This window comes from Candidatus Poriferisodalis sp. (assembly GCF_965214215.1).
Taxonomy (GTDB): Bacteria; Actinomycetota; Acidimicrobiia; order Acidimicrobiales; family Poriferisodalaceae; genus Poriferisodalis.
The window spans coordinates 2,066,046-2,527,418 of the sequence record NZ_CBDCBD010000003.1 but is presented as its reverse complement, the minus strand read 5'-3'; the positions used below and the strand labels follow the sequence as shown (position 1 = coordinate 2,527,418).

Annotated in this window: 368 protein-coding genes, 1 tRNA gene, 3 rRNA genes, 5 pseudogenes and 1 other annotated feature (2 of these 378 running past the window's edge); of the genes and pseudogenes, 141 read left to right on the top strand and 236 right to left on the bottom strand. The window is 67.0% G+C overall.

Annotated features, from left to right (window positions below):
• The 3 genes in view from ACOOF5_RS13650 to ACOOF5_RS13640 are tightly spaced (each overlapping or abutting the next) and all read right to left on the bottom strand, a layout consistent with a single transcriptional unit that may run on beyond the window.
• Nucleotides 1–1,783: the 5' portion of an FAD-dependent oxidoreductase gene (locus ACOOF5_RS13650; protein WP_420440045.1), read on the bottom strand. 683 nt of this gene lie to the left of the window's left edge; the window shows 1,783 of its 2,466 coding nt (coding positions 1–1,783); it begins with the start codon at nt 1,781–1,783; the stop codon falls past the left edge of the window.
• Nucleotides 1,780–3,285, bottom strand: a complete 1,506-nt coding sequence (locus ACOOF5_RS13645; protein ID WP_420440043.1) for a trimethylamine methyltransferase family protein — start codon at nt 3,283–3,285, stop codon at nt 1,780–1,782. Before ACOOF5_RS13645 ends, ACOOF5_RS13650 begins: the two co-directional genes overlap by 4 nt.
• Complete coding sequence (locus ACOOF5_RS13640; RefSeq protein ID WP_420440041.1) at nt 3,285–3,539, bottom strand: hypothetical protein; 255 nt, start codon at nt 3,537–3,539, stop codon at nt 3,285–3,287. The genes ACOOF5_RS13645 and ACOOF5_RS13640 overlap by 1 nt, the downstream gene beginning before the upstream one ends.
• Before the next feature lie 41 nt (nt 3,540–3,580).
• Here ACOOF5_RS13640 and ACOOF5_RS13635 point away from each other — a divergent pair.
• The 3 genes and pseudogenes from ACOOF5_RS13635 to ACOOF5_RS13625 form a co-directional block, all read left to right on the top strand.
• Nucleotides 3,581–3,844 (top strand): annotated as a pseudogene (locus tag ACOOF5_RS13635) (FAD binding domain-containing protein); the annotation flags it as partial.
• 31 nt (nt 3,845–3,875) lie between these two features.
• Nucleotides 3,876–6,434: a CaiB/BaiF CoA transferase family protein gene (locus ACOOF5_RS13630; protein WP_420440039.1), complete on the top strand. Its 2,559-nt coding sequence runs from the start codon at nt 3,876–3,878 to the stop codon at nt 6,432–6,434.
• A 46-nt stretch (nt 6,435–6,480) separates the two neighbouring features.
• A complete protein-coding gene (locus ACOOF5_RS13625; protein ID WP_420440037.1) occupies nt 6,481–7,104 on the top strand; it encodes a VOC family protein in 624 nt (207 codons plus the stop codon).
• Between the two features lie 139 nt (nt 7,105–7,243).
• Here ACOOF5_RS13625 and ung read toward each other — a convergent pair whose 3' ends face one another.
• Complete coding sequence (ung, locus tag ACOOF5_RS13620) at nt 7,244–7,930, bottom strand: uracil-DNA glycosylase (protein ID WP_420440035.1); 687 nt, start codon at nt 7,928–7,930, stop codon at nt 7,244–7,246.
• Nucleotides 7,931–7,955: 25 nt separating this feature from the next.
• A complete protein-coding gene (locus tag ACOOF5_RS13615) occupies nt 7,956–9,026 on the bottom strand; it encodes a phosphotransferase family protein (protein WP_420440033.1) in 1,071 nt (356 codons plus the stop codon).
• Between the two features lie 173 nt (nt 9,027–9,199).
• Between ACOOF5_RS13615 and ACOOF5_RS13610 the strand changes: the two genes are divergently transcribed.
• Complete coding sequence (locus ACOOF5_RS13610) at nt 9,200–10,672, top strand: pyridoxal-dependent decarboxylase (RefSeq protein ID WP_420440031.1); 1,473 nt, start codon at nt 9,200–9,202, stop codon at nt 10,670–10,672.
• A 141-nt stretch (nt 10,673–10,813) separates the two neighbouring features.
• Here the strand turns inward: ACOOF5_RS13610 and ACOOF5_RS13605 are convergent, their stop codons facing one another.
• Both ACOOF5_RS13605 and ACOOF5_RS13600 read right to left on the bottom strand, forming a co-directional pair.
• Entirely contained in the window at nt 10,814–11,905 is a 1,092-nt protein-coding gene (locus tag ACOOF5_RS13605; RefSeq protein WP_420440029.1) for a histidinol-phosphate transaminase, read from the bottom strand.
• A gap of 99 nt (nt 11,906–12,004) precedes the next feature.
• Nucleotides 12,005–12,892, bottom strand: a complete 888-nt coding sequence (locus ACOOF5_RS13600) for a polysaccharide deacetylase family protein (RefSeq protein WP_420440027.1) — start codon at nt 12,890–12,892, stop codon at nt 12,005–12,007.
• Between the two features lie 102 nt (nt 12,893–12,994).
• On the opposite strand from ACOOF5_RS13600, the gene ACOOF5_RS13595 reads away from it, so the two are divergent.
• From ACOOF5_RS13595 to ACOOF5_RS13575, 5 genes are all read left to right on the top strand, one after another.
• Nucleotides 12,995–15,418, top strand: coding sequence for a CoA transferase (locus ACOOF5_RS13595; RefSeq protein WP_420440025.1), 2,424 nt, complete (start codon nt 12,995–12,997; stop codon nt 15,416–15,418).
• A 173-nt stretch (nt 15,419–15,591) separates the two neighbouring features.
• Nucleotides 15,592–16,722 carry an epoxide hydrolase family protein gene (locus ACOOF5_RS13590; RefSeq protein WP_420440023.1) on the top strand — a complete coding sequence of 377 codons (1,131 nt, stop codon included), beginning with the start codon at nt 15,592–15,594 and terminating at the stop codon, nt 16,720–16,722.
• Between the two features lie 37 nt (nt 16,723–16,759).
• Nucleotides 16,760–18,433, top strand: a complete 1,674-nt coding sequence (locus ACOOF5_RS13585) for a long-chain fatty acid--CoA ligase (protein ID WP_420440021.1) — start codon at nt 16,760–16,762, stop codon at nt 18,431–18,433.
• A 72-nt stretch (nt 18,434–18,505) separates the two neighbouring features.
• Nucleotides 18,506–18,808, top strand: a complete 303-nt coding sequence (locus tag ACOOF5_RS13580; protein ID WP_420440019.1) for a hypothetical protein — start codon at nt 18,506–18,508, stop codon at nt 18,806–18,808.
• 149 nt (nt 18,809–18,957) lie between these two features.
• Nucleotides 18,958–19,302, top strand: a complete 345-nt coding sequence (locus ACOOF5_RS13575; protein ID WP_420440017.1) for a winged helix-turn-helix transcriptional regulator — start codon at nt 18,958–18,960, stop codon at nt 19,300–19,302.
• A gap of 74 nt (nt 19,303–19,376) precedes the next feature.
• Here the strand turns inward: ACOOF5_RS13575 and ACOOF5_RS13570 are convergent, their stop codons facing one another.
• Entirely contained in the window at nt 19,377–19,985 is a 609-nt protein-coding gene (locus tag ACOOF5_RS13570) for a class I SAM-dependent methyltransferase (protein ID WP_420440015.1), read from the bottom strand.
• Nucleotides 19,970–20,752, bottom strand: coding sequence for a crotonase/enoyl-CoA hydratase family protein (locus ACOOF5_RS13565; RefSeq protein ID WP_420440013.1), 783 nt, complete (start codon nt 20,750–20,752; stop codon nt 19,970–19,972). Before ACOOF5_RS13565 ends, ACOOF5_RS13570 begins: the two co-directional genes overlap by 16 nt.
• Nucleotides 20,753–20,913: 161 nt before the next feature.
• Here ACOOF5_RS13565 and ACOOF5_RS13560 point away from each other — a divergent pair, with 161 nt between their 5' ends.
• Together ACOOF5_RS13560 and ACOOF5_RS13555 are read left to right on the top strand one after the other, a co-directional pair.
• Nucleotides 20,914–22,491: an alpha/beta hydrolase gene (locus ACOOF5_RS13560; protein WP_420440011.1), complete on the top strand. Its 1,578-nt coding sequence runs from the start codon at nt 20,914–20,916 to the stop codon at nt 22,489–22,491.
• 82 nt (nt 22,492–22,573) lie between these two features.
• Complete coding sequence (locus ACOOF5_RS13555) at nt 22,574–23,389, top strand: alpha/beta fold hydrolase (RefSeq protein WP_420440009.1); 816 nt, start codon at nt 22,574–22,576, stop codon at nt 23,387–23,389.
• Here ACOOF5_RS13555 and ACOOF5_RS13550 read toward each other — a convergent pair.
• Nucleotides 23,344–24,243 (bottom strand): alpha/beta fold hydrolase, encoded by a 900-nt coding sequence (locus ACOOF5_RS13550; protein WP_420440007.1) that lies wholly within the window; start codon nt 24,241–24,243, stop codon nt 23,344–23,346. The genes ACOOF5_RS13555 and ACOOF5_RS13550 overlap by 46 nt on opposite strands.
• Nucleotides 24,244–24,275: 32 nt before the next feature.
• On the opposite strand from ACOOF5_RS13550, the gene ACOOF5_RS13545 reads away from it, so the two are divergent.
• Complete coding sequence (locus tag ACOOF5_RS13545) at nt 24,276–25,028, top strand: hypothetical protein (RefSeq protein WP_420440005.1); 753 nt, start codon at nt 24,276–24,278, stop codon at nt 25,026–25,028.
• A gap of 148 nt (nt 25,029–25,176) precedes the next feature.
• Here the strand turns inward: ACOOF5_RS13545 and ACOOF5_RS13540 are convergent, their stop codons facing one another.
• On the bottom strand, nt 25,177–28,122 hold the full coding sequence (locus ACOOF5_RS13540) for a molybdopterin-dependent oxidoreductase (RefSeq protein WP_420440003.1): 2,946 nt from the start codon (nt 28,120–28,122) through the stop codon (nt 25,177–25,179).
• Nucleotides 28,119–29,426, bottom strand: a complete 1,308-nt coding sequence (locus ACOOF5_RS13535; RefSeq protein ID WP_420440001.1) for a 4Fe-4S dicluster domain-containing protein — start codon at nt 29,424–29,426, stop codon at nt 28,119–28,121. Before ACOOF5_RS13535 ends, ACOOF5_RS13540 begins: the two co-directional genes overlap by 4 nt.
• Before the next feature lie 150 nt (nt 29,427–29,576).
• Between ACOOF5_RS13535 and ACOOF5_RS13530 the strand changes: the two genes are divergently transcribed.
• From ACOOF5_RS13530 to ACOOF5_RS13520, 3 genes are all read left to right on the top strand, one after another.
• A complete protein-coding gene (locus ACOOF5_RS13530; protein WP_420439999.1) occupies nt 29,577–30,821 on the top strand; it encodes a quaternary amine ABC transporter ATP-binding protein in 1,245 nt (414 codons plus the stop codon).
• On the top strand, nt 30,818–33,472 hold the full coding sequence (locus ACOOF5_RS13525; protein WP_420439997.1) for an ABC transporter permease: 2,655 nt from the start codon (nt 30,818–30,820) through the stop codon (nt 33,470–33,472). Before ACOOF5_RS13530 ends, ACOOF5_RS13525 begins: the two co-directional genes overlap by 4 nt.
• Before the next feature lie 200 nt (nt 33,473–33,672).
• Nucleotides 33,673–34,968 carry a glycine betaine ABC transporter substrate-binding protein gene (locus tag ACOOF5_RS13520; protein WP_420439995.1) on the top strand — a complete coding sequence of 432 codons (1,296 nt, stop codon included), beginning with the start codon at nt 33,673–33,675 and terminating at the stop codon, nt 34,966–34,968.
• Between the two features lie 103 nt (nt 34,969–35,071).
• Here ACOOF5_RS13520 and ACOOF5_RS13515 read toward each other — a convergent pair whose 3' ends face one another.
• Complete coding sequence (locus tag ACOOF5_RS13515) at nt 35,072–35,902, bottom strand: SDR family NAD(P)-dependent oxidoreductase (protein ID WP_420439993.1); 831 nt, start codon at nt 35,900–35,902, stop codon at nt 35,072–35,074.
• A gap of 64 nt (nt 35,903–35,966) precedes the next feature.
• Nucleotides 35,967–36,689 (bottom strand): alpha/beta fold hydrolase, encoded by a 723-nt coding sequence (locus ACOOF5_RS13510; protein ID WP_420439991.1) that lies wholly within the window; start codon nt 36,687–36,689, stop codon nt 35,967–35,969.
• An 84-nt stretch (nt 36,690–36,773) separates the two neighbouring features.
• On the opposite strand from ACOOF5_RS13510, the gene ACOOF5_RS13505 reads away from it, so the two are divergent.
• Nucleotides 36,774–37,625, top strand: a complete 852-nt coding sequence (locus ACOOF5_RS13505) for an alpha/beta fold hydrolase (RefSeq protein WP_420439989.1) — start codon at nt 36,774–36,776, stop codon at nt 37,623–37,625.
• Nucleotides 37,626–37,630: 5 nt separating this feature from the next.
• On the opposite strand, the gene ACOOF5_RS13500 is transcribed toward ACOOF5_RS13505, so the two are convergent.
• Nucleotides 37,631–38,773 (bottom strand): amidohydrolase family protein, encoded by a 1,143-nt coding sequence (locus ACOOF5_RS13500; RefSeq protein ID WP_420439987.1) that lies wholly within the window; start codon nt 38,771–38,773, stop codon nt 37,631–37,633.
• Nucleotides 38,774–39,025: 252 nt separating this feature from the next.
• Between ACOOF5_RS13500 and ACOOF5_RS13495 the strand changes: the two genes are divergently transcribed.
• Nucleotides 39,026–40,027, top strand: coding sequence for an NADPH:quinone oxidoreductase family protein (locus tag ACOOF5_RS13495; protein ID WP_420439985.1), 1,002 nt, complete (start codon nt 39,026–39,028; stop codon nt 40,025–40,027).
• An 89-nt stretch (nt 40,028–40,116) separates the two neighbouring features.
• Here the strand turns inward: ACOOF5_RS13495 and ribH are convergent, their stop codons facing one another.
• Nucleotides 40,117–40,623 (bottom strand): 6,7-dimethyl-8-ribityllumazine synthase, encoded by a 507-nt coding sequence (ribH, locus tag ACOOF5_RS13490; protein WP_420439983.1) that lies wholly within the window; start codon nt 40,621–40,623, stop codon nt 40,117–40,119.
• Nucleotides 40,624–40,675: 52 nt separating this feature from the next.
• Here ribH and ACOOF5_RS13485 point away from each other — a divergent pair, with 52 nt between their 5' ends.
• The 4 genes from ACOOF5_RS13485 (at nt 40,676) to ACOOF5_RS13470 (ending at nt 49,140) form a co-directional block, all read left to right on the top strand.
• A complete protein-coding gene (locus ACOOF5_RS13485; protein ID WP_420439981.1) occupies nt 40,676–44,551 on the top strand; it encodes a hydantoinase B/oxoprolinase family protein in 3,876 nt (1,291 codons plus the stop codon).
• Between the two features lie 56 nt (nt 44,552–44,607).
• On the top strand, nt 44,608–45,210 hold the full coding sequence (locus ACOOF5_RS13480) for an MOSC domain-containing protein (protein ID WP_420439979.1): 603 nt from the start codon (nt 44,608–44,610) through the stop codon (nt 45,208–45,210).
• Nucleotides 45,211–45,349: 139 nt separating this feature from the next.
• Nucleotides 45,350–46,492 (top strand): metallophosphoesterase family protein, encoded by a 1,143-nt coding sequence (locus ACOOF5_RS13475; RefSeq protein WP_420439977.1) that lies wholly within the window; start codon nt 45,350–45,352, stop codon nt 46,490–46,492.
• Nucleotides 46,489–49,140 carry an AAA family ATPase gene (locus ACOOF5_RS13470; RefSeq protein WP_420439975.1) on the top strand — a complete coding sequence of 884 codons (2,652 nt, stop codon included), beginning with the start codon at nt 46,489–46,491 and terminating at the stop codon, nt 49,138–49,140. Before ACOOF5_RS13475 ends, ACOOF5_RS13470 begins: the two co-directional genes overlap by 4 nt.
• A 103-nt stretch (nt 49,141–49,243) precedes the next feature.
• Here ACOOF5_RS13470 and ACOOF5_RS13465 read toward each other — a convergent pair whose 3' ends face one another.
• Together ACOOF5_RS13465 and ACOOF5_RS13460 are read right to left on the bottom strand one after the other, a co-directional pair.
• A complete protein-coding gene (locus tag ACOOF5_RS13465; protein ID WP_420439973.1) occupies nt 49,244–50,497 on the bottom strand; it encodes an ATP-binding protein in 1,254 nt (417 codons plus the stop codon).
• 185 nt (nt 50,498–50,682) lie between these two features.
• Nucleotides 50,683–51,708: a branched-chain amino acid aminotransferase gene (locus tag ACOOF5_RS13460; protein ID WP_420439971.1), complete on the bottom strand. Its 1,026-nt coding sequence runs from the start codon at nt 51,706–51,708 to the stop codon at nt 50,683–50,685.
• Nucleotides 51,709–51,952: 244 nt separating this feature from the next.
• Here ACOOF5_RS13460 and ACOOF5_RS13455 point away from each other — a divergent pair, with 244 nt between their 5' ends.
• The 3 genes from ACOOF5_RS13455 (at nt 51,953) to ACOOF5_RS13445 (ending at nt 56,636) form a co-directional block, all read left to right on the top strand.
• Complete coding sequence (locus ACOOF5_RS13455; protein WP_420439969.1) at nt 51,953–54,067, top strand: 3-hydroxyacyl-CoA dehydrogenase NAD-binding domain-containing protein; 2,115 nt, start codon at nt 51,953–51,955, stop codon at nt 54,065–54,067.
• 24 nt (nt 54,068–54,091) lie between these two features.
• On the top strand, nt 54,092–54,949 hold the full coding sequence (locus tag ACOOF5_RS13450) for a TauD/TfdA dioxygenase family protein (RefSeq protein WP_420439967.1): 858 nt from the start codon (nt 54,092–54,094) through the stop codon (nt 54,947–54,949).
• Between the two features lie 307 nt (nt 54,950–55,256).
• A complete protein-coding gene (locus tag ACOOF5_RS13445) occupies nt 55,257–56,636 on the top strand; it encodes a Fic family protein (RefSeq protein ID WP_420439965.1) in 1,380 nt (459 codons plus the stop codon).
• Between the two features lie 205 nt (nt 56,637–56,841).
• On the opposite strand, the gene ACOOF5_RS13440 is transcribed toward ACOOF5_RS13445, so the two are convergent.
• Both ACOOF5_RS13440 and ACOOF5_RS13435 read right to left on the bottom strand, forming a co-directional pair.
• Nucleotides 56,842–57,135: a type II toxin-antitoxin system HicB family antitoxin gene (locus ACOOF5_RS13440; RefSeq protein WP_420439963.1), complete on the bottom strand. Its 294-nt coding sequence runs from the start codon at nt 57,133–57,135 to the stop codon at nt 56,842–56,844.
• A 78-nt stretch (nt 57,136–57,213) separates the two neighbouring features.
• Entirely contained in the window at nt 57,214–58,350 is a 1,137-nt protein-coding gene (locus ACOOF5_RS13435; RefSeq protein ID WP_420439961.1) for an Ldh family oxidoreductase, read from the bottom strand.
• A 201-nt stretch (nt 58,351–58,551) separates the two neighbouring features.
• Between ACOOF5_RS13435 and tcuA the strand changes: the two genes are divergently transcribed.
• The gene (tcuA, locus tag ACOOF5_RS13430) at nt 58,552–60,072 is read left to right on the top strand and encodes an FAD-dependent tricarballylate dehydrogenase TcuA (protein WP_420439959.1); all 1,521 of its coding nucleotides are present in this window, start codon (nt 58,552–58,554) and stop codon (nt 60,070–60,072) included.
• A gap of 27 nt (nt 60,073–60,099) precedes the next feature.
• A complete protein-coding gene (locus tag ACOOF5_RS13425; RefSeq protein WP_420439957.1) occupies nt 60,100–62,391 on the top strand; it encodes an NADP-dependent isocitrate dehydrogenase in 2,292 nt (763 codons plus the stop codon).
• 30 nt (nt 62,392–62,421) lie between these two features.
• Here the strand turns inward: ACOOF5_RS13425 and argG are convergent, their stop codons facing one another.
• Nucleotides 62,422–63,828: an argininosuccinate synthase gene (gene argG, locus ACOOF5_RS13420; protein WP_420439955.1), complete on the bottom strand. Its 1,407-nt coding sequence runs from the start codon at nt 63,826–63,828 to the stop codon at nt 62,422–62,424.
• Nucleotides 63,829–64,016: 188 nt separating this feature from the next.
• Between argG and ACOOF5_RS13415 the strand changes: the two genes are divergently transcribed.
• The gene (locus ACOOF5_RS13415; protein ID WP_420439953.1) at nt 64,017–65,189 is read left to right on the top strand and encodes a M20 family metallopeptidase; all 1,173 of its coding nucleotides are present in this window, start codon (nt 64,017–64,019) and stop codon (nt 65,187–65,189) included.
• A 66-nt stretch (nt 65,190–65,255) separates the two neighbouring features.
• Here the strand turns inward: ACOOF5_RS13415 and ACOOF5_RS13410 are convergent, their stop codons facing one another.
• Nucleotides 65,256–65,711 carry a nitroreductase family deazaflavin-dependent oxidoreductase gene (locus tag ACOOF5_RS13410; RefSeq protein ID WP_420439951.1) on the bottom strand — a complete coding sequence of 152 codons (456 nt, stop codon included), beginning with the start codon at nt 65,709–65,711 and terminating at the stop codon, nt 65,256–65,258.
• A 72-nt stretch (nt 65,712–65,783) separates the two neighbouring features.
• On the opposite strand from ACOOF5_RS13410, the gene ACOOF5_RS13405 reads away from it, so the two are divergent.
• From ACOOF5_RS13405 to ACOOF5_RS13370, 8 genes are all read left to right on the top strand, one after another.
• Entirely contained in the window at nt 65,784–66,239 is a 456-nt protein-coding gene (locus ACOOF5_RS13405) for a hypothetical protein (protein ID WP_420439949.1), read from the top strand.
• Nucleotides 66,240–66,252: 13 nt separating this feature from the next.
• Nucleotides 66,253–67,449 (top strand): FIST signal transduction protein, encoded by a 1,197-nt coding sequence (locus ACOOF5_RS13400; protein WP_420439947.1) that lies wholly within the window; start codon nt 66,253–66,255, stop codon nt 67,447–67,449.
• Between the two features lie 86 nt (nt 67,450–67,535).
• Nucleotides 67,536–69,500: a transketolase gene (gene tkt / locus ACOOF5_RS13395; RefSeq protein ID WP_420439945.1), complete on the top strand. Its 1,965-nt coding sequence runs from the start codon at nt 67,536–67,538 to the stop codon at nt 69,498–69,500.
• 34 nt (nt 69,501–69,534) lie between these two features.
• A complete protein-coding gene (gene tal, locus ACOOF5_RS13390; RefSeq protein ID WP_420439943.1) occupies nt 69,535–70,668 on the top strand; it encodes a transaldolase in 1,134 nt (377 codons plus the stop codon).
• A gap of 109 nt (nt 70,669–70,777) precedes the next feature.
• Nucleotides 70,778–71,275, top strand: a complete 498-nt coding sequence (locus ACOOF5_RS13385; protein WP_420439941.1) for a winged helix-turn-helix transcriptional regulator — start codon at nt 70,778–70,780, stop codon at nt 71,273–71,275.
• A gap of 68 nt (nt 71,276–71,343) precedes the next feature.
• Nucleotides 71,344–73,824, top strand: coding sequence for a 5-amino-6-(D-ribitylamino)uracil--L-tyrosine 4-hydroxyphenyl transferase CofH (cofH, locus tag ACOOF5_RS13380; RefSeq protein ID WP_420440997.1), 2,481 nt, complete (start codon nt 71,344–71,346; stop codon nt 73,822–73,824).
• Between the two features lie 203 nt (nt 73,825–74,027).
• Nucleotides 74,028–74,720 carry a redoxin domain-containing protein gene (locus ACOOF5_RS13375; RefSeq protein WP_420439939.1) on the top strand — a complete coding sequence of 231 codons (693 nt, stop codon included), beginning with the start codon at nt 74,028–74,030 and terminating at the stop codon, nt 74,718–74,720.
• Nucleotides 74,721–74,737: 17 nt separating this feature from the next.
• Entirely contained in the window at nt 74,738–75,349 is a 612-nt protein-coding gene (locus ACOOF5_RS13370; protein WP_420439937.1) for a hypothetical protein, read from the top strand.
• Nucleotides 75,350–75,373: 24 nt separating this feature from the next.
• Here ACOOF5_RS13370 and ACOOF5_RS13365 read toward each other — a convergent pair whose 3' ends face one another.
• Genes ACOOF5_RS13365 through ACOOF5_RS13350 form a run of 4 tightly spaced genes read right to left on the bottom strand, consistent with a single transcriptional unit; the run spans nt 75,374 to nt 79,451 of the window.
• Entirely contained in the window at nt 75,374–75,595 is a 222-nt protein-coding gene (locus ACOOF5_RS13365) for a hypothetical protein (RefSeq protein ID WP_420439935.1), read from the bottom strand.
• A 46-nt stretch (nt 75,596–75,641) separates the two neighbouring features.
• Complete coding sequence (locus ACOOF5_RS13360) at nt 75,642–77,018, bottom strand: (Fe-S)-binding protein (RefSeq protein WP_420439933.1); 1,377 nt, start codon at nt 77,016–77,018, stop codon at nt 75,642–75,644.
• Nucleotides 77,015–77,968, bottom strand: a complete 954-nt coding sequence (locus tag ACOOF5_RS13355) for an FAD-binding protein (protein WP_420439931.1) — start codon at nt 77,966–77,968, stop codon at nt 77,015–77,017. The genes ACOOF5_RS13360 and ACOOF5_RS13355 overlap by 4 nt, the downstream gene beginning before the upstream one ends.
• A 34-nt stretch (nt 77,969–78,002) precedes the next feature.
• Nucleotides 78,003–79,451, bottom strand: a complete 1,449-nt coding sequence (locus ACOOF5_RS13350; RefSeq protein WP_420439929.1) for an FAD-linked oxidase C-terminal domain-containing protein — start codon at nt 79,449–79,451, stop codon at nt 78,003–78,005.
• 29 nt (nt 79,452–79,480) lie between these two features.
• Here ACOOF5_RS13350 and ACOOF5_RS13345 point away from each other — a divergent pair, with 29 nt between their 5' ends.
• Nucleotides 79,481–80,242: a hypothetical protein gene (locus ACOOF5_RS13345; RefSeq protein ID WP_420439927.1), complete on the top strand. Its 762-nt coding sequence runs from the start codon at nt 79,481–79,483 to the stop codon at nt 80,240–80,242.
• A 36-nt stretch (nt 80,243–80,278) separates the two neighbouring features.
• Here ACOOF5_RS13345 and ACOOF5_RS13340 read toward each other — a convergent pair whose 3' ends face one another.
• The 4 genes from ACOOF5_RS13340 to ACOOF5_RS13325 all read right to left on the bottom strand — a co-directional run bounded on the left by ACOOF5_RS13340 (nt 80,279) and on the right by ACOOF5_RS13325 (nt 82,980).
• Nucleotides 80,279–80,557: a hypothetical protein gene (locus ACOOF5_RS13340; protein ID WP_419839309.1), complete on the bottom strand. Its 279-nt coding sequence runs from the start codon at nt 80,555–80,557 to the stop codon at nt 80,279–80,281.
• A gap of 133 nt (nt 80,558–80,690) precedes the next feature.
• Nucleotides 80,691–81,935, bottom strand: a complete 1,245-nt coding sequence (locus tag ACOOF5_RS13335; RefSeq protein WP_420439924.1) for a ribonuclease D — start codon at nt 81,933–81,935, stop codon at nt 80,691–80,693.
• Nucleotides 81,936–81,940: 5 nt separating this feature from the next.
• On the bottom strand, nt 81,941–82,519 hold the full coding sequence (mobA, locus tag ACOOF5_RS13330) for a molybdenum cofactor guanylyltransferase (RefSeq protein ID WP_420439922.1): 579 nt from the start codon (nt 82,517–82,519) through the stop codon (nt 81,941–81,943).
• Complete coding sequence (locus ACOOF5_RS13325; RefSeq protein ID WP_420439920.1) at nt 82,516–82,980, bottom strand: DUF3151 family protein; 465 nt, start codon at nt 82,978–82,980, stop codon at nt 82,516–82,518. The genes mobA and ACOOF5_RS13325 overlap by 4 nt, the downstream gene beginning before the upstream one ends.
• Before the next feature lie 110 nt (nt 82,981–83,090).
• On the opposite strand from ACOOF5_RS13325, the gene ACOOF5_RS13320 reads away from it, so the two are divergent.
• Complete coding sequence (locus ACOOF5_RS13320; RefSeq protein ID WP_420439918.1) at nt 83,091–83,402, top strand: hypothetical protein; 312 nt, start codon at nt 83,091–83,093, stop codon at nt 83,400–83,402.
• A gap of 97 nt (nt 83,403–83,499) precedes the next feature.
• On the opposite strand, the gene pyk is transcribed toward ACOOF5_RS13320, so the two are convergent.
• A complete protein-coding gene (gene pyk / locus ACOOF5_RS13315) occupies nt 83,500–84,933 on the bottom strand; it encodes a pyruvate kinase (RefSeq protein ID WP_420439916.1) in 1,434 nt (477 codons plus the stop codon).
• Nucleotides 84,934–85,017: 84 nt separating this feature from the next.
• Here pyk and ACOOF5_RS13310 point away from each other — a divergent pair, with 84 nt between their 5' ends.
• Nucleotides 85,018–85,635 (top strand): histidine phosphatase family protein, encoded by a 618-nt coding sequence (locus ACOOF5_RS13310; protein ID WP_420439914.1) that lies wholly within the window; start codon nt 85,018–85,020, stop codon nt 85,633–85,635.
• Nucleotides 85,636–85,737: 102 nt separating this feature from the next.
• Here the strand turns inward: ACOOF5_RS13310 and ACOOF5_RS13305 are convergent, their stop codons facing one another.
• Entirely contained in the window at nt 85,738–85,992 is a 255-nt protein-coding gene (locus ACOOF5_RS13305) for a hypothetical protein (RefSeq protein WP_420439912.1), read from the bottom strand.
• Between the two features lie 576 nt (nt 85,993–86,568).
• On the opposite strand from ACOOF5_RS13305, the gene ACOOF5_RS13300 reads away from it, so the two are divergent.
• Nucleotides 86,569–88,278, top strand: a complete 1,710-nt coding sequence (locus ACOOF5_RS13300) for a Calx-beta domain-containing protein (RefSeq protein WP_420439910.1) — start codon at nt 86,569–86,571, stop codon at nt 88,276–88,278.
• A gap of 200 nt (nt 88,279–88,478) precedes the next feature.
• On the opposite strand, the gene ACOOF5_RS13295 is transcribed toward ACOOF5_RS13300, so the two are convergent.
• A complete protein-coding gene (locus ACOOF5_RS13295; protein ID WP_420439908.1) occupies nt 88,479–88,910 on the bottom strand; it encodes a hypothetical protein in 432 nt (143 codons plus the stop codon).
• 109 nt (nt 88,911–89,019) lie between these two features.
• Between ACOOF5_RS13295 and ACOOF5_RS13290 the strand changes: the two genes are divergently transcribed.
• Nucleotides 89,020–90,336, top strand: coding sequence for an HNH endonuclease (locus tag ACOOF5_RS13290; protein ID WP_420439906.1), 1,317 nt, complete (start codon nt 89,020–89,022; stop codon nt 90,334–90,336).
• 526 nt (nt 90,337–90,862) lie between these two features.
• On the opposite strand, the gene ACOOF5_RS13285 is transcribed toward ACOOF5_RS13290, so the two are convergent.
• Nucleotides 90,863–91,318: a hypothetical protein gene (locus ACOOF5_RS13285; protein ID WP_420439904.1), complete on the bottom strand. Its 456-nt coding sequence runs from the start codon at nt 91,316–91,318 to the stop codon at nt 90,863–90,865.
• 306 nt (nt 91,319–91,624) lie between these two features.
• Nucleotides 91,625–92,443 carry a transglutaminase family protein gene (locus ACOOF5_RS13280; RefSeq protein ID WP_420439902.1) on the bottom strand — a complete coding sequence of 273 codons (819 nt, stop codon included), beginning with the start codon at nt 92,441–92,443 and terminating at the stop codon, nt 91,625–91,627.
• A 124-nt stretch (nt 92,444–92,567) separates the two neighbouring features.
• Here ACOOF5_RS13280 and ACOOF5_RS13275 point away from each other — a divergent pair, with 124 nt between their 5' ends.
• From ACOOF5_RS13275 to ACOOF5_RS13265, 3 genes are all read left to right on the top strand, one after another.
• Nucleotides 92,568–93,512, top strand: a complete 945-nt coding sequence (locus tag ACOOF5_RS13275; protein WP_420439900.1) for a glycerophosphodiester phosphodiesterase family protein — start codon at nt 92,568–92,570, stop codon at nt 93,510–93,512.
• 51 nt (nt 93,513–93,563) lie between these two features.
• Entirely contained in the window at nt 93,564–94,976 is a 1,413-nt protein-coding gene (locus ACOOF5_RS13270) for an FAD-binding oxidoreductase (RefSeq protein WP_420439898.1), read from the top strand.
• Between the two features lie 222 nt (nt 94,977–95,198).
• Entirely contained in the window at nt 95,199–96,791 is a 1,593-nt protein-coding gene (locus tag ACOOF5_RS13265; RefSeq protein ID WP_420439896.1) for a gamma-glutamyltransferase family protein, read from the top strand.
• 21 nt (nt 96,792–96,812) lie between these two features.
• On the opposite strand, the gene ACOOF5_RS13260 is transcribed toward ACOOF5_RS13265, so the two are convergent.
• A complete protein-coding gene (locus ACOOF5_RS13260) occupies nt 96,813–97,400 on the bottom strand; it encodes a GGDEF domain-containing protein (protein WP_420439894.1) in 588 nt (195 codons plus the stop codon).
• Between ACOOF5_RS13260 and ACOOF5_RS13255 the strand changes: the two genes are divergently transcribed.
• Together ACOOF5_RS13255 and ACOOF5_RS13250 are read left to right on the top strand one after the other, a co-directional pair.
• Nucleotides 97,393–98,241, top strand: coding sequence for a fumarylacetoacetate hydrolase family protein (locus ACOOF5_RS13255; protein WP_420439892.1), 849 nt, complete (start codon nt 97,393–97,395; stop codon nt 98,239–98,241). The two genes, ACOOF5_RS13260 and ACOOF5_RS13255, sit on opposite strands and share 8 nt — an antisense overlap.
• Nucleotides 98,242–98,253: 12 nt before the next feature.
• On the top strand, nt 98,254–99,201 hold the full coding sequence (locus tag ACOOF5_RS13250; protein WP_420439890.1) for a DNA-3-methyladenine glycosylase family protein: 948 nt from the start codon (nt 98,254–98,256) through the stop codon (nt 99,199–99,201).
• A gap of 4 nt (nt 99,202–99,205) precedes the next feature.
• On the opposite strand, the gene ACOOF5_RS13245 is transcribed toward ACOOF5_RS13250, so the two are convergent.
• On the bottom strand, nt 99,206–100,981 hold the full coding sequence (locus tag ACOOF5_RS13245) for an acyclic terpene utilization AtuA family protein (RefSeq protein WP_420439888.1): 1,776 nt from the start codon (nt 100,979–100,981) through the stop codon (nt 99,206–99,208).
• A 120-nt stretch (nt 100,982–101,101) separates the two neighbouring features.
• On the opposite strand from ACOOF5_RS13245, the gene ACOOF5_RS13240 reads away from it, so the two are divergent.
• Nucleotides 101,102–101,791, top strand: a complete 690-nt coding sequence (locus ACOOF5_RS13240) for an alpha/beta fold hydrolase (RefSeq protein WP_420439886.1) — start codon at nt 101,102–101,104, stop codon at nt 101,789–101,791.
• Here ACOOF5_RS13240 and ACOOF5_RS13235 read toward each other — a convergent pair.
• The 7 genes from ACOOF5_RS13235 to ACOOF5_RS13205 all read right to left on the bottom strand — a co-directional run bounded on the left by ACOOF5_RS13235 (nt 101,754) and on the right by ACOOF5_RS13205 (nt 109,130).
• Complete coding sequence (locus ACOOF5_RS13235; RefSeq protein WP_420439884.1) at nt 101,754–102,029, bottom strand: DUF4031 domain-containing protein; 276 nt, start codon at nt 102,027–102,029, stop codon at nt 101,754–101,756. The two genes, ACOOF5_RS13240 and ACOOF5_RS13235, sit on opposite strands and share 38 nt — an antisense overlap.
• A 36-nt stretch (nt 102,030–102,065) precedes the next feature.
• Nucleotides 102,066–103,298, bottom strand: coding sequence for an AI-2E family transporter (locus ACOOF5_RS13230; protein WP_420439882.1), 1,233 nt, complete (start codon nt 103,296–103,298; stop codon nt 102,066–102,068).
• Nucleotides 103,299–103,367: 69 nt separating this feature from the next.
• The gene (locus ACOOF5_RS13225; protein WP_420439880.1) at nt 103,368–104,174 is read right to left on the bottom strand and encodes an inositol monophosphatase family protein; all 807 of its coding nucleotides are present in this window, start codon (nt 104,172–104,174) and stop codon (nt 103,368–103,370) included.
• On the bottom strand, nt 104,171–105,829 hold the full coding sequence (locus ACOOF5_RS13220) for a cation:proton antiporter (protein ID WP_420439878.1): 1,659 nt from the start codon (nt 105,827–105,829) through the stop codon (nt 104,171–104,173). Before ACOOF5_RS13220 ends, ACOOF5_RS13225 begins: the two co-directional genes overlap by 4 nt.
• 91 nt (nt 105,830–105,920) lie before the next feature.
• Nucleotides 105,921–106,736 carry an enoyl-CoA hydratase gene (locus ACOOF5_RS13215; RefSeq protein WP_420439876.1) on the bottom strand — a complete coding sequence of 272 codons (816 nt, stop codon included), beginning with the start codon at nt 106,734–106,736 and terminating at the stop codon, nt 105,921–105,923.
• Between the two features lie 107 nt (nt 106,737–106,843).
• Nucleotides 106,844–107,320 (bottom strand): peptidylprolyl isomerase, encoded by a 477-nt coding sequence (locus ACOOF5_RS13210; protein ID WP_420439874.1) that lies wholly within the window; start codon nt 107,318–107,320, stop codon nt 106,844–106,846.
• A 91-nt stretch (nt 107,321–107,411) separates the two neighbouring features.
• Nucleotides 107,412–109,130: an N-acyl-D-amino-acid deacylase family protein gene (locus ACOOF5_RS13205; protein ID WP_420439872.1), complete on the bottom strand. Its 1,719-nt coding sequence runs from the start codon at nt 109,128–109,130 to the stop codon at nt 107,412–107,414.
• Nucleotides 109,131–109,464: 334 nt separating this feature from the next.
• Here ACOOF5_RS13205 and ACOOF5_RS13200 point away from each other — a divergent pair, with 334 nt between their 5' ends.
• Nucleotides 109,465–110,085 carry a hypothetical protein gene (locus tag ACOOF5_RS13200; RefSeq protein ID WP_420439870.1) on the top strand — a complete coding sequence of 207 codons (621 nt, stop codon included), beginning with the start codon at nt 109,465–109,467 and terminating at the stop codon, nt 110,083–110,085.
• A 61-nt stretch (nt 110,086–110,146) separates the two neighbouring features.
• On the opposite strand, the gene ACOOF5_RS13195 is transcribed toward ACOOF5_RS13200, so the two are convergent.
• Nucleotides 110,147–111,511 carry a M20/M25/M40 family metallo-hydrolase gene (locus ACOOF5_RS13195; RefSeq protein ID WP_420439868.1) on the bottom strand — a complete coding sequence of 455 codons (1,365 nt, stop codon included), beginning with the start codon at nt 111,509–111,511 and terminating at the stop codon, nt 110,147–110,149.
• A gap of 178 nt (nt 111,512–111,689) precedes the next feature.
• Between ACOOF5_RS13195 and ACOOF5_RS13190 the strand changes: the two genes are divergently transcribed.
• From ACOOF5_RS13190 to ACOOF5_RS13180, 3 genes are all read left to right on the top strand, one after another.
• Nucleotides 111,690–112,823 (top strand): acyl-CoA dehydrogenase family protein, encoded by a 1,134-nt coding sequence (locus ACOOF5_RS13190; protein WP_420439866.1) that lies wholly within the window; start codon nt 111,690–111,692, stop codon nt 112,821–112,823.
• 149 nt (nt 112,824–112,972) lie between these two features.
• Complete coding sequence (locus tag ACOOF5_RS13185) at nt 112,973–114,256, top strand: LLM class flavin-dependent oxidoreductase (RefSeq protein WP_420439864.1); 1,284 nt, start codon at nt 112,973–112,975, stop codon at nt 114,254–114,256.
• Nucleotides 114,253–115,122 (top strand): alpha/beta fold hydrolase, encoded by an 870-nt coding sequence (locus ACOOF5_RS13180; protein WP_420439862.1) that lies wholly within the window; start codon nt 114,253–114,255, stop codon nt 115,120–115,122. The genes ACOOF5_RS13185 and ACOOF5_RS13180 overlap by 4 nt, the downstream gene beginning before the upstream one ends.
• Here the strand turns inward: ACOOF5_RS13180 and ACOOF5_RS13175 are convergent.
• Nucleotides 115,119–116,042, bottom strand: coding sequence for an alpha/beta hydrolase fold domain-containing protein (locus ACOOF5_RS13175; RefSeq protein ID WP_420439860.1), 924 nt, complete (start codon nt 116,040–116,042; stop codon nt 115,119–115,121). The genes ACOOF5_RS13180 and ACOOF5_RS13175 overlap by 4 nt on opposite strands.
• A 48-nt stretch (nt 116,043–116,090) precedes the next feature.
• Entirely contained in the window at nt 116,091–118,511 is a 2,421-nt protein-coding gene (locus ACOOF5_RS13170) for a penicillin acylase family protein (protein ID WP_420439858.1), read from the bottom strand.
• A 113-nt stretch (nt 118,512–118,624) separates the two neighbouring features.
• Here ACOOF5_RS13170 and ACOOF5_RS13165 point away from each other — a divergent pair, with 113 nt between their 5' ends.
• Entirely contained in the window at nt 118,625–124,210 is a 5,586-nt protein-coding gene (locus ACOOF5_RS13165; protein WP_420439856.1) for a S8 family serine peptidase, read from the top strand.
• 58 nt (nt 124,211–124,268) lie between these two features.
• Here the strand turns inward: ACOOF5_RS13165 and ACOOF5_RS13160 are convergent, their stop codons facing one another.
• Entirely contained in the window at nt 124,269–124,523 is a 255-nt protein-coding gene (locus ACOOF5_RS13160) for a hypothetical protein (RefSeq protein ID WP_420439854.1), read from the bottom strand.
• Between the two features lie 118 nt (nt 124,524–124,641).
• Between ACOOF5_RS13160 and ACOOF5_RS13155 the strand changes: the two genes are divergently transcribed.
• Nucleotides 124,642–125,874, top strand: coding sequence for an ATP-binding protein (locus ACOOF5_RS13155; protein ID WP_420439852.1), 1,233 nt, complete (start codon nt 124,642–124,644; stop codon nt 125,872–125,874).
• Nucleotides 125,875–126,004: 130 nt separating this feature from the next.
• On the opposite strand, the gene ACOOF5_RS13150 is transcribed toward ACOOF5_RS13155, so the two are convergent.
• Nucleotides 126,005–126,964, bottom strand: coding sequence for a TIGR01777 family oxidoreductase (locus ACOOF5_RS13150; RefSeq protein WP_420439850.1), 960 nt, complete (start codon nt 126,962–126,964; stop codon nt 126,005–126,007).
• A 117-nt stretch (nt 126,965–127,081) separates the two neighbouring features.
• Nucleotides 127,082–128,416, bottom strand: a complete 1,335-nt coding sequence (locus ACOOF5_RS13145) for a hypothetical protein (RefSeq protein ID WP_420439848.1) — start codon at nt 128,414–128,416, stop codon at nt 127,082–127,084.
• Between the two features lie 170 nt (nt 128,417–128,586).
• On the opposite strand from ACOOF5_RS13145, the gene ACOOF5_RS13140 reads away from it, so the two are divergent.
• Nucleotides 128,587–134,550, top strand: a complete 5,964-nt coding sequence (locus ACOOF5_RS13140) for a S8 family serine peptidase (protein WP_420439846.1) — start codon at nt 128,587–128,589, stop codon at nt 134,548–134,550.
• A 607-nt stretch (nt 134,551–135,157) separates the two neighbouring features.
• Nucleotides 135,158–135,391, top strand: coding sequence for a hypothetical protein (locus ACOOF5_RS13135; RefSeq protein WP_420439844.1), 234 nt, complete (start codon nt 135,158–135,160; stop codon nt 135,389–135,391).
• Nucleotides 135,392–135,608: 217 nt separating this feature from the next.
• Here the strand turns inward: ACOOF5_RS13135 and ACOOF5_RS13130 are convergent, their stop codons facing one another.
• A complete protein-coding gene (locus ACOOF5_RS13130) occupies nt 135,609–136,463 on the bottom strand; it encodes an enoyl-CoA hydratase/isomerase family protein (protein WP_420439842.1) in 855 nt (284 codons plus the stop codon).
• A gap of 125 nt (nt 136,464–136,588) precedes the next feature.
• Here ACOOF5_RS13130 and ACOOF5_RS13125 point away from each other — a divergent pair, with 125 nt between their 5' ends.
• The 3 genes from ACOOF5_RS13125 (at nt 136,589) to ACOOF5_RS13115 (ending at nt 138,374) form a co-directional block, all read left to right on the top strand.
• A complete protein-coding gene (locus tag ACOOF5_RS13125; protein ID WP_420440995.1) occupies nt 136,589–137,356 on the top strand; it encodes a DUF169 domain-containing protein in 768 nt (255 codons plus the stop codon).
• A 140-nt stretch (nt 137,357–137,496) separates the two neighbouring features.
• Nucleotides 137,497–137,904: a VOC family protein gene (locus ACOOF5_RS13120; RefSeq protein ID WP_420439840.1), complete on the top strand. Its 408-nt coding sequence runs from the start codon at nt 137,497–137,499 to the stop codon at nt 137,902–137,904.
• A gap of 44 nt (nt 137,905–137,948) precedes the next feature.
• On the top strand, nt 137,949–138,374 hold the full coding sequence (locus ACOOF5_RS13115; protein ID WP_420439838.1) for a rhodanese-like domain-containing protein: 426 nt from the start codon (nt 137,949–137,951) through the stop codon (nt 138,372–138,374).
• Here the strand turns inward: ACOOF5_RS13115 and ACOOF5_RS13110 are convergent.
• Together ACOOF5_RS13110 and ACOOF5_RS13105 are read right to left on the bottom strand one after the other, a co-directional pair.
• On the bottom strand, nt 138,371–138,919 hold the full coding sequence (locus tag ACOOF5_RS13110; RefSeq protein WP_420440993.1) for a DsbA family oxidoreductase: 549 nt from the start codon (nt 138,917–138,919) through the stop codon (nt 138,371–138,373). The genes ACOOF5_RS13115 and ACOOF5_RS13110 overlap by 4 nt on opposite strands.
• A 56-nt stretch (nt 138,920–138,975) precedes the next feature.
• A complete protein-coding gene (locus ACOOF5_RS13105) occupies nt 138,976–139,116 on the bottom strand; it encodes a hypothetical protein (protein WP_420439836.1) in 141 nt (46 codons plus the stop codon).
• An 80-nt stretch (nt 139,117–139,196) separates the two neighbouring features.
• On the opposite strand from ACOOF5_RS13105, the gene ACOOF5_RS13100 reads away from it, so the two are divergent.
• Complete coding sequence (locus tag ACOOF5_RS13100) at nt 139,197–140,453, top strand: acyl-CoA dehydrogenase family protein (RefSeq protein ID WP_420439834.1); 1,257 nt, start codon at nt 139,197–139,199, stop codon at nt 140,451–140,453.
• A gap of 137 nt (nt 140,454–140,590) precedes the next feature.
• Here ACOOF5_RS13100 and ACOOF5_RS13095 read toward each other — a convergent pair whose 3' ends face one another.
• The 6 genes from ACOOF5_RS13095 to ACOOF5_RS13070 all read right to left on the bottom strand — a co-directional run bounded on the left by ACOOF5_RS13095 (nt 140,591) and on the right by ACOOF5_RS13070 (nt 148,682).
• Nucleotides 140,591–141,013, bottom strand: coding sequence for a MaoC/PaaZ C-terminal domain-containing protein (locus ACOOF5_RS13095; RefSeq protein ID WP_420439832.1), 423 nt, complete (start codon nt 141,011–141,013; stop codon nt 140,591–140,593).
• Nucleotides 141,014–141,111: 98 nt separating this feature from the next.
• Nucleotides 141,112–141,651, bottom strand: coding sequence for an FAS1-like dehydratase domain-containing protein (locus tag ACOOF5_RS13090; RefSeq protein WP_420439830.1), 540 nt, complete (start codon nt 141,649–141,651; stop codon nt 141,112–141,114).
• Nucleotides 141,652–141,865: 214 nt separating this feature from the next.
• The gene (locus ACOOF5_RS13085; RefSeq protein WP_420439828.1) at nt 141,866–142,696 is read right to left on the bottom strand and encodes an alpha/beta fold hydrolase; all 831 of its coding nucleotides are present in this window, start codon (nt 142,694–142,696) and stop codon (nt 141,866–141,868) included.
• Between the two features lie 3 nt (nt 142,697–142,699).
• Nucleotides 142,700–143,995, bottom strand: a complete 1,296-nt coding sequence (locus ACOOF5_RS13080) for an O-acetylhomoserine aminocarboxypropyltransferase (protein ID WP_420439826.1) — start codon at nt 143,993–143,995, stop codon at nt 142,700–142,702.
• Between the two features lie 28 nt (nt 143,996–144,023).
• Nucleotides 144,024–146,384 carry a xanthine dehydrogenase family protein molybdopterin-binding subunit gene (locus tag ACOOF5_RS13075; RefSeq protein WP_420439824.1) on the bottom strand — a complete coding sequence of 787 codons (2,361 nt, stop codon included), beginning with the start codon at nt 146,382–146,384 and terminating at the stop codon, nt 144,024–144,026.
• A gap of 51 nt (nt 146,385–146,435) precedes the next feature.
• Entirely contained in the window at nt 146,436–148,682 is a 2,247-nt protein-coding gene (locus ACOOF5_RS13070; RefSeq protein ID WP_420439822.1) for a CoA transferase, read from the bottom strand.
• A gap of 85 nt (nt 148,683–148,767) precedes the next feature.
• On the opposite strand from ACOOF5_RS13070, the gene ACOOF5_RS13065 reads away from it, so the two are divergent.
• The gene (locus ACOOF5_RS13065; RefSeq protein ID WP_420439820.1) at nt 148,768–149,562 is read left to right on the top strand and encodes a class II aldolase/adducin family protein; all 795 of its coding nucleotides are present in this window, start codon (nt 148,768–148,770) and stop codon (nt 149,560–149,562) included.
• Between the two features lie 271 nt (nt 149,563–149,833).
• Here ACOOF5_RS13065 and ACOOF5_RS13060 read toward each other — a convergent pair whose 3' ends face one another.
• Nucleotides 149,834–150,100, bottom strand: a complete 267-nt coding sequence (locus ACOOF5_RS13060) for a hypothetical protein (protein WP_420439818.1) — start codon at nt 150,098–150,100, stop codon at nt 149,834–149,836.
• A gap of 920 nt (nt 150,101–151,020) precedes the next feature.
• Between ACOOF5_RS13060 and ACOOF5_RS13055 the strand changes: the two genes are divergently transcribed.
• On the top strand, nt 151,021–152,286 hold the full coding sequence (locus tag ACOOF5_RS13055; protein ID WP_420439816.1) for an HNH endonuclease: 1,266 nt from the start codon (nt 151,021–151,023) through the stop codon (nt 152,284–152,286).
• A 799-nt stretch (nt 152,287–153,085) separates the two neighbouring features.
• Here the strand turns inward: ACOOF5_RS13055 and ACOOF5_RS13050 are convergent.
• The 6 genes from ACOOF5_RS13050 to ACOOF5_RS13025 all read right to left on the bottom strand — a co-directional run bounded on the left by ACOOF5_RS13050 (nt 153,086) and on the right by ACOOF5_RS13025 (nt 163,038).
• Nucleotides 153,086–154,834: a cation:proton antiporter gene (locus ACOOF5_RS13050; protein WP_420439814.1), complete on the bottom strand. Its 1,749-nt coding sequence runs from the start codon at nt 154,832–154,834 to the stop codon at nt 153,086–153,088.
• 63 nt (nt 154,835–154,897) lie between these two features.
• Complete coding sequence (locus ACOOF5_RS13045; protein ID WP_420439812.1) at nt 154,898–156,325, bottom strand: NAD-dependent succinate-semialdehyde dehydrogenase; 1,428 nt, start codon at nt 156,323–156,325, stop codon at nt 154,898–154,900.
• 129 nt (nt 156,326–156,454) lie between these two features.
• Nucleotides 156,455–157,444: a hypothetical protein gene (locus ACOOF5_RS13040; protein ID WP_420439810.1), complete on the bottom strand. Its 990-nt coding sequence runs from the start codon at nt 157,442–157,444 to the stop codon at nt 156,455–156,457.
• Nucleotides 157,445–157,576: 132 nt separating this feature from the next.
• Nucleotides 157,577–160,876 (bottom strand): DUF499 domain-containing protein, encoded by a 3,300-nt coding sequence (locus ACOOF5_RS13035; protein ID WP_420439808.1) that lies wholly within the window; start codon nt 160,874–160,876, stop codon nt 157,577–157,579.
• A 137-nt stretch (nt 160,877–161,013) separates the two neighbouring features.
• Entirely contained in the window at nt 161,014–161,691 is a 678-nt protein-coding gene (locus ACOOF5_RS13030) for a hypothetical protein (protein WP_420439806.1), read from the bottom strand.
• 57 nt (nt 161,692–161,748) lie between these two features.
• Nucleotides 161,749–163,038, bottom strand: a complete 1,290-nt coding sequence (locus ACOOF5_RS13025; protein WP_420439804.1) for a hypothetical protein — start codon at nt 163,036–163,038, stop codon at nt 161,749–161,751.
• A gap of 41 nt (nt 163,039–163,079) precedes the next feature.
• On the opposite strand from ACOOF5_RS13025, the gene ACOOF5_RS13020 reads away from it, so the two are divergent.
• Nucleotides 163,080–163,361, top strand: a complete 282-nt coding sequence (locus tag ACOOF5_RS13020) for a hypothetical protein (RefSeq protein ID WP_420439802.1) — start codon at nt 163,080–163,082, stop codon at nt 163,359–163,361.
• A 121-nt stretch (nt 163,362–163,482) separates the two neighbouring features.
• Here the strand turns inward: ACOOF5_RS13020 and ACOOF5_RS13015 are convergent, their stop codons facing one another.
• Nucleotides 163,483–166,335 (bottom strand): DUF1156 domain-containing protein, encoded by a 2,853-nt coding sequence (locus tag ACOOF5_RS13015; RefSeq protein WP_420439800.1) that lies wholly within the window; start codon nt 166,333–166,335, stop codon nt 163,483–163,485.
• Nucleotides 166,336–166,637: 302 nt separating this feature from the next.
• Here ACOOF5_RS13015 and ACOOF5_RS13010 point away from each other — a divergent pair, with 302 nt between their 5' ends.
• The 3 genes from ACOOF5_RS13010 to ACOOF5_RS13000 all read left to right on the top strand — a co-directional run bounded on the left by ACOOF5_RS13010 (nt 166,638) and on the right by ACOOF5_RS13000 (nt 168,319).
• Nucleotides 166,638–166,889, top strand: a complete 252-nt coding sequence (locus ACOOF5_RS13010) for a hypothetical protein (RefSeq protein WP_420439798.1) — start codon at nt 166,638–166,640, stop codon at nt 166,887–166,889.
• Nucleotides 166,886–167,203: a hypothetical protein gene (locus ACOOF5_RS13005; RefSeq protein ID WP_420439796.1), complete on the top strand. Its 318-nt coding sequence runs from the start codon at nt 166,886–166,888 to the stop codon at nt 167,201–167,203. Before ACOOF5_RS13010 ends, ACOOF5_RS13005 begins: the two co-directional genes overlap by 4 nt.
• 537 nt (nt 167,204–167,740) lie before the next feature.
• Complete coding sequence (locus ACOOF5_RS13000; protein WP_420439794.1) at nt 167,741–168,319, top strand: hypothetical protein; 579 nt, start codon at nt 167,741–167,743, stop codon at nt 168,317–168,319.
• A gap of 60 nt (nt 168,320–168,379) precedes the next feature.
• Here the strand turns inward: ACOOF5_RS13000 and ACOOF5_RS12995 are convergent, their stop codons facing one another.
• Complete coding sequence (locus ACOOF5_RS12995; protein WP_420439792.1) at nt 168,380–168,850, bottom strand: ADP-ribosylglycohydrolase family protein; 471 nt, start codon at nt 168,848–168,850, stop codon at nt 168,380–168,382.
• 84 nt (nt 168,851–168,934) lie between these two features.
• On the opposite strand from ACOOF5_RS12995, the gene ACOOF5_RS12990 reads away from it, so the two are divergent.
• From ACOOF5_RS12990 to ACOOF5_RS12980, 3 genes are all read left to right on the top strand, one after another.
• A complete protein-coding gene (locus ACOOF5_RS12990) occupies nt 168,935–169,885 on the top strand; it encodes a macro domain-containing protein (RefSeq protein ID WP_420439790.1) in 951 nt (316 codons plus the stop codon).
• Between the two features lie 102 nt (nt 169,886–169,987).
• Entirely contained in the window at nt 169,988–170,275 is a 288-nt protein-coding gene (locus ACOOF5_RS12985; RefSeq protein WP_420439788.1) for a hypothetical protein, read from the top strand.
• Complete coding sequence (locus tag ACOOF5_RS12980) at nt 170,272–174,702, top strand: hypothetical protein (protein WP_420439786.1); 4,431 nt, start codon at nt 170,272–170,274, stop codon at nt 174,700–174,702. Before ACOOF5_RS12985 ends, ACOOF5_RS12980 begins: the two co-directional genes overlap by 4 nt.
• Before the next feature lie 132 nt (nt 174,703–174,834).
• On the opposite strand, the gene ACOOF5_RS12975 is transcribed toward ACOOF5_RS12980, so the two are convergent.
• The 4 genes from ACOOF5_RS12975 to ACOOF5_RS12960 all read right to left on the bottom strand — a co-directional run bounded on the left by ACOOF5_RS12975 (nt 174,835) and on the right by ACOOF5_RS12960 (nt 179,492).
• Nucleotides 174,835–175,140 (bottom strand): type II toxin-antitoxin system PemK/MazF family toxin, encoded by a 306-nt coding sequence (locus ACOOF5_RS12975; RefSeq protein WP_420439784.1) that lies wholly within the window; start codon nt 175,138–175,140, stop codon nt 174,835–174,837.
• A complete protein-coding gene (locus tag ACOOF5_RS12970) occupies nt 175,140–175,388 on the bottom strand; it encodes a hypothetical protein (protein WP_420439782.1) in 249 nt (82 codons plus the stop codon). The genes ACOOF5_RS12975 and ACOOF5_RS12970 overlap by 1 nt, the downstream gene beginning before the upstream one ends.
• A gap of 69 nt (nt 175,389–175,457) precedes the next feature.
• Complete coding sequence (locus ACOOF5_RS12965) at nt 175,458–179,027, bottom strand: helicase-related protein (protein WP_420439780.1); 3,570 nt, start codon at nt 179,025–179,027, stop codon at nt 175,458–175,460.
• 27 nt (nt 179,028–179,054) lie between these two features.
• Nucleotides 179,055–179,492, bottom strand: a complete 438-nt coding sequence (locus tag ACOOF5_RS12960) for a hypothetical protein (protein ID WP_420439778.1) — start codon at nt 179,490–179,492, stop codon at nt 179,055–179,057.
• A 132-nt stretch (nt 179,493–179,624) separates the two neighbouring features.
• Here ACOOF5_RS12960 and ACOOF5_RS12955 point away from each other — a divergent pair, with 132 nt between their 5' ends.
• Entirely contained in the window at nt 179,625–180,224 is a 600-nt protein-coding gene (locus ACOOF5_RS12955; protein ID WP_420439776.1) for an HhH-GPD-type base excision DNA repair protein, read from the top strand.
• A 52-nt stretch (nt 180,225–180,276) separates the two neighbouring features.
• Here ACOOF5_RS12955 and ACOOF5_RS12950 read toward each other — a convergent pair whose 3' ends face one another.
• Together ACOOF5_RS12950 and ACOOF5_RS12945 are read right to left on the bottom strand one after the other, a co-directional pair.
• Entirely contained in the window at nt 180,277–180,681 is a 405-nt protein-coding gene (locus ACOOF5_RS12950; protein WP_420439774.1) for an AMP-binding protein, read from the bottom strand.
• A gap of 13 nt (nt 180,682–180,694) precedes the next feature.
• Nucleotides 180,695–180,826 (bottom strand): hypothetical protein, encoded by a 132-nt coding sequence (locus tag ACOOF5_RS12945; protein ID WP_420439772.1) that lies wholly within the window; start codon nt 180,824–180,826, stop codon nt 180,695–180,697.
• A gap of 117 nt (nt 180,827–180,943) precedes the next feature.
• On the opposite strand from ACOOF5_RS12945, the gene ACOOF5_RS12940 reads away from it, so the two are divergent.
• Nucleotides 180,944–181,873, top strand: a complete 930-nt coding sequence (locus ACOOF5_RS12940) for a PfkB family carbohydrate kinase (RefSeq protein WP_420440991.1) — start codon at nt 180,944–180,946, stop codon at nt 181,871–181,873.
• Nucleotides 181,874–182,064: 191 nt separating this feature from the next.
• Here the strand turns inward: ACOOF5_RS12940 and ACOOF5_RS12935 are convergent, their stop codons facing one another.
• Nucleotides 182,065–182,874 (bottom strand): methyltransferase domain-containing protein, encoded by an 810-nt coding sequence (locus tag ACOOF5_RS12935; RefSeq protein ID WP_420439770.1) that lies wholly within the window; start codon nt 182,872–182,874, stop codon nt 182,065–182,067.
• A gap of 259 nt (nt 182,875–183,133) precedes the next feature.
• On the opposite strand from ACOOF5_RS12935, the gene ACOOF5_RS12930 reads away from it, so the two are divergent.
• The gene (locus ACOOF5_RS12930) at nt 183,134–185,572 is read left to right on the top strand and encodes a xanthine dehydrogenase family protein molybdopterin-binding subunit (protein ID WP_420439768.1); all 2,439 of its coding nucleotides are present in this window, start codon (nt 183,134–183,136) and stop codon (nt 185,570–185,572) included.
• Nucleotides 185,573–185,817: 245 nt separating this feature from the next.
• Here the strand turns inward: ACOOF5_RS12930 and ACOOF5_RS12925 are convergent, their stop codons facing one another.
• Entirely contained in the window at nt 185,818–186,012 is a 195-nt protein-coding gene (locus ACOOF5_RS12925) for a ferredoxin (protein ID WP_323672500.1), read from the bottom strand.
• A gap of 212 nt (nt 186,013–186,224) precedes the next feature.
• Here ACOOF5_RS12925 and ACOOF5_RS12920 point away from each other — a divergent pair, with 212 nt between their 5' ends.
• On the top strand, nt 186,225–188,570 hold the full coding sequence (locus ACOOF5_RS12920) for a molybdopterin-dependent oxidoreductase (protein WP_420439765.1): 2,346 nt from the start codon (nt 186,225–186,227) through the stop codon (nt 188,568–188,570).
• Between the two features lie 257 nt (nt 188,571–188,827).
• On the opposite strand, the gene ACOOF5_RS12915 is transcribed toward ACOOF5_RS12920, so the two are convergent.
• Both ACOOF5_RS12915 and ACOOF5_RS12910 read right to left on the bottom strand, forming a co-directional pair.
• On the bottom strand, nt 188,828–190,039 hold the full coding sequence (locus ACOOF5_RS12915) for a hypothetical protein (RefSeq protein ID WP_420439763.1): 1,212 nt from the start codon (nt 190,037–190,039) through the stop codon (nt 188,828–188,830).
• Nucleotides 190,040–190,416: 377 nt separating this feature from the next.
• Nucleotides 190,417–191,598, bottom strand: a complete 1,182-nt coding sequence (locus ACOOF5_RS12910; protein ID WP_420439761.1) for a type I restriction endonuclease — start codon at nt 191,596–191,598, stop codon at nt 190,417–190,419.
• A 57-nt stretch (nt 191,599–191,655) separates the two neighbouring features.
• Between ACOOF5_RS12910 and ACOOF5_RS12905 the strand changes: the two genes are divergently transcribed.
• Nucleotides 191,656–192,855: an HNH endonuclease gene (locus tag ACOOF5_RS12905; RefSeq protein ID WP_420439759.1), complete on the top strand. Its 1,200-nt coding sequence runs from the start codon at nt 191,656–191,658 to the stop codon at nt 192,853–192,855.
• Between the two features lie 430 nt (nt 192,856–193,285).
• On the opposite strand, the gene ACOOF5_RS12900 is transcribed toward ACOOF5_RS12905, so the two are convergent.
• From ACOOF5_RS12900 to ilvD, 4 genes are all read right to left on the bottom strand, one after another.
• On the bottom strand, nt 193,286–194,038 hold the full coding sequence (locus ACOOF5_RS12900) for a dihydropteroate synthase (protein ID WP_420439757.1): 753 nt from the start codon (nt 194,036–194,038) through the stop codon (nt 193,286–193,288).
• Between the two features lie 23 nt (nt 194,039–194,061).
• Entirely contained in the window at nt 194,062–194,610 is a 549-nt protein-coding gene (locus ACOOF5_RS12895) for a thioesterase family protein (RefSeq protein ID WP_420439755.1), read from the bottom strand.
• Nucleotides 194,611–194,743: 133 nt separating this feature from the next.
• Nucleotides 194,744–196,468 carry an MFS transporter gene (locus tag ACOOF5_RS12890; protein WP_420439753.1) on the bottom strand — a complete coding sequence of 575 codons (1,725 nt, stop codon included), beginning with the start codon at nt 196,466–196,468 and terminating at the stop codon, nt 194,744–194,746.
• A gap of 193 nt (nt 196,469–196,661) precedes the next feature.
• A complete protein-coding gene (gene ilvD / locus ACOOF5_RS12885) occupies nt 196,662–198,497 on the bottom strand; it encodes a dihydroxy-acid dehydratase (protein WP_420439751.1) in 1,836 nt (611 codons plus the stop codon).
• 206 nt (nt 198,498–198,703) lie between these two features.
• Here ilvD and serB point away from each other — a divergent pair, with 206 nt between their 5' ends.
• The 9 genes and pseudogenes from serB (at nt 198,704) to ACOOF5_RS12840 (ending at nt 209,706) form a co-directional block, all read left to right on the top strand.
• The gene (gene serB, locus ACOOF5_RS12880; protein ID WP_420439749.1) at nt 198,704–199,939 is read left to right on the top strand and encodes a phosphoserine phosphatase SerB; all 1,236 of its coding nucleotides are present in this window, start codon (nt 198,704–198,706) and stop codon (nt 199,937–199,939) included.
• A 244-nt stretch (nt 199,940–200,183) separates the two neighbouring features.
• A pseudogene (locus ACOOF5_RS12875) lies at nt 200,184–200,492 on the top strand (ArsC/Spx/MgsR family protein); the annotation flags it as partial.
• Nucleotides 200,493–200,531: 39 nt separating this feature from the next.
• Nucleotides 200,532–201,797, top strand: a complete 1,266-nt coding sequence (locus ACOOF5_RS12870; RefSeq protein WP_420439747.1) for a glycine cleavage T C-terminal barrel domain-containing protein — start codon at nt 200,532–200,534, stop codon at nt 201,795–201,797.
• A 178-nt stretch (nt 201,798–201,975) separates the two neighbouring features.
• On the top strand, nt 201,976–204,885 hold the full coding sequence (gcvP, locus tag ACOOF5_RS12865) for an aminomethyl-transferring glycine dehydrogenase (protein ID WP_420439745.1): 2,910 nt from the start codon (nt 201,976–201,978) through the stop codon (nt 204,883–204,885).
• A 106-nt stretch (nt 204,886–204,991) separates the two neighbouring features.
• Complete coding sequence (locus tag ACOOF5_RS12860; RefSeq protein ID WP_420439743.1) at nt 204,992–205,708, top strand: hypothetical protein; 717 nt, start codon at nt 204,992–204,994, stop codon at nt 205,706–205,708.
• Between the two features lie 55 nt (nt 205,709–205,763).
• Nucleotides 205,764–206,690 carry a nucleoside hydrolase gene (locus ACOOF5_RS12855; RefSeq protein ID WP_420440989.1) on the top strand — a complete coding sequence of 309 codons (927 nt, stop codon included), beginning with the start codon at nt 205,764–205,766 and terminating at the stop codon, nt 206,688–206,690.
• A gap of 149 nt (nt 206,691–206,839) precedes the next feature.
• A complete protein-coding gene (selD, locus tag ACOOF5_RS12850; protein WP_420440987.1) occupies nt 206,840–207,967 on the top strand; it encodes a selenide, water dikinase SelD in 1,128 nt (375 codons plus the stop codon).
• 96 nt (nt 207,968–208,063) lie between these two features.
• Entirely contained in the window at nt 208,064–208,708 is a 645-nt protein-coding gene (locus ACOOF5_RS12845; protein ID WP_420439741.1) for a hypothetical protein, read from the top strand.
• A 20-nt stretch (nt 208,709–208,728) separates the two neighbouring features.
• Entirely contained in the window at nt 208,729–209,706 is a 978-nt protein-coding gene (locus ACOOF5_RS12840; RefSeq protein ID WP_420439739.1) for an isopenicillin N synthase family dioxygenase, read from the top strand.
• 14 nt (nt 209,707–209,720) lie between these two features.
• Here ACOOF5_RS12840 and ACOOF5_RS12835 read toward each other — a convergent pair whose 3' ends face one another.
• Nucleotides 209,721–211,253, bottom strand: a complete 1,533-nt coding sequence (locus ACOOF5_RS12835; protein WP_420439737.1) for an FAD-dependent oxidoreductase — start codon at nt 211,251–211,253, stop codon at nt 209,721–209,723.
• A gap of 40 nt (nt 211,254–211,293) precedes the next feature.
• Nucleotides 211,294–212,586, bottom strand: a complete 1,293-nt coding sequence (locus ACOOF5_RS12830; RefSeq protein ID WP_420439735.1) for a serine hydrolase domain-containing protein — start codon at nt 212,584–212,586, stop codon at nt 211,294–211,296.
• A 317-nt stretch (nt 212,587–212,903) separates the two neighbouring features.
• Here ACOOF5_RS12830 and ACOOF5_RS12825 point away from each other — a divergent pair, with 317 nt between their 5' ends.
• The 6 genes from ACOOF5_RS12825 (at nt 212,904) to ACOOF5_RS12800 (ending at nt 218,707) form a co-directional block, all read left to right on the top strand.
• Nucleotides 212,904–213,299: a hypothetical protein gene (locus tag ACOOF5_RS12825; protein WP_420439733.1), complete on the top strand. Its 396-nt coding sequence runs from the start codon at nt 212,904–212,906 to the stop codon at nt 213,297–213,299.
• Between the two features lie 50 nt (nt 213,300–213,349).
• Nucleotides 213,350–214,030 carry a histidine phosphatase family protein gene (locus ACOOF5_RS12820; protein ID WP_420439731.1) on the top strand — a complete coding sequence of 227 codons (681 nt, stop codon included), beginning with the start codon at nt 213,350–213,352 and terminating at the stop codon, nt 214,028–214,030.
• Nucleotides 214,031–214,109: 79 nt separating this feature from the next.
• Nucleotides 214,110–215,156, top strand: a complete 1,047-nt coding sequence (locus ACOOF5_RS12815; protein ID WP_420439729.1) for a peptidase M29 — start codon at nt 214,110–214,112, stop codon at nt 215,154–215,156.
• Nucleotides 215,157–215,203: 47 nt separating this feature from the next.
• A complete protein-coding gene (locus tag ACOOF5_RS12810) occupies nt 215,204–216,727 on the top strand; it encodes a class I adenylate-forming enzyme family protein (protein WP_420439727.1) in 1,524 nt (507 codons plus the stop codon).
• Entirely contained in the window at nt 216,717–217,598 is an 882-nt protein-coding gene (locus tag ACOOF5_RS12805) for an NAD(P)-dependent oxidoreductase (protein ID WP_420439725.1), read from the top strand. Before ACOOF5_RS12810 ends, ACOOF5_RS12805 begins: the two co-directional genes overlap by 11 nt.
• Nucleotides 217,599–217,648: 50 nt before the next feature.
• Nucleotides 217,649–218,707 (top strand): pyridoxal-phosphate-dependent aminotransferase family protein, encoded by a 1,059-nt coding sequence (locus tag ACOOF5_RS12800; protein ID WP_420440985.1) that lies wholly within the window; start codon nt 217,649–217,651, stop codon nt 218,705–218,707.
• Between the two features lie 31 nt (nt 218,708–218,738).
• On the opposite strand, the gene ACOOF5_RS12795 is transcribed toward ACOOF5_RS12800, so the two are convergent.
• Together ACOOF5_RS12795 and ACOOF5_RS12790 are read right to left on the bottom strand one after the other, a co-directional pair.
• Nucleotides 218,739–219,917 (bottom strand): aromatic ring-hydroxylating oxygenase subunit alpha, encoded by a 1,179-nt coding sequence (locus tag ACOOF5_RS12795; RefSeq protein ID WP_420439723.1) that lies wholly within the window; start codon nt 219,915–219,917, stop codon nt 218,739–218,741.
• Nucleotides 219,918–220,065: 148 nt separating this feature from the next.
• Entirely contained in the window at nt 220,066–220,926 is an 861-nt protein-coding gene (locus ACOOF5_RS12790; protein ID WP_420439721.1) for an enoyl-CoA hydratase/isomerase family protein, read from the bottom strand.
• Between the two features lie 106 nt (nt 220,927–221,032).
• Here ACOOF5_RS12790 and ACOOF5_RS12785 point away from each other — a divergent pair, with 106 nt between their 5' ends.
• The 3 genes from ACOOF5_RS12785 (at nt 221,033) to msrB (ending at nt 223,051) form a co-directional block, all read left to right on the top strand.
• The gene (locus ACOOF5_RS12785; RefSeq protein ID WP_420439719.1) at nt 221,033–221,401 is read left to right on the top strand and encodes a hypothetical protein; all 369 of its coding nucleotides are present in this window, start codon (nt 221,033–221,035) and stop codon (nt 221,399–221,401) included.
• Between the two features lie 111 nt (nt 221,402–221,512).
• Nucleotides 221,513–222,580 (top strand): LLM class flavin-dependent oxidoreductase, encoded by a 1,068-nt coding sequence (locus ACOOF5_RS12780; RefSeq protein WP_420439717.1) that lies wholly within the window; start codon nt 221,513–221,515, stop codon nt 222,578–222,580.
• Between the two features lie 60 nt (nt 222,581–222,640).
• The gene (msrB, locus tag ACOOF5_RS12775) at nt 222,641–223,051 is read left to right on the top strand and encodes a peptide-methionine (R)-S-oxide reductase MsrB (protein WP_420439715.1); all 411 of its coding nucleotides are present in this window, start codon (nt 222,641–222,643) and stop codon (nt 223,049–223,051) included.
• 8 nt (nt 223,052–223,059) lie between these two features.
• Here the strand turns inward: msrB and ACOOF5_RS12770 are convergent, their stop codons facing one another.
• The 6 genes from ACOOF5_RS12770 to ACOOF5_RS12745 form a co-directional block, all read right to left on the bottom strand.
• Nucleotides 223,060–223,650 carry a MerR family transcriptional regulator gene (locus ACOOF5_RS12770; protein ID WP_420439713.1) on the bottom strand — a complete coding sequence of 197 codons (591 nt, stop codon included), beginning with the start codon at nt 223,648–223,650 and terminating at the stop codon, nt 223,060–223,062.
• Nucleotides 223,651–223,795: 145 nt separating this feature from the next.
• Nucleotides 223,796–224,320, bottom strand: coding sequence for a bifunctional nuclease family protein (locus ACOOF5_RS12765; protein ID WP_420439711.1), 525 nt, complete (start codon nt 224,318–224,320; stop codon nt 223,796–223,798).
• Nucleotides 224,321–224,374: 54 nt separating this feature from the next.
• Nucleotides 224,375–225,346, bottom strand: coding sequence for a MerR family transcriptional regulator (locus ACOOF5_RS12760; protein WP_420439709.1), 972 nt, complete (start codon nt 225,344–225,346; stop codon nt 224,375–224,377).
• Nucleotides 225,343–225,795: an FHA domain-containing protein gene (locus ACOOF5_RS12755; RefSeq protein WP_420439707.1), complete on the bottom strand. Its 453-nt coding sequence runs from the start codon at nt 225,793–225,795 to the stop codon at nt 225,343–225,345. Before ACOOF5_RS12755 ends, ACOOF5_RS12760 begins: the two co-directional genes overlap by 4 nt.
• Before the next feature lie 5 nt (nt 225,796–225,800).
• The gene (gene gcvH / locus ACOOF5_RS12750; protein ID WP_420439705.1) at nt 225,801–226,202 is read right to left on the bottom strand and encodes a glycine cleavage system protein GcvH; all 402 of its coding nucleotides are present in this window, start codon (nt 226,200–226,202) and stop codon (nt 225,801–225,803) included.
• A gap of 86 nt (nt 226,203–226,288) precedes the next feature.
• The gene (locus ACOOF5_RS12745) at nt 226,289–226,903 is read right to left on the bottom strand and encodes a CDP-alcohol phosphatidyltransferase family protein (RefSeq protein WP_420439703.1); all 615 of its coding nucleotides are present in this window, start codon (nt 226,901–226,903) and stop codon (nt 226,289–226,291) included.
• A gap of 225 nt (nt 226,904–227,128) precedes the next feature.
• Here ACOOF5_RS12745 and ACOOF5_RS12740 point away from each other — a divergent pair, with 225 nt between their 5' ends.
• The 3 genes from ACOOF5_RS12740 to ACOOF5_RS12730 all read left to right on the top strand — a co-directional run bounded on the left by ACOOF5_RS12740 (nt 227,129) and on the right by ACOOF5_RS12730 (nt 229,474).
• On the top strand, nt 227,129–227,533 hold the full coding sequence (locus tag ACOOF5_RS12740; protein WP_420439701.1) for an HIT family protein: 405 nt from the start codon (nt 227,129–227,131) through the stop codon (nt 227,531–227,533).
• A gap of 254 nt (nt 227,534–227,787) precedes the next feature.
• A complete protein-coding gene (locus tag ACOOF5_RS12735; RefSeq protein WP_420439699.1) occupies nt 227,788–228,138 on the top strand; it encodes a helix-turn-helix transcriptional regulator in 351 nt (116 codons plus the stop codon).
• A gap of 67 nt (nt 228,139–228,205) precedes the next feature.
• Entirely contained in the window at nt 228,206–229,474 is a 1,269-nt protein-coding gene (locus ACOOF5_RS12730) for a HipA domain-containing protein (RefSeq protein WP_420439697.1), read from the top strand.
• Between the two features lie 124 nt (nt 229,475–229,598).
• Here the strand turns inward: ACOOF5_RS12730 and ACOOF5_RS12725 are convergent, their stop codons facing one another.
• From ACOOF5_RS12725 to leuS, 3 genes are all read right to left on the bottom strand, one after another.
• On the bottom strand, nt 229,599–230,369 hold the full coding sequence (locus ACOOF5_RS12725; protein ID WP_420439695.1) for an SOS response-associated peptidase: 771 nt from the start codon (nt 230,367–230,369) through the stop codon (nt 229,599–229,601).
• A gap of 33 nt (nt 230,370–230,402) precedes the next feature.
• Complete coding sequence (locus ACOOF5_RS12720; protein ID WP_420439693.1) at nt 230,403–232,085, bottom strand: thiamine pyrophosphate-binding protein; 1,683 nt, start codon at nt 232,083–232,085, stop codon at nt 230,403–230,405.
• A gap of 322 nt (nt 232,086–232,407) precedes the next feature.
• Entirely contained in the window at nt 232,408–235,209 is a 2,802-nt protein-coding gene (leuS, locus tag ACOOF5_RS12715; RefSeq protein ID WP_420440983.1) for a leucine--tRNA ligase, read from the bottom strand.
• A 234-nt stretch (nt 235,210–235,443) separates the two neighbouring features.
• Here leuS and ACOOF5_RS12710 point away from each other — a divergent pair, with 234 nt between their 5' ends.
• The 3 genes from ACOOF5_RS12710 (at nt 235,444) to scpA (ending at nt 239,910) form a co-directional block, all read left to right on the top strand.
• A complete protein-coding gene (locus ACOOF5_RS12710) occupies nt 235,444–235,749 on the top strand; it encodes a DUF3467 domain-containing protein (protein ID WP_420439691.1) in 306 nt (101 codons plus the stop codon).
• A gap of 310 nt (nt 235,750–236,059) precedes the next feature.
• Nucleotides 236,060–237,622 carry a methylmalonyl-CoA mutase family protein gene (locus tag ACOOF5_RS12705; RefSeq protein WP_420439689.1) on the top strand — a complete coding sequence of 521 codons (1,563 nt, stop codon included), beginning with the start codon at nt 236,060–236,062 and terminating at the stop codon, nt 237,620–237,622.
• The gene (gene scpA, locus ACOOF5_RS12700) at nt 237,619–239,910 is read left to right on the top strand and encodes a methylmalonyl-CoA mutase (RefSeq protein WP_420439687.1); all 2,292 of its coding nucleotides are present in this window, start codon (nt 237,619–237,621) and stop codon (nt 239,908–239,910) included. Before ACOOF5_RS12705 ends, scpA begins: the two co-directional genes overlap by 4 nt.
• A gap of 21 nt (nt 239,911–239,931) precedes the next feature.
• Here scpA and ACOOF5_RS12695 read toward each other — a convergent pair whose 3' ends face one another.
• Nucleotides 239,932–240,486: a hypothetical protein gene (locus ACOOF5_RS12695; protein WP_420439684.1), complete on the bottom strand. Its 555-nt coding sequence runs from the start codon at nt 240,484–240,486 to the stop codon at nt 239,932–239,934.
• A 46-nt stretch (nt 240,487–240,532) separates the two neighbouring features.
• Here ACOOF5_RS12695 and meaB point away from each other — a divergent pair, with 46 nt between their 5' ends.
• Entirely contained in the window at nt 240,533–241,531 is a 999-nt protein-coding gene (gene meaB / locus ACOOF5_RS12690) for a methylmalonyl Co-A mutase-associated GTPase MeaB (RefSeq protein WP_420439682.1), read from the top strand.
• Nucleotides 241,532–241,647: 116 nt separating this feature from the next.
• Here meaB and ACOOF5_RS12685 read toward each other — a convergent pair whose 3' ends face one another.
• Both ACOOF5_RS12685 and ACOOF5_RS12680 read right to left on the bottom strand, forming a co-directional pair.
• Nucleotides 241,648–242,607, bottom strand: a complete 960-nt coding sequence (locus tag ACOOF5_RS12685; RefSeq protein ID WP_420440981.1) for a ribonucleotide-diphosphate reductase subunit beta — start codon at nt 242,605–242,607, stop codon at nt 241,648–241,650.
• Nucleotides 242,608–242,798: 191 nt separating this feature from the next.
• A complete protein-coding gene (locus ACOOF5_RS12680) occupies nt 242,799–245,240 on the bottom strand; it encodes a ribonucleoside-diphosphate reductase subunit alpha (protein ID WP_420439680.1) in 2,442 nt (813 codons plus the stop codon).
• Nucleotides 245,241–245,562: 322 nt separating this feature from the next.
• On the opposite strand from ACOOF5_RS12680, the gene ACOOF5_RS12675 reads away from it, so the two are divergent.
• Nucleotides 245,563–246,807 carry an NAD(P)/FAD-dependent oxidoreductase gene (locus tag ACOOF5_RS12675; protein WP_420439678.1) on the top strand — a complete coding sequence of 415 codons (1,245 nt, stop codon included), beginning with the start codon at nt 245,563–245,565 and terminating at the stop codon, nt 246,805–246,807.
• Nucleotides 246,808–246,835: 28 nt separating this feature from the next.
• On the opposite strand, the pseudogene ACOOF5_RS12670 reads toward ACOOF5_RS12675, so the two are convergent.
• The 5 genes and pseudogenes from ACOOF5_RS12670 to ACOOF5_RS12650 form a co-directional block, all read right to left on the bottom strand.
• A pseudogene (locus ACOOF5_RS12670) lies at nt 246,836–247,207 on the bottom strand (DUF427 domain-containing protein).
• Between the two features lie 32 nt (nt 247,208–247,239).
• Nucleotides 247,240–247,317: transfer RNA gene (locus ACOOF5_RS12665), tRNA-Pro, on the bottom strand.
• 29 nt (nt 247,318–247,346) lie between these two features.
• Nucleotides 247,347–247,583 (bottom strand): hypothetical protein, encoded by a 237-nt coding sequence (locus ACOOF5_RS12660; protein WP_420439676.1) that lies wholly within the window; start codon nt 247,581–247,583, stop codon nt 247,347–247,349.
• The gene (gene der / locus ACOOF5_RS12655; protein WP_420439673.1) at nt 247,580–248,998 is read right to left on the bottom strand and encodes a ribosome biogenesis GTPase Der; all 1,419 of its coding nucleotides are present in this window, start codon (nt 248,996–248,998) and stop codon (nt 247,580–247,582) included. The genes ACOOF5_RS12660 and der overlap by 4 nt, the downstream gene beginning before the upstream one ends.
• The gene (locus ACOOF5_RS12650; protein WP_420439671.1) at nt 248,995–250,587 is read right to left on the bottom strand and encodes a DUF512 domain-containing protein; all 1,593 of its coding nucleotides are present in this window, start codon (nt 250,585–250,587) and stop codon (nt 248,995–248,997) included. Before ACOOF5_RS12650 ends, der begins: the two co-directional genes overlap by 4 nt.
• A gap of 92 nt (nt 250,588–250,679) precedes the next feature.
• Here ACOOF5_RS12650 and ispH point away from each other — a divergent pair, with 92 nt between their 5' ends.
• The 4 genes from ispH (at nt 250,680) to ACOOF5_RS12630 (ending at nt 254,137) form a co-directional block, all read left to right on the top strand.
• Nucleotides 250,680–251,723 (top strand): 4-hydroxy-3-methylbut-2-enyl diphosphate reductase, encoded by a 1,044-nt coding sequence (ispH, locus tag ACOOF5_RS12645; RefSeq protein ID WP_420439669.1) that lies wholly within the window; start codon nt 250,680–250,682, stop codon nt 251,721–251,723.
• Between the two features lie 145 nt (nt 251,724–251,868).
• Entirely contained in the window at nt 251,869–252,123 is a 255-nt protein-coding gene (locus tag ACOOF5_RS12640) for a hypothetical protein (protein ID WP_420439667.1), read from the top strand.
• On the top strand, nt 252,120–252,476 hold the full coding sequence (locus ACOOF5_RS12635; protein ID WP_420439665.1) for a hypothetical protein: 357 nt from the start codon (nt 252,120–252,122) through the stop codon (nt 252,474–252,476). Before ACOOF5_RS12640 ends, ACOOF5_RS12635 begins: the two co-directional genes overlap by 4 nt.
• Before the next feature lie 149 nt (nt 252,477–252,625).
• Nucleotides 252,626–254,137 carry an HNH endonuclease gene (locus ACOOF5_RS12630; protein ID WP_420439663.1) on the top strand — a complete coding sequence of 504 codons (1,512 nt, stop codon included), beginning with the start codon at nt 252,626–252,628 and terminating at the stop codon, nt 254,135–254,137.
• A 184-nt stretch (nt 254,138–254,321) separates the two neighbouring features.
• Here the strand turns inward: ACOOF5_RS12630 and ACOOF5_RS12625 are convergent, their stop codons facing one another.
• The gene (locus ACOOF5_RS12625) at nt 254,322–268,274 is read right to left on the bottom strand and encodes a Calx-beta domain-containing protein (protein ID WP_420439661.1); all 13,953 of its coding nucleotides are present in this window, start codon (nt 268,272–268,274) and stop codon (nt 254,322–254,324) included.
• Nucleotides 268,275–268,511: 237 nt separating this feature from the next.
• On the opposite strand from ACOOF5_RS12625, the gene ACOOF5_RS12620 reads away from it, so the two are divergent.
• Both ACOOF5_RS12620 and ACOOF5_RS12615 read left to right on the top strand, forming a co-directional pair.
• Complete coding sequence (locus ACOOF5_RS12620; RefSeq protein WP_420439659.1) at nt 268,512–268,772, top strand: FitA-like ribbon-helix-helix domain-containing protein; 261 nt, start codon at nt 268,512–268,514, stop codon at nt 268,770–268,772.
• The gene (locus ACOOF5_RS12615) at nt 268,772–269,200 is read left to right on the top strand and encodes a type II toxin-antitoxin system VapC family toxin (protein WP_420439657.1); all 429 of its coding nucleotides are present in this window, start codon (nt 268,772–268,774) and stop codon (nt 269,198–269,200) included. The genes ACOOF5_RS12620 and ACOOF5_RS12615 overlap by 1 nt, the downstream gene beginning before the upstream one ends.
• Nucleotides 269,201–269,432: 232 nt before the next feature.
• On the opposite strand, the gene ACOOF5_RS12610 is transcribed toward ACOOF5_RS12615, so the two are convergent.
• The 8 genes from ACOOF5_RS12610 to ACOOF5_RS12575 all read right to left on the bottom strand — a co-directional run bounded on the left by ACOOF5_RS12610 (nt 269,433) and on the right by ACOOF5_RS12575 (nt 285,787).
• Entirely contained in the window at nt 269,433–275,270 is a 5,838-nt protein-coding gene (locus ACOOF5_RS12610) for a PEP/pyruvate-binding domain-containing protein (RefSeq protein WP_420439655.1), read from the bottom strand.
• 222 nt (nt 275,271–275,492) lie between these two features.
• A complete protein-coding gene (locus ACOOF5_RS12605; protein WP_420439653.1) occupies nt 275,493–276,188 on the bottom strand; it encodes a lysophospholipid acyltransferase family protein in 696 nt (231 codons plus the stop codon).
• Complete coding sequence (aroA, locus tag ACOOF5_RS12600; RefSeq protein ID WP_420439651.1) at nt 276,185–278,296, bottom strand: 3-phosphoshikimate 1-carboxyvinyltransferase; 2,112 nt, start codon at nt 278,294–278,296, stop codon at nt 276,185–276,187. The genes ACOOF5_RS12605 and aroA overlap by 4 nt, the downstream gene beginning before the upstream one ends.
• Entirely contained in the window at nt 278,293–279,411 is a 1,119-nt protein-coding gene (locus ACOOF5_RS12595) for a prephenate dehydrogenase/arogenate dehydrogenase family protein (protein ID WP_420439649.1), read from the bottom strand. The genes aroA and ACOOF5_RS12595 overlap by 4 nt, the downstream gene beginning before the upstream one ends.
• Nucleotides 279,412–279,487: 76 nt before the next feature.
• Entirely contained in the window at nt 279,488–283,150 is a 3,663-nt protein-coding gene (locus ACOOF5_RS12590; protein WP_420439647.1) for an indolepyruvate ferredoxin oxidoreductase family protein, read from the bottom strand.
• A gap of 182 nt (nt 283,151–283,332) precedes the next feature.
• On the bottom strand, nt 283,333–284,103 hold the full coding sequence (locus ACOOF5_RS12585) for a pseudouridine synthase (RefSeq protein ID WP_420439645.1): 771 nt from the start codon (nt 284,101–284,103) through the stop codon (nt 283,333–283,335).
• A complete protein-coding gene (gene scpB / locus ACOOF5_RS12580; protein ID WP_420439643.1) occupies nt 284,100–284,942 on the bottom strand; it encodes an SMC-Scp complex subunit ScpB in 843 nt (280 codons plus the stop codon). The genes ACOOF5_RS12585 and scpB overlap by 4 nt, the downstream gene beginning before the upstream one ends.
• Nucleotides 284,939–285,787: a segregation and condensation protein A gene (locus ACOOF5_RS12575; protein ID WP_420439641.1), complete on the bottom strand. Its 849-nt coding sequence runs from the start codon at nt 285,785–285,787 to the stop codon at nt 284,939–284,941. Before ACOOF5_RS12575 ends, scpB begins: the two co-directional genes overlap by 4 nt.
• Nucleotides 285,788–285,927: 140 nt before the next feature.
• Between ACOOF5_RS12575 and trpS the strand changes: the two genes are divergently transcribed.
• Complete coding sequence (gene trpS, locus ACOOF5_RS12570; protein ID WP_420439639.1) at nt 285,928–286,929, top strand: tryptophan--tRNA ligase; 1,002 nt, start codon at nt 285,928–285,930, stop codon at nt 286,927–286,929.
• Nucleotides 286,930–287,076: 147 nt separating this feature from the next.
• Here trpS and ACOOF5_RS12565 read toward each other — a convergent pair whose 3' ends face one another.
• Genes ACOOF5_RS12565 through ACOOF5_RS12550 form a run of 4 tightly spaced genes read right to left on the bottom strand, consistent with a single transcriptional unit; the run spans nt 287,077 to nt 290,806 of the window.
• Nucleotides 287,077–288,798: a nuclear transport factor 2 family protein gene (locus ACOOF5_RS12565; protein ID WP_420439637.1), complete on the bottom strand. Its 1,722-nt coding sequence runs from the start codon at nt 288,796–288,798 to the stop codon at nt 287,077–287,079.
• A 16-nt stretch (nt 288,799–288,814) separates the two neighbouring features.
• Nucleotides 288,815–290,146, bottom strand: coding sequence for an MFS transporter (locus tag ACOOF5_RS12560; RefSeq protein WP_420439635.1), 1,332 nt, complete (start codon nt 290,144–290,146; stop codon nt 288,815–288,817).
• 46 nt (nt 290,147–290,192) lie between these two features.
• Nucleotides 290,193–290,609 carry a PIN domain nuclease gene (locus ACOOF5_RS12555; protein ID WP_420439633.1) on the bottom strand — a complete coding sequence of 139 codons (417 nt, stop codon included), beginning with the start codon at nt 290,607–290,609 and terminating at the stop codon, nt 290,193–290,195.
• Nucleotides 290,600–290,806, bottom strand: coding sequence for a type II toxin-antitoxin system VapB family antitoxin (locus ACOOF5_RS12550; RefSeq protein ID WP_420439631.1), 207 nt, complete (start codon nt 290,804–290,806; stop codon nt 290,600–290,602). Before ACOOF5_RS12550 ends, ACOOF5_RS12555 begins: the two co-directional genes overlap by 10 nt.
• A 214-nt stretch (nt 290,807–291,020) precedes the next feature.
• On the opposite strand from ACOOF5_RS12550, the gene ACOOF5_RS12545 reads away from it, so the two are divergent.
• Entirely contained in the window at nt 291,021–292,490 is a 1,470-nt protein-coding gene (locus ACOOF5_RS12545) for an HNH endonuclease (protein ID WP_420439629.1), read from the top strand.
• A 98-nt stretch (nt 292,491–292,588) separates the two neighbouring features.
• Here ACOOF5_RS12545 and ACOOF5_RS12540 read toward each other — a convergent pair whose 3' ends face one another.
• Entirely contained in the window at nt 292,589–293,515 is a 927-nt protein-coding gene (locus tag ACOOF5_RS12540) for a tyrosine recombinase (RefSeq protein ID WP_420439627.1), read from the bottom strand.
• Nucleotides 293,516–293,579: 64 nt separating this feature from the next.
• Complete coding sequence (locus ACOOF5_RS12535; RefSeq protein ID WP_420439625.1) at nt 293,580–295,244, bottom strand: CTP synthase; 1,665 nt, start codon at nt 295,242–295,244, stop codon at nt 293,580–293,582.
• A gap of 148 nt (nt 295,245–295,392) precedes the next feature.
• Here ACOOF5_RS12535 and ACOOF5_RS12530 point away from each other — a divergent pair, with 148 nt between their 5' ends.
• On the top strand, nt 295,393–296,865 hold the full coding sequence (locus tag ACOOF5_RS12530) for an amidohydrolase family protein (RefSeq protein WP_420439623.1): 1,473 nt from the start codon (nt 295,393–295,395) through the stop codon (nt 296,863–296,865).
• Nucleotides 296,866–296,940: 75 nt separating this feature from the next.
• Here ACOOF5_RS12530 and ACOOF5_RS12525 read toward each other — a convergent pair whose 3' ends face one another.
• The 27 genes from ACOOF5_RS12525 to ACOOF5_RS12395 form a co-directional block, all read right to left on the bottom strand.
• On the bottom strand, nt 296,941–298,041 hold the full coding sequence (locus ACOOF5_RS12525; protein WP_420439621.1) for a hypothetical protein: 1,101 nt from the start codon (nt 298,039–298,041) through the stop codon (nt 296,941–296,943).
• Between the two features lie 73 nt (nt 298,042–298,114).
• Complete coding sequence (locus tag ACOOF5_RS12520) at nt 298,115–299,017, bottom strand: glycosyltransferase (protein WP_420439619.1); 903 nt, start codon at nt 299,015–299,017, stop codon at nt 298,115–298,117.
• Nucleotides 299,014–300,075 (bottom strand): copper transporter, encoded by a 1,062-nt coding sequence (locus tag ACOOF5_RS12515; protein WP_420439617.1) that lies wholly within the window; start codon nt 300,073–300,075, stop codon nt 299,014–299,016. Before ACOOF5_RS12515 ends, ACOOF5_RS12520 begins: the two co-directional genes overlap by 4 nt.
• Before the next feature lie 13 nt (nt 300,076–300,088).
• Nucleotides 300,089–301,267 (bottom strand): putative cytokinetic ring protein SteA, encoded by a 1,179-nt coding sequence (steA, locus tag ACOOF5_RS12510; RefSeq protein ID WP_420439615.1) that lies wholly within the window; start codon nt 301,265–301,267, stop codon nt 300,089–300,091.
• 2 nt (nt 301,268–301,269) lie between these two features.
• Entirely contained in the window at nt 301,270–302,925 is a 1,656-nt protein-coding gene (gene recN, locus ACOOF5_RS12505; RefSeq protein WP_420439613.1) for a DNA repair protein RecN, read from the bottom strand.
• A complete protein-coding gene (locus ACOOF5_RS12500; RefSeq protein WP_420439611.1) occupies nt 302,925–303,827 on the bottom strand; it encodes an NAD(+)/NADH kinase in 903 nt (300 codons plus the stop codon). The genes recN and ACOOF5_RS12500 overlap by 1 nt, the downstream gene beginning before the upstream one ends.
• On the bottom strand, nt 303,824–304,723 hold the full coding sequence (locus tag ACOOF5_RS12495) for a TlyA family RNA methyltransferase (RefSeq protein WP_420439609.1): 900 nt from the start codon (nt 304,721–304,723) through the stop codon (nt 303,824–303,826). The genes ACOOF5_RS12500 and ACOOF5_RS12495 overlap by 4 nt, the downstream gene beginning before the upstream one ends.
• 64 nt (nt 304,724–304,787) lie before the next feature.
• Nucleotides 304,788–305,807 (bottom strand): 2-oxoacid:ferredoxin oxidoreductase subunit beta, encoded by a 1,020-nt coding sequence (locus tag ACOOF5_RS12490; protein ID WP_420439607.1) that lies wholly within the window; start codon nt 305,805–305,807, stop codon nt 304,788–304,790.
• A gap of 60 nt (nt 305,808–305,867) precedes the next feature.
• On the bottom strand, nt 305,868–307,751 hold the full coding sequence (locus tag ACOOF5_RS12485; RefSeq protein WP_420439605.1) for a 2-oxoacid:acceptor oxidoreductase subunit alpha: 1,884 nt from the start codon (nt 307,749–307,751) through the stop codon (nt 305,868–305,870).
• A gap of 99 nt (nt 307,752–307,850) precedes the next feature.
• Nucleotides 307,851–308,921: a class I fructose-bisphosphate aldolase gene (locus ACOOF5_RS12480; RefSeq protein WP_420439603.1), complete on the bottom strand. Its 1,071-nt coding sequence runs from the start codon at nt 308,919–308,921 to the stop codon at nt 307,851–307,853.
• 205 nt (nt 308,922–309,126) lie between these two features.
• The gene (locus ACOOF5_RS12475; RefSeq protein WP_420439601.1) at nt 309,127–309,726 is read right to left on the bottom strand and encodes a hypothetical protein; all 600 of its coding nucleotides are present in this window, start codon (nt 309,724–309,726) and stop codon (nt 309,127–309,129) included.
• Between the two features lie 526 nt (nt 309,727–310,252).
• Nucleotides 310,253–310,369 (bottom strand): 5S ribosomal RNA (gene rrf, locus ACOOF5_RS12470).
• Between the two features lie 170 nt (nt 310,370–310,539).
• A 23S ribosomal RNA gene (locus ACOOF5_RS12465) occupies nt 310,540–313,621 on the bottom strand.
• 237 nt (nt 313,622–313,858) lie between these two features.
• Nucleotides 313,859–315,378, bottom strand: a 16S ribosomal RNA gene (locus tag ACOOF5_RS12460).
• Together the 16S, 23S and 5S rRNA genes form the textbook arrangement of a ribosomal RNA operon.
• Before the next feature lie 491 nt (nt 315,379–315,869).
• The gene (tyrS, locus tag ACOOF5_RS12455; protein ID WP_420439599.1) at nt 315,870–317,141 is read right to left on the bottom strand and encodes a tyrosine--tRNA ligase; all 1,272 of its coding nucleotides are present in this window, start codon (nt 317,139–317,141) and stop codon (nt 315,870–315,872) included.
• Between the two features lie 52 nt (nt 317,142–317,193).
• Entirely contained in the window at nt 317,194–317,961 is a 768-nt protein-coding gene (locus ACOOF5_RS12450) for an ABC transporter permease (protein ID WP_420439596.1), read from the bottom strand.
• A complete protein-coding gene (locus ACOOF5_RS12445) occupies nt 317,958–318,965 on the bottom strand; it encodes an ABC transporter ATP-binding protein (protein WP_420439594.1) in 1,008 nt (335 codons plus the stop codon). Before ACOOF5_RS12445 ends, ACOOF5_RS12450 begins: the two co-directional genes overlap by 4 nt.
• Nucleotides 318,962–319,231, bottom strand: coding sequence for a hypothetical protein (locus tag ACOOF5_RS12440; protein WP_420439592.1), 270 nt, complete (start codon nt 319,229–319,231; stop codon nt 318,962–318,964). The genes ACOOF5_RS12445 and ACOOF5_RS12440 overlap by 4 nt, the downstream gene beginning before the upstream one ends.
• Before the next feature lie 64 nt (nt 319,232–319,295).
• Nucleotides 319,296–319,544 (bottom strand): hypothetical protein, encoded by a 249-nt coding sequence (locus ACOOF5_RS12435; RefSeq protein ID WP_420439590.1) that lies wholly within the window; start codon nt 319,542–319,544, stop codon nt 319,296–319,298.
• A gap of 57 nt (nt 319,545–319,601) precedes the next feature.
• Nucleotides 319,602–320,297 carry an NUDIX hydrolase gene (locus ACOOF5_RS12430; RefSeq protein ID WP_420439588.1) on the bottom strand — a complete coding sequence of 232 codons (696 nt, stop codon included), beginning with the start codon at nt 320,295–320,297 and terminating at the stop codon, nt 319,602–319,604.
• 16 nt (nt 320,298–320,313) lie between these two features.
• Nucleotides 320,314–321,786 carry an argininosuccinate lyase gene (argH, locus tag ACOOF5_RS12425; protein ID WP_420439586.1) on the bottom strand — a complete coding sequence of 491 codons (1,473 nt, stop codon included), beginning with the start codon at nt 321,784–321,786 and terminating at the stop codon, nt 320,314–320,316.
• Between the two features lie 12 nt (nt 321,787–321,798).
• Entirely contained in the window at nt 321,799–322,260 is a 462-nt protein-coding gene (argR, locus tag ACOOF5_RS12420; RefSeq protein ID WP_420439584.1) for an arginine repressor, read from the bottom strand.
• Nucleotides 322,257–323,198, bottom strand: coding sequence for an ornithine carbamoyltransferase (argF, locus tag ACOOF5_RS12415; protein ID WP_420439582.1), 942 nt, complete (start codon nt 323,196–323,198; stop codon nt 322,257–322,259). Before argF ends, argR begins: the two co-directional genes overlap by 4 nt.
• Nucleotides 323,198–324,466: an acetylornithine/succinylornithine family transaminase gene (locus ACOOF5_RS12410; RefSeq protein WP_420439580.1), complete on the bottom strand. Its 1,269-nt coding sequence runs from the start codon at nt 324,464–324,466 to the stop codon at nt 323,198–323,200. The genes argF and ACOOF5_RS12410 overlap by 1 nt, the downstream gene beginning before the upstream one ends.
• A gap of 125 nt (nt 324,467–324,591) precedes the next feature.
• The gene (gene argB / locus ACOOF5_RS12405) at nt 324,592–325,563 is read right to left on the bottom strand and encodes an acetylglutamate kinase (protein WP_420439578.1); all 972 of its coding nucleotides are present in this window, start codon (nt 325,561–325,563) and stop codon (nt 324,592–324,594) included.
• Nucleotides 325,560–326,660, bottom strand: a complete 1,101-nt coding sequence (argC, locus tag ACOOF5_RS12400) for an N-acetyl-gamma-glutamyl-phosphate reductase (RefSeq protein WP_420439576.1) — start codon at nt 326,658–326,660, stop codon at nt 325,560–325,562. Before argC ends, argB begins: the two co-directional genes overlap by 4 nt.
• A 147-nt stretch (nt 326,661–326,807) precedes the next feature.
• Nucleotides 326,808–327,218, bottom strand: coding sequence for a hypothetical protein (locus ACOOF5_RS12395; RefSeq protein WP_420439574.1), 411 nt, complete (start codon nt 327,216–327,218; stop codon nt 326,808–326,810).
• Nucleotides 327,219–327,446: 228 nt separating this feature from the next.
• Between ACOOF5_RS12395 and gltB the strand changes: the two genes are divergently transcribed.
• The 3 genes from gltB (at nt 327,447) to ACOOF5_RS12380 (ending at nt 335,275) form a co-directional block, all read left to right on the top strand.
• On the top strand, nt 327,447–332,315 hold the full coding sequence (gene gltB, locus ACOOF5_RS12390; RefSeq protein ID WP_420439572.1) for a glutamate synthase large subunit: 4,869 nt from the start codon (nt 327,447–327,449) through the stop codon (nt 332,313–332,315).
• A complete protein-coding gene (locus tag ACOOF5_RS12385) occupies nt 332,308–333,765 on the top strand; it encodes a glutamate synthase subunit beta (protein ID WP_420439570.1) in 1,458 nt (485 codons plus the stop codon). The genes gltB and ACOOF5_RS12385 overlap by 8 nt, the downstream gene beginning before the upstream one ends.
• Nucleotides 333,766–333,826: 61 nt before the next feature.
• Nucleotides 333,827–335,275: a Zn-dependent hydrolase gene (locus tag ACOOF5_RS12380; protein WP_420439568.1), complete on the top strand. Its 1,449-nt coding sequence runs from the start codon at nt 333,827–333,829 to the stop codon at nt 335,273–335,275.
• On the opposite strand, the gene ACOOF5_RS12375 is transcribed toward ACOOF5_RS12380, so the two are convergent.
• The 4 genes from ACOOF5_RS12375 to ACOOF5_RS12360 form a co-directional block, all read right to left on the bottom strand.
• On the bottom strand, nt 335,268–335,915 hold the full coding sequence (locus ACOOF5_RS12375; protein WP_420439566.1) for a hypothetical protein: 648 nt from the start codon (nt 335,913–335,915) through the stop codon (nt 335,268–335,270). The genes ACOOF5_RS12380 and ACOOF5_RS12375 overlap by 8 nt on opposite strands.
• A 6-nt stretch (nt 335,916–335,921) precedes the next feature.
• Complete coding sequence (gene merB / locus ACOOF5_RS12370) at nt 335,922–336,413, bottom strand: organomercurial lyase (protein WP_420439564.1); 492 nt, start codon at nt 336,411–336,413, stop codon at nt 335,922–335,924.
• Between the two features lie 138 nt (nt 336,414–336,551).
• Entirely contained in the window at nt 336,552–337,325 is a 774-nt protein-coding gene (locus tag ACOOF5_RS12365; protein WP_420439562.1) for a GOLPH3/VPS74 family protein, read from the bottom strand.
• 24 nt (nt 337,326–337,349) lie between these two features.
• Complete coding sequence (locus tag ACOOF5_RS12360) at nt 337,350–338,135, bottom strand: DUF192 domain-containing protein (protein WP_420439560.1); 786 nt, start codon at nt 338,133–338,135, stop codon at nt 337,350–337,352.
• An 82-nt stretch (nt 338,136–338,217) separates the two neighbouring features.
• Here ACOOF5_RS12360 and ACOOF5_RS12355 point away from each other — a divergent pair, with 82 nt between their 5' ends.
• The 3 genes from ACOOF5_RS12355 (at nt 338,218) to ACOOF5_RS12345 (ending at nt 343,242) form a co-directional block, all read left to right on the top strand.
• Nucleotides 338,218–341,229, top strand: a complete 3,012-nt coding sequence (locus ACOOF5_RS12355) for a cytochrome P450 (RefSeq protein WP_420439558.1) — start codon at nt 338,218–338,220, stop codon at nt 341,227–341,229.
• 122 nt (nt 341,230–341,351) lie between these two features.
• A complete protein-coding gene (locus tag ACOOF5_RS12350) occupies nt 341,352–342,206 on the top strand; it encodes an SDR family NAD(P)-dependent oxidoreductase (RefSeq protein WP_420439556.1) in 855 nt (284 codons plus the stop codon).
• A 115-nt stretch (nt 342,207–342,321) separates the two neighbouring features.
• The gene (locus ACOOF5_RS12345) at nt 342,322–343,242 is read left to right on the top strand and encodes a D-isomer specific 2-hydroxyacid dehydrogenase family protein (protein WP_420439554.1); all 921 of its coding nucleotides are present in this window, start codon (nt 342,322–342,324) and stop codon (nt 343,240–343,242) included.
• 241 nt (nt 343,243–343,483) lie between these two features.
• Here ACOOF5_RS12345 and ACOOF5_RS12340 read toward each other — a convergent pair whose 3' ends face one another.
• The 9 genes and pseudogenes from ACOOF5_RS12340 to ACOOF5_RS12300 all read right to left on the bottom strand — a co-directional run bounded on the left by ACOOF5_RS12340 (nt 343,484) and on the right by ACOOF5_RS12300 (nt 353,814).
• Nucleotides 343,484–343,792, bottom strand: a complete 309-nt coding sequence (locus tag ACOOF5_RS12340; RefSeq protein WP_420439552.1) for an addiction module antidote protein — start codon at nt 343,790–343,792, stop codon at nt 343,484–343,486.
• A 21-nt stretch (nt 343,793–343,813) separates the two neighbouring features.
• Nucleotides 343,814–344,100: pseudogene (locus tag ACOOF5_RS12335) on the bottom strand (type II toxin-antitoxin system RelE/ParE family toxin).
• 319 nt (nt 344,101–344,419) lie between these two features.
• On the bottom strand, nt 344,420–345,712 hold the full coding sequence (locus ACOOF5_RS12330; protein WP_420439550.1) for an ISL3 family transposase: 1,293 nt from the start codon (nt 345,710–345,712) through the stop codon (nt 344,420–344,422).
• A 389-nt stretch (nt 345,713–346,101) separates the two neighbouring features.
• Nucleotides 346,102–346,866: a hypothetical protein gene (locus tag ACOOF5_RS12325; protein ID WP_420439548.1), complete on the bottom strand. Its 765-nt coding sequence runs from the start codon at nt 346,864–346,866 to the stop codon at nt 346,102–346,104.
• A 190-nt stretch (nt 346,867–347,056) separates the two neighbouring features.
• Nucleotides 347,057–348,274: a hypothetical protein gene (locus ACOOF5_RS12320; protein WP_420439547.1), complete on the bottom strand. Its 1,218-nt coding sequence runs from the start codon at nt 348,272–348,274 to the stop codon at nt 347,057–347,059.
• Nucleotides 348,275–348,316: 42 nt separating this feature from the next.
• On the bottom strand, nt 348,317–348,676 hold the full coding sequence (locus tag ACOOF5_RS12315) for a hypothetical protein (protein ID WP_420439545.1): 360 nt from the start codon (nt 348,674–348,676) through the stop codon (nt 348,317–348,319).
• A gap of 46 nt (nt 348,677–348,722) precedes the next feature.
• Complete coding sequence (locus tag ACOOF5_RS12310; protein WP_420439543.1) at nt 348,723–350,030, bottom strand: hypothetical protein; 1,308 nt, start codon at nt 350,028–350,030, stop codon at nt 348,723–348,725.
• 164 nt (nt 350,031–350,194) lie between these two features.
• The gene (locus ACOOF5_RS12305) at nt 350,195–353,467 is read right to left on the bottom strand and encodes a PPC domain-containing protein (RefSeq protein WP_420439541.1); all 3,273 of its coding nucleotides are present in this window, start codon (nt 353,465–353,467) and stop codon (nt 350,195–350,197) included.
• Nucleotides 353,464–353,814 carry a hypothetical protein gene (locus ACOOF5_RS12300; protein ID WP_420439539.1) on the bottom strand — a complete coding sequence of 117 codons (351 nt, stop codon included), beginning with the start codon at nt 353,812–353,814 and terminating at the stop codon, nt 353,464–353,466. The genes ACOOF5_RS12305 and ACOOF5_RS12300 overlap by 4 nt, the downstream gene beginning before the upstream one ends.
• A 398-nt stretch (nt 353,815–354,212) precedes the next feature.
• Here ACOOF5_RS12300 and ACOOF5_RS12295 point away from each other — a divergent pair, with 398 nt between their 5' ends.
• The 6 genes from ACOOF5_RS12295 to ACOOF5_RS12270 are packed head-to-tail and all read left to right on the top strand — an operon-like array spanning nt 354,213 to nt 359,866.
• Nucleotides 354,213–355,328, top strand: a complete 1,116-nt coding sequence (locus ACOOF5_RS12295) for an SAF domain-containing protein (protein ID WP_420439537.1) — start codon at nt 354,213–354,215, stop codon at nt 355,326–355,328.
• Nucleotides 355,313–356,218, top strand: coding sequence for a hypothetical protein (locus ACOOF5_RS12290; RefSeq protein ID WP_420439535.1), 906 nt, complete (start codon nt 355,313–355,315; stop codon nt 356,216–356,218). The genes ACOOF5_RS12295 and ACOOF5_RS12290 overlap by 16 nt, the downstream gene beginning before the upstream one ends.
• Entirely contained in the window at nt 356,215–357,516 is a 1,302-nt protein-coding gene (locus ACOOF5_RS12285) for a CpaF family protein (RefSeq protein WP_420439533.1), read from the top strand. Before ACOOF5_RS12290 ends, ACOOF5_RS12285 begins: the two co-directional genes overlap by 4 nt.
• Nucleotides 357,513–358,424 carry a type II secretion system F family protein gene (locus ACOOF5_RS12280; RefSeq protein ID WP_420439532.1) on the top strand — a complete coding sequence of 304 codons (912 nt, stop codon included), beginning with the start codon at nt 357,513–357,515 and terminating at the stop codon, nt 358,422–358,424. Before ACOOF5_RS12285 ends, ACOOF5_RS12280 begins: the two co-directional genes overlap by 4 nt.
• Nucleotides 358,421–359,245 (top strand): type II secretion system F family protein, encoded by an 825-nt coding sequence (locus tag ACOOF5_RS12275; protein ID WP_420439531.1) that lies wholly within the window; start codon nt 358,421–358,423, stop codon nt 359,243–359,245. The genes ACOOF5_RS12280 and ACOOF5_RS12275 overlap by 4 nt, the downstream gene beginning before the upstream one ends.
• Nucleotides 359,246–359,248: 3 nt before the next feature.
• Entirely contained in the window at nt 359,249–359,866 is a 618-nt protein-coding gene (locus ACOOF5_RS12270; protein ID WP_420439530.1) for a hypothetical protein, read from the top strand.
• Between the two features lie 13 nt (nt 359,867–359,879).
• Here ACOOF5_RS12270 and ACOOF5_RS12265 read toward each other — a convergent pair whose 3' ends face one another.
• On the bottom strand, nt 359,880–360,449 hold the full coding sequence (locus ACOOF5_RS12265) for a hypothetical protein (protein WP_420439529.1): 570 nt from the start codon (nt 360,447–360,449) through the stop codon (nt 359,880–359,882).
• Between the two features lie 60 nt (nt 360,450–360,509).
• Here ACOOF5_RS12265 and ACOOF5_RS12260 point away from each other — a divergent pair, with 60 nt between their 5' ends.
• Genes ACOOF5_RS12260 through ACOOF5_RS12245 form a run of 4 tightly spaced genes read left to right on the top strand, consistent with a single transcriptional unit; the run spans nt 360,510 to nt 362,920 of the window.
• Nucleotides 360,510–361,265, top strand: coding sequence for a hypothetical protein (locus tag ACOOF5_RS12260; protein ID WP_420439526.1), 756 nt, complete (start codon nt 360,510–360,512; stop codon nt 361,263–361,265).
• Nucleotides 361,266–361,270: 5 nt separating this feature from the next.
• Nucleotides 361,271–361,948, top strand: coding sequence for a hypothetical protein (locus ACOOF5_RS12255; RefSeq protein WP_420439522.1), 678 nt, complete (start codon nt 361,271–361,273; stop codon nt 361,946–361,948).
• Nucleotides 361,945–362,430 (top strand): prepilin peptidase, encoded by a 486-nt coding sequence (locus tag ACOOF5_RS12250; protein WP_420439520.1) that lies wholly within the window; start codon nt 361,945–361,947, stop codon nt 362,428–362,430. The genes ACOOF5_RS12255 and ACOOF5_RS12250 overlap by 4 nt, the downstream gene beginning before the upstream one ends.
• A gap of 31 nt (nt 362,431–362,461) precedes the next feature.
• Nucleotides 362,462–362,920: a hypothetical protein gene (locus tag ACOOF5_RS12245; RefSeq protein WP_420439518.1), complete on the top strand. Its 459-nt coding sequence runs from the start codon at nt 362,462–362,464 to the stop codon at nt 362,918–362,920.
• A gap of 124 nt (nt 362,921–363,044) precedes the next feature.
• On the opposite strand, the gene ACOOF5_RS12240 is transcribed toward ACOOF5_RS12245, so the two are convergent.
• From ACOOF5_RS12240 to infC, 7 genes are all read right to left on the bottom strand, one after another.
• On the bottom strand, nt 363,045–364,577 hold the full coding sequence (locus ACOOF5_RS12240; RefSeq protein WP_420439516.1) for a Fic family protein: 1,533 nt from the start codon (nt 364,575–364,577) through the stop codon (nt 363,045–363,047).
• A 217-nt stretch (nt 364,578–364,794) separates the two neighbouring features.
• Nucleotides 364,795–367,254, bottom strand: a complete 2,460-nt coding sequence (locus tag ACOOF5_RS12235) for a phenylalanine--tRNA ligase subunit beta (RefSeq protein ID WP_420439514.1) — start codon at nt 367,252–367,254, stop codon at nt 364,795–364,797.
• Between the two features lie 37 nt (nt 367,255–367,291).
• The gene (gene pheS / locus ACOOF5_RS12230) at nt 367,292–368,344 is read right to left on the bottom strand and encodes a phenylalanine--tRNA ligase subunit alpha (RefSeq protein WP_420440979.1); all 1,053 of its coding nucleotides are present in this window, start codon (nt 368,342–368,344) and stop codon (nt 367,292–367,294) included.
• Nucleotides 368,345–368,525: 181 nt separating this feature from the next.
• The gene (locus ACOOF5_RS12225; RefSeq protein ID WP_420439512.1) at nt 368,526–369,287 is read right to left on the bottom strand and encodes a TrmH family RNA methyltransferase; all 762 of its coding nucleotides are present in this window, start codon (nt 369,285–369,287) and stop codon (nt 368,526–368,528) included.
• Between the two features lie 47 nt (nt 369,288–369,334).
• Complete coding sequence (gene rplT / locus ACOOF5_RS12220) at nt 369,335–369,703, bottom strand: 50S ribosomal protein L20 (RefSeq protein ID WP_420439510.1); 369 nt, start codon at nt 369,701–369,703, stop codon at nt 369,335–369,337.
• A gap of 45 nt (nt 369,704–369,748) precedes the next feature.
• The gene (gene rpmI / locus ACOOF5_RS12215) at nt 369,749–369,943 is read right to left on the bottom strand and encodes a 50S ribosomal protein L35 (protein WP_419839531.1); all 195 of its coding nucleotides are present in this window, start codon (nt 369,941–369,943) and stop codon (nt 369,749–369,751) included.
• Nucleotides 369,944–370,058: 115 nt separating this feature from the next.
• Entirely contained in the window at nt 370,059–370,592 is a 534-nt protein-coding gene (gene infC / locus ACOOF5_RS12210; protein ID WP_420440977.1) for a translation initiation factor IF-3, read from the bottom strand.
• Nucleotides 370,593–370,871: 279 nt separating this feature from the next.
• Between infC and ACOOF5_RS12205 the strand changes: the two genes are divergently transcribed.
• The 4 genes from ACOOF5_RS12205 (at nt 370,872) to ACOOF5_RS12190 (ending at nt 374,688) form a co-directional block, all read left to right on the top strand.
• Nucleotides 370,872–371,339, top strand: coding sequence for a hypothetical protein (locus ACOOF5_RS12205; protein ID WP_420439508.1), 468 nt, complete (start codon nt 370,872–370,874; stop codon nt 371,337–371,339).
• 100 nt (nt 371,340–371,439) lie between these two features.
• A complete protein-coding gene (gene hisG, locus ACOOF5_RS12200; RefSeq protein ID WP_420439506.1) occupies nt 371,440–372,315 on the top strand; it encodes an ATP phosphoribosyltransferase in 876 nt (291 codons plus the stop codon).
• A 16-nt stretch (nt 372,316–372,331) separates the two neighbouring features.
• A complete protein-coding gene (locus ACOOF5_RS12195; RefSeq protein WP_420439504.1) occupies nt 372,332–372,550 on the top strand; it encodes a hypothetical protein in 219 nt (72 codons plus the stop codon).
• A gap of 131 nt (nt 372,551–372,681) precedes the next feature.
• A complete protein-coding gene (locus ACOOF5_RS12190) occupies nt 372,682–374,688 on the top strand; it encodes a cell wall-binding repeat-containing protein (protein ID WP_420439502.1) in 2,007 nt (668 codons plus the stop codon).
• A 132-nt stretch (nt 374,689–374,820) separates the two neighbouring features.
• Here the strand turns inward: ACOOF5_RS12190 and ACOOF5_RS12185 are convergent, their stop codons facing one another.
• From ACOOF5_RS12185 to ACOOF5_RS12170, 4 genes are all read right to left on the bottom strand, one after another.
• Nucleotides 374,821–376,089: a bifunctional 3,4-dihydroxy-2-butanone-4-phosphate synthase/GTP cyclohydrolase II gene (locus ACOOF5_RS12185; protein WP_420439500.1), complete on the bottom strand. Its 1,269-nt coding sequence runs from the start codon at nt 376,087–376,089 to the stop codon at nt 374,821–374,823.
• Nucleotides 376,082–376,687, bottom strand: a complete 606-nt coding sequence (locus ACOOF5_RS12180; RefSeq protein WP_420439498.1) for a riboflavin synthase — start codon at nt 376,685–376,687, stop codon at nt 376,082–376,084. Before ACOOF5_RS12180 ends, ACOOF5_RS12185 begins: the two co-directional genes overlap by 8 nt.
• A 26-nt stretch (nt 376,688–376,713) precedes the next feature.
• Nucleotides 376,714–377,748, bottom strand: a complete 1,035-nt coding sequence (gene ribD, locus ACOOF5_RS12175) for a bifunctional diaminohydroxyphosphoribosylaminopyrimidine deaminase/5-amino-6-(5-phosphoribosylamino)uracil reductase RibD (protein ID WP_420439496.1) — start codon at nt 377,746–377,748, stop codon at nt 376,714–376,716.
• A gap of 68 nt (nt 377,749–377,816) precedes the next feature.
• Nucleotides 377,817–378,326 carry a MogA/MoaB family molybdenum cofactor biosynthesis protein gene (locus ACOOF5_RS12170; RefSeq protein ID WP_420439494.1) on the bottom strand — a complete coding sequence of 170 codons (510 nt, stop codon included), beginning with the start codon at nt 378,324–378,326 and terminating at the stop codon, nt 377,817–377,819.
• A gap of 185 nt (nt 378,327–378,511) precedes the next feature.
• Here ACOOF5_RS12170 and ACOOF5_RS12165 point away from each other — a divergent pair, with 185 nt between their 5' ends.
• The 4 genes from ACOOF5_RS12165 to ACOOF5_RS12150 all read left to right on the top strand — a co-directional run bounded on the left by ACOOF5_RS12165 (nt 378,512) and on the right by ACOOF5_RS12150 (nt 382,123).
• A complete protein-coding gene (locus tag ACOOF5_RS12165) occupies nt 378,512–379,675 on the top strand; it encodes an amidohydrolase family protein (RefSeq protein ID WP_420439492.1) in 1,164 nt (387 codons plus the stop codon).
• Between the two features lie 75 nt (nt 379,676–379,750).
• Complete coding sequence (locus ACOOF5_RS12160) at nt 379,751–380,179, top strand: hypothetical protein (protein WP_420439490.1); 429 nt, start codon at nt 379,751–379,753, stop codon at nt 380,177–380,179.
• A 147-nt stretch (nt 380,180–380,326) separates the two neighbouring features.
• Nucleotides 380,327–381,187, top strand: a complete 861-nt coding sequence (locus ACOOF5_RS12155; protein WP_420439488.1) for a crotonase/enoyl-CoA hydratase family protein — start codon at nt 380,327–380,329, stop codon at nt 381,185–381,187.
• A 165-nt stretch (nt 381,188–381,352) separates the two neighbouring features.
• Nucleotides 381,353–382,123 (top strand): N-acyl homoserine lactonase family protein, encoded by a 771-nt coding sequence (locus ACOOF5_RS12150; RefSeq protein ID WP_420439486.1) that lies wholly within the window; start codon nt 381,353–381,355, stop codon nt 382,121–382,123.
• Between the two features lie 9 nt (nt 382,124–382,132).
• On the opposite strand, the gene ACOOF5_RS12145 is transcribed toward ACOOF5_RS12150, so the two are convergent.
• From ACOOF5_RS12145 to alaS, 38 genes are all read right to left on the bottom strand, one after another.
• Nucleotides 382,133–383,158, bottom strand: a complete 1,026-nt coding sequence (locus ACOOF5_RS12145; RefSeq protein ID WP_420439484.1) for an amidohydrolase family protein — start codon at nt 383,156–383,158, stop codon at nt 382,133–382,135.
• Nucleotides 383,159–383,222: 64 nt separating this feature from the next.
• Nucleotides 383,223–383,798: a YfcE family phosphodiesterase gene (locus ACOOF5_RS12140; RefSeq protein ID WP_420439482.1), complete on the bottom strand. Its 576-nt coding sequence runs from the start codon at nt 383,796–383,798 to the stop codon at nt 383,223–383,225.
• A gap of 51 nt (nt 383,799–383,849) precedes the next feature.
• Complete coding sequence (locus ACOOF5_RS12135; RefSeq protein WP_420439480.1) at nt 383,850–384,764, bottom strand: methionyl-tRNA formyltransferase; 915 nt, start codon at nt 384,762–384,764, stop codon at nt 383,850–383,852.
• Between the two features lie 29 nt (nt 384,765–384,793).
• Nucleotides 384,794–385,363, bottom strand: a complete 570-nt coding sequence (gene def, locus ACOOF5_RS12130) for a peptide deformylase (RefSeq protein WP_420439478.1) — start codon at nt 385,361–385,363, stop codon at nt 384,794–384,796.
• A gap of 131 nt (nt 385,364–385,494) precedes the next feature.
• Entirely contained in the window at nt 385,495–387,471 is a 1,977-nt protein-coding gene (locus ACOOF5_RS12125; RefSeq protein ID WP_420439476.1) for a hypothetical protein, read from the bottom strand.
• A gap of 241 nt (nt 387,472–387,712) precedes the next feature.
• Nucleotides 387,713–388,873, bottom strand: coding sequence for a methionine adenosyltransferase (gene metK, locus ACOOF5_RS12120; protein ID WP_420439474.1), 1,161 nt, complete (start codon nt 388,871–388,873; stop codon nt 387,713–387,715).
• Nucleotides 388,874–388,968: 95 nt separating this feature from the next.
• Nucleotides 388,969–390,222, bottom strand: coding sequence for a bifunctional phosphopantothenoylcysteine decarboxylase/phosphopantothenate--cysteine ligase CoaBC (gene coaBC, locus ACOOF5_RS12115; RefSeq protein ID WP_420439472.1), 1,254 nt, complete (start codon nt 390,220–390,222; stop codon nt 388,969–388,971).
• A gap of 8 nt (nt 390,223–390,230) precedes the next feature.
• Entirely contained in the window at nt 390,231–390,569 is a 339-nt protein-coding gene (gene rpoZ, locus ACOOF5_RS12110) for a DNA-directed RNA polymerase subunit omega (protein WP_419839576.1), read from the bottom strand.
• Between the two features lie 13 nt (nt 390,570–390,582).
• Complete coding sequence (locus tag ACOOF5_RS12105) at nt 390,583–391,185, bottom strand: guanylate kinase (RefSeq protein WP_420439469.1); 603 nt, start codon at nt 391,183–391,185, stop codon at nt 390,583–390,585.
• Nucleotides 391,186–391,195: 10 nt separating this feature from the next.
• Nucleotides 391,196–391,531: an integration host factor, actinobacterial type gene (gene mihF, locus ACOOF5_RS12100; RefSeq protein WP_420439467.1), complete on the bottom strand. Its 336-nt coding sequence runs from the start codon at nt 391,529–391,531 to the stop codon at nt 391,196–391,198.
• 181 nt (nt 391,532–391,712) lie between these two features.
• Nucleotides 391,713–392,480, bottom strand: a complete 768-nt coding sequence (gene pyrF / locus ACOOF5_RS12095; protein ID WP_420439465.1) for an orotidine-5'-phosphate decarboxylase — start codon at nt 392,478–392,480, stop codon at nt 391,713–391,715.
• Complete coding sequence (locus tag ACOOF5_RS12090) at nt 392,477–393,433, bottom strand: dihydroorotate dehydrogenase (protein WP_420439463.1); 957 nt, start codon at nt 393,431–393,433, stop codon at nt 392,477–392,479. Before ACOOF5_RS12090 ends, pyrF begins: the two co-directional genes overlap by 4 nt.
• A gap of 139 nt (nt 393,434–393,572) precedes the next feature.
• Nucleotides 393,573–396,914, bottom strand: coding sequence for a carbamoyl-phosphate synthase large subunit (carB, locus tag ACOOF5_RS12085; protein WP_420439461.1), 3,342 nt, complete (start codon nt 396,912–396,914; stop codon nt 393,573–393,575).
• 108 nt (nt 396,915–397,022) lie between these two features.
• The gene (gene carA / locus ACOOF5_RS12080; RefSeq protein ID WP_420439459.1) at nt 397,023–398,201 is read right to left on the bottom strand and encodes a glutamine-hydrolyzing carbamoyl-phosphate synthase small subunit; all 1,179 of its coding nucleotides are present in this window, start codon (nt 398,199–398,201) and stop codon (nt 397,023–397,025) included.
• Nucleotides 398,198–399,559 (bottom strand): dihydroorotase, encoded by a 1,362-nt coding sequence (locus ACOOF5_RS12075; RefSeq protein WP_420439457.1) that lies wholly within the window; start codon nt 399,557–399,559, stop codon nt 398,198–398,200. Before ACOOF5_RS12075 ends, carA begins: the two co-directional genes overlap by 4 nt.
• Entirely contained in the window at nt 399,552–400,625 is a 1,074-nt protein-coding gene (locus ACOOF5_RS12070) for an aspartate carbamoyltransferase catalytic subunit (RefSeq protein ID WP_420439455.1), read from the bottom strand. Before ACOOF5_RS12070 ends, ACOOF5_RS12075 begins: the two co-directional genes overlap by 8 nt.
• A complete protein-coding gene (pyrR, locus tag ACOOF5_RS12065) occupies nt 400,622–401,167 on the bottom strand; it encodes a bifunctional pyr operon transcriptional regulator/uracil phosphoribosyltransferase PyrR (protein WP_420440975.1) in 546 nt (181 codons plus the stop codon). Before pyrR ends, ACOOF5_RS12070 begins: the two co-directional genes overlap by 4 nt.
• A 188-nt stretch (nt 401,168–401,355) precedes the next feature.
• The gene (locus tag ACOOF5_RS12060; RefSeq protein ID WP_420439453.1) at nt 401,356–401,670 is read right to left on the bottom strand and encodes a hypothetical protein; all 315 of its coding nucleotides are present in this window, start codon (nt 401,668–401,670) and stop codon (nt 401,356–401,358) included.
• Nucleotides 401,667–401,888: a hypothetical protein gene (locus ACOOF5_RS12055; protein WP_420439451.1), complete on the bottom strand. Its 222-nt coding sequence runs from the start codon at nt 401,886–401,888 to the stop codon at nt 401,667–401,669. The genes ACOOF5_RS12060 and ACOOF5_RS12055 overlap by 4 nt, the downstream gene beginning before the upstream one ends.
• 4 nt (nt 401,889–401,892) lie before the next feature.
• Entirely contained in the window at nt 401,893–402,282 is a 390-nt protein-coding gene (locus tag ACOOF5_RS12050) for a hypothetical protein (RefSeq protein ID WP_420439449.1), read from the bottom strand.
• A gap of 85 nt (nt 402,283–402,367) precedes the next feature.
• Nucleotides 402,368–402,790 (bottom strand): hypothetical protein, encoded by a 423-nt coding sequence (locus tag ACOOF5_RS12045; RefSeq protein ID WP_420439447.1) that lies wholly within the window; start codon nt 402,788–402,790, stop codon nt 402,368–402,370.
• A gap of 123 nt (nt 402,791–402,913) precedes the next feature.
• Nucleotides 402,914–403,330, bottom strand: a complete 417-nt coding sequence (locus ACOOF5_RS12040; protein WP_420439445.1) for a hypothetical protein — start codon at nt 403,328–403,330, stop codon at nt 402,914–402,916.
• Nucleotides 403,331–403,468: 138 nt separating this feature from the next.
• Nucleotides 403,469–403,684 (bottom strand): hypothetical protein, encoded by a 216-nt coding sequence (locus tag ACOOF5_RS12035; protein ID WP_420439444.1) that lies wholly within the window; start codon nt 403,682–403,684, stop codon nt 403,469–403,471.
• 80 nt (nt 403,685–403,764) lie between these two features.
• Nucleotides 403,765–404,571: a type II secretion system F family protein gene (locus tag ACOOF5_RS12030; protein WP_420439442.1), complete on the bottom strand. Its 807-nt coding sequence runs from the start codon at nt 404,569–404,571 to the stop codon at nt 403,765–403,767.
• Nucleotides 404,529–405,302 (bottom strand): hypothetical protein, encoded by a 774-nt coding sequence (locus tag ACOOF5_RS12025; protein WP_420439440.1) that lies wholly within the window; start codon nt 405,300–405,302, stop codon nt 404,529–404,531. Before ACOOF5_RS12025 ends, ACOOF5_RS12030 begins: the two co-directional genes overlap by 43 nt.
• Entirely contained in the window at nt 405,296–407,224 is a 1,929-nt protein-coding gene (locus ACOOF5_RS12020) for an ATPase, T2SS/T4P/T4SS family (RefSeq protein ID WP_420439438.1), read from the bottom strand. The genes ACOOF5_RS12025 and ACOOF5_RS12020 overlap by 7 nt, the downstream gene beginning before the upstream one ends.
• A 3-nt stretch (nt 407,225–407,227) precedes the next feature.
• A complete protein-coding gene (locus ACOOF5_RS12015; RefSeq protein ID WP_420439436.1) occupies nt 407,228–407,959 on the bottom strand; it encodes a hypothetical protein in 732 nt (243 codons plus the stop codon).
• Nucleotides 407,956–410,493: a hypothetical protein gene (locus tag ACOOF5_RS12010; RefSeq protein ID WP_420439434.1), complete on the bottom strand. Its 2,538-nt coding sequence runs from the start codon at nt 410,491–410,493 to the stop codon at nt 407,956–407,958. The genes ACOOF5_RS12015 and ACOOF5_RS12010 overlap by 4 nt, the downstream gene beginning before the upstream one ends.
• On the bottom strand, nt 410,490–412,430 hold the full coding sequence (locus ACOOF5_RS12005) for a hypothetical protein (RefSeq protein ID WP_420439432.1): 1,941 nt from the start codon (nt 412,428–412,430) through the stop codon (nt 410,490–410,492). The genes ACOOF5_RS12010 and ACOOF5_RS12005 overlap by 4 nt, the downstream gene beginning before the upstream one ends.
• 203 nt (nt 412,431–412,633) lie before the next feature.
• Nucleotides 412,634–413,071, bottom strand: coding sequence for a transcription antitermination factor NusB (locus ACOOF5_RS12000; RefSeq protein ID WP_420439430.1), 438 nt, complete (start codon nt 413,069–413,071; stop codon nt 412,634–412,636).
• A gap of 38 nt (nt 413,072–413,109) precedes the next feature.
• Nucleotides 413,110–413,676 carry an elongation factor P gene (gene efp, locus ACOOF5_RS11995; RefSeq protein ID WP_420439428.1) on the bottom strand — a complete coding sequence of 189 codons (567 nt, stop codon included), beginning with the start codon at nt 413,674–413,676 and terminating at the stop codon, nt 413,110–413,112.
• 88 nt (nt 413,677–413,764) lie between these two features.
• Nucleotides 413,765–414,271: a type II 3-dehydroquinate dehydratase gene (locus ACOOF5_RS11990; protein ID WP_420439426.1), complete on the bottom strand. Its 507-nt coding sequence runs from the start codon at nt 414,269–414,271 to the stop codon at nt 413,765–413,767.
• Nucleotides 414,272–414,279: 8 nt separating this feature from the next.
• A complete protein-coding gene (locus ACOOF5_RS11985; RefSeq protein ID WP_420439424.1) occupies nt 414,280–415,476 on the bottom strand; it encodes a 3-dehydroquinate synthase family protein in 1,197 nt (398 codons plus the stop codon).
• A gap of 106 nt (nt 415,477–415,582) precedes the next feature.
• Nucleotides 415,583–416,242, bottom strand: a complete 660-nt coding sequence (locus tag ACOOF5_RS11980; RefSeq protein WP_420439422.1) for a prepilin peptidase — start codon at nt 416,240–416,242, stop codon at nt 415,583–415,585.
• A gap of 155 nt (nt 416,243–416,397) precedes the next feature.
• A complete protein-coding gene (gene aroE, locus ACOOF5_RS11975; protein WP_420439420.1) occupies nt 416,398–417,270 on the bottom strand; it encodes a shikimate dehydrogenase in 873 nt (290 codons plus the stop codon).
• Nucleotides 417,271–417,499: 229 nt separating this feature from the next.
• On the bottom strand, nt 417,500–418,879 hold the full coding sequence (gene mltG, locus ACOOF5_RS11970; RefSeq protein WP_420439418.1) for an endolytic transglycosylase MltG: 1,380 nt from the start codon (nt 418,877–418,879) through the stop codon (nt 417,500–417,502).
• Nucleotides 418,872–419,300, bottom strand: a complete 429-nt coding sequence (gene ruvX, locus ACOOF5_RS11965; protein WP_420439416.1) for a Holliday junction resolvase RuvX — start codon at nt 419,298–419,300, stop codon at nt 418,872–418,874. The genes mltG and ruvX overlap by 8 nt, the downstream gene beginning before the upstream one ends.
• A gap of 34 nt (nt 419,301–419,334) precedes the next feature.
• Nucleotides 419,335–421,965: an alanine--tRNA ligase gene (alaS, locus tag ACOOF5_RS11960; protein ID WP_420439414.1), complete on the bottom strand. Its 2,631-nt coding sequence runs from the start codon at nt 421,963–421,965 to the stop codon at nt 419,335–419,337.
• 401 nt (nt 421,966–422,366) lie between these two features.
• Between alaS and ACOOF5_RS11955 the strand changes: the two genes are divergently transcribed.
• Complete coding sequence (locus ACOOF5_RS11955) at nt 422,367–422,525, top strand: hypothetical protein (protein WP_420439412.1); 159 nt, start codon at nt 422,367–422,369, stop codon at nt 422,523–422,525.
• A 12-nt stretch (nt 422,526–422,537) separates the two neighbouring features.
• On the opposite strand, the gene ACOOF5_RS11950 is transcribed toward ACOOF5_RS11955, so the two are convergent.
• Genes ACOOF5_RS11950 through ACOOF5_RS11930 form a run of 5 tightly spaced genes read right to left on the bottom strand, consistent with a single transcriptional unit; the run spans nt 422,538 to nt 428,761 of the window.
• Nucleotides 422,538–422,807 carry a hypothetical protein gene (locus ACOOF5_RS11950; protein ID WP_420439410.1) on the bottom strand — a complete coding sequence of 90 codons (270 nt, stop codon included), beginning with the start codon at nt 422,805–422,807 and terminating at the stop codon, nt 422,538–422,540.
• Nucleotide 422,808: 1 nt separating this feature from the next.
• Entirely contained in the window at nt 422,809–423,186 is a 378-nt protein-coding gene (locus tag ACOOF5_RS11945) for a hypothetical protein (protein WP_420439408.1), read from the bottom strand.
• Nucleotides 423,183–425,000, bottom strand: a complete 1,818-nt coding sequence (aspS, locus tag ACOOF5_RS11940) for an aspartate--tRNA ligase (RefSeq protein ID WP_420440973.1) — start codon at nt 424,998–425,000, stop codon at nt 423,183–423,185. The genes ACOOF5_RS11945 and aspS overlap by 4 nt, the downstream gene beginning before the upstream one ends.
• 31 nt (nt 425,001–425,031) lie before the next feature.
• Complete coding sequence (gene hisS, locus ACOOF5_RS11935; protein ID WP_420439406.1) at nt 425,032–426,423, bottom strand: histidine--tRNA ligase; 1,392 nt, start codon at nt 426,421–426,423, stop codon at nt 425,032–425,034.
• 52 nt (nt 426,424–426,475) lie between these two features.
• Nucleotides 426,476–428,761: a RelA/SpoT family protein gene (locus ACOOF5_RS11930; protein ID WP_420439404.1), complete on the bottom strand. Its 2,286-nt coding sequence runs from the start codon at nt 428,759–428,761 to the stop codon at nt 426,476–426,478.
• A 148-nt stretch (nt 428,762–428,909) separates the two neighbouring features.
• On the opposite strand from ACOOF5_RS11930, the gene ACOOF5_RS11925 reads away from it, so the two are divergent.
• Entirely contained in the window at nt 428,910–429,119 is a 210-nt protein-coding gene (locus ACOOF5_RS11925; protein WP_420439402.1) for a hypothetical protein, read from the top strand.
• Nucleotides 429,120–429,139: 20 nt separating this feature from the next.
• On the top strand, nt 429,140–429,706 hold the full coding sequence (locus tag ACOOF5_RS11920) for a hypothetical protein (protein ID WP_420439400.1): 567 nt from the start codon (nt 429,140–429,142) through the stop codon (nt 429,704–429,706).
• Nucleotides 429,707–429,750: 44 nt separating this feature from the next.
• Here ACOOF5_RS11920 and ACOOF5_RS11915 read toward each other — a convergent pair whose 3' ends face one another.
• Nucleotides 429,751–430,992, bottom strand: a complete 1,242-nt coding sequence (locus ACOOF5_RS11915; protein ID WP_420439398.1) for an HNH endonuclease family protein — start codon at nt 430,990–430,992, stop codon at nt 429,751–429,753.
• Nucleotides 430,993–431,273: 281 nt separating this feature from the next.
• Here ACOOF5_RS11915 and ACOOF5_RS11910 point away from each other — a divergent pair.
• Together ACOOF5_RS11910 and ACOOF5_RS11905 are read left to right on the top strand one after the other, a co-directional pair.
• Nucleotides 431,274–431,716, top strand: a pseudogene (locus ACOOF5_RS11910) (transposase); the annotation flags it as partial.
• Nucleotides 431,572–431,686 (top strand) — a sequence feature (AL1L pseudoknot). (Overlaps the previous pseudogene by 115 nt.)
• A 4-nt stretch (nt 431,717–431,720) precedes the next feature.
• Nucleotides 431,721–432,035 (top strand): hypothetical protein, encoded by a 315-nt coding sequence (locus ACOOF5_RS11905; protein ID WP_420441025.1) that lies wholly within the window; start codon nt 431,721–431,723, stop codon nt 432,033–432,035.
• 244 nt (nt 432,036–432,279) lie between these two features.
• On the opposite strand, the gene ACOOF5_RS11900 is transcribed toward ACOOF5_RS11905, so the two are convergent.
• Nucleotides 432,280–433,713: a DUF222 domain-containing protein gene (locus ACOOF5_RS11900; RefSeq protein ID WP_420439396.1), complete on the bottom strand. Its 1,434-nt coding sequence runs from the start codon at nt 433,711–433,713 to the stop codon at nt 432,280–432,282.
• Nucleotides 433,714–433,819: 106 nt separating this feature from the next.
• On the opposite strand from ACOOF5_RS11900, the gene ACOOF5_RS11895 reads away from it, so the two are divergent.
• Complete coding sequence (locus ACOOF5_RS11895) at nt 433,820–434,212, top strand: cytotoxic translational repressor of toxin-antitoxin stability system (protein ID WP_420439394.1); 393 nt, start codon at nt 433,820–433,822, stop codon at nt 434,210–434,212.
• Nucleotides 434,213–434,216: 4 nt separating this feature from the next.
• Here the strand turns inward: ACOOF5_RS11895 and secF are convergent, their stop codons facing one another.
• The 18 genes from secF to npdG form a co-directional block, all read right to left on the bottom strand.
• Nucleotides 434,217–435,437 carry a protein translocase subunit SecF gene (secF, locus tag ACOOF5_RS11890; RefSeq protein WP_420439392.1) on the bottom strand — a complete coding sequence of 407 codons (1,221 nt, stop codon included), beginning with the start codon at nt 435,435–435,437 and terminating at the stop codon, nt 434,217–434,219.
• Entirely contained in the window at nt 435,434–437,074 is a 1,641-nt protein-coding gene (secD, locus tag ACOOF5_RS11885) for a protein translocase subunit SecD (RefSeq protein WP_420439390.1), read from the bottom strand. Before secD ends, secF begins: the two co-directional genes overlap by 4 nt.
• A 119-nt stretch (nt 437,075–437,193) precedes the next feature.
• Nucleotides 437,194–437,508 (bottom strand): preprotein translocase subunit YajC, encoded by a 315-nt coding sequence (yajC, locus tag ACOOF5_RS11880; RefSeq protein WP_420439388.1) that lies wholly within the window; start codon nt 437,506–437,508, stop codon nt 437,194–437,196.
• Between the two features lie 134 nt (nt 437,509–437,642).
• On the bottom strand, nt 437,643–438,959 hold the full coding sequence (gene tgt / locus ACOOF5_RS11875) for a tRNA guanosine(34) transglycosylase Tgt (protein WP_420439386.1): 1,317 nt from the start codon (nt 438,957–438,959) through the stop codon (nt 437,643–437,645).
• The gene (queA, locus tag ACOOF5_RS11870) at nt 438,956–440,158 is read right to left on the bottom strand and encodes a tRNA preQ1(34) S-adenosylmethionine ribosyltransferase-isomerase QueA (protein ID WP_420439384.1); all 1,203 of its coding nucleotides are present in this window, start codon (nt 440,156–440,158) and stop codon (nt 438,956–438,958) included. Before queA ends, tgt begins: the two co-directional genes overlap by 4 nt.
• 31 nt (nt 440,159–440,189) lie before the next feature.
• Nucleotides 440,190–441,380, bottom strand: a complete 1,191-nt coding sequence (gene ruvB, locus ACOOF5_RS11865; protein ID WP_420439382.1) for a Holliday junction branch migration DNA helicase RuvB — start codon at nt 441,378–441,380, stop codon at nt 440,190–440,192.
• Between the two features lie 67 nt (nt 441,381–441,447).
• Entirely contained in the window at nt 441,448–442,068 is a 621-nt protein-coding gene (gene ruvA, locus ACOOF5_RS11860; protein WP_420439380.1) for a Holliday junction branch migration protein RuvA, read from the bottom strand.
• Nucleotides 442,065–442,595 (bottom strand): crossover junction endodeoxyribonuclease RuvC, encoded by a 531-nt coding sequence (gene ruvC / locus ACOOF5_RS11855; protein ID WP_420439378.1) that lies wholly within the window; start codon nt 442,593–442,595, stop codon nt 442,065–442,067. The genes ruvA and ruvC overlap by 4 nt, the downstream gene beginning before the upstream one ends.
• Nucleotides 442,596–442,690: 95 nt before the next feature.
• Nucleotides 442,691–443,464: a YebC/PmpR family DNA-binding transcriptional regulator gene (locus ACOOF5_RS11850; RefSeq protein WP_420439376.1), complete on the bottom strand. Its 774-nt coding sequence runs from the start codon at nt 443,462–443,464 to the stop codon at nt 442,691–442,693.
• Between the two features lie 219 nt (nt 443,465–443,683).
• A complete protein-coding gene (pdxT, locus tag ACOOF5_RS11845) occupies nt 443,684–444,340 on the bottom strand; it encodes a pyridoxal 5'-phosphate synthase glutaminase subunit PdxT (RefSeq protein WP_420439374.1) in 657 nt (218 codons plus the stop codon).
• A 24-nt stretch (nt 444,341–444,364) separates the two neighbouring features.
• Nucleotides 444,365–445,270: a pyridoxal 5'-phosphate synthase lyase subunit PdxS gene (pdxS, locus tag ACOOF5_RS11840; protein ID WP_420440971.1), complete on the bottom strand. Its 906-nt coding sequence runs from the start codon at nt 445,268–445,270 to the stop codon at nt 444,365–444,367.
• Between the two features lie 96 nt (nt 445,271–445,366).
• Nucleotides 445,367–446,182, bottom strand: coding sequence for a M48 family metalloprotease (locus ACOOF5_RS11835; protein WP_420439372.1), 816 nt, complete (start codon nt 446,180–446,182; stop codon nt 445,367–445,369).
• Nucleotides 446,183–446,261: 79 nt separating this feature from the next.
• Nucleotides 446,262–447,341: a glycosyltransferase family 4 protein gene (locus tag ACOOF5_RS11830; protein WP_420439370.1), complete on the bottom strand. Its 1,080-nt coding sequence runs from the start codon at nt 447,339–447,341 to the stop codon at nt 446,262–446,264.
• Nucleotides 447,342–447,352: 11 nt separating this feature from the next.
• Nucleotides 447,353–448,228 (bottom strand): phosphatidylinositol mannoside acyltransferase, encoded by an 876-nt coding sequence (locus ACOOF5_RS11825; protein ID WP_420439368.1) that lies wholly within the window; start codon nt 448,226–448,228, stop codon nt 447,353–447,355.
• 218 nt (nt 448,229–448,446) lie between these two features.
• A complete protein-coding gene (locus ACOOF5_RS11820; protein ID WP_420439366.1) occupies nt 448,447–449,040 on the bottom strand; it encodes a CDP-alcohol phosphatidyltransferase family protein in 594 nt (197 codons plus the stop codon).
• Nucleotides 449,041–449,042: 2 nt separating this feature from the next.
• A complete protein-coding gene (locus tag ACOOF5_RS11815) occupies nt 449,043–449,612 on the bottom strand; it encodes a hypothetical protein (protein WP_420439364.1) in 570 nt (189 codons plus the stop codon).
• A gap of 40 nt (nt 449,613–449,652) precedes the next feature.
• The gene (locus ACOOF5_RS11810) at nt 449,653–450,771 is read right to left on the bottom strand and encodes a cysteine--tRNA ligase (RefSeq protein WP_420439362.1); all 1,119 of its coding nucleotides are present in this window, start codon (nt 450,769–450,771) and stop codon (nt 449,653–449,655) included.
• Between the two features lie 33 nt (nt 450,772–450,804).
• Nucleotides 450,805–451,641, bottom strand: coding sequence for an NADPH-dependent F420 reductase (gene npdG / locus ACOOF5_RS11805; protein WP_420439360.1), 837 nt, complete (start codon nt 451,639–451,641; stop codon nt 450,805–450,807).
• A gap of 106 nt (nt 451,642–451,747) precedes the next feature.
• On the opposite strand from npdG, the gene fabI reads away from it, so the two are divergent.
• Nucleotides 451,748–452,578 carry an enoyl-ACP reductase FabI gene (gene fabI / locus ACOOF5_RS11800; protein ID WP_420439359.1) on the top strand — a complete coding sequence of 277 codons (831 nt, stop codon included), beginning with the start codon at nt 451,748–451,750 and terminating at the stop codon, nt 452,576–452,578.
• Between the two features lie 172 nt (nt 452,579–452,750).
• Here the strand turns inward: fabI and lysS are convergent, their stop codons facing one another.
• The 3 genes from lysS to ACOOF5_RS11785 form a co-directional block, all read right to left on the bottom strand.
• On the bottom strand, nt 452,751–454,316 hold the full coding sequence (gene lysS / locus ACOOF5_RS11795) for a lysine--tRNA ligase (RefSeq protein ID WP_420439357.1): 1,566 nt from the start codon (nt 454,314–454,316) through the stop codon (nt 452,751–452,753).
• 61 nt (nt 454,317–454,377) lie between these two features.
• The gene (locus tag ACOOF5_RS11790) at nt 454,378–455,502 is read right to left on the bottom strand and encodes a hemolysin family protein (protein WP_420439355.1); all 1,125 of its coding nucleotides are present in this window, start codon (nt 455,500–455,502) and stop codon (nt 454,378–454,380) included.
• Nucleotides 455,499–456,956, bottom strand: a complete 1,458-nt coding sequence (locus ACOOF5_RS11785; RefSeq protein ID WP_420439353.1) for a hemolysin family protein — start codon at nt 456,954–456,956, stop codon at nt 455,499–455,501. Before ACOOF5_RS11785 ends, ACOOF5_RS11790 begins: the two co-directional genes overlap by 4 nt.
• 96 nt (nt 456,957–457,052) lie before the next feature.
• Between ACOOF5_RS11785 and ACOOF5_RS11780 the strand changes: the two genes are divergently transcribed.
• The 3 genes in view from ACOOF5_RS11780 to ACOOF5_RS11770 are tightly spaced (at most 6 nt apart) and all read left to right on the top strand, a layout consistent with a single transcriptional unit that may run on beyond the window.
• Nucleotides 457,053–459,005 carry an ABC transporter ATP-binding protein gene (locus ACOOF5_RS11780; RefSeq protein WP_420439351.1) on the top strand — a complete coding sequence of 651 codons (1,953 nt, stop codon included), beginning with the start codon at nt 457,053–457,055 and terminating at the stop codon, nt 459,003–459,005.
• The gene (locus ACOOF5_RS11775; RefSeq protein ID WP_420439349.1) at nt 458,999–461,152 is read left to right on the top strand and encodes an ABC transporter ATP-binding protein; all 2,154 of its coding nucleotides are present in this window, start codon (nt 458,999–459,001) and stop codon (nt 461,150–461,152) included. Before ACOOF5_RS11780 ends, ACOOF5_RS11775 begins: the two co-directional genes overlap by 7 nt.
• Before the next feature lie 6 nt (nt 461,153–461,158).
• Nucleotides 461,159–461,373, top strand: partial view of an ABC transporter ATP-binding protein gene (locus ACOOF5_RS11770; protein ID WP_420439347.1) — the 5' portion only. Its footprint extends 613 nt past the window's final position; only the first 215 of its 828 coding nucleotides appear in the window; its start codon is at nt 461,159–461,161; the stop codon falls past the right edge of the window.

Below are 461,373 nucleotides of genomic sequence, written 5' to 3'. Positions count from 1 at the left end.
GCCCCATCACCATCAGGGTCGAGGTGCGCTCGGTGCCAAATTTGACTTCGACCGAGCCGTCGGCAGGTAGATGGCGCTGGAGCCAGTCGAGGTCACGCTCACGAGCCGCTGTCGGCCCGAGCCAGAGGAAGTGGTCCTCGGAGAATCGTCCGATCGTGGCCTCGCTCCACACCGTGCCGTTCGGGCGCAGCAAATAGGACAGCCGCACCCGACCGAGCGCGGGTAGCCGGGTACAGACCATGCGGTCGAGGAAGCCCGCTGCACCGGGTCCGGAGATCTCGTAGCGGGTGAAGCCGCCGTGATCCATGATGCCAACGTGGTCACGCACCGCCCGGCACTCCTCGGCGACTGCGTCGTGCCAGTGCTCGTCGCGGTAGCTGAGCGTGTCATGGGAGTACTCCTGCGCGCCGAACCAGAACGCCCGCTCCCAGCCGGCGATCTGGCCCATCCGGGCACCCTTGGCGGCGAGCGTGTCGTAGAGCGCAGTCTTTTGGACCGGCCGAGCCGAGGTCCACATTCGGTGAGGGAAGGGGGCGCCGTATTGGTGCTCGAACATCTCGCGCGCGCGGGTGTTGGCGTAGGAACCGCGGCCCGAGCCGGCGAGCGCCCAGTCGCCGAAGCGGCGGGGATCCCAGGGCCACACGTCCCACTCGGTGTCGCCGCCGGTGATCATCTCGGTGAGGACCTTGCCAACCGCGGCGGCGTGGGTGATGCCGATCTGCACTCCGACCGCTTGGTAGAAGCCATCGACGCCGGGAGCGGGGCCGATCATCGGGTTCATGTCGGGCGTATAGGTGATCGGGCCGTTGACGAACTCGGCGATGCCGACCTCGCCGAGCAGCGGCACATGGGCCATCGCCAGCTCGGCGATGTCGGCGATGCCCTCGTCGTCGGGGGCGAAGAGCGAGGCGTCGAATACGTCGGGTTTGACGTCCTCCCAAACGGTGCGGCCCTCATGGCCGTAGTTGCCGAACAGCAGCCGGTCGTTCTCGCGCCGGAGGTAGAACATGATCTCCGGGTCGCGCACGAGCGGGAACACGTCGGTGTTGGCGACCAGCTCCGGCACGGCACCGGTGACGAGGTACTGGTGTTCGAGCACGGCGAGCGGCACCTCCATGCCGGCCATCGCCGAGATCTCGGCGCCGTAGAACCCGGCCGCGTTGATGACGATGTCGCACTCGATCGCGTAGTTCTCGCCGTTGCGCTCAACGTGGACCCGCCAACGGGCGTCGGTGCCATCGAGCCGGTCGATGGCGACCACGCGCGAGTGCCGTCGCACCTCGGCGCCCATAGCGCGAGAGCGGCGGGCGAGGGACTGCGTCAGACCGCTCGGATCGATATCGCCCTCGTAGGGATCGAGCAAGCCGGCGATCACGGTGCCGTCGTCGGACCAGTATGGGTGCATCGCCTCCATCTCGGCGGGCGAAACGATTTCGAGGTCGAAGCCGAGTCCGGTGGCGATCGCGACGAGATGGTGGAAGTGATCGATTCGACTTTCGGTGTGGCCCGGCCAGAACGCCTGGGTGTGGCGATACGTGATTGGGTCGCTCGGGTCCTTGGCCAGCTCCGAGTAGACCCGCCACGCATAGTTGCCGGCTCGCTGACCGAGCCAGCTGTTGGAGAAGGTGGGAACGTTGCCCGCGGCGTGCCACGTCGACCCGGCCGTCAGCTCGTGCTTCTCGATCAGCACCGAGTCGGTGCGGCCAGCCTGGGCGAGATGCCACTGAATTGAGGTCCCGACGGCACCGCCGCCGATGACGGCGATCTCGAAACGATCGGTCACGGGCACTCCGGGAGATGGATCGGGAAGGCCGATCGAATCGCGGCCTCGTTCGTAGGACCGAGATGGTCGGGGCGGCCAGCGGCCAGAATCTCCGCAACCTGCTCACCCGCTCGGTCCCACAAGCTCGGCTCACCCGCCGACACCCACTCGTCAACAGATCGACGATCGCCGAGTTCGGGATAGACGTACTCGCTGCGCATCAGCTCGAGCGTCTGCGAGCTACCCAGGTAGTGGCCCTCACCGCCGACAACTTCTTCGATGATCGCTAGGTCGAGATAGGCCGGATCGACCTCAACCCCGCGGACCGAACGCAAGATCGCGCCGCACATGTCGCTGTCGATCACCAAGCTCTCGGGGCTGGCGACCATGATCGATCCGAGCATGCCGACTGAGAGCTGCACCATGTCGGCGCCGGCGTGCGCCGCGAGCGAGACGGTGTAGCCCTTCTCGTACCCTGCCTGGTTGTCGGCCGCCTTCGACTCAGTAATGCCAGCCGATACCGCGTGCGGAATGTCGAGATCGCGCAGCAGCTGCGCTGCGGCAGCCGAGACGACTGCGGCCTCGCCGCTGCCACCCGTCATCGCTCCGGTGCGGAGGTCGGATATGAACGGCATGAAGGCGTGGATGCACGGATGGCCGGGCCTGATGGCATCGGCGAGCGCCACGCCAGCGAGGATTTCGGCCAGCCCCTGGGCCAGCGAGCCCGCGAGCGACGGCGGCGATGTGGCGCCGGCCTGGCCGGCCGAGCATGTCTGCACGATCATCCCGCGCTCGATCGCCCGCTCCATGATCTCGCAACCCTCCGGCGAGAATCGCAGCGGCGGCACGACATGCACGACAACAGCCATCGAGAACGGCTGCGCAGCGAAACGTCCCGCACTGCCAAGCGCCATGTCGAACAGGTCGACGACCGGGTCGACGGTGGCCGCTGAGGTAAAGCTCAGGCCGGTGGGTTTGGCAGTGGCGGCGGTGACGGCGAAGGCGGTGTTGAGATCGAGTTCGAGCGGATCGAGGACGTCGCGGGCGACGAGGGGTCGAAGCCCATAATGGATATTCGGCATCTCGTCGACGACGCGCATCATGGTCCACACATCGCTGAGCTGTGACTCGCGGTAGGTGCCGGATCTAGCGTCGAGTACCTGCACCGCGGCGCCGCCGGTTCCAATGTGCACTCTGCCGCCCCCGATCGACACGCCGAGTTCCTCGCTAAAGCCCGGGAGCGACACCGTCGACGGGGCGCGGTCGAGTGCAGCTTCGACCATGGTCCGAGAAAGGAGGAGCCGCCCGTCGTCGCGGCGACGGGCCCCGGTTGACAGCAGCAAGTCGGCGTACCGTCCGGGAGCATCGGCCATCCCGACCGTTTCAAGCATCTCGAAGGCATGTTCGACGATCCGATCACGGTCCGGATCATCGAGCGGACGGTATGCACCACCGGCGGGCGCCGGTGTGACTCGGTGGCTCGGAGGCTGAGCCGACGGCGTGCGATTGCGTCGCCGTGCCATCAGGATCCAGCGAGCCGATTGACGGTCGCCAACATCTGTTCGATCTCGGCGCGCGTGTTGTAGTGACGGGCGGATACCCACACGCAGTTATCAAGCCCAAGCGGTTCGAGTACACCAGCCGAGTAGTAGTCGAGCGTGAGTGTGAGCGAACCACCCGCGTTTTCCAGGAATGCTCGTGGGCCTTGGATCGGGCACTCGTCTGCGGGGTGGAAGCGATCACGGATGGCAGTGAGGAGATCGGGATCGAAGGTCACGTGCGGAGAGCTTTCAGGGTGTCATCGAGTGCGCCGGCAAGGTGCCTTGTGACCTCCTCGATCTCGTCCGCTTCGATGATCAGCGGGGGCATGAAGCTGATGCGATCAGGGGCGATCGTACGAAGGTAGAGACCGCGGTCGTGGGCGTGATCCTGCACCTGTTGTCCAACGGTAGGCCCTATTGGTGGGTGCGACTTGTCGCCGGCGGCCAGAGCCTGGTTCCGCTCATGAACCTCCGGCTGGCCCGACCCGAGGTGCTCGTGTCGATCAACCGCTGTCGCGAGCTCGACGACATCGCGGTGTCCGGCGCTCACCTCGTCGGCGTCCTGCTTGAAGGTGGCATTGACGAAGGCGGGGCTCGACGGCCGAACCGCCTGCAACTGCCTGCACTTCGCTGCGGCGGTCGAGGTGCTCGAGAGCACGCCCGACCCCGACGAGGCCGTCATCCGGGAGACTCTGAGTCCCGAGCTCTCAGCGAATAGCTTCGGCAGGCGTATGACGCTGCTGTCGCCCTATCGAGTGCTCGACCTGACCGACGACCGGGGCAATCTGGCGGGCTTCATCCTGGCGAGGCTGGGGGCCGAGGTGATCGCCGTCGAGCCGCCCGGGGGAAGTCCGGTGCGGCGCCTCGGCCCGTTCGATTCCAAGGGCCACTCGCTCGTGCACTCCCCCTATGCACGCGGCAAGAAATCTGTCGAGCTGGACATCGCCACTCCCGCGGGTGCCAGCGCCCTGCGCCAGCTCGCGGCCGATGCTGACGTGCTGATCGAATCGGGTGCTCCGGGCGAGATGGCGTCGCTCGGCCTCGGACCCGAAGCGCTCGCCGAGATCAATCCGGCGCTGGTCGTCGCATCGATCTCGCCGTTCGGCCAGACCGGTCCCAAGGCTGGCTGGGCAGCCACCGATCTGACCGTTTGGGCAGCGGGCGGACCGATGCACATGTGCGGTGACGAAGACCGGGCCCCGCTGCAGATCGGCGTCCCGCAGGCGTTCCTGCATGCCGCCGGCCAGGCCGCTGCAGCAGTGACGCTCGCATTGGTGGAACGCAACCAGTCGGGGCTGGGCCAGCACATCGATATCTCCGCGCAGGCCGTCGCCATGAACTCGACGATGTCGTCGGTGCTGTGCTCGCTGGTCGGTGCGCCGCTGACCTTGCGAGGGGGCGGCGGCATCCGCAGCGGCCCCATCCGGCTGCGCGTCGTGTACCCGGCCAGCGACGGCTACGTGTCGTTCACCCATGTGTTCGGCGCAGCCATCGGACCCGCGACAGCTCGGATGATGCAGCTTGTTCACGAGGCTGGATTCTGCGATGCCGCGACCGCCTCGAAGGACTGGGTGCAGTACGGCATGGCGCTCGGCGACGGCAGCGAAACGCTCGAAGAATTCGAGCGGATCAAGGAATGCGTGGCGGCGTTCACCGCAGCGCACACCAAGGACGAGCTGTTCGCACTGGCCCTCGAGCATCGCCTGCTGCTGGCACCCGTCGCTACGACTGCCGATGTCGCCGACTCCGAGCAGCTGGCGTCCCGTGACTACTGGGACATCGTCGACGGCGAGCGATACCCGGGCCACTGGATGAAGCCCGAGCCGACCGACGGCTCGGCAGATCGAGTTGCCGAGGTGGGCGAGCACAACGACGAGGTGCTCGCCGGCCAACGGAAACCCGCCGTGTCTGCGCCATCCGTCGCGGCGGCCACCGAGCGACCGCTGGCGGGGCTCAAGGTGCTCGACTTCATGTGGGCTGTGGCCGGGCCGACTGTCTCGCGCCTGCTCGCGGACGCCGGTGCGACGGTGATCCGGGTCGAATCGTCGGTCAGGCTCGACGCCGTCCGCACCTTCCTGCCCTTCATCAACAACGAGCCCGGGCCCGAGAACGGCGCGACGTTCAACAACATGAACGCCGGCAAGCTCGGCATCACGCTGAATCCAGGCACTGCGGCAGGCCGCGAAGTGGCCGAGGATCTGGTGCGCTGGGCCGACGTGGTGTGCGAGTCCTACACGCCGCGCATCATGGCTTCGTGGGGGCTCGACTACGAGAGCATCTGCGAGATCAACCCGTCGGTGGTGATGCTGTCGAGCTGCCTGTTCGGCCAGACCGGCCCGCTCGCGGACTATGCGGGGTACGGCAACCTGTCGGGTGCGCTGGCCGGCTTCTACAACATCACCGGCTGGAGTGATCGAGCCCCGGTCGGCCCCTACGGCGCCATCACCGACTACACCTCGCCCCACCCCGCAACGGCCAGTCTGCTTGCCGCCATCGACCACCAACGCCGCACCGGCGAAGGCCGCTACCTCGACTTCTCCCAAGCGGAGGCATCCATTCACTTCATCGCGCCCGCCGTGCTGGAGTACTTGCGCAACGGCAAGGTCGTGGGCGGCGTGGGCAACGCCAGCAATCATTTCTGTCCCCATGGGGTGTTCCCCGCAGCCGGCGACGACCGCTGGGTCGCGGTCGTCGCGCAAGACGATGCAGCCTGGCAGTCGCTGGCAGGACTCATCGGCTGCGCAGGTCTCGCCGACTTGCCGCTCCCCGAGCGTCTGGTCCGCCGGGAGGAACTGGAGGCCGCCGTCTCGGCGTGGACCGGCGAGCTTGATGAAGCGCAGGTCGAACGGCAGTGCCAAGCAGCCGGCATCGCCGCGCACCGGGTGCAGAACAGCCCCGAGCTAACAGTTGATCCCCAACTCGAGCACCGCAACCATTGGGTGGAGGTCCCGCACGCGACACACGGCACGACGGTCATCGAAGCGCCCCGCTTCTCCATGTCGCGCAGCCAGGTTTGGCCCGAAGTTGCCGGGCCGGCACTCGGCGAACACCTCTACGAAGTCCTCACCGACCATCTCGGCTACGACGGCGACCGGATTGCCGAGCTGGCTGCCGCCGAGGCGTTCGACTAGCGCATCCGGCGCAGACAGGTCCGCCGGCCGTGGCTAACGTGCCCGCATGGCAGCCATCGATCACATCGTGTACGCAGCACCCGACCTCGCAGCCGGGACTGCAGCCGTCGAGGCCCTGGTCGGCATGTCGGCCGCACCGGGTGGGCCTCATCCGGGGATGGGCACCCGCAACACCCTGATGTCGCTGGGCGACGACGTCTACCTCGAGATCATCGCTCCCGACCCCGAACAGCCCGATCCGCCGAACGGCCGCCCGTTCGCCATTGACGCCATGAGCGAGGGCCGGCTCATCACCTTCGCCGTGCACGCCTCGGCGGGCGAGACCATCGAAGACGTGACCGCCGCAATGGCCGCCTGCGGAGAAGACCCAGGCCCGATCTCCGCGATGAGCCGGGTGAAGCCCGACGGCGAGGAGATCCACTGGTCGCTCACGATGGCAGCCGGACCTGGGCTGGTCCCCTTTGTCATCGAGTGGGGCAACACCACCCACCCCGCGGCAGTCACACCGACCGGCTGCACGCTCGTCTCGCTCGCGGGCACGCACCCCGATCCGGACCACATCAAGGCGCTGCACAGCGCCATCGGCATCGACGTGGACGTGACCGCAGGCGACACCGTCAGCTTCGAGGCAACACTCGACACCCCCAACGGCCGCGTCACCCTGCGCTAGCCCGACGGCTGCGCGCCCCTCGAATCGCCGGGTTCAGCGACGACTCGACGCGCCCGCTCTCAGCCACGCCATGCCGTTGACGGTTCAACTGACTGGTTGTCGGCAGATCAACTGCCACCTTGTCGGTTCAGCATGCGCCTCATCGAGTCGCTGTCTGCGGCTCGCCGCTCAGGCGCCAGTCGATGGGCTGGCGGCCGGCGGCTGCGAGAGCGGCGTTTGCTCGGCTGAACGGCTTGCTGCCGATGAACCCGTTGTGGGCGCTGAGCGGCGACGGGTGTGCGGACTCGATGACGATGTGGCGGGTCAAGTCGACCAGTGATTTCTTTCGGCGCGCGAACGCTCCCCACAAGATGAACACCACCCGTTCGGGCTTTGCGCTGACGGCGCGGATCACTTCGTCGGTGAAGGTCTCCCAGCCAGCCGAGCGATGCGAAGCCGCCTGGCGGGCGCGCACCGTCAGGAATGCGTTGAGCAGCAGCACTCCCTGACGCGCCCAGCCTTCGAGGTTGCCGTGCGTCGGCGGCTCGATCCCGAGGTCGTCACGCAGCTCGGCGAAGATGTTCTGAAGCGACGGCGGCTGGGGAACGCCATGCGGCACCGAGAAGCACAGGCCGTGCGCCTGGCGCGGGCCGTGGTAAGGGTCCTGGCCGAGGATGAGCACCTTCACCTCGGCATAAGGCGTCAGATGCAGCGCAGCGAAGACCTGGTCCTGCGGCGGGAACACCGGTCCTTGGGCGCGCTCGTCGGCGACGAACTGCTGCAGGATCGGCCAGTAAGGCTTGGAGAACTCGCCCCTCAGGATCGGGTTCCAGTCGGTGCGCGGCATTGCCGGTCCGCAGGGCCCCGCAGCGCTAGGAGATCGCCGCAGCAGCGGCGGCGGACAGCTCGATGCCGCGGCCGATGCGAGCCCGGTACAGGTCCAAGTCGACATCGTCGGCAGGCTTCTGGCCGCGCATGTAGCGGGCGTAGACGCCGTGGATGATGCACGCCGATTTCCAATGGTTGAAGCTGACGTAGTACGACAGGTCCGACAGGTCGGCCCCTGTGCGCTGCTCGTAGCGCTCGATGAGGTCGGCGCGTCCGACAAAACCGTCCACCAGCGTCGGCGGGTCGGCGCCCTCGAGGATGTCGTCGCTCGGCTCAGTCCAGCTGTTCAGCGCATACGCGAAGTCGGCCAGCGGGTCGCCGAGCGTCGAGATTTCCCAGTCCAGCACGGCCTGCAGCTCGCCTTCGGGATTGAACAGGCAGTTGTGCAACCCGTAATCGCCGTGCACGACCCGTGCGGGACCCTGCTCGGGCTTGCGCTCCAGGAGGAAGTCGTGCAGCTCGTGCACGACGGGAGTGTCGTACTGGGCCGATTCCGCCGAGGCCGTCCACGAGCGATACCAGGTGCGGATCTGACGCCCGACGTAGTCTTCTTTCTTGCCCAGCTCGCCCAGCCCGACATCGTCGGGATCAACTGAGTGCAACGCCGCGAGCACATCCATGAACGACATACCCACATGCGCCCGGCCGTCGGGGGTGAGGTGCGCGTGGGCATCCGCGGACTCGAACATGGGCTTGCCCTCGACGTAGCTCATCACGTAGAAGTGCGCGCCGGTCACCTCGGGGCTCTCGCAGTAGCCGTATGCGATGGCCACCGGCACATCGGTGGGCCCCAGGCCGCTGATGATCGTGAACTCGCGCCCCATGTCGTGGGCCTTGGGCAGCAGCTCGCCCATCGGTGGTCGCCGCACCACCGCCGTGGTGCCGTCGACGGCAGTCAGCTTGTAGGTGAGGTTGCTGTGGCCGCCTTCGAGCTGAGACCATTCGAACGGCGGTTCGAGGCCCTCGACGTTCTCGTTGATCCACGCCTCCACGGCGGGCACGTCGTAACCGACGACACCCGAAGTCGCAGCGTCGCCTGCCGCCCCGTCCGCCATCTCGTCTCCCCTCGCAACCGGTGGCGCCTCCGATGTCCCAGCAGGCGCAGTTCGCACACACTAGGCAACGTGTGCCGCCAGTGGCTGCGGGCGTGCTGCCCCGCGACAATCGCCTCGCTCGCCGAGCGCATTCGCCTCCGGTCGCGCCAACATCGGCCAGTAGCGTCGGCGCCGTGGACCAGACCGATCCAGACGTGCCAGCGCCACTGACGTCGCCTCCCGCGCACATGACACCCGATGAGTTCCGCGAGCACGGTCGGGCCGTCATCGACTGGATCGCCGACTACTGGGAGCGCATCGAGTCGCTGCCGGTGGCCGCCACCGTGCAGCCCGGCGACATCAGGGCGTTGCTGCCCGACGCTGCTCCTGAGCAGCCCGAGCCGTTCGAGAACCTGCTGGCTGACCTGGACCGGGTGGTGCTGCCGGGCGTCACCCACTGGCAGCATCCGGGCTGGTTCGCCTACTTCCCCGCCAACAATTCGCCGCCGTCGGTGCTGGCCGACACGGTGTCCGCTGGACTCGGGCTGATCGGCCTGCTGTGGTCGGCCTCCCCGGCGTTGACCGAGGTTGAGAGCCACGTGCTCGACTGGCTGGTGGATCTGTGCGCTCTGCCCGAGCACTGGAAGACGACTTCGGTGGGTGGCGGGGTGCTGCAGGGCAGTGCGTCCGACGCGACCCATGTCGCCTTGGTTGCAGCCCGTCACCGTGCGAGCACTCGCAGCGGCCAGCCCGTAGAACAGATGGTCGCCTACACCTCGGAGCAGGCGCATAGCTCGGTCGAGAAGGGCGCCAACATCGGCGGATTCGGGCACGTTCGGCTCATCGAGGTCGACGAGCATCAGGCGATGCGGCCCGACGCCCTCGCTGCAGCCGTCGCAAGCGACCTGACGGCTGGCCTCGTGCCGGCGTTCGTCGGCTCGACCGTCGGCACCACCGGCACCACGGCCGTCGATCCGGTGCGGGCCATCTCAGAGATCGCAATCGAACACAACTTGTGGCACCACGTCGACGCCGCCTATGCCGGCACGGCGATGATCTGCGGGGAGTTCCGTCACCACAACGACGGCGTCGAGCTGGTCGACAGCTACGTCTTTAACCCGCACAAGTGGATGATGGTGAACTTCGACTGCTCAGCGTTCTACGTCGCTGAGCGAGAGGCGCTCACTGAAGCGTTGTCGATCGACCCACCGTATTTGCGAAACGCCCAGAGCGATGCCGGCAGTGTGATCGACTACCGCAACTGGCAGGTGCCGCTGGGCCGCCGCTTCCGAGCGCTCAAGCTGTGGTGGGTGCTTCGCAGCTACGGGGCCACAGGAATCCGGCAGATGGTGCGTCACCACGTGGCCATGGCCCAGGAGCTGGCGCAGCAACTCAACGACGACGACCGATTCGAGATCGTCGCCCCGCACCCGTTCTCGCTGGTGTGCTTCCGCTGCCGGGCCACCGACGAAGGCGAAGCTGGCGCACAAGCCGCAGACCGCGCCACCGACGCGATCGCCGCAGCGGTGAACGACAGCGGCGTGGCCTACCTGACCCCGTCGAAGCTGGACGGTCGCAGCATCATCCGGGTAGCCGTTGGCCAGTCCCGCACCGATCGCGGCCAGTTGGACCTGCTGTGGAAGGCGATCAGCGAGGCCGCTGTCTAGCCGGGCCCCAAGAGGCTGAGCCGATAGGCGAAGCCGCGGCCCGAGCGGCCCGTGAGCGACAGCGAACAAGAGCGGGAAACAACTGGAGCGACAGCGGGAAGGTTCACCTGTCCGCGCATCTTCTCAGTCAGCCAATCGGGCTCATTGTTTGGGATCGCAGGTCCCCAGCGCGGCCAGCAGCCGGTCATTCTGGGCGGGAGTGCCCAGGCTGATGCGTACGCCTTCGCCCTCGAATGGGCGAGTCACGAGCCCCTGGCGCTCCAGTCGGACGAACAGGTCCATCGCCCCTTCGCCGACTGGCAAGTACACGAAGTTGGCCTGGCTCGGCACGACTGGCCAGCCCTGCGCTGCCATCGCAGCGTTCACCCGGTCGCGCTCAGCCAAGATGCCGGCGACCCGTTCGGCCAGCTCGGCCGCCGCCTGCGGCACCAGCGACGCCAGCGCTGCGATCTGAGCGATGCCGCTCACGATGAAGGGCAGGGCCACCTTGTCGAGTGCTCCGATGATGCCCGGGTGCCCCACCCCATAGCCCACCCGCAGGTTCGCGAGCCCGTACGCCTTGGAGAAGGTCCGCAGCACCAGCGCATTGGGGTGGCTCGGCAGGATCGCCTCGACCGGGTCGGCTACTGCGGGGTCGGTGACGAACTCCCGGTACGCCTCGTCGATCACCACGATCACATCGTCGGGCACCGCGGCCAGCAGGCGCAGCAGCTCTGCGGTCGTGCAGACGGTGCCGGTCGGGTTGTTGGGCGTGGACAGCACGACGATCTTGGTGCGATCCGTCACGGCCGCGGCCACGCCGTCGAGATCGAAGGCATGGTCGGCGAGCGGCACGGTGACTGCGCGGGCGGCCGAAGTGGCACAGAACACCGGATGCACTTCGAAGGAGCGCCAGGGGTACACCACCTCGTCACCGGGATCGACATAGGCAGCAAAGAGCTGTTGCAGCACCCCCACCGAGCCTGACCCCACCGTGACCTGGTCAAGCCCCACGCCGTGCCGGCCAGCCAGCGCTTCGCGCACCTCCATGCAGCGATGGTCGGGATAGCGGTTCATGCCCAAGGCTGCTTCGGCGACGGCCGCCGCCACCGACGGCAGCGGATCGTTGGCGTTCTCGTTGGAGGCCAGCTTGATCGCCTCGGCCAGATCGTGCTCGGCGGCGGCCTGCGCAGCCGACCGGCCGGGCTTGTACTCCGGCAGGCCCGCCACCGCCGCCCTGGGTCGTCCGATCATGCGCAGGCTCTCCCGGTGTGGTGATGCAGCCGCATCAGCTTCGCGACGCTCGGCGGCAAGCTATCGCTTGTCGACCGGCGGCGGTTCGCCGTTTGCCCGCTAGAGGCGACGATTGGCGCAGTCTCCGGGCGTGGCGACAGCCCGGAAATCGTCGGCAACCTGGGCCATCGTGGCGAAGGTCACCCCGGGCTGGGACGCCATGTGGTCGATGAGCCGTTCGAGCATGAGCATCCGACTGCCCCGGCCGATGCACTGGGGATGCATGGTGAGCACAAACACCCCGCTGCCGACACGAACGTTCAGATAATCGAACTCGGCCGACCACACGTCATAGACGTGATCGGGGGTGCGCAACCCCTGGACCGTCGGCCCGTCGTAGCTGAAATAGGGCCAGTCGTCGAGGATCCAGTCAAACGGCAACTGCACCAGGTCCACCTCGTCGCCGAAGCGGTGGGGTCCATCGGTGGTGGGCACGTCGCCGAGGCGGCACCACGTCGGGGCGTAGTCGTTGCGGGCCATCGAGGAGTCGTAGGAGAAGCCGTGCTCCATGAGCAGGCTGATCCAGCGGTCCCCGCAGTTGCCGCCCGGCACCCGGTGCCCGACCGGCGGGCTGCCCGAGAGCCGTTCCAGGCAGTCCATGGATCGGGTCAGGATGGCCCGCTCGTCGGCTTCGTCGCGCTTCGACGACGGGGCTTCGTGGCAGTAGCCGTGGTAGCCGACTTCGTGCCCGTCGGAGACCACCCGGGCGCACACGTCACCGAAGGTGTCGATGGTGTGGCCGGGGATGAACCACGTGGTCGGGAGGCTGCGCTCGCCCATCAGATCGAGCAGCCGGTGCGCGCCGATCGTTGCAAATTCGCCGCGGGCGGTCAGGTTGGGCGAACGTGACCCTCGGGGACCCGTCCAGATCGAGACTGCGTCGAAGTCAAAGCTCAGGCAGACCGTGACGCCGGTGTGCTGGCCGTCGGGCAGTTGTTCGGAGCTCATCCGCGGACCCTACCGAACCCCTCTTTGCCTCTGCCATGGCAGGGGCCTTGTACCCACGCCCACAGCCCGCAATGCCCTGAGCGCAACCGATACCGTGATCCGATGCCCGATTCGCCCGACGCAGCCGTTGCAGTCGAGCCGCCGCTGGCGGGGATGCGGGTGCTCGAGCTGGCCACCGGCATTGCCGGGCCCTTCGCCGGTCGGCTGCTGGCAGGCGCTGGTGCCACAGTGGTCAAGGTCGAGCCGCCGGGTGGCGACCCTGCCCGGCGCCAGCCGGTCGACGATGTTCCGCTGCAGTCCGGCGATCTGAGCCCGCTGTATGTGCATCTGAACGCTGGCAAGCTGAACTGCGCCGCTGACGGCTTGGACCCGTTGTGGCCCGACGTGGTGATTGCCAGCGACACTCTGGCCGGGCTTGCCGACGGGCCGTGGGATCCTCAACGACTCGCCGCCCGCGCTGCCGAGGGCGAAGGTGCACCCAAGCTCGTAACGGTGACCGCCTGGGGTGCGGGCGCCGACGATCCGGGCGTGATCGCCGACGAGCTGCTGGTGCAGACCGCCACCGGATTCTTGGGCTTCAACGGCGACGAGGGCGCCGAGCCGCTGCGACTGCCGGGCTGGCAGGCCCAATATTGCGCCGGCGGCCTGGCAGCGTGGGCTGCCCATCTGATCCTGCGGCGGGCCGAATCCCACATGGATGTGTCGTGGCTGGGCGCGCTTCTGACCGCCGTCGAGCTGTGCTACTGCGATTCGCTGCACTGCGAGCGACGGAGGCCGTTAGTGGGGCCGCACCCACCCACGGCGTACCCATCGGGCGCCATCGAATGCGCCGACGGCTACGTGTGCCCGGGATCCCTCCGACGGGACGACTGGGAGATGCAGTGCTTGCACATCGGCGTGCCCGAGTGGATCGATGATCCCGAGCTGAGCCACCGCCACCGCAGGGTCCGCCACATCGACAAAATTCGCGAGGTCATTGAGCCCTGGTACGCGGCCCGGACCAAGCGGGAGCTGTTCCAGTTTGCGCTGGAAACGCCGTGGGCCATAGGCATGGTGATGACCCCGCTCGATGCGTTGGCAGACGAGCACCTCGTCGAACGCGGCTTCTTCGGCACTGTCGAGACGCCGTCGGGCCCGGTGTCCGCACCGATCCGGCCGTACGCGGCCCCTGGCCTGCCGGTGCCAGACCAGCGAGTCAGTGATCAGGGCACCGATCCGTTCCCGACGGCCTGCTCGCCCGATAGTTCCACACTCGCGCATTCGACGGCCGTGAGCGCAAACCCGACGGCAAACTCAGCCCCAGCCGACATCCCCGCCGCCAGACTGCGTCCCACCGGCCGTCTGCGGGTCATCGAGATGACCATCGCCTGGGCCGGCCCGTATATCGGCAACCTGCTGACGCCGCTCGATATCGACATCATCAAGATCGAGGCGCAGAACCCCTTCGACGGCTTCCGAACACAACGGCCCTATGACCATGGCATGGCGCCGGGCCTCGAACACCTGGTCCATGACAACCGGTTCTATGAGGCAGGCGGCCATTTCAACGCCGTCAACAAGGGCAAGCGCGACTGCGTGGTCACCCTGGCGACTCCGCAAGGCAAGGCCGCGTTCTTGGAGCTCGTCCGCAACTGCGACGCCCTGGTTGCCAATTTTTCGGCCCACGTGCTGCCCCAGCTCGGGCTGGACTTCGCCACGCTGGCCGAGGTCAACCCCAGCATCGTGCTGGTGCGCATGCCCGCATTCGGCGTCGACGGTCCCTACTCCGGCGCAGTCGGCTTCGGCTCGATCATCGAGGCAATGGGCGGCCTCGGGCAGCGGCAGGGCTACGAGCATGAGGGCGCCCGCATCTCCAACATTTACTTCCCCGACCCCATCGCCGGCATCGCTGCAGGATTCGCCCTGCTCAGCGGCCTGCATCACGCCGAGAGCACCGGCGCCGGCATAGAGATCGACGTCTCCCAGCAGGAAGGAACCTGGCAGCACAACGGCGAAGCGCTCGTGCTGGCATCGATGGCCGGCCGAGACCTCGGCCGTATGGGAAACCGGGAGCCCGGAACAGCTTGGAGCGGCTTCATCGAAGCCACAGACGGCTGGCTCGCCGTCCTCGCCGACGCAGCCGAGACTGCGCAGGTCATCACAGACCTGCTCGAAGAGAGCGAACGCAACGGCGGTGTCCCCACCCGAACCCGAGCAAACCTCCAGGCAACCCTGCGCCGAGCTGGCGCCCGCACCGAGCCTTGCCGCGACCCCTGGACGGCACCAGCACATCAACCCCTAGCGGACCGCATCGAGACCGTCGAGCACCCGGTCACCGGCCACAAACGCCACATCGCCAGCCCCTTCACTCTCGACGGAGTCCGCCCCGCCCACGCAGGCCCCTCCCCCCTGTTCGACCAGCACACCGACGAGGTCATGAACGAGGTAGCCGGCCTCTCCCCCGCCGAGATTGCCAGCCTCCGAGCCGAGGGCCACATCGGAGGCGAACTCCCCCCACCAGCGGAACTCGGCTTCGTCTACGACTGACGGCGACAGCCAAGAGAACGAGGGGTGTGCGTGGGCAGGGGCGGCCGCGCGCAGTTATGCAGCGCCCCTGCGACCCCGCGAGCCAACAAAGAGCGCCGCATCTGTTTGAAGCACGGGCGCCCCGGCCCTCGTGCACCCCGGGCGCCGATGCACCCGCGGACTACCGTGCTCGAATGCGCATCGAACCGTTCCAGATCAACGTCCCGGACGAGCAACTGGCAGACCTCAAAGACCGCCTGGAGAGAACTCGCTGGCCAGAGGAAGAACCAGTAGACGACTGGTCCCAAGGGATCCCGCTCGCCTACGTCCAGGAAGTTTGCGACTACTGGGCCAACACCTACGACTGGCGGGCCCGCGAAGCATCCCTCAACCGGTTCGACCAGTACATGGCCGATGTCGATGGCATGGACGTGCACTTCATCCACGTGCGCTCCCCCGAGCCCGATGCGATGCCCGTTGTCATCACCCACGGCTGGCCCGGTTCGGTCGTCGAGTTTCACAAAGTCATCGAGCCCCTGGCCGACCCGGTCGCCCATGGCGGGAGTGCGGCCGACGCCTTCCACGTGATCTGCCCCTCACTGCCGGGCTACGGCTTCAGCGGCAAGCCGACCGAGCCCGGCTGGGGCGTCGAGAAGATTGCCGACTGCTGGGCCGAGCTGATGGCCGGCTTGGGCTACGACCGCTTCGGCGCACAGGGCGGAGACTGGGGCTCCGCCGTCACCAGTGCGCTGGGCAGCCGTCACCCTGACGTGTGCCTGGGCATCCACTTGAACATGGTGATGCGAGGCAGCCGCCCGAAGGACCGTGAGCCCAACGAGGAGGAACTCGGCGCCCTCGCAGCGGCAAAGCGCTACAACGACTGGGACTCGGGCTACTCCAAGCAGCAATCCACGCGGCCGCAGACGCTGGGCTACGGCCTCACCGATTCGCCTGCAGGTCAGGCTGCGTGGATCCTGGAGAAGTTCTGGGCATGGACGGACTGCGACGGCCACCCAGAGAACACGCTGGGCCGCGACGAGATGCTCGACAACGTCATGCTGTACTGGCTGAACGCGAACGCAGCCTCGTCGGGCCGCCTGTATTGGGAGAGCTTCAGGCAGATGCCCCGAATGACGGTGGATGTGCCCACCGGCGTGGCCAAGTTCCCCTACGAGATCATTCCGCCGGTGCGTGCTTGGTCCGAGCCGATCTACTCAGACATTCGCCACTGGTCCGAGATGCCGGCCGGCGGGCACTTCGCGGCGTTCGAACAACCCGAATTGTTCGTCGACGACGTGCGGACGTTCTTCCGTCTGCTCCGATGAGCTGCGGCGCGCTGAGGCCGGCGAAACGTCGCCGCTGATGTCCGCTGAGCCCGCCGAGCCGGCCCTGCTCGGCAACACCATGGACCGGTCGCTGCTGGTCTCGACCCTCGTCTCCTATGCAGCTCGCAGCCATGCTGACACCGAGGTCGTGGCTGTCGACTCAGCCGGCGTCACGACGCGCAGCAGTTGGGGCCAGATCGGAGAGCGGGCGCACCTGGTGTCGGGCGCGCTTGTCGCCGACGGCATCGCACCTGGCGACCGGGTGGCCACGATTGCCTGCAACGACCACCGCCACCTCGAGGCCTACTACGGCATCACCGGGGTCGGCGCCGTGCTGCACACCGTCAACCCACGGCTTCACGACGACCAGCTGACTTACATCCTCAACGACGCTGCGGACCGTGTCGTGCTGGTCGACCCGTCGTTCATCGACATTGCTGTCCGTCTTGCCCCACGCACGCCTTCGGTTCGCCGCTGGGTGGTGCTCGGCGGGCTGGACTCACCCGCGAACCTGCCCGGCGAGATCGCATATGAGGACTGGATTGGCGGCACCGCGGGACCCGCCGCGTGGCCCGAATTCGACGAGCGTTCGGCCGCCACGCTCTGCTACACGTCGGGCACGACGGGCAACCCCAAGGGCGTCCTGCAAAGCCACCGCTCGATCGTGCTGCAGACGTGGGCCTGCTGCACCGGCGACGGGCACGACATCCACTCAGGCCATGCCGTGCTCGGCGCCGTTCCGATGTTCCACGTCAACGGCTGGGCGCTGCCGTTTGCCACCGCCATGAGCGGCGCGAAGCTTGTGCTGCCAGGACCCGACCTGAGCCCCGAAGCACTCGTCAACCTCATCGAAGCCGAGGACGTCACCTTCTCGGCGGGCGTCCCCACGATCTGGCTGGGCGTCGTGCAGTACCTCCAGGACACCGGTCGCACCGTGCCGTCATTGGAGAAGGTCGCGGTCGGCGGCTCGGCTGCGCCCCGAGTGCTCACCGACACGCTCGAAGACGAATACGGCGTCACGGTCAGCCATGTCTGGGGCATGACCGAGATGACCCAGGGCACGTCGGGGCGATTCACCCATCGAGTCCAGCGCGCCGGCCGTGACGATCAGCGAGCTCGCCAGGCGAAGGCCGGCCGCGAGCTGTACGGCATCGAACTGCGAGTGGTCGACGAGCAGGGCAACGCCTTGCCTCATGACGGTCGCAGTGTCGGCGAGATCCAGGCACGCGGTCCATGGATGTGCGGCGCGTACTACCTCGGCGAGCTTGCAGAGCCCGGCGCATTTGCCGAGGGGCACCTGCCTTCCTCCGACGGCGGCTGGCTGCGAACTGGCGACGTCGGTGCGCTGGATTCGGAGGGCTACTTGACCCTGACCGACCGATCCAAGGACGTCATCAAGAGCGGCGGCGAGTGGATCAGCTCGATCGAGCTGGAGAACGCCGCCCTTGATGCGCCCGGCGTCGCAGCTGCCGCGGTCATCGGCCTGCCGCACGAACGCTGGGGCGAACGTCCTCTGCTCATCGTCGAGCTGGCGGACGACGAGGTGCTCGACGCCGCCGCCGTCGTGGATGCGATCCGACCGCGTGTGGCCTCGTGGTGGCTGCCCGACGACATCGTCGTCGCGGACGAGATTCCGTTGACAGGCACCGGCAAGATCGACAAGAAGCTGCTCCGCGCCCGCTACGCCGGCCACGCCTGGCCCTCGATCTGAACCGCTGAGCTGCGGCCGGAGTCTGGCAGGCCCCCAGTAGCATCGGTCGCTGGAGAGGGGCGAGGTGATGTCATGGCTGCTGGTCGCACGACGTTCGAGAAACTGCAGAGGGACCGGGCCAAGAAGGCAAAGGCCGAGGCCAAGCGCGCCAAGCGCATGGGCAAGATCCCCCAGAGCGGACCGCTTGTCGCCGAGACGGACGAACCTGAAGGCACTGGCGCCGTGCTCGACGGCAACCTCGACGAGGAACTGTCGGCCGCGGACCTGATTCGTCTCGTCGAAGAGGTGCAGAACCAGTTCGACAACGACGAGATCAGCTTCGACGAGTACGAGGAACGCAAGATCGAGCTCCTCGCGCGCCTTCCCACCGACTGATCCCGTCGCTCTAGCGAGCCCACGATCAGCACCTTCCGCTGGGCATTTGCCTACCTCGGATCCGCCGCACTCTTGGCGAGCCTGGTGGCCACCCGCCTCCCCGCCAGGCCCTCTTCTGGCTGAACGCCGACATTTGGTACCTTGAATCTATGAAACGCAAGAGTTTCGGGCACATGGCGTGTCCGATAGCGCAGTCGCTAGAGCTCGTGGGCGAGTGGTGGACTCCGCTGATCCTGCGCGACACAGTGCTCTTGGGGCTCTCCCGTTTCGATGACATCCAGACCAATCTCGGCATCGCTCCCACGGTGCTGACCAGTCGACTCAACCACCTCGTCGAGAGCGGTCTGCTCGAACGGCGCCAGTACTCGCAGCGTCCGCCTCGCTTCGAGTACATCCCCACCGAGGCCGCTGCGGACTTCAAGCCGGTGCTGGGAGCGCTGGAGAACTGGGGACAGAAATGGGCCCCTCGCCGCCCGGCCCCGGCAAGCACCTGACCTTCGCTGCATAAGCGTCAGTGCGCGTCGCTTCGGTGGCTCACACCGGCGCTTGTTATTCGGATGTCTCGTGTTCAGATGTTGCGGCGGTGAACCGAGACGGCGTAGTCACCGCCGTCGAACGCTGCGCCCTCCCACGTCGAGAAGCGCCCTTCGAACTCCAGACCGTTGCGTTCGGCGAGGGCGTCGTACACGTGCAACTGCATGTACCCGTCGCTGAGCTGGAAGCCCGCCACGAGCACGCCGCCCGGGCGCAGGTGCGCTGCGATGTTGGCGACCACTGCGGCTTCTGTGCCGCGTTCGAGGAAGATCATCACATTGCCCGCAGCAACGACGGCGTCGAACCTACGCGGCCCGCCCGCGTCGTCGGCGACAACGGTGGTGGCGAGATCGCCCTCGATCCACGGCAGCTCGGGTGCCTTGTCTCGTGCCAAGTCGAGCATCGCAGGGTCAAGGTCGACCCCGACCACTGTGAAGCCGCGGCAGGCCAGCTCGATGGCTACGCGACCCGTCCCACAGCCGGCATCGAGCACGCTGCCACCTTGTGGGGTCAGCGAGTCGACCAGGTCGGCCTCACCGTGAATGGACTCACCGCGCGCGGCCTTGCGCGCCCAGCGGTCGTCGTACTCGGCACCGCGGGGAATGTCGCCTCGCTCTGTCCAGCGGCTCAGCGGTCCTCCCAATTCGGATCGCGCCGCTCAGCAAACGCGGTGGCTCCTTCGATGGCGTCTGCCGATGCAAAGACGTCCTCAAGCGCCGGCTGCTGGAACGCCCAGAAGTCGTCCTCGGCCACGCCCAGCACATTGCGGATCAGCGCCTTGGAAGCGCGCACGCCCTTGGGCGCATTACGAGCAATGCGCTCGCCAAGTTCGACGGCAACATCGACTGCCTCGCCCTTGGGGCAGACCCGATTGACCATGCCGTGCCGGTGGGCGACCTCAGCGGTGATCGGCTCGGCCGTCAGCGCCATCTCCATGGCCAGGCTGTAGGGAAGCTGGCGTGGCAGGCGCAACAGGGCGCCAGCGCCCGCGAACAGCCCCACACCCACCTCGGGAATGCCGAGCATCGTGCCCTCCGACGCCACGATGAGATCGCACGACAGCGCCACCTCGAGGCCTCCTGCCAAGGCGAAACGCTCAACGGCGGCGATGAGCGGCTTGGCTGCGCTGCGCTCGGCGATGCCGCCAAAACCACGCCCGGCCGGGTTCGGCATCGCGTCGATTCCGCCGCCGCTGACGAACGCCTTGAGGTCCATGCCGGCGCTGAATCCCCGCCCAGCGCCGGTGATCACACCGACACGAACGTCGGGATTGGCATCGAGGGCGTCGAGCGCTTCTCCGAGCGCCTCTGACAGCGCCATGTTGAATGCATTCATCGCGTCCGGCCGGTTCAGCGTGAGGATCTGCACGTAGCCGCGCTGTTCGACCAGGACCAGGGGTTCTTCGCTCACCGAAACTCCTTTATCGAAGCGGGCACACCGGTATGCGCCCGAAGGTCACGCCGCCGCAGTGGCACCAGGGCCCCGGCAGCAGTTCCGGCGCCGACAGTAGCCTCGCAGCGCGGCCAGGGACCGAACGGATCCCCGACGCATGGGCTCGGTCGGAGGGCGGCATGGACGGCGAGGGCATGGAGAACCCGGGTACGGCCGCGGGCGACTCGGCGGCGGACGGTGTCGGCGACCTGCTGGCCCGGATCGAGATGGCGGAGCCTGCCGAAGTGCCGATGCTGGTTCAGTTGCTGGCACGCACACCGGAACTGCAACAAGCCCAGGGAGCGAATGCACTGCGAGCAGCACGAGCGCTCAGCGTCCACGGCGGCCCGCAGATGTTCTCCATCGCTGGCGAGCTTGCTGCGCGCGCCCACCGCGAGGGCGTGCCGGGCGCCGGTGCCGTCTTCGCCGAATGCGCTGACAAGATGAGCCTGCTGAGTGGCAGGCCCCAGCAATTCGGGACCGTCGTCACCACGCACCTGGGCGACTTGGCGCTGGCGCCCGTCGACGGCAGCGTCGACGACGAGTCCCGCACCCGCATTGGCCTGCCGACATTGGCGCAGCGCCGCACCGAATTGGATCGACGCAACCGTGAGCTCGCTCGCGAGCGCGCTGAAGAAGGCGGACTTCCACCGGGTCAACGCCTATGCCGCGTCTGGCGTGATCCGAGCCCTGCATTCCTCGAAGAGCGGCTCGAGGCGGACCCGGCCGGCTGCTGGGATGACGGCGACGAGCTCACCTTCGCCTGCCGCAGCGATGCCGCCGGCGTGCTGCCCGGACCGGTCATCGAGCTGCCAATGTGGCGAGTCGGCGACGACAACGGCGACGGGGCTCGCAGCGACCTGTGGGCGCTCAGCGTGCGCATCGAACGCCTCGAAGAAGCGGTGATCGGCTATGGCTTCTGGCCGCTCGACGACGCCGGGAGCCTGCTGGGCGGCCAGCGCGGCCCGGTGCCGCACCGGTTCCGCGGGCCCGAGGCACCCGCCGAATTGCCCTCGCACCCCGACGACGAGCTGCGCGGGGAAGTCCAGGAGCACACCGTCGACAGCACGTCACTTCGCTCGAAGCGCAAGGTGACGGTGTATCTGCCGCCTCAGCACTCCCCCGCAGAGCCCCTGCCAGTGTTGTACGCCACTGACGGCGGCATGATCGGCCCCTACATCCGCCGGCTCGACGCCGGTATCGCCAACGAAACAGTGCCCCGCTTCGTGCTGGTCGCCGCGCACTCCGCGCCGATGGGTGGCTACGGGAATGAACGGGCCATGGAGTACCTGCCGGGCTTCGACAATGACCGTTTTGACCGCCACCAGCGCTTCTTCGTAGAAGAGCTGACCGCCTGGTCTGAGCAGTCCTTCGGCGTCTCGGGCGACCGCAGCCAGCGCGGCGTGTTCGGCGCATCCGACGGCGGCGGTCACGCTCTGGCCGTCGGTCACATGCATCGCGAAAAGTTCGGTCACGCCATGGCGTATTCCACCGGCATGCCGCCGAACGAGCAGATGAACTGGAACGCAGCCGAAGCTCCGTTCGTGCACCTGTGTGCCGGCACTCTCGAGGGCGGTTTCCACCAGGCCACCGAGGCATGGGCAGCGTGGCTGCACTTTGCAAAGTCGCCGCACGACTGGACCGAGCGCGTCTGCGGCCACGACCTCATCCAATGGATCGAAGAGCTGCCCCGCGCTGTTGCACGCGCCTGGGGCTGAGCGGCTCGCCGCAGGGCCCTGCGCGAGTGACGAACCAGTGCGCTGGGAACCGTTGGGCATCTCCCCCACACCGGATGGCAACGTGATCGACGAGTTGGTCACCGTGGACGGTCGCCTGCAGCTCGACGCCGTCGGCATTGCATACCGCAAGATCTCTCCTGGAGACACCGGCACCGGGCACCAACACGGCGGCGCAAGCCCCGTGATCGTGATGTTGCACGAGGGCCTCGGCAGCATCACCCAGTGGCGGGAACTGCCCGAGGTGCTGGCACGCCGATGCGGGCTCGACGTCATCGCCTACGACCGCAGCGGCTACGGACGCTCAGACCCGGTGCCCGGGACCTACAGCGACGGGTTCATGGAGCGCGAGGCCACCGAAGTGCTGCCCGCAGTGCTCCACGAACTCGGTGTCCGCTCGCCCGTGCTCATCGGGCACAGCGACGGAGCATCCATCTCACTGATAGCGGCGGGACTGGAATCAGTCGTGCCGCTCGGCGTGGCCGTGATCGCACCGCACTCGTTTATCGAGGACGTCTGCATCGAAGGCATTCGTGCCATCGACAGCCAGCGCGAGCCGGTCATCGCTGGGCTCGCCCGCCACCACGACCACCCGCGCCTCGCATTCGAACGCTGGCGAGACGTCTGGCTGACCCCGCAGTTTCGCGATTGGGACATCCGGCCGCTGATCGAGCGCATCGCCTGCCCGGTCCTGGTGCTTCAGGGCGAGGGCGACCAGTACGGCACCGAGGCGCAGGTGTCCACAATCGTCCGCTCAGCGCCTGATGCCAGGGGCCACATGCTGGCCGGCTGCGGCCATGTCGCTCATCGCGACCAGCCCGAGCGGATCGCCGACTACTTGGTGGAGTTCGTCTCGGAGTGCGTGCCTGCGGGTTCGTGACCGAGCACGGTCGCTAGCGCGTCAGAGGCGATCACGTCAGGTGCCTCAAAGGGCCCAAAGTGCCCCAGACCGTCGTACGTGATCAGCTTCGACTTGGGCAGAGCCTCGTGTGCCGGCACGCCGATGTCCTCAAAGGTCATCTCGAGGCCCTTACCGATGACCACCGGAGTAGAGCTGCCCTCCAGGCGAGCAGTGGTCGAAACCCATTCGCCGTCGTAAGTCGCTGCCTCGTCCGCGGCGCGGCAGCGCAGCCGCACGGAGCCATCGGGCAGGTCTTCGAATCCGTTCGCGAGATAGCTCGCCAGCGCATCGGCCCGCACACCGCCGAAGGGCGGGCGGGAGGCGAACCGCTCGAAGGCTTCGCCCCGTGAGGCGAACTCCTCCCGGCGCTTCGTGGTGAGAGCGATCAACGGGTTCTCACCCGGGCCGAATTGATCTTCGAGACGCCATACGACCGGCTCGTAGCCGTACATGTGCCCGATGGTGCCGGGCCGCAGCGTGTCGGCCAGCAGCAGAGTCGCCGCGCCGATCGAATGGCCGACACAGTCCAATTCCCCGTGGGCGATCCCCAAATGGTCGACGATCCCCAGCAAGTCGGCAGCCAGCGTCGTCCACAAGAAGTCCCGATCATCGGGCGGCGGACTCCAGCCGTGTGCGCGAAGGTCAGGCGCCCAGACGGTGAAGTGCTCGGTCAGGCGGCTCGTGAGCGGACCGTAGGTTCGGCCGTTGAAACCCGTGGCATGCACGAACAGCAGCGGCGGCCCATCGCCGCCCAGGCAGTGCAGCGCGAGCTCTACACCATCGGCCACTTCGACCATCTCGGGCGCCGGCACACCACCGGCAGGACCACTCATGGCTGTGGGACCCATGTGCTAGCCATGCGCGCATGAGTACTACAGACACCGCAGCGGATGCTGACGCACCACCCGATCTCGAGTTCTTCTGGGACCCAGTGTGCCCGTTTGCATGGATCACGTCACGCTGGGTGGAGAAGGTCGTTGCCCAGACGGGCTACTCGGTGGACTGGCGCTTCATCTCGCTGCGCATCCTGAACCGCGACCGCGACTACGCCACGGAGTTTCCCGCCGGCTACGAGCAGGGACACACAGCCGGGCTGCGGATGCTGCGGGTCGCCGCCAAAGTACGAGCGGATCTCGGCCGCAACGTCATGGGGCCGCTGTACGACGCGATGGGTCAGCACTACTGGGAGATGCCGAAGGGATCCGGCTTGCGAGAGCGCATCGGCACCGCAGAGCACACCGCTGAAGCGCTGGCCACCGCCGGACTGCCGACCGAGTATGCGCTCGCAGTCGACGACGACTCCTGGGATGCCGAAATCGAGGCGGAAACCGAGCTCGCCCTGAGCCGCACCGGGCGTGACGTGGGCACGCCGATCATCACGTTCGAACCGCCCGACGGATTGTCCTTCTTCGGGCCGGTGATCTCGCGAGTCCCATCGGACGAGGAAGCGGTGCCGTTGTGGAACGCGGTCATCGAGCTGGCTCGCTTCCCCGGTTTCGCCGAACTGAAGCGATCACTGCGCGAGGCACCGCAGCTCAACGTGCTGGGCACCATCACCGATGCGCCCGAGATGGAGGATTGGGAAGCCGGTTCCCGCAAGGCACACAAGCCCAGCTGAGCGATGTGGGCCCGCTGCGGCGGCGACAGGACCCTCTGCTCCCGGATCCGGCAGGTCCAACGTCGCAGAGTTCCCTGCCGCCGCCGCAGCTTGTGCTGTTGTGCCTTGAGCTGAGCGGGCGCAGCTTGGTGCCTCAGGGGCACAGGGCTCAGGAATCGAGGCGGTAAGCGTCTGCGTGAGGCTTCATCGGACGCGCCAGCCACGTCGGGCGGCGGAGCCCGCCAGGACCGGGCGCCGGTCGTGTCATTGCCAGCCACTCCTCGTACGCGGCCCGGGCGCGCTGAGTGTCGACCACGACGTCCCCATAACGATCACCGGGTTCGGCGGGTCCTACGCGCACTCGCTGATGCCAGCACTGCATGCCCGAGACCGGGTCAGGCTGCACCGAGAACGTCAGGTTCTGGTGCACGCCGGTGTCGTTCCACCACACCCGTTCAGAATCGGGATCGTCAGAATCGAAGGGCGACATCGACCCGGTGCGCCGGAGCTTCCACACTGTGCCGTCCCGCTGTATTTCTGCGGGACCACCGGCCCACGATCTGGGTCTGGCGTCACCAGCGTCGGGACGTGTTTCCCGCTCTTGTTCGGAGTTCCCATCCGATACGGGCTCGCCGGCCGCTCGGGCCCGCGGCTCAGCCTCAGGCTCGGATGCAGGGTCGAGCCGCCAGCGGCCCATGTGGTGCGAGGCCGCCACGACACCTGGGCGAATGCCCTCGGTACGCCATGCCGAGATGACGAAATGGCCGATGCGGGTGCTGATCCGCACGAGGCCTCCCATCTCGATGCCGAGCGATTCGGCATCTGAGGGGTGGATCCACAAAGGGTGGCGGTGGCTGATCTCTGCCAGCCACTTGGCGTTCGCCGACCTGGTGTGGATGAGTGTCGGAATGCGGAACGTCGGCACCAGAATCCGCTCGTCGCCGGCGAGATCCAACTGCTGCCAGTGCACGTGGCTGGGAATCCAGCCCGGTGTCGCGTGCTCGGGCCAGCCCCACTCGGCCAGCGTCGTGGAGTACAGCTCGAGCTTGCGCGACGGCGTCGGGAACCCCTGACGGGCCGCTCCCGCGACCTGCACCGCCACTGAACCGTCCCCGAGCGGAGGCAACGACATGGCAGCGCCACGCACCGTGTCGCGCACCGGGCGGTAGACCGCGTCATCGCCGAGCGCGGTGCCTCTCAGTTGTGGTGGCGGCACGACTCGCTCGTGGTGACCGTAGGGATCGCCTCGCACGGCGTAGGCCCCGCGATCGCGCATGAACTCGAGCGGTGACTGGCCCGCGGCCGCAGCGTCGTCGGCCAAGCCCGGTACCTCGTCGGTGAAGATCGCTTCGTAGTACTCGTCGATGCTGATGGGCTCGCCTGGCCGCGACGGGCTCTCGAACCACCGGCGGATGCCGAGCGAGCCATCGGGATCGATCCGCCACGACAGGTCGATCCAGAACTCGTTCTCCTCCCAGACCTCGCCCGGATTGAACTCGTGAGTGCGAGTGTCGGGGCCGAGTTCGCGGCCGCGCAGTTCCGCGTACCGGCGCATGACCGGCTGACGGAAGCCCAGCCATTGGCCTGCGTGGGTCTCAAACGACGCCAGGTCGTGGCGTTCGGAGCCGACACCCATCGGCAGCACGAAGTCGGCGAACCATGCTGTCTCCGACCACGTCGGCGTCAGAGCAACATGGCAGCCGACCCGCTCAGGGTCGCTCAGCGCTTCCAGCCAGCTGAACCCGTCAGGGTTCGTCCACACCGGGTTGTAGACGCGCGTGAAGTACGTGTCGAGTTTGCCCCTGCCTTCTCGCAGGAAGTGCGGCAGCAGGATCGACATCTCGTGGTGGCTGAGCGGGTACTCACGCGGCCACGACATCTCGTTCCAGTGCTCGACTGGCGGAGGACGCAGCGGCGGCGCCGGCTTCATCTTGTGCCAGCCCGCGCCCGTCGTGCCCCCCACCGTGCCGACCGACCCGGTGAGCACATTGAGTAAGAAGAGGCAGCGGGCAGTTTGCCAGCCGCCCAAATTGCCAGCCCCCGCGGCACGCCAGTTATGGGATGCGAATCGGCCGTGCGCCCCGCCGATGGCGTGCGCTATCTCGCGCAGTTCGTCCGCGTCCACCCCGCACAGTTCTGCTGCACGCTCGGGGGTGTATTCGCCATACGCGTCGCGCAGGGCCACTTCGACCGACTCGAACGTCGGCGGCAGGTCAGGTCGGGTCTGGGCCAGGTAGGTCTGCCAATTCGTCCAGCGATGAACGAAGGCGCGGTCCCACGTACCCGCTTCGAGCAAGAGGTGGGTCAGGCTCAGCAGCAGGACCGGTTCGGTGCCGGGCCACGCCGGCAGCCAGTGGTCGGCCTTGGCGCCGGTATTGGACAGCCTCGGGTCGACACAGATGACCTTCGCCCCCCGTTGCTGGGCCTCAATGATGCGCTGGGCGTGCGGGTTGAAGTAGTGCCCCGCCTCGAGATGGCTCGAGATCAGGAAGATGACCTCAGCATTGGCAAAGTCTGACGAGGGCCGGTCATGCCCCATCCAGGTCGCGTAGCCCACCCGGGCGCTCGAGGAACAGACGTTGGTGTGGCTGTTGTGCCCATCGATACCCCACGCAACCAGCACACGCTCGGTGTACCCGTCCTCGCCCGGTCGGCCGACGTGGTACATGATCTCGTCGCGGCGATCCTCAACGATGGCCGCTCGGATGCGGGCAGCGATCTCGGTCAGCGCCTCGTCCCAGCTCACCCGTTCCCATCCGCCCCCGCCGCGCTCGCCCGTCCGGCGCAGCGGGTACAAGATGCGCTCGGTGTCATGAACCTGGTTGATGGTGGCGGGACCCTTCGCGCAATTGCGTCCCCGGGATGCAGGGTGCTCGGGGTTCCCTTCGAAACGAGCGACTTCATCGGTGTCGCGGTCGATGTAGGCGACCAGGCCGCACGCCGCTTCGCAGTTGAAGCAGGTCGTGGGCACCAGCGTGTAGTTGCGTTCCTTGCGCTGCGGCCACGAGGCGGCGTCGAGCTCGGTCCAGTGATGCCATGCCTCGTGCGGCGGCGCAGCCGACAATCCCGATGCTGGAGGCTGCACGCCTGCTCCCATCTGCTCTGGTGCCGTCACGACAGCGGTACCGCCTGGGCCGCACGCAGGTACTCCCGGTCATGCCGCCACAGCCAGGCCAGGACTCCCGCAGCGACCAGCGGGACCCAGGCGAAGATCGCCGCGTTTGCCCTCACGGCCAGGAAGGCGCCCCACACCGCGCCGCCTCCCAGCACGGCTTCACCAACCAGCCGGCCGATGAGGGCAAGAACGGGGCGATCCGCCCACATCACGCGTCCCCGGCACTGGTGCAGCAACAACGCGGTATAGGCAGCGGTCATCAGCGAGAACAACACCGTCGGGCCGATCAGCAGCGCAAACCAGGCAGAACCCCCCCAGAGGCCCGCGATACCCCACAGCGTCACCAATGCAGCGTCGGCCATGATCACCCACGCGCCTGCGGTGATCCAGCTGCGAAGCCGTCCCTTGGCGAACAGGTACCAGAAGCGCTCGGGCCGCTTCAGATCTGCGATGAGCAAGACACCCGTCACCGCCAGCGCGACCAAGGCGATCACGGCTGGACCGGTGGCGACCGCAGCACGGTCGTCCCAGCCCAGCAGCGCAGCAGCGGCAGCCCACAGCATCACACCTGCCGCCACACCCTTGGTGACCATGTAGCCGGCCACCTTGGCGCCCCAAGGCTCGTCATGGGCCACCGTGTAGGCGGTGCGTGCGGCCGGCGCCGGGCTCGACGTGGCCGGCCAGGCTGCGCTGCCGGTCCAATCGGCCCAGATCAGCCCGTCGTCGGCCACGGGGCGGGCGAGCGGATCCAGCGCCTCGGGCACCGTTCCCGCGTAGTGCACCTTCGGGAGGGTGCGGCGCTCGGGCGCCCGCACGGGCAGCTCCTCGTGCTTGATTCGAACGGCAACCGCATCATCGGGATCGTCGTGATCGACCACCGTGATGGCTCGCGTCGGGCACACGCTCACACATGACGGCTCCAAACCGACCTCCAGCCGGTGCTGGCAAAAGTTGCATTTGTGCGCAGTTCCGGTCGCCGGCGAGATGTACAGGGCGTCGTACGGGCATGCGTTCATGCAGCCCTTGCAGCCGATGCAGCGAGAATCGTCGAAGTCCACAACGCCGTTGGAGGCCCGGAACAGTGCACCGGTCGGGCAGATCTCGATGCAGGGGGCATCGTCGCAGTGGTTGCAGCGCATCACGGAAAAATGGCGCTGCGTCTGGGGGAATTCGCCAGTCTCGACGTAATTGACCCACGTCCGGTTGACACCGAGCGGCACGTCATGCTCGCTCTTGCATGCCACCGTGCATGCGTGGCAGCCAATGCACGCGCCGCTGTCCAGCAGGAACCCCAGGCGCGTCACAGCCACACATTCTCACAGGTCCCCACCGAATCGAGACACCCAGCGGCGGGACCGCTTGGGGAGCATCCTTGATCGGTCAGCCGCGCGCGGGTTCCCGGCCCGCCCAAGCCGCGCGCCTAACGTGGCACCGGACGAGTCCGGGGGGCATTCATGAGCGACGACGCAGCCAACGGCGCCGGCGGCGGCGACGAGATCATCCGGCTGAACGACGTGTACAAGATCTTCGGGCCGCAGCCGCGAGGCCGCGCGTTCGAATTGGCTCGTTCCGGCGTGCCCAAGAACGACGTGCAGCGGCTGTCGGGCCACGTTGTCGGTCTCACCGACGTGAATTTCTCCGTCAACCGCGGCGAGATCTTCGTCGTGATGGGACTGTCAGGTTCCGGCAAGTCGACAGCCATCCGGATGGTCAACAAGCTCTACGACGTCACTCACGGCGAGGTGCTGGTGGACGGCACCGACGTCCAGAAGCTGGAAGGCACCGATCTTCAGCAATTTCGGCGAGAAAAGATGGGCATGGTCTTCCAGCACTTCGCCCTGTTCCCCCACCGCAGCGTGATCGACAACGTCGGCTATGGACTCAAGGTGCAAGGGATGGGCCGCGACGAGCGGAACCAGGCGTCGTTGCAGGCATTGGCTCTGGTCGGTCTGGCTGCCTTTGCCGAGCACCGACCCGCCCAGCTCTCCGGTGGCATGCAGCAGCGGGTCGGCCTCGCCCGAGCGCTCGCTTCAGATCCAGACATCTTGTTGATGGACGAGGCCTTTTCGGCGCTGGACCCGCTGATCCGGCGCCAAATGCAGGACGAGATGATGGACATTCAGTCCCGCGTCCACAAGACCATCCTGTTCATCACGCACGACCTCAACGAAGCGCTTCGCATCGGCGACCGGGTCTGCATCATGAAAGACGGCGCCGTCGTGCAGATCGGATCCCCCGAGGAGATCCTCACCGAGCCCGCAACCGGCTACGTGGCCGAGTTCATCCAAGACGTCGATCAGGGGCGTGTCATCCAAGCACATGAGGTGATGTCCGAGCCGCGCCCCATTCCGCCAGACATGTCGCTCAGCGACGCACTCACGCTGTGCCAAGACATAGCGGGCCGGTTCTGCTGTGACGCCGACGGTCGGCCGGTGTCATTGCTGACGGCGGCCGATGGACTCCGTGCCCGCAGCATGGGCAGCAACGACCTTTCGAAGGCGTTGAGATCCGATTTCGACAAGTGCAGCCCCGATTCCACGCTCAATGAGCTGTACGCGGCCGCAGGACGCGGTCTGTCCATCGCCGTGGTGGACAACGACGGCAAGCTGATCGGCAACCTCGATCCCCGCCTCATCATGGAAGAGATGGGTCGCGTCGAGCAGCTCATAGAGGACTTCGAGCGGGAGGTGTTCATGTGAGCGCGATATCGACAGCCGTGGTCGGAGCACTGGCGCAGGCCGACGGCGCGCAGCAGCAGGGGCACTTCATCGATCGCTTCATCGACACGGTCACGAGCCCCGAGGCCGGTGATGTAGTCATCGACTGGTTCCAGGTGGCAATCGAGTGGCTGGTGCTGATCGCGGTGTTCGCGATCCCGGCGCTCATGCTGATCGGCGGCATACGAAGCCGACGATGGAGCGTCGCGAGCGGTGGGCTCGTGAGTTTGCTTGCGGTGCTGTGGTACCGGACCCGTCCCAATGAGCTCATTGCGTCGGGCAGGCGCAAGTTCGCCCAGGAGGGCGAGCCGCTCGAATGCGTCAACGCCATCATCGACGAGGAAGGCGAGTTGCTGGAATGCAGCTCGGGCCTCACGTCGCAGGTGCGCCAGAACACGGTGCTCGACCAATGGACGATCCCTGTCGGCGACTGGGGCGAGCAGACGGTGCGCTGGGTGGAGAACAACCTCGACGCGACGCTCCAGGTCATCAAATGGCCCTTCTCCAGACTTCTCGACCTGATCGTCGACCAATGGCTCGTGCAGATGTCGTGGGTGACCGTGTGCCTGATGGTGTTCGTCATCGGCTGGCTGGTTCGGGGCTTCGCGGTGGGCGCGATGTCAGCAGTGGCGCTGATCGGCTGCGGCCTGCTGGGCGCCGAGTACTGGGTGGAGACAGCACGCACCCTCGGGTTCATCGCGGTCGCGGTGCTCCTGTGCGTGATTGTGGGCATCCCGGTCGGCGTTCTGTGCGGTCGTGTCGACGGTGCGTGGACTGTGGTCAGACCGGTCTTGGACGCCATGCAAGTGGTGCACTCGTTCGTGTACATGCTGCCGTTCATCTACTTCTTCGGGATCGGCTTTGTGTCAGCGACCATGGTCACGATGACCTTCGCCTTGCCGCCGCTGATCCGGCTCACCAATCTCGGCATCCGACAAGTGCCTGAAGATGTGGTGGAGGCTGCCCGCGCCTATGGCGCTCCGGAGCGCCGAGTGCTCTTCGACGTGCAGTTGCCGCTGGCTCGTCCGGCGATCATGACCGGCCTGAACCAAACGCTGCTGTTGTCGATCTCCATGCTGGGCATCGCCGCCATCATGGGCGCAGGAGGCTTGGGCCGGCTGCTGTACCAGGGCATCCAGAACCAGGACATCGCCCTGGGCGTTTCAGGCGGCTTGGCCTTCTTCTTGGTGGCTGTGGTGCTTGATCGGATTAGCCAGACCGACGCCGACAGCCGCAATCTGATGTCACGCATCGTCACGGCCTGGTCCAATCGCCGCACACCGGAAAAGCTGCTGGAGGTGGCTCAGTCTGCCGCCACCGAGAAGGCGTCCAGACTCGCCGAGGAGCCCGAGCCACCCGATGAAGATTTCGTCCCGGCATCGGGCCGTGAGCGGACTTCGGTCATCGTTGCAGGCGCAGCAGCGCTGGTGATGCTGGTCGCGCTGCTGTTGCCGTGGAGCGTGGACGCCGGCCGAGTCTCGGCGTGGGCCCGATTCGACGACGCCGACCTGCGCACCGAGCAGTGCGCCGGCGAGTGGGTGGACGCCGCCCAACTCGACCCCAGCGGCACCAGTGGAAGCACCTCGGAATTGGCCTGTACCGGCGAGACCCAATTGCTGTCCAACAGCTTCAACGGCGTATCGCCGTCAGGCGGCTCGTGGTACGGCATCTTCATGGCTGCACTTGCCATGTCCCTGCTGACGTCGGCGGCCATGATGCTCTTGAGACCGGGCATGGCGCCGCCGTGGTTCGGCCCACACGGAGCGGTGATGTTCGCCTCGGGTTCACTGGGCCTGTCGCTGGCGTTCCTGCTCACCAACCCACCGAGCGCCGTGGCAGTTCACGCAACGGGCATCGGGGTGTGGGTCGCCGTGGGGGCCGGGCTGGTCGCGGTCGCGAGCGCGATCTCCTGGCTCTGGAATGCTCCCATGACGGCGCGGCGTCCGTTGTCGGCCCGCGTCGGCTGGGGCAGGTTGGCCGGCTGCGCCTTTGCCGTGCTGCTGCTGGTGATCGGGGTGTACTCGGGCTGGAGCTACGACACCAGGGAGGGCTCAGTCATCGGTCCCGAGCTTCAGGCCGAACTCGACGCCCTCGAGGAGGAGGCACGCGCCCAGGCCCGCGAGTCGAACGAACTCGCCGCTGCTGCAACGGCAGAGGAGGCCGCCGGAAACCTCGCACGCGCAGAGGAGCTGCGCAATGCCGAGATCGTCGCCAAACAGGCCGAGAGCGCTGCGAGCAACGAGTTCACTACGAAGCGGTCGGAGGCCCAGCGCAAGGGCGACGTGATCTTCAACGGCTACCAAAGCGATGGCTCACGTCTAGGAATCTGGACGCTGCTAGCGGGCTTGGCGGTATTGGGCTTGGTGCTCCCCGGAATTGGGGTGTTCGGCATCGACGAGCGCCTGCGCTATCGCTGGAGCACCATCGCAGGAAGCGTGGGCCTCGCCATAGCCCTCGCGTCTGCTGGCTGGATTGCGTCGATTGCCCGCGTGGCAGAGGTGAATTTCGTGTCGGGCGTGGGCGCAGTAATCGCGGCGGCCGCGGGCGCAACAATTTTCGCCTCGAGCCGTGGCACCCTCGCGGAGTTCGAGCGGAACAAGGTGTACGGCGACATCCCGGCAAACACGCCGTGAGGTGCGGCGAGTCAGCGAGCGCGCACTGCCCACCAAGCACCTATGCGCGGCCGAGCTAGGGTTTAGGGCACGCGAGGCGCCGGACTACGCTCCCATCCAGGGAGCCCTCGTCGAGCCGGGCGATCGGCGCCACACGAGCGTGGTCACAAAACGGTGCGCCGCGTGACGCAATCTGACGTAGATCAGGGAGGATCTCCGCAATGCTTATGAAACGAATGTCGAAGTTGCTGCTCTTGCTAGCGGCGTTTGCCTTGTTCGCCGCTGCGTGCGGCAGCGACGACGACGCGGATGGCGACGGCGACGAGACTGCCACTCAGGCAACCGAGGCACCGGCCGCAGCCGACGACGACATGGACGACGACCACATGGACGACGACATGGACGACGACCACATGGACGACGACATGGACGACGACCACATGGACGACGACATGGACGACGACATGGACGACGACATGTCGATGACGCCCGGCGAGGGCGTGAGCGTCTTGGCTGGCCGGGCGAACTGGTCGAGCGGTTACTTCCAAGCGGAGCTCTACAAGCTGATGCTCGAGGAACTCGGCTACGACGTTTCCGACCCCGCCGCGATCGAGCTCGGCCCGAGCAACGGCTACACAGCAATGGCCTTGGGCGAGATGGATTACTGGCCCAACAGCTGGTACCCAGGCCACCTCTCGTGGCTGAAGAACGAACTCCCCGACGGCTCGCTTGTGGAGGAGCACGTGTCCATCGTTGGCCAGGAGATGGTCGCCGGCGGACTCCAAGGTTTCCTGGTGACGAAGGCCTTCGCCGACGAGCACGGCGTCTACACCATGGATGAACTCAACCGCAACCCCGACGCGATCGCCGCGTTCGACGAGGTCGACGCTGTTCCCGGCAACGGCATCGCCGACATCTTCGGTTGTCCCGAAGACTGGACCTGTGACGACATCATCGAGAGCCAGATCTTGTTCAGCGGCTGGGACAACATCCAGCAGGTCAAGGCCGGCTACGACGCGATGTTCGCTCAGGCAGTCGACAATGCCGACGACGGCAAGGCGATGGTGATGTACACGTGGACACCGACGTCGTATCTGACGCAGCTGCGCCCCGGCGACAACGTGTACTGGATGGGCGTCGAGAGCGTGATCGACGACTCGAACCCGTTGGGTGTCGAGGGCGGCGACGCATGGAGTCAGCTCGGCGCCGATGGCAATCCGGTCAATGCGAGGATCGGTGAGGATGCCTGCCCGTCCGCTGCTACATCCGCCGACGGCCTGTGCCAGCTCGGCTGGATCGCTGCCGACATTCAGGTGACCGCCAACAACAACTTCCTCGATGCCAATCCGTCTGCCAGGGCACTGTTCGAAGCCGTCACGCTGTCCGTCATTGACGTCGCGCTGGCCAACGTCGACCAGGACGGTGGCACGCCGCCACGAGACATTGCCATCCAGTGGATCGCCAACAACCGTGGGACGGTCGACGCCTGGCTCGATGCCGCTCGCGCAGCTGCGTAAGCACTTGCGCATACCCGCTGCCCCTACGGGCTAGCGGCGCAAGCAGCAATCAACAGAGGGTGCCGGGCTTGGGTCCGGCACCCTCTGCGCGTCACAGCGTCTCTCAGTCCTGGAGTTCGGGCAGTGCCGGCGGTGCGTTGGAAGCCGACACGCGTGCCATGCCGCCGTCCACCACGAGCGTCTCGCCAGTCACGTAGCGGGACGCGTCTGATGCGAAGAACAGCACAACATCGGCGATGTCGTCGCCGAAGCCCCAGCGCTTGAGCGCTATCTGGCCAGCGAGATCGTCGACGAGGCCGGGCACGCTATTGCGGGCTTCTTCCCAGATGGCCGTCGCGATCAGACCCGGTGCGATCGAATTCACCCGGATCCCGTCAGGTCCCCAGTCCGCCGCGAGCGAACGCGTCATGGCATCGACGGCACCTTTGGTGCCGGCGTAAGCGACGCGGCCAAGCGGACCGTGCACGCCAGCCACCGAACTGATGTTGATGACCGAGCCGCCACCACGGGCGATCATGGACGGGGCCAAGCCGATGCTGAGCATCACCAGTGACCTCACATTGATCGAGAACACCAGGTCGAAGTCGGCCTCAGTGAGCTGAACCGGCGTGCGCCTCATGGGAATGCCGGCGTTGTTCACCAAGACATCCACGCCATCGACCTCGCCCAGGATGCGCCGGGCCAAGTCGGTACCGGCACCTGCCGGGGCAAGATCGGCCGTCAATACGACGGGGTCATGAGACATCTCGGCCGCGACACGGTAAAGGTCAGAGGTCGTCCGACCCGTCAGCACTACCTGGGCACCCGCGTCATCCAGCGCTCGCGCGCTGGCTTCACCAATCCCTCGGCTCGCTCCGGTGACCACAGCCACCTTGCCGTCCAGTCGGTGGGCCGAACCGGTAAGTCTGGCGGAAGTGCTTGATTCGCTCGTCATGCGCGCAAGCTAACGCAGCGCGACCGAATCGGAGGCGACAGTGTCCGCCCCGCCCCACGGACCGTTAGGGGGTGTGCTCAGCGAGGAACGCAGCGAATTGATCCATCGCGGCACCGCGGGCGTCGCCTTCCATCCAATCTTCGATCAGCGTCGAGTTCGGTGCCGTCTCGTGGACGATCCGCGATGACGACTCCGGGTGATACAGATCGCCGCCGAGCAGCACCAAGAGCGGCGTTTGGACCGTTGCGACGAAGTCGCGGTCCACGTTGAACAGGAAGTTGTCGCCGTCGTACATGTTCGAGCGGAATTGGTTCCAAGCGGCGTCGTCGACCTCGCGATGATCGTCGCGGATGGCAATCGCCCAGTCGTCGAACATGTCGTAGAAGGCGTGACGGTTCTCGTCGAGTCCGATCGTCTGGAACAGCGTTGCGCTTGCAACCCGTTCGGGCGCTGCCTGTATCAGCCCCATGATGTAGGGGCCGCCGATGCACATGCCTGCTACGTGGAACTGCTCGCATCCAAGATGATCCATCAGCGCGAGCTGGTCTGCTGTGTAGGTTGCCCATCCATCGGTGCCCGAGATCGGGGCGGTCGAGCGGCCGGCGTTGCGCTGGTCCATCGCAATGACTCGGTACCGGTCTGAGAGCTGAGTGATCGGATTCCACGGCGTCGATTCCCAGAACGACGCCGCCGAACGCATCCCTCCCGGTGCGATCAGCAACAGCGGGAAGCCGGAGCCGTAGTCGTCGTAATGAATGTCCACTGAGTCTCGTGTGAAGTTCGCCATGGCGCCATTCTGCCCGCAACAGCTCGATCCGGTCCTTGGGAAACTCCCGAGCACGGCACCGCTCTGCACTAACCTGCCTCGGCGATGATACGCCTGACCACCTCCGACGGCGAGCACGCCGTACTCCACGACCTCGGCGGGCACGGCGTGCCGCTGCTCATGACGCACGGGAATGGCCTCAACGCCGGCATGTGGTCCACGGTGGTGCCTCACCTCAGCGACACCTTCCACTGCTGGGGCCTCGATTTCAGGGGCCACGGCGCCTCGCGCCCCCGCCATGACGGCATGTCGGTTGAGCGAGCCCGATTCACCGACGAGGTGCTGGCCGCGGTGAACGCCTTGGGCGGCGAGCCCATGCTGGCCGTTGGCCACTCCCTGGGCGCCGCCAGCCTGCTGCTCGCAGAGTTGCGCCAGCCCGGGACGTACCGGGGGTTGTATCTCTACGAACCGGTGCTCGTGCCCGAGGAATTTCCCAGGCCCGACTCCGAGCACGAGCTCGTGGTGGCATCACGGCGGCGGCGAATTCGCTTCGCGACCATCGACGAGGCATATGAGCGATTCATGTCGAAGCCTCCGTTCTCGCGCTGCGAGCCCGAGGCCGTGCGGGCATATGTCGAGATCGGCACGTATCCCTCGGGCGACGACGCCGTGCGGCTGTCGTGCTCAGGCGACACCGAGGCACGCATCTACGAGGCCAGCGTGCCCGTCGTCTACGGCGATTTCGCAGCGGTGACATGCCCGACAGTGGTGGCTCGCGGCGATTCCTACGCCCAGTGGAACGAAATTCCGCCGCAGGTCGCCCAACCCATAGCCGAATCGCTCGGCAACGGTCGCCTCGAAGCATTCGCCGACCTCAGCCACTTCGGCCCGATGGAGAACGGCGAACTGGTCGCCAAGTCCATCCGCGCCCACCTAGAGCCGCTCGCCGCGGCGTAAATGTCTCAGGCAGCTGCGGGAAGAGTGTCGGGATCGAGGTCGTAGAGCTCCACGACGTTGCTCCAGACCATCTGTTCCTTCTCGTCGTCGGGTACCCCCGAGAGAATGTCGTCGAGGATCGGCTGCGAGTTCGGCCAGATCGAATCGTGGTGCGGGTAGTCGTTGCCCCACAGCAGGTTGCCGACGCCGATTGAGTGCCGCGTCGCGATGCCTTCCACATCGTCTTCGAAGGTGACCCAGAAATTCCGATCGAAGTACTCCGAGGGCTTCATGTTGAGTTCGTCGGACACTTCCCACGGCGTGCGGTACGCGGCATGGTCGAGGCGCTGCTTGAAATGGCCCACCCAGCCGGTCTCGTACTCTGCACAGACGAAGCGCAGTTCCGGGAAGCGTTCCACGACGCCACCGCAGATGAGGTCAATAATCGTGTTGGCGATGGTGGTATGCGCCAGCGTGTAGCCCTTGAGATGGCCGCCCGGTGTGCCCCAGTGAGTGGGCATGCCGCCTTCGAGGCTGGAACCAGTGAAGATGTGCATGGTGAGTGGCACGCCGAACTCCTGAGCCCGTGCCCAGAACGGGTCGAAGTCCGCATGGCAGTACGGCTTGGCCGGGTCGATGTGTGCGGGGATGGCAAATCCGCGCACGCCCAGCTCAGCGGAGCGATCGATCTCGGCGATAGATCGTTCCACGTCGGGCAGGGGCAGGCATCCGACGCCGATGAGCCGGTCGCGGTCCACCGAGCAGTAGTCGAGCACCCAGTCGTTGTGATTGCGGAACGCAGCGTCGCGCACTTCGTCGTCGGGGATGGCGAAGGTGAACATCGACAGGCTCGGGTACATGACTTCGCCGACGATGCCGTCCTGGGCCTGCTCGTCGAGCCTGACGGAGGGGTCCATGACACCGGGATTGAAGCCGTCGTAGCCCTGCTCGATGCGCTTATGGGTGGCCGGGTCAGACAGGCTGGCCCCCGCGATGCCCAGCCGCCCCACCGGCACCGGCCGAATGCCGCCCGGCAGCACGAGCCACGTGCCGGGCTTGTCATTGTGGTCCTTGCTGATGAACGGCGCCCGCTCGCCGAAACGGTCGGTCAGTCCTGCGTAGATCTCGGCCGCCTCGACCACATGCGAGTCGCATGAGTAATACCGCATCGCTCTCCCCTGTCACAATGGGCGGGCCGAGCAGGCTCCTACGGCGCTCGGCCTCGCGCGCTGGCCACAATACCAGTGCATTGCCAGCCAGTTTCTTCGCCGTCACCGATGCTGCGAGGTCCCTTCCGCCTCGCCCGATGCCCACTCGAAGACAGTTTTGCGGCGAGCCACCCGCAGGTGTGCATCGTCACGACCACGCCAGCACGGCAGCTCACCGCGGTGTGAGCGCGCCCGGTGTGTCATCGTGTCGCCATGCGTGCACTAGAAATCCAATCCCTCACCGGCCCTGCCGGGGTCGCGGTCGTCGATGCTCCCGAACCCGAAGCCGATCCTCGCGGCGCCTCGGTCATCGTCGACATCGTCTGCGGCGGCGTCTCATTCCCTGATCTGCTCCAGAGCCAAGGTCTCTACCAGTACCGCCCCGACCCTCCGTTCCGACCGGGAATCGAGGCTTCGGGCGTGGTGCGCAAGGCGCCCGCCGAATCCGGCTATGCGCCGGGCGACCGCGTATGCGTGTGGTCGAACGGCTGCCTCGCGGAGGTCGTGGCGTCGGCACCGCGTGATCTGTTCGCCCTGCCCGACCAGCTCTCGTTCGAAGAGGGAGCTGCCCTCGTCATGAACTACCAGACCGCGGTGTTCTGCATGATCGACCGGGCCGGCCTGCGCGACGGCGAGTCGGTGCTGGTGCTCGGCGCCTCCGGCGGGGTGGGCACATCAGGCATCCAGGTGGCCAAGGGGGTCGGCGCCGGCCCGGTCATCGGCTTGGTGTCCACCGAAGCGAAGGGCGAGATCGCTCGCGCAGCAGGCGCCGACCACACCGTGCTCATCAGCGACACATGGAAGGATGAAGTGCGCAAACTCACCGGCGGGCGAGGCGTCGACATGACCTACGACCCGGTCGGCGGAGATCGCTTCCTCGACGGGGTCCGCGCACTGGCACGCTTCGGACGGCTCGTCGTGGTCGGCTTCGCGGCAGGCGAGATTCCCACGGTCAAGGTGAATCGACTGCTCTTGCGCAATGTGAGCCTCGTCGGCGCCGCCTGGGGCGAAGCCGTAGCGGCCGACCCGACCATTCCTGCTCGCATTCACGAGCTGCTACTGCCGATGATCGAATCCGGCGCCGTGAAGCCGCCGATCGGCCAAGTGCTTCCCTTCGAAGAGGCCGCCGAGGCATACCGGCTGCTGGATGAGCGCGAGGCCGTCGGCAAGGTGCTCGTGCGTATGCGTCCTGACCCTTCCTCGGAGGCGCGCTGATAGGCGCGCCCGCGGCGGAGGCGGCAGAACCCTCTGCTCCCGCGATCCAGCAGGTCGCAACGTCGCAGAATTTCCTGCCGCCTCCGCGGCTATGGCATCTGTTTCTTGCCGTTCGCTCCTCGGAAATCACGGGCGAGTAGGGCCATCGTGACGGCGACGTAGGCAGCGTCTTCGCCGACGTTGTGGCCTCCCGGGCCTTCGCTGCGGGCCATGGCCTGCTCGTCGTTCTCGACCGTGACGAGACCGAAGCCGATCGGTATGCCTGTGGTGAGCTGGGCGGCCATCGCGCCCTGGGCGGCACCCTCGCTCACCAGTTCGTAGTGCGTGGTCTCGCCGCGGATGACCGCCCCGATGGTGACGATCGCATCCACCTGGCCGGCCTCAGCAAGCAGCTTTGCCGCCAGCGGGATCTCGAAGCAGCCGGGCACCGTCACCTCGGTCGTTTCGGTGACGCCGAGTTCGCTCAGGCCTCGCTGGGTGCCGGCCGCGAGCCGCTCGACGACATCGGGATTCCATGTTGCCCGCACGATGCCGACACGAAGGCCCTCACCGGAGCCCGGAGGCGGCCTGCCGGCCCGCTGATCGCCGCTCGCCACGCCTGCACGGTACCCCCGCAGTTGGCGACGGCGACGCGCCTACGCTGGGCCGATGACAGGCGCGCGCGCCCGGCTCGCGGCCGACATCGGCGGCACCTTCACCGACATCGCCCTCGAAGTCTTCGACGACGACGCGCCGGTGCTCCACACCGCCAAGGTGCTGACCACGGCTGATGCTCCCGCCGATGGAGTGCTCGACGGCGTCCGCAGCGTCCTGAGCGAGGCAAGCATTGCTCCTGGCGATGTGGAGGTGTTCATCCACGGCACGACGCTCGCCACCAACGCCCTCATCGAGCGCCGCGGCGCTCGTACCGCGCTGCTGACCACCCAAGGCATCCGCGATTCGGTCGAGATGGCCCACGAGAACCGGTTCGAGCAATACGACCTGTACATGCGCCGACCAGAACCGCTCGTGCCGCGAAACCGGCGCATCGGGATACCTGAGCGGCTCGCTGCCGACGGTTCGGTGTTGATGCCGCTGGACGAAGATGCCGTGCGAGCCGCCGCGGCTTCGCTGGCCGCCGATGGTGTGATCAGCGTTGCCGTCGGCTACCTGCACTCGTACCTCGACGCCCGGCACGAGGAGCGCACTGCTGAGATCCTGGCCGATTGCTGGCCTGAGGCGGCCGTGACGCTCTCCAGCGAGGTCTGTCCGGAGATCCGCGAGTACGAGCGATTCTCCACCGCGTGCGCGAATGCCTACATCGCACCGCTGATGCGGCACTATCTGACTGATCTGGACGCGCGGCTAGCGGCCCTGGGCTTGGGCTGCGAAATGTTTCTCATGACCTCCGGCGGCGGGCTCGGCACGCTTGGCGAGGCGTTGCGCTTCCCTGTCCGGCTGATCGAGAGCGGTCCTGCGGGCGGCGCATTGCTGGCGTCGCAGATCGCCCGCGGCCTCGACTGCGAACGGGCTCTCAGCTTCGACATGGGCGGCACGACAGCCAAACTGTGCATCGTCGAAGGTGGCCATCCCCGTTCGAACCGGGAATTCGAGGTGGGCCGCGAGTACCGCTTCCTCGCGGGCAGTGGGCTCCCGTTGCGGCTGCCGGTCATCGAGATGGTCGAGATCGGCGCCGGGGGCGGCTCGATTGCCAGCCTGGACGCGCTGGGGCGCATCAGTGTCGGGCCGGCTAGCGCCGGTTCCGAGCCAGGGCCCGCGGCCTACGGGCGCGGCGGTGTCGAGCCCACGGTGACCGACGCCGACGCGGTGCTGGGCAGACTGCTGCCGGAACGATTCGCCGGCGGGACGATGAAGTTTGATATCGATGCCGCTGCCAAGGCTGTCACCACCTCGTTGGCCGAGCCGTCAGGCCTGCAGACGACCGTTTCTGCCATCGGTATTTCCGAGGTAGTCGACGAGAACATGTCGAATGCCGGACGCGTCCACGCGGCCGACCAAGGCAGCGACATCAGCCGCGGCACGCTCATCGCGTTCGGCGGCGCGGCACCCCTGCACGCTGCCCGAGTAGCGGCCAAGCTCGGCATCGACGACATCGTGGTGCCTGCGGGGGCCGGCGTGGGATCGGCCATCGGTTTCTTGAGGGCGCCGGTATCCCATGAGTCGGTGCGAACTCGCCACGCCCGCGTCAGCGAGCTGACGGCCGCGAACTTGGCCGAACTCCTCGGCGAGATGTCTGCAGAAGCCAACGCAATCGTCCACGCTGCCGCTCCCGACGCACAGACCGCCACACACGTACGCGCTCTCATGCGCTACCGCGGTCAGGGTCACGAGATCACTGTCGAGATTGACGCGGAAGCGCTGCTGCACGACGACCTCGACAGCCCGAGCGATGTCGAGGTGCGCAGCCAGCTTCGCACTGCGTTCACGAAGGCCTACCAGCAGCTCTACACGCGCCACATCGGCAACCTCGAGATCGAGGTGCTCAGCTGGCTGCTCGAGGTCCGCACTCCGGGGCCCGAAGTCGCTCCGCTACACCCCCATGTCGCCGACGAGCCGGTCGACGCCCCCACGACCACGCTCGTGACCGACACCGCCACGGGGCGGGCAGTCGCCCACGCAGTGTTCGAGCGCGATTCCCTCACCGAGGGCGCGTGGCTCGTCGGCCCCGCACTGATCACCGAAGACCAGACGACGACGGTGGTGCCTCCCGGAGGCGTGGCCACGGTCATGGCGGGCGGGCATCTGCGGCTCACCGGCGGCGCGGCACCCAGCGGTGCCCGCCAGATCGCCGACATGGAGACCGCGTCGACGGGTGCGAGCCATGTCGAGGCCGAGCTCGATGCGGTTCGGCTCGGCGTGCAGTGGAACCGCCTCATCTCGGTGACTGAAGAGCAAGCGCGGGCGCTGGTGCGAGCAGCCTTCAGCACGTCGACCCGCGAGGCCGGTGACCTGTCCGCTGGCATCTTCGACCCGCAGGGGCGGATGCTCGCCCAGTCGGTAACCGGCACGCCGGGCCATGTGAACTCCATGGCCTACTCCGTGCTGCACTTCCTGGACCGTTTCCCCGCTTCGCAGATGCGTCCCGGCGACATTTTCCTCACCAACGATCCGTGGAAGGGAACCGGTCACCTGTTCGACATCGTGGTGGTCACTCCGGCCTTCCGGCGGGGCGAGCTGGTTGCGCTGTTCGCCTGCACCAGCCATGTCGTCGACATCGGCGGCGCCGGTTTCACCACCGACTCCAAAGAGGTGTACCACGAGGGCCTCTACCTGCCGATTCTGAAATTCGCCACCGACGGCGTCTTCGATCCGAATGTGGTGGCGATCATCGAAGCCAACGTTCGCGACCCGGTCCAGGTCATCGGTGACATCCATTCGCTGGCTGCTTGCAACGAGACCGGGGCTGCGCGTCTGGTCACGATGATGGACGAGTACGCCATGGCTGATCTGGATGAATTGGCCAGTCACATCATCTCGTCGTCGCACCGGGCCATGCTCGACGCTATCGGCGAGCTGCCGGGCGGGACCTGGAGTTCGACGATGCGAGTCGACGGCATCGAGGAACCGATCGACATCGTGTGCGCCCTGACCGTCACCCAGGACGGCATTGAGGTCGACTTCGCAGGAACTGGACCCCAATCGAACTGGGGCATCAACGTGCCGATGGCCTACACAGATGCCTATACGTCGTTCGGGGTGCGTTGCATCGTCGGTCCCGACATCCCGAACAACACAGGCTCGCTCGATGCCGTCCGGGTGCTTGCGCCCGAGGGCTGCATTCTCAATGCCCCTCATCCGGCAGCAGTGAACGTGCGGCACGTGATGGGCCAGTTGCTTCCCGATGCCGTGTTCGGCTGCTTGAGCCAGGTGCTGCCCGAGCGGGTGCCTGCTGAGGGCACGTCGTCGCTGTGGAATCTGCTCGGAACGGGCATGTGGCAGCCGGACACCGGAGTCGCCACAACCAATCACTCCAAGACATCCGTCGGGAGTTCGAGCGAGGGGTCCGCTCAAGCCAAGCTCGAGCGTTTCATCCTGATGAGCTTCCATTCGGGCGGCGCGGGCGCCCGCCCGCAAGCGGATGGGCTGTCAGCGACGGCTTTTCCGAGCGGTGTGCGCAACATGCCCGTCGAGGTGAACGAGATCGGCTCGCCGCTGGTGTTCTGGCGCAAGGAGTTCCGCACCGATTCGGGCGGCGCCGGCCAGTACCGGGGCGGGCTCGGCCAAGTCATCGAGCTGGAGAACCGCCAAGGGCGGGAGTTCTCTATCAGTGCGACGTACGAGCGGACAGTGTTCGCTGCCCGCGGCCGCTATGGCGGCGGCCCAGGAGCGCTCGGACGACTGTCGCTCGACGACGGCACCGACGTGCGGTCCAAGGGCCGCTCAGTCATTCCCGGTAATCGCCGCTTGATTGTGGAATTCCCGGGTGGGGGCGGCTTCGGCAACCCGGCCGATCGCAGCCCGGAGGCGGCGTCGCGGGACCGGCAGCTCGAATTCGTATCGTCCCAAGCTGATCCGGCGCAATAATCCCCATTGGCAACCGGAATCACCGCCGTTGCGGATGACCTGAGAAAGCACGCGACATGAACGCTTCAACCGAGACCGGCACCGCCACGAAACGCAACGAAGCCGATGAGGCGCGCCACCGCAGCGCTGCCGAGTTGGAGGCGGCGTTGCCGCGCATTCGCGAAGCGCCCGTCGGCGACGGCATCATCCAGCTCATCGTCCGGCGCCCTGCCGAAGACCAGCGAGAGGTGCTGAACGAGGCCCGCATTAACGGTGCCGAAGGCATCGAAGGCGACACGTGGAACCAGCGCGGGACGTCGCTGTCGGCCGATGGCGGCCCGCATCCCAATAAGCAGATCACGATCATGAATTCGCGGGCTGCCGAGGCGGTCATCGGCCCGATCGAGCGGTGGCCGCTGGCGGGCGACCAGATCTACGCCGACCTCGACATCGGCCACGAAGCACTGCCCGCAGGCACACAGATGTCGATCGGCACTGCCGTGGTGGAGGTCGCCGTCGAGCCGCACACCGGCTGCGCCAAGTTCGCCGCCCGCTTCGGCCGCGAAGCCCTCCGCTTCGTCAACACCGGCGAAGGAAGCAGCCTTCGCCTGCGCGGCGTCAACTGCCGAGTCATCCAGCCCGGCACAGTCCGAGTCGGCGACTCCGTCACCCGCCTCTGACCCGTCTCCGCGAGACACCCTGGACTGGCGCTGATGCAGCGGCTGAGATCGGAATCTGAGCGGCCTCTGTTGGTCGCGTCATGCCCCCGCGAGAAACTGCCTTGGGACGCTACACGCCGCCTCCGTATCGTCGCGGACCATGAGATTCGTTCACACGGCCGACTGGCAGCTCGGGATGACGCGCCACTTTCTCGACGAAGGCTCTCAGCCGCGCTTTGACGAAGCCAGGCTCGACGCGGTGCGAGCAATCGGTGTGCTCGCCGCCGAGCAAGACTGCGAGTTCGTCGTTGTTTGCGGTGATGTCTTCGAGTCGAACTACATCGACCGCAAAGTCGTCGGCCACGCATTGGAAGCGATGGCGGCGATACCTGCAGTGGATTTCTACCTCCTGCCCGGCAACCACGACCCCCTTGACGCAGCCTCGGTCTTCCGGTCGGAGGGCTTCACGGGCCGCAGACCACACAACGTCAAGGTGTTGGAGAACTCCGAGCCAATCGCTGTGGGCGACGGCCTCGAGTTGGTTGGCGCTCCGTGGATATCCAAGCATCCATCAACGGATCTCGTCAATGCCGCCTGTTCGGCTCTCAAGCCTTCCGGTGCCATGCGCGTAGTCGTTGGCCATGGCCAGCTTGACTCACGCTCTCCCGATTCGCTGAACCCGTCACTCATCGTCCGACGCCGACTCGAAGAGCGAATCGCATCGGGCGACATCCATTACGTGGCGCTCGGCGATCGCCATTCCACCACAGACGAAGGCGACAGCGGTCGCATCTGGTACGCGGGAGCACCGGAACCCACTGACTACGACGAGGTCGATCCGGGCCATGTGCTCGTAGTCGACCTCGAAGCCGACAGCGTTGCCGTCGCTCGGCACCGCGTCGGCAGATGGCATTTCGAACGTCGCCAGTGGAGTGTGACGACCGACGGCGACCTCGACGAGATCGAGGCGTGGCTCGATTCGCTGGACGACAAGAAGCGGCAGATCGTCAAGCTCGGTCTGGAAGGCCAGATCTCCCTCGCCCAGAAGGTCCGGCTCGACGCGATGCTCGCGCATCACGCTGGACTCATGGGGGCATTCGAAGTCTGGGAGCGGCGCACCGATTTGGTCGTCGTGCCCGATGAAGTCGATATCGAGACGCTCGACCTGTCCGGATTCGCACATGATGCGCTGCGCGAGCTGCGAGACCAGGCCGCCGCCAAGGACGAGCCGAGTGCCGTTGCAGCTCAGGACGCAGTGGCTCTGATGCACCGACTTCATCAGACGGATGGTGTCGACCGATGAGGATCCATCGCATCAAACTGCGGGACTTCAAGGGCGTGGCGAACTGCGAGGTCGACATACCAGCCGATGGAGTCACCATCATCGAGGGCGACAACGAGGTCGGCAAGTCAAGCCTGGCTGAAGCAGTCAGATTGGTGTTCCAGGAGCTGGATACTTCGAAGAAGGCGCACATCAGAGCCGCCCAGCCTGTCGGTCGCGATGTAGGGCCCGAGGTCGAGATAGAGGCCTCGAGCGGCGGTTACCGCTTTGTGTATCGCAAGCGGTGGCTACGCCGCCCCGAGACCGTTCTAGAAATCTCCGAGCCGCGGCACGAACAGCTGGTGCATCGTGAAGCTCACGAACGCGTCAACTCATTGCTCGACGAGACGCTCGACCGTGTCCTCTGGGATGCCCTGTGGGTCGATCAGGGTGTGCGGCTGGCGACGCCCTCTTTCGACGTGCCATCGCTACGGCAATCTCTTGACGCATCAGCAGGCGGCGCGCAGGGGGGAGACGCCGACGAACTCCTGTGGGACCGTGTTTGCGCTGAACGCGCGCGCTACTGGACATCCACCGGGCGCATGAATGCCGAGCGAACGGAGCAGCAGCGGCGGTACAAGGACGCTGCCGAGACGGCCGAGGGTCTCAGCGGGCAGCTCAGCGCGCTCACCAGCGCCGCTGGCGAACTTGATCGCCACCGTCGAGAGCAGAGTCAATTGGCCGAGAACCACACACTGGCCGAGCGAGAGCACCGAGAACTCAACGCTAAGTGGCAACAAGTGCTGACGCTACGCAATCAGCGCGACCAAGCAGAGCGCCAACTCGAGGCAACTCAGGCGCAGCTGGAGACGGCCAAGGGTCATCGTGCGCGGCGCGACGAGCTGGCCGAGCAAGTGAACGCCGCGGAGCGGCAGTTGGCTCAAGCGCACGCCGAGATCGACGCCATCGCGCCGGCGCTCGCTCTGGCAACGCAGCTTCGTGACGAAGCCGAAACCGAATTCGACACGGCTCAGCGCAGCCTCGCGACTGCTGAGTCAGAGCTCCGCCGGGTGCAGGACGATCGCGATTTTCTGCGGCACATCATCGAGGCCGAATTGCTGCAGGAACGCCACGACCGAGTCATCGGGGCGCAGCAGCAGCTTGCGCAGGCTGAGGCCGACTGGGACTCGAGCCGCATCACCAGCGATCTGGTCGCCGAGATCGAGGGCGCTCACTTGCGCGTCGTTCAAGCAGATGCGCGAACGCTCAGCGGTGCGGCAAACGTCGAGATCTCGGCACTGCGGCCAATGTCGCTTGGCATCGCAGGTGAAGTTCTTCAGCTCGACCCGGCGGAGAATCACTCCCAAGCGGTAGCTGACAGTCTCGACATCGAAATCGCCGACGTGGCGTCAGTGCGGGTGACCGCAGGTGCAGAGGCGAAAGAGTCAGTGGCGAGGCTCGCCGCTGCTGAAAGCGCTCTTAGGCAGCTCTGCACAAGCGTCGGTGTCTCCGACCTCTCCGAAGCACGGGAGGCTTTGCGGCGACGTGAATCGGCCGCGTCCGAACGCGAGACGGCTCAGAGGACGATCAAGCAGGATCTCAGAGATCTCACGGTGGAAGTCCTCGAACAGAAGATCCGAGGGCTGCTTCATGGCATCGAGGAGTACCGGAAATTGCGGCCCGACGAGCCGCCTCTGCCGCCCGATTACGACGAAGCCCGACGGCTCGCGTCCGAGCTGGAGGAACAGTCCGCCGTGCTATTGCGGACGCGAGACGACCGCCAGTCACGCCTGGCCGAGCGGCGCAATGCTCTCAATGACGAGGGTGTCCGCCAAGCTGTGGCCGCCAACGGAGTTGACATGTCGCAACAGGCCAATGCGGCCGCCAAGACTGCACTGGCCGAAGCTCGTGCAGATCGAAGCGATCAAGCGCTCAAAGACGCATACGATGATGCCGAACGACGGGCTGACACCGACGAGCGCCACCTGAGCGAGCTGCGCAACCGCCTCAGCGAAGCCAATGAGGAATCACTGGCAGTCCGGCTGGAAAACGCAGGCAATGCGGTACTGCGCGCGGAGCGGGAATTGAACACGAATCGCGAGCGTCAAAGCGAGCTGGAGATCGAACTCGACATTCGCGGCAACGAGGGCCTGCACACGAAGTTGGGACTGGCCGAGGCGGTCAAGAGGCGCCAGCAACGCAAGCACCTGAGCCTGGAATCTCGCGCCCAAGCGGCACGCTTGCTGTACGAGACGCTGTCCCGGCACCGCGAAGCAGCACACCGCCGCTACTTGGCACCGTTCAAGGCACGCATCGATGAACTCGGCCAACACGTTTTCGGTCCGACTTTTGCCGTGGAACTCGACAACGAGCTTGGCATTGCGCGCCGCACGCTCGACGGGGTAACACTCAATGTCGATCAGCTCAGTACCGGTGCTCGGGAGCAACTCGGCATTCTTGCCCGCTTGGCATGCGCGGCCATCGTGAGCCCCACCGAAGGCGGGGCACCCGTCATCATCGACGACGCATTGGGATGGAGCGATCCGCATCGCTTGGAGCGCATGGGCGCCGCGATAGCGTCAGCCGGCAGCCACTGCCAAGTGATCATCCTCACCTGCACTCCAGGCCGCTATGCGCATGTCGGCAACGCAACTGTGGTCAATCTGCCGACAGCGTCACAGTCGGAATGAAGCTGAGACTTGCCCTGCATTCCCGTCATCGGAAAGGACGGAGCAGCAGTTCAACAGGGAGGGTGTACCTGCTGTGGCTCGACATGCATCGTCTCCGAAGGCATCACGGGCCGAGGTGGGTGATGGGAACTACGTGCACACCGTCGGGCCGGCGATACGCAGCGCCGACCGAGGTCACCACCATGAGCCCGGCGAGGTCCTGAACACGGTGTGCGGCGATCTTGTCCTGCAACCGCAACAGCGAAGCCGCAGCACGATCCACGACCTCAGCTGACGGGTTGAGCTTCACCTCGACAGCAGTCCAGGCACCGTCATGGCGTTCGACGATCGCGTCGATCTCGAGGCCTGCGTCATCCCGGTAGTGAAAGATCTCGGCGCCCAACGGTGCGCTGTACACACGCAGATCCCTGACGACCATCGATTCGAAGAGCAGACCGAGCGTCTCAGGATCTGCCAGCAACCGTTGCGGCGAGGCGCGCAGCAGGAAGGCGGCCAGAGATGGATCGACGAAGTGCCGCTTCGCCTGCTTGCGCAACGATGCCCGAGACCGCAGTGTCACCGACCATGCGGGCTGGTCCTCCACTACGAAGATGCGCCGCAACGCATCCAGATACGCCCCGACGGTATGGCGGCCGGGCGCTTCACCGTCCATGTCCGCCGCCAGCTTCGTTTCCTTGGCCTCGGTCGACACGTTGCACGCCAGCGACCGCAGCAGTCGCCGCACGGCCGCCGGGTTGTGCCGGACCTCGCTCGCTTGCGGGATATCGGCTCGCGTGATCTCGTCGATGTAGTCGCCCACTGCCAGGCGAGCACTCTCGTCACCCAACGAGAGTCCGCCGGGCCAACCGCCTGCAACAAGATGCCGTACCAGTTCGCTCAGCCCGACACCAGGCCTCGGCAACGACGATTGGTCCTCTCCTTCGAAGAGTCGGCGCAGCGAGACCGCGCCCCCCGAAACCCCTGACTCATACAGCGACATGGTTCTCATCAGGACCCGACCCACGCGACCGGTTCCGGTATGACGGGTCACGTCGTCGGCGGGAGTGGCCGACCCAGTCAAGATGAACTGCCCAGGTTGCGCCCGGTCATCACATGCACGCCGCACCGGATTCCAGATGCCCGGAGCGTTCTGCCACTCATCCAACAGGCGCGGCACGTCACCGGCCAGTGCCGAGGCCGGGTCGGCTGCGGCCAGCAGGCGCATGGCCTCGACGTCGAATCTGGATTCGCTCCGGGCATGGTTGCGACCCGTCCACGTCTTGCCACAACCCCTAGCGCCTTCGATCAGCACCGCGCCACGCCGCCGAAGAGCTGCTTCGATCTGGAAGTCGGCGACGCGAGGCAAGTAGCCAGGCATGGTGAGCCTCGCGTGTAGTTCCGGCATTTCGCTGAGATCCTCACCCGGCACGTTGCGAGTCAACAGTGGCGCGTTTCGGGAATCACCTATAGCGCGTTTTGGGAATTGCTTATAGCGCGTTCTGGGAGTCGTCTATAGCGCGGGCAGGCAAGCCCTTCGGCCGGCGTCCTAGCTGACCATGAGGCTCAGCCGTTCACGGGTGTGCGCCAGCCGAACGGATCGGGCGCAGCTCCGATCTGAATGTCGACCAGCGCCTGGCGCAGCCGCATCGTGTTGGCCCCTGGCTGCCCGTCGCCCACGGTGAGCGTCTTGCCTTCGTACAGGATCGTGCCGACCGGAGCGAGCACTGCGGCGGTCCCTGACAGGAACGCCTCTCCTCGCTCGGCCCAGCCCACCAGCTCGTCGGGGTCGATCGAGCGCTCCTCGACCTCGTAACCCAAGGATGCGGCGAGCTCGATGACCGACGAACGGGTGACACCATGCAGGAATGACTCATCGAGATGACGGGTCACGACCCGCTCGTCGTCGACGAGGAAGAAGTTCGACGCCCCGGTCTCGGTGATGTCGCCGCCGGTGGCGAACAGCATCTGATCGATGGCTTCGTTGCCGGCCATCGCATCGAGTGTGGGCGCGAGCGCCATGGCGTAGTTACCGCCGCATTTGACCATGCCGAACTGCGGGACGGTGCGGGGAATCTCGGTCTCCACCAACAAGGTCAGCGGCCGGACACCGCCTTTGAAGTAGTCGCCGACCGGACAGTTGACGACGTACAGCAACGCACTGCGGGTCGGGCGAGCCGCTGCGCCGATATCGGGCTCGGTGCCGATCAGCGTCGGTCGGATGTAGAGCGAGCCGGGCGGATCGGGCACCTCGCCGGCATTGGCTTCGACCGCGTCGACGGACATCTGATGCAGCACGTCGCCGTCGACGGCGGGCAGTCGCAGCCGTTGCGCGCTGGAGACCATGCGTTCCACATGGCGGTCCAGCCGGAAGATCGCCAGCGAACCATCAACCTGGCGGTGCGCCTTCAGTCCTTCGAAGATCGCGCTGCCGTAGTGCAGCACGTGAGCAGCGGGGCTGATCGAGAAGTCGCCGAAGGGCTCTGCGCCGCCGCCATAGACGTACGGCCCGTCATCGGCCCGCGCCGTGGTCATCCAGTCACAGAAGATTGTCCCGAACGGGACCGTGAACGGGTCGGGCTTCTCGCTCACCTTCGCTCCATTCGATACTGCTCAGGCCCGTATGCGCCCAAGACACCCGCAGCGTATCGCCCGACCCCGGCCGCATCGGGGCGAATTTCACACAGGATCAGCGCGAGGCAGAGCCGGTCAGCGGAGCCGCTGCCCCGCCGCTCACGACACGCCAACACGAGAGCGGTTGATCGGTGCGACGTTTCGCCCGCCGGCACTCACGTGAGTCGCTCGGGCAACACCGTCGTTGCGTACGCTGCGGCCCATGACAACCCAGGACCAGAACCAGATCACCGAGTCGGTCCGACTCGAACGCCGCGACGACGTGGCGCTGCTCATCGTGAACAACCCACCGGTCAATGCGCTGAGCTACCACGTGCGCCAGGGCCTCATCGACGGCCTGGCCGCAGCGGAAGACAGCGATGCGACGGCCATCGTGCTCATCTGCGACGGCCGTACCTTCATCGCCGGCGCAGACATCACCGAGTTCTCCCAGCCCCCGAAGCCGCCCGGTCTCGTACCCGGTCAGGAGGCCATGGAGAACTGCAGCAAGCCCGTGGTGGCGGCCATCCACGGCACGGCGCTGGGCGGCGGGCTCGAGGTTGCGCTGTGCGCGCACTTCCGGGTGGCCATCAGCTCAGCCCAGTTCGGCCTGCCCGAGGTAAAGCTAGGCCTGCTGCCAGGGGGCGGCGGCACCCAGCGCCTGCCCCGCATCACGGGCCCGCAGCGGGCGCTGGAGATCATGGTCAGCGGCGATCCCATCGGCGCCGCTGAGGCGCTCGAATGCGGCCTGATCAATGAGATCGTCGGCGACAGCCTGGCCGATCTCGAAGCAGGAGCGGTGGCGTTCGCACGCCGGGCAGTTGCAGAGGGCATGCCCCGGCCGCGCATCCGCGACCGCAACGACCGTCTCGAAGAGTTTGGCGCCGAGCAATTTGCCGCGTTCCGGGCCTCGATCGCCCGCAAGACCCGCAACTTCGAAGCACCCGATTGCATTGTCCGATGCGTCGAGGCCGCAGTCGAGTCCGGCGCCAGCGGCGATTTCGAGGCGGGCCTCGCTGCCGAGCAGCGAATCTTCGGCGAGCTGATGGGCAGCTCGCAGGCCAACGCCCAGCAGTACTACTTCTTCGCAGAGCGGGCGGCCCAGAAAGTTCCCGATGTTCCGCGTGACACGCCGCAGGTCGACATCGCCCGAGTCGGCATTCTGGGTGCCGGCACGATGGGCGGCGGCATCGCCATGAACTTCGCCAACATCGGCATACCGGTCACTTTGGTCGAGCGTGACGAAGCGAGCCTCGAGCGGGGTCTCGGCGTCGTGCGGCGCAACTACGAGCGAACCGCTGCGCGCGGCGGCATCTCCTCCGACGACGTGCAGACCCGCATGGATCTGCTGCAGGGTTCCACCGACATGGGGGATTTCGCCGACTGCGACCTGATGATCGAGGCCGTGTTCGAGAACATGGCGCTCAAGAAGAGCGTGTTCGAACAGCTCGACGCCATCTGCAAGCCAGGTGCAGTGCTCGCCAGCAACACCTCGGCGCTGGATGTCAATGAGATCGCGTCGGCCACGTCACGCCCCGAAGACGTCATCGGCATGCACTTCTTCTCGCCCGCCAACGTCATGCGGATGCTGGAGGTGGTTCGGGGCGATGCCACCTCGCACACCGCGATCGCAACCGCCATGTCGATCGGCAAGCGCATCGGCAAGACACCGGTGTTGTGCGGCGTCTGTCACGGCTTCATCGGCAATCGGATGCTGTTCATGCGAGGCATCGAGGCCGAGAAAATGCTGCTGGAAGGCGCCACGCCGGCCCAGATCGACAAGGTCGTGTACGACTTCGGCTTCCCGATGGGCCCGTTCGCCATGAGCGATCTGGCGGGGCTCGACGTCGGCTGGAATGAAGACACCTCGTCGAGTTCGACCGTGCGCGAGGTGCTGTGCGAGTCGGGCCGGCGAGGCCAGAAGAACGGCCGGGGCTACTACATCTACGACCCCGACACCCGGGCGTCGACCCCCGACCCCGAGGTCACCCAGATGATCCGCGACTTTGCCTCCGAGCGGGGAGCGGTGCTGCGCGACGTCGCCGACCAGGAGATCCTCGAACGGTGCCTGTACCCGATGGTCAACGAGGGCGCGAAGATCCTCGACGAAGGCATCGCACTGCGGGGCAGCGATGTCGACGTGACCTGGATCAATGGCTACGGCTGGCCCATCTACACCGGCGGCCCGATGTACTGGGCTGACGAGATCGGGCTGGCCGAGGTGCTGGGACGCATTCGCCACTACGACGAGACGCTGGGCGGCGACCACTGGACCCCGAGCCCGTTGCTGGAACGGCTGGCAGCCGAAGGCGGCTCGTTGGCCCGCCACGAGAATTGAGATCTGAGAATTGGGGCTGAACCGATGCTGACCATCGATCCGATCCACCCCGACTTCGGCGCCCGGGTCACGGGAATCGACCTGACCGCAGAGCTCCACAGCGAGGCGAGAGCGGCCCTGGTCGACGCGATCGACACGTACTCGCTGCTGCATCTCCCGGGCCAAGACATGTCCGACGAAGCACAGCTCGCACTTACCGAACTGCTCGGCGAGCCCGAGCCCAATCACGTCGTGTTCGGCAAGTCCGGCAAGGTCGTGTACTTCGGCACCATCGGCAACGTGATCAACGCTGACGCCAAGCGAGACGAATCGGATCCGCTGACCCGCAATCAGAAGGGTAACAACCTCTGGCATTCCGACTCGTCGTTCCGACTCGTGCCGTCATACGTGTCGATCCTGCACGCGTACGAGGTGCCCGGCGAGGGCGGCGAGACCGAGTACGCCAGCCAGCGAGCTGCCTACGAGAGGCTCGACACGTCACGCCGAGCCGAGATCGACGACCTCCAGGTGCTGCACGACTATGTGTTCAGCCGCACCCAGGTGGCGCCAGTCGACTTCAACCACGCAGCATCGCTGCCGCCGATCCCCCACCGGCTCGTGCGCACCAACCCCAACAACGGGTTGAAGAACTACTACGTCGGTTCTCACGCCCGGTCCATCGTCGGGTGGCACGGCATCGAGAGCCGGCGGCTGATCGACGAGCTGAACGCCGGCGCCACCCGGCCCGAAGACGTGTACTCGCATCGCTGGAGCCCCGGCGACACCGTCATCTACGACAACCGCTGCATGCTGCACCGCGGTGCCGGTTACGACGCCGACCGCTGGCGCCGCTACATGCGCCAGACCCGAGTGCAGGGCCAAGGCCCCACACTCGACGAGTAGCCAACGTTGGGTTGCCGCGCGCAGCGGTCGAAGATCACCTTACGGCAGAACGTCGCGCGATCTTGGCACCGATGTCGCGCGAAGTCAGACGCAACACAGGGTGACGCTCGGGGGTTCGTCGGCTGCTGAGCATGGCGTCATACGCCTGGCGAGGACATCCGACAGGCAGCCCGCCTTCAGCTGTCCGGCATCATCCTCACGGAAGCCAGAGAGCGGACCGGTGCTGTTGCGACGCAAAGACGACGGTTTGCGTCATTGACGGGCCAATTGTGTCGCAAATGCGGTCTGTTCGGTTACGCTCGCCGACATGGGCCGCATGGTGCCGCAGCAGCATGCCTACTGGTTTCGCACCTCCCAGCAGATCGACGACTACGAGGCGTACCTGCCGCATCCGCTCATCGGATGGACTCCCATACTTCAAGCCGAGACCGTTGCGCGCGGCCACGAAGCATCCACCCGTCTCGCGACGACGAGCGCACGAATCGCGAGCACGCCCGAAGCGGCGCTGTGTCTGGCCCGTGCTGACGGCATCGCGTCCAGCCGCATCGAAGGCGTCATCGCGTCGCTGAGAGAGGTCTCGCTGTGGGACACCGCCCGTCCGCATTCGCAGGCTCAGCGAAGCGGTCGCCTCGTCGACGGCGCTTCACGGATCGCGGTCGACGCCCACTCCGTCGGCAGCAACCGTCATGTACCGATGCGCGCCGGCGATCTGCTCGCACTGCACAAGACGCTTTTCGAGGACACAGGCGCCGACATCAACGCAGGACGGTTCCGCACCGGGCTGGTGTGGGTTGGCAGCAGCGCAACGAATCTGCCGAGCAGAGCACGGTTCGTGCCGGCCCCTCATGCCGAAGTGCCCGCACTCGTCGACGACCTTCTCGCGTGGGTCAGCAGCCGGCAATGCATGGCAGCGGCCGGGCCGGTCGGCGCTGCTGCGGTCGCTCACGCTCAGTTCGAGACCGCCCATCCGTTCGAAGACGGCAACGGACGAGTCGGACGGGCGTTCCTGCACGCCTGTCTTGCACGGCACAGCCCCTATCCGGCGCCGTTGCCTGTCTCCGCTGCGATCGAATCCCGGAAAACGGCTTACATGGACGCGCTCGCGTCCTTCGACAGCTACCTCGGCGCACCCGACGACGACGAACGCTCCCACAGCGTGTCGATCATGATCGAATGGGCAGCGACAGCCGTCGAAGTCGCCTGCGCCTACGCCGAAGCCGTCGCCGACGAAGTCGACGCCTGCGTCCGACAGGCCGCATCCATGCGTCACGGAACCGCCCGCCGCGCCGTCATGGACCAGTTGATCGCATCGCCAGCAGCAGCAGTCCCCGACCTGGCAGCGCGACTCGGCCTGTCGCCGAGAACAGCCCAGAGGGCCGCACGCAGGCTCGAAGACGACGGCCTCGTCCGCATCGCGCAGGAACGAACGCCCGGCGAGCCGCTCGTCGCAGAAATCCCGTCGCTGATCGACATCGTGGACACACGCACAGCGCTGCTGGCGGCCCTGTGGCAGCAAACCGACAACGGACAGGCCCCAGACGCTGCAACAGCGTTCCACGACATCGCACCGAGAGTCGAACTGCCCCAGCCCCCGGCCGCAGGGACTTGCCCTCATATCGGTGTGCGTTCCCGAGTGCGATGCATCCTGCCTTCGGGACACAACGGCGCCCACAGATACGTCCGCTGATCCCGTGAGCGGGGTCGCATCAGTTAGTTGACTGGCAGGCTGGTGTTTCCTGCCTGGCCTGTCGGGTTATCGGTGCGGTTTTGCGCACACGGGCTGCTTCTGCCGACCGCTGCGGTGTTGCCGCATAATCCAGTAGACACTGCGAGCCATGGCGCCGATGCGAGCCGCCGGCGCTGCGGGGGCACCTCATGGCATCCGAGCCTGTTCAGTTTGCGAGCTGCGTCCCGGTATCGCACGGAATGGCAACGAGCGCCTCGACTGCTACCGGCCCATCTTCGTCGTCGAGGTAAACGCTCGGCGGCAGCGGGCGACCTCGGTCCTCGCAGATTTCCACGACTGCCGCAAAGGCGTCTTCGGCGTTGGCGAGTGCTTCCGACACAGAGCCGCCTTCAGTCACGAGTTGCAGCAATCTTGCGACCGGCAGCTTGCGCACCTTGGCCTCCGCATACAGCGGCTTCGCAGCGACATCCGCAACCTCGGGGTGCCCATCGTTTCGCACCTCTCCGTCGGTATCCGATCTTCGCTCTCTCGCTGACGGAACCGGGAACGCTTTTCCGCCAGGTCACGGCGCGAGGCGTCAGCCGGCTGCCGCAGCAATCGTTGATTCGGACACGCCGGCGGCGCGGGCGCCCCCGCAGATGCTCTCCCAGGTCTCCGCCGGCAGCGTGATGCCGTTGGCCTTGCGGTGCTGACGTCGCTCGTGCTCGACATCGCCGGGCAGCTTGACCCCTTGGTCGGGATCGATCGCTGCCGCTTCGTAAAACCAGTCGAGATAGTCGGCTGCGATGCCGTTGTAGCCATCGCCGGTCTCGCCGACTGCGGCATCGATCTGGGCCGGATCGACGTAGACCGACAGCATGCCGTTGGCGAAGCGGACCCGGCGGGGACCTGCGGTGCCCGTTCCCGTCAGCGCACCAGCCAACAGCTCGCACATGACCGAGATGCCGGAGCCCTTGTGCTCCCCCATCGCCCGCAGCGCTCCGGGGCCGTCCATCGAATTCGGCCGCTGGCCCTCTTCGAACGTGTACAGCACCCGCGGGTCGCCGGTGATCTCGCCGTCGCCGGAGACCAACGCGTTGTCCGGTACCGCCGGGCCGCCGTGCAACGCAACCATCGCCTTGCCCTCGGCCACGACGGAGGTGGCAAAGTCGTGGATAACGGGCCGTCGACCGGCGACCGGGGCTCCGTATGCACACGGGTTGGTGCCCATACGCCGCGCCTTGGCGCCGAAGGGCGCGACCAGCCGGCTATTCGCGACGTTCACGAAATGCACCGAGACGAGGCCCTCGGCGGCAGCCATCTCGGCGTACTCGCCGATGCGCCCGAGGTGGCCGGCATTGCGCAGCCCCGCGACCGCGACGCCCAACTCCTTGCAGCGCTCGATGCCCATCGCCACCGCAGCAGGTCCGACACTCTGGCCCATGCCGTACTGACCGTCCACGAGCATCAGCGCGCCAGAGTCGATCAGCACCTTGAGTTCCTGGTCGGCGAGCTGAACGCCGTTGGCCAGCAGATCGACATACAACGCTGAGCGGATCACGCCATGGCTGTCGTGTCCGGCGAGGTTGGCGCCTACGAGGCTGCGGCCGATGCGCTCGGATTCGGCATCCGAGCACGCAGTGTGACGGAAGATCTCGGCAATGAAGTCCGCCAGGCGTTCGTGGTCGATGACCACGGGCTCGCCGGTGTCGGTCGTCGTGTGCTCTTCGCTCATCGCGGCAGCGTACGTCGCGCACCGACCGGGTTCCCGCCCGGTCGCAGTTGGGCACCGCAGCGAGCGTGCACATAGAGGCTGAGCTGACAGGCGAAGCCGTGGCCCGAGCGGCCCGTGAGCGACCGCGAACAAGAGTGGGAAACAACAGATGCGACAACCGGAAGGTTCACCTATTGACACTTTCTCATAGGCTCGCCCGGCGTGAATCAGCCTCCGAGCGCGTCGCCACCTCAGCACTCGCAGCACTACGACGTGGTGGTCGTGGGGGCGGGCAATGCGGCCATGTGCGCGGCGCTGGCCGCGCACGAAGGCGGCGCCAGCGTGATGGTGCTCGAACGGGCGCCCGAGGCCGAAGCCGGCGGCAACAGCCGCTTCACCGCCGGCGCAATCCGTTTTGCCTACGACGGCGTCGACGACTTGCGGGCGCTGATGCCCGATCTCACCGACGCCGAAGTCGAGATGACCGATTTCGGCACCTATACCGAAGAAGAGTTCTACGCCGATCTCGGCCGGATCACCGACTACCGGTGCGATCCCGAATTGGCGGACACGCTCGTCACACGCAGCAAGGACACCTTGCTGTGGATGGCGAACCACGGTGTGCGCTTCGCACCGATCTGGGGACGTCAGGCCTTCAAGGTGGACGGGCGCTTCACGTTCTGGGGCGGCCTCACGGTGGAATCCGTCGGTGGCGGCGAAGGTCTCGTGGAGTCCCTGCGGGCTGCGCTGGCTCGGAATCAGATCCCGCTCTGGCACCAAGCAGCGGGGCGCTCGCTGCTGTCCGATGACCGTGGCGCAATCCGGGGTGTGCGCGTGCGTCGCGCGGGCCGAGTCGTCGACGTTGCCTGCGATGCGGTGGTGCTGGCGGCCGGAGGCTTTCAGGCCAACGCCGAATGGCGAACTCGCTACCTCGGCCCCGGTTGGGACCTGGCCAAGGTGCGCGGCACCCGCTTCAACACCGGCGACGGCATCGCCATGGCGCTCGACATTGGCGCCATGCCCTATGGCAACTGGAGCGGCGCCCACGCGGTCGCCTGGGACTACAACGCACCCGAGTTCGGCGACCTGGCCGTCGGCGACGGATTTCAGAAGCACAGCTACCCGTTCGCAATCGTGCTGAACCAGGATGGCAAGCGTTTCGTGGACGAGGGTGCCGATTTCCGCAACTACACCTACGCCCGCTACGGCCGCGAGATCCTGGCCCAGCCCGGACACTCCGCCTGGCAGGTGTTCGATGCCAACGCCGATCACCTGCTGCGCGACGAATACCGCATCCGGCAGGTCACCAAGGTCACTGCCGACAGCCTCGAAGAGCTCTGTGCTCGCATGGACGACGTGCACACCGAGGGCGCGCTGGCGACTATCGCCGAATTCAACGCCGCCGTGGACCGAAGCGTTCCGTTCGACCCCAACGTGCTCGACGGCCGCCGCACCAGCGGTCTGCGCCCCGACAAGACGAACTGGGCGATGCCGATCGAGACGCCTCCATTTGCTGCGTACCGGGTCACGTGCGGGCTGACATTCACCTTCGGCGGCCTGCGCATCGACGAGACCGGGTGCGTGATGGACACCGATCTGCAACCGATCGAGGGCCTGTATGCGGCGGGCGAGCTAGTCGGCGGCCTGTTCTACGGCAACTACCCAGGCGGATCGGGCCTCTCGGCGGGCGCGGTGTTCGGCCGTCTGGCAGGAAGCTCCGCTGCTGCGCACGCGGCCAGCTGACCCCACGGGCGGTAGCGTCGAATGGCTATGTCGATGACCTCCTCGCCCCCCAACACGAGCTCTGCCAGCACCGGCTCGAAGATCGTCTACACCCACACCGACGAGGCGCCGGCGCTGGCGACGTACTCGCTGCTGCCGATCATCACGGCGTTCACCGATGCTGCAGGCGTCGACGTCGAGATGCGCGACATCTCGCTCGCCGGTCGGATCATCGCGGCGTTCGCAGACACGCTCGAGCCTCATCAGCGCAGGAGCGATGCACTCGCCGCGCTCGGCGAGTGGACCCAGGATCGTGATGCCAACATCATCAAGCTGCCGAACATCTCCGCTTCGGTGCCCCAGATCAAGGGCACCATCGCCGAGCTGCAATCAGCGGGCTATGCGGTGCCGGACTATCCCGACGACCCCGCCGATGCCTCTGCTCGGGAGATTCGAGAACGCTACGACCGGGTGAAGGGCTCGGCAGTGAACCCGGTGCTGCGCGAGGGCAATTCCGATCGCCGCGCGCCCCGCGCAGTCAAGGAATACGCCCGGCAGTACCCCCACTCGATGGGCGCTTGGTCGCCGCAGAGCCGAACCCACGTGGCGACGATGTCCGGCGGCGACTTCCGCTCCAACGAGCAGTCGGTCACGGTGGGAGGCGCCGGCTCGCTGAGCATCGAGCACGTCGACGGCGAGGGCAACGTGCGACTGATGCGCAAGGTGGCGGTGGACGCAGGCGAGGTGGCCGACTCCACCTTCATGTCGGTTTCCGCATTGCGCGAATTCCTCAACACTCAGATCGAAGACGCGCAGTCGAGTGGGGTGCTGTTCTCGCTGCATCTCAAGGCCACGATGATGAAGGTCTCGGACCCGATCGTGTTCGGTCACGCCGTGCGGGCGTTCTTTGCGCCGGTGTTCGACCGGCACAGCGAGGTGCTGGCCGCTGCAGGCGCCGATCCCAACGATGGCTGGGCCAACGTGCTAGCCGCCGTCGAATCGCTGCCTGCCGAGGTGCGCGACGCCGTCAAGGCTGACATCGCTGCGACGCTCGACGAGCGGCCCGGGTTGGCCATGGTCGACTCCGATCGCGGCACCACCAATTTGCATGTGCCCAGCGACGTCATCGTGGACGCGTCCATGCCGGCCATGATCCGAGCCTCCGGCCAGATGTGGAACGCCGAGGGCGACCAGCAGGACACCAAGGCGGTCATCCCAGATTCGAGCTACGCCAGCGTGTTCCAAGCCGTGATCGACGACTGCCGTGCCAACGGCGCCTACGACCCCACCACGATGGGCTCGGTGCCCAATGTCGGCCTTATGGCCCAGAAGGCCGAAGAGTACGGCAGCCACGACAAGACCTACGAGGTCGATGTCGCAGGAACCATGCGGGTCGTGTCCGAATCCGGCGAAGTGCTCATGAGCCATGAGGTCGAAGCTGGCGACATCTGGCGGATGTGCACCACCAAGAACGCGGCAATTGCCAACTGGGTGGACCTCGCCATCGAGCGCGGGCAGCTCACCGGGGCCGCTGTGGTCTTCTGGCTCGACGCAGACCGGCCCCACGACGCGCAGCTCATCGGCAAGGTCGGTGCCCAGCTGGCCGAACGGCAGGGCACCGACGCCTCGATCGGCGAGCTCGACCTCCGTACGCTGGCACCCTCCGATGCCTGCCGTTTCTCGCTGGAGCGCATCCGCCGCGGACTCGACACCATCTCGGTCACCGGCAACGTCCTGCGTGACTACAACACCGACCTGTTCCCGATTCTCGAGCTGGGCACCTCGGCCAAGATGCTCTCGGTCGTGCCGCTCATGGCCGGCGGCGGGCTGTTCGAGACGGGGGCCGGAGGCTCGGCACCCAAGCACGTCCAGCAGATGGTGGCCGAGAACCACTTGCGCTGGGACAGTCTCGGAGAGTTCCTTGCCCTCGCGGTGTCGCTCGAGCACCTTGCACGGGTTGCCGAGAACTCCGCTGCGCAGCTCCTGGCCGACACGCTCGACGCAGCCATCGGCACCTGGCTCGCAGAAGGCCGCGCACCCAGCCGCCGGGTACACGAGCCCGACAATCGCGCCAGCCACTTCCACCTCGCGAAGCACTGGGCCGACGAGATGGCCAAGCAAGGCACCGACGCCGAGTTGGCCGAGCAGTTCGCACCGCTCGCCGCCGCACTCGCCGGCAACGAGAACCAGATCATCGCCGAGCTCGTCGACTGCCAAGGCGATCCCGTTGAGCTCGGCGGCTACTACCTGCCCGACCCCGCACTCGCCGAGGCCGCCATGCGGCCGAGCCCCACGTTCAACGACATCCTCGACAGTTTCCGCGTCCCTTCGGCGGGCTGACGCCCGATATACCCGCCACGGCGCGGCAGCTCAGGTGTCGAGTTCGGCCACGCCGCTGGGTCCGAGCCGGCCTGATTCCCGGTATGCAGCGAGCTTCGATCGGCTGTCGGCGATGTCCAAGTTGGCCATGGTGAGCTGCCCGATCCTGTCCGTCGGTCCGAAGGCAGCATCTTCGACGCGCTCCATCGAGAGTCGATCGGGCTCGTAGGTCAGCGCCTCGCCGCTGGTATCGAGCACCGAGTAGTCGTCGCCGCGGCGGAGCCGCAGCGTGACCGAGCCGGTGACGCCCAAGCCGACCCAGCGCAGCAGCGAGTCGCGCAGCATGAGCGCTTGGGGGTCGAACCAGCGCCCCTCATAGAGCAACCGGCCCAGCCGGCGCCCCATCGTGCGGTAGTTCTCGAGCGTGGCCTCGTTGTGAATCGCGGACAGCAGCCGTTCATAGGCAATGTGCAGCAGGGCCATGCCCGGGGCCTCGTAGATGCCACGCGACTTGGCCTCGATCACACGGTTCTCGATCTGATCGCTCATGCCGAGGCCGTGTCGGCCCCCCACGGAGTTGGCTTCGAGCACCAATGCGACACGGTCGGCGCCTTGCGCGCCGGTGGCCGTGAACTCGCGTCCGCCGATCGCCACCGGCCAGCCGGCCTCGAAGCGGACGGTCACGTCCTCGGGCTCGATGTCAGTCGCTGGGTCCCAATGGGCGACACCCATGATCGGTTCGACGATCTCCATCGAGGTCGCCAGATCCTCCAGGCTCTTCGCCTCGTGGGTCGCGCCCCAGATATTTGCGTCGGTCGAATAGGCCTTCTCGGTGGGATCCCGGTACGGCAGGCCACGAGACACCAAGAACTCGCTCATGCCCGCGCGACCGCCGAGCTCGTCGACGAACGCAGCGTCCAGCCACGGCTTGTAGACGCGCAGCTCAGCGTTCACGAGCAGGCCGTAGCGGTAGAAGCGCTCGATGTCATTTCCCTTGTACGTCGAGCCGTCGCCCCAGATGTCCACGCCGTCTTCGGCCATGGCGGCTACCAGCATCGTGCCGGTCACTGCCCGCCCGAGCGGCGTCGTGTTGAAGTACGTGCGTCCCGCAGTCGAGATGTGAAATGCGCCGCACTGCAGCGCCATCAGGCCCTCACGCACGAGCGCAGCGCGGCAGTCCACCAAGCGCACTGCGTGAGCGCCGTAGTCCAGCGCCCGCTGCGGCACGCTCGACAGATCCGGCTCGTCATACTGGCCGAGGTCGGCCGTGTAGGCGCACACCAGCGCGCCACGCTCGTTCATCCACGCAACCGCCGCCGAGGTGTCGAGCCCGCCCGAAAAGGCGATGCCCACCCGCTCACCGGCGGGCAGTTCGGCGAGCACACGCGCGCCGCTGGCGGCAGCACCCGCGGGCGAGTCCGTGTCCGGTGGGCCAGTTGAGGCAGGACTGCTCGACATGGGGCCTAACGGTACGGCCTCAACCGGCGAGGCCCCATGGTGGCGAGCCCACTTCTGTCAGCAGGTTTCACCGAATGGCACGTGCTGTTCGAGCCCCAGGATCCGCCGGCAGGCGAAGTCGCCGAGCGATGGCATTCCACCGCGCTCGGCTGCCGCTGCGCGTACGCTCCGCCACGAAGAGGTGACTCATGAGCGACGGCACGACGAACGGCACTGCCACTGGCCAGTCCATTGCAGCGCTGCTGAGCGAGATGGTGCGCATCCCCAGCGTCAACCCGATGCACCACGGGCCGCGCTCGGGCACGGTCGCCGAAGCCGACATGGCGAACTGGGTCGCCGAGCGAGCGTCAGCGCTGGGCGCCGAGGTCGAGCTGGACGAGATCGAGCCGGGACGTCCCAATGTGTACGCCCTGTTCGCCGGCCAGACCGAACGCATGCTTGCGGTAGATGTGCACCTCGACACGGTCGGCGTCGAGCACATGGAGGGCGACCCCTTCGACGGCCGCATCACCGAGGGACGTGTGTGGGGGCGAGGCTCTGTCGACACCAAGGCGACGATGGCCGTCGTGCTCGCCGTGCTGGGCGAGATGGCTGCCGCCCGCACGCAGCCGATGTGCACCGTCGAACTGGTGGGGACCATCTCTGAGGAAGGCGGCGGCCTCGCCGGTGCGTCCGCGTACCGGGACCGGCTGCTCGAGCGCGGCGAGCGCCGCGAGCAGATCGTGGTCGCTGAGCCGACGATGTGCGCCCCGGTGTACGGCCACAAGGGCGGGCTCGGGCTCGAAGTCGAGGTGGAGGGACGCGCTGCACACTCGTCGAAGCCTCATCTCGGCATCAATGCACTGTCAGCGGGCGCACGAATCGTCGCAGCGATCGATGCCGAGCAGGAACGGCTCGCGAGCCAGCACGAGGTCGGCGCACTCGGCGCCGGCACCGTGTCGGTCAACGAGATGAGCGGCGGACGGGCACGCAACATCGTGCCGGACCATTGCGAGCTGTACGTCGGGCGACGCATCGCCGACAGGGAGGACTACGAACAAGAGACCACCCGCCTCACCGAGTTGATTCGCGCCGCAGCCCTGCCGGCGCGCGTCAAGGTCCAACTGGCGAACGGGTTCGGCAGCAACGCGTTCTTCCAAGCACCCGGCAGCGATCTCGTCGCCGCCCTGGCGGAAATGTCAGGCCACAGCCCCGCCGTTGCCGACTTCGGCACGAATGCCCTGCGCTACGGCGAGGTAGCCGACCAGATAGTGGTGTTCGGCCCAGGTTCCATCGATCAAGCTCATCAAGCCATCGAATGGGTCGACATATCTGAGCTGGAACGAGCGGCGGCCGTGTACCGCCGCCTGCTCGCCCGCTGACCAGCCGAGCCGCTGCCGTAGCCCAAGTCGGCAGCCCGGGTCACGCAGCCGGGTCTGTCGCCTGGATCAGTCGCGGCGAGCGGTGATGAAGACCGGGATCTCGCGATCGGTCTTGGCCTGATATTCCGCGTAGGGCGAGAAGGCTTCAACGCACCGCTCCCACCACTCGTCACGCTCGGCACCAGTGATCAGGCGCACAGTCGTCTCGAATGGCTCGGGCCCGTCCTGGATCAGCACCGTCGGATCGGCCATCAGGTTGTGGTACCAGCCTGGATGCGCCGGCGCGCCGCCCTTGGAACCGACGATCGCGTACTCGCCCTCGTGCTCGACACGCATCAGCGGGACCTTGCGCACCAAGCCGGTCTTGTGCCCGACGGTGGTCATCACGATGACCGGCAGACCGGTATCGCGCAGCGTGTTGGCTTCCTTGCCCGAAGACGCCTCGTACGCGTCGGCCTGCTCCTTCACCCAGTCCCATGTACTGGGTCCGTATTCGCCGTCGAACTTCTCGCTGTGTGCCATGGCCTGCAATCTACGGCCGCACGCCGATGTGCGTTCGCCTGTCGAGCGTCTGGCACGCCTACGATCCAAAGCGTGCAGATCATGTCCGCTCTGTTCATCGAGCACTTCGACATGCGGCAAGCCGCGGGCGGCGCCGCACGCATCGACCTCGGTGGAGTTCATTTCTCGATGGCTGCGCCGGGTCCGTTCCCGGTGACCATCACGCCGCACATGCTCGTCCTCGTACGATGCCCCGAGACGCACACCGGCCTCGCAGCGCTGGAGGTGCGCTTCATGCGGGGCGACGAGCAGCTCGCGCGCAACGTGCAGCCGCTCAGCGTCGAGCCCGGCAAGTTCGGCTACAACCTCGTGCAGGCCGAGCTGACTTTCGACGAGCCAACCACGATCGAGGCCCACTGCCGAGTCGATCAAGGCGACGCCGTGGTGATCCCGCTGACGATGAACCCACCCGCAGACGACCATGACACGCCGGAGGAGCCTGCCGGCGCAGGCGGCTGGACCGGAACCCCGGCGGCTCAGAGCGGCTAGGCGCCGATCAGCGATGCCCTTCACCGTCGGTCTGTCACAGCACGCCGATCCCGGTATGGCGACCGGCGAGATCGTCGGCCGCGTGCTGGAGTCGTTGGGAGCTCAGCCCGACGTGGCCCTACTGTTCACGTCGGGAGACCACCTCGCTCACACCGACGAGATTGCCGCCGCCGTCGTCGACCTGCTCAACCCTGGCGCATTCATCGGCACGACCGCAAGCTCGGTCGCCGCAGGTGAGCGCGAGATCGAGGAAGAGACCGCGGCGGTGCTGTGGGCCGGCAGCCTGGGCTCGATCGAGGGCCCCCGCGCGCGTGCTGTCCGGCTCGACGGCGTGCCTGGACCGGCCGCCGACGACAATGCACTCGCCGCGGCGTTCGAGGAGGTGCAGGCCACCGGCGAACTCTCGATGATCCTGCTTGCCGACCCGTACTCGTACCCGGCCGATGCGGCGCTCGCGCACTGGGCCGAACGCTGGCCCCAGGTCAGCGTGCTCGGCGGGCTGTCCTCAGGTGCTCCCATGCCCGGCGGCAACCGCATCGTCGTCGACGGTGGCGTGCATCGCTCCGGCGCTGCTGCGCTGGTCCTAGGCGGCAGCGCGAGCGTCACACACTTGGTTTCTCAAGGCTGCCGGCCCATCGGGCAGCCCTACATCATCACCGAGGCCGAGGGAAACGTCGTGCGGTCGCTCGGTGGCATGCCCCCGTTCGAACGGCTCGAGCAGATGTTCTCCCAGCTCGACCCAGAAGACCAGCAGCTCGTCCAGCGGGGCCTGCATGTCGGCCGAGTCACCGACGAACGCAAGATCGCGTTCGAGCGAGGCGATTTCTTGATCCGCGGCGTGCTCGGCGCAGACCGCGAGAGCGGCGCCATCGCCATCGGCGATGAAGCGCCGGTGGGTGCGACGGTGCAATTCCACGTACGCGATGCGCTCACGGCCCACGAAGACTTGGCTGCCGCACTCCGAAACCGGTCGCCCGAAGCTATGTCGGCCTCAGGCGCCCTGCTGTTCACCTGCAACGGCCGCGGCACCCATCTGTTCGAGACGCCCCATCACGATGCGCAGACGATCGTCGAGCGGACCAGCACGGAACTTGCCGGCATGTTCTGCGCTGGCGAAATCGGACCCGTCGGCAACCGTTCCTACCTGCACGGCTTCACGGCTTCGATGGCGCTCTTCACCGACAACGAAGCGTCTGACAACGGCGTCTGAGACGCATCACTGACACCGCAACGAGCAGATGATCAGATTTCCGACCACTTCCATCAAGGTGAACAACGAAACATGAGCGCATCGACATGAATGCATCAGCCGGGAACATCGAATTGGAAGCTCGGCAGATCAATACCATCCGGGCACTGGCGATGGATGCGGTGATGCGCGCCAACAGCGGCCACACGGGCACGGCGATGGCACTGGCACCCCTGGCCCATGTGCTGTTCACCCGGATCCTGCGCTACGACGCCGCCGCACCCAATTGGCCCGACCGCGACCGGTTCATCCTGTCCGCAGGCCACGCCTCGATGCTGACCTACGCCATGGCGCACCTGGTTGGATACGGCGTGACACTGGACGACATCCGCGACTTCCGCCAGCTCGGCTCGATCACGCCGGGCCATCCTGAACGCGGCCTCACTCCGGGCGTGGAGGTAACCACCGGACCCTTGGGGCAGGGTTTCGCGAACGCCGTCGGCATGGCGATGGCCGAGCGAGGCCTTCGCTCCCGCCTCGGCGCGGATCTGGTCGACCACCACACATTCGCCATCATCAGCGACGGCGATTTGATGGAAGGCATCAGCCACGAAGCGGCGTCGCTCGCCGGCCACCAGCAGCTCGGTCGCCTCATCGCCGTATACGACGACAATCGCATCACCATCGACGGCAGCACCGACCTGGCGCTGAGTGACGACGCCGCTCGCCGCTTCGAGGCATACGGCTGGCACGTCACCGACATCGGCGACGCGGCCGAGGATGTCGAAGCCCTCGAGCGGGCCCTGCGCGAGGCCATGCTGGTCAGCGACCGGCCCTCTGTGGTCATCGTCCGCAGCCACATTGGCTACCCGATGCCCACCGCATCGGACACCTCGGCGGCGCACGGCGCGATCACCGACGCCGACGAGATCGCCGCCGCCAAGCGGGCGATGGGCATCGACCCCGACGCCTCATTCTTGGTGGAAGACGACGTGGCGCAGGCCTATCTGGCAGCCGGTGCCCGCGGTGCGGCTGAGCGGCTCGAGTGGGAAGCCCGGTTCGCGGCAAGCGGGCACGACCGAGACTGGCTCGACGCGCTGTGGTCGGCGGGCGCCGTGGGCGGCCGACTGTCCGCTCTGCCGACATTCGAGGCCGGCACTCAGATGGCGACGCGGGTTGCTGCCAACCGGGTCTTCGACGCGTCGTTGGACGCCGTGCCCGCCCTCATCTGCGGCGGTGCCGACCTGACCGGCAACACCGGCACGAACGTCACGGCCGAAGTGCTCTCGGCGGAGAATCCAGGAGGCCGCAAACTGTACTTCGGTGTCCGCGAGCACGCCATGGGCGCAGTCGCCAACGGCATGGCGTTGCATGGCGGGGTGCTGCCCGCCGTCGGCACGTTCCTGGTCTTCAGCGACTACATGCGTCCCGCGGTACGGCTGGCTGCGCTCAGCGGGGCGAAGACCGTCTTCGTCTGGACACACGACTCCATTGGCGTCGGCGAAGACGGGCCGACACACCAGCCGGTCGAGCACGTCGCATCGCTGCGCGCCATACCGGGCCTCTGCGTGATCAGGCCCGCCGACGCCAACGAGACCGCTCAGGCCTGGCAGATAGCGGTCGAGCGAGATGGCCCGACGGCTCTGGTGCTGACGCGCCAGAACGTCCCCGTGCTCGACGGCACCGACCGCGCCGCGCAAGTCGCGCGCGGTGCCTACGTCCTGATCGACACCCCGGCGCCTGCGGTCATCTTGGCGGGCACTGGCAGCGAGGTGCAGTGCTGCACGGCCGCGGCTGCGCTGCTCGCCGAGGACGGCCTCGCCAGCTCGGTGGTGTCGATGCCGAGCTGGGATCTCTTCGAGGCCCAAGACCCTGCCTATCGAGCTGCCGTGTTCCCCCAGGGCGTCCCCGTGCTCGGTGTGGAGGCTGCGTCGCCGATGGGCTGGGACCGCTATGCCGACGCCACCATCGCCATGCATCGCTTCGGTGCGAGCGCACCCGGAGGGGTGCTCATGGACCACTTCGGTTTCACGGCCCCAGCTATCGCCGATGCGGCGCGCGAGCTGCTGTAGACCCTGAGACAGCAACGTTCAAGGAAGGATCCCCATGACCGACGACGGCGATGGCGGCACCACGAACGGGCGCCTAGAAGGGCTCTATTCCGAATGCGGGCAGAGCCCGTGGCTCGACAACCTGCGCCGTGGCTGGATCACCGGCGGCGAGCTCGAGAACTGGGTGGAGCGCGGCATCCGCGGTCTGACATCGAACCCGTCCATCTTCCAAAAGGCCATCGAGTCATCTCCTGATTACGACGAGCAGTTCGGCGATCTGGTCTGCGGTGGTGTCTCGGTCGACGATGCCTACTGGCAGCTGGTCACCAGCGACATCCGGGCCGCACTGCAGGCACTCCAAGGGGTGCATGCGGATTCGGGCGGCACGGACGGGTTCGTGTCAGTCGAAGTCGATCCCTCGCTCGCGCACGACACCGAAGCCACCACGCAGGCCGCGCGGGAGCTGCACCAGGGTATTGCGCGACCCAACCTGATGGTCAAGATTCCCGGAACGGTGGAGGGCCTTCCGGCCATCCGTCAGATGATTGCCGAGGGCAACAGCATCAACGTGACGCTGATCTTCTCCGTTGCCCGATACGAGAAGGTGGCCGAGGCGTATCTCAGCGGGCTCGAAGACCGTGTAGCTGCGGGCGTAACCGACTTGTCGGACGTGGCCAGCGTTGCCTCGTTCTTCGTGAGCCGCACCGACACCGAGGTCGACCGTCAGCTTGACGCCGTCGGCTCCGCCAGTGCGCTGGGCCTGCGCGGCCGTACGGCGGTCGCACAGGCGAAAGCCGCATACGGACGCTTCGGCGAGATCTTCAGCGGTCCCCGCTGGGCACGGCTCGCAGCGCTGGGCGCGCAGGTTCAGCGCCCGCTGTGGGCGTCGACCAGCACGAAGAATCCGGCGTACCCCGACACGCTCTATGTCGACGAGCTGATCGGTCCTCACACCGTGAACACCATGCCCGATGCCACCTTGGTGGCCTTCTGCGATCACGGAAAGGTCCGCCGCACCGTCGACGCCGACCAAGCAGCAGCCCGCTACGTGCTCGACGCGGTGACGTCCCATGGCATCGACCTCGACGCCGTCGCCAACACGCTTGAGGCGCAAGGCGTCGCAGCGTTCACCAAGAGCTTCGACGAATTGCTGGTGTCGCTCCAGACGAAAGCTGACTCGCTCGCCTGACGCCTCGCCAGGCCGACTCGCTCGCCCGACGCCTCGCCAGGCCGACTCGCTCGCCTGAAGCAAGTCAGTTAGTTGCAAACCGAAACCTACTGCCGTAGTGTGCGCGGCCGTGAAGACCGCCACGACGGGCCAGCCCAGCTGTTCCATCCAGGCAACGCTCGACATCGTCGGTGATCGCTGGACGCTGCTCATCCTGCGCGACCTGTTCCGCGGCGTGCGCCGGTTCAGCGCCATGCAGCACGACCTGGGGATCGCCCGCAACATGCTGGCCGATCGGCTCAGCCGTCTGGTTGACGCCGACGTCGTCGCCAAGGTGCCGTACCAGCACCGGCCGGTCCGATTCGACTACGTCCTGACCCACAAGGGACTCGACCTGTCGAACAGCTTGCTGGCGCTCATGGCCTGGGGCGACCGGTGGTGCCAGGACGGCGATGCTCCCACGGTGCTGCTCCATGCCGACTGCGGCACCCCGCTGGAGCTGGCGACCCGCTGCCCCAGCTGCGACGAGCCGGTGAGTCCGGCTCGCATCCGCAGCCGCGCCAGCCACAGCGACACCGCGCCTGCCCGAGCCATTCGACCACACCCCACGAACGGAGGGGCACTGTGACCATCATCGAACCATCCCATACCACCGAGGACCCCGCAGCCAACGGCGCGCCTTCGAACGGCGCAGCGGTGACGCCATCGCCGTCCTCGGAATCGCTGGCGCTCGCAGCCGTGCCGCTCGGCCAACTCGCTGAACGTGCGGCCGAGGTGCGTGACCGCACGTTCGGCACCCGGATCACCTACAGCCCGAAAGTGTTCATCCCGTTGACCATGCTGTGCCGTGACAAGTGCGGTTACTGCACGTTCGCGCAGCCCCCGGCACGGCTCGACTCGCCGTATCTCACGCCCGAGGAGGTGCTCGAGATCGCGGCCAGCGGTGCCCGAGCTGGCTGCCACGAGGCCCTGTTCACCCTCGGCGAGCGTCCTGAGCTGCGCTACCCCGCAGCAGCGGAGTGGCTCGCAGAGCACGGCTGGGATTCCACGGTCCACTACTTGGTCGAAATGTGCCGGCTCGTACGTGACGAGACCGGGCTGCTCCCCCACGCCAACCCCGGGGCCATGACCTCGGGCGAACTGGCGGCGCTGCGCGAGGTCTCGCCGAGCCAGGGAATGATGATCGAGTCGCTGAACCCCCACCTCGACTGCCACCGGGGATCGCCCGACAAAGAGCCTGCTCGCCGTATGGCCACGCTCGAAGCAGCCGGCGAACTCGCTATCCCCTACACCACCGGGATCCTCGTCGGCATCGGCGAGTCGCTCGCCGACCGGTTGGCCGCACTCGAGGCCATTGCCGCGAGCCACGCCCGCTGGGGTCACATCCAGGAAGTGATCGTGCAGAACTTCCTGCCCAAGGCGGGCACGTCTATGCACAACATGCCCGCCTGCCCGCCCGACGAGTACGCGCAGGCCATTGCTCTGGCGCGGCTGATTCTGCCGGCCGACATTCACTTGCAAGCCCCGCCGAATCTCACCGAGGAGTTCGGCGGGCTGCTCGATGTCGGCATCGACGACTGGGGCGGTGTCTCGCCGATCACCGCCGACCATGTCAACCCCGAGCGCCCGTGGCCGGCACTCGATCGCCTGCGCGAGGTCACTGAGGCCCGCGGGTTCACGCTTGCTCCGCGGCTGACGATCTATCCCGAGTTCGTGTACCCCGGTGGTGCCCGTCCTGAGTTCGCAGCCGAGCCGCACCCCTGGATCGCCGACGACAACCGATTCAGAGTGCTCGACCGGGCTGACGCGCAGGGCCTGGGCCGCGACGATCCCGGCAGCCAGATGCCCGAGCGCACGATGGAGAATCTCGACGCCGGCTCCGGTGCTGACGTGCTGGTGGCAGACGAGAATTCCACCCAGTGGTACTCCGGCGGTGCCGGCCACCTGCCCACGAACATCATGGGCGGGCCCTCGTTTGCCCGCGGCGCCGTGCGAGAGGTGCTCGACGGTGTGATGGCGGGCCAGCAGGTCGGCCATGACGAGATCGTCACGCTGTTTAGTGCCCGTGGCCCCGAGGTCGTCGCCGTGGGCGAGGTCGCCGACGAGCTGCGCCGCCAAACCGTGGGCGACATCGTGACCTGGGTGCACAACCGCAACATCAACTACACGAACGTGTGCACGTTCAAGTGCAAGTTCTGCGGTTTCTCCAAGGGTCCCTTGTCGCTGAACCTGCGGGGCACGCCATACATGCTGACGCTGGCCGACATCCAGGAGCGGGTGATCGAAGCCGCCGAGTTGGGCGCCACCGAGGTGACCTTGCAGGGCGGCATTCACCCCAGCTTCGACGGCGACTACTACATCGACGTCTGCCGGGCCATCCACGATGTCGTGCCCGATATGCACCTGCACGGGTTCACCGCTCTTGAGGTGATCGAGGGCGCCAAGCGGCTCGGCGAGTCGCTGGTGGACTACTTGATGCGGCTGAAGGAGGCCGGGCTGAAGTCGCTTCCGGGCACCGCTGCGGAGATCCTCGACGACTCGGTGCGGGCTGTGCTGTGCCCCGACAAGATCAACACCGCCGAGTGGCTGGAATGCCATGAGGCGGCGCATGCGGTGGGCCTGCACTCGAACATCACGATCATGTTCGGATCGATCGAACAGCCCGAGCACTGGGCGAGCCACATCGTGGCGACGCGTGAGCTGCAAAAGCGCACCGGCGGGTTCACCGAATGGGTCCCGCTTCCGTTCGTGCACATGGCGAGCCCGATCTACCTGCGCAAGGGTGCGCGCCGCGGCCCGACCTTCCGGGAAACGCTGCTGATGCATGCCGTGCCGCGGATCGCCTACCACGGACTCATCGACAACATCCAGGTGTCGTGGGTGAAGATCGGCCCGCCGGGGGCTCAGCAGATCCTGCGGGCCGGCGCCAACGACATGGGCGGCACCCTCATGGACGAGAACATCTCGCGCGCTGCTGGGGCGCAGCACGGCCAGGGGCTCACCGAACAAGACTTCCGCGACATCGCAGAACCGCTCGGGCGGCGCACCCGCCAGCGTCTCACCGGCTACCAGAACGCCGACGGTGCACCTGAGGTGCACAGCCGCATCCTGCGACCCACCGACAACGCCACCGACCGCAAGCTCATCCCGCTCGAATCGCTCGGCAGTCGCGTCTAGCGACTGCGCATCACACACGGCAGTCGCGTTTATGGAGCCGCGCGGGTAAGTGCGCCCGCTGGGGAGGCGGCATGAGCCTCGGCTCCCGCGATCCGGCAGGTCGCAACGTCGCCGAGTCTCCTGCCGCCTCCCCAGCTATGGCATCTGTGCCTGCTGGCTCGCGCCTCAGCGGCCGCGCAGGCGGGACGTACGCTGCGTTTGAGATGAAGTCTTCTCTGACGCGTTCTGTCGCAGTCGGCGTCTTGGTTGTGGGCATTGCGCTCATTGTCTGGACCGCTGTCAACGGGCCTGAAGACGATCCGGTTGTCGCTGAGGCTGCGAGCACACCGACGGCCCCGCCGCAGACCGCTCCGGGTGAGTCTCCGCAGACAGCGACCGCGGAGACTGCCGCTCCGGCGCCAACCACGACGACGGAACCTCTTGAGCCGATCCCGGTGCTGGGGACGGCGTTCACCCTCAGCAGGCTCGATGGCTGGTTGAACACCGACGCCACCTCGTTGGAGGAGATCCGCGAGGAAAACGAGATCACCGTGGTGCAGTTTTGGACCTTCGGCTGCCGGAACTGCAAGAACACCTTGGATGCACTCGGCGAGCTGTACGCGGATTTCGGCGACCAAGGTGTCGAGATTGTCGGCGTCCACGCTCCAGAGTTCGCCTACGAGGCCGACGTGGACAACATCATTGATGCCGCCGCCCAACTGGGTGTCACGTGGCCGATCGCGCTCGACACCCAGAAGCACAACTTCCACGTCTGGCAAGAAGGCCCCACCGGTTACTGGCCCCGCGTCTACGTGATCGACAGCGACAACCAGATCCGCTTCGACCGCAGGGGCGACAGCCCGCGCAAGTATGAGGAGCTGTACCAGATTGTCGAGCGGCTCCTCGCGGAGACGTGATCGGCGAGCGGGCCGCCGTGAGCACTCTTGTCGACACCCTCACAGAGGGCATCAGCGTGATCACGTGGGCGTGCACGCAGACTGCTCTCGCACCGGGGCTGGCGCTCGTGCTGGTAGCCCGCAAGGCGCGGCTCACTGTGGCGCTGTACTACATCGCTGGCGCTGCATTCCTGGCATGGGCGCAGGCCGCAGGCCACTGGTGGGTTGCGTCACGAGGCATCGCAGTGATGATCGGCGGGCTGCTCGCTGCGGGCACCTTTCTGGCGGCGTGGCGGGCCCCGGGGCATTCCTCACCACTCGCCACCGGCGCGGGCATCGTGGGCGGAGCGCTGGCCGGCTGGCTGTGGCGACCTTGCGTCGGTGAGCACCTCGGCTACATCCTCAACGATGCCGCGACCGATGGCCCTCGCACGCTCGCGCTCATGGGCCTGTACATGGCAGGCGTCCTGCTCCCCTTGCTCCTCATTGCAGTCGCACCGTACGCAGTGCCCGCCGTCGGCAGACTGCTGGACCGGCTGCCGTTCGCCATTGCTGGCGCCACCGTCGGAGCGGCATACGCCGCGGCCCTGGCGATCGGCCAGTACGACGACCTCATCGGCGAGCTCTACCGCATCTCGGCTGGCTATTGAGCAGCCGACTGCGCCCGCCCACCGTTAGTCGTCGTAGGGATCCGACCCGCCCGTTGACTCGCGCAAGATGGCCGCTGCTTTGATCGTGGCACGGCGGGCGCGGGTAACACTTCGCTCAAGCTTGGAGCGCGCGTCGGACGTGTCGGCATCTGCAAGTGCGCCCTGCAGCAGCTCGATGGACAGCTCAGCGAGCTGTTCGGCGGTGTCGTCGAGACGGTCCGCCAACTGGTTGATTTCATCGTTCATACGCGCCGGCTCCGCTCGACGCAAACGCGGCCTGTCAGCTCGTCGTTCACGCGCCTGCGCCTCCGTCGCCGGACAGGTGTTCTGCCACGATCTCAAGCGGGTGGCGCGCGTCGAGCCCAGCGGCACGCAAGTGCAGCGAACAGCCCGGGTTAGCGCTGGCCACGACGCCCGCGCCGGAGCGCTCGATGGCGGCAATCTTGCGCTCGCGGACGGCGGCGGCAATGTCGGGGTGCTGCTGGGAGTACGCGCCGCCTGCGCCACAGCACAATCCGTCGTCGTCGAGCTCTACCACTTCCACGTAGCGGTCGAGCACGGCGCGCACCGGCAGGTGCGCCTGTTGCACATGGCGGAGGTGGCAGGGGTCTTGCACAGCGACGCGTGGTCGCTGCGCCGTACCACCAGTGACTGGGCCACCAGTGACTGGGCCGTCAGTGACTGGGCCGCCGATATCCGACGCGATCGGGGCACCGGCGGGCAATAGGTCGACCCGCGCAGCCAGCCACTCATGAACGTCGTGCACTCGCTCGGCGAATCGGTGGGCTTCGGGGGTGCCGAGCAAGTGACCGTATTCCTTCATGGCTGCTCCGCAGCCGGCTGAGTCGACGAGAATCGGGGCATCGCCTGGCAGCGCCGCAATCACACGCCGCGCCAAACGACGGGCGTCGTCACCGAGACCGGCATGGGTGTGCAACGAGCCGCAGCATGCAGCTCGTGGCGGCGGCAGCGCCACACCGGCGCCGGTCGCCTCGATGACCGATTGCACCGCCCGGTGGGTATCGCGCATCCATGCGTCCATGACACAGCCTGTGAACAGCCACACGTCTTGGCCGCTCGGTTGCAGCGGCCGCTGTCGCAGGGGCACCCGGGGCAGTGCGCCCACTGCGGTGCCCAGCGAGCGAAACCGCCCGATTCGGCTGAGCAAGCGCGCGGCACCCAGTACGCCGAGTCGCTGAGCGAGCGCCAGCAGGCGTGAACCCGCCCCAAGCAAGCGGGGCATGCCCAGCACCCGGTAAGCCAGCCGCCGCAGCCGCGGCTGGTAGTTGGTCTGTGATGCAAGCGCCTCGCGCGTGACCTCCATCATGTGCCCGTACTGCACGCCCGCGGGACAGGCCGTCTCGCAGCCGCGGCACTGGATGCAGGCGTCCATGAATTCCACGAACGCAGCGTCGGCCTCGCCCCGCTCGGCGACGTCTCGCATGAGGGCAATGCGCCCCCGCGGCGACGCCGACTCCTCCCCGGTGACCCGGTAGGTGGGGCAGTGCGGCAGGCACATCCCGCAGGCGACGCACGAAGCCAGCGTGTCGCTGTCGATGTTGAGCTCGAGCGCGAACGTGCCCTGCCGCTGGCCCGCCGTTGCGCCTCCAGCGCTCGACGCTGTGCTCGGTGAATGCGCGCTGTCGGAGTGCGCGCCCGCAACGCTCACCACGCACTCCTGCCCGGATTCAGCCGGCCGGCAGGATCCAGTCTCTGTTTCAGTTCGGTCATCAACGCTGCGTTGACCGGCGCGACCGGTCCCGCATCGACCGGTTCGGCTCGATGCACCAGGCCAACGCCGACTTCCGCCAGCCACTCGCCCCCACTGCCAGCGAGCCCTCGCAGATCCGAGGGCCGCATCGACTCGCGCCCTGCCGCGGGCACATGCGGCCCGTCGGTTGCGGGGCCAAACCCCAGCGGTTCGATCTTCGCGGCCTCGGCGGCGATGTCGGACGGATCGCCCTCCAACAGGATCCAGGCTTGCGTGCCATTCCACAGGACGCTGCTCGGTCGGTACAGCAGGTCGAACGCTGCGAACGGATCGCCGTCGCCGTGCAGCCACTGCGCCGCTGGTGGCACGGGCAGGGTTCGCAGAATCACCTCAGCCAGCAAGCCGAGCGTGCCCAACGATCCCACCAACAAGCGGGGCAGGTCGTAGCCCGAAACGTTCTTCACCGTCGGGCCGCCGGCCGTGACGACTTTGCCGGTGGCGTCGACGTGGCGCGTCTGCAGCACGAGATCGCGCGCATGCCCGTAGCGGAGCCTGCGGTGTCCGCTGAACCCGCACGCCAGCACTCCGCCGACCGTCGCCGCATCGTCGGCAGGGTCGAGAGGGATCATCTGGCCGGTTTGCGCCAGGTGCGCGCTCAGCTCGCCGACGGATGTGGCCGCGCCGCACCGCACGGTCATCTCGGAGGGTTCGTGTTCCCACACGCCGGCGGGGGCCCGGATCTCACGCGTGCCCGCGGCCGGTTCGCCGCCGACGTGCCAATGGGTGCGCGTGCCCACCACGGTGATCGGATCGCTGGCACCGACCTCGCGGGCGAATTCGGTAACGGCGGGATCTATCCGCGCGGCGAGACTGGCGCTGACTTCAGCGGGACCGGTGCTCGGACTCATCGCCGGCGGCCTCCGGCGCTGCTGGACTGCGAACTCACACCCAAGCACCTTCAGGCACCTGCTGGTGGAATGAATCGCTGCAGCGTGAGCCCGACGGGATCACCTTCAGCGGATTGGCGAACCCGTCAGGATCGAAGGTCTCACGCACCAGGTCCTGTGTGTACATGTCGTGGGCGCTGAACAGCATCCCCATGTAGTCCCGCTTCTCCAAGCCGATCCCGTGCTCGCCGCTGAGCACGCCGCCCGCTGCGATGGATGCAGCGACGATGTCGCGGCCCGCCGCCTTCACTCGCTCGTCGACACCGGGTTCGCGTCGGTCGAACGCCAGGATCGGGTGCAGGTTCCCGTCGCCGGCGTGGAACACATTGACTGCGATCAGGTCGTAGGCGTCTGCGATCCGGTACACCTGATCGAGCACTTCGGTCAGCCGTGAGCGGGGCACCACCGTGTCGTGCAGGTAGTAGTCGGGCTTGATCCGCGCCACCGCGCCGAATGCGTTCTTGCGACCCTTCCACAGCAGAGCTCGCTCCGCGTCGTCGGCTGCGACTCGCACGTGGCCGGCGTGGTACTGCTCGGCGACCTTGCGAATGATCTCCACGCCTGCGGAGACACCGCCGGGCAGGCCATCGAGTTCGACCAGCAGCACCGCTGCGGCATCGGTCGGGTAGCCGGCGTGGGCAAACGCCTCCACGATCTCGATGGCACGCTGGTCCATCATCTCCAGCGCGGACGGCACCAGCCCCGCGGCGATGATGGCGCTGACGGCGGCCGAGCCTTCGCTGACATCGTCAAAATCAAGCAGCAGCGTCCGGACTGATGGCGGGTTCGGCGTAAGACGCACCGCGGCCTTCGTGGCGATGCCCATCGTGCCCTCGGAACCCACGAAGAGCCCGCGCAGGTCGAGTCCAGGCGGCTCAGCGTCCACCCCGCCCAACATGGTGGTCTCACCGGAAGGCAGCACCACCTCAAGTGCGGCGATGTGCGCCGTCGTGACGCCATAGGCGAGGCAGTGCGGCCCCCCGGAGTTGTTGGCGATGTTCCCGCCGAGCGAGCACACCTGCTGGCTCGAAGGATCAGGGGCGAAGTGGAACCCCAGCGGCGTCAATGCTCGCGACAGGTCGAGGTTCAGCACCCCAGGCTCGACCCAGGCGACGCGATTGTCGACGTCGACCTCGACGATGCGATCCATCTTCGCCGTGGCGATCACGACCGGCCTGCCGACCGGCACTGCTCCCCCGGCCAAGCCGGTTCCCGAGCCACGGGCCAGGAACGGCCGGCTGTGACGCCGGCAGATGCGCACGATCTCGGCAACCTCGGTCGCAGTCTCAGCCAGGCACACGATCGCAGGCGGGCTGCCCTCGATCGAGCCGTCACGGCTGTACAGGCCCCGCTCAAAGTCGTTGTCGCGTGCCCGATCGCCCACAACGCCGCGCAGGTCGGCGAGCAGGGCCGCGTCTGGCGCCGCATCAGCCTCAGGAACCACAGCGCGACCGTACCGTAGGCTCGCCGCGAATGGCTTCTGATATCGGTGTGAGCGTCGATGACTGGAGCCCCGGGGATGACGCACGGGAATGGCTCTCGCTGGAGGACCCGCACGAGCATCGCACGTGGCTGTTCGATGTGACCTTTCTCACCAGCGCCTGGACGTGCATCTATGGCGCTGGCTGCCCGGGAATCGACACCGAACCCGCCCCCGAGCTGGCATTGGGCTGCTGCAGCCACGGCGCATACCTCAACGGCGACGACGACCTCGCGCACATCCGTTCGATGATCGCCGAACTGGACGCCGAGATCTGGCAGCACTGCCGGGATTCTGCAGAGGCGCTGTGGCAAGACGGCGAGGGCTGGTGGCGAACTCAGGTCGTGGACGGAGCCTGCGTGTTCGCGAATCGGATTGATCACCCCGCCGGCGCGGGTTGCGCCTTCCACGTACTGGCCAAGCGCACCGGTCGGCGGCCGATGGACACCAAGCCCGAGATCTGCTGGCAGGCGCCGATCCGCCGCGAGGACCACGAGACCGTCACTGGCCACGTCTACACGATGGTGCGGGAATGGGAGCTGCGCGACTGGGGAGGACCCGACACCGACGTCTCCTGGTGGTGTACGTCGTCGGCGAACGCTCACGTCGGCAGCCAGCGCGTTTTCACAGCGTTACGCGACGAGCTGACAGCCATCTGCGGACCCGAGATCTATGCCGAGTTGTGCGCCGAGCTCAACGTGCGCGCCGCATCTGCGCGATTGCTGCCGCATCCTGCTGTTCGCCGACGCGAGTGAACCGTCTCGGCCTCGCAGCTGAGTCGGCTGGGACGCTCAGGCGCTCTCGCGCTGGGACGCCTCGGAGTTCGCGTCCGAGTCAGCGTCGGCGTCACCGTCGAAATCGGCGTACTTGGCCTCGAGATCGGAGTAGTCGTCGTCGTACTTGTCGGCCAGGTGCCCGTACTGATCATCGGGATCCGAATCCTCGTCGTCGAACTCGACACCGAATCGATCCGAGTTGTCGAAGTCGTAGTCCTCGATGGTGAAACGCTCCGCTGTGGCACGCTGAAACTTGCGAGCCTCCTCGTAGCGGCGATGTCGACCCTTCTTCACCGGCTGGCTCCTCGTGCTCGACTGCGAGGCTTCGCTTGCCTGCATCCGGACGTGCCTGTATCCGCGCAGGATAAGGCACCTGTGCTCTACGAAGTGCCCTGTCACCCTACCGCCCGGGGCGCGACGCTGCGTGTCATTCGCAGCGCTGAGGCCCTCCGCCGGGCCGCGGTTCGAGCTGCAAGCCCGACGCCGGATCGAAGGCCAGAGCGGCCTCCCCCGCCAGCAGCGACCTGATGCCGTCGCCTACCACTTCTGCCCGCCAGCCGGTGCTCAGCCGGGATGCGGGGTCGCCGGCGAGCAATGCCGCTATGTCGGAACGGGTCGCCAACAAGCTGCGATCGATGCCCTCGCCACGAGCCACCTCGTCCACCCAGGCGCCGACGAGGGGTACCGCCGGCTGCAGTGCCGCGTCCACGTTGGGTCCCGCCGACAGCGCGCCCGACGGGATGTCGCCCGATGCCATGTCGAGACCTCTCGCAACCTCGGCGATGACCCGATCGCCTGCCCGTCCGCGGAACTGGTTGCCGTCCACGCCCCGCAATCCCTGCAACTCGCTGATGCTGCGAGGGCGCCGCTGCGCGATCGACAGCAGTGCCATGTCCGACAGCACGAAGCGCACAGGAATGTCCCGCTCGCTGGCGGTTCGCTCCCGCCATGCGGCGAGCTGGTACGCCACCGCCCGCTGCGGCCCGCGCAATTGGCGCGCTCCCTTGATGCGGGTCCAAGCTTGGGTCGGTTCCGGGGGCGGTCCAGGGGGCCTTCGCCACTGCTCGCACTCGTCCAGCGCCCATTGCCACCGGTTCAGTGCCCTCAGGCGGGTGCGAAGCTCGTCGTACAGCTCGATGAGGTACGCCGCATCGTCTGCGGCATAGCGCTGCTGGGCTGCTCGCAGCGGCCGCTCGAACCAGTCCGTCAACCGATCACCCTTGCTCAGACGCACGCCGAGGAGGCGGTCGACCAGCGCCGCCAGCGACGGTGTGCTCATTCCCAGAAAACCGGCGGCCACCTGGGTGTCGAAGAGCTTCGACGGTATGGCGCCGCACTCCTGGGACAGCACTTCGATGTCCTGAGCGCACGCATGCATCACGACCAAGACGTCGGCATCGAGGGCGGCACGCAAGACGGCAACGTCGGTCGTCGTGGGATCCACGAGCGCTACCCGGTCGTCGAATGCGATCTGGACCAGTGCCAGCTGGGGGCGGTAGCTGCGCTCTCTGTGGAACTCGGTGTCCACGGCAATGCAGTCGGCGGCCACCAGATCGGTAACGAGAGTCTCCAGCGCAGCCTGGGAGTCGATCCATTCGTGCTGCGGCCGTTCGCGCGGTGCCCCGTCGCGCGGTGCCCGTGCGCGCTGGGGCCGCGCGCGCCGACGTGCCATGGCCGTCAACCCGCTCCCGGTCGCGCAATGTCACGAGTCGCCACAATCGCCTCGGCTGCAGCGAGGTCGGCGGCGTTGTTCACATTCAGAACATCAGCCACCTCCACCGACACCGTCGGGATGGCATCGAGGTCGAGGACAGCTTTGGGTCCACGTGCGCCGTCGCGCAGGCCCGCCCGCAGCATCGAGAGCGATGCGCGGGCGTAATGGCCGATCAGAGGCTCGACACGGTCGCTGCGGGCCAGCACAACCGGCTCGCTCGTGCTGTGCGCCGTGCGAATCAGAGCGGCGAGCAGGTGGACAGGCACCGTCGGCACGTCGGTCGGGCACACGAGAACATCGCCGTGACGCTCGAGCGCATCGACCAGTCCAGCGAGCGGTCCGGAAAGTGGCGTGCTGTCGGGTTCAGCCACGAGAGGTGCAGGCGGATTGCCTCCCTGCGCGACCACCGGGTGCGCCCCCGCCGCCGTCAATGCGTCGGCAACCCACAGCGCCAGCGGTCGTCCCACCAGCTCCAGGTTGGCCTTGTCGCTGCCCATGCGCGTCGAAGCGCCGCCGCACAGCACGACGCCGGCAGGCCTCACGCCTGTGGCCACTCACCGGTTGGGGGCTCGCCGCCGGGGTCCAGTTGGACCAGGAACCCGGCGCACCTGTCGGCCTCGTCGTCCTCGCCGATGGCGGCGGCTGAGCGACCCAGGCCCAGCAGCGACCACAAGAAGCCGTGGTTGGTGGGCTCCGTCCAGCGGACGTAGCCGCTGCCGCGCCAACCCGCCGCTCGCAACGCGTCCAGGCCGCGGTGGTATCCCACCCGGCAATAGGCGTACGCCTCGACGTGCCGGCCACTGCTTGCCGCGCAGCGGCCCAGTTCCGCCCATGCTTCGAGCATCCGCGGCCAATGGGCTGCGACACGCGCCAGTGCCGCAACGCGGTCGTCCGGCGGCAGTTCCATGGCCGCCTCGAATGCGGCTGCGGCCGGCGACGGGGCCGGATCCAGGACCGTCTCGGGCAGACCGCCCGGCCGCAGGTCGATGGGAGTGGCAGCCATTGGGGAACCTCGTCGAAGTCAGCAGATTCGCCTTGACTCTAGTGAGCACCCCTGCTCAGACCCGGAATCGATCCCTGTGCCCCGCAGCGACGGTGCGTAACCTCAGATGAGTGCTGCCCGAGTGGTTGGATGCTGACCGCCTCAGCGCAGCACTCGTCGGTGGCATCGCCTGCCTCGTGATCGCGGCCGTCGTTGTGCTGCGAATGATCCGCAAGCTGGCGCTGGCCGTGCTCATCTCGGTGGTGCTCGTCGGTGCCGCAGCAGCGCTGGCAGTCCAGTGGTCGGGACTACGGGACTGTCAACAAACCTGCTCGTGCGATGTCCTTGGCCGCACGGTCCAGGTGCCCGACAATCCGCTGTGCGGGCCCGATCGCATCGACCCCAGCCGCATCGATGTGGACATCGACATTGACACGGGTTGATCCAGGCCTGGCAGCCGTGATTCGCGATCGTGTCCAGGGCAACTCCGCGACGCTCTGGCGGGCGCCCGGGGCCACGGCTTCACCGAGCGGTTCAGTCTCAGGGAACGCGCATGGCGCGCAAGTTGTCGGTGGCGTGAGACTCGGGGCTCGAGCCAGACACCACTACAACCATGTCGCCGCTGCGCACCATGCCTGACCGTGCCGCAGCGTGCACAGCTTCGAGAGCCGACTCTGCCGGGGTCAGACGCTCGCCGAACACGAGCGGGCGGGTCCCCCACGACAGCGAGAGCTGCATGGCGGTGCGAGGTTCGGGCGTGAGGCCCAGCAGCGGCATTGATGGGCGGAATCTGGCCATGCTGCGAGCGGTGAAACCCGACCGGCTCAGGCAGATGATCGCCTGTGCGCCGAGTTCGGTCGCGAGTCTCGACGCTGCCTGGGTGATGCCGTCGGTCACCCGCATGTAGTCGGCGGCGCTGTCGTCTTTCCTGCGTACCGACAGCAGCCGGTTCCACCACGCCTCATAGTCGAAGCGCTCATCGGCTCGCTCGGTGATGCGTGCCATGGTCCGCACGGCGTTCACCGGGTCGTGGCCGATGGCCGTCTCACCGCTCAGCATCACCGCGGACGTGCCGTCGAACACTGCATTGGCGATGTCGGAGGCCTCGGCCCGGGTCGGCACCGGCGAGTGCAGCAGCGATTCCAGCATCTGCGTCGCGGTGATGGCCGGTCGGCCGTGCGCTACACAGGCTTCGATGATCCGCTTCTGCAGATGGGGCAATTCCTCGATGTCGCACTCGGCGCCCAGGTCGCCGCGGGCCACCATGACCGCCGAGGACGCTTCGATGATCCCGTCGAGATTCTCCACGGCCGCGTTGGTCTCGATCTTGGCCACTAGCAGCGGGCCGCGCGGGTGCGGTTCGACGCCCAAGCGCCGCATGTCGTGAGCGGAGCGGACGAACGAAAGCGCCACCATGTCGGTGCCCAGGTCGATGAACGTGTCGGCCAGCTTCAGATCGTTCGGGGTCGGCGTGCTCATGCGCAATTTGGACGAGTCAACGTGCAGGCCCGGCCGTCCTTCGAGGTGACCGCCGTGCAGGACACGGGCTTTGAGGGCGTTGGATGCCCGGTCTTCGACCGCTAGCACCACGTTGCCGTCTCCGAAGGACAGCTGGTCGCCAGGGCCCACGTCGGTCAGCAAGCCTTCGTAGTCCACGACGATCCGGTCTGCGGTGCTGGCGTCGCCGTCGATGCCCAGCGAGAGCACGGCATCTTGGGCGATCTCGCAGCCGCCCTCGGGAAACGGCTTGCAGCGCACCTTAGGGCCGGGCAGATCCACCAGGATCCCGATATGGCGGCCCGATTCCTCCGAGATGGCGCGCAGCCTCCGGAACGTCTCGACCTGCTCGTCGAGCGTGCCGTGCGCCAAGCTGAGGCGCCATACATCGACACCTGCCTCGATCAGGGCTGTCATGGTCGCCGCGTCGCTGCAGGCTGGTCCGACGCTGGCGATGATCTTGGTCCGTCTTGCCATGTAGCACCACGGTACCGCTCCCGTCAAGGCACCCTGCTATCGATTCCAGAGGTTCGGTGCGTTGGGCCAATAGGGTCAGCCGCCGTGGAACTCGTCTTCGTCCGTCACGGCCAACCCGAACGAGTTGTGCGACACGATGGGCAACCCGCCGACCCGCCGCTGTCGGCGATCGGTCGCCAGCAAGCTGCAGCCGTGGCCGGATGGCTGTCCGAGATGAGCGTCGACGCCCTCTACGCCAGCCCGATGCGGCGGGCGTTGCAGACCGCAGAGGCCATCGGCGGCGCGACCGGTCTGGTGCCGGCCGTGCGAGACGGCCTCAGCGAGTTCGACCGAGACTCCCCCGCGTACGTGCCCATGGAGGTGCTCAAGGAGACCGACCGCGAGCGCTGGAACGAGCTGGCGACTGGCTCGTTCGGCGACGCGGAGCGCACGGCGCAATTCATCGCCACGGTCAACCATGCCGTCGACGAGATCGTCGCTGACCACCGCAGCCAGCGCGTCGCTCTGGCATGCCACGGTGGGGTCGTCAACGCCTACCTCGCTCGCTGCTTGGGCTTCGATGCCGACGCATTCCTCCGATTCGACGTCGACTACACCTCGGTCACCCGCGTCTTCGCGTCAAGCCATGGTCACCGCAGCGTGCTGTCGGTCAATGAGCGCACCCACCTGCGAGGCCGGTCCGACCTCGCCATCGGCCTGTAGACGTAGCTCACGGTGCGGAGTGCGCAACGAACGCTGCGGCATCCCCTGACGTTCGCCGGCCGCGAGGTGCCGGCGCAGCGCCCCAGAAGCGAAATGGCGTAGTCAGCAGGTCGAGCCGACTGCCGTGTCGAGATGGCGGGCGTCGAAAGCATCCCAGCAGAGCGGCGGCGGCGGCAGCACCTCGCCATCGCCTTGCAAGTCCGCCACGATGTCGTCCACCAGCGCACGGATGCCGCGAAGACATTCCGCCTTCGTTGGAGCGATGTGGCTCACCAGCACAAAGCCGTTGCACACGCCAATCCAGGCATCGTCTTCGTCCGACCCGAAAGCTCGATACTGGTACCGAGGATCATTCACTGTCGGCCTCCATCAAGCCGATCGCACGCAGGACCTGACGCACCTGATAGGGCTTCGCGTCTCCGCTGTGGTTCTGGATGTTCACTCTAAGCATGCCCTGCCAAGGCGTCCGGTAGATCAGTTGGCTCCCTTGGCGCCGAGACTCGCCGAAACACACGCGACACACCTTGACCAGATCGGAAAAATGCAAACCCGGCCACGGCGGCCCCGCCGAACCGGTCCCGGTGCCGCTGGGGCTGCGTTGAATCCGGGGCGACCGCGTTCGGCTCGAGTGCCCGGCAGGCGTGTCAGCCAGAACATGGCCGCAGATGGGCTGGTGGAAGTCGCCTCCTCATGGCACACTGGGTGATCGGATGTGGGGCCCAGGGACCCACCGAGTGGAGGCCGTCACGATGGGCAAGCATGATCGCCACACAGCCAGCGCGCTCAGACGCATCGGCCGGGTAGCGCCGCGTCGGGTTCGCGGCGGCAGTCCCCCCCCCCCCCAAGAATCGCGCTGATCGCCCCAAGCGCGTAGGGCGGGCGCGGCTCAGACGCCCGGCGCTTCTGCTCGTCGCCCTCGCGGTGCTGCTCGGCGTGCTGCCGAGTCAGGCCGCGGCAGAGACGCCTAACCGGAACATCTTCAGAAGTGGTAGCGCGACGATCACCATCGCGGAAGATGCTGGCGCCAGCATCGCCACCCGTTTCAGAGTGCAGGCCACCGGGGCCATAGGGACTAACCTGACGGCTGACCTGACGGTGAACTACACGATGGGCGGCACGGCCACCGCCGGTACGGACTACACCCTTAGCGCCGTCAGCGGAGGGACGCAGGACTACTCTGCGGGGACGGGCACCTTCGTCATCCCGTCGGGGACGATGACTTGGACTACCGTTGATGTCCTCACGGTGACGCCCACCGCGGACAACGTCCAAGACAGCGGCGAGACCATCATCCTGACGCTTGTCGCCGGGGCCGGCTATGGCGTGACGACCGATACCTCAAGGACCTACAAGCTGGTCGAGGACGGCGGCCCTGCGTCGTTCGAGCTGTCCGGCGATCCTTTGGTGGGCGAGACCCTGACCGTCAATCGGGTCGCCGACGATCCCGACGGCAACGGAACCGTCGCTGATCACTTTTGGCACAAGAGAGACCCCGGCGGGGAATGGTCCCCTGTTCTCATCTCGGGGGGCATGGCTGTACTGAATAATGTCGACCAGTACGTTGTCCGTGCCGGCGACGTGGGCAAGGAACTGCGCGCACAAGTCGATTACACAGACGATCTGGGCATCACACGACCAGTTTTCACGCCTCCTGTGGGTCCTGTCACTGACGGCCCCGTTGAGCCGAACCCGTGCGTCTCAGCGCAGCTTTTGGCCCATGTCGATGCTCGCATCGCCTCTGCTGCCACCAACCGCTGGGTGCGGATCAAGAACGCGCTGAACCGTTCGGCGAACGCGATCACGCTGTCGGAGGTGCGAGAGATCCACGACCGCCGCCAGCGGTACGGCTGGTCCCTCAACCGGCTCGACGAGGTCATCGCGGCCTTGGAATGCATGGTGGACTCCACCCCCGACGCGCCGATGGTCAGCATCACCGGCGGCGACGCAATCACCGAGGGCGGCACCGCAAGGTTCACGCTCACCGCCACCCCGCCGCCGACGAGCGACATCACCGTCGTGGTGCGGGTGAAGAATCTCAACATCGGAATCACCAACGACGAGAACCCCACCCGCACCGTCACCATCGGCACGAGCGGAACCGCCACACTCGACATCGCCACCCGCGACGACAGCAACGACTGGCCCGACGGCACCGTCTACGTCGCAGTGCAGCGCGGCATCGGCTACCAAGCCGCCACCGGCTACCAAGTCGCCGACGCGCCGAACGGCGCGGCCTCAGTCAGAGTCGCCGACAACGAAGTCACCCCCGGCATGGCGACGCTGTCGGTGGGTGACGCAACACACAGCGAACGCAGCCGCAACTGCGTCGGCGGCTACATGTCGTGCATGAACTTCACCGTCACCCTCAGCCGCACGCCGAAACCCGGCGAACGCGTGCTGGTCTTCTACCAGACCCAACAAACAGCACCGGTCTCCGCGAAAGGAACCGGCCACGACCGCGACTTCTACCACGCCCAGGGCACCGTCAAATTCTCCTCCGGCGGACCCCTCACCCAGCAAGTCCAAGTCTTGCTCGCCGACGACAACCGAAACGAAGGCACAGAAAGATTCGAGCTGAAGCTCTCCTACCCCGTCGGCGCAGCCATCACCGACGACACCGGCACCGGCACCATCACCGACTAACAGACCGCGCCAATAGGCGAAGCGGTTTTCGGCCATTCTCGCTCAAGCCATGAGAAAGCCCAGCAAAGCTGCAGGTCACAGCGCCGTACCGACGGCGGGGGCATTGAGCGTTTGCGCAGGTCAGCGCCTATTGACGCTCCCTCTAACAGAAACGACGCCACTCGACGCCGCCGACCCAGCCAGGGACCCTCGGACGACCCTCATCCCACAAAGAATGTGAAGGACCCGTAGATCAGACCCAAGCTCGGACGGCTGACCCCAAGATCAGGACTGTCACAACCCTCACATACGGTGCCCCGCATGAACAGCGACGGCGACAGCGGCACCCCGATCGCCCTGAGTGCTGCGGCGGCGGATGCGGCTGCGACGCCGACGACGGTGTCACACCCCCCACATACGGTTGTTCTCATGAACAGCGACGGCGACGACAGCAGCAGCCCCATCGCACCGAGTGACGCAGTGACAGATGCGGCTGTAACGCCGACGACGGTGTCACACCCCCCACATACGGTTGTTCTCATGAGAAGCGACGGCGACGACAGCAGCAGCCCCATCGCACCGAGTGACGCAGTGACAGATGCGGCTGCGACGCCGACGACGGTGTCACACCCCTCACATACGGTTGTTCTCATGAGAAGCGACGGCGACGACAGCGGCACCCCTGTCGCCCCGAGTGATGCGGCGACAGATGCGGCTGTAACGCCGACGAGCCTGTCACACCCCCCACATACGATTGTTCCCATGAACAGCGACGGCGTTTGGGGAGCCGAGAACGGCGGGTCGGTCGGCGTGTTGGCATCGGGCGGGGTGCGTGTGGATGCGGTGGACGTGGCCGGGCTGTGCGGGCAGGGCCTGCAGGCTCGGCTGGGCGAGATCGCCCGGGCCGAGTCCGGGCTGGCGGCGATGAAAGCGGACACGCTGGGCGAGATCGCTCGCCGCAGCGGCGACGGCGCGGCTGCGCATGCAGCGGCTGACGCCATGGCGGTCTCGGGCCGTCGGGCACGCGGCGAAGTCCGCGACGCAGTACGGCTCGCCGAGCTCGACGCGACCCGCCAAGGCCTCACCGCGGGCACCGTGCCGGTCGGTCACGCGCAGCTGATCGCCCGTGCCGCGGGCGACGCCCCCATCGACGACCGATTCTTGGCCGAACGCGCCGAGCGTGAGGGCTATGACGAGTTCCGTCGCACCGTCGCCCGTCATGTGGCCGACGTGAACCGCGACGACGGCGAGTCGGTGCTGGAACGGCAGCGCGACGCGCGTGCCGCCAAGCTGTTCACCCGCGCCAGCGACGCCATGACCGTGCTGAGCCTCTGCGTCGACCCTGTTATGGGCGCCCGGCTGGGCACCGTGATCGCCGCCGCCGAGCGGCGCCTGTTCCGAAACGAAGACCCCGCAGCACGGCGCACACCCGCCCAGCGGATGGCCGACGCCGTCACCGAGCTCATCTGCGATCCCGACGCCAAACGCCCCACCGGCGCGTCGCTGATCGTCGTCGCCGACTACGACACGGTCAACCACCAGCTCACCGGCGGCCGTCTCGGCGACGGCACCCCGATCCCGATCGGCGAGATCGCCCAGATCGCCGTCGACGCCGAAGTGCTGCCCGCAATATTCGAAGCCGCCACCGGCGATCTGCGGATCGGACGCAGCCGCCGCACCGCCACCGACCTCCAACGCGCCGCCCTGGCGCTGCGCGACAAAGGCTGCGTCGGATGCGGCATCGCTCCTGAGCGATGCCAGCACCACCACATCGACCACTGGCAACACGGCGGACCCACCGACTACGCCAACCTCGTCACCGTCTGCGTCGACTGCCACAACGTCAAGATCCACCAACAAGACTTCACCGCCCAATGGGACACCAACAACAGCCGCTACAGGCTCCAACCGCCAACCCAACCGCCAGACCAACCGCCAAGCGAACCGCCAACCGAGCCGCCAACCGAACCGACAGCCCAGCCGCCGAGCGAGCCGACAGACCAGCCGCCAGCCCACACACCGAACAGCAGCCATGGCCCGTCCCCGACCGACCAGCCGACCCGAGCACCGCCAACCTGAATCGGCCGGGGGCAACGGAAGCCCGGCCCGCTCATCGCCGAGCCGTCGAGCCGTTGAGCCGACGAGCCGTCGAGCCGCCATACCACCAACCAGAACGCCCGGGGGCACCCCCACTTCCCCCCGGGCCTCCCCCCGAATCCAGGAGGCACGCCCTGAGACAAGGGCAGGGCCGCTGACTGCTGCGGAACAATGTGAATCACACCGGGACTGACAGACACGACACCGCTCGACGCCGCCGACCCGGCCAGGAACCCTTGGGCCACCCTTATCCCACAAGAATGTGAAGGACCCGTAGATCAGACCCAAGCCACGGCGGCTGACCCCAACGTCATGACTGTCACAGCCGTTCGCTACCGTCACACGAGAAGGAACTTCTAGCGCGAGACAGACAACGCGTTGATCCAGCACTCAGAGAGGAGCCGACAAGTGACTTCGACGTTCACCGAGCCGAGCGAGATTGTCGTGCATCGACCGACTCCTGGCGAGGCTCGGGAAGCTCTTGAAGCCGCGATCGCCGAGACCGGGTTCAGCCGCGAGGAACTTGACGAACAGGCGCGTGCTGGCCGGTTCGAGACCGAACTGGCGCGTCAGACGTGGTTCTGCTTGCCGCCTCGTGCCAAGTGACCTCGGTGCCCAGGCACGTGACTTCGCGGGATCGCTGACGGTCCTGCTCAACGGCACGGTCGCGCAGGGCGTTCGCGGGGGCGTCAGCGATGGTCTGTTCCCAGATGAAGCCCTCCATGACGCAATGCCTGCCCCACGCAATATCGACCTCCGATCGGTGATCGAACACCCAAGCCGGCACCGGGACGCCGTCACGGTCACAGAGCGCATGAACCACTGCCGCGATGCGGCACAAGTCGTCGGCGTCGTCGCCCGTCGGGGCATCGGCGATCATGGCGCTGCACTCATCGGGCCAGGCATCCCACTCGCGGACGAAGAACGTCAGCGGCACATACTCGCGTTTGCCTGGCTCAGCCATGGCCCGGGGAAGGTCGGCCGCTCGCACTCTCCCGTAGACCGGAACCGTTGAACGCGCATATCGCTGAGACCGAATCCGAACCGGCATCTCTTAGAGGGTCAGCGGATAGGCGCTGACCTGCGGAAACGCCCGACTCGCTGCCGGCAGCGACAACGCCCTGACCGGTGGCTTTGCTGAGCCTCTCGATGACGTGAACGAAATGGGCCACAAGCAGTCTCACCTATCCGCGCGGCTTCTTACTCCCGGCAGCCGCAATCGTGCCGTCGCTCCCTGCCTCACCTTCCACGCGGCGACTGGCGGCTGTGGTCAGTTCAGCTGGGCCCAGAGGCGGGTTGCTGCTTGGTTGAGGTGTTCGACGTCGCTGCCGCCGAATTTGTCTGCGGCGGCTTCGAGCACTCGTGCGCCCTTGTCGGGACGCCCGAGCGTCGCGAGCGCTTGGCCGAGACGCATGAACTCGTCGAGCGGGCAGCCGGGCAGCCGTGTGAGCAGCTCCAGCACGGCCACCAGCGACGGTGCATCGGGTTGACGCAGATGCAGCGTGCGCAGGTTGTTCAGCATTCGCAGCAAGATTGCCTCGGACGGGGTCGGCGCCAGGAACGCATCGTCGAACGCCTGGCGCGACTCGAAGCGGGCGAATATCGCTGCGGCACCGGCCCGGTCGATGATGCGGCCATCGAATGCGTCGATGAATGTGCCGGGATCGGGCGTGCCGACCAGGAAGTGGCCTGGCATGCCGACACCGTGCAGCTCCAGGCTCGCGCGGCGGGCCACTTCGATCGTGACGACTGCAAGCGTGATCGGTATGCCCATCCGCCGCGAAACCACCAGGTCGAGGTAGCTGTTCGCCGGGTCGGCAAAGCGGGCCCGATTCGGGCCGAAGCCTTCTGAGTCGAAGAGCAGCTCGACGACTGCGGTTGGCGTTGGCTCGCGCACCGCGTTGCCGAGACGGTCCAGTTCAGCCAGTGCCGCTGCCTCGTCCACCTGATCCGCCCGGCAGTGGGCAGCTATGGCCAGCGCCGCCCGGTCCAACGGCACCGGTTCGCTGGCGGTCCATGTGGCGAAGGCATCGACCGGCGACACATGCTCGCCCCCGGGGTCCTGCTCCCCCACGCTGCCGTCGGACATCGACGTGACGGTACCGGCGACAGCACTGAACGCCGTGTAGAGGGCGGCATGTGCCGCGAACCGTGTTCGGGATGCGACGCATCGCTCGCCGTGTATCTCGGGGCCAAGCCGCGATACTGGCGCTGTGACATCGGTGCACCCGTTCCTTGAAGAACCCGGGCCGGTGCCGATCGCCCACCGCGGCGGCAGTGCCATGTGGCCGCAGAACACCATGGCTGCCTTCAATGGCGCCGTCGGCCTCGGATACTGCTACCTCGAGACCGATGTGCAGGCGACCTCTGACGGAGTCCTCGCGGTCTTTCACGACGACGAGCTCGCACCCACCTCGGACAGTGTCGGGTGCATCTCGGAGATGACCTGGAGCGACGTGTCGGAAGCTCGCGTCGGCGGCGAGCCGATCCCCCGCCTCGAGGAGCTGCTCGACGCGTTCGATGATGTGCGCATCAGCATCGACCCCAAGACCGATGCGGCCGTCGAACCGCTCATCGAGGCACTCAGGCGGCCGGGGGTGCTCGACCGTGTGTGCATCGGCTCGTTCTCCGACGAACGTCTCAAGCGCGTCGACGACGCGTTCGGCGATGCGGCCTGCCTCAGCTTCAGCCCACGGGAGATCGCTCGGCTCCGGGTGATGAGCCTGGCGAGGCTGCCGGAACGGCTGCTGCGCGCCTCGCGACCACGGAACCGGAATCGACAGCTTCGAAGCGGCGCACGCCGCAGCCGACCGAACCGAGGCCCTGCAGCCCACATCCGCCAGGACCGGGACCTCGCACCGCGCGGCCGACCCTTCCGGGGGCGCATCGCTTCGATTCCGCTGCGGCAAGGTCCGATCCCGTTGGCGACCCCGCGGTTGGTCGACTATGCGCACCGAACCGGGTCGGCCGTATACGTATGGACCATCGACGACCCCGTCGAGATGGACCGGCTGCTCGACATCGGCGTGGACGGCGTGATGACCGACGAGCCCACCGTGCTGCTGGACGTGCTGGCCGAGCGAGGTCAGTGGCCGGGGCCAAGCGACCGCACCGTCACCAGGCCAGAGCCGCCCACCGGCTCGCCGACGGGAGCATGAGCGCATGAGGCCAGCACTCAACCTCGCAAGCGGAGCGCACGAGGCGGGTCCATGAGCGCCGGCGCCATCGACGCGACGCTGGTCGGTGAGCTCTCACGGATTGTCGGGGAGGCGCACGTCCTGACCGATCCCGAGATCACTGCGGGCTACGTCGTCGACTGGACACGCCGCTTCGCCGGCTCGACACCGCTGGTGGTACGCCCTGGCGACACTGCCGAGACCGCCGCCGTGATGAGCGTGCTGGCGGCTGCGAGGGTTGCGGTCGTGCCGCAGGGGGGCAACACCGGTCTCGTCGGCGGCAGCGTGCCGCTCGGCGGCGAAGCGGTGCTGTCGATGCGCCGGCTCAATGTCTGCGAACCGGTCGACGAACTTGCGACTCAGGTGACATTGGGCGCGGGGGTGACCCTGGCCGATGCGCAGGCCCATGTCGCTGCGTCGGATCTCAGCGTCGGCGTGGACCTTGCAGCGCGCGACTCGGCGACGATCGGAGGGATGGTCGCCACCAACGCCGGCGGCATCAACGTGCTGCGTTACGGCGCCATGCGGGCTCAGGTCGTCGGCATCGAAGCGGTGCTCGCCGACGGGACGGTCGTGAGCCACCTCGCAGGCCTCGAGAAGGACAACACCGGTTACGACCTCGGGAGCCTGCTGGCGGGCAGCGAAGGCACGCTCGGCATCATCACGCGCGTGCGGCTGCGACTCCACCCCACCCAGCCCGAGCGTGCCACCGCTTTGCTTGCATTCGAGTCAGCCGCCGATGCTGTGCGCGCCGCTGCAGCACTGCGCCGCAGCGTCGCTTCGCTGCATGCGCTCGAAGCCGTCTTCGAGGGTGCGATGGCATTGGTGTCGTCCCATCTGGGCCTCGCACCTCCCGTCGGCAGCCTGGCCAACGACGGGGCCGGCAATTCTGACGGCGGCGCGGCATGGCTGATTGCCGAGGCCGCGGCGCGCACCGATCCGAGCGACGAACTCGGCACCGCCGTGACTGAGCTGGATGATCTCGTGGTCGATGCGGCGGTGGCGCTCGAGCCTGCTGCGCGACAGCGACTGTGGGCATTCCGTGAGAACGTGACCGAGGCCATCTCGGCCGCGGGCATCCCTCACAAGCTGGATGTGACGCTGCCGGCGGCTCGCCTCGCCGAATTCACTGACGGCGTCGAAGCCGTCATTACCGCAGTCGATCCTGAGGCGCAGCCGCTGCTGTTCGGTCATCTCGGCGACGGCAACGTGCACGTCAACGTGCTGGGCCCCGGTGGGGCTGAACCCGCCGATGAGGTGGACGGAGCCGTGCTGCGCTATGTCGCCGAAATGGGCGGCAGCATCTCGGCCGAGCACGGCATCGGCACCGCCAAACTCGCCGAACTGCATCTCAACCGCACCGAAGCCGAACTGGCGGCGTTCGGTGCCATCAAACGTGCGCTGGACCCCGCCGGTTTGCTCAATCCGAACGTTCTGCTGCCCTGACAGGTTGAGCCGATAGGCGAAGCCGTGGCCCGAGCGGCTGTGAGCGAAAGCCACCAAGAGCGCGAAGAACTGGTGCGCCGCCGGGAGGTGTCGCCTACCTGCGCTGCCGCGCAGCTTCGCCCAGCGTGTCCATGACGGCGTGAAGGGTGCGCCGCCGGGGGGTGTCGCCTACCTGCGCGGCCTCTCAGGCGGCAGCGGGCCAGTGGGCCTACCGTTCGATCCATGAGCAGTACCCAGGTCCCGTTTGCCACCCGCTACGCCCGCAATGGAATGGTGTGCAGTGTCGACCACCTTGCGAGCGAGGCCGGTGTCTCGCTGCTGCGCGCGGGCGGCTCAGCGGCAGACGCAGCAGTGGCCGCCTCGGCCGTGCTTGCGGTGACCACCCAGCACATGTGCGGCATGGGCGGAGACCTGTGGGCGCTCGTCCACGACGCCGATGGCGCAGCCCCCGCCGCGCTCAATGCGAGCGGTCGAGCCGGCAGCGGCGCCGACCCCGATGCGCTGCGCGCCGAGGGACGCACACGGATGCGCTTCCGTTCCGACATTCGCAGTGTGCCGGTGCCCGGATGTGTCGACGGGTGGATGAGCTTGCACGAACGATTCGGGCGGGCGCCCCTGGCTGAAGTGCTCGCCCCGGCGATCGATCTCGCAAGCGGCGGCTTCCCGCTCTCGCCTCATGGCGCCGCGGCCGCGGCATTGCTCGGCGGCATCGCAAACGCTGACGACTACTCGCCCCAGAGCCGGCCGGGAGATCTCATCACCCGGCCCGGTGTCGCCGCTGCGCTGTGCGAGATTATCGACGGCGGCCGCGAAGCCTTCTACGAAGGCGACTTTGCGCGGGACCTCATCGAGCTGGGCGGCGGCGAGTACACCGCAGCCGACGTGTCCCGCTCCCACGCCGACTGGGTAACGCCACTGCGTGCTGATGTGTGGGGACACACCCTGTGGACCGTCCCGCCCAATTCGCAGGGCTACCTGACGCTGGCTGGCGCATGGATTGCCTCAGGACTCGACCTGCCCGCGGACCCCGAAGACCCGCTGTTCGCACACCTGCTGGCCGAGGCCGCGAAGCAGGCGGGCTGGGATCGTCCCGCAGTGCTGTCGCAGGACGCTGACGGCGCTGCGCTCATCGCACCGCAGCGGCTTGCACCCCGTCGCGCCGCAATCTCGCCCGACACTGCGGCAGCACTCGGCTCGGGCACCAGTACCGGCGACACGATGTACCTCGCGGCGGTGGATGCCGATCGCATGGGCGTTTCGCTGATCCAATCGAATGCCGGGGGCTGGGGCGTGGGGCTGTGGACGCCGACGCACCGGATCAGCCTGCACAACCGGGGCATCGGCTTCAATCTCGTCGCGGGCCACCCGGCCGAGTACGGGCCGGGGCGGCGCCCGCCTCACACGCTCGCCCCCGCAATAGTCCAGCGAGCCGACGGTTCGCTGCGCTCGGTCGTGGGAACAATGGGAGGCGACGCCCAGCCACAGGTGCTGCTGCAAGTGCTGGCCCGCACGCTGTGCGCCGGCGAAGAACCGGCGTCCGCAATCGGCGCGGGCCGCTGGCGCTGGGGCGCCGCCGAGGGAACCGGTTTCGACACCTGGGCAGATCCCGGCAATCTCCAGCTGTACATCGAGGGCCACGCGCCGTGGTCAACCAGCGACGGCATTGCCGACCTCACCCGGCGAGGCCACCGGGTCGGCACCGACGCCCCGCACGACAACTCCTACGGCCATGCGCATCTCATCGAGGTGCACGACAGTGTGCTCGCCGGAGCGGCGGATCCACGGGCGCTCACCGGCGCTGCGACCGGCTACTGAACCCGAACGCAGTCGAGCGCCCTAGCGCGGCATTGGCTCGGCAACCTCGAGCCGGGAGGGGCCGAGCGAGCGGGCGACGAACAGCGCGGCGTAGGCACGGTCGCGCAATTCGGCTGCTTCGAGGGCATGGGTGGGATAGCTGGCAACGCCCATCGAGAGCGTGACGCCGGTGTTATACGAGCGCGCGGCGACCTCACGGCGAACCCGATCGGCGGCCCACACCGCACCGCCGTGAGGCGTGTCGTCGAGGATTGCGGCCAGAAGCCCGCCGGTGCAATGGCACACGCTGTCGGACTCGCGCAGCGTGCCACGCACCAAGCGTGCCGCGAGCCGTTGAGCGACCCGGGCCTGTGTGCCGCTGAGCTCCTCGAATCCGTCGACTTCGAAGAACACCACCGAAAGCGGCTGCAGGGCGCGCCGAGCCAACGCCAGCTTGCGGTCGATCAGGAGCGCGAAGACACGCACGTCGGGGAGTCCCGTGACGGGATCCAGCACAGAGTCGAATACGCCGGGGGTAGAGCCCCCGGCGCCATGGCGAGCCATGGCGTGCCAGAGTGCCACCTTCAAGCGATCCGCACAATGCCCGCTGTAGCGTCGGCGCATGCGCATCGCACGACATCTCCTTGACGGCCAGCCGGCGCTAGCCATCGTGACCGACGACGGCCTAGCGACACTGCAGACCGCCCACACCGACCTGACCTCGCTGCTCGACGCCTGCGACGGCAACGTGGTGGCTGCGGTCGACGCCATGGCGACGGGCGCAGTGACGCCGCTCGACGAGGCCGACCTGCTCTCACCTGTAGGGCGCCCGCCAACCGTCCTCGCTGTCGGGCTCAACTATCGGGCTCATGCAGCCGAGGGCGGTCGGGAGCCCCCATCGGTGCCGATCATCTTCAACAAGCACCACAACTGCATCGTCGGACCCGGCGACCCGATCCACATCCCCGCGGCCGCGCCCGACGTAGTCGACTACGAGGGAGAACTGGCGATCGTCATCGGGCGCGCTGCCCGGGCCGTGTCGGCGGCCGATGCGCCCGACTACATCGCCGGCTACACGATCATGAACGATGTCAGCGTGCGGGATTGGCAGCGTGCGAGCCCGACGATGATGATGGGCAAGTCGTGGGACACCCATGGGCCGTGCGGCCCGTGGATGGTGACCAGCGATTCGATTGACCCGCACGGGTGCCGCCTCGTCACCGAGGTCAGCGGCGAGGTCCGCCAAGACTCCAAGACCGACGATCTCATCTTCAACTGCTACGAGATCGTCGAGCACCTCTCGACGGCGTTCACGCTGGATCCGGGCACGATCATCGCCACGGGAACGCCGGCTGGTGTGGGTCTGTATTTCGACCCGCCGCGCCTGCTCAGCCCGGGCGACGAAGTGTCCATCACGATCGAAGGCATCGGCACGCTGACAAATCCCGTCATCGCGGAGCCCAACGCCTAGACAGCACTTGTGATGCCGTCGGGCCCCGGCACAGCCGCCGCATCGGGAACGGCGCAGCCCGACGTGCGGGAGCGTTTCGAGTTCAGCTTCTCCGTGGATGCAGGAAAGGCACTCGGACGCGTGGGCGGCAAGGGCACCTTGGGGCCGGTGCTCTACGACGGCCCGGTGATCTGGCGGGCCACCGACACGCCCGCAGGCGAGGCCACGCTGCACATCACTCGTGCCGGACACGCTGCTGATGTCGCCGGGTGGGGACCGGGCGCGGCCGATGCCGTCGCCGGAGTGCCGGCGCTGATGGGCGCTCACGATGAGCCTGCGGCCCTCGTCCCCCACGACAGCATCGTTGCGGGCTGGGTCCGTCGCTGGCCGCAGCGCCGCCTCACCGCTACCGGCACGGTCTGGGAGCATGTCGTTCCAACGGTGTGCGGCCAGAAGGTTCCCGGGCTCAACGCCCGGAACTCATGGCAGGGCATCCTGCGGCGATGGGGTCGCCGCCCGCCCGGACCGGCGCCGGACAGGCTCCGCTTGCCGCCTGCCCCCGAGTTCATGGCGTCGCTCGCCTACCACGAATTTCACCGCTTCGACATCGAACGCCGGCGCGCCGAGGCAATCATCGCCTTCGCCCGGCGGGCCGGCACGCTCGAGAGCGTGGCACGGCTGTCGCCCACCGAGGCCCGCGACCGCCTGCAAGCCGTCAGGGGCATCGGACCGTGGACTGCGTCAATCGTCGTGCTGCTCTGCCACGGCGACCCCGATTCGGTGATCGTCGGCGACTACCAGATTCCCAACTACGTCACCTGGCACCTGGCCGGGGAGCGGCGCGGCGACGACGCCCGGATGCTGGAACTGCTCGAGCCCTACCGCGGCCAGCGTGCCCGTGTGCAAGGACTGGCCAAGTCCGCCGGTGCACCCCCGCGCCACGGCCCACGAATGTCGCTGCAAGACCTGCAGGGGCGATAGCCGGCTAGCCCAGCAGAGCCTCAGGAATCTCGACCAGCTTGGCGCGCAGGTATTCCCCCAACGCCTTCGCCTGTGGGTCTTGCCGGGTCGACGCAGCCACGCCTTCTTCCAGCAGCCCGTGGAAGATGAAGTTGAGGCTCCAGATATTTGGCAGGTCATAGCGATCTACCCGGTGCTCGGCCGCTTCGGGCATGAGCTGCGCAAGCCGTTCGACGGTCAAGAAGTCGGACAGCCACCAGAAGGCCTCAGCCGAGCGGGCGAAGATCCCCAGATTCGCATTCGGGCCCTTGTCGCCCGAGCGTGTGCCGTACAGCGTGCCGAGCGGCACCATGCGTGTCGGCCCGCTCGCGGGCGCTACCCGCTCGGGAGGCGCCACCGCCACTCCGGGGAAACTGGCGTCGGGAGGGGTGCTGTCGACCACCGTCCGCCGGCCGTCCACCACAACCTGCATGGGAACCAGCTCCGCGTCTACCAGCGCGGGCCAGTACACCCCGAAGGGCTGGCCCGGACCGGGGCCTCCGCCTGTGCCGAACATCCCAGGAATCGAGCACAGGCCGATCTCGACGCCTGCATTCGAGAACGCACGGCCGACCTTGCGCTCGTCGGGGTCCTTCACGACGATCTTGTAGACGGCGACGGCTTCCTCGTTGGTGCCGGGGTCGGCCTTGTGCGTCGGCAGGAACTTGCGCACCACGGTCTCGTAGTCGTCAGGGCTATAGGGGCACGCATGCCAGAACTGGCGCTCGATGAGTTCGGCCTTTGCCTCGATGTCGAGGCCAGTCAGCCCGACGGAGATCTGGTTGCGGAATCCGCCCTGATAGTTCATGGCCACTTTGAGCGTGGGAGGTGCGGGCTCGCCGCGGACACCGCTGATGCGGACCCGGTCGCGCCCGATCTGGGTCAGCTCGATGGTGTCGAAGCGGCTCACCACATCGGGGTTGAGGTAGCGCTCGCTCTGGATCTCGTACAGCAACTGCGAGGTGATCGTGCCGACCGACACCTCGCCGCCGGTGCTCGAGTGCTTGCCGATCACGCTGGAGCCGTCCGCTGCCACCTCGGCCCACGGAAATCCCGGATGGGTCATGTCGGCGATCTCGGTGAAGAAGCTGTAGTTGCCACCCGTGGCCTGCCCGCCGCACTCGATCACGTGCCCCGCAACGATCGCGCCGGCCAGCCCATCCCAGTTGTCACGGCTCCAACCGTGATGCCACGCCGCGGGCCCGGCCACGACGGCTGCATCGGTGGCGCGCCCGGTGATGACGATGTCAGCACCCTGATGCAGGGCCTCCACGATTCCCCAGCAGCCGATGTACGCGTTCGCAGTCACGATCCGATCGGCCAGCTCGCCCAAAGGCTGACCGGTGTCGAGATGGGCGAAGTCGTTTCCCGCCGTGATCAAATCGCCCAAGCGGTCCGTCAGGTCGTCGCCGTCGACATAGGCGATGGACGGGTTGAGGCCCAGCCGGTCCGCGACCTCGGCCACGGCGTCAGCGCACCCCGAAGGATTCAGACCCCCGGCGTTGGTCACCACCTTGATGCCCCGGTCCAGGCAGGTGCCCATGACCTCCTCCATCTGGGTGACGAACGTCCGGGCGTAGCCGGCGCCGGGCCGCTTGGCCGCGATACGCGACAGGATCAGCATGGTCAGCTCGGCAAGCCAGTCGCCCGTGAGGGCATCGATAGGGCCACCGGTGACCATCTCGCGAGCGGCAGCGAGGCGATCCCCGAAGAAACCGCTGCAGTTGGCAATCCGAATGGGCGGCGCAGTCGTCGTGCTCATGTGGGGTGCTCGCCTTCTTCTATCGGGAGACTCAGGTTCTGTTCGGGGCTCGGGCGGGTGGCGCCTCGGTGCCCAATGTTCCGGTGCAGGGTAGGTCACCGCTCTGCCAGACTTCCCGCCATGGCGAACCCCGTGCTCCTGCTCCACGGCTTCACTGGCTCGGTGGCGAGCACCTGGCAGCCGACCGGGATCATCGATCTGCTGACCGACGGCGGGCGCGAGGTCATCGCGTGGGATCTCCCTGGGCACGGCTCGGCGCCGAAGCACCACGATCCCGCCGGATACGCCGACATGGAATCCAAGCTGGTCGAGCGGCTCGCCTCGGAGTTCGGTGATCAAACTGTCGACGGCGTCGGCTTCTCGATGGGATCACGCACGCTGCTGGTCATGGCGGCGATGGCACCCGAGCGCTTCGGTCGCCTGGTCGTCTCAGGCGTCGGCCGGAACCTGTTCGAACGCGACGACGAACAGGCCGAACGAATCGCGCGCGGCGTCGCCGGCGAAGCCGAGGCCGATGATGTCCACGCCCAGACCTTCGCCCGCTATGCCGCCGAGCCGGACCAGGACGGCCAAGCGCTGGCGGCATTCATGCGCCGCAAGCACGCACCGCTCGGCGCCGCCGAGTTCGCACGCATCACCCATCCGGTGCGAGTGGTCCTCGGCACCGAAGACTTCGCAGGCCCCGCGGATCCGCTCCTCGACGCCTTGGGGGATGCTTCATTCACCGGTCTGCGTGGCTGCGATCACTTCGCCACGCCCAAGAACTTCGGCTTTATCGACGCGGTGATGGAACACCTCGAGGTTTTCTGAGCCCCGCGGCCCGCAGCCGCGACACCAGCTCACGGCTGTTCACAGCGACGGCGCCCGCCCGCAGCGCCAGCTCCCGCTCCGTCTCATCGACGTCGTAGTGGTCACCCTGGAAAGCAGCGCGCCGCTTGCCGATGAGAGCTGCGAACCGGTGCAGCTCGTCATAGCTCTCGTCGGAGACGAGGTGGGCCCAGCGGCGGCCGCGCCACGGCCACAGAGCATCGTCGACGAGGATGGTCACCGGACCAGCTTGGCGCACGAAAGCGCGCGCGGTGGCTCAGCTCGCCGGCGGCGGATCGGACTCAGCCGCCGAACCTGCATCCGCAGATTCAGCGCGGCCACCGCAAGCCGGCCCGTTCTGTTCACCAGCGTCGTCCGGCTCGCCAGTTTCAACCGGCGCTGCCTGGGGCGTATCGAACATCTCCGATTCGATGAGCTCGTGGCGCGAGATGTACGTCGACACGAACGCTTGAATGGTCGCCGCCGCAGGTACAGCCAGCAGCGCCCCGACAGAACCCAGCAGCGCAGCGCCCACGAGCACCGAGCCGAACGCCACCGCCGGATGGATGTTCATGGTGTGAGCGGTGACCCGAGGCGACAGGACGTAGTTCTCGAGCTGTTGGTATGCCAAGACCACGATGACGACCCAGATCGCCGACACCGGATTGTCGAGCAGCGCGATGAGCAACGGCAACAAGCCCGCCAGGTACGTGCCCACCACCGGTACGAACTGCGAGAGCACGCCCACCCACATCGCCAGCGGCAGCGGTGACGGCACACCGATGATCGCGAACGCGGCCCAGTGGACCAAGAACGCCGCAATCGCGAGCAGTGTCCGCGAGTAGATGTACCCGCCCGTCTTGTCGATAGCCAGCTCCCAGCCCCGCAGCACGACCGCCTGCCGCTCCGCGCGCAGCGCCGAGCACACAAGACGACGCAACCGGGGGCCTTCGGCGACGAGATAGAACGTGAACAGGGCGACGGTGAACAGCTGCAACGCGACGTTGATCGCCATCGACCCGACCGACACCAGGTTGCCCGCTACGTCGCTCAGCAGCGACGCAGCAGTGCCGCCCTCGGTGAACTGAGCCGCCAGATCGTCGGTGCTGAGCTGGATGCCGAACTGCTCGTCGGCCCACTGTTCGATGTCGGCCAAGTAGCCGGGCGCGTCATCGATGAGCTTGTTGATCTGCTCGGCGAGCACCGAGGCAATGGCCGCTCCGAAAGCCGCTGCGGCCAGGGCGGAGAACAAGAAGACAGCAGCGGTGCCGAGGCCCCGCTTGAGACCTTTGCCGGCCAGCCAGTTCACCGCCGGCTCCATCGCGAAGGACAGGAACAACGACACCAGCAGCACCATCAGCAGATCGCGCAGCTGCTCGAGCAGCCACGCCGCGGTCGCCAGACCCACCACTGCGAACATGGCGCCGACAATCGCGCGCGGCACCCAACGCGGCATGCGGTCGCGCTCAGGGAGTTCAAGTTCTGCGCGTCGACGTGCTTCACTCGCCATGCACAACCCCCGTGGGCGTCATCTTGCCGCCTGACCCTCGGGTTTCACCCGCGCCGCGAATGCCCGCGGTCATGGTCCCGACACCTGCATCGCAGCCACTACGTCGTCATGGATGACACCGTTGCTGGCGATCCCGTTGCGGTTGCGATAGTCGGGTTGGCCCGCAACGTCGCTGAAGCGGCCGCCGGCTTCAGACAGGATCACCGGCATCGGCGCCAAGTCCCACGTCTCGCAGACCGGGTCGATCATGGCCTCCGCCTGACCGGTTGCGACGAGGAAGTAGCCGTAGGCGTCGCCCCATGTGCGCATCATCGCGCCAGCGGAGCGCAGCGCCCCAAATTGGGAAGGCTCAAAGGTGTTGTAGTCGGAGGTGTTGACGAGCGCGCCGCGGAGATCGGGGTGATCGCTCACCGTGCAGCGGTGGTCGCCGAGCCAGCAGCCGGTGCCCCGTCCAGCGACGAGCGTCTGGTTGAGCGCCGGCAGATTGATCACACCCACCAGCGGACCGTAGGGATCCACCAGCGCCACGAGGGTCGCGTAGAGGGGGACGCCCCGCACGAAACCCCGGGTGCCGTCGATGGGATCGACAATCCATGTCCGGCCGTCCGGTCGAATTGCACCGCCTTCTTCCTCGCCGAAGATCGCGTCATCGGGAAACTGCTCGCCGATTCGTTCTCGGACGAGACGCTCGGCTGCCCGGTCTGCTTCGGTCACCTCGGTCCCGTCCCGCTTCCAGGTGACGCCGAGGTCGCGCCGGCCGAACCATCGCAGCGTGAGCGATCCCGCGGCAGTGGCAATGTCGCGAGCCGCGGCGACGAGATCTTCCCCCGCCCCCGGCGGGCTGTCGCGCGCAGAGCCCGGGGGCGGCGGGCTCACTCGCTTCGTCCGGGGCTCTGCCAGGGCAGGCGTCGGGGCCGCTGCCCACGCCCAGCATCAGGATCGGGCGATTTAGCATCGGATTCGGGTTGATTCAGCGGAAACGTCAGCACCGGCACCGACAGCTGGCGCGCGATCCGCTCTGCAGGCAACAGCACGAGGCGCGACGCGCCAGACGGTGGCCGCGGTGCGAACAGCACCACAAGGTCCACATGATGCTGGCCGCGCGAACGCACCACTGCACCGGTGAAGCTCTCGTTGCGCAGCGAGCGGAATTCGAAGTCGACATCACGGCTGCCGCAGAGCTCGCCGATCTTGACTGCGTGCGGCTCGTCGCGCTCCCCTGGCATCAGCACGACCAGCGACGACCGCCATCGTGCCGCCTGGTCAATCAGCCACTCGGGCAGCTCCACCGGGACAGGCGCCGCGATGAGCACACGGTGGGGCAACTCGAACTCTTCAGGCGCGGCGCCGTTGTCCTCTTCAGCAGAGGACCAGCTGCGCAAGTCCCGGGCGACAAGCAGCGGCCCGACCAGTTCGAACAGCACCACGGCGCCCAGCACCACCGTGGCCGCTTCTGCGCCCGGGTCGCCGAGCCGCTCCGACGCAATGACCGCCAGGCCCACAGCAACACCGGCCTGCGGTGTCAGGTTGACGCCCAGTCTCAGCGACTGCCGCCAGCCCAGGCCCCCCACCAGGCCGCCACCGAGGCCGCCGACGATCTTGGCTGCCACGCGCACGACGATGTACGCGACCCCCACCAAACCCGCCTTGGGCACGTCGGAGAGGTGGATCGAGGCGCCGGCCAGCGCGAAGAACAGCAGGTACAACGGCTGTTCGATGGTCTTGATCGTCCTGAACAGCCTCACCGAGAACGCCTGCGGGGACACCGTCGCCGCCGTAGCGCCGGCCACCAACGCGGCCAGCGGCAGCGAGATGTCTAACCAACCCGAGATCGTCCACCCGATCACGATGTGCACCAGCACGAATAGCAATAGCTCGCCTGAGGTCTCGATCTGAAAGCCCAGGCGCGAGATGAACCAGCCCCCGAGCAGTCCCAGCACTGCGCCGCCGATGCCGAGCTGAACGAAGTCGAGCATGGCGCTGCCGATGTCGGCGGCCTCGTCGGACAGCAGCAACGCAATGGGGAGAACTGCGGCAAACGTGGTCGTGGCCAAGGCGTCGGACACCGCGTGGGTACCGACGATGCCTGTGGGGTAGCTGCCCCTGGCGCGCACCGAGCTCACGATGTGCGCGATCGTCATCGGTGCACCAGCGCCCGCCAGCGCCCCGAGGACCAGCGCCACCGGTCGATCTGCGCCGAGCCTGCTCGTCACCCAAAAGACCGCGACCGCGCTCAAAGCGAATTGGACGACACCGGTGGTCAACGTCCACCGCGCCGCCCGCAGTGCACGTACCGACACCCGCTCGCCGATCACGAACATGAGCACCGCCAGCGCCACCTCGGTGACCGGGCGCAACGCAACCAGCGAAGGCGCGTCGATCAAATTGATCGCCGGCGGCCCCGAGGGGCCGAGCAAGGCACCGACGATGAGGAATGCGACCAGTTCGGGCAGGTGGTGGCGTGCCAGCAGTCGGCTGGCCAGATACGCCAGCCAAGCCAGAACCGCGAACGCGACGAGCGTCTCGTTCATCGCCCGCTCATATCACCCGTGACCTGCGGGCATCACGGTGGGGCAACGGCGGGCTGGTGTTGAAGGTGCCGGCGCGAGCTGGCACCGTTCACTAGCCGTCGGTGACGACCGGCTCGAAATTGGGATCGCGCTGTTCGACGAAACTCTGCACACCTTCCTTGAAGTCGGTGCGCCGCAGCGACTCGCGCATGAGGGCGTTCGACTCTTCAAGGGCATCGCTGCGGGCTTGGTCGAGCTGGCCCCATACCTGCCGCTTGATCTGCGCCATCGACCACGGCGCGCTGTAGCGGCCGAGATCGCGGGCGTAGCTGACTGCAGCGGAGAGCAGTTCGTCGCGCGGCACCACCTTGCTGACGACGCCCATCTCCTTGGCCTCCTCGGCAAGGAAGACCCGGCCGGACATGAGGATGTCCAACGCATGGGACGGACCGACGACCCGGGGCAGCATCCATGCCACGCCGTGCTCGGCAATGAGGCCTCGACGGGCGAACGCACTGGTGAACTTGGCTCCCTCGGCGGCGAACCGGACATCGCACATCATGGCGTGGACGAAGCCCAGCCCGGCGCATGCCCCATTGATCGCAGCCACGACCGGCTTGGGAATGGTCAGCGCATAGTCATGACGCTCGGCGCGCAGCCGTGGCGCATCTCCGCCGCTCTCTCCGCCGCCGCTGGAAATGCCCTGCAAGTTGTCCATATCGGCACCGGCGCAGAAGCCCCGGCCAGCGCCGGTCACCACGACGGCTCGGACGTCGGGGTCGGCTGCAGCCCGGTCGAGAGCGTCGAAGTAGCCGGTCCCCAGCTCACCCGTCCAGGCGTTCAGCCGCTCGGGACGGTTCAGCGTGACGACCGCCACGCCGTCGTCGACCTCGTACAGCACAGTGTCGTTCGTATTGCTGTCACTCATCTGAGTCCTCCTCGCGGATGCCGCTGCGGCAACGCTACTCGCGAAGCCTCGAAACCTCAGGAGCCGGCGGCCACATCACGAACGTGACCACGACCACCGCTGCCACGTCACGAACGTGGCAGCTCCTCCACGGTCACCGTGTCCATGGTGTCGCCGACCGCGATGCCGAGCGCCACGTCCATGCCCTCAGTCACGTGGCCGAACAGGTTGTAGGCGGGCTGCAGCTTGGCGCGGCAGTCGTCGATGCAGATGAAGAACTGGCTGCCGTTGGTGTCGGGCCCGGCGTTGGCCATCGCCACCGCACCCAGCGTGTATTCAGCCTTCACGGGCTCGTCGGCGAATCGGTATCCGGGGCCCCCGCGTCCCGAGCCCTCCGGGCATCCGCCTTGAATGACGAACTCGGGGACAACGCGATGGAACGTCAGCCCCGTGTAATAGCCGTCTTGTGCGAGGTTGACGAAGTTGTTCACCGTCACCGGCGCAAGCTGCGGGTCGAGGTCCATGACGATACGGCCCTTGGACGTGTCGAGCGTGACACGCCAGATCGCATCGGTGTTGATGTTCATTGCGGGTGCAGAAGCCATAGAGGCTGCGACGCTACCCGCAGCACGCCTGCAGTCGGGGCGGACGCAGGTCCGACCCCAGATGTGCCTTCGAAACCTCGAAGCGGTTTCCTCAGTCAGTGGAGCGGAGCGTCCGTCCAGCCAGCGAACCCGTGTGCTCGCCGTCGCGCATGAACACCTGCCCGTTCACCAGCGTGGCCTCATACCCGGCACCCTGCTGGATGTAGCGGCCCGCGCCACCCGGGAAGTCGTACACGTACTCCGGACCCGACAGCGAGAGGCGATCGACGTCGATGATGTTGACATCGGCGAACCGGCCGGCTTCAAGACGCCCCCGGTCGACCAGCCCGAACAGGTCGGCAGTGTCCGACGTGATACGGCGAACGCCTTCGGGCAGTGAGAAGAACCCGTTGTCGCGCACCCAGTGACTCAGGAAGAACGTGGGCTGGCTGGAGTCCATGATCTGGCCGACGTGGGCCCCGGCGTCTGCGAGTCCCATGACGATGGACTCATGGCTCAGCATCCGCTCGATGGCATCAAAGTCCTGATTCAGCACCGGCAGGCTGAGCATCACCGTTCCCTCGGAGCGATCGGTCGCGTCCAGGAACAGCTCCACCGGGGAGACGCCAGCAGCCGCGGCCTGCGCCTCGAGGGTGCCCTCGGGTCCGATCCGGTAGTTCGGGTTGACAGCGTCGAGCAGGTACAGCCGGCTCAGATCGACGAGCGAGTTCGCCATGCCCGTCGAATTGGACTCTGACGAGTTGGCCTCGGACACGAGTGCCGTACGAGTTGCCGGGTCGCGGATTGCCTCGAGGCGGCCGGCGACGTCGAGACTGCGCAGCGAGCGCCAAGTCTCGCCCGCTCGATCCCAGGGCGTGCGGTGCTGGATGCCCAACACGACACCGATGGCCCGGCAGGTGGTCTGGGGCCGCAGTTGCGCGCCGGCGGCGTTCTGTTCGGAGACGTACCCGAGCACGAGATCGCTCATCTCGGGCTTGCGGGCCGAGTACACCAAGCCGAACGTGCTGGGCTGGCCGCTGCGCCGCGTGATCTCGCCGAGCACTTCGATCTCGTGGCGGCCCCCCGCGAAGTCGGGCCCGGCTGCTTCGAAGCGCGGTGCCGATTCGAACACGCCCCGGCCGTGGCGGCCCAAGACATCGCCGAATGCGTACAGCTCGTTGTCGTCAGCAAACGTGCCGGGGATCGGACGACCGTCGGGCGTGCGGTGCAGCAGCGTGCGCGACGTCGAGAATCCCAGCGCGCCGGCCCCCATCGCCTCGTCCACCAGCTCGCACATCGCTGCGACCTGCGACTCCGACGCGGGGCGCTCGTCGAGGCTGTCGGGGCCCATCGTGTGCCAGCGCACCGCGACATGGCCGACCATGCCGCCGACGTTGATGCCCTTGGGCATGCCGTCCAGGAAGGCCAGATACTCGCCATATGAGCGCCAGTCCCATGGCAGGCCCTGCATCATCGATTGCTTCGGGATGTCCTCGACCGACTCCATGACCTCGGCGATGTACTCGATGTCCTCGGTTTTGACGGGAGCGAACGTGACCCCGCAGTTGCCCATGACCACCGAGGTAACGCCGTGCCAGCACGAACTCGAACCGATGGGGTCCCACGCAAGCTGGGCGTCGAGGTGAGTGTGGATGTCGACGAAACCGGGCGTGACGACCTTGCCGGCTGCATCGATCTCGGTGCGCCCGGGCGCCTCGACCTCGCCGACGGCGGTGATCCGTTCGCCGTCGATGGCGACATCGACGGCCTTGGCATCGCCGCCGGTCCCGTCGACCACCAAGCCGCCTCGTATGACTGTGTCGTGGGACATCGCGCGCTCCCCTTCGTGTGAGGTCTCGACCGCCGAGCTTAGAGGCAGCGCCGTTGGCGAACCTGTTTCGACACGCGACCTCGGTGCCCGCGCGTATTCCCGTCTCCATGCGATTGGACTCACGGACCGCTCGCGCCACTGGTGCCTGCAGCTGGCCTTCGGGCCGGTGGCGCCGCGCCCCGGTGCTGGCTTCGGTACTCTCGACGGGATGCCGACTCCCCTAAGGGGTGTAACTGGAAGGGCGACTGCCGTGCACCAACTCGACTCCCCACGCAGCTTGACGCGAGGCAACTCCGCACGATGGCGTGCTCTTGCCGTGGCGCTGGCTGCTGCGATGCTGGTCAGCTCTTGCGGTCTGCTCAGCGATGACGAAACCGACGCGACTACGACGACAGCCGCCTCCGACGAGATGATGTCGGACACAGAAACCGAGACTGCCACGATCGTCACGGCTGCGCCGCCGACCACCGCCGACACCATGGCCGAAGACGATGCGTCGGGTTCCAACGTGACGCTCGAATCGAAGCTGTCGACTGCGGGTCTGGGGCCGGTGCAGATCGGGCACACGCTTGACGACGCCCGCGAGGCCGCCGGCGCGCTGATGATCGCCGTCCCCGGCGGCACCGACGCGTGCCGCTATTTCACGGTCCAGAACGGTCCCGCCGGTGTCCGGTTCCTGGCCGCCAACTCCGAGATCGTGCGAGTCGACATCGATTCCGGTCCGATCACGACGATCTCGGGCTACGGCATCGGCTCCACGCAGAGCGAGATCATCGAGGCCTTCGGCGACAGGATCGAAGACGGGCCCGGACTCTCAGCGATCCAGTACGTACCGGTTGACGCTCCCGATGTCGACAAGCGGGTCGTGTGGGAAGTCGACGAAGCCGGAGCGGTGATCTCGCTGCGCGCCGGACGCCTCCCCCACATCGAGTCCCGGGTGGCCTGCACCGGCTGAGCACCCTCAGCCCTGAGCCCTCCGAGCCGCCGCGACGCTCGCAGCCCGGCGGGGCTCCACGTCAGCGGGCGGCGATATCGCCCAGATTCTCGATCACGTCGATCCACAGTTGCGTGGTGAGTGCCAGCGATTCGGTGTCGACGCGCTCGTCATTTCCATGGAATCGCAACATGAAGTCGTTGGAGTTGACCCGGTCGCTGAACAGACCGGCCCCGTAGGCCACGGCGCCTTTCATCCGGAAGAACCGAGCGTCGGTCGCGCCCACGATCAGCTGCGGGATCACAGGTGCGCCCGGATGCGCCTTGGCCACCAGGTCGCTCAGCAGCTGCCACATCGGCGTGTTCGTCGGCGAGAAGCTCGCCGGGTCGTCGTGCAGATGCTCGATCTCGACCTCGTCGAAGAGCTCGCCGAGTGCAGCTCGCAGGTGCTCGTTGACCTCGGTGGGGTCGCCGGGCGCAGTGCGAATGTCAACTTCGATGTCGACCTGGTCGGGAATGATGTTCGTCTTGTTGCCCCCGCCGACGACGTTGGGGCTGAACGTGGTGTGGCTGCACGCATGCAGGTGACGTGCCAGGCCCGGCGAATCCATGCCGGCGACGGTGTCGTAGACCTGTGCAGGGTCGAGCAGCGCTTCGCGGGTGTCGTCGTCCACCACCAGCGTGGAGACGTGGTGCTGCCACATCTCGGTGAGCTGCGGCGCCGGCCGGTACTCGGCAATCCGCCGGACGATCTCGGCCGCCTTGATCAGGGCGTTGTCGGTGCCGAACGGCATCGAGCCATGACCGGGCGTCCCCCGCACAGTGAGCCGACGCCATCCGATGCCTTTCTCGCCGGCTGCGAGCGTGATCTTGGTGCCCTGGGGCGTGTGGTTCGGCATTCCGCCGAACTCGGTGAGGACGTAGTCGCACTCGATGGCGTCCCAGTGGTGCTCGGCCATCCATTTGGCGCCGTAGGTGCCGCCCGCTTCCTCGTCGGCCACGCCGAAATAGATGACGTCACCTCGAGGGCGGTAGCCGCTGCGGGCGATGTGGCGGAATGCCACCGCCATCGACGACGTGAGGTTGAGCATGTCGACCGCGCCGCGTCCCCACACCTCGCCGTCCACCAACTCGCCGCCGAACGGGTCACGGCTCCAGCCATCCGCGTTGACCGGCACCACGTCGGTGTGACCCATCAGGCACAGCTTCGGTGCGGCCGGATCAGTGCCGGAGATGCGTGCCACAAGCGAACGGCGGCCCGGTTCAGACTCGAAGCTCTGCAGGTCTACGTCGGGACCTTCGAGATAGGTCTCGAGCAGATCGCTGTTGCGCACCTCTTCACCCGAAGCGACCGTCCCGTCATTGACGCAGGCATTGCGAATCATCTGCTGGAGGAGCTCGATGGTCTCATTGGTCAGCGCGGGATCGGTGTGGTCAAGGTCGGCCATGGCAGCGATGCTAGGGCCTGGGCCGACGGGCGAATCCGTGGCCGCAGCGCCCCAGAGCGCACATCGATGACGGCATTGCCGGGTCACCCCACGGCTACCGTGACCACAGCGACGACGGCGCGCCAAAGAGCAACGCGCGCCGAAGAGCACGGCGCGGCGGATGGCGAGGAGAATCGACATGACACTCACGGCAAGCGGGACTGATACCGAACTCGACGCATTCCGTGCTGAGGCTGTGCAGTTCCTCGGCGAGGCAGTCGACTCCGGAGTGGCGTGCCCTGCGTACGGGGCGATCCTGGTGCCTGCGCTGCACGATCAGGCACGGCGATGGCAGCGGTACTGCTACGACCACGGCTGGGCCGGGCTGCATTGGCCCACCTCATTCGGCGGCCAGGGGCTGAGCCGGGCGCACACCGGCGTGTGGATGGAGGAGTGCGAACGGGCAGGCGTCGCGCCCTACCTGAACCTGCAGGGCATCGTGCTGGCAGGAGAAGCCATCCTGCGCACCGGCACCCAGCGCCAACGCGAGCAATTCCTGCGCCCGATCCTGACCGGGGAGATGCTGTGGTGCCAGCTGTTCAGCGAGCCCGGTGCGGGGTCTGACCTCGGCGGACTCGGAACGGCCGCTGTTGCCGACGGCAGCCGCTTCGTGCTGAACGGCCAGAAAGTCTGGTCGTCGAATGCGCAATTCGCCGAGTACGGCATATTGATGGCTCGCACGGAGCCCGATGCGCCCAAGCACCGTGGCATCAGTTTCTTCCTGCTTGACATGACCCTGCCCGGCATCGAGGTCCGGCCGATCACCCAGATGACCGGTGATCGCGAGTTCTGCGAGGTCTTCTTCGAAGATGTCTCGATGCCGGCAGATGCTCTGCTGGGCGAGCGCGGCGGCGGCTGGGGCGTCGCGATGGCGGTGCTCGAGGACGAACGGGGCGGAGCGGGCGCTTCGGGAGTCATCAGCCTGCGCAAGCGTCTGACCAAGATGATCGATGCGGCAGGCGACGCGGGGCCGCTCGGGAGGCAGTCGCTTGCCGATCTGCTCGCCCGTGGCAGCGCCCTCGCTGCGCTCATGGAGCTGCACGGCGCCGATCCACGCATGGCCCCGGTGTCCAAGCTCGCGAACAGCGAGCTCGGCTACGACGAAGTCGCGATCGGTGCCAGCCTGCGCGGCGCCGAGGCCATGCTCGCAGGCACCGAGACCGAGGCGTTCCTGTACGCACCGGGGATGCGCATCGCGGGCGGCACCAGCGAGATCCAGCGCAACATCATCGGTGAGCGGGTGCTCGGCCTGCCTCGCGAACCGTCCGTCTAGAGTCTGCAACCCGAGGAGTTCCCGCCAGTGCCTCAGCGCTCCTTCACGGCGTTGGTTCACGGTCGCAGCAGCCTTCCCGTCCGCATTGCTCGCCGTTGTCAGCCCAGGCTGTTGTCTCGCTCGAATCCAGTCACACAAGGAGTGCCCACATGACCGTGAAGTTCTGCTGGTTCAACTTGATGCCGTGGCCGGACCTGCCCGACGACTTCAAGACTGAGCACCGTTCGGTGTGGGTCGACATCGATGGGTCGCTGTTTGATCCTGAACGCGCCAACGGCATCTACCACGAGTACATGGACCAGCTCGAGTTCGCCGACGAGCTCGGCTTCGACGGCATCGGCGTCAACGAGCATCACCAGAACGCCTACGGCATCATGCCGAGCCCCAACATCATCGCGGCAGGGCTTGCGCGGCGGACCTCACAGGCGGCGATCTGCGTGATCGGCAACTCGATCGCCCTGTACAACCCGCCCCATCGGGTGGCCGAGGAATTCGCCATGCTCGACTGCCTCAGCGGCGGTCGGCTCGTGGCGGGTTTCCCGGTGGGCACCCCGATGGACACCAACTTCACCTACGGGCAGATCCCTGCGCTGACCCGTGAGAAGTACTACGAGGCGCACGACCTGATCATGGAGGCGTGGACCAATCCCGACGTGTTCGCCTTCGACGGCAAGTACACCCAGCTTCGGTATGTGAACTGCTGGCCGAAGCCGATCCAGCGGCCGCACCCGCCGATCTACATCCCCGGCGGGGGCTCGATCGAGACGTGGGACTTCTGCTTGGAGCACGAATACAACTACTCCTACCTCAGCTTCAACGGGTACCTGGCCGGCCAGACGCTCATGGACGGCTACTGGAACCGGGTTGCCGAGATGGACAAGTCGATGACGCCGGGCCGTGCCGGGTTCGCCCAGATCATCTGCACGGCGGCGACTGACGCCGAAGCGGAGGAGCTCTACAGCGAGCACATGCTGTATTTCTTCAACCGTTGCCTGCATGTTTTCCCCGGCTTTGCCGACCCGCCGGGCTACCGCACGGTCAAGACCATCCAGGCAGGCAAGCTCGACCAGTTCCGCAAGGAGAACCAGGCGCTGTTCAAGCGGCTGACCTGGAAAGACCTCGTCGAGGGCGGCTACGTGATCGCGGGCTCACCCGACACGGTCCGCGAGCGCATGGAAGACATGATCAAGCGGCTTCGCGTTGGCACCGTGTTCTGCCTGCTGCATATGGGCAACATGCCCGACTGGAAGACCCGCTACTCGAGCCAGCTGTTCGCAGAGAAGGTGATGCCGGGACTTCGCGGCATCTGGGGCGACGAGTTCGCCGACGCGGAGGACTGGTGGTGCAAGCCCATGGATGAGCGGGTGCGTCCCGAGGACACCATGGCCGACGCCCGCCGCTACCCCGAAGCACCCAAGGGACCCGTGGCGTGAGCGCGACCGAGCTGGATTCAGCTGACGCATCTCCTGCACCGGCCTTCGACGAGGTCGTCGTCACGACTAGGCGTTCGGTGACTGCGCCGGTGCGCGTCTACGAGCCTGCCGCCGGGGCGGCTGCCGGTACGGCGACGGTGCTGGCACTGCACGGCGCCGGCGGATGGCTGCCGGGCGAGCCCGTGCTCGACGGCCTGGCCGAATCCGGGCTGCGGGTGGTGGCACCGGTGTGGCCGGCGTGGAGCGAGCACGGCGACGAGGACCGCCTCTCAGACATGGCCGATTTTGCGCTGCACGGCTGGGACGTGGCCACCGAGATGGGGCTGCTGGAAGGCGACGAGCGCCTGCACCTGATGGGCCACTCCATGGGCGGCATGATCGCAGCCGAGATGGCGGCGCTGGCGCCCCAGTCGGTGGCTCGCATGGCCCTGCTGTGCCCCGCGGGAATGTGGCTGGGCGATCATCCGATCCCCGACATCTTCGCCATGCTCCCCTACCAGCTCGCCGAAGTGCTCTTCGCCGACCCCAACGTGGGCGAGGAAGTGCTGACCGGCGGCGCCGACTTCTCCGACAATGAGACGCTGACGCGGTTCATGGTGGCCCGGGCCCGCCAGCAGGGCATGGCCGGCAAGATCCTGTTCCCGATCCCGAACCGCAGGTTCTCCGAACGGGCCTACCGGGTGACCGTGCCCACACTGCTGGTGTGGGGACGCCAGGATCGGCTGATCCCGCCGGCCTACGCCGACGCGTGGCAGGCGGCGTTGCCCGACGCCAGCATCGAGTTGGTGGAAGGCGCCGGCCACATGCTGCCCTACGAGCAGCCCGATGCCGTTGTGGCGGCCGTCACGGCACATCTGCAGCGCTAGAGAAACGCTGCGAGGAAACCAGCAGCCGCTGCGAGCGCCTCGTCGGCCTCGGGCAGCGCGTGGTAATGCCAGGTGTGCCACATGCCGTCCCACAGGTCGAGGGTCACTTCGGTACCGGTGGCCCGGGGCGCCGCGGCCCGGCGTCGAAACTCGAACGCCTGAGCCGCGAGCGGCTCGTCGGCCCCTGCTTGGACGAGCACGGGCGGCAGCCCATCGAGCTCGGCACGCAGCGGCGACAGGCGGGGATCGGCAGGGTCGGCATCGCCGGTGTAGCAGTCGATGAGGCGGCGTCCCTCGTCATCGGCGGTCGGATTGCCAGGCACGGAAACGTGGTCCAGCAGCGGACTGAACAGCGCAACCGCGGCAGGCGGCACGCCTTCGGCAACGGCGATGATGGCGGCGCTGAGTGCGAGCGCCCCTCCGGATGAGTCGCCAGCGAGCGCCATCGGGGAGTCGTCGGCAGCGAGCGCGAAATACACCGCCAAGACGTCGTCCAGCGCTGCAGGGAACGGATGCTCAGGGGGCTGGCGGTAGTCCACCGAGACCACCCGCAGACCGCTGGCAGCGAGACGCGCAGTGATCGGGATCGCAACAGCCGCGCTGCCGAGCACGTAGCCGCCGCCGTGTGCATAGACGACCGTGGGTGCCTCAGCAGCCAAGAACGACCGGGCCTCCATTGCCGAACTGGCGACCAGGCACGGGATGCCGCCGATGACCTCTCGATGGTGCGGCACCACAGGGTCGTCGTCTTCGCCCCACAACGCGTTGGTGGCGGTCCGCCAGTTCGCGACCGCAGCATGGTCGGCCAGATCGGGCATCCCGATCGGCACCGACGGCCTGCGCCTTGACTTGTACGCGATGGCTTCGGGGGACAGCTCGCGCCGGCGAACGAACGGCGCAGCGTCCCGGTCAGCGCTCACCATGGGCACCTCGCGGCGCGCGTGCAGCGACAGCGCTGGGAGTCGGGACTAGATCTCGTGTTCATTCACCGTGACCGAGGCCACTGCTTGGGGGCTGTAGGCCATCGGGATCAGCTCGCAGTCGAGCCATGCTTGGCGCTGGTCGAGGTCGTGGCCGCTGCCGCGCACGCCCGACACGCCATGGGGGACCACCCAACCGGACTGATCCCAGTCGTCGAGGTCGAACACGTAGCGGGCGACCGAACCGTGAATGGCCCGCTCCCCTGTCTCTGGTGCCGTACCGCCCTGGCGCACGGTGTCGCCGTCGCCTGCGCAGCCGTCTACCGGCGGATGAAGGTCCCGCGCCGCAGCAAGCGCTGAGGCCAGAGGGTGAGGCGACGCCATCCGGTGCACCCGTCCCCACTCCCACAATTGGGGGTCTCCGCCGAGCCGCTGTTCGAGCTCGGCCGCGGCCTCGTCGACGCAAGCGCTGGCAGCCATGCGCCGGGCGATGGGGTTGTCGAGCCCGGGTACCACGTCGAGGTTGCGCTCGCAGAGCATGCGAGTGGCGGCACCTGCGGCCATACGGCTCGCTTCGGCGGCGGGTGGCCACCCAGCGGCGCCCAGTTCGGCGCCGGAGATGCCGAGCCGCTCGACGATGCCCTCGATGAGACGGCGCTTGATCACTGCGTAGACGGTCGCCGGCGGCGAGTCAGCGGTCATGGCGTGGTCCCAGTCAGCCAGCATGTCGAGCAGCGTGTGCGACAGCTCGTGGCCGCACTCGACCGCGTACTCGGTGATCAGGTCGAGCACTCTGGGGGCGACGAGCGAGGTCACGTCGGCGTGGACGGCGCTCATGTCCGCGACGGTTGCGTCGCTCATGGGCGCCAGCAGTTCGCAGATGCGGTCATGGCGGCTCGGGCCGGCGAAGTCCAGCGAGATGAACGGGCCGCTGTCGGCGGTGCGGTTGTTGGCAGTCACCAGGTAGCCCCTCGCAGGATCGCTCCATTGGGGCAGTTCCTCGAAGGGCACTTGCGCCAAGCCGTCCCAAGCGAACTCGTCGGTGCCGGCAACGGGGGTCCATCGGCTCGCCGGAGATCGCTCGATGACGCGGCCCCGGATCTTGAAAGCGATTGCGCCGGAGCGATCAGCCGCCAGCAGGTTGTTGACGGGCAGCACCCACGGCCGGACTGCCTCGACCAAATCGGCTGTGGAATCTGCGACAAGCATCGGCCAGATCGCGTCGAGCGTCGTGTCGGCACCGAACATGCCGGTCCACTGCATCGACAGTGCGACGCCGTCGGCGGGGTCGCCGAGCACCACCGGTCCTCTGGGCGTAGAACCGCACTGCAGCTCCACGGTCCCTTCGCCTCGAATGTCGAGCGTCTCGTAGCGCCATTGCACTGGCGTTCCGTCTGCGAGGCGGTACGAGGCGACACTCTCGCCGGCCTCCGCGGGGCCGGGCTCGAATCGCTCCACGAACACGTCGGTGTCGTCGCACATGCCGTGGGTGATGCCCCAGGCGACCTGGGGGTTGTGGCCGAAATGCGGGAAGCCGGGCACGCCGGGAAAGCCCATGCCGATCGCATCGAACTCGTCGCAGCGCAGGTGGCACTGGTGGTACACGTTCGGGAATTCGATGCCACGGTGCGGGTCGCCAGCCAGCAGCGGTTTGCCGCTGGCGGTGCGCTCGCCGCTCAGCGCCCATGAGTTGGACGCCCCGTCGGAGTCCATCGCCGCCGCCAAGGCCGCCATGTCGGCCGCACATGCATCGAGCACGCTCGCGGCGTCGGCGAGCAGATCGGGGCGCGGCCCGTCGCCGGCGCTGTCCGGTGGCTGCCCGTAGCCGGGGCTGTCTTGATGCTGCCCGTGACCGGGGCTGTCTTGATGCTGCCCGTGGCCGGGGCTGTATTGATGCTGCCCGTCACCGGGCACGATCGCCGAGTCAGCTTCGACGTCGCCCACCGTGGCCAGCACGGCTTCAGGACCTGCCTGGGCCATGATGCGGCCCCGCCACAGCTTGCGGGTGAGCGTTCCCATGAAGATGTGGCGCAGCTTGTAGACCGCCACGCAGTGCCACGGCGCCCACGGCTCGGGCGGTGCGGGGTGGTGCTCGAACTCGGCCGGCAGCGCATCACCGTGGTCAGCCAGCCAGCGATTGACACCCCGCGTGTAGGCCTCGCACATCGCCCGAGTGCTGGGCTGCAACGCCGCATAGTCGGCCTGGGAGATGGCAGCGAGCCCGAGCCGACGGAAGAAGGCATCCTCGCGTGCCCCGGCCATCCCGACCACTTCGGCCCAGCGTCCCAGCGCCCGCCTCCGGTCCCACTCCATTTGCCAGATCCGATCATCGGCAGCCACCCAGCCCTGCGCTGCGAACGCCGCATCGGCCGTCGAGGCCTCGATGTGGGCGATCCCCCACCGGTCGCGTCGGATGGTCGCGCCCAGCGCGCCAGCGGTTCCACCGTCTCGATCACTGCCGTGGGTCATGGCCGCCACGCTAGAACGCCAGACTTCCGGCAACAGCGTGTTCGCCAGCCTTGCGAGGAGCGCATGTGCGCCCCTGTCGAGCGTCGAGTCGAACCTCCACTACTTTCGCTCCCATGCATCGACATTGCCATCGAGGCAACCGCAACGAGTCCCAGGCCCAAGCTCGCCGCACGCCACCATCGATGCCAAATTGGCGAGCAATCGCCGCATTCGCGCTGTTGGCAGCAGCAATGATGGCAATGATCGGGGGCGAACCCGCGGCGTCTGAATCGACTCGGCGGACCACTTCAACGGCAGCCGTCGAACTGAACAGCGACCTCGCCGACAGCCAACACTCGTATGCGGTGATGCAATGCCGCCATCAGCGCAGCCCGATATGGAGCGACGCTCTGTCGGGCTGTCAAGAGCACTTGCGTCAATCGAAACCAGGCCATCTCGGTGCGAATGCCGAGGCTGCCTGGCAAGTCACGCGAGGGGCGGGAATCAACGTCATGGTGGTCGATACACCGGTTGACTACCGCCACGAGGATCTCGCTGCCAACTTCGACCTGACCCAAAGCCCAGGCCTGGCCGCGATCGACTTGAACACGGCGCATCCTCACGGCACAGCGATGGCGAGCCACATAGCGGCGCGCGACAACCAAGTCGGCATGCGAGGTGTGGCACCACGGGCAACACTCACGTGGTACGACTTGCACAATTTTGCCAGCGACAGCAACAGCGACAGTTCGCGTTGGAACGAAACGGCTATGTATGCCGCGGTGATAAACCACAGCTACAGTCAGACTGGATTCTCTAAACCCATTCCTGACAAATACGGTCATGGCTTGGTCTACGACAAGCTGAGCGAGAGCGGCTTCGGCGGGCTCGGCGCGTTGAATGTCATCTCCGGTGGAAAACAGCGCTATTGGCCTGAGGTCCAGTATTCGACCCTCTCCGAGTATCGCAGCCATCCAGCGGTCGTCGTCGCTTGTTCGACGGCCGCCGACGGCACTCGATCAGGAAATCTCAATACGAGCTTGCGGGGTCCGGGCCTGTGGGTTTGCTCAATGCCGTCAGGCATCTACGCAGTCAACAAAGATCGCTACGCGGTGCAGTCTGGCACGCCTTCGAGTCCGTCGACAGCGATCATCTCGGGGGTGGCGGCTTTGGTACGGGCCGCGAATCCGGGGCTGACCTGGCGAGACGTCAAGCTGATTCTGGCCGAATCCGCCCAGCACAACCACCCCAGCAGTTCCGGCTGGCAGCAGGCAGGCGCCAAGCGGACCAATGCGGGCGAGCGCTACCAGTACCACCACAGTTACGGGTTCGGGGTGATCGATGCAGGAGCGGCGGTGCAGCTCGCACTCGACTGGGTGACCCTGCCCGAGTACCTCAAAGAGCAACACACGACATCGATGGATGCGACGGCGATCCCCGACGACGGCTCCGAGGTCGCACACACGATCAACGCCACCTCGGGCATCGATTTCGTCGAGTACGTCGTAGCGGAACTCGATCTCGACGCACCGAACTTCCGGGATCTGCAAGTCGAGCTGGTGTCCCCGTCGGGCACTGTCTCGGTCCTTTCCGAACCCGCGCCGAAGGACGGTGAGCTCATAGAACGTTACGACTGCGATCGTGAGGGCAACTGTCCGATCTCGGGCAAGTTCCGGTTCGGCAGCGCTGTGCACCTGGGCGAAACAGGGTCTGGCAATTGGAAGTTGCGAATCTCCGACGAGAAAGAGAACGGCCACCTCAACACGCTGAAGTCATGGCGACTGAAGCTGTACGGGCACAACACACAAACGGCGAGCGACGACGACGGACCCACCCCGACGGTCACCGTCACCGGCGGAGACGCCGCAACCGAAGGCGACGCACTGTCGTTCACGTTCACAGCGTCGCCAGCACCGACATCATCGCTGACGGTGAACCTCGAGGTCGCCCAGAACGGCGAATACGGTGCCTGGACCGGGGAACGCACCGTGACGATACCGCCCAGCGGCACGGTGACACTGGCAATGCCCACCAGCGACGACCGTACCGATGAGACGGACGGATCGGTCACCGCCACCGTCAATTCGGGCACTGGCTATACGACCTCGCAGACACAGAACTCGGCATCAGTCGCGGTGACTGACAATGATCTTCCACTCCCGGTGGTGAGCATCGCTGCCCACTCTGATGTGATAATCGAAGGCGGCCTGGCGAGATACAAGGTGTCTGCGAAACCGCGAGCGGTCAGCACCACGATTATGAAGATCACCTTGGCGAAGCAGGGCGATTTCGGTATAACAACCAGCATTCGGCATGTGGCGGTGCCGACGTCGGGCAGCGCCACGATAAGTGTCCGTACGAAGAATGACGATACTGACGAGCCCGACGGGTCGATCACTGCGACGATAGAAGCCGGCGCGGGCTACAAAGTGTCATCGTCGGCCGGTTCGGCCACCGTCACAGTGCTTGATGATGACGGCGAAGTTGATCCATGCGTAACGGTATTGAGCGATGATGGAAGCTTCAACGGCAAGTGGACGGGCTTGTGCGATGCCGTGAGCAGAGACGAACGTTACGCTCGGTACTACACCTTCTCGCTGCAAAGTCAAGCCCAAGTGAAGATCGATCTGGAATCGTCTGCGGACACCTACCTGTACTTGCACAGCGGCGCCGACAGGAAATCAGCAAAAGAGCTGTATCGCAACGACGACAGCGGCGACGGGAGCAACTCGCGAATCTCCGAGTCGCTGGCTGCGGGCGTGTACACCATCGAAGCAACGACGTTCAGTCGGCTGAAGAAGACCGCGTTCACGCTGACGGTAGACGGTCTGCCATCGCAGACGCCGCCCGCTGCGCTGCCGGAGATCAGCATTGCGGCTGGTGGCGGCATTTCCGAGGGGTCTGCTGCGAGTTTCACGGTGACTGCGACTCCGAAGCCTGCGGCTGAGGTGGATGTGGCGGTCGCTATCTCTCAGGACGGCGATTTCGGAGTATCGGCGGGGTCGCGGACCGTGACGATCCCGGCATCTGGCTCTCAGACGTTCACGGTTACGACTACGAACGATTCGGCTGATGAGGCGGACGGCTCGGTCACTGCGACGGTGGGCGCGGCCGCGGGTTACACGGTGTCGTCGTTGTCGGGTGCGGCGTCGGTGGCGGTGTCGGATGATGACGACGGCGCGTGCAGCGTGGTGTTGCCTGACGATGCGGTCACCGTTGATGAGATCACCGCTTGGCGGGACGCGTTGTCGTCTGCGGCGGCTGCGGGGGTGAAGCGGTTCAATCGTGTGCTGGCTGCTTTGGGGACCGACACGGGTCATACGCCGATGACTGCTGTGCAGGCTGCGGGTGTGGCTGATTGGCTGGGGAACTCGCGATGGGATCGCATTGCGCGCACTTTGGCGGCGGTGGAACAGGCCCAGTGCGTTGTAGAGCCTGAGGTCAGCATCGTGGCTGGTTCGGGGGTCGCTGAGGGTGGCGACACGACGTTCACGGTCACCGCGACACCGAAGCCGTCGGCTGATCTGGATGTGTCGGTTGCGGTGTCACAGAGCGGCGATTTCGGTGTGACGGCCGGGTCGCGGACGGTCACGATCCCTGCGAGCGGTTCTGAGACGTTCACCGTCGCGACGGCGAACGACGCTGTCGATGAGCCCGACGGGTCGGTGACCGCAACGATCAGCGCTGGTTCGGGCTACACGGTGTCGTCGAGCAACAGCAGCGCCACGGTGGCGGTGTCTGATGACGACGACCCACCCCCGGCTGAACCACAGATCAGCGTCGCCGCGGGCAGCGGCGTCACTGAGGGGGCCGCTGCGACATTCACGCTCACGGCCAGCCCTGCGCCCGCAGCCAGCGTGGAGGTCCGCGTGACCGTGTCCCAAAGCGGCGACTTCGCCGCCGCCGGCGAGCGGACGGTCACGATCCCGACGACGGGCAGCGCGACGTTCACCGTTGTCACCACCAATGACAACACCGATGAGCCCGACGGGTCGGTGACCGCGGCGATCAGCGCTGGTTCGGGCTACACGGTGTCATCATCGGCCGGGTCGGCGACGGTCGCGGTCGCAGACGACGACGACCCGCCCCCGCCTCCGCCTCCGCCTCCTGCGGATTGTGTGTCTGATGACACGCTGGAATCGGCGCGGGACTATTACGACCTGCATCGTGATCGTGCGCCGGGCTATGGCCGCAATTGGCGTCGGGTGCTGATCGCATTCGGCGACGTCGCCGACGATCAGCTGACCGCGTTCACCGCGGCTGAGGCGCTCGAACGAGAGCAGCGCTGGTTCGGGTGGAAGCCGTTCCGCGAAGCATTGGAATGCATCGAGACAGCCCGCCAGACCCCGCCTCCGTCTGACCCCGAGATCAGCATCGCCGCGGGCAGCGCCGTGACCGAGGGCGCTTCGGCGTCGTTCACCGTCACTGCGTCTCCCGCACCGACGGCTGCTTTGACCGTCGGTGTGACGGTCTCGCAGTCAGGCGATTTCGGTGCAACGACCGGGACGCGGACCGCCACGATCCCCACCGCGGGCACGTTCACGCTCACGATCGCGACCACTGGTGACAACGTCGACGAGGCCGACGGCTCGGTGACGGTGGCGATCAGCGACGGCACGGGCTACACGGTGTCATCATCGGCCGGGTCAGCCACGGTCGCAGTCGCAGACGACTACGACCCTGCACCGCCTCCGCCGCCGGCTGACCCCGAGATCAGCATCGCGGCGGGCAGCGATATCGCCGAGGGGACCGCTGCGGCTTTCACCATCACCGCCAGCCCTGCGCCGACGACAGCGTTGTCGGTCAGCGTCACTGTGTTGCAGTCAGGCGATTTCGGTGCGACGACCGGGACGCGGACCGCCACGATCCCCACCGCGGGCACGTTCACGCTGAACGTGGACACCACCGGTGACAGCATCGACGAGGCCGACGGGTCGGTGACCGTCACGGTCGACTCCGGCACCGGCTACACGGTGTCATCATCAGCCGGGGCTGCGACCGTGGCTGTGTCCGACGATGACGACCCGCCGCCTCCACCAGCCAAACCGGAGATCAGCGTTGTTGCGGGCAATGGCGTCACCGAGGGTTCGGCTGCGGCGTTCACCATCACTGCCAGCCCAGCGCCGACGACGAGTCTCGACGTCAGAGTGACCGTGTCCCAAAGCGGCGACTTCGCCGCCACCGGCGAGCGAACCGTCACGATCCCCACGACTGGCAGCGCGACGTTCACCGTCGCCACCACCAACGACACCACCGACGAGGCCGACGGGTCAGTCATCGCCACGATCAGCAACGGCACGGGCTACACCGTGTCGTCGTCAGCCGGCACGGCAACGGTGGCGGTGTCCGACAACGACAACCCGACTCCGCCTCCGTCGAACGGTCCGCCGACGGTGACCGTCAGCGACGCCACCGCCAGCGAAGGCGCCCAGGAGCTGCGATTCGCCGTCACGCTGTCGCACGCGAACCCCCACGACATCACGTTCCGCTACGGCGGATACGGCCGCACCGCGACGCTGTGGCAGGACTGGAGCATCGAGCTCAGAAGAACGTTCACACTCGCCGCAGGCGACACCGCCATCGACATCACCGTGCCCGTCATCGACGACAACACCCCAGAAGACACCGAAACACTGCGCGTGTACATCTACGCGACCAGCGGAATCGTCATCCGCAGCGGGTTCATGTACGCCACCGGCACCATCCTCGACAACGACTAAACGCCGCGACCCACACGCGCCGCAGAGAACGCCCGCTGAGCCACCGCCGTCGAAGAACTCACGGCGTCAAGCAAGCCTTACCGTCGCAGCACCCAAGCACACCGGCGTCGGGGATCGGCGCCTCAGCGCGGTACCAGTGCAGGCACACCTCAGCCAGAAGCCCGTCGAGCGGCAGTGATCGCTCGCTCAGTTCGTCGTCGCGGCTGGCATGGCCACGCGAGAAGGCCCGGACTCGCACGGCAGCGTGTTCATGGCAGTTTGTGAGGCGCAACGGTGCCGCGTCCTCCTTGCCATGGTCCACGCGGCTCGTCAAGAGAACGGAGTCTCGCTTCAATCCAGCGAACCGCAGGTAGTACAATCTGATGTGCTATCTCGACATTTGATGGCGTGTTAGCACGCCATCAAATGTCATTCTGTGCTAGGCTTTTGTGATGAGTTCCGCCTACCTGCCGCGGCTCGTCGATGACCTGCTCGCCGAGTACCTGGCGTCGTTCCCTGCGGTCATGCTGGTGGGGCCACGCGCGTGCGGGAAGACCACCACCGCCGCTCGCCATGCCGCCACAGTCCTGCGGCTGGACACTCGACAAGGAACCGATGCGCTTCGCGCCGACCCTGATGCCGCTCTGCGCCACCGTGCCGAGCCGGTGCTGCTCGACGAGTGGCAGGAGTTTCCCGAAGTGATAGGCGCTGTGAAGCGCGCAGTGGATGCTGAGCGGCGCCCCGGGCGCTTCCTGATCACGGGTTCGGCGCGCTCGAACACCGACGAATTGCTGTGGCCAGGCACCGGCCGCATCGTGATGCTGCCCATGTACCCCCTAACAGTGGCGGAAGCGACAGGCGTCTCGCCTCGACCGTTCATCGAGCGTGTCGCAGCAGGCGAGCCGCTCGTCGGCGCGGTGCCGTCTCCCGATGTAGCAGATTACGTGGGCCTTGCCGTCCGGGGCGGTTTCCCAGAGCCTGCGCTCGAACTCGACGCGACCGGCGCACAGCGCTGGCTGTCGAGCTACGCAGATCAACTGGCGCTTCGAGATGCCCGCTCCCACAGCCTCAGGCTCGATGCGTCCCGGCTGCGCCGCTATCTGGATGCGCTGGCAATCAACTCGGCCGGCACTCCACAGGACAAGACGCTGTACGAGGCAGCCGGCATCGACCGTCGAACAGCCCACGAGTACGAGCGTCTGCTGGCCGACATGGTGGTCACAGACCATCTCAGCGCGTGGTCAACAAACCGGCTCAAGCGCCTCAGCCGCACCCCCAAGCGCTACCTCGTCGACTCCGGGCTGATGGCCGCAATCCTCGGCGCAGACGTTGGTGACGTCCTCAGCGACGACAACCTGCTGGGCGCCCTCATCGACACGTTCGTCACAGCCCAGCTTCGGACCGAGGCACCCATGTCCGCGACGCGCTACCGGCTCTCTCACCTTCGGGACCAGAACGGACGACGCGAGATCGACGTAATCGCCGAATTGCCCCGAGGACGACTCATCGGTATCGAGATCAAGGCCGCAGCCGGGGTACGGCACAGCGACGCCCGCCACCTGATGTGGCTGCGGGACTCGATCGGCGCATCGTTCGTGGCCGGTGTCGTGCTCCACACCGGCCACGACACCATCGAACTCGACGACCGGATCGTCGCAGCCCCGATCTCGGCTCTGTGGAACTGACCCCTCACAGCACGGCAACGGCCACCTGACGTCGCGCTGATGCCGTGACTCGGACCGCGTCGAGAGACTTGTGGCCGATACCGCGCCGTGCCAAGGGTTTCTGCCCGAACCTGTGCGTCTCGGCATCCTGCTAGAGGGCGTTCGAAAGCGCACCTGACAATTCGGGGTGGGCGAACTCGAACCCGTCGTCGGTGAGGGCGTCGGGAAGCACCCGGGTCGAGTCCAGCAGCAGCGCTTGGCCCATCTCGCCCAACGCTGCGCCGATGGCGAACTTAGGCGCCGGCATGAACGACGGGCGCCGCAATGCCGCGCTCAGCGCTCGCTGGAAGTCGCGCTGGCGAACAGGGTTGGGAGCCGTCAGGTTGAACGCCCCGCTTACGTCGCTGTCGATGAGATGGCGGATAGCCCGTACCTCGTCGTCGAGGCTGATCCAGCTCCACCACTGCCGGCCACCGCCGAGCGGACCGCCGGCACCCAGCCGCGTGATTCTCGCCATCCGCTCGATGGCCTCAGCCCCTGGCCCCACAACCAGGCCGGTGCGGATGCGCACGAGCCGCACTCCGGCATCAGCAATCGGCACCGCGGCGCGCTCCCAGCGCTTGCACACCTCGGCGAGGAACCCATCGCCGGGCAGTGATAGCTCGGTCAGCTCCTCATCACCGCGATTGCCGTAGAAACCGACTGCCGAGCCGCAGATGAACACCGACGGCTTGGTGTCGAGCGAGCGCACGGTGTCGGCAAGCAGCTTGGTGGACTCGACACGGCTCGACATGATCGCTGCCTTGCGCTTGTCGCTCCACCGGCCGCCGATGCTCTCGCCGGCCAGGTGAACAATTGCGTCAAGGCCCTCCAGCGCGGCAGCGTCAATGCTCCCAGCGGCCACATCCCACACGGCGGTCCCGCCTGCTGCGCCTGGCCCCTCAGACACGCCTGTCTCGCGTGCCTCGCCGCTGGCTTCACCAGTCCTGCCGACCGCAGCAACCAATCCTGGGCGCCGGGACACACCCAACACCTCGTGGCCGTCGGCACGCAGACTTGCAGCGAGCGCTCCGCCGATCAGCCCTCGAATTCCAGTGATCGCAACTCGCATAGGCTCATCATGCCTCGCCGGTCGAGCATCCCATTTCGGCCGCAGTCCTCGACTCCGCCACCGGCTCTCGCCGCGGCCGGGACTGCCGAGGAGGTCTCGGCGGTCGAACCAATGACCTCACGACGCCCCGGCCAGCTCGGTTTCGGCCATGACGGCTGTCGACTCTTCCAACGGAGGGGCGCGTCGTGGTGTGCTGCCGGGTGGGGTGTCGATGGTCCAGTGGCGTCTGTGGTGGTCCAAATGGCAGGGCTCGCACAGCATCGCCAAGTTCGGAATCTCGGTGAGCCCGTCATCCTCGTAGTGCTGCACATGGTGGGCGTGGCAGTGCTCAGTGTGTGTTGCGCACGCGATACAGCCGCCGTCGCGGATTGCCAGCACGATTCGCTGCGCGTCGCTGGCGCTTCGGGCTCGGCCCAGAGCCAGTTCGGACCAGTCGTCCTTGAAGATCGCTGGGAGGATTTTGGCGTCGGCAGCGAGCTCGGCGACGAGGTGCGCGGACAGCGGGGTGCCGTCGTCGAGGCGAGGGTTGCCAAGCCGGCCTGACACGGTGTCGTAGTCGGCGACCACCACGAGGCTCGCCTGGGGGCGCTGCCGGCCCAAGACCAGATCGCAAATGGCATCCGCGTTGCGCTGGGGATAGCTGAGTTCGTCGGCGCCGTCCCGATGACGCACCGCCCGCTCGGCGGCAGCGAGCTGCTGGCTGATCTGACGGCCGGTGATGAAATCCAGATCGGCTCGCAAGTGCCACATTCCGTCATCGCCGAGCAGCATCGAGCATCGCCGCTGGTCACGCTGCAGCGCCAACTCGGCATCGACCGGGGTCCGATCGGCGGCTGCAGCCTCGGCTTCGAGGTCGGCAAAGACCTCCAAGCTCTCATAGGCCAATGTGTGCCGTGCGACGATGTCCGAGGGATACGCGCGGCACAACTCCAAGAAGCTGCCCTCGCTGCGACGGTGCTTCTTCGGCGACTCGCGCGCAATCACCTTCGCATGAGACATCTGAATCTCGCCTGTGGACAACGCATCGAGGGTGTCAGTGAATTCGTGCTCCACGAGCGCCTCTGCCAGACGAGCCTCGCTGCGAGACTGCGGGCCATTCATCCGCGTGTACTCACGCAACTGCCACGCAGCCGCCTGCACCCCGTCGCGGGACACCAACTCGCCGAGCACAGCCACATAGCGGCCTTCCAGCCGCGCACGCTCCGCCACCAGATCCACCAACTCATCGACCAACTCGTCGTGTTCCCAGGCGGCAAGATCGGCACCAGCCACATCACGCACGCCCGCAACCGCCGCGACGCCATCGACGCCATCGACGCCATCGACGCCCGCGAGACCGTTGACGACGCCCTCGAGTGCATCGCGCTCGCTTCCGACCGTCTCGCCGCCCAACAGTATGCTCAGCACCGCCCCTTCGCCATCGGGGCAATCGACGGGAACTCCTGCCAACATGGATCAAGCATACATGCGTACGCATCAGAATGCAAACACTCGCGCGACACAACTCCAGTATCCGTCGCGGCGAGTCGCGGTTGTGGTCAGCGCAGTGCGCAGTGCACCGCGAGAATCGCCACATGCGTCGTTGCCAAGCGACGAACCCAGCCTGCACTACCTTCGCTGCCATGGGTCGACATCGCCAACGAGGCAGCCGCAGCGAGTCCGAGGCCCAAGCTCACCGCAAGCGACGACCATCGATAACGACTTGGCGAGCAACGGCAGCCCTGGCACTGCTGGCAGCCGCGATGATCGCAATGATCGGCGGAGAGGAGAGGGAACCCGAGGCGTCTGAATCGACTCGACGGCACACCTCAACGGCGACCATTGAGCTGAACAGCGACTCCCAGCCTCAAAGTGACCATTACGACCTCCATCACAGCTATGCACTCCGCAAATGCGGTGAGCTGAGGTCGCCGCTATGGAGCGACGCTCTGTCCGGCTGTCAAGAGCACTTCCGCCAGTCTACATCGGGCCGTCTCGGCGCCAATGTCGAGGCCGCTTGGGAGGTCACACGAGGCACGGGCGTCAACGTGTTGGTGGTGGATACACCCGTCGACTACCGCCACGAGGACCTCGCAGCCAACTTCGACTTGGGCCGCAGCCCCTTCTTGGCGGGTACCGATTTCGACTCGGTGTCACCTCACGGCACGAAGATGGCCAGCATCATAGCTGCGCGTGACAACACGGTCGGAATGCGCGGTGTCGCACCAAGAGCAACGTTGAACTGGTACAGCATTAATCGTTTCATGATTGACGGACCAGACGGATACTGGAAGTACGCGGAAGACCGCTGGCTAGAAACAACCATGCAGGCCGCAGTCATCAATCACAGCTGGAGCAGAAGCCAATTTTCGCAAGCCATTCGCGATACTGCGAAAGTGAACCAACACTCGGTGTTCGACAGGCTGAGCGTTCACGGTTTTGGTAGGCTCGGCACGTTGAATGTAGTTTCCGGTGGCAAGACCGCGCGTTGGCCCGAACTCAACTATTCGTCGCTCGCTGAGTATCGAAGCCATCCGGCAGTCGTTGTTGCTTGCTCAACGACTGAAGAAGGCACTCGATCAGGAGCCGGTTACAATACAAGCTTGCGGGGTCCGGGTCTGTGGGTCTGCTCGATGCCCGGTGGCATCGCTGCGGTCCACCAGAATCGCTACTTGGTGAACACTGGATGGCATTCGAGTCCGTCGACGGCGATGGTCTCGGGCGTGGCGGCATTGGTACGGGCCGCGAATCCGGGGCTGACGTGGCGCGACGTCAAGCTGATCTTGGCCGAGTCAGCTCAGCACAACGACCCCGACAGTGCCGGCTGGCAAGAAGCGGGCAGGAAGCGAACCAATGCTGATGAGCGCTACCGGTACCATCACAGCTTCGGGTTCGGAGTGATAGATGCTGGCGCAGCGGTGGAGCTCGCGCTCAACTGGGTGACCCTGCCGGAGTACCTCAAAGAACAGCACACGACGTCCATGGAATCGACGGCGATTCCCGACGACGGCTCCGAGGTTTCAGACACGATCAACGCAATCTCGGGAATCGATTTCGTCGAGTACGTCCAGGCCGAACTCGATCTCGCCGCACCGAACTTTCGGGATCTACAGGTCGAGTTGGTTTCCCCGTCCGGCACCATTTCGGTCCTGTCCGAACCGGCACCAAAGGTCGGCAAAGGGATGGATTCCTATGACTGTGACCGTGAGGGCAACTGCCCGATTTCGGGCAAGTTCCGGTTCGGCAGCGCTGTGCATTTGGGTGAAGCAGCGTCGGGTGCTTGGAAGTTGCGAATCTCAGACGAGAAGGAGAACGGCCACCTCAACACGCTGAAGTCTTGGCGCCTGAAGTTGTTTGGGCACAACACGCAAACCCCGACCGATGACGACGGGCCCACGCCGACAGTCACCGTTACCGGCGGGCAAGCCGCGACCGAGGGCGGTGCAGTGTCGTTCACCTTTGCAGCGTCGCCAACGCCGACGGTGCCGCTGACGGTGAGTCTCGAGGTCTCCTCAGATGGTGCCTACGGCGCGTGGACCGGCAGCCGCATCGTCACGGTCCCGACCAGCGGCTCGGTGACGTTGGCGATGCCCACTACCGACGACAGTGTCGCTGAGCCCGACGGTTCGGTGACTGTGACGCTGTCCACCGGGACGGGTTACACGGTGTCGTCGTCAGCGGGGTCGGCGTCGGTCGTGGTGTCTGATGATGATGTGCCTGAGGTGAGCGTCGCTGCGGGCAGTGGAGTCGTTGAGGGTGCGGCTGCGAGTTTCACACTCACCGCGACACCCAAGCCTGCGGCTGATCTGGATGTGACGATCGCTGTTTCCCAGGACGGTGACTTCGGTGTCACGACCGGTGCACGCACAGTCACGATCCCGGCGTCGGGCAGTTTCACCTTGACTGTGGCCACCAGCGATGACAGCACCGAGGAGGCGGACGGTTCGGTCACCGCAGTTGTCGCTACGGGGGCGGGCTATTCGGTGTCGGCGTCGGCGGGTTCGGCGTCGGTGGCGATTGCTGATGACGAAGGGCCGCCCGCGGTTGTTGGTACGTGTGTATCGGCGTTGGCGGGTGATAGGAGCATCACGGGACAGTGGACGGATTCGTGCGATTCGGTGGGCCGCGGGGGCCGATATGCCCGGTTCTTCACCTTCACGCTGGCCCAGCAGGCCACAGTGCGGATCGACCTCGAGTCGTCTGCGGACACGTATCTGTTCCTGCGCCGGGGGTTGGGCAGAGACGGCCAGGAGTTGTATCGGAACGACGACGGCGGTGACGGGTACAACTCGCGCATCGCTGAGTCGTTGGCTGCGGGTGATTACACAGTTGAGGCGACGACGTTCAATCCGTCAATTGCAGGCGCTTTCACGCTGAGCCTTGACGGTTTGACCGCTCAGACGCCGCCAGTTGCGCTGCCGGAGATCAGTATTGCGGCTGGTGGCAGTGTGGTTGAGGGTGCTGCTGTGAGCTTTACGGTGTCCGCGACGCCGACGCCGGCGGTTGATCTGGATGTGACGGTCGTTGTGTCGCAGAGCGGCGACTTCGGCGTCACGACCGGTTCGAGGACCGTGACGATCCCGGTGTCTGGTTCGGAGACGTTCGTGGTGGCGACGACGAACGATTCGGCCGACGAGGCCGATGGTGCGGTCACCGCGGCCGTCAGCGCAGGCACGGGCTACACGGTGGCGTCGGGCGGTGGGAGCGCAACCGTGGCTGTTGCCGACGATGACGTTCCCGAGATCAGCATTGTTGCGGGCGGCGGAGTCGCCGAGGGCGGCGACGCTGAGTTCACGTTGACAGCCAGTCCCGTGCCTGCGGCTGGTCTGGATGTGACGGTCGCTGTGTCCCAGAGCGGCGATTTCGGTGCGGCGACTGGGTTGCGGACGGTGACGGTCCCGACATCGGGCAGTTTCACCTTGACTGTTGCCACCAGCGATGACAGCGACGACGAGGCGGACGGCTCGGTCACTGCCACGGTGGGCGCGGCCGCGGGTTACACGGTGTCGTCGTTGTCGGGTGCGGCGTCGGTGGCGGTGTCGGATGATGACGACGGCGCGTGCAGTGTGGTGTTGCCTGACGATGCGGTCACCGTTGATGAGGTCACCGCTTGGCGGGACGCGTTGTCGTCTGCTGCGGCTGCGGGGGTGAAGCGGTTCAATCGTGTGCTGGCTGCTTTGGGGACCGACACCGGTCATACGCCGATGACTGCTGCGCAGGCTCAGGGTGTGGCCGATTGGCTGGGGAACTCGCGATGGGATCGCATTGCGCGCACTTTGGCGGCGGTGGAGCGGGCTCAGTGCGACGTTGAGCCGCAGGTGAGCATCGCCGCGGGAGGTGCTGTGACGGAGGGCGGCGATGCGAGTTTCACGGTCACTGCGACGCCGGAGCCGTCGGCTGATCTGGATGTGACGGTCACGGTGTCACAGAGCGGCGATTTCGGTGTGACGGCGGGGTCGCGGACGGTCACGATCCCTGCGTCTGGTTCTCAGTCGTTCACGGTGGCGACGGCGAACGACGCTGTCGATGAGCCCGACGGGTCGGCGACAGCGGCGATCAGCGCCGGTTCGGGCTACACGGTGTCGTCTTCGGCCGGTTCGGCGACGGTCGCGGTGTCCGACGACGACGACCCGCCGCCGGCTGAACCACAGATCAGCGTCGCCGCGGGCAGCGGCGTCACCGAGGGGACCGCTGCGACGTTCACCGTCACGGCCGGTCCTGCGCCCGCAGCCAGCCTTGATGTCAGTGTGACCGTGTCCCAAAGCGGCGACTTCGCCGCCACCGGCGAGCGGATGGTCACGATTCCGACGACTGGCAGCGCGACGTTCACCGTTGCCACCACCAATGACATCACCGATGAGCCCGACGGCTCGGTGACCGCGACGATCGACACCGGCGCCGGTTACACAGTGTCGTCTTCGGCCGGTTCGGCGACGGTCGCGGTGTCCGACGACGACGACCCGCCGCCGGCTGAACCACAGATCAGCGTCGCCGCGGGCAGCGGCGTCACCGAGGGGACCGCTGCGACGTTCACTGTCACGGCCGGTCCTGCGCCCGCAGCCAGCCTTGATGTCAGTGTGACCGTGTCCCAAAGCGGCGACTTCGCCGCCACCGGCGAGCGGATGGTCACGATTCCGACGACTGGCAGCGCGACGTTCACCGTTGCCACCACCAATGACATCACCGATGAGCCCGACGGCTCGGTGACCGCGACGATCGACACCGGCGCCGGTTACACAGTGTCGTCGTCGGCCGGTTCGGCGACGGTCGCGGTGTCCGACGACGACGACCCGCCCCCGCCTCCGCCGCCGCCTCCGCCTCCTGCGGATTGTGTGTCTGATGAAACGCTGGGATCGGCGCGTGACTATTACGAGCTGCATCGTGATCGTGCGCCGGGCTATGGCCGCAACTGGCTTCGGGTGCTGGTCGCGTTCGGCGATGTCGTCGACGATCAGCTGACGGCGTTCACCGCGGCTGAGGCGCTCGAACGCGAGCAGCGATGGTTCGGGTGGAGGCCGTTCCGCGAGGCGTTGGAGTGCATCGAGGCAGCCCGCCAGACCCCGCCGCCGCCTGTCGAACCCGAGATCAGCATTGCCGCGGGCAACGGCATCACAGAAGGCTCAACGGCGACATTCACGCTCACCGCGTCTCCGGCGCCGACGGCTGCTTTGACCGTCGATGTGACGGTGTCGCAGTCAGGCGATTTCGGTGTCACGACCGGGGCGCGCACTGTGGCGATCCCCACCACGGGCACCTTCACGCTGTCGATGGCCACGACCGGTGACAGTGTCGATGAGGCCGACGGGTCGGTCACCGTCACGGTGGACACCGGCACCGGCTACACCGTGTCGTCATCAGCCGGCTCGGCGACGGTCGCGGTCGCAGACGACGACGACCCTGCACCGCCGCCCCCGCCCCCTCCGCCGGCTGAACCCCAGATCAGCATCGTGGCGGGCGGCGATGTCACTGAGGGCACCGCTGCGACGTTCACGCTCACCGCCAGCCCTGCGCCGACGGCGAGTCTTGAGATCAGCGTGACCGTGTCCCAAAGCGGCGACTTCGCCGCCACCGGCGAGCGGACCGTCTCGATCCCCATGACCGGCAGCGCGACGTTCACCGTCGCCACCACCGATGACACCACCGACGAGGCCGACGGGTCGGTCACCGCGACCGTGGGCAGCGGCACCGGCTACACCGTGTCGTCTTCAGCCGCGGCTGCGACAGTCGCGGTGTCCGACAACGACGACGACCCGCCGCCTCCGCCTGCGGGGCCGCCGACGGTGACCGTCAGCGACGCCACCGCCGCCGAGGACGCGCAAAGCCTCGCTTTCGTGGTGACACTGTCGAAACCCAATCCCGACCCGATCACGTTCCGCTACGGCGGATACGGCCGCACCGCGACGCTGTGGCAGGACTGGAGCATCGACTACAGAAGAACGTTCACGCTGGCTGCAGGCGAAACCAGCATCAAGATCACCGTGCCGATCATCGACGACGACACCCCAGAAAACGACGAAACGCTGCGCATATACGTCTACGCCACCAGCGGAATCGTCATCCGCAGCGGATTCATCTACGCCACCGGCACCATCACCGACAACGACTAAACGCCACGACCCACACGCGCCGCAGCGGACGCCCGCTGATGGCGTGACTCGGACCGCGTCGAGAGCCACGTGGCCGATGCCGCGCTGCGCCACGAGCCTCCGTACGCAGACTCCCTGCAAGCGCTCCGCCGATCAGTCCCCGAATGCCTGTGATCGCGACTCGCATACGGTTCATCAGCCGATCTTGTCGCACTCCAGCACCGCGAGAAGCGCATGTGCGCCCCCGGCCAAGCGTGGAGTCCGACCTGCATTGAATCGCCTTGCACGGCGTCGTCTTCAGCGGGTTCGGCGTCGGCGGCGATTTCCGGTAGAGACGTCCTGCCTCCCCGATCTCCGATTGCCGACAAATTCCTTTGCGTTGCTTGTCCGGGGTGTCCTACACAACTACGGTGCCGAATCGAAGGGAGTTGGTGCGTCGAGTCAGGCGGCTCGCCGAAGCCCACGGCCGCACAGCCGTTGTGTTGCGCCAAGGCAAGCACGAGATCTGGGAGTGTGTCGGCTTCCGGTTCCCAATCCCGAGGCATCGAGAGATCGCAGATGGAACCGCACGGACGATTCTCAGCAAGCTGGAGGCGCACCTCGAGCAATCGGCGCAGGGAGAGACCTCGTGAGCGCACCCTTTAGAGCCGTTGCAGAACGCAGCGGGGATTGGTGGGAGATCGAGATCACCTCAGGACTCCCTCCGAACGTGCTCGGCGTCAGCCAGGCGCGCCACAGGAGCGATGTCGAGGGTGTTGCGCGTTCGGTCGTCGCCGAATTGCTCGACATCGAGCCCGACGGCATCGATATCGACATCGATGTCAGGCAGGCATCCGAACGCGGTCCGACAGCGGTCGTTTAGCAGATCGCGAACTCGAAGACTCCAGCGCCTCGTCGCTATGGCACTGGCACCGCCAGTCGAACCTCGTTGTCATTACCGCCACCGGCTACGGCTACCGTCGCCCCGACGGCGTGTTCGTAGCACCCTTGACGGCCCTCAGCCCCTGTCCCACAGCGCTTCTGTCAGGAATCACGCACCCGTCACCGACAACGGCCGTGTCGAGTGCTGTCACGCGTGATCAGCGGCCCACGAAGTTGCCGGGGCGGCGTTCGCTGACGGCCTTCATGCCTTCGCGGGCGTCTTCGGTGCCTGACAGGCGCAGCTGTTCTGCTGCCTCTCGCTGGGTGACCTCGCGCACCTTGTCGCCCAAGCCCAGCCGCAGCGTGGCCTTGATGGCTCGGACGGCAAGCGGTGCGTTGGCAGCGATCTCTCGGGCGACCTCGACGGCGCGGTCGCGCACCTGATCTGCGGGTACGCACTCGTCAGCGAGGCCGAGTTCGACCGCCTCGTCGCCCTTGTAGCGCTTGGCGCCTAGCAGCACCTTCGCAGCGCGCTCGGGCCCCAGCAGCAGCGGCATGGTGACGCTCATCCCGAAGCCCTGATGGATTCCCAGCGAGGCGAAGTTGGCGCAGAACCGGGCCTCGGGGCACGAGATGCGGATGTCGGGCACCATCGCGAGGCCCAGCCCGCCGCCGATGGCGGGGCCGTGAATGGCGCCCACGATCGGCAACGTCACGTCGAACAGCCGTCCCGAGCCCTGGTACAGCTGCAGCGTTGCGCTGCCGCCGACCTTCTCCTCGGCGCCGCCGCCGACGCCTTCGCCGCCCAGATCGGCACCTGCACAGAACGAGCGGCCATCGGCCGCCAGCACGGCGCAGCCGATGCTCATGTCCTGCTCCAGCTCCACCATGGCGTCGGCGATGTCGTGCACCTGGCGGTAGCTGAGGAAGTTGTGCGGCGGGCGATCCATGATCACCAGCCCGACGCGCCCGTCCCGCTCGATTCTCAGTCCATCTGCCATTGCCCCGTCTCCGATCGCCCAATCTCCCAGCGCCCCGTCAGCGCTCGTTCGGCGGCTCACGCTAGTGGTCACCGAACTAGCGTGACCTTCCGAACACGACAGCGGGGCATTCGGTGAATTTCCCCGCGGCCGTGCACAAGGGGGCAGCCGTGACACAGACCGACACAGCCGAAGCGACGACCGAGACCGCGGCGCATGTGCGCACCGCCGCAATCGACTGGGATGATCTGCTCGCGCGACTGCAGGCCGTTCTGCGCCTGCGCACCACGCCGATCGGCATGAAGCTCTTCGAGACCGTCGAGGACATGAATTCGGTGCCGCGGGTGCGCCGCCCCAATGCCATCCACACCACCGATCAGATCGTGGGCATGGCCTCTCGCCTCAACTGGACCGTCGGCGTCACCATGGACGACCTCGTCGGTGCCCAATGCGGCGCTGTGATCGGGCTGCATCCCCAAGACGACAAGTGGCTGTCGGGCGACCGCATGGCCGGGGTGTGGTACGAGACACTGGAGGACGCTTCCGCGCATCAGCACGCCATGGACTTCGTGCCTTACGGCACCTATGAGGCAATGGTGGTCTCGCCGCTGTCGTCGAAACGGCTCGACCCGCCCGATGTCTGCATGATCTATGCCACTCCGGCGCAGATGATCATCTTCATCAACGGCCTGCAGTGGCGGGAGTACAAGAAGCTGGAATGGGGCTGCGTGGGCGAGTCGGCCTGCGCCGACTCGTGGGGTCGGGCGCTGCGTACTGGCGAGCCCAGCGTGTCGCTCCCCTGCTTCGCCGAGCGACGCTACGGCGGCGTGATGGAAGACGAGCTGCTGATTGCGCTCACGCCCGAGGACTTGGTGGTCGCCGTCGAGGGCATGGAGGCACTGGCACGCAATGGCCTGCGCTACCCGATCCCGACCTACGGCATCCAGACCGATGCCCGGGCCGGCCTGGGCGCCAGCTACGACTGAGCGCACTTTCTGACGGATGCCGTAGAGAGCAGATCCAGCGCCAGATCAAGCCTCGGCACGAAACAGGCACGCAACAGGAACTGACGGCGCGCCGAACAGGCACGCAAGCAACTCGCAAGGAACTACAGACAGGGGACAACGTGGCACTGCAACCCACCAAGGAAGGCTTCGACCTCGGCATCGTCACCAGCAACGGTGACGAGATGCTCGCGTTCTACCGCGACGTGCTCGGGCTCGAGTTCGAGGCGACGCTGAACATGGAACAGGTGGGCATCGCCCAGATGCACCGGCTGTGGGCGAACAAGAGCCTGCTCAAGCTGGTGGTGCCCGTCGCCGACGTGCCCGCTGGCGCCACCGGCGGCATCACCGGTGCCACCGGGCTGCGCTACTTCACATTCAACGTCGGCAACTTCGAGGAAGTGATGACCGCGTGCGAGGACGCCGGGGCCAACATCATCTGGCGCCGGCTCGAAGCGCGGCCGGGCGTGGTGGTCGGGATGGTCGAGGACCCTGACGGCAATTGGGTGGAATTCATCGACAACCCCTGAGCGTGAGAAGCTCGCGCTCATGTTGGCGTTGAGAGCGATGAGCAGTGCCTGAACGGCAGCGCAAGACGATTCACCACCTGCTGGCGGAGGCACGCTCGGGACTGGATCGAGTCGCTCCTGCCGAGCTGGCCGGCCTGATGGAGGCTGGATCGTCGCCCGAGGGCGAGCGGCTGCGTGTCATCGACGTGCGGCCACACGAAGATCGAGAACGGACCGGCATCATCGAGGGCTCCGAACACATCGGGCTGCTGGTGCTGCAGTGGCGCCTCGACCCCGACTCGGGCGCATCGCAGGGCACCGCCGCAGGTCTGGACGACCGTGTGGTCGTCGTGTGCAACCAGGGCTACAGCTCGAGCCTTGCCGCAGGCCAGCTGCAGCAGATGGGCTTTGTCCGCGCTACCGACCTCGACGGCGGCGTGGAAGGCTGGATCGAAGCCGGATTGCCCGTGGTGCCCCCGCTCCGCGCCTAGCCCGCCGCAGGCGCTGGTCGCTCGCGCAGACGCCTGATGACATCGGCCATGAAGTCGTCGTCCTGCGCTCCCGGGATGACGAGCCGTCCGTCGAGCAGCCAGCTAGGTGTCGCGCTGATGCCCCACTCATTGGCACGGGCCATCGACGCCCGCAGCGCCGGCAGCAGCTCATCATTGGCCACGACGCGCCGCAGCACGTCGGGGTCAATGGCTACGTCGGACGCCAGCTCGACCAGTACCTCGGCGTCAGCGACGTCCAGCTCCTTTTCCCAGTAGGCCGCATAGAGCCGGTCGTGGTAGCGCTCCGCTGCCTCGGGGTCGGCGTGCTCGACCGCCAGTGCCGCCTGGTGCGCCTTGGCGCTGTTGCGGAGGCGCTTGGGCGTGACGAACCGGATGCCCTCGGCTTCGGCAAGCGCCTCCACACGCTCGAAGCTCATGCGAACTTCGACGCCCTCGATCGGTACTTCAGGATGGATCTCGTAGGCCAGCCAAGTGATGTCGAGATTGTGACGCTCTGCGAGAGGGGCCGCCCGGGCCCGTGCCAGATGGCACCACGGTCACAGGTAATCCGACCACACCAGCACGGACATCGCCGAAGCCGTCACCGCTCTGCCCCTTCGTCGTCATCCTCACACCTGCCAGGGGCCTCGCAATCGTGCACGACGAATCCTTCGCGCTCGCCCTCGGCGAAGCGCTCGACATCGGCAAGGCCAGTCATGATCTCGTCGAACGCTTCGCCCATCTGGACCTCCTCCACACCATCGTCGCACACTGGCGCCGCGGCCCGGCGGGGGCGGCAGGCGGGCCGGTAGTTTGCCGCGCATGGACTTCACCATTCCCGCCGACATCTCGCAGCTGCTCGGTGACCTCGACACGTTCATCGACGACGTCATCAAGCCCATCGAGAACGAAGACGACAACATCCGCTTCTTCGATCACCGACGGGAGGACTCGCGCACCGACTGGGAGCGCGACGGTCTGCCCAATGCGGAATGGGAGTCTCTGCTGGTGCGCATGCGCAAAGAGGCCGACACGGCCGGATTCCTGCGCTGGCACCTGCCCGAACGTTTCGGCGGCAGCGACGGCACCAACCTGGGGATGGCCATCATCCGTGAGCACTTGGCCCGACGCGGTCTCGGCCTGCACAACGACCTGCAGAACGAGAGCTCGATCATCGGCAACTTCCCCACCGTGCTGATGATGGAGCGCTACGGCTCACCTGCCCAGCAGGAGTACTGGATCCCCAAGATGCTGGAAGGCCAGGCCCGCATCGGCTTCGGCCTGACCGAGCCGCTGCACGGCTCCGACGCCACCTGGATGGAGACCACTGCGGTGCGCGACGGCGACGAGTGGGTCATCAACGGCGAGAAGTACTGGAACACGGGGCTGCACCACGCCACCCACGACTACATCTTCGCCCGCACCTCAGGGAATCCCGGCGAGGGGCACGGCATCACATGCTTCATCGTCCCGGTGGAATCGCCGGGCTTCAAGGTCGAAGAGTTCATGTGGACGTTCAACATGCCCACCGACCATGCCCATGTGCGCCTCACCGACGTGCGGGTCCACAACGACGACATCTTGGGCACCGAGGGCCGGGGACTGCAGACCGCGCAGCTGTTCGTGCACGAGAACCGGATCCGCCAGGCGGCATCGTCGGTGGGCGCCGGCTTGCACTGCATTGACGTGGCCGTCGACTACGTCAAGAACCGCACCACATTCGGCAAACCGCTTGCGCAGAACCAGGCCATCCAGTTCCCGCTGGCCGAGCTGTACACCGAAGCGGAGATGATCCGGGCGCTGATCTGGAAGACGGCGTGGGAAATGGACGAGGGTGTCGACCACATGGAGATCACCGACAAGGTGGCCATGTGCAACTACCGCGGCAACCGATTCTGCTGCGACGCGGCGGATCGGGCCATGCAGAGCTGTGGCGGCAACGGCTACGGCCGCCGCATGCCCTTCGAGCACATCTACCGGCACCACCGTCGGTACCGGATCACCGAAGGCTCAGAAGAGATCCAGATCCGCAAAGTGGCCGGCAAGCTGTTCGGCTTCGCCCAGCGGGCGAAGAGCTAACACAGCGCCCAACGGGCGAACAGCTAAACCAGCGCGGAACGGTGAACGGCTAACACAGCGCCCAGCGGGCGAAGAGCTAACACAGCGCCCAACGGGCGAACAGCTAAACCAGCGCCGGACGGCGAACGGCTCGGCAGTCAGTCGTCGAGGCGGGCGGTGGCCTGGCCGGTGAGGACTGGTCGGTCGTCCTGGTTGGTGGTGGTGATGGTGAGGTCGGCCACTTTCTGGCCATCCTCGTCGCGGATCTCGGCGACCTCGGCTCTTGCGGTGAGCGTGTCACCGGGCCACACCTGGCTGGTGAACCGCACGCCGTAGTAGGTGAGGCGGCCGTCGCCGACGAAGTTGGTGACCATGCGGCCGGTCATGCCCATGGTGAGCATCCCGTGTGCGAACACCGTCGGGTAGCCCGCCACCTCGGTAACGAACTTCTCATCGGTGTGGACCGGGTTGTAGTCGCCCGATGCGCCTGCGTATTGGACGATCTGGGTGCGGGTGAGGTCGTCGACGATCTCTTCGGAGTAGCTGTCGCCGACATTGAGCTGCGATGCGCTGAGTGCCATGTCTGGGTCCTGTCTGAAACTTGATGCTGCTGACAAATGGTGTGCGGCAGACATCGACGGCCTAGCCGTCGATCTGCGCCCGATTGGTTATCTCCGGCCTAGTTGTCGATGACCTTTTCGGTGACGACGCCGACGCCCTTGGCCGTGATGACCAGCTCGTCGTCCTCGTCGCGGTACTCGGTGACCGCTTCGGAGAACTTCAAGATGCCGGCCCGCTTGGACTGCTTCTCCCACCTCTCGCCGTCGTAGGTGACCGTGTGCAGCACGTCACCAGGCTTCAGGTGCCGGTGATACGTGAAGTGCTGCTCGGCATGCAGGCCGCCGGCAGCAGAGCCGGACTGCTTGTCGTCCTCGCGCTCGTCGGCGACGTCGTCGCCGTCGGCCTCGGAGAGGTCGCGCACCAAGGTGCCCGAGGCAGTGCGGCCGCTGCCGAACCACTTCTTGTCCGGCTTGGGGCGCAGGAAATAGTCGGGGTCGAATTGCGCGCTCGACTGCGCGAACGTCGGCGGCGCAATGATCGAACCGACCTCAGTGCCGGCGGCGTAGTCCGCGTCGCTGTAGATCGGGTTCGTGTCGCCGATGGACCTCGCGAACATCAGAATGTGCGAGGCCTCCACGGGAAATCGCTCGACTGCCATGTCCGGCTCCTTCTTGCGGCGGGTTGCGTCAAATTGCCGCCGGCACATGATGGCAGCCGCGCGCGACACGCGCACAGCTCAGGCGCCACGCAGATAGGTGCGCCCGCCGGGGAGGCGGCATGAGCCTCTGCGACCGGCGATCCGGCAGGTCGCAACGTCGCCGAGTCTCCTGCCGTCTCCCGAGCTCCGGCATATGTGCCTGCTGGCTCGAGTCCTAGGCGAGTGCTTTGGCGAGCGCTGTCCGCACGGCGGCGGGATCCTCGTTCATCATCATGTGCCCGGCACCGGCGAGATGGACGACATCGCAGTTGGTGAAGTCGGCGATCAGCGGTGCCGCCGCACGGGGCGGGGTCATCTTGTCTTCGCTGCCGACGATGACGGTCACCGGGCATCCCACTCGTGCGGCAACGTCTCCAGCCTCATAGGCGGCACACGCTGACAGGTCGGCATGGATCACACCGTCGTCGGCGCGCTCCAGCAAGGCGATCCCACCGCCGACCATCCACAGCCCCGGCGTGGGGTTGGTGGCGACATGCGCCCGGCTGCCGTGACCCCATGCGGTCATCAGCTCCGGTGCGAGCAGCTCGTTCTTCTCGGCCGCACCCAGCAGCGCCGGATGCACCGGCATCCCCGCAGCAGTGCCCAGCAGAACCAGTCGGGCAATGCGGTCGTGATCGGCGGCGGCCACCTCTGTGCACACCAAGGACCCCATCGAATGACCGACGAGTCGCACCTGCTCACACGTGAACCGCTCGCACACAACGGTGATGGCCTCACCGAGCCAGCCGGCCATCTCGGCCACTGAGCCGAGCGGTTCCCCTTCGCTGTTGCCGTGGCCTGGCAAGTCCAGCGCCAGCGGTGTGTAGCCGTGGTGGGCGAGCCAGCGAGTCTGCAGCTGCCACACAGTGCGATTCATGCCGGCGCCGTGCACGAGCAGCACCACCGGTGCCCCGGCCGCCGATGTCGCGTCGGGGACCACTCCCCCAGTGGCCACGCCGACGGCTCGGCCACGAACCTCCAGTGAGAATGCCTCGGTTGGGGTCATGGATCAGCCCTTCTGGGAAGCCCGCAGGGCGCGGGACAGGTCCGAGATGATGTCGCCCGGGTGCTCGAGGCCGACCGACAGCCGCACCAGGTCCTCACCGACGCCGGCAACGGCCAGGTCTTCAGCGCTCATCTGCTGGTGGGTCGTGCTGGCGGGGTGGATCACCAACGTCTTGGCATCGCCGACGTTCGCGAGGTGCGACGCCAGACGCACTCCCTCGATGAACCGCCGCCCGGCTTCGCGGCCGCCTTCGACGCCGAAGCTCAAGATCGCCCCGGCGCCCTTGGGCAGCAGGCGCTTGGCCAACTCGTGGTCGGGGTGCGTGGGCACGGAGGGGTGGCTGACCCAGCTCACCGCGTCGTGGCTGGTGAGGAATTCGATCACCGCTTCGGTGTTGGCGACGTGGCGATCCATCCGCAGGGGCAGCGTTTCCAGTCCCTGCAGGAGGTAGAAGGCCGTGGCGGGGCTCATTGCGGCGCCGAAATCGCGCAAGCCCTCTGCTCGGGCTCGCATCGACAGTGCCTGGGGCCCGTACTCATCGGTGAAGGCGATGCCGTGGTACCCCGCGTAGGGCTCGCTGAGGGTGGGGAACTTGCCTGAAGCGGCCCAGTCGAAGCGCCCGCCGTCGACCACGACGCCTCCGATCGCGACACCGTGACCGCCCATGAACTTCGTGGCGCTGTGCATCACGATGTCCGCCCCGAGTTCGATGGGCCGCATCAGGTGCGGGGTGGTGAATGTTGCGTCGAGCATCAATGGCAGGTCGGCCTCGTGGGCGACGGCCGCTACAGCCGGCACGTCGAGCACCTCGATATTCGGGTTGCCCAGCGTCTCGGCGAAGAGCACCTTGGTGTTGGGCCGGATGGCATTGCGCCACGCGTCGAGATCACGGGGATCGACGAACGTCGTGGTGATGCCGAAACGAGGCAACGTGAGGCTCAAGATGTTGTGGGTGCCGCCATAGATGTTGCGGCTGGCGACGATGTGGTCGCCGGCGGAGGCGATCGTGGCGCACGCCAGGTGGAATGCCGCCATGCCGCTGGCCGTGCAGACTGCGCCGACCCCGCCCTCGAGCGCGGCGATGCGCTCTTCGAGCACGGCCACTGTCGGGTTGGAGATGCGGCTGTAGATGTGGCCGGGGATCTCGAGGTTGAACAGGCTGGCTGCCTGTTCGGTGTCGGTGAAGCTGAACGACGTCGTCTGGTAGATCGGCACGGCCCGGGCGCCGGTGGTCGGGTCGGGCCGCTGGCCGGCGTGCAGCGCCAGCGTGTCGAAGTGCAAGAAGTCCGGCTCGACCATGGGTGCCTCCAAGGGCGTGTGCGAGAACTCAAGTATTCAGCACGCGGGCGGCGCGGACTGCTTCCCAGACACGCTGGGGCGTCACCGGGATGTCGATGTGGGTCACGCCCAGGTGTGCGACCGCATCGATGACGGCGTTCTGCACAGCGGGCGGGGCAGCAATGGCACCGTTCTCACCGATGCCGCGGGCGCCCAGCTCGTTGCGGTCGGTGGGCGTGCCGAGCCGAGCCGTCTCGATCGCAGGCACCTCCGGGGCTGCGGGGATCAGGTAGTCCACCAGCGTCGTCGTGCGCGGGGTGCCGTCGGCGTCCCATTGGGCGCGTTCCATCAACGCCTGGGAGATGCCCGCGACGGCGCCCCCGTGCTGCTGGCCCTCGACCGAGGCTTCGTGCAGCATCCGCCCGCAGTCGTCGACCGCTGCAAACGCGAGCAGCCGGACGCCTCCGGTCTCCGCGTCGACCTCCACGGCAGCAGCGTGGGCGCCGTAGGGATGGGTCGGTCCGCTTCGACGCTCGACGACCGTCGCGCTGATGCCATCGGGTGCGGCCGTCGCGATTTCGGTCCAACTGGCCAGCCGCGACGGCACGCCGGCCACATGCGCCCCGTCGGGTGTGACCTCGATGTCGTCAGCGCTGGCCTCGAGCAAATCGGCTGCGACCTCGCAGATTCGGGCGCGCAACTCGGTCGCAGCTGCGGCGATCTGGCTGCCCAGCACAAACGATGTCCGTGAACCGCCGGTGACGCCGCCCGAGGTGGACGTGGCCGAATCAGCATCGTTGACCCTCACCGCATCGGCGGCGATGCCAACCCTGGCACTCGTGATCTGCGCCCACAGGCTGTGGTGGCCCTGGCCATGTCCGTGGCTGCCGCAGGTCACCAGCACGCTGCCGTCGGCACCCAGCTCCAGCGAGGCATAGTCGGGATCGTCTCCGCTGCCCGATGTCTGGCTGTAACAGCCGTATCCGACGCCGATCAGACTGGTTCGGTCGCCTTCGGCGCGGCGTTCCGCAGCGAGCGAACGCCAGCGCTTCGCGTCGATGAGGTCTTGGGCAGCCTCATGTGCCCGGTGCGGGTCGCCGCTGTCGAGCGTGATGCCGGTGCCCGTATCGTGCGGCAGCTCATCTGCGCGAAGCAGGTTCCGGCGGCGAACCTCGGCAGGGTCGAGGCCGAGCTTGCGGGCGCCGGCGTCGATGGCCCGTTCAAGCGCGGCGTTCACCTCGGGCTGCCCAGCACCTCGGTAGGCCCCAGTGGGCGGCGCGTTGGTGACCGCTGACCCGATGCGGTAGCGCAGCCGCGGCACCCGGTACAGACCGGTGCTCTGTCGGTAGCTGGCCGCGGTCAGCATCGGCGCCATGTGGGGATAGGCGCCCGCGTCGCACCACATCACCACGTCGATCCCGACGATGCGGCCGAGTGGGTCGAAGCCCATGCGGATGCGGTGGCGCTGGCCCCGCCCGTAGGGCATCGAGATGAACTGCTCTTGGCGGCTCTGCACCCAGCGCACCGGGTGGCCCAGCAGATGGGCGGCGCGTGCCACCACGAAGAACTCCGGCATGGGGTCGCCGCGTCCGCCGAAACCGCCGCCTACGTGGGGCTCGCGCACCCGCACGGCGGTGACGGGAATGCCCAGCAAACGGCGGTACAAGTACGGCGCGCTGTGCACACCCTGGCCGGTACTCCAGATGTCGAGCTCGCAGTCGGGTGATGCGCCGGCGGCCAGCGGCGTGCCGCGGATGGCATCGAACGGGTTGGCCACGATGGCGCACGGCTCGATCGGCACCGAGGTGATCCGGTCGTTCTCGCAGACCAACTCGACAACACAGTGCGCTCCCGCACAGGGATCCTCGCCGGGCTCGGCCGGCCGCGCCGCAGGATCGTCAAGCTCAGTGGGAGCTGACAGGAACCCCCCGCTGTCGGGCGGGTCCAGCGGGCGCACCACATTGGTGCCTGCATCGGGGTAGAGCAGCACGTCGTCGGCCGCAGCCAGCTCGACGTCGATCACCGCTGGCAGCTCGTCGATTTCGACGACGACGAGTTCTGCGGCGTCAAGGGCGCTGGCCGGCGATTCTGCCAGGACCACTGCGACCGGCTCGCCGACGAAGCGGACCCGTCCCTGCGCCAGCAGCGATCGAGCCATCTTGCCGCCCGTCGTCGTGGCCCGGTAGTACTCGAACGGCGCCAGCCCCAGCCCCGCCGCCTCGAAGGCTGCGACCACGCCCGGCGCCTGTTCGGCCTCGCGCAGATCGACGCTGCGAAGCTCGCCGTGGGCCGCCGTCGAACGCACGAACGCTGCGTGCAGGCACCCGTGCGGCAGCGGCAAGTCGGCGGTGAAGGTTGCCGCGCCCCGCAGCATCGGCACATCCTCAGACTCAAGTCGGGCGGCGGCCATGGGTTCACCGTAGTGACGTTGTTTGCGCGATACGAGCCGGAATCGATGGTCTCAATCGGCAGCTGCAGGCTGTGCGCCAGTGTCCTGGCGAGCTTCGAGCTCGGCCTGGATCTGCGAGCGGTGCTCGTCGAGGAACGGAGCGCGCCGCATCGTCAGGCCGACACCGCCGATCAGCGGGCCGAGTTGGGTCATCGGGCCCCATTCGGTTTCGTCGAACTCGACGACGTGGCCGTTGGCGGTTGCGACCTCGGAGCCGACGAAGCCTCGCCGCTCGACCGGCAGATCGCTGGTGCCCTGGGGCGTCGTCTGGTGCCAGACCCACTCGGGACCGTCGGCATCGGGCACCTCGAGGTAGGTGCGATCCGGGTCGGCGCCCCGGTAGTCCATCCCGCCTGTCTCGGGCTCGGGCCGTCCGTCGTAGTGCACGAACTCGGCTGCTTGGGCCGCCATGACGGTCTGGGTGAGCGAGGTGCGCACGGTGCGGCCCTCACCGTCGCCGAGCCGCCGGTACAGCGAGCACAGTACGCCGAACGCAGCGATCATCGGAGTGGCGGCGTCATGCACTGGCACGGTCAGGAACACCGGTTCGTCATCGCCCCCCTGCGCAGCCATGATCCCGCCGAGGGCCTGCAGCAGCGGATCAAAAGCCGGCACATCTGCCATCGAGGGGTCGCGTCCGTAGCCGGGACTCTTCACCAGCACCGCATCAGCACGGATGCGGCGTAAGTCGTCATCGGAGACGCCGAGACGTGCGGCCACCCCAGGTCGGAAGTTCTCCACGATGAGGTCGGCGTCGGCGACGATCTGCGCCATGACCGCGTGGTCGGCGGTGTCTTTGAGGTTGAGACAGATCGAGCGCTTGGATTGGTTCCAGCCGTTGAAGTACGGGCCGAGCACACGGAATGGGTCGCCGCCGGGCTGCTCGATCTTGGTGACCTCGGCACCGAGCATCGCCAGGTGCCGTGTGATGACCGGGCCGGCGATGAACGAACTGAGGTCGACTGCGTTCACTCCTCGCAGCGGCGCCTCGCCGCCTGGGGCCGAAGTAGGCGCCTTCTGTGCGGGCCACGCGCCCTCGTCGATCTCAGCTTGAACGTCTCGGGTGTGCTCCCCCAACCGTGGCGCCGGGCGCAGCTCGACCTCGTCGCAGCCGTCGATCCACATCGGCTGCGGCGGTGTGCGCACGGTCCCGAGTTCGGGGTGCTCCACAGTGGTCACGAGCCCGTTGGCGGCTGCGAGCGGTGAGGCGATGAACTCCTCGCGCGTCTGGGTCGGCTGGCATGGCACATCGTGGGCACTGAAGATCTCCAGCCAGTCCTCAAGCGGGCGGGCAGCGAAGGCCTCTTCCAGGATTGGCGTGATCTCCGCCAACGGCTCGAGTTCGAGCAGTCCCCACGGCGGGTTGGGAAAGCGCTCATCTTCGAGCAGATCCTCCCGGCCGATGGCACGCAGCATCGCCACATAGAACGGATACGTACCGCAGGCGACGAACATCCAGCGGTCGTCGGCGGCTCGGAACAGCCGGTACACCGGCAGCCGGCCAGCTGAGCCGAGCGGACACGAGCCGTCACGGTCCAGCCCGGCCATCTCGGGCACCTCGAAGTCGCCGATCTGCATGGCACCCGATCCGGATACTTCCGAGACGGTGTAGGTGGGTGCTGCGCCGTGCGCTCGGCGGGCGTACAGGCCTGCTGCGGCGGCCATTGCCCCCAGCATCCCGGCCCCGTAGGAGGCGAGCGGCACCACCAGCTCGACAGGACCCTCGGAGTAGCTGATCTGGTTCCAGCCGATGCCGGTGACCGCCGCAATCTGCGACGGTGTGCCCGCACGGGTTGCGTAAGGGCCTTCGTCTCCCCATGTCGGGCATGAGATGACGACGGCGCCTGGGGCAATGACCCGCGCGGCCGACGCCGTCGACCGGTCGGGGACCAGCACGACGTCGGCGCCGACCAATAGCTGGCTGAGCGTCGGAGTGTCGAGCGTGGCTGCGGCCGGGCGCAGGACGCCGGGCAGTGACGCCGGCGGGCCGGTGATGCCGACCGGCAGTGGTGCCCGCTCCCACTCGACGCCGTCGAGCACCACAGAGCGCTTGTTGCGGCTCACGGCCTGGAAGCCTGGGTCGCTGCGGTAAGGATCGCCGCTGGGCGGCTCGACCTTCACCACAGCGGCGCCTTGGTCTGCGAGGAACCGTGCCGCGTACGGGCCGGCGATGCCGGTCGTCAACTCGACCACCCGCACCCCGTCGAGACACCTCACCGGTGCGTCACTGCTGGGAGGGGCACCATCAGTGCTGCTCACCGCGATGACTGTAGAGGGACGATTCCTCAACGTCCCGGCGCTGCGTTCTCTGTCGCCGTGACCCCTGCGTCGTACGATGGTGCCCGTGACGACGACTACCGACACCACCGCAGACCCGTTCACCGAGATCCCGATCCCGGAGGCCCCGACGTTCGACACGATCGAGGCCGAGCGCCAGCACCGCAAGGAACGACTGGCATCGGTGTACCGAGCGTTCTCGATGTTCGGCTTCGAGGAAGGCGTGGCCGGACATGTCACTGCTCGCGACCCTGAATGGACCGATCACTTCTGGGTAAATCCGTTCGGCGTCGGATTCGGCCAGATCAAGGTGTCGGACCTGCTGCTGGTGGACCACGACGGCAACATCGTGGAGGGTCGCTACCCGTTGAACCAGGCTGCCTTCGCCATTCACAGCGAGGTGCACAAGGCCCGCCCCGACGTGATCGCCGCGGCGCACACCCACTCGCTGTACGGCAAGACGTGGTCGAGCCTGGGCCGCCTGCTCGACCCGCTCACGCAGGACGCGTGCGCGTTCTACGAGGATCATGCTCTCTTTGACGACTTCACCGGCGTGGTGCTCGACACCTCAGAGGGCAAGCGCATCGGCCAGGCGCTCGGCAGCTGCAAGGCCGTGATCCTGCAGAACCACGGGCTGCTCACCGTCGGCCAGACCGTCGATGAGGCCGCATGGTGGTTCATCACCATGGAACGCACCTGCCAGAGCCAGCTGCTGGCCGAAGCGGCCGGCACGCCGATCCCGATCCGCCACGAGTCCGCCAAGCTCACGGCGACGCAGACCGGCAGCCCGCTGGCCGGCTGGTTCAGCTACCAGCCGATCTACGACAAGGTCCTCGAGCGCGACCCCAGCTTCCTCGACTGAGCTGAGCTGCGCTGCGCCCGAGATCGCCGTCACCGCCCACGACTGACCCGCACTCGCAGCGGCGTTCAGGCAACCGGGCATACCAGTCGCGACGCTTCGGGTCAGCGATGACCCGATAGCCGCACCAGCGACGCGGTGTCGTGAGCGAGACCTGCGAAGTCGCGACGCTTCGGGTCGGCGAAGACCCGATAGCCGGCCTGGATCGCTGTGGGCGGCTTTCGGCCCGTGCCCGAGCGCGCCTATCAGCGCGTCGACAATATGGCGGAAGGTGTCATTCCTTCGGCCCGTGCCCGAGCTCGCCCATCAGCGCGTCGACAATGTGGCGGACGGTGTCATTCCTTCGGCCCGTGCCCGAGCTCGCGATTTCGCGATCCTTGATCCGCTTGAGGCCCGCCGAGGCTGCGCTTCTGGACCATTGCGACAGCACTGCATCGCGTCCCACGAACTCTTGAAGATCCTGAGACACTCCACCGAGGAAAACCGATTCGGTCCGTGTGATGCGGGCGAAGCGGCGGCCAATCGGCTCGACTGCCGCCATGCACAAGAACACATGCCAAACGTCTCCATCGGTCACGACCAAGACCGAAACACCCTCGCTCGCCGCACATCCGAAAACCTGATCCTCGGCCGCGAGGCCGGGACTGCCATGGACGCCAACCGGCTCATCAGCCGTGACGAGACCTGCCCTTGTCTTCGCTGGTTGGGTCAGGCACCGCCGGCCGCGAACGACGACAGTCCGGGTGAGGCGGCTGCTGGAAACCCTTCGATGTCACACCCCCCACATACGGTTGTTCTCATGAACGGCGACGGCGACGGCAGCACCCCAATCGCCCCGGCCACCGCGGCGACACACGCCGCTGCAACGCCAACGGCCCTGTCACTTCCCGGGCATACGGTGCCTTCCATGAACAGCGAAGGCGACGGCAGGTCGCCGGCCGCGAAGACGACAGTCCCGGTGAGGCTGCTGGAAACCCTTCGATGTCACACCCCTCACATACGGTTGTTCTCATGAACAGCGACAGCGACAGCGATGGCGTCGGCGGCACCCCTATCGCCCCGGCCACCGCGGCGACGCACGCCGCTGCGACGCCAACGGCCCTGTCACATCCCCTGCACACGGTGCCTCCCATGAACAGCGAAGGCGACGGCAGGTCGCCGGCCGCGAACGACGACAGTCCCGGTGAGGCTGCTGGAAACCCTTCGATGTCACACCCCTCACATACGGTTGTTCTCATGAACAGCGACAGCGACAGCGATGGCGTCGGCGGCACCCCTATCGCCCCGGCCACCGCGGCGACGCACGCCGCTGCGACGCCGACGACGGTGTCACACCCGTCACATACGGTTGTTCTCATGAACAGCGAAGGCGACGGCAGGTCGCCGGCCGCGAACGACGACAGTCCCGGTGAGGCTGCTGGAAGCCCTTCGGTGTCACACCCCCCACATACGGTTGTTCTCATGAGCAGCGAAGGCGACGGCGGCGCGATGGCACGCACGGATGCTCCGGGCGGGGTGCGTGTGGATGCGGTGGACGTGGCCGGGCTGTGCGGGCAGGGCTTGCAGGCTCGGCTGGGCGAGATCGCCCGGGCCGAGTCCGGGCTGGCGGCGATGAAAGCGGACACGCTGGGCGAGATCGCTCGCCGCAGCGGCGACGGGGCGGCTGCGCATGCCGCGGCTGACGCCATGGCGGTCTCGGGCCGTCGGGCACGCGGCGAAGTCCGCGACGCAGTACGGCTCGCCGAGCTCGACGCGACCCGCCAAGGCCTCACCGCGGGCACCGTGCCGGTCGGTCACGCGCAGCTGATCGCCCGTGCCGCCGGCGACGCCCCCATCGACGACCGATTCTTGGCCGAACGCGCCGAGCGTGAGGGCTATGACGAGTTCCGTCGCACCGTCGCCCGTCATGTGGCCGAGACGAACCGCGACGACGGCACATCGGTGCTGGAACGGCAGCGCGACGCGCGTGCCGCCAAGCTGTTCACCCGCGCCAGCGACGCCATGACCGTGCTGAGCCTCTGCGTCGACCCCGTTATGGGCGCCCGGCTGGGCACCGTGATCGCGGCGACTGAGCGGCGCCTGTTCCGCAACGAAGACCCCGCAGCACGGCGCACACCGACCCAGCGGATGGCCGACGCCGTCACCGAGCTCATCTGCGATCCCGACGCCAAACGCCCCGCGGGCGCGTCGCTGATCGTCGTCGCCGACTACGACACGGTCAACCACCAGCTCACCGGCGGCCGTCTCGGCGACGGCACCCCGATCCCGATCGGCGAGATCGCCCAGATCGCTGTCGACGCCGAAGTGCTGCCCGCGATATTCGAAGCCGCTACCGGCGATCTGCGGATGGGACGCAGCCGCCGCACCGCCACCGACCTCCAACGCGCCGCCCTGGCGCTGCGCGACAAAGGCTGCGTCGGATGCGGCATCGCTCCTGAGCGATGCCAGCACCACCACATCGACCACTGGCAACACGGCGGACCCACCGACTACGCCAACCTCGTCACCGTCTGCGTCGACTGTCACAACGTCAAGATCCACCAACAAGGCTTCACCGCCCAATGGGACACCAACAACAGCCGCTACGGCCTCCAACCGCCAACCCAGCCGACAGACCAACCGCCAACCCAGCCGACAGACCAACCGCCAACCGAACCGACAGCCCCGCCACCAGCCCACACACCGAACAGCAGCCATGGCCCGTCCCCGACCGACGAACCACCCTGAGCGGCATCACACCGATCGAAACCGGCCTCGGACGCATCGACGAACAACACCAGCACCCACGCCGCACCTCGAGCACCATCACATCGGTCGAAGCCGGCCTCGGGCGCTTCGACGAACAGCACCAACACCTAGACCTAGGCCTAGACCGCACCCTGAGCGGCATCACACCGATCGAAGCCGGCCTCGGGCGCATCGACGAACAACACCAGTACCCACGCCGCACCTCGAGCACCGTCCATCTGAACAGCCGAGGGCGGACCCCTGACCAACGAGGCGCTGTATCGCATCCGACTTCGCCCCAAGATGGTCAGGGCGCGCCCTGAGTCAAGTCGAGTGGTTCGCGCCCGGCGATCCCGCGCAGCACTTGGCTTTTGCCCGAATCGATCACGCGACTTGACCCGCGGCGGATCCGTAGTTCCAAGGGGCGGGGTCCATCTCTTGCGGGGCGAGGATGTCGAAGCACGGCAGAAGCGTGTGCCCGTGCTCGTGGGCGATCCCGGCTGGTCCACCTCTTGCGGGGCGAGGATGTCGAAACACGGGGTGTGCATCGACGCTTCGATCTTGGAGCTTCCGAGCATCGGTCCGAACCCGGGTCACCCGCACGACCGCACCGCATGAGAGGACCGGCGGCTTGTTGGTGCAGAACTCTGGCAGAGCTGACAGAACCCTGAGTAACTAGCCCCTGGAACCAATCATCTAGGAGACTGCTGATTTATTCGGTTTCGGCACCTACGGCAAGTCTCTGACCTGCGGTCTTGCTCGGCCCAAAAGGGCGATTCGGGAATTGCTCAGCACACTCCTAGGCATCTTCCTCTTCAGACTGCTCTGCCTCTGCGTGCAGCACCGCATGGGTGACAGCCTCGGTTGCCGGCTCGGGCAGTTCGAAGTGGCCGAGAGCGTGAGCAATGAGCGCGTCGAGGGCGGCCTGCCGCTCGGCGACGACGTGATCCACCAGGCCGTCTCGCTCGAGATCGGCAGCATCGGCGGGGTCTGCAGCCCATGCGAGCACCTTCACTTCGGGGTTGTGCTCGCGGGCGATGCGGGCGAACTGCTCGACTGCTGAGGGCGGGCTGTCGACAGCGAGCACGATCCGAGCGTCACGCAATCCTGCCCGGTCCGCGATGAATTGCCGAGAGACATCGCCGCTCAATACCCGCCGGCCCGTCGAGACCCCCCAGCGCTGTGCTTCGGGATCGATCGACACGATCGTGTACGGGATGTGTGCCAGCTCGAGGGCGCTGACGATGCGGCGCGCCCGGGGACCGAATCCGTTCACGACGGCATGGTCCTGCAGCGGTTCGTGCTCGGCGGCGTCGCCGCTGTCGCCGACGGTGACGGGCGAGCGACGGGCAGGCTGGTCATCGCTTGAGGTTTCGAGACGCGCCGCGAGCGTCTCGCCCCAACGGATGCCGAATGGGCTGAGCGCCATGAGCAGCACGGTGACCGCAATGAAGGCGTCGGTGCCGTTGGCAAGGCCGGCCGGAACGAGCCCAGCTTCCTCGCCGGCCCGTTCGAGGACAAAGGAGAACTCGCCGACCTGTGCCAGCACGACCGCCCCCGATGCCACCACCGCACGGGGCTGGCGCAGCAGGAACCCAGCCGCTGCGGTCGCGAACAGCTTGATGACCACGACGCCGGCGGCGAGGCCGATCACCAGCGGCAGGTTGCGAGCGAGGTAGCCGACGTCGAACAGCATGCCGATCGACACGAAGAACGTTGCTGAGAACAGAATCTGCAGCGGCATCACCTCGCCGAGCGCCCGGGCGGCGACGCGGCTCTCGCTCACCATCAGCCCGGCAAGGAACGCACCGAGCGAGATCGACACGTCGAGCAGGCTTGTCACGTACGCCGTGCCGAAGCAGATCGCCAGGATGGCCAGCAGGAAGACTTCGTGGGATTGGAACCGCGACACATACCGAAGGAGCGCAGGCATCAGCGTTCGGGCCGCGACGATCACCGCTATGACGATGCCCGCCGCCTTCCCAAAGGCAAACAGGGCGTTCGCCGACCCGGTGGTCTGACCGCCGAGCAGCGGCACCGCCAGCACCATGGCGACGATTGCCAAGTCCTGGAAGATGAGCAACGCGATCGACATGTTGCCGGTCGGCGAAGTCGTTGCTCGTCGCGCGGCGAGCACTTTGAGCACGATGGCGGTGCTGCTGAGCGACACCAGCAGGCCGGTGAACACCGCCGTACGCCATTCGACGCCGAAAGCGACAACGATGGCGGTGACGATTCCCGTGGTGAGCCCGACTTGGCTCGCACCCCCGATCAGCACCAGCGATGCAAGCTGTCTCACTCGTTCGAGGCTGAACTCGATGCCCAGGGTGAACAGCAGGAGCATCACGCCGATGTCGGCGGACTGGTTCACCAAGTCGATATCGCTGATGACGCCGATCCCGCCGGGGCCGATAACCGCACCCGCAGCGAGGAATCCGACGATCGGCACGACGCCGATACGCGCGGACACGAGAGCGATCAGTGTCCCCGCAACCAGCATGATTGCCAGTTCGGTCAATAGCGGCGGTGCCGACGCAGCAAACAGCACTTACCGGCAAGGCTATGGGTGTGCGTTGCCCCAAGGTTCGAGCAAACGCTTGCTGAGGCGGAGTTACCACTCCGCGGCGATGTACTGGGTTTCGCAGAACTCGTAGATGCCCTCGCTGGCGCCTTCGCGGCCCAGGCCCGACTGCTTCATGCCGCCGAAGGGCGCTGCGGGGTCGGACACCGCGCCGCGGTTCAGGCCGATCATGCCGGCCTCGATGCGCTCGCTGACCGCGAGGCCCTTGGCCAAATCCTGCGTGTACACGTAGCCGATCAAGCCCATCTCGGTGTCGTTCGCGGCCGCGATCATGGCGTCGGTGTCGGTGAAGCTGGAGACGGGTGCAACGGGGCCGAAAATCTCCTCGCGGGTGATGGGAGAGCCTGGCTCGACGCCGCCGAGCACCGTCGGCTCATAGAAGAAGCCCGGGCCGTCGATGGCGCTGCCGCCGGTGACGGCGGTCGCTCCCCCGTCGACGGCCGAGCACACCAGCCGGTCGATGTTGTCGACTGAGGCGGCGTTGATCATCGGACCGCAGCTGACGTCGGGGTCGCTGCCGTTGCCGACCTTCATGGCACCCATAGCCGTCGCCAGGCGCTCAACGAATTCGTCATGCGCTGGCGCTTCCACGAAGAAGCGATTGGCGGCCGTGCAGGTCTCGGCCGAGTGGCGCATCTTGGCGACTATGGCGCCGGCCGTGGCGGCTTCGAGGTCGGCGTCGGCGAACACGATGAACGGTGCATTGCCACCGAGCTCCATCACCACTTTGAGCACCCGATCAGCGCAGCGCTTCAGCAGCACCCGGCCGACTTCGGTGGAGCCCGTGAACGACAGCATCCGCACGGCCCGGTGGTCGACGACGGCGTCCAGCCAGGCGCCCGAGTTCGACGTCGGGACCAGGTTGATCACGCCGGGGGGCACGCCTGCCTCGCTCAGCAGCTCGGCGACTCGCAGCGAGGTAAGCGGTGCTTCGCGGGGCGGCTTGATGACCACGGCGTTGCCGGCTGCGAGGGCTGGAGCGAGCTTGCGCGTGATCATCGCTGCCGGGAAGTTCCACGGTGTGATCATCGCCACCACACCCACGGGCGGGTGGCGGGTGATGATGCGGTTGGCGCCCGACGGGGCGACGCTGATCGAGCCGTGGATACGGACGGCTTCTTCGGCGTTCCAGCGGAAGAACTCGGCTGCGTATGCCACTTCGCCGGCGGCATCGGCGCGTGGCTTGCCGTTCTCCAGCGTGATGAGGCCAGCCAGCTCGTCAGTGTGCTCAACAAGGATCCGGTGGGCGTCCCGCAGGATCTCCGAGCGCACCCGCGGCGGTTCGGCCGCCCACCCCGGCTGCGCTGCAGCAGCCGCGTCGCACGCAGCCACAGCGTCAGCAGGTGTCCCCGCTGCGACGCCAGCGGCAACCTCGCCCGTAGCCGGATCGAGCACGTCGATCAGCTCGCCGCCTGCGGCGCCTTGCCAGCGTCCTCCGATGAGCATCTGTGTTTGCATCAGGCCAGCATCGCAAATCTGCCAGTCGCTCCGCGCCATGGCCAGCCGTCGCCGCATCTCCGTGGCCAATACGGCGACGGCTGATAGCCGGTGCTATGACTCGGCCTGGCGCAACCGAGTGCGGGATGCTCAGCCGCCGTAGTGCTGCATGCCGCGCTCGCGCGAGCGCATCTCGACGACAGCTCGCTGAGCGTCGCCGATCGCATGCTCCAGCTCGGCGATCACCGCCTCGGCATCGGAGGTGAACTCCAGGTCCTCAACGAGCCTCGCGAGGCGCCCCTGCGATCGCCACGCAGCGAACTTGGCCCATTCGGTCCACAGCGTCTCGTGATCGTCGACCTCGATGAGGTCGCAAGTGCGGCTTTGCTCGTCGAGGGTCGTGTCGGTCGACACGTACCCGTTCACCATGGAGATGCGCTCGCACATCTCGTCGAGCGGGCCGGCGCGGTGCACCACCATGTCGCCGTGCAGTGCGATGGCGTAACCGGGCCCCCCAAACTCGGGCGCCACCGTGCGCTGCGCGGGGACCGGCTTGCCGGCGTCCGCCAGCTCGGCGGCTTCGTGCTTGGTTCCCCCGAACCACTCGAATCGGCCGCCAGCGACGTCGGCCGGGTCGGTCACGGCCAGCACGTAGTCGAGCGGCAGCGTGTCGTGATGCCACTTGTCGATGGCCCTGTCGATCTGCGACGGCTCATAGTTGAGGTGGCCAAGGTGCACCGGCATCGGGTGCGGGGCGATTTCGATGCCGTAGATCGCCTCGAGATGCGCCGTCACCTCGTGGCTCAGGCACAGGTCCCGCAGCCAGCGTGAGCGGTAGCAGCCGCCCCGCACGGTCCGCTCGATCCGCTCGCCCGCCGGCCGGGTGAAGCGCCGCAGCCGCCGGGCCGTCTCCAGCATGATCGCGGCGCCCTCGTCGCTCAGCATCCGGAACGGCGACGACATCGCCACCGGTGTCGCCTTCGTGGCGATCTCCGCGGCGTCGTAGCCCAGATCGGCCAGCATCACCACTTCGACCGGTTCCTCCAGCTGCAGATGCCGCTCAGCATCGAACAGCGGCTCCCCGTCCAGCCACTCATACCCCCGCGGCTGACTCTGCGGAAACGGAACTGCATCACCCATCGGCTACGACTTTACGAGAGAGGGCAACTCGCCATCCGACCTGCTCAACTGGTGCGCGCTGCGCCAGTGGCGCAAGCAATGAAAGTCGCATTGCGTGCGCTCGCCGCACCCGTCAGGGGCGTGGCGAAACGGTTATTCGAATTCGGCGGATTGGGCGTTGAGGCTCTGGGCGTTCTCGCTGACCGTTCGGCGGGTGCCGTCGTCGTAGCCGTCAGCATCGGTGGCCCGTAGCTCCAGTTCGAGCTGTACTTCTGGCCCGAGATGTGCAGCAATGTGCTCGAGGATGTCTGCGAGCTGCTGTGCGCCTCGAATCCTGTCGAGATGGAACTGGGCGTAGAACTGCGTGGAACTGGGACGTTCGTCGCCGCCGGGGTCCGGATCCCGATGTTCGCCGCCGGGGTTTGGATCCCGATACTTGCCGCCGTGACCCTTCTGTCCCTCGGGAATGACTTGGCCCCCGGGGCCGGTCGGCTCGTCTTCGCCTGGATCGACTGGCACTGACGGCGCGGGCACGCAGTCGGGGTGTATCAGCACACCACCGGCAGACGGTGTGACGTGCTGCGCTGTGCGGACACCGACCCAGGTGTCGCCGTCATGCGCTTCGGCGTAGGCGAAGGTCTCCTGCTGCCAATTCAGCTGTGACACGCCATCGCTGACCGCGTGTTCGAGCACATCGCGTGACGTGAGGCGCGGCATGTACGGATAACGGGCGTAGGCCTCCCACAGCGCTGTAACGGATACGTCGCCTCGCTCGGTCCACAGGCCGTGCCTGTCGAGGTCCATGCGGACCCGCACGCCGGCGTAGCGGCCGATCAGCTTCTCCTCGGTGCCCAGCTTGCGGCTGATGCGCTCGCCGATGTCACCCGTCGTCGTCGCCCGTGTGGACTGCCAGTCGATGTCCGCTGTGCCGGGAGAACGCGAAGGCACCAGCACTTGGGTGAAGGTTTCCGCAATGAGACTGTCGACCTGCTTGGACGCATCGGCCAGCTTGCTGTCGGCTTGCTGTTTCTGCTGGGCGGTGAGGTCTAGCGGCACGTGGTCCTTGACGATTGACCTCCACGCCAAGAACGACCGGGCCGCGCCGCGCAGCTCGGCGAGTCGGTTCGCGGCGGCGGCCACGAAGACGATCAGGTTCTGGTTCAGCCTCGGGCCGGCATCGCGCTGGGTCACGATGCGTGTCGCCAGCTTGATGGCCGGCGAATTCGGGTCCCCCGTCGAATGGGTGGCATCGGGCGCCAGCACGACCAGGTGGGTGCCGTCGTCGTTGTCGGGCACATCGCCTGGTCCGGCTACGAACGGATGCACGGCTACGAAGCTGCCCCGGTCACGCTGGGCGGCGATCCGGCCGCGAACCTCGTCGTCGGCGTCGCGATCGCTGAAGTTGGATGCGGCCCTGTCGGCCGCGATTCGGGTGACGTTGGGAATCAGCGAGTACCAGTACTGCGATCCATCGACATAGAGGTGTGTGGCCTGGTCGGAAAGGCGACGCAGTGCGTCAGCGAACTGGCCGGTGGGCTCGCCCGGCTGAACGCAGCCCAGCACCACCGATTTCACGTCCACGCCGCGTTTGCCGTCGGGCCGGGGCGCCGACCCCATGTACACAGTGCGGGCCGCACGGCGGGTTGCCGACAGCCGGCCGAAGTGCGAGAACGTCTTGTCGATGCTCAGCGGCAGCGCATTAGGCCCGTCGACGTCTGACTTGATGACCGGGTCCCAGCCTTCCTCCAGATACTTCTTCAGCTCGCTCGCGACCCCAGCGGAATCCATGGGCAGATTGCCCGGCATGATCAGCAGCGACTGGTCGCCGCGCTGCCACAGCTGCGAGATGACGATCGCCATCAGCCGCAGCACACCACGGGTCCGCTGGAACTTGTCGAGCGCAGACCAGTCCTCGAAGAGCCGGTCGAAGAGCTCAGGGTGAATCGGGTACGAGAGCTCCATGCGCCGCCGGTAATCGGCCTCGCCCTTGCCCAGCGGGAACTCGCCGGCGGCAGCGTGGTACATCTCGCTGAAGGCCCTGATGACACCGTCGCGCACCCGCGCATTCTCCGGCGAGATCGGGTCGAACAGCCGCCGCCGCACAATCTCGAACGACTCGTCGGCCGATGCCGGCTGCCATGGCGTCGCAGTGCGGTCGACGACGTTCTTGAGTCGTTCCATCGCGGTGTGACCCCGCGGCCCGCCGGTCTCGATGTCCGATGCGGGGATCGTCACCAGCACCACGACGTTGTCGGACGCGGACGCCGCCTCGGTGAGCGCTTGGGCGAAGGTGAACTGGGTGTCGAAGTCGCCCGCGGCCACGCGCCGGCCGTCAGCGCCCGCGTCGGGCAGCTGCCGGGCATATGCCACCCATTCGTCGATCAGAACGACTGCTGGGCCGTAGCGGCGGAACAGCTCGCGCAGCTTCTCGCCCGGGTTGGTTCCGGCTTCGTCGTCGGTGCGTACCAGCTCGTAGCCCTCCTGGCCGCCGAGCTGGTAGGCGAGATGGCCCCACATCGTGTGCAGCGCCGTGTCGTCGCTCACCCGTTTGGGATCGGCCACCGACATGACCTGCCCCACGAGCACGGCCCGGTTGACCTTCGCCGGCAGCTCGACATCGGCTTCGGCGAGCATCTCCGACACGCCCGACAGCCTCGCCGCCGGCACACCGGACGCCAGATGGTGCAGTGCGATCATGCTGTGGGTCTTGCCGCCGCCGAAGTTGGTCTGCAGCTCGATGACCGGTGTGCCGCCGTTGCCGGACAGGCGCCGGGCCGCCCCCACCAGCAGTTCCCGCAGCCCGACCGTCAGGTATGTGCGGGCGAAGAACGCCTCAGGGTCCTGATATTCGTGATCGGCGCTGCCTTGGGACACCTCGTAGAGGTCCGCGGCGAATTCGGCTTGGTCGAACCGGCCTGTTTGCACGTCGCTGTGGGGCGTGATGACCTCCCGCCATGGCGTCAGCCCGGCTTGGGGCTGGCCCTCGGTGGGCTTGGCGGCGGTGCGGCGCCGCTCGGAGCGCGCTTGTTCGTCGTACATCTGCCGCATGAGGTCGCGGCGCGAGCTGCGGATCTGCTGGCGTTCTTCGGTGTTGCCGAATGCCTCGAGCAGCCGTTCCATCGAGTCGAGCGCTCGGGCGGTGTCATCGGTGGAGAACTGCTGCTTGTGGGCCCAGTTGTTGCGGGTGTCAGCCACCTCGAACACGAGCGAACGGATCGAAGGCGAGAAGCCGTGCCCGAAGATCTCGTTCCACGTGGCCTTCATGCCACCCAGCACGAAGGCGATGTCCGACGTGGTGCCGCCGTCACGGGCGCTGCCGCGCATCTGATTGCGCAGCAGGTCCAGCCAATCGTCGCCGTAGAAGCCCTGCCAGGTCTGCTCGCACTGGGGCCGAAGCCCATCAGCCAGCAGGTCGAGCGCCTTCGACACCCGCTCAGCGTTCGCCATCACCATGGAATGCGCACCTCTCGACGACCAGCAGCACAGGCAGCCGCCACATCATTCCACCGGGCTGTCACATCCCGCGCCGCCAAGGCGCGCCGGGCCGGTACGCCTCGGCCGATGCCTCGAACTCTCTCCGCCGTTGGGCGTCAGGCCGGACCGATTGCTGTGGGCACGATGGCCGCCTGGAACGCGTCAATCCGGTTCACCACAGCCCGGAAGTCGACACGCAGCTCGTCGATGCGGCGATCCACGGCATCAACGCGCTTGTCGACAGAGTCGATCTTGATGTCGACTGCCTCGAAACGCGAGTCAACGGCGTCGAATCGCGAGTCCACCGCGTCGAAACGGGAATCAACGATGTCAAAGCGTGCATCCATGGCGTCAAACCGTGTGTCGGCACGTGCATCCGCCGCGTCGAACCGTGCATCCACAGCGTCGAACCGCGCGTCGGAACGTGCATCCGCCGCGTCGAACCGCGCGTCCACAGCGTCGAACCGTGCGTCCACAGGGTCGAACCGTGTATCCACAGCGTCGAACCGCGCGTCGGAACGTGCATCCGCCGCGTCGAACCGTGCATCCGCCGCGTCGAACCGTGCGTCCACAGCGTCGAACCGCGCGTCGGAACGTGCATCCGCCGCGTCGAACCGTGCGTCGAATCGGGCACTCTGAGCCTCACGGAGCTCGTCACCCTTGTCGAAGCGGGCGTTCATCAACTCCATGACACGCTGCAATCCGAACTTGATGATTGCCCAAGAGCCGCCCGCGACCGCAACTACGACGGCCAAGAACATCGTCAGCAGCGGCGGGACGCTGGCCCAGTCCATGCATCCACATTACGCACCGCGAGTGACGATGCAAGCGCCTTTTTCGGGTGGCATCGCTCATGTCCACCGCATCTTCGGTGCCGTGCGCGGAACTGACGAGCCGGTGACCTTCACGCGCAGGCCCCGCAGCGAGGAACGTGCGGCAGCGAGGTTCGCCTCAAGCACTTCGGCGTCGTCGCCGCGGTGCTCGGCGGCATATCGGAGCCATCGCGGCACAGCCGATTCGACCGTCGCCAGCCGCTCTTCGTCGAATTCGAAGGCGTCGCCAGGCTCACCGAATTCGTCGAACGGATCGACACCGTCATGATCGTCGTCCTGTTGCCACAGGGGCAGAAAATGCTCAATGAAGGCCTCGATTCTCGGTGGCGTCCAGCGCAGCACATCAGGGTCACGGCAGGCCTGCGAGAACATCGTGGCCGCCACAACAAGGTTCGCCAAGTGCTCGTTGCGTTCGCCCAAGGGAACTGGCAGCGCTACGAATCCCCTGACGACGTCAGCGAGGTGCTCCGTGGCGTCGGCATCGTCGGCATCACCGCCCCGCCTTCGATCGAGACTGGGGAGCGTGTCGATCCGCTGGCCCACCAGCATCCGCAGGTCGACATCGGCATCCAGATCATGGTCGTTGTCCCACCAATCCGTGATCGCTTCATCCAGGTGCCCGAGACTGCTGGTGAGCAGCTCACGAGCCGTTTCCAGGCTGATCGCTTCGGCAATGAGGCCGGCGTCTTCGAATCGAGCGGTCATCTCGGCCGTGGTTGTCACGGCCAGGTCGTGCGCCATTCCCCAGCCAAACGCATGCATGCCGACATGCAGATCATGGGTCGATCCGTCGGGTCGGACAAAGTTCACGACGAGTGACCAGTGCTCGTCCCACTCGTCTCGGATTCGGATGGCGCTGATCGGTTCGACGACACCGAGCGCCAGCACCCATTCGGCCTCGGCGACGCCGTCAGCTCGCATGCGCTCCAACACTTGTCCGGCGCGCTTGCGAGCAGCCGCTGGGCCGTAGACGGCCATGCCCGCAGCGATCACCAAGCCAGCAGGTGTGCCAAGAGCCTCAGCGTGCGCCAAGGCCACCTGGGCGCGCACACCGTTCGGGTTCCAGTTCGATGTGGTGTGCAGGCCGATCGTGCATGACACCGCAATCTCCGTCTGGAGCAGGTCGGCGTCGTCGTGCGAATCGATGCAGTACTCGACGTCGGCGACCAGCATCTCGAGTTCCCGCCTACCGAGATCATCGAGCGGAGGTCGATGGCGGTCGTTGGTGCTCGGACGTCTCGGGCCGGCGTCGGTGCGGGTGCCTTTGGGAGTCACCCGTCCGCCGCGACGGGACTCGGGTCGGGCCATCGGCGCACAATAGGCCCGCTCGAGGTTCCTCAGGTGACCCCATGGAGACAGATCCCTACAGCATGTCTATCGACGAGATGATCGCCCATAGCGATGAGATTGCCGACTATTTCGAATCCGCCGATCCCAGCGACGCGCCCGTTTACCCGGCAGCCGACTACTGGTTGAGGTGCGCGCTGCAGCGAGCTGAGGTCACCGGGAAACTCGACCACGACCGAATCAGAGCGCTGATAGCCGACTCCCGCGCAGCGGGTTCCACTTGGGAACGCATCGCCAAGCTGCTCGACACGACCACAGAAGCCGCCGCAGCGCAGTACGGCTAGCGCCACGAGTCATCGGCCCGTCCGATTCAACCTCGGAATGGCACCGCACGGCGCCGGTGCCGGGCTGACGCTGTGGCCGGCGCTGCCGTGGGCGTTCGGGGGACGTGATCAGCGGCGCGGCTCAGAGCATCTGGGCTTCGACTGGCGCGGCGGCTCGGGCCGCCGCTGTGCGGGCACCTTCGCGGAGGCTGGGCCAGGCGGTGATGAGGCTGTTGTAGGCGTTGGCTTCGGTGGCCCAGCCGTTGTCGTTGGCCCTCTGGTACAGCAGGTAGGCGAGCTGGCGTGCCCGGTCGGCGTTGCCGCCGAGAGTGTGGAGCAGGTCCGCCGCTTCAGACTCGGAGCGCTCCAAGGCAGCAACGAGGTACTGCAGGGCCTCCCAGATGGTGAAGCGGTCGTCCTCGGCGGGTGACCACGGCTGGGCGAGTTCATTGCGCCGGTAGAGCCGGAACTTGCCACCGTGCGTCTCGCCGATGCCCGACTCGACAAGCCCTTGAAGCGACGTGTTCTTGGCCTTCGCCACGCTCTCCGCATCGCCCGACGACCCGAGCTCGTACTGGTGTTCAGCGAACCAGGTAAGCGCGAATCGCGTGTCGCGGTCCAATTCGGCTTCCTCGCCGTCGAGCACCTCGCCCAGCACGTCGTTGATGATCGACAGCGCCGCTGACACACGCATCGCCGCCCCGTCGGCCTCCACGACCTTGGCGTACCGCGAGAACACTTTGATCCCTGGACCGATCGTTGACTGCGCCACATCTACAGGTGCGATATTGCCCGATTGCATGATGCGCACTGCCTCGGGAAGCTCTGTCCGAAGAGCCGCCATGAATTCACTACGTGTAGCCATTACTGCAGATTCCGGTCGCAGCCGGCACGCGAGGACGATGGACGAGGCCAGTGTGTTAGCACCGGAGGCCAGCAGACGATTACCCAGTTCCGTACGCATCGGCCATGTGGCTGTCACTTGCAAACCCGAGTCGAGCACGGCTTGAAGAAATGTGTCCCAGCCAGTAGTGCGAATCTCGCCGTCCTTGGATTCTGTTGCTTTGTAGGCGTAGTAAATCGTCACCGGCGACTGAGTTGATCCCGATTTGGCTGCTTCCTGCATGAATTCGGCCATGCCCAACTCGAAGTGCTGTTCCGCCATTTGCTTCGAGCCTGCTCGATACCGATTCGCTATTAGCTCCTCGGACTTCGGCGTCCGAAGAGTGGCGCACTCGTCCGGCCAGACGTCCGCGAGGTTCTTGCGTAGCCAGACATAGAAAAAGTCGGACAGATCGGCATATGAGATGTTGTCGTAGTACGGCGGGTCGGTGGACATAGCCGTTCCGGGCGACTCTCGCATACGCGCCCTCGCATCGCGTTGGCTTGCTTCACCGCCCGGTGCAGCAGGCACATGCGCGAGGGCCTTCGTGACCCACTCGACCATCGCCATCCAATTCCCAGTTGATGACGAGAACGGATTGGCCTCTGCAAAATCCCAAGTCATTGGAATCGCTTGTCGCCCAAACGTATTGCGCATCTTCTCGCCGCTGTTGTGCCAAGTGCAGATCGTCGACCAGTAGTCAGCGCACTTGTCGATCACGAACGCCAAGTAGGTCACGACGGCGTCGGCGTAGGCGACTGCCCCACGCCCTCCATTGCTGAGCCGCGTCCCGTCGTCCGCGATGCCTGCTGCCAGAGCGCTGTCCCGCGCCTGGACGGCAACCTCAGTCAGCAGGTCCGAAAACGTCATCAACGCCGTCAGTTGCCGCGGTGTGAACAGCTGAGACCAATGTTCCATGCCGTACCTCACTACGTTCATACGGCCAGGCCAATCGAAGATGTCGCCTGCGAGGTGCTGGACCTCGGGTGTCTCGACGCTGGCAGCCTCGACGTCTTGTTGGCTCGGCCTCACGTAGCTGCGTCCGTTGCCATCACAGGCAATGGCCATCAATTCGCTACTGGCTCGACCCACTCGGAACTCCGGCCGAATATAGGAATACGGCATCGCGGCGCCGGTTGCGACGCATACCGCTCCTGAACGCCCTGTGGTCCGCTCTTGGCTCGGCTTCCCGCCCTCCCGGATCTCGTAACGAATCGCCTGCGCATCGCGGTCGATGATCGGCTCAATCCAGATCGTCGGCTTGCCCTTCTTCTTGGAGAGCGTCCATGACGCGACCAGTGGCACATGACCTGACCAACTCGGATCTGGCGACTCCACTGTCCGCGCCCAGATCCACGCGATCGGCGTCAGCTTCTCGCCGCTTGGTCCGGTGGCATCGGGGTAGAGGTGGCCGATGCGCCGCTCGGCCTCGTCAAGCATCCAGCGGCCATACGCTTGCACATCGGCCGCCAGCCCCTGCGCCCGCTCCCAGCGACGACCGTCGTCGATACCCAGGCCGTCGCCATTGTCCTTCGCCTTTGCGCTGGCTGCGGTGGCCGGGGCCTTCAGTTCCCGAAGATCAGGATGCACCGGCGGCAGGCCGGCGAATCGAGGCGGGATTTCGATCATCGCCTTGTTGATGAGCACTGCGACCGGGTTCAGGTCCCCCGCTAACGCCGTCAGCCCGAGCCGTTGGGCTTCCAGCGGAATGGCCCCGCCACCAGCGAATGGATCCAAGATCGGCGGAGGTCCCTCTGGGAATGCCCGGTCGATCTCGGCTCGGGCCTCCGCCAGCACATCGGCGTCGTTGGAGTTCTCCCACTTGACCAGCCGTTCCAAGATCCGAAACAGACGCTGCCGCTCGGCCTCCTGCGCATCTGCGGTCGCCAGCAAGTTGCCGTCGGGGTCCCGGTATCCCTCAGCCGACGGATCGTCCACCAGCGAAGCCCAGATCACCGCCCGAGCCGCAGCCAGCGGCCGCCGCGCCCACCACAGGTGCAACGTCGACGGGTGTCCATGGCGAATCGACTTCTCCCGCGCAGCCTCCGCATTGATCACCGCCAGCGGCAGCGCCACCTCAATCAGCTTCGGTCTGTACCCCCCGGCCGCCACGGCTGCCGACCCTACTTGCGCGCACGCGCGCTGCCCGATGAACACGGGGCTCTGCACGGGCCAGCAGACGGCGCAGCCGCCAGCGACGGGCAGCGGAGTCGCCGGTTCCGATGGGCATCGACATCGCCTGGAGCCCGAAACCCTCCCCGGAGCGCCATCGCTGCGGTGTCCGCTCTCGAGAGGCTGAGCTGCCCGCTGTCCTGCGCCCGCGTCCTCGATGCAGCCCGTCGTCCTGGCGGGCATTCGCAAGGCCTGATAATTCTCTTGGAGCCTGAAGGTCGCAGCCCTACGGTGCGCCGACCGTGGAAGCCGTCGACCCCAGAGCGCGGATTACTCAGGCGGCACGTCGCCACGGCGTCGACGACGAGGACATCTTGCACGCATACCGCAACCCCACGGCACTGGAACTTCAAGACGACGGCTTCATCATGATCACTGGCCCGCGGCGTGACGGCCACGTACTTGAGGTAGGTTTCCGTTACGACCCCGACACCGAAACCAATTTCATTCTTCACGCAATGATCGCTCGACCGAAGTACCTGAGGCCGCGATGACGAAGCCCGACTTTGCCGCCTGGGCGCAGGACGAGAATGGAGAATACGCAGACGAGATCTGCGAGTACTTCCACTCGTTCGACTGGCTGGGCCGCCTGCCCGGTCCCCGGCATGAGACGTTCCTCAAGCTCGTGGTACAAGCCGAACGCACCATCGAGAAGCCGACCGAGGTCAGCCGCAATCAGATCGCCGAAGCCGTCTGCTGGGCGCGAGACGAAGGCACCTCATGGGAGCGCATCGCGGAATTGCTCGGCACCTCCGCCGACGAAGCCGAGGAAAGCTACGGCACCCTGAGCGTGCCATCGCGCGTATAGCCCGCAAGCACCACGGCGCGCCCGTCGCAGCCGGTCCATGCTGTCCAAGCAGCCGCCTTGCGGCGAGGCGTCCGCATCTACGTCAAGACCGCGATTCGCTCGGCGAATTCCTAGCCCATGCGGACGCTGGCGTTGTTGAGCCAGCGGTGAAACGTAGGGATGACGGCGAAGGCTTCGAACAGTGAGTCTCCCGGACGCTCCCGTCCCTGATTGAGACCCGATGTCAAGCGGTGCGCGTTGAGGTGTGCTCAAGTGCGGTCTGAGGTGCGTCGCTTGAGGGCCCGGACGGCTCCCGGTCTGGTGCCGCCGTGGACGAGTCAGCGTTCGCAGTAACGACGGCCTCCGGTGTCCGGTCGGACGATCCGAACGATAGCGGCTGTGCGGAGACCCGCTCCCCAGAGCGGGTGGTCAACGTCGGGCCACAAGCCGCCCGATCCCCGCCGCGCATTTCAATAAGCGCAGAACACGATTACTGGCGAGCGCTCACACTCACGAGCGCTTTGGGGAACAGCCCGACAACCTCTCTAATATGCGCTTATGGGCAAATCTCGAAAACGTGAACCCGCGAAGAGGCTAGGCAAGACCAGCCTGCCTCTTGAGCACATCCACGAGATGCACCAGAGAGCCTGCGCCTTCCGCGTGGCGGCAACGCAGCTTCGCAATCTGGATGCCGACCCAAGTAACCCTGATGGTTACGGGATCTTCAATGCCATCTGCGTCAACGCAGGTTACGCGATGGAGTTATACCTCAAAGTACTTTGCCACATTCACAGCGGGAACTTCGTCAAGACTCACATGCTGGCTACTCTGCATAGTTCGCTGCCAGAAATTGTGCAGTCAGGTTTGGAGGAAAACTTCTGCGAAAATCTGGCGAAGTTCGGTGGGAAGGTTCAAACGGTAAGACCATTCACGTTGGTCGCCAACAAACCAACAACAACCGGCCCTATTCCCTTCAGTTTTGCAGGCTACATGCATGAATTCGACCGCTCAGGCATGACAGCCAGACGGTACCCAGAAGACCGTAGCAACGAAATTGAGCTTGACTTCGTCCATCAGGCACTGGTTTGCGCGGTCACATTAGAAGTCGCTGCTCAGCACCATATAACTAGCTCTTAGGACCCACCCTGAGTCAAGTCGGGTGTTCGGTACCCGGGAACCTCCCGTAACACTTGGCAATCACACGAGTCGTTCGCGCAACTTGAACCGCGGCGGGCCTGAAGTTCCGAGAAATTTGCCCGCCGTCGGTGGTGTGAGTGCGCTAAAGCGGCGCTTCGCGCTTCCGCGTGGAGTAGCCCGGTGAAGGTCGCGGTCGTGGCGCAAGTTTAGAAGCGCTTGGCGGGTGGTGATGCCCACATCAGGTGGATCGGTTTCGAACCACTCCAGAAACTCCTGAGCGATCGCCTCGAGGCTGTCCGAGCCGCCTGTCTTGAGGTAGCCCGCGACAACTGCCCACGTGAGATCGGTGTCGTCGGTTCCCTGGCCTGGGCGCCAGCCGAATGCCCCGCCACCCACGATGTCCCGATGAACACCGTGCCGCCGCTGGATTTCGGCCGGTGACCTGAATTCGACTGTAGCGCCGAGCGCATCGCCGGCCGCCACGCCGAGGAGGCCTCCGGCGATGAAGTCGGCGAGCGATGTGGCCGGCACCTGCGGGAGCCTAGGCAAGGCAGAGACCGGCAAGTCCGCTTGTCGGCCAGACAGTCTGTGACACCCCCTACCTACCTTCGTGGCATGACACAGGACGAGTTGAGTCTGTTCAGCAGAGCCCTCTGGGGGCCCGGCGGTCCGCCGGAAGATGCAGCCACCAGGCGTGATTGGAACGATGTGGCGCCCATCCGGCAACCGGCGCCGATACCGCCCCCGCAGATGCTGCTGTCGGGCGCCGAGATGCAGGCGGTCGCCATGGGCTATGTCCCGGTGGACATGAGTGACAGGTGGTTCGCCTTCATGGAGGGCGACTGCCTCCACCTGCACCGCAGCTGGACGGGCCTGGGCATCTACGAGGTCACGTTTGCAGCGCAGGAGACCGGGTTCATGATCACCTCGGCTCGAGTCGAGTGCGCCCCTGACGTCTACAGCCGTGATTCCGACCTGGTCGAGCGCGAGCGGCTCCGCGATCTCGTCACACAGGTTTCCGGTGAGCCCATGTCGCCGTTGCTGCCGGTCCTGATCCAGAGCAAGCCCCAGCTCGAAGCGGTGCTCGGGGACATCACGGTCGAGCGCGTCGACGCCATCGTCAATCCGACCAGCGCAAACCTGCTCGGCGGGGGTGGTGTCGATGCCGCCGTCCATGAAGCAGCGGGTCCCGAGCTGCGGGCGTATTGCCGAACAGTCGGCGGATGCGAATTGGGTCGCGCCGAGATTTCGCCAGGCTTTCGGCTGGCCTCGCCATGGGTCATTCACACTGTGGGTCCCCCATGGCGAGGCGGATCGCACGGCGAGCCGGTGCTGCTCGAGTCGTGCTACCGGGAGTCACTCGCCCGCGCCGACGAGGTGGGCGCCGAGGGAGTCGCCTATGCCGCAATCGCGACGGGTGCCCACGGATACCCGAGGACTGCCGCTGCAGAGATCGCTGTCTACACCGTGCGCTCGACACCGACGAAGGTCCGCGAAATCCGCTTCGTCTGCTTCGACTCGCTCACGCTGGAGGCTTATGAGCGAGTTCTCAGCCAAACCGAATAGTGCCACGCTCCGCACAAGGACCTCAGCGCACGCCCAGCATCGCCCGATGATGTCGAGATCCCGAGTGATGCCTTCGACAGTCTCGCTGCGAACGGCGTTCGGATGATCTTCGTCTTACTGCCCGGCGGCGGGCTTGTCGCGGCACGCCGGCAACAGCGAGGCGAGCACATCTCGCACGCAGTTCTGGCACCTGGCGGTCCAGTGCTCGCCGCGGGCGAGTTCCGGATGGACTTCGACGGCTCCGCGATGGTGGTCTCAGAACTCAACGACATGAGCGGCCACTACCGGCCAGGTGCAGACGCGCTCGCTCTCGCGAAGGAGACGTTCGAAGCAGCCGGAATCGACGTTCGACCGAGTGGGGTCACCTCGTACGATTGGGAGACACCATGAGCGCCATTGAAACCAGCGCCGGCCAGCCAGGTAACACACCGCATGGCGCGGTGGAGGCGGCACTGGAGCGCATCGCACGGGCGACGCGCTTCTATGACTTCGAGAACGCATGGATCTTGGGGCTGCGTGCAGCTTCCACATCGGATGACAACGAACTGCGTGACCGAGTGCTTATGGCCGCGGGCAAGCGGTTGAGCGCGTTGGGAGAACTGAAGGACGACGTTGCGCGGCGACGCTGGCTTGATCAGATTGCCGACGAGGTGAGTCTTCGCAGCGACGGTGAGCTCAGCAGCGAACTGGAGAGGGTGGCCGTTGCCGAACTGAGAAAAGCATTCGCCCGCGCTGCCGACGACCTTTGCAAATTGCGGGAAGCGATCGCGTCAGGTGAGAGCCTCACAGAGTTCGCCGCTCGACTCCCCCGGCCGGCCAATCGCGTCCGTGATCTCGGACGAATAGCGGAGTCGCTTCGCAGCACCGAATTGCTCGTGCTTTGCTCCGCAGAGGACTACGGGCTCGCCCGCGAATTGGCGCGAGCGATGAAGCCTCCCGTCCACCTCGTACCCACCGTGCCGGACCCGTTGCGGGTGAGTCGGGACGACCTGATCCAGTGGGCTAAGTCCGGAAACGCGGACAAGGAGTTCCCGCGGCTGGTGCGCAGCCTCATCGCCGAGACCGAGCCGTCAGCCGAATGGATCGACATGCCTGCGGGAACAGGGGTGGCATTGCCTGGCTTCGACGGGGTGGTGAGATGCACCCGCGGGAATCGCTACGTGCCCGCGGGGAAGTCGATATGGGAGCTCACGACACAGCAGGGCGACACCGACCGCAAGGCTGCCGACGACTACACGAAGCGAGCGCAGAGTTCGTCGCCCGATCAACGTGCCGAGCTTGCTTATGTGTCGGCCGCGTGCGCCCCTTGGGCCAAGAAGCGGTCCTTTGAGAGCGAACGCTCGGGAAACGGCGACTTCGACCGGGTCAGGGCTCTGGGCGTTGACGATCTGGAAAGTTGGCTCGAGTGCGCTGTCGCCACGACAGTCTGGATGCGTGAACAGATCGGCCGGCCGACTGCCGGAATCACACTGCTGGCCAAGTGGTGGAAGAAGTGGCTGGCAGCGACCGACACGCCACTGGACGAGAGCGTGGTGCTGGCAGGGCGAGAGCAAGATGCCCAGGACCTGCTTGATCGCTGCAAGGCGAGTCGGGGCGCCATCACCGTTGGCGGCCAGGTACACCGTGACGAGATCATCGCGTTCGTCGCTGCGGCGCTCGGGGGTGACGCCGAGGACGGGGATGCGGACCATGTGCTCTACGTGGACAACCGCGAAGCGGCTGCGGCGTTGTTCGCGCAGGATGCCCTGACCACTCAGCCAGGCCTGCCGTCGAGTGCTGGCGTGCTGACCATGGTGGTGCCGTCGGCGGAGTTTGCAAGGCACCTGCCCGCCGGGGGCCCACATCGCATGATCGTGCCGACACCTGGCAGCCCACAGGCAGACGTCACGCTGGAAGCTGTCGATTCGGAGGCGGTCGCGAAACGGCTCGAATTGGCGGGATTCGAGCTACACGAGGCCCACGAACTCGGCAGCATCGCTCGCACCAGCTTGATGACACTGCAGCGGCGCCTGGCCGAGCATCCGGCTTTGCACACGCCGGCGTGGGCCAAAGGGCACATAGACAGGGACGTACGACGAACTCTGCTCCTCGGCAGCTGGAACAACGCTCGCCAAGGCGACCGCGAAATGGTGGAGCGGTTCGTCGGACGCTCATGCGGTGACGTGACCGAAGATCTGAGAAAGATGAACCCCGGAGATGCACCGATGGCATCAGTCGGTGAACTGTGGCATTCCGTGTCGCCAGCGGACACCTGGGTGCTACTGCGAGATCGGATCGACGATGCCGATGTTCAGGCGTTTGCTGACGTCGCGCATGACGTGCTCACTGCCATTGATCCGCTCAGGGGCTTGTCCGGCGACGAGTTCTTCCGTGCGCAGATCGAAGGCGTAGAAGCAAAGTATTCGCCTCATCTTCGACGCGGAGTCGCAACGACGCTCGCGCTGGCGGGGAGCGACCCGCCTGCGGGCCAAGGTGCTGCCGCGTCAGCCCAAGGGTTGGCGGACGGTGTCGTCCAACGCTTGCTCCAATCAGCCATGGACGATGCGACGCCACGTACTTGGACAGCGATCTCCGACACGTTGCCGCTGCTCGCTGAAGCTGATCCCGACGCAGTGCTGCAAGCTCTCCGCAAATGTCTCGTTGATCAGCATGCCTTCACGGAGGTGATTCTCGCTGACAGAAACCGAGACTTGATCGACATTGGGCCCTCGCGGCCGTGTCTTCGCATAATGGAGACACTGCAGCTCGTCGCATGGTCGCCCGACCACCTCCACCCGGCGACTGATGTGCTGGCCCGACTTGCCGGACGCCACCCTGACGGGCAACTCGGGACCTCGCGAGGTGGACGAGACCTCAACGGTTCGCTGCAGAGCCTCACCTCGGTCATGTGCCCGTGGATGCCGCACACCTCGGCGACCGTCGAAGTCCGATTGTCGGCGGTTCGAATGCTGCGACAGTCCGTTCCAGGAGTCGCGTGGCCTCTGATGCTGTCGATGCTGCCGAGCCGCCACAGTGTCCAGACATCGGGAAGTCCACCTCGTTACCGAAACTGGAGGCCCATTCAGCCCACAGTCAGTCGCCGCGAATACGCCGAGACGGTCTCGACCGTCGCAGCGATGCTCCTTGATGACGTCGGCCGGGACCCTCAGCGCTGGGTTGACCTGATCGTCCGCATGGGAGACTTTCGGAGCGAGACCCGTCAAGACCTGGTTCATCGTCTCCGCGGGGTTGCCGAGAGCTGGCCCGACGAGTCATTGAAGGACTTGGTGTGGCCCGTGCTTCGGAACTTCGTGACGCACCACCGGCAGTTCAGCGATACCGAATGGGCACTTCCCGTAGCCGAACTCGAACCGCTCGACGGAGTCCTCGGCCTCCTGCGACCATCCGACACCGGTGTCTCCTACGGGCACCTCTTCTCGTCGGGCACCCCAACCATCGAAGGCGTCGACATCGCTGCGGGATGGCAAGCCCGTCGCGAGGCACTTGAACAGAAGCAATCCGAGGCCATCGACGAGATCCTGCACGACCGCGGGTTCGAAGCGGTGCTTGAACTTGCCGCCGACGCAGACCGGCCCGATCAGGTTGGCGGCGCCCTCGCACGAAACAAGCCGCCTCGCGACCGAGAGGTTGTGGGAGCGCTGCAATCTGGAGACGACACCAACACGCGATTCGCCATGGGCTATTTCAATCGTCGCTTTGCTGCGTTGGGCTGGGACGGCATCGAGCAACTGCTCAGCGAGCATCGCTTGGCTCCTCGTGAAGGAGCGGCCGTCCTTCGCTCTGCGCCTGCGGACTTCGAGGCATGGAAGAGCGCCGACGAGCACCGATCCGACGTTGCCTCCGCGTACTGGGAACAAGTCGGCCCGTACGAGTTGGGTCACTCGCACGCGATTGACGAATTGCGTTCCATCTGTCGTCACCTGCGTGACGCCGAGCGGCACGATGCCGTACTGGAGTTGCTCTGGCGTGAACTCGGAAGCCATTGGTCAAGTTGTGAATTCGCTTCGGAGGTGGCCGAGAGCCTTGAGCACTGGCTGAATCATCTCGCCGACGCCTCGGATGTGTCAGCACTAGCTCGGCCAGACCTCATCGAGCTCCTCCGCGTCCTCGACGCACACCGCGATTGCACCGGCATCGATCGTCTTGCCATGCTCGAATGGCACTTCCACGCGCTGCTCGAACACGTTCCGAGCTTCAAAGCACCCAACCTGTACCGAGGAATTGCTAGCGATCCTGAGATGTTCGTGCACCTCGTCGAGTTGGCGTTCAAGCCCGCCAGTGCCGAACCGAGCGACGAGCTTGCGCAGGACGAACACCGACAGCGCATCGCATTGAATGCCTACAACGTGCTGCACGAGTGGCCGGCGGGGCATTTCGCCCCTGGCGTCGACGACGACGGCACCCCAAACGCGAGCCAGCTCGACGAATGGATCGACGGAGTACGCGCGGGTCTGACGGATATTGACCGACGTTCAGTGGGTGACTGCATGATCGGCACGGCGCTCGCCGCGTCCCCGCCGGATCCCGACGGCACCTGGCCCGCCGAGGCCGTTCGCGGACTACTCGAGCGACTGGACAGCGACGAGGTCGACGACAGCTTGCTCATCGCCGTTTACAACCAGCGAGGCGTCACCTCACGCTCGCTCACCGATGGTGGCGCCCAAGAACGAGAGCTTGCTGCGAGTTACTGGGAGAAGGGTCGCCGGTTCCGAGAGTGGCCCCGCACCAAAGCCGTCTTCGACAAGTTGGCCAGCGGCTACGAACACGACGCTGGTGTCTGCGACCGCGAGGCCGAGGTGCGTCGTCGAGGACTGTGAATGCCGACCGGCCACACGAGATCTCGGTGATCCCACCTCGGGGCGCGAAAGCTGCCAGCCGGGACCTCAGCGCGATCGCGGCGATCTGCGCAACCACTCTGCATCTGGTGTCGGTTGGCCCATTGGCGTCGGCTAGCAGTCGGCGAGTGCTGCGAGCGCGTCGCAGACTTCGATGCGCCGCCATCCGATGGCGCCGATTCGCTCGGTGAGGAACGAACGTCGGATCGGCTGCAGGTTGTCGAACGATGCCGCGCACTCGGACGCCGTCCCCTCGTCGGGGCCGAGCCGGAGTTCGGTCGGAATCGAGCGCACCGTGCGCGTCACCGGGGCGACCACTATCCACGTCAGCACCGGCACAGCGTCGCTACGAGTAACGACCAACACCGGGCGGCGCTTGTCGTTGACCTCGGCCCACCACACTTCGCCCTGGGCGGGCATCACCACGGCTCTTCAGCGATCATCGCTGCCGTGGCTGCGTCTGCCCATCCCACCTCCTGCTCGCTCTGAGGATGCCGCCGGTAACCCTCCACAATGGCATCGCCGATGCGCTTGCGCCGATGGACATCGATGAGGGCCGTGAGGCCGCGTCTGACCGCGTCTGAGCGAGATTCGACCGCTCCCGCTGCCACCAGCTCGTCGATCTGGCCGGCAACAGCCTCGTCGATGCGAGTCACGAACTGTGCCATGCAATCAGCATAGCGATATACATTGCACCCGCCGCGAGGCGACATCGCAGTAGTTCTGGGCTGGAGGGACTAGCAGGGTGGGCCGGCGTCTGCGAGGAGCGCCGCTACTTTAAGCGCCACTTTCGTCATAGCCGAAGGCATGGCCGTGTCGGCGAAGGGCCTGACCAGGTAGCGGACTTGGGGCTCGACATTCGGGTCGTCGGGCACTGAGACCACTGCGAGTCGCCAGCGGTCCGGGTCGTTCTGGGCGTGGCGCACTTGGCGGGCGCTGACGTGAATCTCGTCGGTGCGGGGCAGGTGGCCTTTCACCTCGATGAAGTAGTGGTCGCCGGTGTCTGGATCGACGGACATCACGTCGAAACCTGGGTTCGCGTGCTCCTGCTCGGTCGGGAGGCGGCCCAGTGCCCGCTCTGCAGCCATGACGGCAGCCACCGCTCGCCGATCGGTCTCGGCTTTGTCAGCCACGGCAGCCGGGTCTGGAGGCGCCCCTGCAAGCTGGTCCAGCAGTCCTTGGGGCACCACCACGGCCGCGGCGACGACGGTGGGCGGGCTGCTGTGCAGGTCGGCTTCTGAGTCGAGCTCTGCACGTCGGCGCAGCAGTCGCGATGCCAGCTCGTCGGCACGTGCCCGTGCTCGCCCCGAATTCAGCCTTGGCTTCCCGCCTGCGATCTCCTGAGCCTTGATTTCGTTGGTGCGTCTGTCCCAGTAGCGAATCTCGGACTCCAGCCGAACCCGCACCGCTTCGCTCACGCGGTCGACCCGGTCTTGCACCACAGCCGCCACCGACTCGAAATGTGGCCCGGCGAGGTGCTCGATGGCCCAATCACGCGCCACCGATTCGGCCGCTCGACACGCCCAGGCGGTGTCCAAGTCGCCGACAAGCTGTGCCTTCTGTTCAGCGGATAGCGACTCGTAGCCCAGGTAGGGCTCCGCGCCGGGGTCGCGGGCTGCGCCTTCCCGGTCGACTTCCACGTATTGAAACCGGCGTGACACCACCTGACGGGCACCGTTCACCATCCGACCATCGGTGACCACATGGTCCAGGTACACGAGCAGCCGCGGCTCGGTCGAAGGATCGCCGGTGTCCACCAGGACCGTGCCGCGGTGCAACGCGTCACCGTGACCGGCGAGCGCCTTGCAAGCCACTGCCGACAGCAGCGCGCTCCCTGGCGAGATCAGCTCGGCACGGTCACCGGCGCCACCCGCCTTACGGGCGGACTCGGCGTCGGGCGCCATGCAGTCCTTGTCGAAGGTCACCCGGACATAGCGGTCGTGGACGGGGCCCAGCGATGGATCAGCACTCGCCCTGACCGAGGCTGGCACCCGCGTGATCTCGTACCGGCCACGCTCGCGGCCAGAGATGCGCCCTCCGTACAGCTGCAACGCCTGGGTGAAGAAGTCGTGCACGAACCACGGCTGCAGCTTGCGGGCGCGGGCCTCTTCCATGCGACGGCGTACCTCGTCGTTCGCCCCGGCATCGGCCATGCCGGCGATAAGCGCACGCTCCTCCAACACCTCACGGAGCTGCTCACCGATCTCGCCGTCGATGATGGTGTTCATCCACTCTGCGTGGGCTGGATCGGTGTCGGCCTGAATCGCTTTCATCAGCAATTCCCGGAGCGACACGTTGATCTGAGCGTCGCCCAGCACGTCGTACACCTGATCGCCGTACACCTCGCGCTGCTGCTCGATCTTGGCGAACAGCCGCTCAAAAACCTGGCCCTCACGCGTCTCGTGGGCCACCAGATTCCACAAGTGACATGGCAGACGCTGGCCGATCCGGTGGATGCGCCCGAAGCGCTGCTCGATGCGGTTCGGGTTCCACGGCAGGTCGTAGTTGACCATCATGTTGGCGACCTGCAGGTTGACGCCCTCACCAGCCGCATCGGTGGCGACAAGCACCGACACCGTCGGGTCGACGCGGAAGCGATCCTGAGTGGCGCGGCGGTCCTGGCGCCTCATGCCGCCGTGGATCGTGACGACCGCCTCCGGTCTGCCGAGTTCGGCGGCGATGCGGCCCGACACATAGTCGAGCGTGTCTCGATGCTCGGAAAAGACGATCAGCTTGCGGGCGTCGACCGTGCCGTCGTCTGCCGTTCCGGACAATCCAGCACCGAACTGCTCGGCACGAAGCAGATCCCGCAAGCGAGTCCACTTTGCATCCACGCCGCTGTTCCGCACGCCATCGGCCAGGTCCACCAACCGGTCCAATGTCCGCACTTCGGCTTCGAGTTCGTCGGCAGTGGCGGCCGCCGTTGCGGCGTCGACGGTCAGATTCTCCAACTCGGCAAGCTCGGCTTCGTCGAAGTCATCGAAGTCAAAGTCCTCAAGATCGGCAATGCGGACTCCCTTGGGAAGCTCGGGCACCGGAATTGGCGCCCCCGTGGCAGCGAGCTGTCGAAGCTCCGCTGCTTGGCTGGCGAGCCGGTCGCGCCGACGCCGCAGCGAGTGGTAGATGGCTGCGGGCGAGGACGCGAGCCGGCGTTGCAGGCCTGCGAGCGCAAAGCCGACGATCACACCGCGCTGAGCGTCGCCTTCGGCCGTCATACGCGCTGCTCGGTTCATCTCTTCACGGACGTAGGACGTGACCGATTCGTAGAGATTGGTCTCGGGTTCTGACAGCTCGAACTTCAGGCTTTGGGCGTACCGCTTCGGAAACAGCGGCTTGCCCTCGAAGGTCCGCAGGTTCTCTTTCACCAACCGGCGCATCACATCGCTGACGTCGGGCACCTCGGCCGGTCCCCCACCGTCGCTCATGGCTCGCAGGCGTCCCTCGAAGCGCTCGGGATCGATCAGCGTCATGAACGCGAGGAAGTCCTCGTTCTTGCCGTTGTGGGGTGTCGCGGTCAGCAGCAAGAAGTGACGTGTGCACTCGCGGAGCACCTCGCCGACCTCGAAGCGTTTGGTGCGGCGCAGCTCGTCGCCGTAGCGGTGCGCAGACATCTTGTGGGCCTCATCGACGATGACGAGGTCCCATTCGGATGCCTTCAATCGATCCTTCAACCCGTCGGAACGAGCCACTTGGTCGACGCGGGCGATCAGCAGGTTGCGCTCGACGAATGGGTTGCCGGTGCGGGATGCTTCGATGCTCTCGCGTGACATCAGATCGAAGGTCAGGCCGAACTTGTCCCACAATTCGTCCTGCCACTGTTCGACCAAGCTGCCAGGCGCCACGATGAGACACCGGGTCACGTCACCGCGAAGCATCAGCTCGCGGATGAGCAGCCCCGACATGATCGTCTTGCCCGCACCAGGATCGTCGGCCAGCAGGAACCGCAGCGGCTTGAGAGTGAGCAAGCGGTTGTAGACGGCATCGATCTGGTGCGGGTACGGCTCGATATTCGAGGTATCCACCGCTGCGAACGGGTCGGCGAGGTGGGCCATCTGCATGCGGCGGGCTTCTGAGGCCAGCTTGAACATGGCGCCGTCCGCGTCAAACGACCAGTGGCTCTCCGCGGCCTCGTGGATGTCGGCAAGATCGGCCGCTGTGATGAGTCGTTCCCCGAGAAGGCCGTCCGCCGTGCGGTAGGTCAGCGTGGCGGACGCAGGCCCGTGCACCTGGGCCGCCACGACAGTGACGTCAATGCCCGCAACGACACCCGACAGCCGCATCCCAGCGGCGACGTCACTGAATTCCATCTCGGGGCTGTTTGGGACTGTCGGTGGCTAGGCGGACGTGCTGGATGTCGCAAGCGCGTCGACCCTGTTGACAATCGCCCGAAGGTCGACGCGCATTTCGTCGATGCGACGGTCTATGCCGTCGACGCGCTTGTCGAGACCTTCGAACCGATGGTCAACGGCATCGAAGCGAGCATCCTTGCGGCCATTCTGGTTGTTGAACCGATGGTCGATGGCATCGAAACGGGCATCCAAGGCGTCGAAGCGGGCATCCATGCAGTCCTTCTGGTCGTCGAAGCGCTGATCCAACGCATCGAACCGGACGTTGAGGAGATCGACGATCGCATCCATGCGGTCGTTCTGGTCGTCGAAGCGGTCGGTGATGCCCCCGAAGCCCCACTTGATCAGCGCCCACACACCGCCAGCGAACGCAATAGCGGTGGCGGCGAATACCGTCAGCACCGGCGGCACGCTCGACCAATCCATGCCTCGACGTTACGCGAAGTCGAGCGCACCGCAGATGCATCATTCGGAGTTCGCTGTTCGGGCCCGGAGGCGGTGTCGATGGCGATGTGCGCGACAAGAGCGGCAGACGCTGCCGCGGTAGCGTGCGATGCTATGGCAAACGGCGCTGGTTCGGAACGGGGAACGCTCGCAGTCACAGGCGATCCGGCGGCCGATGAGCTGGTGCTGGACGACCCGTTCTCGTTGCTGCTGGCGATGATGCTCGACCAGCAAATCCCCATGGAATGGGCGTTCAAGGGCCCTGCCCGATTGGCTGAACGCCTTGGCGATCGATACTCGGTGACAGCCATCGCCGCCATGGAACCCGACGAGCTCGAAGCTGCCTTCAAGGAAAAACCGGCAATCCACCGGTTCCCGGGTTCTATGGCCCGGCGATGCGGCGAGCTGGCCCGCCACGTCGTCGAGCACTACGACGCCGACGCAGGTGCCGTCTGGGCCGACGTGCGCAGCGGCAAGGCCCTGTTCGATCGGCTGCGCGCCCTTCCCGGCTACGGCGACGAAAAGGCCAAGATCTTCGTCGCCATCCTGGCCAAGCGGTTCGGGGTTGCGCCTCGCGGGTGGAAGGCCGTGGCCGGCCCGTTCGCCGACCGACACCCCCGCTCGGTGGCCGACATCGACGGACCTGAAGCCCTCGCCGAGGTCCGCATGTGGAAGAAGAACCAGAAGGCCGCCGGCAAGACCAAGCAGGACTGAGGCCCGGCCGAACCGAGCTGGCCCGGCTCATCGCCGCAGCACAGCGCTTGGGTTAGGTGCCGAGCAGCTCGGCGGCCAGGTCCCGCAGCTCGGCCTTGAGCACCTTGTTCGACGGGTTCAGCGGCAGCGCTTCGACGGTGGCTTCGGGGTTGTCGAGGTACCCAGCCATGACGTTGTACCCGCGCACCAGAATCTCGCCGGGCTGCCCGATGGGCAGGTCCCGTCCCTCGTCGTCGACGATACGCAGCTCGACGCCGTCGAGCGCTCGGCCGCTGGTGGTCGCCACCAGCTCGGGCGGGTCGTCGGCCGCGCAGATCGCTGCCAGCCCGTGCGTTTCGGTCATGCCGTAGCCCGTGAGCACAACCTCGAAGCCGAGGCGTTCACGCATGGCCACGACAGTCTCCACCGGGATGGCCGCGGCACCGGTCAGCGAGGAACGCAGACTGGAGGTGAACATGACCAGGCCGAGATCATCGCCCGACGCAGCCGCACACCTTCGTGCTGCCTCGGCCGCAGCCTCCGGCGTCGCTGAACAGCCGCGCCGCCCGGTCGACGAGGTCGGGATAGTTATCGGGTATCGCCTCAGACATCACCTCAGACATGGCGGACAGTCTCGCGGTTGGAGCAGTCCGTTTCCCTGCCGGCGCAGGCGAGACTGCCACAGTGGAAGAGTTGACGCGCCGGTGGCGCAAGAGCGACAGCACAGTGAGGACAGCCCGATGATCGTCTGCTGCGGCGAAGCGTTAGTCGATGTGCTCGACGGGGATGCGGCCCGTTGGGTACCGGGCGGAGGGTCGATGAACGCGGCAATCGCGGCCGCTCGGCTCGGTGCTCCGGCTGCCTTCGTCGGCCGGGTGTCGGTCGATGCGGAAGGCGAGCTCATCTGGCGCCACATGGAACACAGCGGTGTCGATTTGCGCGCCTGCGAGCGAGGCACCGAACCCACGGCCAGGTCGATCATCAGCCTCGCGCCCCGGCCGTCATTCCGCCTCGAGGGCGACAACACCGCCGACACTGCTCTGCGGAGCGCCGACTTGGCTGCGCTCGGCCGCGGGCCGCACATCCTGCACGGCGGCACCCTGGGCATGTTCCGCGGGCGAACCGCCGACGTGCTGGCCCGTCTGGCCGGGCGTCACGACGGCCTCGTGTCGCTCGACCCCAATGTTCGGCCGGCGATCATCGATGACCGGGATCGGTGGGACCACTTCCACCAGCGCTGGCTGAGCGCCTGCGACCTCTACCGAGCATCCGATGAGGACCTGTCGTGGATCTGGCCCGGCCGCGAGGCCGACGATTGCGCTGCAGAGTTGCTCGCCGGGCGGATCACGACGGTGATGGTCACCCGCGGCAGCCAGGGCGCCACCGTGTACACAGCCGAGGGCCACTTGGACGTGTCGGCCTTGTCGATCGACACCGTTGACACCGTCGGCGCCGGCGACTCGTTCGTCGGCTCGGTGCTGGCGTCGCTGTGGGATCGGCTCGGCGCCGACCGTTCAGCGCTCGTCTCGCTCAGCCTCGCCGATTGGCGTGCGATCGCAGAGCGAGCTGCGGCCGCCGCGGCGATCACATGCTCGCGACATGGCGCCGATCCGCCGTTCGCCCACGAATTGGAGACGAACGTCGAGCGGCCGGCGTCCGGCGGCCGATGACGGGTGACGGGTGACCGATGACGGGTGACCGGCGGCCGATGACCGGAGACCGATGACCGGAGACCGATGACCGGAGACCCATGAGCGGTGGCCGATGACCGGAGACCGATGACCGGTGGCCGATGACCGCGGCCTATGACCGATGACCTGAGCGACGCCGCCAGCAGCAGCGGTGCGAGCCGCTCTCGGGCTCAGGCGTTCTGCGCCAGCGCCTCGCTGTGGATGAAGTGAAAGTACCCGTCGGGATCATCCGCCCACGCCCGCCAGCCGGCGGCGATCTGTTCCATCTCGTCAGCCGTCGCGTAGCCGTAGGCGACGGCCTGGCGAGCAAAGCTGGTGTTCAGGCAGCGATCGGCCCATGAGTAGCCCCAGTTGCGACGTGTCTCGGGCGTCCAGAACTGCCACACCGATGCCGACATCGCCACATCGGGCAGCCCGGCCGCACGGAACCACGAGAACAGGTGGCGGCCGGCGTCGGGCTCCGCGTCGTTGTGGCGGCACACCTGCCGGTACACCTCGCGCCACCGGGTGATCTCGGTGCTGGACGGGTAGCCCCGCATCGTCGAGTAGTCCGAGTCGCGCACCGCCACCCAGCCACCGGGGCGCACCACCCGGGCCATCTCGGTGATCGCCGCCACCGGGTCCGACAGGTGCTGGCAGACCTGATGCGCGTAGGCCACGTCGAAGGTGGCGTCGTCATAGGGCAGCTCGTATACGGACTCGTTGGCCAGCGTCACGTTGTCGACTCCGGCTTCGGCAACCGTGGCAGACGCGGTCTCCAAGATCTCCTCGGTGACTTCGATGCCGGTGACGTGGCCGCGCTCGGCCCAGCGGGCGAGCCCGACGGTGATCGAGGCCGGGCCGCAGCCGACATCGAGGATCCGCGCATCAGGCTCGATCACGTGACGGGCGAACGCGGCACAGTCCTCAGCGGTACGCCTCGCGTGCTGAGCGACCACCGCCGGCTGATGGCCGTGGGTGTACACGTCGCCGCCGGTCACGGCGGCAGCGTACGACACCGGGCCGCCAGTCACGCCGGCAACGCACAACCAGGCCCCCGGTCACAGCGACAGCGCTCGGCACAGGGCCACCGGTCACAGCGACAGAGCTCGGCACAGGCCCACCGGTCACAGCGACAGAGCTCGGCACAGGCCCACCGGTCACGCCGGCAACGCACAACCAGGCCGCCGGTCACAGCGACGGAGAAATGAGCACGCCGCACCGATCCGGTGTCACAGCGCGTCACTAGCCTCGCCGGCTATGGCTGGATCGATCCTGGGCAACGAAGTCCGACGAACCGAAGACCCCGAACTGCTGACGGTCGGCGGCCGATATGTCTATGACCACACCGCCGAGGGCATGTGCCACGCAGTGTTCGTCCGCTCCCCAATCGCCCATGCGCGCCTCGACGATATCGACACCAGTGAGGCACAGCAGGCGCCGGGCGTGATCGAGGTGATGACTGCTAGCGAGCTTGGTGTCGCGCCGCACCACGGATTCGTCAAGGTGGCAGACGAGTTCGCTCGCCCGCCGCTGGCGACCGGCAAGGTGCGCTTCGTCGGCGAGGCCGTCGCCGTGGTGGTGGCCGGGACCTTGGCCCAAGCAGTTGACGCCGCCGAACTCGTCGCCGTCGACTACGAACCGCTGCCCGCAGCTCCCGATGCCGAGGCTGCGCTTGCCCCAGGGGCGGCAGCGCTCTTCGAGGAACGGCCCAACAACGTCGCCACCGAGATCACCGATCCGCCCGGCATCGACCCGCTCGCCGGCGCGGCCCACGTCGTGCGGGGCCGATATGTCAACCAGAAGATCGCTGCGGTGCCGCTCGAGCCGAACTCGTGCGCCGCAATGCCCGGCGACGACGGCCGCATGACGGTGTATTGCGCGACGCAGATGCCGCACCTCACCAAGATGCAGCTCGCAGGCGCGCTCGGCTGGGACGCGTCGCGGCTGCGCGTGATCGCACCACATGTCGGCGGGGGCTTCGGCGCCAAAGCCGGCCTGTACCACGAGCACACGGTGGTGGCGGCCCTGGCCGACCGTCTGGGCCGCCCGGTCACTTGGACGCCGGGGCGCAGCGAGGACATGACCACGCTGGCTCACAGCCGGGCCCAGGTGCAATACGCGGAACTCGGCGTTCGCGACGACGGCACCTTCACCGGGCTGCGGGTGCGCCTGGTGGGAGACACCGGCGCCTACCCCAACATCGGCACAATGCTGCCGGCGGGCACCAAGCGGATGTCCAACGGCACATACGCGTTTCCCGCGATCCGCTTCGATGTCGCTACTGCGGTGACCAACACGACGCCGACCGGTGCATATCGGGGTGCCGGACGGCCTGAAGCGGCTGCCCTGCTCGAGCGCCTCGTCGACCAGGCAGCCATCGAGACTGGCATCGATCCCATCGAGATCCGCCTGCGCAATTTCATTTCCCCCGGTGCCTTCCCCTTCGACACGCTCACCGGCGTGACCTACGACAGCGGCGACTACGCCCTGCCGCTGCGGCGCGCGGTCGAGCTTGCCGGTTATGACGATCTGCGGGAAGAACAGCGTGCGCGGCGTGAGCGCGGCGACGTGCGGCAGCTCGGCATCGGCATCGCCAGCTTCGTGGAGATTACCGCCGGCGGTCTGACCAGCGAATTCGCAGCAGTGCGCATCGAGCAAGACGGCGGGGCCACCATCCGTGTCGGCACCAGCGCCCACGGCCAGGGGCATCACACCACGTTTGCGCAGATCGTGTCGGCTCGCACCGGCATCGACGTCGAGCAGATCGGGTTCATCCAGTCCGACACCGACTTGGTGCCCCGCGGCGGCGGCACGGGAGGCTCCCGTTCGGTGCAGGTGGGCGGCTCGGCGGTTGCCAACGCCACCGATGTGCTCATCGATCGGGCGCAGCGGCTCGCAGCGCACCTGCTCGAGGCCAGCGTGGATGACATCGTGCTCGACGCGGCAGTGGGCACGTTCAGCGTGGCTGGTGTGCCGGCTCGTTCCGTCGGCTGGGCTCAGCTGGCCGCCGCGATCGACGATGCACCCGAGGGTTTGCTCGGCGACCCGACAGAGGCCGAGACGAACGCTGTCGAGCGGGGCGAGCCCGTCGACCCAGGGCTTGCCGCGCAGCTCGACTTCGACCAGGGCGAGGCCAGCTTTCCCTTCGGCGCGCACGTCGCCGTGGTGGAGGTCGACACAGACACGGGCGAAATCCACTACCTGCGACACATAGCTGTCGACGACGCCGGCACGGTAATCAACCCGCTGCTGCTCGCTGGCCAGCAGCACGGCGGTATCGCCCAAGGGGCTGCGCAGACGCTGTACGAAGAGGTGCTCTTCGACGACGACGGCAACCCCCAGACCGGCACGCTGATGACGTACCTGTTCCCGTCGGCCGCGGAGTTCCCCCAATTCGAAGTCCACAGCACGCAGACGCCTTCGCCGCTCAACCCGCTGGGTGCCAAGGGCATCGGCGAGGCCAGCACCATCGGCTCGACGCCGGCGCTGCAGAATGCTGTCATCGATGCGGTAGCCCACCTCGGTGTCCGGCACATCGACATGCCCATGAGCCCGCGACGGGTGTGGGAGGCGATCACTGCGGCGCGAGCAGGCAGCCCAGCCGATCCGTGGCGGGAGCCGCCTGAGGTCTTCGCCGCTCTGGCAGCCGGCCAGGCGGTTGATCCCGAGGGGCTTGCAGCCGCCGAAGGCATCTGAACATGCCGCAGCGGCGCCAGCCCGGTACCTGGCTGCGGGGCACTCGATGTAACGACTGTGTGCACCGATCAAGCTGCTGGCGTCGCATCGCGCACCGGCCGAGCCGGTACCAGCACGGAGGTCCCTGCTCCTGGTCGAGGTCTTCGTCACCCGCGCCGTCTCTGGCGAACGGCTGGGGCGCAGCTGCAGCGTCGTTGCGTTACGCCGCCGGCGCACCTCGCGCGGGTAGCGACATGTCCCGATCGCTATTCCTCAATCAGCACCGCGTACTCGGGACAGTTCGCCGCAGCCAGGCGAGCCTTGTCTTCCATGCCCGCAGGCACCTCGCCATCGCCGGCCGCCGTGGCGTAGCCGTAGTCGTCCACATCGAACAGCTCCGGCGCCAACGAGTAGCAGCGGTTGTGCCCCTGGCACTTGTCGGCATCCACACTGATCCGCACGTGCTTTCCCTCCTGCGACCCCTCGGGGCCATCCGTCGTCTGGATCGGATGCACCGACCCGGCATCACCGAAGTTAGCGGCCCGCTGGGCCCGCTTCGCGAGCAGACGACGGGCACCGCGGCATGGCCAGCAGCGGCACCGGGATTCGGGCAGGACTCGAACGCGTCCCGTAGCCTTTCGATGTCCGCGCCACCTGACCCCGAGGAGACGCCATGTCTGATGCCCAGGACCGACTCGCCGCACTTCGCGCCAAGCGCGCAGGCGAAGATGGCGCCGGAGCAAAACCCAACGGCGCCGAAGAGGATCCCACCAAAGTCTGGCACAAGACCGCTTGCGTGCTCTGCTCCAACAACTGCGGCATCGAGGTGCGTCTCGACGGCCGCAAGATCACCCGTGTGCGCGGCGACAAGGAACACCCCGCATCGAAGGGCTACACATGCGAGAAGGCCCTGCGAATCGACTACTACCAGAACGGTCGCGACCGCCTTACGACGCCCTTGCGCCGGCGAGGCGACGGCACCTTCGAAGAGGTCAGCTGGGACGTTGCGATCGCTGAGGTGGCCGAGCGGCTGACCGGCATCCGAGACGCCGTCGGCGGCGACAAGATCCTCTACTACGGCGGCGGCGGGCAGGGCAACCACTTCCCCGGCGCGTATGCCCGCGGGGTGCTGCAAACGCTGGGCGTGAAGTACCGCTCGAACGCACTGGCTCAAGAGAAGACCGGCATGTACTGGGCGCAGGGCAAGATGTTCGGCAAGCAGAGCATCGGTGCGATGGGCGACTTCGAGCACACCGACTGCGCGGTGTTCATCGGCAAGAACCCCTGGCAGAGCCACGGTTTCCCCGAGTCGCGCAACGAGCTGAACAAGATCCGCAACGACGACGACCGCAAGCTCGTCGTGATGGATCCACGAGTGTCCGAGACCGCAGCCATGGCCGACCACCACCTGCGGGTTCGCCCCGGCACCGATGCATGGGCTCTGGCAGCGCTGCTGGCGATCATGGTCGACGAGGGCCTCACCGACGAGAAGTTCCTGACCGAGCAGTGCGTCGGCTGGGATGAGCTGCGTGACCTGATCTCGGGTGCAGACATCGCCGACTGCGCCCGCAAGTGCGGCATCGACGAGGCCGAGCTGCGTGCCGCTGCCCGCACGATGGGCACTGCGAAGTCGCTGTCCACCGAGGAAGACCTCGGCATCGAGATGGCACCGCACTCCACGCTGAACAGCTGGCTGCAGCGCCTGCTCTATCTGGTGACCGGCAACTTCGCGAAGCCGGGCGGCATGAACCTGCCGCTGCGCCTCGCACCCATCTGCGGCCACTCAGGTGAGGGCGAAACCGACCCCGTCACGGGTAGCGCCATGCTGTCGGGCCTTCTCGCCTGCGCCGCGATTCCTGACTGCATCGATACCGACCACCCGAACCGCTTCCGGGGAATGATCGTCGAGTCAGCGAACCCGCTGCACACGCTGCCGGATTCGAAACGGTTCCGCGAGGCCTTCGCCAAGCTCGAGTGCCTGGTAGTCATCGACGTGGCGATGACCGAGACCGCTCGGGCCGCCGACTACGTGCTGCCGGCCGCCTCGCAATACGAAAAGCCCGAGGCCACGTTCTTCGCCGGCGAGATGCCGTCCAACTACTTCCAGGTGCGGCACCCGATCCTGGAGCCACTGGGCGACTCACTGCCCGAAGCCGAGATCCACAGCCGGCTGGTGGCTGCGATGGGCGGACGGCCCGATGGCACTGATGGTCTGGTCGATGCGGCCCGACAGGGGCGCGAGGCGTTCATCGAGGCGTTGGGAGCGGCGTCGAGCGCTGATCCTGACGTGGGCGCCAAGCTGCCGGTCGTCTTGTACGACGCGCTGGGGCCGACGCTGGGTCACATGGCGCCCGCGGCGATCATGTTCGGCTCCTCCATGCAGGCGTCGATGCGCTTCCCCGACGAGGTTCGGGCTGCGGGCATCGACGGCGATGGGCTGGAGCTGGCCAACAATCTGTTCGACAAGCTGGTGAATTCACCGTCAGGGATGATCTTCAGCGTCAGCGAGTACTCCCAGACGTGGGACCGCATCGCGCACCCCGACGGCAAGATCCACGTCTACATCGACGAGCTGGCTGACGAATTCCGTTCGCTGAACGACGAGGAGCCTGCCACCGGGCACGATCGCTTCCCGTTCGTCCTGTCGGCGGGCGAGCGCCGGTCGTCGAACGCCAATGACGTGATCCGCGACCCGCAGTGGCGCAAGAAGGACAAGGCCGGCTCGCTGCGGCTCAACCCCGACGACGCCACTGCTCTGGGAGTGGTGGACGGCGATCGGATCCGGATCGTGTCCAAGAGGGGCGAGGCCGAAGCGCCGGCCGAGGTCACCGACACGGTCATGTCCGGCCACGTCACGCTCCCCCACGGCTTCGGCACCGAGTACCCCGACGAATCCGGCGAGCACAAGATTCACGGCGTAGCCGTCAACGAGCTCACCGACATCGAAGACCGCGACTGGCTGGCGCTCACCCCGCACCACAAGCACGTGCGAGTCGCCCTGGAGCCCGTCGCCGGCTGACGCCGGGCGGGACGGACGATCACTTGCTTCGGGCATCGGCGCAGGCGAAGGTCGCTGGCCCGCGGCTCCCCGCAATCATGCGTCTGTCGGCACCAAGGTCGGCCCCGGCGTCAGGTCAACCGCGGCGACGGCCTTCTTGCAGCCGGTTTGACTCCTCGCGGAGAAGACCGATCGGCGTTTCTTGGAGAGGCAGTCTGTGCTTGCTCCAGTTCGCCTGACCAAGCGTTCCGCTCGGCGCGATCAGCGGTGAACGGGCATCAACTACTTGAGCCTGCGAATATCGGTTCGATATCGCTCTCCCAAGCAAGGCCGGCCATGTCGGTCATCTGTCTCATCCAGCCGAGCTTCGACTTCGTCGATCCATGGACCAAGAGCAGCCAATCAGGGTGTCCCTTGACCGGGCGATAGCTCGGTCCCTCCGTCTTCGTCTGTATCACCGGATCGTCATGGCGCACAGCCCGCGGCCACTTCCGCGCAGCGTTGCCATGCAGCGCGAGCTCTTGGAGGAATCCCGGCTTGTGCTGCTCCAGCACGGCCGCGAGGGTCGTCAGCGTCTCCCAGCCGTCCTGTGCCGAATGCACGACTCCGCGAATGCGAAAGCCGCGAAGACTGCCCTGCACTGAGGTTGTCTTGTGTTTCTTGGCCGGCTTCGACACCGGTTCCGACGAGGAGTCGCTGAGCTGCTTGCGCCACTTCGTCACGGCGGCCTTTATCTCTGGGGTCAAGTTCGTAGGCGCAGACTGCAGCCAGGTGGCGGCTTCCTCGTACTGCATCGGTGATGCCGCGGATGCACCGAGCCGATTGGCCAGCCCTGCGAGAAACGCATCGACATCGTCGGCCCATGGACGGGAACCAGTTCGTTCCTCAACACGGTCGATCAACAGTTCGCGCAGAAGATCATCGCCTTCCTGCAGGAGCGACAACCAGCCCGAAGCCAATCCCCGTTTGCCCTTGAGGCGGTCATTCACCTCCGCAAGCCGTTGCTGAGCCGCGAAGTTCGCCTGCTGATTTACCACGGCGTCGCGCTGCAGGAATCTTGTGAGGTCTTCGGCAATCGTGGCCATGTCGCTGCTCTGGGTCAGTTCAACATGCGCGAATCGCCGTTCATGGGGTTCGCCGGCTGCCATGGCGAGGTACAGATCCCAGGTGTCGCCATCGGTCAGCACCAGCATCGGGACGCCCTGTTTCGCCGCATAGTCGAAGAGTTGTTCTTCAGCCTTCGCGCTCAGGTTGCCGTGCCTCTTGGCTTCCACGAACACCAGTGGCGTACCCGTATCGCTCTTCAGCGCGTCATCGACCCGACCGCTCGGTACCGGCATTTCTGGAACCCACTGCTTTGGATCGGCAGGGTCCCACCCGAGCGCTGTCAGCACTGGCACGATCACCGCGAGACGGACCGCGGCCTCGCTGTGCAGGTCACCCGATTCGAGTGTGGCCCGTGCCTTGGCGAGCGCTTCCTCCAGTGCCACGAATCCTCCCTGCTTGCCGACGACCGCATGACGATTGGGGGGATCGTAGATCAGAGCCAGCATGACTCGGCCATGTCGAGCGGACTTGCTCGCGTTGATGGCCGTGAGCGAGCCCGAAGCAGAGCCTCAGTCGAGCCAGTCGGTGTTCACGCTGAGCGACAGTTCGGCGAGCAACGTGACCGTCTGACCTGCTGCTGCTCGTTTCTGAGCCCAGTCGCTGCCTTGCACTGGAAAGCCGTTCTGTACCGTCCCTGCCGCGGTAGAGGTCTGGGGTCACACCGCTGGCAGAGGGTGCCTCCCCGACGCCGATCACAGGTTCCGCCCCAAACGGGCATTGCTTGCTGGCGGTCACACTGCGGTGCTGGCGTGTATGGCCATCAGAACCATTCGAGGCACTCAACCAACGCTTCTACCATGTCCTGCTTGCTTCGGCCGCCAGGCTGGCCGGGCAATCGCTTCGCGAATTGTCGAAGCTCCGCCATGCGCATGGCTTTGAGATACGTCTGCTCATCGTCGTATTCCATGGCAGCGCCACGGATCTCGTTAGCAGCAGTCACCCAACCGTCATGGGTTCCTTGCGCCCCCAGTACGAAGGCGATGTCGCTACTCGGTTGATCTGACTGTGGATCGGACTCCGCCTGATATTCGAGTTCCCACCAATCGGTCCACCATTCGACGACATCGGACATCTCCAAAGGCAACAAATGCTCAAGTTCGTCCTGGGTGTAGTTGGTCCTGGGCAGGTCGTCTGGGAACAACTCGTCGTAGGGGTACGGCCGCGGTGGTGGGGTCGGATCGTCGCTTGGCAACGCCAGTGCGCCCTGTTCGCGAAGAAACTCGGTGAGCTCAGCAGACGGGGGCCGTTGACCGACATCTCGTTCGACCTTGTCGGCCAGGAGCGAACGCAAGGTCTTGTGACCCGCTTCCAGCAATGTTCTCCACGCAACGAGCACATCACGTCGTCTCTCGCTGCGTACCGTCTCATGCTCCAACCGCACACGGGCCGCGCGTATTGCGTCGCCATCAAGCACGGCGTCGCGGCTGAGGAACGTCCGAAGGTCCAAAGTCGCTTGTTCGACACCGACGGACCCGGTCAAGGACAGCCGCAGGAAGCGACGCTCGGCCGGCGGGCCTGAAGCCCGGCGGAGGTAGAAATCCCACGTCTCGCCGTCGGTGAGCAGCAAGATCTGTGCCGACGCGTCCCTTGCGTAGCGAAACAACTGTCGCAAGGCGTTGTCGTGGCGGGTCGCGTCTTTCAGATGACCCTGCTTCTTGGCCTCGATGAACACCACGGGGTTGCCGAATTCGTCAAGGAGTGCCTCATCAACCCTGCCATAGTCGGTTCTGAATTCAGCTCGCAGATGCGAGGAATCAGCGTCATCCCATCCCAAGCTGCGCAGGACGGGGCGAATGACCTTGACCTGCACATTTGTCTCAAGCACCAAGTTGCCCGGCGGCAGCTCCGTGCGCACTTTGGCGAGCCGTTCTTCCAGTTCCACTGAACCTCCCGAGACGCCGACGATCGCCAGGCAGCGGGAGGAATCGTAGATCAGACCCAAGCACCGACAGCTGACCCGAACATCTTTGATGTAACACCCCTGTCGTACGGTTGTTCTATGGCAAGTGGCGGCGCATCGGCGGTGGGCGGCAGTGTGACAGGCCCGTATGGATCGGGTGGGGTGCGTGTCGACGCGGTGGATGTGGCTGGGCTGTGCGGGGAGGCGTTGCAGTCACGGCTAGGTGAGATCGCTCGGGCCGAGTCGGGGCTGGCCGCGATGAAGGCTGACGCTTTGGGCGAGATCGCTCGCCGCAGCGGCGACGGGGCCGCTGCGCATGCCGCTGCGGAGGCCATGGCGGTGTCGGGCCGCAAGGCACGCGGCGAAGTGCGCGACGCATTGAGGCTCGGCGAGCTGGACGCGACCCGTGAGGGGCTCTCGGCGGGGTCGGTTCCGGTGGGCCACGCGCAGCTGATCGCCCGTGCAGCGGGCGACGCCCCGATCGACGACCGATTCCTGGCTGAGCGGGCCCGCCACGAGGGCTATGACGAGTTTCGTCGCACGATCGCCCGCCATGTGGCCGACGTCAACCGCGACGACGGCGCGTCGGTGCTGGAACGGCAGCGCAAGGCGCGCTCCGCCAAGATCTTCACCCGCTCCAGCGACGGCATGACAGTGCTCAATCTCTGCGTCGACCCGGTCACCGGCGCCCGGCTGGGCACGGTGATCGCCGCCGCGGAGCGGCGCCTGTTCAGCAGTGAAGACCCTGATGCGCGGCGCACACCGCCCCAGCGGATGGCCGACGCCGTCACACAGCTCATCTGCGACCCCGACGCCAATCGCCCCAGCGGCGCGTCGCTGATCGTGGTCGCCGACTACGACCTGGTCAACCACCAGCTCGCCCGCGGCCGTCTCGCCGACGGCACACCGATCCCGATCGGCGAGATCGCCCGCATCGCCGTCGATGCCGAGGTGCTGCCGGCGATCTTCGAAGCCGCCACCGGCGACCTGCGCATGGGACGCAGCCGCCGCACCGCCACCGATCTCCAACGCGCCGCGCTGGCCTTGCGCGACAAAGGCTGCGTCGGCTGCGGCATCGCTCCCGAACGCTGCCAGCACCACCACATCGACCACTGGCAACACGGCGGCCATACCGACTACCAGAATCTCGTCACCGTCTGCCCCAACTGCCACAACGACAAGATCCACCAACAAGACTTCACCGTCGAATGGGACACCGCAGACAGCCGTTACGGGCTCCAACCACCCGTTCGGCCCCCTGGGCGTGGCAACAATTCATCCCGAGCGCCGCCAACCTGAATCGCCGGGGGCGACCCCCGGCCACCGAGGCGCAGGGCACTCCGAGACCGAGCCGGTCCGACCTCGGGAACGATCAAGTCCGAATTGGAGAAGGGAACCGGGAGAGGCATCATCGTCAGCGAAGATCTCGGTATCAGCCCGCTGTGGCGAATAGGTGAGGGTTCCGGCGTGACCCAGTGCCGGCTGACGGTCAAGCCAAGATGGCAGCGTTTCTCGCGGTCGGACGCGCCGGGGTTTCGGCGTTTCTCGTCGCTGGCTGACGGCTCGCTGATGACGACGCGGCCTTAGAGGGAGCGTCAATAGGCGCCGACCTGCGCAAACGCTCAACGCCCCCGCCGTCGGTGCGGCGCTGTGACCTGCAGCTTTGCTGGGCTTTCTTATAGTTTGAGCGAAATTGGCCGAAAACCGATTCGCCTATTGGCGCGGTCTATTAGTTGGCTGATGTGAGTGCTGCGTGATGCTCGCGGACTTGCGCTGGACGGTGGGCTCGCACGTAGTCGGGTTCCTGGGACAGCGCCAGGTCAAGCAGTTCCATCCGGTCGGGCGTCTGCAGCCACGGCACCGGTACATAGAGGGGCAGGCCGAAGCAGCGCAACTGACCTAGGCCGCTGTAGATGGCCCGCTGATACTTCGCTCGGTCGGGCCAGTCCATGTCGTGGGGGCCGAAGCCGACACCACAGTCGAGCAGCAGGCGTTGGCTGACTCCGGCGCTCCTCAGGCGCTGGATGTGGTGCCCAAACCATTCGACCATGACCGTGACGGGGTCGCCGCGCACGTCTCGGACGCTGCGGAAGTCGCGTCCCAGCATGAATGGCAGCACCACGGTGACCCCACGCTCTGCGGCGAGGTCGACCATCTCGGGTGATTGCAGGGCGTCGCCTGCATTGAGCACCGTGGCGCCCGCATCGAGGGCCTGGCGGGCCACCGCGGGCTTGCGGGTGTCGATCGCCACCTCCGCGCCGAGTGACAGCAGACCGTGCATTGGTCCCTCGACTCGCTGCCACTCGTCGTCTGAGCTCACCTCGTCGCTGCCGGGCGTGGAGCCTTCCCCGCCGAGATCGAAATGGTCGGCACCCTCTGCGAGCAGCTCGGCACCACGGGCCACCGCCTCGGCGCAGCCCTGAACGACGGAGAACTCAGCCTTCGAGTCCGGAGAGGCGTTGACCACGCCGAAAATCTCCACGGCCGCAAACTAGTCAGGACGGCTCAGACGAGGTCTGGGTGGAGCGCCGCCTCCGGTGAGGGACGGATGCTGATTGTGTGGCCGACCTGCGGCGGCAGCGGCAGGCGCCGGTGCGCCTCCCAGATCTCGCCGAGGCGCCGGTACGGCTCATCTGCCATGAGGCCCACGCGCCGGGTCGGCCCGTCGATGTGCAGCGACATGACCTCGCAGGTGGCCACGAGATAGTCCTCTCGGGTCTGGGTCATCACCTGGAATGCGTGGATTCGCTTGCGATCGAAGCCCAGCATCTGCACCGTGATCAGGTACGGCTCATCGGGTCCGATCTCGCGCACGTAGGTGATGTGGTTCTCGGCTGAGAACGTGGTGATGTCATGCACTTCCCGGTGTGCAGTGCCGAGGCCGATGAAGTCCATCCACGGCGCGATGGCGTCGTCGAACGCCACGAGGTAGTAGCCCGCGTTGAGGTGGCCGTTGTAGTCGATCCACTGCTCCTGCACGGTTCCCCTGAGCACCTCCACCGGCACTGCTCGCACATGGTCACTCGCCTGCGGATTCAGCGACGTATCGCTCACACCAACCTCCTTGCTGCGTCACGGGCACGCACGCACGTCGCAAGTGAACCAGCGAAGACGCTCAGCCGGCGCGCAGCGCAGTGCGCGGCGTCTGGAACGGCCAGACCTTCGCAACTGCACCAGCGAGGGGCGCTCAGTTGCTGCGAGCCTCGTCCCTCTCTTCGTCCGCCACGTCTACGACGAGGCCCGGCATTTCCGATTGTTTGCGCTGAGCGGCTCCGTCGGCGGGGACAGGCCAGAACACCTCGGGCGGGGCGCCGCGCAGCGGAGCCGAGAGCGGCAGCGATTGAACAGCCGGGACCGCCAGCGTGTCGGCGCTCGTCGGCGGCAGCGAAGGGTCGGCGCTCGTCGGCGGCAGCGAAGGGTCGGCGCTCGTCGGCGGCAGCGAAGGGTCGGCGCTCGTCGGCGGCAGCGAGGGGTCGGCCGTCGCCGAGTCATCGACCGGCCTGATCATCGGTACCGCTGGTCTCCCATTCGATCCGCCGGCAGCCAACGGGCGCGACGCGAGCGGACGGGACGACGGCGCCGCCAACGGAGCTGCGGCCGACGGCTGAGGCACCAATGGACGCAGAACCTCGGCCGCGGCAGGGGCAGGGCGGGGCGGAGGAGGCGCACCAGGTGGTCCGATATAGGTGGGCAGGGGGACTGGATGGCCGGTCATCGGGAACAGGATCGACACTCCTACCGCTGACACCACGCCCACCACAATGATCGGCACCACGATGCCTCCGGTGGCGTCCGAGGTGAACCCCATGAGCGGCGGCCCGATCAGGGCACCGGTGCCCGAACTGAAGAACAGCAGTCCCATCACGGTGCCGATGCCGGCCAGACCGAACAATTGCACGGTGACATCGCCGAGCAAAGCGACGAACCCTCCATAGGCAGTGCCCAGTACGACCCCGAAAACCACCAGCAAGGCGAACTTGGCACCGATGGCGCCGGTCGCGGTCGATGCCAGCCACAGTGCATAGGCGACAGGCAAGCCGGAGAACGCGATCTTGAGCAGCCGGATAGACCCCAGCGGACGGGCCAGGCTCGTCAGCGCCAGCCGCCCAACGATGCTGGCGAAGCCGATGATCGAAAACACAGCAACTGCGGCTCGCGGCGGAATGCCGTCTTTTTCGGCGAATGCGACCACCAATCCGATCGACCCGATGACCGCAATGGTGAAGAACACACCTGACACCCCCATCTGCCAGAACGCACGAGTGCGCACCACCAAAGCGACGTGCTGGCGAGCGTCTCCGGTCTCCATCGGGGGCGGCCGCTTGATCAGCCCCAGAGCCAGCGCGAAGATCACCGCAGCGACCACCGCCAGCACGCGCATGCCGCCCCGCCAGCCCACATTTTCGAGCAGGCTGCGAGCGAATGGCGCATACAGCGCTGTGCCGAGTCCCGAGCCGGTCGCCACCACACCTTGGGCCATCGCGCGATAGCGCACGAACCATGTCGCCGTCAGTGCGAACAGCGGCGCGTTGAACAACCCGCCCCCGAACCCCAAGCCGATGCCGTAGAGCACGTAGCCATGCCACAGCACCGACACGTACGACGTCGCGACGAGTCCGGCACAAAACATGATCCCGCCGACCGCCAGCAGGGGCACGATCCCGATCCGGTCATAGAGCCGACCCGAAACGAGCGCACTGCCGAAGAACAAGAAGATCGTGATCGCGAACACGGTCGCGACCGGTCCGAGGCCGGTGTCGAACTCCTCTGCCATCGCCGACGCGAAAGTGGTGAAGCTGTAGATGGTGCCGAAGGCCGCCATGACGACGAGCGCAGCTCCCCCGGCTGTCACCCAGCCCCGCGCCGAGTCCAGATGAGCGGGAAAACCCTCGGTCGCCTCGACGGCGGTCACCAGCGCAGCGCCAGAACAGGGATCACCGCAGCAGGCCTCGGCTCATGGACGCCGACCCTCGAACACGCCCCGACCTGCGCAGACTCTCAGTCGAATGAGGCCAGCTGCGGCGCTTCGGCCCGCGGCTGCGCAGCGCCTCCGCGCGATGGGAACAAAGTTGGCCAAGTGCGGTCCCACCTGTCCGCGCAGCCCCTCAGCCCAGCAGGGACAGGTCGCGCACTGCGCCCCGGTCGGCGCTGGTGGCCATCGCCGCATACGCACGCAGAGCAGTGCTGACCTGACGCGGGCGTGGCTCGGCGGGCTGCCAACCGGCGGCATCCTGAGAGATGCGTCGCCGCTCAAGCTCGGCGTCATCAACGGCCAGGTTGATGGAGCGGTTCGGAATGTCGATCTCGATCGTGTCGCCGCTGCGCACCAGCCCGATGAGCCCGCCCGACGCGGCTTCCGGCGAGACATGGCCGATGGACAGCCCCGATGTGCCGCCCGAGAAACGCCCATCAGTGACCAGCGCGCACGCCTGGCCGAGCCCCTTGGACTTCAGGTAGGAGGTGGGGTACAGCATCTCCTGCATGCCAGGACCACCACGCGGACCCTCATAGCGCACCACCACCACGTCGCCGGCCACGACTTTGCCGTCCAAGATGTGCTCGACGGCCTCGTCCTGGCTCTCGACCACATGGGCCGGACCGGAGAACACCCAGATCGACTCGTCGACGCCGGCGGTCTTCACCACGCAGCCGTCGGGCGCCAGGTTGCCGTACAGGATCGCCAGCCCGCCGTCGGCCGAGTACGCACAATCGACCGAGCGAATGCAGCCGCGCTCGCGGTCGACGTCAAGCGTGCGATAACGCTCAGACTGGCTGAACGCCACCTGCGTCGGGATACCCGCCGGACCGGCCCGGAAGAACTCCGACAGCGCCGGATCGTCATTGGTGGCAACGTCCCATTGCGAGATCGCATCGAACATCGTCGACGAGTGCACCGTGGGCACCTGGTTGGCAATGAGGCCGGCCCGATTCAACTCGGCCAGGATGCCCATGACCCCACCGGCACGGTGCACGTCTTCGACGTGGAAGAACTCCGACGCCGGCGCAACCTTGCAGATGTTCGGCACCTTGCGCGACAGCCGGTCGATGTCGGCCATGGTGAAATTCAGCTCTGCTTCCTGAGCCGCCGCCAGCAGGTGCAGGATCGTGTTGGTTGATCCGCCCATGGCGATGTCGAGCGTCATGGCGTTCTCGAAGGCCTCGAAGCTGCCGATCGAGCGCGGCAGCACCGAGTCGTCGCCCTCCTGGTAGTAGCGTCGGCACAGGTCGACCACAACGCGTCCCGCTTCCAGGAACAGCTCGCGACGGTCGGCATGGGTCGCCACCACCGTCCCGTTGCCGGGCAACGACAGGCCCAGCGCCTCGGTCAGGCAGTTCATCGAATTGGCGGTGAACATGCCCGAGCACGAACCGCACGTGGGACAGCCCGACCGCTCCATCTCGGCCACGTCCTCGTCGCTCACCGACTCATCGGCGGCCACCACCATCACGTTGATGAGATCGACCTTTTGAGACGCCAGCTTCGTCTTGCCGGCCTCCATCGGGCCACCCGACACGAACACCGTGGGCACATTCAGCCGCATCGCGGCATTGAGCATCCCCGGCGTGATCTTGTCGCAGTTCGAGATGCACACCAGCGCATCGGCACAATGCGCATTCACCATGTACTCGACCGCATCAGCGATCAGATCTCGCGACGGCAGGCTGTAGAGCATCCCGTCGTGGCCCATGGCGATGCCGTCGTCGACAGCGATGGTGTTGAACTCCTTGGCCACTCCCCCGGCCGCCTCGATCTCGCGGGCAACGAGCTGACCGAGATCCTTCAGGTGCACGTGTCCGGGCACAAACTGCGTGAACGAGTTGGAGATCGCGATGATCGGCTTGCCGAAGTCGTCATCGGTCATGCCAGTGGCTCGCCACAGCGCCCGGGCCCCGGCCTGATTTCGGCCCGCAGTGGAGGTGACTGATCGGTAACTCGGCATAGGTTCAGCCTACGCCCGGACTGTCACCCCGCTTCAACCCGACGCACGCCCGCGGCCGCTGTTCCCGTCAATGGACCCCGCAGCCCGTCTCGGTGCCCGCTCCGCCGCACCGCCCTGACGCACGGTCTGCGCCCGCCGAGTGCATTCGCCTGCATTCACCGAGCGACCATGGCCCGAACCAGAGGCGAAGTAGCCTCCGCCCTCCGATGGCCCAGCACGACGATGCAGTGCCGAAGGACACGATCCTCATCCGGGTGACCGGTCCCGACGGCCCGGGAATCACTACCGACCTGCTGGCCCTGCTCGCCAATGCCGGGGCGGTTGTGCAGGACATGGAACAGGTGGTCGTGCGCCGCCAGCTCACACTCGGGCTCGCAATCACGGTTCCCGCAGGCCGAGATCTCGTCAAGGAAGTGCTGCTGTTCGGCTACGAGCGGGGCTTGGAGATGAATTTCGAGGTCGTCGACGCCACGCCGACCCGGCACGTGGAGCGCCTCGTGGTCACCGCCTTGGCGCCCGAGCTCAGCCCAGCAGATCTGTCGGTTGTGACCGGCGCCATCGCTACCAGCGGCGGCAATATCGACCGCATCCACCGGCTCTCCCGCTTCCCGGTATGGAGCTACGAATTCCTTGTCGAAGGCGCGCAGGGCGACAAGCTTCGTACCGACCTGATCGAAGTCGCCGCTGATCGGCGCATCGACATCGCCGTCCAGCCTCACGGTCTGTCACGGCGCTCGACCCGCATGATCGTCATGGACGTCGATTCCACGCTGATCCGCGACGAAGTGATCGACCTGCTGGCCGCCGAAGCCGGCCACCAAGCACGCTCAGCGCAGCTGACTGCGGCCGCGATGGCCGGCGAGATCGACTTCGAGACGTCGCTTCGAAAGCGAGTGAGGCTGCTCAGCGGCCAGCCCGCCGAGATCATCGACTCGGCGATCGTGCACATGAATCTCACCCGCGGTGCCCGCACCTTCGCCCGCACGCTGAAACGGCTGGGCTACAAGGTCGCGATCATCTCCGGCGGCTTCTCGCACTTCACCGACCACCTCGCGAAGCGGCTCAAGTTCGACCATGCCTACGCCAACGAGCTCGAGATCCGCGACGGCAGGCTCACCGGCGAACTGGTCGGCGAGGTGATCGACGCCGAGGCCAAGGCACGGCTGCTGCGACAGCTCGCCTACATCGAGGGCGTGCCGCTGGAGCAGATCGTGGCGGTGGGCGACGGCGCCAACGACCTCCCGATGCTGACGGCGGCCGGCCTCGGCATCGCGTTCAACGCCAAGCCGATCGTGGCCGAGTCGGCAGACGCCACCGTCAACGTCCCGTATCTGGATGCGATCCTGTTCATGCTGGGCGTCACACGCGAAGAAGTCGAGGCCGCCGACGCCTCGACGACGCCGCTGAACGCGGAGCGGCCGCTCTCGACGCTGCTGCCGTAAGAGGCGGCGCGGATAGGTGAACCCTCCCGCTGCAGTACTCGTTTTTTCCCGCTCTTGTTCGCTGTCGCGCACGGGCCGCTCGGGCCACGGCTTCGCCAATCGGCTCAGCCTCTAACGCGGCCGCCCCACACTGCGCTGACATTCATGCCGCCATGTCGAGACTTGGACGGTTCGCGCAGGTAACTTCGGCCTCATGGCTGAAGTGACGATCTACCACAACCCGCACTGAAACTCCTCCCGGAATGCCTTGGCGGTCGCCGAGGAAGCTGGAGTGGAAGCAGACATCGTCCTCTACATGAAGACCCCGCCCGACCGCGAGGCGCTCGAGCACTTGGTGTCGATCCTCGAGGACCCCGTCGAAGACCTCGTGCGCAAGGACTCGCAGTTCAAGAAGCTGAACCTGAACGCAGACGACTACGTGGGCGATCCCGAAGCGGTCGTCGACCTGCTGAGCCAGCGCAAGGCGCTCATGCAGCGCCCGGTGGTGGTGCGCGGCAACCGGGCCATCGTCGGACGCCCGAAGGGTCGCATCGCCGAGCTGCTGGCCGACTGAGACGCGTCTGCTTGATGACTGCGCCGAGAATCACGGTCGATGACTGACGCGAGCGGCGAGAGCGCTGACAAACCCTGCGTCGATCCCGACACGGGGGCCATCTGCACCCCGCTGTTCGATCTGCACACCGAACTCGGCGGCCGGATGGTCGACTTCGGCGGCCACGCGTTGCCGATGCGCTACGCCGACGGCACCGTGGCCGAGCACCGAGCCACCCGCACCGCTGCGGGCCTGTTCGACGTGAGCCACATGGGCATCGTCGAGCTGCACCCCGCAGGCACCGATGCGACCGCGGAGGTGGCAGCGTGGCTGGAGCGCTGCGTGCCGGGCTCGATCGTCACGCTGACACCCGGCCGGATGCGCTACACGCTGTTCACCACGCCGCAGGGCGGGGTGCTCGACGATCTCATCGTGACCAACCTCGGTCATTGCCTGCGGATCGTGGTCAATGCGGTGCGCACCGATGCAGACCTGGAGATGCTGCGAGACGCCAACGGGATCGCCAGCGACAGCGAGGCCAGCGACAGCGAGGGCAGCGACAGCGAGGGCAGCGACAGCGAGGCCAGCGACAGCGCAGGAAACGATGACAGCACCGGCGCCGTGCGGATCGAGGTGCGGACCGATCTGGCGCTGGTGGCCCTGCAAGGACCGGCGGCGGCCCATGTCCTCGCACGCTGGGCACCCGCAGCGGCGGACCTCGCGTTCATGTCGACGGCCACCCTGGCCATCGACGGAGTCGACTGCGAGGTGTCACGCTGCGGCTATACGGGCGAGGACGGGTTCGAGATCGCCATGCCAGCCGCCGAAGCAGTGCACATCGCACGGCTGCTGCTCAACGCCGACGAGGTGTCGCCCGCAGGGCTGGGCGCCCGCGACACACTGCGACTCGAAGCGGGCCTTCCCCTCGTGGGCCACGAACTGACCGAGGCGACCACGCCGGCAGAAGCAGCTCTCGGCTGGTCGATACCCAAGCGTCGGCGCGCCGAGGGCGGTTTCCCCGGCGCCGAGCTGATCACCGCACAGCTGCATGACGGACCACCACGTCTGCGGGTGGGCATCGCACCCGCAGGGCGCCGCCCGATCCGCGACGGCGCCGCACTGACCGACGCCGACGGCGCACATGTCGGCATGATCACCAGCGGCGGTTTCGGACCCACCGTCGAAGCACCGATCGCAATGGCCTACGTCGCGGCCGAGCATTCCACGGTGGGCACCGACCTGCTGGCTGCGGGCCGCAAGGGTCCTGAGCCGTGCCGGGTGGTGCCGTTGCCCTTCGTGGAGCACCGGTACCGGCGGGCGTCTTGACCTCCGGCGAGCGCGACGGTGCGAACCGTCTCGTCATCGCGTGGCGTGAGCGTGGCACCCAGCCTCGCGGAAGCCTTGCGGCATGGGCCACAGCAATGAAGCAATCCCAGTCGAGGCGCCGGCCGGCACGCCGCCCACGCCGCTGACTTTCGATCATCCCAGAACATGAGTGACAGCAATGAGTGATTCCCAACAGCAGCTCGCAGCACCCGGGGCTTTCGTGCAGCGCCATGTCGGCCTGCGACCCGAGGACACCACCGCCATGCTCGAGCGTCTCGGGTTCGATTCGCTCACCGCACTGGTGGACGCCGCCGTTCCCGCGGAGATCCGCATCGACGAGCCGATCGTGCTCGACGGCATCGAGCAGCCCCTCACCGAGACGCAGGCCACAGCAGCGATGCGCTGGCTGGCGAATGCCAACAAGCCAACGCACTCGCTGATCGGGCTCGGCTACTACGGCACGCTCACCCCCGCAGTCATCCGGCGCGGCGTGCTGGAGGATCCGTCGTGGTACACCGCCTACACGCCGTATCAGCCCGAGATCTCCCAGGGGCGGCTCGAGGCGCTGCTGAATTACCAGACGATGGTGTGCGATCTCGTGGGAATGGAGATCGCCAACTCGTCGCTGCTGTGCGAGGGCACCGCGGCTGCCGAGGCGATGGCCATGGCCCGTCGCATCACACGCAGCGGGCCGGACTGCTTCTTCGTCGACGCCGACTGCCACCCCCAGGTGATCGATGTGGTCGCCACACGCGCCGGACCGCTGGGCATCGACCTCGTGGTCGGCGACCCCGGCACCGACCTGCGCCCCGACGGGGTGTACGGCGCGCTGCTGGCATATCCCGGCAGCAGCGGCGCCGTCCGCAACCTTCAACCAGTGATCGAAGCCCTGCACAGCACTGGCGCCATCGCAGCAGTCACCGCCGATCTGCTGGCGTGCTGCGTGCTGACGCCACCCGGCGACCACGGCGCCGACATCGTGGTGGGCAGCTCGCAGCGCTTCGGCGTGCCGCTGGGCTTCGGCGGCCCGCATGCGGCGTTCCTCGCCACCAGCGAGAAGCACCGGCGCTCGATGCCCGGACGGCTCGTGGGCGTCTCGGTCGACACAGCCGGCAGGCCCGCGTACCGGCTGGCGCTGCAGACCCGTGAGCAGCACATACGGCGCGAACGCGCCACCAGCAACATCTGCACCGCGCAGGTGCTGCTGGCAGTCATGGCTTCGATGTATGCGGTCTGGCACGGCCGCGAGGGCCTGGCCGAGATCGCCGAGCGCACCCACTGGCTCACCGCCGGGCTCGCCGAGGGCCTGGGCAGCCTGGGCCTGCGCCCCCGCAACGGGACTTTCTTCGACACGCTGAGCGTGGAGGTGCCCGGCCGCGCTGACGAGGTGCTGGCCGCAGCTCTCAAGGCCGGGATCAACCTGCGGCGCATCGACGGCGACACCGTCGGCGTCTCGCTCGACGAGACCTGCGATGAGACGACAGTCGCCCGGGTGCTCGATGCGTTCGCCGGCACAGCTCGCGGCGAGACGCACGACGTCGCCTCGGTGCATGCGCTGGCTGCCTCGGCACCATCGGGCATCGCTGCCGAGCTGCGGCGCAGCAGCGAATTCCTGACGCATCCCACGTTCAGCGCGTACCGCTCCGAGACCGAGATGATGCGCTATCTGCGCCGTCTCGCCTCCTACGACGTAGCGCTCGACCGGTCCATGATCCCGCTGGGCAGCTGCACCATGAAGCTCAACGCTGCCACGGAGATGACGCCGGTCACCTGGCCGCGGTTCGCCGACATTCACCCCTTCGCACCGAACGACCAGTGGGAGGGCTACCGCCAGATCATCGCCGACCTCGAACGCTGGCTGGCAGCGATCACCGGCTACGACGCGGTGTCGCTGCAGCCCAACGCCGGCTCCCAGGGCGAGCTGGCCGGGCTGCTCGCCATCCGCGGCTACCACGACGACCGTGGCGACACCCACCGCACGGTGTGCCTCATCCCCTCCTCCGCCCACGGCACCAACGCGGCCTCCGCGGTGATGGCCGGCATGCGGGTGGTGGTGGTGGACTGCACTGACGACGGCGACGTCGATCTCGACGATCTCGATGCCAAGATCGCCGGGCACGGCGACAACCTGGCCGCGTTCATGGCCACCTATCCGTCCACGCACGGCGTCTACGAGGACGGCATCCGGCTGGTCTGCCGCAAGGTGCACGAGGCGGGCGGGCAGGTGTACGTGGATGGCGCGAACCTCAACGCCCTCGTCGGACTCGCCGCACCGGGCACCTTCGGCGCCGACGTCAGCCACCTCAACCTGCACAAGACGTTCTGCATCCCCCACGGCGGCGGCGGACCGGGCATCGGGCCGGTGGCGTGCCGCCTGCACCTGGCCGAGTACCTGCCCAACCACCCGCTCGCCCCCGATGCGGGTCCCAGCACCGGCCCGGGCGCCATCTCGTCAGCACCTTGGGGCTCTGCGGGCATCTTGCCGATCCCGTGGATGTACATCGCGATGATGGGCGTCGAAGGCCTCACCCGGGCCACCCAGACGGCGATCCTGTCGGCCAACTACCTGGCGTCGCGCCTCGGCGAGCACTTCCCGATCCTGTACCAGGGCCGCTACGGGCTGGTCGCCCACGAGTGCATCGTGGACCTGCGGCCGTACTCGGAGTGGGCCAGCGTGGACGACGTGGCCAAACGGCTCATCGACTTCGGCTTCCACGCCCCGACCATGTCGTTCCCCGTTGCCGGGACGCTGATGATCGAGCCCACCGAGAGCGAGTCGCTGGCAGAGATCGACCGGTTCTGCGATGCGATGGCGGCGATCCGCGCCGAGATCGACAAGGTTGCCTCGGGCGAGTGGCCCCAAGACGACAACCCGCTGGTCAATGCGCCTCACACTGCAGTCGATTCGCTCACCGGCGAGTGGGATCACCCCTACTCGCGCACCGAAGCGGTGTACCCGATGGGCACCAAAGCGGCGACGCTGGTCGCCGACAAATACTGGCCACCGGTCAGCCGCATCGACGGCGCCTACGGAGACCGCAACCTCATGTGCGCCTGCCCCGACCCCCGCGCCTTCGAGACTGGCTAGCCCCGCGAGCAGGCACAGCGGATCCGACCGCTGCGCCGCGGACTTGCCGTGGCGACATGGCTGCGCCAGCTCGGCTCGACGGCCAATGGATCGGTAGCGTTCGGTCATGGCGAGAGTGGATCCTGCAGTGCTCGAGATGCCCGCTGAGGCTGGGCCCGGCACGATGCCGTACTTCTCATACATCGACACTTGGCTGCGGGCTGAGATCGACGGCCTCACCGACGCCCAGCTCGACCTCGACGACCAGTCGCCCGAGCGGGAATTGATGTGGTGGTCGATCCGCCGCCAGGTCTCCCACATCGCCTGGGTGTCGCTGATCTTCTCAAAGCGCCGCTGCGGCACCCTGCTGTGGCCGCACGGCAACATCCCCGAGCCGATCGTGTGGTCCGAGCACCACCAAGGCCCCAAGAACAAGCACAACCTGCGCCTCGACCCCGAGCTGTTCTGGGACGTGCCCGACCTATTCGACAAGCTGGACCTCGGCCTGAGCTGGATGCGCTGCGTCGTGGCGTCGCATCCCATCGAGACGTTCCGCGAGATGGTCGAGTCGCGTCACAGCACCCACTTCTGGGACGATGCCATCACTGTCCTTCCCCGCGGCGCCTGGCACGATCCCGACGACGAGCGACGTGTGGTGAACACGCTGGAATGCGCGATCTGGATGCTCTTCTACGAGATGTCCTCCCACATCCGCTCGATCCAGCGGATCAAGGAGATCCAGGGGCTGTCGGCCGCCGTCGAGCTGACACGATTCGGGTACCTGCGGCTCCCCCACTACTGGGGCGAGACCGAAGCGCCCGCACCCAGCATCACCCAGCTCTAGCCCCGCGCCGACATCACCCGATCCTTGAGCCGTCGACAATGACCGAGTGAGCCGCATGGCAGCGCCCAAGATCATCTTCGACTGCGACCCGGGTCACGACGACGCCGTGGCGATACTGCTGGCGGCGCAGCACTGCGAGGTGCTGGCCATCACCACCGTGTCGGGGAACGCGCCGCTGGCGCTGACCACCCAGAACGCCCTGCTGATGTGCGAACTTGCCGAGCTGGACATACCCGTCCACGCGGGCGCGGATCGGCCGCTGCTGGTGCGGGCCGCCCATGCGCCGCGTGCCCACGGGGCGACGGGCCTCGACGGCCCGCCGAGGCCCGAGGTTCACCGCAGCGAGGCCAGCAACGACGCCGTCGGCTGCATCATCGAGACGGTCCGGGGGCACGACGACGTGTGGCTCGTGCCGGTGGGGCCGCTCACCAACGTCGCGCTCGCGTTCCGCCAGGCCCCCGACATCGTCGAACGCATCGCAGGCGTCTCGCTCATGGGGGGAGCAGTGGGGCCGGGCAACGTCACGCCCACGGCCGAGTTCAACATCTGGGCCGACCCCCACGCGGCCCAGATCGTGTTCACCGCTGGGGCGCCGGTCGTGCGCATGGCGGGGCTGAATCTCACACGCCAGCTCTGCGTGGGCGCCACCGAGTCCGCGGCGCTGCGGGCCCACGGCGGCACAGTGCCCGCGTTCGTGGCAGAGCTCTTCGACTTCTACCTGGCCGGCTACCGCCGGCGAACCGGTGTAGCGGCTGCGCCGATGCACGACCCCTGCGCTGTTCTGGCAGTCACGCGGCCTGACCTGTTCGCCTTCACAGCCCGCCATGTCGACGTGGAAACTGACGGCACACTCACCCGGGGCATGACCGTCGCCGACGAGCGGCCCGGCACGGACGCCTCCCCCAACTGCGAGGTTGCCGTACGCATCGACGCCAGCCCGGCACTGGAGTTGATCGTCGAAGCCGTCTGCAGCTACCGCTAGCGGCACCCCAACAGCTCCGCCCTCGCGCAGTCGCACCAGCTCGTGCCGCTCTCGTCCGCTCCGCTCGCGGGCCGCTCGGGCCACGGCTACGCCTACCGGCGCAGCCTCTGGGTACCGTTGCCGCTGTGCCGACCGACAGCACACCGAACATCCCGGCGTTCCGGCTGAGCCAGTACAGCCACGGTGCCGGCTGAGCGTGCAAGCTCGGCCCGTCCGAGCTGGCGCAGGTCTTGCGCCACCTGACTCCCCCATCGCACCCGGATCTGCTCGTCGGCAACGACACCAGCGACGATGCCGCCGTGTGGCGACTCGGCGGCGGCCAGCTGCTGGTCAGCTCCACCGATTTCTTCGCCCCGATCGTGGACGACGCACGCACGTGGGGCCGCATCGCTGCGGCCAACGCTGCCAGCGACATCTACGCCATGGGCGCCCGCCCGCTGTTCGCGCTGAACGTGGCCGCTTGGCCCCGCGAGGTGCTGCCGCTGGACCTGCTGGGCGAGGTGCTGGCAGGCGGTGCCGACGCCGCCGCTGAGGGCGGCTGGGTGGTGGCGGGCGGCCACACCATCGACGGCCCCGAACCGATCTACGGCATGGCGGTGACGGGACTCAGCACCCCCGGCGGCACCGCCATGGCAGCGAGCGGAACACCAGCCGCTCACGGCACCGGCCTGCTCACCAATGCAGGCGGGCAGGCGGGCCATGCCCTCGTACTGTCCAAGCCGCTGGGCACCGGCCTGCTCGCAACAGCGCTGAAGCGCTCCGATCCCGAAGCGATCGCGCGAGGCGGAGCGCTGTGGGGGGCCTATGAGGCCGGCGTGGCCGAGATGTCCAGACTCAACGATGCGGCTGCCGCAGCGGCAACCAGGGCAGAAGCGACAGCGGCCACCGATGTCACCGGCTTCGGCCTGCTGGGACACCTCGCAGAGCTCGCCGCGGCCAGCAGGGTGGATGCCGTGGTGGATGCCGGCGCCGTGCCGCTGCTGCCCGATGTGGTCGGGCTCGCGACCGGCGGCTTTGTACCCGGAGGCACCGGGCGCAACCTCGACCACCTCGCCGAGCGCCTCGACGGCGCCGACGAGCTCACCCGTACCGTGCTCGGCGATCCTCAGACATCTGGCGGCCTGCTGTTCAGCCTCGATCCCCGACGCGCCGACGACGCCGTGCGCGAACTGCGCGACAGCGGGCACAACGCTGCGGTGATCGGCGAGCTCACTGCCAGCAGCGGCAGTGCCGGACTCATCTCGATCCGTGGCAGTGTCAGCCCCGCCGGCCAGTAAGAGGCTGAGCCGAATGGCGAAACCGTGGCCCGAGCGGCCCGTGAGCCCAGATCCAATGAGAACTGGGAAAAACAGCGGGCAGCAAGAGGTGACGCAATGGAACGTGCCGCCCATCCGCGCACGTTCTCGGCCTCGCTGCGAGGTGGCCTGCGCACAAACTCGTGCACCGGAGTGGGCATGACTCGGCGAGGAGTGTTTCCCGGGTCGTTCAACCCGCCGACCACCGCTCACTTGGCCATCAGCGACGCCGTGCGCGTCCAGCATCACCTTGATGTGCTCGTGTGGTCGGTGAGCCGCGTGGCGCTCGCCAAGGAGGACGTGCAGCGCCCACGGCTGGCAGACCGGATCGCCGTCCTCGGTGACGTCGCTGCCCCGATCGACTGGCTCGAGATTGCCGTCACCGACGTGCAGCTGCTGTCGGAGATCGCCGCCGGGTTCGACGTGATTGTGATGGGCGCCGACAAGTGGCACCAGATACACGACCCGGTCTTCTACGACAATGATCCGGCACGCCGCGACGCGTCCATCGCAGCGCTGCCCACCGTCGCCATCGCCGCCCGCCCGCCGCACGACTGCCCGCCCGAACTGGTGCTCGACGTGCCGGACTGGGTAGGCACCGTGTCGAGCACCAAAGCCCGCACCACCGACCCGGCCCTGATGGCACCCGCGGCGGCCAGCTTCGACGCACGCACCGGCGCCTGGACCGACCCGAAACGCTATGACGCCTGGCTGCGGGGCTAGCAAGACGACTGGGGAGCACCATGGACGAGATTCTCGATATCAACTTGCTGGCCTTCGAGCACGGTTCGCCGACTCAGCGCAGGGCGGTCACCGAAGGGGTCATGGCCAGCCTGCGCACCGGTTTCGTCTACACAGCCCACGATCTGTCGGGCGGGCTGCTCAACGACGCCTATGACGTGCTGGGCAAGTTCTTCGCACTCGAGCCCGACACCAAGGCGCGCTACGTCGACGCGGAGTCGTTCGGCGCTCGCGGCTACACCGGTCCCCTCACCGAGACCGCCGCCATCTCTGACCTTCCCGACTGGAAGGAGATGTTCAACTGGAGCGACCTGCCTCCCGCAGGCCACCCGCTCACCGTCACCTACGGCCGCTGGTACCGGCCGTCGATCTTTCCCGATGATGAGATCAGCGGCGCCGCCGAGATCCTCGCCGAGTTCCACCGGCGGCTGGTGGACCTGCAGCGGCGCTTCCTGCGGGTGATCGCCGAGGGCATCGGCGCCCATGAGACGTACTTCGACAGGATGACCACGTTCGGCACGCATCTGTCCCGGGCGATCCATTACCCACCGATGTCTCATGCGCCCGCCGGCGGGGCCGAGGGCCACATCTGGGCCGACGAGCACGCCGACATCAATCTCATCACCGCATTGCCGCGGGCCACCGAGCGGGGCCTGCAAGTGCAGATCGACGGCGAGTGGGTCGACGCATCCCCGCCCGACGACCACGTCATCATCAACTCGGGGATCATGCTTGAGCACGTCACCAACGGCCTGATCGGCGCCGGCTGGCACCGCGTCAAGGCCGACGCCGCGCAGCGCGGCAGCCGCCTCAGCGTGGTGCAGTTCTGCCACCCCCGACCGTCCACCATTCTCACGCCCGCGCCGTCCACCGTCGGCCCGGATCGCCCGTGCCGCTACGAAGCCGTCTCCGCCGAAGACCGCCTCGAAGAAGTGATCTGGGAAATCAACCTCATCCCCGACGCCCGCCGTATCGACTGAACGAGCACCTCCGGCTACAGCTCGAGCAGGGCGTTCTCGATGACTTCGGTAAGGGCCGGGTGTATGTAGAACTGGTCGTGGGCCATCTGGTCGACGGTCTGGCCGAACGCCATGCCCCCGATGAGCTGCTGGATCAGCGTGGAGGCTTGGGGCCCGATGATGTGGGCGCCGAGCAGCTCGCGGGTCTCGGCGTGCGCGATCAGCTTGGCGAAGCTGGTGCTGTCCTCCATGGCCCAGCCGTAGGCGGTGTGGCCGAAGGGCTTGTTGGCCACCGTGATCGGCAGGCCCGCAGCGCGGGCATCGCGCTCGGTGAGACCCACCGAGGCGACCTGGGGGTGAGAAAACACCGCATGGGGCACGAGGTCTTCGCGGACCGTGTGCATCGGGCCGTCTGCTTGGCCCTCGGCCACCAGCAGGTTGTGGCGCAGGGCCCGTACCTGCGCGTTGGCGAGGTGCTTGAGCTGGATCTTGCTCGACAGGTCGCCGAACGCCCACACGCCCGGCGCGGAGGTGCGGAAGAACTCGTCGGTCAGCACTCGGCCGTCCTCGTCGGCGACACCTCCGAGATCGAGCGCGAGCTGATCGCCGTTGGGAACGCGGCCCGTGGCCACGAGCAGCACATCGGCACTCACCGATTCGGCAACGCCGCCGCGCGTGAATTCCACCGTGTAGGAGTTGCCTTGAGCGCTCGGCGTACCGTCGGCGGCATACAGGAATTCACCGGCTGCGCCTCCGCCTCGGACTGCGCCGCCGGTCGCAGCTCCGCCGCGCACTGAACTGCCGGTCGCAGCTCCGCCGCGCACTGAACTGCCGGTCGCAGCTCCGCCGCGCACTGAACTCACCGCTGCGCCGAGGCGCAGATCGAAATGGCGCTGCGCCGCCGCAGTGAAGGCCCGTGAGATGTCGTCGTCCTCGGCCCGCAGCAGCCGCTCGCCGCGGTTGACCACCGTGACCTTTGTCCCCAGCGCGGAGAACACGTAGCCCAGCTCGCAGGCGATGTACCCGCCGCCGAGCACGATCATCGACTCCGGCAGCGAGTCGAGCCGCATCACGGTGTCGGACGTATGCACCGGCACTGTGCCCAAGCCCCGGTACGGCGGCAGGAACGCACGAGCGCCCGCACCGAGCACGACATGGCGCCCCGACACCGACTCGGTGCTGCCGTCGTGCATCCGCACCACCAGGCGCCGGTCGCTCACAAAGCGGGCGTCCCCTTCGAACACCGTGATGTTGGAGCAGTCACTGCCCAGGCGGTAATCGCGCCCGCCGCTCGCAATCGGATCGATGCGGCCGAACACGCGGTCTCGGATGGCGGGCCAGTCGGCGCCGTCGTAGGTGGCAGCGATGCCGTAGTCGCCCGCCGTCGCAATGGTGTCGGCGACGTCGGCGGCATATACGAACATCTTCGATGGGATGCAGCCCACGTTCAGGCAGGTGCCGCCGAATGTGCCGCGCTCGACGATTGCGATCGACCAGTCGTCGAAGGGGGGACCCGGGATGGAATTTGCCGAACCGGTGCCGACGATGACCAAGTCGAAATCTGACATGTGCGCAGTCAATCAGCGGCGGGCGTCGACAGAGCCGGCCCTACACCAGCGCCTGGTAGACGAGCGCCTTCAGCTCAGGCCGGATCGGGTGGACGCTCGAAGGCAGCAGCTGGGTGAGAAACACCAGCGTGATGTCCTCGGCCGGATCCACCCAGAACGCCGTCGAGGCGGCGCCGCCCCAGGCGAACTCGCCCTTGCTGGAGACGACCTTCGCCTTGGCCGGGTCGAGCACCACCGAGAAGCCCAGCCCGAAACCGACGCCGTCGAAGGCCGCCTCGGAGAACAGCGCACGACCGCACTCGGTCAGGTCGGCGCCGCCGGGCAGGTGATTGCTGGCCATGAACTCGAGGGTGCGCCGGCCGATGATGCGGGCACCGTCGAGCTCGCCGCCGTTGCGCAGCATCTGGGTGAATCGGTGGTAGTCGCCCATGGTCGAGACCAGCCCTCCGCCGCCGGAGAGGATCTTGGGTGGTCCCAGGTACGCCGAGGTGCGCGGGTCGTCCATCAGTGAGCGCGCCAGGCCCGGATCGTCGGGGCGATACGCCGGCATCGAGGGCCCCGTGTTGCCCGCAGCCGCGCGGGCCGCCAGCGTGGCGGTCGTGTAGTTGGCCGCGAAGCGCTCGACGTCGGCGGGCGGCACCTCAAAGCCCGTATCGACCATGCCCAGCGGCCCCGTCACATGCTCGAGGAGGTAGTCGTCGAGCGACTGCCCCGAGACCAGCTCGACGATTCGCCCCAGGACGTCGGTGGAGTAGCTGTAGTTCCACTCGGTACCCGGGTCGAAAAGCAGCGGGAGCGACGCGAGCGCCTCGCAAGTCTCCTCCAGGTTGCCCGGCGCCCCCCAGTTGAAGCCGTTCGCCCGGTACAGGGCGTCGACCTCGTTGGCGAAGTGGAAGTCGTACGTCAGGCCCGATGTGTGGGTCAACAGAGCGTGGATGGTGACTTCGCTCGCCGGCTCTCGGGTCTGGTACTGCATCACGTTGCCACCGGTGAACACGCGTGCATTCGCGAAGGCCGGGATCCAGCGCGAGATCGGATCGGTGAGCTGGAACAAGCCCTGCTCGTAGAGCTGCATGGCAGCGACCGACACGATGGGCTTGGTCATCGAATAGATGCGATAGATCGTGTCGGACGTGACTGGCAGCGACCGCTCGCAGTCGCGCTCGCCGTAGCGGTGTGCATACGCGATCTGGCCGCCACGCGTCAGCAGCACCGACACCCCCGGAAGGCGGCCGTCGTCGACATAGCGATTCAGGTGCGTTGCGATGCGCTCCAGCCGGCCGGCATCGAACCCCGCTTCGGCCGGTTCGACTTCCGCCTCAATCGATCCCATCGCTGCCTCCGGAGCTGTCGTGGTGCAACTGCGCAGGCTACGGCGCGGGTGCCCTTCGGTCGCGCCGGTACAGCTCTGCGGGCCGTTCCACGATCGCTCGCCTGCCCGCCACCGCATCCAACCTTGCGGCGGCGCCCGAATCGACTGCCAGAGACAGATTCCAAAACTACATAGAAACTATAGGAAACTAAGTGAAAATAACTTTCTTGACAGCAAACATCCAATCGCTACTAGAGTGCCGCTGACCCGTCGGACGCTTGGCCGTGCACGTAGGGCCTCCGGCATCGAGTGAAGCAGCGAAAGGTGAAGCGCCTGTGATGACCACGCATGAGTTCTGTTTGTTTGTCGATGGCGCCGACTTATCCGTTGCATCAACGGTCAAGCGACTGAAGCGCGCCGGCTACTCCCATGCCGCGGGCGCCCCAAGCGCCGGCGTCCAGGCGCTCGTGTTCTCGTGTCGAGCGACGCTTTTGGCAGATGCGGTGTGCGCTGCTGTCACGGCCGCCGAACGCATTCCCGAGCTGTTCGTTGCCCGGAACACCCTCAGCGGGGCGGTTGCGGTGTTCGACCCAGAATCGTTGCAACCGACGACGGCCTGCATGGTCGCTGAGCCAACCGGTCTCGCCGGCGCCCCGCAGGAGTGGGCTGATCGCCGCAGCGCTGAGCCAGAGCGCGCCGACACCTGGCGCTCGATCAGCCGATCCATCCGGTAGGCGCTGCGCGCTCCTAGAGTCTCGCGGTGTGGATGTCGGCGGCTGGCGATATGGCTGACGAGCAGGTGCTCTCGCGACTGCTGATCGTTCGCCATGGCGAGTCCGTCGCTATGGCCGAAGGAATCGTCGGCGGACCCAAGGGCTGCCGAGGTCTCACCGAGCTGGGTCGTGCCCAGGCTGCAGCCCTGCGTGACAGATTCGCCGCCGGACGTGAACCCGAGGTACAGGTCGTGTACTCCTCGCCGCTGCCTCGGGCCCGCGAGACAACCGAGATCGTGCTGCCGGCGCTCGGTCCCGACGGCGAGCGCGGCCGTCTTGAGATTCAGCTTCACGACGATCTTGAGGAGATGCGCCTGGGTCCCGCCGATGGCATGACGTGGGAGGCAGCGCGAGAGCACTTCGGGTTCATCCAACCCATGGACCAGCCGTACACACCGGTGCTCGAGGGCGCAGAGAGCCGTGCGGGGTTCCGTCACCGGGTTGCGCAAGCACTCAACGACATCGCCGCAGCTCACCCTGGCAAGACAGTCTTCATGGGCTGCCATGGCGGCATCTCCTCGGCCGCGATGGCCATGGCATTTGGCATCGCGCCCAGTCAGCGCGGCGTCGGCGTGGTCACCGCGGTGACCGCCATCACCGAGCTGGAATTGCTCGAGTGGAACGGGCGTCGCCTCTGGCAGGTGCGGCGTTTCAATGACGCTGCGCATCTCGCAGCAGTCGAGGCCGTCTGAGCACGGCGACGCAAGCACAGATCTGCGCAGCCTCTAAGTTGGCCCGTGGTTACAAAGCTTCGGGATACTGGAGGACCACATGCTGGTCGAACGAATTGAAGCGAAGTGGATTGACGCTTTCTCGTCGGTCTTTGAGATGTGCGGAGTCGAACCCCCGCAGACCGCAGCAATCCTGTCGGAGAGCCAGAGCAGGGCCGTCAACGTCAATCTCGCCGAGCTGGCGTTGGATCGCCTCGGCACGCCGCCGATTCACGTCGTCGTGCCCACGCCGCGCCAATCCGCCCCAGTACCGGTGCGCTCGACGGGCGCGTCCGACGCGATTGCCGGCTCGACGGCGGTGATCGCCGCCCTCGGGGCCGTCGACTTTGTCGTCGACTGCACCGTGGAGGGGATGCTGCACGCGTCGGAACTCCCGAAGATCCTGGGCGAGGGCACCCGCATCCTCATGGTCTCCAACGAGCACCCTGAGGCCCTCGAGCGGCTGCGGCCGACGCCAGAACTCGAACCGAAGGTGAAGGTTGGCATCAAGAAGCTGATCGCGGCCTCCGAGATGCGCGTGACGTCCGCGGCGGGCACCGACCTGTTCGTCGACGTGGGCGGGGCGCCGTGCGGCGGCGGCTGGGGCTACACGGCTCGGCCCGGCACCATCAGCCACTGGCCGGGCGGGCTCTGCTTGGCGTTCCCCAAAGCGGGCACGGTGAACGGCACCATCGTGATGGACCGCGGCGACATGAACCTCACGTTCAAGCGCTACATCGAGTCGCCGGTCACGCTGCACATCGACGACGACTACGTCGTCAACGTCGAAGGCGACGGCACCGACGCCGCCCTGTTCCGCAGCTACAGCGACGCCTGGGGCGACCGGGAGGCCTACGCGACCAGCCACGTGGGCTGGGGCATGAACCCCGGCGCCCGGTGGGACACGATGTCGCTGTACGACCGCAGCCAGACCAACGGCACCGAGCAGCGGGCCTTCGCTGGCAACTTCCTGTATTCGACCGGTGCCAACGAGCACGCCGGCCGTCACACGCTGGGGCACTTCGATCTGCCCATGCGCAGCCACAGCGTCTTCCTCGACGGCGAGGCAGTGGTGATCGAGGGCGTGCTGCAGGGCGAGTTGGCCTGAGCCCATCTGCCAGCAGATCGACGAATGTGCCAACGCAGCACAGCACCGTGAACAAACCTGCCCCGCTGGCAGCCGGCACCGACCTCGCGGCTCGCATCGAGCGTTGGGCCGACCACCGCCCCGACGCAGTAGCCGTGGCCTTCGAGGGAGTCGAGCACTCCTACCGCTCCTTCGCCGACCAGATTGCAGCGACGGCCGGTTGGCTGGCCGACCAGGGCGTCGGCGAGGGCGACAGGGTGGCGTGGCTCGGCCCGAACCGGCCCGCTGCGCTGCGGCTGATGCTGGGATGTTCGTGGCTGGGCGCCATCTACCTGCCACTGAACTCTCGCTTGACACCGCCCGAGCACCGCTGGATCCTCGACCACGCTGAACCCGCCCTGCTGGCGGTCGACTCGACGTTCGCCGAACATGGCGCGGCCATCGGCGCACCGTGCGAGCGGCGGGTGGTGCCCGACGAACCCGACGGCTTCGCGGCTGCGGGCACCACGCCTGCGCGCCGGGGCACGCCCGACCATCCCGTGCTGCTGGCCTATACCTCGGGCACCACCGGGCACCCCAAAGGCGCCTTGCTGGACCAGGCGGCGATGGCAGCGAATGCGGTCAACTCGACCCATGCGCACGACCTCACCAGCGAGGACCGGGTGCTCACCACCATCCCGCTGTTCCACGTCGGCGGGCTGAACATCCAGACGCTGCCCGCTGTGCTGGGAGGGGCCGCGGTGCTCATCGAGAGGGCGTTCGATGCCGAGCAGTTCCTCGACGACGTCGAGCAGTGGCAACCGACATGGACGGTGCTGGTGCCAGCTGCCCTGACCGCCGTCGCCGCGCACCCGCGTTTCGCCAGCGCGGACCTCGGCTCGCTGCGCGGCATCATGACGGGATCCTCTCCCGTGCCGATGGCCGCCACCGAACCCTTCTTCGACCGGGGCGTGCCGGTGGGGCAGATCTACGGATCCACCGAGACGGCGCCAATCGCCGTACACCTGCGCTGCGACGAGGCGGCCGCCCATCGGGGTTCATGCGGCAAGCCCTCGACGATGTGCGAGGTGCGCATCGTCACCGATGCCGGGGCCGACGCCGCTGCGGGCGAGCGCGGCGAGCTGTGGGTACGCGGGCCGAGCGTTCTGCGGGAATACTGGCGCGATGGCGGGGCCACGGCCGAAGTGCTGGTCGAGGGATGGTTTCGCACCGGCGACGTGGGCCACGCCGACGACGAGGGCTGGATCTTCATCGACGACCGCCGCAAGGACATGATCATCTCGGGGGGCGAGAACATCTATCCCGCGGAACTCGAAGAGGTGCTTGCCCGCAGCGACCTGGTATCGGAAGCAACCGTCGTTGGCGTGCCCGACGATCGTTGGGGCGAGGTACCAGTCATCGTGGCGGTGCCCAGCACCGAGATCGCAGCCGCCGCGCTGCTGAGTCTGTTCGACGGGCGGCTTGCACGCTTCAAGCATCCCAAGGCAGTGTTCTGGACCGATCAGCTCCCCCGAACAGCGCTCGGCAAGGTCCGCAAGCACGAGGTGCGGGCAATGCTCAGCAAGAATGAGGGTGTCCGTCATGCCCGATGATGTCGCATTCATCGGGCTCGGCGTGATGGGTTATCCGATGGCCGGGCACCTCGCCGCCGCAGGACACCGGGTCACGGTGTTCAACCGCACGACGAGCGTTGCGCAGCGATGGGTTGCTGAATACGCCGGCGAGCTCGCTGACACGCCAGCGCGAGCCGCCGCCGGCGCGGAGATCGTATTCATATGCGTCGGTGCCGACGACGATGTACGGGCCGTGGTCTACGGCGACGACGGGGCTTTGTCGACCATGAGCGACATGTCGATCCTGGTCGACCACACGACCGCCTCGGCCGACCTCGCACGCGAGCTCGCAGGGGCATGTGCCCGCCAGCGAGTCGGATTCATCGACGCGCCCGTATCGGGCGGCGAGGCGGGCGCTCAGAACGGCGTCTTGACGGTCATGTGCGGCGGCGCTGCGGAACACTTCGAACGGGCCCGGCCGGTTATTGACGCCTATGCGCGGGCGGTCACCCTGATCGGCGCCGCAGGCTCGGGCCAGCTCACCAAGATGGTGAACCAGATCTGCATCTCCGGGCTCGTCCAGGCACTGTCGGAGGGTCTCGAGTTCGGCCGGCGAGCCGGCCTCGATCTCGACGCCGTGCTCGAGACCATCTCCCAGGGCGCTGCGGGGTCGTGGCAGATGTCCAACCGCGGGACCACGATGATTGCCGACGAGTTCGAGTTCGGCTTCGCGGTGGACTGGATGCGCAAGGACCTCGGCATCGTGATGGCCGAAGCGCAGCGCAACGGCGCTCCCCTGCCAGTCACCGCGCTCGTCGACCAGTTCTACAAGCGCGTCCAGGAACTCGGCGGCGGCCGCTGGGACACCTCCAGCCTCATCGCATTGCTGCGCCCGCCGCAGGAACGCTGAGCACGCGGCAAGTACCGTGCGGGCTCGTGACACACAGCGACCGCATCTTGATGGGGCCGGGGCCCTCCAACCCCTATCCCGAGGTGATGGCGGCGTTCACCCGCCCCGTCCTCGGCCACCTCGACCCTGAGTTCATCGCTCTGCTCGACGAGACCAACGAGCGGCTGCGGACCGTGTGGCAGACCCAGAACCTGCTGACGTTCCCGGTCAGCGCCACCGGCTCGGCGGGCATGGAAGCGGCCTTCTGCAATTTCGTCGAGCCTGGCGATGCGGTGGTCATCGGCGTCAACGGTGTCTTCGGCACCCGCATGTGCGACGTGGCTGCACGCTGTGGCGCCGAGGTGGTGGCCGTGAACACCGACTGGGGCCGCGCCATCGATCCGCAACGTCTCATCGAGGCCCACCCGTCGCCGAAGATCATCGCGGTGGTCCACGCAGAAACGTCCACTGGCGTACGAAACGACATCGCACCGCTGGGCGAAGCGAAGGGCGATGCGCTCCTGCTCGCCGACTGCGTCACATCGCTGGGCGGCATCGAAGTCGACATCGACGGCTGGGGCGTCGACATCGCCTACAGCGGCACGCAGAAATGCCTCGGAGTGCCGCCCGGCCTGGCACCGCTCACCGTGAGTGAGCGTGCGCTGTCCTCGCTGGTCAAGCGACCCCAGAGCTGGTACCTGGACTTGAACATGATCCGGGCGTACGTCGTCGGCGAAGGCGCCCGCGCCTACCACCACACCGCGCCGATCTCGATGCTCTATGGCCTGCATGCCGGCCTCGGCGCCGTGCTCGACGAGGGACTGGACAACGCCTGGGCGCGCCACCAGGCCTGCGGCGACGAACTGCATGCGCGCCTGCCCGAGCTGGGCTTCGAGCTGTGGGCCCAGGAGGGTCACCGTCTGCCCGAACTCACCACCGTCACGCTGCCCGCGGGATTCGACGATGCCGCGGGGCGGCGCACTCTGCTCGAGCGCTACGGCATCGAGGTGGGAGGCGGGCTCGGCCCCGTCGCCGGCAAAGTGTGGCGCATCGGCTGCATGGGCCATACCGCCCGGATGCGCAACGTCAGGATGCTGCTGGGTGCGCTCGAGGAACTTGTCCAGAGCTGAATCACCGATGTCGCTGGTACGGCGTCGCTGCTCAGCCCGTCGGGTGCAACTGCAGCAGCTCGCGGCCGAGCGCGGCCCGGTAGGTGTTGTGGAAGTGATGCAGCGCAGGCTCGTTGCGCCCGAACACGACGTGGCTGAGCGCCCCGCTGTTGGCTGAGCGCTGCTGACTGGCACTCATGACGTAGTCCTCGTCACGGATCACCCTGCCGAATGCCCGCGAGGCCTCGGCCATGTAGTCGACCTCGGCATCGTCGCGTGCCATGCCAGGCCGCAGGTAGAACGAGATCTGGCTGGTGTGGCGGCCGGGCTCGGTCGTGTGGGGATAGGCCCGCACCAGGAACAGCACATCACGCGAGGGGATCAGCTGCACGTTCGGGAACAGCCAGTACACCGGCAGCCCGTACCGGGTGATGTCCCACTCCGATGGCGGCCGCTCACGTGCGTCCTCGATGGCGCGGCGGCACAGGATCAACCGGTGATGGCGCCCGAATTCGTCGTAGCACTGCACGTTGCCGTAGAAGTCGTTCGACAGCGTCTCGGAATGCAGCACGGGAAAGTGGTAGGTCTCGCCGAAGGTGTCCATGGCGAGCTTCCAGTTGCAGTCCACCTCATAAGAATCGCTGCCCAGCCACTGCAAGTTGCCGAAGTCCCACCCAGCGAAATCGGCTGCGAGCTCGTCGCCGAGCAGTGCATCGGGATCGAGCTGACCGCCTGGCTGCGGATGAACCCACAAAAGGCCGTGGTGCTCCGCTGACGGCAGCTCTACCAGCCCGAGCTCGTCGCGGTCGAGCTCGCCGAAGTGGTCTGATTTCGGCAGGCCGACCAGCACGCCGTCGGCGTCGTAGGTCCAGTTGTGGAAGGGGCAGGCAAAGCGGCGCTTGCGTCCGCGCGGCTCGGTCTCGATGACGACGCCGCGGTGCCGGCACGCGTTCACGAACGCTCGGAACCGGCCGCTGGGCGAGCGCACCAGCAGCAGCGGTGTGCCCAAGTCGTCCTGGGTCATGAACGATCCGGGATCGGGCAGGTCGCCCGACAGCCCGACCAACTGCGGATGCGTGTCGAAGAACTCCCGCCGTTCGATGCAGGCGAGTTCGCTGTCGGCATAGGACGACGTTGGGTTGTACCGCACACCGCCGGCATCCACGGTGGTGCCGGAGTCGAGTCGCGCGAGCAACGTCTTGATGTGGCTGACCTGTTCGGCGTGCTCCACAGCGTCAGCCTTCGTTCATCGACTGCGCCCCGGTGGCAAAGCCGTCGGTGCACGCAACGAAATATGCAGCCACGGCGGCAGTATGCCATTTGCGAGATGCCCGCTGTCAGACGCCTGGCGGCGTCACCCGCAATGCGGGCATCGCCGCTCAGCGCAGCCAGTCGTTGTACTCCGGCTGGCGCTTGGCCTGGAATGCTGCGACGCCCTCGGCGGCATCGGGCAGGTGGTCGGTGACGGCGGTTTTGGAGGCGATCTCGTCGAGCGACTGCTCCCACGTCATCTCTGCCGCCAGCAGGATCGACCGCTTCAGCATGCGCATGGCCACCTGGGGCCCTTCGGCCAGTTCGGCGGCGAGCTCGGCTGCGGCCGTTGCGAGTTGGTCATCGTCGACCACTTCGTGCACCAGCCCGAGCTCGTGCGCGGCCTCGGCGTCGACGATCCGCTTGCGCATCATGAAATCGGTCGCCTTGGCTACGCCGAGGTGCTGCACCAGCAGCCACTGGCCGCCTTCGTCGGGCAGCAGGCCGAAACGCAGCGTCGCCGAGCCCATGCGAGCCGAGCGCGCCGCAATCCGAAAGTCGCACGCCAGCGCGAAGCTGAAGCCGGTCTGGATGGCGAAGCCGTTGATGGCAGAGATGGTCAGCTTGTCGAGGCGGCGCACCGCGGTGTTGACGGCCTGGGAGATCGTCCGCAGGCTGTTGTAGGTGCCGGCGGCATTGTGATGCCCGCCGAAGATCGTGGGCATGGCAGACGGGTGGGATTGCTCGTAGCTGCCCAGGTTGTCGCCCGCCCAGAACGCCCTGCCCTGGCCGGTGAACACCACCACCCGCACCGCGTCGTCCATCTGCACTTGGGTGATCAGCTCGATCAGATCCCGCTTCATCGAATGGGTCGAAGCGTTCATCGACTCGGGCCGGTTGAACGTCACGGTCAGCACACCGCTGGATGCCAAGGCCTGCTCGAAGCCGAAGTATTCCGTGTCGAGGTAGCCCGCTTGCTCAGTCGTCATCGCTGATCCCCCTGCCTATGCGCCGGCCCGCCTTCTGCGGGATCCGTGCCGCACCTAGCGATACCTGAATTTACTGATAATGCAGGCACTCGGTACGCTGCCCGCCGTGACCTGCGAGTCAGGCAATGGGCCGTTCAGTGCGTTCGATGGGGTGCTCATGCTGCGGCTCGATGCCGAGACGCCCGGTGGCGACCGCACCTACTACGTCACGCCGTTCGTGACGGACGGCGAGCGATTGTTCGTGTTCGACGAACCCGGCGATCGCAGCGACGCTCTCGAAGAGCTGCTGGTCGGCAATCGCACTGCCGTCAGCTCGGCGACGACCGGTGACTTGAGCGTCGGGGCCGTCGGGGGCTACCCCACGCCCGACGAGGAAGCCTGGGCGCGCGACGCCTGCTCGGCGAGGTTCTTCTACGACCAAGCCTTGCAAGACCTGGCTCAGCTCGGTGGCCTGGTGACGCTCCACCCCTCCTGAGCGACCAGTCGCCGGATGCTCCCCGCTCTTGTTCCCGATCGGAATGCGATTGGGCTCACGGGCCGCTCAGGCCGCGGCTTCGCCGCCGGCTCAGCCTCTAGGGTTCCGAGCGTGCGAACAGCCATCGGATTCGGAGGTGCGGCGTCGGGCAAGCGCCGCGACTGGGATGAACAGGTCGAGTTTCTGCGAGAAGCCGACCGCCTCGGCGTGGACATCTTGTGGTCCGCCGAGGCATGGGGCATGGACGGCGTCAGCACGCTCGCCTACCTAGCCGCGGTGACTGAACGGTGCCAGCTCGGCACCGGCATCTTGCAGATCTCGGCCCGCACCCCGGTCATGACCGCCATGACCGCGCTGTCGCTGGCTGCGATGACCGGCGACCGGTTCATCCTGGGGCTCGGCGTGAGCGGGCCCCAGGTGGTCGAAGGGCTCCACGGGGTTCGCTTTGCCGACCCGCTGGGGCGGCTGCGTGAGACCGTCGATATCTGCCGCCAAGCGTTTGCGGGCCAGAAAATTGCCTATGACGGCCGCCACCATGTGCTTCCGCTGCCCGATGGGCAGGGCAAGTCGCTGCGCCTGGCGCAGCCTGCAAACGACAACATCGAGATCTGGCTCGCAACCTTGGGCCCCAAGTCGTTGCGGTACACCGGCGAAGCCGCAGACGGCTGGGTGGGCGTGTGCTTCGTGCCGAGCCGTCCCGAGGTGACGTGGGGCAAGGTGCTTTCGGGTGCCGCAGCCGCCGGACGCCCGCCGGGCGCTGTCGCGTGCCAGGCCGGCGGCGCCGTGGAGTTCGGCGACGACCTCGAAGAGCTGATAGCGCCGCGGCGAGGGGGCCTCGCGTTCACGCTGGGCGCGATGGGCTCAGCGACCGCGAACTTCTACAACGACGCCTACCGCCGCGCCGGCTTCGACGACGAATGTCGCCACGTGCAACGCCTGTGGCTCGACGGCGATCGCGCTGGCGCCGCAGCGGCCGTGCCCGACCGCCTGGTCACCGAGACCAACTTCTTGGGCACCCACGGCCAGGTCACCGACCAGGTGCGGGCGTATCGCGACGCAGGCGTGGACGTGTTGCGTCTGCAGCCCGAGGGGGCCACGGCCGCCGACCGGCTGGACACGCTCGCACAGATGGTCGACATCGTGCGGGCCGTCAACGCCGAAGCCCCCGCCGCTGGCTAGTCCGGCCCACGGGCTCGCCGCGACCCCTCAGGCCGCCTCGGCGTCACTACCGTGGGTTCCATGACGGAACGACCTGTCGCATTCACTGAGTCGGAGTTGCGGGAGCGGCTCACCCCGATGCAGTACCACGTCACCCAAGAAGCAGGTACCGAACGCCCCTTCACCGGCGAGACCTGGGACAACCATGTCGAGGGCGACTACCTCTGCGTGGTGTGCGGTGCCAAGCTGTTCAGCTCAGAAACGAAGTTCGAGAGCGGTTCGGGCTGGCCGAGCTTCTGGAAGCCGGTCGACGACGCCGCGGTTGATACTGAGGCCGATCGCTCCTATGGCATGGTCCGCACCGAGGTGATGTGCAAGGCCTGCGGCGCGCACTTGGGCCACGTCTTTCCCGACGGTCCGCGGCCGACGGGCGATCGCTTCTGCATGAACTCGGCGTCGTTGCAGTTCTCGCCCGCCGAAGACACAGACTGAGCAACGCTTCAGCCGGTACCGCCGGCGCCGGATTCGCCATCGATGTCCAGGCTCAGTTGCACGGCGATCGGCTCGTCGGGGAGCAGCTTCACGACATCGGCGTCGAGTTCGCGTCGCACACCGGCGACAGGCAGCACGGTCAGCATCGCCGCCTGACCCTGGCGCAGCAGGCTGAGCACCCGGTCGTCGTCGGCCCACAGCACGTCACTGCCGCTGATGACGATGTTGGCCGAGGCAACCTCGCCTCCGAGTTGGTTGCGCAGGTAATCGAATGCGCGGGCGATCGACTTCAGGTCGATGCCCTGATCGCGCATCTTCTTGGCAATCTTGAACTCGACAAGGTCGTTGTAGGAATAGCGTCGACGCGACCCGCTGCCCTGTGCTGGCGCGAGCGACGGCTGCACCAGTCCCTTGCGAGCCCAGTGATCGATCTGGCGGTAGCTGATCCCGACGATCTTCTCGGCCTGCTTGCTGGTGAATCCCTCGACAATCGCGCCGGTCGCATCAGTTTCGGCGAGCGGCTCAGGCTGAGGCGTAGGCGTGGCGTGGCTCTCAGACATCATTTCCGCAGCTGCGGGGACTCGCTGCTGATCGGCCATCGGTCTCTCCTCACCGTTCGAGCAAGACGTCTCAAGCAAGACGTCTCAAGCAAGACATTGCAAATCACACCCGGCGAACTACCGGATTGTGATCTGTGCTCTCACGAAGGGTACGGCGGCTGCTCACCCCGGCGCAAGGGGCGCCTCACTCGGAGTCGCTGGCCTCCGCTGCGGGCCCGAAGTCGTCTGGGCGCACGTCGTCGAGGAACTGCTTGAACTCGTCGAGCAGCTCGTCGGGGTCGACATCAGCGGGGGGATCGGGAGGCAGCTCGATGATCTGCCCCGCTTCGTCGAGCACCGATTCGCTGGCGAAGATGGGGGAGTCGGCCCGAACCGCTAGCGCCACCGCGTCGCTCGGCCGAGCGGAGATCGTATGGGTGGCCTCCCCGACGGTGACCTCCATCTCGGCGAAGAAGGTGCGGTCGCGCAGGTCGGTGACGGTGACCTTGACGAGCGTCGCTCCGAGCACATCGAGCATGGCCGCCATCAGGTCGTGCGTCAGCGGCCGCGGCACTCGAATCTGCTCGATGCCGCGGTAGATCGCCTGGGCCTCGGGGGTGTCGATCACGACCGGCAGCACGCGCTGCGAACCGCCCGTCTCGCGCAACAGCAGCAAGGGGCTCTGCGAGGGCATCTCAACCTGCACGCCAAGGAGCTCCATCTCGACCATGGCCCGCACACTACTTCGGCCCCTGCTCCCGGTGAGCCGGCGAGAGCTGCACCATCAGCGCCAATAGCGGCGCAAGGCCTCCCCCATCACATGGGAGCGCAGCCGCTCGCAGAGCGCGATCAGGCGGCCTAGGGAGCGCTGCGCATCGAGGTCGGCCGAAGCGTCTCCCGCGTGAAGAATCGGTTGAATGCCCTGCTCGAACATGGAGGCGTCACGCGCTGCGGCATTGCGGAGCACACGCAGGTGACGGGCCTGCAAGCCGTACGTGGCGAACTCGCGCGCTATGCGGGCGACGAGCAACGCACCGCTTCCGTAACGCGGCTCAGGCGGCTCGAGACCCAACGAGGCCTGCACTGGGTCCGATAGCGCCGCTTCGGCTCGGGGCGGCGATGATCGAGCTTCGTCGTCTTCGTCGAGTGGCACCAGCAGACCGAAGTCGGTCAGCTCGGCGAGCTCTTCGATGGTGAGTCCGCTCTCGGCCCTCAGCTCCGCCGCGCTGTACGTTGCCTGGTCGTCCGGAGCCGTCCATGGGAGCAGCGAGCCGGCGGTGGGTTCTGTCGAGACCGGCGCCGCGGCGCGTTCGGCTGTATCTGCGGGGACAGGCTCGTGTGGACCTTCGGCTGCATCTGCGGAGTCGGGCGCCTGGACGTCACCCTCCGCGCCAAGCTCGGCGGCGGCCACAGGTTCGGCTTCAGCCGCGGCCACCGCCGGCGATCGGGGCGTCTCGTGTGTCCCGATGCCCCAGATGTCCGCCAGGTGCTCGCCCCGGTCGATCCGCTCCCCGATGATGCTGAGCGGCAGGTACTGGTCGCGTTGGCGAGTGAGGATCCAGCGAAGCACCTCGATGTCGTGCGGCCCGAAGCTGCGGTATCCACCCGAGGTGCGGGCCGGCGAGATGAGCTTGCGATCTTCGAGGAACCTGATCTTTGAATCGGTCAGGTCGCTGAACTCGGACCGCAGCAACGACACGACCTCGCCGATCGACAGCCGTGCTCCAGATGCATACGACTCGGAGCGCGCGCTCACAATCCGACCGACGAAACCAAGTACAGCAGCTTGAACTTGCCGATCTGCAACTCGCTGCCGCTGCTCAGCCTCACCTCGCCGTCGGTGCGAACGCCATTCACATAGGTGCCGTTCAACGAGCCCACGTCGATCAGGATGTGTCCCGCCGGGCCGAGTTCGAGCACCACATGACGGCGTGACACGGTGATGTCGTCCAAGAAGATGTCGCTGTCGGGGTGGCGGCCCACGGTGACCCGGTCACCGGCCAGCTCGAACCGGATACCGGACCGATGGCCCGAGGTAACCACGAGCTCCGCTTGGCCGGCGTACGGCGGGACTTCGGTAACGCGCACCGGCACGAGAATTTCGGTGGGTGCGTCCCCGGTCGTGTCCAGTCGCGTCCCGCAGCCGGAACAGAACCGGGCGTCCTCGGCACTTATCTTTCCGCATGTGCCGCAGGTCACAGACATGGAGATCAGATGTCCTCGGCGATCAACGCGGCGTAGCTGTCGGCATCGAGCAGTGCCTCCATCTCTGCAGACGCCTGCGATGCGTCGTCGGTCGGGGCGATAACGCAGATCCACCCGTCGCCATAAGGCGACTCGTTGACCAGCTGCGGTTCGTCCTCCAGCGTGTCGTTCACCTCAACCACTTCCCCCGAGATCGGGGCAAAGATGTCTGAGACGGATTTGGTCGACTCGATCTCGCACATCGGCTCGTCAGCGGTGACCTGTGCGCCGATCTCGGGCAACTCCACATACACGACATCTCCGAGCGCATCCTGCGCAAAATCGGTGATGCCCACCTGCACCCCGCCGTCCGCGGGGCGTACCCATTCATGATCGCTCGAGTAGCGAAGCTCCGCAGGAATCTCCATGTTCACGAAGCTACCGGATGACTGCCACACGAATAGCTCAGTCGCCCCGCTGTCACGTGTGGCCCCTGACCAGCGCGGCGGCTTGCTCAGCCGCTGACGCGGCCAGCACGCCCCTCTCGCACCGCATCGAAGGCTTGAGGGATGTAGCCCGCCGCCGACCAGTAGTGGATCGGCAGGCCCACTGCCACGAAGATCCACGCCCCGATCCCGAACGCATCAGCAGCGGCGATATCGCTGTGCCCCGCAAGAAAGAACGGCACGGCGAACATCATCAGAAACGTGCCGGTCTTGCCCCACCAGGTCACGTCGATCTTGCGTGCACCGAGGGCACCGAGCACCAGTGCGGCGATGGCAACGACCCCCTCGCGGAACAGCGCCAGCACGGCAATCCACAGCGGCAACGACCCGTCGACGATCATCACGACGAGCGCGACCAGCAACAGCAATCGATCGGCGGTGGGGTCGAGGATCTTGCCCAGCTCGGAGACCTGGTCGAAACGTCTCGCCACCCAGCCGTCCACCCAGTCGGTGGCCCCCAGCGCACCCAGCAGCAGCGCCGCCGCCCAGCGGTCCTCGGCGCCGAACACCAGCCACACGAACCAAGGCAGGCAGCCCAGCCGCGCCAAGCTGATCAGGTTGGGCACGGTGAACGGCCGCCACCCAGGGTCGGGATCAGACGCCTCGTCGGGGCCTTCGCTCACCCGGCTCACAGTACCGATGCGAACCTTGATTCACCCTGGGACGTTTGCGCAGGCTCCAAGGATTGGAGCGAGCATGGGATCTATGGACACAGATGCGGGGCGGGGCCGCCGATTCCCCGAGCCGCCCGTGAGCCCAATCGCAAGAAGGTGGGGAACGAGAGCGGGAAACAACCTCTGCGACGACGAGAAGGTCGCCTGCTCGCGCCGCTCCTTAAGCTACGCGCCATGGCCACCGTGTTCACCAAGATCATCTCCGGAGAGCTGCCCGGGACGTTCGTTTGGCGCGACGAGCACTGCGTCGCGTTCCTGTCCATCAATCCGCTGTCGGTGGGCCACACGCTCGTCGTGCCGATCGCCGAGATCGACCACTGGCTGGATGTTCCCGCAGACCTGCAAGCTCACCTGTTCGATGTGTCCCGGCGCATCGGCGAGGCGCAGATGCGGGCGCTGCGGCCCGAGCGCATCGGGCTGATGATCGCCGGCTTCGAGGTGCCGCATTGCCATATCCATGTGTGCCCGGTGAACTCGATGTCCGACATGAACTTCGCCCGGCCACTGCCGATGGCCTCGGCGGAGGATCTGGCCGGGCCGGCCAAAGCCATCACCACAGCGCTCGCCGCAACCGACTAACCCGCTCCGAAGTGCATCCAGTCCGGCCGATCTTCGTCATCAAGCCGCATTCGATCCGATGCACAGCTCCATGTGTGACGGTGTGCATTGAATGCGATGCACACGGCTAATCAGGCGTGCGTGCATCACATAGGATGCGTGCGGCAACAGATGGCGCTCTGCATCGAATACAATGCATGGGCCGCCACGGCTCGCGATGCATTCCAACGGCTTCACGTCACGGTGAACCGTCCCACGAAACGCCTGGGGGGGCGGTGACGCTGCGACGACCCATCGACATCTACACAGTGGAGGGAATCGGCGGCGCCGTGGCACAGCTGCGCCAAGCCGCGGGGCTCACCCAATCTCAGTTCGGTCAGATGATCGGCGCATCACGCCCGTGGGTGTCCAATCTCGAGCGCGGCAACCTGCGAGGCGGCCAGCTGGACACAGTGCTGGCGTGCATCCACGCGCTGGGCTATCGCGTCGTGCTGGCCGACGCCGACTCAGGTCCTTCCACTTTGGACGAACTGAAGAACGCCATGCGCGTCGGCCCGCTCGCCCATCGTCGCTCCGACCTCGCCGCCGCCATCGCGAACGCAGAGAGGCACGACCCGCAGCAATGACAGCACGGCGCCCACTCGACTCGCCGACGACATCATTGCACCGCTGTGCAGCTGGGCGGAAACCACGATGACGGCGCCGCTGGCCATCCTGTTGGGCGGCAGGCAGATCGGCACTGTCAGTGCAGCGGGCGACTTCTTTGCCTACGACGCCGACTATCTGGACGACAAGGGCGCAACGGTCCCGCTGTCGCTCAGCATGCCGTTGACCCAGCAGCGGCATCCCGGCGCAGTCATCCGGGCATGGCTCCAGGGCCTGCTGCCGGACAATGCCGAACTGCTCCGGTACTGGCAGCAGATCACCGGGGCAGCGTCATCGGACCCGCTCGATCTGCTCGCGACGGCCATGGGTCTCGATTGCGCCGGCGCCGTACAGGTCTGCCCCGCCGACGAAGTCGATGCCGCAATGTCGCGTGGCGGCCGTTACGAGCCGCTCAGCGATTCCGACGTTGCCCAGCGCTTGACGTCGGTCCGGCAGCGGACGCACCTCGCTCGCGATGTCGCTGCACCCGGCTACTTCAGCCTTGCGGGGGCTCAAGCCAAGATTGCCCTTCATCGCCACCTCGGCGAATGGCATCAACCGCATGGCACTGCGGTGACCACGCACATCTTGAAGCCCGCCGTGTTCATGACGCAGCATCAAGCCGTCGTGGAGCACCTGAGCATGGCGACCGCGCGACGCCTTGGGCTGCCCGCAGCCGCAACAGAGGTGACCGAGTTCGGCGGGTTCGACACGGTCGTCGTGGAGCGCTACGACCGTCGACGCGTCGGCGACCTGTGGCTGCGGCTGCACCAGGAGGACATGTGCCAGGCCCTCGGCGTGACTCCGTCGCTGAGGTACGAGCAGCACGGCGGGCCGTCGCCGTCGCAGTTCGTAGCCCTGTTGCGCAGGCATTCGAGCGCTCCAGCCGACGACATCGCTGATCTGCTCGATGCACTGGCCTACAACTGGATCATCGCCGCGCCGGACGGCCATGCCAAGAACTTCGGCCTGCTGCTCGAGTTCGGCGAGGTGCGCTTGGCACCCATGTACGACGTATGCAGCGTGCTGCCGTATCTGGAACAGGACGAGCCTTTCATGCATGCCTTCTCCATCGGCGGCAGCCACATCGTGACGCCCAGCGATGCGGTGCCGTGCTGGACTCGCTGTGCCGCGGAACTCGGCGTGCCTGCCGAAGCGCTGCTCGCGCGCATCAGCAACATCGCCGCTGCTGTACCCGAGGCCTGTGCTGCGGAAGCCGCCGCCCTGCGGGGCAGCCTCTCTGCATCTCCCCGCGTCAGCCAACTGCTCGACCGGCTCGAGGCTCGCACGAAGGCCTGTCTCGCCCACATCGGTTGAGCAACCAGGCAGTCCAGATCCAGCCGGACCGAGTGAGCAGCGTCCAACCGAGCCGATCTGGCCTCGACACGCCGCGGCGAGCCCATCTGGCCGCAACCGGCTGAGCCAAGCGCTGCGGCGCGGCTCAGAAGAGCTGGCCGGACTCGACCGGTTCGATCAGGCTGGCGTCGCGATTGCGGACATTGCCGACGGCACGTCCCACCTGATGTGAGCGCAAGACTCCTTCGTCCGCGGGCGCACACATCGAAGCGAGCTCATCGGGGTCGTCGTTGGACGGGTCGAGCCAGGCGTCCCATGCGTCGCGCTCGAGCAGCACCGGCATGCGGTTGTGGATCGGCGCCATGAAGTCGTTCGCCACCGTGGTGAGCACCGCGGCCGAGTGCAGCGCGTTGCGCACCGCACCGCGGGCGACGCCCTCGGCGGGATCATCGGCGTCAGCGCCGCGGGCATCGCCGGCCGCGCCTTCGGGCGGCGACCACCGTTCCCACAGGCCGGCCATGGCGAGCATGCCGCCGTCGGATCGGGTGATGTAGTGCGGCAGGGGGCGATCGTCGCGGCTGGTGCCGGGGGGTGCGGGGGGCCACTCGAAGAAGCCGTCGGCGGGCACGATGCAACGGCGCCGGCGGAACGGCCCGCGGAACGAGTTCTTCGTGGCCGCCGTCTCGGAGCGAGCGTTGAACAGCGGCGGGCCCTTGGCGGGGTCGGCGGACCAGCGAGGCACCAAGCCCCAGCGGAACATCTCGAGCCGACGGGATTCGGCGCCGCCCACGACGGCCACGATGTCGGTGGTAGGCGCCACGTTGTAGCTGCGCGGCGCATCGAACCCGGGCATCGGGGTGTCGAAATACGCCGCCACCGCCTCAAGATCTGCCGCCGAGACAAAGCGCCCGCACATGTGCCTACTGCCTCGCCTCGTGCCATCGCCCCGTTACACGTAGGTGGAGCCCTTCATGGCACCGCGGTCTTGGCGGATCTCGACGTTCACCAGTGCGGGGAGGCCAGAGTCGAAGGCTCGCTGCAGAGCGGGTGCAATCTGGCCGGGCTCGGTGACGTGCTCTCCGTGGCCTCCCATGGCTTCGACGACCTTGTCATAGCGGGTGAAGTTCAGCTCGGTGGCGACCACCCGGTCCTGTCCGTACAGGCTGGCCTGGGGACGCAGCATCTGCCCCCACGCTGCGTCGTTGCCGACGACACCCACGATGGGCAGGCCGAAGCGCACGGCGGTGTCGAACTCGAACCCGTTCAGGCCGAATGAGCCGTCGCCGTAGACGATCAGCACGCGCTTGTCAGGGTGGGCTTTCTGTGCAGCCAGGGCGAACGGCATGCCCACGCCGAGGGTGCCCAGCGGGCCGGGGTCCATCCAGGTGCCCCGGCGCGGCACCCGGATGACCTTGGAGGCCTGCGCCACGATGTCGCCGCCGTCACCGATCACGATCATGTCGTCGGTGACGGCGTCGGCAATCTCGCGGCACAGCCGCAGCGGGTCGATCGGCACCTCATCGCTGTTCAGCTCGGCATTGCGGGCCTCGTCGAGCTGGGCCTCGCGAGCCGCCAGCGCCGCGAGGTGCGCCGAGGCGTCCACCGAGACGCCGCTCGACTTGAACAGCTCCAGCAGTGCCTCGAAGTTGGCGCCCAAGTTGCCCACCAGCCCCACTTCGGCGGCGCGGTTCTGGCCGATGAGCGTCTCGTCGAGGTCGAGCTGCACGATTCGGGCATCGGCAGGAATGGCGCGGCCGAACTTCATCCGGAAGTCGAGCGGCGTGCCGGCCAGGATCACCACGTCGGCGGCTGCGAGCGCCTCGGACCGTGTCAGCGACAGGAACGAGGGGTGGTCCCAATTGATCTCCCCGCGGGCCATGCCGTTCACGTAACACGGGATGGCCGTGGCATCGAGGAATGCCCCGAGCGCACCGCCGCCCTCGCTCCACTTCAGCGACGTGCCGGCCATCACCACCGGGGTACGGGCACCGGCGATGATCTCCGCAGCCTCAGCCAGCGTTTGCGCCGGTGCGGCTGATGCCACCCGATAGTCGCGGAACTGGGGCATCTGGACGGCATCGAGATCCACCGTTCCGTGCAGCACGTCCATCGGGATCTCCAAGAAGGAGGGCCCCGGAATGCCGCTCAGCGCGGTGCGCACGGCCAGCTCGATGTACTCGGCGATGCGGCGGGTCTCCCCGCACGCGCCCGACCATTTCGTCACCGGCCGCATGAGCGACACATGGTCCATCTCCTGCAGCGAACCGCGGCCCGCGTGGCGGAACGGCCCCTGGCCGCCGAAGACCAGAATCGGCGAGTTCGCCCGCCAGGCGTTCGCAACCCCGGTGACGCCGTCAGTCACGCCGGGGCCCGCAGTGAGGATCGCCACGCCGACCTTGCCCGGATGCAGGCGCGCCCAGGCGTCGGCGGCGTGGGTCGCAGCCTGCTCGTGGCGCACGTCGACAACCTCGATGCCCTCGTCGATGCAGCCGTCGTAAATGCCCATGACGTGCCCGCCCGACAGGGTGAACACGCACTCCACCCCGGCCGCCTTCAGCGCCTTCGCGGCGAGCTTGCCGCCGTGCGTCTCGGTGGCCGTGACGCCCAGTGCGCGCTGTTCGTTGTCACTCATGTGTCGCTCCCCGCTCAATGACTGCTGCTAGAGCTTGGCACGCGGCCTACGCTTGCGCCGCGGCGCTGCGCCGCTTATCGCCCGCCGTGCGCGGTGCCTCTCGTGCCCTCAGGTCAGCCTGAACCGGCCAGCGCGAAGAGCCGCACCAGCGGACTGGTGCGGCTCCGAGCGACCCGAAGGCCAAGGGCCGAGAGATGGTTCTCCGCCGATGGCCCTTGACACGCCCGGCGTCGGGTTCGATTCCCGATCGGTCCACCGCCGAGACTAGCGCGATCGGGCGCGCGAGCGATCCCCATTCCTGTATGACTCCCGTGCTGGTGGCCTACGCGAGCACGATGTTCACCAGCTTGCCCGGCACGGTAACGACGCGCCGGATGTCGTTGCTGGCGGTGAGCTGCGCGATGCGCTCGTCGGCGAGCGCCGCGGCCTGCAGGTCGTCGTTCGAGATGGCTGCATCCACGGTGATGCGGCTGCGCACCTTGCCGTTCACCTGCACCGGCACCTCGATGGTCTCGGCCACCAACAGCGCCGGATCGGCCTGCGGGAACGGCGCGTAGACGACGGTCTCGGCGTGGCCGAGCTTTTCCCACAGTTCCTCGGCCAGGTGGGGCACCAGCGGCGCCAGCAGCCGCACCAGCACATCGGCGACCGGCCGGGGTGTCGGCCCGCCGCGGCGGGTCAGCTCGTTGTTCAGCTCGGTGATGCGTGCGATCGCAGAGTTGAAGCGCAGGTCCGACATGGCATCGGTGACCGAAGCAATGGTGTGGTGCAGCATGCGCTCGAGATCGGCGTCGGGTTCGGTCTGCGACACCGTGAGCTCGCCGGTCTGCTCGTCGACGAGGTTGCGCCAGACGCGCTGCAGCAGCCGGTGCGAGCCGATCACCGAGTGGGTCTCCCAGGGCCGGCCCTGGTCGAGCGGGCCCATGAACATCTCATAGGTCCGCAGCGTGTCGGCCCCGTACGCGCTGTAGATGTCGTCGGGCGTCACGGCGTTGCGCAGCGATTTGCCCATCTTGCCGAAGTGGCGGGTGACCTCGCTGCCGTCCCAGAAGAACTTCCCGTCACGCTCGACCACCTCGGAGGCTTCGACGTACACGCCGCGCTCGTCCTGGTATGCCGCCGCCTGGATGTAGCCCTGGTTGTACAGCCGGCCGAACGGCTCAGGGCCGCTGACGTGGCCCAGGTCGTAGAGCACCTTGTGCCAGAAGCGGGCATAGAGCAGGTGCAGCACAGCGTGCTCCACGCCGCCGACGTACAGATCGACGCCGCCGACACCTCCCGCTTCGTCGGCCATCCAGTAGCGCTCCACGTCGGGATCCACCAGGACGTCGTCGTTGGTCGGGTCGAGATAGCGCAGGTAGTACCAGCACGATCCGGCCCATTGGGGCATAGTGCTGAGCTCGCGGCTGTAGGTGCGCTCGCCGTCGCCGAGGTCATAGGCGGCGGTGGCCCACTGTGTGGCGCGGCCCAGCGGCGGCTCGGGATCCGACGACTCGTCGAGCGCCCGGGGCGCCCAGTCGATGAGCTCGGGCAGCTCCACGGGCAATTGGCTCTCGGGCACCGCCAGCGGCAGGCCCGTCTCGTCGAACACGATCGGAAAGGGCTCGCCCCAGTAGCGCTGCCGGCTGAACAGCCAGTCGCGCAGCTTGTAGGTGACCGTGCGGCGACCGCAGTCGTGGTCTTCCAGCCAGTCGCAGATGGCCTCTATGGCGTCGGCCTTGACCATGCCGTTGAGGAAGTCGCTGTTGATGGCCGGTCCGGGGCCGTCGTAGGCCTCGCCGTCGAAGTCCGGCGGGGCCGCCACCGTGCGCATGATCGGCAGGCCAAACTTCTCGGAGAAGTCCCAGTCGCGCTGGTCCTCGCCCGGCACCGACATGACCGCGCCGGTGCCGTAGTCGATCAGCACATAGTCGGCGACGAACACCGGTACCGGCTTGCCGGTCGTGGGCACATGGCAGCTCACGCCCAGCCACACGCCCGTCTTGTCGCGTTCGGTCTGGCGCTGCAGGTCGGTCATCGCTGCTGCGGTGGCCCGGTAGGCATCAAGCGCCTCACGAGGCGTGGCTGCACCGCCGGTCCAGCGCGGATCGGTCCCCGACGGCCACTCGTCGGCGACGAGCTTGTCGACCAGGGGATGCTCGGGGGCCAACAGCATGGCCGTGGTGCCATAGATCGTGTCGGGCCGGGTGGTGAACACTTCGATGGCTGGGCCTGGCCCAGCTGCGTCCGCGCTGCCAGCTTCGGTGGCGAAGCTGATGAATGCGCCCTCGCTGCGCCCGATCCAGTTGCGCTGCATGATCTTGACGCTCTCGAACCAGTCCACTCGGTTGAGATCGGCCAGCAGCCGGTCGGCGTACGCCGTGATGCGCATCATCCACTGCTTCATGGGGCGGCGGAACACCGGATGGTTGCCGCGGTCGGATCGGCCCTCGTTGGTGACCTCTTCGTTGGCCAGCACCGTGCCCAAGGCGGGGCACCAATTGACCGGTGCCTCCCCCAAGTAGGCCAATCGGTGCTCATCGAGCTCGAGGCGCCGCTCGACATCGTCCATGTCGCCCCAGGAAGCACCGCTGGTGGTGGCCTTGCGCCCGGTCTCGAACAGCTCGATCAACTCAGCGATCGGGCGCGCCCGATCGGCCTCAGAGTCGTACCAGGAGTTGAAGATCTGCAGGAAGATCCATTGCGTCCAGCGGTAGTACTCGACGTCGGTGGTGGCCAGCGACCGCTGATCGTCGTGCCCGAGCCCGAGCCGAGCGAGCTGGCGTGACATGTTGGCGATGTTCTGCTCGGTATTGATGCGAGGGTGCTCGCCGGTCTGACGGGCATGTTCCTCCGCCGGCAGCCCGAACGCGTCATAGCCCATGGGGTGCAACACCACGTAGCCGCACATGCGCTTGAAGCGTGCGTAGACGTCGGTGCCGATGTAGCCCAACGGGTGCCCAACGTGCAGTCCCGAACCCGACGGGTACGGAAACATGTCCATGATGAACAGCTTTTTCTGATGAGCAGGCGACCCGCTGAGCTGCGGCCCTCGTGGGGCCGAGGCCATTGGGCGCAGCGGCGTGTGGTACGTGCCCTCGACGCGCCACCGTTCCTGCCAGCGCAACTCGATCTCGTTCGCCATCTGGGCGTTGTAGCGATAAGGCGGAAGCTCGCCCGCAGCGGACGGCTGCGACTCAGATTCGGCGATTGGTGCCGCGGCCGAGCCGTCCGCCGATGAGGGGGCATCCATGGCGGCAAGGATGCCACGGCGACCTGACATTCGCCTACCTCGGCGGGCGCTCAAGGAGTGCTCGCGGGCGCTGCTGCAGTGTAGCAACAAAACTTAGCAAAATACATTTAAATATATTGTTACTATATGTCTAGGCTGCCGCGCATGTTCCGAGATCCGACCGAGCAAGAATTCGAATTTGACGCTTTTGCTTCCAGCGGAGGCGTGTATGCAAACGATGTGTACATGTGGCACTCGGCGCACGAGTTCACCTTCGATTTTCTCTCTCCCCGCGCGTCGCCCGATCGCGACCCCGGCTGGGCACTCATCGTCGCCAGGGTCAGGTTTCCTCCGAGCGCCGTCATGCACGCCCTGCGGCGAATGTCAAGTAGCGTTGACAGGTACGAAGTCGAGCATGGCCTCATCTCAAGACCGCCGACGGAGGTGTCATGAGCGCTCCATCAGATGATCGTCGCCGGCCTGACCACAACTCGCGTCCGAGACGAACATTCACGATTTCGGCCGAGGAAGCAGAGCGATTCAGAAACGAGCCTCCGTTCACTCGCGCAGAATTCGAGAGAATGAAGCGCGAGGTCGACAAGCGACTCAACCGGCCTGACGCCGCGCCAGAGCCCCTGCTGGCGCAACGGAACGTCCCCGACCCCCAATAGCTGCAATCTGCGCGCGCTGGGGCATGAGCCGGCGACGCAGCAGGAGGGCAGGGCTAGATTCCGTTTCCTGAGCGGCCGCTACCCTGCGGTCTGTGCCCGTCTCGGACACCTCCCCGCTGCTGGCTAGTCCAGGTTTCGCCGATGTCTGCGAGGACGACTGGGAAGCCGCCGCCGAACGTGCCCTGCGTGGGGCACCGCTGTCCTCGCTGCGCACCGCCCTGCTGGGGGGCATCGAGACTGCACCGCTGTACTCACCGCACCGGCTCAGCACCGAGGGCGATCCGGCAGGTTTGCCCGGCATCGCTCCCTTTGCGCGCGGCGCTGCTGCGACCAGCGGTTGGGGCGGCTGGGAAGTACGCCAGACACACGACATCAATCTGGTGGGCACTCGCGATGCCATCGCCGTCGATACCACATCTGGCGTCGATGCCGTCACCGTGGCCCGGGGCTGGGACGCTGAAGGCGACTGCGCTGCGCTCGCGGCTGGCATCGACGATGCCGCCGCAGCCGGGGTGACGATCCACCTGCAGTCGGGCGCCTCGCCTGCGCATGTGGCTGCGCTTGCAGACATCTTGGATCGTCACCGGGTGGATCTTGAACACCAGAGGTCGTGGCTGGGACTCGACCCAGTTGCGGCCGCCGCGAGCGGGTGGTCGGGGGCCGATACCGGCGACAGCGCCGAACTGATGGCCGCGATGTGCAGCTCCGCCCAGGCCGCCGCCGAGATCGCTCAGCGCTCGCCGTTGGCCGTGCCACTCGAAGCCGACGGCTCGGTCTTCGCCGACGCCGGCGCAACCGATGTCACCGAGCTGGCCGCGATGTTGGCAACCGGTGTGGCGTGGCTGCGTGCCATATGCGACAGCCCCGACGGTCCGGGGCTCGACCCCGCCGCGGGGGCACGCCTGCTGGGCTTCACGCTGTCTGCAGGGCCCGACCCGTTCGGCGTCACCGCCAAGTGCCGGGCGCTGCGGATGTGCTGGACCCGGATCCTGAACGCATGCGGCGTCGACGACACCGCCGACGCGGGGTTGCCGATGCGCCTGCACGCCGTCACCTCGACGGCGATGCTGAGCGCCCTCGACCCGTGGGTAAACATGCTGCGCGCCACGACAGCCACCTTCGGCGCGGCCAACGGCGGGGTCGACGCCATCACGGTTCGCCCCTTCGACTCTGCCAGCGCCGGACCGGCGTCGAGCGACCTGGGCTGGCGCGTTGCCGCCAACACCCAGCTGATCCTCCGCCACGAGAGTCGTATCGGGTCGGTCATCGACCCTGCCGGCGGCAGTTGGTACCTCGAAGACCTCACCCGCCAGACAGCGCACGCCGCCTGGGACCGTTTCCGCCAGATCGAAGCTGCCGGCGGCATCTGCACGGCTATGAGCAACGGCGAGATGGAAGCATCGATCGCCGCCGAACGTGCCCGACGCCATGAACGCATCGACGCGGGCGACCAGGTGCTCGTGGGAGTCACCGAATTTGTGAGCCCCGAGGCCGAACCGAGCGACATGGCAGCCGCTCGAACGGGCGACAGGCAAAGCCGCGGCGGCCCCGAACCACGCAACCAGGTGACGGACGGCGCTCCAGGCCGACTCGACGGCGGGCTGGGCATCCACCGCTGGGCGGCACCCTATGAACGAGGAACGACAGCGTCATGAGTGTCGTGGCTGACTTCTCGAACCTGGAACTCGACGAAGCGGAGTCGGCGAAACGCTCCTCATCAAGCAAGCGTGCGCCACGGGAGGCATGGGCGGAGCGTTTCGCCGCCGAGACCGGTCGCCCCCCCGCTCCCCACACCACCCCGGAGGGCATCGACGTTGCGCCGCTGTATACGGCCACGGACATCGCCGACCTGTACGACGGCGGACCCGACACCGACCAGGACGACCCCGTAGGGCGCACCTACCTCGACGGCTATCCCGGCTTCGCGCCGTATCTGCGCGGCCCGTACCCCACGATGTACACGAACCAGCCGTGGACAATCCGCCAGTACGCAGGCTTCTCCACCGCTGAAGACTCCAACGCCTTCTACCGACGCAACCTCGCAGCCGGCCAGCGAGGCCTGTCGGTGGCGTTCGACCTCGCGACCCACCGGGGCTACGACTCCGACCACCCCCGAGTGGCATCCGACGTGGGCATGGCAGGCGTGGCCATCGACTCGATCCTGGACATGCGCACGCTCTTCGACGAGATCCCGCTCGACGCCATGAGCGTGTCGATGACGATGAACGGCGCCGTGCTGCCAGTGCTGGCGCTCTATGTCGTGGCCGCAGAGGAGCAGGGCGTCGCACCGGCCCAGCTCACCGGGACCATCCAGAACGACATCCTCAAGGAGTTCATGGTCCGCAACACCTACATCTACCCGCCCCAGCCCTCCATGCGGATCATCAGCGACATCTTCGAGTTCACCTCCAAAGAGATGCCCCGCTACAACTCGATCTCGATCTCGGGCTACCACATGGGTGAAGCCGGGGCGACGGCCGACCTCGAGCTCGGCTACACGCTGGCGGACGGGCTGGAGTACCTGCGCTGTGGCATCAGCGCCGGCATGGGCATCGACGATTTCGCGCCGCGCCTCAGCTTTTTCTGGGGCATCGGCATGGACTTCTTCATGGAAGTCGCGAAGCTGCGGGCCGCCCGGCTGCTGTGGGCCAAGCTCGTCGCTGCATTCGAGCCCGCCAATCCGCGGTCGACCTCGCTGCGCACCCATTGCCAGACCTCGGGCTGGTCGCTGACTGCCCAAGACCCGTACAACAACGTCGTGCGCACGTGCATCGAGGCAATGGCTGCCGTCGACGGGCACACCCAGAGCCTGCACACCAACGCCTTCGACGAGGCGTTGGCGCTGCCGAGCGACTTCAGCGCACGCATCGCACGCAACACGCAGCTGTTCCTGCAGCACGAAGCGGGCGCGACGCGGGTGATCGACCCGTGGGGCGGCAGCTACTACGTGGAACGGCTCACCGCAGAGCTGGCTGGGCGGGCAGCCGCACACATCGCCGAGGTGGAAGAGCTCGGCGGCATGGCCCGCGCCATCGAGGCCGGCATCCCCAAGATGCGCATCGAAGAAGCCGCAGCACGCACGCAGGCCCGCATCGAGGCAGGTCAGCGGACCGTGGTGGGCGTCAACCGCTACCGATCTCAACTGGACACTCAGGTTGACATCCTGCGGGTCGACAACGCCGAGGTGCGCGGATCCCAGCTGGCGAAGCTGGATCGCCTTCGGGCGCAGCGCGACGCCGATGCGGTGCGACGCTCGCTGGATGCGCTGCGCGACGTCGCGCGCACCGGTGAAGGGAACCTGCTCGCCGCATCCGTCGACGCAGCACGTTGCCATGCCACCGTGGGAGAGATCAGCGCCGCCATGGAAGACGTGTTCGGGCGGCACACTGCGCAGATCCGCACGATCAGCGGCGTGTACGGGAGCGAGATGACTGGCGACAGTTCTCAAGGCGCAGACGGCTCTGACGCAGGCGGCAGCACCAATACGATGGCGGCCGCCGTGGACGCTGTTCGAGCACGCGCCGCTGCCTTCGGCGACCAAACCGGGCGCCGGCCGCGCATTCTCATCGCCAAGATGGGCCAGGACGGGCACGACCGGGGCCAGAAAGTCGTGGCAACCGCGTATGCCGATTTGGGCTTCGACGTCGACATCGGACCGCTGTTCAGCACACCCGCCGAGACAGCTCGCCAAGCGGTCGAGAACGACGTCCACGTGGTCGGCGCTTCATCGCTCGCAGCGGGACATCTCACGCTGGTTCCCGAACTGAGAGAAGCGCTGGGTGAGTTGGGCCGGCCCGACATTCTCGTCGTCGTCGGCGGCGTCATCCCATCTCAAGATTTCGATGAGCTGCGCGCCGCCGGCGCGGCGGCCATCTACCCGCCTGGCACGGTTATCGCGCAAGCCGCAGGCGAGATGCTGGACCTGCTCGAAGGCGCCGGCTAGCTCGTCGGGGCCGCTGCCTGCTCAGCGGTGGCGTCCTCCCACGTTGCGCACCTTCTTCTTGGCTCGAGTGGAGCGGTACGCCGTGCTCGAAGCCGCCCGCATGCTGCGCGGCGCTGCGACGAGACGCGCATCGGCGTCGTCAAGGTGCTTGTGATAGCGGCGGTGCACCCACAGCTTCTCGGCACCCACGACGATCTGCCCCCACGCCGAGCCGCGGATGTCGAAGGGCTCGACGCGCTCCGTCCGGCTGAGCAGCTCTACCGGCTTGGCTGGCCTCAGGGCGCGAGTACGCATGACAACGACGTCTGCATCGGTGAGGGCCAACAGCCGGTAGCGCGACATCGTCAGCACCGCGGCAGTCGCGAACACCGTCGTGGAAATCAGGCTGATCTGCACCCACGGCAGATCGACCGTGAGCACGATGCCAGCGAGCGCACCCACACCGATGACGAGCAGCGAGAACGGGTGCAAGCCCCCCTGCGCAGGTACCAGCGAATGCACATGGTCGCCCTCGCCGAGGAATTCGTAAGCGGGATGTGTGCGATCCCCCGTGCGCAGTCGTTTCAGCAAACTCACACGCCCATTGTGCCTCAGCGCCCTGGGTGCCAGTACGTTGCAGCCAGTGGCCGACCACGCCCCGCACGCCGACACTGCAGAACTCGCCATCGGCGTGCGCGCATGTGATCGCGCTGCCATCGGCCGGGCGATCACTCTGGTGGAGTCACAGCGCCACGAAGACTTCGAGCCGGCACAGCAGCTGCTGGGCGAGTTGCTGCCCTACAGCGGCGGCGCGCATCGGGTGGGAATCACCGGCGTGCCCGGCGTGGGCAAAAGCACGCTCATCGAGTCGCTGGGCACAGCGCTCACCGCACAGGGCCACCGCGTTGCGGTGCTCGCCGTCGATCCCACCTCGGCGGTATGGGGAGGTTCGATCCTCGGTGACAAGACCCGCATGACGTCGCTTGCGAACGATCCAGCCGCATTCGTGCGGCCATCACCCGCTTCAGGCCAGCTCGGCGGCGTCACGCGCGTCACCCGCGAAACGATCCTGGTGCTCGAAGCCGCCGGATTCGATGTGGTGCTCGTGGAGACGGTGGGTGTCGGCCAGTCTGAGATTGCTGTTGCCGACATGGTGGATTTCTTCATCGTGCTGATGCTGGCGGGTGCCGGCGACGACCTGCAGGGCATCAAGAAGGGCATCTTGGAGATCGCCGATCTGATTGCGGTGAACAAGGCCGACGGCGACAACGCCGATCGTGCCGACGCGGCGGCGCGCGACTACCGCTTGGCCCTGCACATGACCCAGCCCGTCTCGCCGACATGGACGCCCCCCGTGATCACGTGCTCAGGTTTGACCGGAGTCCGCCTCGACACACTGTGGGACCACGTGCTCGAACACCACCGTTTGATGACAGCCTCAGGCGAACTCGGTGAACGCCGAGCAGGCCAACGGGTTCGCTGGATGCACGCAATGCTCGCCGAACGCCTGCGTGCCCGCCTGGGGGCCAGCGTCCGCGATCTGCTGGCAGAAATCGAACAGCACGTACACGCGGACCGGCTGACGCCCGCCGCCGCGGTGGATCAGCTGATCGCAGCCTTCGACGCCTGCGCGGACGCGTAGAGGAAGCGCCAACAGGTGAACCCTTCCGTTGTCGCACCAGTCGTTTCCCGCTCTTGTTCGCTGCCGCTCACGGGCCGCTCGGGCCACGGCTTCGCCTATCGGCTCAGCCTCCTAGCTCAGAAGTCTTCGTCGAAGGCGACGTCGCCCTCAATGCCGACCTGGTAGCTGGCGACTGTGCGCTCGAAGAAGTTCGTGAGCTCCTGCACGTCCTGCAACTCCATGAACGAGAAGGGGTTCTTCGAGCCGTACTCCTTGGCGAGGCCGAGCTGGGCGAGACGCTGATCGGCGACGAACTCGAGATACGCCCGGGTGTCGGTCACCGACATGCCCGCCACACCGCCCGACAGCACGTCGTGTGCGAATTGCGTCTCGACGTCGACCGCTTCGGTGACCATCTGCCGGATCCGCACGGCCAGATCCTCGTCGAACAAATCGGGTTCCTCGGCTCGGATCGTGCCAACGACTTCGAAGGCGAAGTTCATGTGCGCCGATTCATCCCGGAACACCCAGTTGGTGCCGGCCGCCAGACCATTCAGCAGCCCCTTCGACCGCAAGAAGTACACGTAGGCGAAAGCAGCGAAGAAGAACAGCCCTTCGATGCACGCAGCGAAGCAGATGAGGTTCAGCACGAACGCCTTGCGGTGCTCGGTGGTGGTGAGCCGGTCAACCGACCACACGCTGTCCATCCAGCGGAAGCAGAAATCGGCCTTGGCAGCGATCGAGGGGATGTTCTCGATGGCCGCGAACGCCGCCGCCCGCTCGGAGATGTCGGGGATGTAGTGGTCCAGCAGCGTCAAGTAGAACTGCACGTGCAGCGCTTCCTCGTACAGCTGGCGGCTCAGGTACATCCGAGCCTCAGGGCTGTTGATGTGCTGGTACAGATTCAGCACCAAGTTGTTCGCGACAATCGAATCGCCGGTCGCGAAAAACGCCACGAGCCGGTTGATGAGGTGGCGCTCGGCAGGGGCCAGCTTGCGGTTCAAGTCGACGATGTCGTCGGAGAAGTCGATCTCTTCCACCGTCCATGTGTTGCGAATGGCATCGCGATACATGTCGAAGAATTGCGGGTAGCGCATGGGCCGCAGCGTCAGCTCGAAGCCCGGGTCCAAGATGTTGCGGCGACCCCGCAACCCTTCGGCGGCTGGGTCGGCTCGGGATGCGCCATCGAGACTCGGGTCGCTCAGGGGTGGGGTGAATTCAGGCTCTGGCTGGACGAGCGCCATGAGGGTCCTCTATCGGTCGTGTGCCTCTTGGTGGTCGCGACGCCTCAGTCGCAGGCTTCGCAGGTCTCGGGGTTCTCGAGCGAGCACGCCACGGCGTCGGCGGCCGCCGCGTCTGGAATTGACGCGACTGTCGCATCGCGCTGCGGCAAGGCCGCAGCTGGCGTGGCGGGCTGCGAGACAGTGTCAGTCGTGGTCTGATTGATGCGGGTGGCCGGACGGGAGCGCAGGTAGTACGTGGTCTTCAAGCCCGACTTCCAGGCGTGCATGTACATCGAGGAGAGCTTCCCGATGTTGGGACTCTCCATGAACAGGTTCAGTGACTGGCTCTGGTCGATGAAGGCACCGCGTGCTGCGGCCATGTCGATGAGTGACCGTTGGGGCAATTCCCACGCTGTGCGATACACCAAGCGAAGGTCTGCGGGGATCTCTGCGATGTTCTGCACGGAACCTTCGGCCATCTTGATCCGATTGGCCATGGCCTCGCTCCACAAGCCGCGCTGCTGCAATTCGCGCACCAGGTAGCGATTGATCTGCATGAATTCGCCAGACAGCGTCTCGCGTTTGAACAGGTTGGACACCTGCGGCTCGATGCACTCGTAGCAGCCGGCGATGGACGCGATGGTGGCGGTGGGCGCAACCGCCACCAGCAGCGAGTTGCGCAACCCGTGCTGACCGATCCGTTCACGCAGCTCAGCCGAGCGCGCCGGGTCCGCGGGCTCAACGTCCCACAGGTCGAACTGCAGCTGTCCCGCTGCTGCACGCGTGTCGCCGAACGCAGCGTGCGGCCCGTGCTTGCGGGCCAACTCGCAACTCGACCACAGGGCCCAGTAGTAGATCTCCTCGGCGATCCGGGCAGCGACCCCGAGCGCCTCGGGTGAGTCGAAAGCCATGTTGAGCTGGAAGAACACGTCCTGCAGGCCCATGACGCCGAGCCCAACGGGACGCCAGCGATCATTCGACCGGGCGGCCTCGGGGGTCGGGTAGTAGTTGATGTCGATGACGCGGTCCAGGTAGGGCACCGCCGTCCGGACGACCTCGCCGAGTGCTTCGTAATCGACTGCGCCGTCCCGCACAAACTTGGCGAGATTGATCGAGCCGAGATTGCAGACAGCCGTCTCAGCATTGCTGGTGACCTCGAGGATCTCCGTGCACAGGTTCGACAGGTGGATGACGTTGCCAGGCTCGCCGGTCTGGTTGGACTTGGCGTTCGAGGCGTCCTTGAAGGTCATCCAGCCGTTGCCGGTCTGGGCCAGCGTGCGCATCATGCGGCTGTAGAGCTCGCGGGCCGAGACCTGCCGTTCGTAGGTACCGCTCGCTTCGGCCTCGCGGTACGCATCGGTGAACTCGTCGCCGTACAAGTCGGTGAGGTGCGGCACGTGCTTGGGGTCGAACAGCGACCACTGCCAGTCGTTCTCGACCCGCCGCATGAACTCGTCGGGCACCCAGTTCGCCAGATTCAGATTGTGTGCCCGCCGGGCATGGTCGCCGGTGGAGTCCTTCAGTTCCAAAAACTCCTCGATGTCGGCATGCCAGGTCTCCAGGTACACGCAAGCCGCGCCCTTGCGCCGGCCGCCCTGGTTCACCGCAGCGACCGACGAGTCAAGCGTCTTGAGCCAGGGCACGATGCCGTTCGACAGGCCGTTCGTGCCGCTGATCAGTGATCCGCGGGAGCGCACCCGGTGCCAGCCCACGCCGATGCCGCCGGCGAACTTCGACAGCTTGGCGATATCGCTGTAGCGGTCGTAGATGCCCTCGAGGGAATCTTCGGGACTGTCGAGCAGGTAGCACGACGACATCTGCGGATGCGCAGTGCCCGAGTTGAACAGCGTGGGCGACGACGGCAGGTAGCGCAGGCTGGAGATCAGCTCGTAGAACGAGATGGCCTCTTCGGAGGTGCGCGACAGCCCGCAGGCGACGCGCAGCAAGAAGTACTGGGGCGACTCGATGACCGTGCGGCGTTCGGGGTGCCGCAGCAGGTACCGGTCGTACACGGTGCGCAGCCCGAAGAACTCGAACCCGCCGTTGCGCTCCGCTAGGACCGCGTCATTCAGCTTGCGGGCGTTGGTGTTGACGAATGCCACTACGTCGGGATGGATGAGCCCGCACTCGCCGCCGAGATCGATGGACTGGCTGAACGAGTAGATGTTCTGGTTCTGGACTTCCTTGTCGATGTAGGTGGCCAGCAGGCGGCCTGCCAGCTTCGAGTAGTTCGGCTCTTCTGAGATCAGCGCTGCGGCCGTGCGAATCGACAGCTCGTCAAGCTCGGTGGTGGTGGCGCCGTCATGCAGGCCCGAGATGGTCCGGGTCGCGACGCGCATGGGATCGACGCCGGCCAGCTCGGTTGCGCAGCGCTCGACAGCGCGCACGATCTTGTTGACATCGACGGCCTGCATGGAGCCATCGCGCTTCTGCACGCGCATGCCCGGCGTGTCGGCGGCACCAGTTTGATTCCGGGTCTCGGCTGCAGATGCGTCGGCGATGCTCATCTGCCGGCGCCTTGGAATAGACAGGCACCGAGATGCGCTGCGCGACGTGCGATGTTCATGCCGTTCTCGTCCTTCTCATCCCGCCGAATGCGGTGCCGTTTCGAGTGTTCGCAGGCCACGGCCACGACTCGAATCACACCCCTGTAACTACATAGGTGTGAGGAACAGTTATAGCGCGCATGAATCGGTGCTGCGTGCCTCGGTCCGATCCCTTGACAGTTGGCTGCGTACGAGGCCTCCACCGGCGCGCCGACGCGCGGTTTGCCCGCGCCGAGGTCGCACCGCCAGTCTTGATTCGCCTCGGAGATGACACACTGCTCGGGTGTCGAATTCTCCGAATCGCATCGTCATCGTCGGCGCCTCCCTGGCGGGCGCGCGCGCTGCGCACAGCGTGCGCGCCGCTGGTCATGACGGGCCGCTGACGCTCATCGGCGCTGAGCCCCATCTCCCCTACGACCGGCCGCCGCTGTCGAAGGAATTTCTCACCGGGGAGGGGGACGCCGATTCCCTCGCTCTCGATCCGGATGGCGCCTACGACGAACTTGATGTCGAGGTCATGCTGAGCACACATGCCGTGGGACTCGACCTGGCGGCCCGCACAATCTCCATCGCCCCGGCGGCGGGCGGGAACGCCGAGACGGTGCCATTCGACGGCCTCGTGATCGCGACCGGCGCAGCCGCCCGATCGCTGCCGGGAACCGAGGGCATCAAGGGCGTCCACACGCTGCGCACCCTCGACGACTCGAAGGCGATCCGGGAAGGTCTCGACGCCGGCGCACGAGTGGCCGTGGTGGGCGGCGGCTTCATCGGCTCGGAAGTCGCGGCTTCTGCAGTGGCTCGCGGCTGCGAGGTCACGGTGATCGAAGCGGCCCCGGCCCCGCTCATGCGCGGGCTGGGAGCCGAGATGGGCTCACGGGTGGGTGCGCTGCACGGCGACAACGGCGCCGAGCTGCGTCTCGGCGTCGGGGTCGAGGGTGTGTTGGGCACCGACCGGGTCGAAGCGGTCGCCATGGCCGACGGCAGCCGTGTCGGGGCGGATCTGGTGGTCGTCGGCATCGGGGTGGTGCCGAACACGTCGTGGCTGGAGGGCTCGGGCCTGCAGATCGACAATGGCGTGGTCTGCGACGCGACGCTGTGCTGCGGGCCGCCCGGGGTCTACGCCGTCGGCGATGTGGCGCGGGCGCCCAACGGCTGGCTCGGCCCCTGGCATGGCGACGCGCCGGTCCGGGTCGAGCACTGGACGGCCGCCGTCGAGCACGCCATGGCGGTGGGCCGCAACCTCGTCGCCCCCGACGAGGCACAGCCCTACCACTCGGTTCCGTTCGTGTGGTCCGACCAGTACGACGCCCGCATCCAGATCGCGGGCCACCCCGATGCCGACGACGACGTCGAAGTGCTGGTCGGAACGCCGTCGCAGCGCTCGCTGCTGGCCGGTTACCGGCGAGACGGCCGCCTGAGCGGCGTGATGGCGCTCGACGCGATCAGGCCGTTCGTGAGATTCCGCCGCCTGCTTGTGGGCCACCCCACCTGGGACGAGGCGCTCGAGCTGGCGGCGACGCTGAACTGAGCCTGGCCTGGTCGGGCCGGGCTGGGGCTCAGGAGACGACCTGGGACACCTCGTCACGCTCGGCGTAGAAGCTCATGAGCCCGGCGATCTCGGCCATTTCAGGGATCGGATCGGGGTATGACCACACAACATCGTCAAAGCGCTGACCGTTGACTGCTACTGACCAGTAGCTGGCATCGCCTTTCCACGGTCAATGGGTCGATGAGTCGTTCGGGATGAACACGTCCATCTTCAGGTCCGAGACGGGCAGGTAGTGGCGCGGCGGCAGGCGTCCCTCAGTGAGCACCACCGCAGACGTCGAATCTGCCACGACCACGCCGTCCACCTCGACGGTGACCCGCCCCGGCTCGTCGACGATCGTTATCTCGGGCTTGCGTTGCTCCGTCGTTGCACCGGCCATGGCGTGTCTCCTTCGCGTCGCGGACCTCACAATGGTCGGGCTGAGAGGATTTGAACCTCCGACCCCTGGTCCCCCAGACCAGTGCGCTAACCAGACTGCGCCACAGCCCGTACCGCTGGCACGATACTGGCTCGATCGCTCAGGCGACCCACTGGATCAGCCACACGACGCCTTCAACCGCTCGCCAGCCCAGGTACACGGTGGCCATGACGACGACGAGCCAGAAGTGCCAGGGCGCGCTCGAGCGCTGCGGCTGCGGAGGGTCGCCTTCGCTGCCCAGGGGCGTGCGCGGATGGTCGTGGCCCTCCGGCGATGGCCGGCGATTCTGCCGTTGGGCGGGCGGGGCCGTCTCGCGTCGTCCGCTCAGCGGCCTCATCGTCGCCGCACCCTGAGTTTGAGCGGCGTCTTCGCCAGGCCCAATTCCTCCCGCAGGCGCCGCTCGAGATATCGCAGGTAGGTGGCCGGGATTTCGCGATTCGCGAACAGCGTGAACGTCGGGGGTTGCGTTGCGGCCTGGGTGGCGTACAGCACTCGGGCGCCGCCGGGCGCCGGCTGCGCGGACTGCGCGAGCTGGACAATCTCGTTCACCTTGGCGGTCGGCGCCCTCGATTCATAGGCCTCCATCGCAGCGGAGATCGCGGGCACCAGCCGGTGCACTCCCCGTCCCGTCAGTGCGCTGATGCGCAACACGGGCGCTTCCCCGACGAAGTGCAGGCGACGCGCCAGTTCCCCCAAGACGCCCTCACGGTGCTCTGGGTCGAGCGTCTCCCACTTGTTGAGCAACACCAAGATGGGACAGCCGGACGCATCGATGCGCTCGGCGAGACGCTGATCCTGTGCCGTCACGCCTTCGGCAGCGTCGATGACCAGCAGCGACACGTCGCAGGCGTCAATGGCCCGTAGCGCCCGCAGATTGGCGTAGTACTCGGTATCTGCGTCGACCCGGGCCTTGCGCCGCATGCCCGCGGTGTCGACGAATCGCACCGGGCCCGCTTCGGTTTCTACGAGCGTGTCGATGGTGTCGCGAGTCGTGCCGGGCCGGTCGTGGGTGACCGACCGTTCATCGCCGATGAGCCGGTTGAACAGCGTCGACTTGCCGACGTTGGGCCGCCCCACGATGGCCACTGCGGGCACGTCAGGGTCTTCGTCAACAGGGTCTTCGTCGACGGGATCCTCTCCTCCGCCGACCGAGTCCTCGCCGCTCCCGCCGGCCCCCGCAATGGGCTCGCCAGCAGCATCTGAACCCACCTCGTCGCTGCCAGGGACACTGCGAGAGATGTCGGCCTCGTCCAGCTCGAGCAGTCCCAGCACGCGATCGAGCACGTCGCCGACGTTGCGGCCGTGGAGGGCAGACATTGCCCAGGCTTCCCCGAGTCCCAGGCGATGGAAATCCCACCGTCCGTCGTCACGAGATCCGCTGTCCGCCTTGTTGGCCACGACCAGGGTCGGTCGGCCGCTGCGCCGCAGCATGGCGGCGATTCGGGCGTCGGGCTCGGTGATGCCGACCGTCACGTCGACCACCAGCAGCAGCACGTCGGCGTCGGCCATCGCTCGCTCGCTCTGTTGCGACACCTTGCCGTCGAGCACGTCGCCGGCAGCCGACCAACCACCCGTGTCCACCACCACGAACCGGTGGCCTCGCCAAGCGGCCCCGGCTGCCTTGCGGTCCCTCGTCACGCCCGGTTCGGGCGCCACGACCGCCTCGCGGCGCCCGACCAGCCGGTTGAACAGCGTCGACTTGCCGACGTTGGGCCGACCCACGATGCCGACGACCGGCAGATCGGCACTCATTGCAGCGCTCCCGCTGCGGTGGGTGCGGCTGGATCGGCGACAGCGCGCCCGGGCTCGGGCACAGCTGCGGTGTCGAGCAGCCGCCGCAGCGCCGCGCCGCTGGTCGGGACGATTTCGACGGGGTGCGGCAGGTCCGCGGGTGCCACGCCGTCCAGGAACCGCCCGCCCGACAGGCTCACATCGGCCACAAGGTAGCGATGGCCGGCTGGCTCAGCTTCCAGCGTGGCTGCGATGTCGGCGCCGGCGAGCAGGCCCGTGACACCGATGTTGCCGCCGAAGAAGTCGTTGGGAACAGCGATGACCCGCACGTCGGGGGTCGGCCCTGCGATGGCGGCTTCGGTCTCGCTGCGCCACCCAGCCACCAGCGGACCCAGCACCGCAGCACCGTAGGTGCCGGTGAGGATGCCGATCGAGCGGTCCAGGTGGCCGCGGTCTCGCCGCTGCGGTGACCGCGACGACAGGGTCACCGGAGTCGAGCGCAGCGACAGCGGCAGGCCGCCGGGGTCGATCTCCCCGCTGCGATTCGCTCCGTGCCCGGGAGCGCGAACGGCCCGGTAGCCCTCGGCGGGCGCCCCGTCCACCCACGAGAAGAACCCCGCGGCCGGTGCCCGCTGGATAGCGGCGGGCTCGGAAGGGGGCTCGCGGCCGGCATCGCTGCATCCGACGGTGCCCGCAGACATGAATTCCTGCTCGAACGCCCGCGCCATGCCGATGCCGTCCTCGTGCATCGGGAAGTCGCCATAGGTGGCTGCGGGCGGGAAGGGGCGGCCCGCCAGCAGGTAGTACTCGTCGGCGGCGTACACCAGTCGCCTGCCCAGCACATCGCAATAGCGCTGCTGCCACTCCTCGCACAGGTCGACAACGGCTGCAGCTTCGGCGGCAGTGTGCGGCCGCATCGCCGGCTCCCGCTGGTGCGAGCTCACGCCCAGCGGCACCACCGCCAGCGTCTCCAGCGACCCGAAGCGATCCAGCACGCCCAACAGCGTGTCGGCCAGCACAGCCCCGTCGTTGACGCCTGGGCACACCACCACCTGGCCGTGCACCTCGATGCCGCCTTCGAGCAGGGCGCTCAGCCACCGCAAGCTGATCGCGCCTCGCGGGTTGCGCAGCATCCGCGACCGGACGTCGGGATCGGTGGCGTGGATCGACACGTACAACGGCGACAGGCGCTCGTCAAACACCCGTTCAAGATCCAGCTCGGTGAATCGAGTGAGCGTCGTGAAATTCCCGTACAGGAACGACAGCCGGTAGTCGTCGTCCTTCACATAGAGGCTGCGGCGCAGCCCCGGCGGAAGCTGGTAGATGAAGCAGAACTCGCAGTGGTTGTCGCAGGTCTGCACCCGGTCGAAGATCGCCGCATGAACCTCGGCGCCGAGCGGCACCCCGGCGGCCTTGCCGACGTCGACCGTGATCTCGTGCCCGCCGCGCAGCACCGCGAGGGTGGGGTCGGCCTCGTCCACCAGCATCTGCCAAGCGATGACGTCGGTGGGCACGACGCCGCAGATCGACATCACTTCATCGCCGGGGGCCAGCCCAGCGATCTCGGCCGCCGAGCCGGGCTCCACCGCCACCACAACCGGCCTTGACATGGGTTCAGGATAGGAAGCCGCCGCCTCGGGGCCTTCGGGCGTGACCGCAGCGTCGCAATGCACGCGCGCGCGGCGTCGGTAGCGTCATCTGGGTGGCTGTGGACCGGGTGCTGCTGGCTGCGCCACGGGGCTTCTGTGCCGGCGTGGAAATGGCCATCAAGGCGCTCGCCTGGCTCGTCCGCTCGTTCCCGCCGCCGGTGTACTGCTACCACGAGATCGTCCACAACCGCCTTGTGGTCGACCGGTTCGAGCGGCTCGGTGTGGTGTTCGTCGACGACGTCGCCGAGGTCCCGCCCGGGCGGCCGCTCATGCTGTCAGCGCACGGCTCGGCGCCCGAGGTGGTGTCGCAGGCTCGCCGGCGGGGCGGCTACGTGGTCGACGCAGTGTGCCCGCTGGTCACCAAGGTGCACCACGAGGTGCGGGTGCGCGCCGGCAAGGGCTTCCGGATCGTCTATGTCGGCCACGAGGGTCATGACGAAGCGGTTGGCACGATGGCGGTGGCACCCGAGTCCATCTCATTGGTGTCCGAGCCTGCCGATGTGGATGCGCTCGACGACGTCGATGTGCCCGTGGCCGTGCTGGCTCAGACCACGCTGAGCCATCGCGACTGGTCCGAGGTCGCCGACGCTGCGAAGGACCGTTTCGGCGATGTGTGGATGCCTGGCCGCTCAGACCTGTGTTTCGCCACCACCAACCGCCAGAGCGCGCTCGCCGAGATTGCCGCCCGCTGCGACGCCGTCGTAGTGATCGGCTCGGCGAATTCTTCGAACACGATGGCGCTCGCCAAGGTGGCCGCGGAATCGGGCTGCGATCGCGTTCTGCGCGTGAACGCCGCCACCGAGCTGCCCGACGATCTGTTCGGCACCGTGGGCGTCACTGCTGGGGCGTCCGCGCCAGAGGAGCTCGTCGAGGCAGTCATCGCCAGGCTGGCTCCCCGGGAGGGCACCACCGAGGTGACCATTACCGATGAGGACGAGTACTTCCCCCCGCCGCGCGAGTTGCGCGACTTGCTCGGCGCGATGGAGGCTGCCGTGCATGCCACCCTCGCCGTGGCGCCCTCGGCGCGCGTCAGTGCCGCCGACCGCACGACTGCCGCGAGCGATGTGCTCGCTGGACTCGCCTCTGCGGCGTCTTAACATTCACTATATTTCAGATAAATTCAGTAGATCTCACAAATCGAGTGATGCTAGAACTCGGACTGCCCGGGAGCGCCGACGCCTTCCGCCAAGCGACCCCGACACCGAATCCTGCACTGTTTGCACACCGACGTATGCTGGTTGTATGCCTGAAACCATCTTTGACAAGCCGAAGCGCAAATCGATGTTCCTCGGGCCGCAAGCGCTGCGCGACCTCGAATCGACGGCCGCTCGGCGTCGCACTGAACGCGAGGCAGTCGAAGAAGGTCTTCGGCTCTTGGCAGAACGAGACGCTCAGCTCGACGCCATGAACGAATTCGTCGAATGGGCGACTGCCGAATGGGGAGAGCCGACCGAGGCTGAGGCGGCCCGTGCCGAGGAGATCAGGTCGAACCGGTGATTCTCGACGCCGGCGTGTTCATCGCGCTCGACAACCCTTCGAAAAGGCGTGTCGTGCTGGCGCGGATCCGCCAGATGCATGCCGACGGAGTGATCCCGGCGACGAACGATGCCGCTCTGGCCCAAGCATGGCGCGAGCCTGCCAGGCAGGTGCCGCTGGCGATGCTGGTCAAGTCGATCAAGGTGCATCCCTTCGGAGACCCTCGCGTCATCGGCCAGCGCTGTGCCCGCACCGGCACAAGCGATGTCGTCGACGCCAGCCTCGCCGTGCTTGCCGACCAACTCGGCGTCAAGGTCCTCACCACCGACGCCGCCGATATGCGCAGACTCGGTGCCGACGCAGCCGAACTCTGAGCGACGCTGCGAACTGCGTCGCCGCCATCACGCCACGCATGGACGCCTCTCGATGGCGTCGACCGCTGCGCGGACCGATGGCGAGACTCAGTTGAGATTTGTACGCGCGAGTGTTTGCTTTTCGTTACAAACGTGTGTATGCTCTATTCATGTTCGGCGATGTCGTGCGAGAACTCGCTCCCGGCGATGTGGAGGCACCCGAAGCCAGCGTCGACACGGCGTCTGGGTGGCCCCCAGCCGTCGGGTCAGCGTGGCCCGATGAAAGAGCGGTGTGGACCGGCGGCGAATTGGGGCCGTTCGACGATGCCACCAGTTCCGCCGAACATCGGAACAGCTCGCTGGGCGCGGTCTCGACCCCAGCGGTTGCCGGGCAGCGCGATGACGCCGCCGGACGAGCTGCTGACGGAGCTATCTCGGCCCCGGCCGATGCCGAGCGGCGCGATGCCGCCTCCGGGCGTGCCGGTGACGGCGGGATTGTCGGCGGCAGCGCGGCGGGTTGGGATGCCGATCTGGGTGCGCTGAACGTCGACGAGCTCACCGATCTGGTGGTCGAGTTGACCGCTGAGCGTGCCCGCGTCGAGGGCCGCTATCTGGCAGCGGTAGGCGAGATGACGTCGCGTTACGGCGCACAAGCCACCGCATACGTGCTGCGCGACCAGACACGCATGAACTGCGCGCAGGCCCGCAGCGAGACCCGTCTCGCCCAAAGCCTGGTCTCAGAGGGCTTCACCGGCACGCTCGACGCGATGCAAGCCGGCGAGATCCAGATGTCCCACGCCAAAGTGATCGCCCGCGAAGCACCCAAGAAGCACCGCCGCAGCGAACACGACTTCCTCGAACTCGCCCGCACGTATCCCTCCGACACGATCGCCCGTCACCCGCTCGCGAACTACAGCTTGGCGATCGCAGACGAACTCGCAGCCGAGGCCGCCGCCCAACATCTCAGCCCCGCCGACGCGGAGCTGGCGTTGCAGCGTCATGAGCGCTCGGCGTCGCTGCGGATCGGCGACGACGGCATGTGGCACCTGCACGGCAAGCTCGACTTCCTCACAGGACGCCAGCTCAGCGACGCCCTGCAAGCCGCGGTGCGCTCGACGCGGCGACGCCACGCCGACAACAACCCTCACGACGACGGCGACGCTGCGTCTCGGGCGCAGCTCACCGCTGACGCCCTGTGCGAGCTGGTGCTGGGCGACGAGACAGCCCGACGCTTCGCGACCAACCTGCTCATCATCGCCGACTACGACATCACCAGCGACCGGCTCGCCAACCCCCGCCTCGACGACGGCACTCCCATGTCAGCGCAGATGCTCGCCGAGTACGGCCTCAACGCCAACGTGCTGCCCGCCATGTTCTCCGCCGACTGGTCACAACTCGCACTGGGACGCACACGCAACGCCAACGACGCCCAACGGCTCGTGCTCGCAGCACGCGACCGCGGCTGCATCGGCTGCGAACTCACGCCCGAGCACACCCAAGCCCACCACATCGACTACTACGACAACGGCGGCCTCACCGACATCGCAAACCTTGCATCGCTCTGCGAGCCATGCCACCGAGACGTTCACGCCCACGGCCGCAAGATCCGCACCGCATGCGACGGCCGCCCCCGGCTCCAGCCACCCGAACCCCGCAACGCCGACCCGCCCGACCAGCACTGACCCAGGTTCTGGCACCGACTCGGGAAGTACTCGAACAGCACCGTGAGCTTCACCTGGCCCGACGAGAAATCGGCCGTCTCGGGAACCGGAAAGCCCACCGACGTCCAGGCACCATCAATGCCTGGTGAGCGACAGGCATCGTGATCGAGAACCGACAACGCCGCACACAGGCAGGAGGCTGAGGCTATTGGGCTGCTTCAATGCACTCCAGCGCTTCGCGGAACGGTTTCCACCCGTACCAGATCTGCTCGCGCGCGAGCGCTTCGGCCGCAGTGAACGCGGTCAGCTGATCGTCGGCGACGTCGCCGAACGCGACCAGCACCCGACGCCAGTTGCTGCCGTAGCCCGGCGCGCGATGACGGTTCAGCTCGTAGTAGTCACGCGCCAATCTCAGCGTCTCATCAGAAACACACTCGACAGGCGGAGGCGGAGGCGGAGGCGGGTCGTCGTCGTCGGCCACCGCGACCGTGGCGGTGCTGTTCGCGGATGACACGGTGTAGCCGGCGCCGGTCGAGACGGTGGCGGTGATCGACCCGTCGGCTTCGTCGTCGCTGTCGTTGGTGGTGGCGACGGTGAGGGTGTAGGTGCCGGTGGCAGGGATCGTGACCGTTCGGGTGCCGGCGGCGGCGCCGTGGTCGCCGGTCTGGGTGATCTCCACGGCCACGTCGAGAGCTGTGTGCGGCAATGGGTCGGCGGCGATGGTGAACACCGCGTCGCCGCCCTCGGTGACATCTGTGCCGGCGGTGATGGTGATCTCGGGTATGTCGTTGTCGGCGACGGCGACGGTGGCGGCGCCGCTGCTCGTCGACACGGTGTAGCCGGTGCCAGTGCCGATAGCGGCGGTGACCGAACCGTCAGCCTCGTCGGCGCTGTCGTCGGTGGTGGCGACGGTGAGCGTGTAGCTGCCGGTGGTGCCGATGGTCACGGTCTGGGTGCCAGTGGACACGAAATCACCGGTTTGGGTGAGCGTGACGTCGACCGACAGGGCGGTGTGCGGTGCAGGGGCAGCGGTGATGGTGAACACCGCGTCGCCGCCTTCTGTCACGCCTGCGCCGGCTGTGACGGCGATCTCGGGCTCGACGGGCGGTGGGGCCGGATCCTGCTGGGCTTTCTCGATGCATTCGAGGGCTTCGCGGAATGGGCCCCATCCGGCCCAGCGGGTTTCGCTTTGGCTCGCTTCGGCTGCAGTGAACGGCTCGAGCTGCGCGTCCGCGACATCACCGAACGCGATGAGCACCCGACGCCAGGTCTTGCCGTAGCCGGGCGCACGGTGCTTGTTCACGTCGTAGTAGTCGCGGGCCAGCTCCAGCGTGTCGTCGGAGACGCAGCCCGGCGGCGGAGCCACCGGGCCGTCGCCGCCGGTCCCCTCCTCTTCTTGTGCGGTTTCGCCCGCATCTGGGGTTGTGCCGATGTTGAGGGTGACGGTGGCAGCGAGGCCGTCGAGATAGGTCACCGTGGGGGTACCGCCGTCGCTGTCGTCGTTGTCGTAGCCGGGGGTGACCGTCACGGTCACCGTCGCGGGCGCGGTGACGCCGTGATCGAACGTGAGACTGGTCGCCGTGATGTCGTCGAACGCGCCGACGGTCTGGGTCAGCGACCCGTCCGCGGCCTGGGCGCTGTAGGACACGCTGTATTTCGTCGCGTGCGGTACAGCGTCCCAGCTCGCCGTCGCAGTGGTGCCGCCGCCGCCGGCGACCGACAGGCCAGCGACTGCTGTGGTGGGCACCGGCGGCGCTTGGGCGGGCAGGGGGCTGTTCTGTGGAGTGCCGAGCGTGTTGGCGTACAGGAACGGGCAGGCGGGATTGTCGTGGACTCGTCCCGTGTTGAACCCCAAGCTGTGCATCCGGATTGTGTCCACCGTGACTTTGCGCACCCCGCCTCCTGTGGCGGTGTGGGTGATGTCAGCGCACAGCGACCTGGTCGGACTCTGGTGCTCGCGCTTGTTGTGCACCCAGATGAACCGGTAGCACTCCCACGACGTGTCGGCGTTGTTGTCATAGGAGTCCGACACGCCCGGCTTCTCCCTGTAGTTCGAGTCGTAATGGGTGTTCGGCGTCTGCACCAGCCAGCCGCACCCCGGATCCGGAGCGCGGTCCTCGAACCTGATGCGTAGCGACTGCTCCGGCGTGCCGTCGCGGGTCAGCGAGATGCCGGTGATCGCCGACGCTGTCGTGCCCCCGAAGTCGCCCACGCTGATATCGACGGTGACCGCGCCGCCCAAAGGCCGGTTCGACAGACGAACCGCGTACTGCACCTCACAGCACGGTGTCACGTTGCGCATCGGCGTGACACCCGGCGCAGCGGTGACCGTCGACGGACGCAGCATCCCCCCATTTGCGTTCACGAACCAGCGCCACGCATCCTCGTCGTCATAACGCACATGCGCGAACACCTCCACCTCCGGCGCGTCAGACACCTCGACCCGGACACTGCCCAGGCTTTGGCTCGAATAGCCGCCACCGTTCGCGGTGTGGGTCAACGTCAGCGATCTTTCCTGATGCGTGCCGGGGTCGTCCACGCCGGTCACCGTGACTTCCTGCGGTTCGGTGTAGTTCAACGCGGTGAACGTCAAAGACGACGGGCTCACCGACGCCGCCCCAGCGTGCGCGCCCGTTCGCCCGATCATCACCGTCGTGTCGCCAGCCGACGGCGCGTTAGCGAGGCGCACGCAGTAGGTCGTTTCGCCGGTTTCGAGAATACGAAGACTCGTGCCGCTGAACACAGAGGACTGCGCCGAGCAGGCCGAGGCGTCGTCGTCGTCGATGGTCAGATCCACCTCCGAGGACGCCTCGACGACCGCCGCGCCGCCGCCGGTCACCACCGTGCCCGAGCCGGTGCCGGTGATCAGGCGCAGCAGGTTCGCGGTGATCTCCTCGTCAGAGGTGTCGCCGTCGTCGCCTGCAGCGGTGGCGATCGGTGTGAGGGTCACCGTCGCGGTCTGCACGGTGTTGGAGTCCGAGCCGGTGAACGTGACCTGCGACGTGGTCGTCGCGGCGTTGGCGAGCGCCACGCCGGTGCCCGACGCGGTGACCGCGAAGTCCGGGGTGGCGTGGCCGGGCAGCCGAGCGTCAGTGCTGGTGGCGAGCGTGATGCGTGCCACCAGCGACTCGCCGGCGATCAGCGGGCGGCCCAACGACACCGTCAGCGTCGCGGTGTCAGAAGCGTCCTGCTCGCTCATGGCCGTGTCCGACGCCGTCAGCGTCACCTCGGTTGCCTCGTCGTCGGTGATGCGCGCCTTGTCGGACCCGTTGGTGCCCGAAACGGTGTACGAGTCGGTGCTCGAGCAGCCAGCGGTGCTCGACGGCACCGCGGTGACGGTGATCACGCTGTCGAGGTCGTCGTCATCGTTGTCGGTCCACGCGACGTCGATCGACCCTGTCTGCACGCCAGCATTGAAGCTGACCGTTTTGATGCCCTCGTCGGCTGCGGCGACCCGGTCGGTGTCGCCCGACTCCGCGACGCGCACGCACACCATCAGAGCAGCGGCGGGCTGGGCGTCCAACGTCAGCGGGAACGACACGGTGGCGTCGTTTTCCGGCTTTTCGACCTCGCCGTCGTCGTTGCGGTTCTCGCCCTCGCCGGTCATCAGCCGCACTGAAACCTCGGGGCCCGTCGCGGAGGGGTCGATCTTGAACACCGGCGACATCGTCAACAACCCGAAGCGGGTCGCGTTGTCCGCGTTTGCCGTGTGGTCGAGCGGTGTGCTGCCGAACGTCTCCACGTGTCCGTATTGGGGATTGGCTTCGCCGAGGGCGTTGCCGCTCACGGCTTCGCCGGCGTCGCTGCTGCCTGTCCAATAGACCGCCTCTAGCGGCGTGGCCGCTTCGTTGGTGGAGTGGCTTCTGTTGTTGGTGCCGGTGTCCCAGGAGGCGTCGTAGAAATCGAAATAGTTGTCGGCCACTTTGTGTGCCGACGGCGCAGCGAGCCAATAGATCTTGGTGCCGCTGTCCGAATCGCTGGTAGAGCTATCGGTGTAGCCGCCTGCGTTGGAGTTCAGCGCCGGGTCCCACATGGCGGTGTTCTCGCGGGCATCCACGGTGGCGGTGCTGGCGATCACCGACACCAGCCCCGAGTAGGGCAACAGGGCGGCGTGGCCGTGCTCGGCGACCACCAGTTGGGCCCAGTCGTTGTAGTCGTCGATGTCGGTGGAGGCGGCGGTGCGTGTCTGCGAAGTGATGAAGATCAGCCGGAACTCGTCGCCCGCGGACAAACCCGACGGCGCCAACGCCCAGTCGGCTGCCACCTCAATATCGCCGGTTTCGTCGTCGACGAGTACAACGTTGATCGGCCCGCCGGTCTGCTCGCCGACGTTGATGCCGCCACTAGCGGTCGCGCCCGGCCCGAAGTCGACGATCACATACGGCTGGGTGCGAACATCATTGTCAACTGGCGTCAACCGCAAAGTCGCGGTCGTCGCGCCCGCGGTGAACACCACCGCCGGGTTCTGCGCCGAGTGCGGCCCCGACGTGTCCAGCGCGACGCCGGTCTGCGTCGTCGGCACCAACGCGAACGTGTAATCGGTTGTGACGGTCGCTCCGGTCACAGTCAAAGGCACCGTAAGCGTCTCAGTGCCGCTCAGCGGCCCGCCCAGCGTGAGGGTGATGTCGCTGTAGCCGGTGGCATCGGTCGCGCCCTCCACCGCGTTGTCACGCGAGGCCGACATGGCGACGGTGACCGCCGCGTCGTCGTCGTCGTCGACCTGCACCATGGCGGACGCAGCAGACGAGTCGATCATGTAGTTATCGCTGTTTTGCAGAGTGATGGTGATCGGCCCCGACGGCTCCTCATTGAAATCAGCAACAGTCGGCACCGTGAACATGGCCGTGGCTTGCCCCGCAGGCAGGATGCGGGTGCGGTTCCCCTGCTGGCCCGCAGCAACAAAATCGGCGCCGGCCGCGTCGGCGATACCCACATTGACGGTCAGATCGCGGTCCGGCGCCGGGCTCGCGGTGACGGTGAACTCCGCGGCGGTGCCCTCGGTGACCGCCGCGCCGCCGGTGATGCTCAACGTGACGTCCTCATCATCGACGGTCGCCGCCACCGAGCCGGTGACCGATCCGTAGTCGGCGCCCGACGCCGAATGCGCCAGCGTCACCGAATCGTCGGTCAAGTCCTCGTCATGGACACCTCTCACGGTGACCTTGCGGCCCACATACCAGTTAGAGGGGGTGAACTGCACCGTGGCCTGGTCGCCGTTCGTGCTGTCGTCGGCGTCGAGGGTCAACTCCGACGATGTTTGGCCCGACACGGTCACCGTCACCGTCCCCGACGGGGCGGTAGCGAGCCGCAGCCGATACGTCGCCGTGCCGCCCTCGTCCACCTCGACCGTGGACGGCGCGACCAGACCAGCCGACGCATGGTCCTGATCGGCGATGAACACCGTCGTGCGGGAGCGGTTCGCCGTTCCGGCGTTCGTCGTCGTCACGCTGGCGATGGCCAATGTGATCGTCTCGTCTGGTTCGACAGTCGTGTCCGCTGCTATGGGGATGGTGATCGTGTGGGTGCGCGACGTGTTGCCCGGCGGGATCGTCACGCTCGCCGCCGGGGCGGTGTAGTCGCTGCCGCCCGTCGCGGTGCCTCCCACCGACAGCGTCAAGCTCACCGCCCGCTCGGTGCCATGGCTCAACGCGAGTTCCACGTCGACGCTGCCGCCGTCCTCGAGCGCCCAGTACTCGGCCTGCGCGAAGCCCACCTGGAGTCTCTCGACCTCCAAGATCGTCACAGTCGAGACACGAGCACTGCCCCGCAAATAGTCAGGCGAAGCAGCGAGACGCACACGAAACGACTCCGACCGCTCGAACACCCCGTCCTCAAGGGTCGCTACGTCAAAAGCCACCGACGTCTGCCCCGCGGGGATCGTCACCGACGCCTCGCCCGCGGTGAAATCCTGCCCCGCGGTCGCGTCACCGCCGCTCTCCTCGACGATGTAGGTGAGCGTCAGATCCGCGGTCGGCGCAGGACTGGCCCTCAACGTCAACCTGACCGTCTCGCCCTCATTAGCCGAACCAGTTCTACTATCGAAGACCACCTGCGGCATATCAGCCGACGCGACAGTTTTGAACACATCCGACACCGCGTAGAACCGGTTCTCGCTGGCGGCCGCCTCAGTGCCCAGCGACAGGGCATTCGATTGGGTCGGGCTGCCACCGCTGCCCGCCTGCGCGCCGGGACCATACGTGGGTGTGCTCGTGCCCAACTGGTTGGAACTGGTGGTGCAGTTGTTGTTCATCCCCGTCCACACCTTCGCCCCGTTGCCCACACTGCCGTCCTCGTGGCGCAGACGCGTGGCGGTCGCACTCCAACGACCAGTCCACGGCCGATTGCAGAACAGCCAATAGCTCGACGACACCTGCTCGCCGCCCGTCCCCAGCCAATACAGCTCAGTCCCCGAGTCCGACCCCTGCGTCGTGCCGTCAGTGAAGGCGCCCGACCCCCAGATCCCCACATGCTCACGGCCGTGCGTGCTCGCAGTCGACACGAACGCCCTGAAAAATCCGGCATAAGGCAACAAATCAGCCCCCCCATTCGCGACCGCCGCAGCCCGCACGAAATGGTCGTAATCCGCGATGTCGGTCGACGTCGCCGCCCCGCCCGCAGATGTCATGAACAACAACCGATACTCCGCGTTGTTCGACACACCCGGCCGGAAACCCGCACCCGCCGGCAGCACGATGTCGCCCGTCTCGTCGTCCACCAACACCACGCCGATCGGGCCGCCCGTCGGAGTGTCCAAAGTCACGCCGCCCGAAGCAGCGGGAGCACGCGAGCCCGAGCCGTAGTCGACGATCGCATACGGCTGCGTACGGACATTGTTGTCCACCGGCGTCAAACGCAATGTCGCGGTCCGCGCGCCGGACGCGAACACCACCGCCGGGTTCTGCGCGCTGTTCGAGCCGGATGTGTTCAGCGACACGCCCGTCTGGGTGGTCGGCTGCAACCCGAACGTGTAATCAGTAGTCACGGTCGCGCCGACGACTGTCAGCGGCACCGTCACCTGTTCCGAGCCGGCCAACTCCCGGCCCAGAGTGAGCGTGATGGTCCGGTGGCCGGTGGTGCCGGCGCCGCCCTCGACCGCGTTGCCGTCGCTGTCGCCGTCGGACGCGGACATGGTGACCGTGACCGGCGGCGTGTCGTCGTCGGTGATCGTCACCGTGGTGGTCGCCGGCGTGCCCACCGTGTAGCCGGTGCCGCTCGCCAGTGTCATGGTGAAGGTCTCGTCGCCCTCCACCGTGTTGTCGTCGGTGATGTTGACGCTGAAGGTGTGAGACGTCATGGCGGCGGGGAACGTGAACGTTGTCGGCGGCGCGGTGTAGTCCGACGCCTCCGTCGCGGTCTCCGCCTGCGAGTCCAGGTTCACCGTCAACGCCGCAGACGGCGCGCTGCTCGCGTTCACCGTCACATCGACGCTGCCGCCGTCCTCCGCTTCGCTGTACGCCGCCGAAGCAAACGTCAACTCCGGCGTCGCGGCGGCCTCTACTTTGAACACCGGCGACATGGCCAGCATCGGCAACGAAGCATCCGACATCGCAGAAGTGTCAGACAGCGGATTGCCAAGCGAAACACGAGCAACCGAGGGCGTAGTCGCGCCAAGCCGACGCGTCGCTATTGATGCTTTCCTCCCGTCGTGCTCGTTGCTGCCAGTCCAGAACCCTGCCGTAACGGTACGCGCAGCACCCGACTCGACAGTGTCCGCGCCGGACTGGTCCGCGCCTCCGTCCCAGGAACCATCAAAGAAATCGAAATAGTTGTCCGCGACCTTGTCCGACGACGGCTCAGCCAGCCAGTACACCTTCACCCCGCTGCTCGACGCGTTCGCCGAGCCGTCAGCCCACGCGCTTCCCGTGTGCATGCCGGCATTGACACGGGCATCGACTGTTGTGGTGCTGCCCACCACCCGCACCAGACCCGCGTAAGGCTTGAGGCCAGCGTGACCGCCCGCGGCGACCACGCCCTGAGCCCACTCGTTGTACACATCAATATCGGTCGACTCCGCAGTCCGAGTCTGCGACGTGATGAACATCAACCGGAACTCATCACCCCCCGACAACCCCGACGGCAACAACGGCCAATCAGCAGCAACCTCAAAATCGCCCGTCTCGTCGTCCACCAACACCACACCCACCGGGCCGCCCGTCGGAGTGTCCAAAGTCACACCCGACCCCGCAGGCGCCCGCGCGCCGGTGCCGTAACCGACCACCACATACGGCTGGGACCGCACCGAGTTGTCCACCGGCTTCAACCGTAAAGTCGCCGACGACGCCCCCGCCGAGAACACAACCGCCGGATCCTGCGCAGTGTGCGTCCCACCTGTCGTCGTCAACGACACGCCGTCCTGCGTCGCCGGCTCCAAACCGAACGTGTAATCGTCGGTCACCGTCGCACCCACCACGCTCAACGGCACCGTCACCTCCTCCGAGCCGGTCAGCGCCCGGCCCAGCGTCAAGGTGATGGTCCGATACCCCGTCGCGCCGCTGGCGCCTTCCACAGCGTTGCCGTTGGCATCACCATCAGACCCCGCCATCGACACGGTGACAGGTTCGGGGGCTTTGATAGTGAAATCCGCGGACAGGGACGCTCCGTAAGGAACCGCCTTGGTCGCGGACAGCGACCGGCGCAACAGTCGACGGCCGACGTTGAGGGTGACTGGGTCATCGGCGGTAATCGCCGAACCCGAATACGACAGCACCACCTCCAAAGAACGATGCTTGGGCTGGCCATGCACATCGCTCATGGCCGCACCGAGCTCGGCGCTATCGACCGTCAACCCTGTCGGCTCCCCGGTGAACGTCAACAACGCCAGACCCGAAGCCGACAACGATCCGCCGCTTCGCAGAATCCCGTCGCCTCGGTCGCCGCTTTCGGGTCCTAAGCCGTCGCCGTCGCCGACGCCGAAGAACGTGACATGCTCAGGCGTCAAGGTGAGCGTGACAGTGCCGCCGCTGGCGAACGCGGACGACTGCACCTGCGCGGGTGTGATGCCCAGCGTCGGGGTCGTGTCGGTGTCAGCCACCCGCACCGTCACATTCCCACTCAACGCGTTGAAATCGTTGTCCGACGACGACGTGCTGTGCGAAATCGTCACCATCCGCGCCCCGCCGGTGTTGATGGTGTTGTCATCCACACCCGAAACCGTGACCTCTTGTCCGGTGTCCCAGTTCGTTGTCGTGAACGTCAGCGAAGCCGGGTTGACCGCCGCGCCCGCTGCCGCGGTGATCGCCACCGTCACATCCGCCGACGGCGCCTTGTTCAACTTCACCTCGTAGGTGTCGGTGTGGCCCGATTCCTCGCTCACCGCCACCCCCTCGCCGACGTCGAACACCAAAGCAGCCGACGACACCACCGTGACATCCACCTGCGGCCCGACCATGTTCACCGGATACCTCGACCGGGCAGCGCCCGCCGAGCTCGACACAGAATGGGTGACACCCCCGGCACCCCCGCTGCCCCCGCTGATCGTGACGGTCTGGGCAGACATCCAGTTGCCGGCGTTGAACGACACGGTCACGGGACTGACAGTCAGACTGCCGGAACTGTTGACAGCGGTGACATGCAACGCCACCGCGCCGCCCGGGTTGCTCGCCAATCGGATCCCGTACTCGGCGGTGTCGCCCTCATTCACCGACACCGCAGCCGGCACAACCACAATCTTGTGACCGGCGTCGACGGTGGTCGCGGTCACGCTGTTGATCGGAATCTGGTGATACGGGTTGCCGGCATCCGATACCTCCGCCGCATGGGAGACGGTGACAGTCTCCGCGGCGGCGTCGCCGTCGTTGACGGCGCGCAGCGTCACCGTCTGCGCCGAGTTCCAGTTCCCGGTATTGCCGTGAGTGAAAGTCAGCATCGACTGGTCGCCGGCCATGTCGCTGTCGGTGTCCACCGCCACCGCCGTCGGGTCGCCCGAGGACACCGTCACCACCACAACCGCGCCCGGATCAGAGTCGAGCACCACCGTGTAGGACATCTCCGCATCAGTGGCGTGAAGCTCCGTCAAAGTCAGAGCAGACCCAGAAAGCGTCACACCAGCGGCGCCGCCGACGTCGTCGTCGGTGAGGGTGATCGTTGTCTCGCCGGTGCTGCCGACCCGGGCGTCGACGGCGAGGGTGCCGTCGAGCTGCACTTTGAACGTTTCGGTGTTCTCGGCGGTGTTGTCGTCGACGATGGGGATGGTGAGGGTCTTGGTGGTGTCGCCGGTGGCGAATTCGAGGTAGCCGGACTGGGCGGTGTAGTCGGTCGGGTGGGCTGCGGTGTCATCCGCGGTGGTCCAGTAGATCGACAGGGGCACCGCTGTGGTCCCGGTCTTGGTGACGGTGACGTCGATTGTGCCTGCGTCCTCGGCGGCGCTGGCCGTCGCCGAGCTGAACGCGACGTTGGGCAGGTCGGCTTTGTCGGTGATCGTGCCGGTGGCGGTGCCTTTGGTGGGGTGCACGCCGGGCGCGTCGGTGCCCGTCGGGGTGCCGAGGGTGACCCTGAAGTAGTGGTCGCCCTCGTAGGTGCTGTCGTCGGTGGTCGCCACGGTGATGGCCGCGGTGGTGTCGCCCTGGGCGATGGTGACTTCGCCGTCGGTGTCGGCGAAGTCGTTGTTATCGGCGACGATGTGGGCGGGGTCGGTGCTAATGCCGAGGCCGTGGTCGAACGTGTAGGGCACGGTGATGCCCCCCAGCGGGGCCGCGTCGGGGATCGTCACGGTGAACGTGGCCGCGCTGCCCTCGGCGGCTGTGGCTGATTCGATGGTGGCGCCCGCGGCAACGACTGTGAACTCGCCTGACAGGGCGTACATCGGCCGCATCTCGGTGCGGTTGTGGCTGTAGCCGTGCTGACGCCCGCAACTCGACGCGATATCTGTGCGGGGACCCAATGGGAAGCCATCCACGCTGCTGTTGTTGAGCAATCCTACTGTCGCGTCCGTCCAGCCCAGCCGCGGGTACCGCGTGCTTGTTATGCCGTTCGATATTTCGGAGCAGACCTCGATGCCGGCTCCGTCTCTGCCGCTGCCGGTCCAGTAGCCGCTGACATGCACCGTCGCTGCGGTGCCGTCGGCGCGGCGGGGGTTCGCCTCGTCGTCCCAATCTCCGTCGGTGAAGTCGGCATTGTCGTCGGCGACCTTGGTTCCGCCCACCCAGTAGATCCGCACATCGGGATGGTCGCCGTTGTCGGGGTTGAACTGCGCATGATCGCGGGCCGTCGTGCGCGTCAACTCGGTCACGCTGAACGCCGAGCTGCCCTCGACCGACGTCTCGGCGATCGCCTTGAAGTGTCCGGCGTGGTCGGCCAGGGCGGCGACACCGCCGTTGACGAGGGCGTTGCCGGTGATCTCGGCGCGCACGAACGCGTCGTACACGGCGAGATCGCGGCTCTGCGCGGTGGTGGTCTGGGAAGTGGCATAGATCAGACGGAACGAGTCGCCCGGATTCAAGCCGGAAGGAAGCAGCGGCCAGCCAGCGGGCATCTCGGGCGCACTGCTGCCCCCCTCCTCGTCGTCTGCGATGCCGTACCAGGCTTGCGCGTCGGCGTGCGCTGCGGTGACGCCTCCGCCGAGGTTCGTTTGGGGGTTGAGATGTCTCTGCGGGGAGAACACATGGCCGTCGTCGGTGTAGTTGCGCACCGACTGGAGCCCGCGGGGGAAGCTGATGTGGAACGCCTCGTCGTGGACGTCGCCGTCGTCGAAGCCGCCGCGGGCTTTCAGCACGATCGTCGCTTCCTGCGCGCCTGCGCCGGCGAACTCCAGCCAGCGGAACCCGACATGCGCGGGCGTGTACCGGTTCACCGCCTCCACCGACACACCCGTGCCGACAGCGGCCATCTCGAAATCGTTGTGATGGACCGGCCACGCCACGTTCGCGCTGTAACGCGGCCCACGAACCGAGCTGACCACATCGCACGCCACGTAATCCGCCCACCGCTCCAGCGAGATATCGCTCCAGTCTTGGAGGTTCAGGTCGCATTCCACATCAGGGTTGTGGCGATGCCCGGTCGCTTCCAGATACAACGGCACCCGCACCCACTCGTTCGCTGTGAGGGCACGGCTCAAGCTGATCGTCAGCGAACGGTCCACCCGGGTGGCGTCGCCCTCCACCATCACTTCAGAAATCTGGGTGCCCGAGGGGCTGGTACGCACCCCTGTCCCGACCATCGACACCTCGGTCGGGTCGTCGTCCACCAACACCAACGCGTGGGCCACGTTGGGGATGCTGGCGTAGCTGCCGGCGCCGGTGACGGCGTGCGTGATCGTCAGCCCGATATCAGCCGCATCAGCCTGGTTGTCCACCGCCGACACCGTCACCGTCTGCGGCATGGTCCAATTCGACGGTGTGAACGTCAAAGAGCCGCCCGTGGTGATCGTCGCTTTGGTGGTGTCGCTGCTCGACGCCGCCACGGTCACATTCGAGGTCGGCGCGGCGGAAAGCCGCACCTCATAGGAGTAGTCGCCGCCTTCGGTGACGACCTGCTCATCGATCCGGTAACGCACTTGACTGCTTTGCGTGGGTACGACCACCGGCACGTTCTCGACGATGTTTCCCTCCAACAGGCGACCCCCGCCGTTGTCGATGACCGCGAGACCCGCCTGCGCCTCGTTGAGCGTGATCCGGTACAAGCGCTCAGCGAGACGCACCGGCCCACAACCATCGCCAGAGCACACCCCACCCGCGAGGTTCGTTGTGATGTGGTTCCCCTTCCACGGCTCCGACGTCGGATAAGTCCTCACCACCAGATTGTTGGTCGCCGTGTCACCATCATCAGTAGCCGCGGTCACCACCACCGTCGCCTCAGCCGCTGAGGGACCCGTGAACGTGAGCTCGCCCGTCGCGCCGTCGGCCGAGTCCGCATACACGACCCCTTGGGGGCTTCCGTCCAAAGACAGCCTGAAATGCGTGCCCAGCGTCGCGCCCTGAAACGCGAGCGGAACCGTCAACGTCTCCCCCGCGGCGAGCCCGCGGCCCAACGTCACCCGGAACTTCGCGGTGTCCGACGTGCTGCCCTCCGTCGCGACTTGGTCTGTCGTCGCGGCGTGGTGCAGTTCGATCTCGGTCACCTCGTCGTCATCGGTCACCGTCAACGGCACATCCGGCAACACGATGCCCGTGTATACCGTCGGCGCGGTCCTCGTGTCCGGGCACTTCACCGTCTGGGGTCCCAAGCCGAGATCGACGCGGCAGTTGGTCGTGTCGTAGTAGTCCTCGTCGTACTGATAGACCGTGAACACAAGATTGCCCGACAGCACCCCGCCAGGAGTGTCCACCGCATTGTTGAACGCCGCAATTGACACCTCGAACTCCGACACCCACTCATCTTCCTCAACCGTGCCGTTTTCGTTGACGTCGAGTCCGGTGCCGTCGGGGATGTTGACTCCGTCCAGGTTGATCGTGAACGCGTGACGAGGCGTCGTGGGACCCGCCTCCGCGTGCCGGGCGAGACCGCCCCTGATGTTCGCGATCGGCGCTTCAGTCCCCCACTTGGCCATCGTCGTCGTATCAACGAGGCCCACCACCACGATGCTCTGAGTCGGACGGCTCGCATAGGGAATGGTGACCGTGATGGTGTCGGACACGTCGCGGTTGTCGTTGTTGGTGAGCCGCTCCATCATCGTCGTCGAACCGCCGCTCACAGTGATCGACGCCCCCGTCCCGGTCAGCGTCGTGTCCGACACATCGGTGATCGTCACCGTCCAATCACCCAAAACCGTGCCGCCCTCACAATCAGCGGTCGTACACAGCTGCACCCCGAACGTCTCATCATCAGAATCGCCGTCGGAATGGGCCGCCACCTCGAAACGCAGACGCTCCCGCAAAGCGTTCACAGACGCCCGGCGCCCCTCACCCGCCGCGACCTCAACCAGACCATCGCGACGCCAATGAACCTTGAACGTGACATCTGACGCTTCGGCCGTGTACCCCGCCAAAGGCTTGAAGAACACGTAATAGGCCGGACGATCCGGCAGGTTGGAGATCTCGAACTGGCGGGTCTGGCCCTCCTCGATCACCGTGCGATGCAAGAACGCCCGGCTATGGGACGTGACGCCAGCCGTGCCCGCCGACTGCGCCCCAGCCTCAGAAACCCCCAGACCCGCACCCGACAACACCGGCACCGGCGGCACCACCAGCAACGACGCCGCCAACGCCACCACCAGCGCGCACACCGACCCCCGACGGCCGAACCGCGGCCGAGCAAGAGAGGCTAATGAGCCCCCCCCCCCCCGCGATTCAGACGCGAGCCGACATCGCCAGCGCAACCCGAAGAAACGTCACGACCCCGAAACCACATGACGAGCGAGGGTACCCACGCTAAACCGCTTCGCCTGCCGGCTCAGCAGGGACCTGCCTGTCCCGCGGTAGCCTGATATCAAATTGATAACGGCTGGCTGAGGGGCGAAACCATGGTGACGATCAATGTGCGGCGGCTCGACGACGATGTAGTGGACCGCCTCAAGCAGCGTGCAGCGCGGAATAACCGCTCCCTGGAGGGCGAAGCGCGCCACATCCTGCAATGCGCGGCCGACGACGACATGGCAGCGAAGCGCGCCGCTTTCCGGGAAACCATGAAGCGGCTGCGTCCCCTGACCGAAGGGCGCAAGCACACCCCGGCGGAAGTGCTGATCCGCGAGGATCGCGACCACGGCCATCGCGACGACTTCTGATGCGCTTCGTCGTCGATGCGAGCGTGGCGGTCAAGTGGCTGGTCGCCGAGGACGATTCCGAAGTTGCGGAAGAACTGGCGACGAGCGGCCACGACCTCCACGCTCCACGTCTGATGGCTTCCGAGGTCGCCAATGCGATCTGGCGCAAGGCGCGGATGGGCGAGATTGAGCGTCGCGCTGCGGGCATCCTCTTGGCAGATGTGCCGGACATGCCGGTGCACTGGGGCGCCGACGAGTTTGTCGCCGCCTACGCGATGCGTCTGGCGCTGGCGCTCGACCATCCAATTTACGATTGCATGTATCTCGCGCTGGCCCATCGCATCGGCGCGGTCATGCTGACGGCGGACCGTCGTTTCGCGAATGCCGTGACGCTGACCGAACACGGCGAGTCCATCCTGACGCTGGCCGGTTACGCAGAAACGCGGTGATCGCGAAGTCTTCTTGATCATCCTCCGGTCATGGGTCCGTCGAGAAGTTTGTGTAAGCGGCGTGGTCTGAGGGTCGGCGAACTCCACCGATGGTTGCGAGTGATCGGTCATGATGACCGGTTGTTCTGCACTACACCACGCGCGTTATTCTACGGCCGACCCTAAGCCTTGGGCTCCCTTGCTCGCAGAGGCATCGCTCAGGTTCACTGTGAAGGTGCCCGGCGATTTGCGGTCAATCGTCGTTGATAATGATGCCGTTGCCGGTGTCGTCTGCAATGGTCGCGCCGGTAGCCGACGTCAGCTTGATGGCGAACGTCTCGTCGCTTTCAGGCCACAGGTCGGTCCGCAGCGGCACATACAACGTGATGCGGGTCTGGCCGGGCGCGATGGTGTGGGTCCTGTCAATGCCCAAGAAGTCGCCCCCGTAGGTCGCCGTCCCCTCTTCCATCTCAATCGTCACCGTCACCGGGACACTGCTCGCATGGCTGAGTTCAAGATAGAACTCGATCAGCAGATAGTCCTCGTAATCCTGCCCATCAGAGATCGACACAGTAGGTAGATTCACAGGCTGTGGATCGTCGTTATCAGAGACCGCGACCGTCGCCAAACCAGCGGACTGCGACACGGTGTACCCCGTACCTGTTGTGACAGTCGCCGTGACGGACCCGTTGGATTCATCGGTATTGTCGTTGAAGGTACTGACCGTGAAGATGAGGCTGCCAGAGGTCGGAACAGTTACGGTCCGAGAGCCGGTCATCGCACCGAAGTTCCCACTCTGCGAGATTGTCACGTTGACAGTCAGCGCCGCGGTAGGGGCGGGACTCGCTGTGACTGTGAACGCGGCGTCGCTGCCCTCGGTGATCCTTGAGCCGGCGGCAATGCTAATGGTCGGCATCGCCGGCAGTGGTTCGTCGTCGTCCGACACTGCAACCGTCGCTGCGTTACTGGTCCCGGAAACGGTGTAACCGGTGCCTGTCAAGAGGGTCGCTGTAACCGAACCGTTGGGTTCGTCGGTGCTGTCGTTGATCGTACTGACTGTGAATGTGGCACTGCCTGACGTTGTGATTGTCACAGTGTCTGTGCCGGTTGTTGCTCCGAAGCTGCCACTCTGGGAGACAGTCAGATCAACAGTGAGCGCGGTGGTAGGAGCGGGAGTCGCAGTGACGACGAAGGTGGCGTCGCCACCTTCGGTGATGTTGTTACCTGCCGTGATCGTAATCACCGACTCCGTCGACGGTGTCGTGTCGCATTGGGATGACTCCATGGCCGCTAGCGTGCGGGCAATTCGATCCCAGCGGGTGTTCTTGAGCCAGTTGGAAACAGCCTTCGCCTGCTGAACAGTCATCGGTGTTTCGCCGGTACCCACGCCCAGTGTGGACAAAACGCGGTTGAAGCGCTTGATGCCCGCGGCCGCCCTGGTGGGATCAAGGCCATCGCGCCACCCGGTGATCTCGGCGATCGTGACGGCGTCTGAGGGGAGCGTCGGCGTACAAGTATCGTTGTCCGCGATTGCGACGGTTGCCGCTCCTGCGCTGCTCGATACCGTATAGCCATCGACACTACTGATAGTCGCGGTGACGGAACCATCGGGCTCGTCGTCGCTGTCGTCCGTCGTTGTTACCGTGAAAGTCTTACTGCCTGAAGACGGGATTGTGACCGTGCGAGATCCGGTTGTGACGTAGTCACCGCTTTGCGAGACTTCGACTGTGACATCGAGATCGGCCGACGGTGCCGGCGCTGCGGTAACGGTGAACGTGGCGTCGCTACCCTCGGTAACGTCAGTATCAGCAGCGATGCTGATTGCTGGCACGGTGGGCGGTGGGGGATTTGTTGCAGCTTCGATACACTCCAGGGCTTCTCGGATGGGCCTCCAGCCGAACCACTGTTGCTCACCCGCGAGTGCTTCGGCAGCGGTGAACGGTGTGAGCTGCGAGTCCTCGACGTTGCGGAACGTGACCAGCACACGCTTCCAGTTACGGCCGTAGTTCGGCGCACGGTCTTTGTTGACATCATAGTACCGACGCACAGTTGTGAGCACACTGTGAGAGACACATGAATCAATGACCGACTGTGGCGGGAGCTGACTACTATCGTCATCCGACGCCGCCATTGTCGCCGAGCCTGCGCTGGTTGACACCGTGTAGTTCTGACTGGTGATGAGGGTGACTGATACTGAGCCGTCGGCTTCACTAGTATCATCGTTCGTCGTCGTGATTGTGATGGCGCTGGAGCCGCCGCTGTAGATGTTGACACTACCTGTGGTCACGCTGACGCCGAAGTTGCCGCTTTGGCTGACCGTGTAGTTGACAGTGAGCTGTGTGCTCGGCGCGGGAGTCGCGGTGACGGTGAACGTCGCGTTGCCGCCCTCGGTGATGTCGGCGCCGGCGTCGATGCTGACTTCAGGCAGGCTCGGCGCGTCGTCGTCGAAGACGGCGACGGTGGCCGCGCTGGCAGATGACGAGACTGTGTAGCCGGTACCGGTGCTAACCGTCGCCGTGACGGAGCCGTCGGCTTCGTCGGTAGAATCATTGGTCGTCGTGACGGTCAGTGTTTGGCTTCCCATGGTTGGGATGGTGACTGTCTGCGCACCCGTTGAGGCGTAATCGCCGCTTTGCGACACTTCCACCGTCACATCTAGGTCCGCCGTGGGATTGGGCGTTGCGGTGATGGTGAATGTGGCGCTGCCGCCCTCGGTGATGTCGGCGCCGGCGGCAATATTGATCTCAGGCTCCGTAACAGGAGGTGCCTGATCCGGGAGGCCGACAACGCTTAGCGTGAACGCACCTGTCTTCTCACGCCCATACGTCGTCGCCTCAATCGTGTAATCGCCCGCAGCCAGCGAATACGAGATCTGCGAGTTTCTTCCATTGCCGCCGTCATCATCCTGATGCAGCTCTTGGCCGTCGCGGCCCGCTCCGCTGCGCAAGAACATGTACGTGTCCCACGACGACTCCAGATCGATCCTCACCACTGTCTGATTGTCCAAAGAAAAAGTGAAGAATCGGGCATAGCGGCCTGAGCGACCGACCGAATCACACTCGCCCGTCCACTCCCCCGTGACGCTCCCGTCGCCGGACAGCGCCGTCACACACACATCCACCGGCGCCAGGTCATCATCAGACACAGCCACCGTCGCCGAGCCCGCCGCCTCCGACACCGTGTAGCCGCTGCCGCTGTTCAGCGTTGCAGTCACCGACCCATCGGCTTCGTCCGAGCTGTCGTCGCTGGTGGCAACGGTCAGCGTGTAACTCCCACTCGGCGGCATCGTGACCGTCCGCACACCAGTCGTCGCTCCGAAATCTCCACTTTGAGCAACCGCCACCGTGACGTTCAGGTCGGCCGCAGGCACCGGGCTAGCCGTCATCGTGAACTCAGTATCGCCACCCTCGGTCACATCGCCGCCCGCGACGATGCTGATCACGGGAGTTGTTGTTGCGGTGCTGGGGTGGCAGATTTCGATTGCCGCAAGGGTGCGGGTGGTGCGTTCCCAGCGGCCCTCGGTGAAAAGGGTCTCGAGCATTTTCGATTCCGCTGCGGTCAGCTTGGTCTCGCCGGTATCGACGCCGAGGGCTGCGAGCACGCGGTTCCAACGCCGCACATGGTCTGGGTCGTTGTGAGCGTCGCGCCAGCCTTTGACCTCGTCCACGGTGACAGCATCGGTTGGCAGCTGGGGCACGCACGCTGACAGCGGTTGGCTGAACACCCAGGGGCGGGCCTGTTTGATGGCGAGCTTGTTCTGCGCGGTGATCTTGAACTCGATCTCCACAGCAAAGTCTTCACCTTGGACGGGGCTGTACAACGTGTTGAAGCGGTCATGAATTGCTTTGAGACTGTAGCGAAGGTAAATCATTTGAGCTTTGGTCATCAGCAGCTGGTTCGCAGGAGCGAGATTCGACCTGGCCAACACAGTGGGCGCCCCTGCAAGGTCCAACAACAGCTCCTCGGGCAACGAAAGAGCCTCAGGATTGGTCACCAGGTCTTCGCCGAGCTGCGTGTTTACGTAGTAGTAGCCATCGCGACCGGTGACGGGGTCGAAGCTGACCGCGACGCCGTTCACCTTCTCATCGGAGTAGTTGGGATGGACGAGAACACCCATCGCCACCGTCGTGTGGTCGACTCGATGAAAGTCACGTTCCAGGAAGGCGCGGTGGTTCCACAAGCTTGCCCAAACCGCCTTAATCGATTTGTCGATGCCATCTGCGCTGGTTTCGTCAGGGTCCTGGGTCTTGGAGTCGTACAGGCCCGCGCCGTTGAAGTCGGAGAGATCTTCGTTGTTTGTGCTTGACCTGTAGCGCAGTGACGTACCCGTAGGGTACGAGTTGTGCATCGTTGTCAGCGCGGTAATGATCCAGGCAGGGGAGGTGGCATTCTTGATCGCCTTGCGCAAGTCGTCCAGCATCTCCTCCTGGATGTCAGCGTCAGTCTGGAACTTCGAGTGGGCCAGCATCTGCGTGACTGCTGAATCTAGTGTCGTTCCGATCGGCAGCGTGATCTTTTCGTCCGCCGGAGCCTTCTTCTTGCCTAAGATTGTTTCTTTGCTGACCGCTGCCTGCTTCATGAACTCGTCGTAGAAGTAGAAGGGGACGGCGTACCCGTCCGGCGCGACGCCGGCGGCCAACGACGTGAGCCTGCTGAGCTCTGCGACGTTCGCCGCCTTGACGCCGAATGCGGTCCAGTCGGCGAAGCTGACGCCGGAAAGCGAGGTGATGGAGGTCTTCGTCAAGTTGCGCTGCAGCGTCTGTGTCTGCTTCGGACGCGACGCGGCATGGTGATCATCGACCTCTGATTTTGTCGCGGCCCGTAACATGTAACCGTTCGCGGTCGCGCGGTAATGCACGTATCTGCCCACCAGATCAGTCACCGCCTCGTCGGTGAGCGCGTCGCGTATGAACGCATTCGGCACCCCGTTCTGGATCGCCCGCAAATTCACATGCGACAACGGCGTCTGCGGCACCGTCGTGATCACTCCCGCCGCCCGCGGCAGATCGTTCGGTAGCACACTTAAGATGGCGACATCACGAGGACCCGGCGACTCGTCCGGCTTGAAAACGCCCAACAACCCATAGCCCTCAGCCTTGTTGTACGCCATATACTCGACATCAGGTAGAATGTCGCTCTCCAACAAAACATTAACTCTGGAGGCGTCGAACGACGACTTCTGCAGCTCGTACTTGCTTTCGGTATCGTTGCTAGCGAATGGGTAATAGGCCAGATTGTCATTGAGAAACGGCATCGCCGCGGCTAGGGTCTCGTGTACAATTGATACCTCACGAAAATCTGTAGATGTACGACTCCACTGCCAACGATAGACTCCTAATGAACCATCCGGGGCAACAATATTGGGATGGTAGATGAGAGTACCGCCGGCATGTCCTTGCCAACAGCAATGCACGAAGTCGACAAATCCTGCTTGGCGAAACTGAACGGTGCTCCAATGTAAGCGATGGCGGTTAGTGTCCTGGAACCAAAGTTTCGGGCTGGCAGTATCGACGTCGAGGATCGTGAATTTGACGTACTCCAAGTTGTTCAGCGACTCATCAAGAACATTCGACTGGACCTGATACGAGAGCGCCTCGAACGCCGCGTGGTCTTCGAGCGCGACGGACCCGTCTTCTGCGGGGAAGGGCATGGCTTCATTCATCGGGTTGCGGTAGCCGAAATTGTCGAGTTCGGTGATGTCGTCAACACAGTCGCCGTCCACATCTGCCGGGTTCGCGACGAGGTATTTCTCAACCCGATACTGATCGGCACCCAAGGAAGACAGACTCTCCGATAGCAAGGTGGTCCCGGACTCGCCCCGCTTGACCAACACTGGAACGTTCACCACCGTGTACGGCCCACGCTGATGCTTCCTGTACAGCACGAAGTAATCGTCTTCCGTCGAAGACACCGTGATCGGCACCGAAGTGACCGCTATCACGGTTGACGTCGGCTTAACCCAGCCAGCTTGGCACGGCCCAGGCGACTGCGCTCCGGCGCCAGCGGGCGACAGCAAGGCCGCGACACCCAGGAACAACGTCAAGCAGAGCACGCCGAGCAGAAATTCGCGCCGGGAGTTGCGGGCAAACACCTTGGGTCGCCCGGCGTCGGAAGCAGGCTCGGGTCGGTACGCGGAGCGCCAAGGCCAAGTCGGCCTTAGTCGCTTCGGGGTCACAGCAAGCCCCGTGTAGGGGGGGGGGGGATCGACGTCGCGGCAGTGTAAGCGCTAGTTCGCGCTATCTGAAAGGCCCTTGGTGTGCTGACGCCTGCGGCAACTCTTGTCGGGAGCATCCCGACACGCTACGCGGGTCGCTCAACGCACGTTGGGCGTGCCGACGTCGGCTTGGGCCTGGTCGAACAGCTCCTGGATGCGCTCGCGCAGCTCCTCGGTGAGTTCGCTCACTGCCCGGCGGGACACCCGCCCGGTCGGTCCGAGCGGCGGCGGGTCCATCGGCTCGCCGATGATGAACTTGATTCGCCGCGGGTACATGAACTTTGCGCCACGCGGCATGGCCGCGGCAGTGCCGCCGATGCCTACGGGCACGATCGGGACCTGTGCCCGAGCCGCCAGGTACGCCGGCCCGTCCATGAGCGGCAGGACCCGCGGGCCATCCTTGCGTTCGCCCTCTCCGAACATCACGACCGGACAGCTGCCGTAGCGCAAAGCTTCGAGTGCGATCCGCAGCGCAGTCCGGTCTGGAGCGTCGCGATTCACCGGGAAACAACCGATCGTCGTGAACAGCCAAGCCGACAAGCGGTACTTCCACATCGACTCCTTGCCCATCACCCGCATCTGCGCCGGGATTGCAGCATGGATCGGCGTGTCGATATAGCTGCGATGGTTGGGCACCCACACGCACGGACCATCGGGCAGGTTCGCCAGTCCATCGACCGAGATGCGGTTCCATGCCCGGAACACCCCCCAGATCGCGTACTTCATGATCTTGTAGACGGCCATATTGAGCGGCCCGTCGCGCAGATCGATCTCGGATCCGTCGGGCCCGCTCATCGGCACCCGCCCAGACTCGCACCAGTGGGACCCTGGGGCTCGGTTGCGAAGCGGTACAACTCCGTGATGGTTTCGACTGCCTCATCTTGAGACAGCTCGCTCGTGTCGACAATGACCGCTCCGGGTGCCACTCGCAGCGGCGAGTCGGCCCGGCCCGCGTCGAGCTGATCCCGCGCGCTCAACTCCGCGGCCAGCTTGGCGACTACCGCTTCGTCATCGGGATTCGTGCCATCCGCGCTGCCTGCGGCAGCCGTCTGCTGGGCCAGTCGGCGGCGGGCCCGCTCGGCCGCAGCGGCGGTGAGGAACACCTTGAGCACGGCGTCGGGGAACACCACGCTGCCGATGTCGCGCCCCTCCATCACTCCCCCGCCGACACGATTCGCCCAATCGCGCTGGCGGCGGGTCAGCACCCGCCGCACCTGCGGGTTGGCCGCAACCACGCTGACGCTGCGATCCACCTCTGCACTGCGGATTGCCGCCGTGGCATCGTCGCCGTTGACGGTGACCCGCTGGGCGCCGCCCACAGCGGAGATCTCGATCTCGGTGGTGCGTGCGATCTTCGCTACCGCCGCCAGATCACCGAGATCGACTCCAGCTTGGCGGGTGGCCCACGCCACGGCCCGGTACATCGCCCCCGTGTCGAGATAATCCATGCCGAGCTCTGCCGCCACAGCACGAGCCACGCTGGACTTTCCCGACGCTGCTGGACCGTCGATGGCGATGACCGGACCGGCGGGCTCGGTCGGCCCCGAGAGCGAATCCGGCGAAGCCCTGAGTGATTCAAGTGCATCGAAGAAGTCGGGAAACGTCTTGGCGACGCAATCTGGATCGTCGATGTCGATCCCGGCCACCCGCAAACCTACGAGCGACATCGCCATCGCCATGCGGTGATCGCCATGACAGTCCACCAGGCCCGCCCGGAGCGCGAAGGGGTTCGGGCGGATGGTGATGCCATCGGGTTCGGCAACGGCATCGATGCCGCGCTTCGCGAGCTCGGCCGCCGTATTGGCGATGCGGTCTGTCTCCTTGCGGCGGATGAAGCCGATGCCCTCGATACAGGTGGTGCCCTCGGCGAACGCCGCCACCGCCGCCAGCGTCTGCGCCGTGTCGGAGAAGTCACGCAGGTCGAACGAGCCTCCTCGCAGCGTCCCGCTCGGCGGCGCGCCTACGGCAATGGCTTCGTCGCTGACCGTGACGTCCGCGCCCATCTCGCCGAGGACCTCGGCGAAGCGCACGTCGCCTTGGAGGCTGTTGCTGCCAAGCCCCTCCACTCGCACCTCGCCACCGCATAACGCCGCTGCTGCCCAGGCGTAGCTCGCGGCCGAGGCATCCGGCTCGATCGGATACAGCGTCGAGCGATAGCCGCCTCCGGGCACCACGAAACGATCGGCACTGGGCACGACGATGTCGGCGCCGAACGCCTCCATGACCGCCACCGTCATGTCGATGTACGGCCGGCTCACGGTGTCGAACGCAGGGTCGATCTCCACGTGGACGCCGCCTCGCAGCGGTCCCGCGAGCAGCAGCCCGGTGGCGAACTGACTGGATGTATCGGCTCGGATCCGCACATGGCGCAGCAGCTCTGCGTCATCGACGCCATCAGAGATCACTTCGATCGGCAGGCAGCCGTGCTCGCCGAGCTCGCGCACCTGCACACCCAGTGAGCGCTGCGCCGCAAGCAGATCGCTCAGCGGGCGCGCACGCAACTGGGGGTCACCGTCGAGCAGCCACCGACCGCCGAGGGCTGCTACGACGGGCAGGATGAAGCGGGCTGTCGTGCCCGATGACCGCGCGTGCACTATGACTGGCTCGTCCGCGACACGCCGCGCGGCGTCATGGGACCCCGAGCGCCGGCCGCCGATGCCGTCGATGACGAGCCGGCGCTTGCCGCGGTTGACCCGCACCACCGCGCCGAGGGCGCTCACCGCCTCGATCATCGCCTCGGTGTCGTCCGCGAACAGGACGCCGTCAAGCGTGCTGCGCCCTTCGGCCAAGGCTGCACACAGCACGGCCCTGTTGGTGATGCTCTTGGAACCCGGCAACAACGCGGTGCCCGACGCGCCGTTGGTGAAAGGGTCGATGACCCCGATCACTCGCCCGGCGCTCATGCCAGATCGCGCGTCGTGGGGTGATAGCCCTGCCCGGCCAGAGCCGCCAGGAAGCGCTGGGCCTCGCTGCGCGCCACCACGAGCACCAGCACACCTTCGGCACCTTCGGGCGAGTGGGCCACCTCGATGTCGGCCACGTTCACGTCACAATCCGCGGCGAGCATGGTGATGGCTGCGATCTGGCCCTTGCGGTCAGGGATCGGCACCCGCACCTCGAGCATCTCCTGGGGTCGCACGTAGCGGGACGGCAGGTTGGTGCGCGCACGCCGCGCCTGGGTGAGCACCGCGCGCAGTCCGTCTCGGTCTGCCTCAGCGACGACATCTCGCATCCGCGCCATTCGCTCGGCCAGCTCGTCGAGCACGTTCACAATGGCGTCACGGTTCTCGCCGCAGATGTCCAGCCAGATGCCCGGATGGCCGGCCGCGATCCGGGTCATGTCCCGGAATCCGCCGGCGGCGAGGCGAAGCAGCGGTGCGTCGTCGAGGGCTCGATCGTCGGCCAGGCACATCAGCGATGCGGCAGCGAGGTGCGGCACATGGCTGACCACCGCAACGAGGGCGTCGTGACGTTCGGGCGTCATCGTCACCACATCGGATCCGAACCCTGCCAGCACTGCCTGGCAGGACCGCAGCGCATCGTCGTCAGTGGTCTCGTTCGGCGTCAGCGCCCATACAGCGCCGGCGAACATGTCCGGGTTCGCGCCCTCGATGCCTTCCTGTTCCGAGCCGGCCATCGGATGACCCGGCACATAGCGAGGGTCGGCGATTGCTCGGGCGACGGGCGTCTTGACGCTGCCCGTATCGGTCACCACGGCGCCCACGGCTGCCGTGTCGGCGAGTGCAGCCGCAACCTGATCGGCCAGCAGAGCCGCAGGCACCGCCACGACGCAGAACGTCGCGTCGGGATCCGTGCCGACGGCGTCAAGGCAGCCGAGCTCGAGTGCTCGCTGTGCGTAGTCGCCGACGGCATCGCGCCCGGTCACGTGCCATCCCGACTTGCGCAGTGCGGCTGCGACGGATCCGCCGATCAAGCCCGTGCCCACGACTTGGGCGCGTCTGGGCGACGAGTCGGCGTGCGACCGCAGCCGCGTTGTTTCGGCAGGACTCGAGGCCACGCACCGAAGGGTACCGATGGCTCCAAATGTCCCCCAGCGTGGATCAGGTGAGATTCTGCGGGCAGCGATCGCCCAATCAGGTCACTGCGTCACGCGGCGCCAGCTCGCCGACGTGTTCAGCGAGTTCGGCCCGGAACGTTGCCACCGTGGCCATCTTCACTTCTTCGTAGCCGCGCACCAGCTCAGCGAGCCCGGCGACGGCGACCGCCTGCTCATAGCGCGCCGCGCCTGCGTCCCGCTCGAGCGCCTCGAGCGCCGCTTCGAGAGCCTCCCCGTACTCGCCTGGCAGCGACCGCTCGGTCCGGCGGATTTCGGTGTGGCCGAACGGATCGCACCAGCGACCTCGCAGGCGCTTGCCACGCGCCAGCAGTGCGAAGAGGGGTCGCCACGATGTCGAGAATCGGATCTTGCCGGTACGCCCCAGCGCCCGCAGCAGCGGCGGGTGCAGATTCCATGACACCGTGCCTCCGACGGATGCCGCCACGTCGGTCGCCGCTGTATTCGCTTCGGTATCGCACATGAGTCGGGCGACCTCGTACTCATCCTTGTAGGCCATGAGCTTGAAGTGCCCCGCCGCGGCGGTTGCGGTCAACCGCACAGTCCCGTCTCCGGCGGCTTGGTCCGCATGCGCCACGCGTTCGACCGCGTCGAGGAACTGCGCTGCCAGCCGGTCTGACTGGTAGGCGCGCAGCTCGCTGACGTACCGGCGCAGTCCCGCACGGAGCCCGTCGAGGTCCCCCGTTGATCCCCCGCTGGCCAACCCGTCCACCATCTCGTCGATGCGCGACGCCAAGCGCCCTGACAGTGCGCTCGACGGCCCCGACTCACCGACACTGCGCGCATCGGCCCCAGCGGAGTCGGAGGCACCGCGGTCTGCTGCAGCGGCCGTGTGCTGTTCCGCCGCGGCCGTCACCATCGCAGGATCACAGATCATCGCCCTGCCCCAACGAAACGCAACGATGTTCTGCGCAACTGCCACGCCGTTCAGCTCGATGGCGGACTCCACGCTGGCCGGTGTGATCGGCAATGCACCCGCCTGGACGGCCATGCCGACCACGAAGATGTTCGCGCTCACCGCAGAGCCGCACAGCGCCGTCACGAGCGAAGCGACATCGGCCCAGTGCCGGCTGCCTTCGACGGTGACGGCCGCCACCCGGTCGAGCAGATCCTGGGTCGCCGGCATGTCGATGCCCGGATCGGCAACCATGGCGCCTGTCGGCGTCGGCGACGTCGAACCGACGACCATCGTCCGGTTGGGGTCGGCGACATCGAGGCCCGCCGCCGATGCCGCGACGAGCAGATCGAAGGCCACGATGACATCGGCTTGGCCGCTGCCGAGGCGTGCCGTTGCCGGCCCGCCGATCCGCCTCAGCCGCAGATCACCCACGACCGTTCCCGCCTTTTGCGACAGCCCGATCTGGTCGAGACCTCGCACCTCGAAGCCGTCGAACATCGCCGCGGTGCCGAGCACCTGGTTCACCGTCACGACGCCGGTCCCGCCGATCCCGCACATGCGCACCGACACCTCATCGGGACCCACCAGCGGCACCGGATCGGCAAGCTCGCCAGGCGGCTCGGGCCTGACCACATCGTCCGATCCATCACTGGCGGCAGGCGTGCGGGTGCGTCGCAGCGGCACCAGCATCTTGTGCGCTGCGGTGCGCAACGGCCCGGGCTCGCTGACCGTCATGAACGACGGGCAGTCGCCGTCCAGACACGAGTAGTCCAAGTTGCATGACGTCTGGTCGATGCGGGTCTTGCGGCCGAAGAACGTGTCGACGGGCTGCACCGACAGGCAATTGCTCTTGGCGCCGCAGTCGCCGCAGCCCTCGCAGATTCGCTCGTTGATCACCACTCGCTGAGTCGGCGTGGGCTGGGTGCCGCGCTTGCGGGCTCGCCGCGCCTCGGCCGCGCACTGCTGATCGTGGATCAGCACCGTGACGCCGTCGATGTCGGCGAGCATCTCCTGGGCCTCGTTGAGACGATCTCGGTGCCACACCTCGACGCCCGCCCGCAGGGCACGGCCCCGGTATGCGGCGGGGTCATCAGTGGTGATGAGCACCTTGGCTACGCCGCCTGCGAGCAGCGCGGCTGCCACCTCGGGCACCTCGAGCTGACCGGCGGGATCCTGCCCGCCCGTCATCGCGACGGCTCGGTTCCACAGGAGCTTGTACGTGATGTTGGCGCCCGAGGCCACGGCGCCGGCGATCGCCAGCTGCCCGCTGTGGAAGTAGGTGCCGTCGCCCAGGTTCTGGAAGATGTGCTGGGTCTCCACGAAGGGCGACATACCGATCCACTGCGTGCCCTCCTGTCCCATGCACGTCACGCTCACGATGTCGCCGACTCGCTCAGGATCCATGAACAGCGCCATGGTGTGGCAGCCGATGCCGGCACCGACCACCGCGCCGTCGGGCACCTCGGTAGAACGATTGTGCGGGCAACCGGAACAGAAATACGGCGAGCGGCTCTGTTCGGGCGGCAGCGCCAACGGCAGCTCGATGCGCACGCGTTCGGGGCGGGCGGGCACCAGCCGGTCACCGATGCGAACCTCCAGTCGCCTGCGCAACGGCTCGATGAAGTCGTCAGCGGTCAGCGCGCCGAACGAGGCGAGCAGCGACCGGTCGTTCTCGTCGGTCTTGCCGACGATGCGGGGATGGTGCGACTGGTTGTACAGGGAGTCCTTGAGCAGCGATTCGATGTTGGGGCTCTTCTCCTCGATCACGAAGATCTCCGTGACGCCGCGAGCGAAGTGGCGGGCCCGTTCGGCGCTAAACGGGATGGGCATGCCCATCCGCACGAGCCGCACACCGGCGTCTCGAATCGACTCGTCGCTGCCGAGGCCCAGACGCCGCAGCGCCTCGCGAACCTCGCGGTAGGTAATGCCCGACGCCACGACCGCAATCCAGGCATCGGGCGGGTCGACGGTGGCGTCGTTCAGGTGGTTGGCCGCCGCATACGCGATCGCCAGCTCGTAGCGGATTTCGACTATCTCGCGCTCGATGTCGACCGTGTGGGGCGTGAGGAGGTAGCCGTCGGGCCGGTGGCGGTACACCTCGCCGTCGACCAGCGGGATGACCGGGTCGAACCTGTCGGGATCCAACAGCACCGTCGCGGCGCCGTCTGCCACATCGGCCACGATCTTGAGACCGGTCCACAGCCCCGTCGTCCGAGACATCGCAATCGCGTGACGACCGAGGTCGAGCGCTTCGGCGGGCGTGCCTGGATAGAGCACGGGAATATGCAGGTCAGCCATCGACCCGGCAGAGCTCGAGGGGATCGTCGAGCTCTTGGCGGCAGGGTCGTCGCCGGCAATGGCGACTGCGCCGCCGCAAGGATCAGCGCCGGCGAACACCGCATGGCGCAGCGCGTCGGTAGCGCGATCCACGCCGGGCGCCTTCGCGTACCACAACCCGAGCACGCCGTCGTAGGTGGCATCGGGCCGGCTGGTGGCCAGCTGGCTGCCCATGACAGCGGTCGCGGCCTGCTCCTCGTTGACAGCCGGCGAATGGACGATCGGCAGATCGGTTGCGCTGCGGGCCGCCTCGACCGCGGCGTCATACCCGCCGAGGGGCGAACCCGGGTAGCCCGAAACGAATGCGGCCGTGCGCAACCCGGCGCGCCGGTCGGCCCGCAGCTGTTCGATCGGCAGGCGAGCCAGCGCCTGCAGCCCGGTCATGAACGTCGTGCCGCTGTCGTCGGTGTAGCGCCCCGACAGCTGGTATGTCTCAGCGAGGCTCATCTTCGTGCTCCCGTGTGCCGGCAGCGATTCGCGTCGGTCATGCCAGAGGCCCTCCGTGCGTCACCTCCATTGTGGTCGCTGCCTGTGGCACAGCGAAGACGCCGAACGCACCATGGGTCGCCGCCGGCGCAGCGCACTGCTGCGCGGCCGACATCTGCTGCCGTGCCGCCGCGCGGCCGACATCAACCGCCGCGCTGCCGCGCGGCGCGGTGAAGCTCACGGATTTCGTCGTCGGTGAGCCGCCGGTGCTCGCCGGGGGGCAGGGCGGGATCGGAGAGGGGGCCGATTCTGGTGCGCACCAGACGCAGCACCTGATGTCCCACGGCATCGCACATCCGCCTGACCTGACGGTTGCGCCCCTCATGTATCACGATGCGCAGCACCGACGGCTGCGGCATCGACACCACGGCCGGCGCCGTCGGGCCGTCGTCGAGCTCGACGCCAGCTCGCAGATGTGCCAGTGCCCCGCGCGAAGGCACCCCGTCCACGTGAGCTAGGTACTCCTTGGCGACTCCCCATGACGGATGTGTCAGCCGGTGCGTCAGCTCGCCGTCGTTGGTCACGATGATCAGCCCTTCAGAGTCGGCGTCCAGCCGCCCGACCGGGTAGACGCGCACTGCTGCGGGGACCAGATCGGTCACGCAACGCCTTCCCCGGTCATCGGAAGCTGCGCTCAGCACGCCGCGCGGCTTGTTCACCAGGTAGTGGTCCGTCGCCGCGTCCCACGTGACGATCGCACCGTCGACCTCGATCCGGTCAGCCGGGCCTGCGCGATCTCCGATCCGGGCAGTCGTGCCGTTGACCGTGACGCGCTCCGCGGCGATCAGCTCCTCGCACGTGCGACGGCTCGCAACACCGGCACGGGCCATGACCTTGTGCAGTCGTTCGGCATGTTCTGGTGGGCCGTCCGGCGAAGCAGCATCGCCGTTGTCGGGCCCGTCGGCGGGGGTCACTTCAGTTCATCGGGTTTGGAAGCCGCCAGGCGGTCCATGGCCTCCACCGCATCGGGGTCGACGCGCAGCTCCGCCAACGACGGCAGTTCGTCGAGGCTGTCGAGACTCAAGCGCTCCAGGAAGGCCGACGTCGTCCCCAGCAGGGCAGCGTTGCCCGGACCCTGATCGCGCGCGACCTCGACGATGTAGCCCTGGTCTGTCAGCGTGCGGACGACACCGTCGGCGTTGACGCCTCGGATGGCGCTGATCTGCGCTCGCGAGATCGGCTGCTTGTACGCCACCACGGCCAGGGTCTCCATCGCTGCCGCGGACAGGCGGGCCGACCGGCGACTCCCCACGAAGCGCTCGACAAATTCGGCGACCGCTGCGGCGGTCTGGAGCTGGTATCCGCCGGCCACCTGCATCAAGGTGAAGCCCCGCTCGGCATTTGCATACTCCTGAGCGAGTTCGTTGCAGATCGCCTGGACGGATGCCACAGGTGCACCGGTCACCCCTGCCAGCAGCTCAGCGGGCACCGGTTCGGTCGCGACCATCAGCACCGCCTCGATGGCCGCGTACAGCTCGCTGTCATCGACCGATCGTGACCCGTCGAGCCGCGGGTCTTCGACCCCTGATTCCGCGGTGATGTCTGCGACGCCGTTGCGCGTCTGCGAAGCGCCGTTGCGCGTGCCTTCGTTGGCGGGAATCGATGGATGGGCCGGTGGCTGGGCCGATGAATGGGCCGGAGGCGCAGCGGTCGGTTCGGCTGGAGCATCGCGAGGCTCGACGACGGTACGACCCTCGTCGCTGACCAATCTCAAGCTGCGCGCGGCACCCGACGGCGGGAGCGTGCCGTTCACGCGGCGTCTTCCCCATAGCCCCCGGCCGAGGCGGGCAGCGCCACGCCCTCGCCGATCCATTCCACACCGATGTCACCGAAGCGCTCAGCTTGGGTCAGCTCGACAATCCCCGATCCGAACAGCTCGAGCACTGCCAAGAAGTACACCACCACCACAATGCGCTCGGTGATCTCACTGGTGAGCTCACGGAACGTCGCCACGCCCGTGGTCGCGAGTCGATCGACGAGCTTTGCAGCCGCCTCGTCGACCGTGATGCCGGCGGCCCTCAGGTGACTGAGGTCGACCTGCGGTACCGGCCGCGGCGCAAGCACCCGTTCCATCGCTGCGACAAGGTCATCTCGAGACGCTCCTGTGAGCAGATCCGGTGCGAATGCCAGGAAAGACTCGGGGGGCCCCGCGCTACGGGGCCACCGCAGCGCTGCGGCATCCCAGCGCTCACGCAGCAGGCTCGCGGCTGTCCCGAACGTGCGACCCTCGACCAGCCGTGCAAATGCGGTGTCTCGCAGTCCGTACGCCGCCAGTTCCTCCTCCAGATCCAATTCGACCGGCGGGGCGGGCAGCAGCCGGCGGGATTTCAGCTCGATCAAGGTCGCAGCCAGCAGGGCGAACTCGCTGGCAGCGTCGAGGTCGATCCTGCCGTCGCCGACGGTGTGGCCGACAGCGTCCCCCAATGTTTCTCGCTCGCGTTCGGGGTGGTCATCGTCCATGGCGGCCATGACGGCGACGAAGTCGTCGACCAGGCGCGTCAACGACACCTCCCAGATATCCACCTCCTGGGAGACAACCAGTTTCACCAGCACATCCAGCGGGCCGGCAAAGGCCTCGGTGTGCACCTCGTGGGTCACGCGGCCCGAAGGTACCGCGGCATGTGGTGACCGCTTGGGATAGTTGCCGGATTGCCAGCGACGTCTCTTGTGAGGTTGGCAGGCCCGGACCGCCGAATTCTCTGCGGTCGGCGAACACCGTTCCGGTACCGTCAGGCGCCATGACACGAGTGCTCTCGGGCATCCAGCCCACCGGCGATGTACACCTCGGCAACTATCTCGGGGCGCTGCGCCAATGGGCGATCGACCAGCACGATGCCGACGCGTTCTATTGCGCCGTCGACCTGCATGCGGTGACCATCCAGCAGGATCCGCAGCAACTGCGCGCTGCGACGCTTGGCACGATGGCCACGCTGATCTCGGTCGGCCTCGACCCCGACGTCTGCACGCTGTTCGTCCAGAGCCACGTCCCCCAGCACACCGAGCTGTCGTGGCTGCTCGAGTGCACGGTGTCGCTCGGCGAGCTGCGCCGGATGACCCAGTTCAAGGACAAGTCGGCCCGTACCGAGGGGGGCGACCACGGCGGCGACCATGTCTCCGCGGGCCTGTTCACGTACCCGGCGCTGATGGCGGCAGACATCCTGATCTACGACGCCGACCGGGTGCCGGTGGGCGACGACCAGCGCCAGCACCTCGAACTGACCCGTGACGTGGCGCAACGGTTCAACAGCCGCTACGGCGACACGTTCGTGATTCCCGAGGCTGCGATTCCCACGGTCGGCGCACGTGTGATGGACCTGCAGAACCCCACTGCCAAGATGTCCAAGTCTGCCGAGAGCCCCCAAGGCTCGGTGGGCATCTTCGACGACCCTGCCGACATTGCACGCAAGTTCGCTCGGGCGGTGACCGACTCGGAAAGCGAGGTGCGATACGACCCCGACAACAAGCCCGGCGTGTCGAACCTGCTGTCGATCCTGGGCGCTGCCACAGGTCGCAGCCCCGCCGACTCTGCAGCGGGCTACAGCCAATACGGAACCCTCAAGTCCGACACTGCCGACGCGGTCGTCGCCATGCTCGAGCCCATCGCCGCTAAGAGGGCCGAACTCGATGCAGACCCCGCCGGGCTCGCCCGCATCATCGCCGCCGGTGCCGACAAGGCCGAGGCTGTGGCGTGCGTCATCCTGGCTCGCGCCAAGGAATCGATGGGCTTCGTGCCCAAGTAGCGGAGCCTGCCACGCAACAGGGTCGAAATCACCTGCAGGGGACTGTGCGGCCGACGCAACATCCGGCGCCGCCTAGCGATGGTTCGCGACGCCGAGCAGGTATCAGGCACCGTCCCGGCGACGTGCCGCTGCTGCGGGAAAACACAGTCAGCGCAGCGATGACCGGTACTGGTCCATCATCCGTTCGGCCAAGGCTGCTGGATCCCATTCGGCGAACGCGACGACGATCTTGCCGTTCGGGTCGAACCAGAAGGCTTCTGAGCCGCTGAAGCTGGCATCGATGCCTTTCATGAACGATGCCGCCTCGATGCTCCACTGCGCCGTTGCGGAGTTATCACTGCGTTCGGTCACTGAGTGCGACGCCGAATGCACTTCGGGGAAGGCTTGGATGAAGTTGCGGAAGAAGTTGTCGAGGTTGTTCTCCGACACGTAGGGCTTGGTGCCCTTGGGGTCCTCGAAGTGGAAGACGTCGGAGAAGGTTGCCTTCCAGGCCTCCTTGTCCTGCTGCGCGATGGCCGCGAAGTACTGCTCGATAGTGCGGTCCATCAATGCAGCGTCGCAAGGTTCGGCGGGGTACGTCGGCTCGTACTTCTCACGCAGCCCGTGTGCTTGCTCTTGCTGGTGGATGACGATGCCCGAGTGGTCGGCGTAGCGCAGCGCCGTCCACAGCGTCACCTTGTCGAGCGCATCGGTGATCTCGGGCAGCAGCGGATACGAGGCGACCTGGCCCAGCGACAGCACACGAGCGCCCAGCGTGCCGTTCACCGCCGAGCCGAGCACGTTGTACACGAGATGAGCGTGAGCGGACATGGTCTGGTTGATGGCGCGCCCAAGCAACTTGAATGCCTGCAGCAGGCGGTACTCGGGGACGTGGCCCGACGGGTCGACCAGCACGGTCAGGCAGTCGAGTCCGCGGTGGCGAAGCTGCTGGCGGAACAGCCAGAAGTGGTCCTTGACCACCCGGCGTCGTGCCTGACCGCGAGCCGACTGGGCGCCGCTGGCGTCACGCAACGCCGTGCGAAGCGGCGCATAGTCGAGTTGGCTCATCTCCCCCAGCAACACGATGGTGGCCTCGAAAGGCGCACAGCAGCGCGCCGCCATCAGCACATGGCGCTCAGCGGAGGGATAGTCGCCGACGAACAGCGCTGCCTCAACCTTGTCGAGCTCGACCAGCATGGCTTCGAGGATGCCTTCGCAGGCTTGATGCACTCTCACGAAGATCGGGTCTTCGACGTAGAGGGCGCGACGGTCCGGCGTGTAGAGCCCGTGCACGTCGAGCGGACGGATCCAGCGGTCGTAGTCGAGCGTTCGAGTCGCCGTTGCCGCTTCGCCAGCGCCGACCCCACCGCGCCCGATTCCGAGGTCGAAGCCGATTGCTTCGGCGGCGAATGCGAGACGCATGCGCATCTGCGACAGCAAGTCGGCGCCTCGAGGGACTCGATCCGCGAGTTCGACGACGCGGTGCCAGCTGGACTCGTTCGACGGAGGCCCGAACATGTCCGCGGGCGGAGGCGCTACGGCAGCAGCATCGGGCGCTCCGGCCTGCGAGGCGTGTTCGCCGGCCAATTCGGCGATCAGCTGCAGCTGGGCGCAGATGCTCTTCACGATCGTCTCGGCTTTTGCGCCGTCGTTGATGTAGCTCCGCACGCCTGCTTCTTCGAGGCAGTCCGCCAAGATCCGCAGCGAGACTTCCACACTGATGAGCAGCGGCCCGACCTGGCTTGCCAGCTCCCAGCCGCACAGGTCCGGCCATGCATCCTCAACGGTGGCCGTCTCGACGTAAACGTTGTACTCCCGGCGGTCGTCGCCTGCTGTGAACGCAGACGGACACATGCCCGCCGGTTGGCTGTGCTGAGGCTCGTCCGCCATCGTCGCCGCCCGACCGCTATCGACGTGTCGTCTCAGCGTCGCCCGCCGAGGCGACGCTTCCCGCCGGTGCGCCAGGCGCTGCTCGCCCGTGTTCTTCGCTCTCGCCGGCGGCGTGCTCGGAGATGCCGAAGTGCAGCACTGCGGCCACGACGGCGAGAGCGGCGGCCAGCCACCACCACAGGTCGTAGGAACCGGTGATCTCGCGCGCCAGCCCAGCCCCATAGGCCCCGCCAAAGGCGCCCAGTTGGTGGCTCAGGAAGACGAATCCGAACAGCGTGCCGGAGTTGCGCGCCCCGAACTGTCCCAGCACGATCCCGGAGGTGAGCGGGACGCTGGCGAGCCACACAACCCCCAAAGCCAGCCCGAATCCCAGCGCCAGGACCGGCGTAGCGGGCAGCAGGACCAGGCCGGCGAACAGCACGGCACGGGTGCAGTAGATGATGATGAGCAAGCGGCTCTTGTCGATCCTCGCCCCCGCCAGTCCGGCGCCGAAAGCGCCGAAGATGTTGGTCAGCCCGATGAGCGCCAGCGAGAGCGTGGCGATACCGGAGCTGAGACCGGCGTCGGTCAGCGACTTCGGCAGATGCAGGCCGACGAAGGTGACGTGGAATCCGCAGACGAAAAAGGCGCAGTTGAGCCTGAGGTAGCCTCGATGGCGACCGGCGCGGCTCAGCACGGAACGCAGCGGCTCGTGATATTCGTCGGCGCCATGGCCTGCTGATGCAGACGGATCGCGAACATCGAGATCGGCGGTCGGGCCGGCTGAGCGAGCCGGCGCCGTACGCAGCGGCCGCATCACCGTCACGATGGACGCAGCGATGATCGCCAGCAATGTCAGCGTTGTGCGCCAGCCGAGCGTGCCGATGAGCGCACCGGCCAAAGGCACGAGCACGAAATGGCCGAACGACCCGAACGCGGTGGCAGTCCCGAGCGCCACCGAACGCCGCTGCTCGTCCACCAGCTTGCCCATCGCGGCCAGCACGATGGCAAACGAAGCCGCCGACATGCCGAACCCGGTCACGAATCCGCCACCGAGGTACAGGCCCAACGGACCCGACGCGCCTGCCATCACCATCAGCCCCGCGGCGTAGGTCAGCGCGCCGCCCAGCAAGACTCGGGCCGACCCGAAGCGGTCGGCAATGGCGCCGGCGAGTGGCTGGCCCAAGCCCCAGATCAGGTTCTGGAGGGCGACGGTCAGCCCGACAGTGTCGATGCCGACGCCGAGCGTCGCGTCGATCTCGTCGGGAAAGAGCCCCATCGTGGCTCGCACGCCCAAGGTGACCGCTGTCACGATGCTGCCAGCGACGATCACCGCCGTCATCGAACTCCGACCGGGAGCGGCGCGCACCGAGTCAGGCTAGGGGCCTGTTCATGTGATGCGGAAATCGTTGAGGTCAGAGCGAACCCCGGGGCACGATCCACTCGGTCTGCTGGCCAGTCAACGCAGCAATGAGTTCGTAGTCGGCGTCGTAGTGAAGGACCGTCAGGCCGTTGCGCTCGGCGACTGCGGCGATCAACAAGTCCGGCAGTGCGACCCTGTGCTGACCGCGTCGCGCTAGCTGATGCTGAATTTCCAGCGCCCGCGAGGTGATCACCTCGGTGATCGGAAACGACGTCATGGCGCGACGTTCCGCTGCGATCGACTCGTAGTCGTGCAGTGAGCGAGCGCTGTACAGGACCTCAAGATCGACGATGGGACATGTCGCCACGTAGCCATCGACAATCAGGGGCGAGAGGCGGTTCGCGACCTCGTCATGGTGCATGCGCGCCAGCGCGCTCTTGTCCGCCAGGAACAGCGGTCTCAACGCCACGCGGCGGCCATCACGCCTTCATCGGCAAGATCTGTGCCATCAAGGTCCGTGAGACGGCGTACGTGCCTGAGGCGCAGCTCTGCCTCCACGGTGTGCCGTAACGCGGCATTCACGGTGTCCTTCATGGTGGCGGCGCCGGTCAACTGCCGTGCCTGTTCCAGCAGTGCGTCGTCGATGTCTATGAGCCGCTTCGTCACGAGCGGCAGTATATCCAGATAAGCCATTTGATATATATCCGTCGATGCATGACCGCTGGCATAATATGCAATATATCGTATATTACTAGAACATCATTATATACAACCTGAATTGTGGTGAATCCACCAGTCGTCACGCACGCATCGCGCAATTTCCTGAAATTTGTACGCGCGAGTGTTTGCTTTTCGTTACAAACGTGTGTATGCTCTATTCATGTTCGGCGATGTCGTGCGAGAACTCGCTCCCGACTATGTGGAGACACCCGAAGCCGGCGCCGACACTGCGTCTGGGTGGCCCCCTGCCGTCGGGTCGGCGTGGCCGGACCCGACTGCGGTGTGGACCGGCGGCGAATTGGGGCCATTCGAAGATGCAACCGGTTCGGCCGGCTGTCGCAGCAGATCGCTGGGCGCGGTCTCGGCCCCAGCGGTTGGCGAGCAGCGCGATGGCGCCGCTGACGGCGCGATTGTCGGCGGCAACGCGGCGAGTTGCGATGCCGCCCTGGATACGCTGAATGTCGACAAGCTCACGGATCTGCTGGTCGAGTTGACCGCTGAGCGTGCCCGCGTCGAGGGCCGCTATCTGGCAGCGGTAGGCGAGATGACGTCGCGTTACGGCGCACAAGCCGCCGCGTACGTGCTGCGCGACCAGACACGCATGAACTGCGCGCAGGCCCGCAGCGAGACCCGCCTCGCCCAAAGCCTGGTCTTAGAGGGCTTCACCGAAACGCTCGACGCGATGCAAGCCGGCGAGATCCATATGTCCCACGCCAAAGTGATCGCCCGCGAAGCACCCAAGAAGCACCGCCGCAGCGAACACGACTTCCTCGAACTCGCCCGCACGTATCCCTCCGACACGATCGCCCGTCACCCGCTCGCGAACTACAGCTTGGCGATCGCAGACGAACTCGCAGCCGAGGCCGCCGCCCAACATCTCAGCCCCGCCGACGCGGAGCTGGCACTGCAGCGACATGAGCGCTCGGCGTCGCTGCGGATCGGCGACGACGGCATGTGGCACCTGCACGGCAAGCTCGACTTCCTCACCGGACGCCAGCTCAGCGACGCCCTGCAAGCCGCGGTGCGCTCGACACGGCGACGCCACGCCGACAACAACCCTCACGACGACGGCGACGCTGCGACTCGGGCGCAGCTCACCGCTGACGCCCTGTGCGAGCTGGTGCTGGGCGACGAGACAGCCCGACGCTTCGCGACCAACCTGCTCATCATCGCCGACTACGACATCACCAGCGACCGGCTCGCCAACCCCCGCCTCGACGACGGCACTCCCATGTCAGCGCAGATGCTCGCCGAGTACGGCCTCAACGCCAACGTGCTGCCCGCCATGTTCTCCGCCGACTGGTCACAACTCGCACTGGGACGCACACGCAACGCCAACGACGCCCAACGGCTCGTGCTCGCAGCACGCGACCGCGGCTGCATCGGCTGCGAACTCACGCCCGAACACACCCAAGCCCACCACATCGACTACTACGACAACGGCGGCCTCACCGACATCGCCAACCTCGCATCGCTCTGCGAGCCATGCCACAAAGACGTGCACCGCCACGGCCGCAAGATCCGCACCGCATGCGACGGCCGCCCCCGACTCCAGCCACCCGAACCCCGCAACGCCGACCCGCCGGGCCGCGAATCCAGCAGTGCACACGTCGCTGCACGGAGTCCCTGACGGGGCTCGGCCAGCCGGCGGCCACCGGTAACCGGTCCAACGAGCCGTCATCGTTGGCAGAACGGATGCCCTGCAGCACGCAGCCCACGCGCCGAAGATCAATAGCGGGCGCGGGGGTGTGCTTGGCGGTATACCTCGGTCAGCCGTTCTTGGGAGACGGCGGTGTAGCGCTGTGTGCTCGTGATGGAGGCGTGGCCGAGCAGCTCCTGCACGCTGCGGATGTCCGCGCCGCCGTCGAGCATGTGGGTGGCGCACGAATGGCGCAGCACGTGGGTCGTCAGCTGGTCGGGTCCGAGACCGACACGGTCTCCGTGACGGCGCACGATCAGCCACACGCCTTGGCGCGTTATCCGCCGTCCCCGAGCGTTGAGGAACAGTGCTGCGGCATCGTCGCGGGTGCGCCAGGCGGGCGGTTCAACCGCGCCGCGTCCAGCTCCGCTCAGCCACTCCCCCACGGCATCGGCGGCGTGACGCCCCACCGGCACGACCCGCTCCTTGCCGCCCTTGCCCCACACCCGCATGAGCCGCTCGTCGAGGTCGACGTCGCCCAGCGACAGCGCCGTCAGCTCGCTCGCCCGCAGGCCCATGCCGTACAGCACCTCGAGCATCGCCCGGTCTCGCCGCGCCAGCGGGCTGTCGCCCACCGGTGAGGCCAGCAGCCCGAAGATCTGGTCGCGCCGCAATGCCCGGGGCAGGCCGGCAGGTGCACGGGGCATGTCGAGCGCACCGGCGGGGTCGGTCGAGGCCAAGTCCTCGGCCACCAGGAACCGGTAGAGACCGCGCAGGCTGACCGCAGCCCGAGCCGCAGTCGAAGCTGCCCGACCGAGATCGTCGCGCAGGTGCGCCAAGTAGGCCGCAATGTCCGCGGAGCTGGCGCCGAGCAAATCGGTGCCTCGTGCCTCGAGCCACGCCGCGAAACCGGCGAGGTCGGCGCGGTACGACGCTACGGTTCGCGCTGACCGTCCCCGCTCGTTGGACAACCAGCCCAGATAGTCCTCGGCTTCCATGGCCAGGGCAGCGGGCATCGCCTATCCAATGTGCCAGCCTGCGCCGACGCAGGTCAAGAATGCACCAGAGCGAAACGCTGGTCTAGGCCAGCGGTTCAGCGCCCAGCGGTGCGGTACCGGTAGCTGCAGGCAGCAGCTGCGGGTTGCGTCCCTCGGCACGAGCCAGCGCAGCGCCCACCAGACCGCAGAACAGCGGTGCGGGGCGGTTCGGCCGGCTCTTGAATTCCGGGTGTGCTTGGGTGCCCACCCAGAACGCGTGACCGTCCAGCTCGATGAACTCCGCCAACCGCCCGTCAGGCGACAGCCCGCTGCACTGCAGGCCGCCTTGCTCCATCCGCTGGCGGTAGGCACTGTTCACCTCATAGCGGTGCCGGTGCCGCTCATTGACCAGCGTGTCGCCGTACATGGCAGCCACGCGGCTGCGCGGCGCCAGCCGGGCCACGTAGGCACCGAGCCGCATCGTGCCGCCCTTGTCCTGGATGCCTCGCTGCGCATGCATGAGGTCGATGACCGGGTGCAGCGTGTTGGCATCGAACTCGGTCGAGTTGGCACCCAGCAGGCCCAGCTCGTTGCGGCAGAACTCGATGACCATGACCTGCAGTCCCAAGCAGAGCCCCAAGCACGGGATGTCATGCTCACGCGAATAGGCAGCCGCAGCGATTTTGCCTTCGATGCCGCGCGAGCCGAACCCTCCCGGTATCACCATTCCATCGAGGTGCCGCAGCCTCCCCGCGGCGAGCAGGCCCTCAATTTCGGGGGAGTGAATCCACTCGACGTCGACCTCCACGCCGTGGTAGGAGGCCGCATGGCGGAGCGACTCCACGACGGACAGGTAGGCATCGGGCAGGGTCACGTACTTACCGATGATGCCGATGCGCACTGTCGCCTGGGGCGCCTTGATGCGTGCGAGCATCGCTTCCCACTCAGCCAGGTCGGGCTCGACGTCTTCGAATCCAAGGATCCCGCACAGGAAACTGTCGAGTCCCTCGGCGCGCAGCACCATCGGGATCTCATAGAGGACCGACGAGTCTGGGGCGTTCACCACGCCCGCGAGCTCGACATCGCTGAGATTGGAGATCTTGTTGCGCAGGCCGTCCTCGATGGGACCCTCGCTGCGCAGCACGATGGCGTCGGGCTGCACGCCGCGACTGCGCAGCTCGGTGACCGAGTGCTGGGTGGGCTTGGTCTTCTGCTCACCCGACGGGCCGATGAACGGCACCAACGTGACATGGACGTAGCAGATGTTCTGCCGACCGACCTCGAGACGCATCTGACGGATCGCCTCCAGGAACGGCAAGATCTCGATGTCGCCGACCGTGCCGCCTACCTCGGTGATGACCACGTCCACGTCGCTGGCGGCCAGCTTGCGGATGCGCTCTTTGATCTCGTCGGTGATGTGCGGGATGACCTGCACCGTGCGGCCCAGATATTCACCCCGCCGCTCGTCGGCGAGCACCTTCTGGTAGATCGAACCGGTCGTCGCATTCGAGTCGCGCGTCAGCGATACGTCGATGAACCGCTCGTAATGGCCGAGATCGAGATCGGTCTCGCCGCCGTCGTCGGTGACGAACACTTCGCCGTGCTCGTAGGGGTTGAGGGTGCCGGGGTCGACGTTGATGTACGGGTCCAGCTTCTGCATGGTGACCCGCAGGCCGCGGGCAGCGAGCAGGCGGCCGAGCGACGCTGCGGTGAGCCCTTTGCCGAGGGAGCTGGCAACTCCCCCGGTGACGAATATGTGCTTAGCCACGCGGTTGTCGGGGTGATCTGTGGAGCATGTGCCATCAAGCTACCGTCGCATCGGACCGTGTTGGCCGATCCCTGCGAGCGTCCGGCGACTGCTCACCGAGCCCGCTGGGATCGTCGTTCCGACAGGGCAACCAAGCGGACGGGACAACATGACCGACACACCAGACGAATCCACCGGGGCGCCGGCAGACCTGTTGGTGCATGACGCCGAATTAGTGGCCACCTGTGACGACCAACGCCGTGAGATCAGCGGCGGCTGGGTCGCCGTGACCGGCGGGTTCATCAGTGCCATCGGGGGTGCCGCCGATCCGCCTCCGGCGGCGACGGAGCGCATCGACGCCCGCGGCTGCCTGGTGACGCCTGGGCTCATCAACACCCACCATCACATGTACCAGAACCTCACTCGCTCGTACGCGCCGGCACTTCGGGGCGGGCTGTTCGACTGGTTGACCACGCTGTACCCCCTGTGGGCGCGGCTCGATGAGCACGGCGCGTATCTGTCCGCATGGGTGGGTCTCGCCGAGCTGGCGCTGGGCGGCTGCACCACCAGCACTGACCATCTGTATGTGCACCCGCGGGGCGCCGGCGACTTGATCGCAGCAGAGATCGGTGCGGCGACCGAGCTGGGCATGCGGTTCCATCCCACCCGCGGCTCGATGTCGCTGGGCGAATCAGACGGTGGGCTGCCTCCCGATGAGGTGTGCCAGTCTCCCGAGGAGATCTTGGAGGATTCCGAGCGCCTCATTGCAGCGCATCACGACCGTTCGCCGAACGCGATGGTCCGCATCGCGTTGGCGCCGTGCTCACCGTTCTCGGTCTCTACTGAGCTGATGACGGCGACAGCGGAGCTGGCTGAACGCCTCGACGTGCGATTGCACACGCACTTGTGCGAAGACCCCGGCGAGGACGGATTCTGCTTGGACATGTTCGGCATGCGCCCGGTGGATTACTTCGAGCACTGCGGCTGGGGTTCACATCGCTCGTGGATCGCGCACGGCGTGCAGCCCAACCCCGCCGAAATAGCGCGGCTCGGTTCCTGGGGCACCGGAGTGGCGCACTGCCCGAGTTCCAACCTGGTGCTCGGCGTGGGGCTGGCCCCGGTGCGCGAGCTGCGAGCCGCCGGAGTTCCCGTCGGCCTCGGCGTGGACGGCTCGGCCAGTACCGATTCGGCATCGATGTGGACCGAAGCCCGCAACGCCCTGCTCGTGGGGCGCCTGCGCGACGGCCAGCGACACTTGAGCGCCGAGCAGGGCCTCGACAGCGGCAGGACCGGCGACGGCAACGACGACTCGGGACTGGCCGATTCCGTGTACTTCTCGGCCCGCGACGTCCTGGACGTCGCGACCCGTGGCAGTGCGGGCTGCCTCGGCCGAGCCGGCGAGATCGGCGAGCTAGCGGCCGGCGCGTGCGGCGACCTGGTCGTGTGGGAACTCAGCGGCCCAGCATTCGCCGGCGCGCTGTCGGATCCGATCGAGGCGTGGCTGCGGTGCGGACCGTTGTCGGCCCGCGACACGATCGTGGCCGGGCGCCCAGTCGTGTCCGGCGGCCAGATCGTTCACCCCAGCCTCGACGAGCGCCTGGCCGAGCACCGCTTGTGCGCCGCTGCCATGCAGCGGGCATAAGACCCAGCGCCGCTGCCATGCAGCGGGCATAAGACCCAGCACCGCTGCCATGCAGCGGGCATGACGGATGGAGAACTAACGACGGTACGGCGAGCCGAGCCGGTCCAGCCATCGCAGCGGCGGTACCGCGTCGATGATCTGGCTGAACGACCAGCGCTCGCTCACCAGGTTCAGCACGGCCATCCCGACGAGCACGACCCATTCGACTGATGCCGAGGACATCGCGACAGTGGCCAGCCCTAAGGCAGCACCGAGGGGATTGACGCCAGTGTCACCCAGCATGTGCGATTCCGCCAATTCACTGCGCAACAAGCCAACCGCAGCACCAACGGCCCCCGTTGTCCACAACGCCGGCGAATGCCAGGCGAATACTCCGGTGCTGGCATCTGCGAATTGAAATCCCTGCGGCCAAGAGGGACCGAACACCGCAGCCGGCACGAGCCCGCACAGCCACCATGCCAACGCAGCCTTGGTCGCCCGACCCGGCGCTCGGTCGAGCAGATTCAACAGGTTGGCGCTGAGCGCTACGACTGCGGCCCCTCGCAGCCACGGAATCACGGCCCAGCTCTCGTGTGACCCGATCACGAGGTGCTCGAACGATCGCATCACCGAATAACCATCGCTCCATCGGGTGCTGCTCCACAGGGCGGCGACGTTGCCGAACAGCACCATCTGCACGCTGAGGAGCGCAACTGCTGCCCCACCGACAGCTTTCTGCGCTCCGGTCGTGAGCTGACGCCGGCGCAGGCTGCGCAAGAAGTGCGCGACGAACCCGCTCGCATCACCGCCGCCTCGGGTGTCGTCCCGGTATCCCAGCAATCCGAATGCCACCACGGCCAACGCGGTGGCCACCGCGCCGGTGGCGCTGGCCGCGGGGGGCGTACGAAACACGTCGATGGACACCAGTTCCAGTGGACCCGAGGTTTCGAGCACCTCGGCTGACGATGGAGCCATCGGAACGGAGACGTAGGCGAACCAACCCATCGCGCGGCGTGCCAAGGCCGCCACGGCGCTTGCGCCGGCAACGCCGATCGCGACCACGAGCAGCCCCGAAGTCGCAACGATCCGCTCGCCGCGGTAGTTGACCCCCATCCAGCGCTCTCGCCGCATCGGGGATTTCGCCAGACGCCACAGCATCGCCGCCGCGACCGCCGAGCCGGCGAGGATTGATGCCAACGAAGCCGCAGTCTGAAAGGCGACGTCGGCCGGCGCAGTCACTGGACGCGGGTGTTGCGGCAACGCATGTGGACTACGACTCGCTCGTCGGCCGGCGACCCTGACCCTCCGGCAGGCTCCGCAACCGCCGAAGCGAACGCAAAGGCCGCAGGTCCCGGATCGAACGAGGCGGCCGGACCTGCCGTGCTCGCTGCCAAGACTGGCGCGCGGTGCGCCCCAGCCGTTGGCGGCGGTCGCGCAGCCGCACGGGTCGGCCCGCTGAGACGATGCGGCTCAGCACGGAGGCGATCAGGTAGTAGTTCAACTTCGGACTGCCGACGCGGGACAGCGCGGCCAGGTACACGTGGCGGCCGATTCGTGCCCGATGCGCGAAGCCGCTGAGGTCACGCCCGGTGAGGCGATGCGTGAAGCCGACCTCCACCTCCGAGATGGATGCGCCGCGGTTGGCCGCATCGAGTGTCAGACCGATCTCGAGACCGAAACCGGGAGCAAGATGCAGTGATCGCAGCAGCGGACCCCGAACGGCACGCTGACCCGAGAGAGGCTCCGCGAGGAACATTCCTGTCTCGGAACGCAGAACGCGTGCCGCGAAGCCCTTGACGAACCCGAACCCGCCCCCGCGTTCGGTAGAGCCGAGCACGGCGATGGTCATGTCCGCTGACCCGAGCGAGACCGGCTTCAGCAGATCACCGGCCAGCGCGGCGGAATCGCCCAGATCGGCATCGATGAGCAAGTAGGCATCGGGCGCTCCAGACGCCGCAATGCCGGCGGTGATCGCCGCTCCCTTGCCGCGATTGCGTGCGAGCTCGACAACTCGCGCTCCTGCAGCAGCAGCAACAGCCGCGGTGCGGTCCCGGGACCCGTCGTCGACCACGATGACGTCGAGCACATCGGGCACGGTCGCCAACGCGGTCACCGTGGCGCCAACGGTGTCCGCCCGGTTGAAGGCGGGCACGATGGCCACGGCATGGGTCATGACGGGCCCAATCCATGGTTGAGGTCCGCTCCGGAGAAGTGGCTGACAGCAGGCAGCCGCTCCAGTGCGACCAACAACGCCAGATCGCCTGAGAAGGACGTGACCTCGTCGACAGTCGAGTAGCCCTGGGCGAGCACCGGGTCGGAACGGACCCGCTCCAGCACGGCGCCGTCGCCGGCGCCTGCTGAGCCGGGTGCTCGAACCTCGACGATGACGCCGGTGCCGACGTGCCCGTCATCGGCGATGGCGACCAGCAGGTCGAAGACAAAGTCTTGGTTCAATCCGGCAGCCCCCTCATCGGTCACCACCACGAGTCGCAAGTGCTCCCCGCCGATCCGGTGCAGTGCCACCGCCCCGGTGCCGTCGTGAGTGACCAGTTCGAGGTCGCGCAGCAAGGTGAGCGCCGTGCGCGTCTGCGGGACCGATGAGAACCCGCGCGAGAAGCCGTCGAGCGCCGCGGAGTCGGTGATCGCGTCGACATCAGAGCCGAGGGTTCGGCTGGAACCGGCCTCGGTCGGACGAAAGAGCGCTTGGGGCACCAAGAAGCGCAACGCCCGCTGTATGGCGTTGCGGCTATCGCCGGCCAGCGAGAATGCCTCAGCGATGCTCTCGCGTACCGCTGAATCATCCAGACGCAGGTCATCGCTGAGCCACAGCACCCCGCCTTGCCTTGTGTCGGTTGCCTCAAGTCGTGTGCGGATGGCCGCGACCGCGTCACGGTTCGTGGACTCCGGTGCGATGATGAGCGTGGTCGTGCCGCTCAATCGCCCTTGCGGCAGGTAGGGCCGCACGAGATCCTCCACCTCGAACCGCACGGACGCCGCGGCTTCGACACTCGCGAGCGCCGCATCACGTTCGGCCTCAGCTTCGCCGAGAGCCCCCTCAGCCAACGCTTGCCGTTCGATTGCCGACTCGGTGTCAGCCTGTAGCTGGTCCACGCGTGACTCGAGATTGCTCACCAGCACCGAGTCCACAAACGTCGAGCCCAGTGCCAAGCCGATCGCCAGGGCCAGGAACACTGCGGCAATGGAAACGATGTGATAGCGGAGGTTGATCATTCGCCTGACCGGCCTAGAGGCCCATGTTGATCCACAGCGTGCGCAGCAGAAGACGGCCCGGCTCAGTCACCGCAGCGATGACGCCGATGGTGACCAGCGCGGAGACGATGAGCATCGCCATGTCGCGTTTGCGCACGTGCGTGCGATACAGGCGGCTCACGCCCTTTGCATCCACCAGTGCTGAGGACACCTGCATCCGGGTCAGGAAGGTCGAGGCCATGCCTCGACGGCCCTTGTCGAAGAAGTCGACCATCGACGTGTGCGATCCGACCTCGACAATCTGCTCGGCCCTCCGCTCGAACGCGAGCCGTAACGCCACGTCCTCGCTGGTGCCCGGGGCAGCGATGACGTCGTAGCTGAGTCCTGCATCCTCGAGCCGCTTCGCTCCTGGCGCGCCCCCTTCGGGATATGCGTGCACGATGAGCTGTGCCCCGCAAGTCAACGCTCTGGGCGAGACCGAATCGAAGTCGCCGATGATGATGTGAGGCACTAGCCCGACTTCCAGCAGCGCATCGGCACCGCCGTCCACCCCGATGACGACGGGCCGCATGTCCGACATGTAGCCCGAACGACGCAACGCAGCCAGATCCTCGCGATAGTCGATGCCGCGCACCACGACCAGCACGTGACGGCGCCGCAGCTCCTGGTGCAGCGGCGGGATCACCAGCTCGTCGGTGAGGACCTGCGGCTCCTTCTCGAGGTACTCGAGCGTGTTGCGGGCGAAGCTGCCGAGCTCGCTGCGCACCGCGATGCGCGCCGATTCCAGCACCTGCTCGAAGTGTTCGGCATCGCGGCGATGTCCGGTCGCCACCACCTGGTCATCTCGCAGCACCTCATCGCCTGCGATGGCAACTTCCTCGCCGTCACGCAGCGATGCGAACGCCTCCTCACCGATGTTTTCCAGCACCGGCACTCCTGCCTGAGCGAGCGTGAGCCCGCCCAGCGCTGGGTACCTCCCGGTCATCGTCAGCTCTGCATTGACCACGGCGATCGCACCGGCTGCCAAAAGCCCGTCGGCAGCGACCCGATCGAGATCGGCGTGGTGAATCACGGCAATCTCTCCGCGCTCCAAGCGTCGCACCAAGTTCTTGGTGCGGCGATCCACACGGCACTTCCCGGCGAATTCGCGGTGACCGTAACCCCCGTTGCGGCGCGAGCGCTGGCGTCCCCACAACGACCGCGAGCGGGCCATGGTCACCCTGGTGAGCCGCTGCGCTCGGGCAGCAGATCCAACTCGGCGGCGAGCCGCGCCGGATCCCGCGCGGCTCGACCCGCTGCGGCGACCTCCAGCAATTCGGTCGCGTGCTGGCGGCCGCTGGCCCACGCCGGCTGACCGGCGAGCATTCGTGCGAGTTCGCTGACGCGATCCTGCCCCGCGACTGCAACGAGGTCTGAGGCCACCGCGTCGCCGTCGTCGGTCTTTCGGACGGCGACTTGAGAATGCGCGAACGCTGCAACCTGCGGGAGGTGGGTGACCACCAGTACCTGATGGTGCTCAGCGAGGGCGGCGAGCGCCTGGCCAACCGCCAACGCCGTCTCGCCGCCGATACCGGCGTCTACCTCGTCGAACACCAGCGTTGGGGGACCAGCGGTCAACACCAGTCGCAGCGCCAGCATCACGCGCGCCAGCTCGCCGCCGGAGGCCACCTTCGACAGGGGTCCGGGCGCGACTCCCCGGTTCGCACTGAATGCCAGCTCGACGTTGTCGCTTGGACCCTCGCCGCTGACGTTGACCTGCAGCGTGCCCGCCGCCAGCGCCAGCGACGCCAGGTGCTCGCTGGCTGCGGCAGCGAGTCCGGGTGCAGCCGCACGACGAGCAGCGGCCACGGCCTGGGCCTCGGCTTCGACACGCCGTTGGGCGACAAGGATGCCTTCCTCCAGCTCAGCTGCGAGCTCGGCGTGCCGCTCAAGCTGGGAGAGGCGTTCCGCCGCTCGGTCGCCGAACGACACCACCTCGGCGAGCGTGTCGCCGTACTTGCGAGTCAGCTCACGCAGCAGTTGGTGGCGAGCACGGACGTCGGCCAGCGCCTGGGGATCGTCCTCGATCGTTTCGAGCACGCCGCGCAGTTGCGCGACGGTGTCGTCCAGTTCGGCGGCCACAGCGGCGAGCCGATCGCTGACGGGGGCGAACGCCTTGCGAGCGGCCAGCAAGGCCGCCGCTGACCCGAGCCGATCGATCGCCCCGTCGTCGCCGGCAAGCTCCTGGCGTGCGCCATGACCGTCCGCGAGGTGCGATGCGGCATCGGCCAGCAGGTCCTCACGCTCGGTGATGCGCTCCAGCTCACTGACGTCATCCAGCCGTGCCGCAGTGATCTCGTCGACCTGGTACCGCAGGAGATCGATCTCTTGCGCCCTGGCTCGGGCATCACCGCCGAGTGCAGCCAGGTTCTCGCCCAACGCCCGCAGGTCCCCACGTGCTGCCGCCAGCGGGCGCAGATCGATTCCGCCCCAGCGATCCAACGCCTCACGCTGAGTGCGTGCACGCAGCAACGACTGGTGCTGGTGCTGCCCGTGAAGATCGACGAGTTCGGCTCCCAGCTCCGCGAGCTCCGGCGCCGACGCCATCGCGCCGTCGACGTAGGCGCGGCTGCGACCAGTTGCGGGGATCACGCGGCGCAGCACGCGCTCGCTGCCGTCAGGGCTTACGAACCTGCCCTCAACGATTGCTTCGCCAGCGCCGGCACGCACCATCGCAGGATCGGCTCGCCCCCCCATCAGCAGCTGCACCGCCTGCACCACAAGCGTCTTGCCGGCACCCGTCTCGCCGGTCAGTGCTGTCATGCCATCACCGAGCACCAGGTTGGCCTCGGTGATGACGCCGAGATTGCGCACCGCCAGCTCGGCGAGCATCAGCGATCCTTCAGACCGAATTTGTGCTTCAGCACACGATGGAAACTGCCACCGCCGGCGGTGACGAGGCGGGCCTCGTAGGGAGCGCGCGTCACCACCACTTCGTCGCCTGTGTGCAGCATCGTGGCCGAGCGGCCGTCGACGGCGGCAAGCGCCGGCCGTTCGCTGATCACCCGAACGCCGATTTCCGTGTCCGGCGGCAACAGCAACGAACGGTCGAACAGCATGTGCGGCGCGACCGGCGTGACCTGCAGCGATGAATGCGTCGGCGCGACGACCGCACCGCCCGCAGAGAGGCTGTAGGCCGTGGAACCTGTCGGCGTCGAGACGATGAGGCCGTCTGCCGCATAGGTCGCGAACACATCGCCGTCGAGCCACACCTCCAGCCGGACCGTGTGGCCTGGATCGCGCTTCTCGAGCACGACCTCATTCAGTCCTGTCCACACATCGGTGTCTTCGGTGTCTTGCGGATCTCGATCGTGATCGCCTGCGTCGCCCCGACCTTCGCCCGCGGCTCGGCGCACTCGTGCGCTGACCATCATCCGCTCGGAAACTCCCAGGGCCCCTGCGAGCGCTGCGGCAACCGTTTCGGTGAGCTGTCCCGGCTCGAATTCGGTCAGATAGCCGAGGTGGCCGACATTGACGCCGAGCACCGGGATGCCTGCGGACGCGACCAGATCAAACGAGCGCAACATGGTGCCATCGCCGCCCACGCTGACGGCGAGGTCCCACACGGAGCCGGTCAGCTCGCTGGCCCCAAGATCGGGGCGACCGATCGCCGCCGCCTCCACGCGGCCCATCTCGACGGTGTGACCCTCGCTTTCGAGCCAGTCCACGAGACGCGTCGACGCCGTCAGCGCCTCAGCCCGCTCGGCATGAGCGATCACCAGCACGCCGCTCATGGCGACGCCTCCCCGGCGGGCTGGGTATCGCCGACTCCCGTTGCCGCAGCGGGGGGCGGCGCCTCGAGGGCAATCTCGACGGCGATCTCGATGGCGGCCTCGAGGTCAAAGGGCCGGGGCTCAGCATCGTCGGTCGCTGCGCATGCGCCTTCCACAACGCGCCGACAATGCAGGAAGAACTCGGCGTTGCCTGCGGCGCCTCGCAATGGCGAGGTGGTGATGCCGCACGGTGCAAGACCGTTGACCGAGGCCCTGGCTGCCACGTCGCTGAGCACTCTGCGCCAGACCTCCGGGTCGCGTACCACGCCCTTGCCCCGCGAGGCCTCCTTCCGGCCGGCCTCGAACTGCGGTTTCACCAGCAACACGGCGTCCCCGCCCGGCGCCGTGCACGCCGCCAGGTTCGGCATCACTGTCTCGAGCGAGATGAACGACAGGTCAGCGGTCACGATGTCTGCGGCGCCGCCGATGTCGGCGGGCCCGACGTGGCGCACGTTGCAGCGTTCCCGCACTATCACACGCGGATCGTCTCGCAGGCGAGCGTCCAGCTGACCCCAGCCGACATCGACGGCAACCACCTGCGCGGCCCTGCGCTGCAGCAGGCAGTCCACAAACCCACCCGTCGAGGAACCGGCATCGACGACTCGTCGTCGCGCTACGGCGATCCCGAATGTGTCCAGCGCAGCGTCGATCTTGTCCCCGCCGCGCGACACGAATCGCGGGGGTTCGCCGCTGAGGCGGACTGGCTCGCCAGCCGCCACCATTCTGGACGGCTTGTGCGCGACGGCGCCCCCGACCAGAACGCGACCGCCCGAGATGAGTGCCTGTGCTGCCGCCCGCGACGGCGCCATACAACGGCGTACCAGCTCGTTGTCGAGGCGTCGTCGGGCGACGTTCATGCAGTCGAAAGTACCAGCGCGCCTGCGGCGCGCCGCAGTGATTTCCGCGCGAGGTAAGAGCAGGTCAGACGTACCAAGTGCCGCGTGAACGCAGCAGCTGCGAAATGTCGGCCGGACCTTGTTTTTCCTGGGCCGCAGCCAGCTGTCGCGTGGAGGCCATTGCGTACTCACTGCGTCGCACAGCGCGGAACACGCCGATCGGCGTCGGCTCGAATGGTCCTCGTGCCAGACGAGCCAGCATGAACGCCGTCGAGGGATCGTGCTTCGTTTCGTCGTGCATGAGCAATTCGTCGGTGCCTACCTCGGCGGTGTGCACCACTCGGGCGCAGCCTGACTCGTCGATCACGCCAAACTCGCCGTCGGCCCCGAATTGGATGGGTTCGCCATTCTTCAGCGAGATCAGGTTGGCATCGCGGTTCTGCTTCTTGGTCACCCCTTCGAACGCGCCGTCATTGAAGACGTTGCAGTTCTGGAACACCTCCACGAACGCGGCGCCGTCGTGTTCGTGCGCGCGCCGGAACGTTTCCATCATGTGCTGACGGTCCATGTCATGGGTCCGGGCCACAAAGGACGCCTCGGCGCCGAGTGCTACCGCCAGCGGATTGAACGGGGCGTCCAGCGAACCCATCGGCGAGCTCTTGGTGACCTTGCCGATCTCGCTGGTGGGGCTGAACTGGCCCTTGGTGAGGCCGTAGATCTGATTGTTGAACAGGAGCACCTTGATCTTGACATTCCGACGCAATGCGTGGATGAGGTGATTGCCCCCGATCGACAGCATGTCGCCGTCGCCGCCGATGACCCACACGTCGAGATCCGGCCGGGCCATCGCCAGGCCGGTGGCGATCGCCGGTGCGCGGCCATGGATGCCGTGCACGCCGTAGGAGTTCATGTAGTACGGGAACCGGGCGGCACAACCGATGCCAGAAACGAACACCGTGTTGTGCGGTTCAGAGCCGAGGCTGGGCATCAGCATCCGCATCGCCGTCAAGATGGAATAGTCGCCGCAGCCCGGGCACCAACGAACCTCCTGGTCCGAGGCCCAGTCTCCAGGCTGTGTGGTCGGCGTTATCGAGGTGTCTGTCATCGTGGAGTTTGCCTCTGTCTGTGTTGGCTGGTCTCGTTGGTTACGGGTGAGTTAGGGGACTCAGTTGCTGCCGGACAGCTCTTCGAGGCGCTTGCGGACCGCAGCGGTCACCTCTCCGGTGGTGAAGGGCACGCCGTCGATCTTGCCAAAGTGCTCGACATCGATCAGGTATCTCGCCCGCACCAGATCGCTCAGCTGGCCCTTATTCATCTCGGGACACACGACGGCCCGGTAGCGCCGCAGCACGTCGCCAAGGTTTGCGGGCAGTGGATTGAGGTGGCGAAGGTGTACGTGGGCCACCTCAAAGCCGTCATCGCGCAGCCGTCCCGCAGCCGCATCGATGGCGCCCCACGTGGAGCCCCAGCCCAACATGACGAGATCGGCATCGACATCGCCGGCAATCTCGACATCGGGTACGTCGACTCCGTCGATCTTGGCCTGCCGCACATCCACCATCAACTGGTGATTCTCCGGATCGTAGGAGATGTTGCCGGTGCCGTCCTCTTTCTCGATACCGCCGACGCGGTGCATCAGCCCGGGCGTGCCGGGAATGGCCCACGGGCGGGCCAGAGTCTCGGGATCGCGCAGATAGGGCAGGTAGATGCCGTCGCCGTCTTCGTTGGTGCCGTTGAACTCGGTCGCAAACTCGACGCCGATGTCGGGCAGGCTGTCGACATCGGGAAGCAGCCAGGGCTCAGAGCTGTTCGCCAGGTAACCGTCGGACAGCACGATGACGGGCGTCCGGTACTTCAATGCGATGCGAGACGCCTCGATGGCGATGTCGAAACAGTCGGCTGGGCTGCGGGGTGCCACCACCGGTAGCGGCGATTCCGAATGCCGCCCGTACATCGCCATCATCAGGTCGGCCTGCTCAGGCTTCGTAGGCAAGCCCGTCGACGGTCCGCCACGCTGGATGTCGAGCACCACCATCGGCAGCTCAAGGCTCACCGCAAGGCTGAGCGTCTCGCCCTTCAGCGCCAGTCCCGGCCCCGATGTGGAGGTGAAGGCCAGCGCCCCGCCGAACGCTGCTCCCACGGCTGATGCTGCCGCGGCGATCTCGTCTTCAGCCTGGAACGTCCGCACGCCGAAGTTCTTCTTCAACGACATCTCGTGAAGGATGTCTGAAGCCGGCGTGATGGGATACGAGCCGAGGAACACCGGCAGGCGTGCCAGCTGGCCCGCAACGACACAGCCCCAGGCCAGCGCGGTGTTCCCGTTCACGTTGGTGTACTCGCCGGGCGCCAGCGGGGCCGGCTTCACCTCGTAATGGGCTTCGAAGATCTCGGCCGTCTCGCCGAAGTTGTAGCCCGCCTTGAACGCCGCCGTGTTGGCGTTGATGACCTGCTCGCGGCCCCGGAACTTGGTGTTGATGAACTCGAACGTCGGCTCGACCGGCCGCGTGTACATCCACGAGATCAGACCGAGAGCAAAGAAGTTCTTGGATCGCTCCGCGTCGCGTGGCTTGACCCCGTGCTCGGCCACAGCGTCGCGGGTGATCTGGCTCATCGGCACCGGGTAGGCGCGGTAATCGTCCAGCGTGCCGTCATCGAGCGGATTGGACGAGTAGCCGGCCTTCTCGAGATTGCGTTCGTTGAAGGCGTCTGTGTTCAGGATCAGCGCGCCGCCCTGGGTGAGGTTGTGCAGCTGCGCCTTCAGTGCCGCCGGGTTCATCGCCACGAGCACCGTCGGTGCATCGCCCGGCGTGGTGATGTCGAAATCGGAGATGCGTACTTGGAACGCCGAGACGCCGGCGAGTGTCCCCTGGGGGGCGCGGATCTCCGCGGGGAACTCCGGCAGAGTGGACAGGTCGTTGCCGAGCGCGGCGGAGATGCTCGTGAACTGGTCACCGGTGAGCTGCATGCCGTCGCCGGAGTCACCGGCGAAGCGGATGATGACCTCATCGATCTCCTGCAGCGGCAGTTCGCGCGATGCGGTATCGGTCACTGTTGTCTCCTAGAGAAGGGGCTCCTGGGGGGAATTGCGGTCGCTCCAGGCGACCACGCTAGTCGCGGCCGCATCGGTACGGCCGGGTCTCCTCATCGATCAGGCGATGGTTACCGCCTGGTCCAAGTAGACGTCTTGGATAGCTCCGAGCAGTTCCACGCCTTCGGCCATGGGTCGCTGGAACGCCTTGCGGCCCGATATCAACCCAACGCCGCCACCGCGCTTGTTGACGACTGCGGTCTTGACGGCTTCGGCCAGGTCGGTGGATCCTGAACTGGCACCGCCGGAATTGATGAGACCCACACGTCCCATGTAGCAATTCGCCACCTGCCAGCGGCACAGGTCGACCGGGTGATCGGTCGTCAACCGGTCGTACACCGCGGCGTGAGTCTTGCCGAAGCCGGGCACCGAGACAAATGCACCGTTGTTCTCGGGCAGCTTCTGCTTGATGATGTCGGCCTCGATCGTCACACCAATGTGGTTGGCCTGTGCGGTGGCATCGGCGGACACATGATGGTCGACGCCGCCAGCCTCGCCGGACAGGTCTAGACCCGGATTGCGCAGGTAGCACCACAACACGGTGAACATGCCGAGGCCATGCGCTTCTTCGAATGCCTCGGCGACCTCAGTGATCTGGCGACCGCTCTCGGCCGAGCCGAAGTAGATGGTGGCCCCGACACCGGCGGCACCGAGCTCGTGCGCCCGCTGGACCGAGCCGAACATGATCTGGTCGTACTTGGAGGGGTACGTCAGCAGTTCATTGTGATTGATCTTGACGATGAACGGGATCCGGTGGGCGTAACGGCGCGATACCGCTCCGAGGACGCCGAAGGTTGTGGCCACGGCGTTGCAGCCACCCTCGACCGCCAGCTCCACGATGGATGCCGGGTCGAAGAAGATCGGGTTCGGCGCAAACGATGCGGCACCCGAGTGCTCGATTCCTTGGTCCACCGGCAGAATTGAGACGTATCCGGTGCCGCCGAGCCGACCGTTGTCGAACAGCGACTGGAGGTTGCGCATGACCTGCGGCGAGCGGTCGGTGCCGGCGACCACATCGGTCACGAAGTCTGGCCCGGGCAGGGTGAGCAGGTCCCGTCCGATGCCCTCGCATGTGTGGTCAAGCAAATAGGAGGCCTGCTCGCCGAGCAGGCGCTCGATGTCGGTCGTCATGTCGGTCGCTGGCCTCGCGCGATCTGGCGGCACCGGTATGGGGGGACCGGAACCGGGGGTCGGTACCGGGGGAGGCGCTCGCCCAATGGCGGGCCCACTCTATCTGCGCGGCCGTGGCCCGAGCGGTCCGTGATACCCATCGCATGAGACCAGGGCACACAAGCAGGCACCAGACACGCAGCACAACGGGCGCAGAGTGCCGCCCTCAGCCGTCAGCGGTGCCGAGCGCCGCCAGCCGGTCGTGAACGTCCACAAAACCGGGTTCGACATCGGCGACCCTGGCGAACCCGCGCCGAGCACGCTGTAGGTCGCCGACCCTGTCGTACAGATCGGCGAGGGCGTACCACAACCTGAGGTGGTGCTCGCCAGGGCGCTTTGGACGCAGCGGGCCCGCCTCGAGCAGGCGAATGGCGTCGCGCGGCCGACCCTCGTCGGCCAGAGCACCGGCAGCGACGATGCGTCCTTCCGTCATCGTCTGGGCATCTGGGTCGGCATGCCTCAGCCGGTCCCACACCTCGTGAACGTCATTGAGGCGGCCCAGCGCCCGGTAACAGTCCGCCAGCACCGGCAGCTGGTCGACAGAGCGAGTGAGCGTCTCGTAGTGCTCGAGCCGGTGAGACGCAGCCGTCCAGCGGCCGAGGCGGTACAGCGTGAGGCCGTAGAGCTCTTGCACCTCCGCTACGGCGGCGTATCTCGATGCCAGCGGTCGCAATATGGACAGCGCGTCTCCGAACCGCTCTGCCAAGAAGTCCTCGCCCGCGTCACGCAGCCGCCGGGCCAGCCGCTCCTGCTCGGAGGTCGGCATACCTCGAACCGATGCCGGGTCCAGCTGGGGCAGCTCCAGGCGCACGGTCGGCCGTCGGCGGCGCGGGGCGGGGGCCGCCGACGATTCGGCACGCTGCGGTCCCTGCGGCGGCTCAGGTCGGCGATTCTGGCGCTCGGGCACTTTGGCCGCGTAAGCGTCGCCTCGGTCAGCGCCAGGGATCGGTCTGAGCACTGCGGCACCCTTGCGGGCCACACCGCCCCAATCAGTGCGGCGAGCCGCCTGCTCTGCAACCTCGTCAATCGGCTTGTCACGGCGGCGAGCAGGACCCGATCGGTCCTGCGACGCTCGGTCGCCCTCACCTCGCCCTCGCCGACCATCACCACCGGCGGGTCCGTTGCGACGGCGACCGGTCTGATCTCGATTACGGGGCGTCTGCCGTCGATCGCGATCGCTGTCAGGACGCCGTCTCGGGCCTTTGCGAGGCGGTCGCCGATTTTCTGCCACCCTTCGAGGCTAGGTCCCCAGACGCGAAGAACCCCCGCCGCTTACACGACGGGGGTTCGGGTTCCGGCAGCGACCTACTCTCCCAGGGGAATTGCCCCCAAGTACCATCGGCGCTGGCAGGCTTAACTTCCGTGTTCGGAATGGGAACGGGTGTGGCCCTGCCGCCATAACCACCGGAGATCAGGTGCGTGCGGTCGTGCCGTACGCACAGATCATGACTGCGTGCGGTCGTGCCGTACGCACAGATCATGATTGCGTGCGGTCGAGCCGTACGCAGATTCCAAGCACTGCAAAGCGATGCACGCGCTGCGCACGGCCGTGCCATGCGCTTCCTCGAGGCTGAGTATCGATACCAAGCCCTCGGCCGATTAGTACCGGTCTGCTGAACACATTGCTGTGCTTACACATCCGGCCTATCAACGTGGTTATCTGCCACGGGCCTTACCTGGTTGTACCAGTGGGAGATCTCATCTTGGAACAGGCTTCGCGCTTAGATGCTTTCAGCGCTTATCCCTTCCGCAGGTCGCCAACCAGCCGTGCTCCTGGCGGAACAACTGGCACACGAGAGCTGCGTCCATCCGGGTCCTCTCGTACTACGGACAGCTTTCCTCAAATCTCCTACAGCTACAGAGGATAGGGACCGAACTGTCTCACGACGTTCTAAACCCAGCTCGCGTACCGCTTTAATGGGCGAACAGCCCAACCCTTGGGACCTGCTTCAGCCCCAGGATGCGATGAGCCGACATCGAGGTGCCAAACCTTCCCGTCGATATGGACTCTTGGGGAAGATGAGCCTGTTATCCCCGGGGTACCTTTTATCCGTTGAGCAACGACGCTTCCACACGCAATCGCTGGATCACTATGCCCTGCTTTCGCACCTGCTCGACCTGTATGTCTCACAGTCAAGCTCCCTTGTGCCATTGCACTCGACGACTGATTGCCAACCAGTCTGAGGGAACCTTTGGGCGCCTCCGTTACCATTTGGGAGGCGACCGCCCCAGTCAAACTACCCGCCTGGCACTGTTCCCGAACCCGATCAGGGTCCTAGGTTAGAGTTCCGACATGAGCAGGGTCGTATTTCAAGGTTGACTCCACGCATGCTGGCGCACACGCTTCCTAGTCTCCGACCTATCCTACACAACACGTGCCACAACCCAATACCAAGTTATAGTAAAGGTCCACGGGGTCTTTCCGTCCTTCTGTAGCTAACGAGCATCTTTACTCGTACTTCAATTTCGCCGGGTCTGTGGTTGAGACAGTGGGAAAGTCGTTACGCCATTCGTGCAGGTCGGAACTTACCCGACAAGGAATTTCGCTACCTTAGGACCGTTATAGTTACGGCCGCCGTTTACCGGGGCTTAGGTTCACAGCTTCGCTCCGAAGAGCTAACCGTTCCCCGTAACCTTCCGGCACCGGGCAGGCGTCACAGCGTATACATGGTCTTACGACTTCGCACGCTGCTGTGTTTTTAGTAAACAGTCGCTTTCCCCTATTTTGTGCCACCCTTTCAGGCTCAAACAGCAAGTGTCGTCACCATCTTGGGGTCATCCTTCTCCCGAAGTTACGGATGCAATTTGCCGAGTTCCTTAACCACAGTTCTCCCGTTCGCCTGAGTATGCTCTACCTGCCTACCTGTGTTGGTTTAGGTACGGGCACCACGTGAACTCGCTAGAGGCTTTTCTAGGCAGCATGGAATCAGTGACTTCGCCTGTAGCGGCTCGGCATCGCGTCTCAGACTTCATGGGGCCCGGACTTACCTAGTCCCCGTCCTACTCGCTTACCCCAGGTCTACCATCGCCTGGGTTCACCTATCCTCCTGCGTCCCCTCATTGCTGTCCTCCACTCGGTGGGTCGGTTCGCCCTCCCCGTAGGGAGGACAGCCCCTTAGCAACCGTGTTTCGGACTGGGCGCGCACGCGGTGGTACCGGAATATCAACCGGTTGTGCATCGACTACGCCTCTCGGCCTCGCCTTAGCTCCCGACTAACCCTGGGAGGACCAGCCTTCCCCAGGAACCCTTGGGCTTACGGCGGAGGGGATTCGCACCCCTCTCTCGCTACTCATGCCAGCATTCTCACTCGGACCCGCTCCACCGGCGCTCACGCTCCGGCTTCGCTGCAGGCACGACGCTCCCCTACCCCTCGAACTCACCCGTAGGCGAATTCAAAGACGCGGCTTCGGCGGTGTATTTAGCCCCGTTACATTATCCGCGCAGGACCACTCGACCAGTGAGCTATTACGCACTCTTTCAAGGGTGGCTGCTTCTAAGCCAACCTCCTGGCTGTCTGGGCAATCCCACATCGTTTGCCACTTAATACACACTTAGGGGCCTTAGCCGGCGTTCTGGGCTGTTTCCCTCTCGTCCAACGAAGCTCATCCCCCGTGGACTCACTGCCGCACTCTGGAGCCATGGCATTCGGAGTTTGACTGGGGTCGGTAAGCTTGTGGGCCCCCTAGCCCAATCAGTGCTCTACCTCCATGGCTGAACGTGCGACGCTGCACCAAAATGCATTTCGGGGAGAACCAGATATCACCGTGTTTGATTGGCCTTTCACCCCTATCCACAGGTCATCCGCCCAGTTTTCAACCTAGGTCGGTTCGGGCCTCCACGGAGTCTTACCTCCGCTTCACCCTGCCCATGGATAGATCACACGGCTTCGGGTCTACAGCATGCGACTGTGCGCCCTATTCGGACTCGCTTTCGCTCCGGCTTCCCATCGCTGGTTAACCTTGCCACACACCGTAACTCGCTGGCTCATTCTTCAAAAGGCACGCTGTCGCGCTTGGACACGAGTGTCCAGTAGCGCTTCAACTGCTTGTAAACCAATGGTTGCAGGTACTATTTCACTCCCCTCCCGGGGTACTTTTCACCTTTCCCTCACGGTACTAGTTCGCTATCGGTCGCCGACACATATTTAGCCTTACGAGGTGGTCCTCGCAGATTCACGCCGGCCTTCACGGAACCGGCGCTACTCGGGAGCAATCCCAGGAGACAAATAGATTTCGCGTACGGGGCTGTCACCCTCTGTGGCCCGCCTTTCCTGTACGGTTCCGCTATCTACTTGCTTTGTAACTCCTTGACCGATCTGGTGCTCGGTCGGGGATGTCCCACAACACCGATCCGGCAACGCCACCAGGCTTTACCACCGGACTCGGTTTAGGCTATTCCCATTTCGCTCGCCGCTACTCCGGGAATCGCTGTTGCTTTCTTTTCCTCAGGGTACTGAGATGTTTCAATTCCCCTCGTTCCCTCTACCTGCCCTATAGATTCAGGCAGGAGTGACACCCGATAAAAGGTGCCGGGTTTCCCCATTCGGATATCCACGGATCAAAGCCTATTCGGCGGCTCCCCGTGGCTTATCGCAGCCTATCACGTCCTTCATCGGTGTTCGGCGCCAAGGCATTCACCATTGGCTCTTCGTAGCTTGGTATATCGATACTCAGTCTCGAAGAATCAAATCCCCTCCGCTCAATCGCAGAGGGTCTTGATGCTCGTGCATCGCTATGCAGTTATCAAAGAGCTGCGGCGTGAGAGCGCGCCACAGCGCTCCCTGGCAGCAGAACAGAGGACGAGCTGACTGGTATCAGACAGCACCAGTGCTCCAACTGGGAATCTCCATCTGAGACCTGAGACCACAGTGGCCTCTGTCTCGGAGGTGACTCCTTAGAAAGGAGGTGATCCAGCCGCACCTTCCGGTACGGCTACCTTGTTACGACTTCACCCCAATCGCTAACCCCACCTTCGACAGCTCCCCCCCTTGCGGGTTGGGCCACTGGCTTCGGGTGTTGCCAACTTTCGTGGTGTGACGGGCGGTGTGTACAAGGCCCGGGAACGTATTCACCCCGGCGTTGCTGATCCGGGATTACTAGCGACTCCGGCTTCATGGAGTCGAGTTGCAGACTCCAATCCGAACTGAGACCGGCTTTATGGGATTCGCTTGACCTCACGGTTTCGCAGCCCTTTGTACCGGCCATTGTAGCATGTTTGCAGCCCTGGGCATAAGGGGCATGATGACTTGACGTCGTCCCCACCTTCCTCCGACTTGTCGCCGGCAGTCTCCCACGAGTCCCCGCCATTACGCGCTGGCAACATAGGACAAGGGTTGCGCTCGTTGCGGGACTTAACCCAACATCTCACGACACGAGCTGACGACAGCCATGCACCACCTGTGATGGGACCATAAGGAAACCGCATCTCTGCGGCTGTCCCCAACATGTCAAACCCAGGTAAGGTTCTTCGCGTTGCCTCGAATTAAGCAACATGCTCCGCCGCTTGTGCGGGCCCCCGTCAATTCCTTTGAGTTTTAGCCTTGCGGCCGTACTCCCCAGGCGGGGCACTTAATGCGTTAGCTACGGCACGGATCCCGTTGGATGGGACCCACACCTAGTGCCCAACGTTTACGGCGTGGACTACCAGGGTATCTAATCCTGTTTGCTCCCCACGCTTTCGCTCCTCAGCGTCAGTACCGGCCCAGAGTGCTGCCTTCGCTATCGGTATTCCTCCTGATATCTGCGCATTTCACCGCTACACCAGGAATTCTACACTCCCCTACCGGACTCTAGTCATGGCAGTATCGAGTGGCGTCTCAGAGTTGAGCCCTGAGTTTTCACACCCGACTTACCAAACCGCCTACGAGCCCTTTACGCCCAATGAATCCGGACAACGCTTGCGCCCTACGTATTACCGCGGCTGCTGGCACGTAGTTGGCCGGCGCTTCTTCTGCAGGTACCGTCAATTTCGTCCCTGCTGAAAGGGGTTTACGACCCGAAGGCCTTCTTCCCCCACGCGGCGTCGCTGCGTCAGGCTTTCGCCCATTGCGCAATATTCCCTCCTGCTGCCTCCCGTAGGAGTCTGGGCCGTGTCTCAGTCCCAGTGTGGCTGATCGTCCTCTCAGACCAGCTACCCGTCGATGCCTTGGTGAGCCGTTACCTCACCAACAAGCTGATAGGCCGCGAGACCCTCCCGGAGCACCGGAGCGTTTCCTGAACGCACCATGAGGTGCAGGCAGGATATCGGGTATTAATCCAGGTTTCCCTGGGCTATTCCCATCTCCGGGGTAGGTTTCTCACGTGTTACTCACCCGTTCGCCACTTTCCCATTGAGACCGAAGTCTCGGGTTCGTTCGACTTGCATGGATGAAGCGCGCCGCCAGCGTTCGTCCTGAGCCAGGATCAAACTCTCCATCGAGATCAGACCCGTAATGTCGTGCGGCTGAGCCGCATTTCATTACTGGCACGATCGAAGAGCCCCTGCCACGATCCGGAGGGAAATCCCCCGTCCTGCGGCAGCTGACTGGAATTGGTGCACCGTCGCACGTCGGCCTGCACGAGGCAAGCTTGATGAGACGGCACGAACAAGTTGGTCCCCGGTCTGGGTAGACCGTGGACCGGCTGTGTGGTTCGACCGGCGGCTGGAATCCAGCAGCCAATCGCCCGCACTGGCGTTTTCGTCCTCTGTTCTGTTGTCAAGGAGCGCTGCTGAGGCGAATCCGCCGGCAGCTGACACTCGATCGGCGCCAGCCGATGCTCTCTGCGAAAGAGTGCTTCGGGCGACGCCGCCGGAGGTGTCGAACCCCTCTGGACCTCAATACGGCCCGCGAGGGGGAGGCATGACAATACAGGCGGCAGCCTGCCTCCGCAACCACCGCGGCCAGCGGATATTGGCTTTCTGCCGCAACCTCAGGGCGCGGTCGCGACGTGCCAGCGCTTCTTTCCCCGCCGCAGCAGCACATATCGGCCATACAGCAGGTCATTTGCCTCGACGAGACGGTCGGGATCGCTGGTGCGATCACCATTGAGGTACACACTGCCCTCGGCCAGCGCTCTGCGCGCTTCGCTGCGACTCTGCGCCAGCTCCGCGTCGACCAGCACGTCCACGATGGACGCGCCGAGCTCCCGCAGCGGGCCAGACGGCACCTCCTCGGCTACGAACGCGAGCGCAGGCGCCGGCACCTCGCGCAACGACGCCGTTCCGCCGAACAGCACCTCGCTGGCACCCGCAGCAGCCGTGGCGGCGGCGTCTCCGTGCACGACCCGTGTGATCTCGGCTGCGAGACGCCGCTGTCCGGCGCGGCGGCTCGGATCTGCCTCGTGCTCTGCGGCGACCTCGCGTACGTCGTCCATGCCGAGAAACGTGAGCTGGGCCAGCAGCTTCGCGACATCGACATCGTCCACGCCGATCCACGCCTGGTAGAAGCGATAGGGGCTCATGGTGTCAGCGCTGAGCCACAGCGTCTCACCACCTGCGGTCTTGCCGTACTTCGTGCCGTCGCTGCGCGCGAGCAACGGCCACGTCAGTGCATGGGCGGGACGACCCAGCCGGCGCCGGATCAAGTCGATGCCCAGCACGATGTTGCCCCACTGGTCCGAGCCGCCGACCTGCAGCTCGCATTCGACGTTCTCCGCGAGCCATAGGTAGTCGTAGGCCTGCAGCAGCATGTAGCTGAACTCGGTGTAGGACAGGCCGTCGCCCTCGTCGAGACGGTTGCGGACCGACTCCTTGCCGACCATCTGCTGCACCGTGACGTGCTTGCCGACATCCCGCAGGAAGTCGAGGACGCCGACGCCGACGGTCCACGCGCGGTTGTCGAGCAGTCTGGCCGCGTACGGGCCATCGTCGAAGTCGAGGAATTGCCGGAGCTGGGGGACGATCCCTTCGAGGTTGTGGGCCAGCGCGTCGTCATCAAGCAGGTTTCGCTCGGTTGAGCGTCCGCTGGGATCGCCGACCATGCCGGTGGCGCCCCCGGCGAGGGCAATCGGGCGATGCCCGCCCATTTGCAGCCGCCGCAGTGTGAGCAGACCCATGAGGTTGCCGACGTGAAGACTGGCAGCAGTGGGATCGAATCCGCAATAGACCGTGATCGGGCCGCTCTCCAAGCGCTGCGCGAGCACCTGGCGGTCGGTCGTTTGATGGATCAGACCACGTGCCTCGAGATCCGCCAGGATGTCCACGCCGCCAGTCTGCCTGACAAGTCGCGCCGGACGGTCACGAATTGATGTGAATTCAGCCGCGCGGCGTCCAGCGGAAGTAGCGCACAGCGACCAGCGCCCCGCCCAGACCCCAGACGCCGAGCATCAGCCAGCGCCCTACCGGCCATGGAACTCCCTCGACGAACGGGTCGAACGTGCGACCCAGCGCGAGAGCTAAGTGCTTGATGGGGAAGATGTCGCCGATGAGCGTCATCCAGCGCGGCGCTCCCTCAGACGGGATGAACACGTCGGAGACGAAGTACAGCGGCAGCACGCACATGTTGGCGATCGCCGGCGCGGCCTGCTCGCTGGGGCACACGCACGTGATTGCAAGGCCCAGCGCCGAGAACGCAGCGGCGCCCACGACGAGAGTGATGAACAGGCTCGGCAACGCAGCCGACTGGACTTCGACGCCGTATCCGAGCCAACCGATGCCGATCACCAGCACTGTCATCACCGCGGTCAGTACCAGCGACGCGGCAACCTGCCCGCCGACATAGACCCAGGGCGGCAGCGGCGTCGCCCGCATGGCCTTGAGCACGCCGCTCTCTCGCCGGATCACCGTCACGATGGCCGCATTCATGAAGTTCGCAGAGACCAGTGCCAGCGCCAGGATCCCGGGGACATACAACGTTGCGACACGCGCCCCAGTCGAGCTGACGACCTCGTTGCCAAAGATCGAGGTGAAGATCACCAGGAAGATGAGCGGCAGGATCACCGTGAAGAAGGTGGCTGCCGGACTGCGCCGGAAACCCAGCAAGTTGAACGACGCCTCGCTGCGAAGCTGGCGCAGACCCCTCACGGACTGTCTCCGGTGATCTCGTCTCGGGTGAACTCGCCTGCCTTGGACTCGTCTCGCGTCAACGCCAGATAGGTGTCCTCGAGGGTCGGCGGCCGGACCGCTAGCGAGTCCAATCGTGTGCCGGCCCCCCCGGCTGCTGCGAGCAGCTCTCGCACCACGGCGTCGACGTCTTGAGTGGCGATGGTGGGCCGTGCGGGCGGCACCGCTCGGGCGTCCGGTGATGCTGGCGGCGCGGAGGATTCGTCGGCCCCGAGCAGATCCCTCAACTGGCGGGGCAGCCGGTCACTGCTCAACTCTGCAGCGTCCCAGCTGATCTGCGACGGCATCGCTGCATGCGCCGCTAGCTCGGCGGCAGTGCCATCGGCCACGATTCGGCCCCGCGAGATCACCACGATCCGGTCTGCCAGAAGGTCGGCCTCATCCATGTAGTGGGTCGTCAGCATGACCGTCACGCCCAGCGCTCGCAGGCCACCGATGGTCTGCCACGCCTCGCGGCGAGCAGCAGGGTCGAAGCCGGTCGTCGGCTCGTCCAGGAACACGAGCTCGGGGCTGCCCACGAGAGCAAGCGCCACGGCCAGCCGCTGTTGCTGCCCTCCCGACAACCGGCGAGTCCGGGTTCCGGCTGCATCAGACAGCCCCACGAGTTCCAGCACTTCAGCGGTTGATCGAGGTGACCGGTAGTAGGCCGACCACATCGTCACGATCTCCGACGAGGTGAAGTCACCCTCGTGCTTGGCGCCCTGCAGGACAACGCCGATGCGCTCCTTCCAGGCAGACGTGGCCTCCGCAGGATCGACACCCAGCACCCGCACGTCTCCCGACGTTCGGGTGCGCAGGCCCTCGAGAATCTCGACGGTGGTGGTCTTGCCCGCACCATTGGGACCCAGAAAGGCCACGACCTCTCCGATAGCGACCGACAGGTCGACGCCGGCCACGGCCTCGTTGTCGCCGTAGCGCTTGTACAGCCCGGAGACCTCGATGGCGAGATCGGCTCCCTCGCTCACCCCGGGTGCCCGCCGATCGCTGCGCTGCTGGGATCACCGGCGAGTCCGTCCGCGGGGTCGTCGACGTAGCGCTCGGGATGGACGATCTGGGGCCGGACTGCGGCTGCGTACAGCAGGACGCCGAGCGGTCCGCTGTAGATGATCAGCAGAACCCAGCGCCAGCGACGCTTGCCGGCGGCGGCGAATCGACCTCGGCCGAGCCGCAGGATGTCGACGATTCCACCGGCCATGATCAGCGCCGCGACGGCGGCTGCGACGATCAGCACGGTGCCCGCTCCATTCGGTCACGCTACCCGTGGGTGGGTGTTCGCCTACTGCTGGCGAGTGCGGTCATCCCCCCAGCGAAGCCACCGCGTCGGCGACGTAGAACCCGGCGCCGGCGATGCCCGCGATGACCAGACCGATTCCCGTGGTCCAGAAGGTCCCGTTGAACAACAGCCGGCCGCCAACAGCCAGGACCACGGTGATCGCGATCACCCCCAGCACAGGGCCCGGCAGGTAGGTGACCGCTACCCAGCCCGCCACCAAGCCACACAGCAGCAGGACGACGTTCTCGACCGCCAGCAGTACCTCGCGCACAGCGTCACCGTACGTTCCCGCACTGGCCGCTCACGGCAGCCGTGCGGGACGACAGCACTATCCGTCGCGCCCTGGGCCGACGGTGCGGGCGAGATCGAAGCCGTAGTGCGCCAGCCGGCGCGTGCTGGCATCGAGACCCAGCCCAGGGTCGGTGAGCTCACGACGCGAGATCCACCTCAGGCCTTCGGACTCGTGGTTGGCGCTGGGCATCGCATGCGCCGGCGCGCGGACCAAGAAGCGCACGTCGAAGTGCAGGTGGTCGGGTTCAGTGCGCCGGCGATTGACGAACAAGTGAACGTCAACGTCGATCGGTTCGGTCCACACCTCCAGGCCGTCAATGCCGGTTTCCTCAGTCGCCTCGCGCAGCGCGACACTTGTCAGGGCACCCTCTCCATCGGCGTGTCCGCCCGGCTGCAGCCAGCGACCGATCTTGCGATGCAGCAGCACCAGCCCCCTCGTTGCGTCGTGATTCACGACCCAAGCAGATGCGGTCAAGTGCCCGACCTCGCACGTTCGATGCAGCGCATCGGGGTGCCGGGCGGCGAAGTCGATCAATCGCCGGCGGTGGATGGACTGCGTGCGGTCGCGGGGGACAAACGCACACACCGTCGCGGCGGCGGCGCCGAGGTCATCAGGCAATGCCCCGATATCGGACTGGCGGGCGAATCCCAAGCGCACCGGCGGATCCGGTGCCGAGCCCAAGCGCACTATTGCCCGCTCTTGTTCGCTGCGCTCACGGGCCACTCGGGCCACGGCTTTGCCATTCGGCTCAGCCTCCGACGGCGCCGGCCGCTTCGAGTGCGGCTTCAAGACGCTCCAGCTGGATGGCGACAGCATCGGGACCGCCCGCGCCCGGCGTCGTGCGCCTGACGTGTGCTGACCCGGGTGTGAGCAGCTGCGCGGCTTCGGCGCCGAGATCGGGGTGCGCCCTCACCAGTGCGGCCAGCCGACTGGGCCGCGATGAGGGATCGGGGCCGTCCAAGGCTTGACGCACGAGCCCGGCGATGAGTTCGTGCGCGTCGCGGAACGGCGTGCCGCGGGCCACGAGCCATTCGGCCAGGTCGGTCGCCGCCGCGAACGGGTCGTCGGCGCCTGCGGCCATGGCGTCTGCATTGAATGCGACGGTCCCCATGAGACCGTCGAGCGCCAAGGTCACCAGCCGCACCGTGTCAACCGCGTCGAACAGCGGCTCCTTGTCTTCCTGGAGGTCCTTGTTGTAGGCGAGCGGCAGTCCCTTCAGCGTCGCCAGCAAACCCGTCAGGTGGCCGATCAATCTCCCCGATTTGCCGCGCGCCAATTCGGCGACATCAGGGTTCTTCTTCTGCGGCATCATCGACGAACCGGTGGCAAATGTGTCATCCAGCGTGACGAAACCGAATTCGGCACTCGACCACAGCACCAGCTCCTCACCGAGGCGTGACAGGTGCACACCGGTCATCGCCAACGCGTACAGCGCGTCGGCAACGAAGTCGCGATCACTGACGGCATCGAGGGAGTTTTCGAAAATTCGCGCGAACCCCAGTGCTGCGGCGGTCAGGGAGGGGTCCAACGGCAACGTCGATCCTGCGAGCGCGCCGGCGCCGAGCGGCGACACGTCGGTGCGACGCCTGGCATCGCCGAGCCGCTCGACATCTCGCAGGAGTGCCCACGCGTGCGCTGCCAGGTGATGAGCGAGCCCCACCGGCTGCGCCTGCTGCAGGTGTGTGTAGCCCGGCAGTCGCAGACCCGTCTCGTGTGCCTGTCGAGCCCTGCGGGCGAGCGTGCGCGCCAGGTCGACCACCAGCTGCGTCAGCTCGTCAAGCGCGTTGCGCGTCCACAGGCGCAGATCGGTCGCGACCTGGTCGTTGCGGCTGCGACCTGTGTGCATCTTCGCAGCGGCAGCGCAGAGTTCAGTTGCCCGGCGCTCGACGGCGGTGTGGATGTCTTCGTCGGACGGGGCCCAGACCATGGCGCCCTCGGCGATCTCCCGCTCGACCTCGTCGAGGGCGGCCGCGATGTCGTCGCGTTCGCCTGGCGACAGAAGCCCGACGGCGGCCAGCATCGAAACGTGAGCCCGCGACGCAGCGATGTCCTCGGCGAACATTCGCTGATCGAACGGCAGGGAGTCATTCAGTGCCGCGAGCGCATCCGCTGGCGCGCCGGTGAACCGGCCGTGCCACAAAGTGGTCGGGACGGTCCCCGTCGCGCCGGTCGGGCGCTCGTCGCAAGGCGCTTCGCCGGCAGGCGCGTCGTCAGAAAACATCGGCCTGCAAGCTCACAAGTCGGCCAGCTCCCGGCAGTGCTCGGCGACAGCGGGGCCGCCAAGCTCCTCCGCAGCGACGACGAGGAGCGTGTCGTCACCTGCCAGAGTGCCGATCACGCCGCGGAACTCGCTGCGGTCGATGGCCGATGCGACCACGTGCGCCGATCCGGGCGGGGTGCGCAGCACCACCAGATTCTGCGAGCACTGCACGTCGAGTACCCAGTCTCCGAACACCCGGCGCAGGGTGTTGGGCGGCAGGCTTTCGGGCGCGTCCGCCTCCGGCACCGCATAGACGGTGCGGCCCGCTGTGCGCATCTTGGCCACTCCCATTTCGTCGAGATCACGGCTGACGGTGGCCTGGGTGACGTCGACGGAGCGCTCGCCCAGCAGTGCGACGAGCTGAGCTTGGCCCCCGATCTCGTGACTGGCGAGCAGTTCACGGATGAGATGCTGCCGCTGAGCCTTGGTGGTCATGACCCTTCCCCGAGCGCTGGGCGAGCTGACGGCGATTCGTGCTGCGCCGGACCTGCCAGGAAGGCCAGCAGTCCTCTCGCGGTATGCATCCTGTTCTCGGCTTGCTGCCAGATCCTGCTCGCGGGGCCGTCGATGACGTCGGAGGCCACTTCCTCCCCCCGATGCGCCGGCAGGCAGTGCAGAAAGACTGCCCCGTCCGCAGCGTGTGACATCAGGTCTGCGGTGACCTGGTACGGACCGAACGAGGCGACGCGTTCGTCCTGCTCGTCCTCTTGGCCCATGGATGTCCACACGTCTGTGCAAACGACGTGGGCCCCCTCGACGGCTTCGGTCGGGTCGTCAGTGATCTTGCACCCGCCTCCCAACGAGTCGAGTCGCTCGAGGGTCTCGGCGGTGGGCGCATAACCCGGCGGCACCGCGAGCGAGCTCTCGATTCCCAGCATGGCGCAGCCGATGACGAGCGACCGCCACACGTTGTTGGCATCGCCGACAAATGCCACCCGCGTGGTGCTTTCGAGCCCGACGCATTGCGAGATGGTCAAGAGGTCTGCCAGTGCCTGGCACGGATGGGCCTCGTCGGACAGGAGATTCAGGACCGGTGCCACCTCGCACGCCGCCATCCGTTCGAGATGGCTGTGTCGAAAGACGCGGGCGGCGACGAGCGCGTGGTAGCAAGCCAGCGTCCGCACGATGTCCTCGGCTGTCTCGCGAACGTCCATCCCCACCTCTTCGGGTCGGATGTAGACGGGGTGGCCGCCGAGCTGGCGCACAGCCATCTCCATCGAGTTGCGCGTGCGGTTCGATGCCTTCTCGAACACCAATGCAACGCCGTCGCCGGCAAGCACTGCCGGCGCATCGGCGACAGGGCGCGACGACACTTCAAGTACCCAGCGCAGCTCATCTGGCGACAGGTCGTCGACTTCGAGGAAGTGCCGCATCAGCCCGGTTTCCCTGCGTCGGCGAGCACGCTCGCAAAGATCGCCAGGCCTTCGTCGATCTGCTCGCTCGACACCACCAGGGGCGGCGCAAAGCGCACTGCTGTGGGGGTGATGCCGTTGATCACGAGACCGGCCTCTAAGCACGCTGCGGCCACTTCGGGACCGCTGCGGCCGATAGCGGGGGTGTCGAGTTCGGCGGCGATGAGCAAGCCCAGCCCGCGGGTGTCGACAACGCCGTCGATGCCCATGAGCTTGCCCGCCAGTTCTTCGCCGCGCGCTGCGGACAGGCCCGGCGCATCGACGGACTCCATGGTGCGCAACACCGCTCGCGCTGCGCTGGCGGCCAACGGCTGGCCGCCGAACGTCGTGGCGTGGTCGCCGGGCTGAAAAGCGCCGGCCACCTCGCGACGGGCCCAGACGGCGCCTATCGGCACCCCGTTGCCGAGCGCTTTGGCCATGGTCACGATGTCTGGGCGGACCGCGCCCGACGGCCCTCCGGACGGCTCGAAGTGGTGGTGCCAGGCGAACCACTTGCCGGTGCGCGCCAATCCGGTCTGCACCTCATCGATGATGAGTGCCATGGCGCGCTCGTCGCAGATCTCGCGGACGCGACGCAGGTACTCGCCGTCGGCGACGTTGACGCCGCCCTCGCCCTGGACGACCTCGAGCAGCACCGCGCAGCAACTCGGGTCGAGCGCGGCCTCGAGCGCCGCTGCGTCGTTGTAGGGCACGTGACGGAATCCGTCGGGCAGCGGCTGAAACGTCTCGTGCTTCTCGGGCTGGCCGGTGGCGTGCAGGGTCGCCAGAGTGCGCCCATGGAACGACCGCAGTGCGCTGACCACCACGTAGCGGCCACGGCCGCCGTACTTGCGCGCGAGCTTGATGGCCCCTTCGAGCGACTCGGCGCCGCTGTTGCAGAAGAAGACCTGGCCGCCGCCGCCTTGGAGCCGGTCGATGGTCTGGGCAACCTCGACTTGCGGCTCGGTGCCGAAGAGATTCGACACGTGCAACAGCGTGCGCGCCTGCTCATTGAGCGCATCGGCGACAGCGGGGTGGGAGTGGCCCAGCGACGTCACTGCCAGCCCTGCCAGAAAATCGAGGTAGCACTTGCCGTCGCGGTCGTACAGCTCGCAGCCGCTGCCCCGAACAAACTGCACCGGCGGCGGACCGTAGGTCGGCATGAGCGGGCAATGCTCCAGACTTGCGCCGCCCATGGCTGCTGCATGGGAGTCGAGCCCGTTGGTGGCACTTGTCGTGGTCTGTGTCATGAGTTCGTGACCTTGCTGTGGGACGGCCCGTTCGGATGTCGGTGGGTCGTGTGGTGCTGGTGTTCTGGGGGTGCTTGTGGGGTCGCCCATCGCTGCGTCGTTTGGGTGCTTCGTGGGCGGATCTGTCAATTCACAATCGAGTGCGGCCGATCACGAGTGATCATCGTGCCGACTCCGGCGTCGGTGAACAGCTCGACGAGCACCACGTGCGGGATGCGGCCGTCGAGCAGGTGCGCGCTGTTGACGCCATTGCGAACCGCGCTGATGCAGGCCTCGATCTTCGGGATCATGCCGCCCGCAATCTTCCCGCTGGCCAGACGCGCAGCGAGCGAGTCGGCCGACGTGCGGCGCACGAGCGAGCCTGGATCGTCGACATCGTCGAGCAACCCTGCGACGTCAGTGAGGTAGACGACCTTCTCAGCATCCAGAGCCGCTGCCACGGCGCCGGCCACGGTGTCTGCGTTGATGTTGTACGCCTGCCCCTTTGCGTCCGCGCCGATGGTGGAGATGACCGGGATCAACCCCTCGGCGAGCAGGCGCTCGAGCAGGTCGGTGTTCACGTCGGTGACGTCGCCCACGAAACCGAGATCGGGATTGCGGGCGGTTGCGGTGATGACCCGGCCGTCTTCGCCTGAAATTCCCACAGCCAGCGGTCCGTGGACATTGATGGCGCCGACGATGTCGCGGTTGACCTTGCCGACGAGCACCATGCGTGCGATGTCCAGCGTCTCCGCATCGGTGACTCGCAGCCCGTCGCGGAACTCCGACGTCTTGCCGAGGCGCGCCATGAGATCGCCGATCTGCGGGCCGCCGCCGTGAACGACAACCGGCGCCATGCCGATCTGGCGCAGCAGCACGACATCAGCAGCAAAGCCGTCGGTCAGTGCCGTGTCGACCATCGCATTGCCGCCAAACTTGACCACTACCACCGCGTCGCGCCAACGGCTGATGTACGGCAGCATCTCCACCAGCAGCTCGGCACGCTCGACCTGTTGGGCGTGAATGCCGTCGACATCGCGGTCGTCGGCCTGTGCCGGATCGGACTTGTCGCTGCCGGCGGTCTGTGCGTGATCGGAATGATCGCCGGTGGGGGTCATGGCATCAATCCCGTCGTTGGCAGGCCAGCCGTCTCGGGCAGGCCGAGAGCGATGTTCGCGCATTGCACGGCGCCGCCCGATGCGCCCTTGACCAGGTTGTCGATCGCGCTGAGCACCACGAGCCAGCCGGTGCGGGGATCCACTCGTGCGCTCAGATGGCATGTATTCGCACCGAGTGTCGCCTTGGTGTGCGGGGCGTCGCGATGGGTCACCACGAACGGCTCATCTGCGTAGAAGTCAGCCAGTACGCCAAGGGCATCGTCGGTGGTCATGCCCTCCGATGGTCTGGCATAGCAGGTGGCCAGAATGCCTCGCACCATCGGTGCCAGGTGCGGCGTGAACAGCACCTGGCACCCGGTTGCCTGCTCGATCTCGGGCGTGTGGCGGTGGTCCAGCAAGCCGTAGGCCACGAAGTCCTCGTCGACGGTCGAGAATGTCGTGGCGGGCTTGGGCGCCCGACCCGCGCCGCTGACCCCCGATGCGGCGTCGATCACGACCCCGCTCGTCGAGATGAACCCGCCGCGGGCGAACGGCGCCAGGGCCAGCGCCGCTGCGGTGGGATAGCACCCGGGAACGGCGACTCCCGCGGCGCCGCGCAATGCCTCGCGGCCGAGTTCGGGAAGCCCGTAGGGGAATTCGCCCAGCAACTCCGGTAGTGGGTGCTCTGCGCCGTACCACTGGGGGTACATCGCCGCGTCGACCAGTCGGAAGTCCGAGCCCAGATCGACCACGCAGCCGACCCGCTTGTACAGGTCGGCGACAACGGGTGCGCTGGCCATGTGCGGCAAGCCCAGGAACACCACGTCGAGCCCGACGAAGATCTCCGGGTCGTATGCGCAGTAGCGAAGGTCGCCATAGTCGGCCGCCAAGCTGGGATACAGGTCGCGGACTGCGGCACCCGCCTGGGTATCTCCCGTAACGGCGACTACGTCAAAGGATGGATGTGTGGCTGCGAGCCGCAGCAGCTCCGCACCCGTGTAGCCGGATGCGCCCACAATCCCCACCCGCACAGCGGTGGGAGTGGCCTCAGCGTCAGTCTTGGGGGCGGCGACCGCTTCAGAAGTCGCTATGTCGTGCGGTGGGGCTGAGTCGGCCATGACCTCGTCCTGTGGGGGCTTGCACACTCGGCGCGGATCCGATACGCCTTCGGCGACCGCAGCCGAGCTTAGCACGCACCCCGCGGTCTTATGCGGCGATGTGCACTTTTATGCACACATACTACGGAACCGGTGGTATGCCGTGTCTCACTTCTGGCCAGGCCCGCGCCCGCGTCCCGTCCATAGCCACTTCGCGAACTCCCGTGTCTCGCGCTCTTCCTCCTCGACCTCGTCGGCTAGGGCACACGCCTCCTCGTCGGTCAATTTGCTCCTCTTGGCGAGTGCAGCACCGAGCCCTAGATAGGCAATCACTATCGCCGGGAACGGATTCGGAATGGCCGCATCGACGATCAACCGCCAACCGGATTCGTGGTCATTAGTAGCCAAATCAACAAGCATTGAACCCAGCCAAATGATTGCGATCGATATCACATACACGACGCGTAGCCGTCGACGTCGTTGCGACGACGATCGCGCGGCTTTCTCGAGATCGCCCCAGGAGTAGCTGCTGAGTCGTTCCCATTTCGCCCATGGGCTTTCTTGGGGCATTTCAAACAAGTCCAGTCACCAGCATGTCGATCGCCGCAACCGTAATTTCCTTGCGAATCCTATGACAGCGGCCCAGCAGCAAGCGGTGGCGGAAAGCGTTCACTCGCAGAGCGGGTATCGTCATCGCTTGCCCAGCAGGGCCAACGACGTCCCTGCAGCCACCGAGTCCCAACACGGGAACTCGACTCGCATGCGCACCGGCGAAGCCGGCGCTGACAGCTCACCGGGACGTCGCCGATGCCCATCCATGACACTGCGACAACTGACACTCCGACCGCGGGCGTGGTGCCAGGAGCGAAAGACCGGCCTGCGGTACGCGCCGGCCCCTTCACGACCCCACCTGCGGCACAAGGCCTCTACGACCCGGCGTTCGAGCACGACTCGTGCGGTGTCGGCTTCGTTGCCGACATGTCGGGCGTGCCGAGCCGGGCCGTCGTCGATCAGGCCTTGCAATGCTTGGTCAACCTCGACCATCGCAGCGCCACTGGAGCGGAGGCAAACGTCGGAGACGGCATCGGCATAACCGTTCAGGTTCCCGACCGATTCCTGCGCGCCGTCTGCGACTTCGAGCTTCCGACGGCTGGCCGTTATGCCGTCGGCACGGCCTTCCTGCCTCGCACTGACCCCGACGCTGCTGCCGCCGCGATCGAGGCGATCATGGTCGACGAGGAACTCGAGGTACTCGGCTGGCGCGATGTCCCGACCGATCCGTCATCGCTCGGCAAGTTCGCCACCGATCCGATGCCGGTGTTCCGGATGCTGTTCGTGGCTGCGCCCGCCGCTGCGGCGAACGCGCACGAGGTGCCGACGGCCCCCGGCGCCGAGCATCTCGACGGACTGGATCTTGAGCGGCGTGTCTATGTCGCTCGCAAGCGCACCGAGCACGAGATCGATCCCGCCCCGTACTTTCCGTCGCTGTCGTGCCGCACCCTCGTGTACAAGGGAATGCTGACCTGCAGCCAGTTCGCGGAGTTCTATCCCGACCTGGTCGATCCCCGCATGGAGTCAGCGCTCGCGTTGCTGCACTCTCGCTTCAGCACCAACACGTTCCCCTCGTGGCCGCTCGCACACCCGTATCGCATGCTCGCCCACAACGGCGAGATCAACACGGTGATGGGGAATCGCAACTGGATGCGGGCACGAGAGGGCACGCTGTCGAGCCCGCTGTTCACCGATGCCGACGGCAAGAACGAACTGGAGCGCACGTACCCCGTGTGCACGACCGGCGCGTCGGACACCGCCAGCTTCGACGAGGTGCTCGAGCTGCTCCATCTCGGCGGGCGGAGCCTGCCCCATGCAGTGCTGATGATGATTCCTGAGGCCTGGGAGAACCATGCCCGCATGCCCCAGGACCGCCACGATTTCTACGAATTCCATGCCTCGTTGATGGAGCCGTGGGACGGCCCGGCCAGCATCGCCTTCACCGATGGCACGGTCGTGGGCGCCGTGCTCGACCGCAACGGCCTGCGGCCCTCCCGCTACTGGGTCACCTCCGATGGCCTCGTCGTGATGGCATCCGAAGTCGGCGTGGCCGACATCGATCAGGCGAAGATCATCCAGAAGGGGCGCTTGCAGCCGGGACGCATGTTCCTCGTCGACACCGCGCAGGGCCGCATCGTCGGCGACGACGAGATCAAGCGCGACCTGGTGAATGCCGAGCCTTACGGAGACTGGCTGGCCGATGGGCTCGCGCACCTCGAAGACCTGCCGCCTCGATTCAATCTGACGCCGCAGCACGCCTCGGTGACGCTGCGCCAGCGCACGTTCGGCTACACCACCGAAGAACTGCGGATCCTCATCGCGCCGATGGCCCGCACGGGCACCGAACCGATCGGTTCGATGGGCACCGATACGCCGATCGCGGTGCTCTCGAAACGCTCGCGGCTGCTCTTCGACTATTTCAGCCAGCTGTTCGCACAGGTCACCAACCCGCCGCTGGATGCCATCCGCGAAGAATTGGTCACTTCCACGAAGGCCAAGATCGGCCCCGAGGGGAACCTGCTGATGCCAGGTCCCGAGTCTTGTCGGCAGATCGTGCTGCCCTCCCCGATCCTGTCGAATGAGGATCTGGCGAAAATCCTGTACATCGACGAGGATCTGCGGGCCGCCCGATCACAGACGAACGGCACAGCGCCGCATGGAGCGGCGTCAAGCAGCACAGCGCCGCATGGAGCGGCGTCAAACAGCCCAGCGCCGCATGGAGCGGCGTCAAGCAGCACAGCGCCGCATGGAGCGGCGTCAAGGAGCACAGCGGCCTCGAACGACACCGCGGCCGACACGACGCACCAGTACAAGCCGTTCGCTGTCGACGGCTTGTACGCCGTCGACGAGGGCGGACCGGGTATGGAGCGTGCGATCGCGGACGTCTGCGAGCAGGTCGACGAGGCGATCGCCGACGGCGCCCAGATCATCATCCTCTCGGACCGCTACAGCGACGCGCAGAACGCGCCCATTCCCTCGCTGCTGTTGACAGGCGCCGTGCATCACCATCTGGTGCGCAACAAGACCCGCACGATGGTGGGCCTCGTCACCGAGTGCGGGGATGCCCGCGAGGTGCATCACATGGCCCTGTTGCTGGGCTACGGCGCCAGCGCCGTCAACCCGTACCTCGCCTTCGAGTCGATCGACGACATGGTGCGTGGAGGCGTGATCACCGAGGTCGACCAGCGCGCCGCCAAGCGCAACTACATCAAGGCATGCACCAAGGGCGTGCTCAAGGTGATGTCAAAGATGGGGATCTCGACGGTGGCCAGCTACACCGGGGCGCAGGTCTTCGAATCTGTAGGTCTCGGGGAAGACGTCATCGATCGCTTCTTCACGGGAACCACCTCGAAGCTGGGCGGTGTGGGTCTCGATGTGCTCGCCGCCGAGGTCGCCCAAAGGCACCAGTTCGCCTACCTCGACAACCCCACCGAGGCCGCCCACCGCGATCTGTGGGCGGGCGGTGAGTACCAGTGGCGGCGCGAGGGCGAGTACCACCTGTTCAACCCCGAGACCGTATACAAGCTGCAGCACTCCACCCGCGCCGGCCGTTACGAAGTCTTCAAGGAGTACACCGAACTGGTAGACGATCAGTCCACTGAGCTGGCGACGCTGCGCGGCCTCTTCGAGCTGTGCCCGGCGCCCGGCGGGCCGATCCCGATCGACGAGGTGGAGCCGGTCTCGGCGATCGTGCAGCGATTCTCCACCGGAGCGATGAGCTACGGCTCGATCTCGGCCGAGGCGCACGAGACGCTGGCAATCGCCATGAACCGCATCGGTGGCAAGTCCAACACCGGCGAGGGCGGCGAAGACCCTGAGCGTTACGTACCCGATCCCAACGGAGATCTGAGACGGTCGGCCATCAAGCAGGTCGCCTCAGGGCGCTTCGGCGTCACCTCGCAGTACCTGACCAACGCCGACGATCTGCAGATCAAGATGGCCCAGGGTGCCAAGCCCGGCGAGGGCGGCCAGCTGCCGGGTCCGAAGGTCTGGCCGTGGATCGCCAAGACACGCCACTCGACACCCGGCGTCGGGCTCATCAGCCCGCCGCCCCACCACGACATCTATTCGATCGAAGACCTCAAGCAGCTCATCCACGATCTCAAGAACTCCAACCCGCAGGCGCGCGTGCACGTCAAGCTGGTTGCCGAGGTGGGCGTGGGCACCGTCGCCGCCGGCGTGTCGAAGGCCAAGGCCGATGTGGTGCTGATCTCGGGCCACGACGGCGGTACCGGGGCCTCTCCGCTGACGTCGCTGAAGCACGCTGGCGCCCCATGGGAGCTGGGCCTCGCCGAGACGCAGCAGACGCTGTTGCTGAACGGCCTGCGAGACCGGATCGTGGTGCAGACCGACGGGCAGCTGAAGACGGGGCGCGACGTGATCGTGGCAGCACTTCTGGGCGCCGAAGAATTCGGCTTTGCCACGGCCCCGCTGGTGGTCTCGGGTTGCATCATGATGCGCGTCTGCCATCTCGACACCTGTCCTGTGGGCGTGGCGACCCAGAACCGCGAACTGCGCAAGCGCTTCGGTGGCCGACCCGAATTCGTCGTGAATTTCTTCGAGTACATCGCGCAGGAAGTCCGTGAATACCTGGCGATGCTGGGCTTCCGATCACTGCCCGAAGCCATCGGACGGGTGGATCGGCTGGACACCACCGCTGCAGTAGCGCACTGGAAGGCGCACGGCCTGGACCTGTCGCCGATCCTGGCTGAGCCGCAGACACCGTGGCCGCAGGATCGCTATTGCACCCAGAGCCAGGACCATGGCCTCGCGCTGGCGCTGGACCGCCAGCTCATCGAATTGGCGGCGCCTGCGCTTGAGCGCCGCGAGCTGGTGCGGGCGGAACTGCCGATCAGCAATGTGAACCGGACCGTCGGAACGATGCTCGGCCACCGAGTCACCTCCGCGCATGGCGGCGACGGTTTGCCGGACAACACGATCGACCTGACCTTCAACGGGTCGGCTGGGCAGAGCTTCGGCGCATTCGTGCCGCGCGGTGTGACGATGCGATTGTTCGGCGACGCCAACGACTACCTCGGCAAGGGGCTGTCGGGCGGGCGTCTGATCGTCCGGCCGCCTCGCGAGACGAACGCTGCGTTCGTGGCGGAGGACAACATCATCGCTGGGAACGTCATCCTGTACGGAGCGACGGGTGGCGAAGCGTTTATCCGCGGGACCGTCGGCGAGCGATTCTGCGTGCGCAACTCCGGAGCGACCGCAGTCGTCGAGGGCGTGGGCGATCACGCCTGTGAGTACATGACGGGCGGCATGGTGGTCGTGCTCGGCAGCGTCGGCCGCAACTTCGGCGCAGGCATGTCAGGAGGCGCGGCGTTCGTGTACGACCCCGATGACATCTTCTGGCGAAATCTGAACGCCGAAATGGTCGATCTGGAGCCACAGCTCGACGACGCCGATGCCGAATCCGTGCGCGCAGCACTGCGCAAGCACCTCGCCGAGACTGATTCGGCCCCGGCCCAGCGCATCCTGCGTCGCTGGCACAGTGAGGTGCGCAGCTTCCGCAAGGTGATGCCGAAGGACTACCGGCGGGTGCTCGAGGCCCGGGCCGCTGCCGCCGAAGGGGGCCAAGACCCTGACGAGGCTGTGATGGCGGCTGCACATGGGTGATATCCGGGGATTCATGCGGCACGACCGGGAGCTGCCGACGCGGCGCCCGGTTCCGGTGCGCCTGCGCGACTGGCGGGAGGTCTACGAACCGTTCGCCGACGAGGACCTGCGCACCCAGGCCAGCCGCTGCATGGACTGCGGCGTGCCGTTCTGCAACTCGGGCTGCCCGCTCGGCAACATCATCCCTGACTGGAACGATCTCGTCTACCGCGACCGCTGGCACGACGCCATCGAGCGACTGCACGCAACCAACAATTTCCCTGAGTTCACCGGCCGACTGTGCCCGGCGCCGTGCGAGGGCGCGTGCGTGCTCGGCATCAACGCCGATCCGGTCACGATCAAACAGGTCGAGGTCGCGATCATCGACAAGGCTTTCGAAATGGGCTGGGTGCGCCCCGAGCTGCCGGCTTCGCGCACTGGTCACAGCGTGGCCGTGGTGGGCTCGGGACCGGCTGGGCTCGCTGCGGCGCAGCAACTCACCCGCGCCGGACACGACGTCACGGTGTTCGAGCGCGCCGATCGGCTCGGCGGCCTGCTGCGCTACGGCATTCCCGAGTTCAAGATGGAAAAGCACCACATCGAACGGCGTCTCGACCAGATGAGCGCGGAGGGCACGAAGTTCCGCACGGGCGTCGAGGTCGGCGTAGACATCCCGGTGGCGGACTTGCAGGCCGACTTCGACGCGCTCGTGCTCGCAGGCGGTGCAACCCAGTGGCGCGATCTGCCGATTCCGGGTCGTGAGCTCGACGGCGTCCACCAGGCAATGGAGTACCTGCCGTGGGCCAACAAGGCGCAGGAAGGCGACCTCGACCCGTTCGATGTGCCGATCAGCGCCGAAGGCAAGCGGGTGGTGATCATCGGCGGCGGCGATACCGGCGCCGACTGCCTGGGCACCGCACACCGCCAAGGCGCGGCATCCGTGCACCAGTTTGAGATCTTGCCGCGGCCGCCCGATGAGCGGGCTTCGGCCAACCCGTGGCCGACCTATCCGATGGTCTACCGGACCTCCTCGGCTCACGAGGAAGGCGGTGATCGGATGTACTCGGTCAACACCGAGGAGTTGCTGAGCGACGATTCCGGCACGGTGCGAGGCCTCAGGGCGCACGAGGTCGTGTTCAGCGACGGTCGATTCTCCAAGGTGGAGGGCACCGAATTCGAACTCGAATGCGAGCTCGTGCTGCTGGCAATGGGTTTCGTGGGACCACAGCAGGAGGGCTTGTTGGCCCAGCTCGGCGTAGAGACCGATGCGCGCTCCAATGTTGCGCGCGACGACGATTACCGCACCAGCGTCGACGGCGTGTGGGTGTGTGGCGACATGGGCCGCGGCCAGAGCCTGATCGTGTGGGCGATCGCCGAGGGCCGAGCGTGCGCCGCAGCGGTCGACGAGGCGCTGATGGGCCATACGGCTCTGCCGAGCCCGATGCCCCCCTCGGCCCGCCCGCTCAGCTGAGCAGCGGCCAACGGCGTGGCGACACGGCGGCTGAGCGCGGACGGATTCGGGCGTCGCCACAATGGTGGTGCCGCAAACGGAGGTGGCCACTGTGAACGCAAGCCCGTATCCGGTGAACGGCGAGCGCCTGTGGCAAACGCTCCATTCCTTGGCAGAGATCGGGGCAACCGCAGCAGGTGGCGTGGCCCGGGTGGCGCTCACCGATGAAGATCGGGCGGGGCGTGACCAATTCGTGACCTGGGTGCGTGAGCTGGGCTGCACGGTGCACATCGATCAGATGGGCAACTTGTTCGCCCGCCGTGAGGGCAGCGATCCCAGGCGCGCACCAGTGGTGATCGGCAGCCATCTCGACAGCCAGCCCACTGGTGGCCGCTACGACGGTGCCTACGGCGTGATGGTGGGCCTCGAGGTGCTGCGCGTGCTCCACGACAACGAAGTCATCACCGCTGCCCCGGTCGAAGTGGTGTCGTGGACGAATGAGGAAGGGGCACGATTCCCTCCGGCCATGATCGGCTCCGGCGTCTATGCGGGGGCGTTCAGCCTCGACGATGGACTGGCAGCGCCCGGAGTCGACGGCACCACGCTCGGCGGTGAGCTGGCTCGAATCGGCTACGCGGGCACCGAGCCATGCGGCGAGCCAGCCAGCACCGAGCCATGCGGCGAGCCTGACAGCGCCGGCCGCCGACCGATCGGGCACTACATCGAACCGCACATCGAGCAGGGCCCGATCCTGGAGGCGGCCGAGGTCACGCTCGGCGCTGTGACGGGGGTGCAGGGCATCCGCTGGTACGACGTGACGATCGAGGGGCAATCGGCGCACGCTGGCAGCACCCCGATGGGGCATCGCGCCGATGCCATGGTCGCCGCCGCCCGGCTGGTGTGCGAAGCCGACGAGATCGCGGCGCGCCGGGCACCAGAGGGGCGCGCCACAGTGGGCACCCTGTCGGTCGGCACCGGTTCGCGCAACACCGTGGCAGGCTCGGTTTCGCTGACGGTGGATCTGCGTCATCCTGACGCCGCCGAGTTGGAAGCCATGCACGACGAATTGCTGGCTTTCGCCGACGGCCCGGCGTTCGGCCCGCAGCACAGCGCCGCATCGAGCGGAGTCGGGCAACACAGCACCGCAACGAGCGGCGTCGGGCAGCACAGCGCCGCATCGAGCGGCGTCGGGCAGCACAGCGCCGCAACGAGCGGCGTCAGGCAACACAGTTGGCGGTCACTCCCCCGCCCCCAGATCACACCCATCTGGTATTCGCCGCCGATCGTGTTCGACCCCGCCGTCGTGGATGCCGTGCGTCAAGGCGCCGTCGCGGCAGGTTTCGAGCCGGTCGACATCACCTCGGGTGCCGGTCACGATGCTTGCTATGTGTCGATGGTTGCGCCCACCGGGATGCTGTTCATCCCCTGCGCCGACGGCCTGTCGCACAACGAAGCCGAGTCGATCCTGCCCGAGCACGCCACGGCAGGCGCCCAGGCCACGCTGAACGCGGTGCTCGCGCTGGCTAGTTGAGCTCGGCCAGCGATTGGCACTTGAGGATGGCCCGCGCAGATTGCTCCATGGCCGTCCAGCCGGGCTGATCGGCCACCTCGCCCCCCCAGCCCATCTGCGCCAAGCGGTGGGTGAGCCGCACGTCGCCGGCACCCACGTCGGCTCGCGCAAGCCAGCCGGTGGCTGCCTGAACGTCGCGTACCGCCGACCGTCGAGTGTCAGTCCACAACTGAGGGTCAGCACCCGGCAGCGCGTCGGCGGGTACGGCCACGATCATCGCTCTGGCGGTGTTGCGCCAGTGACGGGCAGTCTCGGTCGGCACCGCTGCAGGCCAGGCGCGCATCAGGCTGTGTTCGACGCTGCGGTCGTCGGGCGATGCCCCGTCCACCGCGCCGATGTCGACCTTGCTGAGCCCCGCCGCCGCCGCTGTCGTAGCGCGCACGTCGGGTCGAGGCGGCGACATCCGTTCCCGCAGCTCGTCGAACGCCGCGGCGCCCTCGGGCCCGCTCACCCAGGAAATGAAGTCGCTGCGCGCACGCGCCCGGAACATCGGCGATGCGAACGTCTCCGCCCACCATTCCACGGGCCGCAGCAGGTGGGCCATGCGGGGGTCGTATTCCTCCCAGTTGCGGGCGTGCTCTTCCGACCGGAAGAGATTCATGCCCGCTCAGCGGAACGGCCGGCTTGCGGCGTCGCCGCCGACCATGCTGCGGGTGTAGCCGACCATGGTCGGCGGGTCGATCGACGTGATCTCCTCGTCACGCATCACGATCCGCAGCGGATCGCCCCCCAGCAGACACGGCGCATCCACCGTGACGGTCCGGCCCGGGAACAGCCAGCGGCACGCCAAGGCCTCGAAGCCGCATTGGGCGAACCAGCGCTGCTCGCCGTCGACGCTCACCCGGTATTGGGTGGGCTGGTTGTTGAACGGCGGGAACGACGCGATGTAGTCGGTGCCCGGATGCAGCCACGCCGGCGTGAGATCGATGATCCGCGCAATGACGGCCTTGGCGCGCCCAGGCTCGACGCCCAGCGTGCGGGCCAGCTCGGCATAGTGGGGCGCGACGCCGGTGGAGACGATCTCGCCCATGATCGCTGCATAGGCAGCGTCGAGTTCCTCTAGCGGAATCTGCTTCGGGTCAGTCAGTGCTCCTGCCATGGGCGCGACTGTAGGACTTCACCGTCAGAAGCGGGGGCGGCGAGAACACCACAGCGTCGGAGCTGCGTGAGCTGCTCGGCGTGCCCGAGCGGTCTTGCAACGGGAAGATGCGGGAAATGCGACCTTCCGACCGCGCTGCTAGAGCATGAAGCGGCTGACTGTGGAGCTGGCCAGCCACATCTCGATGTCGCGGATGGCCTGTGTCATGGCCTGACCGATCAGGTCCAGCTTGCGCACTTGCTCGATGCGGGGCGTCGCTTGTTCCAGCTCGGCCTTGGACAGCAGCTCACCGAAGATCCCGCACGCATCGGCGAGCGCGATGATCACGATGTCACGCGGACTGGGGATCTCGTCGCTGAACAGCACGCCCATGATGCGCAGCTTCACTTCGCGCTCGGCCTTTCCGTCGACCATCGGGTAGCGGCGCGATCGGAACACCCACAGGTGACGATCGTCCTTGCGCTCGAGAATGCCTTGGTCGACCAGCCGGGCGAAGGCTTCCTCGCGGATGCCCTCGGCTCGTGACGCCACGAACTCCACCCAGTGGCGGGCGTCGCTCTCGGACTGCTGGGCAGCGATCTGGGCCAGCGTGGGATCCAGCAGGCCGTCGCCGATCGGCGTCGCGTCGATCAGCACGAGCTTCTCCAGATCGGTGTCGATCCGGTTCTCCATCGCCAGGTCCATGAGCACCGAGCCGGCAATCACCCGGTCGAGCGTGCGCTCGGGCACATGAATCAGCTTGCCGTCGTCGTCTCGCAGCAGCAGGAGCAGAATTTCCTCGGCGAATCTCAGCATGGTCCCGATCCAACTCCCGTCATGTCGGCAGCGCAGCGACACCGCAGGCGGCCGCGGCATCGCAGCGTAGTTGGCGCTGGAGCGATCCGGATTCGTGCGCGTTGGCTGCAATCGCATGTGCGTTCATCGCATGCCCGGGCACTACTCGACGGTCACTTCGACGAAATCGGCATCGGCGAGGCCGATGTCGAAGGCCGCGCCGATGGGATGCTCGATCGCGTAGCGGTAGGGGCCGGCTGGGAGGTAGCGCTCGCATTCATTCGACGGCGTCGGCGCAAGGCACGGCGCCATGTCTGTCCCGGAGACCACGGAACCGTCCGCGGCGACGAAGGTGATCCGCAGCGGCAGCGGCGTATCGCGCATCCAGAATGCGCCCGAGGTGTCCCCTTCGAAGATGAACACCATTGCGGCGTAGCCGCCCATCGCCGCAAAATCGGTCACGCCCATGAGGCCACGCCGCCGTGCTTGGGAGGTGTCAGCGATGATGACTGGCCACACCTGCATGCCGGTGGGACCGCTCACACCCAGCACTCCTTCGCCGAAGCCCGCCGGTGGCTCTGCGGTCGCCAGAACGTCCCGGACGTGGGCAGGCGAATCCCCGTCGGTCGTGGCTGGGCCCAGCACATCCGACGCGACCGTCGGGGGCGGCAGCACGGCGTCATTCCCATCCGCCGTGGTCTTCGTGATGGCGGGCTGTGGTGAACCCGCGGCGCTGGCGGTCTGGGGGGGCAGGAAGGTGCCTGACAGAGCGGCTGCGATGGGTGCGCCGGTGGTGACCGTCACGACGGTGGGCGCCGGGGCCGCAGCGGTGACCGCGGGGCCGGTCGGCGGCACGAGACCACCACCGCGTGTCGACTCGTGTACCGCGCAGCTCCCCAGAACCGCCGCAACGGCGATCAGCACTGTCAGCCGGCGGAATTGCTGCACGGCGTCAGTCTGTCGGAGCGCGTGACCGATGCCGACGCGATGCGCGGTGGCATTTGCCGCCGGGCGTGATGAGATGGGGGCCGTGAGCAGCACTGCGGCCGCAACGGAACCGACGCGTACGGTCGACGACGCAGGGGCGGTGCCATTTGCCGACTTCGCCATCGGGGAATTCGCCGATCTCGTGGCAATGAGCCGGGAACTCGGCCGTACCGGGGACTGGGTCGTGCAAACGCCGTTCGGCCTGTTCGTCCACGGCTACGACGAGGCCCGGTCCATCTTGCGCGATCCTGCGTGGATCTCGGTGCTCGCAGGTGTCGCAATGCTCGACGGCACTGGGCCGGCTGGCGGCGGGTCGCACAGCGCCGGGTCAAACGGAACAGGCCGCACATCGGTGAACTTCAGCGCCCTGATGGCACGAGCGAGCGGAGATGCGCCCGTTGGGACCGGCGGGGAGGCGATGCGGGCCCGCCCCAACGTGCTCTCTGTCGAAGGCGACGACCACCGCCGCCTGCGACGGCTCTTCGGTCGTGCGTTCACTCCTGCCGCTGCGGACCGGCTGCGTCCGTTCATGGCGGCACATGCGTCGACGCTGGTTGACCGGCTGGTGTCTGCCGGCGGCGGCGAGGTCGTCTCGGAGCTGTGCGATCCGTATCCGGTGCCGGTCATCTGCCGGCTGCTCGGCGTGACCGACGACGACTGGGGCCAGTTCGGCCGCTGGGCCGAGACGATCTTCGGACTCTTCGACGGCGACGCCGAGGCCGTGGTGGGCAGGCTCGGCGACATCGCGGTCGCCCAGGCCGAGCTGGGCGCGTACGTCGTCGACCTGATCGAGCGTCGGCGCCTCGAACCCGCCGACGACCTGCTGAGCGAGCTCATCGGCATTTCCGACGAGGGCGACCGGCTGAGCGAAGACGAGCTCATCGGCATGGTCGAGGCATTGCTGATCGCAGGCACCGACACAACGCGCAACCAGCTCGGCGCCACCTTGGCAGTTCTCGCCGACCGGCCCGAGCAGTACGCGGCGTTGCGGGCCGATCCCGACCGCATTCCGGCCTATGTGGAGGAATCGCTGCGCTACATCGGGGCCGTGCGCACCGCGATGCGCGTCGCCACCGCCGACGTGGTCGTGAACGACTTGCTGTTCCCGGCGGGCACGGTGGTCATGATCGGACTGCACGCCGCCAGCCTCAGCGGGGGGTGCCCCCGACACAGTGCGACCTCAGCACAAGACACCCACGCCGAGCTTGACCGGGCCGGCCTTGATCCCTACCGGTTCGATCCCTCAGTCCCCCGCGAGCATCCGCACCTCGCATTCGGCAGCGGCGCACACCACTGCCTCGGCGCATTCCTGGCCCGAGCGGAGCTGGCTGAGGCGCTGCGTGCCTTCGTCGATCGTGTCGAGAGCTTCGAGCTGAGCGAACCCGTGCAATGGAAGCCGCTCTCGCTCGGAATCTGGGGTCCCTCGCGCATGCACTTGCGGCTGAACACCCCGCCATTGGCGGAACGCATGACTGCGGGGACACTGCCGCCTGCCAGCACACCTGTCGATCTTGGGACCTCAGCGGAGCGGGACCGCTACCTGGCCGAGATCGCGCCCTTGCGCCGAGCAATCCACGCCAGCGTCCCCGAGCTGATCGCCCGCCCTCGATTCCCCCCGCTGATTCGACTCGTCACCACTGCAGCACGCATCGGCTGGGCGGTCTACGCCGGCCGGCTGCTGGACCGCCGGCTCAGTCCCGACGAGCGACGCGAGCAGACCTACCGCCGCCTGCGGCTGGCCGCCACCAAGCTCGGCCCTGCCTACATCAAGCTGGCGCAGCTCATCGCAGCGGGCGAGGGCGTATTCCCCGACGCGCTCGTCGCCGAGTGTCGACAGTGCCGAGACCAGGTCCCGGCCGAGCCGTGGCCGGCAGTCCGCGCAGTCGTCGAGGATGATCTCGGACCCCTCGAGGGACGCTTCTCGCATTTCGACACTGAAGCAACCGCGGCGGCCTCCATCGCCCAAGTCCACGCGGCTCGACTTCCCGACGGCACCCAAGTCATGGTCAAGGTGCAGCGGCCCGGCATTCGCCGACGTGTCGAGCGCGACCTGGCGGTGCTGGCGTGGGTCGCCCCGAAGCTGGTAGGCCGCATACCGATCACGGCGCTGGCAAACCCGCCGGCGCTCGTGGAGCTGTTCGCCGAGACCATCACCGAGGAACTGGACTTCCGGGTGGAGGTGGCGAACCTCTTCGAGGTCGACCGCGCGCTGCGTGCCACCACGACCGGTCGCTGGCAGGTGCCTGAGCCGGTCCTCGACGGTGTCACCGAGCGTGTGATCGTGATGAGCCGCGTGGCGGGAAGGCCGCTCAGCGAGCTGCGGCCCGACGACCTCGCCGACGGCGAGGCGGCAGCGATCTTCCGCCAGATGAACGATGCGCTGCTGCACGGCGCCTGCGTCACGGGTGTGTTCCACGGCGACTTCCATGCCGGCAATGTGTTCATCGACACCGAAGGGACCCCGCCGGGCCAGCCGCCTGTGATCGGCTTGGTCGACTTCGGCATCACCGGCCGGCTCGAAGGCCCCAAGCGGGTGGCATTCCTGCGCTACGTGGTCGGCCTGCTCACCGGCGACTTGGAGTCGCAGATCTCCGGGATGATCGACCTCGGCGCATTCGGCCCCGGCAGCGATCCCGAACAGGTCATCGCCGAGCTGCGTCTGGATCGGCCCGGTTTCGACCCCCTGGAGCTCACCGAAGACGAGTTCACCGCGGAATTTCGGGCGCTGATCTCTGGGCTGCTGGCGAACGGCGCACGCATACCCAAGGAGCTGATGCTGTTCATCAAGAACTTCGCCTACCTGTGCTCGGTGACCGGCGAGCTGGAACCCGAGATGGAGGTGCTGGCCCAGTTCGAGCGCATCGCCTCGTCGTTCTTTGCACGCAACGGGGTCCGGATGGCCACCGAGATCGGCTTCTCGCCGTCTCCCGATGCCGTCGACAAGCGCATCATCCGCCAGGCCATGGGCATCTCGCCCCGGCACGAACGGGTCACGTGGCGGCTCATCCGCGGGCGGCGCGAGGGCCTGAAGTCTCGGGTGAGCAACTCCGACTGAGCGGAGTCGTTCAGCCGACCTGCTGTGCGCAGATGGGGCATGATCTGAGCCGCATCGCAGGTTGGGCCTCGATGCAGGGATCCGGCGGGGACGTCGGTGTCAGCGCGAGAGCGGGAGGAACCATGGCAGCAAGTGGCACATCGGCGTCGGGCGGTACTGCGGGCCGCATGGCGGGCAAGGTGGCCGTCATCACCGGCGGGGCGTCGGGGATCGGGCGGGCCTGCGGGCTGCGTTTCGCGGCTGAGGGCGCGTCAATCGTGGTGGCCGACCTGAATCCTGATCGGGCGGCGAACGTTGTCGCTGAGATCAACGATGTGGGCCGCGATGCCATCGCGGTCCAGGTGGACACCTCCGATCAGGAACAGAACGACGCCATGGCCGATGCCGCGGTGGATGCCTTTGGGCGCATCGACGCATGCGTGGCCGCTGCGGGAATCTCGCATTCGGGCTACGTGAGCCGTGAGATCGAAGAGCAGGCCGGTCAGGACCGCTTCGACCGCGGCGACCTGTACTTCATCGACAAGTCGCTCGAATCGTGGCAGCGGGTGATCGACGTGAACCTGACCGGCGTGATGCTCACCAATCAGGCCGTGGCCCGCAAGATGAAGGACAACGGCGGCGGGGCCATCGTCAATATCTCCTCGATCGCCGGCACCAATGTGCTCAAGGGCAGCTCCGACTATTGCGTGTCGAAGGCCGGCGTGTGGATGCTGACCCGCTGCGCTGCCCTAGAGCTCAGCCGCTACGGCATCCGTGTCAACGCCGTAGGGCCCGGCTACATCCAGACATCCATGAGCGGTGCGGTGCTGGGCAACGAACGGTGGGTGCAAGAGCGTGAGCGCGAGACGCCGCTCGGCCGCCTCGGCGAGCCCAACGACATCGCCAACGCGTGCCTGTACCTGTGTAGCGACGAGGCCAGCTTCGTGACCGGCGAGATCATCTTCCCCGACGGCGGCGTCATGGCTGCTGGCCGCTGACCAGACGTGCGACAGACCGACGAGATCGAGAGTCAGCGTGGTCGTGAGACAACGCGAGCGTGATGAATTCCCCCGGACGGTTGGACCGCCGTCGCCGTTCGATGACGAGCCGACGATGAGCGTGCGGGTCGCCGTCGAACCGGAGTGCTGGAGGCGCCCCGTGCTGGCTGATGCGGTGGCGCGGGGCGGCGGCACGGTGAGCGCACCTGAGTCGGCGACAGCCCTGGTGTGGGCCGAACCCACCCAGGCGCACCTGATCGCTGAGCTCGTCGACGCCAATCCCGGTATCGAATGGGTGCAGCTTCCCTACGCCGGCATCGAGCCGGTGGTCGACATCGTGACCGCCCGGCCTGCCGTCGAGTGGTACTGCGGCAAGGGCGTGTACGCGGAACCCGTTGCCGAACATGCGCTCATGCTGGCGCTGGCCGGCATGCGGGGAATGGCGACCTACGCACGAGCGGGACAGTGGAGCGCACCGGAGGGTCGCAACCTGCTCGGAGCCTCGGTGACCATCCTGGGCGGCGGCGGCATCACTGACTCGCTGCTGCGCCTGCTTGCACCGTTCGACTGCGAGGTGACGGTATTGCGCAACCGGCCGCAGCCGATGGCCGGCGCTGCGCGCGTGGTGGGTCCCGATGCTCTCGCAGATGTCCTGGGAGGCACCGACGTGCTGGTACTGGCGCTGGCGCTGACGCCAGACACGACCGGGATCATCGGCGGTTCCGAGCTCGCAGCACTGCCCGACCACGCCTGGATCGTGAACGTTGCGCGCGGCGGCCACATCGTCACCGACGACCTGGTGGAGGCCCTGCGAGCAGGTCAGATCGGCGGCGCTGCGCTGGATGTCACCGATCCCGAACCGCTGCCTGACGGTCATCCGCTGTGGAACCTGCCCAACTGCCTCATCACACCCCACATCGGCAACACACCTGAGATGGGCCTGGCGTTGCTCGCCGAGCGGGTCGCTGCCAATGTGGCGTCGCGGGTCGCCGGCGAGCCGTTGATCGGCCCCGTCTACCTGGACCTGGGCTACTGACGCCGCCACGCAACGAGCCCTCTTCAGGTCAAGATCAGCGGACACCGCGCCGGACGGCCTTCCAACGGACGTATCGAGGGAACAAACAACCTGCTCCAGGTCCTGCGGCGCAAAGCCCACTGGTTCACCGACTACCAGAACTTCGAAGCCCGCGGCCTGCTACTAACCCGACCGCCGCGCCCAGCAGCCCGAATCCCACAAGAACGCGAAGGCTCAATGAATGAGCCGATTGGCCCGCAGCTCAGGGCTGCGCCGTGGCAGCACCGGCGGGGATTGCGTGCAGTTTGAGGTCGAATGCGTTGAGTACCTTCAGCACCGTTGAGAATGCCGGGTTGCCTTCCGTGGACAACGACTTGTACAGGCTTTCGCGCCCAAGTCCCGAGGCGGCAGCAATCTTGGACATTCCTTCAGAACGCGCTATGTCGCCGAGCGCTGCCGCAATCAACCGCGTCTCGCCGGTTTCGAGAGCTGCGTTGAGATAGGCCCTTGCATCGCCGGGTGTGGCGAGATGGTCTGCCGGGTCCCACGGTCGCGTCGTGGCTGATGCCATCGTCGTCAATCCTCTCGCCTTCTAGACGTCCTCTGCCAGCTTGCGCGCACGATCGATATCGCGATCCTGCCGACGCTTGGTGCCGCCCCCGAGCAACACGACCAGCATCTCGCCCTGCTGTTTGAAATACACCCGATACCCGGGTCCGTAGTCGATACGAAGTTCAGACACCCACCGCCGACCGGCCGCGCGTCGCCCCTATTGCCCAAAGAGAGTCGCCTGATCCGGATCAAGATGCGCGCCCGCGCCTCTTGATCCCGAAGCTTCGCAAACCATCGTGCGTACTCATCGGTCTGATTGATCTCGATTTCGATGCGGGAACGCTAGTCGCCGGAGTGTATCTCATGGGATACGTACTCGCAAGAACACACAGCGCGGCGGCAGGGCTCTCGCCGATGACGTTTGGTCAGCGTCAAGCGGACGTGACGCGGGTTGGCCATCGCGAGCCAGCCGCTTCCTAGTCGCCTGGCCGATCCCTCCAGCAGATGGGTCTGTCAGACCGGACCGTAACCCCCCGGCTGGGAACCCCGGCAGACCCAACAATGACACTCGGGAATTTTCGAACCTTCGCGCCCTTGCGGGATTCGGGCTGCCCTTCCTCACGCGGGAAATCAGGCTCTTCGCGTTTTAGCGTGGGGTGAGGGTGTCGAGCAGGGTCCAGTCGGGTTTTCCTGCGTAGAGCAGGACTCGGGTGCGGTAGTGGTCGAAGTTGGTGATCCCGAACGACACGCGCTTGATCAGCTTGGCCAGGTTGTTGGCTGCTTCGGTGGGACCGTTGGTCACTCGTGAGCGGTGCCAGTTGGTGATCTGTGCCCGCCAGGTGCGTAGCGTGCGGCCGAGCTTGTTCAGCTCCGGCGAGTACGCCTCGTCGCGCAGGTCGCGGGACAGCTCGTCGAGCGCTTCGAGAGCGGTCTTGTGGTCGCCGATGCGGTAGGTCATGCGAAGGGTTTCCTTGGCGTGCCAGGCGTCGCGGACCTCGCCGCGGGGGTCGCCGGCTGCGAGCAGGCCGCGCAGCTTCGCCTCGCCGCGTTGGGGGACGCGTTCGTGGGCTTTGAGCAGAAGCCGCCGTATCCGATACAAGGGATCGTCTTTGGTGCCGCGTCCGCCGGTTGTCTCGTTCTGGACGCGTCTGCGCACCTCGTCGACGGCCGAGTTGGCGAGCTTGACGACATGGAACGGATCGGCGACCTGGATCGCTTTGGGCAACGCGTCGGTGAACGCCTTGCGGTACGGGCCCGACAGGTCCATGACTGCCCAGCGCACCCGGGCTCGCCATCTCGACGTGCGTCCCTGGATCCATCTGGTAGCGCCCTTAGCGCTCTTACCAGCGACTATGTCCAGCAGCTTGCCTTTTCCGGCGTCCACGATGGTGGTGCCCCAGTGCTGTTCGCGGTACCGGCCGCGTCGGAACATCAAGATCTCATCGAGACCCAAAGCGGTCACCCCGTCAATGCGCGAGGCGTCGGCTTCGAGCAGCGCTTGGCCCCAACGCTGCACCGCAGCCATCGCGGTGTGCCAGACCCAGCCCAGCTCGGCCGCGATCTCTTTGATCGCGCGTCCCGCACCGGCGCGGCGGGTCGCCCAACGCGCAGCCCGGCTGGTCATGCGCCCCCTGGGCGGCGCGATGGCGGGCTGCTGATCGGTGAACGTGCGCACCGCACAGCCCTGATGGAGGCACAGCCAGCGGCGCTTGCGCCACACCAGCTTCACCGCCCGCCCGAACGCCGGCAGATCAGCGAGGCGCACCCCATTCGCCCCGTGAGCCCACACCCGCCCGCCGCAGCCCCCACAGCACGGCCGATCCGTCAGCGCTATCACGACCTCGAGCGGACCGCCGCGGCCGCCCCCAACATCGCGCACCGCGACACCCGGACCCAAACCGACGATCAGCAACAACGCACGCGTACAGTCAACAGCCACAGGGATCCTCCAGATCTCGGGGTCTCAACACCTCCGATTCTGGGGGATCCCTCCCTATCGAGCCGGGACCCTCAAACACTCACCCCACGCGCAAACGCGAAGCGCCCCCAAACCGACGATCAGCAACAACGCACGCGTACAGTCAACAGCCACAGGGATCCTCCAGATCTCGGGGTCTCAACACCTCCGATTCTGGGGGATCCCTCCCTATCGAGCCGGGACCCTCAAACGCTCACCCCACGCGCAAACGCGAAGCGCCGGAAATCACCTGAACGACTGCCGCAGCGCATTTCAGTGGCGGGTGCTGCGCTCACCGCCGGTTGTTACCTCGACCGTGTATGTGCCCGGCTTCAGATTCAATCCTCGGATGCGATTGTCACGGCCCTCAGCTACCAGCCGTCGCGGCGCAGCTCGTCGATTTCGGCCTGATAGCTGGCCGGTATCTCCACAACGGGCAGTTCGTTGTCCAGCCAGTCCAGAATCACCTCCGCAAAATGCTGACGCTGCAGTGCCAGCAGCTTGTCGCGCACTACAGGGTTCAGTGTCGGATAGGTAGCCGCATAGCGGCCGCACACATGAAGTAGCTCGCGGTACTCGAAATGGGAGATGTCGAAGTCGCGTTGGACCAACTGAGGCAGGTAGTCACCCGCGTAGCCATTCCCCATTACGAACAGCTCCACCTCGGGCCACGGCGATTCGCGCCCGCATTGTTCGAGCGCGTCGAAGAACGCCTCGTGCAGTTCCCCCGGCGCAGCCCCGTCGCTCGGACCGTCACCGTCCTCAGCAGCAGTCCGCGACATAGAGTCAACCACGAGGTCAGCCTGAGCACCACTGGCGCCCACGAGTACTCGGTGCTCGAAATCGATCACGGCTGCAGATCCCGCGGCGCGTGTCTCGCCCAATCGTCCGTGCTCACGTATTGCAGTAGAGAGTTCCTCATGGGCTAGGAACGAAGCGCTGGGTGGGATGTTGATGATGTAGCTCTCAAGGAACTCGAACAGGCCCGCCTCGCGAAACATCCGCGCCGCGCCCAAGTGCTCGGATCCGGCGCCGCCGAAGTCAATCTCCGCAAACCCCAACTCCCGAAGCTCATCAGGAACCGACTCCAGGCCTACTGAGCTCTCCTCAGACGGCTCGGCTCGTGACAATGCCAACGCCTGCTCGTATTCGCTCTGCGCACACCCAGACAGCAACCAGCAGGACGCGACAGCCCAAAACAGCACTCCACACCGACCCGATCGCCTGAGTCGGCCCGCCCCGTGAACGCCCTCCGGCAGCCACGATGCCGCCATGCCCGATAGTCTTGAACCGCAGAAACTCCGGATACTCATCACTACTCCCCCGTCATGACGCTGAAGGCCCCACCTCGGGGCAGTCCGTCGCTACCGCGGCACCAGCCTGAGGGTCAAGACCGCCCTGTCTCAGGCTGGCCAGTACCTGCAAGACCGCCCCAGCGCATTTCACAAGCGCCGCCGTTACCTGCGCCGTTATCTCCGCTTGGGTAGCTAGCAATCTCCTGATAGCTGGCCGCGCCAAGTCCCCAAGACTGGCCTCTTCCAGTTCAATCGTCCAGATACCACTCGTGTGCCAATCGCATTGCCACACTTTGGCCGTCACAGCCTGACAACCCTCTCGACCCAACACTTCGCCATCTGACGAGAGCCACAGCATGGTTCTTCCATAGTCCGTCCCGCTGCTGGAGAAGGGTTCTGAAATCCCAAGAATCCGAGGATCCGATTTTGACATATATGAGCGCTGCACCTTAGGCATTTGCCGACACACATATCGCCATCTCTTCGCTGCTGTCTTCACGCCCGCACAGAAGTTTGAGTCCTCATAGCCTTTCGGCACACGATTGTCATCAGGGCGAAAAGCGAGCTGATACGAAGAACGTGCTGCGAGTACCCGCTGAGGGAGGCCGCAGTCGCTTGGCAGTTCGATGTGGCCTTCAGGGCAGTAGGAGATGATTTGGGTGTGCAGACTGCTGGTAGTACCGCCGTTGGAGTGAGCGACGTAGACGTCGTAGGTGCCGACTTCGGATGGGGTGGCGGTGAGGGTGGCGTCGCCTTGGTCGGCGGTGACTTTCGTGTCGATCCCGTCTGTCGATATGACCGCCGCGAGCGCCACCCGGGTGCTGGCGGGCGTGTAGGCCCATTTGCGCGTGACGGTGTCGCCGTTCTCGACGCGCATCACTGCCTGTGCTGCTGTGCCGGTGATCTTCGGCTTGTAGTCGGCGGTGACGGTCACTCGGTAGCTGCCTTGGTCGCGGGGTCCGAAGGTGGTGGCCTCGATCGTGTACACGCCGGGCTGGAGGAAACGGCGGGCGATGCGGCTGTCGAGGTTGTACCGGCCGTCGGGTGCCCCGCTGTCGTCGTCGTGGGCGAGCCTGGTACCGGCCCCATCAGGCGCGTTGCCGTTGAGCAGCAGCACATAGGCGTCGATGCGGTCCGAGCCGCTGCCGGTGTTCGCCAGATCGATGGTGACCCACCCCGCAGCAGCCATCCGAAACGTGTGACGGCTCGCATAGAACACCCGGTCGTCCCCAGAGCGAGGATGACGCACCGACTTGCACCCCGTCGTCGCGCCGAGCGAGCCAGTGCGCGATCACTCCACGCTCGACAGCGTGCCCAGCGGGTCATCACAGTCGCCTGCGTCGGGTGTCGGATTCGCCTTCAAGTTCGCCCATGCCGTGGCGCTGGCGCCGTTGTGGCTGCACGTCACATCCACGCGCTGTGTGGTGTCGGCCGCCACCTCGAGGGTGACCCATCGCGCCGTGCCCGGCGGCGACATGGCCGCGGTGACCGTCACGCCCGTAGGCTCAGCGACACCGCCCGCTACGGTCGGCGTGACGGTGACACGGTCCGCGACGGTGACGGAGTCGGCGCTTCGGTGACATGATCCAAACCCGACACCCTCGCTGAGAACCCCAGACTCAGGGTCCACCGCCGTGAAGGTCACAGTCACCCCACGGGACACGAGCCCAGGTCGGGTTGCAGGCGACGGCTCGCAGTCAATTCTTGTCAGGGTATCTAGAGCTGTAAAGCGGCCAGTTGTGGTAGTCGGCGTCCTCGGGATGCTCAGCTACGAATGCGTCTCTCAACGCGGCTTCCTCCGGGCGCGGATAACGGCACTTGCCCTCGTCGTCGATGACCCAGCTCGTCGGGCAGTTCAATAGCCTCTCCCCGCCCCAAAAGATATTGGACACATAAGCCTGACTCTCAGTCGTCTCCGGATTGTTGATCACGAACTCCAAGTTCTCGAACCTGTCGCAATAGCCGCCTTCGCGGTCAACAATCACCTCGCCGGGAAACTCGCTGAACGGGCAGGGCTGGCCCACCAGCGGATACGGAGCCGACTCGTCCACTTCGACACGCTCAGGAACCGGCGCCGTTTTCTGCTCGTCTGTCAGCTTGACCCGATAATACTCCGCGCACGACTCCCGCTCGGCAATCTCCAACTCAAGACAACGCTCGATATAGGACTCCTCCAACGGACGAGCATCCCCCTCATGATACTCCACCGGAACCTCGACGACATCATGATCACGAATATAATCATGCACCGTCAGCAGAAAATGCTCCCGAATGCGATTGAGCATCCCGTCACGCACCTCGGGATCTAGCGTCGGATACGTCGCTGCCTGTTTAGCACACTCGTGACGCAAGTCGTAGAACGCATCAGACGACAAACCGAACTCAAGCTCATAACGCTCCCGTTCTTCCTCCGAAGCCCCCATAGGATTGATTTCCGGATATCCCGCCTCCGCTGCACATTCTCTCATCGCCTCCACGAATGCCAATTCGAGCACACCGCCTATTCCCAGACCGGACGGCAAGCGCCAATACGAGTTCTTGATGATGTCCTCGACCTCACGCTCGAACGCCAAGCGTTCTCGTTCGTGACCCGACGCTACAGAAGATATGTACTCGTCTCGGCGATTGTTGGATTCAACTGCATCTCCTACCGTGCGGAACCGAATATAAGAGGGCGTATTGAACACGATATTGTCGATCAGTTCATACAAGCCGAGTTCTTCGTCGGTGTAGCGCCGGTCGGGGTCCAACGGCACTTCCTGCGCGATCGCGGCCCAAGCGGACTGGGCATGGGAATCTTGATAGGCGGAGTCGCCGGAGTCTTCAGATTGGAACGACTGCAGCCACACCACCAGCAGAACTACAACGATCGCTGAGACCGCGAGTGCACCGGGCAGCCACCGTCGCACACGCCGAAACAGTGAACCGCGCCGCCCGTCGGCCAGCTGGACATCATCTGGACCTGAGCAGCCAGCCGCGTCTGCCGAATCCTCAACAGGCGACATGTCTGTCCTTTCTCTTCGAATGAGGCTCTACACGACTACCTGCCAGCGGCCGCGAAGCCGCGCGATCACTCAACGACCCAACCGAGGCAACGGTCAGCCAGATCACCGGTCGCCCCGCGCCCGTGACTACCGGTTGGCGTTCAGACGACGCACATCTCCGCATCTCAGTCACAGGCAGCGTCCGTTGCGAAGTTCTGCCACAGCACACCCAGCACTGTCTGAGCGAAGCCGAGGATCAAGTTCAGCCTGACCGCTCCCTTCAGCACTGTGCCCGTCGGGAACCTGTTCTTGGCCCATCCGCCCACTCTCTTCGCCGCAGCGTCGACGCCTTTATCAACGCCGTACTCGACCACCCCCTCGCACAGCAACTGGACAAAAACGTCGTCAAGCGCTGTGATTCCAGTAATGCGCGAATAATCCCCAGTTCCAACGAGGATCGTCTCCCTGTAGTCGACGGCTCGCTGTATGGCCTCCAGATCGCTGCGCATCTTGGCCGGCACGATCCGGCCGTTCTCGGCCTGGCTCTTACGGATCGCCGAGACGATGTCGAACCCGCTGTTCCACGTCATCACCGTCAGTTTGTGAAGTTCCATGCACTTCGCTACCCGGTCCCCAGGATCTGGAAAGAGAACCGGGGAAGCCTCTTTGCAGAATACGGGCCTGCCGGCGCGGTCGATGTCGTAGGGGCTCCATGGCAGCAATTCGGGGTCGACGATGCCGCCGCCGTTTCTCGAGTTGCACGACTTGATGTTGCGCCGCCGATGCTCATGGCCCGGGGTCCAATAGTTGGTATAGGTGTCCTTGCACGGCGGCGGGCTGTGTGCTTGGCAGCTGTTGTGGCCGCGTCCGGGCTCGTGATGGTGCACCAGCCGCGCCCGTTCCCCATCGGTACTGGGCGGGCAACTGCGGTCCACGACGACAGCGGTGACAGCGGTCTCTTGGGTGATGGTGCGGTCGCCGTTGGCGTAGGCGACGGTGACGGTGTATTCGTCGGCGCGGGTGGCGGTGGCGACCAGGGAAGCGTTGCCTTCGTCGCCGTGGACGGTTGCGCTGAGTCCGGCGGGCGCGATCGACGCGACCGACAGCCGTGTGGTGCTGGCGGGCTCGTAGGTCCAAGAGCCTCGGATCGTTTCGCCGACCTCCCCGGTGAGCTGTGCGGGCTGGCCGGTGCCGGTGATTTGGGGTGTGTAATCGGCGCTGACGGTCACTCGGTAGGTGCCTTGGTCGCGGGGTCCGAAGGTGGTGGCTTCGATCGTGTACATGCCGGGCTGGAGGAATCGGCGGGCGATGCGGCTGTCGGCGTTGTATCGGCCGTCGGGTGGCCCGCTGTCGTCGTCGTGGGCGAGCCTGGTACCGGCCCCATCAGGCGTGTAGCCGTTGAGCAGCAGCACATAGGCGTCGATGCGGTCCGAGCCGCTGCCGGTGTTCGCCAGATCGATGGTGACCCACCCCGCGGCAGCCATCCGGAACGTGTGACGGCTCGCATAGAACACCCGGTCGTCCCCAGAGCGAGGATGACGCACCGACTTGCACCCCGTCGTCGCGCCGAGCGAGCCGGTGCGCGACGACTTCGTGCTCGACAGAGTGCCCAGCGGGTCGTCGCAGTCGTGCACGTCCGGCGCCGGGTTCGCCTTGAACTTCGCGGTCGCCGTCTCCTTGTGGCTGCCCGAGGTGCAGGTGACAGTGACAGAGACCGTGGTCGCCGCCGCGACGCTGAGGCTCACCGTGCGCGACGCGCCTGATGCCGGCGTCACCGCCGCCGCTACGGGCTCCGCAGAGCATGTCGCGTCAGCAGGGCTCACCGTGAACCCCGACGACAGCGTCACCGCGGCCTCGCCGACGTCAGGCGTGCCCTCAGCGCCCTCGAAGCCGCTGACTTTCACCGAGCCCGCAGCCACCGTGAGCTTGAGCGTCAGCGTGAAACTGCCCGTGATGCGCTCACTGCCGGTGGTCACCTCGATCGTGTACGTGCCCGGCTGCAGCTTCAGGCCGCGGATGCGGCTGTCGCGGCCGTCGGGGCCCGAGTCGTCATCAGAACCCACGACCGTGCCGTCGCTGGCAGTGACGTACACATGAGGATCCTGACGGGACACCGCATCAAGATCGAGCGTTGCCGCCGCCGTGATCGTGAACGTGTAGCTCCACGCGTAGTACGGCACCTGATCAGAGCTCTTGTGCACCGACGCGCACCCCGCAGCCCACGACCCACTGCGAGACACAGACCCCGAACCCAACGTGCTCAACGCGGTGACGCACTCCGGCATGTCGTCATCGTCGTCGGGGTCTTCTTCGTCCTCGTCATCTCCGTCGGGGTCCTCTTCGTCCTCTTCGTCCTCGTCTTCGTCGGGGTCGGGGGTGGGGTGGCAGTGCGGCGGCGTGCTGTCACGGTCGATCGTGCGGCCGGCGGCACACTGCCATGTCGGGTCGTGCGTGAGAGTGCGCTCGCAATTGGCGGGATCGCCCGACACGGGATCCCAGCCGGCCGCACATCTGTAGGTCACCGCAGCCAAGCGAGTGCCTGCGGGCCGTTCGCATCGCGACGAGGAGTTCATCGAGTAGCCCGCCGCGGCGCACGACGCGTCGGGGACCGCAGACTGGGTGTCGCGCACGGTGCGGGTGACACTGATCGTGCGAGTCACGGGCCGGCAGCACACTTCCCTGGTGCGGGTCTCTTCGCGGGTCACCGTTCGAGTCACATCCCGATACCGCTCCTCGTCCACATACCGGAACCGCACCTGGTCCTCGTAGTTGAACAACTCGACGGTCTTGTAATGGAACGCTTCCACGACCTGGGTATAGGTCCTCGTGACCTTGCGCGTTCCCCACGCGATGCAACCCGTGCCGAATTCCAAGTCGTACTGCTTGCAGTACCGCACCGTCTCCTCGTAGGAGCCTGTGATCGTCTCGGAGTACGGCGGAATTCTCACCTGTTTGGAGGTCGGAGGCACCCGCACTCGCTCGACATAGGACACCTTCACCTGCACGGTATAGGGCACGCGCACTGTCACGGTGGTCTTGACCTGCACCGTGTAGGTCTGGGTGTAGGTCACCATCTCGGTGACTGTGCGGCGCTCGGTCACCTGACGGGTGACGGTGCGCTGGCACGAAGGCGGGTCGCCCACCAGTGCCCATCGCTCAGCCGTGTTGCACGAGTAGGTCGGCCGCGTCGTGTGCGCTGTGACGGTGACGCAGTCGTCGCCTGACACCTGCACCGCGTGCCCGCCGACCGCGGCAGGGCACGACTTGCCCGCCGCCCGCGTCTCGTCCTTGTGGCAATCGCCAGAACCAGAATCGTAGGAGTAGCCCTGTGGGCACTGCGCCGTGGCCGGGGACCCATCATCGGCAGTCCCGTCTGCGTCAGCACCCGAGGCGACCGGTGCCAGTACACCTGCCGCCACCAGCACCGCGGCAGCGGCGAGCCTCAACCGGCGCTTCATCGAGGGCCTGCGAACGCGCACGACGGGGTTGCGGTCCATCGCGGCGGGTCGGAACGGCTTCCTGCAGTGCCCGTGTAAATCCCGGGCTTCCATCGAGTGGTGCCGCCAGTGTCGGCGAACACCATCGGCACCCGATGACACCGCGACCCCAGCGCCCGGTTGAGCCGATCGGCTTCCAGCGCGTCACGAGGCTGCGACGCATGGGCCTCTCGATGGATCTCCGACGCCATCAGGTTCGCCGCGGCCAGACGGGCGCTGTAGCCGGCGACCGAGTCGCCGGCGCCGCCCACCAGCGACTGCACCACCACCACCGCCAGCGCGGCGACCGATCCGACCGCCGCGGTCACCAGCAGCCATCCCAGCGTCGCGAGGCCTCCCTCGCTGCGGGCGGCGCGTGCGCCCGGCAGACCGGCATGAGCGGCGTTGCTGCCCGCATGACGCGCCGCTACGGTCTGCGTTCGCCTATGACACCTCTCCTGCGGCTCGGCAAGCGCAGCACTCGACGATTCAGTGGCCGCTGCTACGGGCAGACGCTGTTGAGCCGGGGTGTTCGCGATGAGCGAGCCGCGCTCGTCGTGCGGCGTCGCGGCTATTACGCGATTACCCCCCCCCCCCCCCGGTACGAGCGTTCGTGCGGCGCTGGCGTGTCATGAGCGAGGGAAGCTAACCCCACACAGCAGCGCTGTCAACAACCCAATTCTCTTCGGCCTCGGCAGCGCCTGGACGCAGGCGTCAGACACCGCCGATGCCTGACGACCGCGAAGCGATGCCCGCAGACCCTGCGACTTCGGTGCCCGCAGTGCCTCCAAGACGGCGCCGACGATTGCCGATGTGGGCGCGACGAACGCTGGCGGGCATGAGCGGAACGGCGCTCATGGCAGCGAGCGTGACGGGATTCTGGTGGACCGCCGCTGCGTTCGACGAGCGCACGCCGGTTGTGGTCGCGGCGCGTGACCTGCCTGCCGGGCATGTGCTGTCGGCGTCCGACCTGACATCGGCTGAAGTGCTGCTCGACGACATTCCCCACATCGCCTGGACGGCGGACGCGCCTGGGGCACTGGCCGGTCTGGCAGTCGATTCGCTCGTACCCGCAGGATCGCTGATCGGCACGCACCTGTTGGTTGAGCCTTCGCAGGGCGCGTTCGGCAATGCCTTGGAGGTGGTGGTGCCGGTGGATGCGAGCTTGGCGCCGTCGGGGGTCGGCGAGGGCGACAACGTGCTGCTGATCGATCCCGGCGTCGCACCGTCGTCCGCGGGGGCAGGACGGCCCCGGTCAGTGATCCGAACGCTTCGACTGGACTCCTTCGACGGCTCTGCGATGCGCCTGTTCGTGCCGCCCGCGCAGTGGGTGTGGTGGCGAGCGCTGCCTGCCGAGTTGGGAGCGTCGCCGATGGTGCTCCCGGTGCCGCTCGGTGGCGACCCAGAGAGTCTCGCCGCCGAGCTGGACCGCCTCTGGGCAGCCGGCCACGACGCCGAGGTCGCTGCGTTGAGCCCGTTCGGCGACCAGTGGCGTACCCAGTCGGTGCCCGGTCGGTTGGAGGTGATCGTCCCGCTCGACCTGAGTTTGGTGCCGTCGGGCATTGCCGAGGGCGACTTGGCGCTGCTCGTCGATCCCGGCGCACCGCGGGACGGCACCGGCGATGGCCGGCCCCGCTCGGTGCTGCGATCCGTACGTCTGGACCATTACCGCGACGGAATGCTCGGCATATGGGCCGAGCCCGCGGAATGGGTGTGGTGGCGTTCGCTGCCGGCTCGGCTCGGCGCAGCGCCGATGGTGCTGCGGGTGCCCGACGGCACTGACACGGCTGCCATGGCCGACGTGCTGGACGAGCAGTGGCACCAAGCATGGGAGCGAGGCTGATGCTCACCGTGGCCGAGGCCGGCGAGCCGCAGCCGGATTTACCCGGGCTCGACGCAGGCGCGCTTGCTGTGGGAATCGCGTGCTCATGGGCACGCGCCGGTTGTGATGTGCTGTTGGTTGATGCCGACGCGCACGGCATGTGTCTTGCCGAGCGCATCGGGGCGGCAACCCGCACGGTGCTGCCACCGGCTCGTCGCGGACTGCCGTCGCTGATGGCGGCCCGTACAGCGATCGGCCCCCAAGCCGTGACGCGACACTGCTGGCATCTGGCGGTGAAGGTGCCGGGGTCGGTGCGCCTGCTCGCCGCGCCCACCCACCCGGACGGCGCACGCGCGTCGGCAGCGTGGCTGGCGGAGCGAGCCGAGCAGCTTGCAACGCTCGCAGCCCTCTGGCCGATCGTGGTGTCGATGCCCGGCCAGCCGGTCGATGCCTACCGCACACTCGGGGCCGCAGCGACTCAGCGCGTGGCGTTGGCCGGCTCAACGGGGACGGCGCCGCCGGGCGGGCTTCGCGCTGTGCTCAACGCATTCGGCTTCGGCTTCGGTCCCGACCCGGTGACGCTGCTGTTCGAGCCGTCCGACGCCGTTGGCGACACTGGAGCCGCCGCGGCCGACAGGCGTTTTCCGGGCGCCGGCCGGGGGTTGCCCGGCTGCGTGGGCCCGGTGAACGCGGTGGCGCTGCTGGGCGGACGCGTCCGACGGCGGGACCGGACGCCGCTCGCGTCCATCGACGCTGCCGCTGGTCGCCTGCGGGGCCTATCGGACCAGTCCGCCAAGCCGTCGGCAGGGAAGACCGATTGCTGCTCTGTCCCTGCTGGGCACGACAAACAGGCACACACCCGCGCCAAGGCTCGCGTGCGGCGCGCCACGACGGCCGGAGGGACGCAGTGAGCTTGGCAGCAGCGATCTGGAGTGAGGTGCTGCCGCGTGTGCAGGAACTCCGTCTCGGCGCGACCGAGTCGTTGCCGGAGGTCGCCGACGCGTGCAGGCATCTCGCCGCCGACATCATGCGGAGGCGCGAGGCCGAGGCTCTCGATAGCCGCGGCAAGTCGCTGAGCGACCGCGACGTGTCATGGCTGGAAGGCCAGCTCGAAGCGCTGCTGGGCACCGGGCCGTTGGAAGCGTTCCTGCGTCGAGGTGATGTCGAGAACATCTGGCTGTTCGGCCCGCACACCGGCGCGCTGGGACTGGTCGGCGGACGGCAGGAACCCATCGGGACGCCGCTGTTCGCTGACGCCGAGGAGATGATCAGGTTCATCGCACACTTGGCGGTCACTCACGGCCAGACCGGCCGCCGCTTCGATATCTCCGCGCCGCTGCTGGACTTGCGGCTGCGCACCGGCGAGCGGCTGTTCGCTGCGATGGCAGTCTGCGGGACCCCGTACCTGACGGTGCGCTGCCACCGCCACCGGGTCGTGTCCTTGGACGATCTCGTCGCCAGCGGGTCGCTCAGCGAGCCTGCCGCGGAGTTCCTGGCGACGGCGGTGCGTCCGCCCGCGCCGGCGAATGTTCTGATCTGCGGCGCGCTCGGCGCAGGGAAGACGACGCTGCTGCGCGCGCTGCTCGGCGAAATCGGCCCCAGAGAGATCGTGTGCACCCTGGAGCAGACCTTCGAGCTGTTCCTCGGTGACACGCACCCCTATGTGTTCGCCGCAGAGACCCGCGAGCCCAACAGCGACGGCGAAGGCGAAATCGGCATGGAAGAGCTGGCGCGACGCTCGCTGCGCTCCGGCGCGGACCGTGTGATCATCGGCGAACTGCGCGGCCCCGAAGCAGCGACATTCCTGTCTGCCTGCGGAACCGGCTCCGACGGCTCCATGGCGACCATCCATGCGTCGTCACCTCGTCAAGCGCTCGCCCGCCTGGTCCGCTACTGCCTGTCAAGCGGGCTGGCAGGCGCGCAGTCGGCGCTCATCGCCGAAGCGGCCGACGTCATCCACCTCGTCGTGCATATGAGCAGCGACCCTCGCACGGGCTTCCGAGGTGTCCGCTCCATTACCGAGGTGCTTGGCGCCTCCGGCGACCGATTCGAGGTCAACGACATATTCGCCCGACCCCGCCGCAGCGAGCCCCTCGAAGTCGTCGGCCGTCCCCGAAGCGGCGAGTTGATCGAGCGACTCGAAGAAGGCGGCCTCGACGTAGGTGCTTGGCAGGTGCCGACTCGCAGTGCCGGGCCGATGCCGGCATGAGCGGCGCTGCCTGGTTCGGGCTGCTCTTCGCCGCCGGCGGCGCGCTGACGGCATGGGCTGCGAACGGCGCCGCCGGCAGGCGACACCTCGAACGGCGTGCGGCCGCGTGGTCCCCAAACGGCAGCGCAGCGCCGGCACCCCTCGCCGGACGTGCGTCGATACCGTCGGGGCCCCGGACCCTATGGGTCGTCGGTGGTGCAGCGGCAGCGGGCGGCGCGTTCGGCGGCTACGCCGTGACCGGGCTGTGGGGAATGGCACTGCTGGTGGGCGGCCTTGGGGCGATGCTGCCGCCGTTCGTGGCCGCGCCCGCCCAGCGCCACCGCCACACCGCCGAGGCGCTGGCGTGGCAGACGTGGACCCGCCAGCTCGCCGAGTTGGCGCGCTCGGGCGCAGGCCTCGCAGACGCGCTCGCCGCCAGCATCCCGCACGCTCCGCCGCAGATCGCGCCGACCGTGACCAGAATGGCTCGCACAGCCCGCCTCGTCGGCCTGGGCGCAGCCACGGACGAACTCGGCGCCGCGGGACGAATGTGGGAACCCGAGGTCGCGGCCGGGCTTGCGATCGCCGCGTCGCAGGGCGGATCGCTCGCTGGACCACTGAGCGCGGTGGCCGCGCGCATCGGCGACATCGTCGCGCTGCACCGCGCGCGTACCGAGGCCGTTGTCGGTTTGTGGACCCAGACCATCGCGCTGCTCGCCCTCGCCGGCGGGGTTGTGACCCTCATGTACCGCAACAACCCCGCCTACTTCGAGCCATACCGCAGCCCCACCGGCCAAGCCGTGCTGCTGCTCATCGCATTCGTACTGCTCGGCGCCACCGCGTTCTTGGTCCGCCACTCGGTCGTGCGCACAGAGCCATCGGTACTCGTGAGCCCCAAGCGCCGCAGAACAGCCCGGGTACCGCTGTGAGTGCCGAACTGCCGGCGCTGCTCAGTGGAGTCGCATTCGCAGCCGGCGCGATGGCCGCTACTGCTGCGGCCATCGGAAAGCCTCGCGGGCTGCCGTTGCGGGCGGCAGTCGCCACGATCTGGGGACGGCTGCCTCAGCCCAAGCACGCCAGGGCAGCAGACCTGCGCATCGCCGGGCTCTCGCCTGCCGCATACACGGCGCAGCGAGCCCTCAGCCTGGCAGGCGGCGCCGTGGCCGGAGCTGTCGCCGCCTTGCTGTGGACCCGCACTGCGATCTCCGCGCTGACCGTCGGCGCACTGTGCACCGCAGCGGGCTGGATGCTGCCGGTCCAAGGGCTCCGCGACACCTCCAAGCGCGCCCGGAACGAACTCGATCAGGTCATCCGTCTGTGGATCGTGCTGGCCGCCCAGCTGGTCTCCGCCGGCGCAGAACCAGCGAATGCGATGATCCAAGCCGCCGACGCCGGGCAACGGCCCGCATGGCGGCTGCTTCGACGGCATCTGCTGGCCGCTCAGAACGAGCGTCGGCACGCTGCCGACGGCCTCGCAGACCTCGTCGAGCGCTACGGGCTGACCAGCCTCGCCCAAGCCGTCGGGGCGTTCGCCATGGCGGCCCACCGGGGCACACGCATGGCCGACGCCGTGCTCGCTGCGGCCGACAATCTGTGGCGAGACACGCTCCAACGCGAGCGCGAGATCGCCGAACGACGCAACCAAGTCATCGTGCTGCCCGCCACCGCGGTGGCACTCGCGCTCGCTGCCATCTTGATCTACCCACCCTTCGTGTCGCTCACCGGCGGCATCGTCGCCACAGGACCCTGAGCGATGAGCCACAGCTGCCATCCCGCCACCGTGCCCCCGCCCGCGTCGCCGCGCAACGCGCCGGGCCGCCAGTTGCCTGGACAGCCGCCTGCTTTGAGCCGCGGCACAGCGGGACTCGCGACGTTGGAATGGCTGCTGGTCATCGCCGCTGCCGGCGGATTCGCCGCTGTCCTGTCGATCGCGTTCAGGGGCCTCATCGACGAGGCCAGCCGCGTCGCCGAAGACCCCCTCACAGCAGTCGTCGCAGCCCACATCGCCGCTGCCCGTATATCCGAAGACGCAGTCGGCGCGCAGATCTCGCTCGCCCGCACAGCGGACGACCCCGCTCAGAGCGCCCGTTCTCAAGCACTTTTGGACCTGCTCGCACAACGCTGCCGCCGTCTCGTCGCCGCCTACCCCGGTGCCATCCGCCATGCCGAGTGGGTCTGGATCGACGTCGGCATCACTCTGCCTGGGGTGCGCGACATCACGGCACCCACGCTGACAACGGCGGAGTCCGAGGGGTCTTCGCCACCGACCGACAGCACACCTGCCAGCGACGACGTGCACGCTTCGGCTGACGAGTTGCCAACCACGACTTCCGGGCGCTGGGTGTGCCAGGTCGAGCTTCAGCCGCGATGACCTGGTTCTTGACTCAGCACTCCGGCAAGGATGGCGGGACGACGGGCGCCGCAGCGCGGCCAGCATCAGCGCTCTGTTTTCCTGACGTGGCTTTGACAGTTTTCGGCGTGAGCACGGCAGGGCCAGCCGCTGCGGCGTGGACCGTGTCAAGCCGGCCCGGCCACAGTGCGCTGAAGGGCCCGACGACGCTGCCGGACACCTCCACGCGGACCCAGCCGTGCTCATCGGGCCCGGGGCGACCAGCGGCTGCGGCGCTGCTGTGGCACCAGTCGCTGCGGACAGACGAGGCACCCGGCGTCCACCAGCGCCACCCGGCTGGGTTTGCCGCTGCCGCGTACGCGACCGCGTCGTGGGCAGCCTCTGCCATCGTGGCCACCGCCGGGTGCGGTTCGGCTCCTGTGTGCAGGCTGCCGTCGCCCGCGTACGCCAAGCCTGCGTCGCCGACAGCCGCCCACGCGGCTCGCAGCCCCGCAGATGCCGCGGCTTCAGCCTGCGCACGCGCTCCGGTGACCAGGAACGCCTGCGCCGCGAGGACCAGCAGCAGCACAACGAGCGCCGGCCACAGGGTCAGCAGCGGCAGCACCTCGCCGCGCTCGTCGAGGCGGGCGCGAACGGGGCGCTCTGCCCCCGGTGCAGGCGCGCCATGAGGCAGCCGTCTACGAACGCGAGGAGCGCCGTCACGGCGACGGGGCGACGACGCCGAAACGAGACCGGCGGTGCGGTGAGCCTGCTGGTGATGTTGATGGTGCCCGTCTGCGTGTTCGCCGCGATTGCTGCCGTCGCCGTGCCCAAACGGCTCGCTGCCGGTTCCGCCGCCGATGCAGCGGCAGCCGATCTCGCGACCCTGGCCGTCGCGTGGCGGGACGCCCAAGGTCGCGACCACGACGTGATCGGCTGGTTCTTCGACGACTGCGCTCCGCTCCGCGACCCAACGACAGGAACTCCGCCCCACATGGAAGACAACAGCCTCCGACACGTCTGCGAGACGTTGACCGCGTCGCTGCTCGCCGGGCTCTCGGCCCGCGGCTTCGACTACGGCACGGTCACCGGCACCTACAGCAGCGCTTACACCACAGCGGCTGCAGGCGACGACGTACACGCCGTCAGTCTGCCCTGCCACACGGGAGGCAGAACGGTGGCAGCTAACGCTGCGTATCTCGCGCTCACCGCAGAATGGGCCACCGGCGACTGGGCAGCAGCCCAAGTCTGGCCCGACGGCATCACCATCAGCACCGAAGCCGTCGGACGCATCACCCGGTCCGGCGACGCCGTTGATGGCGTCGAGGGCTGCGGAGATCTGTTCGACGTCGTGCCGCTCGAAGCCCGACCCCGGCTCGAGGACCGAGCGCGTTCTGTTGCCGTGTCGCTGCCTACCCACACCTCGTTCGGCAGCAGGTAGATCCGATGCGACCCTCGGCACCGGCCCAACGGCAGCATCGACACCGGCGGCCCGATCGCGGCGCCATCGAGCGACGGCACCGCCCCGCACGGCGGGAGGAGTCGGGTTCCACGTCATCGCTGGAGCTGATGGTGCTCACCCCGATGCTCGCCTTGCTCGTCCTGCTCATCCTGTGGGCCGGCCGCGCAGGGCGCGCCGAACTCATCACCAGCCTCGTCGCCGAAGAAGCCGCCGTCGCGGCAGCGGTGTGCTGCAACAGCGAACACATCACGGGCGCCGTCACCGACCCCGACACGGACCCTGAACCGGCGCACGGATCGGAGCGCGAGATCATCGCCGAGACGGTGATCGCCAGCCGGCCCGGACTCGACTATCTCTGCCAGGCCGGGCCTCAGCCGCCAGCAGGCAGCGCCGGCTATGTGACCACGGCCCAAGCCGAACTCTCCGCAGCGGACTCCGACACCGACGCCGTCCAGCAGGTGCTGGTCGTCACCACCCATGTCACCTGCGAAACCGACGGGGCGACAGCGCCCGTACGTGGTCTCTTCGGCACCCGCACGCTGCACGGGCACGGCGCCCACGTTGCAGTGACCGCCAGCATGCCGCACCAACCTGACCCCGACAAACTCGATGAGCCCGACGTCAGCCCAGTCTCGCAGACCGTCCGTGAGCAGCAGTCGTGACTGCGCAGGCACCAGTGTGGACCGCCGTCTGTGTGTGGGCGCTACTCGGTGCCCACGCCTCATGGACGGACTTGCGCTATTCAATCGTCTCACGCCAAGCCTGCTGGCTCGCCGGTTCGGTCATCGCCGTGTTATGGGCGGCCTCAGCACTGGCCTTGGGCGAACCGCTTCGACTTATCCGCACATTCATAGGCAGCGCTGCAGTGGCCGCGGCGACAGAGGTCGCTGACCGGAGACGTCCCGATGCCATCGGCTACGGCGACATCCGGCTGATCATCGTCAACAGTCTGCTCGTGAGCTGGTGGGGAATCGCGTGGCCCTGGTGGGCCCTGACAGCCGGCGCCATCGCCGCATCGCCACGGGCGCTCATTTCACGGCTGCATCGCGGCCGCGAGGCGTCGATCCGCTGCGCTCCTGCACTCGCCGTGGGCACCGGAGTCATTGCGGCAGCACTGCTTGCAGCACACGGACCCGTCCCATGACACACCCCCAACCCAACCGAAAGAAGACCCCATGACCGATCGCATTTTTCGTTCCGCCGTTCGCCGCGACGAATCGGGCCTCACGACCCTCGAATGGCTGCTCATCGTCGCTGCCGTCGCCGGACTCGCCGCACTCGCTGTCGTCCTCGTCCAGAATGTGGTCGACGACACGGCTGAGCAACTCGGCGGTGCCAGCGCACGCGCAACCGCTGCCAACGTCGCTGCCGACACGGTCATCCGTGAGGCCCGCACGGCATCACCAGACGACGCCCGCTTCAACACCTGGCAGCGGTGGGAGCTCTACTTCACTGCCCGCTGCGAACGCCTCGAGATCCTCTACAGCGACACAAATCTCGACGTCGAGGCCGTCTTCAACGGACCTACCGACAAGGGTGACGACGTCACACCCACCGACGCCGAGCTCAGCCAGTCCGACGACCTGAAGGCAGGCACAAGCAAACCCCAAGCCGTCTGCCGACGCAAGTCCTGAGACGAACACCTCACGCTTCCGCGAGGAGAGCCCGCCGGCGAGCCGTTGAGCGGCGCCGACTAACTGCGCCTGGGCTACTGATCAGACATGGCGCAGGGCGCACGGGAGCGGTGCCTCGATGCCTCTAGCCGGCCCCAGTCGCCTCCACGCGTTCCGCCAAGAACTCTGCGAACGGCTCGATCGTCTGGTCCAGGCTCGCAGCCTCGAGAGCATCCATGTACTTCTTCCGGTCTGCGACACGCACGGAGATCCACGGGAAGCCACCCGACGCGAGCATGGTGTTCATAATGAAACGGGCCATGCGGCCGTTGCCGTCTGCGTAGGGATGAATGAATCCGAACAAGAAGTGTCCGAGCACGGCTTGTACGGCTGGTTCTTCGTCCTCGTCCATCAATTCGAATAGCTCCTTCATGGCGCCCGGCACCGCATCCCATCGCATCGGCACATGACGCGAACCTCGGAGATATGTCGGATGCCTTCGATATCCGCTGAGGCCGCTCGGCGTGACGAGCCCGATGTCCACCGACGGCCCGAACAGTTCCCGGTACCAGTCCTGATGCCGGTCGCGCACAAGTCGCGCTGCATTGGCACCGGACAGGACGTCTGACACCGTGGCGCGCACCTGCTGGAACGCTTGCCAATAGCCGCGCGCTGCCATCGCGTCCCGAGCGGAGGTGTCGCTGGAATTCGAGTGCGGACTCCATGTTCCGAGGCGGACTCGCTCAATGAGTTCGGTCGAAACCCGATAACCCTCGATTGACAACGAGTGGTAGGCGTCGAGCCGGTACTGGTCGTCGACGACACCGAGGTAGGCACCTGCGTCGGCCGGCAGCCCGCTTGCTTGGGGCATGATCGCAATGACCGCATCCCGAAGGCTCTCCCAGATCACCCGAATCCTGAGTGCAGCCGGATGCTCGGCTGGTCTGTGCAATCGGACTGGCGTGGTGTCTTGCCAGGGGCAGACTTCGCGCACGTTGAATCCGGCGCTCCTCATCCCGCGGATCACATCGTCAGCGACATTCTCACGGCCGATTGACCTGAAGGACCCAGCCAACCTCCCAGCGATCGTCGTGTGAGCACCATCAAGAAGCCGCCTCAGGAGCTGCTGGTGGTCGCCCATTTGTGCCAGCACCGTGGTCACGGCAATGCGCTGTGTCCTGAACAGATGCGCCGACGAACCGATGAGCGCCGCCGACGGGGTCAGCACTCGCAGCCCGTCCACGTTGGCGGTCACATCGTCTGGATCGATCTCTCGCGTCAGTCTCAGGTCGAGTACCGACGTGTTGTACGGCAGCTCGACAACGTGGTTGCCAGCGATAGGAGAGCAGACGACGACCTGTGAGGGAATTGCAGTTGCGCCGGCATGTTGCAGGATCGAAGCCTCTGGGGAGAGATGCCACGAATCGCCGAATCGATATTCGCATCGGCTGATGCAGAACTCCCAAAAGCACCCATACCACCCCGTCGTATTGTCAGGCGAGTCGGCCGGGTTCGTAACGAAGAGCCATCCCTTGGTGGCACGCCGCAGGAAACCGCTGCGCATCAGGCGTTCACGATGAGTGCGCGATAATTCCGCTGAGCGCAGCACACGCCGCTCGCCTTGGACTCGCTGCAACTCCTCCATCGAAGCTGCCAGCTTCTCGTTGGGACTAGGCATGATTCCTCGGGGCGTGTTCGGGATCGTCACGCTCGCGACGCAGCCGCAGGGTGTGTGCTGCAACTAGCGTATTATGTTGTGCGCTGACTAGCGCATTATGCGCATGGCGGGTAACTAGAGCCAGCGCATGCGCTTGGAACCAGCCAACGCTCCGGATGCGTTCCGATCTTCGCCGAGCACCGCTGGGCCTACTCGTTCAGACCGCCACGCCAGCATGTCAGCGCAAGACAGCCCCGTGCAGACCCTCCACCTCGTCGATGCAGCGTTGGCGGATTTCGGCTACTTGGTCGTCGGTGAGGGTGCGGTCGTCGGCTTGGAGGCGCAGGCGGAAGGCCAGCGAGCGCACGCCGGCGGCCATCTGGTCGCCTCTGTAGACATCGAAGAGCTCTACTGAGCGCAGCTCCGCTCCGCCCACGGCCGCCAGCGTGTCACGTACGTGCGACGCTTGGACATCATCGGGGACGGCGAATGCCAGGTCGATGTCGCTCGATGGGTAGGTGGAGACCAGCTGGTAGGGCCGGTCAGCGTGTGCGGCGGCGGCTTCGAGCAGAGGCCCCATGTCGACCTGCAGCCAAGCGCAGCGTTGTTCGAGACCGTGGCGCTCGCACACGACCGGATCGATCTCGCCCACTGCGCCCACGGGTTGCCCGCCGACGATGACGCGGGCGGCGCGGACCGGATGCATTCCGTCGAGGTCTCCCGCATTGGTCAGCGATGCGTCGAGCCCGAACGCCGAAGCGATCAGGTCCCACAGATGCACGGCGTCCGACGCTGCTCCTGCGGTCCATATGGCACCGAGCTGCTCGGTCTCGGTCGGCAGCGGGTCGCCTGGCGCTGGCTGGCCGAACACCACCCCTATCTCGAACAGCGACACGCCCTCGTTGCGGTGCGCGGTGTTGTATGCCGCAGCAGTGAGCAACCCTGGCAACAGCGAAGGTCGCAGTATCGACTCCTCGGTCGCCAAGGGGTTCAGCAGCCGGACGGGTTCGGCACCGCCGATGCTGGCGCGGCGCACGGCGTCGGGCGCCAGAAACGGGTTGGGCATCGCTTCGGCCAGGCCGGCGCCGACCAGCACACGCCGCAGGTCGCGGCGCAGTCGCTGGGCCGGCGTCAAGCGGCCCGGCTCGGGCGAGCGCGGGACGGTGCGGCCGAGGCGCCCATAGCCGTAGTGGCGGGCTACCTCCTCGGCTACGTCGGTCTCGGTGACGACATCGGGGCGGAAGCTGGGCACGGTCGCGACAACCGCGGGCTGCTGCTCGGCGACATCGCCGCCGTCGGATGTGCCCGTGGCGGACAAGTCATCGACGGCCAGCGCCGACGAGTCGTCAGCCGACTCGCAGGCGAACCCGATGGGTTCGAGCAGCGCTCGCACTTGCGCAGCGGTGAAGTCGTGTCCCAGCAAGTGGCTCATGCGGGCGGGACGAACCCGGACGCGGGTCGACTCGGGCAGCTCGCCCCGGCCGTCGAGCCGACCGCGGCACACCGACACCCCACCGGGGGTCACACGGTTCAGCAGCTCGCAGAAACGGTCGAGCGCGATGGGCACCAGCTCGTGGTCGGTGCCGCGCTCGAAGCGCATCGAGGCTTCCGAGCGCAATCCCAAGCGCTGCGAGGTGCGGGTGATCGACAGCCGGTCCCAACAGGCCAGCTCAAGCAGCACGGCAGCGGTGTCATCGCTGATCTCGGTGTTGGCCGCTCCCATGACGCCTGCGATGCCGATCAGGCGGTCATCACGGTCGACGATCACGCCGTCGCCCCGGAGCAACTCGCGTTCGGCGCCGTCGAGCGTCACCACGCTCTCGCCGCCGGCGCTGCGACGCGTGCCGAGATGGCCGCCTGGCACCAAGGCCAGGTCATAGGTGTGGTTGGGAGTGCCGAGCTCGAGCATCACGTAGTTCGACACGTCCACTACGGAGTTGATCGGGCGCATCCCGCACAGGGTGAGCCGAGCCTGCATCCACAGCGGCGAAGGGCCGATGGACACGCCGCCGATGACGCGCACACCGAAGCGGCCGCAGAGATCGGGGTCGATGATCTGCACTGACGCCACCGTCGAGATGTCTTCGCCGGTCTCGTCGACGGCTGGCTCAGGAATCCGGAAGGGGACGCCGAGGCGGGCCGCCAGATCACGTGCCACGCCGGCCACCGACATGGCGTCGGGACGGTTCGGGTTCACCTCGAGGTCGTACAGGACATCTCCGTCGAGGCCGAGCTGGGACATGAGCGAAGCGCCGAGCTCGAAGTTGCTGGGCAGGATCATGATGCCGTCGGCGTCAGCGCCCAACTCGAGCTCCGCGGCAGAGCAGCACATCCCCTGGGAGAGCTGGCCGCGCAAGCGGCGCTCGCCGATCTCGAGTCCCCCAGGCATCGTGGTGCCGACCGTCGCCAGCGGCACAAGGTCGCCGACCGACATGTTGAACGCCCCGCAGCACACCTGCAGCGCGCCGTTGGTCCCTTCGCCCGAAGCGCCGGGCAGCTCGACATCGACAAGCTGAATGCGGTCAGCCTCGGGATGCGGCCTCAAGCCGGCCACGCGGGCCACAACGACCCCGTCGAGGGGCGGCAGGACGCGCATCTCCTCGACTGCCATGCCGAGATCGCTCAGGTGATCTCCGATCTCGGCGGGGTCACCTTCGATGGGCGCGAACTCGCGCAGCCAGCTCAGCAGCACCTTCATCGGGGTTGACCCCCAGGGACTGGTCGATGGGACGGCATCAGAACTGGCTGAGGAACCGGATGTCGTTGGAGTACATGTCTCGCAGGTCGTCGATGCCGTGACGCATCAGCGCCAGACGATCGATGCCGAAGCCGAATGCGAACCCCGTCCATTCCTCGAAGTCGATACCGCAGTTGGTTAGCACATTGGGATGCACCATGCCGCAGCCGCCCAGCTCGATCCAGCCGGTGCGCTGGCAGGTCTGGCATCCTGCGCCCTCGCAGATCACGCAGGTGATGTCGAATTCCGCGGACGGCTCGGTGAACGGGAAGTACGAGGGGCGCAGCCGTGACGAGATCGACCTGCCGAAGTACGCCGAGGTGAACTCCTCCAGCGTTCCCGCCAGATCGGCGAACGAGATGCCGCGGTCCACCACGAGGCCTTCGAGCTGATGGAAGACCGGCATGTGACTGGCGTCGGCAGTGTCGCGCCGGAACACACGCCCTGGGCAGATGGTGTAGATCGGCGGCGGCTGGCGTTCCATGACCCGGATCTGCACGGGCGAAGTGTGGGTGCGCAGCAGCACGTTGGACGCCTCGCCGCCCTCGCCGTCGCCGAGCTCAGTGCGCTCGCCGAGGTCCAGGTAGAGCGTGTCCCACATGGATCGGGCGGGGTGGGCAGCCGGCAGGTTCAGCGCCTCGAAGTTGTACCAGTCGGTCTCGGCTTGAGGGCCCTCGGAGACGGTGAATCCCATGCCGACGAAGACGTCTTCGAGGCGTTCAGTGGTCTGGGTGACCAAGTGCAGGTGCCCCCGCTTCGGCCCCGGCGGCGTTTCGGTGAGGTCGAGCCATTCACGCTGGAGCTGCTCGCGGCGTGCCAAAGCAGACAGCTCGTCGGCGGCCCGGGCGTGTGCCGTGCGCAACTCCTGCTGTGCCTCGTTGAGCGCCCGTCCGACGCCTGCACGCTCGGCGGGAGGAAGCGAGCCCAGCGCCTGCTTGATGGGCCCGAGTGCCGACTTGCGCCCGAACAGGCCCGATTCGGCCTGCGCCAGCTCGTCGGTGCTCGATGCCTCGGCAATCGCAGCCAGCCCCTGGTTGCGTGCAGCATCGATGTCGGCGAGCAACGTGTCGAGCGATGCCTCGCGCACGGGGTCGGCGGTCGGGCCGTTCACGGGAGGCAGGGTACGAGTCTGCATCCCCGAACGGTCGGTATTTCCTGCCGCGCTCACGCACCGACCGGGTCGCAGCGGTGACGTATCGCCCGCGCCATCGTCGTGCCGGATCTCGCCAGGCTCATTCGCGCATGGCGTACATCATCACGGCAGCGGCGACTGCCACGTTGAGCGAGTCCACCGGGTGCTGCATCGGAATCGAGACGGCCACATCGGTGCCCCGCACCGCTTCGGCCGACGGCCCGTGGGCTTCGTTGCCCACCACGAGCGCCATGCGATCAGCAGCCTGCAGCTCGTCCACCCCGGTCTCGCCGTCGGGCGTCGCTCGCACGCGCTGGTGGCCGCCGGCCGACAGCGCAGCGAGAACGTCGGCTGTCGTGCGCCCTCGGCACACCTGGGGCGCGAATGTCAGGCCTGCCGCGCCGCGCAGCGCCTTCGGGCTCCACAAGTCGGTCGTGCCCTGCGTGGCGATCACCGCGCCGAAGCCCGCGGCGACCGCGCTGCGGACCACGGCGCCGGCATTGCCGGGGTCCCGCACAGCTTCGAGCACCACCACGCGTGAAGCCTCTGCTGCGGATTCGAGCGACGCGTCGGCGAATCGCGCGATCCCCAGCACCCCTTGGGGATTCATCGCATCGGCCAGCGGGTCGAGCTCATCGGCGGGAACCGCGTAGACCGCGCGGATGCGCTCGGGGTAATCCGCGCCGAGCCGGATCCCGTCGGGATGCTCATCGGCGGTGGCCTCGGGCGCGTATCGGCCAACCAGTTCGGGCCGAGCGAACACCGCTTCCAGCACGGCCCCGCTCGCAAGTGCGCCGTCGACCGCACGAGGCCCTTCGACGACAGCCAAGCCAGAGGCATCTCGCTGGCGCCGGTCGCGCACCAAGCGCGACAGCCGCGCCAGCGCGGCTTTGGACGGCGGATGTGTGCTCAGGCGGCTGCGTCGGTGAGGGCGGCCTCGGCTCGCTCAGCGATTGCAGCGAACGCTGCGGGATCGCTCACGGCGAGGTCTGCCAGGTTCTTGCGGTCGACACTGACGCCGGCAATGCCCAGACCATGCATGAGACGGCTGTAGGTGGTGCCGTTCTGACGTGCAGCAGCGTTGATGCGCTGGATCCACAGGCGTCGGAACTCGCCCTTGCGGGCTCTGCGGTCGCGGAACGCGTACTGCCCGCTGTGCATGACCTGCTCGTTGGCAGCCCGAAATGACCTGCTCTTGTTGCCGTAGTAGCCCTTCGCCTTGGCCAGCGTCGCCTTGCGGCGGGTGCGACTGGCTACGGATCGCTTTACTCGTGCCACGTTGGTCCTCCCGTGTCGATGGGGTCAGTTCTGGCGGTTCGGGGCTCAGCGGCCCAGCATCCGGTTGATGCGCTTGGCGTCGGCTGCAGACACTTCGCCTTCGAGTGCGAGGCGCCGCTTGCGCGCCGAAGATTTCTTCTCCAGCAGGTGGTTGCGATTGCGCTTGCGGCGCACGAGCTTGCCGGTACCGGTGGTCTTGAAGCGCTTCTTGGCGCCGCTGTGGGTCTTCATCTTGGGCATGGGTTTGCTGCCTTGGTTGTGGTGGCTCGATCAATGTGGCCCGCACCGGCTGTCGGCGCGGGATCTGGGCAGTACTGCGAGCGCCGTGCCTCAGGCCGCACGCGCCGGCTGCACCTCAGTCGCTGGGCGGATCTGCGGCTTTGCGACGCTGGCGTGAAGCGCGGTCGGGGCTCAGCAACATGGTCATGTTGCGCCCGTCGAGACGGGGGAACTGATCGACCTTGCCGACATCCGCGACCGCTTCGGCAACCCGTTCGAGGATCTGACCGCCGAGTTCGGGATGGAATACTTCACGCCCCCTGAACATGACGGTGACCTTGACCTTGTGGCCGTCCTCGAGAAACTTGGAGACCTTGGCCGTCTTGGTGCCGAAGTCGCCGGTGCCGATCTTGGGCCGGTACTTCATCTCCTTCAGCCCCGTGTGCGTCGACTTGCGTCGCGACTCCTTGGCCCGCTGTGCCGCCTCGTACTTGTACTTGCCGTAATCCATGATCCGGCAGACCGGCGGGGCGGCGTTGGGCGCCACCTCGACGAGGTCCAAGTCCAAGTTGCGGGCGATTTGCAGGGCCTCAGGGACCGACTTGATGCCGATCTGCTCACCGTCGGGAGCGACCAATCGGACCTCGCGGACTCTGATGTCCTCGTTGATCCGGGCGTCACCGTCGCTTGCGCGTGCTATGGCCGTTCTCGCTTGTCCAAAGGACGCTCCTCGTCCACGCGGCGTCCGTTGCGAGCCCAGTACCAAGACGCGCCCTCGGGCGGTTCGGTGGGGGTCAGACCCCGCTTGTTCCAGTTGTAAGGGCCGTAGGGTAACAGCGCTGGCCAGAGGCGGCACGGCGACGTGACCGATGCGCCGGCACAGGCCGGCGGGGCGGCGCTGCGGAGTCGGCGCCGGCCGGCGCAGCGAAACGACTTGGAGAGGTTGCCGATGAGCACGTTGTGGACGCCCGAAGGTGAGCATCGAGTTCCTCGCGAGAGCGCCAGCGAGTCGCCACCCCCCCATCCCGGCGAAGCCGGTGATGGCGACGTCGAGGGCGCATTCGACATCGACCCAAACACGGGCCTGCCGATCGACCCGCGCACCGGCGAGCCATTCGACCCCGAAGAGCTGGCCGAGATGCAGGCGCAGCTGCGCGAGGCCCAAGAGCAGCTGGTATCGGTGCCGGCCGCCGAGATCGTGCAGAACCACATGATGGGGCTGTTCGAGCTGGCAGCACTTCATCTGCAGCGGGATCCTCCCGACCTGGCCGAGGCCAGGCTGCCGATCGACGCGCTAGGTCTTCTGGTGGAGCACCTCGCCGACCAGCTTCCCGCAGGCGACACGCTGCAGGGCGCGTTGCAGCAGATTCGCCTGGCCTACGTAGAGATCCACAAGCAGCAGAGTGCGGCGGAGTAATCGCCGCCGCTGAGCCGCCTAGGCCGTTCAGCCCATAACGCCGTTCAGTCCATGAAAATAGGCAGGGTCCTGTGGGGTGCCGCGGGTACCGTTGCCGCCCATGCTCAAGCTCGTGCTACCCAAGGGCTCGCTCGAAGAGGCGACCCTGCAGCTATTCGAAGACGCCGACCTGCCGGTGCGGCGGGGCTCGGCGGTGGACTACCGCGCCACCGTCGACGACCCTCGCATCGACGACGTGCGCATTCTGCGTCCCCAAGAGATTCCGTCCTATGTGGCCGACGGCTTGTTCGATGTGGGCATCGCGGGCCGCGACTGGATCGAGGAGACGAGCAGCGACGTGGTCTCGCTGGGCGAGCTGCGCTACTCCAAGGCCACGGCACGGCCGGTGCGCATCGTGGTCGCGGTACCCGATGCCAGCGGCTACCAGGCGATCGCCGACCTGCCCGACGGCGTGAGGGTGTCGAGCGAGTATCCGGTGCTCACTCGACGGTTCTTCGCCGAGCGGGGGGTGGATGCCGATGTTCGGTTGAGCTACGGCGCAACCGAGGCCAAGGCGCCAGAGATCGTGGACGCGGTGGTCGACCTCACCGAGACGGGCCGGGCCCTGCGGGCTGCGGGCCTGCGCATCATCGACGAGATTCTCACCAGCTACACCGAGATCTTCACCAACCGCGCCGCCTATGACGACCCGGCGAAGCGGCGTGCGATGACGCAGGTCAAGACGCTGCTCGACGGGGTGCTGGATGCTCGCGGCAAGGTGCTGGTGAAGCTGAACGTGGCCCGTGAGCACCTCGACGCGGTGGTGGACGTGCTGCCGTCGATGAAAGCGCCGACCGTGAACGAACTCTGGGGTGGCGAGGCCTACGCCGTCGAGACGGTGGCCCCGAAGCAGACGATCAACGTGCTCATTCCTGAGCTGCTCGAGCGGGGTGCGACCGACATCATCGAGATGCCGATCTCCAAGATCGTCCCCTGATCACCCCGACTCAGCGGTGAACCGGCTGCTCAAGTCATGCATCGTGGTCGAAGAGGTCCCCCAATCGCTGGCACGCCGGGCCAGCGTACTGCGATCGCTCGCCGGGCGCGCCTCAGCAGTGGACGCATTGGTGGTGGCCACAGCCGAGCCAGGCGGCATTGTCGTCACCGGCGACATCGGCGACCTCATCGCCCTCGCCTCCTACGCCGATGACGTCAGCATTCGCCACGTCTGAAGCGACGACCGGCTTGCGGCCAGCCCCGAACTGAGCCACCCCAATCACAAGAAAGGACGAAGGCTCCGCATATGGCCGCGCCATGCGCCAGACTCCCCTCATCCGTGACCTTCGATTCGAGGACCGACTGCATGATCTCCAATGCTGTATCTCGACGCTGGGTAGGGGTCCTGCCTGCCGTGCTCGTTCTCGGCGCCATCGCGCTGCTGCCAGTCTCCAACGCTGCTGCGCAGTCGGGTGAGTCCGACCTCGCCGAAATAGAAGTCGTGCGATACGGCGGATCGGACCGCTACGCCACGTCGCTGCTCGTTGCCGAGGCAGTCGCGGCTGATGCCGGCGGCGAACTGGAGTGGGTAGTCATGGTGTCGGGACTGAGCTGGCACGAGGCGGTCGTAGCGGCGTCGGTGGCAGGGCACCTCGGGGCCCCCGTGCTGATGACACCTCCAAATGCAGTACGCAGCGACGCGCTGGATTTCCTGGAACGCGTCGGCGCATCGAAGGTGCTGCTGGTCAGCAGTGGCACAGGGGTGGCGCGCACGATCACTGAGGCGGTGGACGACCGACTGCGTCAGGCTGAGGTCGCTGTGGAGCGCATCGGCGGCGGCGACCGTTACCGCACTGGGGTAGCAGTGGCGGAACGTCTTGGTGTGGTCGGGGCGCTGAGCGGTGCAAGGACCGCGATTATCGCCAGCGGCGAGGTGTTCGCTGATGCGCTGGTCGCCGGTCCGCTGTCTGCACATGGCGGCCATCCAGTGCTGCTGACGCCCAGTGCCGAGTTGCACGCCTCCGTCGCGGACTACCTCGTGCGCGAGCGCATGGAGCATGTCGTGCTGATGGGCGGGCACGCAGCCTTGTCCCAAGCGGTGGAGGATGCAATAGGAGGGTTGGGCATCTCCACAGATCGCATTGCCGGGGCATCACGGTTCGAAACGGCAACGAAGACCGCTGTCTACGCGGCCGGGCGGTCGAGTGACGAGTGCTTTGCCCAAGCCAGGATTGGACTTGCCCGGGCGCGCGTCCCATTCGACTCATTCAGCGCAGCGCCGCTCCTGGCTCGCCGATGCGCGGCGTTGGTACTCACGAATCCCGGCGAAGTGCCTCAGAGCACAGCCGGCTATCTCGACACGGTAAGACGTTCGGCCGACAACGGCACCGCCGAGTTGCTCGTGTTCGGTGGCGACGCGGCAGTCGGCAGCGCTGCCATTGACGCTTACCGCGAAGGAAGCGACAGCGACGACGAGTCCGGAGCCGAGGAAGCGGCCGTGGGTCCCTGCGGTGGCACGCCCGCTGGCGCGCCAATGCAGCTGCTTGAGAGTCCATGGGCGGCTGATGCAAGCTGGTCGCCTGATTGCCAGCACATCGCCTTCCACAACTACTCGAGCGTGCTGCTGATCGCCGACCGGGACGGCACCAACGAGCGAGTGCTGCACGATGACCTCGGCGTTACGGTCGGATATCCCGCATGGTCGCCGGACGGTTCCAAGATCGCCTTCAGCGGCTTGACCCTCGATCATCCTCTCCAGAGCCACATCTGGACGGTCAACAGTGACGGATCGAACCTTGTCAAATTGACCAGCGGTGCTGTTGAGGACGATATTCCAACTTGGTCGCCTGACAATCGCAGGCTCGTATTCGGCCGCCACAGTCAGTCCAACGACGAGCGGTACATCGTGACCATGGATGCCGACGGGCAGAACCCAGTCGACTTGAACCGGAAATTCGGTGGGGGATCAACGCCAGCTTGGTCTCCTGAAGGCTCCCAGATTGCCTTTCACTGGAACGGACCGCTGGCCTTCATGGACTCCGATGGATCCAATACGACGCTGTTGCCTCCCGACGACAATCGCGGAGGCAGACTGCCCATCGACGACAGCAAGTTGTCGTGGTCTCCGGATGGCACACGTTTGGCATTCAGCCTCTTCGAGACGCGGGATGGGCGCGCCGTCGCGGGCGAATCAAACATCGCCATCCTCGAAATCAGCACCGGAAAGATCACGCAGATCACCAGCATGGAAGGCCGTGAGATCAACCCCGACTGGTCGCCTGACGGTCAGCGAATCCTCTTCAACACCGCCCAGGACAGCGCCGGACGCAGCCGCGTTTTCGTGGTTGGTGCCGAATGGTCCGGGGCAAGCTGACACTGCGACCGTTTGCCCTGAGCACACTGCGCGAGAGTGCGCCGACCTCTCACGCGACCTGCTGCCTACCGCTTTCGTGCGCTGTGCCCCACAGGCATATCGGACCTTGGGCTTCGCCGAGTGGCGCCGGGGTCAGTTGCCGATGATGTCGTCGTCGATCAGGTGCCCGAGGCGCATCTTCTTGGTGCGCAAATAGGCCTTGTTGTGCAGGTTGGGCGGCAGCGCCGTCGGCACCCGCTCGACGATCTCGAGCCCGTAGCCGGCCAAGCCGCCGATCTTGTTCGGGTTGTTCGTCATCAACCGCATCTTCTGCACGCCGAGCTCCACCAGGATCTGGGCGCCGATGCCATACTCCCGGCTGTCCACCGGCAGGCCGAGCTCCAGATTGGCGTCGACGGTGTCGCGGCCTTGGTCTTGCAGCGAGTACGCCGCCATCTTGTGGCCGATGCCGATGCCTCGGCCTTCGTGTCCGCGCAAGTACACCAGCACACCGGCACCGGCCTCGGCAATCGATTCGAGCGCAAAATGCAACTGGGCGCCGCAGTCGCAGCGCATCGAGGCCAAGATGTCGCCGGTCAGGCACTCGCTGTGTACCCGCACGAGCACCGGCCCTGCGCCCATGACGTTGCCGTGGCTCAGCGCCAGGTGCTCGGTGTCGTCGAAGTCCCGGAACACGTGGGCGGTGAACTCGCCGTAGATCGTCGGGATGCGCGCCGCCGAGATGGGGTCGACCAAGCGCTCGTTGGCACGCCGGTAGCGGATGAGATCGGCGATGGATATCAGCAGCAGATCGTGCCGCTCGCAGAATTCGACAAGATCCGGCAGTCGGGCCATGGTGCCGTTGTCGTTGACCACCTCGCACAGCACACCGGCGGGATGGCAGCCGGCGAGGCGGGCGAGGTCAACGGCTGCTTCGGTGTGGCCGGCCCGCTTGAGCACGCCACCGGGGCGGTAGCGCAACGGCAGCACGTGGCCGGGACGGTTGAAGTCGTTGGGCACCGACTTGGGATCGGCGAGGCGATTGAGCGTCAGCGCCCGATCGGCCGCGGAGATGCCCGTCGTGGTGCCTTCGGATGCGTCCACGGTGACCGTGTACGCCGTGCGCATCGACTCGGTGTTGACAGTGACCATGAGGGGCAGGGCCAGCTCGTCGAGCCGCTCCCCCATCAATGGCGCGCAGATGACGCCGGAGGTGTACCGCACGAAGAACGCCATGGCTTCGGGCGTGGCGTGCTCGGCGGCCATGATGAGGTCGCCTTCGTTCTCGCGGTCTTCGTCGTCGACCACCACCACGATCTCGCCCCGGCCGATGGCGGCGATCGCGTCGGGAATTGCAGCGAAGGGCGTCTGCGCAGATGCGTCGTCGGCTGCTGGGCGATCGGACACGGCGGGCTCACTCATCGTCGGCTGCCGCCCCATTCTGCCCGAGCAGGCGCTCGACATAGCGGGCGAGGACGTCGACCTCGAGGTTGACGAGATCGCCGCGCTGTGCAGTGCCCATGGTGGTCATGGCCATCGTGTGCGGGATGAGCGCCACGGAGAACTCGCATCCGCCCTCGTCGTCGTCGGTGATGTCGAAGCAGGTCAGGCTGATGCCGTTGAGGGTGACCGAGCCCTTCTCCACCAAGTACCGACGCAGGCCGCCCTCTGGCGACACCGCGACGCGCAAGTCGGGGGCAGGTTGGACGATGGTCGCGACGCCGTCGACGTGGCCCTGCACAAGATGACCGCCGAGCCGGTCGGCGTAGCGCATGCAGCGCTCCAGATTCACGGGATCGCCCTGTGCCAGCGAGCCCAGCGCAGTGCACTTGACAGTTTCTGCGCTGACGTCTGCTTCCCACCAGCCGTCGCCCATCTCGACGACCGTCAGGCAGCAGCCATTCACCGAGATCGAGTCGTCGACGGCGGCATCGCAGAGCACCAGGTCGGCGTTGAATCGGTACCGCTCGCCGTCGCGGCCAGCGAAGCTGCCGAGTTCTTCGACGAGTCCTGTGTACATCGCGCGTCCTCCCGACCGATCGGTTTTCAGCTCGCCGGATGCTCGGCGACCCCGTCTGCAGCGACCGTACCGGGGGACGACCCTTCGCGGTGCGTGAACGGACGAAGCGTGACGCGCAGGTCCGGTCCGATCTGGCTTACGCCGGTGATTTGGCCGCGCCAGAGTTGGTCGATGCTCGCTGCGCCTGCGCCCCCCAGCAACGGCAGACCGTCATCGCCGCCCATGAGCGCCGGCGCGAGATAGACGACGTACTCGTCGACCAGACCCAACCGGTGAAACTCACCCGCTACGTGAGCGCCGCCTTCCACCAGCAGTTCGACGACGCCCTGGGCGGCCAGCGCCTCCAGCACCTCCGGCAGCGGCCCGCTGACCTCGGTGCACGGATGGATGTTTGCTGCAGACGGCGCCGTGCCCAGCACGAAGCGACGCGGATCGGTACCCGGCGCGTTCCGGACCGTGAGCGATGGGTTGTCGGCACGCACGGTGCCAGCACCCACCAGCACTGCGTCGCAGCGGGCACGCAGCGCGTGGGCATCGGCACGGGCTTGTGGTGACGTGATCCATTGCGAGGTGCCGTCGGGCGCGCCGATGCGCCCGTCGAGGGTCGCGGCCAGCTTGAGCACCACCCAGGGCCTGCCCGCACGGCGTTGGTGCAGGTACGGGCCGAGCGAAGCCGAGACCTCGTGTGCGCACAGCCCCTCGTGGACTTCGACACCGCTGTCGACAAGCACCGCACGGCCCCGGCCCGACACCTGCGGGTCGGGATCGGTGACGCCGACGAACACCCGAGCTGCTCGGGCTTCGATCACGGCTTCCACGCACGGGGCCGTCCGACCGGTGTGCGAGCACGGCTCGAGCGTCGTGTACAGCGTGGCGCCTTCGGGATCCGCGCCCGCTGCGCGCGCCGCGTCGAACGCCACGATCTCAGCATGGCGGCCCGGAGGCGGCTCGGTCGCTCCCTCGAACACTGCACCGTCCGCGGTGAGCAGCACTGCGCCGACCCATGGATTCGGCGCAGTCGTGCCCCGCACGCCCTCGCCCAGCTCCACTGCTCGCGTCATATGCGCAGCGTCGATGTGCGCCGCCGTGCTCGCCGGCGCGCCGAGCGGAGCCGGGCCGGCGGGACTCATCAGTGGAGCCGTTCGCCTGCCAGCAGTGCCAGCGCGTGGGGCAGCACGTCGGCCACGGCTTCGAAGCACTCAACGCAGCCCTTGGTGGAGCCCGGCGTGTTCAGCACGATCGCGTGGCCGATGATGCCCGCCACTCCCCGTGACAAGCGGCCCAGCGGGTTCACCAGCCGCATCGCCTCGGCCAGCCCCGGCGCTTCTCGTTCGATCACCGCGCGGGTGCCTTCGGGGGTGAGGTCGCGCTCGGTGAAGCCGGTGCCGCCAGTCGAGACGATCAAGCCGGCAAAGCCTTGAGACATGGCGCGCAAGGCTTCGGCCACCGTGTCGATGCCATCGGCCACCACCCGGCGTTCGACCACTACGTATCCCGCGTTCGCCAACGTTTCGCCGAGCGTCTCGCCGCTGCGATCGTCACGGGTGCCGGCGATCACGCCGTCGGAGACAGTCAGCACCTTGGCTTCGAACGTGCGCTGAGGTCCGGAGTGTTCGTGGGACCCATGAGAACCGGCCATCGCGCCACGCTACCGACGAGCTCCCGAGCGCGACCTGTTCTGTGCTCGACGGCCAACTCGGCGCTCCGAGGCGCGCCCTGAGCCGCGCCACGAGACCGAAGGCCACGTGAGCGTGGGGCTGATCATGTCGCTTCGGGCGCCGATCGGCCCGGCGACTCGTTGCATCCCCTCACTAACCTGCGGCCATGCCCTACGCGCGCAACCGGACCTATCTCGATGCCGACAGCCACCTGATGGAGCTGCCGGATTTCCTGCGAGCACATGCCGATCCCGGTATCCGCGATTCGCTGCCCGACATCGACTTCGCCAACGGCGGCCGACTCACCGACGACATGGAGCTAGCGGCGCGCCAGCGCGCTCACTCCCCTGCAACCGTCGAAGAACTCACCGCTTTGGGCGACGACCTGATTGCTGGGCCGAAGGGATACCAGGCGCTGGGTGCGTTCAACGCTTCCGAGCGTTCCACGGCGCTGGACTTGCTCGGATTCGCCCAGCAGTTTGTGTTCGCGACCTTCAGCGTCGGCGTTGCGTTCGATCCCACGGCCGATCTCGACATTCGCTATGGCGCCGCCCGTGCGCACAACCGGGGCATGGCCGAGTTCTGCGCCGGCGACGACCGGCTGATCGGCGTGGCGCTGCTGCCGCTCGACGATCCACAGATGGCCGCTGCGGAGATGACCCACGCGCTCGATCTCGGGCTCGGCGCGATGTGGGTCCCCCACCGCCCCGCCGGCGGCGCGTCGCCTGGACATTCCGATCTCGACCCGGTCTGGGCGCAGATGGCCGAGGCGGGCGTGCCGTTCGTCCTCCATGTCGGCGGCAATCCACTGCAGATCAAGCCCGAATGGATGGACACCGGCCGCCCGGTGCCGACCGATTGGCTCGGCGGCGGCGAGAACGTGCGCGGCAAAGACATGGTTGCGCTGCATCAAGCGGCGGAGACCTTTGTCGGCGTGATGGTGCTCGACGGGGTGCTGGCCCGCCACCCGAATCTGCGCGGCGGCGTCATCGAGCTCGGCGCGGGCTGGGTGCCCCAGATGCTGCGCCGGCTCGATCAGGTCGTCGAGATCTGGAAGCGGTCAGAGCCGGATCTGGCTGCGCTGGGTGATGCGCCGTCGCAACAGATCACCCGGCAGATGGCCTTCACGCCGTACCCGTTCGAGGACGTCGGCGCCATGATCCGTGACTCCAATGAGAACCTGTACCTGTTCTCGAGCGACTACCCCCACATCGAGGGCGGCCGTAATCCGCTGGGGCGCTTCAACGCGTCGCTGGAGGGATTCGACGGTCACGTGCTCGATCGTTTCTACGCCGACAACATGGCCGACCTGCTCGAAGCCCGCTCCTGACACCGCGACACGCCCCATCCGTGGTATTCCCGCGACCCGAACTCCCCCAGCCCTGACCCAGAATCGAGATCACACATGACAGCAATCAGCGAAGTGAGCCGTGTCGTCACGTTTGACCTCGACACCGTCCGCGTCGTGCTGCACGTGCTGGCGGTGACGGTGTGGATCGGCGGCCAGATCGTGGTCGGCGCCGTCGTGCCCATCGTCAGCCGTGCCTACCCGGGCTCGGGCAAGGTTGCCGCGAAAGCGTTCTCGCGGGTGGCTTGGCCGGCATTCGGCATTGCAGTCGTGACCGGCATGTGGTCGATGCTTGCCATCCCGAGCGAGGAGACGAGTTCGGGCTGGTCGATGCTGCTCGGCATCAAGATGCTGCTGGTGCTCATCTCCGGCGTCGGCGCGCTGGTGCATCAAAACGCCGGCGACAACGTGGCGAAGCGGGGTGCGGGAGCAGGCGTGTCGCTGCTGTGCGGCCTCACCGCGCTGCTATTCGGCGTAATGCTCTAGCGCCGACGCCTGGAGCAAGCAGCCTGCGAGCCCATCCCGCATCAGGACGCGAACAGGCCCGCGAACAGGCCGACGGGAAGCTTCGGAGCAGGCTCGTCGTTCACGCGCTTGACTTGTGCGGGCTTGCCAGACCGAAGGGACGAGCCGATGACCGGATCCGACTACACCTGCTTCGACGTGGAGGTGCGCGACCAGGTCGCGAGCCTGGTGATGAAGCGCCCCGAGAAGGCCAACTCGATGATCTTGGAGTTCTGGCGGGAGCTGCCCCAGATCACCGACGAGATCTCGTCTGGCACCGACGCCCGGGTCGTCGTGCTGTCAGCGATCGGCCGCCATTTCTGCTCGGGCATGGACCTCGCAGTGTTCGGCGGCTTCGAGGATCCGTCCGGCGGCCTCGGCGGCGGGCACAGCAGCCGTACACGCGCGCTGATCCGCAACACCGCATTGCGCGCACAGCAAACCTTCAACGCCTTCGAGCAGAGCAGGCTGCCGGTGATCGCGGCCGTGCAGGGTGCGTGCGTCGGCGGCGGCGTCGACATGGTCTCGGCCTGCGACCTGCGCTACGCCACCCAGGATGCGTTCTTCTCGATACAGGAGATCAACATCGGCATGACCGCCGATGTGGGAACGCTCCAGCGCATGCCCAAGCTGGTGCCCGAAGGCATCGTGCGGGAGCTGGCGTTCACCGGCCGCCGCATGGGTGCGCAAGAGGCGCTCGACCGCGGCTTTGTGAACGCGGTGTACGACGACCACGCGTCGATGATGGAAGCAGTTGGCGACGTTGCGGCCCAGATTGCCGCGAAGAGCCCCATGGCGATCTGGGGCACCAAGCAGTCGATGAACTTCAGCCGCGACCATTCCGTGGCCGACGGCCTCGAGTACATCGCCACCTGGAACGCCGCGATGCTCGACACCGACGACATGGGCGAGGCCTTCCGGGCCCAAATGGATCGTCGCGAACCTGAGTACCCAGACCACCGCCCCCTGGACACGGGCCTCGGCGCCTGACAAGGCGCGTAGGCAAGACAGCGCCTGACAAGGCGCGCAGGCAAAACAGCGCCTGAAAGAGTGCACAGGCAAAACAGCGCCTGAAAGAGTGCACAGGCAAAACAGCGCCTGAAAGGGTGCGCAGACAAGGCAGCGCCTGAACAGGGTGCGAAGGAGATACAACGCATGACGCAACTGTCAATCGTCCCGCTCGAATGCGGCTGGCTGTCCACCCCCACTGCGGCGGTCATCGCCAACGCGCCCGGCAACGTGCGGCTGCCCATTCCGAGCTGGCTGGTGCGCCACCCCAGCGGGCAGACGCTGGTGTTCGACACCGGCATGCACCCCCAAGTGCAGCAAGGCGTCGGAGCGCGCTATCCGCTGATGGCCGAGTTCTTCACGGCGGACTACTCGGCGAGTGACGAAGTCTCGGCTCGGCTGCGCAGCGTCGATGTCGATCCCGATGAGCTGACGTTTGCGATCTTCAGCCACTTGCATTTCGACCATTGCGGCGGCACTGAGCTGCTGCCCAATGCCCGGCTGATCTGCCAGCGCGCAGAGTGGGAGTCTGGGCATCACCCCAAGCTCATCGAGCATGAGGTGTACAAGCCCGAAGACTTTGACCTCGGCCACGACCTGGTGCTCATCGACGGTGAGCACGACGTGTTCGGCGACGGCTCGGTGACCTGCATCCCCACGCCGGGGCACACCGCCGGGCACCAGTCGCTGCGGGTGGAGCTCGACAGCGGTCCGGTGGTGCTGACGGGCGACTGCGTCTACTGGGAGGACGTGCTCGACCGGATGCTGCTGCCGCCGTTCGGCTTCGACCACGACATGCAGCTGGAATCGATGCGCCGCCTGCGGTCACTGCGCGACGACGAAGGCTGCCGCCTGCTCTACGGCCACGACGAAACCCAATGGGCGACGCTCCCCCACCAAGGAATCGGGCTGACCTAGCCCGCGGGACTACGCCGGCGGCTCGATGCGGTAGAAGCGACGCGCTGTGCCGGCGAACAGATCGGCGCGCTCGGCGGCGGTGTAGCCCGCCTCGTCGCAGATGCGCTGGAAGGCGTTGAACAGCACGGTGTACGAGCAGCCCTGCTTGTCGACCGGGAAGTTGCTCTCGAACATGCAGCGGTCGGGGCCGAAGGTCTCGACGCAGTGGCGGATGTCGTCGCTCCAGGTTGCTGCGACGTGCTCCGACGACGGGGCTTGGGGCAGCCGCTTGAAACCCACGCCGTAGATGCTCATGCCGATACCGCCAACCTTGACGGTGACCTGTGGGTGGCGGGCCAGCGCCTCGAGCGCGGGCCGCACCACGGCGCGCACCTCATCGCGCCGGTCGGCGTAGGGGCCAATGCCGAGCGGCCCGCCGAGGTGGTCGAGCACCACCGGCGTGTCAGGCACAGCATGGGCGAGATCGACCAGCTCAGCGACCTGGGTATGGAACATCCAGCCGTCGAAGCTGAAGCCCATCCGGCCCAGCGTTGCATAACCCGCCCGGAAGTCCGGATCGGCGAGCAGTTCGGGCGGCGGCTTGGTGTGGCTCTCACGGATCTGGTCGCTGCCATCCCATGCATTGGCATGACGGATGCCCCGGAACAGACCCCCGCCCGCTTCCTCGTGCGCCGCGAGGACTTCTTCGACTGCGCCACCCAGCGTCAAATCGGCGAAGCTCACGATCGCCGAGATCGTCGCACCATCGGCCTCAGCGGAAATCTGCGCCTGCTCACGCACGAACTCCGTCTCGCCCACAGGCCGCATGTGCCGGGGCCCGCTCGTGTGGTAGCCGGCGGCACACTCCACGAAGACGGTCTGGGTGACGTTGTGCCCTGCACCGGTATCGGCATGCAATTCAGGCACCAGATAGGTGCCGGCCGGAAAGTCCCACAGATGATGGTGCGGGTCGACGATCTCCTCGTCGGGATCGACTGGCTGCTCGACGGTGGCTGCGAGCCATGCGTCTTTGTCGGATGCTGAGTCGTCGGCCACTGCTGCTCTCCCTGTGTGGTGAACCGTTTGCCCGCGGCACTGTAGGCCGCGCCAGTTGTCGTCTTCAGATCTCGCGGTCCCACGATTCGGTGCGCTCGAGGCCGTCGGCTGTGAGCTGCCACAGCGACGGCGTGGCGACACCGTCGGCAATGTCGAGGTAGCCGATCGTGCCGAACTGCGCGCTGAGGTTGCGGGGGAAGGTCGGTGAGCCGGGGTTGACGCACAGCACGTCGGACAGCGTGTCGATGCGGTGTACGTGGGTATCGCCGTAGACGCACACGTCGAGCTGCTCGTCGGCGCCGAAGTGGCGCTCGATGGCGTCGGCCACGCTGTAGAACGACAGCTCGGGCACCGGCAGGTGGTGGGTGAGGCCGACCCGAATACCGCCGAAGGTGTGCGCCCAGGCGTTCGCCAACAGCGGATGATCTGGCTGGACGTCGCGGCCTGAGGAACCGTCGTCGCCGTTGCCGCGGGCCGCCCAGGTGGGCGCGATCTCATTGAGGCGGTCGACCACAGAGATGTCGTAGATGTCGCCAGCGTGCAGGATGGCGTCACACCCCTCCATCGCCGCGTACGCCTCAGGCCACAGCTCGGGCGCAGCTTCGGGTATGTGGGTGTCCGAGATCAAGCCGATGCGCATCCGGCCACGCTAGGAGACCGATCGTCTGGGCGGCGAGTCGATCTCGCGCGGTCAGCCGAAGCGAGTGCCGGGCGCCAAGCGGGCGCCGCGCAGCCAGTCGCCGGCATCGATCGCCGCGCGGCCCGCTGGCTGGACAACGCCTAGTCGTATCAGGCCGTCGCCGGTGACGACTGTGTCGCCGACCAGCGTTGCCGGCGGCGTCTCCTGCGTTGTTGCCAACGGGGTGCCAGCACGCACGATGAAGCGTTGCCCATCGAGCGTGGTCCACGCGCCGCCGACACGGATCTGGCGGTCGATGTGGGCGGCCGGCTGCGACCAGTCGATCTCACGGTCCGCCGCTGTCAGCTTGCGCGCATAGGTGGGATCGCCTTGCTGGAGCTCAGGAGTGCTGAGCCCTTCGGTGAGGGAAGCCACGAGTCGGTCGGCACCTTCGTGCGCGAGGCGGTCGCGCAGGCTTGCTGCGGTGTCGGCGGGGCCGATCGGCGCTTCGCAGCGCCAGTAGACGGGACCCGTGTCGAGCGTCGCTTCCAGCGCCATCAGACTGACGCCGGCGAATTCGTCCCCCTCCAGCAGCGCCCGTTCCACCGGAGCTGCGCCGCGCCAGCGCGGCAGCAGCGAGAAGTGCAGGTTGAGCATGGGCAACTGCGCCAGCAGGTGGGCGCTGATGAGCCGGCCGAATGCGACAACCACGGCACAGTCGGCAGCACCTTCGGCGAGGTCGTCGGGGTCATAGCTGATCGGCAGGCCGAGTTCATTTGCTGCCATCGCGACTGGGCTTGGGCTATCGCTGCCGCGCCGGCTCCGGCGGCGTGGGGTGCCGGTGACCACGACCGGAATCTCGAATCCGGCCATGGCGAGGGCGCGCAAGGCGGGCACGGCATCATCGGGCGTGCCCGCGAACGACACACGGCGCGGATGCGACGGGGCCGATGGCAAGTGCCGCGTCTGGGAGGTTTCGTTCTCCACCGATGGCACCAGGGGGGGTTCGAACTACTTCAGCTGTCCGCAGTGCTGCGGCCCACGAGCGGGACGGGGCCGCTTGCCGCCGGGCCGTTGGTGCCCGATTGCAGTTGCGCGAGCTGCGTGCGCCACTCCCGCAGGGCTTGTTTGCGCTCGGCTCGCTCAAGATGGTCGATGAGCAGGACACCGTCGAGATGGTCGAGCTCATGCTGGAACAGCCGTGCTTGCAGCTCGTCGGCTTCGATGCTGACTTCGTTGCCGTCGAGGTCGAGGCCCACGATGTGCACTTCCTTGGGTCGGACGATGTCAAAGGTCAGACCCGGTACCGACAGGCAGCCCTCGGTGTAGTTCCACTCGCCGTCGCTCTCGACGATCTCGGGGTTGATGAGCGTCTGGGGGCCGTCGCCTTCGTACAGATCGAAGACGAACAGGCGGCGCTGGATGCCCACTTGCGGGGCCGCGAGACCGATGCCTTCCGCCTCGTACATGGCGGGCAGCATGTCGTCGACCATGCGCGCTACCCGACCGTCGATGTCGGTGATCTCGGCAGCGCGCTGACGCAGCACCGGATCGCCCATCAGCCGGATCTCGTAGGCGCCTCCCATGGATTTCGGAGGCTACCGGCGCGGTCTCGAGCAGGACAGCAAGCACCTCCGTGCGGCTCCGCCCAGTCCTCAGGCCGGCGCCGCCATCAGTTGGTCCCGACCGGCACGAACCGCGTGCACAGCGGGCGGCATCATGCCCGCATCGGGTCGACAGCCACTCGCAGCCGTCCGCTGGGGCGCTCCGTCCGGCCGAGGGCCCCCAGCAGCGCCTGATGAGTTTCGCTGCGGATGCGCCAGGTGCCGTCGGCGGGGCCGGCGATGTCAAGTGCGCTGGCGTCGGGATGGGCTGAGAGGAGCTCGACGAAGGCCGCTGCCGCGGCCCCGGACACCAACGCCCACGCCGCCGCTGGCGGCTGGTGCATCACCGAGCGACGCTGAACCTCGGCATCCAGCCACCCACTCGGATCGGCTGTGGCCGCCGCCGCCACGACCGGATGGGTGGGCAGGCGAGTCTGCACCAGGATGCTGCCGCCGCCGGAGCGCGAACCGACCAAACGTGCAGCGCGCACGAGCAGCGCGAAGGCTTCCTCGCCGGCCCGGTAGCGGGGCGCGGTCAATTCTTGGTCGAAGTCCACGAAAGCCACGGCGTCAGCCGACGGCACCCGGTGCAGCACCGCTTCGGTGCCGATGTAGAGCGCCGGCCCCTCGGTTTGGCGCCTCCCCGCGTGGTCACGCCGAGACGATGAGTGGGCCGTGTCGTCAGCGGCACCGGCAGCAGGTTCGCCGACGACCTGGACGACCGGCCGGCGAGCCAAGCGCTCCATCTCCTCTGCGACGCCCTTGACGCCAACGCGCACCCGGCGGAATCGGGTGGCGCCGCAGGCCTCGCACACCGCGGGGCGTGCCTGGCCGCTGTGGGGATCGACGAGTTGGTGGCCCTCCAGCCGCAGGGCGCGTCCGGTCTCGGTCGAGCAGGCCAGATCGCCGCACGACGCACAGTAGGCGAGCCGTGCTCGGCCCTTCCTGTTCAGCACGCAAACGACCGTGCGGTCACTGCGCAGCAGATCGGCGAGCGCTTCGCCGCACCACTCTCCCGTCGCGGGATCATCCCGTCGGCGATCAGCGATGTCGACCCGCGGCCATGCCTGGCGTTCGAGCGAGCGAGGTGCAGTGGCGAACGCCGGCATCGTGGGCGCGCCTGCGGTCGCGGCTCGATCGCTGACGGATGTCGGTGACATGCTGCTGCGGGCAGAGCCGGTTGGCGCAGCGCCAGACCCGCCCGCGGCAAGGGTGATGTGCACGGCGTCGGGCGAGGGCATCGGCCCCACCAGCAGGCAGCGAGCGCCGTCGCGGTGCGCCCGCTCGACCGCCACGTCCCGGGCGTTCCAGGTGGGCGCGGCTTCCGACTGGTAGGCCTCGTCGTGCTCGTCGAGCACGACGACCGCATCGAGCCGGCCACATGGCGCCCATGCCGCGGCACGGGTCCCCACGACGGCATGCGCCGAGGCTGCCCCCGCCCAGTCTCGTGGGGCCAGCGCCGTCGACACGCCGGCGTGGCGCAAACGGCCCGCGAGACGTGCTGCCCAGGCCACCGTGGGCACAAGCACGAGCGAACGACCCTGTCGCAGTGCCGCGGTGACCAGCGGCCACTCGTCGGCGCATGGGCCCAGCCGCATCACCGCTGGCGACTTCTGCTCGGGCGCCCATGCCGCGCTCACCCAATCGGGCGTGCCGACGCCGGCGGGTTGCCCTGGCGGTTCGGGCGCACCCAGAGCTGCGGGCTCGCCAGGCGATCTCGACGGGGCGATGTCGGGCCACTGTGCGGGTTCGCTCGGCAACCCGGCGACTACCCGGTCGGCGCTGGCGGTACGCAGGAAGTGAGCCCATGTGCCCGCCCAGCGCCAAGCTGCCCATCTCGCCAACTCGACGACGTGAGGCGGCGGCCCTACTCCGACGACGCTGCTGATCGGTGCCAATTCGCGGTCGCCGGGCACCGGCGCATCGAGCTCGGTCACCCACCCGCGCAGCCGGCGACGGTTGAGCACCACCCGCACGACAGTGCCGACCTCGACCGGCACGCGACCCGAGGCAAATTGGTCCGGCACGACGTAAGTGAACGCGCGGTCGATCGCAGGTTCGTCGACCAGCACCTGGACCGCTAGCTGCACCGCTGCAGTCTGCCCGGCTTCGCTCAGGCCCCGAGTGCCGTTTCGGCTAGGCACAGAGGCCAAAGCTGGGGAGGCGGCAGGAGACTCTGCGACGTTGCGACCGGTTCTCTATCGGATGCACGGCGAAGCGGCGATGGCACCGTCCAACAAATGCGGTGCGGTGCAAATCTCTCGCCTGCCGGATCGCGGGAGCACAGGCTCATGCCGCCACCCCAGCGGGCGCACGTACCAGCGCGCCCCCCTACAGCCCCAGTGCCGACTTCAATTCGTCGACGCGATCAAGACGCTCCCAGGGAAACGTTGCGCCGTCGGATTCCCGGCCGAAGTGGCCGTATGCAGCTGTGGTCTGGAAGATCGGCTGGCGCAGATTCAAGTCTTTCAGCAGTGCTGCGGGGCGCAGGTCGAACACGTCGGTCACCGCCGAGGCAATGGCGTCAGGATCGACGGCCGACGTCCCGAACGTCTCGGTGAGCAGCGAGACCGGTTCGGCACGGCCGATGGCGTACGCCACCTGAATCTCGCAGCGATCCGCTGCGCCGGCGGCCACAATGTTCTTCGCTGCCCAGCGAGCGCCGTATGCGGCCGACCGGTCCACTTTGGAAGGGTCCTTGCCGCTGAAGGCACCCCCGCCGTGACGTGCGTAGCCGCCGTAGGTGTCGACGATGATCTTGCGCCCGGTCAGCCCGGCGTCGGCGACGGGCCCGCCGCTGACGAAGCTGCCCGACGGGTTCACCAGCAGCTCGAATTCGTCGTCGGCGAATCGCGCGGGCAGCGTCGGCCTGATGACGTGCTCTGCCAGATCGGGACGCATCATGGCGTCGATCTCGATCCCGTCCCGGTGCTGTGCCGACACGACGACTGTGCGGAGCGCGACCGGCTCGCCGTCTTGGTACTCGAAGCTCACCTGCGTCTTGCCGTCGGGGCGCAGGTACGGGATACGGCCCGACCGGCGGGCTTCGGTGAGCTGCTCGGCCATGCGGTGCGCGATGTGAATCGGCAGCGGCATGTACGCATCGGTTTCCCGGCAGGCGTAGCCGAACATCATTCCCTGATCGCCTGCACCCTGATCGTCGCCGCCAAACACACCCTGGGTGATCTCGGGTGACTGCTCGTCGAGAGCGATCATCACGCCGCACGTGTTGCCGTCGAAACCGAGCTCGCCGTGGTCGTAGCCGATGCCGACAATGGTGTCGCGCACCACACGGGGAATGTCGACGTAGGCCTCGGTGGACACTTCGCCTGCCACGACCACCAACCCAGTGGTGACCAGCGTCTCCACTGCCACTCTGGCCCCTTCGTCCTCGGCGATCAGCGAGTCCAAGATGGCGTCGGAGATCTGGTCGGCCATCTTGTCGGGATGGCCTTCAGTCACCGATTCTGAGGTGAAAGTCCACTGGCTCACCGTGGCTCCAGATTCGATCGTGTTCGGCCTGTCGGAGCTGCTGAGTGCAGCAGCGCGGCAAGGTTAGACGGACGGAGCCGCATCCCAGCAGACTGTCAGCGGTGCGCGCCTGCGCGAAGTTCGGCAACCGTGTCCAGCACGGCGTCGGCGACCTCGCGCTTGGAGCAGATGGGCAGCGGGCGCGCGCTGCCGTCGGCCAGCAGGATCGTCACGATGTTGGTGTCGTGAGCGAATCCGGCCCCGTCGGCCGAGACGTCGTTGGCAACCATGACGTCGAGGTTCTTGCGGGACATCTTCTGCGCAGCGTTGTCGAGCACGTCAGCGGTCTCCGCGGCGAAACCCACCAGCACCTGGCCCGGCGGCTTTCGGGCCCCGAGACCGGCGAGTATGTCGTTGGTGTGCTCAAGCTCGATGACGGGGGCTTGCGCACGCTCGCCCGAGTTGCCCTTCTTGATCTTCTGCGGCGCAACGTCAACCGGCCGGAAGTCGGCCACTGCGGCGGCCATGACGATGACGTCGGCATCTGCATGCGCCCCGGTGGCGGCCTCCATCTCGGCGGCGGACTCGACGCGAACCTCCCGCACGCCTTCGGGCGGCGAGAGCGGGGCGCTCGTGATCAGCGTGACGTCCGCGCCACGGTCCCTGGCGGCGGTGGCGATGGCGTAGCCCTGCTTGCCCGAAGATCGGTTGCCGATGAAGCGCACCGGATCAATGGCCTCGCGGGTGCCGCCCGCGGTGACCGTGACGCTGAGGCCCGCGAAGTCGCGTTGCGCCGGCGGCGGCGACGCGTCGGCTGGGTCTCGTTCGGCAAGTCCGGCGAGCACCTCACCGACCGCAGCGAATATCGTGGCTGGCTCGGCAAGGCGACCCGTGCCGATGTCGCCGCCGGCCAGACGGCCCGCCTCGGGAACAACCATGTGCACTCCCCGGCCTCTCAGCACCTCGATGTTGTGCTGCACGGCATCGTGCTCCCACATCTCGGTGTGCATGGCTGGGCAGACCACGACCGGCGCTCGCGTGGCAAGCAGCGCAGCGGTGAGCAAGCCGTCGGAGATGCCGGCGGCGTAGCTGCCGATGACGCGCGCCGTGGCGGGTGCCACGACGATCACATCGGCAGTCTGGCCCAGCGTGGTGTGCGGGATCGGATCGTCCTCGCCGAAGATCGACGTCAGCACTCGCTCGCTGGCGAGGGCATCGAACGTAGCCCTGCCGACGAATCGCTGGGCCGCGGCGGTCATCACCGGGATGACGTGCGCACCGGCATCGACCATTAGCCGGCACAGAATCACGGCCTTGTATGCGGCGATGCCGCCGCTGACGCCGAGCACGACGCGGCGCCCTGCGAACACGGAACTGGCTACTCGTCGGGGTCGGGGACGACTTCGAGCATCGCCGCGTCGGCTTCCGCAGCAGCGAGCGCTTCGGCTTCGAGCCGTGCCCGCTCTTCAGGATCGAACCGTTCGAAGGTGATCTTGTCGGCGTCGATCTCCTCGAACGCGATCGAGAGCGGCTTGCGGGCGACCGAAGCCACCTGCGGCGGCACAACCGAGCCGATGCCGCCGTCGAGCTGGTTGTAATACGAGTTGATCTGCCGCGAGCGCATGGCGGCAAGGCTCACCAGCGTGAACTTCGAGTCGACCTTCGACAGAAGGTCTTCGAGCCCCGGGGTGATCATGGTGTCGGTTGACTCAGTCATCGCACGTTGCAGGCTACCGACGACTCGGCCGGGAGCGGGTGCGTTCGACGAACGCGGCGATCTCGCCCACCGTGCTGGAGATGTCGCGGTTGACCACGATGATGTCGGCCATCCGGTAGCCGACCGGCAGCTCCTCGTCTGCCTTGGCGAGCCGGCGTGCGACTTCTTCGTCGGGGTCGCCCCGCCGGCGCATGCGCCGTTCCTGCTCGGCCCGGCTCGGCGGCAGCACCATGATCACCAGCGCGCTGGGGTCGCGGTCGCGCACCGACACGGCGCCCTGCACGTCGATCTCGAGCACGAGATCCTGCTCGAGGTCGGGCGGCGGCATCGGTGTTCCGTAGCGGTACTCGAAAAAGTCGGCCCACTCCAAGAACCCCCCGGAGGTGATTCGGGCGTCGAACTCCTCGGCGGTCACGAACGTGTACGCCTCGGCTAGCTCCCCGACACGACGGGGTCGGGTCGTCCAGGACCGGCTCAACAGCAACGTGGGATCCTGCGCCACCAACTCAGCCACGATCGTGCCCTTGCCGGCCCCGCCCGGTCCGCACACCACGTAGAGGGTCACCCCCCAAGACGCGACGGGACTCGCAGCGCCGCTGGGCGCCGGGTCGGTCATACGACTGTATTCACGCGCCTGGGGCGGAATCCTGTGCGAAATGCTCGCTCAAACGGCGCCGCTGCGTCTCGCCGAGACCTCGCAGTCGCCGATTGTCGGCGATGCCAATCTCGGCCATCAGGCGGCGGGCCTTGACCTTGCCGAGACCCGGCATCGACTCCAAGGCAGCCAGTGCCTTGAGCTTGCCGACGTTCTCGACACTGTCTGCTTCGGCCAGCAACTCGTCGAAGGTGAGCAGGCCCATCTTCAACCGATGCTTGACGTTTGCGCGGACCTCGCGGGCTTCCTTGGCCTTGGCCAGCGCCTCGGCACGCTGGGAGTCACTCAGTTCAGGCAGCGGACTCATTGCCGTGCAGTGTAGCTACGCCGCAGATGGGCCTTGGAGGCCGCGCCGATAGGTAAGCCTTCCCGCTATCGCACCAGTTGCTTCCCGCTCTTGTTCGCTGTCGCTCACTGGCCGCTTGGGCCACGGCTTCGCCTATCGGCTCAGCCTCTTAGCGACACGGCTTCGCCGTTCGGCTCAGCCGCTACGGCGCCCCGAGCTCGGCGGCCACTTCGGCGACGATGGCTGCCGCCGCAGCCTCCGGGTCGGGCGCCCCGGTGACCGCCCGGCCGATGACGAGCACGTCGGCTCCTGCGGCCAGCGCCGACACGGGGGTAGCGACACGGCGTTGATCTGACCGCTCCGCCCCTGCGGGCCGGATGCCCGGTACGACGCGGAGCATCGCCGGTGCCGCCGCCGAGACCGTCGCCAGGTCGGGCGCAGCGCAGACAACGCCGCCGCAGCCGGCTTGTTGGGCCAGCGCGGCGCGGGCTGCCAGCACCTCAGGTGGAGCTTCTGTGTCTGAGGTGAGCACGGTGACGCCGAGCGCCAGCGGCTCGACGACGCCTGCGGTGCCACCCGGTGTATCAGCCGGGCGCGCAGCAGCACCGTCGGACAGTCCGCGGACCCCGGCGGCCAGCATGTCGTGGCCCCCCTGGGTGTGCAGCGTGAGTAGCCAGATGCCCAGCTCGCCCGCTCGCCGGGCGGCCCGCTCGACCGTGTTGGGGATGTCGTGCAGCTTGAGGTCCAAGAAGACCCGGCTGCCCGCCGCCACCAGGTCGCGAACAAGAGCGGGACCCTCGGCGACGAAGAGCTCCAGGCCGACCTTCATGACGCCGAACTCGTCGCCGAAACGCTCCACGAGATCCATGGCGGAAGCCCGGTCCCCCACGTCGAGCGCGAGGGCCAGGCGGTCGCGCGCCGGCGCTGCTGGGAGCCTCGACGGCTGCGCGGCTGCTGCGGGCGGGTTCAAACGGGCTCCTGCGCTGCTGTTTCGGCGTCGGTGGCGGGGCCCGCAGCCGTTCGGGCGTGGTGGGCACGGCCGGTCAATTCCGCAGCGTTGCCCACGCCGTGCCGCTCGCACCAGCGAGCCAGCTCTTTGAGCACATTGCGGGGCGCTCGTGGGTCCCAAAACGATGCGGTGCCGACCTGGACGGCGCAGGCACCCGCTGCCATGAGCTCCACCGCGTGCTCCCCGTGCGCCACACCGCCGACGCCCACGATCGGCACATCTCCAAGCGCCGCACGTACGTCGTAGATCGCCCGCACGGCCACGGGTCGGATGGCCGGGCCCGACAGCCCCCCGCCGCCATTGCCGAGCGTGGGCTGCGCGGTCTCGGGGTCGATCGACATCCCGAACACGGTGTTGATGAGCGTCAGCGCCTCAGCGCCTGCGCCCAGGGCCGCCTCAGCGATCTCGACGAGATCGGTGACGTTGGGAGTGAGCTTGGCCCACACCGGCACGCCTGCCGCGCCGGATGCGCTGACGGCCTCAGCAGTGGCGACGGGGTCGCAGGCAAACATCTGGCCGCGGCCTTCGAGGTTCGGGCAGCTCACGTTCACCTCCAGTGCAGTGAGGCCGGCACCCGCGAGCGTTCCTGCCGCAGCGGCGTAGTCGTTCACGGTGCGGCCCCAGATGCTGGCCACGACGCGGGCACCCGTGCGTCGCAGGCGCGGCAATTCGTGCTCGAGCCATGCCTGCGCGCCGGGGTTCTGCAGGCCCACCGCGTTGAGCATCCCCGCAGGCGTGCCCACCACCCGAGGTGCCCGATTGCCTGCCCAGTCGAACGGGGACAGCGACTTGGTCACCACAGCGCCCAGCGATGCAAGGTCGACGTAGGCGCCGATCTCGGTGCCGTAGCCGGCGGTGCCAGAGGCAGTCATGACGGGGTTGGGCAGCTCCACGCTGCCGATCCGCACGGTCATGTCGATCGGCCCCGCAGCCCCCCGCTGAGAGGCTGAGCCGAATGGCGAAGCCGTGGCCCGAGCGGCCCGTGAGCGCAGCGAACTAGAGCGGGAAGCAAGAGGTGACGCAATGGAACGTTCCGCCAATCCGCGCACGTTCTTAGCCATGTTGACGCCGCATCGAGGCGTCCAGCTCGGCGTGGAATTCCTGCAACGGCCGAACTCGCAGGTCGCTGGCGAGCCACTCGCGCAAGCCCGTGGCGGCGGCTCGGGCGGCAGCGACGGTGGTCAGGCACGGGATGTGATGGGCACGCGCGGCTGCACGGATGTGGCGGCCGTCGAGCTGGGCGCCACGGCCGCGCGGCGTGTTGACGACCAGATCGATCCGGCCCGCGGAGATCAGCTGGACAGCGTCCTCGCCGGGCGATGTCTCGTGGCCGTCCACCGACAGCTTTGCCACTTCGACAGCGACGCTGACCTCGCTGGAGCGCAGGTATTCCGCGGTGCCCGATGTGGCGGCGATCTCGAAGCCGAGCCCGGTCAGCACCCGCGCCACCTCGAGCCCTTCGGGCTTGTCGCGGTCGGCAAGGGTGAGCAGCACGGTGCCGCTCGAGGGCAGCGCGTCGCCCGCGGCAATCTGGCTCTTGGCGAAAGCCAGACCGAAGCTGGCGTCGATGCCCATGACCTCACCGGTCGAGCGCATCTCGGGGCCGAGCACGGTGTCCACCGTGGGGAACCGGCCGAAGGGCAGCACGGCCTCCTTGACCGAGACATGGCGCGGCACTCCAGCCGTGGCGTGAAGCTGACCGTTGCAGGCCCACCCGGGCAGCATTCCCGCCGCCTCGAGTTCGTCCAGCGTCTCGCCCGCCATCACCCGCGACGCCGCCTTCGCGAGCGACACCCCGGTCGCCTTCGCCACGAACGGGACGGTGCGTGACGCCCTGGGGTTGGCCTCGATCACGAAGACCTCACCGGCCTTCACGGCGAATTGCACGTTCAGCAGCCCCACTACGCCCAGCGCCTCGGCAAGCTGGCGGGTGTGGGAAACGATGGTCTGCTGGGTCTCGATGCTGAGGCTCGGCGGCGGGATCGCGCAGGCGCTGTCGCCCGAGTGCACGCCAGCCTGCTCGACGTGCTCCATGATCCCGCCGAGCATCCAGGCGCCGGTGCGGTCCCGCAGCGAGTCGACGTCGACCTCGATGGCGTCTTCGAGGAAGTGGTCGACGAGCACCGGCCGCTCGGCCGACAGCCCGCCTTCGCGCCCGAGCGAGGAGAATTCCGCCAGCTCGGCCATAGTGGCGGCGAGCTCGTCGTGGTCGTAGACGACGGTCATGGCCCGACCGCCGAGCACGTAGCTGGGACGCACCAGCGCCGGAAAGCCGATCTGCGCGCAGATCGCCGCCGCCTCGGCCGGGCCCGCCGCGGTGCCGCCGGGCGGCTGCGGGATGGCGAGCGCCGCACACAGCGCATTCCAGCGCTCGCGGTCCTCGGCCAGGTCGATCGAGTCGGCGGGTGTGCCGCAGACCAGCGCCGCAGGCAGCTCAGCGGCCAGCTTCAGCGGCGTCTGGCCGCCGAGGCTCACGATGACGCCGACCGGGTCTTCCGCATCGATGATGTTGAGGACGTCCTCGGTGGTGAGCGGCTCGAAGTACAGGCGATCGGAGGTGTCGTAGTCGGTGGAGACCGTCTCGGGGTTGCAGTTCACCATCACGGTCTCATAGCCGGCCTCGCGCAGGGCGAAGCTGGCATGCACGCAGCAGTAGTCGAACTCGATGCCCTGGCCGATGCGGTTGGGGCCTGAGCCCAGGATGATCATGCGGGGGCGGGTGCCGGGACGGATCTCGTCTTCGTCCTCGTAGGTGGAGTAGTGGTACGGGGTGCGGGCGTCGAATTCGGCTGCGCAGGTGTCGACGGTCTTGAACGTGGCGCGCACGCCCGCCTCGAGGCGCGCTGCACGCACGTCGGCTTCGCTCACTCCCCACAGCCATGCGAGCTGCGCATCGGCGAAGCCGAGCTGCTTGGCCCGGCGCCAGGCGTGGCGCCCGAGCTTGCCCGGGCTGCCGACGGCCTCGAGCGCGGCACGTTCGTCGACGATGGCGAGCATCTGGTCGACGAACCACGGGTCGACACCGGTGGCAGCGCAGATCTCGTCGGGATCAACGCCGCGGCGCAGCAGCTCTCCCATCTCGAAGATTCGCTCGGGCGTGGGTGTGCAGATCGCTTGCGCCAGCTCGGCAGTGGAGCGCTTGGCGTACTGGGCCTCGCCTGCGTCGGCATTGAGGCCGAAGCGGCCCTGCTCGAGGCTGCGCAGCGCCTTTTGCAGGCTCTCGGGGAACGTGCGGCCGATGGCCATCACCTCGCCCACCGATTGCATCTGCGGACCGAGCACGCCGGACGCACCGGGCAGCTTCTCAAATGCCCAGCGCGGGATCTTCGTGACGACGTAGTCGATGGTCGGCTCGAAACTGGCAGGCGTCTCGCCGGTGATGTCGTTGGTGAGCTCATCGAGGGTGTAGCCCACCGCGAGTCGAGCGGCGATCTTGGCGATCGGGAAGCCGGTTGCCTTCGACGCCAGCGCCGAGCTGCGGCTGACGCGGGGGTTCATCTCGATGATGATCTGCTCGCCGTTGGCGGGGTTGACTGCGAACTGCACGTTCGAGCCGCCTGTCTCGACGCCGATGCGGCGGATGCAGGCAAAGGCCGCGTCGCGCATTTCCTGGTACTCGACGTCGGACAGGGTCTGGGTGGGCGCCACGGTGATCGAATCGCCCGTGTGCACGCCCATCGCGTCGAAGTTCTCGATGGAGCAGATCACCACGCAGTTGTCGGCGCGGTCGCGCATCACTTCGAGCTCGAATTCCTTCCAGCCCTTCACTGACTGCTCGATGAGGATCTCGCTGATCGGGCTGGCGTCGAGGCCCGCCGCTGCGGCTGTGGCGAACTCCTCGGGCGTGGTGGCGAAGCCGGTGCCCTCCCCGCCCAGGATGTAGGCGGGGCGGATGATGACCGGCAGGCCGATCTCGTCGATGGCCTCGCTGGCTTCGCCCATGTTGTGGGCGATGGCCGAGCGGGCACATTTCAGGCCGATCTCGGTCATCGCGCGGCGGAAGCGGTCGCGGTCCTCGGCGGTGTTGATGGCCTGCTCGGACGCCCCGATCATCTCGACGCCGTAGCGGTCGAGCACGCCGCTGTTGGAGAGCTCGGTGGCGAGATTCAGCGCCGTCTGGCCACCCAAGGTGGGCAGCAGCGCGTCGGGGCGCTCGCGGGCGATGATCGCCTCGAGCACCGCTGCGTCGAGCGGCTCGACGTAGGTGGCGTCGGCGAACTCGGGGTCGGTCATGATCGTGGCCGGGTTCGAGTTGGCCAGGATCACCCGGTAGCCCTCCTCGCGCAAGACACGGCAGGCCTGGGTGCCCGAGTAGTCGAACTCGCAGGCCTGGCCGATGACGATCGGCCCCGAGCCGATGATAAGGATCGAGCTGAGATCATCGCGGCGCGGCATCAGGTCGATCCCCCAAGAGGCTGCGCCGACAGGCACAGCCGTGGCCCGAGCGGCCCATGAGCGACAGCGAACAAGAGCGGGAAACAGTAGGTACGGCAACGAGAGGGTTCACCCATCGGCACGTCCTCCGAGACGACTGGCAGTGCCGTTGGGCCGGCGAGTGCCGCCCCAATAGGACGACATGAGGTCGGCGAAGCGGTCGAAGAGGTAGCGCGAGTCGTGCGGCCCGGGGCTGGCCTCGGGGTGATACTGCACGGCGAAAGCGGGCACGTCGCGGCAGGCGAACCCTTCGAGCGATCCGTCATTGAGGCAGACGTGGGTCTCGTCGACACCGGGCACCGAGCCCGACTCGATGGCGAAGTTGTGGTTCTGGCTGGTGATCTCGATGCGGCCGGTGGACTCGTCACGCACCGGCACGTTGCCGCCGTGGTGGCCGAAGGGCAGCTTGTAGGAGCGGCCTCCGAGCGCAAGCCCGAGCACTTGCTGGCCGAGGCAGATACCAAAGATCGGCACCTCGCCGAGCAGGTCGCCCAACGCGGTGGTGACGCTGCCGGCCATCTGGGGGTCGCCGGGACCGTTCGAGAGGAACACCCCGTGGGGCTCGCGGGCGAGCACCTCGTCGGCGGCGGTGCCTGCCGGCACGACCTCGACGGTTGCGATGCGCCCGAGATTCGCGGTAATGGCGCGCTTGATGCCCAGGTCGTAGGCGACCACGCGCCACGGCCCGTCGCCGACGGTGTATGGCTCGGCGGTGGTGACCTCGCTGACGAGATCGACTCCCGCGGTGCCGGGCTCGGCTTGGGCTTCGGCAGCGAGCCGAGCCAGTGCCGCATCGTCGGGCGCGGGGCCCAAGGCGCCGGGCATGGCGCCGCAGTCGCGCACATGTCGTGTGAGCCGCCGCGTGTCCACGCCGGCGATGCCGGCGATGCCGTGGCGGGCGAGGTAGGCGTCGAGGTCGCTGTCGGAACGCCAGTTGGAGCGACGGCGGGCCAGATCGCGGACAACGACGCCACGGCAGTAGGGGCGGCGAGACTCGGCGTCGGCGGCCGTTGTTCCGTAGTTGCCGATGTGGGGATAGGTGAACGCGATGATCTGGCCCGCGTACGACGGGTCGGTGATGACCTCCTGGTAGCCGGTCATCACCGTGTTGAACACGACCTCGCCCGAGGCCATCCCCCCCGGCCCAGGGGCGGGCGCGCCGATCGTCTCGCCCTCGAAGACCGTTCCGTCGGCGAGGACCAGTGCACCGGGCGCGGGTGCGGCGAGGTTGTCTGCGGCTGCGGTCATCGAGTCGTTCCTGCGGCGAGCGCAGCGACGGTACCGGCAGGGCTGCGCAGTACACCGCCGGCAACGAAAAGACGTCCGGCGACGACCGTCGCGGTCACCATTACGTCCATCTGGCGGTCTCGGTGCGGGGTGTTGCGCGCCATCGAGACCGAACCTCGCTCGGCCAAGTTCCAAGGGCGATCAAGATCGAGCACCGCGAGATTGGCCGGCTGTCCGGGCTCGATCGCACCGCCGCCCAGATGCGTGGCGCCAGTCAGCTCGGCGGGTCGCCAGGCGAGCGCGTCCAACGCTGTTTCGAGGCTGATCCGAGGGTGGCCGAAGACGATTGCAGCGCAGGTTTCCAGCGCCGCCACGCCGGGCAGCGCCTCGTCGAAGGGAAGGTCCTTCGCCTGCGGCGGCACCGGGGAGTGGCCACTGACCACAGCGTCGATGGCGCGGTCGTTGACGCCGGCGATGAGCGCCTCTCGATCGTCCAAGGTGCGGTACGGCGGCTCGGCGCGCATGAGCGTGTCGTAGCCGTCGGCATCGGCGTCGACGAAGACCAAGTGGTCGGCGGTGACCGATGCAGAGATGTCGAGGCCCTCGGCCTTGGCGGCGCGCACCAACTCGACAGTGCGGGCCGCACTGATGCGGTCGAGGTGCAGACGCCCTCCGGTGAGCCGTGCAACGCCGATGGCGGCGGCGGCGGCGAGCTCTTCGGAGACTGCGGGTTCGCCCGCCAGGCCCATCCGTGCCGACACTGCGCCCTCGGCCATGGCGGCCGTTCCGTGGAGATGCGCCGTGGCTGGGCGCACCGACACGGTCGCGCCGAGCGGCCCGGCGTACTGCAGGGCGCGGCGCAGCAGGCCGATGTCTGCCAGCGGGCACACGTCGGTGAACCAGCGGACACCAGCGTCGGCCAGCTCTGCCATCGGCGACAGGCGCAGCCCGGCCCGGTCGGCGGTGATCGTGGCAGCCGCGATGACGGCGCAGCATCCCGCGGCGGCGTTGCGGCGCAGCTCGGCAAGCTGGCCCAGACGGTCGAGCGGCGGATCAGTGTCGGGCTGTGCGAGCACCGCGGTGAACCCGCCGAGTGCTGCGGCCGCAGCAGCGGTGGCGACGGTCTCAGCCTCTTCGTTACCCGGCTCGCCGAGACGTGCGAACAAGTCGATCAGGCCCGAGGCGACGACGCACCCGGTTGCATCGACGACGTGCACCGAATCGTGGCGGTCTGTGCCGGGCGGGTCCACTGCCGCGATGTGTCCGTGGGCCACGGTGATGTCCGCACGCCGACGACCAGCACGCTCGACGATCTCGCCGCCCGCGAGCACAAACGGCTCGCCGGCGCTCGGCAGCGGCGTCTCCGACACTTCAAGCACCGTCCTGGCTCGTTGATGCGGGTGCGGGTTCGGCCCCGGTGATGTCTGCGTTCGGCAGCGCAGTTCCCGATCCGATCAGGCGGAACAGCACGGCCATGCGAGCGGCCACGCCGTGGGACACCTGCTGGGTGACCAGCACACGGTTCGCGGCAAGGTCTTCGAACACCGCGCCGGCGATCTCGATGCCGCGGTTCATCGGACCCGGATGGGTGATGACCGCGTCGGGCGCGAGGCGCTGGGCTCGCTCGGCGGTGAGTCCGTAACGAGCCACGTACTCGGGAACCGATCCGATCAGTCCGTCGATCATGCGCTCACGCTGGCAGCGCAGCAGACCCACCACATCGAGTTCGTCGAGCACGTCGTCGAAGCTGCGGGTGATCTCGACACGCTTGGCTGCTTCGGTCGGGAGCCAGCAGTCGATCCACTCACGCGGCTGGGCGGGCAGCAGCGTCGGCGGTGCGACCAGCACGATGCTGGCGCCGAGTGCGGTGTAGGCCTCGATGTCGCTGCGAGCAACGCGGCTGTGCACGATGTCGCCGACGATGGCTATGCGCCGCCCGGCCAGCGAGGGCTCATCAGTGTCGGGGGCACCTGGCTGGACGTCGGTCATCGGGGTGAAGTGCCGCCACAGCGTGTAGGCGTCTTGCAGGCCTTGGGTGGGATGGGCGTGCCATCCATCGCCGCCATTGAGCACAGCGACACCGTCATCGGCCCACCGGGCGATCTGGGCGGGCACCCCGGCGCTGCGATGTCGTATCACCGCCGCTTGGATGCCCATCGCCTGAACGGTTTCGAACGTGTCGCGGATCGACTCGCCCTTGGACAGCGACGACGAGGCCGCCGAGAAGTTGAGCACATCGGCAGACAGGCGCTTGGCAGCCGTCTCGAAGGCGAGCCGGGTCCGCGTGGATTCTTCGAAGAACAGCGTGGCCACGGTGCGGCCCCGCAGCGCTGGCACTCTGGGTATCGGCCGGCGGCCCACCTCCACGAAGCGATCGGTGAGCGACAGCATTTCGGCGATGCCTTCGGGGCCCAGCTCGCCGAGGGTCAGCAGATGCCCGCTCACTTGCGCATCTCCCCCAGCAAGACGCCCTCGAGCGTGACGTCCACCATCTCGTCGCGGCCGGTGGGCAGGTTCTTGCCGACGAAATCGGGGCGGATGGGCAGCTCTCGGTGACCGCGGTCGATCACCACGGCGAGCTGCACGGCGCGGGGCCGCCCGAAGTCGTTCAGGGCGTCGAGCGCGGCGCGGATGGTGCGGCCGGTGAACAGCACGTCGTCGACCAGCACGACAGTCATGCCGTCGAGGTCGAAGGGGATATCGGTGACTGCTTCGGCCATGACGGGGCGCAGGCCGATGTCGTCGCGGTGCATGACCACGTCGAGCGTGCCGAAGGGCACATCGGTGCCGTCAATCTCGAACAGCAGGCGCACGATGCGCAGCGCAACCTGCACGCCGCCAGTCTGCAGGCCGACCACCACCAGCTTGTCGAGGCCCTCGTTGCGCTCGATGATCTCGTGGCTGATGCGGGTGAGCGCCCGGTGGATCCCGCTGGAATCGAGAATGGTGGTCCGGGCAACAAAAACGCCCCCATAGGGGGGCGTCATACGTCGCTCGCGGTCTGCCACGCGCAGGTCCTTCCTGTCCGTACGGGCCTCACGGGACCCGCTTCACGGTCAGAATCGCACCCTAGCGCGGGCCTCCCGCGACGCAGCGCGCAATTTCACCTCCCGCTCACCAGCAACTTGGCGGCTCACTCATTGACGAGTTGCAGAGTGGCTCTTCGATCTCGTCGTCAGAGCTCGGGTGTACGCGTGGCGCCGACCTCGGCCCGTTGATCTTCATCGAGACCGTACGCCTCGCGTGCGTCCCGCTCATCCACGCCAAGTACCTCGCCGATCCGACGCCATGTGGCGCCGCCGGTGCGGGCCACGATGACTGCCCGGGCAACCTCGCGCTCGCACAGTGTTCGAGCCCGCATGGCTCGCTCGAGCAGGTATTCGGCGACCGGGACCTCGTGCGCCTCGGAGGGATCGAAGCCCTCAAAACAAGCCGCCAACTCATCAGCCTGCGAGCGGATTTCCTCGGCCGAACGGCGAACTGGACTCATTGGAGAAACTTATCCCGCGCAGGCATCGCATGGATGATGACGTCGTGCTCCTCGCCTTCTTCGACGCCGATCTCCAAGAGGTTCCCGCCCCAGTCGCCGCCAACGAGCAGTACACGATTTTCTTGGCGGTAGGACCGGATTGGGTTTCGGTAGGCGTGCATCATGTCCTCTTCGGCAATCCCATGCTTGAACGCGTTCGCCGCGACAGACGGGATCACGGGGTCAGGGTCCCGAGCTCGGCGAGGTACAGGCTGGGAGGCTGGTGCCGGCCAGATCGGCAACGTCGAGCTTGCTGAGGTCGAGCGCGTGGCGGCCGTGTGCTGGGGCGAGGCCCCGCAAGACCACGGGCGACCATTCCAACGACACGTCGGCTCTGACGGCATCGCCGCGTCGGCACACCTCGCAGGCGGGGGCAGCGCAGCCAGGCGGTGGGATGCACCGTTGAGAGGTGCTGCTGCGGACCGCGCATGAGTCGAGCGTGACGGTCGCCACCCTGCGGGCCTCGTTCGCCGCGTGGTTGCGCAGCCCGATGGCTTGGGCGGTGTCGGCTGCTGCTGCGCTGAACAGCGCGCACATCGCCGCCAGCGCCAGTGCGACCAATGGCGTGCTCATGGCCGGGTGCTCGGTCGCGCAGGTGCGAACGTCTTGTCGCGGGAATCGGCGGCGCCGAGGTGTGGTTCGAAATCGAGGACCGTGCTCATGGGCTCGGACCTGGTTGCACGGGCACCGGCACCGCTGCGGAGAACCGGACGGTGTCTGCGAAGAACGGCGACACCGCCAGCGGGCAGCTCACCTCGACACTGAGTGCGGCGGGCTCGTCGCGGTCCGATATGCGATGCGTCTGGGCGATGACAGCGAATCGGGGATCGCCGGTATCGCAGTCGGCGACCGCCGCTGCACCGACGACCCGTTCAGCGATGTCGGCGGCATAGCCGTCCAGCTCGGCGGGTGTGGCACCGGCCGGCGGCGTCGCGAGGGCGCTGGCGGCGTAGTGCGCCGCTTCGATGCTCGCCGCTTTGACGCTGGTCGAGGCTCGGGTCGCGTCGCCCGAGTAATCCACCAGCCAGATGCCGAACACCAGCACAGCCACCACGCTGAGCATCCCGACGCTCTCATCCATGATCTGGCCTCCGCTGCGGCAGCACCTGGGAGACTCGCCGCCGATGAGCTAGCCGGCGATGAGCCGGCTGTCCGTCGGACAAGCGTCCATGTGATTCCCCGGCCAGTCGGGCGGCGGCGCTGCTCAGCACGGCGGCGCCACCGGCGCTCGCAGCGCAGCACCCTCGGCGGACGGCGGGCGTCGACAGGCCACGCCGAGCGCTTCGCGCGATCCCAGCCAGCCCCCCGAAGACACCCGCACCGACACGATGATCGAGCAAGTGCCATCGGCCCGAACTTCGACGGCGGTGGGCTGCACGGCGGCGAGCTGAGCGGTGCGGCTCACCGTTACCCGAGCAGCTGTAGCCGCTGCGTCGGGTGGCAGGTTCGCCTCGCTGCAGTCCCAGTTCGGCGGCACAAGATCGGTCACGGCGACAGCGGCGGCATCAGCCGCGCCCTGCGCCGCCGCAGCACCCACCTGCCGGGTGAACAGCGAGACCACCAGCCCCAAGAACACCACCAGCACGCTGAACAACCGCAGGATCGAAACCGGACTATCCACGCTGAATCCCACTTCGCCGTCGCGAGATCGGCAACGCTCCGCTAGAGGCATCTGGCCGGCGCCGGACGGCACCGAAGCCGTGCAGTTGAGATGACGGCGTCAACTGATTTCGACTGATCCGCAAACTGCGACACACCTCTATGGCCCGCATACACCGCTCTTCCACTTTGACGACGGATCGGTGCCGTACACCGCGTCGCAGAGTTCCTTTGAATTGATCTTGGAATTGTCAACGTCATCGGACGTCGATTGAGGGGCGTTGCTGCTGAGGGTGCTCCACATGACTGCTACGACCAGCACCGAGGCGGCGACGGCGGCGGCGATGAAGATCAGCTTGGTTACCGGTGAATCCATGAGTCTGCTCCTTGCCCGTTTCTGCGGGCGGTTGGGTTGTCGGGTTCGGAGAAATCGCATGCGGCGCTCATCGGCTGTCTTCACACGCTCGGCAGGGTCATGACGACGGTCACCATGACGACGGCGGAGGCGACGACCGCGAGCAGCGACGCCGAAGCGCCGACGGATCGGCCGAGGCGGTCGATGGCTTCGCGGCGACGATCGTCGATGGCTCGCACGACGCGGTCCAGCACACGGTCCAGCAGTTGCGATGCGGCGGCACCGGACCGCTCCGCGGCTTCCACCGTGCGCAACAGCGAGGCGGTCGGCGAGTCGGCCAGCTGCGTCGCTACCGCGGCGAGCGGGTCGCGGCCACCGATCACCGCAGCATTGACGGCGCCGGCGGCGGGTGCGAATGCCGAATCGGAAACGCGCTCGGCCGCGTCGAGCACAGCCACGCTGATGGGCCGTCCGGCTGCCACGAACAACCGGATGCGTCGTAGCCACAGCAGCACGGCACCGTCGAGCCGACGACGGTGACCCGACAGCACGGCGCCGACGATCACGGCGGGCACCGCCCACGACGCCACCACGGCAACCAGCAGCGACCACGCCAAGGCTGACTCGGGTGACGACGCGCCCTGCGCAGGCAGCCGGGCCCCGGCGACGAATCCCACACCGATTGCGGCAACTGCCACCGCGGCGGTGATCATCGTGAGCCGAGCGGTGCTCCAGCCGAGCGCCGCCAACTGCCTGCGGCTCCGGCGCTTGCGCTCACTCACCGAGATCGAACTGAGTGCCGCAGCCGCGCCGGTCCCCGCCATGGCCCACAGCGCGATGATCCCGAGCGGCGGGAGGGCGCCGATCATCGCAGCATCTCCCAGGCTGACGCCAGCGGGCGTGCGCACAGCGCAACACCCACCAGCGTGGCTGCAAGACCGACGCGCTGACCCTGCGGCCCGCTCAGCCATGCCCATGCGTCAGGACTCACGAGCGCGCTGCCGAGCGCAACGGCCGCACCGAGCGCGGCGGCGAGGCCGAGTTGGGGCAGGTTCGCCGCGACGTGGCGATGAAAGTGCCGGGCAGTTGACGCCGCCTCAGCCGCCTCGGCTTCTACGACCTCCAGGATCGGCACCCACTCCCCGCCGCTGACCGCTGCGACAGCGACTGCGTCGGCCAGCCACGCGGCGACGACGCCCTCGTCACCGGCCGCGAACCGCTGCGCGGCCGCTTCCACGCCGATGCTGCGACACTCGGCGACGAACCGAGTCGCAGTCTCCGCTATCGGGCCCGAAGCCAGTGGCGCAGCCGTCTCGAGCGCGTCCACCACTGTCCGCGAAACCTGCGCCTGGTTGGCCAAGACTGCTGCGAACTGCGCTACCGACTCCGCAGCCGCCACGTGCCTGCGGCTGCGCATCATCGTCGCAGCACACCACGCGCAGACTCCGGCCACCCCGCCGGCCAGCCCCGCAGCAGCAGGCCCGAACAGCAGGCCGATGAGCAGGGCTGCGAGCCCGCTGGTCAGCCACGGCCAGCGGGTCGAGCGGCCCTCGATGCGACGGGCACGGGCGACATCGCCGAACAGTGCCCACAACGCAGCACCGGCACCGGCCGAACCGAGCACCGCGAACCTCAGCACGCGGTCTCCTCACCGACGAGCGGCTCGTACGGCGGCGGGTCCTCAATGGGCACGAGGGGGCCGGGATCCCACAGCAGGTCGCCCCGCCGGCTGTTATCAGCCGACGCCGGCTCGAACGTCGGCGCCCCGGGCTGTGGCAAGGGCGGCGCGCCTGTGACCGGGCCCGCATCCGGCGACAGCGCGGTCCCAGCAACGGGAACGACGTCAGGTGCGGATGTGCGCTCGAGCACCGGCGGGTCCTCGGGAACGGGCGAACGCTCAGCAGCGGGCGGATCGCCGGGCGCAGGGGTGTCCACGATCTGGGAGAACAGCGTCGGTCCGTGCGGCAGCAGGTCGCTGCTGATCGCAACACCGGCGGCAGCGTAGATCTGAGCCACTCGACCTATCGGACAGCCCCGGGGGGTCGCCCAACGATCACCCGGGCGCAGCGCCCACAGGCATGTCGTGGAGATGACGCCGGACAGCTCGTCGATGCCGGTGAGCTGGGTGACGTCGGCCACCACCCGGTCCCCTGCGTCATTGCGCCCCAGCCAGACGCACAGGTCCACGGCCGACGCGATCTGACGGCGGGCGTAGTCGGGCTCGGCGCCCTCCGAGCAGGCGTATGCCACCAGCTTTTCGAGCACACCCTTGCCGGGCTGAGAGTGCAGCGTGACCAAACAGCCGTCGAGGCCCGATGACATGGCATCGAGCAGCGCCTCGCAGCCTTCGCCGCGGATCTCGCCCACCACGAGCTTGGCCGCATTGGCTCGCTTGGCGTCCCGGATGTGATCGGCCATGGAGTGGCGGCCATGACCGTCCTGGTTGGGATCGCGGGTCAATCGCTCGAAGGTGTTCGGATGAATGCCGTACTCGTGCAATCGCAGCTCGGGCGTGTCCTCGATGGTGTCGATGCGCTCGTGATCGGGCACCGCAGCGAGCAGTGCCTGACACAGCGTCGTCTTGCCGCCGCCCATCGCAGCTGCCACCACCACGTTCGCCCGCACCCGACCGGTGATGGCCTCGACGAGCATGCTGCCGAGCTCGGGCGACGCGACGCCGAGGTCGTCGAGGCGAATCCGGCCGGCCATGTTGGAGCGCAGCACCACGTTCGGCGGGCTGGTGACGAACGCCTCTGCATGAAGGCGCCAACGATCCCCGACGCGCACGTCGAGGCGCGGGTCCAACTCGTCGAAGCGCTGCGGGCGGTCGCCTGAATAGCCGGCCAGGAATCGCACGGCCTCGATGAGATCGGAGTCGGCGTCGAATGGCGAAGGGCGGCGCTCGACGCGGCCCCCGGCGTACTGCACCAGCATCGACTCACCGCCGCGGATCTGGAACTCTTCGACATCGGGCTCAGCCAGCAGGTCTTCCAACGCATCAGTGGCTGCGCGAGCGGCGTTGCGTCGACGCACGGCACCGTCGGAACGATCGAGCCGCTGCGGTGCACACGCGGCCGCCCTCAGCGAGCGGCCGAGCCGGTGCATCTGCCGGTATGCGCTGCGCGTGCCCATGCGCTTGATGCGCACGACCCGGTCCGCCCCGAGCGCTTCGGAGAGTTCTCCCGTGGGATCTGCGCGGTCCCCGCCAACCGCCGGCAGCCACACTGCGACCCGCGGCACAGTTGCCGAATCGGTGGCGTACCAGGCTCGCTTCACCCCGTCTGCGTCGGGGGGACCGGGCGCGGACGACACCACCGAAACACTGAGCAGCAGCACGATCTCGCTGGCCGCTGTTGCCGCGGCGGCGATGACGTCGTGCTCAGCACTGCTCGTCAACCACACCAAGCTCGGCTCGCCAGAGGCCTCAGGGAGCGACATCGACGCGACGTCGGACCAGACGAAGACCCGGCCGGCCGCCGTGGACAGCCCTGCGCGCAGTGCGTCACGGCACCAGTCGCGCGCCGACGGCCTCACGGCTTCGTCGCACAGCACGAGCAGCACGCCTCAGCCCCCGACCGATTCGGGGAAGGGGATCCCCGACCGCGCTTCGCTGTCGAATCCCGAGGGCGTCCCGCCGCCGAACGGCGAGCCGAGTCCGATGTCAGACTGCGACGATCGACACTCGGGCCAGCCATCGGGAGGCGCCGGCCAGACCACTAGGCCGTCGAGCTCGGCGATATTGGCGTAGCGCGCGGCCCCGGGAGCATCGAGGTGGACCACGATGCTCCCTTCGGCACCTCCCGCCAGAGTCGTGACGTCCAGGGCGCAGCCGCCCAGCACGCCCGCCACGACGGCTCGGCTGCCTGCGCTGGGACCCGGTGTCGGCCAAGCCGACGTGTCCGCTGCGAAGCGCATCGGGGTCAGTGCGCCGCTGGCGCTGCTCGGGGCGCCGAGCAGCGCGGGAGTCACGAACGTTCCCGGCGGAAGGTCGTGGGTCGCGACACTCCCCGGGATCGAGCCGGGGTCGGCGAGCTGTGCTGCGAACTGCTCCGTCACCTCGACAAGCTCGAACCCGCCCGGCGGCTGGCCGGCCGTCCACGGCTCGGACGTGACTGCGGCCAGCACAGCGGGAGGAGCCGCATGCGGGCGACCCCACAGCCAAATGGCGGCGACCACGGTCACCACGATCAGCGCTGCAGCCCCCAAACGCCACGGCTCCCCGCCGGGACGCGGCATGGCACCGCGCCCGGGAAGCTGATCTTCGCCGGCGTATCCCACCGGGGAGGGCGCCGTCACGAGTCGCTCCCGCTCTGCGTGAGCGTGACGCGGCCGTCCGCGTAGTCACCGACTGATCTGATCCAGTCCACTCCCGAAGCGACCGTCACCCAGCACGGATCGGTCGCAGCAGGCCTGCCTCCCCGCAGCGGCGCGGACCGCGGTGTGCCCTCCTGTGCGTCGAGCTCGAAGCACAGCTGGGCTCGCCAGGCGAATGCCGCCGGATACACGAGCACCCATCCGCACGATGCGGATGCGCCCGGGCCGCGCGCTGCGCCGACCGAGCAGACGACCTCGGCAGGGACGGCGCCTGGTCGATGCCATTGGCGCACGAGTTGCTGCTGGTCGACACCGAGCGCATCCCAGCGCCTCACCAGGTGCCGGGTATTGGCATTCGCCTCCATCGCCCGGCGATCGCCGGCATCCCAGGGCTGCAGGTCGTCCCAGGAAGCAAGTACCCACGTCGCGTCCCAGCGACACTGATGCTCGACGACATCGACCGGGCCGTGTACTTCGACCCAGCCACGCCCGGGCGCGACCTGCACGTAGCGCCCCTGGCCGGGCAGGTGCCGCTGGGGCGATGCGCTGATACTGCCAGCACGCACATGAGACACCCACCTCAACCCGGCGAGTGCACCCGAGGCCACACTTCCCGGAGGCACCGCTGCGCATTCGTCGTCGGCTGGTTCCGTGGTGTCCGGATCGGTGGTATCGGGCCTCTTGGTGTCCGGCGCAGTGGTACGAGGCTGCGTGGTGTCCGGCCCAGTGGTACGAGGCTGCGTGGTGTCCGGCGCAGTGGTACGAGGCTGCGTGGTGTCCGGCCGATCGTCGTCGCTGTCATCGTCGTCGCCGTCATCGTCGTCCTCTTCGTCGTCGTCGCCGTCATCGTCGTCCTCTTCGTCGTCTGCCTCCGTCGTCGTGGTGGTCGATTCGGTGGTGGTGGTGGTCGTCGTCGCCGGGGATGTGTCCGGGGTGGTCTCCTGCGTCTCGGGAACCGGCTGGCAGGCGTAGTCGTAGGAACCGTTGATGCGCAACTGCACGTACTGCGGCAGCGAACCGAAGCTGGAGCAGTCGAAGATGCACACCCGGTAGGTCTCCGCGCCGCGATGGGGGTGGGCATGCTCTTGTATCTGGGTGTCTGCCAGCTCCCCGATTGCGGGGCAGTACGTCCGGATAGTGGTCTCTTCGCAGGTTCCGCGGGTGGTGCACTTGTTGAGCAGGTCGCTCTCGGTGACGCAGCTGCCGCCGTGGTCAGGCCGATAGGTCGTGCCCTCGATGCCGTCGCAGATGTCGGGATCGCTGTCCCATGTGCGTCCCGGCAGTCGATCGCACGGCACATAGGACAACAGCCCGTTGGAGCAGCGGTGAATGCCCAGCTCCGCGAGCCGTTCGTCGCTCTCGCCCGCGAGGTGGTGCAGCGGCCGCGCTTCGCCGTCGGGGGACGTCTCCGAACCGCCGCTGTCCTCTTGATCAGTGCCGGTGTCGGTGTCCGAGCCCGGCGCATTCGACTGGCACGTCAGCACCGAAGGACCCGTGCCGCCGAGCGCATCGCCGTAGCGGGGCACCGACCCGGCCGGACAGCTCTGGGTCGGCGCTGCCGACGGCTGGCCCAGCACGGTACGCGAGCACTGGCTGCCAGCGGCCTGCCAACCTGCGGGGCACGGCCCCTGCGTCGCTGCTGAGGTCACCCACTGCGTCACCGTCTCGTAGACCGGTTCGGTGGTGTAGTGGATCTTGGGCACGGTGTCCCAGTAGCCAGTCTCTTGCATCTCATAGACGGGATCTGTTCGCCAGTACCCCGGAATGGTGACCGTGTGCGAAGTCCGGTACTCGTAGACCGGGACTTCGCTCGTAACGGTGGTGGTGATCGGCGGGCCGGGGATGCAGCACTCAAGACGCGTGCGGGTCTCGGTACGCGTGTCGGTGACCGTCTCGTTCCAACACTGCTGTCCCGCCAGCGGATCGAACGAGCATCGCTTCACTGTCCGCTTGGTCTGGACCTCCACCGTGTAGCTGACCTCGTACATCACCTCGGGCCCAGGGCGGGTCACCGTCTTGGACTGCGTGCGCGTTCCGACCTGCACCTTCGTCGGCGGCACCAACGGCTCGACCGTCGAGCGCGGCGGCACCCAGACACGCGTCGTGCCGGTCTGAACCCTCTTGGTGCCGGTCGGAACCCACGTCTTTTCGTAGGTCGTGTGGCTGTAGACCTGCCTCGTCCGCCCCGTGTCCACTGTCGTGGTCATCTTGGTCTGGCAGACGTGACCGCCGTATTGACCAGCGACCTTTGTCGAACCCGCCGGGCAGCCCGCGGGGCGAAGCACGGTCTCGGTGCGCTGGGTCAGGCACGTCCCGCTGGCGCGGTCGAGCACCATCCCGCCCGGACAGCTCAGCACGGGCGCCACCGATGTCTGCGCTCCGGCGGCGTCTCCGACCGCTGTCGTCACCGCGAGCGGGAGGACGGCGAGCACGATTGCGATGGTCCACTGGGCCGCTCGGCGCACCCCGAGGCCACGGTCCACGGCGGCATCGGCCGCCCCGTTGCGGCTGCTCACGACGTGACCTCCGACAGCGCGACCTCCGACAGCGGCGCTGCGGCGGGCCACCAATAGCGCTCGGTCTGCGGCGGCCAGCTGGCCTGCGGGCACGGCGGCATCGGCCGCGGGTACAGCAGCGGCGCCTCGGTCAGCGGCAGCGAGCCCGGCGGCCACGGTCTCTTGACCCGTCGTTCCACCGGTCGCTGCAGCGCCTCGGCGATGAGATCACGGTCCGCGAGGCATCCGAGCACCTGCTGCGTCGACTTGAACGGCGACAGATACATGCGCTCGTGCCAGCTCGCGCCGGGCGCCCAGTTCGTGGCCGACAGCTCCGAAGTCACCGCCGGCGCCTCTGCGGCGGCCTCGGCCAGAGCGGCCCACTGCTCGGTGGTGCAGTGCGGCGCCAGCTCGGGTCGGCGCAGCTCGCCGTCCGCCAACGTGCCGACGGGGATGCCGACGGCGCACCAGAACCGCAGGTGCCAGCGGTGATCGCGGTGTGCCCACCACGCCTCCGATTGAGGGACCTCCACCCACTCGCGCACGGCGACCCACTGGTTGCGCACGCCCGAGCCCCAGGCGCTGGGCTCGCTCCAGTCGATCGAGGCGGTGTGGGCCGCCTTGGCGTCGGCCAGCCACTGCGTCGCCCGGCCCAGAGCCTCTCCCTCGCAGTCGCCTTCGAACAACGCGTTGCGCAGCACGCGAAAGCTCAGCCGAGACCAAGCCAGCCACATCGCTTCGACCTGTGCGCTCTGGCGGACGCCAGCGTCGAGCCGTTCGCCGGTCGAGGCGTCCACGAGGAATGACTGCCCTGGCGGGTGACAGATCAGCGCCAGCGCGTGACCCGCCGCGCTCAGGTCCGCCACCCACGCTCGCTGCACCGGCGGCGCGGTGAACTCGAGTCGCAGGCCCCTCGCCCACAGCGACTCCAGCTGCCGCGTGCGGTGGGACTCGGTGTAGACGCCCGGCACGATGGTGGCCAGGTCGCTGCACGCCTCCCACAGCGTCTCGGGACCAGCGCTCACCACCGCGTGGCCGACCAGCGAATCAGTGACCGCGCCCTGGGCCGCCCGCCGGGTCAGCCACTGCTTGGCCTGAAGCGACCAGTCACCCGGGAAGAACCCGGCATCGGTGAGGCTGTGGCCGCCGAGAGCAAGCTCCATCGGCTCACCGGGGCTGTAGACGAGCAGCTTGGCAATGTCGTTGACCGTGGTTCCCCATGAGTGCATCGGGCGGCTTCCGGGTGAGCGCATCCCCACCATGAAGGCCTCGATTGCCGCGCCCGCCCGATCGCGCTCGGCTGCGGTGTTGCCGATGTCGAGACCCAGCGCCTCTGCGGTCGGATGCGGCGGGCACAGTGACAGGTGGTCGTAGGCGGCGGACCGATCCGCAGCCAGTCGCGTCTCGTGGCTCAGCCCAGCGGGATCCACGACGAGTTCCCAAGCAGACTCGGTGCCCGCACGCCGCCGAGCAACCCGCGTGCCCTCGGCGAACGCAGCCTGAGCAGACCGCAGATATGGCGGCATCATGTCCCAACGAGCCCGCTGCTCGGCGACGTAGCGGTGACCCGCATGCACGTCGCCATGCAGCTGCGACTGCGAACCGGACACCTGCTGCGCGTCGGTCTCCGCCTGGTCGGGATATGGCGGCCACGGCACCCAGATGCGCCCGCCGCCGATGCTGATCGCAGAGGGCAGCTCCGGCGGCGGCGCCTGCAGGTACACCGGGAAACCACCGTCGCCAGAGACGATCGTGCGTGGATCCGTGGCCGGTTGCGGCAGCAGCGTTTTGGCACCCACCTCGTCGGTGGCAACGCTCGGCGCTGCCGAGATGGATGGGCCGAGATCGACTGGTTCCGCGTCGCCCCCGCTGCATGCGGCCCCAAGCACTGCCAGCACAGCAGCAGCGGCACGCGCTCGGCGCCCACCCTTCACCCTCCGGCATTGAAACGTGACCATCGCACCGCTCCTGAGAACTCGCTCCCCGCAGCGGCCCCACTGAGTCGGGGCCGTCGCTGGGGAGTCATGGCGAGTTCTAGGTGAGTTGTTTCATGTCATTCCAATTATTTTCTATTTGTTTGAAACAGCACGGGGAACGCCCCGGTCCTGTTCGCCGGCGTGCGCGACCGCCCTGAGGGACCGGCGACCAAGCCGCCGAACGGCTAGGGGGCCGCTGAGCGATCTTGGAGGGCCGCAGCGAGCACGCCGTTCACGAGGGCGCCGCTGCGGTCGGTGGCACCGAGGCGGTGCGCCAGCTCGACGGCTTCATTGATGACCACAGCGGCGGGAGCAGACCCCCGCTCAAGCTCGAAGAGTCCCTGCAGCAGGATCAGCCGATCGCAGATGCCGAGGCGCTCGGGGGTCCAGCCCTCCGCCAGCAGACCGGCCAACCGTTCGACCAGGGCGTCACGCTGGGAGGCGACGCTGGAGGCCAGCAAGAGTGCGAACGGGTCGAGGTCGCTGACTTGCTCGGCAAGAACTACTGCCAGCTCGCACGATTTCATCTCGGCCTCGTAGAGCAGTTCCACCGAGCGCTGGCGCGCCTCGCGCCGGCGAGTCGGCTCGTCGGGAGCGGCGAATGGGTCGGCGGGACGGTTCATGGCAGCGGGCCTCGGCCCCGATCAACGACCCTGCGGCGTCAGCCGCGGGACCGCTCGATGTAGTCGCCGCTGCGGGTGTCGATTCTCAGCCGCTCGCCGGTCTCGATGAACAGGGGAACCTGCACCATCAGCCCGGTGGACATGGTGGCCGGCTTGCGGGCGCCCGACACCCGGTCGCCCTGCACGCCAGGGTCGGTGTCGGCCACTTCCAGCACCACCGATGCGGGGAATTCCACGCCGAGCACCTCGTCGCCGTAGCGCACCACAGTGGCCATCTCGCCTTCGACGAGAAAGTTCGTGGCGCTGCCCGCGGCGGCCCGGCTCACCGGGAGCTGCTCGTAGCTGTCGGTGACCATGAAGACCAAGGAGTCGCCGTCGGCGTACAGGTACTGCATGTCGCGCTGATCGATGACGGCGCGTTCCATGCGCTCGCCCGCCCGGAATGTGCGCTCCAGCGTGGCACCGGTGCGAACGTTCTTGAGCGTGGTCCGCACGAAAGCGCCGCCCTTGCCGGGCTTGACGTGCTGGAACTCGGTGAGCTGAAACAGTCCGTCGGCGAGATCGAGCGTCATGCCGTTGCGGAAATCGGCAGTGGAAATGGCCATGTCAACGCCTCGGAGTCAGCCTGGGTGCTTCACAGGTTCGCAGCGGGACGGTACAAGCACAGCTAGCCGTCACGACGGCCTGCCACGATCACCGGTCGCCAGGGTCGCCAGTGTCGGCTGCGTCGCCGGTGTCGGGCACGGCGGTGGGGGCCTCAGCAGCCGCCGCCTGAATGGCCAGCGTGACCGCCTGGGGGTAGCCGGTGCCACCTTGGCCCGCCACCCGGGCGGTCGCCAACGGCTCCACCACCGAGTGATGCCGCCACGGCTCGCGCTCGCGGGGTTCGGACAGGTGCAGCTCCACGATCGGCCCCTCGAAGGCGGCGAGCGCGTCATGCAGCGACCAGCCGTAGTGGGTGAGTGCGCCGGGGTTCACCACGATCGCCTCGACCCGGCCGATGCCCGCGTGCACGGCATCGACGAGGTCGCCTTCGTGGTTGCTTTGGCGGTGCTCGAGGTCCCAGCCGCGCTCGGTGGCGGCCCGGCGAGCGGCCTGTACGTGGTCGAGCAGCGTGTCGGTGCCGTAGATCTCGGGCTGGCGGGTGCCCAGCAGGTTCAGGTTCGGACCCGACAGCAGCAGCACGACATGGCGAGGCATGGCAGCACTCACATCCGCTCGAGCGCGCTGCGCAGCACGCCGGGGTCGACGCCAGGCACCACTTCGAGGCCCCGGGGACCGTCAAGCACGAAGGTGATGCCGTCGGCGGCCTTCTTGTCGCGGCCGAACAACTCGATGATCTCGTCGTGATCGATGCCCGCAGGCAGGGCCCCGTCGAGCCCGTAGGCCTCGAGCACCCGCTCGTGGGCGGCCACCCGGTCGTCGTCGATGCGTCCGAGCAGGCGGGCCACGACTGCGGCATACCGCAGCCCGATGGCCACGGCCTCGCCGTGACGCAGGTCGAAGCGGCCGGCGATCTCGAGCGCGTGACCCAGGGTGTGCCCGTAGTTCAGCAACGCCCGCCGGCCGCTCTCGGTCTCGTCCGATGCGACCACTTCGGCCTTGATCGCCACGCACGCTGCGATCAGCTCGGCGCCCTCCAGCTCACTGAGCGCCACACCGTCCTGCAGCCGAGATGCCAGTTCGCTCCTCTCTGGCCAACTGGCGGGCTCACCCTCCCGCGGCCAACCTTGATGGAGCATTGCAAGGCGACGAAACAGCGGTGAATCAGGGGTCAAGGAACTACCCATCAGCTCCATCGTCAGATTCGCTCTCCCGATGAGCTGCGCTGCCTCAGGGGAGCAGCCGATGAAGTGGTACTTGGCCAGCTCGCCGTAGCCAGCACGCAGCTCTCGCGCAGGCAGGGTGCCGAGCACTTCGGCCCCCGTATCGCACAGCACACCGCTCGGCTGCCAGAAGGCGCCGACGAGGTTCTTTCCCTCCGGCAGGTTCACCCCGGTCTTGCCGCCGATGGCGGCGTCGATCTGGCCCAGCAGTGTCGTGGGGACGTGCACCACTGCAACGCCGCGGTGGTAGACGGCCGCGGCGAACCCCGCCACGTCGGTGACCACGCCACCGCCGACGCCGACGACGACATCGCGTCTCGTGAGGCCGAACCGGACGAGCCCGCGGCACAGATCGCCGACGATCGCCATGTCCTTGGCGTGCTCGCCGTCGGGGATCGTGAATGTCTCGAAGGGCACACCGGGGTCGACATGCACACCGATGCCCGCTTGGGTGACTACGGCAGCCCGGCTCGTGCCCGCCGGGATCACATGCGCCAACTCGGCACGCGCTCCGTCACCCACGAGCACCGGGTACGCGCGCTCGCGCAGCGGCACCGTCACGACGATGGGTCCGGACATCCCCGGCGAGGGTACCGACGAGGCACCAGCGGGTCGCCCCGCGGAAGCGTCCAAGCGCCGCGCGGGACGTCTTCGGCGCAGCGAGCGATCTGGAGCTGCAACGTGATCAACCGGTGAGGGCCGGCGGCATGAACCACCACACGGTGGCGAGCGCACCGGCAACCAGCGACGGACCGAGCGCGAACCGGTAGTCGGTGCCGCGGCGCAGCACGACCACCCCGACTGCGCCGACGAGCGCAGCGATGGCGAATCCGATCAACAGGCCCCGCAGCACGAGGGCCAATCCGCCCAGCCCCAGGTGCATGCCCAGGTACCCGGCCAGTCGCACGTCGCCGTAGCCCAGGCCGCCCTTGGCGCCAAGCCAGACGAAATGGAGCATCGCCCATCCGGCACACCCTCCAAGAGCCGCGGCGGCGCACGCACGAGCCATGCCGGCCAATCCGCCTTCGATGGCTGCCGCGGCACACATCAGCGGAACAGAGACGGCGGCAGCCGCACGCAGCAGCCGTGTGGGGATCAGATGAGTGCGCAAGTCGACGCCGGAGATGACCACACCTGCCCACCCGAACAAGAGCAGCGGTGCGAGGTACGCGCTGTGGTGGAATCGCAGCGCCAGCAAGGCCGCCACGACAACGCACGACGCGATCGTCAGCGCCAATTGCAGGCCGACGCCGAAGCAGCGTCGTGCCGAGCGCGTGATCACGGCACCCGCTGCAATCCCGCCGAAGCCCGCCGCGGCGGCTGCTATGACATGGGTCGTTGTCACGGGGCTGCGCTCGTAACGGCCACATCGTCGCCCGCGGCTGCGCCTGAGCGGGCCGTGGAATGCGTCGAAGGCGCCTGTCGAGCCGTTGCTTCGAAGATCATGCTGGCAGCTCCCCGGTCTCGTGCGGCCGGTCGGGCCGCTCGTAGGCCGGGGTGCTACCCGGCGATATCCAGACCTACGGCCGCTGCCATCGCGTCAACGGGAGCGTCGTGGCCGGTCCACATACTGAACTGCTCGGCGGCCTGATACAAGAGCATTCCGGTGCCGTTCAGCGTCGTGGCGCCTGCCTGGGCGGCTGCTTCGAGCAGCGGCGTCCGCTCGGGCCGGTAGATGAGATCGACGACGATCTGGCCGTCGCGCACCAGCGCCGGGTCGATTGGCAGCGGGTCGCCCCGCGTCATGCCGAGCGGCGTGGCGTTCACCACGACATCGGCGTCACGCACCGCTCGCGGGCCGCCGACGGTTGCCGTGCCCACAGGTGCGCCTGATGCCCCGGCCGCGGCGGCACCCGCCGATGCCCCAAGTGCAGCGGCGCGCTCGGCGGCCTCTGGCGAGCGGTTCACCACCGTCACCGACGCTCCCTCGGCTGCCAGGGCAACGATCACCGCCCGCGCTGCGCCGCCCGCGCCCAGCACCACGGCATGCAGCCCCGCGGGGTCCACCCCTGCCTGGATGCGCAGCGAGCGCAGCAAACCTGCGCCGTCGGTGTTCTCGCCGATTATCCGGTCGCCGTCGCGGCGCACGCAGTTCACCGCGCCGAGCAGCGCTGCCGCAGGCGACAGCTCATCGCAGGCTTCCGCTGCATCACGCTTGTGAGGCATGGTGACCGACAGCCCTTCGATTCCGAGCACTGCCATCGCGGCCACCGCCTCGCCGCCCCGACCGACGGGCACCTCGAACGCCACGTACGTCCAGTCCAGCCGCAGCTCGGCGAACGCCGCGTTGTGCAGCGCCGGGCTCAGTGAGTGCCGCACAGGATCGCCGATCACCCCGGCCACCCTGGTCTCGCCAGAGGGTGGGGGCCGCATTCGCACAGTGTGCACGCAAGCGATGCTCAGCCGCACATCTCATACAACGTCACACAGCGGTATGCGTCGCACCGCAATGTGCATGGGGCGCCACGCGGTTGAGCGAACGCTCTCGTGGAACCGGCTGAGCGCGTTCGGCCGCTGGCTGACGCTGTAGGACGGCTGCGCGCCCAAAGCCCTCGACGGCTCACGTGCTCTCGGCTGGAATGGTCGGCTGCCGTAATCGATCTCAGCCGCAGAGACCCAGCTCTTGGCACACTGCCTTGTCGCGCTGGAATTCCTCGTCGGTCTCGGAGAACGACAGCTCGCCGTCCAGCGATGTGACCACGAAGTACATCCATGGACCGTCGGCAGGATTGAGCGCAGCTTCAAGCGAGGTGCGTCCGGGGGCCGCTATCGGGGTGGGCGGCAGCCCGACGAGCACACGTGTGTTGTAGGGCGAGTTCACCGCCAGCGTCTCTGCCGTCAGCTCCTGTTCGCCGGTCGCATAGATCACGGTCACGTCGAGTCCCAGCGACCAGCCTCGCGCCAGCCGGTTGTAGACGACGCGGGCCACCTTGGCCCTGTCCTGTGGCGTCTGCGCCTCACGCTCCACCAGGCTCGCCACGATCAGGGCCTCGTACGGCGTCAGGCCGACGCGGCGCGGCGCGTCCTGATACTCCAGTTCTTCGAGCACCTCGTCGAGCCGATCGACCATGAGCGCCACGAGCTGCTCCGCGCTGGTCTGGGAGTCGAAGAAATACGTATCGGCGAAGAACTGCCCTTCCGCGGGCTGGAACACGCCGTCGGGCAGAATCCTCGGCGTCGGCGCCACCAGCGAGAGCACCGGCCGCGCCGCGACGGCCTCGAGAAAATCGCGGCCGCTGAAGCTCAGGTCGGCCACCTCGTCGAACATCTCGGCCATCTCGGCCACCGTCAAACCCTCGGGGATCGTGAGCGCCTGCTGGGCGGCCTGGGCTACGCGGCTCGGACCGGCTTCCAGCACTGCCATCGTCTCCCAGACCGACGAATTGGACGCGAACGTGTACTCGCCGGCTTGGAATGCCGGGCCGCCCCTGAGCCTCACGTACCACTCATAGGCCCGAGAACTCGGTATGACGCCGTGTTCTTCCAGCAGATCCGAAATACTCGCCGTGCTCGAGCCCCGCGGCAGAGTCAGCACGATCTCGCCGCTGGGCTCGCCTGGCGGATCGAGCTGATCTTGCACCCACCCCAAGGCGCGGCTGCCTACCATCCACCCGACGAGGCCGAGCACAACGAGGAACAGAACCGCACCCAGGGTGCCGGGCCCGCGCCTAGTGCTGACCACCTCGAAATCGACGCCGCGGCGGCCTTCGACTGGCGGCGGGCTCTCGGGGCCAGCAGCGGGCTCGTGCGGGGACGGCGACCGCCCGGGGCGTCCACCGGACGGCGTGGTGCCGGAGGAACCACCGAGCTCGGGACTCGTCGCGAGACCAGGCTCGGCACCCTGGGCATCGCCGTCTGATGCCAAACCGACAAGCGCAGCGAATCGATCAGCCAGCCTGCGAACAGCGAGCGGCGACTTCACGGCGGTAGGTCGGCCGGGCTCGCCGTCGCCGGCGGAGAGCTGCGCGCCGTCGTCAGCCACGAGCGTCGAGCCACGACTGCAAGATGACAGCCGCAGCCACCTTGTCGACGACCTTGCGACGGGCAGGGCCGCGCACGCCCTGTTCGGCAAGGATGCGCTCCGCCGTCACGGTCGTATAGCGCTCATCGTGCAAGACCACCGGCACGTCGAGGGCTGCTGCGATCTCGCCGGCCTCGGCCCGTGCGGCGGCGGCGGCTGGTCCCTCGCTGCCGTCGAGCGACGTCGGCAGACCGATGACGACCACCTCCGCAGCCACCTCAGCGACCATACCTGCGAGCGCTTCGTGGTCACGGGCACGCGTGCCGCTGCGCTCGAGAACTTCATAGGGCACTGCCACCGCAGCGTCCGCAGGTGCGAAGGCCACGCCGATGCGCTTCGAGCCCAGATCGACGCCGATCGCCCGCATCATCGGGCCCGGCACGGCTGGCCTGTCGAGTCCGGGAATGCGGTGCGCCTCACGCCCCGAGTGCCGCCACTCGGGCCTGGGCAAGGGCGTCGCCGATGCCGTCGGGGTTGCGGCCGCCCGCCACGACGAGCGGCGGGTCGCCCTTGGCGCCGAAACCGCCGCCGACCGTACGGGCGGCGTCACGCAACAAGTCGCCTGCAGACAGATCGCCGGCCGGGTCCACCGCTGCGACCAACGCCACTCCCCCGGCTGCGGGCGCGGAGGCCAGCACGACAGCACGGATGCCTTGGCGGTCGCGCACCGACACAGCCAGATCCCTCAGCGAGTCGCGTTCGAGGTCGCCGAGGTCGGCGATGACGACGCCGTCGTCGGCTGTGGCCGCCAATTCGTCGGCCCTCGACGACGCCATCGCACGTTGCAGGTCGCGAACCTGCCGGCGCAGCTCCTTGGTCTCGTCGAGGCGCCGCTGCACGGCGGACGCAATCTCGTCGGGCTGCGCGTTCAGCATCTCGGCCAGCGAGTCCAGGGTGTCCTCGGCGTCGGCGAGCCGGTCGACGGTCGCAAGGCCCGTGATTGCTTCGATGCGGCGCATGTTCGAGCCGATGCTCGACTCGGACGCGATGCGCAGGTGACCGATGTCGCCCAGAGCGGCCACGTGAGTGCCACCGCAGAGCTCCACCGAATGCTCGCCGGCTTCGAGCACCCGCACGATGTCGCCGTACTTGTCGCCGAAGAACGCGATGGCGCCGATGGCCTGTGCATGACTCATCGACGTCTCATAATGGCGGCAGCGGCCGTTGGCGATGATCTCGGCGTTGGCCACCCGCTCGATCTCGCGCAGCTGATCGCGGCTGACGCCTTCGTAATGGCTGAAGTCGAATCGCAGGCGATCAGGTGCCACCAGCGAGCCTGCCTGCTTGACGTGCTCGCCCAGAACCTCTCGCAGCGCCCAGTGCAGAACGTGGGTGCCCGTGTGGTTGCGCCGTATGGCCGCCCGCCGTTCGTCGTCGATCGCTGCGGTTACCAGCGATCCGGCGTCGACGCCCTCGCCGACGACACGCCCGACGTGGCGGTGCAGATCGGCGAGCGCGTAGGAGCAGTCGAGCACCTCGATGCCGCCGTCAGCGCCGGTGATCGTGCCGATGTCGCCGACCTGCCCGCCGCTCTCTGCGTAGAACGGAGTGCTGTCCAGGAACACTTCGACGAGACGGTCGCCGTCGTGCGCGTCGGTGCCGTGTTCGTCGCCTTGGGGCAGCTCGAACACGGCAAGCACCCGGGCATCGGGCACCGTCGCGGTGTCTCGCACGAAGTGGGTGGCGCCGAATTGCGCCAGGATTTCCCGGTAGCGCTCGTCGGCGAACGTCGGGCCGCCCGCCCGTCCCGCACGGGCTCGTGCCCGCTGCTCATCCATGGCGGCTTCAAAGCCGTCACGGTCGAGGCGCAGGCCCCGTTCGGCCAGGATCTCTTCGGTCACCTCCACCGGGAAGCCATGCGTGTCATGCAGCAAGAAGGCCGTCTCGCCGTCAAGCACGGCGTTGGCCGCATCGCCCGAGTCCAGACCGGTCGTCGCCTCATCGAGAATCCTCACACCGGCGGCGAGCGTGGTGCGGAAGCGCTCCTCCTCGCGGGCCACGACGTCGGCGATGAACTGCCGGTTCTTGACCAGGTCGGCGTAGTGGTCGCCCATCACGTCCACCACAATCTCGACCAGGCGAGGCATCACGACATCGGTGACGCCGAGCACCCAGGCGTGACGCACGGCCCGGCGGATGATGCGCCGCAGCACGTAGCCGCGGTCTTCATTGGAGGGGAAGACGCCATCGGAGATGAGCATCGCCGTCGTGCGGGCGTGGTCGGCGAAGATGCGCATGGAGACATCGGTCTCGGGATCAGCGCCGTAGGTCTTGCCGCAGATGCGCTCGGCCTCGGCGAGCAGCGGCGCGAACAGGTCGATGTCCCACGCTGCGGGCACGCCCTGCAGCACGGCCAGGATCCGCTCGAGGCCCGCGCCCGTGTCGATGCCGGGGGCTTCCAGCGGCGTCAGCTCGCCGGTGCCGTCGGCGGCGAACTGCATGAACACAAGATTCCAGATCTCCACGAAGCGGTCTTCGCCGCCGTGTGCAGGGCCGCCGTCGGCGCCATGTTCGGGCCCGATGTCGTAGAAGATCTCGCTGCAGGGCCCGCACGGTCCGACGTCGCCTGCGGCCCACCAGTTGTCTTTGTCGAGCCGCTGTATGCGCTCGGGCGGAACACCGACGGCGCTCTGCCAGATCTCTGCGGCCTCGTCGTCGCTGACGTGCACAGTCACCCAGAGCTTGTCGCGTTCCAGGCCGAGTACCTCGGTGACGAACTCCCACGCCCACGGGATGGCTTCGGCCTTGAAGTAGTCGCCGAAGCTGAAGTTGCCCATCATCTCGAAGAAGGTGAAGTGCCGGTTGGTGCGGCCGATGTCGTCGAGATCGTTGTGCTTGCCACCTGCCCGAACGCACTTTTGGATGGTGACCATGCGGCGCGTCGGCGGCACCTCTTCACCGAGGAAGTACGGCATGAACGGCACCATCCCGGCCACCGTGAACAACAACGACGGCTCGTGCGGGATCAGGCTCGCGGAGGCGCGGACATCGTGGCCTCGCTCCGACCAGAACGAGCTAAAGGCTTCACGCAGTTCCCCGGCGCGCATCCCCAGAGGATACAGAGGCTCTTTCGCGGCCTCCGTGACCGCCGGGGCTCTCGCGGCCTCCGAAGGCCGCGCCGCCGAGCACCACGCAGCTCAGCGCATGTCAATGCGGAAAACCGTGAACAGAATCGAATCTTATTGAAATATGTTCTTGGTGTGGATATTCAACGTTCGGCGCTGCGGCACGGAATCCCAGCCGCAGATATCGAACACGCCTGGCAGTTCTCCATAGGCTTCTTCCATCTCGAGCCGGAAGGCGGCTGGTCAAGAGAACTCTGCATCGGCCCGGACCGGTCAGGCAACCTCGTGGAGATCCTCTACCGTCCTACCGCAGGGGGCATCACCATCTTTCACGCAATGCGACTCCGGCCACCTTTGGCTCGCTACCTGAGGAGACGACGACCATGACCGAACTCAGCGACGAACCCACTGACGAGGATTACCTCAGGATGTCCGAAGAGTTCGAGCGGCACCAGTTCACAGAGGACGAGCTGGACCGGATCTTTGCCACGGCGCGCAGCACTCCGTTTCCGATCGCCGAGTCGATCCCGACCACTACCTGAGGAATTCGCAACTCAGGCGGCTTCGCGGCGGTGGCGGCGTTCGGCCCAGCGGCGGTCTCGCTCGTCGCGCAGGCGCTGCTCGGCGTCGTGCATCTGGCGCTTGCCGTCCCGCCAGGCCGTTCGCAGGTCGCGGCGCATCTGGCGTGCGGTGCCGAGCACGTTGGCGGTGCCACGCACAGGCGCGTAGCGGTCGAGCAGAAGCCTGAATCTCCGCTGCAGCCACAGCGAAGCGCCGGCGCCCAGTCCGGCGCCCAGGGTCAGCCAGCGCATCCGTTTCAACATCTCAACGCTCCCCGCTCCGAGGTGCAGTCACGCGCTCCTCGTCGGAATCCTTGCCGCGCAGCACCGAGATGGCGGAGCGAACCTTGTCGACGGGCGCGGCAGCGACCCTTGCCGTCGCGGCCCCAGCAGACTCAGCCAGTCCGGCCACCTTCTGAGCGATGTTCAGCAGGTCGCGCAGGCGGCTGATCTCGGCCTGGGCCATCTCGGCGGTGTCGGCGAGCTGACTCAGCGCCGGCTCGACCTTGTCGTCGAAGACCTCCAGCTTGCGCCGGAACTCCCGCATCAGCACGAACGCCTGGCTCAGCACAGTGATCAAGGCGACGAGCGCGACGAGTACGCAGACGGTCACCACCACCGCGGCCAAGTCGCTGCTGCTCATGACTCGTCGGCGTCCTCATCCGCGACGGCCAGGGTGAGGCCCAGCTCGTCGAGCTGCACGTCGGAGATTGCCGACGGGGCGTTGGTGAGCGGGTCTGCGCCGGACTGGCTCTTGGGGAACGCGATGACCTCGCGGATGTTCTCCTCGCCGCACAGCAGCGCCGCCAGACGGTCGATGCCGAAGGCGAAGCCGGCATGGGGCGGCGCGCCGAACCGGAACGCGTCGAGCAGGAAGCCGAAACGCTCCTGCGCCGTAGCCGGCTCGATGCCCAGCAGATCGAAGATCTGCTGCTGGATGTCGCCCCGATGGATCCGGACGCTGCCCGAGCCCAGCTCCCAGCCGTTCAGCACCAGGTCGTAGGCCTGTGATCGCACGCCCAGCAGCGTGTCGGCATCGAACCCCCCGCCCGAAGCCATGCGCTGCGAGGCCGCGGCGACGACGTCGAGATCGTCGACGTGAGGCATCGTGAAGGGATGGTGTGCGGGGACGGGCAGCCCGTCGGCGTTCACATCTTCGAACAGCGGGAAGTCGACCACCCACAAGAAATGCAAGCCGCCCTCGTTAACCGGCGGGCGGCCCAGCTCCAGCCGCAGCAGGCCGAGCACACCGCTGGCCCTGCGCCAGGTGTCGGCCACCAGGTAGCACATGTCGCCGGCCTCGGCACCGAGGCGCTCCAGCACGCCGTCGATCTCGGCGTCGGACATGAACTTCGCCACCGGCGAGGTGACCGCCAGCCGGCCGCCGGCCGCGCTGCGGGCCCCTTCGGCCATCGGCTCGCCGGCGCTGACGCGCATCCATACGAGGCCCTTGGCACCCCATCGCTGGCACTGCTTGGTGAGATCGTCGACCGCGTTGCGGCTGATGTCGCCGCCGCCGGGCACCGCGATGCCCCGCACCGCAGGCGCCTTGAAGGCGTTGAAGCCGGTCTCGGAGAACAGGTCGCTGAGCTCGACCAACTCGAGCCCGAATCGCAGGTCCGGCTTGTCGGATCCGTAGCGGTCGATCGCCTCATGCCAGGTGATCTCATCCATCGCCGCAGGGCGCACGCCGGTGATCTCTTCGGCCGCTTCGGCCACTGCTTCGCTGATCACGGCCCGCACCTCGGCGCCGGTGGCGAAGCTCATCTCCAAGTCGAGCTGGGTGAACTCGAACTGCCGATCGGCCCGCAAGTCTTCGTCTCGCAGGCAGCGCGCAATCTGGTAGTAGCGGTCGATGCCGCCCACCATGCAGAGCTGCTTGAACAGCTGGGGGCTCTGCGGCAGGGCATAGAAGCGACCTTGATGCAGCCGGCTGGGCACCACGAAGTCGCGGGCGCCTTCGGGAGTGGAGGCCACGAGCGTGGGCGTCTCGACCTCGATGAACTCCGCGGCCTCCATCGAGCGGCGGATCGCTGCGTTCACCCGTGCCCGTTTCACCAGGTTCGAGTGCATGCGAGGGTTCCGCAGGTCGAGATAGCGATGGCGGATGCGCAGCATCTCGTCGACCTCGGTGCGGCCGTCGATCTGGAACGGCGGCGGCTCCGAGCGCGACAGCACCTCGACGCTTGCATCGCCGATCTCGATCTCGCCGGTGGCCAGATCGGCATTGGCGGTGTCTTCGGGTCGTTCACGCACGGTGCCCGTTACCGACAGCACGTACTCCGAGCGCAGGTCGTGCGCGTGGTCCACCACGCATTGCACGATGCCGGTGCGGTCACGCAAGTCGACGAAGGCGAGATGCTCGCCATGCTCACGCCGCCGGGAGACCCAGCCGCACACGGTGACTTCCCGGCCGATGTCGGCGCGGCTCAGCCGCCCGCAGTAGTCGGTTCGCATGAGGGTGTTCACTCGGTCAGTCCTTCGGGGTTCAAGCTGGGCTTGAGGTGTCATCAGAGGCCGGCACTGGGGCATTTGGCACTGGGGCATTCAGCGCGTCGAACGTGGCTCGCAAGGTGCTCAGCAGTTCAGACCGTGGCACGGCCTGCTGCGGCATGTCGACGTCGCCGCCGTCAGGGCGCCGCAGCGGCCGGACGGTGACAGTGCCGGCATCGATTTCGTCGGTTCCCACGATGAGCGCGATCTCTGCACCCGAGCGGTTCGCAGCGCGCATCTGCGCCCGCATCGACCGGTCGTCGAAGGCGCGGTCGGCCCGGATGCGGGCCGAGCGCAGCTCGTGGGTGAGATCGCGTGCAGCGGTGCCGCCCGCCGTGTCGACCACCCACACTTCCGCTCGTTGCGTCGGCACGTCGAACACGCCCTCGGCATCGCAGGCCAGCAGCAGACGCTCGATGCCCAGCGCGAAGCCGATGCCGGGCGTCGACGGCCCGCCGAGCGCCTCCACCAGCCCGTTGTAGCGACCACCGCCGCAGATCGTGTCCTGGGCAGCATCCAAGCTCGGGGCACGGAACTCGAAAGTGGTGCGTGTGTAATAGTCGAGCCCGCGCACCAGTTTGGGCTCCACGGCGTACTCGATCCCGAGCGCGTCCAGGCCCTCACGCACCCGCTCGAAGTGGGCCGCCGTCTCGGCGGAGAGATAGTCGGTGATCTGCGGGGCTTCGGTAGCCACGGCAGCGGTGGCGGCACGCTTGGAATCCAGGATGCGCAGCGGGTGGCGCTCGATCTTGTCCCGATCCTCCGGGTCGACGTCGCCGGCCCGTTGGTGGAGGTACGTGCTGAGCGCGTCGTTGTAGGCGGCGCGAGTGTCGGCGTCACCCATCGAATTCACCAGCAGCGGCACCCGCTGCAGCCCGATAGCCCTGAAGAATCCCGCAGCCAGGGCGATGATCTCGACATCGGCGTCAGGGTCGTCGGTGCCGAGCGTTTCGGCCCCGATCTGGTGGAACTGGCGGTAGCGGCCGGCTTGGGGCGCTTCGTAGCGAAAGAACGGGCCCTGGTACCAGACCTTCCACGGCGTGGTGGGGCGGTGCTGGGCGAAGGCGCGGCACACCGACGCCGTGCACTCGGGTCGCAACGCCAGATGGCGGTCGCTGCGATCGAAGAACTCGTACATCTCCTTGCCGACCACGTCGGTGCCCTCGCCGATGCGCGCGAAAACGCCGATGTCCTCGAAGATCGGCGTCTGCAGATAGCCGAACCCGGCACGGTCCGCCGCAACGATGAACGTGCCCAGCAATGCCACCCAGCGACCCGATTCGGGTGGCGCAAGATCGTGTGTGCCGATGGGCGTGCGGAACGACTTCGGGGCCGCTGCATCGCCGCCGTCAGGAGGGCTCGCTGGCGTTGAAGGCGTACCGGACATGACCAGCGCAGGCTACGGCCCTGCCCTCGCGAGTCCTAGCTGTCGGGAGTCTTCAGTATTCGGTGCGGGCGAGGCCTTCGATCGTGCGGTAGGCGTCGAACACGCCTGGCACTTCGCGCAATGCGGCCAGGAGCTGGTCGAGCAGGATCGGATCGCCGACCTCGACCTCGAACTGCATCACCGCCACCTGATCGTCGCCCACGAACGTGTCGCAGCTCGCAATCGACAAGCCGTGGCGGCCCGACACGATCTGCACCACGTCGAGCAGCAGGCGGTTGCGGTCCAGGCCACGGACCTCGAGCGCTGCGGCGTATTCGCCCGCCCAGCTCTCGTCCCACTCCACCTCGACCTGTCGGGCATTGGACGATGTCGCCAATTCGCCCGCGTTGGCGCAGTCCGCGCGATGAACCGAGAGCCCACGTCCGCTGGTCGCGAACCCCAAGACCTCGTCGCCGCGTACCGGGCTGCAGCAGCGGGCCAGCCGCACCAGCGCATCGTCGTGGCCGTCAACGTGCACGCCGGCTGAGCGGCGGCGGCGTGAGCCCCGCTGACGGGCAGGACGGGCCGGGAGCTGCACGCCGTCGCCCTCGCCTCGCAGGTTGCTGACCAGTCGCTTGGCCACCGAGTGGGCTCCCACGTCGCCCTTGCCGACCGCTTCGAACAGCGTTTCCAGATCGGCCCGGCTGAACTGCTGCGCCACGGAGCGCATCTCGTCGCCGTCGATGACCAGCGAAGCCTTGAGCCCTTCTGAGCGCAGCTCGTCGGAGACCGCCTCCCGCCCCGCAGCCACCCACTCGGACCGGTCAGAACGGGCGAACCAGCGACGAATGCTGGAGCGAGCCCGCGGCGTGACAGCGACCTCAAGCCAGTCACGCGACGGCCGAGTCCCGGGGTCGTCGGAGGTGAATGCCTCGACGGTGTCGCCCGAGCGCAATGGCCGATCCAGCGGCACCAGCCGGCCGTCGATCTTGGCGCCGATCAGCGAGTCGCCGATGTCGGTGTGAATGGCGTACGCGAAGTCAATGGGCGTGGCGCCGGTCGGCAGGGTCACCACCTCGCCCTTGGGCGTGAATACGTACACCTCGCCATGACCGAGGTCGCTGGCAATGGTGCGCATGAACTCGGCCGGGTCGTCAGATTCGGCCTGCCATTCGACCAGCCGGCTCAGCCACGGCATGTCGGCCTCGGCGGCTGCGCTGGGGTGCCGCTCGGACTTGCTGCCCTTGCTGCTGCCTTTGCTGCCGCTGCTGTTGCGCTCGGCCTTGTAGCGCCAATGGGCCGCCACCCCGAACTCGGCTCGCTGGTGCATCTCCTCGGTGCGGATCTGCACTTCCACAGCCGTGCCCGACGGGCCGACCACGGTCGTGTGCAGCGACTGGTACAGGTTGAACTTGGGCATCGCGATGTAGTCCTTGAACCGGCCGGTCACCGGCTTCCACGTCGCGTGAATGGAGCCCAGGGCGGCATAGGCGTCACGGATCGTCGGCACCACGACCCGGATGCCCACCAGGTCGAAGATCTCGTCGAACGAGCGGTTCTTGATGACCATCTTCTCGTAGACGCTCCAGTGGTGCTTCTTGCGCCCGGTCACCGAGGCCTCGATTTTCATGCGGCCAAGCTGGTCGCGGACCTCTTCCAGTACCCGGTCGACGTAGCGCTCCTGTTCAGGAGTGCGATCGGCGAGCATCCGGTCGATCTCGGCGTAACGCTTCGGGTACAGCGCGGCGAAGGCCAGATCCTCGAGTTCGTCGCGCACCTGCTGCATGCCCAGCCGGTTGGCGAGCGGGGCGTAGATGTCGAGCGTCTCGCGGGCCACGTCGGCCTGCTTGGTGGCGCCGAGCGCCCCGATCGTGCGCATGTTGTGCAGCCGGTCCGACAGCTTGATCATCAGCACGCGGGGATCGTTCGCGATCGCCACGAGCATCTTGCGCAGCGTGGCAGCCTGCTGCGCCTGCTTGGAGGCGAACCGCACCCGGTCGAGCTTGGTGACCCCGTCCACGATCGCCGCGACCTCGAGTCCGAAATCGTCGGCCAGCCCAACCAGCTCGACGCTGGTGTCCTCGACTGCGTCGTGCAGCAGCGCGGCGGCAATCGAAGTGTCGTCGAGGCCGAGATCGGCCACCACGCCTGCCACTGCCACGGGATGGGTGATGTAGGCCTCGCCGGTCTTTCGGCGTTGGCCTTCGTGCGCCTGCGCCGCAGCTTCGTATGCCCGGATGACCAGCTCGGGCGACTGCTTGGGCCAGCGTTGCCGGTAGCGCTCGACCACCGGCGAGATGTCGGCCGCGACCGTGTTCGCGATGCGCCGCCACGGCAGAACGCGCGACACCGCAGGCATGGCCCTAGCCAAGCTTCTCGCAGCGGTGTTCGGCCGGCACCGAGCCGAACGCGTGGGAACTCACACCCTCATTGTGCCCCGCCCGACATGAACGCCGAAGCCCTGACTGCACAGCCGACCAGATCGCAGCGTCCGTTAGCGTGAAGATGTGGGGAACGAGCCAGACCAAGGCCTCACCGTCTTTGACCTGTTCGAGGCCGCCGAGCGCATGATCGAAACCCGCCTGCGGCGCGAGAACCCGGCGGTCACGCAAGACGAAATCCATGCCGCCATCGACGAGTGGGCCGCCGGCGGAGACCGCCATCTCGACGCCGACGGTCACCTACGCGAGATTCCCATCCCCCCACACCTGCAGTGAGCCGTCTCGACGAGGCACTCGTGCGCGCGAGCGATGTGCTGACCGAACTCGGCAAGGGCTTCGCGCTGGTCGGCGGCATCGCGGTATCCGCGCTCACTGCGCCTCGCAGCACAGGCGACGTCGACATCGCCGTGGCCGTGGCAGATGACGGCGAGGCGGAGACTGTCGCTGGGTCGTTCATCACAGTTGGGTACGACATCGCGTCGCTGCTCGAGCAGGACGACACCGGTCGATTCGCTGGCGTCCGGGTTCATGACCCCGCGACAGGTGTGGGCTTGGACTTGATGTTCGCCATATGCGGGGTCGAACCCGAGATCGTCGCCTCAGCCCGGCAGATCGAAGTGCTGCCCGGAATCGTCTTGCCTGTTGCCGGTGTCGGCGGCTTGATCGTCATGAAGCTGCTCGCACGCGATGATCGTCGCCGGCCGATGGACGCCGACGACCTGAGATCGCTCGCTGAGGTGGCGACCGATGGTGACTGGGCCGAAGCACATCGACTCGCCGAGTTGGTGATCTTGCGCGGTGCGCACCGCGAACGCGACCTTGCGGCCAGCCTGTCGCACTTGCAGGCTCACGGCGCCTTCTGAGGGCGGCAGTCCCGCACAAGCCAGAACTGATGCGGTCGCAGGCGCTACTGGCAGCCGATGCCGTCGCCGTCACGGTCGAACCGGTACGGGTCCTCGCCTGCATCGATCAGATAGACGGGTCGCTGATCGCGGCTCAAATCGCCGCAGTTGAGCGCGTCACCGGCACGGTGCGGAATGCAGGGCTGGTAGGCAGGGTGGCACCTGCCTGTCGCCGGCAATGTGGTCTCAGTCGGTGCTTGTGCCGTTGACGCCCGAACAACGAGCGCTGGTGCGGGGGCAGAGAACGCGAAATCGGCGCCGGCGCACTGGCCGAGTTGCACATCGAGCGACGCTTTTTCATCAGCATCCACCGCAAGATCCCAGCGGGTCTTGACGGCGATCCAGTCTACTGCGTACTGGCAACGATACGACGAACTCGGCGGCCACCATTGGGCAGGGTCTCGTGCACCCTTGCTGCGATTGGTCGTCGCACTCACGGCAATCAGCGAGCGCGGGTCTGCGCGGTCGTTGGCGAAGCGAGTCCACGTTTCGGCTGCCCACTCGTGCCCGCCAGACTCCCACGCCTCCGCCAGCGGCACGAGATGGTCGATGTCGAGCGCTCCCGTGTCCGTCACCACAGCTGCGTCATAGGCGGAAAGCCAAGTGCCGTCGGCGTGCTGCTCGTCGCGCAGCACTCGCTCTCGCGTCGAGAGACCGCCGCTGTAGAGCCAGCCGTCGAAGAGCGCGGAGCGGTCGTATCCGATGCGGTGCTCGACGGCGACGCGCAGCCGCTCGAAGAGGCCGATGACGCTGCGACGCCGCTCGAGGTCGGCCGCCTCGGCTTCCGAGTCGCGAACGGATGCCTCGGGAAATACCGAAGCTTCGGGGAATGTTGCCTCCGGCAATTCCGCTCGGTCTATCTCGGCCTCTCCGCGAGCCGACGACGAATCGTCATTGGAAGAATCCTCATCGGAAGAATCGTCAGTGGACGTCAGGGGTGGCGAAGTCTGGCTGGTGCCACCCCGCGCAGCGTCAGCTCCGGCAGTCTGCGGGGTCGCTGAGGGCACCAAGAGGCGAGCCGCGCCTGTGCCTTCGCTCGACAGCGGCGCCAACGGCTCGGCTGCAGCGGTGCCACCGCTCGCGGCCGTTGCTGCTACTGGCTTCGGAGCCGGGGCCGACGTGGCGGTGACGTCGTTAGCAGGCTCGGCGCCAATCCCGCAAGCGCCCGCCAGCACTGCGCACACGACTACCGCGGCGCAGCGCCACCGATTCCATCTCGCGGCCGCAATGACCGGCTCAGGCGCCACTCCGTCAAAGAGTAACTCCGCAGTTCCCGGCGACTGGGGGTCCCTGAGTTACGCGGAGGCGGATTACTGGGTTCATGCTGCCGGTTCGTGTTGGTGTCGAGCTTCGAACTCGATGGGTGTGAGCATGCCAAGCGAGGTGTGCCGTCGCCGACGAGTCCCAGGCAAGGCACCCGCAACACGCAGGGCCAGTTGTGCGCCAAGTCAGACGCCGACGGCCCGTTCCCTGCCCACATCTTCACTGTTTCGCGCAAGCTCCAAGGATTGGAGCGAGCATGGGATCTATGGACACAGATGCGGGGCCGGCGGCGACGTCGCGTCGGTATTCGGCTGAGCAGAAACAGCACGCGGTGCGGATGGTGTTCGCGTTGCGCGCCGAGCTGGGCGCTTCGGCGGGGACGGTGGTCAGGGTGGCTCGGCAGTTGGGTTATGGGCCCGAGTCGCTGCGCCGCTGGGTGGCTCAGGCCGAGATCGACGCCGGCACGCGGCATGGGTGTCGACCGCTGAGAACGCCGAGCTCAAGAAGCTCCGCCAGGAGAACCGCGAGCTGCGCCGGGCGAATGAGATCCTCCAGCGGGCGGCGGTTTTTTTCGGGTAAGGGGCTCGACCGCCGACAGCGATGATCGTCGAGTTCGTCGACGCGAACCGTGCCCGCTTCGGGGTCGAGCCCGTCTGCGCTACGTTGCAGGTGGCCCCCTCCACGTATTGGACAGTGCGATTCAGAGCCCGCTATGAAGAACGAGACAACCATCAAGGCCGAGGAACTGCGGGAGGGCGATCTCGTCATTCAGTACCTTGACATGACAGAGCCCAAACGGTGGGACAAGAACCCGCTGCGTGTGATCGGTGTCCATCTGGACAGGAGTTACCGGGAAGAACTCATCGAGCGATGCAACGCGCGGAAAGCTCGAGGGCTATCCACCGGTCCTCTCGGACCCAATGAAGGCATCACATACGAAGCCACAACACAAGGGTCACGCGGCGGCGAGCGAACGCAGTACCTCGATCCCGAATCAGCGGTAATCGTACGAACCCCGCGTCCGTAAGAACACGCCCGAATAGGCGCTGACCTGCGGAAACGCTCAGATGTCTGCCCCGGAGGACAACGCTGTGGCCTGCGTCGTAGCAGGGGGCGCTCGCGCCTGAAGCGAAATAGGCCGAAGACCGCTCCACTTATTCGCGCTTCGTCTAACCCTGATTCTTCATGGGGCTGTGGGTCGGTGCGGTTCGCAGCACTCCGACCTGCGCAAGCGGGTACCCACGTGCCTTTTGCAAATTGCCGACGTACCGCTAGGGGAACAGGGCGGGTTCCCGCGATTGACGGGGCTTACCGGCCGGACCAGCCCCATGGGCCAGAGTGGGGTTGGCGCACATGGTCGGTTTCTTGGACGGGGCGGGGTTGGGCGGCGACTCGGTATCGGGAGGCATGAGTCGGTAGCGGTTGCCGCGGACCACGACTTGCCAGTTGTGGTCGTGGATGCGGTCGTGGCAGGACCAGCACACCAACACGAGGTTGTCGATTTTGGTGGGGCCGCCGCGTTTCCAGGGGATGATGTGGTGGGCCTCACAGTCGCCGGGTGGGGCGCCGCAGCCGATGCAGGCGCCGTCTCGGGCGATCAGAGCGCGACGCTGTGCTGCGGTGGGTGCTCGTGAAGCGACAGCCTCATAGAGCGGCGTGAGCTGATCGCCGAACAGCACTACCAAGACGTCAGCGTTGCAGCTCAGCCGATCGACCGCGCCGGCAGGGATGAGGCCGGCACCGGCGATCTCGCCGATGCCGCCATGGCGGTCGAGCAGGTCTGCGAGGTCGGCTCGCACGATGATCTGCGTCGAGTGGGCTTTGTGCCCCTCTGGGCCTGTGCCGTCGCCGGAGGCTGTGTCGCCGGAGGTGGGGTTTTCGGGGCCGGTGTCATCTGAGCCCGTGCAGCCCGTGGGAGCGTCGGCGAGGATCCGGTCGAGCGCGTCGGCCATGCGCTGATCACGGGTACGAACTGCGCCGACACCTAGCGAGCTTTTACGCGCTGCCTCCTTGGGTGCCGCGCTGTTGCCAGCAGCGTCCTCGGGGTTCGCCGCCGTGCCGTCACGCAGCAGGCGGCGGTCGGATCGGCGGAGGCGTTCGGCTTCGTCGCGGATGCGGGCCTGGATACGGGCGCCCATCTCGGCGTCGAACGCGCCTCGCATCTGTACGGTTCCGTCGTCGCCGTTCCAGAACCGCACGCTGCGGTTGCGGCGATTGCGGCGATGCCGCTCAGCGCGATCCGCAGCGTCCTGGTGCTGTGCAGTCCAGCGCTGGGACGCCAGCGCGAACTCATCAGCCGGCAGCGACTTGGCCAGGTTCACGAACTCGGCGTCGCCTTGCACCGCGTCAGGGCTGGTGTCGCGCGCTGCGCGGGCCAAACGGGCGGCGTTCGCCATGCACATCTCGCCCTCGGCCAGCGCGGACTGCGCATCGGGCACGCGCTCGAGCCCGGCGGCGGTGCGCACATTGCGCGCTGCCTCAGATCGCGGCACTGCCGCGATCTCGTGCAGCACACCGGCGCCGCCGTCACCGTGACGCTCTCGCCGCGCGATCTGCGACGCCGCCGCCGTCTCGAGCGTCTCGAGCTTGGCGCGCAGCGGCTTGGCCAGACCGAGTGTCTCGCGCAGCTCCGCTGTGGACGCGCTATCGACGCCGTCGAGCGCCGCTGCAAGAGAGTCGAGCGCCTGCCGCACCTGCGAGAACATACGTTCATCCTACCGATACGGTGTGACACTCGAACACTTGTGCACTGCCAGAATTGTTGCAGTCATATGACATCTGGTGTTGGCAGCAGAAGATCTATTTCATTGATTGTCGAGCCTGCTGCGGGGCGAACACGCCCTGCGGTCGGGCTCGGGAAAGCGCAGTACCCACCATGAGACCTACGAACTGGCGCTGCCCACAGGAGACCTGCTGCGAAGAACCCGCATCTCGCGACCGCCGGACCGCACGGTCTACGGCAGCGGGCTCTGGTCGCACATCCTGCGAGATCAGCTCCAGGTCAGCCGGCAGGAGTTCTGGCAATGCGTGAACGACGGCATCGTGCCGACGCGAAGCCAGCCCGCCGCCCCGGGGCCTTCGATCCCCACCGAAGTGCTGTACCTGCTCAAACAACGCGTCGGCATGCGCGACGACCAGCTCGCCGACATGACCGCAGACGAAGCGATCGAGCGACTACAGCACTACTGGACCACCGGCCAGTAGAGCGCTAGCGGCGGCGGCCCTTTTTTCGGGGGCGGGGCGGGGCGCTGCGGGTGTAGTTCTCTGCGGCGAGCGCTTGGGTGGCAGCTTCCATCGAATCGAGGCGGCCGGCGGCATCGGCCGCGACCTGCGCAGCAGCCCAGCCCGGCTCGTAGCCCTTCAGCCACGCGACCGTCGGCATCGCCACGAAGATCGAGCTGTACGAGCCGACGAGCAGGCCGATCAGCAGAGCGGTGGCGAACTCCGCCAGGGTCCCGGCGCCGAGGAACCCGGCGCCCACGACCAGCAGCGACACGACCGGCAGCACCGAGGTGATCGAAGTGTTCACCGACCGGGTCAGCACCTGGTTGAGCGACACGTTCGCGAGCGCGTGATATGTGAAGTGGCTGCGCGCCGGCAAGGACCGCTCGTTGGACTTTACGCGGTCGAACACGACGATCGTGTCGTAGAGCGAATAGCCCATGATCGTGAGGAACGCCACCACCGTCGCGGGCGTCACCTCGAACCCGAACAGCGCATAGGCACCGACGGTCAGCACGATGTCGTGCCCCACCGCAATCAGCGCGCCCAGCGACATCTTCCATTCGAAGCGGAACCACAGGTACAGCGCGATCAGCACGAAGAACACCGCGAGCGCCCGGCGGGCCTTGCCGGCGACTTCGTCGCCGAATGAGGGGCTGACCTGGCGCGTCGACAGGCTCTCCACGTCGACGCCGACGGCATCGGCCAGCGCGGTGGCAACCGCGGCGCTGTCGGCCTCAGGGCCCAGCACGCCGCGCACCCGGAAGATGTCGGGCGCGCCGGTCACCACCACGAACTGCACACGCGCATCGGGCACCCCGGCCGCCGCGGCCACAGCGGCCACGTCGTCGGTCGTTACGTCGCCGCCGGCGCTGCTGGCTGACGTCTCGGATTCGCCGGCCGCACCATCGTTCCCAGCCACGCCTTCAGTTGCCGCGTCCTCGCCGGCCGCTGCGTCCGACGCGTCATCGAGCTCTTCGCTGGCCGCTGCGTCCGACGCACCATCGACGCTCTCAGCGGCCGACGGCGCTGGAATCTCCCACACCGAGCCGCCCTCGAACTCGATGCCGAGGTTCAGACCCCGCACGACCAGCGCCACCACGCAGATGAGCACCGCCAACGCCGAGCCGATGAGCACCTTGCGTGACACACGCAAGATGTCCCAGCTGTTCTCGCCTCGATAGAAGGTGCGCAGCGCTGCAATCACGATGTGCCTCCCGCAGGCGCGGCGGTCCCAGCAGACGCACCAGTCGCAGCAGTCGCAGCGACCTCGTCGCCCGCCGATGGCAGCACGCCCAATCGCCGAGGCCGCTCTCTCACCAGCCGCCGGGCGATGAACACCACCAGCGGCCGCATGAAGAAGTACGAAACAGCCAAGTCGATCAGCGTTGCCAGCCCGAGATACAGGGCGAAGCCGCGGACGGTGCCGCTGGTGAGCTGGTACAGCACGCCCGCGCCGATGAGCGACGCCAGGTCAGCCCAGACAATGGTTGCGAATGCGCCCTTGAAGCTGGCATCGGCTGCCGAGCGAACCGCCCGACCACGCCGCACCTCTTCTTTGATCCGCTCGTAGTAGACGATATTCGAATCGACCTGGACGCCGATCGACACGATGATGCCGGTGGTGCCGGCCAGTGTCAGCGCCAGGCCCCGGCTCTCGCCGAGCCAGCTGATGAGCGACCACAGGATCGACCCGCTGATAGCCAGGCTGGCCACGGCCACGATGCCGAGCAGCCGGTAATAGAGCAGCATGTACACACCGACGAGGACCAGCCCGACGATGCCAGCGATCACGCCCGCGCGCAGCGTGCCCTCACCGAGGGTGGCCGACACGGTCCGCACATCGTCCTGCTCGAACTCCACCGGCAGCGCACCGAAGCGCAGCGCGACGGCGAGATCGCGCGCACCTTCCTCGTCGAAGGTGCCCGAGATGACCGCAGTGCCCCCGAACTCTGTGGCACGGATGACGGGGGCCGACTCGACGACGCCGTCGAGCACGATCGCCACCTGCTGTCCGAAATACCTGGCGGCAATCTCGTCGAAGCCGACCGCGCCCTCATCGGTGAGATCGACATTGACGACCCACTCGTTGTTGAACGTCGCCGCCGCATCCTCGACCGCTTCGCCGGTCAGCTCGGCCGGGCCGAGTACATAACCGACTGGCTCACCACGGCCCGGCAAGACCACAGCCTGTTCGGCGATGTCGTCTTCGGGCAACGTGAACATCGGCAACTCGTCTGTTTCGACCTCGACTGGCTGGTCAGCCTCCGGCGCCGCTGCTTCGGGCTCGATGATCTCGGGTGGTTCGACGGTCTCAGGCGCCCCACCCACCTGATCGGCAGGGGAGTCGCCCAACGAATCGACCGCAGATCCATCGTCGGACACAGATTCAGCTTCAGTGTCGGAGTCGCTTGCAGCTTCGACCACGTCCTCGAACGCCCCGTTGTAGGCGTCTGCGAGATCTGTGGCGGAGCGGAAGTCGGCTTCGTCGAAGGGATTGAACGTCGACAGCACGGGGCGGAATCGAAGCTCTGCGGTCTGGCCCACCAAGTCCACGGCGCGCTGCTTGTCCTTGACGCCCGGGAGCTGCACGACGACCTGTTCGCCCTGGCGGGTGATGTCGGGTTCGGCCACGCCCAGGGCGTCGACGCGCGAGCGGATGATCTCGATGGCCCGATCCAGTTGATCGTCGTCGGCCGGAGCTGTTGGCCGCAACAGCACCTCGACGCCGCCTTGCAGCTGCACGCCGAGCACGGGGGTCCATCCCGCGGCCAGCACGCCCGCTAGCGAGCCGAATCCAATCAGGATCGCGAGAAGGAGCGAGACGATCTGCGAACGGCGCACGTCAGCCCTCTGAACCCAGCCTCACCGAAGCCGTCAAGCGGTTTCTGCCGCGTTCAGGCTCATGCCAGACCAAGCACTGGTGTGCTCCGGCATGGCTGAGTACCGCGCTCGGGTCTGTGTCATTCCGGCGGGTCGAGGTCGTCCGATGTGGGCGACTCGGCCGCGTCCTCATCACCGGCGCGCGTCACGATCTCGCCGATCGCGCGGCGCTGCACCCGTAGCTCTACGTCGCTGTCGACCTCGATGCAGACAACCTCGCCGGGCTCTTCGACCGCCACGATCTTGCCGATGACCCCGCCGACCGTGGCGACCACGTCACCGATGTCGGCGGCGCGCAGCATCGCGGCGCGCTCTGCGGCACGCTTGCGCTGTGGCCGGATCATCAAGAAGTACATGAGTCCGAACAGGGCAACGAGCAGGACGATCGAACTCATGACGTGCTCCTCAGCGTGGCGTCGTTCGGCGGGGCGCCTCGCCAGCAACTGCTGGCACATGGCGCAGTGCGCAAGGCCCCCACGCGCAACGCCCTGAGTGCAGCACGCTGCTGGTTTGAGGCCGGCACGGCGGGTCAGCGTACTGGCCTGCCCACGCCGGCAGCGGCTAAGCCCCAGACTTCATTGACCTGCTCGCGGAATGCACCGAACTGGCCGGCTTCGATGGCGGCGCGTGCGTCGGCCACCAGGTCGTTCACAAACGCAATGTTGTGCAGCGTCAAGATGCGACTGGCCGTCGGTTCGTTCACGCTCATCAGGTGCCGGAGGTAGCCGCGGCTGAAGCGAGCGCCCGGCTGCGGGCGCCCCTCACCGGCGCCCGGGCGGGGGTCAAGCGGCGTGAGGTCGCGGGCAAATCGGGCATTTCGAATGTTGATCCGACCCTGCGGCGTGAGCGCAGTGCCGTGGCGACCGAGCCGGCTGGGCAGGACACAGTCGAACATGTCCACCCCAGCAGCGATGGCGTCAACGATGCGGGCCGGATCGCCGACGCCCATCAGGTAGCGGGGCTGCTCGGCGGGCAGCACTTCGGTGGCTGCTCGCAGGGCGGGACCCATCTCGCCGCGAGACTCCCCTACCGAGAGCCCGCCGATGCCATAGCCGTCGAAGCCGATCCCCGCCAGCGTCTCCGCGCTGCTGCGCCGCAGCCCCGGATCGATCCCGCCCTGGCAGATGCCGAACAACGCCTGCCCGCCAGCGGTGCCGCGCCGGCGGGCGTCATCCATGGCCGCCGCTGCCCTAGCCGCCCACAGGTGGGTGCGTTCGGTCGCCAGGCGGATTTCCGCGGCCGGCGCGGGCAGCTCCGGGCAGACATCGAGTGCCATCTGGATGTCGGATCCCAGGCGGCGCTGCGCATCCATGGCGCCCTCGGGCGTCAGGCGCATCTGGGTGCCGTCATAGGTCGAACGGAAGGTCACGCCCTCGTCGTCCACCTTGGATTTCGCATCCTGCGGGGAAGCACCCCCGCCGCCGGGACGGCGGCTGTGCTGGTCCCCGCCGCCGGGACGGCGGCCGAGGGACATGATCTGGAAGCCGCCGGAGTCGGTGAGGAAGTGTCCGTCCCAACCGGTGAACTTGTGCAGCCCACCGAGCGATTCCACCACCTCCACACCCGGCCGCGCCAGTAAGTGATAGGTGTTGGCGAGGACCACGGCGAGGCCCAGGTACTCGTAGTCGGTGGCGTCGAGATGGATGACCGCACCACGGGTCCCCACGGGCATGAACACCGGCGTCTGGATGGTTCCTCGGGCAGTCGTGATCTGCCCCCGCCGGGCCGAGCCGTCCGATGCCAGCAACTCGAACGCAGCCAGGCTGGCCGAACCTGCGCCCGACGACGCTGCAACGCCAGATACCACGCCGGGGGTGCCGTCAGCGGCACCGGTCGGGCGGCTCATTGCCCACCGCCGCGATGCAGCAGCATCGCATCGCCGAACGACAAAAAGCGGTAGCCCTCCGCGAGCGCCGCCTCGTACAGGTCCCGCCAGCGCGGCCCGATAAACGCATCGATGAGCAACAGCAGCGACGATCGCGGCAGGTGAAAGTTGGTGAGCATCGCGTCGACCACCAAGAACTCCTCGCCCCGCTGCAGGAACAGGTCGGTCGAGCCGCACACGTCATCGGCACACTGGTCGTCAGCGCCCCGATCTCCGGCGCCTGAGCCGTCACCGTCGCGGCGGCACGCGAGCCGCTGCTGGCGGGCCGCAGCCTCGAGTGCTCGCACGGTGGTGGTACCCACGGCCACAACCCGCTCGGCGCCGGCACAGGCGGCCAGCGTCTCCGCAGGCACCCGGTAGTGCTCGGTGTGCATCTCGTGTTCGTCTGCATGCTCGGCAGTCACCGGCGCGAACGTCGCCAAGCCGACCGTCAGATCCACGGTCGCGACGCCCACACCCTTCGAGCGCAGCGCGTCCAGGACGCGCTCGGTCAGATGCAGTCCCGCGGTGGGTGCCGCCGACGATCCGTCAGCGCGGGCATAGACGGTTTGATAACGGTCGGCCAGCGCTGCCCGGGTGGCATCGCCGTCGAGGGCGTCCGCTCCGATGCGCTGCGCAACCGCTGACCGCGTCGTGTCGGCATCGATGTACGGCGGCAGCGGTGCTTCGCCGGCGCGCTCGAGCAACCGAGCCTGCGATGCATCGACGAGGGGCGTGCCGCCGACGAGAACCCTCACCGCCCGACGCTGACGATCCAGTCGCGAGCCAACGGCCACCTCGACGTTTGGATCGCGCTCGGACACCAGCACCATGCCGTCGGCGATCCGCCGCGAGGGCCGCACCAGCGCGGCCCACAACGCCTCGCCGTCACCGGGGGCACCCGCAGCCAGGGGCTCGAGGAGCAGCACTTCGGCTGCCCCGCCGGTGCGCTTACGAAGCGGCAGGCGAGCGGGCATCACCCGCGTCTCATTGACAACCAGCAGGTCCCCGGCCTCCAGCAGCGCCCCGAGGTCGCTGATGCGTCGGTGCTCAGGGGCCATGGCTGGGCCGCGGTCCACCAGCAGGCGGGCCGCGTCGCGCGGCTCGGTGGGCACATGCGCGATCGCCGACGCTGGCAGCTCGTAGCTGAACTCGTCCATCCGCAGCCGCTGCCCGCTCATCGCCAGCCGAGGTTATGAGGCGACGACCAGCTCACCAGGGTGTGTCGTCGACTGGCGGTGACGCTTCTGAGCTGTCCGGGGACCCTGCTGGCTGATCGAACAGCGTGACGGCACCCTCGGCATCGGCGCCGGCAACGCTGCCGGCGTACGCCGCGGTGGGCGGCACGTCAACGCCGATGTGTGCGTAGGCCGCAGCGGTGGCAATGCGGCCGCGGGGCGTGCGCTGCAGCAGCCCGCGCTGGATCAGGAACGGCTCGTACACGTCTTCCACCGTCTCGGTCTGCTCGCCCACGGTGATGGCCAGCGTCGACAGGCCCAGCGGCTGACCGGCGTGGGTCACCGCAAGCGCATCCAAGATGGCGCGGTCGACCTTGTCGAGCCCAAGTTCGTCGACGCCGAACGCGGCAAGCCCCTCACGGGCCACCGCGACGTCAACCGCGCCACCGGCGCGCACCTCGGCAAAGTCACGCACGCGGCGCAGCAGCCGGTTGGCAATGCGTGGCGTGCCACGGCTGCGTGATGCGATCTCCGCAGCGCCGTCGCCGTCGATCTGCACGCCGAGAATCCCCCCGGCACGGGTCACGATCGCCGTCAGATCGCCGGTGGAGTAGTAGTCGAGGCGTTCGACAAGGCCGAATCGATCGCGCAGCGGCCCCGAGATCAACCCAGTACGGGTCGTAGCGCCCACCAAGGTGAAGCGGGGCAGGTCGAAGCGGATGGAACGCGCCGCAGGGCCCTTGCCCAGCACGATGTCGATCGCGAAGTCCTCCATGGCGGGGTAGAGCACCTCTTCGACGATCTTGGGCAGGCGGTGAATCTCGTCGATGAACAGCACATCGCCGTCGGCCAGGTTGGTCAGGATCGCCGCGAGGTCGCCTGCCCGCTCCACGGCTGGGCCCGATGTCTGATGCAGCGCCGCGTTCAGCTCCTGGGCGATGATCGCCGCCAGCGTCGTCTTGCCCAGCCCCGGCGGGCCGGCGAACAACAGATGGTCGGGCGATTGACCGCGGGCCATCGCCGCTCGCAGCGTGATGGCGACGTGCTCGCGCACCTCGGGCTGGCCCACGAACTCATCCAGCGAGCGGGGCCGCAGCGTCGCCTCGGCGTCGCCGTCGTCGGCCACCGAGCGAGCCGGATCGGTGACCTCGCTGCGGCCTGAGTCCGCCGGCGCCGCCGATTCCGCACGCCGGTAGCCCTCGCTGCGCCCGCTCGCAGCGCTCATCGCTGCAACCGGTCTATACCTCGGCGTGCGTCCACCGACACCGACGGGCGCCCCCCGGCGATACCGCTCATCGCGGACCCAGCTCCTGCAACGCCACGCGCAGCAGCGCACCCGTCTCGGCGGCCCCGTCACGTGCGGCTTGAACCGCAACGGTAGCCATGGCCTCACGGATCTCGGCGGGGCCAAATCCCATCTGGCTCAGCGCCGCACGAACCTCGGCCACGGCGCTGCCGGCACCGTCTCCGCCGGGCCCAACCGCCGCAGCGCCGCCGGCAACTTCGGGCGCACCGAGCCGCGACTTCAAGTCGAGCACCATGCGCTTGGACGTCTTGGCGCCGATGCCGGGCACCAGCTCCAGCGCCGCGGCATCATCGGCGGCAACTGCCCGCCTCAGCTCGTCGGGCGGCAGGTGTGAGAGCACCGCAAGCGCCAGCGCGGGTCCTACGCCATGCGCGCTCAGCAGCGCTTCGAAACAGCGCCGCTCATCCAGCTCGGCGAACCCGTAGAGGTCTGAGCTGTCTTCACGCACGTGATGGTGGACGTACACGAAGCACTCGTCGCCCACCGGTCCCGCGCCGGCCAGCGCGGCGGCCCCAACAGTGACGCGGTACCCCACCCCGCCGGCCTCGATCAGCAGTTCGCCGTCGGGATCCTTGTCGAGCAGGCGCCCGCGCACCGAGCCGATCATGCTCGCGAGCCTGCCCGGGGCGATGCCGCAGCTAGCTGCCATGCGGCCTGGGACAGGTGGCACAGCGCAACCGCAGCAGCATCGGCGGCATCGGCCGGCTCGGGCGGCCCCGGCAGCGCCAGCAGCTCGCCGACCATGCGTTTCATCTGGTCTTTGTCGGCCCCGCCCCAGCCGGCGATGGCCTGCTTGACCTGGGTCGGCGTGTACTCGACCACCTCGATCCCCGCGGCCGCCGCGACCGCCATGGCCAAACCGGCCACCTGCGCCACACCGATCGCCGTACGGACATTCACTTGGAAGAAGACACGCTCCACGGCCACCACCGAGGGCTGGAACTCGCCAACAAGGTTCTGCAGCTCTGCCATGTGCGTGGCCAGCCGCACCGCTTGAGGCTCTGCGGGGTCGGTGCGCACAACGCCCAGCGCGACCGCCTCGTTGCGGGTGCGCTGTGCGCCAGAGCCGCGAATCTGCTCCACCACGCCGTATCCGCAGCGCGACAGTCCGGGGTCGATCCCAAGTACGAACATCAGTACGAACCGTAGCCTTTGCCGACGCGCCGGCTGGGTATGGGGACAGGCGTGCGGCCCGCGCGCGACCGGCACTGCCAGACCTTGCGCCGGCGTCAGTTGGCGATCGACTCCAGCAGGGAATCGCTGATGTCGAAGTTGGCGTAGACGCCTTGCACGTCGTCGTGGTCGTCGAGTGCGTCGAGCACTGCCATGACCTGCTTGGCCGACGACACACTGGTCAGCTCGATGAGATTCTGCGGTGCGTAGGTCAGATCTGCCGAGCTCACCGCAATGCCCGCTGCCTCGATTGCCTCGCGCACTGCCATGGTGTCGGCCGGTTCGGTGATGACGCGCCATGTGTCGCCTTCGCGCTCGATGTCCTCGGCGCCTGCGTCCAGTGCCGCCAGCATCAGTTCGTCCTCGTCGGGATCGGCCGCGTCAGGCTCCGATGCCACCGCGGGCACCACCACTACGCCCTGGCGCTCGAATTGCCAAGCAACGGCGCCCGGCTCTGCCAGCGATCCGCCGGCGCGAGTGAACACGCTGCGAATCTCCGAGCCGGTGCGATTGCGATTGTCGGTGAGCACGTCCACGAACATGGCAACCCCGCCGGGCGCATAGCCCTCATAGGTGACCTGCTCGTACGACACACCCTCCAGCTCGCCGGTGCCCCGCTTGATCGCCCGCTCGATCGTGTCGAGCGGCACCGAGTTGTCGCGGGCCTTCTGGTACATGGTGCGCAGCGTGGCGTTGGAGTCGAGGTCGCCGCCGCCCTCGCGCGCCGCAACCTCGACTTGTCGGATCAGCTTGGCGAACAGCTTCCCGCGCGCCTTGTCGGCGGCACCCTTGCGGTGCTTGATCGTCGCCCACTTGGAATGACCGGACACAAACCCCCTCCAACATGAGACATGCCGAGCAGCGTGCGCCGCAACGCATGCGCTCGTAGCAGTCGGGACAGTCTGCCCGACGCGCCAGCCCAGCCGAAATCTCGGCGACGAACGCGATGGTGCTGTAGTTCCAAGCCCTCAGGCTCGGCACCCAAGTGCTCGAATAGACCTCCGCGGGACAGGGGACCGATGGCCGGGAATCCCTCTTGGAAAGAAGCCTTACGGCATTCGGCCCGGTGCAGCAGCAGCAGTGACGACCATGTCCAGGAAGATCTGGTGAATGCGATCATCCGCGGTCAGCTCAGGGTGAAAGCTCGACACCAAGATTGGGCCTGATCGGCACAACACCGGGACCGGCGCGTGAACAGTGCCGCCCGTCGAGTTTGCAGCGGGTCGGATCTCGGCGAGCACCTCCACGCTGTCGCCGGCGCGTTCCACCCATGGGGCTCGAATGAACACGGCGTGAAACGGCTTGTCGAGGCCCTGCGTGGCGAGACTCGCCTCGAAGCTCGCAACCTGGCGGCCGAAGGCGTTGCGGCGCACAGAGATGTCGATCGCGCCAAAGCATCGCTGATCGGGTCGACCGTCGAGCACTTCCGCTGCCAGCAGGATCATGCCCGCGCAGGTGCCGAACGCCGGCATGCCGTCGGTCAGGCGGGCCGACAGCGCATCGAATAGGCCGCTGGTGCGCAGCAGGTGCGACATCGTGGTCGACTCTCCGCCGGGAAGCGCCACCGCGTCGACGCCGTCGAGGTCTGCGGGCACACGCACTTCGACAGCCCGCGCTCCGACGCGCCGGAAGGCGGCGACATGCTCAGCCGCTGCTCCTTGCAGCGCGACGACTCCGATCAGCGACTGGCTGTTGCTTGGGGCCACTGCTTCGCCGGACGGCTCAGCCTCTTACCAGCCGCGATCGGCAAGCTTGGTTTCGAGACCTTCCATCTCGAGACCCGGCATGGCGCTGCCGAGGCCCCGGCTGACCTTGGCCACCACTGACGGATCGCGGTAATGCGTCGTGGCCTCGACGATTGCCTCGGCGCGTGGCCCAGGGTCTTCGCTCTTGAAGATCCCCGACCCGACGAAGACGGCTTCGGCGCCGAGCTGGCACACCAGCGAAGCGTCTGCGGGCGTCGCGATACCGCCTGCACAGAACAGAGGCACCGGCAAACGGCCGGTTTCGGCGATCTCCTGCACCAAGCCGAGCGGTGACTGCAGCTGCTTCGCCCAATCGAACAGCTCGGCGGAATCGGCCTGGGTGATCCTTGCGATGTCGCCAGTGATCGAGCGCAGGTGCCGGACGGCTTCCACGATGTTGCCGGTGCCTGCCTCGCCCTTGGAGCGAATCAAGCAGGCACCCTCGGAGATGCGTCGCAGCGCCTCGCCCAGGTTCGTTGCGCCGCACACGAACGGGACGGTGAACGCCCACTTGTCGATGTGATGGGTCTCGTCTGCGGGCGTGAGCACCTCAGACTCGTCGATGTAGTCGACGTCTAGCGCCTCGAGCACCTGGGCCTCGCCGAAGTGGCCGATGCGGGCCTTGGCCATGACCGGGATCGTCACTGCCGCCTGGATGCCCTCGATCATTGCGGGGTCGCTCATGCGGGCCACACCGCCGTCGCGGCGGATGTCGGCGGGAACCCGTTCGAGCGCCATGACGGCGACCGCCCCGGCATCTTCTGCGATCTTGGCCTGCTCGGGCGTGACGACGTCCATGATGACGCCGCCGCGGAGCATGTCGGCAAGGCCGCGCTTGACCCTCACGGTCCCCACCATCTGGGACTCTGCGGCTTGCGCCTGGGAGGGCATCGAGGTGCCGGTCTGGCCTGTGCTCGTGGGGCCTGAATTCATGGGCTCAGTGTAGGGAGCGGCCCCGGTGCTGCCCCGGGGATGGGCACGCTGCGCTCAGAATTCGCGCAGGACAGCGACCCGCGTCTCGAGGTCTGCCCGGTAGTCGGGCAGGTCGTCGGGGGCCGCCGTCTCCGCAGACCGGGGATCGGCCAGCCACAGCGGCCAGGTCACCCGCGGCGCGTCGCTGCGTACGCCTGCCGACGTCATCGACTCGAGCGCATTGGCGAGGCCCGGCGGGTAGCGCGTCAGCCGTACGGCCTCGGCGTCGTCGTGGAAGTCGCTGCCCGTGCCGGCCTCGCGCTCGGTGCGGGCCTGCACCAGCGGCCACAGGGCGGGCCACAGCAGCGCCGGAAGCCCGACCGTGGTGACTGCGGTGGTGAGGTAGGCAGCACGCCCGTCACGAATCTGGGTCGCCAGCCGTGCGACGACCGCCTCGAGCTCGATGCGGTTCAGCGAATCGAGCAAGCCCTTGGTGACGACGACGGTGGACTGATCAGGCCGTCGGCCGAACGCAGTGGCGTTCACCGCACTGCTGGGAGCGACCGCTAGTTCCGGCACGGGAACGCCCACCAGCAGGCACACCCCGTCGACGACGTTGGCCAAGCGAGGTTCGTCGGGGGGATCGAGCTCGCTGGAGCTGGCTCCGACGAGCAACTTGCGCAGGCGCCGTTCCCCGACTGCCAGCTCCCCCGCGGCCAACCCGCATGCAGCCACCACCGCGAGCGGGACCACCCACCAGCCCAGCGGCGTGAACAGCGCCGCCGCGACGCCCGCGAGCGCAGCTGCCACGACGTGCACGACCCAGAACTCCGCCAGCAGCTTGTCGGCTCGGCTGCGATAGATGGCGAACAGCGGGTCCACGCGTTGCATTCAACCGGACCCGATCACCAGTAACACAGCACGGGCCGCGATCGGGCGCCCGCCGGCCGCATCGGGCAGAGCACTGGGACTAGCCGGCGTTGCGCTTGGCGATGGCGCGCTCGTACATGTCGACGTAGGTGTCGGCCAACCGGGCCATCGAGAACTGCTCGGCCCGCTGGCGGCCCGCAGCGACCAAGTCGGCGGCTCGGTCGGGCTGCTTGAGCACCTCGATGAGCGCCGACGCCAGCGCTGCGGAGTCGCCGGGAGGCACCAGCACGGCTTCGTCGCCGACGCGCACCACGTTGCGATAGCCCCCCAGGTCGCTGGCTACGACCGGCGTGCGCGCCGCCATCGCTTCCAGCAGCACCACGCCGAAGCTCTCGCCGCGCAGCGACGGCACACAGAACACGTCGGCGCCCTTGATGCGCTCCAGTTTCTCGGTCTCGCTGACCCGTCCCAGCCACTCGATGCGCGTGTCGCGCTGGTACCTGCGCTGTAGCTCTTCGGTCTGCGGGCCGCGCGACATCACCCACAGCCGGACCCCTTCGGGCAGCCGTGACATGGCGTCAAGCAGCACCGTGAGGCCCTTGCGCGGCTCATGACGACCGATGTAGGCGATGGTGGGCGCACCGTTTCGCTTCGGTATCGCGCTGTCGAAGAGGTCGAGCTCGACGCCATTGAACACCACCTCGTACTCGCCGCCGACGCCGTCGTGGGCCATCTCGGCAGCATCGGCTGAGACTGCGGCCCGAATCTCCATGCGAGTCGCCAGCCAGCGCGTTCCGGGCACGAGGTAGGCGAGGCTGCCCCCTGCGGCGTGCCAAGTGCCCACGGTAGGTGCGCTGCGCAGGAACAGCGCCGTCTGCGTCGGCCCGGGGCACAGCGGCTCGTGCAGGTGCACGACGTCGAACGCTTCGTCACGCAGTGCGCGCACCGTGCGCAGCGTGCAGGCAAAGTCGGGAGCAATCGGGGCGACCGACCCGTTCGCGAAGGTGGGGATGCTCGCGCCGAGCGGCGTGACACCTGTTTGAGGCGGCGCGCCGTCGCACGGAGCGAGCACCCGGGCGTCGTGACCCTTCGCGGCCAGCGCACGAGCCAGGCCCAGCACCTGCACCTGAACGCCTCCGGCGCTGGTCAGGCTGTACGGCGAGATGATCCCAATTCTCACTCAACCGCTCCTCACGGTGAAGGCGACTGTATTCGATCCGATGGCCAGTTCGGACCGAAGAGGTGCCACTGGTGTGGCTCTGCGGCGATCAGGGTCGCCAGCTCGTCGGCGAGGCTTTGGGTGACGGCGGTGACGTCGTCACGCAGGCGCCCGTGGCGTGTGACGTCTATCGGCGGGCGGACGGTGCCTAGGTGCCTGCCTCGGGGGCGAAAGTACACAGCGGTCGGCAGCAGGGCCGCGCCTGATCGCAGTGCCAGCATCGCCGGGCCCGCGGGCAGGGTCGTTCGCTCGTCGCCGAAGTTCACCTCGATGCCGTCACCGCTGAGGTCTCGGTCACACAGCAGGCAGACGATCTCGTTGCGTCGCAGCGCGCCGAGTACCTCGCGGCCGGCGTCGGGCCCGAGCGGCACGACGCGCATGCCCAGTCGCTCACGGAAGTCGGCGAACCACTCGAACAACTCGAACGGCTGCAGGGGCTCTACCACGACGGTGATCGGCAGCCGGTTGACCGTGGCCATCCAGAACCCGGCCCACTCCCAGCCTCCTAGGTGAGGCAGGGCCAAAATGACGCCATTGCCGCGTTCGAGGGCTTCCTCCACGTGGTGGTACGCCGGTACATCGATGCCACGATCCAGCGTGAATTCGTTCAGCGCCGGCAGGCGGAACGACTCCAGCCAGTAGCGCGCATAGGAGCTGAATGCCGCCGCAGTGGCCCGCTGCAGATCGTCCGGGGCGCTTGCAGCCGGTAGGAGAGCCGCTACCGGGGCGGCATCGGGGTGCGCGGCTCCGTCGGCGACCCAGCGCTGTGCCCGGGCCTGATGCCGCCGCACCATCGCGGCCTTGGCAGGCATGAGGCGAGCCAGTGCCGGTCCGGCGAGCCCGGCCATACGCTCCGTGAGCCACAGCGGAGCCAGCCGGGCAGCCGACGCGCCCACCTGGTACGCCAGCACGATCGCCCTGTCCCGCCCTCGCAGGCGGCGTGCCCTGTCGCGGCTTCGCACGCGGCGCGTCTTGCCCGGCCCCTGCTCGCTGAATGCTGGATGGCGTCGTTGCCGGAGGCGCGCGGTGGCCCGCCCTCGCAGGCGGCGTGCCGCGTCCCGCACACTCACTTCGTCAATTGCGCGCTGGCCTGGCGCCACACCTTCACGAAGCGCATCACAGCCGTGATCGTCGAGAGTCCGAGCAGCACCCAGAGCAAGGGGATGAGGAGCACTTCGAAGGCGACGGCGACCGCCAGCACCACCGTCCGCTCCGCGCGCTCCATCAGACCGCCCTTGGCCTCGAAGCCCAGCAGCTCAGCCTTGGCGCGCTCGTAGGAGATCACAGCGCTGACGCCGAGCACCGCCATCGGCAGCACAGCCCATTGGGCGCCGTGCTCGCCGGCCAGGTACCAGGCGATGCCTCCCAGCAGCAAGCCGTCGGTGACCCGATCTGCGGTCGAGTCGAAGAATGCGCCTCGGCTCGACGACGTCCCCCGAGCCGCGGCCACCGGTCCGTCGAACAGGTCGGCGAACGCGGTGATCACCAGCAGCACCGTGCCCAGCACCAGCCGGCCGGCACCGATGGCGACAGCACTTGCCGCCGCCATCACCAAGCCCAGCCCGGTGAGCACATCGGCACTCAAGCCGATCGCGGCGAGGCCGCGCCCGATGGGCGCGGTGACGCTGTCGACACCCTTGCGGAATACCCCGTCGAACATGGTCAGCCCCCGTCGGGTGCGGGTGCCGTCTCGATCCAGGTCTCGGGGTTGTCTTCCACCCATTTCTCCAGCACGGCGCCGTTCAGCGCGTCCACCAGCACCAATCCCCTGCGTTCAGGCGGATCTTCTGCGGAGTACACGAGCACCCGCCAAGTCGGACGGCTCAGCCAGCCGCGCCAGCCGAGCTGCGCGCTGGCGTGCCCGGCAGTGAAGCCGACGTCGGCCACCGCGGCAACGAGGGCCTCGTTCTCATTGACCCCAAATCGGCGTCCCGCGGCGAATTGGTACAAGCCGGCAAGGGCGAACATCACACCTCCGGCGACCACGCCCCTGTTGAGCAGCACCGCTTCGGTGTCCGCGGCGAGTGCCGCCGTGGCCGCCCAGACACCTGCGGCAAAGAGGAGCGCTCCGCTGATCCTGCGCCGCGAGTTGTCGGGGAACTTGTACTCGCCGACGAAGCCGCGATCCAAGTCGTCGGGAAGCACATCACGCACATCGCCGAGTTCGGCTGCCGTGGCGCCGGGCGCCCCTGCAGAATCGGCGCCGGCGGGGCGATCGGATGCCTCGGCCATCGGCGCCAACGCTACCGCCGCTCCCCCAGCCGACCGCCAGCTACACCACGACGCCGAGCAGGGCTGCTGCGTCGCTGACCGGCGCGCCTTGTTCGACGGCTGCGTCGATGGCTGCGAGTGCGCCGGGGGTGTCGAGATCGTCGTCGAGGCGCTCACGCACCTGCGCCAGCGCACCGTCGCCGCGCCCCGCGGCCCGCCAGCGTTCGAGACGCCGGGCTGCGTCGGCGACCCGGCCCTCGGACCACTCCCAATCCGTCCGATAGTGCGTACCCAGCAACGCCAGCCGCACCGCCATGGGATCCCAACGCTCACGCAGGTCAGCCACGAACGCCAGGTTGCCCGCCGACTTCGACATCTTGACGCCGCCGAGGCACACCATCGACGTGTGCATCCAGTGGCGCACGAACGGTCGCCGCGTCACAGCCTGCGAATGCGCCTGCGAGCACTCGTGATGGGGGAACACCAAGTCGCTGCCCCCGCCGTGCACGTCGATCGTCTCGCCGAGGTGCGCGAGTGCCAGCGCGGAGCACTCCACGTGCCATCCCGGACGGCCCAGGCCCCACGCCGAGGACCATTCCGGCTCGCCGGGTGCCGAACGCTGCCAGAGCACGAAATCGAGCGGGTTGCGCTTGTTCGGGTCGTCGGGTCGTCCGCCGTGGTTGCGCGCCAGCACCACCATCTCCGCGGCGTCGAGACCGCACAGCTCGCCGAACCTCGGCACCGTCGAGATGTCGAAGTACACGTCGTCACCGCTGCGATATGCGTGCCCGCTGTCGAGCACCCTGCCGATCAGTCGCCGGATGTCGGATATCGCCGAAGTGGCGCGCGGCTCGGCGTCGGCAGGCAGCAGGCCGAGCGCTGCCATGTCTGCATCGAACGCAGCCAGCGAACCTGCCGCCAGATCCAGGTAGTGCACGCCCATCGCTCGCGCCCGTGCCAGCAGGTCGTCGTCCACGTCGGTGATGTTGCGCACACAACGGGTGCGACAGCCCAGGTCGCGCAGCCTGCGCTGGAGCACGTCGTAGGCCAGGAACGTGGCGGCATGGCCGACGTGGGTCGCGTCGTAGGGGGTGATCCCGCACACGTACATGCGCACGGTGCTTGCGGGGCTCGCGGCGAGCGGCACGACAGCCCGTTGCCGGGTCTCGTACAGCCTCATCGTCCAGCGCCGCTGGCTCGGCTCACTGAGTGCTCAGTCGGAGACCGTCTCGGCATCCGGCTGAGCGGTCTCAGCGGTCACGTCGGCCGTCTCATGGCCTTCGGGACGGCTCGGACCGCCGCCCAGCACGCTGATCGGCACGTGATCCAGCCCGACGAGGCGGAGCGCAACACGGGTGCGGTAGCGGGTGTTGAGCTGCAACAGCACAGCGGTGAACGCTTCGATAGCGGTGGCATTGGACAGGTTGCCGCAGTCGAGCGCACGTGCGCCGGGCATGCGGTCGACGATCTCCGCGATGTGCCAGGTGGCCTCGCGGTGGTCGCTGCAAATGAGGATGTCGCCATGCACGGGCTCGTCGAGATTGCCGAGCTCGGTCGCGGGCACGTGCTGCAGCGCAGCGGCCACCAGGGAATCGGGCAGGCTGGCCTGGACCGACGCCGCTACCGAGCCCCGCGGCGGGATGAGCGGCACGAACTCGTCGTCGACGCGGGCCAGCGCGTTGGACATAGTCGCCACCACCTTGCCGCGGAGGTGCTCGGCCACACCTCTGGCGGTGATGGCTGCCGCGTCCCAAGGCGTTGCCATCACCACTGTGGGCTCTTGCGCGGCGAGGCTGTTGGCGCCGGGATGAATGCGCAAGTGGCGGTCGGGCCAGCGGTCCAAGATGTTGTCGACCACCTCCATCGACCGGTACTTCGAACGCGAGCCCAGCGTCACCTCGCAGCCGATGTCGGCCAGTCGGGTCGCGAGTGCCGCGCCCGCCGGCCCGGTGCCGCCGATGATGCCGATGCGAGTCGCTTCGCCGCTGCTGGCGGGTTCGGCAGCTGCGACCCCGTCCGCTGTGGCGTTGGCGGTCGCGTCTGCTGGCACGGCCGCCACGGTACGGGCGGGCGCGCTCTACGGCAATGGCGTGGCGTCATGGATGCGAATGCGCGAGAGGCCGAACCCGTGAACGGCACGGCGGTAGCGTCCGGCGATGAGCGGCACCGCAGGCTGCCGTGCCGATGACGAGACCGGAGGCAAGAGCGTGGCGGGCAGCGGAATCGTGGAAGGCAAGAAATTCCTCATCACCGGCGTGCTGACCGATGCCTCGCTGGCATTCAACGTGGCCCGCCTCGCACAAGAACACGGTGCCGAGGTGGTGCTGACCGGCGCCGGACGCGGCATCCGACTCACGGAGCGAGCCGCCCGGCGGCTGCCCGACCCGCCCGAGGTGCTGCCGTGCGATGTCACCGTGCCCGACGAGATCGAGGCGGTACGCGCCGATCTGGAACAACGATGGGGTCGCCTTGACGGCCTGCTGCACGCCATCGGCTTCGCGCCTGCAAGCTGCCTGGGCGGCAACTTCCTGCACGCCCCCTGGGACGATGTCGCCACGGCGCTGAACATCTCGGCGTACAGCCTCGCTTCGCTGACCTCGCCGATGGCGCCGCTGCTGGCCGAGGCCAAGGGCTCAGTGGTGGGGCTCACCTTCGATGCGAGCGTGGCGTGGCCGGTCTACGACTGGATGGGCGTCGCCAAGGCCGCGTTCGAATCGGCGGCTCGCTACCTGGCCAAGTCGCTGGGGCCCCAAGGTGTCCGGGTGAATCTGATCTCCGCGGGACCGATCCGCACTATGGCTGCCAAGTCGATTCCCGGTTTTGCCGAGTTCGAAGATGCTTGGACTGAGCGTGCTCCGCTGGGGTGGGACATCACCGACAGCGACGCTGTGGCTCGCAGCACGCTTGCACTTCTGTCGGACTGGTTCTGTGGGACTACTGGTGAGATTGTGCATGTGGACGGTGGGTATCACGCCATGGGTGCTTAGCTTCTTGCGCCCGCTGGGGAGGCGGCATGAGCCTCTTTGCGCCCGCTGGGGAGGCGGCATGAGCCTCTGCTCCCGCGATCCGGCAGGTCGCAACGTCGCAGAGTCTCCTGCCGCCTCCCCAGCTATGGCATCTGTGCCCTTACCGGTGGCGGCATGTGTGCTGGACGGTTGGTTAGCGCAGGCGTTGGAGAGTCTCGTCTCGTCCTATGAAGGCGAGGTAGCTGCCTGCTCTTGGACCGGTGTCGGCGTCGAATAGCACCCGGTATAGGGCTTCGAATACGAGTGCTGCGTCAGTCTTTGGGTCGATGCCTACATCTCGGGCAGATTCGAAGACGGCGTCCTGAATCTCTCGGGCGTCCCACGCAGGCAGTTCGCTGAAGCGTTGTGCAAGCCGTCCCAGGAAGTCGCGCTGGCGGACTTCCAGTGCGCTGCGTTGCATTGCTGCCTCGGATGGATCGAGCATTTTGAGGGTGCTGGCGAGGTCGGGATTGCTGCTCGTTAGGGCTTGCGCAGTGGCTTCCTTTAGGGCTAGCCAGTCGGAGTCAGCTACCGACATCTCGACGCCGAGCTTGGCGACGTGATTCGTGATCTTGACGTGGGGTTGCTGGACGAGGCTGAGTACTGAGTCGAATGGTGGGCTGAAGTTGGGCGCCGGGGGCACGTTCGCCTCTGCGATTGCGCTTGAGATCGCGTAGAGCTGACTTTCGTTGGGGCGGGGGTCTTTGGCTGCTGCGGAGCGCCAGAGCCGTTCGTACTCGACGAATGCCTTGTTGAGGCTGGGGACGTCGAGATCGAAGTTGATGGATCGGCGTGGCTGGGTTCTCAGTACTAGGTAGCGCAGCAGGTTGGGGGGCAGCAGGTCGGTGAGTTCCGAAGCGGTCATGCCGATGCCCCGCGAGGAGCTCATCTTGGCCCCGCCGAGCGTGAAGAACTCATAAGGCACCGCTATGGGCACTGCGCATCGCAGCACCTGGCGGGCTATCGCTGAGGAGACTTCGTGGGATCCGCTGGCGGCCATGTGGTCTTTGCCGGCGCCTTCGATCGAGACACCGAAGAGCTTCCACTTGGCTGCCCACTCGAGCTTCCAGGGCAGCTTGCCGTTGCCGCCAAAGGGGCTGATGCGACCGCTGTGCCCGCAGCCCTCGGCCCAAGTCACCAGATCGCTTCGGCACTCGTATGCGACGGTCTTGCCGTCGTAGTCGGTGGCGTAGGTGGTGCCGATTCGGCCGCAGGCTTCGCAGATTGGCTGGAAGGGCAGCCAGTCGTCGGAACGCTCGGCGCCGCTGAGCCTGAGATAGATCTGGCGCACGTCGGCCGCAGCTCGCAGGAACGTGTCGATGACGTCGTCGAGCTGGCCAGATCGGTAGATGTCGCTCATTCGGTAGAAGTCGACCTCGACACCGAGCTTGTCGAACGTCGCAGTGAATTCGGTGAAGTACGCCTCGGCCATCGAAGCGCCACCAAGACCTTCGGGTGCCGGCGCTGCCCACAGCGGCTTGCCGAGGTGGGAGACGAAGTGCTCGCCGGTTCCGTGGGGGATCTCATCGACCGCATCCATGTCGTCGCAGCCGTACATGAACGTGGCGTCCAGGCCTCGCTCGCGGGCCACCCGAGCCACCGCATCGTGGATCAGCACGCCCCGCAGCGAGCCGACGTGGGCACGGCCGCTGGGCGTCTTGGAGTCGTTGATCACGACCGTCTGCGGGCAGCCGTCGAGCGCTTTGTCGATCCAAGTCATGATGTGGGGCCTTCGGCCGCACCGGGCCTCGCAACGAGCGCCGAAGCCTAACCAGACGGGCCTATTGAGAACGGAGTGTGCCACTCCCGGGCCCGCCTGTCGCGGCAGTTTTCTCCTCGTCGGCGGCGTCCGGATCGCCGATCAAACTGCGCAGCAGGTCGTCGAGCGCGACCACGCCGAGAGTGCGGCCCCCGGCATCGGCGACGACAGCGAGGTGGATGCGCGTGCGCTGCATGCGGCGCAGCGCCTCGTCGAGCGCTACCTGAGGACCGAGTCGGAGCATCCGCCGCACGAGGCCGCGACCGTGGCGCTGGCCCGCTGCGACGCGCCGGTCGGCCTCGGCCAGGTCCGCAGCGTCGCGCTGCGTCGACGCCGCCAAATCGCTGCTGTGGAGCATGCCCCGCACGTCGTCGGGACCTGCTCCGAGCACGATCAGGCGGGAGTGGCCCGTGCGGGCGAACTCCTGCTCGACCTCGGGAATCGAATCGTCCAACCGCACCGCCGCGACTTCGCCTGCTGGCGCCATGACGTCGCTCACCTGTGTCGCCCCGAAGCGCATAGCCCGCTCCAGCAAAGCCACGTCGGCGGATGCGATATGCCCCTCGGCCAGCGAGTCACGCGCCATGAGCGCCAACTCGGCTGGCGTCGCCACATCGGCCAGCTCCGACGTGGGCTCGACGCGCAGGATCCGGGTCATGCCATTGGCCACCCACTGCAGCGCTGCGGCGATCGGGCGGGCGACGTAGAGGTACGCAGCCATCGGCCGAGCCAGCACGAGCAGCGTGCGCTCGGGCCCGATGAGCGCCAGGTTTTTTGGCACCATCTCGCCGAACACCATGTGCAGCACGGTCACGATTCCCAGCCCGATGCCGAAGCCGATGGTGTGCAGCACCGCATCGGGGATCTCGACGATTCCAGCCGCTGCCCGCTCGATGAGCCTCGCTATGGCCGGCTCGGTGAGGCGGCCGACAGCGAGCGAGCACAGGGTGATGCCGAGCTGGGCGCCTCCGAGAGTGGTCAGCACGTCGGACTGCATGCGCTGGGCTACAAGGGCCGAGCGTTTGCCGGTCGCCGCGTGGCCGTCGACTGCGGCGCGCTTCGCGCCGATGAGGCCGAACTCGATCGCCACGAACGCGCCGTTGAACACGATCAGCACGAGACCCACCGCGATGGCCAGCGTGGTCACTGGGCGCCTCTGTCGGGTGCCCCGTTTGAATCTGCGTCACGCGTGGGGGGTGTGTCGATGCTGACGTCGACTTCGGCAATGCGCAGCCCGTCAATCTCGGTGACGGCCAGTCGCCAACCGTTCCACGAGATCAATGTGCCCGCGGCGGGGATCTCGCCGAGCTGGTCGAGCACGAATCCGGCCAGGGTCTCATAGGGGCCTTCGGGTGCGGCCAGACCGGTGGCCTCCTCCAGCTCGTCGAGCGTCGTTGTGCCCGCCAGCGTCAGCGGCTGGCCGGGCCGCCGGGCGGTGAGCACGGCGGGCTCGTCGAACTCATCGGCGATGTCGCCCACGAGTTCCTCGGCGATGTCTTCGCGCGTCACAATCCCCGCAGTGCCGCCGTGCTCGTCCACCACCACGCACAAACGGCAATCGGACGCCGCCATGTCGGCGAGGACGCCGTCGAGCTTGCGGCTCTCGGCCACCGCCACGACCGGACGCATGATCGCCTCCACTCGCGTGACGTCCCGCTCGGCCGCATCGATGCCGAACACGTCGCGCACTTCGGCAACGCCGAGCACGTCGTCGGAACTCGCGCCCAGCACCGGGAGACGCGAGTGCCCGCTGGCGCGTGCCAGCTCGACCAGTTCGGGCAGCGTCGCCGCAGCGCCGATAGCTGACATCGCCGTGCGCGGCGTCAATGCGTCGGCGGCGTCCTTGCGACCTAGGCGCAGCGTTCGCACCAGCAGATCGGCTTGGCCGTCACTGAGCGTCCTGCGGCGAGACGAGCGCACCACGTACTCCAGCTCGTCGCGTGTTCGCACGATGCGGAGCTCCTCGGTGGGCTCGAGTCCGAGCCCGCGCACCGTGGCGTTGGCGATGCCGTTGAACAGCAGCGTGACCGGCGCAGCGATCGTGCCGTAGAGCCGCAGCACCGGTGCCAGCGACAGCGCAGTGCCCAGCGGGCGCGACACGGCCAGGTTCTTGGGGAGCAGCTCGCCGAACACCATCTGGATGACTGCCGCCAGCGCGATCGCCACCACTGCGACCACTCCGGCCGATGCCAGCGTGGCGCCCCAGCCCCCCAGCAACCACTCGATGAGCCCGCCAATGGTGTCCTCGGCGATGATGCCGAGCACCAGCGACGTCAGCGTGATGCCGAGCTGGGCGCCGGCGAGATGGAAATTGAGCCGCCGCAGCAGGGCTCTCACGCCGCGGGCCCGACGCTGCCCTTGGGCGGCCCGAACGTCGACTTGGGAGGTGTTGACCGCGAGCAGGCAGAACTCGCCCGCCACGTAGACGCCGTTCAAGACGATGAGGGCGACGACAATCCCGAGTCCTGCTATAAGTCCCAGCGTCATGCCGGTGCCGAGCACCCCTGAGCGCCACCGCGCACGCTCTGAGAAGATGCGCGGATAGGTGAACCTTCCCGCTGTCGCACCAGTTGATTCCCGCTCTTGTTCGCTGTCGCTCACGGGCCGCTCGGGCCACGGCTTCGCCTATCGGCTCAGCCTCTTACGGTACCGGGTCGCTCCGGTTCGCCGAACAGGGCCGCCGGTAGCCTCGCCGGGATGCGGGTAGCCCCCAGCACTGCGCCCGCGGAGCCAGGCGCGCAACCCCATCCCGACGACGAATTCGACGGGGACTGGATCCGCGCTGACCGCTCGTTGAGCTGGATCCGGCGGCTGAGCCCGCTGTTGCGACGTCAGCAAGCGCGCGTCGTCGTCGCGCTGATCGCGGCCGTCTTGGCGACGGGTGCGGGGGCCATCGCGCCGAGAGTGGCCGGCTTCGCCGTCGACGCGGCGGTGACCGGCACCGACGGCACCGGCTCGGGCTCGCTGTGGGCGTTCGTCATCGCACTGGTGGTGCTCGGCGTCGCCCGCGGCATCTTCACCTACGTCTACCGCTATGGGCTCTTCGCCATGGGCCACCGGGTCGAGTTCGCGCTGCGCACCCTGCTGTTCGCACACCTCAGCCGACTGTCGTTCGCGTTCTACGACCGGGTGCAGACCGGCGAGATCATCTCGCGTTCGAACTCCGACATCCGTTCGGTGCAGACCTATCTGGCCTTCGCGCCGATCGTGTCGGTGCAGCTGTTGAGCTTCGTGGTGGCGATCTCGGTGATGGCATGGATCAGCCTGCCGCTGACCGCCATCACGATGCTGATCATGCCTGCCGTCTATGTGCTGGGCCAGCGGCTGCGGCACATCATGTTCCCGTTGTCGTGGATCATCCAGTCACGCAACGCCGAGGTCGCCACCGTGACCCACGAGAGCGTCAATGGCGTGCGCGTCGTGAAGGCGTTCGCGGCTGAGGCACGGCAGGTGGAAGAAATGGCCGCGGCGACACAGCGGCTGCGCTGGGCGAACCTGCTCCAGCACAACACCAGGGCGCACTACACGCCGGTCATCGAGAACCTCCCACGCTTGGCGATGGCGATGGTGCTCCTGGTCGGCGGGCACCTGATCATCGGCGGCTCGCTGTCGGTGGGCGATCTGGCCACCTTCTACCTGTACATCCTGCTGCTGCAGGCGCCGTTCCGCTTCATCGGGATGCTGTTCATCTTCGGCCAACGGGCCAAGGCATCCGCAGAACGCATTTTCGAGGTGCTCGATGAACCGGTGCTCGTCGCCGATCGGCCCGGCGCAGTCGATCTGCCGCAGCGCCAAGGCCCAGCCGGCCGGCCCTCGGGAATGGCGGTGCGCTTCGAGGGGGTCCGGTTCTCCTACGGCACCGAGACCGTCGGAGGCGTTGCGGGCGCCGCAAGCGACGAACGCGACGCTCCGGCGGTCTTCGACGGGCTGGACCTGCGCATCGGCGCCGGGGAGCGGGTCGCCGTCGTCGGGCGCACCGGTTGCGGCAAGTCGACGCTCGCCCGGCTGCTGATGCGGTTCTACAGCCTCGGCGACGGCACGATCTCGGTCGGCGGACACGACGTGAACGACCTCACCGGCGACAGCCTGCGCGCCGCGGTGGGCTTCGTCCCCGACGAGCCGTTCCTGTTCTCGGCCAGCCTGCACGACAACATCGCCTACGCGCGGCCTGATGCCGCGCGCTCCGAGGTGGTTGCCGCTGCCGTCGCAGCGCAGGCCCACGACTTCATCGCCGAGCTGGACGAGGGCTACGACACCGTGGTCGGCGAGCGAGGGTACGACCTCTCGGGCGGCCAGCGCCAGCGCATCGCCATCGCTCGGGCGATCCTCGCGGATCCCGCCGTGCTGATCCTCGACGACGCCACGAGCTCCATCGACGTGGCGCACGAGGAGCGGATCCACGACGCACTCGGTGAATTGCTCGCCGAGCGCACGACCATCGTCATCGCTCACCGGCTGTCCACGATCAGCCTGGCCGACCGGGTAATCCTGCTCGACGGCGGGAAGGTGGCGGCCGACGGCACTCACGCAGAGCTCATGGCCACCGAGCCCCGCTACGTCGAGGTGCTTGCCGCGGGCGGCAATACGAACGGCGGGGACCCTCCAGCGGTCGCGAGCAACGGCACGCCTCGGAGCGACATTTCATGGTGATGGTCGGCGGCCCCGGCCACATGGGACCGACCGCGACGCAGTCCAGCGCAGCGGCAGGGCTGCCTTTCGCCGGCGTTCCCGCCGAGATGCAGGAAGGCGCGAACAAGCTGCTGGCGCTCGAACCCGAGCACCCCGAGCCCGACGTCGGCTTCGACCACATCGCAGAGCGCGCCGATCCTCGACGGGGCCGCCGGTTCGGCCTTCGGGACATGCTGGTGCCGCACAGCTGGGGCGTCTTGGGAGCACTGCTGCTGCTCGGCGCCGAGACCGCGGCGATGCAGGCGGTGCCGGTGCTGTTCCAGCAGGGCATCGATCGCGGCATCACCGAGGGAGACCGCTTCGCCCTCAACATGGTCGTGCTGATCTTCGTGGGCGTCGTTGCCGTCAGCATCTTGCTCAGCCGGCTGCGCCAGCGCCTCAACGGGCGCATCGCCGAGCGGGTCATGTACGACCTGCGGCTGCGCCTGTTCAGCCACTACCAGCGCCTCTCGCTCGACTGGTACACGACATCCAAGTCCGGAGTGCTGCTCAGCCGCATGACCTCCGACATGGAGTACGTGGCGATGCTCATCAACGAAGGCTTCGTGAACCTGCTGATCCAGGTGCTCACAGTGGGCGTCGTGACCGTGGTGCTGTTCGGCTACCACCCGCTCTTGGCGATGATCCTGCTGGGCGCGATCCTCCCGCCGCTGGTTGGGCTGACGCTGTGGTTCCGGATCCGCAGCGAGACGGGCTACGGCGAGATACGTGACCGCATCGCCGACGTGCTGGCCGACCTGTCGGAGAACCTGGCGGGAATCCGGGTGATCGCGGCCACGGGCCGGCGACTCGAGAACGCCGTGCGGCACCGCAGGGTGACGGCGCGCTTTCGCGACGCCAACCTGGCCATGTCAAGGGTCCAGGCGATCTACGGGCCCAGCACCGAGGCCATCGGCATTGCTGCTCAGGCGCTGGTGCTGGCGGTCGGCGGGTGGATGGTGGGCGATGGCAGCCTCACCGTCGGGGAGCTGGGCGCGTTCGTGCTGTACGTCACGACGTTCTTCGCCCCGATCCAGCAGCTCGCGCAGCTCTACAGCACCTACCAGCAGGGCCAGTCGGGCCTCCGCAAGATCAGCCAAGTGCTGGCCACCCAACCGACCGTGCGCCAGCACCCCGACGCAGCCGACCTGCCGCCGGTCAGCGGTCACATCCGGCTCGAGAGCGTGTCGTTCGCTTACGACGACGATGCTGCGTCGGGCGACAGTGACGGCGACGGGGGCACCGGCGCGGGACCCGACGGAGCGGCGAAGCAGGCCGCTGGACAGTTCACTGCGTCATTCGACCCAATGGGCTTGCCGGCGCTGGGCAACGGCGCCGGAGCGGAGCACGGCGGCGCCGGCCGAGACCTCGACAGCGGCGAGCCCGTCGAACCTGAACTGCCCGAAGTGCTGAGCGACGTCAGCTTGGACATCCGCCCGGGAGAAACCTTCGCACTGGTGGGGCCGACGGGGGCGGGCAAGAGCACGATCGCGAAGCTGATCATCCGCTTCTACGACCCGACGCAGGGCCGGATCACGATCGACGGCTGGGACCTGCGCGACGTGACGCTGTCGTCGCTGCGCGAACAGCTCGGCGTGGTGCCCCAGGAGCCATTCCTGTTCCACGGCACCATCCGCGACAACATCGCCTTCGGCTTGCGTCGCAGGGGCCGAGACGACGACGCTCAGCTCGACGCCGACATTGACGCCGCGCTCGACCTGGTCGGACTGCGCCGGCTCATTGAGAGCCTGCCCGAGGGGGCCGACACCCCGGTGCACGAGCGGGGCGTGTCGCTGTCGGCAGGCGAGCGTCAGCTGCTGGCGTTGGCGCGGGCTTTCGTGGCACGGCCCCGGGTGATCGTGCTCGACGAGGCAACCTCCAGCGTCGATCTCAGCACCGAGGCCGAGATCGAAGGCGCACTGGACCTGCTGCTCGAAGGGCGCACGGCTGTGCTGATCGCCCACCGTCTGGCGACGGCCATGCGGGCAGACCGGATCGCAGTCATCGACGAGGGCGGCGTGATGGAGTTGGGCACCCACGACGAGCTGGTGGCGCTGGGCGGCCGGTACGCCGAGATGTACGCCACGTGGGTGTCGCATGCCGGCGAGGACCACCCCAACGAGACGTGAGCACGCGTGAGTGACGCCCAGCATCAGCCAACTGTCCAGCCGACAGCCTCGCTGCGGAATGTATCGGTCGTCTACGACGGCACGACGGTGCTGGGCCCGCTCGACTGGGACATCGCCCCGCACGAGCGGTGGATCGTGCTGGGGCCCAACGGCTCGGGCAAGACGAGCCTCATCAAGATCCTGTCGCTGTACCGCTTCCCCACCACCGGCACCGTCGATGT

Bases quoted from the DNA above. Each gene is read 5' to 3' on its own strand.
- ACOOF5_RS13645 (WP_420440043.1), bottom strand. From the start codon at position 3,285: ATGGCACGGCGACGCAATCGCACGCCGTCGGCTCAGCCTCCGAGCCAC.
- ACOOF5_RS13625 (WP_420440037.1), top strand. From the start codon at position 6,481: ATGGCAGCCATCGATCACATCGTGTACGCAGCACCCGACCTCGCAGCC.
- ung (WP_420440035.1), bottom strand. From the start codon at position 7,930: ATGCCGCGCACCGACTGGAACCCGATCCTGAGGGGCGAGTTCTCCAAG.
- ACOOF5_RS13615 (WP_420440033.1), bottom strand. From the start codon at position 9,026: ATGGCGGACGGGGCGGCAGGCGACGCTGCGACTTCGGGTGTCGTCGGT.
- ACOOF5_RS13605 (WP_420440029.1), bottom strand. From the start codon at position 11,905: ATGATCGGACGACCCAGGGCGGCGGTGGCGGGCCTGCCGGAGTACAAG.
- ACOOF5_RS13600 (WP_420440027.1), bottom strand. From the start codon at position 12,892: ATGAGCTCCGAACAACTGCCCGACGGCCAGCACACCGGCGTCACGGTC.
- ACOOF5_RS13595 (WP_420440025.1), top strand. From the start codon at position 12,995: ATGCCCGATTCGCCCGACGCAGCCGTTGCAGTCGAGCCGCCGCTGGCG.
- ACOOF5_RS13590 (WP_420440023.1), top strand. From the start codon at position 15,592: ATGCGCATCGAACCGTTCCAGATCAACGTCCCGGACGAGCAACTGGCA.
- ACOOF5_RS13585 (WP_420440021.1), top strand. From the start codon at position 16,760: ATGTCCGCTGAGCCCGCCGAGCCGGCCCTGCTCGGCAACACCATGGAC.
- ACOOF5_RS13580 (WP_420440019.1), top strand. From the start codon at position 18,506: ATGGCTGCTGGTCGCACGACGTTCGAGAAACTGCAGAGGGACCGGGCC.
- ACOOF5_RS13575 (WP_420440017.1), top strand. From the start codon at position 18,958: ATGAAACGCAAGAGTTTCGGGCACATGGCGTGTCCGATAGCGCAGTCG.
- ACOOF5_RS13560 (WP_420440011.1), top strand. From the start codon at position 20,914: ATGGACGGCGAGGGCATGGAGAACCCGGGTACGGCCGCGGGCGACTCG.
- ACOOF5_RS13550 (WP_420440007.1), bottom strand. From the start codon at position 24,243: ATGAGTGGTCCTGCCGGTGGTGTGCCGGCGCCCGAGATGGTCGAAGTG.
- ACOOF5_RS13545 (WP_420440005.1), top strand. From the start codon at position 24,276: ATGAGTACTACAGACACCGCAGCGGATGCTGACGCACCACCCGATCTC.
- ACOOF5_RS13530 (WP_420439999.1), top strand. From the start codon at position 29,577: ATGAGCGACGACGCAGCCAACGGCGCCGGCGGCGGCGACGAGATCATC.
- ACOOF5_RS13520 (WP_420439995.1), top strand. From the start codon at position 33,673: ATGCTTATGAAACGAATGTCGAAGTTGCTGCTCTTGCTAGCGGCGTTT.
- ACOOF5_RS13515 (WP_420439993.1), bottom strand. From the start codon at position 35,902: ATGACGAGCGAATCAAGCACTTCCGCCAGACTTACCGGTTCGGCCCAC.
- ACOOF5_RS13510 (WP_420439991.1), bottom strand. From the start codon at position 36,689: ATGGCGAACTTCACACGAGACTCAGTGGACATTCATTACGACGACTAC.
- ACOOF5_RS13505 (WP_420439989.1), top strand. From the start codon at position 36,774: ATGATACGCCTGACCACCTCCGACGGCGAGCACGCCGTACTCCACGAC.
- ACOOF5_RS13500 (WP_420439987.1), bottom strand. From the start codon at position 38,773: ATGCGGTATTACTCATGCGACTCGCATGTGGTCGAGGCGGCCGAGATC.
- ACOOF5_RS13495 (WP_420439985.1), top strand. From the start codon at position 39,026: ATGCGTGCACTAGAAATCCAATCCCTCACCGGCCCTGCCGGGGTCGCG.
- ACOOF5_RS13485 (WP_420439981.1), top strand. From the start codon at position 40,676: ATGACAGGCGCGCGCGCCCGGCTCGCGGCCGACATCGGCGGCACCTTC.
- ACOOF5_RS13480 (WP_420439979.1), top strand. From the start codon at position 44,608: ATGAACGCTTCAACCGAGACCGGCACCGCCACGAAACGCAACGAAGCC.
- ACOOF5_RS13475 (WP_420439977.1), top strand. From the start codon at position 45,350: ATGAGATTCGTTCACACGGCCGACTGGCAGCTCGGGATGACGCGCCAC.
- ACOOF5_RS13470 (WP_420439975.1), top strand. From the start codon at position 46,489: ATGAGGATCCATCGCATCAAACTGCGGGACTTCAAGGGCGTGGCGAAC.
- ACOOF5_RS13465 (WP_420439973.1), bottom strand. From the start codon at position 50,497: ATGCCTGGCTACTTGCCTCGCGTCGCCGACTTCCAGATCGAAGCAGCT.
- ACOOF5_RS13455 (WP_420439969.1), top strand. From the start codon at position 51,953: ATGACAACCCAGGACCAGAACCAGATCACCGAGTCGGTCCGACTCGAA.
- ACOOF5_RS13450 (WP_420439967.1), top strand. From the start codon at position 54,092: ATGCTGACCATCGATCCGATCCACCCCGACTTCGGCGCCCGGGTCACG.
- ACOOF5_RS13445 (WP_420439965.1), top strand. From the start codon at position 55,257: ATGGGCCGCATGGTGCCGCAGCAGCATGCCTACTGGTTTCGCACCTCC.
- ACOOF5_RS13435 (WP_420439961.1), bottom strand. From the start codon at position 58,350: ATGAGCGAAGAGCACACGACGACCGACACCGGCGAGCCCGTGGTCATC.
- ACOOF5_RS13425 (WP_420439957.1), top strand. From the start codon at position 60,100: ATGTCGATGACCTCCTCGCCCCCCAACACGAGCTCTGCCAGCACCGGC.
- argG (WP_420439955.1), bottom strand. From the start codon at position 63,828: ATGTCGAGCAGTCCTGCCTCAACTGGCCCACCGGACACGGACTCGCCC.
- ACOOF5_RS13415 (WP_420439953.1), top strand. From the start codon at position 64,017: ATGAGCGACGGCACGACGAACGGCACTGCCACTGGCCAGTCCATTGCA.
- ACOOF5_RS13410 (WP_420439951.1), bottom strand. From the start codon at position 65,711: ATGGCACACAGCGAGAAGTTCGACGGCGAATACGGACCCAGTACATGG.
- ACOOF5_RS13400 (WP_420439947.1), top strand. From the start codon at position 66,253: ATGCCCTTCACCGTCGGTCTGTCACAGCACGCCGATCCCGGTATGGCG.
- tkt (WP_420439945.1), top strand. From the start codon at position 67,536: ATGAATGCATCAGCCGGGAACATCGAATTGGAAGCTCGGCAGATCAAT.
- tal (WP_420439943.1), top strand. From the start codon at position 69,535: ATGACCGACGACGGCGATGGCGGCACCACGAACGGGCGCCTAGAAGGG.
- ACOOF5_RS13375 (WP_420439939.1), top strand. From the start codon at position 74,028: ATGAAGTCTTCTCTGACGCGTTCTGTCGCAGTCGGCGTCTTGGTTGTG.
- ACOOF5_RS13365 (WP_420439935.1), bottom strand. From the start codon at position 75,595: ATGAACGATGAAATCAACCAGTTGGCGGACCGTCTCGACGACACCGCC.
- ACOOF5_RS13355 (WP_420439931.1), bottom strand. From the start codon at position 77,968: ATGAGTCCGAGCACCGGTCCCGCTGAAGTCAGCGCCAGTCTCGCCGCG.
- ACOOF5_RS13345 (WP_420439927.1), top strand. From the start codon at position 79,481: ATGGCTTCTGATATCGGTGTGAGCGTCGATGACTGGAGCCCCGGGGAT.
- ACOOF5_RS13335 (WP_420439924.1), bottom strand. From the start codon at position 81,935: ATGGCACGTCGGCGCGCGCGGCCCCAGCGCGCACGGGCACCGCGCGAC.
- ACOOF5_RS13325 (WP_420439920.1), bottom strand. From the start codon at position 82,980: ATGGCTGCCACTCCCATCGACCTGCGGCCGGGCGGTCTGCCCGAGACG.
- pyk (WP_420439916.1), bottom strand. From the start codon at position 84,933: ATGGCAAGACGGACCAAGATCATCGCCAGCGTCGGACCAGCCTGCAGC.
- ACOOF5_RS13295 (WP_420439908.1), bottom strand. From the start codon at position 88,910: ATGAGAACAACCGTATGTGAGGGGTGTGACACCGTCGTCGGCGTCGCA.
- ACOOF5_RS13290 (WP_420439906.1), top strand. From the start codon at position 89,020: ATGAACAGCGACGGCGTTTGGGGAGCCGAGAACGGCGGGTCGGTCGGC.
- ACOOF5_RS13285 (WP_420439904.1), bottom strand. From the start codon at position 91,318: ATGGCTGAGCCAGGCAAACGCGAGTATGTGCCGCTGACGTTCTTCGTC.
- ACOOF5_RS13280 (WP_420439902.1), bottom strand. From the start codon at position 92,443: ATGTCCGACGGCAGCGTGGGGGAGCAGGACCCCGGGGGCGAGCATGTG.
- ACOOF5_RS13270 (WP_420439898.1), top strand. From the start codon at position 93,564: ATGAGCGCCGGCGCCATCGACGCGACGCTGGTCGGTGAGCTCTCACGG.
- ACOOF5_RS13265 (WP_420439896.1), top strand. From the start codon at position 95,199: ATGAGCAGTACCCAGGTCCCGTTTGCCACCCGCTACGCCCGCAATGGA.
- ACOOF5_RS13255 (WP_420439892.1), top strand. From the start codon at position 97,393: ATGCGCATCGCACGACATCTCCTTGACGGCCAGCCGGCGCTAGCCATC.
- ACOOF5_RS13260 (WP_420439894.1), bottom strand. From the start codon at position 97,400: ATGCGCATGCGCCGACGCTACAGCGGGCATTGTGCGGATCGCTTGAAG.
- ACOOF5_RS13250 (WP_420439890.1), top strand. From the start codon at position 98,254: ATGCCGTCGGGCCCCGGCACAGCCGCCGCATCGGGAACGGCGCAGCCC.
- ACOOF5_RS13245 (WP_420439888.1), bottom strand. From the start codon at position 100,981: ATGAGCACGACGACTGCGCCGCCCATTCGGATTGCCAACTGCAGCGGT.
- ACOOF5_RS13240 (WP_420439886.1), top strand. From the start codon at position 101,102: ATGGCGAACCCCGTGCTCCTGCTCCACGGCTTCACTGGCTCGGTGGCG.
- ACOOF5_RS13230 (WP_420439882.1), bottom strand. From the start codon at position 103,298: ATGGCGAGTGAAGCACGTCGACGCGCAGAACTTGAACTCCCTGAGCGC.
- ACOOF5_RS13220 (WP_420439878.1), bottom strand. From the start codon at position 105,829: ATGAACGAGACGCTCGTCGCGTTCGCGGTTCTGGCTTGGCTGGCGTAT.
- ACOOF5_RS13215 (WP_420439876.1), bottom strand. From the start codon at position 106,736: ATGAGTGACAGCAATACGAACGACACTGTGCTGTACGAGGTCGACGAC.
- ACOOF5_RS13210 (WP_420439874.1), bottom strand. From the start codon at position 107,320: ATGGCTTCTGCACCCGCAATGAACATCAACACCGATGCGATCTGGCGT.
- ACOOF5_RS13205 (WP_420439872.1), bottom strand. From the start codon at position 109,130: ATGTCCCACGACACAGTCATACGAGGCGGCTTGGTGGTCGACGGGACC.
- ACOOF5_RS13200 (WP_420439870.1), top strand. From the start codon at position 109,465: ATGCTGGTCAGCTCTTGCGGTCTGCTCAGCGATGACGAAACCGACGCG.
- ACOOF5_RS13195 (WP_420439868.1), bottom strand. From the start codon at position 111,511: ATGGCCGACCTTGACCACACCGATCCCGCGCTGACCAATGAGACCATC.
- ACOOF5_RS13190 (WP_420439866.1), top strand. From the start codon at position 111,690: ATGACACTCACGGCAAGCGGGACTGATACCGAACTCGACGCATTCCGT.
- ACOOF5_RS13185 (WP_420439864.1), top strand. From the start codon at position 112,973: ATGACCGTGAAGTTCTGCTGGTTCAACTTGATGCCGTGGCCGGACCTG.
- ACOOF5_RS13170 (WP_420439858.1), bottom strand. From the start codon at position 118,511: ATGACCCACGGCAGTGATCGAGACGGTGGAACCGCTGGCGCGCTGGGC.
- ACOOF5_RS13165 (WP_420439856.1), top strand. From the start codon at position 118,625: ATGCATCGACATTGCCATCGAGGCAACCGCAACGAGTCCCAGGCCCAA.
- ACOOF5_RS13155 (WP_420439852.1), top strand. From the start codon at position 124,642: ATGAGTTCCGCCTACCTGCCGCGGCTCGTCGATGACCTGCTCGCCGAG.
- ACOOF5_RS13150 (WP_420439850.1), bottom strand. From the start codon at position 126,964: ATGCGAGTTGCGATCACTGGAATTCGAGGGCTGATCGGCGGAGCGCTC.
- ACOOF5_RS13145 (WP_420439848.1), bottom strand. From the start codon at position 128,416: ATGTTGGCAGGAGTTCCCGTCGATTGCCCCGATGGCGAAGGGGCGGTG.
- ACOOF5_RS13140 (WP_420439846.1), top strand. From the start codon at position 128,587: ATGGGTCGACATCGCCAACGAGGCAGCCGCAGCGAGTCCGAGGCCCAA.
- ACOOF5_RS13105 (WP_420439836.1), bottom strand. From the start codon at position 139,116: ATGGGCGAAGCGTTCGACGAGATCATGACTGGCCTTGCCGATGTCGAG.
- ACOOF5_RS13100 (WP_420439834.1), top strand. From the start codon at position 139,197: ATGGACTTCACCATTCCCGCCGACATCTCGCAGCTGCTCGGTGACCTC.
- ACOOF5_RS13095 (WP_420439832.1), bottom strand. From the start codon at position 141,013: ATGGCACTCAGCGCATCGCAGCTCAATGTCGGCGACAGCTACTCCGAA.
- ACOOF5_RS13090 (WP_420439830.1), bottom strand. From the start codon at position 141,651: ATGGCAGTCGAGCGATTTCCCGTGGAGGCCTCGCACATTCTGATGTTC.
- ACOOF5_RS13085 (WP_420439828.1), bottom strand. From the start codon at position 142,696: ATGACCCCAACCGAGGCATTCTCACTGGAGGTTCGTGGCCGAGCCGTC.
- ACOOF5_RS13080 (WP_420439826.1), bottom strand. From the start codon at position 143,995: ATGGTCGAGCCGGACTTCTTGCACTTCGACACGCTGGCGCTGCACGCC.
- ACOOF5_RS13075 (WP_420439824.1), bottom strand. From the start codon at position 146,384: ATGGCCGCCGCCCGACTTGAGTCTGAGGATGTGCCGATGCTGCGGGGC.
- ACOOF5_RS13060 (WP_420439818.1), bottom strand. From the start codon at position 150,100: ATGGCGGCAGTCGAGCCGATTGGCCGCCGCTTCGCCCGCATCACACGG.
- ACOOF5_RS13055 (WP_420439816.1), top strand. From the start codon at position 151,021: ATGAGCAGCGAAGGCGACGGCGGCGCGATGGCACGCACGGATGCTCCG.
- ACOOF5_RS13045 (WP_420439812.1), bottom strand. From the start codon at position 156,325: ATGCAAACACAGATGCTCATCGGAGGACGCTGGCAAGGCGCCGCAGGC.
- ACOOF5_RS13040 (WP_420439810.1), bottom strand. From the start codon at position 157,444: ATGGGTGATGCAGTTCCGTTTCCGCAGAGTCAGCCGCGGGGGTATGAG.
- ACOOF5_RS13035 (WP_420439808.1), bottom strand. From the start codon at position 160,876: ATGGTGATGGCGAACGCTGAGCGGGTGTCGAAGGCGCTCGACCTGCTG.
- ACOOF5_RS13030 (WP_420439806.1), bottom strand. From the start codon at position 161,691: ATGGACTGGGCCAGCGTCCCGCCGCTGCTGACGATGTTCTTGGCCGTC.
- ACOOF5_RS13025 (WP_420439804.1), bottom strand. From the start codon at position 163,038: ATGGCCCGACCCGAGTCCCGTCGCGGCGGACGGGTGACTCCCAAAGGC.
- ACOOF5_RS13020 (WP_420439802.1), top strand. From the start codon at position 163,080: ATGGAGACAGATCCCTACAGCATGTCTATCGACGAGATGATCGCCCAT.
- ACOOF5_RS13005 (WP_420439796.1), top strand. From the start codon at position 166,886: ATGACGAAGCCCGACTTTGCCGCCTGGGCGCAGGACGAGAATGGAGAA.
- ACOOF5_RS13000 (WP_420439794.1), top strand. From the start codon at position 167,741: ATGGGCAAATCTCGAAAACGTGAACCCGCGAAGAGGCTAGGCAAGACC.
- ACOOF5_RS12990 (WP_420439790.1), top strand. From the start codon at position 168,935: ATGACACAGGACGAGTTGAGTCTGTTCAGCAGAGCCCTCTGGGGGCCC.
- ACOOF5_RS12985 (WP_420439788.1), top strand. From the start codon at position 169,988: ATGATCTTCGTCTTACTGCCCGGCGGCGGGCTTGTCGCGGCACGCCGG.
- ACOOF5_RS12980 (WP_420439786.1), top strand. From the start codon at position 170,272: ATGAGCGCCATTGAAACCAGCGCCGGCCAGCCAGGTAACACACCGCAT.
- ACOOF5_RS12975 (WP_420439784.1), bottom strand. From the start codon at position 175,140: ATGCCCGCCCAGGGCGAAGTGTGGTGGGCCGAGGTCAACGACAAGCGC.
- ACOOF5_RS12970 (WP_420439782.1), bottom strand. From the start codon at position 175,388: ATGGCACAGTTCGTGACTCGCATCGACGAGGCTGTTGCCGGCCAGATC.
- ACOOF5_RS12965 (WP_420439780.1), bottom strand. From the start codon at position 179,027: ATGGAATTCAGTGACGTCGCCGCTGGGATGCGGCTGTCGGGTGTCGTT.
- ACOOF5_RS12960 (WP_420439778.1), bottom strand. From the start codon at position 179,492: ATGGATTGGTCGAGCGTGCCGCCGGTGCTGACGGTATTCGCCGCCACC.
- ACOOF5_RS12955 (WP_420439776.1), top strand. From the start codon at position 179,625: ATGGCAAACGGCGCTGGTTCGGAACGGGGAACGCTCGCAGTCACAGGC.
- ACOOF5_RS12950 (WP_420439774.1), bottom strand. From the start codon at position 180,681: ATGTTCACCTCCAGTCTGCGTTCCTCGCTGACCGGTGCCGCGGCCATC.
- ACOOF5_RS12945 (WP_420439772.1), bottom strand. From the start codon at position 180,826: ATGTCTGAGGTGATGTCTGAGGCGATACCCGATAACTATCCCGACCTC.
- ACOOF5_RS12940 (WP_420440991.1), top strand. From the start codon at position 180,944: ATGATCGTCTGCTGCGGCGAAGCGTTAGTCGATGTGCTCGACGGGGAT.
- ACOOF5_RS12930 (WP_420439768.1), top strand. From the start codon at position 183,134: ATGGCTGGATCGATCCTGGGCAACGAAGTCCGACGAACCGAAGACCCC.
- ACOOF5_RS12920 (WP_420439765.1), top strand. From the start codon at position 186,225: ATGTCTGATGCCCAGGACCGACTCGCCGCACTTCGCGCCAAGCGCGCA.
- ACOOF5_RS12905 (WP_420439759.1), top strand. From the start codon at position 191,656: ATGGCAAGTGGCGGCGCATCGGCGGTGGGCGGCAGTGTGACAGGCCCG.
- ilvD (WP_420439751.1), bottom strand. From the start codon at position 198,497: ATGCCGAGTTACCGATCAGTCACCTCCACTGCGGGCCGAAATCAGGCC.
- serB (WP_420439749.1), top strand. From the start codon at position 198,704: ATGGCCCAGCACGACGATGCAGTGCCGAAGGACACGATCCTCATCCGG.
- ACOOF5_RS12870 (WP_420439747.1), top strand. From the start codon at position 200,532: ATGACTGACGCGAGCGGCGAGAGCGCTGACAAACCCTGCGTCGATCCC.
- gcvP (WP_420439745.1), top strand. From the start codon at position 201,976: ATGAGTGATTCCCAACAGCAGCTCGCAGCACCCGGGGCTTTCGTGCAG.
- ACOOF5_RS12860 (WP_420439743.1), top strand. From the start codon at position 204,992: ATGGCGAGAGTGGATCCTGCAGTGCTCGAGATGCCCGCTGAGGCTGGG.
- ACOOF5_RS12855 (WP_420440989.1), top strand. From the start codon at position 205,764: ATGGCAGCGCCCAAGATCATCTTCGACTGCGACCCGGGTCACGACGAC.
- ACOOF5_RS12845 (WP_420439741.1), top strand. From the start codon at position 208,064: ATGGAACGTGCCGCCCATCCGCGCACGTTCTCGGCCTCGCTGCGAGGT.
- ACOOF5_RS12840 (WP_420439739.1), top strand. From the start codon at position 208,729: ATGGACGAGATTCTCGATATCAACTTGCTGGCCTTCGAGCACGGTTCG.
- ACOOF5_RS12835 (WP_420439737.1), bottom strand. From the start codon at position 211,253: ATGTCAGATTTCGACTTGGTCATCGTCGGCACCGGTTCGGCAAATTCC.
- ACOOF5_RS12830 (WP_420439735.1), bottom strand. From the start codon at position 212,586: ATGGGATCGATTGAGGCGGAAGTCGAACCGGCCGAAGCGGGGTTCGAT.
- ACOOF5_RS12825 (WP_420439733.1), top strand. From the start codon at position 212,904: ATGACCACGCATGAGTTCTGTTTGTTTGTCGATGGCGCCGACTTATCC.
- ACOOF5_RS12820 (WP_420439731.1), top strand. From the start codon at position 213,350: ATGGCTGACGAGCAGGTGCTCTCGCGACTGCTGATCGTTCGCCATGGC.
- ACOOF5_RS12815 (WP_420439729.1), top strand. From the start codon at position 214,110: ATGCTGGTCGAACGAATTGAAGCGAAGTGGATTGACGCTTTCTCGTCG.
- ACOOF5_RS12805 (WP_420439725.1), top strand. From the start codon at position 216,717: ATGCCCGATGATGTCGCATTCATCGGGCTCGGCGTGATGGGTTATCCG.
- ACOOF5_RS12800 (WP_420440985.1), top strand. From the start codon at position 217,649: ATGGGGCCGGGGCCCTCCAACCCCTATCCCGAGGTGATGGCGGCGTTC.
- ACOOF5_RS12790 (WP_420439721.1), bottom strand. From the start codon at position 220,926: ATGACGACTGAGCAAGCGGGCTACCTCGACACGGAATACTTCGGCTTC.
- msrB (WP_420439715.1), top strand. From the start codon at position 222,641: ATGACGGAACGACCTGTCGCATTCACTGAGTCGGAGTTGCGGGAGCGG.
- ACOOF5_RS12770 (WP_420439713.1), bottom strand. From the start codon at position 223,650: ATGGCCGATCAGCAGCGAGTCCCCGCAGCTGCGGAAATGATGTCTGAG.
- ACOOF5_RS12765 (WP_420439711.1), bottom strand. From the start codon at position 224,320: ATGGTCGAGATGGAGCTCCTTGGCGTGCAGGTTGAGATGCCCTCGCAG.
- ACOOF5_RS12755 (WP_420439707.1), bottom strand. From the start codon at position 225,795: ATGTCTGTGACCTGCGGCACATGCGGAAAGATAAGTGCCGAGGACGCC.
- gcvH (WP_420439705.1), bottom strand. From the start codon at position 226,202: ATGGAGATTCCTGCGGAGCTTCGCTACTCGAGCGATCATGAATGGGTA.
- ACOOF5_RS12740 (WP_420439701.1), top strand. From the start codon at position 227,129: ATGGCCACCGTGTTCACCAAGATCATCTCCGGAGAGCTGCCCGGGACG.
- ACOOF5_RS12730 (WP_420439697.1), top strand. From the start codon at position 228,206: ATGACGGCGCCGCTGGCCATCCTGTTGGGCGGCAGGCAGATCGGCACT.
- ACOOF5_RS12725 (WP_420439695.1), bottom strand. From the start codon at position 230,369: ATGTGCGGGCGCTTTGTCTCGGCGGCAGATCTTGAGGCGGTGGCGGCG.
- ACOOF5_RS12720 (WP_420439693.1), bottom strand. From the start codon at position 232,085: ATGAGTGACAACGAACAGCGCGCACTGGGCGTCACGGCCACCGAGACG.
- leuS (WP_420440983.1), bottom strand. From the start codon at position 235,209: ATGGCGAACGAGATCGAGTTGCGCTGGCAGGAACGGTGGCGCGTCGAG.
- ACOOF5_RS12710 (WP_420439691.1), top strand. From the start codon at position 235,444: ATGTCTAGGCTGCCGCGCATGTTCCGAGATCCGACCGAGCAAGAATTC.
- scpA (WP_420439687.1), top strand. From the start codon at position 237,619: ATGAGTGTCGTGGCTGACTTCTCGAACCTGGAACTCGACGAAGCGGAG.
- ACOOF5_RS12685 (WP_420440981.1), bottom strand. From the start codon at position 242,607: ATGCGCTACCCGCAATTCTTCGACATGTATCGCGATGCCATTCGCAAC.
- ACOOF5_RS12680 (WP_420439680.1), bottom strand. From the start codon at position 245,240: ATGAGCATCGCCGACGCATCTGCAGCCGAGACCCGGAATCAAACTGGT.
- ACOOF5_RS12660 (WP_420439676.1), bottom strand. From the start codon at position 247,583: ATGAGGCCGCTGAGCGGACGACGCGAGACGGCCCCGCCCGCCCAACGG.
- der (WP_420439673.1), bottom strand. From the start codon at position 248,998: ATGAGTGCCGATCTGCCGGTCGTCGGCATCGTGGGTCGGCCCAACGTC.
- ACOOF5_RS12650 (WP_420439671.1), bottom strand. From the start codon at position 250,587: ATGTCAAGGCCGGTTGTGGTGGCGGTGGAGCCCGGCTCGGCGGCCGAG.
- ACOOF5_RS12640 (WP_420439667.1), top strand. From the start codon at position 251,869: ATGCCTGAAACCATCTTTGACAAGCCGAAGCGCAAATCGATGTTCCTC.
- ACOOF5_RS12630 (WP_420439663.1), top strand. From the start codon at position 252,626: ATGTTCGGCGATGTCGTGCGAGAACTCGCTCCCGGCGATGTGGAGGCA.
- ACOOF5_RS12620 (WP_420439659.1), top strand. From the start codon at position 268,512: ATGGTGACGATCAATGTGCGGCGGCTCGACGACGATGTAGTGGACCGC.
- ACOOF5_RS12615 (WP_420439657.1), top strand. From the start codon at position 268,772: ATGCGCTTCGTCGTCGATGCGAGCGTGGCGGTCAAGTGGCTGGTCGCC.
- ACOOF5_RS12605 (WP_420439653.1), bottom strand. From the start codon at position 276,188: ATGAGCGGGCCCGACGGATCCGAGATCGATCTGCGCGACGGGCCGCTC.
- aroA (WP_420439651.1), bottom strand. From the start codon at position 278,296: ATGAGCGCCGGGCGAGTGATCGGGGTCATCGACCCTTTCACCAACGGC.
- ACOOF5_RS12590 (WP_420439647.1), bottom strand. From the start codon at position 283,150: ATGAGCCTCGCTGAGACATACCAGCTGTCGGGGCGCTACACCGACGAC.
- trpS (WP_420439639.1), top strand. From the start codon at position 285,928: ATGACACGAGTGCTCTCGGGCATCCAGCCCACCGGCGATGTACACCTC.
- ACOOF5_RS12565 (WP_420439637.1), bottom strand. From the start codon at position 288,798: ATGGCGGACGAGCCTCAGCACAGCCAACCGGCGGGCATGTGTCCGTCT.
- ACOOF5_RS12545 (WP_420439629.1), top strand. From the start codon at position 291,021: ATGTTCGGCGATGTCGTGCGAGAACTCGCTCCCGACTATGTGGAGACA.
- ACOOF5_RS12540 (WP_420439627.1), bottom strand. From the start codon at position 293,515: ATGCCCGCTGCCCTGGCCATGGAAGCCGAGGACTATCTGGGCTGGTTG.
- ACOOF5_RS12530 (WP_420439623.1), top strand. From the start codon at position 295,393: ATGACCGACACACCAGACGAATCCACCGGGGCGCCGGCAGACCTGTTG.
- ACOOF5_RS12520 (WP_420439619.1), bottom strand. From the start codon at position 299,017: ATGACCCATGCCGTGGCCATCGTGCCCGCCTTCAACCGGGCGGACACC.
- ACOOF5_RS12515 (WP_420439617.1), bottom strand. From the start codon at position 300,075: ATGATCAACCTCCGCTATCACATCGTTTCCATTGCCGCAGTGTTCCTG.
- steA (WP_420439615.1), bottom strand. From the start codon at position 301,267: ATGGCCCGCTCGCGGTCGTTGTGGGGACGCCAGCGCTCGCGCCGCAAC.
- recN (WP_420439613.1), bottom strand. From the start codon at position 302,925: ATGCTCGCCGAGCTGGCGGTGCGCAATCTCGGCGTCATCACCGAGGCC.
- ACOOF5_RS12500 (WP_420439611.1), bottom strand. From the start codon at position 303,827: ATGAGCGGCGTGCTGGTGATCGCTCATGCCGAGCGGGCTGAGGCGCTG.
- ACOOF5_RS12495 (WP_420439609.1), bottom strand. From the start codon at position 304,723: ATGAACGTCGCCCGACGACGCCTCGACAACGAGCTGGTACGCCGTTGT.
- ACOOF5_RS12490 (WP_420439607.1), bottom strand. From the start codon at position 305,807: ATGACAGACACCTCGATAACGCCGACCACACAGCCTGGAGACTGGGCC.
- ACOOF5_RS12480 (WP_420439603.1), bottom strand. From the start codon at position 308,921: ATGACGACCGACATCGAGCGCCTGCTCGGCGAGCAGGCCTCCTATTTG.
- ACOOF5_RS12475 (WP_420439601.1), bottom strand. From the start codon at position 309,726: ATGCCGACCTCCGAGCAGGAGCGGCTGGCCCGGCGGCTGCGTGACGCG.
- argH (WP_420439586.1), bottom strand. From the start codon at position 321,786: ATGTTTTCTGACGACGCGCCTGCCGGCGAAGCGCCTTGCGACGAGCGC.
- argR (WP_420439584.1), bottom strand. From the start codon at position 322,260: ATGACCACCAAGGCTCAGCGGCAGCATCTCATCCGTGAACTGCTCGCC.
- argF (WP_420439582.1), bottom strand. From the start codon at position 323,198: ATGCGGCACTTCCTCGAAGTCGACGACCTGTCGCCAGATGAGCTGCGC.
- ACOOF5_RS12410 (WP_420439580.1), bottom strand. From the start codon at position 324,466: ATGACACAGACCACGACAAGTGCCACCAACGGGCTCGACTCCCATGCA.
- argB (WP_420439578.1), bottom strand. From the start codon at position 325,563: ATGACCCCCACCGGCGATCATTCCGATCACGCACAGACCGCCGGCAGC.
- argC (WP_420439576.1), bottom strand. From the start codon at position 326,660: ATGGCCGACTCAGCCCCACCGCACGACATAGCGACTTCTGAAGCGGTC.
- gltB (WP_420439572.1), top strand. From the start codon at position 327,447: ATGCCCATCCATGACACTGCGACAACTGACACTCCGACCGCGGGCGTG.
- ACOOF5_RS12385 (WP_420439570.1), top strand. From the start codon at position 332,308: ATGGGTGATATCCGGGGATTCATGCGGCACGACCGGGAGCTGCCGACG.
- ACOOF5_RS12380 (WP_420439568.1), top strand. From the start codon at position 333,827: ATGGTGGTGCCGCAAACGGAGGTGGCCACTGTGAACGCAAGCCCGTAT.
- ACOOF5_RS12375 (WP_420439566.1), bottom strand. From the start codon at position 335,915: ATGAATCTCTTCCGGTCGGAAGAGCACGCCCGCAACTGGGAGGAATAC.
- merB (WP_420439564.1), bottom strand. From the start codon at position 336,413: ATGGCAGGAGCACTGACTGACCCGAAGCAGATTCCGCTAGAGGAACTC.
- ACOOF5_RS12365 (WP_420439562.1), bottom strand. From the start codon at position 337,325: ATGCGATTGCAGCCAACGCGCACGAATCCGGATCGCTCCAGCGCCAAC.
- ACOOF5_RS12350 (WP_420439556.1), top strand. From the start codon at position 341,352: ATGGCAGCAAGTGGCACATCGGCGTCGGGCGGTACTGCGGGCCGCATG.
- ACOOF5_RS12345 (WP_420439554.1), top strand. From the start codon at position 342,322: ATGAGCGTGCGGGTCGCCGTCGAACCGGAGTGCTGGAGGCGCCCCGTG.
- ACOOF5_RS12340 (WP_420439552.1), bottom strand. From the start codon at position 343,792: ATGGCATCAGCCACGACGCGACCGTGGGACCCGGCAGACCATCTCGCC.
- ACOOF5_RS12310 (WP_420439543.1), bottom strand. From the start codon at position 350,030: ATGTCGCCTGTTGAGGATTCGGCAGACGCGGCTGGCTGCTCAGGTCCA.
- ACOOF5_RS12305 (WP_420439541.1), bottom strand. From the start codon at position 353,467: ATGAAGCGCCGGTTGAGGCTCGCCGCTGCCGCGGTGCTGGTGGCGGCA.
- ACOOF5_RS12295 (WP_420439537.1), top strand. From the start codon at position 354,213: ATGCCTGACGACCGCGAAGCGATGCCCGCAGACCCTGCGACTTCGGTG.
- ACOOF5_RS12290 (WP_420439535.1), top strand. From the start codon at position 355,313: ATGGGAGCGAGGCTGATGCTCACCGTGGCCGAGGCCGGCGAGCCGCAG.
- ACOOF5_RS12280 (WP_420439532.1), top strand. From the start codon at position 357,513: ATGAGCGGCGCTGCCTGGTTCGGGCTGCTCTTCGCCGCCGGCGGCGCG.
- ACOOF5_RS12270 (WP_420439530.1), top strand. From the start codon at position 359,249: ATGAGCCACAGCTGCCATCCCGCCACCGTGCCCCCGCCCGCGTCGCCG.
- ACOOF5_RS12260 (WP_420439526.1), top strand. From the start codon at position 360,510: ATGAGGCAGCCGTCTACGAACGCGAGGAGCGCCGTCACGGCGACGGGG.
- ACOOF5_RS12255 (WP_420439522.1), top strand. From the start codon at position 361,271: ATGCGACCCTCGGCACCGGCCCAACGGCAGCATCGACACCGGCGGCCC.
- ACOOF5_RS12245 (WP_420439518.1), top strand. From the start codon at position 362,462: ATGACCGATCGCATTTTTCGTTCCGCCGTTCGCCGCGACGAATCGGGC.
- ACOOF5_RS12240 (WP_420439516.1), bottom strand. From the start codon at position 364,577: ATGCCTAGTCCCAACGAGAAGCTGGCAGCTTCGATGGAGGAGTTGCAG.
- ACOOF5_RS12235 (WP_420439514.1), bottom strand. From the start codon at position 367,254: ATGAAGGTGCTGCTGAGCTGGCTGCGCGAGTTCGCGCCCATCGAAGGT.
- rpmI (WP_419839531.1), bottom strand. From the start codon at position 369,943: ATGCCCAAGATGAAGACCCACAGCGGCGCCAAGAAGCGCTTCAAGACC.
- ACOOF5_RS12205 (WP_420439508.1), top strand. From the start codon at position 370,872: ATGAGCACGTTGTGGACGCCCGAAGGTGAGCATCGAGTTCCTCGCGAG.
- hisG (WP_420439506.1), top strand. From the start codon at position 371,440: ATGCTCAAGCTCGTGCTACCCAAGGGCTCGCTCGAAGAGGCGACCCTG.
- ACOOF5_RS12190 (WP_420439502.1), top strand. From the start codon at position 372,682: ATGATCTCCAATGCTGTATCTCGACGCTGGGTAGGGGTCCTGCCTGCC.
- ACOOF5_RS12185 (WP_420439500.1), bottom strand. From the start codon at position 376,089: ATGAGTGAGCCCGCCGTGTCCGATCGCCCAGCAGCCGACGACGCATCT.
- ACOOF5_RS12180 (WP_420439498.1), bottom strand. From the start codon at position 376,687: ATGTACACAGGACTCGTCGAAGAACTCGGCAGCTTCGCTGGCCGCGAC.
- ribD (WP_420439496.1), bottom strand. From the start codon at position 377,748: ATGACGCGAGCAGTGGAGCTGGGCGAGGGCGTGCGGGGCACGACTGCG.
- ACOOF5_RS12170 (WP_420439494.1), bottom strand. From the start codon at position 378,326: ATGGCCGGTTCTCATGGGTCCCACGAACACTCCGGACCTCAGCGCACG.
- ACOOF5_RS12165 (WP_420439492.1), top strand. From the start codon at position 378,512: ATGCCCTACGCGCGCAACCGGACCTATCTCGATGCCGACAGCCACCTG.
- ACOOF5_RS12160 (WP_420439490.1), top strand. From the start codon at position 379,751: ATGACAGCAATCAGCGAAGTGAGCCGTGTCGTCACGTTTGACCTCGAC.
- ACOOF5_RS12155 (WP_420439488.1), top strand. From the start codon at position 380,327: ATGACCGGATCCGACTACACCTGCTTCGACGTGGAGGTGCGCGACCAG.
- ACOOF5_RS12150 (WP_420439486.1), top strand. From the start codon at position 381,353: ATGACGCAACTGTCAATCGTCCCGCTCGAATGCGGCTGGCTGTCCACC.
- ACOOF5_RS12140 (WP_420439482.1), bottom strand. From the start codon at position 383,798: ATGCGCATCGGCTTGATCTCGGACACCCACATACCCGAAGCTGCGCCC.
- def (WP_420439478.1), bottom strand. From the start codon at position 385,363: ATGGGAGGCGCCTACGAGATCCGGCTGATGGGCGATCCGGTGCTGCGT.
- rpoZ (WP_419839576.1), bottom strand. From the start codon at position 390,569: ATGACTGAGTCAACCGACACCATGATCACCCCGGGGCTCGAAGACCTT.
- ACOOF5_RS12105 (WP_420439469.1), bottom strand. From the start codon at position 391,185: ATGACCGACCCGGCGCCCAGCGGCGCTGCGAGTCCCGTCGCGTCTTGG.
- mihF (WP_420439467.1), bottom strand. From the start codon at position 391,531: ATGAGTCCGCTGCCTGAACTGAGTGACTCCCAGCGTGCCGAGGCGCTG.
- ACOOF5_RS12090 (WP_420439463.1), bottom strand. From the start codon at position 393,433: ATGACCGTGCGGATCGGCAGCGTGGAGCTGCCCAACCCCGTCATGACT.
- carB (WP_420439461.1), bottom strand. From the start codon at position 396,914: ATGCCGCGCCGCGATGATCTCAGCTCGATCCTTATCATCGGCTCGGGG.
- carA (WP_420439459.1), bottom strand. From the start codon at position 398,201: ATGACCGCAGCCGCAGACAACCTCGCCGCACCCGCGCCCGGTGCACTG.
- pyrR (WP_420440975.1), bottom strand. From the start codon at position 401,167: ATGACGCCCCCCTATGGGGGCGTTTTTGTTGCCCGGACCACCATTCTC.
- ACOOF5_RS12060 (WP_420439453.1), bottom strand. From the start codon at position 401,670: ATGAGTCCAGTTCGCCGTTCGGCCGAGGAAATCCGCTCGCAGGCTGAT.
- ACOOF5_RS12050 (WP_420439449.1), bottom strand. From the start codon at position 402,282: ATGAGCACGCCATTGGTCGCACTGGCGCTGGCGGCGATGTGCGCGCTG.
- ACOOF5_RS12045 (WP_420439447.1), bottom strand. From the start codon at position 402,790: ATGGATGAGAGCGTCGGGATGCTCAGCGTGGTGGCTGTGCTGGTGTTC.
- ACOOF5_RS12035 (WP_420439444.1), bottom strand. From the start codon at position 403,684: ATGGATTCACCGGTAACCAAGCTGATCTTCATCGCCGCCGCCGTCGCC.
- ACOOF5_RS12005 (WP_420439432.1), bottom strand. From the start codon at position 412,430: ATGGTCACGTTTCAATGCCGGAGGGTGAAGGGTGGGCGCCGAGCGCGT.
- ACOOF5_RS12000 (WP_420439430.1), bottom strand. From the start codon at position 413,071: ATGAACCGTCCCGCCGACCCATTCGCCGCTCCCGACGAGCCGACTCGC.
- efp (WP_420439428.1), bottom strand. From the start codon at position 413,676: ATGGCCATTTCCACTGCCGATTTCCGCAACGGCATGACGCTCGATCTC.
- ACOOF5_RS11990 (WP_420439426.1), bottom strand. From the start codon at position 414,271: ATGCCTCGCCATGTCGTGCTGCTGCTGTCGGGTCCGAACCTGAACCTG.
- ACOOF5_RS11985 (WP_420439424.1), bottom strand. From the start codon at position 415,476: ATGTCCGGACCCATCGTCGTGACGGTGCCGCTGCGCGAGCGCGCGTAC.
- aroE (WP_420439420.1), bottom strand. From the start codon at position 417,270: ATGCGGCCCCCACCCTCTGGCGAGACCAGGGTGGCCGGGGTGATCGGC.
- alaS (WP_420439414.1), bottom strand. From the start codon at position 421,965: ATGCGCGCCGGGGAACTGCGTGAAGCCTTTAGCTCGTTCTGGTCGGAG.
- ACOOF5_RS11955 (WP_420439412.1), top strand. From the start codon at position 422,367: ATGACCGAACTCAGCGACGAACCCACTGACGAGGATTACCTCAGGATG.
- ACOOF5_RS11950 (WP_420439410.1), bottom strand. From the start codon at position 422,807: ATGTTGAAACGGATGCGCTGGCTGACCCTGGGCGCCGGACTGGGCGCC.
- ACOOF5_RS11945 (WP_420439408.1), bottom strand. From the start codon at position 423,186: ATGAGCAGCAGCGACTTGGCCGCGGTGGTGGTGACCGTCTGCGTACTC.
- aspS (WP_420440973.1), bottom strand. From the start codon at position 425,000: ATGCGAACCGACTACTGCGGGCGGCTGAGCCGCGCCGACATCGGCCGG.
- hisS (WP_420439406.1), bottom strand. From the start codon at position 426,423: ATGTCCGGTACGCCTTCAACGCCAGCGAGCCCTCCTGACGGCGGCGAT.
- ACOOF5_RS11930 (WP_420439404.1), bottom strand. From the start codon at position 428,761: ATGCCTGCGGTGTCGCGCGTTCTGCCGTGGCGGCGCATCGCGAACACG.
- ACOOF5_RS11905 (WP_420441025.1), top strand. From the start codon at position 431,721: ATGAAGAACGAGACAACCATCAAGGCCGAGGAACTGCGGGAGGGCGAT.
- ACOOF5_RS11900 (WP_420439396.1), bottom strand. From the start codon at position 433,713: ATGTTCTCGCAGGTGCGGCAGGCGCTCGACTCTCTTGCAGCGGCGCTC.
- yajC (WP_420439388.1), bottom strand. From the start codon at position 437,508: ATGAGTTCGATCGTCCTGCTCGTTGCCCTGTTCGGACTCATGTACTTC.
- tgt (WP_420439386.1), bottom strand. From the start codon at position 438,959: ATGAGCCGCCCGACCGGTGCCGCTGACGGCACCCCCGGCGTGGTATCT.
- queA (WP_420439384.1), bottom strand. From the start codon at position 440,158: ATGAGCGGGCAGCGGCTGCGGATGGACGAGTTCAGCTACGAGCTGCCA.
- ruvB (WP_420439382.1), bottom strand. From the start codon at position 441,380: ATGAGCGCTGCGAGCGGGCGCAGCGAGGGCTACCGGCGTGCGGAATCG.
- ruvA (WP_420439380.1), bottom strand. From the start codon at position 442,068: ATGATCGGCTCGGTGCGCGGGCGCCTGCTCGACAAGGATCCCGACGGC.
- ruvC (WP_420439378.1), bottom strand. From the start codon at position 442,595: ATGTTCGTACTTGGGATCGACCCCGGACTGTCGCGCTGCGGATACGGC.
- pdxS (WP_420440971.1), bottom strand. From the start codon at position 445,270: ATGCCCTCCCAGGCGCAAGCCGCAGAGTCCCAGATGGTGGGGACCGTG.
- ACOOF5_RS11835 (WP_420439372.1), bottom strand. From the start codon at position 446,182: ATGCAACGCGTGGACCCGCTGTTCGCCATCTATCGCAGCCGAGCCGAC.
- ACOOF5_RS11825 (WP_420439368.1), bottom strand. From the start codon at position 448,228: ATGGCCGGGCTCGCCGGACCGGCACTGGCTCGCCTCATGCCTGCCAAG.
- ACOOF5_RS11820 (WP_420439366.1), bottom strand. From the start codon at position 449,040: ATGTTCGACGGGGTATTCCGCAAGGGTGTCGACAGCGTCACCGCGCCC.
- ACOOF5_RS11815 (WP_420439364.1), bottom strand. From the start codon at position 449,612: ATGGCCGAGGCATCCGATCGCCCCGCCGGCGCCGATTCTGCAGGGGCG.
- ACOOF5_RS11810 (WP_420439362.1), bottom strand. From the start codon at position 450,771: ATGAGGCTGTACGAGACCCGGCAACGGGCTGTCGTGCCGCTCGCCGCG.
- fabI (WP_420439359.1), top strand. From the start codon at position 451,748: ATGAGCGGCACCGCAGGCTGCCGTGCCGATGACGAGACCGGAGGCAAG.
- lysS (WP_420439357.1), bottom strand. From the start codon at position 454,316: ATGACTTGGATCGACAAAGCGCTCGACGGCTGCCCGCAGACGGTCGTG.
- ACOOF5_RS11780 (WP_420439351.1), top strand. From the start codon at position 457,053: ATGCGGGTAGCCCCCAGCACTGCGCCCGCGGAGCCAGGCGCGCAACCC.
- ACOOF5_RS11775 (WP_420439349.1), top strand. From the start codon at position 458,999: ATGGTGATGGTCGGCGGCCCCGGCCACATGGGACCGACCGCGACGCAG.